This is a genomic window from Mycobacterium marinum (genome assembly GCF_003391395.1).
GTDB classification, from domain to species: Bacteria; Actinomycetota; Actinomycetes; order Mycobacteriales; family Mycobacteriaceae; genus Mycobacterium; species Mycobacterium marinum.
Genome location: NZ_CP024190.1, coordinates 4031368 through 4492740 on the forward strand (window position 1 = coordinate 4031368; position 461373 = coordinate 4492740).

Below are 461373 nucleotides of genomic sequence, written 5' to 3' on the forward strand. Positions count from 1 at the left end.
CGGGCGCGCAGTCCGTTCTGGAAGTCGTTGGCTGTCTTCTGGTTAGCACTCTGCGTTGCCGCATGCTCATCGAGTACCACTGGTGCCGAAGGCGCTTCGACCAACGCCAACGGCACAAGCAACGCGCTCGAGGGAGTAACGGTTCCCGACGCGTTCACACCGTTGACCATCGCGCCAATCAGCCGGCCGACGTTTCCGTTCCCCGGCACCGACGGCAAGTACCACCTGGCGTACGACGTGCAGATCACCAACGCGACCGGGGCTCCGGCGGCCCTCACCAGCGTCGATGTAGTCGACGCCCAGGACCCCAGCAAGGTGCTCGCCTCGTTCTCGGGTACCCAGTTGGTCGACCCCAAGTGCAGCTATGGAAACTGCAACCGGCTGCGACAGCTGACCGGAAGACCGTCAACCGATTTCACCATCCCACCACAAGGATCACGTGCGCTGCTGCTTGACTTCACGTTCGACAAGTTGGCGCAGTTCCCCAAGGCGGTGATGCTGCGGCTGCATGGCACCGGGGTGACTGCCCCTGGCTCAAGCGCCGAATCCGGCCCCTTGGACACCCTGGGTGCGCCGTTCGACATCTCGGCCGGCACGCCGCGGGTGATCAGTCCGCCGCTGCGCGGCAACAACTGGGTGGCGTTCAACGGCTGCTGTGAACCGGGTTGGGCCCATCGCGACTCCATCCTCCCGCTGAACATGAAGCTGAACAACAGCCAGCGCTTCGCCATCGACTGGATGAGAACGAACGACCAGGGCAACTTTTTCGCCGGCGACAAGACCAACAACGACAGCTATGTCTCCTACGGCAGCAGCGTGTATGCGGTGGCCGACGGCACCGTGACCTCGACGCTCGATGACATGGAAGCCAACGTGCCGGGCATCCTGCCGGCATCGGATCCGGCATTGGCGGCGAAGATAACGGTGGACAACGTCGATGGCAACCACATTGTCCTCGACATCGGCGGTGGCGCGTATGCGATGTATGCCCACCTCATCAAAGGCTCGCTGCTGGTCAAACCGGGCGACAAGGTGAAAAAGGGCCAGGAGATCGCGAAGCTGGGCAATACCGGCAATTCGAACGCCCCACATCTGCACTTCCAGCTGATGGACGGCCCTTCGCTGCTGGAAGCCGATGCACTGCCCTACGTGCTGGACACCTTCAGCTACCAGGGACAGGTCAGCCCGGCGACCATCTGGGATGCCGACAACTACCTCAGCGGCTCCTTCTTCGGACCTGACCGGCTCGCGGCCCCGGAGCCTCGCACCAAGCAGCTTCCGGTCTTGCTGGCAATCGTGAACTTCGGGTAAGCCGCCGCCGGGCACACCCGCGGTGGTTGGAATAGTGCACAGGAGAATGGTCTTGGACATCTTCGCCGAATGGCAAAGCGGTGCTTCGACATTACGCTGGCGTTCAACCACTGCCGCCAATGCCGATGCCGAGGTCACGGTGTTCACCCGCCGTTGTGGCACACCCGACGCGCCAGCCCTGGTCCTGGTTCACGGCTTCCCAACCTCCAGCATCGACTACTTCGCATTGGCGCGCGAACTAGGCTCGGAGTTCGACATCTATGTGCTGGACTTCCCCGGCTACGGGCTGTCCGACAAGCCGCGGCAACCTTACGTCTACTCGTTGTATGACGATGCCCGTCTGCTCGTTCACGCGATCAGACGGGTCTGGAAGCTCACCGAGTTCCGGATGCTCACCCACGACCGCGGCAGCAGCGTCGGCATGATCGCACTGGGAATGCTGGCCGCCGAGGATCCACCGGCGCTGCCCATCGACCTCATCATCACCAACGCCAACATCTACCTTCCGCTGTCGAACCTCACCGCATTCCAAACCGCGCTGCTCGACCCCGCGACGGCACGAGCCACCGCAGCCGCGACGACGCCCGAGCTACTGGCGGCCGGACTCGGTGCGAGTACCTTCATGCCACGCAGGGCACTGGAAGATCCCGAGATCACCGCTTTGGCAAGGTGTTTTGCGCATAACGATGGAATCCAGGCACTACCAGACACAATTCAGTATCTGCATGAACGTGCTGCAGGTGAAACCCATTGGCTTGAATCACTTTCCACGATAACCGTCAACACCACGTTGGTGTGGGGACTGCACGACACCGTCGCGCCGCTGCGTGTCCCCAACCATGTATGGCAGGCGTATCTGAAGAACCAACCCGGCCGAAGCCGCTACTGGGTGGTTCCCACCGCCGACCATTACCTGCAATGCGACGCCCCGGCGGAGCTAGCCGAGATCGTGCGTGTCACCGCCGCGGGCGGGGACGTTGCCCTGCAGACGCTCGGAGACCGGGCCGATGGCGCGGTTCTGGTCGATCAATGCGATGGTCCCGCTTAGCCGAAAGTGGGCCACAGGGCGATGTTTCGGTGCCGCCCGCGCCGCTGCGCTACTACCACCCTTGGGCCACGTCAGGTCACGGCGAGGTGATGCGGGCAATAGTAGGTCGCCGAGATGACCGCGAAGTGCGCGGCAGCGTCCATGTCGAAGCCGGGGTTGCGCGCCGTCACTTCCTGAACCACGGCCAGACCGGATTCACCACGATCCAGGCACACGCACACCGCTCGGGCGGCATCGATCGCTTGGGCTGGGCTGGGATAGGTGATACCGATCCGCTGCAAAGCGACCAGAAATCCGACATCATCGCCGGCGCGGGCAACACCGGCAACCCACACCGGCGCACCGAATACGACCGCGGCGCACACGCCTACTACCGCGATTAGCAATTTCATTGGCTCACACCGCCTTTGATCGGGGCTGGCCGACCTGAATCCCGCTGCACGATGCCTTGCCGGGCATTGGCGCATCGCAACGGACCGGCCAAGTCCGGCACCTGCAGCGAGATTGCAGCGAACTTCACTGCGATACCACCAAGGTTACCGATGCTCGACGCGGCCCGCAAAGATGCCGACCCGCCACTTGCGAGCGCTGGGAATAGATTCGGCAGACCGGCAGCCACCGAGACCGGGTGGGGGCTAATGCCGCACGGTTGACCCGTCCAGATTTTGCCGCGTACCCTCGAAAGCAAAATCGGCGGTGGCCTCGTCCATACCCGGCGACTAGATGCCAACGAGTCTTTGGGACTCGATGACTGCCGTTGGGCGGCTCGATCGCAGAGCTAGGAGGGCGGTCCATGAACGGCTCACCGGATTCTCAGATGCTGCGACAGCCGACTACGCGGTCCTTTCTAGCCCAACCGTTGCGAGTCGCGATCGCCGGCGATTGGCATTCCGACGCCAAGTACGCCGTCGGCGCGATCGAGCACGCCGCCAAACGCGAAGCGACAGTGCTGATTCAGCTCGGCGATTTCGGCTATAACTTCACCGACGAGTATCTGGATTCGCTCGAAGAAGCTTTGGACCGGTGCGGGATGGTCTTGGGGTTCGTCGACGGCAACCACGAGAACTTCGAAAGATTGCTTGGTTGGCCCATCGACCCGGACGGTCTGCGATACCTGCGTGCCCACCTCGTGCACCTGCCGCGGGGTTTTCGTTGGCTATGGGGCCAGACCCGGTGTCTGGCCCTCGGTGGCGCCTATTCGATCGACCGTTTCCTACGCAAGCGGGGCCGCTCCTGGTGGGAGCAGGAGCTACTGACCATGCGCCAGGCGAATGCGGCCGCGGCCGCCGGAGAAGCCGATGCCATGTTTTGTCACGACTGCCCGGCCGGAATCACCGTTCCCAGCGCGGCGCGCGACCGGCGCGGGTTCCCGGAACTCGAGCTGCGTCGGTCCGAGCTGCATCGCGAGCGGCTGCGCTGCGTTGTCGACGCCGTCCGCCCGGGTCGGCTTTGGCACGGACACTTTCACCACCGTTATCAGGCGGTACTGCACGGGAAGGGTTATCGCACCGTGGTGGACGGTCTGAGCAAAAACGGGCATCCCATCGACAACAACATGGTGGTAGTCAACCTCGCCGCTCTGGGATCGCACCGGCTGAGTAGTCGCGGGACCGACGGGCCATCGGATTCGGACTTGACCCACCGAGAGGCCGTCGGTTAACTAGCAGCGGCGATGGGGCTCGCCAGGAAGCTCGACTTCTGAACCGCCAGCCGGCTGATGGCACCTGCGAACAAAGGAGTCCCAGGTGGCATATCCAAACTCCCGCGCTCGTCCCGCGCCGCGCGTGGCCCGAATCGAGCTGCGCCGCAACGGTGGTCATCCCATAGGCACACACCGACCCGATGCCCACGAGGCGAACATCGGTTGCAGCGGCGGCGCTGCGGCATGAAAACTCCTAGGCAGCACGGCTTCAGGGGCCGGCATGGATGACGATTGCCTCAAGGTGAGCGCCTACTTGGGTGAGCGGCGCCGAACCGACGACGGCTTCCTGGCCGATGTGCTGCTCAGCCTCTACCAAGAACACAACATCGCGTCCAGCGTCGTGCTGCGCGGAGCCGGTGGATTCGGGACGGGGCGCCACCTGCGGACCGACCAGTCGCTGACCCTCTCCGAGGATCCGCCCGTGGTGATCATCGGTACCGACCGTAGGCCCAAAATCGAGGCATTACTCGACCCGGTGCTTGCCATCAAGCAACGAGGGCTGCTCACTCTCGAGCGCGCCCGCATGGTGCGCGGGGACCTGCCACCACTGGAATTGTCAGAGCAACTTCACGAAGCCGCCAAGTTGACCGTCTACGTTGGCCGCAAAGAACGCGCCTACGGTATGCCCGCCTATCTGGCCATCTGCGATCTGATGTACCGACGCCAACTGGCTGGTGCCTCGGTTTTCCTGGGTGTTGACGGCACCGCGCACGGGCGGCGGCAACGCGCCATGTTCTTCGGCCGTAACGCCGACGTCCCGATGATGATCATTGCCGTTGGCTCGGGCGATCGCATCCGTCGGGTACTGCCGGAGCTCGGTGGGCTATTGCGCCGTCCACTGATCACGCTCGAACGAGTTCGGGTTTGCAAGCGTGACGGTGAACTGCTGGGCCGTCCCCATGCCCTGCCCGCAGCCGACGAACACGGTCTGCCGCTGTGGCAGAAGCTGATGATCTACACCTCCGAATCGGCCCGGCACGACGGGGTTCCCATTCACCGGGCCATCGTGCGACGCCTATACCGGCGCCGGAGGCCCGACGGGGCTACCGTGCTGCGCGGCATCTGGGGCTTCAACGGCGAACATCAGCCCCACGGCGACAAGCTGTTCGCACTGGGCCGCCAAGTGCCGGTCGTCACCATCGTGATCGATACCCCGACCAACATCGCCGAATCATTCGAAGTGGTTGACGAATTGACCCGCGAACATGGATTGGTCACCAGTGAAATGGTGCCCGCCTTGGTATCTGACGACGGCGATGGCGGTCGGGGCGGACCGGTCATCGCCCGCTACGACTACTAGCCAGGTGGCACCGCCCAAGCCACGTCCGGTGCGGTCGGTACCGCACAGCCCGCTAACGTAATCGCCCATGAACCCCAACCCGCTCGAGCAACTGACACTCGAGCAACTACGCACCCGGACAAGCATGAAGTGGCGTGCGCACCCGGCCGATGTCTTGCCCTTATGGGTGGCGGAGATGGACGTGAACCTGGCACCCACGGTGGCCGCCGCGCTTCATCGAGCGGTCGACAACGGCGATACCGGATACCCCTACGGCACCGCATATGCCGAAGCCCTTGCCGAATTCGCCGCGCTGCGTTGGCAATGGCACGACCTGGAGGTCGGCCGGACGGCGATCGTCCCGGACGTGATGATGGGCATCGTTGAGATGCTGCGTCTGGTCACCGATCGCGGTGACACCGTGATCGTCAATTCACCGGTGTACGCCCCGTTCTACGCATTCGTGTCACACGACGGCCGAAGGGTGGTCGAAGCGCCGCTGGGCACTGATGGCCGGATCGACCCGGACGCGCTGGAAGAGGCCTTCGCTCACGCGCGCCGCGCAGGTGGCAACGTGGCTTACCTGTTGTGCAATCCCCACAATCCGACCGGTGCCGTGCACAGCTGCGACGAACTGCGCGGCGTCGCCGAACGCGCCCGTCGATATGACGTGCGGGTGGTGTCGGACGAGATTCATGCTCCCCTGGTCTTTTCCGGAGCACGTTTCACCCCGTACCTGACGGTGCCCGGCTCCGAGAATGCGCTGTCGCTGACATCGGCCACCAAGGCGTGGAATCTGGGTGGCGTCAAGGCGGCGTTGGCTGTTGCCGGTCCGGAGGCCGCCGCCGATCTACGCCGGATGCCGGAAGAGGTCAGCCACGGGCCGAGTCACCTGGGCATCATTGCGCACACCGAAGCGTTCCGAACCGGCGGCGACTGGCTTGACGCGCTGCTGGCCGGACTGGACGCAAACCGCACGTTGTTGAGCGATCTGGTGGACGCGCAGCTTCCCGGGGTGCGGCTGCGATGGCCGCAGGGCACCTACCTGGCCTGGCTGGACTGTCGAGACCTCGGAATTTCCGAGCAGGATGCGTCCGGTCTTGCGGTGGTGTCAGATCTATCCGGGCCGGCCAGCTGGTTCCTCGATCACGCCCGAGTGGCGTTGAGTTCGGGCCACGTGTTCGGAACCGGCGGAGACGGGCACGTGCGCATGAATTTCGCTACGTCCCAGGCCATTCTGACTGAGGCAGTGACGCGGATGGGCAAGGCGCTCGACGAGCTGCGGTAGCCGTCAGCCTTGCCCCGCCGGCGCGACGCCGCTGCGCTGGTCCAACCCGGCAATGACCCACTTGGCCCATTCGATTTCCTGTTGGGCCCACCGCAACCCTTGCTCCAGCGCGGCCCGGGCAAAGAAGGAGTCGTCATCCTCAGCCCAGTCGTAGGCGTCGCGGATCCGTTCGTAGTGCGTCTTTTCCTGCTCGGACAAAGACAACAACGATTCCAGGTAGCTACGGGCTTGACTGGGATCTAGCTGGCCGAGCAGGAAGACCCGCAGCAGCGCGGCATTGCGGACCGGTGGGTCCTGCTGCGGCGAAGTCATCCATCGGTAGAGTTCGGCGCGTCCCGCGTCAGTGATCGCGTACTCCTTGCGCCCCCGTGGCCCCAGGTCCGAGGACTTGATTAGTCCGGCAGCAGCCAGCTTGTTAAGCTCACTGTAGAGCTGACTCTGCGTTGCTGGCCAGACGTTGTTCATCGACAGCTGAAACCGCTTTAGCAGGTCATATCCACTTCCCGGCTCCTGGGAGAGCAGCCCCAACGCCGCATGTCGCAGGCTCACCCAACCATACTAACCCTCCATTTTTGACATGTCACCAATGCCATGCCAATATCGACATGTCACTTTTGACATGTCGATATTGGAACGTCGGAAACGTAAGGAGTACAGGTGATTCAAAGTGCCCGCCCGAGTGTGCCTGCCTTCTGCAGCGTCGACAACGACAAGCAGCCGGATCGGCCACCGGCCAAGGTCTTCAGCCCCGCACGCGCCCTCGATGGGTTCCTTCGCTCGCCGCTTGCGGGAATCGCCCCATGGGCACTGCTAGCAATCTTGTCCGGACCGGGGCGCTTCGAGCTGGCGGCGGCCGGCGCGTTGGGGCTCTCCGCGCTGGTGATGCTTGCCGGCCTCAGCCGTGGCGTCAGGGTTCACGCCCTCGAGGTCTTCGGCACCGCGTTCTTCGGCGCCATGTTGGTCGTCGGCCTGTTCGCGACCGACAACGCAATCCGGTGGCTCGAGTTGTGGTCCGGGGAGCTCACCAACGCCGCCCTAGCCTGTTTTGCCTGGCTCACCCTGCTGATCAGACGGCCATTCACCATGGCCTACGCCAAAGACACCACGCCACCGGAGCATTGGGACAGCCCCCTATTCAAAAAGATCAACACGGTGATCACCATCGTGTGGGCGGGCGCCTTCACCTTTGCGGGAACCGTCGGCTTCATCGGCGACTACTTGTGGCATGACGGCACCAACTTCTGGACCGGGTGGATCCTTCAATTGGCGGCGATCTTCTTCGCGGCGGCGATTACCGACTTCTACCCGGACTACGCCGCCGCCAAGTTCGATTTGGCCAACGGCGAGCCGGCGCTGGTTCCCTCCGTCCTACAGACTGTCGGCTGGTTGCCGTCCTTCCTCACGGTCACCGGAATTGCGGGTCTGCTCACCAACTCGGTTGACTCCCTCGCCGCGATCGCGCTGATTGTGGCCGGCAATGTCGCATCCAGCATCCTGGCGAAAGTTCTTCCGAAGCAGACGAAATCGTAGCGACGCCACGGGCAAGTCTCAGCCGGTAGCAGCCAGCACGGCGGTAGCGAGCTCGGGGCGGCATACCACCAAATCGGGAAGCTTGGGGTCCGGCCGGTTGTAGGTCAATGCCGACCCGTCGATACGAGACGTATGCAGCCCAGCGGATCGGGCCACCGCCACCGGGGCGGCCGAGTCCCACTCGAACTGCCCGCCGGCATGGACATACACATCGGCCAAGCCCTGCACGACCGATGCCACCTTGGCCCCGGCGGAGCCCATTTCCACCAAGGTGCCATCCAACGCGTCGCGCACAGCCAGCGCGATGGCCGGTGGACGAGTCCGCGAAACCACGATGCGCGGCCTGTCGGGTGCCGCCGGGGGTGGCTCGACGTGTGGTGTCGCCAAGGTGATGCCCTGCGCCGGGAGCGCCACGGCCCCGGCGACGAGCTGGCCGGCCTGCCACAGCGCGACATGCACCGCCCAGTCGACGCGGCCGAGTTCGGAGAATTCGCGGGTGCCGTCGAGCGGATCAACGATCCAGACTCGCTCGCTGCGTAGCCGGACGGGGTCGTCGGCACCCTCCTCGGAGAGCACCGCATCCCCGGGACGCTCGGCGGCCAGCTTGTCCATCAGAAAGTCATGAGATCGCTTGTCCCCCGCCGCCTTACGCTGGGCAACCTCGGCTTCGGCGAACTCCTCCCGCACTCCGAGCAGCAGGCGACCTGCCTCGGTGGCCAGCCACGCAGCCACAGCGTGGTCGTTCATCCAACACCCATTTCCGGCGATAGATTGGTAATTCTTACCCAAATTACATCACTGGCCGAGCAGGTAAATCTTCCTCCGCACCCCGAGGATCGAGCGTGAACTCAGAGTCCGAACTGGTCCTCGACGATGCCGAGCCAGATCTGCGCGCAATCGATGGCGACCTTCTCACTGATGAAGGCGTGCTGGGTTCCGGTGTACATGTCACGAAACGCCCGTTCGAGGCGGCTACCCTCGCGGATTGAACTCGTTCCGGCCACCAGATGTGCCCATTCGGCGCAGCTTCGAGCGGTATCGGTGGCGAAGACGGCCGCCGCGCGCATGTCCGAACGCAACGTAGGAGTCAGTTCCTGGCCGGCACCGACCGCGGCTTCGGCGGTGGTGAAGGCATCCAGGACCAGCAGGCGCGCCGCGCGCCATGCCGCGACGTGATGGGCCAGGCCCTTCTGGAAAGTGGGGCGACTGGCCAGAGCGGCCATGTCGCTCATCCGGTACTTCGTCGCCGCAAGTTCGGTGACATCGTCAAGCATGCTCTTGGCGACCCCCAGCGCCCACGAGGCGTGGCCGGCCGCGGTCACCGGCATCAGCCCCATCCGAGTGGCCGGCGAACTCCCCCGTCGCGGCTCCCGGGCGAATAGTCCAAAGGTGCGGCCCTGCGGCACGAACACGTCCTCGGCACTGTAGTCATAGGAACCGGTCCCTTTGAGCCCCTGCACAAACCAGCCGTCATTGAAGGTGATCTGCTCGCGCGGAACCACGGCCACCTGCATGTCCGGAACACCCTCACGGATCCAGCGCATTTCACCGTCATCCATCGGGAAGAAGCCCGCCGCGATGTACTGCGCATGACCGGTCCCCGAGCCGAAGCTCCACGATCCACTCAGTCGGTAGCCGCCGTCGACGGCGCTTCCCTGCCCGTTGGGGAAGAACTGGCCGCCCATCGTGACTCGGTTGTCGGCGGCGCTGAACACCTCAGCGAAGCCGTCGTCGGGGAGATACGTGGCGGCGGCGAACGTCGACGGCAGGTTCGCGATCCCAATCCAACCGAACGACCCATCCTGCCAGGCCATTTCGATCCATGTCTCGATCATCTCGGCAAACGCGGGCTCGGTTCCTCCGGCCGCAGTCGGATTGAATGCCGACATCAGTCCGGTGGACCACATTTCGTTGACGATCTTGTCGGTGAGCGTGCGCCGGCGTTCGGACTCGCCGGCTTCGGCCCGCACCAGGTCCCGCATGGTGCGGGCCAGCGCGACAACCTGGCCACTCGTTGTCGATATCATCTGTTCTCTATCTGGGTTCAACCGGTGGATGCAACACCGGTTTGGTGGAGCAAGAGTAGCTGTTCATTGAATGCTTCGGCCGGTGTCTTCCGGCCGAGTGTCTTGCGTGGTCTGGTGTTGAGGGCGTGAGCGACGGCCTCGATTTCCTCGGCAGACCATCGCGGGAGGTCGGTGCGTTTGGGAAAGTATTGGCGCAGCAGGCCGTTAGTGCTTTCATTCGTGCCGCGTTGCCGTGGTGACTGGGGGTCGGCGAAGAAGACAGGGATGCCGGTCTCGACTTTGAATTGGGCGTGCGCGGACATTTCCTTGCCGCGGTCCCAGGTCAGCGACCGGACGAGCTGCTGCGGCAGGGTCGACATGGTGTTTGCCAGGGCGTCCTTCATCGTTATTGCGCCGTAGCCGGCCAGGGCCGGACCGTTCTTGACCGAGTGCTTGTGCCGGTGCCCTTCTTCGCGGGCCAAGTGGATCAACATGGTGAACCCGGTCGTACGCTCGACGACGGTGCCGATCGCCGAGAGCGTTCGAGCCCGATGGGAAGATCGCCTTCCTTAACTTGTTGGAAGGGTGTTTCGGGGCTGTCGTAGGGTCCTGATCACCCTCGGGTGGCAGGTATGGCTTAGATCGCCGCCTCTCGGGTGACGTGGGCCCAGGTCTTGCGTCGTGATCGTTCCCGAGGCGCGTGCAGTGCGCGTCCGGTGCGTAGGCACCAGACCAGCTCCCAGTTGAGCGCGCCCCGGCCCTGGATGTAGAGCGATTGGTAGATCGCTTCGTGGCTGATACGCATGGACTTGTCCTCGGGGAAATCGACTTTGAGCCGGTTGGCAATCTGCTCTGGGCTCCACGCTAGCGACCACGGTCGGTCCTTGCGGTGGGGCTTGTTGCGGCCGGTGAATCGTGGCGGTTGCGGTCCGGCGATGATGCCGCCGTCGGGGTGGCTAATCTGCCCTGAAAGGCGTTGCTGCACATAATCATGCAGCTGCGGATTGGCGGCCAATTTCGCGGTCTTGGGCCGACATGCGGCCATATCGGCCTTCCACAGCACGACCGAGGCCCGGAAACCGCTGCTCCCGTAGCGAACACCGGCGCTGCGGCGCAGTTCCCGTGAGATCGTGGACGGGTCGCGCCGAATCGCCCGGACGATTGCTCAAACACGTTGCCCTGAACCCGCAGTAGCGCGATTTCCTCACACTCAGCGAAGGACAGGCAACGGGAACTTCACATCAAAGCGTTGTGGAACCAGCGTGCCCCGACCGCCGACGCCACGCCGGCGATCGCAGCTTCGGCCGGATCACCCGGTCTGCTGCCTGCTGACGACAAACCATTCAACACCTCCAACATCGAGGTGTTGCGACGACCAGTCGAATCCGCCATCACCGCCTCAACCTCTGAGCGCAGCAGATTCCACTGTTCGTCGGTGAGGTCCCAGGGATACCGCGGTTTCTGTCACGACATGGGCAACCCGCAGCGGGGCAACTGGTTTGCCTGGACTCGACAAGGTAGACAGGCATTCACGGGGCTCCCAGCAGCAAGGGGGATGTGGTGTCCATCTGCTACCGCGGGCTCCGTCTCATGCCATTGCGCGACGCCCGATCGTGATCACCGATATGTCCAGTCACTTTAGTCACACGAGTATGTGAACAGCCTCTAACCGCAGTCCCGCCTCCGGCCAGGGCCATTAGGGGTTAAGCCTGGAGATCAGGATGCGGTCCGGATCGTGCTCCTGAACAACGGACATCAGCTGGTCGGTGTTGTCGCCCCACCAGTCGCTCGGCGTGTCCAAGATGTCGGCATAGTTGACGTAACGCCCGCCTGTCAACACGCCGGCAAGGTCGTGCCGGATTTCTTGCAACAGGGCGTCGTGCCGGGCGGCGAGGCCCGCGTCAGCCGGCAACCGGTCACCCAGCGCCCAGTGATACACAAAGTCCTGCCCGCGGTGGAAAAAGGCGGTTTCCTGCGGCGTGAATGCGGCAACTGCACCGTTGATCGCCTCGATGCTCACCGCGCCGCCAGGCAGTTCGGGCGCGAATTGAAGTTCGTTGATCTGTCGGACGATGGCGGCCGCTTCGACTGCACCGAGTGCACCTCGGCCGATGTCGCTGGCTATTCGGTGTGGACGGAGGGTCGCGGGTGCCGGGTCGTGAAGAAAATCGTTCGAGACGAACACGGCATCGAAAAACGATTCTTCGCGGATCGATGCATGCAAGGCAGCAGGGTGCTCGAGCAGTGGCCGCATGAGCGAGCGGGCGTCGTCTCGGTTGCCGAGAAACTGGCCATCGATACGCACTCGGGGCGTGCCGGGAATCACGTCGGCAGGGCCGGCGCTTGCTTCGTCGGCGTAACGGTCCGCACCTGTCGTTCGAATGCTGAGTTGCAGATCGAGTTCGCTCGGCGCCGTGTGCATCAATTGAGTGAACAGAAGAATCGCCTCGACTGCCGCGTCCCAACGCCAGCCGAGAGTCACGCCTGTCACTTGCTGGATCGGTACGGTGTGAAACACCAGCTCCGTGACGATTCCTACACAACCAGCGCCGCCACGCACCCCCCAGAACAGATTTGCGTTGGTCACGGCGTTGGTCACCTGAATCTGTCCACTGGCAGTGACAACCGTCGCCTCGGCCAAGAAGTCCGAGGTGAGGCCGAAGTGGCGAGTGCATTGGCCAAACCCGCCGCCAAGCACTAACCCGCCGACGCCCACGGTGGGACATTCGCCGATGGGCATCGCCCGCCCAGTTCCATCCAGCGCGCGCGCAATGTCGCCGACGGTCGCGCCCGTCATCGCGTGCAGGTATCCCGACGGGGCGTATCGGACCGCGCTCAATCCGCGCAGGTCAAGCAATACGCCGTCGTCACGGACAGGGAATCCATCAAAACTGTGCCCACCCGACCTAATCGATAGCCGAATCCCCGCCGCATTCGCCCAGGCCATGATGGCGGCAACCTGGTTTCGATCAGCTGGACGCAACACGGCCGCTGGCGACCGGATGCGTCCGGCGCGCGAAAAAACTCTGCGCCCAGTCTCATAGAGCGGGGAGCCGGGAGCACCCACTCGCCCCGGGCACAGGCTCTCCAAGGTTCGAAAATCGCACGCCTCAAGAGCCATGCCAAACTCCATCATGTTCGGCGGGACAGAGGTTGTCCCGAGTTCCGCAAAACTTCCGCGGCGGGCCGGTGTGAACCATCCCGGATTTCATGCGGTTTCACGCCCCCTCGGGATTCTGTGAGCCAGCCGGTCGACCGGTCACGAGTTGGGAATAGTAGCGGGCTTCGGCTTCGGCTTCGGCGGGCGGGATGCGTCCGAGGCGGTGCATGAGACCGTATGTGGTGACTGCTCGCGGAGTGGCGTAGTTACTGGCCGGGGCCTCGCTCACGCAATCTCGTGGGCTACCGAGCGCGGTTCTGTGCTCGGCCTTTCCGACAGGTGTTAAGGAGGCCCCCGTGTTTTGCGAGCGTACAAGTGTTGGTTTGATGTGCACGCGTGTTCGGTTGTCGCGGCGGCGATCGATGGGCGAAGCGCGGACGTGTTTTGGGCGCGGTTGACGCCGTCGCGCGCGAAGGTCATCGAGTGAGTGGGCAAGCTGCCCGGCCCGTGCGCGGTGGTCTACGAGGCCGGTCCGACGGGTTTCGGGTTGGCACGGGCGTTGTCGGCGGCGGGATTGCGATGCGAGGTCGCGGCGTCGTCGAACTTGTTTCGCCCGGCGAGTGATCGGGTGAAAACCGATGCGCGCGACGCATTAAATTTGGCGCGGTTGTTGCGGCTGGACGAGGTTGTGCCGGTGTGGATTCCGAGTGCGGCCGAGGATGCTACCCAGGATCTGGTCCGCGCCCGAGAAGCCGCCAGAACGGACTTGATGCGGATCAGACATCGGTTGTCGAAATTGTTGGTGCGTCACGGGATCGTCTACTACGACGGCAAGGCGTGGAATGAACGCCACGACCGGTGGCTGCACCACCAACGATTCGACGCCGCCCCCACGCAGTCGGCATTCGAGGATGCTTACCAGGCGGTGGTGCTGGCTACCGCGCGGCGTGCGGTCGCGTCCCATGCAGTGGTGTAAGTCGGGCTGGCGATTCACATGAGGCTCTGCGAGTTTTAACGATGCCGTGAACGCGGCTGGGACCGCAACGTGTTGGCCGGGTTGATCATCAGCGCGGCTGAGCAGAGCAAGGGCGGTTTCGGAGAGATAGCGTTCGGACACACCAAGATCGCCGACAAGAACATTCCGTGCAAGGGACTCTCGTCGCTGGATCTCTGATGCCGAAGTCGCCGAAATCCCCTACACCGCCTTCGCATCCACCAAAGACCGGATCACCGCACGCCTGGTCGTCCGTCGTGTCAAGGACGCCTGCCGCCCCGACGCGTTGTTCCCGGTCTGGCGGTATCACCCGTTCTTCACCAACACCGACCTACCCGTCGAGGCGGCCGACATCACCCACCGCCAACACGCGATCATCGAAACCGTGTTCGCCGGCCTGATCGACGGACCCACGGCGCACATCCCGTCAGGCCACTTCGCCGCGAACTCCACCTGGGTGCCCTGCGCGGCGATCTCTCCCAACCTGCTGCGCGCTACCGGCGTCCTGGCTGGGGACCGACACACGGGGGCACGCGGATCGACCCTGCGCCGCAAGATCGTCGACGTCCCGGCCCGGCTGCCCCGCCCACAACGCCGGCCGGTTCTGCACCTACCCACCCACTAGCCCTGGTCAAAGGCCTAGCTTGCGTTGCGGCACAGCACCATCAGATACAACCCCAAACGGGCGCAACAACCCGACCCCGCCGACAGGCCCGACCGCAGCGCACAGGAAAGGCTGGACAGGCCAGCGACTCCCTCGGGCCCAACCCCAATAATCGGGATCAACAAGTACAGACACCAGTCTCCAAGATCCGTCGGTGGATCGAGGCTTAGAACTCCGGGTCGGTAAGGAGTACCCAGTTAAGCGAGTAGGCCAACTCCTGCTCGCGGAATAGGGCTTCTGTTATGTCATCAAACTCGGATGCGTTAATCGAAGACAAAGCCAACTCAGTCTCACAGGACAAGGCTGCAACAGACATAGACTTTCAATTTCCTTTCAGGGTTTGGCAGCGTAACGGCCTAATCATGTCGTTGGTTCATTTCCTAACAACGACCATCCGTGCGGCTCTAAGTAATTGAATAGAAGATCCGCAGGAAACCGTCATAAGTAGGCGTTCTGTTCACGCCGGAATGAGGCTACCCGAGTCAATCACGAAGTAAAAGGCGCAGTAATGTGAGATCGCTCTCTTATGAACCCCCTTCTACCGCGATCCCGGCGCCGATTGCAACACCCGCCGTGTGCCCACAAAAAGGGCTCTTCGCAGTCGATGGTGTAAAGACCTGCGAATGAGCCAACTGGTCTTCGAGTAGTGGTCCGAGGTCTGGTTGGCTGGGGGCGTGCCGGAGAAGGGGGGAAGAGGAAGAGCGGTGTGTCCGGGGCTAGTGCGGACCTGGCGTTGCTTGAGAAGCTGATGGCTGACGCTGGCCGGGATCTGTTCGCGAGGGTGTTCGATGAGCCGACGCCAGTGGTCCGGGCTGGGCCGGAGTGAGCGCAGGGTTTGCGGGTGCGGATCGACCTGATGTATGCCAAGCCGCCGATCTGGCGTTGCCTCGACCTGCCGGGCGTGCGTTCACCTATCAGGCTATGTAGTCAGAAGTCCTAGGCAGGTCATCGTCGAGCATATGAAGAAATTCATCCATGGCAATATGCGGCAATATGAAAAACTATCCATGAAACGTGACGGGATGCACTGGCGCACAGTAGGGAATCACCTTGCGAAATCGTCACGGTGATCAACTCACCGTTTGCAAAGGCGCGTCCGGGCCATCGCAGGGAATCTGCGCTTTCCTGCGGCGGCCTGTTGATTTTTCTTATTGTTGGCCTGGTGTGGGTGACTGGTGGACACCGATTCACCCGATCGCAACCGAACAACGACTTGCCGACACGCCCACGACGAATACTGACGAGGCACGTGACCTCCTGGTGATAACCCTGCCCCAAACTCTCATAACGGTGGACCTATGACCGGGGTACAGATCTCATGGATCAACCAATCGGGGCCAGGCCACTGGCTATAGATAAAACCCGCCGATCCAGCCGGCCGTCTAAACAATCGCCGAAAGGCGGAATTGCTTTCCCCTACTGGCCGCCTCACCAGCCGGAGTGGCTCAGCGCAATCCGGCCATTCGGGTTCGAGTGCCCGCGGGGTGTCAGCCGGCCGCGGGCGGGCGGGCCATGACCGTGAGCCGGACCCCGTATCGGGGTATGACGCTGGTGGCTCGCTTTCCAGTTCCCACCGGCATACCCGGCACGCCCGGTGCACCCTGCTCGGCCACCTCGGTGCCCGGGATCGTGGTCAATCCGCTGACCGACAACGCCGAGGCGGGGCCCGACGAAGGGGCAGCCCAAGACGGAGGCACCGACAACTGGCCGATGGAACCCGCCCGGCTCATGCTGACAGTCACCGCATTGGCCGCGCCCCTGGCGGCGACCATCTCAGCGGAGGAGAGTTTCGCGCCGAGTCCGAGCGCACCAGGAGCCAATTCGGCGGGGTTCTCCGAAGCGGCGCCGAGCAGACCCAGATTGTTGTCCGCGGCGATGATTGCAACAGGTATCGTCACGGCATCCGCCGTCATGCCGACCGTCGCATACATCGCGAAGATGGCGTCGAGGAGGGTGAATTCCTCGGGCAGAATTGGCCAGATCCCGAGTACCTGTAGCGCCTGGGGCACCAGCGCGATCAACTGTGACAACAGCGACTGGGAACCTTCCTCAGAGCTAGCGGCCGCCTTGCTGACCGCGGCGCCTTGGGCGGGCAACCCGGCAGGGTTGGTGTGCTGTTGTGGCCCGGGGAACGGCTCCAACGCGGTGGCCATGGCCGAGGTGGCGGCATAGTCGTACATTGCTCCGGCGTCCTGGGCCCACATCTCGGCATACTCTGCCTCGGTAGCCTCGATCGCTGCGGTGTTCTGCCCGAAGATGTTTGAAGCGATCAGCGTTGCCAGCAGGGCGCGATTTGCCGCGACAACGATCGGCGGAACCGTCATCGCATAGGCCTGTTCGTAGGCCGCGGCCGCCGCTGTGGCCTGGTTGGCGGTTTCGCTGGCCAGCGCGCCGGTTATCTCGAGCCAGTCGATAAACGGACCGGTCGCGGCCAGCATTGCCGCAGAGGCGGGGCCCCACCAGTACATACCGCTGAGGGTTGAGATCACCGAGCGGTAGCCCTCGGCCGCCGATGCCAACTCGATCGCGACCATGTCCCAGCTTGCCGCGGCGGCCAGTAGCGACGCAGAACCGGGGCCGCTGTACATCCGCGCTGAGTTAACTTCGGGCGGCAAGAATGCGTAGTTCATTGCTCCACAGCCCCTTTGACTGGTTGTGGCCGTATGTGGCGGTATGTGTATGTGGGTGGTGAGTGCGTTGGACATGGTCGTGCGTTCGGAGCCGACACTGGCTCGCAGGAGGGTCGCAAGTGCTAAATAACTACCAGGCGTAGAGCGCCGAGTCCGCCTCCGAGTGGGAGCTGGCTAGCGTCGTACCGAGCCTGCAGCCCGCCAGCGATGGCGACAGTGTGCCGCAATTTGCGGCACAGGCAGCGCTGAACCTGCATTTCCGCTGTGATCTAACTATAGAGTAGCTGGTAAGTGGCGCTATTAGTCATTTAGGTATTAGTTATTTGGGTCACGGTCGTCTCTGCACGCAAGCGGGCCGGGGTGTCCTCGGTACAACGGACCGGAGTTGGTTTCCCAAGCCTTACAACGCTTCTGCGCGAACAAGACCCGCGTAATCTGCATCCGGGCGACTCAAGAATGGGCTGCACTCGCTAACGGGGACTCGCCGGACCCGCTTCTGGCTACGACCACTTGTACAGGAGCGATACAGGCTTTATGAAAATGGCATGAATGAATGGCGTTTACCCTGGACGGGCTTTGGCCGGCCCCGGATAGCATGGGTAGCATCCATACTCGGCAGCGTCGTGAAGCTTTTGAGCTAGCGGCTGATCGGTGCAGGAGCGAAAAATATTTCGCGGGTGCATAGTGTATCCGCTGATGGGCCTGGGGTGGCGTCGCATGTCGCATGAATAATGTTGCAAAGCAGAGGAATTGATGGCATTGGCCAAGGCTGGACGCGATGAGAATGATGTCGCCGGCCTCACCAGAGGATCGGTTAGGGTTCGACGGCGACGACCATTTCAGCACCAGCCGATGCGGAGGCGGACGCGTATCGCTTGAACAAGCGGTCGCGCCGGCGTTGCTGGACCGAATCACGGGTCCTGCGTTGGGCGTAGAGATGCGACGACGAGTAGTTCCTGGAGGGCTTTGATGACAGCCTCTGTTTGGATGGCTTCGCCGCCGGAAGTGCATTCGACGTTGTTGAGCGCGGGCCCGGGCCCCGGGCCACTGCATGAGGCAACGACGGCACGGACGGAACTCTCTGCCGAACACGCCTCGGTAGCAGAGGAACTCACCACCTTGCTAGGTGGAGCGGCCGCCGCGTGGCAGGGGACAAGTGTGCAGAGCTGTCTCGACGCGCACGCACCGTACGCGGCGTGGCTGACCACCACCAGCGCCGACTACGCGGCGACGGCAGCCGAGCACGAAGTGGCGGCCGGGGCCTACACCAGCGCGCTGGCAACGATGCCGACACTGGCGGAGCTAGCCGTCAACCACACCACCCACACGGCGCTAGTCGCGACCAATTTCTTTGGGCTCAACACCATCCCCATCACCCTCAACGAAGCCGACTACGCACGGATGTAGATCCAAGCGGCCACCACCATGAGCGCCTATCAAGTCATCTCGGGCGCGACACTGGCCTCGATGCCCCACACCACACCAGCCCCGCCCATACTCAACACCCAAAACGGCACAACCCCGACTCCCCTGAAACCCGGTGGACTGAGCCTACTTCCGCGCTTCTTGATCGCCCTCGAGCAAGCCGGTTTCCAGTTTCACCACAACACAGTTGGTGAAGCGTTGAGCTACGCCACAGCCCGCCGCAACCAGATCTAGCACAACTCCGGACACCGCGAGCACGCGTTCAGGGCGCTGCCTTCGGGAAGTATTGCCGCAGTACGCCAAGGTCTCCTTCCCGATGGCGAGGCTGGGAGCGATAGGCGGGATCGAATGGCCGCTGGTGAATAGACAACATCGGATGGGCGAAGCGCGGACGGCGTCGACCGGGAGGTTGGTGGGCGCGGCGATGAGTCCGTCCCGTGCGCAGCGGGCCGCGGTGCGCACGGGTGACTTTCGGCGGTCGGATCAAGTGTCATTGGGGCTGATAGACAGCCTGATAGATACTTTCGTGGCACAACCGCATCGACTGGTCATCGGGGTATTTCCGGCGTAGGAGGGACGTTTCCCGGTGACACGGTCGCCGGTTGCACACTCCACACCGACAGGGGCGGTCAATTTCGCTCCCGCAAACTCCAGCAGTCCCTGCGGCGTCACCACATGCTCGGCTCCATGGGGCAAGTCGGCTCCGCCGGGGACAAACGCCGCCATGGAGAGCTTCTTCTACCTGCTGCAACGCAACGTCATGGACCGCCAACGCTGGGCCACCCGCGACGACCTCCGCATCGCGATCGTCACCTGGATCGAACGCACCTACCACCGGTGTCGATGACAAGCCCGCTTGGGCCGATTGACCCCTATCGAATTCGAAGCCGTCATGACCGAGACGGCCAATCAGGCCGCCTGAGGAACTGTCACAGATCCGTTCAGCAGGCTCGGCGGTGTCATTTCGAACCGTCCTTCCGGGGCCAAATCAGGCTGATAAAGCCAACCGCCAGCTCAGCCGCTTGACATCCAATAGGGCATCAAATTCGCCATCGCCTACGACGGTGCAGCCGTTCTCAAAGCCATCGTCGCCTGGACCCGGCATTTGCCACACAAGACCTAGCCGCCGAGAATCGCGTCGACCGTGTTTTGCAGGACGATGAGTTGGAAGCCACTTGCCAGCGTGACGATCGCTGTGTTCGCAGCCAAGGGAGCAACGAGTGCATAGGTTAGCCCGCCGAGTGGGTCGCCGTCGACGATCTGTTCTATCCCGTCGAGGAACAGGTTGATGTCATAGGAAGGCATGGAGGTCACGAGCATGTTGGCGATGTCTGCGGTCGGAAGCAGGACTGCGTAAGCGTTGGAAGATGCATTCGCAATTGAGTTGGCGATAGCCGTGTTGGCATCTTGCAGAGCGCGGATGACTTCGTTTGCGGAGGTTGGTGCCGCAGCCAGCAACCCGGTCCCGGCGGTGCCGGCCGATCCCATTGCCGAGGCGAGCGAGGTAGGGAGGTCGGCAAACGACGGGGCCATTGCACTGATGTCGGCGATGAAGGCGTTGCCGCCCTGCTGAGTTCCGTCGGCCAGCATGCCAGCGACCTCAAGATAGTTCACGTCCGGGAATAGCCCGAATGGCGTCGGCACGTTCGCTGGTGACGTTGAATAGCCGTAGTTCGGGTCGCCATAGCCCAAGTTGACCAGGATGCGCATATTCGGCTCAATGAGGTCTGCCAGCGGGTCACCGATGACCGGGATGGCTCGGAACGGCGCTGTGATCGGCAGGTTTGGGTGCGTGATCATGTAGTAGTTGGTTTGGCCCTGCCCGGTCAGGGATGCTGAGCCCGGGAGTGTGACCATCTCGTACCCTGGGGGAAGATTTGCTGGGTCGAGATCCGGGTACTGGCCGTGGATAGTTTGGATTCCCAAGAAGGCGTTCAGGTCCGACAAAAGATTGAGCGGGTACCGCGGGAAAGAGGCGAATCCGTCGTACTGGAGCGTGTAGATGTTGGTCGGATAGGGGGTGTCGGGCGGTGTCGAGCCATAAAAGTCCAATCCCAGGCTCGGCACGTTCAGTCCTACGAAGCGCGACAGGAGACCGCCATTGGGATTCATGGGATTGCCGAGCAGGGTGAAGCCGAGTTCGGTTGGTAGAGGTGGCGTTGGGTTAAGCGCCGGGTTCATCAAGTCTCGCATCTCCAGTGAGGAGATGATCGCGCTCTGGGAATAGCCTAGAACGGCGACACTGTCGCCGGGATGCGCCGCCAGGGTGCTCTTGATCGTCTGGTCGAGGATCTGGACGCCTTGATCTACCGATGTATTAAGAGGCAAGCTCTTGATCCCGGTGTATATCGGCTGCAATCCCTCAGGGGTAAAGAGGGCTTTCGCGTTCTCCGGAAGCACGCCGAACGCTTCGTTGACGTAAGGCAGCACCTTATTCACGTATGTTTGCGAGGGTATCGGATTTCCACTTCCGCCGATCATCCAGCCGAACGTTGTTCCCTGCAATGTAGCTTGCGCAGATGGCGCCCCACCTGATGCGGCCGTGCTCCCGCTCAGCAGGGCCTGGGCATCAGCCTCCGCATGGCCGTAGGCATTGGCGCTTGCGGTCAGGGTCTGCACAAACGCGTTGTGGTATGCCTCAACCTGCCGGGCAAACGCCTGATAATCCTCACCGAACACGCTAAACACGTCCGCAATCGCCGCGGATACCTCGTCGGCGGCTGCCGCCGCCAAACCGGTGGTCCGACCGCCAACGGCGATGCTGGCCTCCGCGATGGACGTCTGGATACCTACCAAGTCCTCGGCAGCGGCAGTCATCAGTTGCGGTTGCGTCACCAAATGGCTCACCTGGACATCCCTTCAACGGAAGAATATTTCGTTGTCGCGCTCACATTGCAATGGGCACAGTCGTGAAGTTAAGCACCAATGCCCAACTTGGTGGCCCGAAACGGGAATATTGCCTGCGCCTGGAAGGGGCGGCCATTAAGGGGACTCCCGGCAGGCGCATCAAGCAGCCCCGGGCGCAATACTGTTATGTCTCACGTTGGGATAATTTGTCTCATGCGAGACATGAATTTCCCCCGTTTAGGGAAGCGTGAAAATGTTTGGACGTAAGAGCGTTAAAGTCCCCGGTGGATCCGACCGGCGTGGGGCACGTCCGCTCTAACGCGCCCATTCAACGAGAAGGCAACCGCGCAAGCGAATCCAGACCACGGCCCCTACCCGAACCTGCACGAATACATGCAAAATCAAGACTAGCGGCGTTGGCGTACACACCGAAATACCTTGGTGCACAGTGAGATTAGCGTCAGAAGTCGCTAGGGTGGAGATCGCAAAGCCCGTAGAGGAGGTTATGTCCAAGCCATCGAGCCGATAGTCATGGGGTGGCATCCGGAAGGGGGTGAGCGAGCCGGTGCAGGGTCCCCGCCGGAGTAAAGGCAACCTCGCGACAGTGGGCCGCATTTGCCGAAACCCGCATCGAATCACAACCTTTGATCTCAAAATTAGGGGACCGGCCTTTCGGGGCCGGTCAGGCGGCGGGATGCGACGTTCAAAACATCACAACTTGATTCCAGCAATCAAATCATTTAGGTCGTCTACGCTACCCGAGACACAGGAACCGTTAGAAAACGTCTTGAACTTTCGGAAGCAGCTAGCACATAAACTGAAAGGGTTTTGCATGGTGCGACTAGATAACTTCATGATCGGCGTCATATTACCAATCGCTGGGTTATTCGGGGCGGCTATGCCATTCATTGCAGGCGGTCCCGACGTTGCGCCGGTAGATCCAGCACCGGACCCGGTGGCCGCTGCGCCGGGAGTTGTCCCGGGCCCCTCGGGGCCATTACCAGGCCCGCTTCCGGCGGGTATAGCGTCGATACCGATTATCGTGCCGTTGCCTGCTGGGCCGGAGCCGGATGGGGTACCCAGCAAATAGGAGAATGGCTCGGTCTGACACGCGGAAGGCGCATTCTGCACCCGGTTGGGTGTCTGGTGCGCCCGTGCGTCGTAGCGGTCGAAGACGCCGCCCTAGCTGTAACTCCCAGCGAGGTTGTGAACGGCGTGGCTAGCGGGAAATAGGTGAGGACCTCCGGTATCGGTGTGGTTACCACACACACCCCGATCACCGAGAGGTCCTCATGTCCCACGCTAATGCCTCATTGACTCCGCGGGGGCGGTTGCGGCTGGCCCGCTGTGTCGTCGATGACCGTTGGACCTATGCCCGAGCCGCCGAGCGGTTCCAGTGCTCGACGGCCACGGCCAAGAAATGGGCTGACCGTTACCGCGTTGGCGGTCCAGAGGCCATGGTCGATCGCTCCAGTCGTCCGCATCGCAGTCCAGGTCGGCTTCCCCAGCGTCGGGAGCGGCGCATCATCAAAATCCGCTTCACGCGGCGCTGGGGGCCGCACCGCATCGCCGCGCATTTGCGGCTGGCCCGCTCGACGGTGGAAGCGGTGCTGCGCCGTTACCGGATGCCGTTGCTGCGCGATCTCGATCAAGCCAGTGGGCTGCCGGTGCGCCGGCCCCAACCGCGCCGTTACGAGCATCCCGCACCCGGGGATTTGGTTCACCTCGACGTCAAGAAGCTAGGTCGCATTCCCGACGGTGGTGGGCACCGCAAGTTGGGTCGTCACGCCGGTCGACGCAACCGTAGCGGCGTGGGGTATGCGTTTGTGCACCATGCCGTCGATGATCATTCGCGGCTGGCCTACTCCGAGATCCTCACCGACGAACGTAAAGACACCGCCGCAGGGTTCTGGTTGCGGGCTAACGGGTTTTTCGTCGATCACGGGATCACCGTCAAGCGTGTGTTGACTGACAACGGAAACTGTTACCGGTCAAAAGTTTTCGCCGATTCACTCGGCGAGGAGATCGCCCACAAGCGCACTCGCCCGTACCGTCCTCAGACCAACGGAAAAGTCGAGAGGTTCAACCGCACCCTGGCCAGCGAATGGGCCTACGCGCAGACCTACCTGTCGGAGGTCCAACGCGCGGCAACTTATCAGGACTGGCTGCACCACTACAATCACCATCGACCCCACACCGGCATCGGCGGAAAAACACCCATCGAACGCCTACGCGTTCACAACCTGCCAGTGAAGAACACCTAGCCCGGATTTTTTGCGCGGGTCTGGTTTGATGCTGGTTTGATGCCACTTCGCCCTGAAAGGCGTTGCTGCACATAATCATGCAGTTGCGGATTGGCGGCCAATTTCGCGGTCTTGGGCCGACATGCTGCCATATCGGCCTTCCACAGCACTACCGAGGCCCGGGAACCGCTGCTCCCGTAGCGAACAGCGGCGCTGCGGCGCAGTTCCCGTGAGATCGTGGACGGGTCGCGCCGAATCGCCCGGACGATTGCTCAAACACGTTGCCCTGAACCCGCAGTAGCGCGATTTCCTCACACTCAGCGAAAGACAGGCAGCGGCCCGAGGGCTGGAACTTCACATCAAAGCGTTGTGGAACCAGCGTGCCCCGACCGCCGGACGCCACGCCCACAATGCCCGCGGCTTCTTCGGCGAGAAGCCCTCTAGCGATCTGTTCCCAGAAGGCCACCTCGACATGACGCCGATACTTCCGATGCCCCGGCGATCGCAGCTTCGGCCGGATCACCCGGTCTGCTGCCTGCTGACGACAAGCCATTCAACACCTCCAACATCGAGGTGTTGCGACGACCAGTCGAATCCGCCTTATCTCCCTCTCTCACTGTGGGAGACCGAAGAGCCGAACCACCCCGTGATCGCGCCCGGCGGTGTAGCCGCCGTCGACGGCAATGGCCTGGCCTGTCACAAAGGAAGCGTCGGGTGAGAGCAAGAAGGCAGCCATGGCCGCGATCTCCTCCGGCTTTCCCAATCGTTGCAGCGCATGCTCATTGGTGATCGACGCACGCGGGCCCTCCATTCCCGGCATGCCGAAGACCCCTTCGGCCAGGGGTGTGGCGATGAAGCCCGGGCAGATCGCGTTCGCCCGGATACCACTGGGCCCATAGTCGAGCGCAATGTTCTTGGTCAGCAACACAACACCGCCCTTGGCGGCGTTGTAAGAACTACCGCCGGCGGTGCCCTCTAGACCTTCGATGCTGGCCAGCGTCACGATTGAGCCGCGTTCGCCGTCCACCCGGGGTTGCTCGATCATCCTGCCCAACGCCGCCTTGGCTACCAGAAAAGTGCCGGTGAGATTGACCCCAATGACTCGGTCCCATTCAGCTCGCGTCAGCAGATGCACCGGGCCGCCACCGGCCACCCCGGCCGAATGCACCACCCCATCGAGGCGGTCGGGCACGGCGGCGAACACGCCGGCGACCGCGTCCTCGTCGGTGACGTCGGCGGTCACGAATGTGAATCGCGGACCGAGGTCGTGGGGCGGGGTTACGACGTCGGCACCGACAACTGCGCAGCCTTGTTCGAGCAAGCGGCCTACGGTGGCCAATCCAATGCCCGAGGACGCACCGGTTACCACAAACGTGCGGGACGCCCGATGATCGAGCACCGGGCCGCCCTAACTTTCCAGTGCCGCCGCGCAGCCGTCCAAGACCGCGACGAAGCTCGACCTCAATATCGGGCGACTGACCACCTCCAAGAACCTGCCACCCGCACGCGCCGGGTGGGTATAGGTGGTCAGCCAGTCGACGTGGGTTCCACCGTCTGACGGCGTGAACGTCAGGGTGCCCCCCTGATGAATCAACGGCGGGAAGGATCGCAAGATGAGATAGGAGTAGCTGCGTGGACGGTCGAAGGCGGTGATCTGCTCCCGGAACCAGGCACCCAGCGCGGTCACCTCGCGCACCGCACCAGCGCCGGGCGGGGGTGAGTCTTTGGTGTAGCCGGCCTTGAGCACCAAGGGGGCCGCGGCCAACTTGGTCGGGTCGGCCAGCCAGTCGAAGACCTGCTCAACCGGCGCAGCGATGGTTCGCTCCAAGTGAATCTCGACCATGAGATCTCCTGTCTGGCCGAAGCCGCATCCCCCGCACATGCTAGACGCCACCGCGTCGCGCTGTCGCTGCCCCGCGCGGCGGCGCACCGTTTCGAAACGAGGGCCTGACATTGCCGAGGGCCACTCGGCGAGATCGGCACCGACCGTTGTTTGCCAGCTACTCGCGATGGGTTGATCGTCAGCCACCATCCACGCGAAATAGCTTGGCTTGGTTGGTTTTAAGCCTCGAATCGGCGATGGCCCGGCGGTCGTGCGCCGCGCATGGCATATTCTGAGCCGGCGCACTTTGGCTGCAGACCGACTCACGCAGTTTGAACTGCCCGTTGCGCTCCGCCGCACCGTCTGGTTTGACGCTGTGCGGCCCCGGCGGGAGGCAACATGGTCGCAAACTGCTCGACGAACACCGGGTGGCCGCTATTGGAAGGAGCTGATTCATGGATGTGGTGAGGACCCCGGATGCTCGATTCCAGAATCTGGTCGGTTACCCGTTTGCGGCCCACTACGTCGATGTCGCGGCAACCGATACCCCACATTTGCGGATGCACTACATCGACGAGGGTCCTGCCGACGGGCCGCCGATAGTACTGCTGCATGGGGAGCCCACGTGGAGCTACTTGTACCGCACCATGATCCCACCGCTTGCTGCCGGCGGATACCGCGTGCTCGCGCCCGATCTGATCGGCTTCGGCCGCTCCGACAAGCCCACTCGTATCGCGGACTACACATACCTGCGCCATGTCGAATGGGTGAAGTCCTGGTTTGAAGAATTGCGCCTGGCCGAGGCCACGCTTTTCGTCCAGGATTGGGGATCGCTGATCGGACTGCGCGTCGCCGCCGAACACGGTGACACGATTGCGCGGCTGGTGGTGGCCAATGGGTTCCTTCCCACGGCACGCGGGCGCACCCCGACGGCGTTTCACATCTGGCGGGCCTTCGCGCGCTACTCTCCGGTGCTGCCCGCCGGTCGCCTTGTTGCGGCCGGGACGGTGCGCAAAGTTCCCCCCGCCGTGCGGGCCGGGTACGACGCCCCCTTCCCCGACAAGAGCTACCAGGCTGGCGCCCGCGCCTTCCCCCAGTTGGTGCCGATCTCACCCGATGATCCCGCGGTTGCGGCCAACCGTGCCGCATGGGACGCCCTTGGCCGCTGGGAGAAGCCTTTCCTGGCCATCTTCGGGGAGCGCGACCCACTCCTTGGACGAGCCGACCGTCCACTGATCAAGCACATTCCCGGTGCGGCGGGCCAGCCGCACGCCCGTATCAACGCCAACCATTTCATCCAGGAAGACAGCGGGCCAGAGCTGGCCGAGCGCATCATTTCCTGGCAGTAGGCCCGTTCAGGCAGCGCGACCTGGCGGGCGGCGGTAAAGCGCGGCGCCGGCCGTGACGCCGGCCCCGGCGGCCACAAACAGGATCTGGGCGCCCACCGGAACCCGCGCGATCTGCTGCTCGAACGCGGCGGGCAGCGCTGCGGTGTGCATGCGTCGATCGTCTGCAACCCCGATCAGCTCTGCCGCCACCCCGAGCCGAGCGCTCAACGCGGCGCGGAACCCGGGCCTGGGCGGGGCAGCAACAATCATGTCGACCGACGAAAGCGCCACGCAGTTCGCCGCCAGGCATTCGCGCACCGCATGTGCCGCGACAGCGGCAAACTCTTCATCCGCCTCGGCCGACTCCGCGAATCGCAGAACGTTGCGGGCGTCAGCGAAACCAACTGTTGCGCTGAATGATTCGTCTGCCTTCCCGTTGACGGCGTTAGCCCACTGCACCCGGCTCAGGCCGTAGGTGTCATCGCTCCAACCGCATAGCAGCGCGGCCCCCGTGGCGGAGAAGGGAAAGTGCTCGCTCATTCCATGGCCTGGATCGGCATCGCTGGCCACGATGAGCGCCCGACTGATGCTGTGCGTCCGCAAGAATCCGTCAACGATCTGCAAAGCGGTGAGCACCCCGCAGGCCCCGTTGGCGATATCGAAGGAGAACGTACCGTGAGCACCAGCGTGGGGGTCCTCCGGGTTGGCGCCGATGTCGTCCTGGATCAGTGCCGCCAATGCCGGCTCACCGAGGTTGCGGTCGCGGTAGATCCCCGCATTGACCACAAGATCCAACTCGTCGGGGTCGCATCCGGCGCCCTGTAGGCAGTCTTTGGCAGCGGCAACGGCTAGGTGCAGCGCACTGTGCCGGTTGCGCCAGCCCGAATGCGCAACGTCGACGCGGTCAATCACTGTGCCCATAACGGCTCACCATCTCCTCATCCAGGGTCAGCAAGACGATCCCGATTTCCAGCCCCGAGGCCAGAGCGATCAAGGCAATTCGCTCCCCTGCCACGATGCGTCCGGCCGTGAGTTCCTCGATGAGGGCCACGGTGTGTGTTGTCGATGCCGTGTTGCCGTAGCGGTCCACGGTGATCACCGCGTCATGGCGGGGCTTGTCCCCAAAGGCTTCCGACATCTTGGCCATGCCTTTACGGATGGCACGTGCCGACGTCTGGTGGGTGATCACATGGTCGATGTCGTGAATTGAGATTCCGGCCGTCTCGAGGACCTCCTCGAGCAGCAACGGCGTATTGGCCATTGCGGCCTGGTGGATCGCGCGGGCATTGGTGAACATCCGCGCGCCCGGGTCGTGTCCGCGCGGGTAGGCCAGGCACAGCCGGCTGTAGTCGGCGACGGTCGTGAATCCGGCCAGCGCGATTCCCGCGGAACCGACGGGAGCCCGCTCCAGCAGCAGCGCGGCGCCAGCGTCTCCCAGGGTCAACGAGGCCAACTCCTTGCTCATGATGTTGCGGATGTGGCGGGCGGCATTGTGGCTCAGTTGTGAGATGTACTCACCGCTGACGACCAGACCGCGCTCTACCACCCCCTGCCGGATCCAATTGTTCAAAATCGTTACCCCGGTAAGCATTCCGGCGCATGCGTTGGACACGTCGAACGTCATCGCGCGGTGTGCCCCAATGCCGCGGGCCACCGCACTGCTCATCGATGGCTCGAGCCATTGGGTGAGGCCACCGCGAAACTTGGTGATGCTGCAATTGATCACCACATCCAGCGACGCCGGATCCTGGCGCGCAGCGGCCAGCGCGTCCAGGGCGGCGGCGGTGGCCAGGCTGTAGGAATCCTCATCGCCCACCGAGACACGGCGCTCGCGGATCCCGGTCAGCCGTTCCAGATCGATGTGGGTGCGATGGCGGGTGCTGGACATCAATTCGTCTGTGGTGAGGTGCGTTTCGGGTAGATGCCGACCAGCACCGGCGATCCGGGTGACATACGGTGCGTGCGGGCCGTTCGGGGTCTCCATCACCAGCCAATGTCGCGTCATGCGTGAGACCTCCTTGCGGTAGCACCGGTCAGAGCCGGAACTCGAGGACGTCGTCTACTGGGCGACGGCCGGAGCGTTCCACGTGCTGATCATGTCCCGGCGACTTGCCGATTCGGATGAGCAATTGCGGAAGGCTTGTTGTCTGGACGATCTCGGCGATGATGTTGCGACTCATGGCCATCTCGGTCATGTGGGTCAGCGTGCAGGTCGCCAGGCCCGCCATCGTGCACTCAAGTAACACCGCCGACAACGACTCACCGCATCGAAGCACGTCACACAAGTCGTCGGAATCGGTAGAGAGCACCACGATCTTAGACTGATCATGCTCGATAGCGGAGCGACGTCGCCCCCCGCCGGCCGGGGGAAAGCTGCGCGCAACGTCGACTCGGGAAGCTTCCGACGTCGACAGCAGGGCACCTTCCGGCGCATGGTCGGCGTTCGAGCTGAATGGCGAAGTCCACCATCGTAGTTCGGACATATACGTGGTGTCGCTACGTCGCAAGTTCTCGGTGAGCCGAGACGCCTCGGCTAGCGCCGCTCGGCCATCGTCCGCCACCACGTGCAGCAGCACGTCATACCGGACCGCGGCGTGACGCAGCACCGGCTCGATCGCCGCCCATTGGGCGACCGGGTCAAAAGGCAAACGGTCGGTGCGGCGTTGCCCGATAGCATCCGCCCGATGGCGCTGGGACGCGGTGACGGCCTGCATCGGGTGAAACCGCAGTGTCGCCAGATGATCTGGATTGCCCCGATCGGGCATCCGTTCGGTGACACTGTCCCAGCCGGCAGCCGACATCGCGACCCGCAGGTGGTCCAGGACAGCACCGCAACTCAAGATCAGCTCCCGGCCCGCGTGGTCGGTGGCCGGCATCGAACGGGCTCGATCAGCCCACAGTTGCAGTGTGTCGGCTTCGGCGACCCACCGCCACGGTTGGCTGTTGTGCAGCGACGGAGCACGACTGGCAAGCGCCACTGATTCTCGAATCACGGTTTCGTCGGGCGCCGTCGCCGCCGTCATAGCCACCACCCTTGCGTCTGTGACGTCAACGCTAGAAACTTGCGCCGCAGGTTGGCCAGGGCCGTTGGTCCTTCACGGCAGGGACTTAGGCTCGCAGCCCCGCCTACTCGGGGTAGATCGCTCGGCACCAAGCGTCGTGGGCTTCGTTTAGGGAGAACTCAATTGGCCGGGAGGTATCCATCGGTAGGGCGGTATCCCAGCCGGCATGTTGAGCCGCCATGGTCGCGGCGATCTCCGCCGTTACCTCGGAATTGCCCGGCGCTCGGGTGCTGATTCGGTCAGCGGCCATATCGACCGGCAGGGTGCACAGCAGTTCCACCAAGGCCGCATGAGTTTGGCCGCCAAGTTGGTGAGCACGCGCGCGAGATTGCGGATCCCGCCAGGTCCCGTCCAGGATCACCGATCGCCCCTCTTGCAAACACCTGCGCGCCCGGCTCAGCACCAGATCGTAGACGACCGTGACGTTGTCGCGGGTGTACAGGCCTTCGTCCAGAACACCCGACTCGCCGTGAATGTCACCGCGGTCGCGCAGTTCCTTGCGCACATCGTCGGTTGAGATGACCTGTGCGCCAACCTGTTCGGCCAGAGCACGCGCCAACGTCGACTTTCCGGTACCTGGATTCCCGCCCACCAGCGCCAACCGAACTGCGCCGGTCTCCAGGTGCCGGGTGGCTAGCTCCAGGTGTCGGGCGGCATCCGCGGCGGCCTCTGGTTTGCCTTGCGACAGCCGGACACAGTCGGTCTTTGCGCGCACCACCGCGCGATAAGCGATGTAGAAGTCTCGTAGTGACGCCGGCGCCACATCCCCGGAGTGCGCGAGATAGCGATCCAGGAAGTACTCCCCCAGGTCCTTGCGCCCCAAGAACTCCAGGTCCATCGCCAGAAACGCGGCATCATCGACGCGATCGACATAACGAAGTCTGTCGTCGAACTCCAGGCAATCGAGCAGGGCGGGTCCGCCTTCGGCGCAGAAGATGTCATCGGCGAGCAGGTCCCCGTGACCGTCGACGATGCATCCCTGGGCAATGCGCTGGGCCAAGAGGGTCTCGCGGCCGGAGATGAATGCCGCGACCAGGTCTTCGATCCGTCCGATCGACTCGTCGGGGAACGACGTCCCCGCATAACGATGCAGTTCTGCCAGGTTGTCGCCGAAGCGTCGGCCAATCGCGGCCGGTTCGCCCGCGGTGTTGATTGTCGGACTGCGCTCAGCGCCCTCGTGAAAGCGGGCCAGCACTGTAGCGATGGTGTCCAACAACGCGCGCACCGATTCGTCGGATCCGCCGCTGCTGATCTGATACGCAAGCCGGTCACTGTCGTGGTAGCGACGCATTACGACCAGCGGTTCGGCAGGCCCCCCGGTCGGGTCGGTGCAGTGCGCGACGCCGAGGTAACTGGTGGGGGCTAGTCGACTGTTCAGCTCGACCTCGCGGGCACAGGCCCGCTCCCGTTGCTCCGCGGTACGAAAGTCCAGGAAGTCGGTCAGCACCGGTTTCTTCGCCTTGTATGCACGTTCGCCGACCAGCACCACCACACCGGTATGTGTTTCGTGCACCTCGATATAGGCGGTGTTGGGGCTGTGGGTGGCATCCGGCGACTCGGCAGATTCGCTGTCGGTGCTGATGACGGCCTCCGTGGCTCTCGGTTATCGGCGGGTATGGGCGGCCAGCCCGTTTTGCGCCGATCTCAGGCGGACCGGGCCACGATGACCGGCGTGTGAACCGCGTGCAGCACCGCGTTGCTGGTCGAACCGACCAGCATGCTGGTAAATCCGCCCCGGCCGTGGCTGCCCAGAACGACCAGCTGCGCGGTCTGCGCTTGGTCGATCAATTGTCGCGCCGGTCGATCACACACGACCACTCGATCCACCGTGACATCCGGATAGCGCTCCTGCCAGCCGGCCAGACGCTCGGCCAGAGTCTCCTCGGCCTCTCCCTTTACCGTCGACCAGTCCAACCCGGGCAGGTCAACCACTTCAAGATCACTCCAAGCGTGCACCGCTTTGAGTTCGACGCCCCGGCGCGACGCTTCGTCGAATGCGATCGCGGTCGCCAGCTCTGAGGCCGACGAGCCATCGATGCCCACCGCCACGGGGGCCCGGTCACGGTCTTCGGGTTGGGGCGCCTCCGGATCTTCGTCTCGGATCACTGCCACCGGACAGTGCGCCCGGTGCACCACCCCGGAGCTAACGGAGCCGAGCAGGCCGCGAGCGACGGCCCCGCGGCCGTGGCTGCCGACGACCACCAAATCCGCTTCCTGCGACAGTTCGACGAACGTGGGAACCGGCGCCGACCAGCTCAACTCGCTCTTGATCTGGGTGTCGCGCCCCTGCTGCGTGACCTCTTGGGCGATCTTTCCCGCCTGTTCGAGAACCTGGCGTCCGTCTTCCTCCTGCCACGCTGACATGCTCGTCATCATGGGCATCTCGGGCCACATCGGCACCGCCTGGTTCACCATGTGAACCAAGGTCAGCGGAACATGACGCAATGTGGCGTCACGCGCCGCCCACGAAACCGCCGCATACGAGGCAGCCGAGCCATCGACGCCAACAACAATGCCAAGGTGTTTCATCGGTGCAGACATTTGATCCTCCTCGGTCATCAAATACGTTATTCGCCAAACGGCCATCGGTCTTGAGGCTTTGGTCACCAGCCACGTGGTCATGAGGCCCGGGCTGACATTATCGGCACCACCCAGGCTGTGGCTTCCCGGCCGATCGAGGTCCAATGCCGACGTCGCGCAGATTCCGGTCGGCCGCGCGTTACCAAAGCCGCGAAACCGGGGCCAAACGGCCCTGCCCCGGCCTCAGGGCAGCTCAATAGCCTCTTGCCGTGAGCGGCCCACCGACGCCAGGGCAGGCCAGCGGTCCCGGATGGGAGGGTGCCATGAGCCATCCGCAAGCGCCTAGGTGCGTTGTTGTGGGCGTCGACGGTTCGCAGGCCGCGATCAACGCCGCGCGCTGGGCCGTCCCCGAGGCCGCCAGCCGCGGCATTCCCCTACGCCTGGTCCATGCCGTTCCCGAGCGGGCGGCATCGACCAACGATGAGGCCGCCCCGGATGTCGAATACGCACAAGCAGCGTTGCACGCGGCTTCGGCTGCGCTGCATGCCATCGAAGTGCCGGTCGAGGTAGAAGTGGACATCGTTCGAGGATCGGCCGAAGCCGCGTTGGTCAGCGAATCACTTACTGCGGCAATGGTTTGCGTTGGATCGGTGGGAATCGGTCGAGTGGCGCGCAAGCTACTCGGCTCGACCGCCGAGGCGGTGACGCAGCGAGCGCATTGCCCAGCGGCCATCATCCGCACCGACCCTGACACCGAGTTGTCGGACACGTCCTGGATCGCTGTTGTCGTCGATGACTCGCCCGGAAACGATGCGGTGCTCGAGCACGGCTTCCGGGAGGCCCAGCTGCGCGGGGCGCCAATTCTGGCGATGGGAGTGTGGCGGTGGGGCCTGGGCGAGATTGCCTACGAGCAACTCCATCGCCGGCTTGACCGCTGGGTATCCCGCTATCGAGATGTCCACGTCCAGCCCGCGGCCGCACGACACGGTGCGGCCGACTTCCTCGCCAAGACCGAGGAACCTATCCAGTTGGCCGTGGTCGGCAGCGATGATGCTGGCGATGTGGCACGAATGGTCGGCGCGGTGAGCCGGCGTCTTCCCCAACGCAGCGGGCATTCGGTGCTGGTGGTCCGTCGCTGATCGCGCTGACCGAGCCCGAAGTCAGAGATCGCCGAATGGAACGGTCCAGCTGATCCGCGTTCCGCCCTCGGTGGGCGTGGTGATCCCGCAAGTGCCGCCGAGCTTTTCGGCCCGCGACCGCATATTGGCGAGGCCGCTGCGCCGCGATACGTCGGGGGATATGCCGCAGCCATCGTCGACGATTTCGAGGCTGAACATGTCGCCCACTCTGACCTCCAGCGTCACTCGCCCGGCGCCGGAATGGCGAACGGCGTTGCTGATGGCTTCGGTGGCCACCGCCTCGGCGTGGTCGGCAAGCTCACCTTGAACGGCCGACATCGGCCCATGCATATGGATTGTGGTGACAACGTCACGGTGTTCGGTCAGGTCGGCAACCACCTGCTGAATCCGCTGCCGAAAGCCGCCGTCGCGACCCGACGGAGACTTCAGCTGGAAGATGGTGCTGCGAATTTCCTCGATGATCGTTTGCAGATCGTCGACGGTGCGGTTGAGCCGGTCGATGACCTCCGGGGAGCGGGCCCTGGCCAGCGTTCCCTGCAGATCCATACCCGAGGCGAACAGCCGTTGGATGACGTGGTCGTGCAAGTCATGCGCAATGCGCTCGCGCTCGGCCAAGATGGTCAGCTGCCGCGCGTCCTCGCGGCCCGAAGCCAGCAACAGTGCAATCGCCGCGTGAGTGGCGAACTGGCTCACCAGATCCAGGCAGCGGGCATCGAAAGGCGGCTGATCCGCGCCCCGCGCGACGGCAATCACCCCGGCGACCTTTTCGTGGGCGCTCAGCGGCATCACGATGGCCGAGCGCTGCGCCACGTCGGTGAATGCCTCAATCGGGTAACTGAAAGCCTCACTGATCAACGGTTCGCCGGACCGAAAAACGTCCCCGCAGGTAGAGCCGCGCACCGGAACCTGCTGGCCGACAACCTCCTCGGCATGCAGCCCTACCGCGGCGGAGACCACCAGGGTGTCGATCTCGTCGGTGGCCAGGTCGGACTCGACGGGCACCAGAACGATGGCCTGTTCGGCATTGGTGAGCGTGCAGGCCCGCTGCGCGATCAATTGCAGGGGCTCGCGCCGCGACTCGGTGCTGGACATCAGCGCCGTGGTGATCTCGCGGCTGGCCTCCATCCACTTCACGGCCGTGCGCTCGCGCTCGAACACTTGGGCGTTGTCGATAGCGACACCGGCCGCAAACGCCAACGCGCGGGCGGCGAACTCGTCGGACTCGGAGAACTTGCGGCCCGGATCGACATGGGTCAGATACAAGCTGCCGAACACGGTTCCCCGGATCGTGATCGGTACCGCGAGAAACGCTCGCATGGGCGGGTGGTGTTCGGGGAAGCCGCAGGCCGCCGGGTGCATGGTCAGGTCGTCCAGACGCAGCGCGGGTGTCTCGACCAGCGAAACGCCCAGCACCCCCTTGCCGACCGGCAGATGCCCGATGCGACGGGCCACGTCATCGTCCAATCCCGCGTGAATGAACCTGATCAGTGTCCCCTCGGGATCACGGACGGCCAAGGCGCCGTAGGGAGCTGAGGTCAACTCCCTGGCGGCAAGGACGATCCGACGCAGTGTTGCGTCGAGGTCGAGATCGGAGCCGATCTCGACGATGACCCGCAGCAACTGCTCCATCTGGTCGCGAGCCGCTAGCAACTCGTCTAGCTGCGCGTGCATCCTGCTAACCAGCCCAGGACGGCCCAGTCCAGCAAACGCTGGGCCGCTTTCGTCGCTGCCCACCCGACCCGGTACCTCCACCCATGCCTTCTCGGTACTACCGCAGGTGACGCTGCGTTCGCAGCGTCGGGAACCGATATTTAGCTTAATCCCATCGAAATTGCGCGACCACAACCTGGCCGCGAGCCGGGGAAAACTCCCCCAGCCTCACCCGCGCCCGCGATTTCTTCGCGAGGGCCGTCAATCGCCCTGAACCGGCCGTGTTCCCTGACCCAATCGGGAAGCGAACACCGCCGCCTGCGTTCGCCGCTCCATGCCCAGCTTGGCCAGTAGGCGCGACACGTAGTTCTTCACGGTTTTCTCGGCGAGGAACATCCGGGCAGCGATCTGCCGGTTCGTCAGCCCCTCGCTGAGGTGTCCGAGCAGCGTTCGCTCCTGTTCGGTCAATCCGGACAGCGGATCCTTTTGCTCGGCCCCGCCACGCAGCTTCGCCATCAGTGCCGCGGCCGCCCGGTTGTCCAGCAGCGATTTGCCGGCACCGACGTCTTTGATGGCCCGCGCCAGCTCCATTCCCTTGATGTCTTTGACGACGTAGCCGCTGGCCCCAGCCAGAATCGCCTCGAGCATCGCCTCGTCGGAGGTGAACGATGTCAGCATCAGGCACCGCAATTCCGGCAGGTCCGAGAGCAGGTCGCGGCACAGTTCGATGCCGTTGCCGTCGGGCAGACGAACATCAAGCACGGCGACATCGGGCTGCAATGCCGGGATTCGTGCCATCGCTTCGGAGACCGAGCCCGCCTCTCCGATGATTTCCAGATCTGGGTCGGACCCGAGCAGGTCGACAAGTCCGCGCCGAACGACTTCATGGTCGTCGACCAAAAAAACCTTAACCATGGCGAGAAACCCTAACCATTGCCAGTCCTTCCACATGACGGTACGAACTGAGAGTCATGGAGCCGTGGGTGACGATTTCCACACCCCATGATTCCCCACTTTCGCCAGCGGTGGGTACTCACGCCCGGCGTGGGTGGGCGCCACGGCCGGTGGCAACCGGCGGCGTATCGAGGCCGGCTCGCCGGCAATGGCCCGCCAGCCAGGCTGTTTAATGCCGGACCAGCAGAACCGAGCAGTCGGGGTAGCCCAATATCGGATGACAGTTGGGGGTGGCCAGTCCCGGCAATTCATCGGCGTCGGCTTCGCCCACAACGGCCAGGTCGATGGCACTGCTGTGGTTTTCGACGGATCTTGCGCCGGTACCCGAGGCGACAACCTGGACCGGCACGTCCGGGTAGCGACGCACCCAGCTGTCCAGCCGGCGATCGATTTGGCGAACGACCGCGTGGCGACGCCGCCCCTCCTCCATGGCCGCGTGCACAACTTCGTCGTTGTCGGCGTCGTCGTTGAGGACGACAGCGATTACCCCCAGATCCGTCGGGGATCCGTCGGGATTGGTCCGGATGACCGCTACCGGGCAGTGCGCACCCCGGACCAACGCCGCCGCGGTCGGGCCCAGTAACCCGTCCGTCGCCGGTCCTCGCCTGGCGGTGCCGACACAGATCAGTGCCGTCTCCTGCGATTCATCGATCAAGACTTGCGCGGGCTCACCAGCACGAACAACGGTCTCGACCTCGATCGGATGGCAGTCGCTCTGGACGGCACCCTCTGCCTCGGCCAGTGCCCGCTCCGCGCGCTCGAGCTCCCAGTCGGGGGCATGCACCGATCCCGCCTGCTGGCTGGGGATGACATAGACGAGGCGAAGGGGCAGCTGCCGGCTGATCGCCTCGTCTACGGCCCACTTGGCAGCGTTGATCGCGGCCTGCGAGCCGTTGATGCCCGCCACCACTGACTTCGCGTCCAGGTGCTTCATGAAGGCTCCCAATTACTTCGATCCGCTCCATGCCAGCCTATTGCGCCTGCGTCGGTAATGTGAGGGCCGTTGGACCGCTGCTGCGGCCGTTTGTTGTTGGGGGCCGACCACAGACCCGCGGTTCGGGGGTTGCGGCAACCCCTAGGCGACCTCCACCGGTTCGGCGACGAGCTCGAATAACCGCTCCACATCCGTACGCTCGCAGGCTTGCGTACCCGGCGTCAGCAGCATTGCCGCACCCGCCGCAATGCCCAACCGAACCGACTTGACCAGCGGCCATCCGCGACCTAGACCGACCGTGATAGCGGCAACCATGGCGTCGCCGGCCCCGACCCCGCTGCCGCCTCGCATCTGGACCGCTCGAAATCGATGCCGCGCCCGGCGAGTCGCAAGCAGTGCACCATCCGAGCCCAACGACACCACCACGACCTCTGCGCGACCGGTCTCGACGAGTTCGCTTGCTGCGGCCAACTGTTCGGCCTCGGTAACCAGCGGCCGACCGACGCACTCGCGCAGCTCCCGCACACTGGCCTTGAGTAGGTACACCCCCGCGTGGATGTGGCTGAGCCCGCCGCCGGAGGTGTCCAGGATCAAACGTGCGCCCAGATCACGGCAAGCCTCGGCGACTCGCTGATAGAAGTTGGCCGGCAGGCCCGGCGGCAGGCTGCCGCTGGCCACCACGAATTGCGCTGAGCGCGCGGCAAATCCCAATTCTTGCAGGCACTGGGCCTGCTCTTCGGGGGTCAGCACGGGTCCGGGAAGCACAAAGCGATACTGCTCGCCGGTGCTGGATTCGTTGACGGTGAAGCTCTCCCGCGTCGATGCCGCTATCGGGATTTCGCCGAAGGCCACACCGGCTTCGCTGAGCAGTTTGGTGACGTGGGCGCCATGCGATCCGCCCACCGGAAACACCGCGAACACCGAGCCGCCGAGGACGTGCGCGATCCGCGCGACGTTGATGCCTCCCCCACCCGGGTCATAGCGAGTTTCGCTGCAACGCAGTTTCTCCGTCGGCCGCACCACGCCGACACAGGTGGTGATGTCCAGCGCGGGGTTCATGGTCAGCGTGACGATCTGTGGTCCGCGCACCGCCGGATCGGCCGGACTGGTCATCCGCGTTGGCTCCGCTGATCGCCGGGCGCTACAGGCCACTCGGGTAGGTTTCGGGCGTCTCCCCGGCGATCCACAAACTCGTGGTCTCGAGGGGCTCGAGGGCGCGGGTTTTGTCAATGTGGATCATGGCGTCGAACTGATCGGCGGGACGGACATGGAAGTAGTGGCTCTGCCGCTCGGTGGCCGGAAGATAGATCACCCCGATGGCCCGGCCCAATCGAACCCCGGACAAGGGGTCAGCGGCCTCCGGGCTGGTTGCCGCCGAAACCAGGAAGGCGTCCTTGCCGGTGTCGTGGAACAGTTCTTCCACACTTGCGTGCAGCGCCGGGCGCACCACTTTGCGTTCGGCGATGCCGCCCCACTCACTGGCGGCGGTGACCGTACCGGAGTAGGTGCACAACCCGATCAGACGACTGTCATCGCCGTAGCGTTGACGGACCAGTTGACCCAGCGTCAGTTGTCCGTCCGCCCACACTTCCGTGGCTCGCGCATCGCCGACATGAGAATTATGGGCCCACACCACTATCCGGGCGGGCGCCGCATCGCCATGGCGGTCCAGGTGCGCCTGCAGCGCCGCCAGCGTCTCGGCCATGTGCTGGTCGCGCAGGTTCCATGACGTGACACGGCCACTGAACATCGCCCGGTAATACACCTCGGCATTGCGCACCGTTTGCGCATTCTGTTGGGCATAGAAGGCCTCGTCTTCGGCGATGAGTCCGTCTCTGCGGGCGTAGTCGAGCGCATTGCGCTGTGTGTCGACCAACTGGTCGATCGCTTGGCGTTCGCAGGAGGGGCCGGCACCGAATGCCGCGGCATACCCATACGCCTGGCCATCATCGGCAGCCGTGTGATCGAAGCACGCGTAGCGAGCCCGGGCCCGCGCCGCCGCCGCCGGATCGACCCGGTCCAAGAAGGCCACCACTTCCTGCATCGACCGATGCAGGCTATAGAGGTCCAACCCGTAGAAACCGGCTTGACGCTGACCGTTTGACGCGCAGCGCTGATTGCGCTCCCGTAGCCAGTCGACAAAGTCACGAACCACGGTGTTGCGCCACATCCAGGCGGGAAAGCGCTCAAAACCGCGCAACGCCTGCTCGGCACTCTGGTCCTCCCCCAGCCCGTGCACATATCGATTCACGCGATACGCGTCGGGCCAGTCCGCCTCGGCGGCCACGGCGCAGAACCCCTTCTGCTCGATCAGCCATTTCGTAATCTCGGCCCGGGCTTCGTAGAACTCGTGCGTGCCGTGCGAACTCTCGCCGATCAAGACGATCCGGGCGTCACCGATGACGGCTTCCAGCGCTTCACACGGCGGAACCCCTCCGTGCGCGTCGATGGCCACATTTCTGATCACCTCGGCCGGCGTGGGTACCGCAGGTCTGAGGGCCGGGATCCCCGTCGTCGGGGTGGCCAGCAGGTTGCGAACCTCCTCGTCGGTGACCTGACGGAAGTCCCAGAAAGACTCCCCGACCGCGAGGAACGGGGTCGGCATCGACGCGCACACCACGTCATCGACGAGGCCGGCGAACTCTCGGCAACTCGACTCGGGGGCGGCCGGCACCGCAATCACGATGTGCGCGGGCTCGGCATCGCGTATCGCCTGCACCGCCGCGAACATGCTGGCGCCGGTCGCCAAACCATCGTCGACCAAGACCACCGTCTTGCCGGCCACGTCCAGAGGTGGACGGCCCGCGCGGTAGGTGGCTTCGCGCCGGACCAGCTCCCGGGCTTCGCGCTCGGCGGTGTCGCGAAGTTGCTGCGGCGTGATCCGCAGGCCCCGCACGACGTCGTCGTTGACCACCACGCGGCCGCCACTGGCCAGAGCACCCACGGCAAACTCCTCGTGGCCGGGAGCGCCGAGCTTGCGCACGATGAAGGCGTCCAACGGTGCGTGCAGCGCGGCCGCGACCTCCCACGCGACGGGTATTCCGCCGCGCGCCAAACCCAGGACAATCACGTCTGGCCGGTCGCGGTAGGCGGTCAACAGATCTGCCAGCACCTGGCCGGCCTCGTGACGGTCCCGGAAGACCCGCCGCGGTGCGTTCCGATCGGCTCTCGCCGCGCTCGTCATTGCGTACCCGCGGTCGTGTCAGTTGACGGACTGGACCCGTACCCGGCGCTCGGCCGGCTTCGCCTCCGCGACGGGAACCGAGACGGTGAGAATTCCCTTGTCGTAGGAGGCCTCAATGCCGTCTTCGGTGACGCCGGCCGGTAGCGGCACGGTCCGGATGAACGAGCCGTAGCAGAATTCTGATCGCCCGTTGAACTCTTTCTTCTCACTGCGCTCGGCCTTGATGGTCAGCTGCCCGTCGAGCACCGTGATCTCAATGTCTTTTTCGGGGTCGACACCAGGGATTTCTGCGCGTAGTTCGTAGCGGTCGCCCTTCATCTCGTCCTCGAGCTTCATCAGCCGCGAATCAAAGGCAGGACGGAGCCCGGCGAAAGACGGGAAAGCCGCGAACAGCTCGGAAAACTCCGGGAAAAGCGACCTTGCGGGGCGCTGAACGGAAAGGGTGCCCATGATTTCTCCTCGATCTCGAAATCACCGTGTTGACCACTGTCCATCCGACCACCAAATGCCGGCCGCCAATAGGGACGGAAGTCCCCGACTGGCGCGGCTTTCTGGGGATCGCCGCGATGGGTGGGCTCAGATCACACGGGCACCACGACCGACGGGACAGCCGGCAACCTCGGCCGGTCGGCCGCAACGACCGGTTTAAGCGCCGCCACCACCCGCGGCGGGCGGCGCGGGAGGCGCCGGCTCGTCCAGCCACGGCTGTTCATCGACGGGAAGGTCGCCGGGCACGAAGTCACGACTGTGGTCGGCGCCATCGACATCCCGGTGAACATCATCGTGGCAGGTCGTCGGATCCCAGTTGGGCCCCCAAGCCGGATCGAAAGGCTGGCCCGGGCACCAGTAGTAGGTGGGGGCCGGCGCCGGATGGGCGCCGGCGTTGGCGATGAGCCCGAAGTCCGCCATAGCGAGCACGGCGGCGATGATGCCCGCGACAACCAGGACAGCCAGACGTATGAACCGATGCACAGCAGGAACCCTATTCAAGTTGCCTGGCAGTTGGCTGAAATTGGTCTGGGATGTCGGCGAATGTGCTAAGAGTCGGTGTCTGCCGGCGGACACCGCCCGACCCGAGCAGCCCCCGGTGATCACCGGCTAGCGCTCCGATGTTCGCAGTTCCACAGCTGGGTGCGGCACCGCACTGATGTAGGCCATGACACGGCCGAGAATGAGATCGTACGCATCGCCGTCCTCTGCGAGGCGGACCAGCCCCTCACGCCGCAAAAAGCCCTCAATGCGCCGATCCAACGGCCATTCGCGATACATCGTGTTGTCGGCATAGGGCGACCTCACGAATCGGCAGGCTATGGCATCGACATCAGAGTCTGTCAATAACGGCGGACCGCCCAGCGCAGAAACCACTTCCATTTCCTTACCTATGTACGCACGGCACTGGTTGAGTCACCAGGGTGACCCCATGATTCGGTGCCCTTCACGCACCGCATAGGGCCGTAAGTCACCTATGCGAGAAGCAAATCTGGTAATTCCACGGTAGCCGCCGGGCGGTACCCGCGAAAGAGCCCACCGGCAAATTGCAGCGGTCAAATAGCGCCACCTGCCCGAGCCACAACCTGGCGCTAGCGGCGGATCTCCAATACATCGCGCAGCGGCCGCCGCGGCGTCAACTCCGGGGCGGCACCCGTTGGCGCAATGCCGACCCGAACCAATACCTGTGGCTCGGCTTGACCACCGGTGAGTTCGCGAACGGTGGCACGGCCGGCGTCCATCTCCGTGAGGTGGGTGACCGGGCAAGTGGCCAGCCCCGCCAGGGTGCACTCCAACAGGACCGCTGATAGTGCCGCGCCGCAGTTGAGCGCATCCGCGCGGCTGTCGCCCGGCGTCGACAACACAACGATCGTGGCGTGGTCATGCCGGCCCGCAGAACTGCTCTCGCTACGCCAGTCGACCGGGAACGAACGGTTCACCGCTACTTCCCGGGCGGCTGTTCCGGACGCCAGCGCGCTCTGGGGTATCCCCTCAGAATCCCTGGAAGACGCTGTCCACCAGGCCAATTCATGATGGTAGGCGTCGTCGTAGCGGCGCAGCGCCTCGGTGAGCCGAGACGCCTCCGCCAGCCGGGGCCGCGCGTCTTCGGCCAACACGGCCAGCGTGACCGTTTCGGTGTCCACCGAACTGCGCAGCACGGGCTCGAACGACTCCCAGTCGCCCGGCGCCCGGAATGGACGGCGGTCAGTCCGGCGCCGCGATATCGCCTCGGCCCGCGCACGCCGGGCCTGGGCAATGTCGTCGATCGCCGCGAAATCGATCGAAGCCAGATGGTCAGGATTGTTGGGGTTGGGAAACAGGTCGACGTTGCTGTCCCAGCCGGCGGCGGCCATCGCGACCTGGAAGTGATCGAGCAGCGCGCCGCAGCTGATCACCGCTTCGCGGCCCGAATCATCGGCCGACGTCACCATCCGATGCGGGTCGAGAAACAAGTCGACGGCGCCGCTGGCAGCCACCCATCGCCAGGGCTGACTGTTGTGCAGCGATGGAGCGCGGCCTGCCAGCTCGACAGCCCTGGCAATCACCTCGGTGTCAACCATCGTCTCGGTCATCGCACTCACCTGCCTCCCATCTTCGACCATCGGGCATCAGAACATCCGACGCAAGGGCCTTTGGCCCCCGCCGCGACGACATAGGGCCCCGGGAGACTCGCCGGGCTCCCAAGAGCACCAACTCGCGTTCACCAGGTTGCCACTTGAGTGGCCGGACAAGCGACCGCTGACATAGATGACTTTCTTCTCTATTGCCGCACACCACCCCGGGAAAACGATGGAGGCGCGTCAGCAACCAAAGGAAACGGCCATGGCAAAAACCTGCCGCCCTGAGCATCCGGCACAAAAAGTCGCTGGCCCCCGCCGCTAGGACCACTCATGGACGTTATTCACAAAACTGCCCACGACTCTCGTGTCGCCCCCAACCTCTCCGACTACCAGCAGGCGCGGGCACAATTCCGGTGGACCGATGTGCCGGCATTGTGCGAAGGCATGGGAGACGACAAGTGCAACATCGCCTTCGCGGCGGTGGATCGGCACTGCGCTGGTCCGATCGCGACCCGTACCGCCCTGCGATTTGTCACCGACCAAAGCCGGGAGGACCAGCCCCCCACTCAGGACCTCAGCTATGCGGAATTGGGCCGGCTGGTCCGGAAATTCACCGCGGTGCTACGCGGGCTCGGCGTCAACAAGGGTGACCGCGTGTTCACCATCATGGGCCGCATCCCCGAGCTGTACATAACGATGCTGGGCGCGCTGCGCAACGGCAGCGTGGTTTCGCCCCTGTTCTCGGCATTCGGCCCGGAGCCGATCGCCACCAGAGTGGAGATCGGCCAAGCCGATGTGCTGGTGACCACGGCGGCGATCTACCGGCGCAAGATCGCCAAGATCCGCGAACGACTCACGTCGGTGCGCCACATTCTGGTGGTGGACGCCCAGAGCTCGGGCGATCAGCTGCCCGGCACGCTCAGCCTCTGGAAGCTGATGGCAGCCGCGGACGACAACGCGCCGGCGGAACCCACCACCGCCGACGACCCGGCCCTGCTGCACTTCACCAGCGGCACCACCGGAACACCGAAGGGCGCCATCCATGTGCACGGCGCGGTCACTATGCACTACGTCACCGGTCTGTATGCACTCGACCTACACCCCGACGACATCTATTGGTGCACAGCAGATCCCGGTTGGGTCACCGGAACGTCCTACGGCATCATCAGTCCGCTATTGCACGGCGTGACGTCCATCGTCGACCAGGCCGAGTTCGACGCCGAGCGCTGGTACCGGATCCTGCAAGACCAGAATGTGTCGGTTTGGTACACCGCCCCGACCGGGATCCGGATGCTGATCAAAGCGGGCGCCGAATTGGCAGCACAGTATTGCTTCCCCCACTTGCGTTTCATCGCAAGCGTGGGCGAACCCCTGGATCCCGAAGCGGTGTGGTGGGGAAAGCGGGTGCTGGGCCTGCCGATTCACGACAACTGGTGGCAGACCGAGACGGGCGGCATCATGATCGCCAACACGCCGGCCTTCGACATCAAGCCTGGCTCGATGGGCAGGCCGCTGCCCGGGGTGGACGCATATATCCTGCGCCACAACGACGATGGCACCACCTCGGTGATCGATGATCCCGACGAAGAAGGTGAGCTGGCCCTCGAGCCGGGCTGGCCCTCGATGTTCCGCGGCTATCTACACGCCGAGGACCGATATCGAAAGTGCTTCAGCGACGGGCTGTACCTCACCGGAGATCTGGCCAAGAAGGACGCCGATGGCTACTTCTGGTTCGTCGGCCGCAAGGATGACGTGATCAAATCCGCCGGCCACCTCATCGGCCCGTTCGAGGTGGAGAGCGCGCTGACCGATCATCCGGCGGTGGCCGAGGCGGCGGTCATCGGCAAGCCCGATCCGACCGTCGGCGCAATCATCAAAGCATTTGTCGTACTCAAGGACGGCTTTACCGCCGACGATGACCTGCGGCTGGAGCTGCTGGGGCACGCCCGTAAACGACTCGGAGCGGCCGTGGCGCCCAAAGAAATAGAGTTCGCCGACGCACTGCCCCACACCAGCAGCGGCAAGATCATGCGGCGGCTGCTCAAAGCCCGCGAACTCGGTCTCCCCGAGGGCGACACATCCACCGTCGTGGGATTTCCCGAACCCAAACCCCAAGGAGTGCCACTGTGATGGATGCGAAGCTGGCGCGCGAGCTGCTGTCGGACATGGTGCGGGTGCGCCGGATGGAAGAGAAGTGCGCGGAGCTCTACAGCGCAGCCAAGATCCGCGGATTTCTGCATCTCTACGTCGGAGAAGAGGCGGTAGCCGCCGGATCTCTGCGGGTGCTTGCCGAGGACGACGCGGTGGTGGCGACATATCGCGAGCACGCGCACGCGCTGCTGCGCGGTATTCCGATGACCTCGATCATGGCCGAGATGTTCGGCAAGCAGGAGGGCTGCTCGCGAGGTCGCGGCGGGTCGATGCATCTGTTCGACCAGGCCCGGCGATTCTACGGCGGCAACGCCATTGTCGCCGGAGGCCTGCCACTGGCGGTCGGCATCTCGCTCGCCGACTCCATGCTGAAGCGAAATCGGGTCACGGCATGCTACTTCGGTGATGGAGCCGTCGCTGAAGGCGCGTTCCACGAGTCACTGAACATGGCGGCACTGTGGAAGTTGCCGGTGCTGTTCCTATGCGAGAACAACCTTTACGCCATGGGCACCGCATTGCATCGAGCCCAGTCGCAGACCGACCTCACCGTCAAGGCGGCGTCGTACAACGTTGCCACGCTGGCGGTCGACGGGATGGACGTAGCGGCCTGCATGAGCGCCACCCAGCAGGGTGTCGACCACATCCGCAGCACCGGCGGACCGTTCTTCATCGAGTTCCGTACCTACCGATTCCGGGCCCATTCGATGTTCGACCCCGAGCTGTACCGGGACAAGGCGGAAGTGCAGCGATGGCGCGAGCGCGACCCGATCCGGCTGTTCACCGAACAGTGTCTGAACAGCGGCACGCTGACCGATGACGACGTGCGCGACATCGAAGGGTCGGCGGCCGACGAGATCGCTGCGGCGGTTGCCTTCGCCGATGCCGGAACATGGGAGGACGCATCGGATCTCGAACGCGACGTGCTGACTCCGCCCGATAGCTGCGATGCGACCGCGGAATCGACCTGGGAGCCGGCGCGATGAAGACCACCTACCGAACCGCTGTCCACGATGGCTTGCACGACGCGTTGAGCAACGACTCGCGGGTGGTGCTGATGGGCGAGGACGTCGGCCGCTACGGGGGCACCTACGCGGCATCCAAGGGCTTGCTCGAGGAGTTCGGACCCGAGCGGGTGCGCGACACACCGCTGTCCGAGCTGGGCTTCGTCGGCATCGGAATCGGCGCGGCACTCAACGGGTTACGTCCAATCGTGGAAGTGATGACGGTCAATTTCAGCCTGTTGGCCCTCGACCAGATCGTCAACACCGCGGCCGCCCTGCGACACATGTCCGGCGGGCAGTTCTCGGTACCGATCGTGGTGCGAATGGCAACCGGCGCCGGACGTCAGCTGGCGGCGCAGCACTCCCACAGCCTGGAGCCCTGGTACGCCCACGTCCCGGGGATCAAGGTCCTCGCCCCCGCCACGGTCGAGGATGCCTACGGAATGCTCGCCCCCGCGCTGGCTGACCCGGATCCGGTGATCATCTTCGAGCACGTACAGCTGTACAACACCTCCGCCGATATCGATGCGCTCAAGCCGACCGACATCCGTAAGGCAGCGGTGCGCCGCAACGGTACCGACGTCACCTTGATCGCCTACGGCGGCTGCCTGGCCAAGGCGCTGGATGCGGCAAACGAGTTGTCGCTGAACGGAATCGAGTGTGAGGTCGTCGATCTGCGGGTGTTGCGTCCATTGGATACCGACACGATCCTGGAGTCCGTCCGCAAGACGCATCGAGCGGTGGTGATCGACGAAGCTTGGCGCAGTGGAAGTTTGGCCGGCGAGATCTCCGCGCAAATCATGGAGGGCGCCTTCTACGACCTGGATGCACCGGTTTCGCGGGTGTGCAGTGTGGAGGTCCCCATCCCCTATGCCAAACACTTGGAGCAGGCGGCGCTGCCCCAACCCGACAAGATCATTGCCGCGGTCCAAGCGCTGTTCGGTGACCAGTCATGATCGAGTTCAAAATGCCCGCCCTGGGCTCCGACATGGACGAGGGCACGCTGAACGAATGGCTGGTCAAGCCGGGTGACAAGGTAAGCCGCGGACAGATCGTGGCGATCGTCGAGACGACCAAGGCCGCCGTGGAGATCGAGTGCTGGCAGGAGGGCACGGTCGATGAGCTGGTCGTCCCCGTCGGCGATACTGTCGAAGTCGGAACGGTACTGGCCACCCTGCTGGAGCCGGGAGCCAGTCCGCAGAAGTCGCCGCGCCAGCGACCCCGCAAGCGCGCCAAACCCGCCCCCGCGGTAGCCGCATCGGCACCGGCGCCCGCCCACGGCGCCACCGCGGCGCCGCGCCACCGGCGCTGGGTCTCCCCCGCCGCCCGCCGGCTGGCCCAATCCCTGCATGTCGATCTCGACGCGGTCAGCGGCACCGGCCCCCAAGGGGCGGTCACGATCAGCGACGTCGAGCACGCCGCCGCCAGCGCCGTACCTGCCAAGCGGCCCGCGGCCACGGCTGCGAGCACGTCTGCCAAATCCATCGGGGTCAAATCCACGGCCCAGAACAAGATCGCCGAGCGTGCCGCGCAAATGCGCAAATCCATCGCCGCGGCGATGAGCCGGTCGAAGCGGGAGATCCCGCACTACTATCTCGCCGACGAAATCCTGATGGAAAAGTCACTGAACTGGCTGACCACCCGAAATGCGCAACGCTCAATCACCGAGCGGGTGCTGCCGGCCGTCTTGCTGCTCAAGGCCGTCGGACTGGCCGCCCAACGCTTCGGCGAGTTCAACGGCTTCTGGCGCGACGATGGGTTCCAGGCCGCCACCGGCGTGCATGTCGGGGTCGGGATATCACTTCGCGGGGGTGGGCTGGTCGCCCCGGCCATCCACGACGTCGCCGACAAGAAGCTCGACGAATTGATGGGTGACCTCACCGACCTCGTCGCGCGGGCACGCGCCGGTTCGCTGCGCAGTTCGGAGATGTCGGACCCGACCATCACGGTCACCAACCTTGGCGACCAGGGCGTCGACACCGTCTTCGGCGTGATCTACCCACCGCAGGTGGCCATTGTCGGGTTCGGGAAACCGGCCCAACGAGTGTGCGTCATCGACGGCGGGATTCGCGTTGTCACCACCGTGCAGGGCACCCTCGCCGCAGACCACCGGGCCAGCGATGGACACCGTGGCGCCCTATTTCTGGCCGCGATCAACGAGCTGCTTCAGCAGCCCGACCTGCTAGAGAAGTGATGGGCACATGACGACACAACAAGACACCCGCGCCGTGGTCCTGTCGGTATTGACGACCATCGCGCCCGAGGTCGACGCCGATGACATCTGTGACGATGTGCTGCTGCGCGATCAGGTCGATCTTGACTCGATGGATTGGCTGAACTTTCTACTCGGTATCCACAAACGGATGCACGTGGACATCCCCGAATCCGACTACGCGACCCTGCGCACCCTCAACGATGTCGTGACCTACGTCGAGACACACGCGTCCAAAACCGCTTGAACGACATTGGTCCCTGCCCGGTAGGACCTTGGGCCGGCGATGCGCGCCGCCGACTTCAATAGCATCATGCTTGTGACCTACCAAAGGAGAGGGGTTGGCTGATGTCGGGAGCCGGTGATGGGATCACCATCCTGCCCGTGCACGAATGCTGGGACCTGATGAAAAGCGTCACGTTAGGACGGCTGGTTACCAGCGTCGACGGGCGGCCGCAGATCTTCCCGGTGAACTTCGTCGTCCAGCGCCGCACCGTGCTGTTCCGCACGGCCGAGGGCACCAAGTTGGTCAGCACGGCGATAAACCACAAAGTCCTGTTCGAAGTTGACGATCACACCTCCAGCGAGGGCTGGAGCGTCATCGTCGAGGGCAGGGCCCGTTCGATGCGCACCGACGAGGAGATCGCGGAGGCCGAGAGCGCTCACCTGTTGACGTGGACGGCAACGGAGAAAACCCACTATGTGCGGATTCTGCCGGACGCGGTGACAGGTCGGCGGTTCCAGTTCGGTCCACCGGGCCAGGAGTAAACCAACCGCCAGCTGGCGCCGGCGCCGACTCGTGATCGCCGGCGCCAGCACGGCGAGTTTGTTAGATCTGGGTTAGATCTGCCCTGAAAACGACAAATTTCGGATACGGCTGACGTGCTCGCCTGTGAAGATGGGCCGCACGGGGCCGTACGTCGAACCGGGGGGATGGCAGTGTCGCTGGTAGTCGCCGAACCCGATGCGTTGAGCAACGCAGCCGGGCATTTGGCGGGTATCGGCTCGAAGATCGAGGATGCGACGGCTGCCGGGGCCGGTCGCACAACTACCGTCGCCGCCGCGGCCTCTGATGATGTGTCGATCGCCATCTCGGAGTTCTTCGGTACCTACGGCAAGCAATTTCAGACGTTCAGTGCGCGGGCGGCAGCATTTCACGACGAATTTGTCAGCCTCTTGCGCGGCGGCGCGGCCGCATACCTCGACACCGAGTTCGCCAACGCCCGGCTGGGCCAGGCGAACCCGGCGAATTCGCCGGCTCCGGCGGCCGCGGCGCCCGGCGGCGCCTTCCTCGCCGAGTTGAGTGCGGGCAACACCGAGTTGGGCCCGATCACCGGTGCAATCTCGGTGGGAGAACTTCTCCCGGGCGCCCCGCCAGAGATTGGTGCCGCCATATCTGTTCTCGGCGGCGGCTCCCTGTTGCCCGGGCTGTTCGGGTTTGGCCCGTTCGCTCCGACAACCGGTTCGCCTGCCGTTGCCGAGGGGCCATGGCAAACCCTGTTCGCCAATACCGGCGCCAATCTGCAGACCATCTATAGCGACTGGGCTGCCCATCCGTTCCCGGTCGCGCAGCAGGTGATCGCAAACCAAGCCGAATACGCCCGGACGATAGGCGGCGGACTCGCGGCCGCCGCGCAAGACCTCCCCGCAACTGTGGCGAACCTGCCGGCGAACATCGGACTCGCCGTCGCCGACGCCGTGAACTTCCCGGCGGAGCTGCAGGGATACCTCGGCAAGCAAGTTGGCTACGGCCAGGTAGTTGTGGACGCGCTGCAGAACGCGGGCGCGGAGCTGCCGCAGACTTTGCCCAACTTTTTCGGCGACGTCGACAAGGCCAACCGAGCGGTGATGGCGGGCGACTACAACGACGCGGTGGACTACGTCCCGCGAGCCGCGGTGGATCTTTTCCTCAGCGGAGTCAACATCAACAACCTCTCGCAGATCACCGTCGAGGGACCAGCGGGAGAACTACTCCCGCTGATGTCACTGCCTGCGCAGATGCAGCAGGACCTGATCGACCTGCTTCCGCCGGGCGCCATTCTCACGCAAATGGTGCAGAACAGCTTCAACGCCACCAACACGGTCGTCAACTCGATCGCCTTGGCCGCAATCGGCCCGCCGATCGCCACGCTCGATGGGTTTGCAACGGGCCTGACGGTGCTCGGCGGCGCGGTGGCTACGGGAAACGGTGTGGGGGCTGTCGGCGCCTTGCTCGATATGCCCGCCTACGTGTTGGACGGTTTCCTCAACGGCGAAACCGTCGTGGAGCTAAGGGTGCCGGTGAGCGAGACGGTGACTATTCCGTTGACGCCCCTGACGCCTCCCATCGTCGTCGGCGCCAACACGCCGGTCCTGGTCCGGATGCCCTTCGGCGGAGTGCTGGCCCAGCCGCAACCGATCACCGCGACAATCGAACTTCCGGGCACGGGGAGTCCCGCCCCGCTCGACATCTCGGTCCCCGATATGCAAGTTGCGGGTGTCGTTCCTACCCTGCTGAACGTGATACCCCAACGGGTCGCCGAGGCGATTGCACCCGAGTAATGGGTCGGCGGCCATTCCCACTTCCGGTGCGTTCGGCCCGGCCGGTCCGGCGCGAAGCCGCTCCATACCGACCTCTCACGACGAATGTCTCTGCGAGAAAGGGACTTCGGACCCTCCCATACGGTGTGCGTCGATGCTCAGATAGCTCTAGCTCGTCGTTACGGACGCGGTGGTCGACTCGTGTGCCAACTGAGTTAGCACCATGAGCGACACACCGCCCGGCACCTCACCGTCGGGGTCAGCTACGGAAGGAATCACCATGGGCCTCGCGTTATCGACAAGGTTGACGGCCCCGTTCGATGACGCGGTGGCACGCACCCGGGCGGCTCTGGCCGCCCAAGGGCTTGGGGTGCTCACCGAGATCGATGTCAAGGCGACGCTGCAAGCCAAACTCGGCGCGCCGATGGAGGACTATCTGATCCTCGGCGCCTGCGACCCGGACCTGGCGCACCGGGCCATCGAAGCCGACCGCGAGATCGGGCTGCTGCTGCCCTGCAACGTCTTGGTTCGCGCCGACCCGGACCGCCCCGGCGACGTGCTGGTCGAGGCGGTGAATCCGGGCATGCTGCTCGCGGTGACGGGCGAGGCGGCGCTCATCTCGATCGCCGATGAGGCGACCCAGAAGCTGGTCGCCGCCATCGCCTTGCTGGCCGCCACCGAAGCGGCCGCGCCGGCCTGATCGACGTCCGCTACACGTCGGCGCGTGGCCGCGGGCGACCGATTTCATCGACGGCCAGGCCGACCACCACCGGAACGGCATCCAAGACCTGTGGCGTCAAACCAACGCCGTGGCCAATGTCGGCGACGTCGACGGTGATGATGACCAGCCGTTCGGGCACCCGGTCCAAGGCTTGTCCCAGTGCGTATGCCGTGGCCACGTCGGCCCGGTGCGAACTCACCCCGCTGGATCCGGTCGCCAGGTCGCCCAGGCCACAGCGACGCACCCGGCCCGGTGTTGCTGGCGTCGCGACCGCGGCATCGATCAGCACGGCCAGCCCGGCACCCGACCACGCTTCGAGCAGACTCATCGGATCCGCGAGGTCGGTAACCACGCGAACGCCCGACAACGCCAGCTCCCGCAACGCCGTGGCGGCGGCCACCCCGACACCGTCGTCACGCCGGTAGCGATTGCCGAGCCCGATGACGACGACAGCTGCGTTCATCCACGCTCGAGGGTGAGTGTCAGGAAGTGTGTCGAGCACGAGATGCACGGGTCATAGTTGCGGATCGCACGTTCACACATGGTGGTGAGCACCTCGTCGTCAAGAGCGAGGTTCTCCGAAACCACCCGCGCCAGGTCGGCCTCGATGGCCGCCTGATTCTGCGAGGTGGGCGGAACGATGGTGGCCGCCGACACCAATCCGGCATCGTCGATACGGTAGCGGTGGTAGAGCAGTCCCCGTGGCGCCTCGCTGACGCCATGGCCCACCCCGGCCCGAGCCGGCACCTCGACGAACGGTCGCGCCGGCCGCTGGTAGTTCTCGATGATCCGCAGCGCCTCTTCTATCGCGTACACCACTTCCACGGCACGAACGATGATGCTGCGGAATGGATTTCGGCACTGGGCGGAAAGTCCGGCCCGGGCGGCGGCCTGCGCGGCTATCGGGGTGAGCAGCGACGAGTTCAGCGCGTAGCGGGCCAGCGGACCGGTCACATGGCAGCCGCCGTCCAATGTGGCATGCAGGGCGGTTGAATGGGGCACCTGCAGCTCCACGACGTGGTCGGTGAATTCGGCCACCGGAAAGACCGGTCCGGCACTGCGCGCGATGGTGCCGTTCTCGATCGGGTAGCGGTCGGGCGTAGTGAGCGCCAGGAACTCATGGTCGAACTCGAGATCGGGGAACTCGAACCCGGCCACCCACTCCACGGTGGCCAGCGCGTCGTCCAGAGCGCGGCGCAACTGCTCAGCCATCGGCGCGAAGTCCGATCGAGTTGGGACGGAATAGAATCCGCCCAGCCGAACATTGATCGGGTGGATCGCCCGCCCGCCCACGAACTCCATCAGCTGGTTACCGGCCTTCTTCAGGCGTAACCCGCGCTCGACGATCTCACGTTCGTCTCGGGCGAAGGCGATCGCGTCGGGATAGCCCAGAAAGTCCGGTGCGTGTAACAAGCAGATGTGCAGAACGTGGCTGTGTATCCATTCGCCGCAGTACAGCAACCGGCGCAGCTCTATCAGGTCCGCGTCCAGCTCGACACCGCAGGCATCTTCGAGCGCATTGCAGGCACTGACCTGGTAGGCGACCGGACAGATGCCGCAGATCCGCGCGGTCAGGTCGGGCGGCTCGGTGTGCGCGCGGCCGCGCAGGAACGCTTCGAAAAACCTTGGCGGCTCGTAGATGTTGAGCTCGACCCGGTCCAGCTCGCCATCTTTGAGCGAAACGTAGAGCGCCCCTTCGCCTTCGACACGGGTCAACGTTCCGACGCTCAGCGTCCGGTTGTCGGGTGCCATCATTTGCTCCGCTCCGCGGCGAAACTGGTGACGTTGAAAGTCGAGAACACCCGGTCGACACCGTCTTCGGACATGCCGTCCCGACGCAGTAGCGGGATCAAGGTCGCGGTCTGCGGTGCCGCCGATGGACCGAAGCAGCCATAGCAGCCGCGATGGTGCCTGGGACACAGCGCACCGCAGCCGGCGTGGGTGACCGGGCCCAGGCACGGGGTGCCCTCGGCGACAATCACGCACGTCACGCCGCGCAGTTTGCACTCCGTGCACACCGTCTTGGCCGGCAGCCGCGGTTTACGCCCGATCAGCAGCGCCTCGAGAGTATCGAGCAGCTGCCCTCGGTCAATGGGGCAGCCGTGCAGCTGGTAGTCGACTTTGACGTGCGCGGATATCGGCGTGGAAGTGGCCAGGGTGTCGATGTATTCGGGCTTGGCGTAGACGACCGAGGTGAACTCGGCGACGTCGGCGAAGTTGCGCAGCGCCTGCACGCCCCCGGCGGTCGCGCAGGCACCGATGGTGATCAGCAGCTTGGACTGGGCCCGAATCTCTTGGATGCGTTGCTCGTCGTGATGGGTGGTGATCGACCCCTCGACCAGCGAAACGTCGTAGGGCCCGCCCACCATGGTGCTGGACGCCTCGGCGAACGTGGCGATCTGGACCTGATCGGCAAGCGTGAGCAGCTCGTCCTCGCAGTCCAACAAGGTCAACTGACAACCGTCGCAGGAGGCGAATTTCCACACAGCCAAAGTGGTTGGGCCCATCCTAAAGCTCTTTCACTCGTAGCAGCGGTCCGGCGATGTCATAGCTGACGACGGGCCCGTCCCGGCACAGCAGCAGCGGTCCCAGCTGGCAGTGACCGCACCACCCCACACCGCATTGCATGTTGCGCTCCAATGAGACCCGAATATCTTGGGCCGCTACCCCTTTTGCCAGCAGAGCTTCGGCCCCGAACCGCAACATCGGTTCGGGCCCGCACAGGAATGCGGTGGTGTGTTCGGGGTCCAGGGCAAGTCGGCGCAGCGGCTCGGTGACCAGACCGACCTCACCGCGCCAGCCCTGAACCGGGACGTCGACGGTGACGTGCAGTTCGATATCGGGGTCCTGGGCCCACTTTTCCAGCTGGGCCGCGAACACGAAATCCGCCCGGGAGCGGGCGCCCACGATCAGCGTCAGCCTGCGGTAGCGAGAGCGCTGCGCCAGCGCGCCCAGGACCGCTGGGCGCAAGGGGCACAACCCCACACCGCCGGCGACCATGACCAGATCACGGCCGGCCGCCTCGTCAAGCCCCCAGGTCGTGCCGAATGGACCCCGCACTCCCACGATGCTGCCCGGTGCGGCATCGTGCAGGGCACGGCTGACCGCCCCGACCGCACGAATCGTGTGGGTGATCGACCCATCTGTGACGCTGGGATCGCCACTGATCGAGATTGCCGCCTCGCCCACCCCGAACGCGTAGAGCATCATGAATTCGCCCGGCTCCGGGCGCCGCAATGCCTCGCTGACCGGCTCCAGGCACAGCGTCGCCGAATCCGGACTCTCCACAACGCGACTGCGCACCCGATACGGGACTGGCGCCATCGCTGATGGCGGCGCTGCGACTCCGGCCGCTGCGTCAGTCATCGTCGGCCATCTTGTTCATCTCAGCGGTGATGTCGATGCCGGTGGGACACCAGGCGATGCATCGCCCACAGCCCACACAGCCCGACATGCCGAACTGGTCGTGCCAGGTAGCCAACTTGTGGGTCAGCCAATGTCGGTAGCGTGACGCGCCGGATTGGCGCACGCTGCCGCCGCCGTGGACGTAGGTGAAGTCGAACTCGAAACATGACGCCCAATGCCGCCAGCGTTCGGCGTGTTCGCCGGTGAGATCGCTGACGTCTTCGGTGCTGGTGCAAAAGCAGGTGGGGCAGACCATCGTGCAGTTGCCACAGGTCAGGCAGCGACTGGCCACCTCCTCCCACTGCGGCGACTCCCGGGAGCGCAGCAGCAGGTCGCGCAGATCGACCTCGGGCATCTGCCGTCCCATCCGGTCGGCGGCGGCCTCGACATCGGCGCGCGCCGACGCCACGTCGCCGCTGCTGGCTGACTGATGCGGCAGCGCGGCGAGCACGTCGGCGCCCTGTGGACTGCCGACGTCAACGACGTAACCGACTCCGTCGGAACCAACACGCTCGGTGAGTGCCAGGTCGTAGCCGGGTCCAACGCCGGGACCGGTGCCCATCGACGCGCAGAAGCACACTCCCCCGGGCTCGGTGCAGTTCACCGCCACCACAAAGATCTGGCGCCGGCGACCGACAAACGCGCTGTCGGGGTAGTCGGAACGGCCCAACACCCCGCCCAACGTCGCGATCGCCGCCAGATCACAACCGCGCACGCCAAGGAATGCGTAACGCGGGGCCTCCGGCTCGGATTCGGCTGGGCCATCCCCGTCTCGAGTGCCGGCCCACATCCGCTGACGCGGCGGATGCAGGAACTGCTTCCAGGATTGCGGTCCCGCCGAGTGCCCGAAGGCCGCGTCGTCATCGCGACGACGCAGCCGATAGTGCCCCGGAGCCACGTCAACACCCCAGCCGCGCGGAAGGTCGTCTGCGGACTCGAGTTCGGCAAGCACAATCGCGTTGTCACGCAAGGTCGGACCGACCACGCGATATTGCCGCTCCATCAGCACCTCGACGAGGCGACGCAGCCCGGCCATGTCCAATAACGCGGCGTCGGAATCTGTCCCGGGTCTGTTCATCGTCACACTCATCAGCCTATTTCACGACAGACGCCAAAGGGCACAACGCCTGAATTTCGGCCTGTGCCAGCCGAAGTGAAGCCCGCCAGCCATGTCATCAATATCGATTCGTCCTGCCGCCATCGTCTTGCAGACAACTGAGCTCACGGTCCCACTGTGCGTCACGCACTCGGTCGAGCTGGGTACGGACCGCGGCCACCAGTGCTGCCAGCACGACACACATGCTCAGCAGGATCACCATGGTCACGCCGACCGCGTCGACGGCGGCGTGCCAAGTCGGTGTTGGCGGCCGCACCAGATTGTCGTCTCGATCCACCCATACTTGAATGCGCTGGCCCGCCTTGACCGGGCTGGTGCGTTGCAGCGAACCGGAGTGCTGCGCGGCCGTCCCGGGCCATCGCACTTGCACCACAACAGCTTCGGTGTTCGGGTTGCGCGTCGTGCCGGTCACTTCCGCTGTGACGGGGTGGCGCACCTGTGCCTGCTCGGCGTATTGATCAGCACGTGCGTTGAAGACGACCGCACCCAACACCGCGGCGACCGGTATTGCGACTAGCGATGCCGCCAGCGCGATCAGCACGACCAAGGCTTCGACGCGGTCGGCGCGCCGAAGCAGTGGGTTGCGGCCGGCGATGCGAGCGATCCACCAGTCCCGTGGGTCCAGTTTGAACGTCTCCATCACAACTTTCCCCGTCCCCGCGGTGCGGCTCGCCCGAGGCCGCGTACGCCGCACCAGGGGGCTATTCGGTGCCGCATTGTTCGCGGTCAGACATCCACTCGACGATCTCGGCGAGTGGACGTCGCGGGGTCGACGGCAGTGGATCGGCGTTGATCGGGGCCCATCCCACCCGAAGCAGCATCTGCGGATAGTCATTGTTGCCGAACACATCGGTCCGGACGGACGCGCGTGTTTCGGCAATCTCGAGCGGTTCGGTGACCGGGCAACTGGCCAGACCCATCGCTGTCGCGGTGAGTAGCACGACGCTGGTGGCCTCGCCGGCGCGGAGCTGGGCGAGCCGGTCGTCGGTTCGAGTTCCCAACGCCAGCATCACCGCATTGTCATCGGCGGGCGCGGCATCGGCCGGCATTGCCAACGTTGAGCCGGCGAATAGCCGGCTGGGCAGCGGCGCCGCGGGATCGGAGACGGGCGTGTTGCGAGCCGGAACACCGGAGGCCGAGGCGTGCCGCCCGCTCCAGGCGTTGAGTTCGGCCAGATACTCGTCATCAGCGGCGTGGTCCCAGACCGACTTCGCCACAATCGCGTTCAACTTGTCCGTGGCGTCGACTTGCCGCAGCGATACCCCGCAGCGGGCGGCCCGCGCCGCCATCAGGGCAACATCGCTTACCGGAACCGGCCAGAAGCTGTAGTGGCGCCGATCGGTTCGGCGCCTCGGTATCGCTGCGGCCAGGGTGATGTTCAGCTGGTCGGGGGTGTGGCGGGACACCTCGAGCGCGGCAAGGTGAGTCGGATCGGCCGGGTTCGGCAGACGAGCCACCTTGGCATGCCAGCCGACCGCCGCCAGCGCAATGACGCAGTGATTCAAGGCGGCGCCGCAACTCGAGATGAGGTCTCGCCCCTCCGGGTCGGTGTTGGGCAGCTGCAGGCTCGTGTCGGCGTACAAATGCAGCGTCGTTGCCCCAACCTGCCAACGCCACGGCTGGGTGTTGTGCACCGAGGGCGCGCGCGAGGCGAGGGTGAGAACAGTTCGGACCGTGCCGGCATCCGGGAAATGCGCATTCATGATTGCTGCTCCTTCGGCAAGTCGTCCTCCTCAACGATCGCGCAATCACATCGGCCATACGAGGGCATGGCGTCCCTGCAGCGAGGGACTTTGTGCCATTGTCGAAGCGGCCAACGCGCCATCAGCACGGCAGCACAGCGCAATCGCGCTAAGAATCGTCCTGCGCGAGGGTGAAGTAGTTCTCTTCTTCCTGCAGGAAGTGCAGGCGTAACAGCGCGTGCAGGCCATACAGGCAGGCCAGCAGATCGTCGACCTGGTCGTGCTGTATCGCCCCGGCCGACTGCGCCAGCGCCAGATGGGTGGTGATGCGATCGGACAGCCGTTGAATCTCGGCGTGCGTCCGGCTCATGGTCGCGGTGGCTTCGCCACTTCCCAGCGGGTCGGCGAGCGCAGGATAAAGCAGGGTTTCCTCTGCCTGCTCATGAGGCAGAATCCGCTCGGTCAGCAAGGCTTGCGCGGCGACGATCGAGTCAAGAGCCCCAGCGTCGGGACCGGCGGCCAGGCGATCGGCGGCGGTGCGCAACAGCCCGATGGAGTCGCGGAGTTGGTCGTGTTCAGCCGCGAAACGATGCAACATCTGCTCGGTGCCGGTGGCCAACAGCAACTCGGTGCCCGGATTTCCACGTAATGCCCGCAGCGCGTTGAGGATCACCGCGACGTCGATGCCTTCTTGCAGCAGCGCACCCGCCGCGGGCGGCAACCAGCCCAGTGCGGCCATCGCCATGGCCAGCAGTGACAGGCCCATGCCAACGCTGGCGCTTTGTACCGCAATGCGCCGCGACCACCGGGCGATATCCATCGCGTCGGCCAACCGGTCGAGGCGGTCGGTGGTCAACACTATGTCGGCGGCCTCCGAAGACGCGGTGGCCCCACGTGCTCCCATCGCCACCCCAACCGTGGCCGCCGCCAGTGCGGGAGCATCGTTGACACCGTCGCCGACCATCACGGTCACTGCCCGTTGGGTTTCGGCGCGTACCGCGGTGAATTTGTCGGCCGGGCTCTGGTCGGCATAGACCTCGTCGAGGCCCAAAATGGCGGCCACCTCCCGAGTCGGCTCGGCTCGGTCGCCGGTGAGCAGGATCAGCCGGGTGAAGCCGGCCTGGCGCAACCGGCGCATGGTTCGTGGCGCCTGCCGGCGCAACGGATCCCGCAGCAACACCGCGCCCTGGGGGTCGCCGTCCACACAGACCCACGCGATTGCCGCACCGTCGAGGCGGGCGCGGTTGACCGCGGCTCGCGCCCAGGGGCCGGTCGCCGTGTCGGCCGATAGCTTGCCGACCGTCAGGCGCCGCCCGTCGATGGTGGCACTGACACCGCGGCCCGGCTCCTCGACGACGTCTGTCGGCAGTGACAGCTGCAAACCGCGATCGAGAGCCTCGGTGACGATGGCTTCGGCGAGGACGTGCGGGGAAAGCTGGTCAACCGAGGCGGCCTGGCGCAGCAGCTCGGTCCCGCCGCTACCGGGTGCGCTCACCACGTCGACCACCGACGGGCGCCCCATCGTCAACGTGCCGGTCTTGTCCATCATCAATGTCGTTGCATGACCGAGGTTTTCCAATGCGCCGCCACCGCGAATCACCACGCCCATGCGCGAGGCGCGGGACAGGCCGGAGACGATCGCGACCGGTGCTGCCAGCAGCAGCGGGCATGGCGTGGCAACCACCAGCACGGCAACGGCTCGCACCGCGGAGCCGCTGGCGAGCCATGACGCCGCGGCCAGCACCAGCGCCATCGGCAGAAACCAGGCCGCATAACGGTCGGCCAACCGCACGATCGGCGCATTCTCGGCGCCGGCCTGCTGCGCCATCCGCACGATGCCCGCGTAGGTGCTCTCGTCCGCCGTCGCGCTAGCCCGAATCTCAAAGGCGCCGCCCGCATTGACCACACCACTGCGGACCGGTTCGCCGACGCCACGTTCGACCTGCAGCGGCTCCCCGGTCAGGGCCGACTCGTCCAGTACCGCCACCACATCGGCGGTCCGGCCGTCCACCGGGACCACTTCACCCGGGCCCACGACCAGGATGTCGTTGACGACCACCTCCGCCAGCGGGATCTGGCTGACGTCGGATCCGGTGCGTCGCCGCGCAAACCGCGGCGCACGCTCCAGCAACAACCTCAGGTCCCGGGTGGCACGGCGTTGCGCGGCCGCGTCCAGCGCACGCCCACCCGCCAGCATCACCGCAATCAAGGCACCGGCCAGGTATTCGTGGACCAGCAGGGTGCCGACCAGCGATAGGACCGCGATGATGTCCACGCCGACTTGACCCCGGCGCAACGCCAAAACGACCCAGGTCAGCGCCGGCACGACGGCCACCACGGTTGCCGCGATCCAGCAGCCGTCGGCCACCACCCGCGCACCGAAGAGCCAGGCGAGGCCACCGATGACCAACAAGCCCACGGTGAGCACCACCAGGGTGGGTTCGATCAGCCAGCGCACCCGCGATATCCACCGGTGGGCCATCGTCGCAGTATCGCCAACCACCGGGAAATCCTATCGATACCAGCCAGTTCTGGGTTCAGCACGCCGAGAGCCCAGGTGCAAGCACATCGCCGTGCCAGCACAGTCGATCATTCCCGGACCGTACTGGGCTAGGGCCGTAATACCCGGCCGGCCCGGGCCTTAGCTCAAATCCACCGATGAATTGAGTCCGCACCGGGGGCCGAAATGAGGGAAGTCCCTCTGAGCTGGGATGATTGATGTTGTCAAGACATTGATCAAGCCAATTCGGAAAGGCACTTCCGGTGCGAGTGCGGAACCTGTCAACCTGAATGAGGCACCGTTGCGCGGTATTTACTGAGTGGCCTGCTTTGGTTGGTCGGGGCGGTTGATCCACGAGGTTTCGGGGATCTGTGGTGGTTCGGGCGGTTTGCGGACGAACCGTTCCGGGTGTGCGGCAGAGGCGTTAGCGAGTACGCCGGCGCGCTTGTCGCGGACTGTCTGGGCCAGGCCGTAGTGGACATCGGCGGCGGTATACAGGCCCAAACCCGGCTGGCGGTGTTCATCGTTGTACCAACCGAAGAAGTCCTGGCAGTGTCTTCGGGCGTCTTCGATTGAGTCGAACCGGCCTGGGAAGTCGGGCCGACACTTCAGCGTCTTGAACTGGGCCTCGCTGAACGGGTTGTCGTTGCACACGTGTGGCCGCGAATGTGACTGGGTCACACCGAGATCGGCGAGCAGCAACGCCACCGGCTTGCTGGTCATCGAACTGCCGCGGTCAGCGTGGATGGCCAACTGGGCACGGTCGATGCCTTGCTTGGCACAGGTCTGGCGAATCAATACCTCGGCCAGGGGTCCGGTTTGTCGGCTGGCGACCATCCAGCCAACGACGTAGCGAGAGAAGATGTCCAAGATCACGTATAGGTAGTAATAGCTCCACTTCGCTGGCCACGCAATTTCGTGATATCCCACGACCACCCCGCATTCGGGGCGTCGGCGACCAGTTCGGGTTTCACCTTCGCTGGATGGGTGGCTTGACAGCGGCGCTCGCGCACCTCGCCGGCTCGGCGCAACAGCCGGTAGAACGTCGATTCTGAGCCCAGGTAGACGCCTTCATCGAGTAGGATCGCCCACACCTCAGCCGGTGCCAGATCGGCGAACCAGTCGCTGTGTAGGACGTCGAAGATGGCCTGCTGCTCGGCGGCGCTCAGCCCCCGCGGCTGGCGCCGTTGGCGGTGCGGGATCAGCTCTGGTCGTGGCGGTGCCGGGCTTTGCCGGTGTCGCCGGTAGTAGCCCGGCCTATGCGGCACCAACGGCTTGGCAGGCGGCCCGCACGCCCAGCTGCGGTGCCACCTCCATGACGGCTTGATCGGTCATGGCGTCGACCTCGGCCCGCAATCCGTGCTCCCGGAGAGAGTCTCCAAGAGCACGTGCAGTTTTGCCTGGACATCCACCACGGCGCGGGTCGTGGCTAACTCCTGCTCCAGTCGCCGCTTTTCTGCTTGCAGGCCGGCGATTTGCTCGGTGGCCGGATCGCGCCGTTTGCGCCCGAGTGAGGCCGCCAGCCCGGCCAGCGCACCGGCATCGCGGCCTTTGCGCCATTCGGTGATGTGGCTGGAATACAGCCCCTCGCGGCGTAGCACCGCGCCTTTCTCGCCGTCAGGCGCTGAGTCGTAGGCAGCCAAAGACCTCAGCTTGTACTTCGCAGTGAATGTCCGTCGCCGGGCGCGCTGAGCCACCTCGGGATCGCGACGTTGCGTTGCATCGTCCGCCACCCAACCAAGATCTTTCATCCCGGCCGCACAGGCCAACGTCGTCACCATGCTAGCCATTTCGACGAATCTCTCCATCCCCACCCTCGGGTCACAGATGATCAGGGAGCAGGTGCCTCAACCCAGGTTGACAGAGAGGGGAAGTGCCTTTCCGAATTGGCTTGATCAATGTCTTGACAACATCAATCATCCCAGCTCAGAGGGCGCTTCCCTCATTTCGCCCCCGGTGCGGACTCAATTCATCGATGGATTCAGGCTTAGCGTCAGGAATACAATGTGACCTGGAGCTGCGGCGGCAGGGATGGGCGGCGGGGTTCGAGAGCTACTCTGGCGAGGTTTCTTCCGCGTCTAGCAGCGGATTCCATGATTTCATCAATCTTCTGTTGGGAACTGGCGTCGAGTAGGCCCCAGAACAAGCTATGCCATACCACTGTGCAGACATCCTCGATCCACCGGATGCCCTGGTGTCATTCGGGTGCAGGGATGCGGAAAGTGCCCTCTGAACGGGGATGATTGGTGGTCTTAGCTTAGGACTTCGGGCGCGTGGCGCTGCGATACCTGTCAGTGGCTCAGCGGTGAGCCAACCCGATGCAAGGTGCCATCAGGATCGACGTAGGCGAACTCCCGCAATCCGTAGGGCGTGTCGTGCGGGGCATGAAAGTGGCCGCCGAGGTTTTCCACCGCTTGCCACTGCGTGTAGACCGAGTCGGCATCACCGACATAGAGGTAGACACTGGCAGAGGTGCTCAGCGGGTCATGGTCGGCCCACTCGGTGAGATGGATCGACACCTGCCCTCGGTCGACGAATCCGTACCGGTCGGGACCTTCGTAGGCTCGAGCGGCGAAGCCCAGCGTGCGATACCGGGCCAGCGCCGCATCTAGACTCCGGACGGTCAAGATCGGCGCGATCGCAGTGAAGTCGATTTCAGCCACACCTCAGTGTGTCAGCTGCGTCCCGCACCGGATCTCGCCCCGGTTTTGCCTAATCGCGGCGACGGCCAAAAACCGGCGCGTAGAAGTACCAGAGTCCCGCGCGCGGGTGACCGTTGTGGTGTCACCATCGTTGGATGAGTGACAATCGCGTCCGGTACGCCCGCAATGGCGACGTGCACCTGGCGTACCGGGTGTTCGGGCAGTCCGGGCCGACGGTGATCTGGGTGCCGGGGTGGATGGTCAGCAACGTCGACACGATCGACGAACCAGGCAGTCCCTACGCGCCCGGCATCGAGCGCGCCTCCCAACAGGTCAGGCTGGTGGTGTGGGATAGACGTGGGACCGGCCTCTCGGACCCGGCGACGCATCTGCTCTCGCTGGACGAGCGCCTAGAAGATCTGCGTGCCATCGTCGATTCGGTGGGACTCGACCCAGCCGCACTCTGGGGTACCAGCGAGGGCGGCGCCGTGAGCATCTTGTTCGCCGCAACCTACCCGGACCGGGTGGGCTTGCTGAGCCTCTTCGGTACCGCCGCACGGTTTTCCCAAGATCTGCCGGACTTTCCCTGGGGATTCACCCCCACTGAGGTGCAGTCGCAGCTCTGCGCGATCGAAGATGACTGGGGCCGAGGGGCATTGGCGGAACTGTTCTACGGTCAAGCGGCCGAGGTGCCCGGAATGCGAGAGCTATTCGGCAGGCTGCAACGGTCGGTGTCAAGCCCTTCGATGGCGAAACTGTGGTGGCAGGCCTTCATGGCGACCGACGTCCGTGCCGTGCTGGGTTCGATCCGCGTTCCCACATTGGTCCTGGCGCGCCCCGGTGATCAACTCGTACCCCTGGAATCCTCGGCGGCACTGGCGGCGGCAATTCCCAACGCTCAGTTTCGCCTCCTGCCGCCCGGTCCCCACACTCCGTTCGACATCATCGACGATCTGGCCCGGGAGGTGCTCGACTTCTTCACCGGGGAGTCGGGTGCGCCGGCCGGCGAACGCGTGCTGAAGACCGTGCTGTTCACCGACATCGTGAGTTCCACCGAGAAGCTCAGCACCATGGGCGATACGGCATGGCGTCACCAGCTCAACGGCCATGACAGCGTGGTTGACAACCTACTGCTGCGCTACGGCGGCACCCGCGCCAAGCACACTGGCGACGGTGTTTTCGCGCTGTTTGATGCACCAACGAAGGCGGCTCGCTGCGCCCTGCAGCTGGTCCCGGCCCTTGCTGCCCTCAACATCGCGATCCGCGCCGGAATACATACGGGCGAGTGTGAGCGACGGGGCCAGGAGTGGAGCGGCATGGCGGTACACATGGGCGCCCGCATCGGCGCGCTGGCCGATGCCGGCGAAGTGTTCGCCAGCCGCACCGTGCGCGATCTGACCGCCGGCTCCGGCCTGACCTTCGAAAGCCTTGGCCCCCAGCAACTCAAGGGCCTCCCCGAACAGATCGAGATCTATCGGGTCAGTGCGGCCTGATACCGCTTCGACCGCGGCGCCGGCGGCACCCAGCTCAACGATCTCTCACCCGTCCCCGGCCGGCTGGCCAGTCCGGTTCAGGGATACCCGCGCGGGCCCCGTCGACCCGCTCAACCGGCGCCAATCCTCGTACAGGAGTTTGCATCCCAGCCACCCGAAGACGAGCGGGAAAACGAAGTACTGATATTGGGTCCACGCCAGCGCAAGCAGGGTATCGGCCACGCCGCCGGCCATGTTCTTGAAGCCCCCGAACACTTCGCTGAACGAGAAGATGAAGGTAGCCACCACCGGTTCTCCAGCTCCAAGGACTGGGATCAGGTACCGCATCGGCGAGCGTCTCTTGTTGAGCCGCCAAAACGCCAGCACGCCGGCGATGTTGACGAAGGCATAGATCTCCAGGGTGAAGAACGTCGGATTGTGATTGACCGTACGAAGGTCAACCGAACCAAATGAGGCCAGGTCCCACCAGTACATGTGCAGGACGTTCTCGCGCAGCCACGGGGTGTAGGCGACGATATCGCCCAGGGTGTGCAGGTCGTGGAAAACAAACGGCGAAAAGATCACCCAGGGGATCTCCCAGAGCAGGTTGGTTATCGCGTAGGAAACCATCCACAACACCAGGCACTCGTGAAACAGCGCCATCCGCGGCCGCTTGCGCGCCCCGGGGAGCAGCAGCGGGATGAACCAACCGTTGAGCCAGATGCTGATGCCGTAAAGAGACGTTTTGGTGCTGGTCGTGAAGTCCAGCACGCCCAGGTAGAACAGCGCCGCAAAGATCGCGGTTGCGCCCCAGAAGATCGCGGTCCACACCGCGAACGCCCGCCACGTCGAGGAGCTGACTCGGCGCTCTTCGCCGGCGCCGGGCAAAAAGCGGTCGGTGGTGGGACTGGCCAGTGCGGTCATCCGCATCGCCCGGCCCGTCTCGTCGACCCCGTCGTCTGCTCCCGGGCGACACCGGCGCGTCCCCATTTGCCGCATTTCATGCCCTCACCACCGACCCTAGCGTCTGTCGAACTATCGACATACCGTTCGATATTGTGACGGACACCGTAGACCCAGCCTCAGTTTCCAGTCAAGGCTCGTCCCCGCCCACCGAGCGGGTCATCGCGGTGCTGGAACTGCTCGGCCACAATTCGGCCAAGCAGTTCTCGCTGGCCGAAATCTGCCGCAGCCTCGGCATCAGCCGCGCCACCGGTCACGCCATCCTGACCACGCTGGCCGCGCGGGAGTGGGTGATCAGGGATCCCGAAACGTTTCGCTACAGCTGGGGGCCGGCCATCGCCGGATTGGACACGCCGACCACCGCGCAGTTGCACCGAGGCGATCTGCAAGAGCTGGCCGCCGCCACCGGCACCCAAGTGATGCTGGCCCGCCGGGAAGACGCCACGCTGGTTGTCATCGACACCGTCGGCGAGTGCCCGCGCGGACCGCGGATCTCGCGGGGTATGCGCACACCGTTCGTGGCTCCGATCGGACGAGACTATGTCGCCTGGTGGAGCCCGGATGCCCAGCAAGACTGGCTGCGGGCATTCGGGGCGCCAAACCCCCGGTTTCTGCAGCGAATGACATTAGTACTCAACCAGATTCAACGGCGCGGCTTCGTCGTCGAACGGCTCACCCGGCAGTACGTTCGGGTCTACACGGCGTTGCGCGCGCTCAGCGCCGACGGCGAGGTCGATGAGATCACCACCCAATTGGCCCGCGCCTATGCCGACCTGGCCATCATCGACGTCTTGGATGAGGAGCTGACCAGCGGCGCCACCCACAGTGTCGCCACGATCTCGGCGCCGATCCGCGGGCCCGACGGTTCGGCCACCATGACCGTGATGGCCACGGTATTTGCCAACCTCGACGGCGCCGGCATTCGCAAGCTCGGCGAAAGACTGCGCCGCAGCGCACACGCCATCGAGCAACGCAGCGCGCGCTCTAGCGCGTGACCTGGCACGCACCGGACGACGTCGTCGGCCCGCTAATTCGCCGATGCCCAGATGACGCCCAGATTCTGTCGTCGCCAATTGGCTGTTTTGGCCGCCGGCCGGAGTTTGCAGGCGACATAATCTCCCGAAGAGTGGTCCGACGAGTCGCGGCGCGGAGAGGGCAGTCATGTCAAAGGCATTCCGGTTGCCGGTCATCATCCTGGCCGGTTGGGCGGTCATCGCCGGATGCGCATCCGGGCGGCCCGCACCACCGGCAGCATCTGCTCCGAGTTCGTCGACATCGGCCGTCAACCCGGCCACCCCGATGACGACGCGCACCGGCGCGAGCCCAACCACCACCGCACCGTGCGTCGGACTGTCGATATGCCCGCCCCCACCACCGGACGCCGAGGGAAACCCGGCCTGCTTCTATTCCGACGGTTGGCAGCCCACTTCGTCCGGATCGGGTATCGAAGTGTGGTATTTCCATGAGCCGCAAGACATGTCGAAGTCCGGCAAGGTGACCGCGGTGGTGCGCAAGAAGGACGGCAGCAACGAGTCCCAAGACGCTATCATCGAAGCCGGCCAACAAGTGCATCGTTTCGAGTTTCCGACCGTCGACCAGTCCGCCGTCGACGAAGTGTTCCTCGACACCGGCAATAGCCGCTGCTTCGTCACCGGAGGAAGCAGTTGATCCGCGCAAACCGGGCCACCAGATCGGCGGCATCGGTCATGCGCGATCTCCTTTGGGAGGTGGCGGGGGCGAACCGATGAGCGCCTGCATGGCCCGGTGCGCGCGCAGGACGATCGCCGCCCGGTCCGCTCCGCTGCCGCGGTGCACGTGTGCGGCGTTGTCACCGGCGATGACAACCGGACCGTTGGCCAGGTTGTCCAGACCCTCACGGGCTACGTCGGCCGGATCGGAAACCAAGATTCCCGGCGCATCGAAGTTCAGCCCGGCCCGCTGCATCGCCGGCGTGCGGGTCACCCCCAGCACGAGTTCAAGCACATCCACCCCGGCTTCGCGCAGCTCTAGCCAGAGGCTTTCGGCGAACAGCCGGCTGAACGCCTTGGCACCGGCGTATGCCGACTGCCGCATCGCTCCGTAGGTGGCCGCCGTCGAACCGACCAGCACGATGCCGCCGCGGCGGCGCGCCCGCATCGGCCGCCCGAAGTGCTGCACGAGTTCGAGCATCCGCGTCACGTTGAGGTCGATCACCCGACCCAGTTCGGTTAGCTCGGCATCGAGGAACTGTTCCCGGCAGGTGTTGGCGCCCGCGTTGTAGATCAACAAGCCGACCTCGAGGTCGGCCGTCTCGGAGCAGATCAGCGCAACCGCCTCGGGATCAACGAGATCCACGGCAATCGTGCGCACGTGCACGCCGGTCTCCCGGCAGCGTCGCGCCGTATCGGCCAGCGGCCCGGATGCGCGCGCGATCAGCACCAGATTCAGCCCGCCGCCAGCCAGCTGCCGGGCGAACTCGGCGCCTACCCCCTCCGAACCGCCGGCGATCACCGCCCACGGACCGTATTTGGTCATGTCGGTCATGGTTGAACAGCGTGGCACTGGCAGCGCCCGCCCGGTCCACGTGGGGGACCAACTCCTTACAGTTGCCCTCATGAACACCGCCTTGGACATCACCACCAACGGACCGATCCGGACCTGGACGATCAACCTGCCCGATGTGGGCAACGCGATCACCGGAAGGGACTTCATCGCGGCATTCGAGGCCGCGGTCGACGACGCGAACATCGACACCAGCGTCCGCGCGGTCATTCTCACCGGGGCCGGCAAGATATTTTCGGGGGGCGGCAACGTCAAGGAAATGGCCAACCGCGACGGGATGTTCGGCTTGGACGCGCTCGAACAGCGGCAGGCTTACACCGACGGAATCCAGCGCATTCCGCGCGCACTGGCCCGTCTCGAAGTCCCGCTCATCGGTGCGATCAACGGCGCGGCCATCGGCGCGGGCTGCGACCTGGCGATGATGTGTGACATCCGGATCGCATCGCAGCGAGCCTCGTTCGCGGAGAGCTTCGTCGCGCTCGGCATCATCCCCGGCGACGGCGGAACCTGGTTTCTGCAGCGTGCGATCGGCTACGAGCGCGCCGCGGAGATGACGCTGACCGGCGACCGCATCGATGCCGCAACGGCTCTCGAATGGGGCATGGTCAGCCGGGTGGTGCCCCACGATGATCTGCTGCCGCAGGCACAGGAGCTGGCCGAGCGGATCGTCAAGAACCCCGCGCACGCGTTGCGCATGGCCAAGCGGCTGCTGCAAGAGTCCCGGGTCGGCTCGCTCGAGTCGACGCTGGGGATGGCCGCCGCCATGCAACCACTTGCCCATCGCGACCCCGAACACCAACAACGCATTGCGAAGTGGCGGACGCGCTGATGGCGCTGCCCCGGTTGGTGCCACCCGCGGGGGCCCTCGATTCCCCCCGGGCCGATGTCCTGCGCGGCGAGGTCCGCGCATTTCTTGCCGAGCAGTCCGCCGCCGGCGGGTTCACCCCCTCGGTTGATGCCTGGCTGTCGGCGTGGGATGAGGACTTCACCGCCGCGCTCGCCGACCGCGGCTGGTTGGGCATGACCGTGCCCGTCGAGTACGGCGGACACGGGCGCACGTTCCTGGAACGATTCGTCGTCACCGAAGAACTGCTGGCCGCCGGTGCACCCGTGGCCGCCCATTGGATAGCCGACCGTCAAATCGTGCCGTCACTGCTCAAGTACGGGACCGAACTGCAGAAGTCGCACTTCCTGCCTCGGATTGTGCGCGGTGAGTGCTTTTTCGGCATCGGCATGAGCGAGCCCGATTCCGGTTCCGATCTGGCCAGCGTGCGGACCCGGGCGGTACGCGGCGAGGGCGGTTGGCTGTTGTCGGGCACAAAGGTATGGACCTCGGGGGCACACCGCGCCCACGCGTTCATCGTGCTCGCGCGCACCGCGCCGGCGGACCCCGACCACAGGCATGCCGGGCTAAGTCAATTCATCGTCGACCTACGCGGGCCGGGGGTCCAGACCCGGCCGATCATCTCCATGAATGGCGCCCACCACTTCAACGAGGTGATCCTCGACAACGCCCATGTACCCGACGAGATGGTGTTCGGGGCAATCGGCAACGGCTGGACGCAGGTGACATCGGAACTCAGCTTCGAGCGCAGCGGACCAGAGCGCTTCCTGTCCACCTTCGTATTGCTGGCTGCTACCGCCGAAAGCATTGCCGAGCAACGCTTTACCCGCGACCAGCAGCTCGGGCGGCTGGTGGCGCGCATCGCCGGCCTGCACCAGATGTCCGCCGCGGTGGCTGGCGCACTCGAGCGCAACGATCCCGCCGACCTACCTGCGGCGGTGGTCAAGGTGCTGGGCACCAGCACCGAGGGCGACATCGCCGAACTCGCCGACCTGGCCGACTCGACCGACCTGGCCGACTCGGGCGCCCCGCACCGCCCGCGCGATCCCGAGTTCGCCGCCCTGGTCACCGCGGCGCTGGACCAGCGGCCGGGCTTCACCCTGCGTGGCGGAACCAACGAAGTGCTGCGCGGTGTCATCGCGCGTGGGTTGGGACTGCGATGAGCGCCACCGTGCACACCGTCGACCCCGCCCTGGTGGACATGATGGAGGCGGTCTTCGCCCAGTACCGCACGTCGCATCCCCCCACCGAGGCAAGCCGGCGCGATCCGGCGCTGTGGCAGCGACTCGAGCAGCTTGGCCTGGCCCGTCTCACCGGTGCGGAAGACAGCGGCGGCAGCGGGGCCAGCTGGTATGAGGCGGCCGAGTTGCTAGCTGCGGCGGTACGCAACGCGGTGCGAATTCCGTTGGCCGAACATGATCTGTTGGCTTGCTGGTTGCTCGATGCGCATGACATGGGCGCCGACGCCGCGGTAAGAACGGTGTGTCTACTCGACGCCGATGGGGTCGCTACCGAGGTTCCATGGGCCTCTCACGCCGACCGCATCGTGGTGATCAGGCAATCGGCTGGCGAATACCACCTTGCCGACGTCGATGCGCAGACACTCACTATCACTCACGGCGCCAACATGATCGGCGAACCGCGCAACACGGTCCGTGCCGACCATCTCGACCTTCGGGGTGTGCCCACCACCGGAGCCATGGTTTCAACGCTGAAGTTCAAGTCGGCACTGGTGCGGGCGATCCAGGTCTGCGCGGCGCTCGACCAGATTCTGCATCTGTCGGTCGAGCACGTGAGCTCACGCGTCCAGTTCGGCCGTCCGCTGGCCAAGTTCCAGGCGGTACAGAATCTGATCGCCGACATCGCCGCCGAGACCGCGCTGGCCAGGGCGGCGACCGAGGCCGCACTCACCAAGGCCGTCGCCAGTCAATGGTCGGCGCAGAACTTGGACTTTCTTGTCGCGGTTGCCCGCTCGTGCGTGGGCCACGCCGTCTCGGTCGTGGTGCGCAACGCCCACCAGGTGCATGGCGCCATCGGCACCACCGAAGAGCACCGGCTGCACGAATTCACGCGCGCGGCATTGGCTTGGCGTTCGGAGTTCGGCTCGGTCCACTATTGGGACGAGCAGGTGACCAAGGCCGCACTGCACGCGGGCGGCTCCGGGTTGTGGGGTCTGATCACCGGGTAGCCGGGCCGGAGCGCTACCGCACCACAACGGTGCTCGGTGTTCGCGGTGCACCCAACATGTGCCGGTGCGACGGAGGGTGGCGTCCGCCCTCGTCGGTGATGCCGTAGCGCTCGGCAAGCTCGGCGCCGATCACGGTTTGTCCGCTCAGCTCGCCCAGAGCGGGATCCCGATACAGTGCATCGATCAAATAGCCGGTGAATTCCGGGGTTTCGGCATGCTCAGCGGTCTTGGCGAGCGCGCGCTGACCGTCTGGGTGTTGCCCGAATGCGCCACGCAGCTTCTCGGTCAGCAGGATGCCCATCCAGATCGACACCGTTGCGACGCCGGTGTCATGAAAGTCCACCGCCATGTCGGCGGCCATCTTGTCGATACCGGCCTTCTGCGCCCCGTACGCCGGGCCGTGCATGTAACACACCGACCCCGGTGACGAGGTGAAGGCGATCAGGCCGCGGCCGCCGGCCACCAGAAGCGGTGCGGCATACCAGGATGCGACATAGGAGGACCGCAGACCGACATCCAGTACGTCGGCCATCGCAAGCGGCTTCTCCCAGAACGGCTTGGGGTCGACCAAGTCATCGGAGATCGCCGCGGCATTGTTGACCAGCAGATCAAGGCGGCCCGATTCCTGCTGCACCCGCTCAAACAGCGCGGCGGTGGCCGTGTCATCGCGATGGTCGACCCGGACCGCGACTCCCCCGGGCGGCGCGTCGACGACGCTGCGGCTCGTCGCATACACCCGCCAGCCCCGCGCGGCCAGAGCCGCCGCGACACCACGCCCGGCCCCACGGCTCGCCCCGGTCACCACCGCAACCAACGCCGCGTCACTCATCACGGTCCCGAATCTTCACTGAATCACACACTGGAACAACATTTTTCAGTCTAGGACTGACCTGCATCCAGCACCCCGGCCGGAGCGGATGCGCCCCGGGCAATGACGACCGGTATCGAGGTAGCCGCGTCGGTGCGCAGGATCGTGTGCACGATGTTGACCAAGTCCTCGACCGGCATCAACTTGCCTGGCATGCAGCCACGCGCCAGCCAAAGCGGATAGGCCTTCATGGCTAGCTCTCTATCCCAGCCGATGTTCATGCCGGTCTGGGCATCGCCCTCGCCGCCGGCGCACTCTCCGACGATGACGCAGGTGAACCCGATTTCCGGGTGTTCGGCCCGCCACGCCTCCACGAGTCGTTCCAGTGCCGCCTTGCTGACGCCGTAGGCACCCAGGCCAGGCCATGGAGGCGCGTGGCTGCCCGCGTCCGAGGAGAGATAGACCGCCTTGCCCGCGGCGGCCCTCAGGTGCGGCAACGCCGCCGCCGTCGCGAGCGACGCGCCTATGACGTTGGTGTCAAAGACCCGCCGCCAGGTGTCGGCGTCGGTTTCGGCCAGCCGAACGAGGGGGCTGATGGCGGGGGCGTAGACGAGGTTGTCGATCCCCCCCAGCGCGTCGGCCGCCGCGGCAAGCGCCGATCGGCACGACGCTTCATCGGTAACGTCGCATTCGACGGCGACGGTCCCCGGCCCCGCTTCCTTGGCGGCGGCCTCCGTTCGCTCGCGCCGCCGGGCCAGAAGTGCGACATGATCGCCACGCCGCGCAAGTCCAACACCAATGCAGCGCCCCAGCCCGCTCGAGGCTCCGATCACCACGGTCTTTGACATAACCCGCCTTCACCAGCCGATGTCACTCCCCCGGCGCCATGGCCTGGAAGGATGCCGGCGCGATTCCCTTCGATCCACGGCGCGCAAGGTCGCATCGACGCTGCGCGAAGAGCCCCGCGCAAGCCACAGCGTATCGGCCGTACCCGGACCGCGTAAGGCGTTCGGTGGCCCGAAGATCGCCGACGTCTACTCGGTGACCGCTTGCAGCACCACGCTGCTGCGCGCGTCAACGACGATCGTGGCCGCCGCCGGCAGAGCCCCGGCCGAAGTCGCTGTTGCGGCAGCGGTAGCGACCACAACCCGCCAACCGCTGCCGAACTCCACCGGCGGGAGGGTGAAGTCGATGGGCTCGAAGTGAGCGTTGAAACACAGGATGAACGAGTCATCGAGGACTCGGTGGCCACGCATGTCCCGGTCGGCGATGCCCTGACCATTGAGGAAAACGGCGATCGACTTGGCGAAACCGACCCCCCCAGTCCTCGTCAGCCATCTCTGATCCATCGGCGGCGAACCAAGCGATGTCGGGCAGCCCCGCTTCGCCACGGCGACCGACCGGCTTTCCGTTGAAGAAGCGCCGCCTACGGAATACCGGGTGGTTGGCACGTAGTGCGGACACCGCATGGGTGAACTCCAGCAGGCCGGTATCGACGTCGGACCAGTCGATCCAGGTGAGCGCGCTGTCCTGGCAGTATCCGTTGTTGTTCCCGTATTGGGTACGCCCGAGCTCGTCACCGTGCGAAATCATCGGGACACCCTGCGACAGCATCAGAGTAGCGATGAGGTTGCGCTGCTGACGGGCCCGCAGCGCATTGATCGCGGGGTCATCGGTGGGCCCTTCCACACCGCAGTTCCACGAGCGGTTATGGCCCTCGCCGTCGTCGTTGTCCTCCCCGTTGGCCTCGTTGTGTTTGTCGTTGTAGGACACCAGGTCACGCAGTGTGAACCCGTCATGGGCGGTGACGAAGTTGATCGAAGCAACCGGCCTTCGCCCGGTGTGCTCGTAGAGGTCGGCCGATCCGGACAATCGGTAGGCGAACTCATCGAGCGTGGCCGGCTCACCGCGCCAGAAGTCCCGAACGGTGTCGCGGTACTTGCCGTTCCACTCCGTCCACTGCGGCGGAAAGTTGCCCACCTGATAGCCGCCGGGGCCCACATCCCACGGCTCGGCGATGAGCTTGACCTGGCTGACGGTTGGATCCTGTTGCACGAGTTCGAAAAACGTCGCCAACCGATCGACCTCATAGAACTCGCGCGCCAGGGTAGCCGCCAGATCGAACCGGAAGCCATCAACATGCATCTCGGTGACCCAGTAGCGCAACGAATCCATGATCAGCTGCAGCGAGTGCGGATGGCTGACATTGAAGCTGTTGCCGGTTCCGGTGTGATCCACGTAGTAACGCATGTCATCATCGACCAGCCGGTAGTAGGCGGCGTTGTCGATACCACGCATAGAGAGCGTGGGCCCCAGATGGTTGCCCTCGGCGGTGTGGTTGTAGACGACATCGAGGATCACCTCGATGTTCGCCTCGTGCAGGGCGCGCACCATCGCCTTGAACTCCTGAACCTGGCCCCCTGGCAGCATGGCGCTGGAATATTTCGGGTCGGGCGCAAAGAACGAGATCGTGTTGTAGCCCCAGTAATTCGAGAGATTCTTGTCGGCCAACGTCGAGTCGTTGGCGAAATGGTGTACCGGCATCAGCTCGATCGCGGTGACACCGATGCTTTTGAGGTGGTCGATGATTGCCGGGTGCGCCACCGCGGCATAGGTGCCACGTAGCTGTTCGGGTATGTCCGGATGGGTCTGTGTCAGACCTTTCACGTGTGCTTCGTAGATGACCGTGTCGGCGTAGTGGTGGTCGGGGGGCCGATCGTTTGCCCAGTCGAAATAGGGATTGATCACCACCGCTTTGGGCATGCTGGCCGCGGAGTCCTCGTCATTGCGGCTCTCGGGGTCACCGAAGGTATAGCCGAACAGCGACTGGTTCCAGGCGAATGTGCCTTCGATCGCCTTCGAATAAGGGTCCAGCAGCAGCTTGTTCGGATTGCACCGGTGCCCGGCGCGGGGATCGTGGGGACCGTGGATGCGGTATCCGTAGCGCTGGCCGGGGTCGATGGCCGGCACATACGCGTGCCAGACGAACCCGCCAACCTCAGGCAGTTCGACCCGGCTTTCCGTGTCGTCCGCATCGAACAGACACAGCTCGATCCGCTCAGCGACTTCGCTGAAGATCGCGAAATTCGTACCCATACCGTCATACGTTGCGCCCAGCGGATAGGCCCGGCCCGGCCAGACCTCACCGGTGGGTGTGGGAGCAACGGCGGTGCCAGCCATGGCGGACTTGATACCCGATCGGTGTCGCGGTCAAACGGCGCGACGGCCCGGTGGGCACCGGACGATCAGGCAGTTTGAACAAATCTAGAAATTTATCTATTGATTGCACAAATCCTCTGATATGTTCAAAACATGCCAGCGGTCGCCCCTCCGGTGCGCTGGCCGCACTACCTGGATCAGGGCAGTGACCACACTGAGAAAGGATCGTCATGACGTCCGTGGCGCAACCAAAGTCGGAAAATCCGGTCCAGCAATGGCGAGACCGGAAGCGATACCTGTGGCTGGTGGGATTGGTGCTGCCGACGGCTTTGCCGGCAAGCCTCGCGCTGGCGTGGGTGTTCGGCAAGCTCGGCTGGACCGCCGTCACTCCGGTGTTGTGGTGGATCGGACCGTTCCTGCTCTACCTGCTGCTACCGGCCCTGGATGTGTTCTTCGGCCCAGACGGCGAGAACCCTCCTGACGAAGTGATGGAGCGCCTGGAGAACGACAAGTACTACCGCTACTGCACCTACGCCTTCATTCCGCTGCAGATGGTCAGCCTCGTCTTGGCCTGCTACCTGTGGTCGGCCGACAACTTGAGCTGGCTGGGACTGGGCGCAGGACTGGGCCTGATCTCCAAGATCGGTCTCACCATGACCATCGGAGTCGTCGGCGGGGTGGGCATCAACACCGCCCACGAATTGGGACACAAACGCGAGAACCTGGAGCGGTGGCTGTCCAAGATCACCCTCGCCCAGACCCTGTATGGCCACTTCTACATCGAGCACAACCGCGGCCACCACGTCCGCGTCTCCACCCCGGAGGACCCGGCCAGCGCACGGTTCGGTGAAAGCTTCTGGATGTTCCTCCCGCGCAGTATGTTCGGCTCGCTCAAGTCCGCATGGGAGCTGGAAAAGAGCCGCATGCAACGCATCAACAAGCCCACCCTGAGCATGCGCAACGATGTGCTCAACGCCTGGATCATGTCGGTGGTTCTGTTCGGCGCGCTGACCGCCGTGTTCGGCTGGCAGGTGCTGCCATTCCTGATCATTCAGGGACTGTTCGGCGCATCACTGTTGGAGTCGGTCAACTACCTCGAACACTATGGGCTGCTGCGGCAGCGCACCGCTTCGGGGCGCTACGAACGCTGCGCACCCGTGCACAGCTGGAACTCCGACCACATCGTCACCAACATCTTCCTGTACCACCTGCAGCGGCACAGCGACCACCACGCTAATCCCCTACGCCGCTACCAGACGCTGCGCAGCATGGACGGCGCCCCCAACCTGCCCAGCGGCTATGCCACGTTGATCACGCTGACCTACTTCCCGCCGCTGTGGCGGAAGCTGATGGACCACCGCGTCATTGAGCACTACGACGGCGACATCACCAAGGTCAACATCGATCCGCGCAAGCGCGACAAGATCCTCGCCACCTACGGTGTCCGGTGATGGCCGCTTACCACTGCCCGGTGTGCGACTACGTCTACGATGAAGCTGCCGGTGCCCCGCGCGAGGGGTATCCGGCGGGCACCAGCTGGGCCGATGTCGATGAAACTTGGAACTGCCCAGACTGCGGCGTCCGGGAGAAGATCGACTTCCAGCTACAGGAGGCCTGACATGTCAACCGATTTCAAGCTGTATCGCTGCGTGCAGTGCGGGTTTGAGTATGACGAGGCACAAGGTTGGCCCGAAGACGGCATAGCCCCGGGAACACGTTGGGACGACATTCCCGACGACTGGAGCTGCCCGGACTGCGGCGCCGCAAAGTCGGACTTCGAGATGATCGAAGTCAGCCGGACCTAGCACCATCAGCCCACCGGATATGGCCATGCGGACATGTATGGCCATATCCCCAAATAGCAACCTTCAGTAGCCATTTCGGTTGTCACAACCGGCCCGCGAGGACCTACCGGAGTTAATTCGGGCGGGACCGTCGTCGTCGACATTCTCGCAAATGCACGGGCGGCGCCTACCCAAAACAACATTGTGGACCGAAAGTCGAAGGCACTATCAATGCGCACTAATCTCAGCTACATGGTCGACCCCGAGCATCGAACCCGCAATCCGTATCGCAGCACCGCTGCGAATCTGATGCATAACGGGGTTCTCGACGCGATGCACGGGTTGCTGCTGGTCAAGAAATGGTCGTCGATCACCATGGCCGATGTGGCTTCCGCCGCAGGCATCAGCAGGGGCACCCTCTACAACGAATTCCAGTCGCGCCGGGGCCTGGCGCGCCACTACGCCCTGCGCCTGACCGACAGCATCGTCACCGGAATGCAAACGGCGATCAGCGAAAACCACGGCAACGGCTACAGCGCTATGCAGACCGTGTTCAGTGATTTCTTCCACCGCGTCGCCAACGACCCCCTAGCCCAGGTGCTGCGAACTGAAGACGCACCCAACGACATTCTGCGTTTGATCACCGTCGAGAGTCAGTTCCTGGTCGATCATGCCACCGAACAGCTGTCCCAGACCTTCCAGCACAGCTGGGTAAACGCCAACGAATACGACGCGGCGGTGATGGGCCAGGCGGTGGTACGGGCTGCCCTGAGCTACCTCGCCCTGCCCCCGAGTGATGCCGATGAGGCCGCCAAAGGGATGGCGCACCTGCTCGCGCCCTACATCGACTCGGTCAACAGGGCGCGCTGACGGCACTCGCCGGCGCCGCGAGCGTGCGTGTCTGCACGAAGACACGCCGTGCTGACCGGCATTCTGCGCACCCTCACCGCCCAGACGCAGGGAGACCGCTCAGTACCGTGTGAACCATGAAACACCTCGAGGTCGACGGAATCGGAAATGTCAGCCGGATCGGGCTGGGCACCTGGCAGTTCGGCTCACGCGAGTGGGGTTATGGGGACCGGTACGCCTCCGGCGCCGCCCGCGACATCGTCGCGCGCGCTCGTGCGCTGGGAGTCACCCTGTTCGACACCGCCGAGGTCTACGGACTGGGCAAGAGTGAGCGGATTCTCGGCGAGGCACTCGGCGACGAGCGCGCCGACGTGGTCGTGGCCAGCAAGATCATGCCCGTGGCGCCGTTTCCGGCGGTGGTCAAGCGGCGCGAACGGGCCAGTGCCCGCAGGTTGCGGCTCGACCGCATCCCGCTGTATCAGATCCACCAGCCCAACCCGGTGGTCCCCGATTCGGTGATCATGCCGGGCATGCGCGAGCTGCTCGACACCGGCAGGATCGGAGCGGCCGGCGTCTCCAACTACTCGTTGGCGCGCTGGAAGAAAGCGGACGCCGCACTCGGGCGCCCCGTCGTCAGCAACCAGGTGCATTTCTCGCTGGCGCATCCCGGTCCGCTCGATGACCTGGTTCCCTTCGCCGAACGGGAGAACCGCATCATCATCGCCTACAGCCCACTGGCGCAGGGGCTGCTGGGCGGCAAATACGGTGTGGACAACCGGCCGACCGGTGTTCGGGCCGTCAACCCGCTGTTCGGCACGGAGAACCTGCGCCGGATCGAGCCGCTGCTGCAGACGCTTCGCGCCGTCGCCACTGACGTCGACGCAAAGTCCGCCCAGGTGGCGCTGGCATGGTTGATCAGCCTGCCCGGCGTGGTCGCCATCCCGGGAGCGTCCAGCGTGGAGCAACTCGAGTTCAATGTTGCCGCAGCCGACATCGAACTCAGCGCGGACGCGCGTGCCGCACTAACCGAGGCGGCCAGGGCTTTTCACCCCGTGTCGGCCCGGCGATTCCTCACCGACACGGTCCGCGAGAAGCTGGGCCGGCGTTAGTTACAGCGTTCGCGTCAGACGATCCGCCAACAGCTCGGCGAACCGGGCCGGATCGTCTGGCGCACCGCCTTCGGCAAGAAGCGCTGTGCCGTAGAGCAGCTCCGCGGTTTCGCTGACCGCCGCCTTCTTGGCATCGTCGTCAGCGCTCGCCTGCGCCTGGCGCAGACCGATCACCAGCGGATGGGTGGGGTTGAGTTCCAGCGTTCGCTTGCCGACCGGAACGTCTTGCCCGGTGGCCCGGTAGATGCGGGCAAGCGCGGGAGTGATGCCGAACGTGTCGGTGATCAGGCAAGCCGGCGAGTCGGTCAGGCGGGTGGACAACCGCACTTCCTTGACCTGTTCGCCCAACGTCTCCTTGAGCCAGCCCAGCAGGTCGGCGAACTCCTTCTGCTGCTCTTCGCGCTCGGCCTCGCTCCCTTCGCCGTCGGAGTCCAGGTCTACCTCGCCCTTGGCGACCGACTGCAGCGGCTTTCCATCGAACTCGTTGACCACTCCCACCCATACTTCGTCGACCGGGTCGGTGAGCAGCAGCACCTCATAGCCCTTGGCCCGGAAGGCCTCCAGGTGCGGCGACTTGAGGATCTGTTGTCGCGAATCCCCGGTCGCGAAGAAGATCTGCGTCTGGCCTTCCTTCATGCGCTCCACGTAGCCGGCCAGGGTGGTGGGTTCCTCTTCGCTGTGGGTCGAGGCGAAGGAGGAGATCTCCAACAGCGTCTCGCGGTTGTCGAAGTCGGCCAGCAGCCCTTCCTTGACGACCTTGCCGAACTGGGTCCAGAAGGTGCGGTAGTCCTCGGGCCGCTCGGACTGCAGATCCTTGATGGTGGACAGGACCTTCTTGGTCAGCCGTCGGCGAATCGCCTTGATCTGGCGATCCTGCTGCAGGATTTCGCGAGACACGTTCAGTGACATGTCCTGTGCGTCGACGACACCCTTGACAAAGCGCAGGTACTCGGGCATCAGCTGGTCGCAGTCGCCCATGATGAATACGCGCTTGACATACAGCTGAATACCGAAGACTGCATCCCGATTGAACAGGTCATGCTGGGCGTGCGAGGGAATGAAGAGCAGCGCCTGGTACTCGAAGGTACCTTCGGCCTTCATGGCGATGACCTCCATCGGGTCATCCCAGGCATGCGCGATGTGCTTGTAGAACTCGTTGTACTCGTCGGCGGAGACCTCGTCCTTGGGCCTGGCCCACAACGCCTTCATCGAGTTGAGCGTCTCGGTTTCGAGGACCACGGTCTCCTCGCCGGGCTCCTCCCCCTCTTCGTGAGGGGCCGGGACGCGCTTCTCCACCTCCATGCGGATCGGCCAGGCGATGAAGTCCGAGTACTTCTTGATCAGATGCCGTAGCTTCCAATCCGCCGTGTAGTCGTACAGCTCGTCCTCGGCGTCTTCGGGCTTGAGGTGCAAAGTGACCGAGGTTCCCTGCGGTGCACCCTCGACGGATTCGATCGTGTAGGTGCCCTCTCCGCTGGACTCCCACTTGGTGGCCTCGCTCTCACCGGCCTTGCGGGTGAGCAGTTCGACCTTGTCGGCGACCATGAACGATGAGTAGAACCCGATGCCGAATTGGCCGATCAGCTCCTCGGAGGCTGCGTCGTTCTTGGCCTCCCGCAGCTGCGCGCGCAGCTCGGCGGTGCCCGACTTGGCCAGGGTGCCGATCAGGTCCACGACCTCCGCCCGGGTCATTCCGATGCCGTTGTCGCGCACGGTCAGTGTCCGCGCGCCCTTGTCGGCCTCGATCTCGATGTGCAGGTCCGAGGTGTCGACTTCGAGGTCCTTGTTCCGGAAGGCCTCGATTCGCAGCTTGTCCAGCGCATCGGAGGCGTTGGAGATCAGCTCCCGCAGAAATGAGTCCTTGTTGGAGTAGACCGAGTGGATCATCAGATCCAGCAGCTGCCGGGCCTCCGCCTGAAACTCCAGCTGCTCGACACGCGCGTTCATGAGATTCCTTCCGACGACATGGCGTCTCGAATTTAGCGAGATGGTTGAAAACACACGTCACGGGGGTCACCGAACGAGGCCGCTGAGGTCGGTGCAGCCCCTGCGCCCAGCCGAACGCTTTGCGGCAATGTTCGAGGTAGAACCGCCTTCGGTGTGGCATTCTGCGTTAGTGGCCGCTGATCTGGGGGGTCCACCTTCGGGGATCGTGACGTTCCTGTTCACCGATGTTGAGGGCTCCACCCGCCGGTGGGAGTCCGACCCCGATCGGATGCGGGCCGCCCTCGCGGCCCATGATGCGGTGCTCAAACGGACGATCCAGACGCACCGGGGCTGGTTGTTCAAGCACACGGGCGACGGCGTCTGCGCCGCGTTCGCGTCGCCGAGATCCGCCGTCGATGCCGCCGTCGATGCACAGCGAGCACTCGAGTTGCCGGTGCGGATGGGGCTGGCGACCGGCGAAGCCGAGCCGCATGACGCGGACTACTTCGGTGCGGTGCTCAATCGCGCCGCGCGGGTGATGGCGACCGGCCACGGTGGCCAGATCCTGCTGACCGACTCGACAGCAAATCTGATCAGCGGAGTGGACTTGCGAGATCTCGGGTCACGCCGGTTGCGGGATCTGCCTGCCCCGGTGCGGGTGTTCCAGGTTCGGGCACCGGGCCTGCGCACCGATTTCCCCGCCTTGCGGGCACCGGATACAAGTCCTGGCAACCTGCGGCCCGCGCTGACCAGCTTCGTCGCTCGTGCGGCGGAGATCGGCCAGGTACAGACGGCGTTGCAGGTCCATCGGTTGGTGACGTTGACCGGGGTCGGTGGTGTCGGCAAGACTCGGCTGGCGCTGGAGGTCGCAACACGTGTTGCTGATGAATTCCCGGATGGCGTTTGGCTTTTCGAACTGGCCGCCGTTTCCGATCCGGCCGCGGTGCCCGACGCGGTGGCCGCCGTGCTGGGGATTACCCAACAAGCGGGAAAGACCGTAACCCAGAGCGTGGCCACGGCGCTGGAAGGACGGGTCCGGCTCTTGGTGTTCGACAATTGCGAGCACGTGCGTGACGCGGCGGCCGACCTGATCGAAGCCATCCTCGCCGGTTCGACGACCGTGCGGATCCTGGCGACCAGTCGCGAGCGGCTGGAGGTGCCTGACGAGCAGCTGTGGTCGGTGCCGTCGCTGGATGTCGGTGGCGGCGTGGTGTCCGCTGCCGGCACCCTCTTCGTCGAACGCGCCCAAAGTGTTGCCCCCGGCTTCGCACCGACCGATGCCCAGGATGCGGCCGCGATCGCCGAAATCTGCCGGCGTCTTGACGGAATCCCGCTGGCCATCGAGCTGGCCGCCTCCCGCATGGCGTCGATGACCCCGATCGAGGTGCGTGATCGGCTCGATCACCGCTTCCGCTTGCTGGTCGGATCTCGGCGCGGCCTGGGACGTCACCAAACGCTGCGTCACGCCGTTGCGTGGTCTTACGACCATCTCAGCGACGCGGAAAAGGTTCTGCTAGAGCGTTGCTCGGTGTTCGCCGGTGGTTTCGATCTGCAAAGTGCTTGCGCGGTAGCCGGATCCGCCGATACTCACGACGACTACGAGGTGCTGGACTTGCTGGATGCGTTGGTGGGCGAGTCCCTGCTCATCGTCGACCGGCTTTCGGGGCGATCACGGTTTTCGATGCTGGAGACCATCCGCGAGTTCGCCGAGGAGCAACTGGTCACCCGCGGGCAGGCACTGGCCGCTCGAACGGCGCATGCCCGCCACTTCGCCCAGCGGTTGCCCGACGTGGCGGCGGTGTGGGACAGCCCCCGGCAACCTGAGGCCTACACGTGGCTCACCGCCGAACTCGCCAATCTGCGCCTGGCCTTTCGCTGGACCGCCGACAACAATGACCTCGACGATGCCGCGAGCATCGCCACCTGGGTGGGATTTCTCGGCTTTTTTGTGAACAGATTTGAGCCGCTGACGTGGGTCGAGGAAGCGATCGAACGAGCGGTCGATCATCCCAAGCTCGCGTTCCTGCACGTGCTGGCATCACAGTGCTATATGACGGGGCGCGTCCAAGAAGCCATCCGCTACGCCGATGAGGCCGCCCGGTTGCTGGCCACCGACCGCTACGAGGTGCCGTTCGGCATCGAGGGGTGGCCCTCCGGTGCGTATACCAGCAGCGGGCACCCTGAACAGTCGGTCGAGTTGTGCCGCACCCAGCTCGCGCTTGGTCGCGACACGCACACACTCACCCTGGGATGTCTGGTGCTGGCCTTGACGATCAAGGGTCAATGCAACGAAGCCGAGCAGCTGGCCGACGCGCTGATCGAGTCCGCCGAAGCCACCCGCAACCCCGCGGCGCTGTGTTACGCCCTACTTGCCTATGGATTCACCTTCCGCGACACCAACCCCGCCAGCGCCCTTGCCGCCATGCGCCGTGGTTTGCGGATCGCCCAGGACACCGGTAACCGCAACAGCGAGACGCACCTAGCCGCCGTATTGTGCCGCGTCGAGGCCAAATATGGTGATCCATTGTCCGCGCTCGACTACTTCACATTGGCGATTCATAATCACCACGAGGCCGGAAACACCACCCTGATCAGCACACCGCTGGCCGTACTAGCAGCGTTCTTCGATCGGCTGGGCCGCTACGAGGCGGCTGCCACCATAGCCGGTTTCGCATTTCACCCCATTACCGAGGCGTCGTTCCCGGAACTCAGAACAACCATCTCGCACCTGCGCGATGCACTTGGAGACCGCGCCTGTGAATCGTTCTCCCAGAGCGGTGCCGCCATGACCACCGCCGCCATGGCCACCTATGCGTATCACCAAATCGACCAAGCCAGAACGGAACTCCAAGCACGGTGAGTGGGGCGCCCAGGCAAAGAAGGTCGGCTATGACATGTCTTTGGCGAGTGCATAGAGGCTGGGATCATGAGCGCAGATGATCAGCAGCTCCGGATCTTGGCGGCGCTGCAGCTCGGCTAGACGCGCCTGGTTGTCCCGCAGTTGCCTGCGGTCAAAGGAGAACAGCTCTTCCTGGCTTCGCAGAACGAACGGCACTTTGGACTGTCCGTCCAATGTTCCGACGTGATAGAAGGCGTCGCCGCAGTGCAGGATCCAACGGTCGCCAGCGTCGACGGCGACCGCGGCATGGCCACGGGTGTGACCGGGCATCGGCACCAGGACCACACCGTCAGCAATGGCGTCAAGGGGTTTGGCCGCGGCGAAGCCACGCCAGGATTCGCCGTTGTGACCATGCTCCACCAGCTTGGGGCCGTGCGCCCACTGCACGCTTCGATACCGCACGCGCTCACGAAACGATGGGGCGTGGATGGCGCCGCGGGCCTCGGCGGCGGTGACGTGGACGTGAGAGCCCGGGAAGTCGGCCAGCCCACCGATGTGGTCGAAGTCGAAGTGGGTCAGCACGATATGGCGAACGTCGGACGGCCGGTAGCCAAGACGCTCGATCTGGTGCACCGCAGTTTCATTCTGCAGCAAGGCAGGCCGAAGGAAGTGACGAAACGCGCCTAGCCGGCGCGGATCAAGGCAGTCTTGTACCCCAAAGCCGGTGTCGACCAGGACCAGCCCGTTGCCGGCCTCGACGAGCAGGACGTGGCACAACAGTGCTGCGCCGGGCGAATTCATGGTGCCGCAGTTGAGGTGGTGGACCTTCACCGGCGGGCTCCTTCCGATTCCGGCATGACACCGATGCAGCTACAAGAACTCAGCCTAGTTAATAAGGGCCGGACCGGGGCCGGCACGCCAACACGGCGGACCGTTTTGCCCGTAGGATTCGCAGCTATGCGTCGACGCCACGGGCAGACCGAGGGGCAACGCCCGTGAAAGCATCGGCGCCATCGCGACGGATTGTCGCGGTGCTGCTGTGTGTGGTTCCGCTGAATCAGATTCCGATGGACGCCTACACCCCCGCGCTGCCACAGATGGAAACCAGTATTGGCGCCACCGCTACCGCCTTGCAGTCCACGGTGACGGTGTTCATGATCGGCATGGCCCTGAGCTACCTTGCCGTGGGCATCATGTCAGATGCCTGGGGACGCAAGCCGGTGCTCATGGGCTGCGCGGCCGCGCTGACGGTGACCAGCCTCGCCTGCGCGGCGGCCAACAACGTTGCCATGTTGCTGGTGCTGCGGTTCCTACAGGGCGGTGCGTGTAGTGCCTTCATTGTTGTCGCCATCGCCATTGCCGCAGACTGTTTCGAAGGTGCACAACTAAGATCGGTCAACGGCTTGCTGGGCGCTGCCTGGTCAGCGGCACCGATCGTGGCCCCGGCAGTGGGCGGGTTCATTGTCGAGTACGCCTCGTGGCGCTACGTTTTCGTTTTGATAGCGGCGTTGAGTGTTGTGGTGGGATTGGCGGTCGCCTGGGCGCTACCGGAAACCCTGGAAAAAGAGTCCCGGACCCGATTTGAACTCGGCCGGACGTGGCAGGTTGTGACCGCAACCGCGCGCAACCGCGTGTTCCTGGCATTAGCAGCGGTTTTCGGGTTATTGGCCGGTCCGCAGCTCGCGTTCGGTGTGGCCGCACCGTTTTTGTATCAGGACGAGATGGGCTTCTCGCCCTCAGCCTATGGTCTGATCGCGCTGGTCGTCGGTGTTGCGGTGTTACTGGGCAGCTTTTCGACCGGCATGTTGGCCACTCGCATGGCCTTTCGCCGATTGGCATTTGCCGACTGGACGCTGTACATGGTCGGGGCGGTGCTGCTATTGGGGTCGGCTCCCGTGGTTGGTGTCAATCCCTGGGCGATCACGCTGGCGGTATCGCTGGCGGTCGCGGGGTGCGGCGCGTTGGTCCCGCAGGCGCAGGCCGCAGCACTCGGGGCGTTCAGTCGCAACCTCGGTTTGGTCAGCGGACTGTTCGGCACCCTGACGTACCTGATCATCGCCGCGATCATGGCCATCGTCGGGGTCAGTCCGGAACGCACCCAGGCTCCGCTGGGATGGCTCTATGTGCTTTGTGGCGCACTGGTTTTCGCCGCACTCGCCTGGGTGACGCCACGAGTCCAGGGCGAAAAACCCACGCCGGGCTAGCACACCGCCGGCGGCCCAGCGTGTTAGTCGCGGTCGCATTCGATGACGATCGCGGGCGGATAGTTGAGGTAGTCATCCCAAAAATCGCCCTCGTCTTCGCCCTGAGGTGCCGCCGCCAGATCGGGCACGTGCACCACGAAATCGTGAAAGCCGGCCTGCCGCAGCGCGGCTTCATACGCCGCAATCGGCAGATAGTAGTTTTCGATCACCAGCGGTGCGCCATCGACAAACGCCGTCAACTCGATGGGCGCGCCCTCGAACACGGCATCGGCCAGCTTTATCTGGAAGCCATACTTGCGGTAGTCGGGCACCCGCCCGAATGTGTAAAGGCCCGGGTTGGTGGTGAGGGTGACAAACCGGCCACCCGACCGAACCCGGCAAGCCACCCCGCGACACATCCCAGCAAGCTCGTCGCGATCTCGGGCGTACACCAGCAGATAAGCCGAGATCGCGAGGTCGAAATCCTGTTGTGCCACTTCCTGGCTGACGTCGGCAACGAAATACTCGATACCTAGTGGCTGGTGTGCCTCCTGCTCGCGGGCCAGCCCGATCATTTTCTCGGAGATATCGAAGCCCACAACGCGCGCGGCGCCGGCCCGCCGCATCACGCGGGTGTAGTCCCCGGCACCGCAGGCGATGTCAACCACCTTCTCGCCCGTAACGGCGCCAATGTGTTTCAGAAATGAGTAGGCCTCGATCCTGGTCCGCACCGGGATCGCCTTCGTCTTCTTGTACTGTTCAGCGATTTCGCCCTGGTTGTAGTCAGTGACCATCCTGTCCCCTCTTCCTGTCCTCTGTGTTCGTCCTCTTTCCTCACCCCGGTTGCTGTCCAGCCTATGTTCTGAGCTGGTCAGCGGTTGGAACCCAACGCTGACCGGTCGCCCCCATATTTCTGCGATTCCCGAGACCGACACCAGCGCAGCGGCGAAAGTGGTCACGTGACAGATCGCGCACCGACGGTGGTGGACGCCCACGTTCACCAATGGGACCCGTTTGCCACTCCCCGGGCGGTGTCCGGCGTTGCGAAGATCGTGCGCCGCGCGCCGACGGTGCTTCCAGCGCTGCTGCGGCTTTTTCCACGCGCCTCGCGCGAGTTCATCGGTGACCCGCGCTACCTGCTGGATCGCTACCTACCGGTCGACTACCTCCAAGACAGCTCCCCCGTCGGCGTCGACGCCGTCGTGCACGTGGAAGCCGGGTGGCGGACCAAAGACCCACTGGGCAGCGTGGACGAGACGCAGTGGGTCAGCGCCCTGCCATTCGGCATTGCCGGAGCACCGGCCCTCGGCGCGATCGTGGTGCATGCCGACCCGTCGGCGCCACGTATCGCTGAACTGCTGGACGCACACCTGCAGGCGAGCGCGTTGGTGCGCGGGGTGCGCTGCATCGGCGCGCACAGCGACGACCGCGGCGTCATGAATTGGACACCCAACGCCAATCTGTACTCGAGCGCGGATTTTCGGCGCGGCTTCACCGCGGTGGCCGAGCGCGGGCTCAGCTTTGACATGTGGGTCTACAGCCACCAATTACCCGACGCGATCACGCTCGCGCGGGAATATCCCGACACCACCTTCATCCTCGATCACTACGCCACTCCGGTGGGGGCATACGGTCCATCCGGCAAACACACCGGCACTAGCTCCGCGGACCGCCGCGCCATCCTCGGGCGGTGGCGCGACGACATCTCATCGCTGGCCGAACTGCCCAACGTGGTCGCCAAGCACAGCGGCTTCGGGATGCCGGTGTTGGGCGCCGGAGCACGCAGCCACGACGAACTGCGCGAGGCGGCTGCGCCGCTGATCAGCCACTTGCAGGCGGCCTTCGGACCTGAACGCACCTTCTGGTCCTCGAACTTCCCCATCGACAAGCCCAACGTGGCTTTGCCCCAGACCATTTCGATCCTGCGCGAGGTGCTCGGTGACCAGTTCGACCAGGCTCGGATACTGCGCGACAACGCCAGCCGCGTGTACCGGCTGACCTCGAACTGACCTCAGCGAAGCGTCTTGCGTAAGACCCGTCAGATGTCGGTGGTGGTGTATCTGATCTTGACTGGAGGCGCGGCCAGCAACGGCGGCAGCTCTGTTATCCGTCCGGGGCCGGCACGAAAGCTGCGGTAGGCCTCATCGTGCTCGACGGTGTCCCAAAGCTCGTAGATCAGCCAGTGCGCTTCGTCGTCCTCGTCGACAAGCACGTCGGTGCCGAGGTTTCCGTCGAAGGCCCGGGTATCTTGCAGCGCTCGCCCCAGGACATCACGTGCCGCACCCACAGCCTCGGGCTTGATTCTGAGTTCGAGTGTCACGGTGACTGGCATGGCGGTCTCCTTGTCAGATTTGGTCGTCGGATTTGGTCGAATCGTCTTGGCCAGCGGGCAGATTAGCAGGACCCCGCCACCGGCGTTACCAGGGCATTCCCCCGGTGAACCTACCGAGGTCAAGCCGAGTCTGTCACCACCGCCGCCGGGTCGCCAGCATCAGCATCATCCACAACGCGGCCAGAAACCCCACCGCGACGACGGCAAACGTCACCCATCCGAGCAGCATCGCGGCAGGTCCCGGTGATCTGGTGATCGCCAGCGGGATGCACGCGGTTGGTGGGTGAACGCGGCCCACGGGCGCCGCCACGATCACCACCGCGGCGATGGTCGACGCGAGCAGCCCGGACATGGAGGTGAGCATGCCGATCAACGTGATGGGGACCGTGATCGCCAACCCGGTGGCATAGCAGCTGGCGATGACGTGCGGTCTGCGCCGGTAACGGTTCGGTGAGTGCAGGACGATAGCGGTTGTGCTCGCCATCGCCGAGATCGCGAAAGGTTCGCCCAGGCGCAGCAACAATAGTGCGCTGGGAAGCAGCACCAGCGCACCCGCAACCATCCGTTCGGCCACCGCGATGGCCGGTCTTCTCGGGTTCGTGGCGCCGGTGCGGGCAGCGCCGGTGCTGCCGGCGCTGCCATCAACGTCCTGCCAATACGGCCACCATCGAACTCGAGCCATCCTGGCTATCCTCTCTCGCGGATTGACTCCTTGCAGCGTTCGGGAGCAGGCTCGGTGGCAGCCTGGACCGTCGCCACGTGGGCGTAGCCGCCGGGGCGGCCCCAAACGGTCGCTCACCCGGGCCGACAAATCCAGAATCCGTTGACGACGGGAGCACGCGCATGAGGTCCGCTGTGGTGACGACCCCGGGCCACACCGACGTCATCGAGGCACCCGACCCGCAGGTCGGGCCCAAAGACGTGTTGGTCAAGATCCGCGCCTGCGGAATCTGCGGCACCGATTCGTTCTACATCTCGATCGGTGGCCTACCGCCCCATCGAGGCCGGATGCCGCTCGGGCACGAACCCGCCGGCGAGGTGGTCGCGGTCGGCTCGCGGGTATCTGGCCTCGCCGTCGGTGACCACGTCGTCATCAATCCGATGGCCGCCCCCAACGGCATCATCGGCAACGGCGGAGCCAGTGGCGCGCTGGCGGACTATCTCCTCATCGAGGAGGCGGTGCGCGGGGTAAGCCTGGAGGTCATTCCCGAGCACATACCGTTCGAAGTGGCCGCGCTCAACGAGCCGATGGCGGTGGCCCGCCATGCTGTAAACCAATGCAAGCCAAAGCCTTCTGACAAGATCCTGATCTTCGGTGCCGGCCCAATCGGTCTGGGCGCGGTGCTGGCGTTCAAGTCGGTCGGCGCCGCGCACGTCGCGGTCGCTGATCTCATCCCGTCCCGCCTGGACAAGGCGCTCCAAGTGGGTGCCGACGCGGTCATCAATTCCGCCGAGGAAGATCTCACCCAACGGCTCATCGATCTGCACGGTCCTGGGCAGGCACTGTTCCCTGGCAAGGCGGGCACCGATATCTACCTGGACGCCGCCGGCGCGCCCGCGGCCGTCAACAGCGCGCTGACCAACGCGAAAAAGGGGGCCACCATCGGCATCGTGGCCGTCCACAAGAAGCCGGTCGAGGTCGATCTGGTCACCGTGATGAGCCACGAGATCACCCTGGTGGGATCGATCGGCTACCCCACCGAAATCTTCGACGTCACCAAAGACATCGTCGCCGATTGGCAGAGATATGCATTGATCGTCGACCGCACCATCGCATTCGACAACGTGCAGGATGCCCTTGCCGCCGCCACCGCACCGGGAACGGCCGATAAGATCGTTGTGACTTTCCCCTAGACCGCCACCCGTTGCGCCGACCCCTGACTGCTATCCCTCGCGGGCAGCCGATCAGGACAGCTGATAGCCGTCGCGTGAGATCGAGAAACCTCCGCCGTCGCCGATATCGCGGCAGGTCACCCCCGACGTCTCACTTTCACACTGCAGCGATCCCTTGGTGATCTTGTCGCCGTAGGCCAGCGCCGGCCCGCCGCCCAGCGCGGTGTCACCGGCACAGACGAATCGAGCGGGCTGACCGGCGGTGAGCACGATGCCCTGCCCATAATCCATCATCGACTCGCAATCGGCGGGCCTCGGCGGCGGCGACCAGGTGCGGTCACGGACATCGCAGCGCACCGACGAAGAGTCGATCATGCAGCCGATGTTGCCGCTGGGCGACGTGAATCCGACGATGTCGGCGTGAGCCGTTGCCGGGGCGAGCACGCCGGCCGCGAACGCACCGACAACTGTAACGAGCAGGCGTTTCGGGTGGTGAGTCATTGCTTGGACCCTACTCGTCGGTTGTCGCTGCAAGGCGGGCAAAATGCATCCGTTGCCGGCCGGGACATCCGGCCAACGCCTGCCCCACCCGATACGGCCACCAACCTTGCAGCACAAGCGATTCACCTCGCGACGACATCGCTGCGCAATGGCCAACTCGCCAAGACGTCCAAACATTCAGTTGTTCAACAGGTTTGGCGGATCGACCGGTGATTGATGAGCCCGCGCGCACCGGGCTCGGGGTCTCGGATCGCACGGGTAACCGCAAGGCCACGCCCGCGGGCCGCCGTCTCGGGGGATTGTCTCGGGGGATTATTGTGCGGGTGCCTACCCCCGCCCCCGGCACACCCGCAACGGTGAACGGAGACAATGCATGACCCACGCCCCGACTCCGACCGACCGAGTCAAGGCCGCCTACCGGCGCATCGCCGACACCGATCGGCCCGAAGTATGGATCACCCTGCGCGACCAAGCCGATGTGCTCGCCGACGCCACGGTCATCGAAGGGCGGGTGGCCGCGGGACAAGACCTGCCGCTGGCCGGATTGCTGGTCGCGGTCAAGGACAATATCGACGTCGCGGGTCTACCCACCACCGCAGCCTGCCCCGAGTTCGCCTACACCCCTGACACCACCGCGGCCGCGGTGCAACGGCTCATCGACGCCGGCGCGATCATCCTGGGCAAGACCAACCTCGACCAGTTCGCCACCGGGTTGGTCGGCACCCGAAGCCCTTATGGCGCCGTCCGCAATGCGCAGCACCCAGAGCTGATCTCGGGAGGCTCCAGTTCGGGTTCAGCGGTTGCTGTCGCCCTGGGCATCACCGACCTGGGCATCGGTACCGACACCGCCGGCTCCGGACGCGTGCCGGCCGCCCTCAACGGAATCATCGGCATCAAACCCACCCTGGGCATCATCCCCACCCACGGCGTGGTGCCCGCCTGCGCCGACTACGACACCGTCACGGTATTCGCGGCCGAGCTACCCACCGCGGCGCTCGCCATCGCCACCATGATCGGCCCCGACGCGCGTGATCCCCGCAGCCGGCGCTGGCCATCCGACGCCGCCCTGGCCGCACCCGAGACACCCCGGCTTGCGATTCCCACGCCGGAGAACCTGGCCCCCCTCACCGACACGTACCGGACTGCCTTCCAGCGATGTGTGCAAGCCGCTACCGCCGCGGGCGCCAGCATCGCCACCGTCGACATCAGCACGCTGCTGGATGCGGCCCGCCTGCTCTATGACGGCGCAATCGTGGCCGAACGCTACGCGGCCGTCGGAGAATTCCTCGACACCAACCCGTCCGGCGCCGATCCGACAGTGGCCACCATCATCACCGCGGCGCGCTCCACCACCGGGGCCGCCTTCGCCGCGGACCTACACGCGCTCGCCTATGCGCGCGGTGCTGCGGCCGAACTTCTGGGCCGCTTCGACGCACTGTTGCTACCCACCACCACCGAGCACCCGAGTTTGGCCGCCGTTGCGGCCGATCCGGCCGGGATCAATCGGCGGATGGGTACCTTCACCAACTTCTGCAATTTGCTGGACTTGGCCGCGATCGCCATCCCCGCCGCACCACTGCCGGACGCGAGGCCGTTCGGTGTCATGCTCATCGCCGCGGCCTTCGGCGACCAGGTCGCCATCGACATTGCGGCCCGCCTCAGCGGGGTCAGCACCCCGTTGCTGGTCAATCATGGGGTTGAGCTGGCCGTCTTCGGGGCTCATCTGCGCGGACAGCCACTGCACCCCCAACTACAAGAGCTGGGCGCCCGCTATTGCGGGCCGATCACCACCAGCGACGCCTACCGCCTGACCGTCCTGGACACCACGCCCGCCAAACCCGCGCTCGTGCGCACCGATCCCGGCGCCGGCGCCGGCATCCGCGGCGAGCTCTACCGAATCTCGGAAGCCGGCCTGGGGCGCTTCCTGGCCGCGCTACCACCACCCATGGCGCTGACCGCGATCGAACTCGAAAACGGCAGCGAGGTGGTCGGTTTCACGGCCACCCAGGACGCAACCAGCGACGCGACCGACATCACCGCCTACCGCGGCTGGCTGGCCTATCTGGCCGCGCAACGCTAGAACCGTCGCGACCGAAACGCGGTCAGCTCTTGGTGCCGACGGTGATCAGATCAGGCACCAGCCGCGTCCAGACCGGCCGACGGACGCGGTGCTGATCACTGATGGTGAACCCCGCGCCTTCGAACAGTGCCCGCATCTCGGCCGGCGACGGGCTGTGCTGGGGTTTCCATTTGCTAGCCGCTGGGAGCTGCAGCAGGGGCTGGCGCGCGCTCAGGGATGAGACGGCCACCAGGCCGCCGGGGGCCAAGACCCGATGAAACTCCCGCAACGCCGCCGGCTGATCGAAGAAATGAAATGCGGTGGTGGTAACCACGGCATCGAGCGCGCCGTCATCGAACGGCAGTTGCTCCGCCGGGCCGCGCAGCCACCGCACCCGATCGGATTTAGCCCGGGCCTGGTCGAGCATCCCGTGCGACATGTCTACACCGTAGATTTCGTCAGGGTGCAGTTCGCGCTCGATCCGAGCACTGAGAATGCCAGTGCCGCACGCAATATCAGCAATCCTGCGAGATTTGTGGGCGCGCAGCTGGGCGAGAACCTCGTCATGGGGCGGGCGGTATACCCATTGCTGCAGGATTGCCAAGTCGTAGGCCGGGGCCAACAAACTCCAGATCCCCGTGACGGCGTCGTTGAAGCCCCGGCGCGGCACCGTCGTCATGCGGTCAGGACCGAACTGTAGTAGATCGTGTCTGCCATGGTCACCGAGTCATTGTTGTGCGGGATCGGCGCGGCACCGTTGTCGGCCAACAGCTGACTCATCTGGGTGCCGACCGACTGCCAGCCCAGGTTCTGCAGATACAACTCCACATCCGCTCGGTCACCCTCATAGCCGAGATCACCGAACTCCAGCTCAAACCCGTGCTCACGCCATCTGGCGGTGGCCTTGCGCATCAATTCCCGCGCCTTTTCGGCGTCTTGCTGCGGCCTGTTCGGGATCGCCTCGCAGGCCAGCCGGCTGCCCGTGGCGCTGAGCGCGCTGATGTTGTTCAGCAGTCGGTCCTGAGCTTCCGGAGGGAGATAGCCGAAGAGCCCCTCAGCAATCCACGCGGTAGGGCGACCGGCGTCAAAACCCGCTTCCGTCAAGGCCTTCGGCCAGTCTTGACGCAGATCGACGGCCACCGTGCGCAAGTCGGCTCGCGGTACTGCGCCCAGCCCTGCCAACGTGGTGGTCTTGAACGCGATCACCTCCGGCTGGTCTATCTCGAAAACCGTCATCCCGGCCGGCCAATCCAATCGGTAGGCGCGCGCGTCCAGGCCCGACGCCAGGATCACCGCCTGACGGACGCCGGCGCGGGTCGCATCCTGAAAGAACGCGTCGAAGAAGCGAGTCCGCACGGCCATCGCATCTGGCATCTGCGCTAGCTGCCAACCAGACTCCGTATCGTCGACGTCGGCTACCACCAGATCGCCGGTGACCCAGCGCGTGAAAAAGTCCACGCCGACTGCACGAACCAGCGGTTCGGCGAACCTGTCCGCAATCAAGGGGTTGTCGGCATTGGTGGCGATCGCCCGCGCCGCCGCCACCATCGTGGCCGTCGCCCCCACACTGGTGGCCAAGTCCCAGCTGTCGTTGTCTGTGCGTGGCATGCGCCCTCCGATGTCGAAGCCGAAAATACTTAGTCAGTATAACCACTATCCCGGTGCGGGCTGGACCGGCGTAAAATTGATGTCTCAATGGCAGTAACCGAAAGCGTCGCGCGATGCCGAACCTCGACACGAACACCCAGAATCGGACCAACTTGTTACGGGCGGCGCTCATCGCCGTCGGCTTGATCTTCACCTTCGCCGTCTACCCCCTCACCATCATCTGGCCATCCGGCTGGAGTTGGGGTCATGGGTCATCGCATTACCTCACGATGATCATCGGCATCTACACCACACTTGGCGTCTTCCTTCTGATCGCGGCACGAGATCCGCTGGCCCACCGCAGCCTGATCTGGTTCACGGTGGTATCGAGCGTCGTTCACGCCGCGATCATGGCCGCGCAGGCGATCGGCGACCCACACGAGCGCGGCCACCTGGCCGGTGATGTGCCCGCTCTGGTGATCGTCGCCGTTGTCCTGGGTCTGTTGATGCGGGGCGCCGAAACCCCGCGACGAGTCCAGACACCCGGGTAGGCCCATCTAGGGCCCGCTCGGGCCAACTACGATCGGCGGCGAAACCTTGCCAGCTAGATATCCGAAAGGCCCAACGCCGGTGGCCCGTTCATATGATTTTGCTCAGGTCGACGTGTTCTCTGCGACGCCATATATGGGTAACCCGGTCGCGGTCGTTCTCGACGCGTCCGGGCTGGACGACGAAACGATGCAGCGCGTCGCCCGCTGGACGAACCTCTCGGAGACGACTTTCGTGCTGCCGCCCGAAGACCCGAACGCCCACTACAAGTTGCGGATCTTTACTCCTGGTGGGGAGCTTGCTTTCGCCGGTCACCCCACCCTCGGCTCGGCGCATGCCTGGCTCGAGCACCGCGAAAGCCCAGGCTGTGCGGATCGCATCGTGCAGGAATGTGGCGCGGGCCTGGTGCAGCTGCGTCGCCATCACGGCATGCTGTCGTTCGCCGCCCCACCCATGCGACGCACGGGCGATCTGGACGAGGCTTATCTGACGCAGATCGTCGCCGCATTCGGCATTGCTCGCGACCAGGTGCTCGCCCACCAATGGGTTGACAACGGTCCCGGATGGGCGGTCGTGCAACTGGCCACCGCCCAAGAGGTGCTCGACCTTGAACCTGACTTCTCACAGATGTCCGCTGCCATGGTGGGGGCGATCGGCGCCTACCCGTCGGGTTCGGAGCACGCGTTTGAGTTGCGCACCTTCGCTCCCGGGGTCGGGGTCGCCGAAGATCCGGTGTGCGGCAGCATGAACGCCGGCGTCGCCCAGTGGCTGACCAGCACGGGCACCGCGCCGCTGAGCTACACAGTCTCCCAAGGGGCGCGTCTGGCCAGAGCCGGAGAAATATCGATAACCACCGATCCCGACGGTGTCGTTTGGGTCAGCGGGGCCACGAGAACCTGCTTCAAAGGCACCGCCCTGTTCTAGCAACGCCGCACCGCTACCGGCGCTACCCGTTGTAGCCCGTCGAAGAGGGGCTCGCACCGACCGTGGACCAGGTCATCGGGTCCGGCCCCTGGCCGCAACCCGGCAGCGCGCAAGAGAGGACGCGGGAAAAAACGGAAAAAGTGAGGGATCGAAAGCCGTAGCCTCTGTGGTCCCTCGAAAAAGCCGCATGAAAGCGGGGTCCGCGCCCTCCCCATGATCGAACCGCATGCCGGCAATCACCGCAAGTTGCGCACCTGCACGAGCGAAACCAGGCCCATCTGGTGCCGCAGCGTCCTGGGCGGAAGCAGCCGAAAGCCGTGCACACCCGGCCGGCCCGTGGCGACCTGGACGATCTTGCGCGCGATGCGGAAATCCACGTCCTTGAGCACTCCCCGATCCGTTGTCGTCTCCAGCAGTGCCGATAGGCCGGAAACCGCAAAGGGATTCGTGACATCGAGCATCACGTTGGTGGCCTCGACGAGCTGGCGCGCCCGTTCCTCGGCCGGCATTCCCGACAGGGCCGATCCGGTCGCGTCCAGGCGCGTCGTGATGCGACCGACGAGGCGACGCAGCCGATGAGGCGCCAGCGCCATCGTCCCGGCATGGGTGACGGACATCCCGAGACAGTCGATCCGGTTGCGGCCGCGGTAGGCCGGATCGGAGGCGCACGGTTGGCCGGTCGCGCTCAGGGTGGTGCGAAGCTCTTTGGCGAGCTTGCGTTTGACGCCCAACTCGTCAAGCAGCGCATCGATTCGCGCATCCGCCTCGTGCAGCGCCGCGAGGTCAGGATGAGCGATGAGGAAGTCATCGTTGTACCGCGCGTAAAAGATGCCTTCGATACCGACGATCGCCCGGTCCATGGGTATGACCGCCAGATTGCCCAGCACCGGAACAAGCGGTGTTCCCATCGCGACGCCGTAGCGCCGGGTGAACTGGGCCCCGCTCTCATCGCGCACGATGGGGCGGGCCAGCGCGGTGATGAGGTCCCAGGTGTGAACCCCGATGCGGCCCTTCGAACTACCGAGTGTCGCGATCTCGCGCAGCGTTGGCCACAGCGCCGCGTCCGGACCGACCGGCAGACTGTCACCGTAGTGTTCGAAGTCTGACTGCAAGACATACAGCGGCGGGCCTTTGTCGCCCACCCGGTCGCGGTGAGCTCGCACATAGCCGGCAAGAGCACGCACCGCCGCAACATTCGTCAGGCCAGGCAGATAGGAGTAGACGCCGGGCAGGCCGTAGCAGCGCGCGTTATGCGAAAGCAGCTGAAACAGAGCCGAACCCACGACGTGATCGCTGAACGCGGGCGTGTGGGCGGCGCGTACTTTCCCTTTGGTCTCGAGCATCCAGAGGTCGACCGGCTGCGGTCGGTATCGGCCGCTGCCGACACCGCGGGCTATCGCCCGCGACAGCGTGCGCCGCTGGCTTGCGGTGCCAAAGTAGGTGACGCCGCCGGCCGCCTCACCGAAGGCCAACCCGCGCCGGCGCTTCTTGGAGAAGATCCGCAGAATAGCGTCTTCGTAGGTCTTCGGATCCGCCAGTCGCCGCTCGATGTCAACGGGTTCAACCATGGCGGCCCAGCCCCGTCTCCATGGTGCCCCAGCTGAACCGCCAGGCCTTCATGGTTTGCAGCCAGCGCCTGAACACCGCGGGTTCGGGGTCGGGAGGCAGCAGCATGAGCCGACGCAGCCTGCCATCGTGATACAGCGGCGTGAGCAGGCGATCAGCCAAGGGAACCACGATGGAGCCGCCTTCGAGGCTCGCTATTGCCGCGGGCAATGCCGCGGTCAACACACCGTGGTGGAGATTGCGCATGTCTCGTGCCCCCGCGAACGTATCGAGGTCGAAAACGATGCCGTCCGGAAAGAGCACATGAAACTCGGCGCAAAGCGTTTCAACATCACCCGACTGCGATGTCACATCGTCCATTGGCAGGATCCATTTTTCGGCGATCAGACGGTCGAGGGCGGCCGCTCCGGTAGTCATCGGCATGCCCAACGAGTTGCCGCGGTTGGCAGCGCCCCCGGTGATCGCCTGGAGCGCCAGATGCGGCTGCGGTGCGGTATCGCCGTTCGCGGCTCGCTGGTAGTAGACAAGAATCGTTGCCGACCGAAACGCGAAATGCCCTTTGCCACTGAAGTTTTGCCGCATCAGCGCCACCGCGGCCGATCTCTGCTTGGCCGCGATCGAGTCCGGGATGGTGATGCTGCCGACCAGGACTGGCCCCTGCTCACGGGCGAGCGCACGCATCCAGTCACCCAACATCAGCAGCGTGGGCGGCGCAGGTGGGCGGCGGTCTCGATAATGCTGCAGGTCGATCAGCACGACAAGTTGAGCGATCAGCGCGGCGGTGATCTGAATCAGGTCAGAGGCGGGGTTGCGGTCCATCCATACCAGCCACAACAAACCGGCCAGCAACACGACAGTCAACAGGTGGGTGCCGAAACGACCTTCGGAGAACAGGCGGATCTGGTACATCCCGATCAAACTGCGCACGACAAAAAGCGGAAGCAACGCAAACAGGAAGCTCAGCGGAATGTCGTGCAGGACATAGGTCCCGAGCACGGCAGCAAGCGACCAGAAGAACAGGGCGATGAGCGGCGTCATCATCAGGAGACGGTGGAAGAAGAAGAGCCGAAATTCCCTGAGCGCCGGGATACTGCGCAGCCGGACGAAATCGAAATAGAAAAGCCCCGCGCCCTCGAAGGCGCCGCAAAACAACGGCAGCACCAGATAGAAGAACTGGAACACATCAACGTGCCGCCACGCCGCCACACCGGCGGTGAGATCAAACGATCGCGTGCTCGTCCCATACACGCCGACAATGGCAAGCACGATGATCGCGTCCATGCGCAACACAAGTCCCGACAGCGTTGTCTGCAGACCAAGCCAGGGCGGGATCTTGGGCAACAGCCGCCAGAATGCGTACCAGGGTGCCCCCAGTTTCGGCCACAGCCCGGTCAGCCGATAGACCTCGAGGGTGAAGTGCACGGTGCCCCAAATGCCGATGGCGTTGGACGCGACGATCGCAATGATGATCGCGGCGGTGGGATACCAGTAGAGGCCGGCGGTGAGAATTCCCAGCTGAACGAAGGTGGGAGCGAACATCAACCATCTAGGCCGGTAGATGCGCCGAGTGGCATAGATCCCGGAATGGATCACCCGGACCGGAAAGCCGAGCGCCAGTTCCAGGACCACCAGAAGTGCATAGAGGTGCGCAATCGAGTCGTCGCCCGAGGGGCGCAACAACGTCAGTGCAGCACCGGCACCGATCATCAAGACCACGGCCACAATCACCGAAAGAACCAACCAAGAACCAATTTCACGTTCGGCCGCATCCCGGTCCCCGGCCCGGAAGAAACCCCTCAGCCGCTCCCGCATCACTTCGAGCAGCCCCCACCAGCCGCCGCCGGCGATCAGGCTGCCGATTCGCAGCACCATGACGGTAAACACGGCCAGCCCACCGAGGCTGGAGAGCAGCAGCAGGAATTCGATGACGTGAACGGCGAATCGGCTGGTGTCGAGCAGGAACGCGGACCGCAGCCGGTAGCGGAAGTAGGCGAAGATCCGGCCGGTGAGCAGGCTCGTGTAGAGAGAAACCAAGCGGCCTTCCCGGCGCGCTCTGCGCTGGAACCAGCGATCGATCTCGTTCACGAGACGCGTTTCCGGCGCCGCGAGCTCGTCGGCTTCGGCAAACACATGTGATCTTTGGCGGGCGATCCACCAACGTTGACACACGGACGTGAAAAGCTGTACTGCGTTACTGGTTTGGGCGAGTGCGGGAATCTCCCACTCGACACCGCTGAGAAGAGTGGACCATGCAACTGCGGCGAGGCGATAAGGCTGTACTTTCGATATCGGCCGGTCTCGCGGCGATTGTCGTCGCGGCCGTCGCCTTCAGCCTGCTCGTGGTGGACCGCTCGCCGCCACCCTCCAAACAACCCGGCAACAGCAGCTCGAGCCTGCTCGTGATGACCTGGGGCCCCAGCCTGTGCCGGGTGGAGCGCAACAACTCCGGATGCAGATCCGGTCACGTCGAGAAGTTGGGGCGGGCATTGATCCTGCACGGGCTCTGGCCCCAACCCCCAACCGAACAGTTCTGCGACGTGCCAAAGGCGGACGAAGGTCGGGCTCGTGACCATCTACGCGATACCGACATCGCGTCGCTGGATCTGCCGCAGGACGTGCAATCGAAGTTGCAGTCGATGATGTCGGACATCAAGGCCATGGTGCCCCACGAGTGGTATGCGCATGGCAGCTGTTCCGGCGTCACACCGGCGGTCTACTTCAGCGATGCCGTGACACTCGCCGACCAGCTCGGCAGGATCCTCGATCCGGTGTTCGAGAAGGCGCAGGGCCGGCAATTGTCGCTCGGCACGATACGCGAGCGCATCGATGCCGAACTGGGCGACGGGGCGGGCGAGCGCGTCAGTCTCACCTGCCGCGATGTCGACAAGAAAGAGATCGTCGTCTACGAGGTGCAACTGTCGCTTCCTCCCGTCGCCGAACTTAGCGCCACCCAGAGCACCCTGTCGCTGCAAGACTTGCTCTTCAAAGGCCCAACGATATCCGCCCAATGCCTGCGTGGACGTGTGCCGTGAGGATTTGCTCAAGTTTTGCGAACTCCACCGCTACATAAACCCAACGCCGTCGGTGGCGGTCGTTTCGCGGGTACCATCCCACCTCGCATCTGCACCCCGGTCAACCGCATACGGACTTCGATCCCGTGTCACCGGCCCGGGCATCAAACCGACACGGCAAGCGGGTGACCGGCCGGTGAATGCCCGGCCCGAGCGCCGCGATGAACCTGAATCCGAAACCAGCGGGCCATCATCCATGCGATAGATACGCCCACGGAAATGGATGCGCGCCGGCCGGACGACGAATCCGTCCTACCTACAGCACGTCGACTTGCCGGTCGGGCCCCGACGAATCGACTGCCGCACCGCAACCAGGGAACATCACGCCGATACCCTCCCGGGGTAGGGTATTATCCTTCGGCGCCCGAGCTGATTAGCATTCCCGCTGTGGGTACGCCGGGCATCAGACATTTTGCCCGCCCAATCGCTGGACCGTGGTTTGGCGACCGGCCGGGCACCAGCTCATGCACCAATCCGAAATTCAAGAAGTAGGAGAAAGCATGCATATTGCGCTAGTTCGAGCGGCGGCGGTCGCGGTGCTCCTGTCCCCCGGCTTCCTCGCCGTCGGCTGTGGTTCGGACTCGACGAAGTCCGGACCAACCACGCCGACCCAGTCGACGGCCAGCGGGGCGTCTTCGACAACCACGGCCCAGGCCAGCGGCGGTGAATGCCCCGCGGCGACCGCGGTCAACGTCAGCTCGACAAACGGCGGCTACCCGGATGGGATCAATTGGTCCACCGTCTACGCGGCGGCAGATCGCCCGCTGGCCGGCCTGGGGGGTGACGGCAGGGCGATCGTGGTGTACATCGGCACCACCAAGCGTCCGCTGGCGGAGCTCAAGGATCGCAAGATTGAACTGGCGGCCGACGAAGCGTTCCTCAAGCTGGAGTTCACCAACGGCGCGCAGAATGCCGGGGAAGGCGACTACACCACCTCCAGCGACCGCAAAGACCCCAACACGTTCGATCTCTCGATCCGGGTGACCGGACGAACGACGGTGCAGATGTCGCAGGCAAAGGGCAAGGCCCAGCTGGTCACCGACGGTAACCGGGTCTGCGGCAACTTCGACATTGCGGACAAGTGGACGTCGGCGTCTGGCACCTTCGTAGCCGAGGTGGCAACCTAGCCCGACCAGCCGGTTCATCGGCGTGCGTGTGGTGCGGCAGGATGGATATCACCATGACCGACACCGCGACCGATCCTGCGCCCCCAACCGCCAGCCGGGGGCGTCACCTGGTGCGGCTCGCGCTGTTCGCCGGGTTCCTGCTCGGGATGTTCTATCTGGTTGCCGTGGCCCGTGTCATCGACATCGCGGGGATCCGTAGCGCGATCACGGCGACGGGCCCCCTGGCGCCGCTGGCGTATGTCGTGATGTCGACCGTCCTCGGCGCGGTGTTCGTCCCGGGTCCGATCCTGGCGGCCGGCAGCGGCGTGCTGTTCGGCCCGGTACTGGGCACATTCGTGACCCTAGGCGCGACGGTGGGCACCGCGGTGGTCGCCAGCCTGCTCGGCCGACGCGCGGGCCGGGACAGCGCCCGTGTCCTGCTGGGCACCGACCGCGCCAATCGTCTCGATGCACGGATCGAACGTCAGGGGCTGTGGGCGGTGGTTGGCCAGCGCTTCATCCCCGGCATCTCGGACGCACTGGCCTCCTACACCTTCGGGGCCTTCGGGGTACCGCTGTGGCAGATGATCCTCGGGTCGCTCATCGGATCTGCGCCGCGCGCGTTCGTCTACACCGCACTGGGTGCCACCATCATGAACCTGTCGTCCTGGCTGGCGTACGCGGCCATCGCCGTCTGGTGCGTGACCGCGATCGTCGGGGCAGTCACCGCGCGGCGCGAGTACCGCAAGTGGCGTGAGCGCGCGAGCGACCCGGCGCCGGCCGAGTCGGCCTAGGTTCATCCGCGTCGACGACGACACCATCGGGTGACGGCTGGGCGGCGCTGCCGTACGGTCGCCAGCGACCCGTGAATCTTGTTTGGAAGGTGAGCGCACGCGATGCCGGAGCAGTCTCAGGTCCCATCCGCGGCCAGTGTCGCCGTGAGTCTGGCGTGGGTGGGCGGTGCGCTGGTCGGCGCCTACCTGCTCGGCGTGCTGTTGTCGTGGATATTGAAACGCATCGGCCGGCGCAGCGAACTGCTGCGCGATATCGCGCCGCTTACCCGCAAGCCGCTTCGGGTCACATTGATGGTGATTGCCGCGATTGTCGCGGTACACGGTTCCGTGCACGGTGCCGTGGCCTTACACGGCTGGGTTGACCACACCCTGGTGCTGCTGTTGATCGCCGCCATCACCTGGCTGGTGGCCAGCCTGGTGCTCGTCGCGGAGCGGCGCGCGATCAATCAGTTCGGTGGCGGTGACGCGACGATGACCGATGCCGATCTGCACCGCAGACGGATCCGGACCCAGGTGACGACGCTGCGCAGGCTGGCGGTGGCCGCCGTGGTGCTGTTGGGTCTGGCGGCGGCCCTGATGACCTTCCCCGCCTTCGCCGCGCTCGGCACCGCCCTGTTGGCCTCCGCGGGCGTGCTGTCGGTGGTGGCCGGTCTTGCCGCGCAGACCTCGCTCGGTGCGGTCTTCGCCGGTATCCAGATAGCGTTCTCCGACGCCATCCGCGTCGGCGATGTCGTTGTGCTCGAGGATAAATGGGGCCGCATCGAGGAGATCACGCTGACCTATGTGGTGGTAAACCTCTGGGACCAGCGACGGCTGGTCTTGCCCACCACTTACTTCACCACGACACCATTTGAGAACTGGACGCGCAACGCCACCGAACTGCTGGGCACCGTCGAACTCGACGTCGACTTCGCGGTTGGGCTGCAGGCGATGCGCGCCGAACTGCAGCGTCAGCTGGCCGGCAGCGAACTTTGGGACCAGCGCGTTGGCGCGTTGCAGGTGACCGACGCCGTCGGCGGCCACGTGCGGGTGCGGATACTGGTCAGTGCGCCCAATGCCGGCGCCCTGTGGGACCTGCGCTGCGCGGTCCGCGAAGGCATGGTCGACTGGTTGCAGCGCAACCAACCCGCAGCCCTACCGCGCTGGCGCGTTGCGCATTCCGACACCCGTTGCGCCGAACAGCCTGCATGCCGCGACGCCGGAAGCGGCGAAAATGAGCAGGCCCCTGGCTGATCGACTTCGCGATCGGCTGCTCCGCGGTCCAGTGTGGCCCGAACACCTGCCCTACGACTCCGTTTCCGAGTCCCCGTCGGTGCCATGGCCGACTCGGGAGGCACGCGAAAAGATCTTGCGGCGCAACACCCAAACGACCGCCAGCACCAGCACGCCTAGTACCGGGATCCAGGGCAGCAGAAATCCAATGGTCAACACCAGGCCATCGACAGTGGCGATCAATGACTGCCATCCACGTTCGAGGGCTCCGAGGAAACCACCGGGCGCCACCGTCGGTTTGGACGAGAGAGTGACATTGATTGTTGCATAGGAGATTTCGTCACCGAGTGTGGCGCGCTGGGCCCGCAGCGAGTCCAGCTCGGCCTGACGCTCGGTCAGCGACGACTCCGCGGCGAGCAGGTCGGCAACACTGCCCGCCCGGCCCATCAGCTCGCGCAGGCGATTCACCGATGTTTGCAGAGCCTCGATGCGGGCGTCGAGGTCGACGCGTTGGGACGTGACGTCGGTGTGGCCGATCGACATCGATTCCACTTCACCGAGATTCTTCGCGTCGGCCAGAACGCCGTCGAGCTTGTCGGCGGGGATGCGCACGACGAGGCTGACCGTGGGCGAGGAGGCCCCGGAGCGTTCCGAGCGCGAGTCGACCCTGCCGCCGGCGTCGGAGACCGCGACTGCCAGCTGGTCGGCGGCTTGGGCGGGCGCTGCGACGACCATCTGCAGCGATCCGTTGGTGATGATGTCCCGTTTGTAGGTTCCGTCCGCCGGGGTCCTTGGTGGCGGCGGCGCCTCCGGCAACGAGACCGTGTTCTCGGTGCCGCCGAGGCTGCCCTTGGTCTCCGGAATCCCGATTGAATCCGCGATTTCGGGGGGCGTGCCGCCCACTATGCCGGTGCTTTGATCACGCGTCGCGGTGGACAAGCTGTCGCCGCTAAGCGACCAGATCCAGCCGGTGCCAACCAGCAGCGCACTGACCAGCGCCACCGCAACTACGTTGCGTAGCTTGACCGTTCGCACTTTCGATCGCTTGGCTTCCGAGTCGCCGCGGGCGGATCCTTCCACCCGGCGGGTCGCTACCGCATTCTGCGACGCGCCCCTGACTCGCGGCGGGCTTTGGGGGGCCGGCACCGCGACGGGCTGGATCACCCGGTGGTGCAGCGCGCCCTCGGCTACCACGCGGCCGTCCCGAAGTTCACCGGCGACATAGGCGGTGAACCTGCACAAGACACCGAAGCGCAGCGACGTGTCGACGATCCGCGTCGCCACGTCGTCTCGGGTATCCGCCGGCGCCGCGGCGTAGCCGTCCTCGAGGTCGCGCAGGTGGGCCCGCGCCCATTGCGCCGTCACGGCTGGGACCGCGCAGCGCTCCGCGGCCACGGTGATCGACCAGTCCGCGCCCGCCTCGGTGGCGCCGCGCACGGTCAGCGAGCCGGGCGCACTCCCCCGATACCGTCCGGACACCACCAGCGGCACCCCGGGCAACAGGTCGGGCAACCGAGCCGGGCTCACGGTGTCCTCGATAGCTGTGAACCCCGCGGCACGTACTTCCAGCCCGGTCGCCAGCGGCGTCCGTGCGCAGCGCTGGATGACGCCGGGCAGGGCCTCGTCGAGGCGGTCCTCGTTGTCCACCAGCACGCAGCGTCCCCCGCCGACACCGGCCAGGCGGCGCAGGAATCCGGCGTTGACGGCCTCATCGACACCGATCGTGTGCAGCCGTACCCGCCCCAGATCGCCGGACAGCTCTTGCAGCAGCTGGTCCTCGTTGCCGACCTGCCCGTCGGAGATCAGGATGAGCACCGCATCATCGGTGTCGGCCACCTGCTCCCGGCCCAACAGGGCCAGCGCCCGCCGCAACGGCGCGAGCATTTCGGTGTCGCCGCGCGCTTCGACGCGAGCGAGGTGCTCGACCGCGCGATAGCGATGCCGGTCACTGGCCTCGGTCAACCCCGCGGGCAGACCGACCGGATACTCGATGCCGTCATCGAAGGTCAGCACCGCGAACCGGTCGTCGCTGGTGAGCGCGTCCACGATGCGGGATGCGGCGCGGCGGGCGGCGGTCATCTTCCACCCGGCCATGCTGCGGGAGCGGTCCAGCACCAGCACCAGGTGCCGTGGGCGCGGTGCTGCGACACCGGCCGGCGGCAGCACCGTCAGCTGGTAGGTGCCCTCGTCGCCGTCGGCATCGGGAACCAGCACCAGCGAGCTGGCGAGTTCCTGCGCGTCGTAGTCCAGCCGCAAGACGAAATCCCGGTTGGCCGGTGCACCGGGTGTCACCTGTATCCGCCCATCGGCACCGGTCACCGCGGGCATGTTTGATCGCACCTGCGACAGGTTGAAACCGGCGGGGTCGATCCCAACGTCGATGGTCACCGGAACCGAGTGCGCAAATCCTGCCACCAGCATCGGCGGGGTGATCCGAGATGCGTCGGGGACCGCATCCGTGTCGTCGGCGTAGCCGTCGCCGACAGCAATATCGGCCAGCGGTTCACCCGGGATGTAGCGGGGTGCGACCACCAATGGGAAGCGGAATGTTGCCTCACCATCCTCGTAGGTCAGGGGGTTGATGATGGTGAGCGCGACGGTGACCCGTTGACCGGGCACGATATTGCCGACCCGGATAGTGAACACGTCCGGCCGATCCTCCTCGAGGATCCGGGCCGATCGCCCCGATGCGATGGCCTCGTCATAAGCGCGGCGAGCAGCCTCACGCTCGCGCAACTCGGCCTCAACATCGCGCCCGTCGACGCTCACCCGCATGCGGGTGACCGCCGCACTATCTGGCAGCGGGAACACGTAGCTGGCTTCCAGGGCTACGTCGAAAACGTTGACGAAGTCTTGCCTCAGCTCGACTCGGCTGGTGAGTCCGGTGATATCGACCCCAACATCGACGCGTTCGAGTGGCAGGCCGCCCCGGTCGGTGCTCAGCGCGCCCGGGCCAGGCTGGCCGTCGGCGGCGACGGGGCCGGTCGTATCGGCCTCAGTCGTCGGCGTGATACGCACGGTCATGATGGGCTCCGTTCATCTCATCCTGGGATAGCAGGCCCGACAGCAAGCCGCGGTCGGCCAACAGTTGCAGCAGTGGCCGGGCGGCCGCACGGATCGCGTCCAGATCGTCGTCACCGGGGCGGCCTTGGCCCTCGGCGGGCAGCAACAGCGTTACCCCGCCAGGCAGGCTTACCGCCGCAAGCGACGTGACAGTGTCAGCACCGCCACCGTCGGTCGCCGGTTCTACGGTGACCGGCCGATCGGCCCAGAAGCGGCTGCGGCGGCTCGGGTGGACCTCGGCCGACGCCCGCGCCTCGGCCGTCACCAGTTCGTCGGGAACGGCGGCCACCCTGCTCAACGTTTCATTGGTCGCTCCGGCCAGCTCGGCTTGAATGTCGGCCAACGAACGGCCCTCAGCCTGGCGGCGTTTGACCGCAATGACCTGCAGCAGGTGCCGCGGGCCATACAACGCGGTGCGCCCCTGCATGACCGGCCGGTCGATGAGCCCGGTGGTGGTGTACCACCGCACCGAGCGTCGATCGGGAAGCTGGCGGACCCGGCCGTTGGGCGCTCCCGGGTAGGCGGGATCGGCCAGCCCGGCGGCAACCCGTCGCACCAGCTCGTCCAGCGTCCACGACGCCCGCTCGGCCATGCGTCGATACTGACACTGTCACGGTTACACTGTCAACGTTTGGGTGTCTCCGACCTTGAAGCGTTGCGACGACGGCCCAACCGATCCGGGCGGATCTTCGGACCTGGGCAAGTCGGCGCCCACCGGCCCAGGCGGAATTGATCCGGGCGATCCGCGATCAAGCGCGGCAGCAACACGGCAGCCCGACTGGGCGGCTCACGAGCACGATTCGGTAATCCCACCGCCAACGGCTCGCGTCTCACCCAGAATAGGGAGTCGTGAACGGTGCTGCTCCCCTAGGCGGGCCAGAGGGTTGATGGCGGAAAGATCGTGTTGAGTTTCGGTGTCCTCGGGCCATTGGAGATGACGATCGATGGCGCAGCCGTGCCGTTGGGCACCCCCAAGCAACGGGCGGTGCTGGCGGCGTTGCTGATCAATCGCAACCGCCCCGTCGCAATCGATGCGTTGATCGAGGCGGCGTGGGAGCAGGGGGCTCCGGCGGGGGCACGAGAAACGCTATACGCGTACGTGTCAAAGCTGCGTCGTCTGATGGCCGGTGCCGGCATCGAGACTCGAGAACTGCTGGCAAACATGCCACCGGGATACCGACTCACGGTTGCCGATGGCGACTACGACCTCGGCCGATTCGCGGCCGAAAAGCACGCCGGGGTACGGGCCGCCGCGGCTTCGGGCTTTGAACAAGCTAGCGAGCACTTCTCGGCCGCGCTTGCCCAGTGGCGCGGTCCGGTGCTCGACGACTTACGCGACTTCAACTTCGTCGACGCCTTCGCCACCGGACTGGCCGAGGAAAAACTGGTCACACAGATCGCTCGCGCTGAAGTTGAAATTGCTTGCGGCCGAGCCCAGTCGGTGATTGGCGAGCTGGAGGCACTCACCACCGACCACCCCTACCGGGAACCGCTTTGGGTGCAGCTGATCACCGCTTACTATCTGGCCGAACGCCAATCCGATGCGCTCGATGCCTATCGTCGACTGCGGGACAGGCTGGCAGAGGACCTCGGTGTCGACCCCGCTCCTACGGTGCGCGCGCTATATGGACGAATCCTGCGTCAGCGGCCACTCGACGTCTGCAAGACCGCCCAGGCGAACGCCGATGAAACCATCAGCACCCTGTCGGTCCACATGCCGGCCATTCCGGACGCCACCCACGGCCCTTCACTACGCGACGCGAACGAACGTAGGTATCCGTTGGTCGCGACCACCACCCGCATCGGACGCAGCCCGGACAATGACATCGTTCTTTCCGGTGGCAAGGTCAGCCGTCACCACGCCGCGATCGTTGACACCGGGTCCAGTTTCGTCATCGTGGATTTGCGGTCGTTAAACGGCGTTTCCGTTTCTGGCCGACGTGTTCATACCAGCACCGCGCTAACCGAAGGTGACCGGATTCGCATTGCCGAACACCAGTTGATCTTCGAAACCGCCTCCGGAGCCGACAGGGTGTCCTAGGCCGCAACGGCGATGAGCGTAGTGCGCTGAGCATTGTCGATCGTCGAGATAGCCCAGCACGGCTGTGCCCGAATCCGCGTCTATCTATCGAAGTGCAAGGGGCCGATCCCAACCAGGTTGTCGCCGTTGAGGAAAGCCCCGAGGTTGTGGTTACCCGTGTTGAAGAAACCCTCGTTGAAGGTCCCATGGTTAGCCAGACCCAACAACCCCAACCCCGGCAACGGCAGACCAGAGTTGTTGCTACCAACATTGAAAGCACCAACGTTGTTGAGGCCGTCATTGCCGATACCCACCGCACCGAACTGAGTCAGCGGATCGGTAGGAGTGAAATGCGGGCTGACGTTACCGATACCGATATTGACCGAACCGTTGTTGAAGGCGCCGATGTTGTCCAGACCGTTGTTGGCGATGCCGAGCCCCCCGAACAGGGTAATCGGATCGGTCGGGGTGAAGTCCGGACTGATGTTGCTGATCCCGAAGTTCAGCGTGCCGTTGTTGAAGAAACCGACATTGCCCTGACCAACATTGCCATAGCCATAATTCGGCCAGGCCGACGCCGCGGTGGGTAGCCCGGCCAAGTCTGCACTGTTGAAGTGCAGGGGGCCGATCCCAACCAGGTTGTCGCCGTTGAGGAAAGCCCCGAGGTTGTGGTTACCCGTGTTGAAGAAACCCTCGTTGAAGGTCCCATGGTTAGCCAGACCCAACAACCCCAACCCCGGCAACGGCAGACCAGAGTTGTTGCTACCAACATTGAAAGCACCAACGTTGTTGAGGCCGTCATTGCCGATACCCAACCCACCGAACTGAGTCAGCGGATCGGTAGGAGTGAAATGCGGGCTGACGTTCCCGATACCGATATTGACCGAACCATCGTTGAACGCACCAACATTGAACAGACCATTGTTAGCGATCCCCGCCCCACCAAACAACGTAATCGGATCGGTCGGGGTGAAGTCCGGACTGATGTTGCTGATCCCGAAGTTCAGCGTGCCGTTGTTGAAGAAACCGACATTGCCCTGACCAACATTGCCATAGCCATAATTCGGCCAGGCCGACGCCGCGGTGGGTAGCCCGGCCAAGTCTGCACTGTTGAAGTGCAGGGGGCCGATCCCAACCAGGTTGTCGCCGTTGAGGAAAGCCCCGAGGTTGTGGTTACCCGTGTTGAAGAAACCCTCGTTGAAGGTCCCATGGTTAGCCAGACCCAACAACCCCAACCCCGGCAACGGCAGACCAGAGTTGTTGCTACCAACATTGAAAGCACCAACGTTGTTGAGGCCGTCATTGCCGATACCCAACCCACCGAACTGAGTCAGCGGATCGGTAGGAGTGAAATGCGGGCTGACGTTACCGATACCGATATTGACCGAACCATCGTTGAACGCACCAACATTGAACAGACCATTGTTAGCGATCCCCGCCCCACCAAACAACGTAATCGGATCGGTCGGGGTGAAGTCCGGACTGATGTTGCTGATCCCGAAGTTCAGCGTGCCGTTGTTGAAGAAACCGACATTGCCCTGACCAACATTGCCATAGCCATAATTCGGCCAGGCCGACGCCGCGGTGGGTAGCCCGGCCAAGTCTGCACTGTTGAAGTGCAGGGGGCCGATCCCAACCAGGTTGTCGCCGTTGAGGAAAGCCCCGAGGTTGTGGTTACCCGTGTTGAAGAAACCCTCGTTGAAGGTCCCATGGTTAGCCAGACCCAACAACCCCAACCCCGGCAACGGCAGACCAGAGTTGTTGCTACCAACATTGAAAGCACCAACGTTGTTGAGGCCGTCATTGCCGATACCCAACCCACCGAACTGAGTCAGCGGATCGGTAGGAGTGAAATGCGGGCTGACGTTACCGATACCGATATTGACCGAACCATCGTTGAACGCACCAACATTGAACAGACCATTGTTAGCGATCCCCGCCCCACCAAACAACGTGATCGGATCGGTCGGGGTGAAGTCCGGACTGATGTTGCTGATCCCGAAGTTCAGCGTGCCGTTGTTGAAGAAACCGAAATTACCCTGACCAACATTGCCATAGCCATAATTCGGCCAGGCCGACGCCGCGGTGGGTAGCCCGGCCAAGTCTGCACTGTTGAAGTGCAGGGGGCCGATCCCAACCAGGTTGTCGCCGTTGAGGAAAGCCCCGAGGTTGTGGTTACCCGTGTTGAAGAAACCCTCGTTGAAGGTCCCATGGTTAGCCAGACCCAACAACCCCAACCCCGGCAACGGCAGACCAGAGTTGTTGCTACCAACATTGAAAGCACCAACGTTGTTGAGGCCGTCATTGCCGATACCCAACCCACCGAACTGAGTCAGCGGATCGGTAGGAGTGAAATGCGGGCTGACGTTCCCGATACCGATATTGACCGAACCATCGTTGAACGCACCAACATTGAACAGACCATTGTTAGCGATCCCCGCCCCACCAAACAACGTAATCGGATCGGTCGGGGTGAAGTCCGGACTGATGTTGCTGATCCCGAAGTTCAGCGTGCCGTTGTTGAAGAAACCGACATTGCCCTGACCAACATTGCCATAGCCATAATTCGGCCAGGCCGACGCCGCGGTGGGTAGCCCGGCCAAGTCTGCACTGTTGAAGTGCAGGGGGCCGATCCCAACCAGGTTGTCGCCGTTGAGGAAAGCCCCGAGGTTGTGGTTACCCGTGTTGAAGAAACCCTCGTTGAAGGTCCCATGGTTAGCCAGACCCAACAACCCCAACCCCGGCAACGGCAGACCAGAGTTGTTGCTACCAACATTGAAAGCACCAACGTTGTTGAGGCCGTCATTGCCGATACCCAACCCACCGAACTGAGTCAGCGGATCGGTAGGAGTGAAATGCGGGCTGACGTTACCGATACCGATATTGACCGAACCATCGTTGAACGCACCAACATTGAACAGACCATTGTTAGCGATCCCCGCCCCACCAAACAACGTAATCGGATCGGTCGGGGTGAAGTCCGGACTGATGTTGCTGATCCCGAAGTTCAGCGTGCCGTTGTTGAAGAAACCGAAATTACCCTGACCAACATTGCCATAGCCATAGTTCGGCAACGCTGACGCCGCGGGCGAGATCAACTGGGCAGCAGCTGCGGCCGCTCCGCTGTGGTATCCCACCATCGCGGCCACGTCCTGTGCCCACATCTCCTCATAGATGCCCTCGGTGGCCGCGATCGCCGGCGCGTTCTGACCGAACAGGTTCGACAGCACCAGGGACACAAAGTTGGAACGGTTGACCGCTATCAGCTCCGGGTGCACCGTGGCTGCCACCGCCGATTCAAACGCACCCACCACCGCTTCGGCCTGTGCCGATGCACTCGACGCGAGGGATGCCGCGGTGCTCAACCACCCCGCATACGGCGCTGCCGCGGCAAGCATCGCTTTGGACGCCGGCCCCTGCCATGCCTGGGCGGCTAATTCCGCGGTCGTCGAGGAAAACGATTGCGCCGCCGAATCGAGCTCGGAGGCCAAGGCATTCCAGGCAGCGGACGCCTCCGACATGGGAGCCGAGCCTGCGCCAGCTAACATCAACGCCGAATTGATCTCCGGCGGCAACGCAAAAAAGCTCATCGCCCAATTTCCCTTCCCACAAACCCGCCCCCGGGCAAATGTCCGAAAAGTCCTACAGCGGAACTGACGGTACAGCGGCAGGCCCAACAGAGGTTGCGCAACGAACAAACTCAAAAAAAATTGAGACCTTCCGCCTGCCGAGATGGCCCAGATAGATTCATCCCACCAGTTCTGAGCAGGCCAAAAAGCGCTAACCACACACCGGCCACATCTCACCCGTGAGAAAAGCCGACCTCTCCCGCACGACTCTGACCAGGTACTTGAACCGGGTTACCTGGACTCCTACGCGGGCGGCGCGAGCAACGATCAGAACTTTATCTGAACGTCGAAGTGGTGTTGCGCGAGGCGCTGCCCGCGGCCGGGCGCGGTGGAGCTCAAAGCACCGCGGGTCAACGACCGCCATATCACCCCTGATTCGGTTGGGCGGCAGCGGCATTCCTCGCCCATCCCGCCCGTGCCAGCGCGTTAGCCGCGACTTTGGGCCGGCGTCGTGGGGGGGTATATGTCCGCCCCCTCGCGCGGCGCCACCCACGGCCGCGACGGCAATTGCTGCGGTCCGGATGATTTCGGGGGACGATGGTGCCCAACGAGTGGGTCCGTGAAGTGCACTCGGCGTACTCGCCGAGGCCAGAGCGGACACACAACAAGCTCCTACAAAACAAGTCGTTACGGTTGGGTAATTGATACAGCCGGCGCACGAGTGCGAAAGTCAAGTGCGCTGGTTGCTGGGACTAGTGTTGGCGCAGGAGGTCCGATGACGGGTACCGATGCCGGTGGGCACCCATCTGACCCAGCCGTGACCGAGAACGAGTCCTATGGGGTGCAGCATCGTCTGCAAGGGCCACACCGCAATTCCACGAGTTCGACCGGTGAGGTGGGCGAGTTTTCCGGGATCACCATCACAAATGCGGTGCCGGAATTGGCCGACCTGGGGTTTGTCGACGCGTATGAGGTAGGCCGGGGCGGGTATGGGGTGGTGTATCGCTGCGTGCAGGCCGAGTTGGGCCGGGTGGTGGCGGTCAAGACGTTGACCGCCGATGTGGACGAGTGGGGGCCGCGGTTTCTGCGGGAGGAGCAGGCCATGGCCCGACTGACCGCGCATCCCAATATTGTGCCGGTGCTGCAGGTGGGGCAAACCGCCGGCGGTCTGCCGTTCTTGGTGATGCCGTTTTGTGGGCGCGGGTCTGTGCAGCAACGGATCGAGCGCTATGGGGTGTTGGCGGTCGAGGAGATGCTGCGGATCGGGGTGAAGATAGCGGCGGCCTTGGAGTCGGCGCATCGGGTGGGCGTGGTGCACCGCGACGTCAAGCCCGCCAACGTGTTGCTCACCGATTACGGCGAGCCCGCGCTATGCGACTTCGGCATCGCGCGGATGGAGGCGGGATTTGAGACCGGGCCCGGGATGTTCGTCGGGTCACCCGCCTATACCGCTCCCGAGTTGTTGGCTGGTGAATCGCCTAATGCCGCGTCGGATGTGTATGCGCTCGGAGCCAGCCTGTTTGCCGGATTGACGGGCCATGCGGCATTCGAACGGCGCAATGGTGAGCAGGTGGTGGCGCAATTCCTGCGGATCGCCAATGAGTCGATCCCGGATTTGCGTGACAACAATATTCCCACCCAGGTGGCGGACCTGGTCAATGCGGCGATGGCCCGCGAGCCCGGGGATCGCCCTTCGGCGCTCAAGCTGGGTGAAATGATCCAGCAGGCCCAAGCCGATCTTGGGCTGGCTGTTGATGCGATGGCGCTGCCGGAAGCCAACGGTGAGGAGGGAATTCGGTCGGCCCGTCGGATACCGACGGGGGCGCGTTCCGGGGCAGAGCGCTACGGACCGGGCCGGGTGCCGGTTCTGCCGGCCGGGCTGGTGGGACGCCGCGACGAGCTGGCGCAGTTGCGAAAGTCGTTGTACAGCTCGCGGCTGGTGACGGTGACGGGCATGGGTGGAGTCGGAAAGACCACGCTCGCGATCGCCGCGGCCGGCCAGTTGCGCGCCGAGTTCTCCGATCAGGTGTGGCTGGTCGAGCTCTCCGAGCTACGCGACGGCGACATGCTAGCTGAGGTCGCCATCGCCGCCCTGGGGGTCTGCGACCAAACGGGCGCGCCGCCAACCGACGTGCTTGTCGAATTTCTTGGCCACGGCATGACTCTGCTGGTGATCGACAACTGTGAACAGATCATCGACGCGGTGGCCAAACAGGTCGACAACTTGCTGCACCACTGCCCGCAGCTACACATTCTGGCCACCAGCCGTGAAGTCCTCGATATCGATGGGGAATCTGTCCTACCGTTGATGCCGCTCGCGGTGCCCGAAACCGATGCCGACTCCACGCTGGGCAGTCTGGCCCGCTATGACGCGGTGGAGTTGTTCGTTGCTCGCGCCCGGGCCGGGGTCCCCGAGTTCCGCCTGACCCACGCCAATGCGGCGGCGGTGGCCCGCGTCTGCGCGCGCCTGGACGGCTTGCCGCTGGCCATTGAGCTGGCGGCCGCCCGGCTACGGGCATTGTCGATCGAGCAGATCGCCGACGGCCTGGCGGACCGCTACCACCTACTCAGCCGTGGCCACCGCGGTGCGCCCACCCGGCAACAAAACCTCGTCAGCTGTGTGGCGTGGAGCCATGACCTGTGTACCCCCACCGAACAACACCTGTGGGCAATACTGTCGGTCTTCGCCGGCAGTTTCGATCTGCCCGCCGCCCGGCATGTGAGCGCCGGCAGTTTGCTCGACGAGCAGTGTCTGGATGTGATGTGCACGCTTGTCGACAAGTCCATCCTGATCCGCACCGAGCACGATGGCCAAGTTCGGTTCCGATTGCTCGACACCCTGCGCGACTACGGCCGCACCCACCTCAGCGCTGCCGAACACCACCAACTGCGCCACCGCCACGCCGACTACTACCACCGTCTGGCGGCGCAAGCGTACAGCGATTGGTTTGGACCTCAACAAATCGAATGGTTGAGTCGTCTCACCGCCGAAACACCTAACCTGCGCGAAGCACTGCAATTCTGCATCACCCATGAACCTGCCACCGCGCTGGAATTGGCCGCCAATTTGCGCGAGATCTGGATTCCGCGCGGAATGTTCAGCGAAGGGTACCGCTGGCTGGATCTCGCGCTGACTGCGTTACCGCCCCTACCCAGCCCCGAACGCATCCGAGCGTTGGCTCACATTTCGGAGTTCGCAAATTTTCGCGGCAATTTGCCGAGAGCGACGGAGCTAGTCGCGCAGGCACGCCAACTTTACGAATCGCTGGCCGATCGACGAGTAATTGCCGTGCTCGAATGCACCGACGGCCATATGGCGATGATCAACGGTGATTTCGAACGCGCGCGAGACTGCCTCCGACGTGCTGCGTCGGCAACCGACGACCTGCAATCCAAGGGCTGCGCGATGTTGCTCATGGGTTGGGACTCTCTCTTTTGGGGCGATGTTGAGAAGGCGTCAGACTGGTTCGAGAAGGCCCTTGCCGTGTCCGAATCCCACGGCGAATCGCTGCAACGATCATATGTGTTGGTATGCACCGGAATTAGTTCATGGCGCCGAGGCGAGTTCGAACGCGCCGAGCAACAGCTCCAGCAGGGTATCCAAATTTGTCGAGCACTCAATGATCGGTGGATGGCCGCGCAGTATTTTGAGGCACTGGCGTGGTGCGCCGGATCCAATGAGGACTTCCGGCGTGCCGTCGTGTTGATGGCGGCGGCCAACGTGCTGAGCCCGGCTACTGGATTTCCGCTGATGGCACTATTTTCCGGACTTCACGACGAGTGTGAACAGCGCTCCCGCGCCGGGCTCGACGACGCGGAATATCAGGCGGCGTGGAACCAAGGCAGCGCGCTGAGCTTTCAACAGGCCGTCATGGTCGCCGTGGGCGAATGATGAGAACTACCTTTTGCGGGCCTACGTGGTCTGTCCCCTAGACGGCTCACCCGGATAAGCTGCCCGCCGTAACCCCAGCGGCGTTGCGCCCCGCGGTTCAACAGTGACGCCCAAGATCACCGGCGGCTGGTTGGAAATCCCACAGCCTGGGGAAATGCCCGACTGCTCAAACACCGCACGCGAGAAATTGCACCGCTTGACGCGGGTTGCCCCGGTGATCATCGGCGATCAACGCCGACCGACCGGGCGACGGTAAGGATTTGTAAAGGTCGGAACCCGATAGTGCTGACATGCGAACCCAACACGGTTCCAGGCAGCCGGATCCACAGGTGCCAGGTCGGCGACGTCAACCTGCCCCGCTACGGCTCGCTCCCATCCGCGTCGCGGCAACTCGAGTTTCATTCACTCACGCCAGCCGCCGGACAGCGGAAACACGTCAGCGCAATGACGCATGCCGACGTGCACACCACAACACAACCGCTACTACCGCCGCGACAAATTTGCCCGCAACAAACGATGGCGTTTGCCCGTGCAAGTGACGCGGTCAAAAAGCGCTTCCCAGAAAGGAAGAAGCCGTGATAGACAAAGCCCCGTTCCGAGGCGCACGTACCGTCCTTCACAGCACCACGACGGCGAGCATGCAGCCGACAACCACGCACCCGGCCCAAGCCAGAAGGCTTCGTAGTTCTGGGGAACTGCTTGGCGTGCGAGATGTATCGGCCCACAACAAGCCACGCAACGTCGACAACACCAGGGGTGGTAACGCGCCCGCCAACGAGCGGCGCCGCCGGCCCGGTCGCCCCCGTGGCAACAGCTCCGACACTCGGCAGCGCATTCTCGCCAGTGCTCGCGAACTGTTTGCGAGCAACGGTATCGACCGAACATCGATACGGGCGGTGGCGGCGGCGGCGGATGTCGATGCGGCGCTCGTGCATCACTACTTCGGCACCAAGCAGCAGCTGTTCGCCGCCGCGATCCACCTTCCCATCGACCCAAAGCTCGTGCTGAAACGCATGCAGAACACCCCAACCGCTGAACTCGGATTCGCGCTGCCGTCCATGCTGCTGCCGATGTGGGATTCCGAACTCGGCACGGGGTTGATCGCCTCGCTGCGCTCCCTGTTCGGCGGCGGTGATGTGGACTTGGCACGCTCCTTCCTGCAAGAAGTCGTCACCGCCGAGATGGCGTCGCTGGTCGACAATCCAACGGGAACGGGCATGATCCGTGCCCAGCTAGTCGCGTCGCAATTGCTGGGCGTCGTCATGGCTCGCTACATCTTGCAGATCGAGCCGTTCGCCTCGATGCCGGCTGAGGACATCGCGCGGGCCATCGCACCGAACCTGCAGCGCTACCTCACTGGCGAAATCTAGGTCCCGCGCGCATCGTTGATCGGGCGTGCTCGCCGTCGTCATCGGCAACGCGGGCCTGGTCGACAAGTAGCGCCGGGAGACAGTTCTGGTGCGGTGGGCCGGTCGAGGCGGCGGAATCGTCGAGTAGATTCCCGTGTTCGGTGCCGGCCCGCCGCAATCGGCGCTACCGGCTTCGCTGTTCATCCGGTTTACCCGCGCCATGCCATCCGGCACCCGGGCGGGCCCGGGGTTCTTGGGCTCCGGGCCAGCACGCCCCGGTCGGTGTCTCACGTTCGCAACCGTTGCGGACACATCGTTGACACCGGCGTAACAAGTTTGGCATCGATGCTTCCTATGGTGAGGCGGTCCGCCTTCCGCGGTGCAGGACGTCGCGGACCCCCTTACTGGTAGGAGCTCAGTTGAGCGGAAACGCAGTTCGCCTGCAGGCGATCAATAACGTCGAGGCATATGTCCCCCCAGCCGTCAGTTTCGTCGCGGGCGAGGCCCCGGGCGAGATCTTCGGCTCCAACGTCTTCACCAAAGCGGAGATGCAGGCACGGCTGCCAAAAGCGGTGTTCAAGTCGGTCCTCGCCACCATCGACAAAGGCGCCAGGCTCGACCCTGCGGTCGCCGACGCGGTCGCGGTCGCGATGAAGGACTGGGCGCTGGAGAAGGGCGCCACCCACTACGCTCACGTCTTCTACCCGATGACGGGGTTGACCGCCGAAAAGCACGACAGCTTCTTGGAACCCACCGCCGACGGACAGACGATGGCCGAGTTCGCGGGCAAGACGCTGATCCAGGGTGAGCCCGACGCGTCGAGTTTCCCGTCCGGCGGGTTGCGCAGCACGTTCGAAGCGCGCGGCTACACCGGCTGGGACGTCACCAGCCCGGCCTATGTTCTGGAAAACCCGAACGGCAACACCCTGTGCATTCCCACGATTTTCGTCTCGATGACCGGGGATGCCCTGGACTACAAGACGCCGCTGCTGCGCAGCCAGCAGGCCATGGGCATCCATGCCGAGCGCATTCTGAAACTGTTCGGCCACAAGGAACTCAACAAGGTCGTCTCGTTCTGCGGTCCAGAACAGGAGTACTTCCTGGTCGACAGGCACTTCTTCGTGGCGCGGCCCGACCTGGTCAACGCCGGTCGCACCGTCTTCGGCGCCAAGCCGCCCAAGGGCCAGGAGTTCGACGACCATTACTTCGGCGCAGTCCCCGAGCGGGTACTGGGCTTCATGATGGACACCGAACGGGAGCTGTTCAAACTGGGCATTCCCGCCAAGACCCGCCACAACGAGGTCGCCCCGGGCCAGTTCGAGGTGGCGCCGATGTTCGAACGGGCCAACATCGCTTCTGACCACCAGCAGCTGCTGATGACGGTCTTCAAGACGTTGGCCAAAAAGCACGGCATGGAATGCCTGTTCCACGAGAAGCCGTTCGCGGGTGTCAACGGTTCGGGCAAACACGTCAACTTCTCGGTCGGCAATGCCGAGCTCGGCTCACTGCTGGTTCCCGGCGATACGCCGCACGAAAATGCGCAGTTCCTGGTGTTCTGCGCCGCAGTGATCCGTGCCGTGCACAAATATGCTGGTCTGCTTCGGGTCTCAGTTGCATCGGCCACCAACGACCATCGGTTGGGTGCCAACGAGGCGCCACCGGCGATCATTTCGATCTTCCTTGGTGAGCAGCTTGCCGATGTGTTCGAGCAGATCGCCAAAGGCGCGGCCACCTCGTCAAAAGGTAAGGGCACCATGATTATTGGTGTCGACACCCTGCCGCCACTACCCACCGATCCCGGCGACCGCAACCGCACCAGCCCATTTGCGTTCACCGGCAACCGATTCGAATTCCGCGCACCCGGCTCGGGCCAGACGGTTGCGGTACCGATGACCATCCTCAACACGATCATGGCCGACTCGTTCGACTACATGGCCACGGTCTTGGAGAAGGCCGTCGAGGACGGGGAGGACTTCGACGCTGCGGTGCAGAAGCTGCTCACCGAGATCATCACCGATCACGGCGCGGTGGTGTTCAACGGTGACGGCTATTCGGAGAACTGGCAGATCGAGGCGGCCGAACGAGGCTTGCCGAACCTCAAGACCACGCTGGACGCCATTCCCGAGTTGATCAAGCCGGAGTCGATCGACCTTTTCCACAAGTACGACGTCTTCAATGAACGCGAGCTGCACAGCCGCTACGAGGTCCGTTTGGAGCAGTACGCGCTGACCATCGCGGTCGAGGCGAGGCTGACGTTGGAGATGGGGACGACGGTTATCCTGCCGGCGGCGATGCGCTACCAGACCGAACTCGCCCAGAACGTCGCCGCCCTAAAGGCCGCTGGCGTTGAACCGAGCATGGCCGCGCTGGAAGCGATTTCGGCTCCGCTGTCGGACCTGTCCGCAGCACTGGCGAAACTGAAGATAGCGTTGTCCGAGCACTCGGCGGATTCGGCGCTCAGCGAGGCCAAGCATGCCCAGGAGGCGCTGCTGCCCGCGATGGACGCGGTGCGCTGCGCCGCTGACGCTCTGGAAAGCGTTGTCGCCGATGACTTGTGGCCGCTTCCTACCTACCAGGAGATGCTCTACATCCTGTGATGAGCCCGTCGGGCGTGGGGGTCGGCCGCTTCCGCGGACACTGGTGATTCAGGGCCCCCACGCCCGGCGCTCTGCGCTACCACCGGGGCCGCTGCTGTGCACCCGGTTGCTCATTCGAGGGCCGTCCGCCATCCCACGCGACCAGACGCCACGTCAGTATTTGAGCGATGCCATCGAGCTCTTGATCCCCTGATGGACAACCGCCCGGCACCAACCCTGCCGCGCCCGACCGACGCCGGTGCACAGCAATCACCCGCGGCACTACGCAGCTAGATGCGCCAGACCTACTGATGTCCAGGCGGGCGCAGACCCAGAGCGCGTAACAGGTCGTCAGGCTCCCACCGCGGGCTGCTCACCACGTCACCGGAGTCGCGCAACCGTCCGCTCTGGGCCCGAAGCCCCGAGCGCTTCTTTGAATGCCGGCGCAATCCACGAAGGCTCGTGAGCGGAAGGAACAAGGTCGGCGCGTCGCGCTCAACCCCGGTCCGCCGCGCCGGACCGCCTTGGTTTGCCGAATTGTCCGAGTGAGCCGGGTTGACCGGCTGCAGCGGGTTGGCTGCATGCACCAGTTGAGCCTTGGTCGACATCGCCAAGGAAGGTTCGGCCGTCGCGGAGGCCGCTGTCGGCAGCGCCGATGTTGCCGTCGGCGCCGACAGTTCGCTCACACCGGCGACCGCACCAGGGGTACCGCTACCCACGGCCCCCAACGGCCCGCCTGCCAAGGCGGCCGTGCCATATCCATCCGATGATCTGCCAAGGCCGGAGCCGACCCCGATGCCATGACCAGGACCGTGGCCGCTGGACGAGCTGGTCGCACCGGCGCCGTGGTCACCACCGGTGCTGGCAACACCTTGGCCCGCGGAACCACCGCCGCCGGCTCCGCTCGAGCTGGCGGCCGCGTCGGTACCACCGGCCGAGTTAGCCGCCCCGCCGGTCCTGGCCGCGCCGCCGTCGCTGACGTGCGAGGTAGCCATGCCGTCCCCGCCACCACCTCCGGCACCGCCGTGTTGTGCTCCGGTGCCCACCGACGCAGCATCTCCGTTGCCGGCCGCAGGTCCGGAGTGCACCGTGGCCTGGGCGGGACTGCCACCGGTTCCGGCCGCGGCCGTAGCGCCGGCGGGTCCGACCGGTGCGGCGTTAGCGGTGGATTGACCGACATCGCCAAATCCGCCGGCGCCGCCATGTAGACCGCCGCCGATGGCGCCGTTTCCCGTTCCTGGTCCCCCGGCCTGCCCCTCTGCCGGCGCGGTGAACACACCGATCGCCTTCTCCAGCGGCGAGGCATTGGCGGTCTCGGTGGAGCCGTACGCTTGCGCACTCGTTTGCAGGATCTCGACAAACCGGTCGTGAAACTCCGCTGCCTTGGCACTGAGAACTTGGTAGTTGTAGGCGTGCGCGCCGAACAACGACGCAATTCCTGCCGACACGATGTCGCCGCCCGCGGGCTGCACGGCCGCCGTCGGGGCCGCGGCAGCCGCACTGGCTTGGCGCATCGTCGAAGCGATCGCGGCCAAATCCCCGGCCGTGGCGGCCAGCAGGTTCGGCGAAGTGGTCACGTGCGGCATGAACGTACTCCAACTCCAACTACCAAAACCCGACGGTCATCGGATCGTGACTTCACAAAAACTATCAGCTATCAGCCGAAATGTTAGCCCGATCAGGGAAGACAGCTCAGGATTCGCGCACCCCGAGGCTCCGCTCGCGAACTCGCCGGCGCCCCGAGCATAGCGGCAGGCACCAGCTGCGTGCCGGTGCACGGCCATCAAGAGTGCGTGCCGATGTTGCCAAGAGGACTGTCACCGAACATGTTTGGTTCGAAATGCTCTTGTGACCGACAGCGCTCATGGATACCCAATCTCATCCGGAGCAAATCGTTTTGGAGAAGACACGGTTACGACGTCCCCGCCGCGCATCGGTTCGGCAACTAAATCGTCCGCTCGTCTAGGAAAGATCTCCGGACAGCGATACAGTTCCGCCGCACCGTTCGTTCGCGGAGATACCTTCTGAGCGCGATCATGAGAAGAGTTGTCGTTGAGAAAGTTTGATCGGATCAACATCGCAGTGGCTGCCAGTGCCGGGTTGTGCGGGGCCGCCTTTGCGTTCAGCCCCAGCGCGGCGGCGACGCCGTTGCGAACGGGCGGCCCCAGTTGTGTGGAACAGATGGCGGGGGTTGGAGCACCCGCGGCGGGTGCGGCGCCAGTGATGGCGCCGATCCTGCCCGGGCCCCCGGTAGCGGGGGCGGTGCCCGTCGCGGGCGGCCCATTGCTGCCGGTGCCCGCCGCCGGACCGGTACCAATCCCGGCGCCGGCACCCGCACCGGTGCCCGCGGGCGCGCCGGTACCGCTGCCAGCGGGCGCGCCGGTACCAGTGGCGGTTGGCGCCCCGGTGCCGGTAACCGCTCCGGGACCGGCCGCCGCACCACTACTGCTTCAGGCCGGGGGCAAAGGCGAGCCCACCGCCGTCGACCCGGCGCTGACGGCTGACCCAGTCGTCCTACCTGGTCCCCCGCCGGCACCGGCCCCTGCCCCACCGGCACCCACGGTGGTCACTGGTGCGACGTTAGCCGCGGCCACCCAACCGGTTGCGCCCTGCTGTAACCCCTGATCAGTTGCCGGGCGGAGCCGGCTCTTCGGGCTGGCCCGGCGGCCCCTCAACAGCGCGGGTGGGGATGGGATCGGCCGACTTGATGGTGCGGGCGGGGATGGGATCGGCCGACTTGACTTGCGAGGGAACCCCTTCCTTCACAATCACCGGGTCGCCGACATTGACCGTGTTGAAGTACCACTCGGCGTCGGCGGGGCTCAGGCTGATGCAGCCATGGCTGATGTTCTCCACCCCCATTGCTTGTGTCGCCCACGGAGCGGAATGCACATACAGGCCGCGGCCGGTGATGCGAACGGCGTAGTCCACCGTGAGCCGATAACCGTCAGGAGCATCCACGGGTATTCCGACGCTGCTCGAATCCATGATCACCGAACGGTCTTTCGACAAGACGGTGTAGGTGCCGACCGGCGTCGGATACTCCGATCTACCCATCGAGGCGGGAAGCACCCCATCTTCACCCCAATGGGGACGGTGGTGCGGGGCGGGTAACCGAGGCGGCGGTTCCGCGTCGACCCCATCGATAGTCACGGTGAAGGTGTGATTTGCGATGTCGGCAATACCGAGGACCTCCGGACCCGTCTTGAACTGCGAGGATACGCCGCCCACCGAGAGGGCCACGGTGCTGTGCGCCGGCCAGAATTGATCGGGAACCCACTGCACAACGTTGTTGTCGAGCCACTGGTACCTACCGGTCATCGCGGGCGCCGACTTCACCGCGATGGCGCGCTCGGCCGCATGCCGGTCGGCGACCGGCCCGCTGAACGTCACCACCACGGGGTGCGCAACACCCACCACCTCGCCCCGCGTGGGCCGAAGTGATGCAATCGATAAATTGCCCTGCGACCGGTTGATCCCCGCCAGACGTACGTCACCTGGCCCGGCGACCACTGCCGCAGCGATCCCGATCACCACTAGAACAGACCTAACAACTGCCCGCATCGCGTTTATCACCCTTTGAGATGACCAAATTGTCATTGTTGTTTCGACGATGTTAGGGGCGACATGGCAGACGGTGCGTAAGTACGCGCGACCTGAATGGTCAAGGCTTCGACAAGATTTGGTCACAGGTGGCCGATGTGACAAATGGTCTCACCGAAACTCATCACGATGAATTGAGCTGTAGCAACGCCGCAGGACCGCGCAATCCCGGGCCCGGAGCCAACCAACAAATCGCCTCGCCTCGCGACCCAGCGAGGCTTCGCCGCCGAGTTGTTCGGCGGGCCGGCGGCTCGGCAAATTGACGTTCCCGACGCCCGCCGGGTGGCGCGAGCGTGTAGAACGTCATTGTGCACCATGTGCAAGACACCGTGTCTACCCCGGACGGCAGCTGTCCGGTGAGCCTGTTCTTACCTGATGCCTGCGAACCGGTGCCGGGCGTCGTCATGTATCCCGATGTCGGCGGATTCCGGCCGACCTTTCAGGAGATGGCGGCGACCCTGGCCGGTTTCGGCTATGCGGTGTTGCTACCCGACATGTACTACCGCCATCGTGGCTACGCCCCATTCTCGTTGCCGTCGGCATTCACCGATCCAGGCGAGCGGGCACGGATGATGGCATTGGGAGACAGTTTGATTCCCGACATGATGGCCAGTGATGCCGATGCCTACTTCGACTACCTGAGTACGCGAGCAGAGGTGCGCGACAACGGGTTTGGTGTATGCGGATACTGCAGGGGCGGACGGATCTCGATGATCGTCGCCGGACGATGTCCGGATCGTGTCGCGGCAGTCGCGTCATTCCACGGAAGTCAATTGGCTGCCGACAATCCCAACAGTCCGCACCTGCTGGCCAGCCGGATGCGCGCGAAAGTGTATGTCGCCGCGGCAGACAACGATGAACTGTTCCCTCCGCAGCAGGCCGCAACCCTGCGCAGGGCCCTGACCGCGGCCGGAGTGGACCACACGATCGAAACCTATGGTGCTGAACACGGATTCGCCGTTGCGGACAACCCCGGCTACGACGCCGATGCGGCCCGCCGCCACTGGGATGCGTTGCGCGACTTCTTCGGTTCGACGCTAGGTGCCCAACCGGGCAACACCGGTTGAATTAGACCTAAGACGCCTAAGACGCCCCACTGGTGTCCTTGGTCAAGTGCTGGCCGGTCTGCGGATTGACCGCGGTTTCGCCCGCCGGCAAGTTCGACAGGTCTGCCGCAATCACCGTCTGCATGTCTCCCGAGTCGGGCAGGGCCAGATGCGCGGGCGGGGACACGGCCGGCTCGAGGAGCAGATCGGCACTGTGGCGCCGCAGCGTACGGCCGCGGAAGAAGCCGGGCGAGATCGCCCACCAGATCAACATCACCACCACGCCGAGCAGCATGGACCCCACACCGACCACCGCCACCGCGCCGAACCCGAAGATCGTGACATTGTGGCCGTTCTCGACGAGCCAATCCCGCTTCGCGTACTCGATCAGGCCGAAGATGAAGACCACCGTCAACACCACCCCGCCGGTCAGCGGCACGACGCCGCGCATGACGAAGTTGCGCAGCGACTTGGTCAGCGTCGCACGGTAGTAGTGCGCGCAGGCGTATCCGGTGAGCCCGTAGTAGAACGCGATCACCAACCCAACCGAACCGATCAGTGCGCTCAGCAGGTTGCGGCTGACCAGCGTGAACAGCACATAGAACAGGATCGACACCGCTCCCATCGCGATCGTCGACACGGTGGGCGTGAGGTAGCGAGGGTGGATTTTGGCGAACGACGCGGGCAGTGCCTTGTACACCGCCATCGACAGCGTGGTGCGCGCCGTGGGCAGGATTGTGGTCTGCGTCGAGGCCGACGCGGAGGTCAGGATCGACGCCGAGAGCAACAGCAGCCCGATCTTGCCGAGGACGCCGTCGCCGAACAAGGCCGGCCCGACCGCGGCGAAGACATCGTTGGAATTGTCCGGATTTCCCAGTCCGATGCCGTCGACGCCGACACCGGCGAAGGCGATGCTCGCCACCGTGACCACCGCATAGGTGGCCAGCAGCAGAAACGTTGAGATCACCGCCGCACGCCCGGGGGTGCGGCCGGGGTCATCGGTCTCCTCGTTACATGCCACCGCGGTGTCAAAGCCCCAGTAGATGAAGATGGTGATGAGCAACGCCGGCGCCATTTGGGTGCCAAAGTCCAAACCGCTGGGCCACAACCAGGACAACGAGGGCCGCAACGAGCCCACATCGCCATGATTGGTGTAGACCCTGGCCAGCGCGACAGCCGCCACAGCGACCAGCACAACGAGTTCCACCGATAGCAACACGTACTGCATCCGCGCAGAGACGTCGGTGCCTCGATAGCAGATGTAGGTCATCACCACGATCCAGGCGACGCCCGCGACCGTGGACCACAACGTGCTGTGCGCCAGGTTGCTCGCCGACTGCCAACCAAGCTCGCCGACGAACGTAAAGGAATACGCACCGGCGATTTGCGCCAAGTTGGCCATCACGATCACGTCGGCGGCGATGATGCCCCAGCCCCCGAGCCACCCGGTAACCGGCCCGAAGGCCCGCGATGCCCAGGTGAAGGTCGTCCCGCAATCGGGTTCGGCCTTGTTGAGCTCCTGGTAGGCGACGGCGATCATGTACATCGGGATGAACGAGAGCAGCACGATCGCCGGCGCCTTGACGCCGCAAAGCAACTCGCCGCGGCTTGCCACGATGAGTCCCAACGTCGCCGCCAGACTGTAGGCGGGTGCCGTGGAGGCCGTACCGATAACAACACTGGATAGCAGCCCCACGGCGCCACCTTTGAGACCCTTGCCTTCCACCGCGACGCTCGTGGCCTCACCCTGGCTCACACAATCTCCTTCGATCGGTTGATGGCTGGTCTTCTTGTCAGCGTCAAGGTGCCCCACTATCGAGGATGTGGCAACTCGAAACCGGATCTGGGCGCGTCACCATGCCGACCGGCGAGTCGCCGGCGGTCGCGGCTTGGCGATCAACTCCTGGCAGGTACCTCCTGAAGGCCCCACGGCGCCCCGTAGGCACTCAGCAGCTCGAGGAAGGGCACCGCGTCGAACGCTTCCGGACCCAGCACTCCCCTGCCGCTCCAGGTGCCACTGGCCAACAGTTCCAGCGCCACAACGGGGTTGATCGCGGTTTGCCAGACCACACACTGGTGTCCGTATTCGTTCATCGACCATTGGTTGTCGACGACGTGATACAGATAGGTCGAGCGCGGGTTGCCGTCCTTGCCGGTTCCGGTCACCCACAACCCCGCGCATGTCTTGCCGTGCATCTTCGGCCCCAGCGTGGCGGGATCGGGCAGGCAGGCGGCGACCACATCGCGCGGGCTGACTTGCACGCCACCGACGGTGATCTTCTCGGTGCGATCCAGACCCAGCTTGCGCAGCGTCTTGAGCACTTCGATGAACTCGGTACCCAGACCGTATTTGAAGGTGGCGCGCTTGGCTTTGACCCAGCGGGGCATCAGCAGCACTTCCTCGTGCTCCACGTTGACGCATTCCACCGGTCCGATCCCGTCTGGGAAGTCGAAAACCTCTGGTTCGCTGAAGGGTTCGGTAACGAACCAGCCACGATCGTGCTCCCAGATCACCGGCGGGTTCAGGCACTCTTCGATGGTGGTCCAGATCGAGAACGACGGCGCAAAGTCATACCCGTCCACGGTCAGGTTCGCGCCGTCGCGAGTCCCCAGTTCGTCGATGTCGGTGAACAGGTGATCGGCGGCGTAGCGGGCAAACACATCGGAAAGCCCCGGCTCGACTCCCATTCCCACCAGCGCGAGCCGATCCGCGGCCCGCCATTGGTCGTCGGCGGCGAACTGCTCGTCACCGAGCTTGACCCCGGTCAGTTGGTAGGGCTGTTCGGGATGGCGCTGAGACAGGCTCATCGCCATGTCCAGGTAGTCGGCCCCGGCGGCCAGCGCCCCTTCGAAGATCGGCATCACGAATCGCGGGTCGACCGCATTGACTACGTGGGTGATCTGATGACGGCGCACCGCGGCGGCTACCGCGTCCGCAGATCCGGCATCAAGAGCGGCTGAGCAGAACCGCGCATCGGCCACCGCCTGCGCGGCACGGCTGGCCCGCGCCTCGTCGTAGTCACAGACCACCACATGTTCGAAGAAGCTGCGGCGCGCGGCAATCGCGCAGAATGCCGAGCCCACGCCGCCAGCGCCGACCAACAAGATGCGCATCGGTGTCGTCGTCACTGTGAAACCACCGCCACTGAGTATGTAACTGGCGCTTCGACATTAGCCACGCTGTATCCAGACCTTTCTGACCAGCCCGCGGTATCGGGCAGATTCGGCATGCTCGGCGTTCACCGGGCACGTGGGATGCATTGCTTAGATCGGTTCTGCGGCATCACATCCGCGCTTGCCCACCCGCGGCGGGCACGATTCATCAATCCCCACTCTCCGTGTCAAGCTGAATCGGGCTGGTCGGATCGCCCCGGTCCAGTAAACCGTCGGGCGATCGCAAGAACTAGATTCGCGTGGAAAAGATTGTTCGATGCCAAGGCTTTTCGGCGACACCAGTGATGTCGCTCATGACGTGCTTGATGGTGAGGTACTCCTCGAACGAGTACTCGGACATGTCTTTTCCGAACCCGGACGCCGCCACGCCGCCGTGCGGCATCTCGCTGACGATCGGAATGTGATCATTGATCCATACGCAGCCCGCCGAGATCTCTCGCGAGGCCCGTTGCGCCCGGTAGACATCGCGGGTCCATGCCGATGCGGCCAACCCGTAGTCGGTGTCGTTTGCCTGTCGCAGCGCGTCGTCGTCGCCGTCGTGCGCACGCACCGTGAGTACCGGGCCGAAGATCTCTTCGCGGTAGGCCTGTGACTGTTCGCCGACGTCGGCCAGCAGCGTCGGCAGATAAAAGGCACCGGCCAAATCCGGAATCCGGCCACCCACCACGATGCGGGCTCCCTGCGCCGGAGCCTTGGCCACGATGTCGGCCACCCGGTCACGATGGGCGAGCGAGATGAGCGGCCCGATGTCGGTGTCGGGGTCCATGGGGTCGCCGATCACGACCGTCGACATCACGTCGGCCACCCCGGCCACGAAGTCGTGGTACAGCTCGCGCGCGACGATGGCACGGGTCGCCGCTGTGCAGTCCTGCCCCGAGTTGATCAGCGCGCCGGCCACCGCTCCTTGTATCGCGGCATCCAGGTCAGCGTCGTCGAACACGACAAACGGGGCCTTGCCTCCGAGCTCGAGCTGGGTGCGGCGGCCGTGCGTGGCCGCGGCGGCCATCACCTTGCGCCCCACCGCGGTGGACCCGGTGAAGGTGACCAGGTCGACGCCGGGGTGAGCGGCCAGTGCCGCCCCCACGTCGACGCCCAGCCCCGTCACGACGTTCAGCACGCCATCGGGCAGACCGGCCTCGGCGGCCAGCCGCGCCAGGGTCAGCGTGGTGAGCGGGGTGAGTTCGCTCGGCTTGATGACGACGGTGCACCCGGCCGCCAACGCCGGCATTACCTTCCACACCGCCATCTGCAGCGGGTAATTCCACGGCGTGATGGTGGCTACCACGCCGATCGCCTCACGGCGGATGCTCGAGGTGTGATCGGCGGAGTATTCGGCGGTGGCCTGACCCGGCAAACGCCGTGCGGCGCCGGCGAAGAACCGGATGTTGTCGACGCTGCCGGGCACGTCAAATTCCTCGGCCAGCCGTAGTGGCTTGCCGGTCTGGCACACCTCTTCGGCGATCAGTTCGGGTGCGCGCTGCTCGAGTAAGTCCGCAAGCTTGGCCAGCACGGCGGAGCGTTCGGCCGGCGTCACGCCGGCCCATTGGGGCAGGGCACGTCGCGCCGCTACGACAGCGCGGTCGACGTCGGCCGGTGTGGCCAGGGCCAGCTCGGCGATGGTTTCCTGATTCGCGGGGTTGATTACCGCATGTTGGCGCCCGCCCGTGCTGTGAGCTGCACCGTTAATCCAACTTCCGGCCACCGACACAGTCGTTGTCATGGCGATAAGATATCGGACCACGTGCGGTTCCGCTACGCATTCCGCAATTTGTATCGGATTTCGCACCGATTTCAGTGGTTGAGCTATACATATTCCACTAATTTCGTGCATACTGTCTGCCATGACTAGTTCTGGCGCACCGGTTGGCAATCAACCGGAACAGCTGCGCCCGACTGGCCTGGGGGCGGCCACGCAGCTCGATGACCTCTCCAAGGCGATCATCAAGGAGCTGCAGGAAGACGGTCGGCGTTCCTACTCGGCGATCGCCAAGACGGTCGGGCTCTCGGAGGCCGCGGTCCGCCAGCGCGTGCAGCGATTGATCGAGACCGAAGTAATGCAGATCGTGGCCGTCACCGACCCGATCCAACTCGGATTCGCCCGCCAGGCGCTGATCGGTATCCGCGCCACCGGCGACACCACCAAACTCGCGCAGCAGTTGGCAGCTATTCCCGCGATCGACTATGTCGTACTGACCGCGGGAACATTCGATGTGATCGCCGAACTGGTCTGCAAAGACGACGGCGATCTGCTCGATCTGCTGAATCTGGAAATCAGAGCGCTGCCCGGAGTTCTCTCGACCGAGACACTTGTTTACCTGAAACTCGTTAAACAGCAATACAATTGGGGAGTCAAATGACTGAACTGTCCGCCAAGGCCAACCGCCACCTGTGGGGGCATTTCGCCCGTCACGGCGCCGGGATCACGCCCCCCATCATCACCCGCGGTGAGGGCGTCACAATCTGGGACGACCGCGGCAACAGCTACCTCGATGGACTGTCGGGGCTGTTCGTCGTGCAGGCCGGCCACGGCCGCACCGAACTCGCGGAGGCCGCCGCCAAGCAAGCCGAAACGCTGGCCTTCTTCCCGCTGTGGTCCTACGCCACCCCGACCGCGATAGAGCTCGCCGAGCGCGTCGCGCACTATGCGCCCGGCGATCTCAACCGGGTGTTTTTCACCACCGGCGGCGGCGAGGCCGTCGAGTCCGCGTGGAAACTGGCCAAGCAGTACTTCAAGGAAACCGGCAAACCCGGTAAGTACAAGGCCATTTCGCGATCCACCGCGTACCACGGCACGCCGCATGGCGCGCTGGCCATCACCGGATTGCCGGCGTTCAAGGCGCCGTTCGAGCCGCTCACCCCCGGCGGCGTGCGGATTCCGAACACCAACTTCTACCGCGCCCCCGCACCGTATGCAGACGACTCGAAGGAGTTCGGCCTGTGGGCGGCCAACCGAATCGCCGAGGCGATTGAGTTCGAGGGGCCCGACACGGTCGCGGCCGTCTTCCTCGAGCCGGTGCAGAACGCGGGCGGTTGCTTCCCGCCGCCGCCCGGGTACTTCGAACGGGTCCGCGAAATCTGCGACGAGTACGACGTGCTGCTGGTCTCCGACGAGGTGATCTGCGCCTTCGGTCGGATCGGATCGATGTTCGCGTGCAACGACTTTGGCTATGTCCCCGACATCATCACCTGCGCCAAGGGCATGACCTCCGGGTACTCGCCGATCGGCGCGATGGTCGCCAGCGACCGACTGTTCGAGCCGTTCAACGACGGCAAGACGACGTTTGCGCATGGCTACACGTTCGGTGGGCACCCGGTGTCCTCCGCGGTGGCGCTGGCCAACCTGGACATCTTCGAGCGGGAAGGCCTCAACGACCACGTCAAGCAGAACGCGCCCGCGTTCCGCACCACGCTGGAGAAGCTGCTCGACCTGCCGATCGTCGGCGATGTCCGCGGCGAGGGATTCTTCTACGGCATCGAGCTGGTCAAGGACAAGGACACCAAGGCGACCTTCAGCGATGAGGAAAGTGAGCGGCTGCTGCGCGGCTTCCTGTCCTCGGCACTGCTGGAAGCCGGGCTTTACTGCCGCGCCGACGACCGTGGGGACCCAGTGGTGCAGCTGGCTCCGCCGCTGATCAGTGGCCAGCAGGAGTTCGACAAGATGGAGCAGATCCTGCGCGGGGTGCTTACCGAGGCCTGGAGCCGACTCTAAGTCGGCTCCCCGCGAGCAGACGCAAAATCGCACGGAGCCGCGAACCGCGGCGCGATTTTGCGTCTGCTCGCGCAAGAAACTCGCGCAAGGGACTGGGCCCTCCCGGTACCTCTACTGGTGGTATTGAGCCACCAGGGCGGCGTATTCGTCGAGCAGCCGCAGGGACTCGTCGCGCGGGCAGGTAGGCAGCAGCAGCGCCAGCTGGCCAAAGCCCAGGTCTTGGGCCGCGCGCCAATAGTCGGGCTTGTTCGGTGTTCCGAACATCGCCAGCGGGACGTCGTGACCAGCGGCGCTGCGTAGTTGGTCCACCCGCTGGGTGAGCTGGCGCACCGGAAGCGGGTTGGAGATCCAGCCAGCGTCATGGCGAACGACGCGTTTCACCGTGGCATCGGAGTTACCGCCGATGTAGATGGGCGGATGAGGCTGCCGCACCGGCTTGGGCCGGCTGTAGGACGGGGGAAAGTCCACGTACTTGCCGTGATATTCGGCGGGTTCGTCGGTCCAAAGCGCCTTGATGGCCTCGATGCGTTCGTCCAGCAACGCACCGCGCGTCTTTGGGTCGGTGCCGTGGTCGCGTAGTTCTTCGATGTTCCAGCCGGCGCCCACCCCGAAGACGAATCGGCCACCCGAAATCAAATCAATGCTCGCGGCTTCCTTGGCCGTGGTGATCGGGTCACGCTGGATGAGCAACGCAATCCCGGTGAACAGTTCGATCTTGGACGTCACTGCCGCGGCGGCGGCCAGCGTGACGAATGGGTCAAGAGTGCGGTAATAAACCCCTGGCAGCTCGCCGCCGCCCGGATACGGTGTTTCGCGGCTGGCCGGGATGTGGGTGTGCTCCGCGATCACCAGCGACGAAAACCCGCGCTCTTCGATCGCACGCGCCAGTGACACCGGATCGATGCTGTCGTCGTTGACGAAGGTGGAGATCCCGAACTTCATCGCACTACCCCTATCTGTCTGCGTCGCGTCACCGATCAGACATCGCGCGCCGATCAATTATTCCGTGGGCAGCGAAACGGCTGCGAAAGGGGCGGATTCACTGTCTACCCCGATGGTCGCGAGGTGTGCTGAGCGATCAGCTGTTGCAACATCGGCACGGTCCGGTCCAGTGGGTCGGTGGAGCGTGCGGCCAGGCAGAGAATCACGGCACCCTCGACCGCGGCCACGACGGTGGTGGCCAGCGATTCGGCCGTATCGACCCCAACGCCCTGGGCCCGGAAGCGTCCGGCAAGCACCGTCTGCCATGCGCCGAACACCTCACCGGCGGCGTCCGCGGCCGACGGCGACTCCGTGCGGCCGAGCGCGGCAGCGACGATCGGGCATCCGGCGGCGTAGTCGCTGGCGCGCAGTGTCTGTTTCCACGAGTCCGCGAACGCCACCAACGGCTGATCACCGCCGGCGGCGATGCTGGCCAGAGTGGAATCCATATGTCGGCCCGCCGTCCGGGTGGCCTCGGTCATCAGTTCTGACTTGCCGCCGGGAAAGTTCACGTAGACCGACCGGCGCGCGGTGCCGCTGTGTTCGAGCAGTTCGGCCAGGCCCGTACCCGCCACCCCGTTACGGCGCAGCAGCTCGATGGCGCTCTCGATCAGACGCTCACGCACGGTCACCGTTGCAGTATACCGATTGGTCTACTAATGTCAGGTAGACCAATCGGTATAACCAGGGAGAGGACCCCCGATGACATCCACACCGCCCGTCGCACTGATCACCGGAGTGTCCTCTGGCATCGGCGCGGCCATTGCAGTGCGACTGGCCAGCGCGGGATTCCGCGTGGTCGGCACCTCGCGCGCACCGCAGCGCTTGGCTCCGATTCCCGGTGTCGAGACCTTGGCACTGGACGTCACCGACGACACCGCGGTTCGCTCGGTGGTGTCGGAGGTCATCGACCGGACCGGACGCATCGACGTGCTGGTCAACAACGCCGGCCTGGGAATCGCCGGAGCCGCCGAAGAAAGCTCGATCGCCCAAGCCCGTTCCTTGTTCGATACCAACTTCTTCGGCCTCATCCGCCTCACCAATGAGGTGCTGCCGCACATGCGCCGACGCGGCAGCGGGCGCATCATCAACATCAGCTCGGTGCTCGGCTTCCTCCCCGCGCCGTATGCGGCCCTCTACGCCGCGTCAAAGCATGCCGTAGAGGGTTACACCGAATCGCTCGATCACGAACTTCGCGAGTACGGCGTACGCGCGCTGCTGGTCGAACCCAGTTACACCCGAACAGATTTCGAGTCGAACATGTGGGAAGCCGACACACCGCAGGCGGCCTACGCCGACAATCGCGCCGCCGTGCGCGCAGTGATGACAGACAAGATTCGCAACGCCGAGTTGCCCACCGTTGTCGCTGACGCCACGTACGCCGCGGCCACCGACAAACGGATCAAACTGCGCTACCCCGCCGGTCGCCACGCCCGACAACTCGCGTTGCTCAAGCGCATCGCACCGGCCGCCGTGCTCGACAACGGCATCCGCAAGCAAACCGGACTGAATTCGCCGCGACCGACACCGGTTCCAGCCGAGCGCTGACGGATCACTCAAAGACTCAAAGGGGTTGCCATGAGAAACGTCAAAGACGACAAGACGCTCCGCAAGTTCCGCAGGGAGCGTGCGCTCGGACGCTACTTGCTCAACCCAGCTGTGAAGGGGATGGGCAAGCTGGGGTTGCGAACCGCACTGGCCACCGAGCTGGAGACGATCGGACGCAAGACCGGCCAGGCCCGCCGCGTTCCGGTGTCCGCGCAATTCGATGACAACGGCGCGTGGATCATCTGTCAGCACGGCACCCGCTCGGGCTGGGGACGCAACATCGTCGACAACCCGAATATCCGGGTTCGCCAGGGGACTCGGTGGCGTACGGGCACTGCGACATTGCGACCCGACGACGACGTCGTCGCGCGAGGGCGCAAGTTCGGCAGACTGGGAGCCAGCGTGGTCAAGGCGCTGGAAACCACACCGGTTTCGGTGCGGATCGACTTCACCGACTAGTCGTAGATGACGGCACGTCCCTGCCGCTGCAGCTGGGCCAAACGGTCCCGCATGGCCTGCAACTGTGCGGGTGAATGCCCCGCCCAGTCGGTGAGTTCACCAATGATTCTCACCGGCTCTCGGGTGCGGTAGGAGCGAGTCGGGTTTCCGGGAAGCTTTTTGTCCGTCACGTTCGGGTCGTCCTCTAGCGCACCGACCGGTTCCGCGAAGTAAATCCGGCCTCGACCCTCGCCCGTCGCCAGCTCGGCTCCCCACACCGCCGCATCCAGCGTTTGGGTGACATAGACGTGGTTCGACAGCCGCTCCGCGCCGTAGTTCGACCGGCGCCCCGGCACCAGCAGGTCCCCCACCGACAGCTCGGCTTTGGTGCCATGCAGGAGCGCACCCGACTCGTGGACCTCGAAGGGTTTGGGTGCAGCGGGCACCCTAATCCCCGTCAGCGGGAACGGCGTTGGGAGTCACGAGGAACTTCTCGCCGGTCGCTCGTTTGACGTATTCGTGGAACGCGTCGGGTTTGAGCATGCCGGCCAGCGAAACCTCGCGAGTGTAGTGGCTGGCGAACGTCGTGCTGAGCTCCGCGGCCACCCGAGCCCGCAGCCGAACAAAAGTCTCGGCCCCCGCGCTCTGCAAGAACGTGGTGAGTAACCATCCGCCGACGCCCCAGGCCATCCCGAAGTCCCGCTTGAGCACCGTGGGACTGGTGTCGAGCGAGCCGTAGATGTACACCTGCTTGTGCACGCTCGATCCGTAGCGTGAGTACTCGGCCGCGGTCGCGTTGGCCGCCTGCTCCATGCCGCTGAGGATCTGGCCGGCCAGCGTCCCACCGCCGGTCGCGTCGAAGGCGAGCGTGGCCGATGTCGCCTTGAGCGCCTCGACGAGGTCCGTCGAGAACGACGGCGAAGTGGAGTTGCAGACGTACTCGGCGCCAAGCGATCTCAGCAGCTCCTCTTGCTCGGGCTTACGCACGATGTTGATCAGCGGTATCCCGTCTTTGAGGCAGAGCTTGACCAGCATCTGGCCGAGGTTCGACGCCGCTGCGGTGTGCACAAGGGCCGAATGCCCTTCGCGGCGCATGGTTTCGGTCATTCCCAGTGCCGTCATTGGGTTGACGAACGACGATGCCCCATCTCTGGCCGTGGCCCCGTCCGGCAAAACCAGACATGCGGAAGCGTCGATCGCCCGGTATTGCGAATACATCGCGCCGCCCGCAATGGCCACCTTCTTGCCGATGAGGGCTTGGGCCGCTTCGGACGAGCCCGCGGCCACCACGGTGCCGGCTCCCTCATTGCCCACCGGCAGCGATTGGTCCAGTCGCGCCGAAAGGGCTCCCAAAGTGGCCTTTCCGATCGGGGCGGTGACGATGGGGCGCTGCGCCGTGCCGGTGACCGTCGCGGTAGCCATGTCGGCGCTGGCGACCAGAAGGCCCAGATCCGACGGGTTGATCGGCGAGGCTTCCACTCGCACCAGTACCTCGTTGGCGCCGGGAACCGGAACCGCAACCTCGTGCAACGAGAGTTCGAGCGTGCCCTCAGATGTCACCACTGAACGCAGCTCAAGGGCGATCTCAGGAAAGTCTTGGGTCATAGTGGTGCCTCGCTCCTGTGTCGGACGGATGCTCAGAGCATATGAACTCACCGCGGCGCCAATTATCTTCCCGGGCCACAAACCTCATGCTAGACAGGCTTGCATGAGCACCCTTGCCGAGCAGACCCGTTGGATGGACGCAACCGATCAAGCGGCGCTGGTCGCGGCCGGCGAGGCATCCCCTAGCGAGCTGCTGGAGGCCGCGATCGAGCGCATCGAGCGCATCAACCCGGCATTGAACGCGGTGGTGATCCGCTGGTTCGACCACGCTCGCGAGACGGCCAGCGCCGATCTCCCCGACGGCCCGTTTCGCGGTGTGCCATTCCTGATCAAAGACCTCTATGCGCTCTACGCCGGACAGCCCATCAGCAACGGCAACCTCGCGTTCAAGCAAGCGCATGTCATCGCGGACGCCGACACCACGCTGGTCGGCCGGTACCGCGCCGCGGGGCTGGTGATAGCCGGGCGCACGAACAGCCCCGAACTCGGCAGCCTGCCGACCACCGAACCGGTCGCCTGGGGCCCAACCCGAAACCCATGGGACACCAGCCGCACACCCGGTGGATCCAGCGGCGGTTCGGCGGCGGCCGTCGCCTCGGGCATGGTGCCGTTCGCCCACGCCAGCGACGGCGGCGGATCGATCCGCATTCCGGCGTCATGCTGCGGCCTGGTCGGGCTCAAACCCAGTCAGGGCCGCATCACGCTCGGCCCGCTTCGAGAGGAGAGCGGCATGTCGGTCGAGCACTGCCTCAGCCGCACCGTTCGTGACACCGCCGCGTTGCTCGATGCGACGCGCGGACCGGGCGTCGGCGACACGGTGATCGCGCCACCGCCGATACGTCCCTACACCGAGGAACTCGGTGCGGACCCCGGTCGGCTGCGCATCGGCATCCTCGACCACCACCCCCGCGGTGGGCCGGTCGACGCGGAAGTCACTCATGCGACCCAGGCGGTCGGCCGGCTGCTCGAGTCGCTAGGTCACCACGTGGACGTGGCATGGCCGGCGGCGTTGGAGGACGCCTCATTCGACTCGACGTTCGGCGCGCTGTGGAGCACCAATATGGGCCTGGCGCAGCGCCGCTTCGAGGAGCAACTCGGCCGTCCCTTGGGCGAGGATGAATTCGAGCTGGTGAACCGGGCCCAGGCCGACTTCGCCAAGCACTTCACTTCCGTCGACTACGCGCTGGCGCTGTCGGCGATCGCCGCGTTCCGCAGGGCGATCCAGTCCTGGTGGCACGACGGCTGGGATCTGCTGCTCACACCGACGGTTGCCTCGTTGCCGGTCAAGCTCGGCACCATCGTGAGCACCCCCGAGCACCCGATGGCGGCGATGCAGCGCGCGGGCGAATTCGTACCGTTCACTCCCCCGTTCAACACCAGCGGTCAGCCGGCCATCAGTCTCCCGCTGGAGTGGACGCCCGAGGGGTTGCCCATCGGAGTGCAGCTGGTCGCCGCCTACGGTCGCGAAGACGTGCTGCTGCGCATCGCCAGCCAGCTCGAGCAGGCAAAGCCCTGGGCCCATCGCACACCCGACATCTGAGCGCGCAGCCCGCACACGGAAAGTTTTGCGCGGTGTCGGAAATCAGCAGGGACCGCTGGGGATCCCGCGCGTCGGTGAGGTCTCCTGACTGGGCATCACCTGAGGGAACGGCACCCTATATGGGGGCACCGTCTTGGTAAAGACCGTCACGGTGTCAGGAACGCATTGCACCTGTTGCGGAACGGCTTTCAACGCGGGGTGATCGAGATTCGGTGGTGATGCGTTGGGCGGGACGGCGAAGTTGAATGTCGAGGTCATGTCGCCGGTCACCCCCCGTCGCCAGGTGGTCAGGTTGGGTACCGGCACACCGAACCGTTGCTCGAGCAGCCGCAGCTGGGAGGTGTGGTCGAAGGTGTCATGCACCATCAGCGGGCCACGGCTGTAGGGAGAAATCACGAAGCAGGGCACGCGATAGCCCAGACCGATCGGCCCGCGGATGCCACCGGACCCGGTGACCGCGTTGATGTCGGGCACGGTAATCCACTCTCCGGGAGTGCCCTGCGGCGCAGTGGTCGGTGTGACGTGGTCAAAGAAGCCGCCGTTTTCGTCGAAACTGACGATCAGCGCCGTCTTTTCCCACACCGCGGGATTGGACAGCAAGATGCGCAGGATATTGACGATCGCGGTGCCGCCGACGGCCGGCGCCACCGGCACTCCGGGATGCTCGGACACCTGGAACCCGGGCAGCACCCACGAAACCTGGGGCAGCCGGTTGGATGCGACGTCGGCGACGAAGTCCAAGGGATAGGTCGGGGCGATGCCGTAGCGGGCCATGTTCGAGCGGGGATCCCGGGCCTGAACGAAGTCGTTGAGCATGCCGTCGTAGCCGATGACGGTGTTGTTGAGCGCCCCCAGCAACTTGTTTTGGTACACCTTCCAACTGATTCCGGCATCGCTGAGGTTGTCGGGCATGGTGCGCCAACTGAAACGGCCCTGCGGCTGGATGTTGGGGTCCACCAGCAGCGGGCCGCCCTGTTCGCCGTTGGGATCGATCCAGGCGCTCATCCAGTACAGCCGGTTGGGCGAGGTTCCACCGATCAGGGAACAGTGGTAGCCATCGCAGATGGTGAAGGTATCGGCGAGCAGGTAGTGGATCGGTTGGTCTTGGCGGGTGTAGTAACCCATTGTCACCGGGACGTTGCCTTGCAGCGTCTGGGCCTGGGCCTGCGCGCCCAGCCAATTGTCGTTGGCACCGTTGTTGAACGCCCGGTGCATGTCGATCCATTGGTGGCCGGGGTCGTTGACACATGCGCCGTTGAGCAGCGGGCCCCTGGTGGTATCGAACCGGTAGGGAATTGTCACGCCGGCGGGGTCAATTGATTGGGTCTGAGGATTCCAGCCCTTTTGCTGGAATGCTGATGAGGGCGTGTCGAATCCGTTGATGCCCGACAGCGAGCCGAAGTAGTGGTCGAAAGACCGATTCTCCTGGAGCATGAACACAAAGTGCTCGATGTCGGTCAAATGCCCAGAGCAAGGACCGGCGCCGTAGGCCTTTTCGATCACTGGACCCGCCAAGGACATCATTGCGCCGGCGCTGCTAGCGGCGGCGAGTTTGGCCATGAACTCTCGCCGCGACATGCCATCGACAGGGTGTTTGCTCACCAACATACCTTTCCTGCTGGACGCTGCGGTTCACGGTATATTTGCGGTGGTGATTGGCCACAAAGGTCATCCGGTGTGTCGTGTCCGGATTTTGACGTCGTTCGCCAAACGCGGTACATCGTTTCCCCATTCGGGGCACCTTTTTGGAGTCGCCGGCAAATATTGACGCCGGCTACCTGCGCCGCCCCGCGCGTGTGACCGGCAGCGCGCCCGCGGCTTGCCGCTGTGGGCGTGGAGGCGTCGTGACGGTGATTTGTCGCGGTGCCGAACCGCAACTTTGGCGCGTGCGGATTCGGCTTGCGCTCACCGCGCCTCGGGTGTCACCGACTCAGCACGGGCATTCGTCGCGGTGCCCTCGAGCGCCCACCCCTTCGCAGCCGGACTGTCTTGGGACAGTGCAACTTCGGCACTAGCATCAAGGCACGCCCGGCCTTGGGCGTCCTTGACGGGGGCGGACCCGACCCGCGGCGAAATCGGCCGCATTCTCTGTGGTGACGCGCGCGCCGAATACCACGTCAGCGCGAACATGGCGGCGCCGCGGGCGAGGGGTCGGCCGAGCGCCCGCGTTATCGCACATCTGTCGCCGTCGGATGTCGCCCCATGGCGTCCACAGCAGGAGCGGGACTTTCCCTGGCAAAAAACTGGGACTTCCAGATGACCATTGACATGCGCCCCGGCCGAATGTTACAGCAATGTTACAACAATGTTAGCCGGAGGAGTCTATGCGAACGGCCACTCACGCGAGATCGATTACCACGCAAACCCGAGAGTCAACGGCCCAACAGAACGGAAACCACCGCCATGATCACCGGCACCGCTACCCGCGCGGGCGCCGTGGCAACAGCCACCGTGATACTTTTCGGCGCCGCGATCCTGCGCGGCAACTCAGCAGCGGCCGACCCGAACCAGGACGACCAGTTTCTCGCAGCACTTGATCAAAACGGCATCCCCGCCCTCGAGAACGCGCCAAGTCTGATTGTCACGGCCCACGAAGTTTGTTCCAAACTCGACGGCGGCATGCCGGCAGATGGCGTAGTCGAGTCGATGACGAACTTTGCGGTCAACAACAATTCGGGCCTGAGCCGAATCCCCCGCGACCGCCTCACCCGCACCTTCACCCGCTTCGTCGCTGCCGCCGTGCAGGCCTACTGCCCCACCAACCAGGACAAGCTGGCGTCTTTCAGGACTAGCCCCACGCCTGGATCGAATGGCACCACGCACCGGGCGGCCGCTTACTCCCGCAACATAGTTCGTACCGGGTGCGACGTTGCGGACCGCCCGCGACGGGCGGAGATCGCCAGCACGGCGACTCCATGGCAGGCATCGACGCCCACCGTTGTGGTGCGACTGCCTGGGCCTGTCGTTGGTGGGGCTGTTGTTGCCGGCGAACAAGCGGGCAACCGGCCGGACTGCGGCGCGCCCTACGCTGATCCGGCCCCATTGGTCAAGGCCGTTCCCGCGGGCGAGACCGTCGCGCCGATGCCGCCGCAGCTCCCCGCACAACCACCGCCGCCGGCGCACATCCTCATCCCACCGCGCGCGCCCGTGCCAACGCCGCAACCGCAGCTGCGGCCGCCCCGACCGCAGGCGCCAACGCCACCGCCGCAGGACGTGCCACCTCCACAACAGCTGGAGCCCCCCGTGGTTGCTCCTCAGCCGGGGGCCGCTGGAGGTAGCGGCGGCGACGCCGGAAGCGGCGGTAGTGGTGGCGGTGGCAGCGACGGAGGCGGCGCCGCGGAGCCGACGCCGGCGCGGCCCATGCCACCAGGTGTCATCAGAATCGCTCCATGAGAACGGAACCGAGCGCCGCCGCGTGCTCGGGTGTGGGTGTGGTCGGGGCATTCTGATCGCGGGCCTACCCGCGGAAGCGCGCCCAGCCGGATCGGCTACGGCACCAGCCGCGTGAGCGTGAACAGACCCGATACCGCGGTGCCGACGTTGAACAGGCCCGAGTTGAAACCGCTGACCAGTCCACTGGGGTTTTGGCCGATTGGGCCGGTGACGCCGGTATTGAAGAAGCCCGAGCCAAGTCCGTTCAGATCGGAACCGCCGGTGGCCGTGTTCCCGATTCCCGACATGAAGTGGTTCTCGGTACCGCCGCCCACCGTATTGAGAAAGCCCGATACATCGTCGCCCGCGTTGCCAAAGCCCGAATTTCCCATGCCGGTGTTTGCGCAATTGGGTTTTCGCAGCAAAGTCGGGTGCGGCCAACCGCGACCCGCGGGCGCTCGGTGGCTGGAATCGCCATCTCCCGAACCCGCCGGTAACAACGAGTTCCCGAGACCACCAAAGATCGGGCGCGGGCAACACAGTATTGCCAGTAACGCCGAAAAGGCGTGGCGGTCACGCTAGATTCTGGTGCTGCGGACAATTCAATGGTGAAGGGCCGGGTGGCATTAGATGTCGTATGTGATTGTGGCGCCGGAGATGCTGGAGGCGGCAGCGTCGGATTTGGCGAATATCGGTTCGGCCATCGGCGTGGCCAATGCGGCGGCGGCCCTTCCGACAACGTCGGTGCTGGCCGCGGCCGCCGATGAGGTGTCGGCGGCCATCGCGGCGGTGTTCGGAGAACACGGTCAGGCCTATCAGGCCTTCAGCGCACAAGCGACGGCATTCCATGCCGACTTTGTTGAAGCCCTCACCACAGGGGTCGGCTCGTATGCCGCCGCCGAAGCCACCAATGCCGGGCAGGCGCTGCTGGGTGCGGTGAACGCGCCCGCCCAGGCGCTGCTAGGGCGCCCGCTGATCGGCAACGGCATCGATGGGACAGCGGCGAACCCGAACGGCGGGGACGGCGGGCTGCTCTACGGCAACGGCGGCAACGGATACAGCCAAACCGATGGCGGGCTAGCGGGCGGAAAAGGCGGAAACGCCGGGCTGATTGGCAATGGCGGCGCCGGCGGGAACGGCGGCAATTACCTTGTCGGCGGCGGAGGGGCCGGCGGGGCCGGCGGCAACGGAGGGGTGCTGTACGGCAACGGCGGCACCGGCGGGGCCGGCGGCAGTGGGACAACGAGTTACGGCGCCGCCGGGGTTGGCGGCAACGCGCTGCTGTTCGGCAACGGTGGTACCGGCGGAAGCGGACTTGGTGGCGGCGGCAACGGCGGGAATGCCGTGTTCGGCAACGGCGGTGCGGGCGGCGCCGGGGTGGCCGGCATCGGTGGTAACGGCGGAAACACCTTCATCGGCACCGGCGGTGCTGGCGGGGCCGGCGGCGGGACCATTCTCGGCGGCGGATCCCACGCCGGTGGGGACGGCGGCAGCGTCGGGCTCTGGGGCTCCGGCGGGGTCGGCGGCGCCGGCACGACCCCGGATGCGGATAGCGGCTACGCCGGAGGTGATGGCGGCAACGGCGGCAACAGCGGGCTGCTCTACGGCGACGGCGGTGCGGGTGGGGCCGGCGGCCTCGGGTCGGACTACAGCTCGCTGTTCTACAACGCGGGTAACGGCGGCAATGGTGGCGTGGGCGGTAACGCCAGCCTCTTCGGTAACGGCGGTGCCGGCGGTGCCGGTGGCGCCGGCGGAACCGGCAGCAGCCTGTCCTACGGAGGCCATGGCGGCAACGGCGGTAACGGCGGCACCGACGGCCTGCTCTTCGGCAAGGGCGGCGCCGGCGGGGACGGTGGCGCCGGCGGAGGAACGACCAGCAGCGGAACCGGGGGTTCCGGCGGCACTGGCGGCACCGGAGGCAGCAGCTTCATCGGAAGCGGTGGCACCGGCGGAGCCGGCGGAGCCGGCGGGACAGCTACCGGCTCCGGCGCCAGTGGTGCCGGCGGTGCTGGTGGTAGCGGCGGCTACAACGGCTTCATCGGTGCCGGTGGGACGGGTGGCGCCGGCGGCGACGGCGGGGGCGGCAACCAGGGGGCTGCCGGTGGGGACGGTGGGAGCGGCGGTACCGCCGCCGGCCTGTTCGGTGCCGGCGGCACCGGCGGTACCGGTGGCACCGGTGGCACCACCACCGCCAATGGCGGAACGGGTGGAGCCGCCGGGGTCGGTGGAAGCGGCGGCGACGCCAGTAGCCTCATCGCTCTTGCTGGCACCGGCGGCGTCGGCGGCGTCGGCGGCGCGGCCACCGGCGGCGGCGCGACGATCGGCGCGGACGGCGGTACCGGCGGCAACGGTGGCAACGCCACCGGCCTGCTCAACTTTGGCGGTAGCGGTGGGGCCGGCGGCGCCGGTGGGGCCGGCGCGACCACCGGCGTCCAGGGAGCCGGCGGCATGGGCGGCACACCCGGTGGCCAGCCGGGCGCAGCCGCCGTGTCTGCCCTGCTTCCCGGCGGCCTAGCGAGCAGCACTGCCGCTGTCGGCGGCGCCTACCAAGACCTGTTCACCAATACGATCACCAACCTGCAAAGCCTCGGCGCTACCTGGGCCGCCAACCCGGCGCCGTTCCTGGGCCAGATAGTCAGCAACCAATTCGGCTATGGCCAGCTGATCTTCGCGGCGCTCGGCAATGCCACCAGGGACTTCACCCTCGGGCTGGCCGGCTTGCCGCCGACCTTCCAAACGGCCTTCCAAGCCGTGTTGGCAGGTGATTTCAGCGGCGCGGCCAGCGACATGGCGGAGGGCCTGTCCAAGCTCGTCGCCACCGGTGTCGACACCAGCGATCTGTCCAACATCAAGCTGCTCGGCCCAGTTGGAGACCTGCTGCCAATCCTGCGTATTCCAGGCGACACCGCATTCAACGTCGCCAACGTGATCAGGACACCCACGGACACAACCGTTTCGGTGGAGTTCACGAGTTATGCTCCGCCCGCGATTACCGGCACCTTCGGGCTGCCAGTGGCGCTGACCCTCGATGCGGCGGGTTCGGCGGTGACCACCGCGAACGCGGTTGGCACCAGCGTGACAGCGCTGACCAACGCCGTGCAGGCCGGTGACTGGCCGGCGGCGATCGGCGCACTCGTCGATGCTCCCGCCGTCGTTGCCAACGGCTTTCTCAACGGGCAAGACACGATGACCGTGCCGTTGTCGGTACCGATCGTGGATTCGGCGGTCATCAATTTCCCTGTCAACGGGATTCTGGTTCCCCCCCACGACTACACCGCGACGGTGGTGATTGCCGGGTTCTCCTATGACGTGCCAATCATGGGCACGCCCATCGGTGGCATCGTGCCGGGACTGCTGACCTATGCGCCCCAACAGTTCGCGAACGCGATCGGCTCTTCCGGGTAGGCGTTTGGAGGGCACGCTGGCGGGAGGCGACGGTGCCTCGGCCTTGACGCGGCGTGCACATCACGACCGTCGGGTGCGCCTGCGCGATCCTGCGGCGATCGTGGCCGCATACGCGAAATGCCTTTGCGTCCTACACTCCTGACATGGACATCCTGCGGGCTGCGACCGAGGACATTCGGTCAATCGCCCGCCTATGGCATATCCAGTCCGCCGGGCTCGGCGTCGACCCGCCACGATCGGCCGGGTTGCCATGTCAGTCCCCTGCAGCGGCGGTGAACGCGGCGCATGCTGCCATCACGATCGCCGCTGCGTCACTGAAGGGGCGGGTACAGGCAAGTGCAACCAAAGTGGCACAGGCCAACACCGCCTATCTCGCGAATGAGGCCAAGTCAGCGGCGCAAATCGCCGCAGTGGCGGACCGGGCAAGAGGCTGCTGACGAATGGCGGCCGCAATCGGATCACTACCTACCTTGTCGAACCTGATGGCCTGGCCGACAGAGCATCTGACCGAAGCTGCCGATTACTGGACGGCGGCCGGCCATCGTTGGTATGAGGTGTCCAACCAGATCTGGCGAGACAGTCTGTCAGTCGAGTGGAAGGGCATCGGAGCTGACGCGCTGCACACCCGAACCCACGCCGATCACACCAAAGTCGGCGGCTTGGTCGACCAGTTGCACGAGGCGGCCCGCATCGCTCGCGTCGGTGCCTCCGATTCGTACGCGGCCCGGTCGCGGGTTCGGTACGCGGTTGAAGATGCCCGTGACGCCGGATTCGTTGTTGGCGAAGACTTATCGGTCACCGACTACTCAACGGACGGCTCCCTCGTCGAGCAAGCAACTCGTCGAGCCCAAGCCCAAGCACTCGCCGCTGACATCCGCCAGCGCGCAGGGCTACTGATCAGCCTTGATGGGCAACTCGCGGGCAAAGTGACTACCGCGATGGCTGGTATCGGCAACGTCTTCCCGGCGGATAACCCGACAACTACGACCACGCCTCCGCCTCCCCCGCCGGCAAGATGCGACCCCGAAGACGTTGCAGAGCTCATGCAGCAGGTAGACGAGTGGAACCAAAGAGACGCGAAACTTACCGATGAAATCAATGCATACAACCGCGAAAAGCGGGACTTCAATCTGAACGATCCTGAGGAGCGCAGGAAGGCAGCGGACTACATCCGGCGCGGGCAGGAGTTGCAGGCGAAGAAAGACAAACTCTTGGATGACCAAAGAGACCTGATTCGGGAGGTGACGGAGTGCGGAGCGAAAATCGTAGACAGCCACATAGAGTGGCCAAACCGATCAACGAGTCCGACTCCGACCCGGTGACTGCCCCGATGCGGATGCCGCGAATCACTCGGCGGCCAGGAAGGGCATATACAGCGGTATCAGTGGCCCTAGCGGCGGCCGCAGTTTTCAGCTCTGCCATCGGGTGCGGCCCGGCAGCGATCGACAAGGCTTCGGGCACAACATCACCGAGCGCCAAAGCCACCGACTCATTCGCCCCACCCCCGCCGGTGATCAACGCGCCGATTTTGACGTCCGCCCCCGTGGCTCGGCTGCAACCAGGATCTCCGATCATGGTTGGCGAGGGAACCGCGACCATGGTGTGCAAGGCCGGCTTTCTCATTGACTACCCCGACCCGAACCGTGCTGATCAGCGACTGCCCGGCTTCATCACCGCCGCGCAATGTTCTCGAGGCGCTACACATGCACCGGTGTCGGTAATGCGGGCCCACGACGCCAGCCAACCACCGAGCCGAGTCCAGGTCGGCGAGATCACCTACGCCGCTTCCGGCACGGAGCAACCAGCAGTCACCAACGAGCCCTGGACAATCCCGACGTCTCCCCTGGCAGTGTTCGGCTCTGGTCGACAAGATTGGGCACTTCCCGTGGGCGCCGAGATCAATAACCAAACAGCTACGGGCGCAACGGTTCAGGAGTTGGTACCAGCCAGGCTAAGCAGGGCGTCCGCAACGTGGAGCAATGTCGACGGAGACTTCGTGACCGGCCGCGTGCTCGACCCAGTCGAAACGCCAGAATTGAAGAACCTTCCGACTGGTATCGCCCGGGTGGTCCTGGCCGCAGATGATGCAAACAAGCCCATCGAACAGTGGGTACTCGGCTCTCCGGTCACCGTTGAACTTGACAACGCGATCTACAACCTAGGCGTGATAGTCGGTGTAGACGAGACCAGACACTGGGTCGCGGTTGACCTCATCAATCCGCTTCTCACTCAACTAGATGCGCGCCTGATCACCACTGCCTAGCGTCCAACCTTCTCGCAGAATGTTGTAGGCGTGACTCTTCAGAGTGTGTTGCGTTCTAAACGGTTTGCTTCGGAATGTTGCCCACTTCACTGAGCTGGACGATGCGCACCTGGGGGTTGCAGTCCGGTCGGGTCTGCGTAGCGGCGCGGCTCGACAACCGGAGGGCCCTAATTGCACCGACCGAGATCACCAGCATCGACTTGATATCTGGTACTCGCATTTGAATCGTTCTGCGCGATCCCCCACTCGTTTGGCCGCTTGACGTGTGACAACGCTTTCGCAGTACCAATAGAGAATCGTCGAGGCTGCCCGACCTGTCGAAGCCGAGTTGTCCTCGCTCGTAGAAAGTGAAGGGATATGAGCCATCGTCGGCAATGTAGATACTCAGACCATCATTCGTCCGAGGCCCTAGCTGTATCGGGCTGACATCTAGCTGCGCCGATAGTCGATTAATGTCGAATTGCAGTTGGTTACGGTTATCACCCAAAAGGCGGACTGCATTCGTCAACTATGTCCCTGTCTACCAATTTCCCTGGGTTCGCCTTGACGCCGTCCGGGCCAAGAATCATGTATTAGAGCGCGCCAGGCGGTGGGCCTGACGTCGAGAACGAGTGGGTGCAATCCGCTCACCGCGGGTGCCCACCCCAAGACAGTCGAGTTCTTCAACACCGCTACGCATTGAGAAGATCCCCAGGTCCTATTCGCTGGAATTTCGCTAAACCAGAAGCCGAATTGCTCGCTGTCGCCGTTGGCGAGCTGCCGCCCAGAACGGGCCTGAGCAACTATTTCATGCGATCGGTGATCGCATCAACTACAGCATTCGCTGTCTGCTCAGACTGCGGAAGACCCAACACCGCCACATCAATCAGTACCGAAGATTGCAGGCGATACATCACATTCCATCGATCCGACTTAAGGGCCACGGTCGAGGGATTCGGCTGAGCGATTGTGAAATCGTAGTGTTTAGCCTGCATATCGGAACATGCTGTCAGCGCCGGAACAAGTCGATCGAACGCGTCGCGCGCCGCACCATCATCCGGATAGATGCCGATCCCCTGTGTGACAACGGCAGCCATATGAGGTTGCCCCGGCCCGCTGTTGATTGTTCCGTTGTATGTCACCGACCGAAACTGTGCCCAGCCGCTGCCGAACGCAACGTTCTGGTCGAAGACCGCACGGCATGGCCCCGGAGCGTCCGAGTCTGTGTGGCGCGGTGAGCGCACGTCTGATCCCTGCTCTGACGTGAGGCCATCGAAGCTAGCGATACGGCGCACGTCATCGATGCCGACGATCAAGGAGTCGGTAGTCACGCCCGGTGCGGCTTCGGCACTTGTGTTGACACATGCGGACATCGCGGCGACGCAACAGCCGATGACCGCCGAGTTGCCCACCGCAGCCACCACCGAGCGAATCGCGGACAGAGACCCACCCACCGATCGCCGTCGCCAAAGGAATTGCGAATTCATCGGATTGAAGATCGCAGAACTCCTATCCCAGGTCAAACTGCTCTTCACAGCCCGAAGCGACTCGCGGCTCGCGCGCCGGAACGCTGGCGAGTCCATTGAGTCGTATGGCACGACACGCGCGCAGTTCTCCGCTGGCGCGCAGAACGACGATTGCCCCGGATTGGCGGCATCGGTAGCCACCGTCTCACCGGTTGTACACTTGGCGGCACCCGGTATCCCCGGGGAGGGATAGGTCGCGGCTTCTGGTAGCTACTCCGGCGGTACCTCGTTGAGGGTGTCGCTGTCGGCGGTGACGCCCGCGGTGACATCGAGCCGCATGGCTTCCAGTTCCGAGTCCGCTACCAGATCTTCAATGCAGGCTTGCGAGGCGCCGAGGTAGGTGCTGTCAAAGTCGATTTCGGTGGCTAGGCACCAGGTGTGGTCGTCTGGCCAGCACAGGTTGGCGGAGAGGTGCCACGAGTGGCCGCTGTCGGTGCTCAATGACTGGGTGAGTGCGGCGAGGGGGCCGTGAGCAAGATGGTAGTCGCGGTTGGGGAGCGCGAAGGTCGGTCTGTCATGAAAGGCCTGGTGGAGTTCGCCGCGGCCGGCCCACACCGCAAACCAGCAGTGGTCAGCGCTCGTGGTGTGGTGCGACAGAACGCGGGCGAGCGAGGCAGCGGTGCCGGGAGGCAGCGTTCCTACCGTTGGTGCTTCGTCGAAGAGACCGGGTTGACTATCGGAGTACCCCGAGACGTATCGAGACCGGTAACCGATCAATCGGGTGAACTGCATCTGCGGATGGACGACTTTTCGGTTAGCCCGGGCGATCTCAGCCCAGCTCACCGCGTCACCGTGGTTGTCGGCGGGGTGGAACACCCGAGCGTAGGCGGCGAAGGTGTCCGGGACTACCGACCCGACGTTCTCAGCAAAGCTGCGCACGCTTTCGGTCAACCACCGCGCCGGGCCGAGATCATCGACAACCTCCAAACCACCCACCGCAACCACGTCATCTACCGTAAAGCGCCCGGTACAAGATCGCACGCGCTTCGTTTCAAGAAATTCGAGAGTGATCCGATCCCTCTCGCAGAATGTTGTAGACGTGTCTCTTCAGGTTGTGGTCGTCAGGCTCTCGCCAGTGTCGGTGTAGCTGGGTACACCGGGAAAGCCCGACGTGCAATGGGCCTTTCTTGATCGGCACCTCATAGACCAGGGCTCCACCTTGACTTCTTACCGGACGAGAATGCGAAATCGGGTTCCTGACTGCGTTCGGGTCGATCAGCCAAGTTGTCCAGTGCTGATCGCGTGTCCCGGGTGAATCAGTGGGACCGACTATCGGGGACCTCCCACGCCCAGGCGAGATTGGCTGCGGTGCAGCGCAATCCGTCAGGTGCGAACCGGCAGCAGCCGAGACGGTCAGTCGTTCCCGTCCGGTTCGCCGATCACCCGGCCGAGATCACTGATCTTCGTCAGGCCGTAGTGCGCCGCGGTCGAGGCGGTCACGACGATGCCGTTCTTGTTCTGGGCTGGCGCCGGCTGCAGAGCGACCAGCCCCGTTCCCTGTAGCGCCTGGGCGAGCACGGCATGGGCTTGGGGCGGATCCGAGATCGAGCCCTGGCTACCGTCCAGGTACGCGAGGAGGCTGCCCACGTACTCGGGGACCAGGCCGACTGTGCCGTCGCGAAGCAGCGGAAAGTACGTGTCGCGGTTACCGATCCCGAGGCGCCGCTCGACCGGGAAGCCGGCGCCCGCCAGCGCATGGGCGTAAAGCTCGGCCACGGTGACGCTCTCGGCGAAGTTAGCCGAGCCGACGACAATGGCCGGTTGGTTTCTGCGCGGTGTGCGCGGAGTCAGGCCGTGACGCCGCTCGGTGAGGAATTCCGCCGCCACCGCCGCGGCAGATGCCCCGAGAAGGACGCGGCGATTGAGCTCGGCGAGGCGCTCGGTTGTGAGTTCCGCGCTCAGGGCGTCGATGCTCGCGGCGAGGTGCTCGCCGTGCGCCGCCCGCAACTCGTCGCGCAGGATCGGCGTGACACTCTCGGCTGGCTGGGCATGGCGGTCATCCTCGAGCAGAACGAAGTCGCCGGCGAGGAGACGTGGATCGGTGGTGAAGAGCACGCCAACCTGAATCTCTCCGGTTTCGAGCGCGTCCACGGTGCGCGGACCGCCCGCATCGGTGACGCGAAACTCCTTGAAGGTCAGGCCGTATCGCGCGCGCAGCAGCGGCAGACAAAGCAGTTCGGTTGGGCACTCGGGACCGGAGCCGAACACCAAGTTCTTGGCCGGGATCACGTCCGGCTCCGCGCTTTACGGGTCAAGCTTGTCGCTTTCGAAGACCAGGAGGCTCGCCCCCTGCGGGTCTTGCAGCAAGCTGAAGACGCCCTTCGGCTGCTCGGTCGGCCCCGCGAGAACCGCGCCGCCGGCGGCGACGGCGGCAGCGCCGGTCTCCGCGATGTCGGTCACCACGAAGTAGGGCAGCCAACGCGACGGCACACCGGCGTCCGCCGCTGTCAGAGCGCGCATCCCGCCGTTGTCGCGCCCTCCCACACGAATCACCCAGTAGGGCACGGGCATGCCGGCGAGAAACTCGATGCGCCAACCGAATAGCTGCGAGTAAAAGGCGATCGCGGCATCGACATCCGGGGTGGCCAGCTCATTCCAGGTCAGGCATCCAGGCTCGTTCACGCAAGTCGCGCCGAAGGATCGACCGGGCTGACAGAGGTGGATGACGGACCCGTGCGGATCGCGCACGACCACCATCTTTCCTCGGTCTCCGAGATCCAGTGGCCCGGCGAGGATGACACCTCCCAATGCACGGGCGCGGGCGGCCGCTGCGTCGACGTCGGCGACCGAGATGTGCGAGTTCCAGCGCGTCTGATCACCGGCGGGGTCGGCCGCAGGCAGGGCATAGAGCCCGGCGACCTCCTGGCGGTCTCGGCACAACACCGTGTACGCGCGCCCGTCTGCCGTGCGCCGCTCCTCCGGTGTCCAGCCGAAGAGCTGGCCATAGAACAGTGTGGCCGCCTCTGGCTCGGTCGTGGCAAGGTCGACCCAGCTGAACGTCCCGTCCGCGTACCGGGTCCGCACTCCCATGAGGGGCAGCCTATCGAAGCACCGGCCACCTGCGGGCCCGTCTTGTTGGAGACATCAATAACAGATTTGCGCCCCCCTCGTGCGCGTTCGACGAGAGCGATGCCGCCGCTGAACCAACCTTCTGGTATCCCCGCCGGAAGAAGCCGATCGAACGTGTCGCGCGCCGTACCCTCATCCGGATAGATGCCGATCCGCTATGTGACGACTGCAGCCATATGAGGTTGTCCTGAGCCGGTGGCGGTTGTTCCCGTGTGACGCGGTGAGCGCACATCTGTCCCGAGCTCGTCGAAGCTCGCGCGCGACGCACGTCATCGACGCCGACACAACAGCCGATGACGGCCGAATTGCTCACCGCATCACCACTGCGCGAGCGGTCACTTGCTGGAAACGGCGGACAAGGGATCCGCAAGACATCTGAGCACCCCTGCCCGACTTGAAGAACAAGGCGGCCTAGACCCCACCAATCGCTGTCCACCGCCGAATACAAGGAGATGAACAGAACCGCTTTCCATCAGGTGGAGGCGGCCAAAGAGGTTGTGGCCTCAGCAGGCCCGAAACTTGACATCCGACAAACGCGGTTCCCAGATCGGCGGCCCCTGTGCCACTTCGGGTTACATCATTGGCACAGCGCATGCGCACCGGGGGCATCCGCGAATTCGCCCAACACGTAGTTGCAAGAGCAGAGCTGGCAGGTGCGCGGTCCGCAAGCGCGCTGCGCAGGCAGGAGTTGCCGCCATCGACGTGCGCGGAGGCTGTGTCACCGTGTCGGGAGAACTGCAGGGCAGCGTGATCGTCGAGCGGCGTGGAAATCCTCAGACGTACGGAGAGCTCGTGGACTACCTTCGCTGTGCAATAAGGGTGTTGCAGTCTATGGTCGGCGACCCGGACTCTGGCGTTGGCGAGGTCGCCGAGAAGGCGGCCATACATCCGATCCTCGAAACCGAAGCGGTACGGGACACCCTCTTCGAGGCTCTTGCATCTCTCCCCGATGATGCGCTCCGCAAGGTCCGCACTGAGATCAAGCACCGGTATGCGCTGTTCGCCAATGTTGAGAAGCCGAAATATTGGGGCCGCGACGAAGTCCGAGCCAGACGTCGCTGGCCGTCGAGCCGGACTAGATGCACGGCTTCCAGCGGCCGCACCTGCCGAGGAGCCGGCTTCGCTGACCTATACACGCCAAAGCCCGAACGGTGAGCAGTCCCGACACCGATGCTGTACGACAACAACGTTAGGGTTGGGGCTGCTGATTCGAAGCCCTGACGCCACGGCGGCCCGGCACGACGGCCGAGCCCCCGTCGGTGATCATGTAGAAATGCTCCAGGCCTGGCACGTGAGTGTGCACGGTGGCTACGCCGTTGCTCGACGTGTGAACCTCGTTGAGGTAGGCGCTATAGCGATGTTGGGCGAGTTTGGCCGCCAGCTGGCTTAGGTGCTCAGATGGCGATGACGGGGTGCTGGTACCGACATATGGGGGTGCCGCCCGAAGATTTTGTCGGAGTTGTTAATTCGAACGCCGCGCACGCCTGCAGGCTCGGATAGTCGACGAGCAACTCGATAGCGCGCAGACGATCTGCGTCGTCAGCGTGCGTCAACTCGGCTTCGACCAGTTCGGTTAGCGCGCGATAAACGCTGTAATGCCGAGACAGCGAAGCCCCGGAACCGCGCCGTGAGCCGCCGCCCGGCGCGGTGGCGTACGCAAGCGTGACGGGTACGTCTAGGTCGGTGGTGATGTCGACCAGCCACACTTCACGTGAATCCACTGTTCAACAGCGTTTTTCGTTGGCCAACATGCCACGAGCCTAGGGTGTGGTAACGCGGTCTGCGACCGCCACACCCACACAGCGCGATGCCCCGGGCCTGGTGCTTGAATTCGCTGCCGGCCGTCGTGGCCGCACGGTCACAGGTTGCCTTGGTGGCGGTTGGTCGTGGGTGTGTGTTCCCGGACGGGTTGGTGTGATTGGGATTACTTGTGGTGCAGGGGCTGCGGGCGGGTAGGTATGAATCAGCTATGAGCGCCAAGGGTTTTCACCGAATCATGATTGACAGGCCGATACCGGATCGGTAGCTTCCCTCCAGGTCGCTGGCCGCGGTCGAGAAACCAGCGGTGTTGGCCGCGAATACGCCGAAGATCGTTTGTCTGTCAGTGTTTCTCAGGTTTTTAGGAGGCGTTGAGTGTTGTATGGGTTGTTGCCGCCGGAGGTGAACTCGACGCGTATGCATACCGGCGCGGGAGTGGCCCCGATGCTGGCCGCTGGTGCAGCCTGGGAAGGGCTAGCTGCAGAACTGAGCACCGCAGCGACCTCATTCGGGTCAGTAACGACAGATTTAGCCGGCGGCCCATGGCAAGGACCCGCGTCGGTAGCCATGACCACAGCCGCAGCTCCCTATATTGCGTGGTTGACCGACGCCGCCGGGCACGCCCACACCGCAGCAACACACGCCATCAGCGCAGCCAACGTTTTCGAAACCGCCCTGGCGACCACGGTGCACCCCGCAGTAGTCACCGCCAACCGGAGCCTGCTCGCCACCCTGGTCGCCACCAACCTGCTAGGACAAAACAGCCCCACGATCGCAGCCACCGAAGCCGCCTATGAACAGATGTGGGCTCAAGACGTCGCAGCAATGACCGCCTACGACAGCGGAGCCCGATCGCTGATCACCGCGTTGAAATCGGAAGAGAAAACACCCCCACCCGGCGATGTCACACTGCCCGAACCAACCCCAACAGCCACACCCAAACAACCCGCTGCTGGTGGTGGGCTGATGTCAGGCCTGGTATCACAACTGGCCAAATCCGCCATGCCACTAGCCATGGGTTTAGCCCCCGTAGCACTATCAGCGGGCATGTCAGCGCTCGGGCCAGCCATGTCAGCAATGGGCCCAGCCATGTCAGCAGCTGCTGGTGGCGCCGGCCCACTGGCCGCTGCCGGTGCCGGTATTGCCGGTGTTGCCGGTAGCCAGGCGGGGACGGTATCTGCAGCCATGGGCCAAGCTCATTCCGTGCGGGCGTTGTCGGTACCACCAACTTGGGGGGTATCACCGACCACCAGCGGGGCCAGTAACGCAATCATGGCTGCGACGCCATCAACGTCGAGCGGTGTTAGTGCTGTTGGTGCGCCAGCCGGTCGCGTGGGGGCACCGATGCCGATGGGCATGCCGATGGGCGCTGCCGGTGCCGCAGCCGCCGGCAGCAGCAGCGGCGGCGGTAGTGGTGGCGGGGTTGCGGTGACCTCATCACGACCCAGCATCATCCCCCGCATCGTCTAGAGAAAAGCTGGGTTTGTTGTGTGTGGGTAGGTGATCGCCGAATTAGACAATCAAAGAATCGGATAGATCCGGGAAATCATGGTGTTTATTATTAATGGAGTTAGGTAATGGTTGAGCGTTTTATGACTGACCCGCACGCAATGCGGGACATGGCAGGCCGGTTCGCAAACCATGCACAAGTAGTCGAAGACGAAGCCCGCAAGATGTGGGCATCCACCCAAAACATTGCCGGTGCCGGGTGGAGTGGTCTGGCATCGACGACCTCGATGGACAGCATGGCGCAGATGAATACCGGGTTCCGCAACATCGTGAACATGCTCCACGGAGTCCGTGACGGCCTGGTCCGTGACGCGAACCACTACGAACAACAAGAACAAACCTCCCGGACGATCCTGGGCAGCGACACATAAATACCGCGCAACCGTCGGGCCCCGGGGTGTGAACCCGGGGTTTATTCATCACTATTTCCCCGCAGGGCTTCATACACCCACCACGATTGTGTTCAGTAATTAGGGAAAAGGGTTTCCATGACAATTAGTTACCAGTTCGGCCAAGTCGACGCTCACGGCGCAGTCATCCGAGCCCAAGCCGCAGCACTTGAAGCCCACCACCAAGTAATCGTCAGCGATGTCCTACGCGCCGGCGACTTCTGGGGCGGCGCCGGATCAACCGCCTGCCAAGAATTCATCACCCAACTCGGCCGCAACTTCCAAATGATCTACGAACAAGCCAACACCCACGGCGCCAAAGTCCAAGCCGCGGGAAACAACATGGCCACCACCGACACATCAATCGGATCCAGCTGGGCCTAACCCCCCCCCCCCCCCCCCCCCCCCCCCCCCCCCCGGAACCGCACCACCGCAGGGTGTGAACCGCCACCCACCCGCCACCCGGCCCAGTCACAGATGCAGTAACTAGTAGTCAAAACCCAAGAAAACCAAGGCAGTACCCGGCTCAGACGCGAACCCACAACGCCGCGAGCCCACCTTCGACGAGTAAACCATCAAATACCGAGTTCATAGTTTGGGGAGTGTTGTTGTGCCCGTAGACGTTGTCCCACAAGAGGTAATCCTCGCTGCTGGCGATCTAGCCGGTATCGGCTCCACCATCAGTGCAGCCAACAACGCAGCCGCCCCACCCACCACCGTGCTCGCACCCGCCGCCGCTGATGAGGTATCAGCCCAACTCGCAGCTGTATTCGGTGACTACGCCCGGCAATTCCAAGCCCTCAGCGCTCGAGCAGAACAGTTCCACGACCAATTCGTGCATACCCTACGCGCAGCCGGCTACACCTACGAAGACGCGGAATACACCAATGTCTCGCAATGGATCTCGGGAGAGTTCTCCAAACTAGTTCAATTCATCCTCAACCTGATCAACGCGCCCTCGGAATTACTGTTCGGTCGGATGATGATCGGCAACGGCGCAGACGCCACCGAAGCCGGAACCGCCGGCCAAGCCGGCGGCTGGCTAATCGGCAACGGCGGCAACGGCGCCGCCGGAGCAATCGAACAACACGGCGCCGGTGCTGTCGGTGGCGCCGGCGGCGCCGCCGGACTATTCGGCAACGGCGGCAACGGCGGCAACGGCGGCTGGTCCGGACACGGTGGTGCCGGCGGCCGTGGTGGATGGCTCATCGGCAACGGAGGCGCCGGCGCCAACGGCGGACTATCCGGCAACGGGGCCGCCGGCGGTACCGGCGGATGGCTAGCCGGTAATGGTGGCAACGGCGGTACCGGTGTAATCGGCGGCAACGGCGGAGAGGCGCGAGGACTGTTCGGACACGGCGGCAGCGCCGGCGGCGCCAACGAATATCGCCTATTCGACACAGGTGGCAATGGCGGCCACGGTGGCCGGCTCTACGGCAACGGCGGCGACGGCGGCGGCGCCGGCGACACCGGCCTCTTCGGACACGGCGGCAACGGCGGCAACGCCCGAGGACTGTTCGGACACGGCGGCAACGGCGGCAACGGCGGCACCAGCGGCTGGTTCGGTAACGGTGGCAACGGCGGCGACGGCGGCACCAGCGGCTGGTTCGGTAGCGGCGGCCACGGTGGCAACGGCGGCGACGGCGGAACCACCGGCATCGCCCGCGGCGACAACGGCGGCGACGGCGGCAACGGCGGCAACGGCGGCTGGTTCGGCACCGCCGGCAACGGCGGCATCGGCGGAGACGGAATCGGCGGAGGTTACGGCGGCGACGGCGGTGGCGGGCTAACCATCGGCGGTGCTGGTGGTGCCGGCGGCGAAGGATCCATGGGCGACGGTGGTATCGGCGGCGACGGCGGTTTCGGCGGGTTTGCCGCTGGTTCCGGTGGCGCCGGCGGCGACGGCGGCATGAATGGTGGTGACGGCGGCAACGGCGGTACCAGTCTCGGGGTCGGCGGTGCTGGCGGGGCCGGCGGCACCGGCAACATCAATGGTGGTGACGGCGGCAACGGCGGCAACGGCGGCAAGGCGTTGATAATCGGCGCTGCCGGTGGCGCCGGCGGCACCGGCGACATCAATGGTGGCGACGGCGGCAACGGCGGTACCAGTTTCGGGGTCGGCGGTGCTGGCGGCGCCGGCGGCGAAGGCTCAACGGAAGATGGTGGCGCCGGCGGCACCGGCGGCAACGGCGTGGTGATCGGCGGTGCTGGTGGCGCCGGCGGCAACGGCGACATCAATGGTGGCGTCGGCGGCAACGGCGGTACCGGTGGGTTTGCCGCTGGTACCGGTGGCGCCGGCGGCAACGGCGACAACATTGGTGGTGACGGCGGCAACGGCGGCGACGCGTTGATGATCGGCGGTGCCGGTGGCGCCGGCGGCAACGGCGACTTCAATGGTTCTGGCGGCCACGGCGGTACCGGTGGGTTGGTCACTGGTTCCGACGGTGCCGATGGCACCGTCAGCTTCGACGGCGGCAACGGTGGTTCGGGCGGCTTCGCGACCATCGGTGCTGGCGGCGCCGGAGACACCGGCGGTTCGGGCGGCTTTACCGGTGGTGACGACGGCGCAGGCGGCTGGGCATTTGCCGGTGCTGGCGGTGCCGGTGGAGACGGCGGTTTCGTAGCGGTATCGACGGGGACGGCGGCACCGGAGGGTATGTGAATGCCGGATCTGGCGGTGATAGTGGTGCCGGCGGAGCCGGCGCCATCGGCTGCCGCAAGCGCCCAGTTCGCGAAATCGTCGGCATACCAGCCGATCTGTGCAAACTTCTATCCGTACGCCGCAACGCAATCAAACCTCGATACGAAGAATTCGTCGCCGACTTTCAACTCGCACATGATCATGAACCAACAACATCCGAACAATTTTCCCTTTCGCAGCGTGCGGCTTTCGACACCCGCGAAGCTAGACCAGAACCAAGCTCGCCAGCCCAACAACGCGCCCACTGGCGCAATCACGCCCCACATACCTCGGCGGACAAGCCAAGCTGGACGCAAATGCTGCCAGACACACTCACAGCACGCGAACGGCCCGGGGTGGAGATCACACCGGATTGGGTCCAGTCACAAGGCGCCGCTGTAATCGAAACTATCTCCAAGTCACGCTCGACCTGGGAACGAAACCACGTGTTCGCCGAAGCTCAACGACGTGTGCGCACAGAAGGAGCAGCCCTCGATCCTCGGGTCGCGGTCGCCATCACCGACACCGCACTCCAAGAACCCCACCGCATTCCGCGTCCGAGATCAGCGCATAGACGCTTTTACTCAGCGAAAATGTTCGACCTGTCCAAAGACCCGTACGTGCTTGCCCAACAGAGTATCTGGCTCTCCCGCTAGAACGACTGCTCGAAGAGCCGAGTGTGCGCAGTAATTTACCGGTAAAGCCCCATATTCGTTTCCGTCGTATTCGACGCGAGGTGGGATCTCTTAGCCGGCTCGGGCCGCGATTTTGAGCAGTCTGGAAGTGGCAGGCGATGGCCGATCGGCGCATGGGAGCCGACGGCGACAATGGACCGTTGACACCGAACGCGTACGACCGCAGCAGCCCCTCAACTACGCTAACCGGCAACTGGCTGGCCGAGAGGACCTCGCGATGCGTTTCAATCCACCACCCAACTGGCCGCCGCCGCAGGACGGCTGGGTTCCTAGCCCCGGTTGGACCCCCGATCCCTCCTGGCCTCCGCCCCCGTCGGGGTGGCAGCTGTGGATCGACGACGAAACACTTCCGGCAGGCCCCGCAGGGGGTGTAGCTGCACCGCCTCCGGGCCGTCTAGGTCCTCCGGGTCGGCGTAAGTTTGTCGTCGGCCTCGCGGCGGTCGCGGCTGTCATTGTCGCAGTCGGCGTAGCGGCACTGATCCTTGTGCCGCAAACGGCCGCCGATCCGCCGAAGTCCGACGAAGACCAGATTCGCGAGGTCCTGAGCGGAGTCGTCGAGGCGTACAACAATGCCGACTTCAACAAGTATGTGAGCTATTTCTGCCCGTCGGAACGGTCGGGTCTCGGCGACGCGTCGCAACTCCGGCAAAATCGCGCCGATACCGGTCGCCTCAGTTTCGACGACATCTCCATCGACGTCACCGGCGACACCGCGAAGGTGACGGCGACAGCGACGGTGGAGAACGAGGACGAGCCAGATACCCAGACCGTGGACTTCGTGAAGGAGGACGGGCGTTGGATGATGCTGCTGTTCGAGGACAAGTGCTCAGCCTGACTACGCCGGGGACGTAGCCGTCCCCGGAGACTGCCGGTAAAGCCACATATTCGATTCCGGCGTATTTGGTCGTGCCGGGCGGTGGAAATGGACTATAGCTGAGCCCGCCCGCATAGCGCGTTCCAGTTGGGAGGTGTCTTTGGTGTTCGGTCGCCGACACGAACGGCAAGTAGAGGAGCTGAACGCCGACACCGGCTCGGATCGACGCGGCAATCCGTTCGATGCGCGCGGCCCACGGCGCAACGATGGCTCGCCAGGCGAAGACAATTCTGCGTGGCGGATTGCAGCTGGCGGTAATGGCCAACACGTTGGGCGCCAACCCGGTCCGCGATGTTCAGCCGATCAGGCTCAAGCGACGACCAACTGGCGCGACGGCGCTCAGCGCCGACGATCTGCGCGACCTGCTGGTGCGGCTGCGGGCCGACGACTACTGCCAACGAAACGATCTTGTTGACCCGATCACCGTGCTAATCGCCACCCGGCTTCGCCGATCCGAGCTGCTGGCGTTGCGGTGGACCGACTTCGACAAGACGAAACAGACGATCGCGGCCACCGGAAATGTGGTGCGCGTATTGCCGAGGTTGTTGGGGTCGCGAAGGGTGCCTGCTGTCGTTGGAAAGACTACGGTCATTTCGCCAATGCATGGGTAGCAGTGGCGGAAAGTGCGCGACGAACTCGGCGTGCCCGGCGTTACCACCCACTCGTTCCGCAAGACTGCCGCGACGTTAATCGACGAGGAAGGCCTATCCGCTCGCGTCGGCGCCGACCACCTCGGACACTCCAAAGTGTCGATGACGCAGGATCGATACATGTCTCGCGGGCGCGTGCACACCGAGGTCGCCGCGCTGTTGGACCGCGCCATGAAGTACGAATAGAGGTCCAATCAGATGATTAGGTACGCTAGTTACCATCTCTGACGTGGGGCGGGCGGGGCTCGAACCCGCGACCAACGGATTCTCAAAAGGCCGATCTCGCGAAGTCCGGAAAATGCGCGACTGTTCTGTGCCGCAATGGATTAGCCGTCTCGGCGATCCCGCCAAAACCGACCGGATTCGGGCCTTTTCTCAATCATTCGCGATGAATAAACGATGACTGCTGCGCCACGCTCTGCCACTGCGGCGGCAGTCATATCGCAGGCGAGAACCTATCCACAATCAGTCTGGAGCCACACGCTATGCACGATGCTGAAAGACCTGCGTGTTCTTATCCCTACCTTGCCCCGGCTTCTTATCCCTACCTTGCCCCGGCCCGACTCGTATCTCGATTACGTCTTTGCCCACGGTAGGTAGAACGAGAACGAGTATGGGACTAAGTCGGCGCCGTCCTGACCGAAACAACACGACGAATGAGCTGAACCCCCGGCGCTAAGTCGGCCTCTACGTACTCAGCAAAGCACGCACGATCGGCCAGACCACAATAGAACAGGAGCACACCCCGGCGGCACTGACCGCCTGAACCATCACCGCGAAGAATCACACGATGACGCCGTACATCACGTCCCTGGACTTGACCCGCGTCGGATCGAGGACGGCGTGCCAATCCGTCACCCCGCGCTCATATCGAGTTCATGCCGCGACGGAGGCGGCTCGTGCCCCGAGGATCGAAAACGCTTGGTTAACGGCAGGCTAAGGTGAGACACTCTGATGTACTCGCTCGGATGCCACCCTTAGTCGAGTGGTTTTGCCAGAAGATCGGAGGCAGCGTTGACGGGCGCAACTCAGCAAATACTCAGATTAAACTGGATTAATCTAGGCGCACCCGCTGCGGAACGCGACATCAACGCTGGGCTGGCAGATTATTTTATCGAAAGTAAAGCCTTCGAGAGAGTGGCCGCGCGCGAGAAAACAATTGTTATCGGCAATAGAGGCTCCGGCAAAAGCGCAATTTTTCAGATCTTGGCGATTCGCGCTAAAGCAACTGGCGCTAGCGTGATCGAACTGTTCCCGGAAGATTATTCCTACGAGTTATTGCATCAGTCCATGTTATCTGAAGGCCAGGGTTCGTGGGCAAAGCATGGAGCATATGCGGCCGCTTGGAAATATCTTATTTATGTATCCGTCATGAAGAACCTTTCTTCGGCTTTGCACGACATACCTAAGCCAGTGATTCAAAAACATCAAGATGCCACTCAGGTCAAACGAGGAAACAAACAGACTGGACGAAAAAATTCCCTCGCCGCGATTAAGAGATATATTCGAGATAACCATTATGCAGGCCAGCCGAGTAAATTATCTTGGCTTATTTCCTATTTGAAACGTATCGAAGGCGTCAAAATAGGAAAATACGAAGCATCATTGAAGGCTCGAGAGCTAGAAAAGCTGTATAAGCTTGAAGAGATAGAACACTTACTTCCGCATCTAGAAAAGGTTTTACAATCCAAGCGGGTAGTAGTCCTCGTAGACGAATTAGATCGCGGATGGGATGCGAGTGAGGACGCGCAAGCATTTGTCGCGGGGCTGTTCCAAGCCTGCTTATCGATTAATCAGCTAAGTCCCGACTTGACGGTTTATATGAGCCTACGCCAGGAGCTTTACGATAACATTCCCGCACTGTACGACGACGCACAGAAATATCGAGACCTTATCGAGTACGTGCGATGGGACGAGGTAGGACTTAGACGTCTTGTTTGCAAACGTTTGCGATACAATTTCCAAGCAAGATATCCGCAGAATCACTGGGCACCTGATCAACCTTCCGACGGCTACTTGTGGACTCAATTTATGCGCGAGGACTTCCCAGGCGATCTATCTTCTTTTAGCTACCTCGCCGATCGCACACTTTTCCGGCCTCGCGAGATCATACAGTTTTGCAGTCAGATTGTGGACTATGCGCGAGAGAATTCCCATCCTCTTCCCCTGGCTCATAATACAGTTTCGCTCGCCGAACCGGCTTACTCGGATGAGCGCGCGAAGGATATTGCGGCAGAATTTCGGCTTCAGTACCCACGATTGCTGCAGGTTTTCGAGGGCTTTCGGGGAGTAAACAGCATCCTCTCGCGTAATGATATCGAGGAGATTTGCCTTCGGATCATTTGTGAAGATTGGCCAGCGGGCGACTCTCCGGAGTGGATTGAGAATCTCGACCCATCAAACTTGGTAGAGATTCTGTGGCGTATCGGATTCCTTTGTGCACACACCGCTGCAAGTACGACTGGTGGGCTTGCTACGAACGGGAGCTACGTAGGCTCGCACCAATTCGCTAGCCTAAACTTGAGGAAGAGCGACAGTTTCCAAGTGCATCCTATGTTCCAAGCTTGGCTGGGAATCGGCGAGGCCGGCATTTAGCAGACTGGTGGCAAGTCGGCATTCGGTAGTGCTTCTGGAGCCAGGTGGATGGCAGTCATCGGGTCCCGCAGAGTCCCGTTGACCGACGGAATATTGCGAGGAACTCTCGCGAGCCCCGGCGGGCCCGGGTCGACTCCAAGAGCCGGCAGATATGTCAGTGACGACGCCGAAACGACATGACCGCCAGCATCGCGGTACGTGGCTTCGTTTGGAGTGGGGTTGTCGTGCCACATCATGACCTGTTCGGCCGTGGGGTTATACCCACTGTCGTTGCACAGAGCGATGATTGCGAACACCCGGTACTGCTCATCCGAGAGGATCTTCACCTTGAGAGATTCTAGAGAGCGGGTCCACGATTCGGGGGTGGCTGGCTGGGCGACCGATGCGGACGCGTCGCCTCGCAAAAGTCTCTCCAGCGCGGAGGCGTGGGTGACGAAGATGCTGCAGGGCGCGGCGTTCTGGCTCCGACGCGTAGCGTGAATGCGTGGACATCCTGCAATGGGTGCCTCTGCTTGGCGCTGCAGGCATCGGGTCGGTGATCACCAGCTATGTCGGAGCAGGTAAGGCTAGGCGCGAGGTGCGCAGCGCTGTTCTAGAAGCTCTGGCTATGACTGAGGGTTCTCGGTGGGCAGGTCTGGACAAGGACCACCCCACATTCAAAACCGCGAGCCGCGACTTTGAAACCGCTGCTCTCATTGCTCGGATACCCAGGCCCGCTGTGCAGCAATACCTCGTTCTAGCGGACGCCGCCCGCCGGTACAGCGTGGAGGACTATGCCATAAAGGGCTGCGACGAGGAGATTGGCGCCGGGGCGATTAACTCGGACTTGGGCAATGTTGTCCAAGAGTCGGCTGAGATTGTCACCCAGCTCGCATGGCGCCCATGGTGGTCACGGGTTACATATCGCGTCAAGCTGAGAAAAGTACGCAATAAGGCAACAGACATCGACAATAAAGACGTCAGGCAACAGCTCGTCTACGCGCAGTGGGCGCTGACAAGGTCCCCCGGTTCACTCGGTGAGCTGTACGACGAATACTTCTCGGACAGGAAGAAGAAGTAGAACTGATCCATCCCCTGGGGGCGGGACAAACGCCCCGACCCGCGGGTCGCTTCGCAAAGTCTCCCGCGCGCGGAGGCGCGGGAGCGGACGGTCGACAATCATCCCTCCGGGACAGTGTGAGTATTTTGAGTCCGTTTGGAGCCAGCAAAGACGGCGGGATTCGCATTTACCGTGGCTAGATAGTCGTGCGGTCGGAGGCACCAAAGTGGCTGATTACCAGGGGTTTAACGCGACAGCAAACAAGCTGGGTCAAGCCGAGTTGACACCGGTAACGGCAAGTTGCGTTCGAAGCTTCGCCTCGAGTCGCTTCGGGTGCAACAGTGTGCATGGTGCGACGCGGGTCGAAGCCGATGGGATTTGGCAGCCGTCCGAGAATTGGTGAAGCTGCATCACGATGGAGGAAGGGGCAAACCATGACCAGCAACCAGACGATCCTGCGCTTGTACATCAAGCAGATCGTGCCCGATGGCGACCATCACTTGGCCAGTGATGAGGAAGTCCTGCAAACTGCGATGGACTTCGCAGCACAGACCGGGGTCGACATCGACGACGCCGCCCGCGCGCTAGAGCTTGGAGCAGAGAAACTTGACGTCACCACCAAAGAACTTGTCGCCGCCGTGACGTCACTGTGCGTCTTTCTCCAATGCAGCTTCCACGAAGCGGTCTGGCAACTGCAACGTGTAGTGAATGTGGTGCAGCAGATTGAGCAGGGGACGCCGTAGCCCTCGCCTCGAGTCATTTCGGGTGCAACAGCGTGCACGGTGCGACTCGGGTTGAGGCTGACGGGATTGGGCAGCCGTCCGAGGATTGGTGAAGCAGTTGTTCGCGGGTTAGTAAAGACCTTCGAAGCGCTCTCGACGCCTACGTTCGTAGTCTTCAGACTCGAGGTACCAATCAACTTCGTATGCTTCCAGGGCGTCGATTTCTTCTTGGTTTGCTTCGGTGGTTATCCGCATGTGGTCATCCAAGTGTGTGAGGTCAAGCAATTCGGAATCCAGATGTAGTCCGCATAAGCTGCAGACGAATTCGCACGATTGGAGTTCTATCTCAACCAAGTACCATGGGTCGCCGCGCCAGCTCTCTTGCTCCGTGGGTTGTTCCGTCCATGGGGTTCCTCTGCTGCCGGTGGCGGTGTAGGCAAGCCAGCCTTCGTATCCACAGACGGGGCATTCTGCTCGCGCAGTCTTGTAATCGGTTTGGAGAAGAAGTTCGTCGGCATCGTTAAGTTCTGGGTCTCGGTCAGCGAGTTGCTTGAATGCTTCGTTGTCCAGGCCCATCTGTTGCAGTCGTTCGTAGGTTCGCCGCGCGGCGGCCATCAACTCTTCGAGTTCGAGCCGGCGGGCTTCCTGTTCCTGCTTTAGCCGTTCATCAACGTGCGGGAGCAGCTCAGGCCCCCAAAAGGTGGTTCTGTCTAGCGTGGGGTCAAAGCTGGCGGTGATGTTGAGTATGGCTTCGTTGAGTCGGGTCATTGTGTTCAAGGCTTCGCGGAATAAGGTTGCGTCGACTTGCCCCATGTGAAGTGCGAAGTTTCGTACGACAAATATTTTGGAATCTCTCTGCAGGTTGAAGTCAATGGAATGCGAGTGATTCAGGATTGACAGGCATTCGGCCGCTGTCTTTGTTTTTGCTTCGTGCGGTGATGTCGCGGGGATACCTGAGTACAGCAGTAGGCTCTTGGCGTCTCTTTCCGCGATCAGCGTGGGGGATACGAGGGTGAGGGCGGCTTTGCCTAGTAGCTCGACAGCCGTCCCTATCGAGGTGGCGCGGTCGAGTTGGTCGAGTTGGTGTTCGGCAGCGGCGAGCGCCCGGCGGGCGTGCAGAGCGGCGACGGTGAAGAGGTGTTTGGGTAGTTCCTCGTGGGCGAAGCCCCGCCCGATGCCAGGCCAGATGGTGCGCGCCGGCGTCGTTGAGGTGCTCGCATCGCCCGTCGTGGTTGCTGGTTGTCGTGGCTGATTCATGAAAACACACCTCGAAATGGAATTGGCGGGTGTAAGCCTAGATCCCGGTCCCGTAGTCAGTCACCGGTTTAGCCGCTGGCTTTCGGCTGATGGGGCGCTGGCTGAAGCGTCGGGCTGCCCCTGAGGAGAGCAACGGCAGCCCGACTAAGCAGTCAGGCGCCTCTTGCATGCCGGTGAGCGCGTGATCGCTACCGGTTTGTCGTGTGGCGGACTCATAGGCCTAGGGAGTAGCCGACGTCCTTCCCGTGGCCGTGGTCGATGTGCTGATCGACTGCGCGGCCGTCGGTGACATTGATTCCTACGACGGTGTCACGCCTTTGCTGATGAGCGGTGCGTCTCTGCTGAACAGCATCAGAGCGCCGACGAAGAAGGCTACGGACAGGCTCGGGGAGGACTGAAGCGTCCGCGTCTTGTGCGATCTGGTGAGCGGTGCGGGCTTGCTCGTCGTGGTTGGCGATGAGGGCGCGGGCCCGCTGTGCGGCTTCTTTGGCGGTGCCGCGCCGTGGTATGTGAACTCCGCCGGGTTGGCTGTGCTCGTTTTCGCCGGCGATCCGCTCGTGTAGGTAGGCGGTGTTGGAGCTGCGGCCGCGGGTCATCGCGACGTAGAACAGCGCCCGGGTGGTGTTCTCGCCCAGCACGGCGTGAGTGGTGTCGGCGGTGACACCTTGTGCGGAGTGCACGGTGATCGCGTAGCCGTAGGTGATGTGCTCGCGCAGGTAGTCCCCGGTGAACGCAGCGCGAGCGCCGTCGGTTAGCCGGCGGGCGGCGATGCGATTCTTGTCGGGGTCGACGGCGTAGATGCGCCAGCGGTTTCCGTTGCGCACGGGGTCGGCGTGCCTTCTGATGTTGGTGGCGTCGAAGACGGGCAGGGTGGGGTCGTTGCGGCGGCTGATGATCATGTCACCGACCGCGATGCGGTGCCCTCGCGCGGCGATGATAGTGGGCTGGTCGGCGGCAATGGTGTCGCGGTGGATGCGGTGATTGAGGGCATCGGTCATCTCGGTGGTGCCGCAGATCAGCAGGGCGTTTCTGCCAGCGGCGGTGTCACGGTGGTAGGCCGCCAGGGCATCGGCGGCCATCGCGATGGCATCACCGGTGTGCAGCCGGCCGTGAGTGCGATACCACCCGACAGCGCGGCGCACCGGGGCGGGCCCACCGTCGCGAAGGGCCAACGAGGCGGTGCGCTCCTCGGGGTCGCGCATGCGCCAGACTTCGCAGAGTTCCTGGGTCCAGGGCAGGTCGGCGCACAGTTGGGCAAACATACCGCCGCGCGCCTTGACCGGGGCCAGCTGGTGTGAGTCTCCGACGAGCACGGTCTTGGCTTTGGCTGTTGTTGTGGCGGTGAGCAGCCGCCGGAGATCGTCGGTGCCGACCATGGCGGCTTCGTCGACCACGACCAGGTCAAGGTGGCCCAGGGTGAGGGTGCCGGTGTCCAATTCGTGGAGGGCTTTGGCGATGGTGTAGCCGGTATCGCCGGCGTCTTCGCGGATGGCGACGTCCACAGCGTTGCCGGTTGGTGCGAGGACGAAAACGCGGGCGGTGTGGCGGCGGCGCGCCATCGCCGCCAGCGCCCGCAGGGAGGTGGTCTTACCCGCACCCGCCGGGGCACTGAGCGGCTGCACCAACCAGGGCGAGGTGGCGATGTTTTCCACGGCCCGTTGTTGATCCGGCGACAACCCCTCGGTATCGCCTTCCTTGACCCACAATTGCGAGCGGATATCGTGCGCGTCGACCAGCTGCAGGAGGGCGGCTTCTTCGGCCAAGATGCGGTCGAGGGTGAACCGTTCGTGGCCCTCACGCTGATGGGGTTGCCGCGCCGCGGTGAGCCGGATCCCGATCTCATCGACGACGTTCTCGACGAGCCGGCGTGGGCTCTGCTCGGTGTCGACGGGCAGTTGCGCGCCGACGATCTCCACCAGGTCAGCGCGGGTGAACGCGGCCTTGTCGATCTGCTCGGCGGCCGCGGCCAGCCGGCGCCGATCAAACGGCTGCCGCGACCCCTCGCGGCGGGCTTGGCGCGCCGCCCGCCGGGCCGCGTCATCGAGGTGCAGTCCCCGTTCATCGGTGCGCCAAGCGGCCCGCAACTCAGCGAACGAAAGCTGTTCAAGTTTGGTCGGGCGGGTGGCTTTTTGGGCGGCGCCCAGCTGTGCAGGCGAGAGGTTTTCGCCGTCGGCCAAGGCGAGGTTTCCGGCCGCCCACTCGCGCAACTGGGTGGAACGCTGAGACCAGGCGGTGACACTCTCGGGCGCGATGCCGGCGACTTCGGCCATGCCGGTGGCAGGGTCCACCGACAGCCACTCAAAACTCAAAGACTGGTGCAGTTCACGGCGCAGCGTGGCCTGGTAGATAACCCCGGCGGCTTTGGCTTCGTGATACAGCGACGTGCCATCAATCGACACCAACTGGCCGTCGGCGCGAGCCTGCCGGTTGGGGACGATGACATGGGTGTGCAGGTGCGGATCGCCCGCGCGGGAGGTCTCGTGCTGATAGGCGATCGCCACCAGACCGGGCAGCCGCGCAAGGTCTTTCTCCCCCGTGACCGGGTTGTGTACGCGGGTGTATCCGGCATGGGCCGCCAGGTATTCCAGGGCCTCCGACACCGCGGCTGCGTGCGCATCAGCGATAGCTTTGTCGGCCACATCGCCGGCCCGAAGAGCGCGGATCAGCGACACACTTTTAGGGGCGCAGAACGTCAGATCGAAGCCATGCACACCGCGGTTCCCGAACGCGCGTCCGGACGCTCCGTTGGGTGCTATACCGTCGTCGAGCCAGCGCTGCACGACCTCGGGATCGGCCGGGCCTCCCGCGCGCTCAACATCGGTCAGGCCGACGAGTTTGGCCGCGGTGTGGGTGTCGCCGGCGCACAGCCAGACCGGGATGCGGGTGTCGTGTTCGGCGTAGTACTCCCCCAGCCCTCCGCCTGCGCGCTGGGCATCGAGGGCGGCCGCGGCGGCGGCGCGGGCGGTGTCGTTGTAGTAGTTGATCGACCACCGCGACAGCTTGGCAATCGTCAACACGTCGTACCGCCCGACAACTCAAACCGCCTGGCGCACAACCGCGGCGGTAGCACACTATGTGTGTGCTACCGCTAATCTCGCACACCGGTGTGCAAATGTGCCATAGCAATCGGCGGGATTACGGATTTATTTGCGGTGCAACAAAAGACGATCAGGATAAGCGAGAGTTAATGAGAATCATTGGGAAAAGCGTTGAGCAATAGTATGTCTGATGCAATCTTGATGGACAACGGGGCAAGAATGCAGACGGATAGCCGCGTGCACTCCGGAAAGCGGTGCACCGCCACGTCGGCGACCGCGCGCCGCGGCCGAACCGCACGCTCGCTCACTCTGACCGTGGCATAAGCCCCAGACAGAGCAGATGATATTCACATGGGCCAGCCTTCCGGCAGCCAGCGAGGGAAAGAGTCGCCATGGAGGAGATCACCGACGACAGGTGGATAACTCGACAGGAGCTGGCGGACCGCTACGGCGTGCCCGTGAAGACACCTGCCGAGTGGGCATCGAAAGGAACGGGCCCGCCCTATGCCAAGTTCGGCCGGCACGTCCGGTATCGAATGAGCGATGTCGTCGCCTGGGAGACAACACAAATGAACCAACGCAGGCGAAACTCCGCGTAGCGGTTCCTGTGTCGGTGATGCGCTATACAGTGCATGCAAACGGGCGATTCGCAACGCTGGAACAACGCTCGGCCTGGCAAGTCATGGCCCGGGATGTCCAGCCTCGCAGAAGTAGGAACCATGGCAGGAAGGCCGCAACTCCGGATCGGTACTCATGGCCAGATCAAACGCATCTACACAGGTGGTGGCGTTTGGCTGGCGCGTTGCCGCTACCGTGACGCCGACGGCGTGACCCGCATCGTCCAAAGGCTAGGTCCCGCCGACGAATACGACCAGCACGGCAAGCTGGCCGCGGACGCTTTGATCGCTGCGCTCGGGGAACGCAAACGCTCCGCCAACCACGGTGAAATCAACCCAGACACAAGGGTGACTGACCTCGTGGAACAGCACCTTGCCCGGCTGGCCGAAGACGGCCGCTCACCTGTCACCATGTCGACTTACCGCTTCACAACCAACAACCTCAAGAAATTCATCGGCGGGTTGCGGGTAAGCGAAGCAACGCCTGCCCGCATGGACGCGACCCTGCGCTCCATGCGGAGCGCGCACGGCGCGACGAGGGCCCGTCAGTCGAAGTCGATACTGCGCGGCGCCCTACAACTCGCGGTGATGGCCAGCGTCCTAGGCGCCAACCCGGTGCGCGACGTGCAACCGCTGCGGTCCAAGAGCCAGCCCAAGGGTGCGGTCGCGCTCACGGCCGACCAGCTGCGCGAACTTCTCGCCAAGCTGCAGGCCTCTGACTTCTGCAAAAAGCACGACCTTATCGACCCGATCACCTTGCTCATCGCCACCGGCCTGCGGCGCTCGGAACTGCTCGGCCTGCGCTGGGTCGACTTTGACGAGAAGGCGAGCATGCTTGCCGTCACCGGCAAGGTCATCCGCGTGCCCGGCGAGGGCCTGCTGCGCGTCGATGAGACCAAGTCGGCCGCCGGTCGGCGAACCATCCCGCTACCGAAGCTCGCCGTCGACATGCTCCTGAAGCGCCGGCAGCTGCCCTACCTCGGCGAGCAGGTGGTCATCTTCCCCTCGACGGCCGGGACCCTTCGCGACCCGAACAACTTCGGCAAGGAGTGGCGCACGGCACGAGACGAACTCGGGGTAGCCGAGGTGACCACCCACAGCTTCCGCAAGACTGTGGCGACCCTCATCGACGACGAGGGGCTCTCAGCCCGGATCGGCGCCGATCATCTCGGCCACAGCCACGTCAGCATGACTCAAGACCGCTACATGACCCGAGGTCGCATCCACACGCAGGTAGCGGACCTGCTGGACCGCGCCGTCCGCATAAACGATGAATAAACGATGACTTGGCGAGACCGATCTTGAAAAATAGCCTCTGACGTGGGGCGGGCGGGGCTCGAACCCGCGACCAACGGATTATGAGTCCGCGGCTCTAACCAACTGAGCTACCGCCCCTGGCGCTATCTAGCTTCGGACATGATCTCCGATCTCGTGGTTTCGGCTTCCGGATACCCCGGTGCTTCCGATCGCTTGCCTACGACACCCGCTGCGCGGCCAGGCGGTGGCTGTGCAGGTGCCTGAGGCGATCAAGCGTCTTGACCACTCTCGGGTGCCCTAGAAGCCTCTGCACAATTTTGACATTAGTGCTCACGCCGGTCGCCATCGGCACCCTGGGCAGTCGCGGCCCGTGCGGCGCCGCCCCGCAACCCCAGCGCTTCGCCGAAGGAGCGCTGGCGTGCCCCGGCATAGATCGAAATGCCCCTCCGTGACGCACCCAGCCAAACGGACGGCGCAAAACGCAACGGCCAGGAAAGCCAAAACAACAAGCACCTGGCCCACCAAATCCACCCGCGTGGCACATATTTTTCGAAACCAAAGCACCCCTGTCAAGCACTTTCGTAAATTGAGAAACTCTCCACCTGCGCTCTCCCGGAAATACTTCTCACGCCAACGCCGTGACCTGCACAAATCTCCGTGCGGAGACAAATACATTTCTCACCAACAAGGCGAATGAAACACCGCGCAATACAATGAGCCAGCACTAGCAGAATCGATCATCAACTCGCTAACCAGGAGAACGGCGCGGCCTCCTCACTAGTCCCATTTCCTACACTTGACCCGCCGCCGGTAAGACCGCATAATCTTGCGAAACTTAACGACTGGACAGAAACCAAGCTGAGGAGAACTCCGGCATGGATCGATCAATTCTCCGACGCGACGAATTCAAATATCTTCATTTCACCGAGGCCCAGCAGTCCGGCCTCGTTCACCTTGCGCATCGCATTCATGCACAGAGCTACGTCGCATCCCAATTTGTCACGGCGGATTCACTGGTGGACGGAGCCTTGCCTGCAGAGCTCGATCATGCACGCGGCCAGCACGTCACCTATTCCATTGCCTACGTGGCAGACTCGCAGATCGAGGAAGAGTCACTCGGGTCCTCGGACCCTACCGGTCACGCGATGGCGACATGGCGGATTCGAGATATTGCCCCCGATGACGACTTCACCTCCCTGCCGGCGTACACCTCGACGGCCGGCGCCCTATCATCAGACGGACTCGATTTCCTGCGCTCAGTAGATGGCGATCCGAGATCGATACTGCGAGAAATCGGCGCCCTTGCAAAAACACCGATGTGCCCGGCCGGTGCGGTACTCGAAATCATTCGGGACGCGCTCCATCGTGCGCTTGCCCGTGACGTCGACGAGGTCTGGTTCTTTAGCATCGTCCAATCGACGTATGAGACATTCGTAAAGCACCTTGGATGCCTAACGGTCCGGCCGATCGGCAATGCGGTCCGCTTACGAAAATCCGGGGTGCGGTCTCATGTGCGGCTTGTACCGGTGATTGTCGAGCCGCGCCGATTCCTCGAGAGCCTCTACCGGTGCGCAACCACTCCGGCGAACCCCCGCGCAAGAACGCAGCTGGCGAGCTTTGAGTTCTTTGCAGAAGGGCTGCCCGAAGACTACGTCAGCAAACAGGTAGTCGCCGCATCGGTAAACCAGGAAGAAGTGGTGTCCTCGAACGCAAGATGTCTCGCATGAATCGTGTGGGTTCGTTTGGCTGAATGCATCGATCATCGAGGGCCACCAAGGCCGACCAAGTCAGCATGACGGATCACAAACGCAGCGCAGCGCACCCGACTGCGCTCGGGAATCTGCGGTCGGGGGACAACATCCAGCACGCGATCGGCGGCTGCCCGCCGACCGGGGCGCACCGTTGGACAGGTCGGCACCACCATCGCGTTGGGCCTGCTGTTCGACACCTTGATTGTGCGCTCGTTCATGACGCCAGCGATCGCCGCGCTGCTTGGTCGCTGGTTCTGGTGGCCCCAGAATCCACCGCGGAAGCGGCTTGCGCTGAAACCATGAACACCCCAGTCGGCCAGGCCGCACACCCCGTCATTTCCCCTCAGGGTGAGACTGATTTCCCCAGTGGAGAAGAATTTGCCCAGGTCAAACGGCCCCGCTGAGACAGCCAGAGCTATGGCGCGGCCGGCTCGCTGCTCAAGTCAGTCCAATTGCTTGACAGTGCGCACCGCCATTTGAAAGATGATGGTGGACAGCATGATTCGATATGCCTTGTTGCCGGTGCAGTCGCGTCGGCCAGTGGCTTGTCGCATCGGGTCGACTTCGCCCGGCACGCCGGCCAACCGCTCTAACGCTTCGTCGAATCCACAACTTCCATAACGACTGCCGGGGGCGACTCGTATGAACAACGACACCGTCACTGCCGCGGACGTCATGCGAGCGCTATCGCTGGCTCGCGAGGTGCTAAACAGGCAACCCGAGCTGGCCAAGGGCCAACCTTTCACCTGGACTGCGGGGCGCCCGTGCCTGTCCATCCACGCGGCCATTGTCTTCGCCAGTCCCAACCCACGGGTCCGCGATGCCGTGAGCGAAGCGACCCTGCAAGCACTGCAGGGCCAGTTCCGGGGTCGCCGTATCGAGGATTTCAACGACCACCAGCACACCACCGTCAGCGACGCACAAAGGCTGCTACAGCGGGCGAAAGCCAATGCTCTGGCGGTGGCTGCCGTTGATGCCGAAACGATTTGGATTCCCGCCCGGTCATCGGCGACCCCGCCGCACCGCACCCCTTGGCACCGCCCCACCCACCTGTCTGATGTGCCGTGGAATTCGCCGGGCTGCGAGTGGAAGGATCGCCGCTCCGGATGAGGCGACCTCGCCACGACAGACGCAAGACCCCCGGCTCAACGGTCCGCGGGAAACCGTGCCCCACGGCCGATGAGCCCCGTCGACGGGACAGCGCAGCAAGATCAGCGTGGCGTTCGCCCCGGCAGGCTGCGCATGGCTTCGCGCGCAACGGAACGCTTCCACTCCGGATGGTCCGCCGAAACAGCGCGCAGGGCGCGATAGGACTTCCAGAAATCACGCGGGGACGGAACCGACGGCAGCCGCGCCAACTCCCAGTGGATGCCGTTGATCGGATCGTCGAAGAACACCGCGTAGTAGCCGGGTGTGTAGATGGGATATTCCCTGGGCGGGTCGGTGACGGGGATTGCCCGCGGGAGCAGAAAGTCTCGATGGAAGCGATCGATTTCCGCCCGGCTTCTGGCCCACAGCGCGATGTGGTTGATGCCGACCTTCTGGTCCCGATGCCGTAGCTGCCCGCCACCGTCGGCGGGCTGAATGCCAATGTAGCTGTGCGGCAACGGGAACCGAGCCATGTAGTACGTCGACCGATATTCGATATCGAGCGTCCAGAAGCTCATGTAGCCTAGCCAGCCGAACATCGCGTCATAGAAGGCGATGGACTTGTCGTAGTCCACAACATTGAATTCCACGTGGTGAACACCGCGCCAGCGCATCGCGCCTCCCTACCTCACCGGGCCAGACCGCGTGAGCACCACCGGGCCCCAGACCCGTGCACCCGACAACTATCACCGTAGGCGTCGGGTAAGGCCACCGCTTCGGTGGACTTCTCCGCTGCCCAACGACCGCGCCGGATATAGCATTTCGGCTGGTGACAGTGGTGGGTCCGAGCACGGGGCACCGCGCGCCCTCGGCGCCGAGCCCGGCACCGGTTGAGAGGAGGGCCGATGGCCGACGTCCTGCCACCCGGGCTGAGCACGGCGCAAGCCTGCGAACGGCTCGCCCACGATGGCGCCAACCGACTTCCGGCCGCCAAACGGCCCTCGGTGGGCCGGCGCCTGATCGGGGAGCTGACTCATTTCTTCGCCCTGCTGCTGTGGGCCGCCGCGGTGCTGGCATTCTTCGCCGATCTTCCCGAATTGAGCATCGCGATCGTTGCCGTGATCGTGCTCAATGGCGTCTTCGCCCTGATTCAGCAGGCCCGCGCCGACCGGGCCGCCGACCGGCTTCAACAGATGCTGCCGACGCGGATCACGGTCTGGCGTGATGGCCGCCGGCAGGTGATCGAAGCCGAAGATGTGGTGGTCGACGACATCGCGCTGCTGGAAAGCGGCGACCGCGTGCCGGCCGACGCCGTGGTGCTCACCGAAAACCGGCTGCTCGTCGACTCCTCGATGCTCACCGGTGAAAGCGAGGCCGGCGGCGTGGCCAGCGGTGAACCGCTGTTCGCGGGCACGTTCGTGGTCGAGGGAGACACGTGCGCACGAGTCACCGCGATCGGCCAGCACACCCGCCTGGCCGGGATTGCCCGGCTGACGACCTCGACCACCAAACCCGACACCCCGCTGACCCGCGGCCTGCGCGGCGTGGTGCGCCTGACCGCGACGATCGCGGTCAGCGTCGGCGCGATCTTCCTGCTCGTCTCGGTGCTGGTGGGCAACCCGACCCAACAGGCCTTCGTGTTCGCGATCGGTGTCACGGTGGCCCTGGTCCCCGAGGCGCTGCTGCCCACCGTCACCCTGTCGCTGGCCTGGGGATCCGAACAGATGGCCAAACGTCAGATCCTGGTCCGCAACCTCGAGGCCGTCGAGACGCTGGGCTCGACGACGTTCATCTGCACCGACAAGACCGGCACCCTGACCCGCAACCAGATGACCGTCGTGCAGGCCTGGACCCCTGCGGGCTCGCTGAGCGTCGAGGGCGCCGGCTATGGTCCAACGGCGCAGCTGGCGTGGTCGTCTTCCGGGGCAGTGGATCCGGTGCGCGAACTGGCCCTGGCGGCCCAGCGCTGTTCCACCGGGTACGCCGAAGAGGTCGACGGACGGTGGCGCGCCCACGGGGATCCCATGGAAGCGGCGTTGGACACCCTGGCCCGCCGGGTGGGCATCCACACCGCCGACGACCGTCGCACCAGCTCCGTGGCGCTGCGCTTGCCCTTCGATCCCCGACTGCGCCGCATGGCCGTGGTCGCGGCGGACCAGATTCTGGTCAAGGGAGCACCCGACAGCGTGCTCCCGCACTGCGGGGACAACCCGGCAGCCCGGCAAGAGGTGGAGACGTTCACCGGCCGGGGGCTGCGGGTGCTCGCCGTCGCGGCGGCCCCACGCGACGGCCGCACCCCCCGCAACCTCGAAGAGTGCGACCAGGGGCTGCGGCTGCTGGGCTTGGTGGCGTTGGAAGATCCCCCGCGCGAGGGCATCGGCGACTCGCTCCGGGCCTGTCGGGGGGCCGGCGTGAAGGTGGCGATGGTCACCGGCGATCATCCGGCCACGGCCACGGCCATCGCCAACGAGGTGGGTCTGCGTTCCCCCGACGCGCCGGTGCTGTCGGGGACGGACTTGCCCACCGACGAACAACACCTGGCGGTGCTGCTCGACCACGACGGCATCGTCATCGCCCGGGTCTCCCCGGAGGACAAACTGCGCATCGCCCGAGCCCTTCGTTCCAGGGGCCACGTGGTGGCGATGACCGGGGACGGGGTCAACGACGCCCCCGCGCTGCACGAAGCCGACATCGGCGTGGCCATGGGCGAATCCGGCACCGACGTCGCCCGCGAGGCCGCCGACCTGGTGTTGCTCGACGACTCCTTCGCCGGCATCGTGGCCGGGATCGAGCAGGGCCGCGCCACCTTCGTCAATATCCGGCGATTTCTGACCTACCACCTGACCGACAATGTCGCCGAACTCGCGCCGTTTCTGGTCTGGGCGCTGTCCGGCGGCCTGTTTCCGCTGGCTCTGGGCGTGCTGCAGATTCTGGCGCTCGACCTGGGCACCGACACCTTGTCCGCGGTTGCGCTGGGGGCCGAGCCGCCGGCCAAGCACCTGCTCGAGGGACCGCCGGTGCATGGCCGGCTGATGAATCGCACCGTGTTGCGCCGGGCCTTCGGGCTGCTGGGGCCCCTCGAAGCCGTCCTCACCCTTACGGCTTTCCTGGTGTCGCTGATGGCGCTGGGCTGGCGCGTTGGTGATCCGTTTCCCACCGGCGCGCACCTGGCCGCGGCATCGGGCGCGGCGTTTATGACGGTGGTCCTGGCTCAGACGGCGAACGTCTTCGCCTGCCGGTCCTCCTCGCGCTGGCCTGGATCGCTCGGTTGGTTCACCAACCGGCTCTTGGTGCCGGCGGTGCTCATCGAGCTGGCCTTCTCGCTCATCGTGATGTGGGTGCCGCCCGTGGCGAGGCTGCTCGGCCAGTGGAACCCGCCGCTGTGGGGCTGGGCCGTCGCGCTGGCCTCCATGCCGATCCTGCTCGCCGTCGACGCATTGGATAAGCGGGTACGGTCACGGCGGCGGCGGGCCGGAATACCGCCAAACGGTCTATCCCGCTAAAGGTTTGGGCTGACCGCATCGGGGCCGTCCGCGGCATCGGCTGCTGCGATCAATGCCCGCGCCAACCCGCGAGCCCGGTGTGCCGTGAGGGGCTGGTCAGGTAGCAGCCCGCCGACCGCTACTCGGGACACGACACGCCCGTCCGCGTACTGCATGCCGCGGATGCACACGGTGATGTCGTGAGTTTCGTGCGGGCTTTCGACCGTCCATCTGCGGCCGTCGAAGAGACGAATCCCGCCTTCCCCGGTGGCGACCCCCTTCGGGCTCGCGGGACGCTCAACATCAGGATGACCGGCCATGGTCACTTTGCTCCCTTGCGATGTCCTGCATAGCGCCCCAAACCTACGTCGACTCGGCGCCATGACACAAGCGAACATTGCAGTGCTACAACATAATCCACACACATACGGCAGGCGAATGTCAGCTGGCGAGAAGGTGAACGGCACCGCCCGCGGGCCGCACCGCGATGGCGCTAATACAGGTAGACGACCGCGCCGTCACCGCCGCTGCACGTCACCAGCGGCCCGTTGGCGGTGCAGGTCATCGAGTAGGACTGACCGGTCACCGGGCTGACCACCTCCACCTGTCGAGGTGCGGCACCGGCGGGGGCGCCGGCTCCGTAGGCGAGCCGAACCTGCTCGGCGAAGGGACAGGAGGTCGCCGGCGTTCCCGCGGCCGACTGGGCGAATCCGCCCGCGGGCCCGGACACGTTCGGGCAGGCTTGGGCGCCTTCCGGCAACGTCACGGGCGTGGTCGACGTCGTGGTGGCTGTCGTGGTCGTGGTCGTGGTGGCGCTCGAATCCAGGGTCCAGGGTGGACAGTGTTGGGTCTTGAAGGCCGCATCGCTCGGCCTGATCTGGACCACTTGGGGGCCGGTACCGGCGCCGTTGGCGATGACCTCGTCGAGGGTTCCGCCGACCCCCCTCAGCCGTTCCCAATAGCAGGAGTCGCCACCCGCGGAGCGATAGGTGCCGGCCTTGATGTCCACTCCCACCCGAAAGGTGCCGTCCCCCGGAATGCCGCTGGCCGGACCCGCGGAGGTGGTCGTCGGCGGAATCGACACCGTCGTGCCCGGATAGATCGGGGGTAACCGTGATTCTTCGTTGCCCCCGGTGGGCAACCTCGGTGCCGCTGACCTTCCGCCGGATCCAAAACAGCCCGTCAGCCCGCACGCCGACGCCACCCCCACGACGATGGCGACAACCGCCTTCGCCGCGATGACCCGTCGCCCGCGGCCGCTAGCCACACCCGTCAACTGAACACCGTCTGACCATCCGCACCGATGCGATAACGCTCGGTGCCCCGTTCGACCCTGGGCGCATCGGCACCCAGCGACACAGCGATCTTGTTGCTGGCATTACGCATGATGTCAAGAGTCAGCTCGATGGCCTCTGCCTCGGAGAACCGGGAGCGCACCTCGGCGGCATCGTCGACGGCGAGGTGCGCAGGGGTCCAAATTAACGTATCGGTATACCTCAGCGCTGCTTTTGCGCGGTCATCGAGCACAACAGAATGCTCGAAACCCTCGATCTCGCCGTAGAGCGGCTCGGAGCCACCCGCGTCCAGCGCGGTGCTCTCCCGCAGTGATTTGCACAGCCGACAGTTGTGCTGGGCCGCACCGCGCAGCCGCACCAGCTCGGAGATCACCGGGTCCAGGGCGCGCATTCGGGCCACTGCGGGCAGAAATTCGTTGAACACCACCTGGGACGGATCGGTGCCGTGATCCCACTCGATGGGCGCCCCCACCCAGCCCAGATAGTCCCGCCCCACCCCCAGTGCTTGCAGCCCGGCCCGCACCCGCGGCACGAAGTCGGCGATGAAGATCGATACGACGGCACCCAATGTGGAGTCGCCCAGCTGCTTGAACAATCGAGACCGTTGTTCGGCGCTGATCGAAGAAACGTCCGCGCTGAATTGTTCGGCGAACTCCGCGACAACGGCCTCGGCTGCTGACTGCGGTTCGGCAACGACGACCTCCGCGGGCAACGCGGGCAACCCGAGCGTGCGCGCACAGACCTGCCGAACCAGCCCCGCGATGCGACCGTCGCCCGGGGACACCACAACCAGTCGGGCCAGCGCATCACCGACTGGAGCCGCAGCCGCCATCCATCACACGCTAGAGCGCGCCATCACCCACAGCAATCACTTACTGCGCCTGACTGACCGACGACATGTGAAAGTCCGGAATCCGCAGCGACGGCATCGCCGTGCGGGTAGCCCAGTCGGACCATTCCCGCGGCAGCGTCACCTCGCTGACCCCGGCTTCGGTGGCCCGTCGAAGCAGGTCAAGCGGGCTTTCGTTGAAACGGAAGTTGTTGACCGCCGCGGTCACCTCGCCGTCTTCGACCAGGTACACGCCGTCGCGGGTCAGCCCGGTGAGTAGCAGCGTGGTGGGGTCGACCTCGCGGATGTACCACAGCGTGGTCAGCAACAGGCCGCGTTCGGTGCCCGCGATCATGTCGGCCAGATCGTTGGAGCCACCCGTCATCAGCAGGTTGTCGGCCGCAACGGCCACCGGAGCGTCGAACTTGGCGGCCGTGGCTCGTGGATAGGCCAGCGCGTTGATCGCCCCGTTGCGGATCCAGTCCACCTGATCGATGGCCATACCGTTGTCGAACACCGAGACCGTCTCGGTGGAGTTGCTCACCGCGACGAACGGGGCACACGCCAACCCCGGCGCCATCGGATCGGAGAACAGGGTCAGCGGCAGGTCGGTGAGCCGCTCCCCTACTCGCGTGCCGCCGCCCGGCGCGGACAGCGCGGTGCGGCCCTCCTGTGCGCCGCGGCCGGCCATGGACCACGCCAGATAGAGCATCATGTCGGCCACCGTGGACGGCGGCATGATCGTCTCGTAGCGTCCCGCGGGTAGCTCGACCCGGCGCTGGGCCCAGCCCAGTCTGATCGACAGCTGCTCGAGCAGCAGGTCGGTGGGCACGTTGACGAAGTTGGGTGTCCCGACGCCCGCCCATGCGCTGGCATCGCCGTGTTTGAGGTTGATTTCCACCGCTCCGGCCGGCTGGGTATAGCGCCGCCGCAGGCCCGTCGATGACGCCAGGAATGTCGTCGAGACGCTGTGGTGGGCGTAGCCGTACAGCCGGTCGGCGCCCCGGAACTCCCGGCTGAGCGAGGCGGCGACGTCGGCGAACACTTCGGGACCGGTGCCGGCCACCGGCGCATCCCAGTCCACCGGCACCCCGGCATCGGCCAGCAACGGTGCGACATCGCCGGCCTCGGGGGCCGAACACGCCGCGTCCTGCGATGCCGCCACCAGCCCGGGCAGCGCCGACGGGTCTACCTCGCCGGATACCACCGCTCCGACGAAGGCGCTATCGCCCTGGCGCACAATCGAAATCACCGTGATGTGCCGCTGGGTCGACAGGCCGTTGGTGGTCATCGAATTGTTCGCCCAGCGCAGCGTGGCCTCGGTTTTGTCGACGACGAGCACCATGGTCTCGTCGGCGCGGCCACGCTGTGCCGCCTCGTCCAACACGATGTTGACGACGTGCTGCGCAGTGATCATCGTCCGCCCTCGGTACGGGTGTTGAGTATGTTGACGCCACGGAACAGGGCCGACGGACAGCCGTGACTGACCGGGGCAACCTGACCGGGCTGGGCCTTGCCGCAGTTGATCGCACCGCCCAGCCGCCAGGTCGACGGGCCTCCCACCGCCTCCATGGAATTCCAGAATTCGGTGGTAGTGGCCTGATAGGCGATATCGCGTAGCTGACCGTCCAGGCGGCCATCCCGGATGCGGAAGAACCGCTGGCCGGTGAACTGGAAGTTGTAGCGCTGCATGTCAATCGACCAGGACTTGTCTCCGACGATGTAAATCCCGTCTTCGACGCGGCCGATCAGATCGGCCGTGCTCAGGTCCTCGGCTCCGGGTTGCAGTGACACATTGGCCATCCGCTGGATCGGGACGTGATGTGGCGAGTCGGCGTAGGAGCAGCCGTTGGAGCGCGGCTGGCCCAGCCGCGGGGCGAACACCCGGTCCAGTTGGTATCCGACGAACATCCCGTCGCGCACCAGATCCCAACTCTGTGACGCCACCCCTTCGTCGTCGTAACCGATGCTGGCCAAGCCGAATTCGACGGTGCGATCGGCGGTCACGTTCATGACCGGTGAACCGTAGCGCATGCTCCCGAGCTTGTCCGGGGTGGCGAACGAGGTGCCGGCATAGGCGGCTTCATAACCGATGGCCCGATCGTATTCGGTGGCGTGGCCAATGGATTCGTGGATCGTCAACCACAGATTGGTTGGGTCGATCACCAGATCCGTGGGTCCCGCAGTCACGCTGGGTGCCTTGGTCTTCTCGGCCAACAGCGACGGCAGCTGGGCCAGCTCGTCGGTCCAGTTCCAGATCTCGTCGCCGGCGACCACTTCCCAACCGCGCGCCGTCGGTGGCGCCAGGGTGCGCATGGAATCGAAAATGCCCGCCCCGGAGTCGACGGTCACCGCCTCGAGCGACGGGTGCAACCGCACCCGCTGCTGTGTGATCGACGACCCGTAGGTGTCGGCATAAAAGGTCTGTTCCTTGACCGCGTTGAGGCTCGCCGATGCGTGATCGACGCCGTCAGCGCTCAACAATCGCCCCGAGTAGTCCTCCAGCACCGCGATCTTCTCGCTGGCCGGCAAGCTGAACGGGTCGATCTGATAGTTGGAGACCCATACGGCGTCGGTGTACACCGGTTCGGGTGCGAGTTCGACCCGCTCGGTGTTCAGCGCCGCCAGCGTGCTGGCCACTCGCACCGCCCGCCGTGCCGTGTCGGCCGCGGCCGACGCCGACAATTCGGCGTGCGAGGCGAATCCCCAGGTGCCGTTGACGATCACCCGGACCGCGAAGCCAAGCTCACGACTGAGGATCGCGGTCTCTAGCTCCCCGTCGCGCAGGTGGATGATTTCGGTGCCGATGCGCTGAATACGCAGGTCGGCGTAGCTGGCCCCAGCCGCGGTGGCCGCCGACAGCGCAGCGTCGGCCAGTGCAAGGCGCGGCAGGTCCAGGAATTCGGCATCGATTCCCCGGTTCGGTGTCACGACTCCACCGTAACGATCACGCTTTAATACACCCATGCGCGCCACGCCACGCCGAACCACCGCGTTGGCCTATGCCCTGCTGGCACCCAGCCTGTTCGGGGTTCTCGCCTTCCTGTTGCTGCCCATCCTGGTGGTGATCTGGCTGAGTCTGTACCGCTGGGACCTGCTGGGACCGCTGCGCTACGTCGGGCTGGCCAACTGGCGTTCGGTGCTGCGCGACGGCGACTTCGGTAACTCGTTGGTGGTCACCGCCATCTTCGTGGCAATCGTGGTGCCAGCCCAGACGGTGTTGGGCTTGCTCGCGGCGATGATGCTGACCCGCCGGCTGCCGGGCACCAACTTTTTCCGCACCCTCTATGTGTTGCCCTGGATCTGTGCGCCGCTGGCGATCGCGGTGATGTGGCGCTGGATTCTGGCGCCCACCGACGGCGCCATCAGCTCCTTGCTCGGACGCCGCATCGAATGGCTCACCGATCCCGACCTCGCCCTACCGGTGGTTGCCGCGGTGGTCATCTGGACCAACGTCGGCTACGTCTCGCTGTCCTTCCTCGCGGGCCTGCTGGCCATCCCGGACGATATCCACGCGGCGGCACGCACCGACGGCGCCAATGCCTGGCAGCGGTTCTGGCGCATCACGCTGCCGATGCTGCGCCCGACCACGTTCTTCGTCTTGGTCACCGGAATCGTGAGCGCCGCACAAATTTTCGATATCGTCTACGCGCTCACCGGCGGAGGCCCGGAGGGCAGCACCGAGCTGGTGGCGCACCAAATCTATGCCGAGGCATTTGGTTCGGCGGCCATCGGACGGGCGTCGGTGATGGCCGTGGTGCTGTTCGTCATTCTCATCGGCGTCACCTTTGTTCAGCACATGTATTTTCGGCGGCGGATCAGCTATGACCTCACTTAGCCGCCGCCTGTCCCGCCGAGTGCCCACCACGGTGATCTACGCCGGGCTGGTGCTCGGCGCGCTGATCACGCTGCTGCCCTTTGCGCTGGGCCTGCTCACCTCGTTCACCTCCGCACATCAATTCGCCACGGGTACGCCGCTACAGTTGCCCCACCCACCGACGTTGGCCAATTACGCCGACTTGGGCGGTGCCGGGTTCGGCCGGGCGGCGCTGGTGACCGCCCTGATGACGACGGTGATCCTGCTGGGCCAGATGACCTTTTCGGTGTTGGCCGCCTACGCCTTCGCCCGGTTGGAGTTTCCCGGACGCGACGGGTTGTTCTGGGTCTACATCGCGACCCTGATGGTGCCGGCGACGGTCACCGTGGTGCCGCTGTATTTGATGATGGCCCAGCTGGGTTTGCGCAACACCTTCTGGGCCTTGGTGCTGCCCTTCCTGTTCGGGTCGCCGTACGCGATCTTCTTGCTGCGTGAGCATTTCCGCATCATCCCCAACGACATGATCAACGCCGCACGCCTGGACGGAGCCAACACCCTGGATGTCCTGGTACACGTGGTGATTCCGTCCAGCCGCCCGGTCCTGGCCGCCATGACGCTGATCACGGTGGTCTCGCAATGGAACAACTTCATGTGGCCGTTGGTGATCACCAGCGGCCACAAGTGGCGGGTGCTCACGGTGGCCACGGCTGATCTGCAGTCCCGGTTCAACGCCCAGTGGACGCTGGTGATGGCGGCGACGACGGTTGCGATCGTTCCGCTGATCGTGCTGTTCGTCGCCGCGCAGCGCCACATTGTCTCGTCAATCGTGGTGTCGGGGCTCAAGTGAGTCGGCCCCGCTTTTCCACCCTGGTCGCTGTGGCGGTCACGCTCATCGCGGCATTGTTGGGCGTCACCGCGGTGGCGCTGGACCGCATCGACGCACCCCCCGGCGGCAAGATCGTGGTCACGGTCCGGCTGTGGGCGGCGCCGATCGCCGCGGCATATCAACAGTCCTTTGCGGCGTTCAGCCGCACCCATCCCAATATCGAAGTGCACACGAATCTGGTCTCCTTTTCGACCTATTTCGATACGCTGCGCACCGATGTGGCCGGCGGCAGCGCTGACGACATCTTCTGGCTGTCCAACGCTTACCTGGCCGCCTACGCCGATAGCGGCCGGTTGATGAAGATCGACACGGCCGTCGATCCCGGCGAGTGGGAGCCGGCAGTGGTCGACCAGTTCACCCGCAACGGTGTGTTGTGGGGAGTGCCGCAGCTGACCGACGCCGGGATTGCGGTGTTCTACAACGCGGATCTACTGGCCGCGGCGGGCGTGGATCCGGCCGAGCTGGACGGCCTGCGGTGGAGTCCCGGTCCCGACGACACGCTGCGTGCACTGCTGGCCAGGCTCACCGTCGATGCCGACGGGCATGTTGGCGGCACACCGGGTTTCGACCCCGGGCGAGTCCGCCGGTGGGGATACAACGCCGCTAACGACCCGCAGGCCATCTACCTCAACTACATCGGCTCGGCCGGCGGCGTGTTCATGCGCGACAACGAGTTTGCCTTCGACAATCCACCCGCCATCGATGCGTTCCGCTATCTCGTCGGCCTGATCAACAACGATCACGTCGCGCCGCCCGCCTCAGACACCAACGACAACGGTGACTTTTCCCGCAACCAATTCCTGGCCGGCCGGATGGCGCTGTTCCAGTCCGGCACCTACAGTCTGGCTCCGGTGGCCCGCGATGCCTCCTTCCGCTGGGGGGTGGCGATGCTGCCGATCGGCCCCGCGGGCCGGGTCAGCGTCACCAACGGTATTGCCGCTGCCGGAAATTCCGCGTCCCAGCATCCAGACGCCGTGCGTCAGGTGCTGGCCTGGATGGGGAGCAGCGCCGGCAACGAGTATCTGGGCCGCGACGGTGTTGCCATTCCCGCGGTGCGGTCCGCCCAGCCCTCCTACTTCGCCTTCTGGGAAGCCAAGGGCGTCAACGTTGAACCGTTTTTCGCGGTGCTGTCCGGGTCACGCATTCCCGCACCGGGGGGCGCGGGGTTCGCCGCCGGCAACGATGCGCTCAAGCCCTATTTCGATGAGATGTTCCTCGGCCGTGGCCAAGTCGCGACAATTCTGCGCGAGGCGCAGGCGGCGGCCAACGCCGCCGCACGGCGGTAGTTGGAACAAACCGACGCGGCCGGTCTGAGACTAGCCGGGTAACACCAGCACCGGCACCGGACTGTGCCGAATGATCTTGCCGCTGTTGGAACCCAGGAAAACTCTGGCGATGTCACCGCGCGGTGAGGTGCCTACCGCCAGGATCTCGCCGTCTTCCCAGTCCGCCGCATCCAGCGCATGCTGCCAACCGTTGCCCGTGATCACCTCGAGCCCAGCGTCGTCCTCGACGACACCGTCCTTCTGCAGCATTTCCAGCATTCCGCGCGCTTGCTCGGCCCAAGCCTCCAATACCAGTGCCTCCGCATGCAGCCCCACCTCGGGTGGATACATGGTTCGGCCGCGGACCGCAAAGGTGATGACCCGCAGCGGAACCCCGTACTGCCTGGCCAGCTCGGCGCAGCGACGCACCACCTCGACCGAGTCGGTGGTCGCGGCGTAACCGCAGGTGATCCTGGTCAGCCGGTCGGTGCGGGAGTGGTACTGCCGGGGACTGATGGCCACCGGCACCGGCGAGGAATGCAACACCCAGTCGGCGGTCGAGCCGATCAGCACCCGGGCCCTTCGCCCGTTCGGAAAGGAACCCAGGATCAGCATCTCGGCATCGAGTTCCTCGACCACCTCGATCAATCCACCCGACACCGACCGGTGCTCACGATGGCAGTAACTGACCTCGACCCCGGTTGCCACGGTGCGCAGATACCGGTGCGCCTCCTTCTCCGAGTCTTCGGCGACCTGCCCGGCCCACTCCGAATAGTCGCCCTTGGCCAGCGGAGGCGTCAGCCACGGCTTGGTCAGGATGGTCGCCACCGTCAGCGAGGTGTCCAATGTCCGCGCGGCCCGAACGGCTAGATGCAACGCCGAGGGACCCACCCGGCCGGCCAGATAGCCGACGACGACGGTCACCGTTCCTCCCCGGTCGGATTGTCATGCAACGCGGGAGTATTGAGCCTACTGTGGTGCCGCCCCCAGAACAGGTAGAAAATTAGCGCGATCCCGACCCAACCGCCAAACGCGATCCAGGTGTACCAATGCAGGCTGTACAGCAGGTAGCCGCAGGCCAGTATCGAAAGGATCGGGGTCACGGGATAGCCCGGGACCCAAAAGCCGCGCGGCAGGGCCGGCTCGCGCACCCGCAGGATGATCACACCGACCGACACCACGATGAACGCTGTCAGCGTGCCGATGGACACCATGTCGGCGAGCCGGTTCAGCGGCACCAGCGCCGCCAGCACTGCCGCCGCGATGGCCACGACCACCGTGTTGCTCACCGGAGTCTGGAAGCGCGGATGCACGGCCGCAAACCGGGCCGGAAGCAGACCATCGCGGCCCATCGCGAACAGAATCCGCGTCTGGCCGTACATCGTGACCAATGTGACGGTGAAAATCGAGATCACCGCACCCATCGCCAAAACGGTGCTGGCCCACACACTGTGCGTGACGTTGTCGAGAATCGTCGCCAGCCCGGCCTCCTCCTGGCCGGCGAACATCTGCCACGGCTGGGTTCCCAACGCGGCGAACGCAACCAGCACGTAGACCCCGGTGACCACGAACAGCGCGGCGATCAGCGCGCGTGGCACGCTCTGCTGCGGATTCCGCACCTCCTCACCGGCGGTAGACACCGCGTCGAGGCCGATGAACGAGAAGAAGATGGTGCCCGCGGCAGCGCCGACACCGGCAACACCGAAGGGAGCGAAGTCCTTCAAGTGGTTGGTGTCGTAGGCGGTGAGCGCAAGGATCACGAACATGCCCAGCACGCCGAGTTTGATCAACACCATGATCGCGTTGACCTTGGCCGATTCGCTGACTCCCCGAATCAACAGCAATGCGCAGAGTCCGATCAGGATGATCGCCGGCAGGTTTAGATAGCCGGCCGCTTCACCCGGCTGCTCATCCCAGGGCGCCTCGGACAACGCTTGGGGTAATTGGAATCCGAACACGTTGTGTAACAGCTTGTTTACATAGCCGCTCCAGCCCACCGCGACGGCGGCGGTGGCCACGCCGTATTCCAGCAGCAGGCATGACGCCACCCCCATGGCGACCGCCTCCCCCAGGGTGGCATACGCATACGAGTACGACGAACCGGAAACGGGCACCGCCGATGCCAGTTCGGCATAGCAGATGGCGGCAAGACCGGCCGCGACACCAGCGATGATGAACGAGACGATGACGGCGGGCCCCGCTTCGGGCACCGCCTCCGCCAGCACGAAGAAGATTCCGGTACCCACCGTCGAGCCGACCCCGAACATGGTTAGCTCGAAGGCGCCGAAACTCCGTTTTAGGCTGCCTGCCGCACCTTCTGCGACAGGGGCGCCGCCCACCGGGCGGCGCCGCAGCATCTGTTCTCTTAGCCTGATCGAAGTGGCCGGCAATTGCGCCTCCTGTTGCGGGGTCAGGCTGATTATGAGCCTGCTTCCCGCAATACCGCAGCGAACTGCCGAACGGCCCAGTCGATTTCCTGGGCAGTGATCACCAGCGGCGGCGCAAACCGCAGCGTGGAGCCGTGGGTGTCCTTGACCAACACGCCGCGGTCGGCGAGGCGCAAACTGATCTCCTTGCCGGTGGCCAACGCCGGGTCGACGTCGACACCGGCCCACAAGCCAAGGCCCCGCACCTCGAGCACACCCTCACCGATCAGCGCACCCAGCCGCGCGTGCAACCGGGCCCCCAACTCGGCCGAACGGGATTGGAATTCACCGCGCTCCAGCATCGAGACCACCGTGGTACCGATCGCCGCGGCCAACGGGTTGCCGCCGAATGTCGAGCCGTGTTCGCCAGGATTGAGCACCCCGAGGACATCACGGTCGGCGACCACCGCCGACAGCGGAACCACCCCACCGCCAAGCGCCTTGCCCAGCAAGAACACATCGGGTACCACATCCCAATAGTCACAAGCGAAGGTGTAACCCGTGCGGCCCAGTCCGGACTGGATCTCGTCGGCGATCATCAGCACGTTGTGCTCCGAGCACAGCGCACGAACGTCGGGCAGATAGTCATCCGGAGGAACGACGATGCCCGCCTCCCCTTGGATCGGCTCGAGCAGCACCGCAACGGTGTTCTCATCGATCGCCCGCGCCAGTGCGGTGGAATCGCCGAACGGCACCGAACGAAAACCCGGCGTGAACGGCCCGAATCCACCACGGGCAACGGGATCGGACGAGAAACTCACAATGCTGATGGTGCGCCCATGAAAATTGTTGTCCGCCACGACGATGTTGGCCTGGCCCTCGGGAACGCCTTTGACGTCGGCTCCCCATTTGCGAGCAACCTTCAGGCCGCTCTCCACGGCCTCGGCACCCGAGTTCATCGGCAACACCATGTCTTTACCGCACAGCTCGGACAGCGCCGCGCAGAACGGCCCGAGGCGGTCGGAATGAAAAGCACGACTCACCAGCGTCACGGTGTCGAGTTGGGCATGCGCCGTTGCGATGATCTCGGGATTGCAGTGCCCGAAATTGACCGCGGAGTACGCAGACAGACAATCCAGGTAACGTCGGCCCTCGACATCGGTGATCCAGGCACCCTCGGCACTGGCCGCCACCACCGGCAGCGGCGAGTAATTGTGCGCGGCATGCTTTTCGACCAACGCAATCGCGTCGCCGGTTTCATCGACCTCCACCGAAACCGGAGCGTCGAGAATCGTCATGGATGTACCTCCAATGTGCAGCATTTCACGGAACCGCCGCCCTTGAGCAGCTCGGACAAATCGACGCCGATTGGCTCGAAACCGGCCTCACTAAGCTGCAGCGCAAAGCCTGTCGCCGCAGCGGGTATTACGACGTTGCACCCATCCGACACGGCATTGAGGCCGAAGGCGTAGGCGTCTGCACTGCTCACCAGGATCGCGTCGGGGAACAGCGCCTGCAGCTGGTCGCGTGCCGCCGCACTGAAGGCCGGCGGGTAATACGCGATGGTGTGGTCGTCCAGCACAGCCAGCACCGTATCCAGGTGATAGAAACGGGGATCGACGAGCTCGAGCGAGATCACCGGCATGCGCAGTGCGGCTGCGATTTCGGCGTGCGAGCGCGGATCGGTGCGAAAGCCATATCCCGCCAACACCATTTCGCCGACCCGCAGCAGGTCCCCTTGACCTTCGTTGACGTGCCGAGTCGACACCGGCCGATATCCCATGGCGGACATCCAGCGGGCGTAGGCCTTGGACTCACCGGCCCGCTCGGCGAACCGGAACTTGGCGACGATGGCGATGTCGTTGCCGATGAACCCGCCGTTGGCGGCGTACACCATGTCCGGCAGCCCGGGCTCGGGCTCGACCAACTCCACCTGGTGGCCCAGCCGCAGATAGGTCTGGCGCAGTTGCTCCCACTGCGCGAGCGCGACCCCCGCGTCAACCGGTGTCGTGGTGTCCATCCACGGGTTGATCGCATATTCGACCGCGAAAAACGATGGGGGGGTCATGGCATAGCGCCGCGGGCTGGCCGCCCGGGTGCGCTTACTGGACTCTTGCCGTGCCGGCGCGCCCGCCGGTGTGCCCGCCGCAGCGACATAGTAATCCGTCATGAAACAAAGATATTTGCCCTTTCTTGCACAATCAAACGATGATCATTGCGCGTCGACCATCAATATGTTGCGCTAGATTCCGATGTATAGCGATCTGTTGCGCGCCGAGACGAGAGGGGTGACATGGATCACCTGGACGACACCGACGACCGCATTCTGGTCGAGCTGACCGACCATGCCCGGGCCACTTTCGCCGAGATCGGACAGAAGGTGAATCTGTCCGCACCGGCGGTGAAACGCCGGGTCGACCGGATGATCGACAACGGCGTGATCAAGGGCTTCACCACCATCGTCGATCGCAACGCGCTCGGCTGGCATACCGAGGCTTATGTCCAGGTGTTCTGCCACGGCAGGATTGCGCCCGATCAGCTGCAGGCGGCGTGGATAGATATCCACGAGGTGGTCAGCGCGGCCACCGTGACCGGCACGTCGGATGCCATCCTGCACGTACTGGCCCGCGACATGGGCCACCTCGAGACCGCCCTCGAACGCATCAGATCGAGTGCCGACATCGAACGCAGCGAAAGCGTCGTCGTGCTGTCGAACCTGATCGACCGGATGAGGCCCCAACCCTAAGCGGCGTGCAGCATCGTCTCGATGACCACTGCCGCGCCGCGGGTGGCGGCCGTGATCGCCAGCGTCACCCAGTCCCCCAGTTTCGGCCGCGTGGGGTTCGCCGACAGCTGACCGGTGCCACCGCGCGCGGTGATCGCGTCGCCCATCTCGTCCGCGCGGCGCAACGTCACGGTGATCGCCGCCGCCAGCAGGTCGATCACTTCCATCCCGCGCCGCTGCCGGCGCGCCTTGCGCGTCACCGGCATCGGTCTGGGCCTCAGCCGGCGGGCAGCGTAGAGCACCTGAAATTCGTCGATGAGCATCGGAAAAGCGCGCAGCGCCAGCGCCAGAACCACCGCCCATTCGTCAACCGGGATCCGCAGCAGCCGCAGGGGCCGGCCCAGAGTCGCTACGGCGGGCCCGATTTCGGCGACATTGGTGGTCCAGGAAACCATCGCCCCCAACGCGAGCAGCACGATCGACAGCGCGGTGATCCGCAAGAAATTCAACGCTCCGCCCAGGCCGAGCTCGACGCCGCCGACCGAGACCATCGGATCACCGCCGGCCAACGCAGCCGTCAGCCCACCAAACGCGAGGACGACAAAAAGCCAGCGCGGCATCGATGGCACCGCACCGCGAGGAATGTGCGCGATCCAGGCCGCCACCAGCACCAGCGCCGCCATCAACCCGATGGTGACCCATCCCGGATAAAACGTCAGCAGCACCGAGATTGCGAATACCACCAGCAGCTTGGTGCCGGCCCACAGGTCGTGGATGGCAGACCCGCGCGGCACCGGCACCAGCAATACCACCGGCCGCGCGGCGCGCCGGGAGCCAGGTTCTGGGGTGGCCGAGGCGCTCGGCGACGGAACAGTCATGGCTTGCCCCCTGCCCCTGTTCGGCCCCCGAGTCCTCCGGCGGCGGTCGTCGAGACCGGTTCCATGACACCGTTGTTCAGATGCAACGTCCGCGGGCAAAGCTCATCCATGCCGGCGAAATCGTGCGAAATAACCACCACCGTCAGACCCTGTTCCCGGCGCAGGTCTTCCAGCAGGCGCAGCAACCCGCGCTGGCTGGTGGCGTCCAACCCGGCCAGCGGCTCATCAAGGATCAACGCCCGCGGCGAGCACGCCAGAAGTCCGGCCAGCACCACGCGGCGCATCTGCCCGCCACTGAGCTGATCAATGCTGCGTTTGGCCAGTGTGGGATCGAGCCCAACCACGCTCAGCGCCGCGGCCACCCGGTCCTCGTCGCGGGCCGAGAAGCCGGCCGCCGAAGCGACTTCCAGATCGACCCGGCTACGCATCAGCTGCAGGCGCGCCGCCTGGAACGACAACGCGACCGCACCCACCTGCTCGTGGGTGGGCCGACCATCCAGCAGGCAGGCGCCGGTGGTGGGGACGGTCAGCCCGGCCATCACCCAGGCCAGCGTCGACTTGCCAGAGCCGTTACCGCCATGGATCAGCACACCGTCGCCCTGCTCCACCACGAAGTTGAGATCGCGCAGCGCGGTCTTGGCCCACGGGGTGCCGATGTTGTACTCGTGGCCGACGCCGATGAGTTCGAGCGCCGGCCGCTGCACTCCGACGCTCACCGCGACAGCCGGCGCGGGCACCGGCGCGGTCTCGACCATCTCGGCGTTATCCGGTGATTCGCTCAAGTCGACCGTGCGGTCGGCGGAATCGGCCTCGTTGTTGTAGTGCGTGATATGCACCAGGGCGGTGCGGTGCCGTTTCGTCAGACCGGACAGCACCCGCAGCAGCGCTTCGCGGCCTTGCTGGTCGACCATGGTGGTGACCTCATCGGCGATCAGTATCGCCGGCTCCCTGGCCAGCGCCGCCGCCAAGGCCAGTCGCTGCAGTTCACCGCCGGACAAACTGCCGGTCTCGCGTTCCGCGAGCCCCTCTAGGCCCACCTCCGCAAGTTGCTGGTCGACATCGATCTTGGTGCCCGGCGGCAGACCCCACACCACGTCGTCGGCCACCCGGGTACCCAGCACCTGACTTTCCGGATGCTGCAGGACCACCGCCGTGCCGCCGAGCTTGCCCAGACCCACCGCGCCCGGCCGCTCCACAGTGCCCGACGTCGGCTCTCGCCCCGCCAGGATCAGCATCAGCGTGGTCTTCCCGGAACCATTGGCCCCGGTGATCGCGATGTGTTCGCCGACGCGAACGTCGAGGCTGACCTCACGCAGCGCGTCTTGTCCGGCACCGGGATAGCGAAAGCGCACCTTGTCCAACCGCACCGGGACCGGCTCGATCGAGGTCGCTTCGCCGGCCACAGGCGCGTCCAACTTGTGCACATCGGGGATGCCGCGCATCCGCTCCAGCAAGCGCGACAGCGCCCACCACCCGATGAGCGAGACCACCATGATCGCGACGGTGAAGTAACCCAGCAGCACCCACGGCCAGTAATGCAGCCCCTCGGCGAAGTAGCGCTTCAGATCCTCGGCGGCGCCCTCCATGCCCATCCGCGCCATGAACGAGGAGAGCCCCTCCACGTTGGCGGTCATCACCTTGAAAATCAGGTGCCGCAACCGCGTCAGCGCCGCCAACATGCCAACCATGGCCGAGCCGAACACCAATCCGGCGATCAGGGACGAGACGATCACCGTCGGTGTGCCGCGCCCCTTGCGTTTCACGATTCCGGTCAGGCCACCGATGTAGGCGCTGTGCACCACCCCCATGAATCCGCCCAGTCCGGCGATCAGAAAAGCGATCACCCCCGCAGCGACCGTGGCCGCAACCAGCACCCGCAAGCGGTAACGGTAGGCCAGCAATCCGGTGGGGACGGTGCCCAGCAACGCCAGTCCGGCGGCAAACGGAACGACGACAGAAATGATCGCGGTCACCGCGCACAGCGCGGCCATCACCGAGGCCTGCGCCAATTCGCCCGGTCGGAGCGGCCCTCCTCGGTGGGGCGGCGCAAGCGGGGCTGACGCGGTCATTTCATCGATTCTGCCAGCCTCGGGCCGGCGGGGCGCCGCAGCACACCGCCATACGCTGGTTTGATGTGATGGCACCCACGATTGGCGGCACTTAGCAAAGCTATGAAACGATAGGAACATGACCTCATCAGCCACAGCCAACCAAGCCCAGGTTGCGCACGGCCTTGGAGCGGATCTGCTGGCCGTCGTCGCGCGGCTGAATCGGCTGGCAACGCAGCGCATCCAGATGCCGCTGCCCTCCGCTCAGGCACGGCTGCTCGCGACCATCGAGGCCCAGGGCGAAGCCCGCATCGGCGACCTGGCCGCCGTCGACCACTGCTCTCAGCCCACGATGACCACTCAGGTGCGTCGGCTCGAAGACGCCGGAATGGTGACCCGAACCGTCGACCCGGGCGACGCCCGCGCCGTCCGGATTCGTATTACGCCAGAGGGAATGCGCACATTGAGCGCGGTGCGAACCGACCGGGCCGCCGCTATCGAACCGCAGCTGGCCCGGCTCGAGCCGTCGGACCGCCAGGTGCTCGCGGATGCGGTCGAGGTGCTGCGCCGCCTGCTGGACAATGCGGCCGCCACGCCAGGCCGCAACACCCTCTGACCGACGCGGTGCATCCTGGATGGATAGACCCGTCCAGCGGGTACACACTTAGTTCCAGACCGGTTGGCCGGGAAGCTGGACGCGATCGGTGACGGAAGGTGGCGGGCATGCGGACCGAGGCATCTTGATGCCGAACGGTTTCCCTCTGACCGTGTGGCTCGGATCGATGCGCTACGTCTTTACTCCGGGCCGCGACGCATTGGTGGGTTACGGCGACAAGTTCGATATCCGCCTGGATGGCCCGGCCCCCTTTGACACCTTTGACCGGCCAACCCCGGAACTGGCACTGCGATTCGCGGGCAATCGTTGGGTGGCCATCGATCAAAGCCGCAACGGCATGTTCGTTGACGGAGCGCGGTTGGCGACCGTCGACATCCGTGACGGCCTCACGATCACCGTCGGCGATCCCCACCATGGAACGCCGCTGCGCTTCCAGGTCACCGCTGCCGCCGGAGCGCGATCGCTACCTGCCGATCCGCCACGAGGCCCGGGGCATCCGCCGCCGCGTCCCGCCCGGGCCGAGCCCGCCCCGCCGCAGCCCGTCCCCCCGAGCAAACCGACGGAGTCGGTCACCCAGCAACTTCCCACCGCATCGGCGACCCAACGAATCGCCACGCCACCGCCGGCACCGTCGACGTTCGAGCGGGCGACCCGGCCAATCCGGTTGGCACCGCCGGGCGCACCCGCGGCTCCTCCCCCGATGCCACCGCACCCACCAGCACCGCCATCACCACCGCGTCCGCCATCACAGTCCTCTCCGACGCCGCCGACCCCCGAGTTACCCGCGGCGTCGGCACCAGCTGCGTCCGAGGGCGCGGAACAGCCCAAGAGCCGGGGCCTGGTGGAGCGGATGATCGACGCCACCCGCAAGCTGCTGCCCGGCCGTGCCGAAACCGACTCCGCCTCCGACTCCGACTCCGACTCCGACTCCGACTCCGGTTCCAGCACCGGCACCGGCACCGGCACCGGCGAGTTGCCGTCGACCAACCGATTGCCGCTCAAGCCCGGCGCACGCACGATCGGCGTGGCGGCATATCAGTTGGGGCTCACCGTCGACGGGCACGAGCTGATCTCGGACGTCTCATTCACGACGCGCCCAGGCTCTTTGATCGCCGTGGTCGGCCCGTCGCGAGCCCGTAACTCCAGCCTGGCCGGGCTACTGGCCCGCACCCGACCGCTCAGCGACGGTGTCCTGACCGTCGATGGTCACGACGTCGCGGCCGAACCGGAATCGATGCGGTCGCGCATTGGGGTGGTAACGCGGGACAACCGGGTACACCCGCGGCTGACCGTCGAACAGGCGCTGAGTTATGCCGCCAGGATGCGGCTGCCACCAGACACCTCGGCCGACAATCGCCGGCGCGTGGTGAACCAGGTTCTCGACGAAGTCGAGTTGACCGCGCAACGCGCCACCCGGGTGGCCAAACTGACACCCGACGAGCGACGGTGCGCGGCGATGGCAATCGAGCTCATCACCCGACCGTCGTTGCTGGTGGTCGACGAACCGAGCGCCGGGCTGAACCCGGCGCAGGAGATGCATGTGCTGGCCATGCTGCGCCGCCAGGCCGATCTCGGGTGCGTCGTCGTGGTCGCATCCATGCCGCTGGCCCACCTGAACATGTGTGACCAGGTGCTGCTGCTTACCCCGGCCGGGACCTTGGCGTTCGCCGGGCCTCCCGTCCAGATCGAATCGACGATGGGCACCGCCAGCTGGCCGGACATCTTCGCGCGGGTCAGTGCCGATCCGCAGGCCGCGCATCAATCGTTTCAGAACCGGCTACGCGCGTCGGTGTCACCGACACCACCGTCGGTGCTCGAACCCGAACGGCGCCCCGCCGAACTCACCTTCGGCGCGCAAGTCCGCCTGATACTTCGCCGCCAGGTGCGGGTTTTCCTCGCCAGCCGGCTGTACTTGGTTTTCCTGGCGCTGCTGCCATTTGCGTTGGGTGCCCTGACGTTACTGATTCCCGGCAATTCCGGCTTGGATAGACCGCCCCCGGGCAGCGGCAACCCCCACGAAGCCGTCGAGATCCTGGCGGCCCTCAACTTCGCGGCGGTGCTCATGGGCACCGCCCTGACCGTTCGCGATCTGGTCAGCGAGCGCCAGATTTTCCACCGTGAACAGGCCGTTGGGCTATCAGCTTCGGCCTACCTGATCGGGAAGATCATCATGTTCGGCCTGGTCGCGGCCGTTCAGGCCGCGATCCTCACCGCCATCGTTCTGCTCATCAAAGGCCAGCCGGTGCACGGCGCGGCGCTGCTCCCCAACCCCGGTGTCGAGATCTATGCCAGCGTGGCGGCCACGACCATCGTGTCCGCCATCATCGGGCTGACGCTCTCGACGTTGGGCAGTTCGCTGCGCGAGGTCTTGCCGCTGGTGGTACCGGTGATCCTGGCGTCCTTACTATTTGCCGGCGGCCTGGTGCCGCTGGTGGGAACCTGGGGATTCGACCAGATCGCGTGGTTTGTCCCCGCCCACTGGGGATTTGCGGCGACCGCATCCACGGTTGATCTGCACCGCGTCGACGTGCTTGCCACCCACAATGAAGTGTGGGCGCACTATGCGGGCTGGTGGGCCTTCGACATCGGCATGCTGGTCACCTTCGGTGTCGTGGGAGCCGGACTTGCCCGCTACCGGCTACGGGCTCCCGGCGTCCCGGCAGATCACGGCATCGCCCACAGCAGGAGTTGAGTGACCTTGGCGGGTGAGAAGTCGTTGTCACTCACCAGCACCACCGATTGACGGCCGTCCGCCAATTTCGGTCCCAGCGTGATTCCTTCGATGTTGTTCAGCGGTGACAATGCCGCGGCCGCCGCCGTGCCGGCCAGGGCGGGCAGGTCGGCGGCCAGCGTCTTGCGCATCGGGGTCAACGGCGTCCCGTGAATCGTTGGCATGGACAGCACGTCCGTCGCGGCACCGATCTCGGCGCGGAAGATGCGGATGACCGGAGGCACCGTCGCCGTTCGTTCCACCACCAAGAACGTCGTATCCGACAGGGCGACCAGATCTGAGACGCCGTTGCGGACCGCGGGCGATGCAGCCGGCTCCATGGGGTAGGCGTACTGGGCGGTGGGCGCGGCCGTCTCCACGTCGAATTTGGTGAAACGCGTCAGCACTTGGCGGCCGGTGTTGGCCGGCGGCTCGTCCTGCAAACCCGGTTCTTCCATCGCGGCGTACAGCGACCGACCGTCGGGTGTCAGCGCCAGACCCTCGAGCGCCTGATTGTTGCGCGGCCCGGTGCGTTGGGCGGACACCGCCAGATTCGGCGGCAAGGTGAACTGTCCCAGATATCGGCCGTCCAGATCCGCTATCCGGATCCACGGGTCCAACAGCCCCAATTGCCGATCGGTGAGTCGCTCACCTTCGGAGCTCCAATACAGTCGCCGCCGGGCGGTGTCCACGGCGATGCCTTCCGGGTCAGGGGAAATCACCGGTGGCGTGCTGCTGCGATTCAGCGGCCCGAACGGCTTACCGTCGCGATCCAGCAAGGAATACGCGCCGGTGACGGTGATGTCGCTGATGCCGATGTCCGACAGCGCCAGCCGCATTGTGAAGAACCGGCCGGGTCCCCGGTCGGAACGATCATCGCTGATCACGTAGTAGACCTGACGGTCGGCGTCGTAACTGATGCCCGAGAGTCCGCCGATCACGGCGCCATCGACGCTGGCTCCGAACGGGATCTGCGCCTGGCCGATATAGCTCAGCAACGCAGCTGGGGTGTGCACCCCGCCCCGCTGATGTGTCGGGGCGCAACCGAAGACCGCGGGGCACAACACGCACCCCACTAGCAAGCAGGCCAGCAGCCGGCCGAGAAACGGTTTCACATCACCGAAGCGATAAGCAGCCCAACCAGATAGGTCGCGGCGACCGCGACCGAGCCGAATAGCAATTGCCGAAAAGCGCTGCACCAAATCGCTTTACGGGTGAACCTCGCGGTCACACCACCGGCGATCAACAGGCCGGCTCCACCGAAAATCAACCCAGCCGACAACGAGCCGAATCCCAGCAAGTAGGGAATCAACGGCATGACCGCACCGATGGCGAACATTGCGAAAGACGATATCGCGGCCGCCGATGCGGATGGCTTCTCGGCCGGGTGCACACCGATTTCTCCGACCATATGGAAGTTGACCGCCCGGTTCTCGTCGCGATGGATCTCGTCGGTGGCGGTCTGGGCGGTCTTTTCGGTCATCCCCATGTCCACCAACATCGCGACCAGCTCGGCCCGTTCCGCTTGCGGACGGGCACGCAACGCGCGACGTTCCACATGCACCTCGGAGTCGATCTGTTCGTTGGCCGTGGTCACCGAGGTGAATTCCCCCAGCGCCATGGAGAACGCGCCCGCCAGTAATCCGGCGATGCCACTGACGATGGTGGCGTGAACGCTCTCGGCCGCCGCGACACCGGCGATCAGGCTGGTATTGCTGACCAGACCATCCATCGCGCCGAAAGCTGCGGCTCGCAACCAGCCTCCGCTCACATCGGAGTGCGCGTGCCCAACGTCGAGAGCCGATTCGGGGTTGTGACTGGAATCGGTTGGTTCTGGGGTCGACATCGCAATATCTAAACCCACCGCGGCCTCCGCTGATCGGTCAGGATGCGCCCCGACGGCCTCCGATGGACCAAATCCGAGACGCTGGTGTCTCCCACACCCCGGTTTAGCGAGCTACGGTTCGGGTATGGCGCCGGACATGACCAACACAGCCAAACATCTGCGCGACGCCCTCGACGGCCGGTTCCGCGACGTGAAAAACGAGATGCGGCAGCAACTGACCCTGGAGATATTCCGGCCGCACTACACACCGAACACCGTCATCGCCCGCGCCAAGGTTGCCGAACAGATGCAATTCATGGCCGGGGCGGGAGCGGCCGAGGACAGCTTCCGCAAAGAACATGGCGGCACCGGCAATGTGGGTGCGGCCATCACCATGATCGAGATGCTGGCGATGTCGGACCTGTCGCTGATGGTCAAGGCGGGCGTCCAATGGGGACTGTTCGGCGGCGCGGTCGAAAATCTGGGCACCGAGCGCCACCACGAACAGTACGTCCCAAAGATCATTGACCTGCAGCTGCGCGGCTGCTTCGCGATGACCGAGACCGGACACGGCAGCGATGTCCAGTCATTGGAAACCACGGCGACCTACGACGCCGATACCGAGGAGTTCATCATCGACTCCCCGACCCCTACCGCCCGCAAGGACTACATCGGCGGCGCGGCCGAAACCGCAACCATAGCAGCAGTTTTCGCGCAGCTGATCACTCAGATCGACGGCGAACAAGCCAATCACGGGGTGCACTGTTTCTTGGTTCCGATCCGCGACGAGGACGGCAACGATCTGCCAGGTGTGACGACCTCGGACTGCCACTACAAGGGTGGGCTGCCGGGCGTCGACAACGGCCGCATCACCTTTGATCACGTTCGGATTCCCCGGGTGAACCTGCTGAACAGGTACGGCGACGTGGCCACCGACGGCACCTACAGCTCGCCGATCGACAATCCCAACCGCAGGTTCTTCACCATGATCGGCACGCTGATCCGTGGCCGGGTCACCGTTGGCGGCAGCGCGGCTGCGGCCGCTCGGGTTGCACTGGACATTGCCACCCGATATGCGTTGCAGCGCAGGCAGTTCAGTGCACCCGATGACGACGACAGCGAAGTGCTGATCATGGACTACCTGATGCACCAGCGCAGGCTGTTCCCGCTGATCGCGCGATCGTATGCGCTGCAGTTCGCACAGAACGAACTGGTGTCGAAATGTCATGACCTGCAGACAACGGACTCCCCCGACGCCGAAGAGCAGCGCGAACTGGAGGCTCGCGCCGCCGGCCTGAAGGCCGCCAACACCTGGCACGCCAGCCGTGCCATTCAGGAAGCGCGCGAAGCGTGCGGCGGCGCCGGCTACATGGCCGAGAATCGGCTGATCGCGTTGCGGGCCGACACCGACGTGTTCACCACATTCGAAGGCGACAACCACGTGCTGACCCAACTGGTCGCCAAGGAGCTGCTCACCGCGTACGCCGACGACATCCGCAGTATGAGCCCGGTCGAGTGGGTGCGTTTCGCGGCCAACGCGGTCGGCGACCGGGTGATGAAGCGCACCGCGGCCGAAGCGATCATGCAGCGGATCGTGGACGCCCGCCAGGACAACGAAGAAGAAGGCAGCCTGTTCAACCGCGGCACCCAAGTCAAGATGTTCGAAGATCGCGAAGACTATCTGTTGTCCTCGGTGGCTCGGCGGCTGCAGAACAAATCCAACGAAATGTCGGCGTTTGATGCCTTCAACGCGGTCCAGGACCACGTGCTCCATGCCGCACAGGCCCATATCGACCGGGTGGTTCTGGAGGCTTTCGTCGCCGGCATCGAGTCATGCACCGACGAGCAGGCCCGCGAGCTATTGGGGGTCGTCTGCGACTTGTACGCGTTGTCGGTAATCGAGGAAGACAAGGCGTGGTACATCGAGCACCGGTACCTCTCGACCGAACGCGCCAAGGCAGTCACCCGAGGCATCAACGATCGATGCCGGGTGCTGCGCCCGCACGCCAGGACGCTGGTGGACGGTTTCGGCATCCCGAAGCCCCTGCGTTACGCCGAGATGCTGCATCCCGAGAATCTTCCCGACTGAGATCGGCCCGCTCAGCGTCCGCCTCGGTCCCCCGACCCGGGTAAGGGGGCCGAGGCCGAACGCCTCGCACCGACCAGCCATTTGGTCGTTGGCCAGCGGGCTGCTCAGGCGACGAACGTGACTTCTGGCTCCATCGGATCGTTGGGCTCCATGTCCTTGCCGTGGAGCTTGAGCAGATATTCGTAGTTGGAGGGCAACGTTTCAACCAGATGCCGCTGCTTTTGCTTCACATCCAGGAACAGCGCATCCGCTTCGTGGATAGCCTCCGACTGGTAGTTGATCGCCGGCAGTGTGTGATCAGGCAGCACCCCCAAGCCGGCGAAAATGCAGTAGTAGCTGCCGTTGGTCCAGAAGTTCTCGAACTCCGCGTCGAAGTTCGAGTAGTACGACGACTCCGTGGCAATTGGCGGGTTGACCGGCACGCCTGCCTTGTACATCGCAACCTTCTCCTTGATGGAATCGGTCAACGTGAGTTCCTTGTTGGCGCGCCAGAATTCGGTATCGGTGCGAGGAGAGAAGTAGAAGTGGGCCTGCAGGAAATCGCGGGTCTCGTCGAATAGGGTATCGATCTTTCGGTTGAACCGATCGATGAGCACCGGGTCAAAGCGGCGGTCCGGGAAGTGCTTGGCCAACTGGTATAGGGCCGCGTAGATCAAAAAGATTCCGGTCGACTCCAACGGCTCCAGGAAGCACGAGGAGAGGCCGACGCTCACCACGTTCTTCACCCATGACCGGCGGTTGCGTCCCACCCGGAACCGAATCTTGTTCAGCGGCGTGTCTTCCGGGTCGAGTTGCCACAAGGTACAGAAGTCGCGAATGGCCTCGTCTTGTGATGCGAATTGACTGGAGTACACGTATCCCGACCCGAAGCGACCGAGCAACGGCGTGCGCCACGTCCAACCGGACTTCATTGCGATCGCCGAGGTGTAGGGCTCAATACCGTTGGCCGCATCGTCATGGCGGATCGGTGTGGCGACCGCACTGTCACACAGCAGGTGGTCGTTCATGTCGATGAACGGCTCGTTCATCGCTTCATTGATCAGCAATCCGCGAAAGCCTGAGCAGTCGACAAACAGGTCTCCATCGAGTCGGTGACCTTCCTCGGTTCGCAGCGCGGTGATGTACCCGTTGCTGTCCTTTTCAGCCGAGGTCATCTTTTCCTGCACGTGCACGACACCAAGGTTCTTGGTGGCGAAGCGTCGCAAGAAGTCCGCTACCAGTGCCGCGTCGAAGTGCCAGGCGTAGTAGGTGGCCTGAGTCCCGTCCAGGTACCGAGGCGCCTTCATGGCGTCCATGATCGCGGGCTCACGGAAGCACGCATAGTCGAAAGGCTCGTAGGTTCCCCCCTTTAGCTGATTGCGGGCCCAATAGTGCGATAGTGGAATGTGCTGCGGGGACGGCAGCAGTCCGAACGGGTGGTAGAAGTGGTCCGGCCGCCCCTGCCATTGACGGGCGACAGGTGATCCCTCACCCGGGGTGCGCCAGTTGATGAACTTGACCGCGGTCTTGAAGCTGGCGTTGCACTCGCGCATCCACTCGTCCTCGGGGATGCCGAGGAAGTCAAACACCACCCGCTGCAGATTCGGGACGGTGGCCTCGCCGACCCCGATACGCGGAACGGAGGGCGCCTCCAGGACGGTGATTTCTACATTGCCCTGCAGCGCCTTCCCAAGATATGCAGCCGTCATCCATCCAGCGGTGCCACCGCCGAGAACTACGACCTTCTTGATCAGGTTGTCATCCACAGACTTCAATTCCTTTCCGATTGGTCGGCCGATCGCATAGGTGCGGTCTGGTCCAGGTGCTCTGACGTTGCTGGCGTGTCGCTCCAGCCGGTGCGGGCGACGGCGCCGTCCCGAGTCCGATCACGGAGCGGCAGCAATACAGCTGCCGCGGGAAGGACCGACTTCCACACTTTCGCGGCGCTGCTGGACGCCGCGAAACATCCACTGAGCTTGACTAATTCGTCTGCCGGCCAGACATCCAAGCCGGCTAGCTGGCCGCCCGGACTCGAGACAGCCCGCGGCAAGGCACACCCGGGGGGAAGCAAGGGCCGTGCCGCGGGCCGAGTCCAGGACGTGGGTGGCACTACGGTCGAGCCGTGCGACCGCCGATTCGGCCACCCGACCCAGCATATATAGCTTGTCTGCGTTATTAACCATTGACCGCGCTTCAGGGATAGAGGCCGACCAGATGGCAAATCGATGACAACCCGCTCTTGGCATGGCGACCTTTCGCTGTGGGCTCAGTAGACGCCGCCCAACAGTAGGACCGCATCTCCGGTAAAGTCAACCAATTAAATAGTAATTTTGTTGCCTAGTCGCTAGCGTGTCTATTCATGTTTAACACAGCCGCCAACCGGCCGGCGCCAACCGAATCGAGAGAACGCGGATGACGGCTACTGTCCAGGACGAGACAGCGGACGACGGCGCCAGCCAGCCTGAAGGCAAACATCAAGCGGGCGCGGATTCACCCACCCCGCCAAGTGCAGATTGCACCTTGGGCAGAGGCCGCGCTGACGCTCGACAGTTCGGCAATGCGCGCACCACAGCCGACGGCGACCGGGTCGACCTGCCGAGCCTGGTCGCGGACGCCGAACAGATGGGCGGCACAACACCAGGTCAAGCGGCTCTTCTGGTCGTGCACCACGCGGCTCTGCAAGCTGTACTCCGATACGGAAGCCAACATCTACAGTCACGTCACATCGAACATATGCGCTCCGGAAATATGGTAGGCGCGCTCGCCATCACTGAGCCCGATGTGTCGGGGTCCAATCTGCGCGGCCTCACCAGCAAAGCAGTCAGAGATGGCGACGATTGGGTGATGTCCGGGGCGAAGTCCGCCATCACCGGAGCACCGTTGGCCGCATTCTTCGTCACTCTGATCCCGTTCATCGTTGACGGCGGCGTGGCGTTGACGACCGTGTTGGTGCCATCCGACAGTCCGGGAGTCACCATCCAGCCTCCCGAGGACATGTATGGATTGTGGTCCGTGCCGGTCTCCGGCGTTCGCTACGAGAACGTGCGCATACAGAGCTGGCAAATTCTTGGCGAGGTCGGCGGCGGAGTGGACGTCATCAGTGAGAGTTTGCTAGTTGGACGAATCTGCGCGGGTGCGATCAGCCTTGGCGTGCTCAAACGCTGCGCTCAATTGATGTACCGCTTCGCGTCACATCGGCAGGTGAGCACCGGACGCCTTGCCGACGACCCGGTGTTCCAGCGCCGGATCTCTCGTATCACGGCCGAAATTGCCGCTGTGGAGGCCCTACTCTCCACCATCACAATGGAATTCGAGGTACCCCAAGAGATAGCTCTGGCACTGAAGGTGGCCTCCTCGGAGTTCGCCCACCGCGCCACCGACGATGCGATGCAAACGCTCGGCTGGAGAGGCTACATGGAGGCCAGCGGCGTGGCCGAACTGATGCGCGATGTCCGCTTCCTGCGGATCGGCGAGGGACCCTCTGAGGCCCTCTTGACCGAGTTGGGTAGCCGGTTGGCCGCGCACGACGACACCATCTACGACTGGATCGCCGACCGTGACCCCTCGTCGGATGCAACTGGTCGGCTCCGCGAGACGGTCAGCGAGCTCACCGCAGAAAGCTCGACTGGCCTCTTCTGCGACCTTGGCTGGTTTGGCGTGTGGGCGATCCTGGATGCGGTGGTACCGCGGGGATCCGCGGCCAGCGCCCTCATTGAGAATGCTTGGCATCTGGCCCGTGCCAACGCGGCGGCGCGACCGGCAACGGGCAGCGATTTTCTGCAGTCAATACCAAACTTTGCCGATTCGGTCGGCGCGCTTGACGAGTTTCTGTCCTGCCACGCAACGGAAATCGATCCGACACTGCACCCCACACGGGGCAAAGGCAGACAAGGCGAGCCACTCGTCGGACCCGAAGCTCCAGGTTGGCAAGAGACCGTGCACGACCTGGTCTACGCCCAAATCGCGCGAACCCCTGATGCAATCGCCCTACAGGATGCCAGCGGGCACCGGATCACGTACGCCGAGCTCGGAGAGCACGCGGACGCGCTCGCCAATCGCCTTCGCACGCAGGGAGTGCGAAACGGCGATGTGATCGGGGTCTTCCTCAGCCGCGACGCTCGGATGGCCATCGCCGCAATCGCCGTTTTGCGGGTCGGCGCGGTATTGCTCATGCTCAATCCTGCCCACCCAACTCGCCGGGTGGGCGACATGATCGCTGACGCGGACGTCGGCTGCATCGTCGCGGACGAGCAGACCCGCGCGCTGCTTCCAGCGAATGCGCCAGAGTTGATCATCGCCGATGGCAGCGGTGAGCCCGGCCCGGCAATTTCGCGATTGGACCCCCGTGCTCCCGCGTACATCTATTTCACATCCGGCTCGACCGGGCGCCCCAAGCCGGTGCTCATCTCGCACCGTTCGCTGGCCAATCAACTGCTTTGGCGACGTGACGAACTCGGCCTAGGTGTCGGTGATGCGGTGCTGCAGACAACCGAACCAACCTTCGACATCTTTCTGTGGGAGATCTTTGGCCCACTTTCTGTCGGTGGCCGACTGGTGTTCCCCGCGCTGGGCCCCGGCGAGTGGAATGCCCATCAGGTAGTCGAACACATCCGGCGACTAGGCATCACGGCGATGCAGTTCGTGCCGTCCCAACTGGACGTAGTACTCGAGGAGCCAAGGCTGCGCGAGTGCCGCAGCTTGCGGTATGTGTTCTGTGGCGGCGAGCCACTACCAATAGCGCTGTGCCGCAGGGTAGCCGAAGCGCTCCCCCATGCGGAGATGGTCAATTACTACGGGGCTACCGAGACCACCTTCGATGCCTCCTTCTGGCGAGTCGACGTCACTGACACGGCCACCTGGGCACCCATCGGTCGCCCAATCGCCAACGTTCGCCTATACGTTGTGGACGAGGAAGGTGCTCTCGTTCCCGAGGAGCAGGCGGGCGAGCTGTGGATCGGCGGAGCCTGCGTGGGGATGGGCTATCGCGGCCTACCGGCTTTGACCGCGGAGCGCTTTCGTCCGGATGTACGCTCCGCGGAACCGGATGCGAAGGTGTATCGCACCGGCGATCGGGTGCGCCAGCGAGCGGACGGGACGCTGGAATTCCTGGGGCGGATGGACCGCCAACTCAAGTTGCGCGGTGTGCGAATCGAGCCGACCGAGGTGGAGCGGGCCCTGTGCGGGCACCCCGGCGTCCAGCAAGCGGTAGTCGATATCAAGGAACGCGGCTCCGGCGAAAGAGTCCTCGCAGCATACATCGTTGCCCGTGCCCCGGAAGCCGTCGTCGACCCCGATGCTGTGCTCGAGACCGCGCGCAGAAGGCTTCCCAGCACCATGGTGCCCGGCGCAGTGATTGTGCTCGATGCTCTACCCCGCACGCCGGCGGGCAAAGTCGACACCTCGGCACTGCCACCGGTCCCAGCCATAGCTGGCACCGCCGGCTCTGGTGGGTTACCCGAACGACTCGTCCCGCTGGCCAACATCTGGGAGGAGATACTCGGTACCCCGGTGACCAATCAGGAAGCGGACTTCTTCCGGATCGGCGGGCACTCCCTGGCGGCATCACGGGTGATCATCCGGGTTCGCGAGCGGATGGGCGTGACGCTTCAGTTGCGCGACTTTGTGCACGCCGGAACCCTCACGGCCCTCGGTGATCTCATCGAACAGCGATCCGGGCAGGTATCACCCGCCGATGAAGCCGCGATGAGCGGACCCACTCCGGCCGACAGATCCACGCCTCTGCCGTTGGCGCCCATGCAGGCAAATCTGTGGTACTTGCAACAGCTGGTGCCGACGATGACGGCTTACAACATTCCCGCCGCCGTCCGAATCCGAGGCCCCGTGGACGTCGCCCGCATCGAAGGCGCGTTCGCGTCGGTAGCGGCCCGGCATGAAGCGCTACGGACGATCTTCCCGGAGCACAACGGGCAGCCGACTCAGGTCATCCTCCCACCAGGCCCAATCCCACTGCAGCAAGCCGACCTTCGTGATCTTCCCGAGGACGACCGCGAAGCGGCCGCCATCGGGCGGATCCAGGAGATGCTGGCCGTCCCGTTCGACTTGTCGGAAGCACCGCCGGTGCGGGTGCTGCTCATTGCCGTCGCCGAGGATGACCACTACCTGGCCTGGAGCATGCACCACATCGTCGCCGACGGCTGGTCGGCCGCGGGATTGTTGAACAGCGAGTTGAGCAAGGCCTACGGGAATTCGCGCGATGACCAGGCCCTGCCGCGCTTGCCCATTCAGCCGATTGACTACGAGCAGTGGATGGTGCACTGGCTGACGGCGCAGCGGCGCGCAGCGCTGGAAGGGTATTGGCGCGATCATCTATGTGACGCCCCGCCCGAAATCGACCTCCCGCGAGATTTCGTCCGCCCCTCCGTCGGGAAGTTCCGAGGCGCACGCGTTCCGATCTCGATCGGCGATGGTGACCGGGCTGCGTTGCGGGACATGGCGCGCCGGCATGGCGCCACGCCATACAGTGTGCTGGTCGCGGCATTCACGACTTGGGTCGCCGGCCGGGGCCAGCAGCGCGACATCGTCGTCGGCGGAGTCACCGCAGGCCGCAACCACTCCAGCATCGAACACGTGATTGGCAATTTCGCCAGCATCCTCCCGTTGCGCTGCCGATTGGGTGACAACCCGACATTCGCGGAGCTGGTGGTGCGCACCCGCGACGAGATCCGGGCGATGGTCGACCACAGTGCGCTGTCGTTTCCCGACATCGTCAATGTCGTCCGGCCAGAACGACTCGGTACTCGCAACCCGATCTTCCAAGCTGCCGTGTCGCTATTCGACGGTGACATCTCGCCGCTGCGCATCGACGGCGCGCAGGTCAACGCCATCAGTGTCGATCCCGGATCGGCCAAGTTCGACTTGCTGGCCTCGTTCACCGACGACGGTGCGGCGCTGTGGGGTTTCCTGGAATACGACGTCGAGCTGTTCTCACAGTCGACAGCTGGGCGGCTGGCCGCCGAATTCGTCGAGGCGCTGGGCTTGCTTGCCCGGACGCCCGGATGCCGCATCGAAGACTACGTGGACCGCCTCCGATCTGCCCCAGACGTTGGGCCCGCACCCCTGACCCTTGCCCAACAGCGGATTTGGCTGCTCGACCGGTTGAACCTTGGCGGCCCCGAGTTGTGCTCCCAGCGATACTTCGACCTGAGCGGCGAGATTGACGTGACGGCACTATGCCAAGCACTCGACCTTCTCGTACAGCGCCACCCAGCCCTACGAACAGCGTTTCCCTCGGATGAGCGCGGTGCGCACCAGATCATCGGGAAGCCCGCCGATGTCGCAGTGCACGACCTGCGCGACCACAATCCTGCGGAGCGCGAAGCATTGCTGACAACGCTGATCGAATCCGATGCCGCCACGCCGATAGACATCACAACGACCCCTCCACTGCGGGCGACGGTATTCGTGGTCGACGACGGCCATGTCGTCCTCGGCTTGAACTGTCACCACATTGGCGCGGATGTGTGGGCGGAGGCGACGATGTTCGCCGAGCTATCCAACATCTATGCCGAATTGGACGAGGACGGCGAGAATTCCAAGACCGCCATGAGCCCGGGAACACCGTTGGCGGAGGTCGCTGCGACAAGGACCATGGGGGAACTGGCGCACGCCGAGATCGCCAATGCGTCCCGCCCGCCGAACGCCGCGAGCGTGGAGTTCTGGACAGCCGCCTTGACCGATGTTCCAGGGCGGATCGAGCTTCCCACCGACCTTCCGCAACCGCCCGCCCTGTCGTTTCGGGGTGCCCGAGTCGAGGTCCGGTTGCCCGGCGACATTCTTCGGCGCCTTGACGACTTCGCCATGGCGTCAGGCGTGGATCGCTCGACCGTCGTGCTCGGGATGTGGCAGCACCTCCTACACCGCTACAGCGGTCAAGAGACGGTGCTGGTGGGCGTGCCAGTGCCGAACCGGCCATCCGAGGTGCCCCCGGCAACGATCGGCTATTTCTCGAACCTGCTGCCGGTGCGCTCAGACCTGGTACCCGAGTTGACACTACGGACCCAATCAACCCGTACGGCCGCCCAGCTCGCCGAGGTGACCGCCCACGGCGAAATTCCATTCGCCTACTTGCTGGAACGCTTTGGCTCACGGCTGCAAAAGTCAGCGTCGCTGACTGAGGTGTCCTTCGTACCCGAAATTGCCCTCGCCCGCGGTCCACGGTTCGACCGGGTGCAAACCACTCCGGTGGCACATGATCCCAAGCGCGCCCTGTTCAAGCTCGGACTGGTCCTGCAGTCCGACGACAAGGATCTGTATCTGACCTTCGATTTCAGCACCGCGCTGTGGGCCCCCCGGACCATCGAGCGGATGGCCCAACACCTGGTCACCCTGCTCACCCGTGGGTTGGCTGAGCCGGACGTCCCGTTGAGAAGCTTCGCCATGCTGAGCGCTCATGAAATCGAAGAGTTGCGTTCTGTCGACGGGCGTCGTGATATCCCCCATCGGCACCGAACGTTGCACCTGGGCTTCGAAGCCCAGGTGGACGCGGCTCCGAAGGCGGAGGCCGTACGGTTCGACGGGAGCGGCCTGACCTACACGGAGCTCGACGCGGCAGCCAATCGGTTGGCCAGGTTGTTGATGTCCAACGGGGTAGTCCGCGGGGACAAGGTGGCGCTCTTGCTCGATCGCACCCATCTCATTCCGATCGCTGTGCTGGCCATCGTCAAGACCGGCGCGGCCTATGTCCCAATCGACGCCAGCTGGCCGGCAAGCCGGGCGGAGCTGGTACTTGCGGACTCCGCTCCCTCGGCCATTCTGACCGAATCCTCGTTGCGGCACGTGGTGTCCGGATACGACACCACGATCCTCGAGTTGGACTCGATGGAGATCTCCGATCAACCCGCGCAACGGGTCCAGGTCGAGGTCGACTCCGAAGACGTCGCCTATGTCATCTATACGTCGGGGTCCACTGGCCGCCCCAAGGGTGTCGAGGTGACCCATCACAACGTGATGCGTCTGTTCAGTGCGACCGAGGAACTATTCACCTTCACCAACAAAGACCGTTGGTCGATGTTTCACTCCATCGCGTTCGACTTCTCGGTCTGGGAGCTCTGGGGGGCATTGCTTCACGGCGGGTGCGTGGTGGTGGTGCCTTATCTGGTGACCCGAAACCCGGTCGCCTTCCGCGAGTTGCTCACCGCCGAGCGGATCACCGTCCTCAATCAAACCCCCTCGGCATTTCGGATTTTGCGCGACGCGGACGCCAACGCCAACGCCAACGCCGGACTCTTCTTGCGCTACGTGATCTTCGGCGGGGAGAGCCTGAATTTTGCTGATCTGCTCCCCTGGATCGATGCGCACGGCGACGCACGCCCCGAACTGATCAACATGTACGGCATCACCGAGACAACGGTGCATGTGACGTTCCGCCGGGTGCGTCGCGAAGATGTCCTCGGCGCCAACGGTTCCAACATCGGCCGCCCGCTGCCGGACCTGGAGTGCCTGCTAACCGACCCGGCGGGCAATCTGGTCCCCTACGGAGTGCGGGGAGAGATCTGCGTTGGCGGTCACGGGTTGGCCAATGGGTACCTGGGCCAGCCGGAGTTGACTAGCCAGCGTTTCATTCCACACCCGTTTCGCGGCGGGGAGCGCCTCTACCGATCCGGTGATGCCGGGCGACGCTTGCCCAGTGGCGAAATCGAGTACCTGGGCCGTCTCGACAACCAGGTTCAGCTCCGGGGCTTTCGCATCGAACTCGGCGAGGTGGAAACCGCACTCCTCGCGCTCGACGGAGTAACGGCCTGCCATGCGATGGTGCGCGCCGATGGAGGCGAATCCCGTTTGGTGGCATACGTTGTCACTCGCTCCGGCGAACAGCCGAAAATCGGCCCGACCCGCCGGAGCCTGGCAGCGCGCCTACCTGACTACATGTTGCCGGCAGCCATCGTCGCCGTGGAGTCCCTGCCGCTCACCGTGAACGGCAAGATCGACCAGCAGGCGTTGCCGGAGCCGACGGGGGCTTCCACATCGACGGACGTTGACCCGCCCGGGGCCAGCGACGGTGCTGCGCAAACCAACGCCACTGCATTACGCACCTCGGCGAAACATCGTGGCGGCGCCGTGCTCGATCAGATCCGGCACATCTTCGCTCAGGCCCTGGACCTGGACTCCATTGCTTCATCGGACAACTTCTTCGAGATTGGTGGCGACTCGATGCGCGCGGTGCGGGTCTCGGTCAAGGCCAAAGAACTCGGCCTCGCGGTATCGGTGCAAGATTTGTTCCAGTATCAAACGCCGGAAGAGCTCGCCGCAGGGCTGACGTCTGCCGAGTCAGCCGAGAGCGACACTTCAGGCGTTGAATCCTGCTCAGCAGCAATGTTGTTGGAGTCCGGGGCGGAGGGCGACCTCCCCGCAACCGCGACAGACGCCTATCCATTGGCGGCCTTGCAGGCGGGGATGCTCTTTCACAGTCGGGTCGACGGGCCCAGTGTCTATCACGACGTGTTCAGCTACCTGGTTCGGGCGCAGTGGGACGAGACCGCCTTCCGCGCCGCCCTGGACGAGATCACGGCCAGAAACCCGATTCTGCGCACGACCTTCGAGCTCGCCGCATACTCGCAGCCACTGCAGATAGTGCACGAATCGGTGGCAACACCGCTCACAATCGTTGATCTGTCTGGTCTTTCGGAATCCGATCAAGAGGCTGCACTATCGAGGTGGATGGACAACGAGGCCCACTCCCCCATCGAATGGCAGAGCTGCACCCCATTTGGGGTGGTAATCCATCTGCGTGATGGCAACCGGTTCGAACTTGGGCTAACTTTCCACCACGCACTGCTGGACGGCTGGAGCGTGGTTGAACTGCAACGAGACCTCCTGATCAGCTACGACACCTTTAGGAGACGTGGAGCGGCGCCGTTCCGCGCGCCGCTGCAGACCAGCTTTCGCGACTTTGTCGCACTCGAGCGTCAAGCGGAGCGCAGTTCCTCGAAAGTGTTCTGGCGCAAACAGCTTCAAGGGATCGAAACCGCGCATTTTGCCGGGGAACGATCCGGCCCCAGCCGCCTCGAGACCAGATGGTGGGAGTTTCCGCGTGATATCGAAGCGCGCCTGTCCGAGGTGGCCCGCAATCGCCGTGTACCGCTGAAGAGCACGCTGCTCGCCGCACACATGGTGGTCAACGCCCGACTCGCCGCTACCGACGATGTGGTCAGCGGCTTGGTCGTCAACGGCCGGCCGGAAACCGACGACTCCGCCCACGTACTCGGCATGTTCCTCAATACGGTCCCGCTGCGGATGCGATTGACCTCGACCGACTACACCGGGCTCATTGATGAGGTCTTCGCCGCAGAACGCGCTGTGCTGCCGCATCGTCGAGTCCCGTTGCGGACAATTCAGCGCGACATCGGAATCGGCGAACTCTTCCAGACAGCGTTCAATTTCGTCAGCCTGGACCACACCCAGGACACTGCGGATCTCCCCGCGGAGCGGTCCACGATCGTACGGCGAAAACTGATCGAACACACCAACCTTCCCCTGGTAACCGTGTTCGTGAAAGAGAACGACACGCTTGGCATCGGAATCGAATTCGATCCGCGCATCCTCCAAACCGAACAAGTCAGCGCGATCGTCGATGCCTACCGTGATGCGGTTGCTGCCATCGCGAACGGGGGGTCGGCACCGTTGCCCAGGTTCGGGGCGGAAGCTGCGCTGAATCTTCTCCATCCCACTCGCCGTATCGCTGCACACATATCCGACGATGCGCGCTCCCGGGTTCGCGAGGACCTAAGGCGCATTTGGGAAGACGTTTTGGACCGGTCCGTGGACACCACTGACAGCGTGGGAGATAGCGGTGGCGACTCCATTCACGCCCTGGTACTCAGCGAGCGGATCGCAAAGGCATTCGCCTGTGATCCCCCCCTCGTGCAACTCCTTCAGGGCGCCACGGTGGAGCAACTTGTCGCACTACTGACCAACTAACCAGGAAGACGAGTCCACGATGTCTGTTGACGCCACAAACACCGCGGCCGAACAGGGCCCGGAGATCCTTACACCGGACGTGTTTCGCGAGTTCATGAGCAGCTATCCCAGCGGCGTAACCATAGTCACCACCTACGACCACGATGGCGCTCCCCGCGGATTCACCTGCTCCTCGATGTGCAGCGTGACCATGGAGCCTCCGACCTTGCTGCTGTGCGTGAACACCCGCAGTGCCACCCTGGATGCGGTTCAAGACTGCACGCGCTTCGCCGTGAATCTGTTGCACAGCGGCGGCGAGTCCGCCGCCCGCGTCTTTTCCTCCGTTCAAGAGGACCGCTTCAGCAAGGTTCGCTGGCGAGCGAGCACCGCAGGCGGACTGCCCATTCTGTACGAAGACGCCCACGCCATCGCTGAATGTCGCCTCACGGCCACCCGCAACGTGGGAACCCACACAGTTCTGTTCGGCGAGATCGACGCCATCATTCTGGATCACCAACCGCTTCACTACCGCGCAGATATGAAACCGCTGCTGTATTGCCGGCGACAGTTCACCGCGTTCCCGACCCAGCAGCCGTAGGCCCGATCCCACCAGCCAGCTCTTCGCATCAGAAAGCGAAGGCGTCGCCCAGCACGAGAAAAGGGGGAAGCACGTGCGCGCCGACGAACTCTTGGAATTCTTTCTACAGTTCGGACTGCTGTTACTCGCCGCCACGATTCTTGGCAGAGTGGCCATTCGGCTGGGAATGCCCGCAATCGCTGGTGAGTTGTTCGCCGGGGTGCTGCTCGGACCATCGGTACTCGGTCAGATTGCACCCGGATTATCCAGTTGGCTGCTGCCCGAGCAAGTCAGCGAGCGGTTGGGCCTTGACGCGGTCGGCACCTTCGGGGTGCTACTGCTGATGGGCCTTAGCGGGATGCAAGTTGACTTGAATCTGCTGAAATCCAACCGGCTTGCCATCACCAAAATCAGCGCGGCTTGTCTACTCGTCCCGGTCGTGTTTGGCCTCGGTATCGGGTTACTGATGCCGAGCGTGCTGACAGGTGGCTCCAACCGCCTCGTCTTCGCGCTGTTCCTCGCCGTTGCGCTCTCGGTCAGCGCGATCGCGGTGATTGTCAAGACGCTCTCCGACCTTGGCTTGATGCACCGCGATATCGCTCAACTCATTTTGGCTACGGCGGTCATCGACAACGTAATAGCTTGGGTATTGCTGTCCGTCGTCTGCGCCATGGCAATCGCTCATCTATCCGTAGGCACCGTGCTGTTGACCGTCTTCTTGATCATTTCGGTTGTGGCGGCAACGATTATCGGCCGCAAAATAGTCGAAGTCTTCGTCAACAGTCGCCAGCAACCAGCAGCGGCCGAACATTCCGCTGGCCCACGGCCCATCCTGGCCTACGCAGTCGGGCTGGTAATGCTGGCGGCCGCCGCAACTCACGCCCTAAAACTGGAACCGGTCCTAGGTGCGTTTGCCGCAGGAATCGTGTTGGCAGCGTTGCCACCGGACCGCCGCAGCGGCCTTGATTCGCTACATCCGGTTGTCAACAATGTTCTCGCTCCGCTGTATTTCGCCACCGCCGGGCTGCAGGCGGACCTCACGGGGCTAGCGGACAGGACCACGCTTGCCGCGGCGCTCGTGGTACTTGCAGCCGCCGTGGCTAGCAAGTTTCTCGGAGCCTACATCGGCACCAAGAGCAGCGGGCGTAGTAGCGCCGAGGCCGTCGCGCTCGGTGCAGGACTAAACGCGCGAGGCGTTATTCAGATCATCATCGCCGATACCGCATACGACCTGGGAATATTCAACGACAGTTTCTATACGATTGTTTTACTCACCGCCATCGCAACATCCGTAATGGCCGCGCCGATCCTTCGATTTGCCACAGCACGCATTGCGGCCGATCCGGACGATGAAATTCGCCGACAGGATGCCCTCCCAGAAGGCCATTAGTCGACCTCTCAACAGTTCCGCTAGCGGAATCTAGCGGGCTATCAGCACCGCCAGCAAAGTAAGGAGCAACTGAACATGCACACCGATCGCCAGGAATTGACTCGGCAAAAATACAACAAAATTGCGGCACAATATGTCGCCGGAATGATAAACATGGCACTCTACCATGATTTGTGCCAGAAGCCGGTCATCATGGACGCCCTCACCGAAGCTGCCGGCAAGAGCCTGCTCGACCTGGCCTGTGGGGACGGGTTCTACACGAGGCAGTTTCGCACTCTTGTCAAAGCGGGACCCGTCAGCGGCTCCGACCTGTCAGCTGAGCTCATCAGCCTCGCAGTGAGTCAGGAGAACCAGAAGCCACTGGGGATCGACTACCGGGTCGACGATATCTTGAATCTGCAGGAATCGCGGACCTTCAATACTGTGACAGCAATTCATCTTCTTCACTACATGCCGGATCCGGTGAGGCTGGAAACCGCAATGCGCAACATTTATCGGTTGCTCGAGCCAGGCGGCCGCTTCGTCTCCTTCAGCTTCAACCCCGATTTCCGAATCGAACTCCATGACAGGAATGACTCGGAGGAGAAGTTCGGCTACTACGTCTCCAAGGCCGAGGAAAAGAACGGCGGATTGGTTCATTTTCATCCAGCCCGAGTCGAGGGCTTGGTGTTCGAAGTGTATCGGTGGCATAAATCCTGCATCGAGGATATTGCATCGGTGGTCGGCTTCACCAATATTGAGTGGCGGTCTCCATTCGTAGCGAAAGTCGGGCTAGATGAATTTGGCGCCGACTTCTTCGAGAACCACATCAATAATCCACAAGGAAAGTTGCTGATCCTCACCCGCTAGATCGGACCCGGCCAGGTTGGCGACCGGCACCAGTGGGCGGGCCCTTGTTTGGGTGTCTGAGTTCCTTGGGCCCGCCGGGTTCCGACGCCAGCTGGCCGGGGCGATCACCGCTTTCGCACTAGAAACCCCATAGCACGCAGGCCGATCGAGCCGCACTGGGCGTTGCGCGTTGCGCAGCGCGACCTGGCCAGCGAACGTGCCGAGGCGGTCAACCGGGCATCCACCATCGATGCCCCGTGCCGCCCGCCAGCACTCCGGTTGATGGTCAGCCGCATCCGCGCGTCGGGTGCGAGCCCTAGGATCCAAGCAGCTCCGCCGCCGCGGGTGCCGGCTGCGGTGCGATAGCCGGCGGCAGGGCCTGAATGCCAACCACCGGGCGGCGCACGTAGACCTTCCACGTCAACGCGGCCGCGCCGGCATAGAACACCATGAAGAGCCAGAACGCGTCGGTCGTCGTGCCCGTGGCGACGAAGGACTCGCGCAATGCAAGGTTGATCCCGACCCCGCCGAGGGCACCCAGCGCCGAGACGAACCCGATCACCACCCCGGAGATGACGCGCGGCCGGTCGCGGTGATCGAGTCCTCCGACACTCGGGCCATGATCCAAGGAGCGCCCGCATGCCGCGAAAATCGTCGGAATCATCTTGTACACAGACCCGTTGCCCAAGCCGGCCAAGACGAACAAAGCGATGAAGCAGACGAAGTAGCCGGTCATGGTGGCTCCGCGCATCGGGCCACTGTGCCGACCTTCCAGGCTGCTTGCGCTGATCAACAGCCCGGCAACGACTGTCATCGCAACGAATACCATGAGGGTGATCCGGCTCCCGCCCAGCCGGTCGGCCAGTCTGCCACCGTAGATGCGGGCCACCGCGGCAAGCAGCGGACCGAGGAAGGCCAGTTCGGCCGCGTGCAAGGTGGCCTGGGCAGCGTGTTCGCCAATCGCCATGAAGTTGGTCTGCAAGACCTGCCCGAAGGCGAACGAGAACCCGATGAACGAACCGAAGGTGCCCAGGTAGAGCAGCGACAGCAGGTAGGTGTCGCGGTTGGCCAGGACCGTGGTGACGATCGGGCGCATATGGCGGGCCTTAACCCGGTGCTGCGCAACGTTGTTCATGGACAGCGCCACTCCGACTGCGGCGATCGCAAGGAACACCGAATACAGCGCGCAGATCAGGTACGGCTTGCCTTCGCCGGCAACGGCGATAATCAGCAGACCCATCAACTGGATCGCCGGAACGCCGAGATTTCCTATGCCGCCGGCAATTCCGAGCGCTGATCCTTTGAGTCGGTGGGGGTAGAAAGCGTTGGCGTTGCTCATCGAGGCCGCGAAGTTGCCACCGCCCAGCCCGCTTAGCGCCGCGCACACCAGATACGGCCAGAGCGGCAGGCCCGGGTGCAGCAAGAGCACCATGGTGCCAACGACGGGAAGCAACAGCACGGCCGCGGAGAAGGTGGCCCAGTTTCGGCCGCCGAAAACCGTGGTGGCAACCGAATAGGGGATCCGCAGGCCAGCCCCAACCAGTGTCGCGACCATGTCGAGCAGAAACTTGTCGCCGGCGGAAAAGCCATAGACATTCTCGGGCATGAACAACACCAGCACCGGCCACAGCGTCCACACCGAGTAGCCCAGGTGCACGGTCACCACCGACCAGAGCAGGTTGCGCCGTGCGATGCGCTTGTTGCCGGCCTCCCAGGCCACCAGATCCTCAGCGTCCCAATGGGAGATGTGACGGGAGCCACCCCAGCGCCTGGTTACAGCTTTCGAGCGGCCGGGACTGCTCTGCGACTCTTCGCGGTGCAGCAGCATCTGCTGTTCCATCACCCTCCTTAGACCCGCCTCCTGAGAAGCGACAACGATTTCCCAGCGTGCCAAAACTCGGGCCGCCAGGCACCTCGTAGGCAGCCTGAAACTGCTGGGGAACTGCTGTAAAACTGCTGTAGAGAGGGCAAATCCAGTGATGTCGAGCACACCACTGCCGGGTTGGGGGGTGCTTCACAGCGAGTAGTTGCTGAGGCGAGACGAAAACGACTGCTTAGCGCGGCTATTGGTGTGGTATCGGACCGAGCGCCTTGAGCTTGCCGTCCGGCCCGACCTGGAATCGCACGGTGCCGCTACCGGTCGGACAGCACTGCGGATCGCTACCCACCCGCCACTGGTACTGGACCGTCACGGTGTCCTGGCTGGAGGGAAGCACCCTTATATAGGGCTTCGGGTTGCGGGTTGGTGAGCCCAACGGGGTGTTGTGGTCGAAGAACAGCAGCTGTTGCGGAGTCGATTCGGAGGCAATGGTGGGGATTATCTGCACCCAGTACAAGCGGCAGTTCTTGGTGTGTCCCCGCGCGATTTCGACCCAAGTCGAGTTCGGCACCCCGACGGGAACCGCGGCAATGGCTTGACGCACCGTCTGGGAGGTCGGCCCATCGGAGTTCTTGCAGGTATCCGGCGCGGTAGTCGGCCGTGGCGCAGACTTGTGGCCGCAACCGGGGGCACCCAAACCCAGGACCAGCCCCAGGATCATCAGAATCACACGCAGGTGACGGTGCACTTCGCGAGCTTAGCGAAGTCTGTGAACCCCTTGGACAACGTCTGTAGACCCCGAAATACCAAGGTCAGGATCACGGCGCGGGAAGGCGCGTCTCGCGAGCTTGACGCAAACTGTGAATGTCCCCCGGATTTCGTTAAACCGCAGCTCAGGCGACTGATGATGGTGTCTTGGGCGGTAGCCTGGCGACAGATAGCCGGGTCGACGAAGACCTTGGGGATGACCGGAATCGGCTCAACTGCGTAACCAAGGTTTTGGTGCCGTTTCCAACAACGCACCGGCAGGCCCGGCCCGCTGCGAGGAAACCGTAAAACGGCCGAAACCTTCGACATCCCGCGCTGAAACATCCTTATCGCAAGATTTCAGCGCATAACCCCTTGTGCAGCAGGGGAGAAAGGATGCAGGCGTGGCCAGGGAACTCATGGCGCCCAACAAGGACGCCGTGAAAACCGTGTGTGCGTACTGTGGCGTCGGCTGCGGGATAGTGCTGCAAACTACGACCGACCCGCAGACGGGAAAGCGCCGCGTCGCCAAGTCGACTGGGGACAAGTCGCATCCGGCCAACCTCGGCCGATTGTGCACCAAGGGAACGACCACCGCGGACCTGCTTGCCGCGCCCGGCCGGATGGAATCGGCGTACCTGCGGGCCCACCGAGCGGGGCACCTGGAATCCATCCCGATCGACGATGCCATCACCCAGTGCGCCATGCGGTTACGCGCCATCATCGATGAGCACGGTCCGGACGCCGTCGGCGTCTATGTGTCGGGACAAATGTCGATCGAGGCCCAGTACCTGGCCAACAAGCTGACTAAAGGGTTCATCGGCACCAACCAGATCGAATCCAACTCTCGGCTCTGCATGGCGGGTGCGAGCTCGGGCTACAAGCTGTCGTTGGGGGCGGATGGTCCGCCGGGCTCCTATCAGGACTTCGACCACGCCGACGTGTTTCTGGTAGTCGGCGCCAATATGGCCGACTGCCACCCGATTTTGTTCCTGCGGATGATGGAACGCGTCAAGTCCGGCGCCAAGCTGATCGTCGTCGACCCACGGCGCACGGCGACCGCCGACAAAGCCGATCTGTTCCTACAGATCGCGCCGGGCACCGACCTCGCACTACTCAACGGTCTGCTGCACCTCATCGTTGAGAACGAACAAACCGATCCGCAGTTCATCTCCGAGTTCACCGAGGGATGGGAGGTGATGCCGAGTTTCCTCGAGCAGTTCACCCCCGACCGGGTAAGCGAGATCACCGGCATTCCCAGCGAGGACATCCGCACCGCGGCACGCTGGATCGGTACGGCGGCGAACTGGATGAGCTGCTGGACAATGGGACTCAATCAGAGCACCCATGGCACTTGGAACACCAACGCGCTGTGCAACTTACATCTGGCTACGGGGGCGATCTGCAAGCTGGGTAGCGGCCCCTTCTCCCTCACCGGCCAGCCCAATGCCATGGGCGGACGCGAAATGGGCTACATGGGGCCGGGTCTGCCCGGACAACGCTCGGTGTTGTCGGCGCCGGACCGGGAGTTCGTCGAGGAGCAGTGGGGTCTACCCGGTGGGGCGCTGCGCACCGATGTCAGCGGCGGCGTCATCGACATGTTCTCCCGCATGGCCGACGGCGAGATCAAGGCGTGCTGGATCATCTGCAGCAATCCCGTTGCCACGGTGGCCAATCGCAAGACCGTCCTGGCCGGCTTGGAGAAAGCCGAATTGGTGATCAGCCAGGACGCGTTCTTTGAAACCGAGACCAACGAGTACGCGAACGTCTTGCTGCCGGCCGCATTATGGACCGAATCCGACGGCGTGATGGTCAACTGCGAACGCAACATGTCCTTGTTCCCGAAGGCCGTTGATCCGGTCGGTGACGCGCTACCGGACTGGCAGATCATCGCCCGGATCGCTTGCGAGATGGGTTTTTCGGAGTCGTTCAGCTATAGCTCCGCCGCGGAGGTATTCGAGGAGATCAAGCGCTTCTCCAATCCGGCGACCGGATACGACCTGCGCGGTATCAGCCACGACAGATTGCGCGAAACCCCGCTGCAGTGGCCGTGTCCGCCGGACGGCGCGAGCAGCCGAAGCCCGATCCGCTACCTCAACGACGGTGTCAGCCAGCTTCAGTTCGTTCGCGACGATGGCACAGTGCCGCGGCTGGCGTTCCCCACCGCAACGGGGCGTGCGGTGTTCTTCGCCCGCCCGCACCTGGTGCCCGATGAGATGCCCGACGGCGACTACCCATTCCTGCTCAATACCGGGCGCCTAGCCCACCAGTGGCACACGCTGACCAAGACCGGCAAGATCGCCAAGCTCAACAAGCTCAACCCCGGCCCGTTCGTTGAGGTCCATCCCGACGACGCCGCCGATTTACAGATCTGCGAAGGCGACCACATCGAGATCGCGTCCCGCCGCGGCCGCGCCGTGTTGCCGGTTGTGATCACGGACCGCGTCCGGCCCGGCAACTGCTTTGCCCCGTTCCACTGGAATGACGCATTCGGTGAATATCTCTCCATCAACGCCGTAACCAACGACGCGGTAGACCCGATATCGCGCCAACCGGAATACAAGGCCTGTGCGGTCACCCTGACCAAGGTCGCCAGGCCGCAGCTGCAACCAGAACCCGGCGAACCCGCCGACCCCTGCGCGGATGCGACAGCACCCAAGCTGCTCGCCGATACAGCCCAATTCAGCGTGACACAGGTCGACGCTCTTGCCGAGCTATTGGGCGTCGCAAACGAACCCACCCCGCAGTTCGGTCCGTTCGCCCGCTCCTACCTGGCGGGCCTGATAGCCGGGCTGCGTTCAGAAACCGGTCGACGCATGGCCGGGGTGCCGACCCTGCCCGTCAGTTCTCCCTTCGATACCGGCACCCGGCTGTGGCTCGACGGCCTACTCGCGGGCATGTTCGCACGAGCCGAGACACCCCCCGCCTTGCCGTTCCCCCAAACGCCCGGTGCCGCTGCCCAATCGGACAACGCCGCCGAAGCTGGCGTCGAGCAACCCCCGATCGTGGTGTTGTGGGCGTCGCAAACCGGCACCGCCGAAGAACTCGCCGCGAGCGTCGCCGCACAACTGAGCACCGCCAAGCTGCCGGTTGTATTGCATGGCATGGACGAATTCGCGGTGGCCGATCTGGTGTCCACCCAACGGTTGCTGCTTGTCACCAGCACCACCGGGGACGGGGAACCGCCGGACAACGGTGCCGCCTTCTGGCGCGAGCTGTGCGCCGCAACGGCCCCGAGCCTGGCCGACACGCGCTATTCGGTTCTCGCGTTGGGCGACTCCAACTACGCCGACTTCTGTGGCCACGGGCGCGCCCTGGACCACCGGCTGGCCGAGCTGGGTGCCTCCCGCATTACCGACCGCGTCGACTGCGAGCCCGACTACGAAGAGTCCGCCGCCAGGTGGCTGCAGGAGGTACTCGACGGGCTGCGCCGCACGGCCCCGCCGGTCATCACCACCGGGCCTGTTCGAGCGGCCAGCATCGCCAGCAGCCCCCAGGGCTACACGAAGAAGCGCCCATTGGTGACCAGCGTGATGCGCAACACCACACTCAGCCGGCCGCGCTCGGCCAAAGACGTTCGACAACTGGTATTTCGGGTTCCCGAGCAAACGGTCAGCTACGAGGCCGGGGACGCTCTTGGGGTGTGGCCACGCAATGCCCATCAGCTTGTCGACGAGTGGCTGGGTGTGACCCGGTTGGACGGCCACACCGAAGTCGAGGTCGTCGGCCACGGGACGATGTCGTTGCGCGCCGCCCTGACAGACCGCTTCGAAATCGCACACCTGAGCCCGGACCTGCTGCGATTCGTGGCGCAACGGACGCTGGACTCCAACACCGCGAACCAACTTGCCGAGCTGATGCGCCCGGAGAACAAGGCCGCCCTTGCCGATTGGACCTGGGGCCGTCAGTCGGTCGACCTGCTCGCCCAGTCACCGGTCCGCGCCTCAGTTGACGAGTGGATGAGTGTACTCAAACCCATTCAGCCCCGGTTATATTCAATTTCGTCCAGCCCCAAAGAGCACCCCGGTGAGGTTCATCTGACAGTCTCGCCGGTGCGCTACAACTTTCAGGGCGTCCCTCGGCGTGGAGTGTGCTCGACCTATCTGGCCGACCGCAGCCCCAGCGATCAAATTGCGATCTATGTGCGCAAATCCAGCAATTTCCGGCCTCCAAGCGAGCCCCGCACACCGATGATCATGATCGGGCCGGGAACCGGGATCGCGCCGTTCCGGGGATTCCTGCAGGAACGACGCGCCCTCGGCCACACCGGGCCAAATTGGCTGTTCTTCGGCGAGCAGCATGCCGCGACCGACTTCTACTACCGCGATGAGATACAGGCCATGCATCGCGACGGACTGCTGACCAACCTGGACCTGGCGTTCTCCCGGGATCAGCGGGACAAGGTCTATGTGCAGCACCTGATGCAGCAGCGCGGAGCACAGCTATGGCAGTGGCTACAGGACGGGGCGCAGGTATACGTCTGTGGCACCGCCGACCCGATGGCCAAAGACGTTGACCGCATGCTCTGCCAGATCGTGGCCGAGCACGGCGGCCTGGACCCAGAGTCTGCAACTGCTTTTGTCCGCGCGCTCAGCGCGGACAAGCGCTACCACCGCGACGTCTACTGAGGCTGGCGATCGAATCCGGCTAGCGGTCGCAGTGGATTGCTCGCGACAGTGAGCCGGCCCTGCTTGGACACTTCCCCGCTCGCGCGTTGCTCTACCCGGCCACTGACCTTCTGGCACACGTACTCGCTCGATCCAACAAAAACGTGACGTAGCCAATACTGACTAGGCAAACGTGATCTCGGTATCAGCCCGGGCCGCGGCGGGCTGCTCGGTCGCGGCACCCAAGCGAATATTGGCAGGTGACCAATAGCATTGGACTGCTGATGCTTCCACCGGAGCTGCGCGATCTGCGATGGCCGAAAGGCGCGGTATCCCAGTGCCCGGTTGGCTGCCGAAGACTCCACCCCAGACGCTGGCTTCCAGGCCTATCGCTGCGGCAGCCAGGCCATTCATATCCCCTTATGGGGTAACATCTTCGCTAACGCAATCGGCATTCACATGGTGTTTTGGTCACGACTGAAACCCGCCGCAGAGCCGTTTCTCCCGTTCGGGCGTTGTTGCCTCTATCGCGAGACCTACAAACAGGCCCGAACTCCCAATACAGGAGGTCATATTTGGACCCGGAACGGCCCGGACCGGCGAGCACCGATCCCAGCCCTACCAGACTGGCCGGCGAGTCGGCCGCGTCTCCCCGACGCCTGCCGATCATGATAGTCCGGAAGTTCATCGACGATCTCGCCGCATCGCTGCGGTGTGGATCCAGTGCCAGGCCAGTGCTATTCGGCTTCATGATGATCTCGAACCTGGCCGGCGTTGCTTTGGTTCTGGTCCTGGTCATCGTGGCGATCCCGACCCCAGACATGTTCGCACCAGAGGTTCTGTGGATCACCGAGGGGGTCCTGCCCGTCTACGTTGTCATGGCAATGACCTTCGGCTGGGTGTGGCTCATCAAGCGCGTCCTCGCCGGATTGCGATGGGAGAACGATAATCAGCCGTTGACGGCAAAGGACCAACGCAACGCTTTCCTCGCGCCCTGGCGCCTAGCCCTGGTTCCCGTGGTCTCGTGGACGATCGGTTCGGCACTGTTCGCCGTCCTTTACGGACGCGTCAGTTACGAGTACGTCCCCAAGATCATTCTGGGCACCAGCCTAAGTGGTATCGCACTGTCGGCTACGTGTTACTTCTTCGCCGAGCTGATGCTGCGGCCAGCGGCCACCATCGCGCTTGGCGGCGGGCAGCCCACACGGCGTCTTGCCCCCAGCGTCATGGGACGCGCCACGACGTCGTGGGTGTTGGGCTCGGGTGTTCCACTGGTGGGGATCATCCTCGCTGTCGCGTTCGCGATGTCGCAACAACACCTGACCAGGAACGATCTTGGGCTCGTGCTGCTGTTGCTGGCGCCGTCCGCGCTCGTCTCGGGCGTGCTGTGCAACATGATCGCGGCCTGGCTGACTGCGACGTCAGTGCGCGATCTACATTCAGCCCTCAAGCGTGTGGAATCTGGTGACCTTGATTGCCAGCTCGAGGTCTTCGACGGCACCGAGCTCGGCGAACTGCAGCGCGGCTTCAACGCAATGGTTGAGGGGCTGCGCCAGCGTGAACGGATCCGGGACCTGTTCGGCCGTCATGTCGGGCGTGACGTCGCCGCTGCCGCCGAGGACCAGAGTTTCGAACTTGGCGGCGAAGAGCGCTGCGTCGCGGTTCTTTTCGTGGACATCATCGGATCTACCCGTTTGGTGACCGCCCGCCCTCCCGCCGAGGTTGTGCGGCTATTCAATCAAATGTTTGCCGTCATCATCGACGAGGTGAGCCGACGCAACGGACTGATCAACAAGTTCCAGGGCGACGGAACTCTGGCGATCTTCGGCGCCCCGATACGGGCGCTTTCACCAGAAACCGACGCGCTGGGCGCCGCCCGCGCGATCGCTCATCGACTCGCCAACGAGGTACCCGAGTGCCAGGCCGCGATTGGAGTGGCCGCGGGAGCTGTCCTGGCGGGCAATGTAGGAGCATTCGAGCGGTTCGAATACACCGTCATCGGTGAACCGGTCAACATCGCGGCGCGATTGTGCGAATTGGCGAAATCGGATCCACACCGCGTCCTGAGTTCGGCTGAGACAGTGCAGGCGAGCGACCCCGACGAGAGCCAGCACTGGACATTGGGCGGGCATACGGTGCTGCGGGGCCTCGACCGGCTTACGCAACTGGCCAGCCCCAACGACTGTCCCACCGGCCCCTGTGACACACATGTGGTCGAGTCGTTGCCGGCGCAGATCCGCACATCCGGATTTCCGTCCAACATGGTTCGGTGATCGGACAGGGAGCAGCCGCGGTCCGCCACTGAGATCATGCGCGCGCTATTTGTGCCGCATGGACGGGTCCAGCAGGGTCATGTCGGCCAACCAAACCCGTGAGTTGCGGTTGGCATCAAGTGCGGTAGCTCCAAGATCCGCGAGCCACGTGCCCTGCGGGCAACGGAGATGGCGATGCGCCAGACCTCGCCCCGCGCCCTATCGCCCGCATCAACCGGTCCACCGTGCGGCGGATCACCAAAGCTGACTTCTATTTCATTGTCCCGCTTAGCGATCCGGCGCTACCTCAAGGAACCCAACTCAGCCTCCGCGGCGAACTAATATCGCTGTGGCTAAACATGTTTCGACAGTTCTCAGGCTTACCGATACAAGTCCGCCAAGGCTGGCGCATCAGCGGCCGGCGAAGATCGGTCACATTTTGTTGCGCCACAGCAGAGGGTGAGCAGTCACCACCTTTACAAATGCCCCACCCATACCTCACGTAAATGTACTGTCCACCTTCTTTACATTCGCGCCCGCCAGTCGCTGAAATGCCCTTGATGTCAATCAATTTCACTGGACGGTCGATTTCGAAAGACCCGGCAACTATTTGCTACGCTCGGCCGCAAATGCGGATTTGCCTTCCCAGCGGCCAGCAGCCCTAGCCGCGGCTGTTCGCGACCAGGGGCAGCCTCAAGGCCGCATAGCTGTCAGGTATTGACGATCGGAGGAGCAGTGGTTCCTAAGGGTGCACGCCCGGTGGGCGCGGCGTCATTGAGTGCTCCGTTGTTGATCAGGCCCGGCGAGATGGTCTCGCCGGCTGCTTGGGCGGATCCGTTGTCGTCAGCTTTGGTAGAACCGCGCTCCGAGAGCACGGCACCCGCCCCGGACCGAGGGGGTATGACTTCAGGAGCGCCCTCATGACGGCGTCTGTATGGATGGCATCTCCGCCGGAGGTGCATTCGGCACTACTGAGCGCGGGCCCAGGCCCCGGCCCACTGCAAGAGGCCGCCGCAGCATGGACGGCACTTGCCGCCGAACACGCTTCCGTCGCGGAGGAACTCACCGCCACACTGAGCGGGGTGGCGGCTGCCGCGTGGCAGGGGTCGAGCGCGCAGAGCTATGTCGATGCGCACGTGCCCTATCTGGCCTGGTTGAATACCACCAGCGCCGACTACGCGGCGACGGCGGCCGAGCACGAGGTGGCGGCCGGGGCCTACACCAGCGCGCTGGCAACGATGCCGACACTGGCGGAGCTGGCCGCCAACCACACCACCCACACGGCGCTGTTGGCGACCAATTTCTTTGGGCTCAACACCATCCCGATCACACTCAACGAAGCCGACTACGCGCGGATGTGGATCCAAGCGGCCACCACCATGAGCGCCTATCAAGTCATCTCGGGCACGACACTGGCCTCGATGCCCCACACCACACCAGCCCCGCCGGTGCTCAAAGCCGAAATCGGTACCCTCGCGGGCGTGCTCTCGGACGCCCTCGCCCCGGCACCACTATTCCTATGGGAAACCATCGTGGCGATTTTCACGTTCATCGTGAGACTCATCGGCTTTATCTACCTCTTCCTGAGGGATCTGATCGCTCTGCTGATAGCGGGAGAGCTGCTAGCGGCTCTCATGTTCGTGATTGGGACGGTGGCGTTTGTCGTTTGGGCCCTGGCGACAGTCGTCATCGAAAACATCATCCCGATCATGATCGCGCTGCTCGTGGCAGCGATCGCTCCAGTGCCGCTGGCTTTGGCCGTGGCGGCTAGTACACCGTTCGCAGTTGCAACGGTATGCGCGTTGACCGGTACCGAGCGGGGTCTATCGGCTGCCTTCGATATCGATATTGCCCAGAATCTTCCGTTTCTGCTCAGCCTCTACACACAGCCTGCGAGCGTGAGCGTGCCGCCCGCCGACGCCGGACTAGCGACTGCGAGCGCCAAGCCTGTCGCCGCACACACCGGAGCAAAGCCGCTGTGGGACGGTTCTTCTGCGGTAGCGTCGGCCGGCGATGGGCCGCCAAGTGTAGCGCCGGAAGCCAGGCTGGTGGCGTCCAGCACGCTCGCTCATCCAAATACAACGGGTTCGACGGTAGCTTGCCAGCAAGATTCAAGAGCACCGGGCTTTGCCGGAACCTTGTCCGGGAAGTCACACGCTTCCCCCGCGGGGGTGACGGTGCTCAAGAGCAACGCTTTCAGCGACAGCCCGCGATTGCCAATGTTGCCGACCAGTTGGGACACCGACTGGACCAACGCGACAAGCAGTGAGCCGGTACCCGCCTGATCGATACCTGCCACTCAGACACCCTCGCGGGGCAGATGAGGAGCACATCATCTGAGAAGCACTACGGCTCAAAGTAACTCGATTTTTTGGGGTCCTTGTTTTGCAGGGCGTTGGGACACAGCACGTCTGGTGTGCGGCAGGTAGCAGCGGAGTCCAGCGACGTGGTCAACGACGCCGGATTGGCGAAACGTGGCTACATCGTGCAGGTTTGGCCAGCTTTTGGCGCCGGAACGTCCCGCAGCTGGCGGGGCGTACTGCCCAGAGGTACCCCCGAGGGGCGTCGGGCCGGCCGACGTCTCGACTTTCCCTCGACGATTCAAAGACCGACGGCGTCCGCCTCGCGCTCGGCATCGCCGAGCATGCCTGCCCCGCCTCGGGGGAACCACCGCCAGCCCGCCAGAAACACGAAGCCTAGTGATGCCGTGGCGATGAAGAACGCCACGCGTATGCCTTCGATGAAGTCTTCCTCCGCGATCGCAACGGGATCGCGGTGCACGATTTCTCGCCGCGGCACGATCCCACCGACGTGGGCGCGCGGGTTGGCACTGTCGATGATGACTTCGGCAATGGTGTGTCGCTGGACCGGATCGGGCACCGCGGGTTCCAGGTGAGGTTCGAGCGTGGCCGACAGCCAGGCGGCCAATACCGATCCCAACACGGCGAAGCCGATCGTCGAGCCGATCGCCCGCTGTGCACTCATGATGCCCGAAGCCATGCCAGCCCGTTCCGGGGGAACCGCGGTCATGGCGACGGTGGTGATCGGTGTCAGACACAGCGCCACGCCGGTGCCACAAAATCCAAGGCCGACCAGTACCAAGGCCCAGCTCCGGTGCTCGCTGGCGATCAGCGTAAGCAGCCCCAGCATCAACAGACCGAGCCCGATGAGGATGAGCACGCGCGCGCCGACCCGCGCAACCAGGCTTCCCACCAGTGGCGAAACGACGGCGACGCCGGCGCTGAACGGGAGGATCATCAGGCCGGTCGCCCCCGGGGTGTAGCCCCGAACGTTCTGCAGGAACTGCGTGGTGAGCAGCAGCATCCCATAGACCGCGAAGAACACCGTGCAAATAGTCCCGATGGAAAGCGCATAAGAGCTGTCACGAAACAACGTCAGATCCATCATTGGATCCGCTGACCTTCCCTCGATCCAAAGGAAAAGGGCGCAGCCAACTACGGCGGTCATGAGCAGAGTAAGGATCAGCGGCGATGTCCAGCCGATCTGGGGGCCCTCAATTACGGCATAAACAAAGGCTCCCACGGTGACGATGAACAGCGCCTGGCCAGACAGATCCAACCGGCCGGCCCGGGCGTTGCGCGACTCCGCCACAAATCCGACGGTGAGCAGAATGACGAACACCCCCATGGGCACGTTCACGTAGAAGATGCTCCGCCACCCCCACGTATCCACCAGCAGACCGCCCAGCGTCGGGCCAGTAGCGGTGCCCACGCTGGCGACCGCGGTCCAGATCCCGATCGCTCGCGCTTTCTCCCTCGGGTTGGGAAATGCGGCGCTCACCAGTGCCAGTGAAGTGACGCTGACCGTTGCCGCGCCGAAACCCTGAACCCCCCGCGCAGCGGTGAGCATCGCGATCGAGGGCGCCAAACCGCAGGCGATCGATCCCAGCGTGAACAAGGCGATACCCATCAGGTACCAGCGACGGCGGCCGTAGCGGTCGGCAAGTGTGGCGGCCGACATGATGAAGACCGCCATGCCGAGGCTGTATGCCGCCACCACCCATTGCAGGCCGTCCTCCCCCACTCCAAACGTATTTTGGATGTCCGGTAGCGCCACATTCACGATGAACGCGTCAAGGAAGATCATGAATAGGCCAAGCCCGGTGGCAAAGATGGTGAGGAGCTGAGTGCGGTTCATACCGGCCCCGTTCATCAGGCATTGGGAGCGCGTCCCGATTGCGTGAATTTCGGCAACGATCTGCGGTGAACTGTAAGCTTCGATAACCGTCGGTGTCCGCGAATTTGTAACTTGGCGTGAATAAATATGTGCCGGCAGCCTCCTTATGCCCGATTGCGGCGAGAAATCATTCACCATGGTCCCAGCCCGGCCCCAAACCCACCCGTAGCGTGCGCCCATGGCGCGGCTTGGCCAGCGCGGAGTCCGGGCCGACAACACCGAAAACGCCTCAGCGACAGCGGTATGCGATACCGGAAGCCCGACCTGTCCGCCGGGAAATAGCCGGGAGGCGCAGGCGCCGATCATCTTCCCGGGGCCGCCGCGGGGCGTTACCGTGGCTTAACTCGTCAAGTCACGGATGGAGGCTATCGATGAGCGATGCCCGGGTGCCTCGGTTTCCGGATGCGTTGTCCACACCAAGTCTCAATCGCGGCGTCGGCTTTACCCACGAGCAGCGTCGAGCACTGGGCCTGACCGGACGACTGCCCGCCGCCGTGCTCACCCTGGACCAACAGTCCGAACGCGTATGGCATCAGCTGCAAAGCCTGGCCACTGACCTGGGCCGCAATCTGCTCCTGGAGCAGCTGCACTATCGCCACGAACTGCTGTACTACAAAGTGCTGACCGAGCACCTGGTCGAGCTCATGCCGGTGGTGTACACGCCCACCGTCGGAGAGGCCATCCAACGCTTCTCGGATGAATACCGTGGTCAACGGGGATTGTTTCTGAGCATCGATGAGCCCGATGAGATCGCTGCTGCCTTCGAAACGTTCGGTCTGGGTCCCGACGACGTCGACCTGATCGTCTGCACCGACGCCGAAGCCATCCTTGGCATCGGAGACTGGGGCGTCGGGGGCATCCAGATCGCGGTGGGCAAGTTGGCCCTGTACACCGCGGGCGGCGGCATCGACCCTCGCCGCAGTCTGGCGGTGTCACTCGATGTCGGTACCGACAACGAACAGCTGTTGCAGGACCCGTTCTATCTGGGTAATCGCCATGCCCGGCGCCGCGGCGAGGAATACGACCAGTTCATCAAGCGCTACATCGAGATCGCCCACCGGCTGTTCCCCCGCGCGATGCTGCACTTCGAGGACTTCGGGCCGACCAACGCGCGGATGATCCTGCGGACATACGGTGCGGACTACTGCGTGTTCAACGATGACGTACAGGGCACCGGCGCGGTGGTGGTGGCGGCCATTGACGGCGGATCCCATGTCACCGGAGTCCCGGTGCGCGACAACACGGTGATTGTCTTCGGCGCCGGTACCGCCGGGGTTGGAGTCGCCGACCAGATCCGTGACGCGATGGTCGCCGATGGTGCCACCGTCGAGCAGGCAACGTCGCAGATCTGGGCCGTCGATAAACAAGGGCTGTTGTTCGACGACATGGCTGACCTGCGCGAGTTCCAGGTGCCCTACGCCAAGAACCGGGCCCGGCTAGGCGTCGGCGCCTCGGATCGGGTGGGCCTGGTCGACGCGATCAAGCTCGCCGCACCGACCGTCCTGCTCGGATCCTCGACCGTCTCCGGCGCATTCAACCAAGAGGTGGTCGAGACGATGATGCAATCGTGCGATCGCCCGATGATCTTTCCGCTGTCCAATCCGACCTCGCGGATGGAGGCCATGCCCGCCGACGTGCTGGCGTGGTCGGGAGGAAAGGCGTTGGTTACCACCGGCACCCCGGTCGCACCCGTCGAATACCACGACACCGCCTACACGATCGGCCAAGCCAACAACGTGCTGGTGTTCCCCGGCATCGGGCTGGGCGTGATCGTGGCCGGGGCCCGGTTGTTGACCCAGGGCATGCTGCGAGCGGCAGCGAAAGCCCTTGCGCACCAGGCGAGTCCGACAACGACCGGGGATTCCCTGCTGCCGGATGTCCAGGACCTGCGGGGGATTTCGAGAACGGTCGCGGCGGCCGTGTACCAAGCAGCCGTCGCAGACAACGTGGCCACCAGAATCCATGCTGACGTAGGTCAGGCCATTCGCGAAACCATGTGGCTGCCCGAATACGATTAGTGTCGGCGATCGCGCTACCGCTCCAGACCCGCCCCGCAGCCGGGAACCGGCACGAGCCAGCAGCCAAGCCCACTCGACGAGCATGCCGGGCCCTGCCGTCCGAACAGGCGGAATACCCGCATGCCTTATAGTAGAGCCATGCAACAGGCCGCACAGCTGAGCTTTGTCCTCACGCGCTGCCCCGCCGTGGACTGTTGTTGTTGCTGTTGATTCCTGACGCGTTCTGACCGTCCAGTAATCGTCGCCTCTGTCGCCTCATGGATTGTGACGCAAGCTGACCAAAGTCTTCAGGAAGACCAACCCCGCTATGACTGTGTTATCCGTACCCAACCGCAAAGCCCGGGCGGACCGGACACCGCGCTACCACCATCTGATGAGCCCGGCCGCCGCGCGAGTGGCGGTAAAACCGGGCAACGGCGTTGTCCGGCAGGACATCTCAGCGTTTCCCGCCGTTAACCCGCGCACTTGTACCGGCCCGGACGTCGGCGAACTCGACCAGCCCACCACCGCTTCCGGCTCCGCTTTCTCGGACCAACCACGGGCGCCAATCCCCCTGAGCCTCAGCGGCACTGGCCGCGTCGGGCGCCCCGGTACCGAGGCGGCCGCCGGCGCCACGCACCGACTCCCAGTTTGGCCAACGACTCCTGCTCCCACCACAACCGAGTTCGACCGCACCCGGGTGGCCGCCGCGGGCGACGCCGACACCGATGGAGACTGCCAATGACCATCGCAGAAAACATCACCCAGCTGATTGGGGGTACGCCGCTGGTCCGGTTGCGGCGGGTCACCGACGGCGCAGCGGCCGATGTCGTCGCCAAACTGGAATCGTTCAATCCAGCCGGAAGCATCAAAGACCGCATCGGGGTCGCGATGATCGATGCGGCCGAGAAAGCCGGTCTGATCAAACCCGACACCATCATCCTCGAACCGACCAGCGGCAACACCGGCATCGCGCTGGCCATGGTGTCCGCCGCACGCGGCTACAAGTGCGTGCTGACGATGCCGGACACGATGAGCATCGAGCGGCGCATGCTGTTGCGCGCCTACGGCGCCGAGCTCGTCCTCACCCCCGGCGCGGAGGGCATGGCGGGCGCCATCGCCAAAGCCGAGGAGCTGGCCAAGACCGACGACCGATACTTCATCCCCCAGCAATTCGAAAATCCGGCGAATCCGGCGGTCCACGCCGTCACGACCGCAGAAGAAGTGTGGCGCGACACCGACGGCAAGGTCGACATCTTCGTATCCGGAGTCGGGACGGGCGGCACAATCACCGGAGTTGCCCAGGTCATCAAGCAGCGCAGGCCTTCGGCCCAGTTTGTTGCCGTGGAACCGGCGGCGTCCCCGGTGCTGTCCGGTGGACAGAAGGGACCGCACCCGATCCAGGGCATCGGTGCGGGATTCGTGCCCCCGGTGCTCGACCTCGCCCTGGTCGACGAGGTGATAACCGTCGGCAACGACGATGCGCTCGAGCTGGCCCGACGGATGGCAACCGAAGAAGGACTGCTGGTCGGCATCTCGTCGGGCGCGGCCGTGTGGGCGGCGCGCGAGCTAGCCCACCGGCCGGAGAACGCCGGGAAACTCATCGTCGTCGTCCTACCCGACTTTGGCGAGCGATATCTGAGCACGGTGTTGTTCGCGGATCTGAGCGAGTGACCATGCTGACCCAGATACGACGCGACATCCAGGCCGCCAGACAGCGTGATCCGGCCCGGCCCACCACGCTGGAGGTCATCTTCTGCTACCCGGGCGTGCACGCGGTGTGGGGACACCGGATCAGCCACTGGTTGTGGCGTCGTAACGCCCGTCTGGTGGCGCGCGCGCTGGGCGAGATCAATCGCATCCTGACCGGTGTCGATATCCACCCCGGGGCCGTACTCGGTGGCGGGCTGTTCATCGATCACGCGACCGGGGTTGTCATCGGTGAGACCGCAGAGGTGGGCGACGACGTCACGCTGTACCACGGTGTCACCCTCGGCGGCACCGGCACCGACGTCGGCAAACGCCATCCCACTCTCGGCGACCGAGTGATCATCGGCGCGGGCGCCAAGATCCTGGGCCCGATCAAGATCGGCGACGACAGCCGCGTCGGCGCCAACTCCGTCGTCGTCAAAGAAGTCCCGTCGAGTGCGGTGGTGGTGGGGGTGCCCGGACAGGTCATCAGCCGCCAGGGGCCGTCTGGAGACGACGACTCGCTACTACCCGATCTGGTGGGGGTCAGCCTGCAGTCGCTGCTGACCAGGGTGGCCAGGTTGGAGGCGCAGGTCGACGACCGCCCGCCCAACGCGCGGGTGATCCGGCCGCCGGAGGCCGGGGTGTGGCACGGCGAAGACTTCTCGATCTGAGGATTGGCCGATGAGCACCACTTTGATAGCCGCCTCCGCGATCGTCGCGGCCCTGACCGGGGCATCGGCGATCGGGCTGACGGTCAATCGCCGCGCGGGAGTGTTGCGCGAAACCGGCCCCTCGACCGACCGCGCGCACCAGGACACCTCGGATCTTGGCCTATCTGAAACCGGGCCCACCATCATGCACTTCAGCGCCAACTGGTGTGGGCCCTGCGCCGCGGTGCGCCGCGTGGTCAATCAGGTATGCGAGGAGCTACCCGATGTCGCACACGTGGAGGTCGACATCGACGCGAATCCGGTCGCGGCGAAACGGCTGTCTGTGCTCTCGTTACCCACTACCTTCATCTTCGACACCGACGGGCGGCAGCGATACCGCACCGCGGGTGTCCCGAAGGTAGCTGACCTGCGGGCAACGCTGATCCCCTTGCTCAGCTAACCGCCACCGTCGGACAGGAGCGGCCAGATGCCCAGCCATCCAAGTCAAGTGGATGTACGAGGCCCGCGATTTGCCGCGTGGATCACCACGATGGTCCTGATCCTCACCCTGGTCGTCTCCATCGCCAGCCCCCGGGCCGCAGCGGTGATCCTGGGCGTCCAGACCATGATCTTCGCCGTCACCGCGCTGCGGGGTCCACGGCGCAGCCCCTATGGATTCCTGTTCGCCAAACTCGCCGCTGCGCGACTTGGACCGGCGCGGGAACTCGAACCGGTGCCGCCACTGCGGTTCGCCCAATTGGTCGGACTGGTTTTCGCCGCCGCCGGCGTCGTCGGTTTTGCCCTCGGGGTACCGCTGTGGGGCGTCGTCGCGACCTCGTTGGCGTTGTTCGCGGCCTTCCTCAACGCGGCATTCGGTATCTGCCTGGGCTGCCAGCTCTACCCACTGGTCGCCCGCCTTCGCCGGGCACCCATTACCTGAACGGTGATTCTCGCAGCGGGTTAACGGGTAGCGGCGATGTCCGCGGAATGCCGGTCAATCGATCAAGCGACCCGTCTAACTATCTTGGCTCCCCCGGGAGGACTCGAACCTCCAACCCTTCGCTCTAAGGTTTGTTGCGTGAGCTCAGATATCATTTGCCAGTTTGCTGGATAGTTCACAGTTGGCGCTAATTCCGTCCATGGGATTGGCGAAACCGCTGGTCTTGAGGGAGGTTGCCGAGGGCAACAGTTAGACAACTGAAGGTATTAAATTACTAGCCTGTAATCCCCAGATTAGAGGTCTGGTCGCTTGTTGCCCAAACACCGCGGTTCTATCGTCAACTTGGGTTAACGCCGCGTTAATTTCTGATAGGAGGTTTAGCGCCGCCATGAGCCTCACACACGCTCTTTCATTCTCCCTGCCGGACGCGTGGGACACGGCCATTGATGGCTGGTTGACATGGCTGATCGCCGCCGGAACGTCACCGGCGACGAGGCGCACGCGGCGTGCCCATATTCGTTCTGTTGCACGCGAACTCGCAACAGACACACCCGCTGACGTCACCGCTCTACACCTGCTCGCCATCCTGGGCAGGCCCGAGTCCTCGACTGAATACCGGCGCAGCCTGCGGGCCAGCCTCGCATCGTTCTACCGCTGGTGTCTCGACAACAAGATCGTCAGCGACGACCCGACAACCGGCCTGCCGGTTGTCAGGGCCGCCGCCAGCGCCCCGCGGCCGGCGACCGACGAAATTTGGTGCCACATATTAGAAAGCGCCGATTCCCGTACGCTACTCATGGCCCGCCTCGCCTGCGAAGCAGGCCTGCGGCGCGCCGAGGTGGCCCAGGTGCACACCAATGACCTGATCCAGGCCAACGGCGGCGCCCAGCTCATCGTCCACGGCAAGGGTGGAAAACAGCGGGTGGTACCGATTACCCCCTCTCTCGCGGCCGGCATCACGAGTGCCTGTCCGACGGGTGGATTTCTCTTTCCCGGCAAGATCAACGGCCATATCAGCCCCGACCGTGTCGGGCACCTCGTGAGCAAGGCAATGCCGGCGGGCTGGTCGATGCATAAGCTCAGGCATCGGTATGCGACGCGAGGCTATGCGGGTACAAGGAACCTCCGCGCCGTCCAGGAGGCGCTCGGGCACGCCAGTGTGGCCACGACTCAGCGGTACACCGCGGTCGCAGCAGACGAGATCAGGTCGGTGAGTGAAGCAGCGGCGTGGCATCATCCATTGGGGAGGGTTTCGTCACTGTGACACCCGAGAGCCAGAAACCGGCGTAACGTGTTGTCGTGCCGGGGGCACAGGTAGAACTACATATTGCACGAACGGGTGGACCCTACGGTGGACCCTACGTGGGGCGCGGGTGAGGCGTTGCCCGTACCCACGCAGTCGCCTTAAGCTATTGCTCATGGCCGACCAAGATGCGGCAAGCGATACTTCCGCAGCGTGCGGTGAAGATTACGAGACGGCGATTGTGCCGGACGTGACGCGCACCGATGCAATTGGATTGGCATGGTCTGACGAGGTCGAACCGTTGGCCGAATCATCTGGACGCCGACAGGGGTTAATGGTGACCGTTGCGGCTCTTATTGTGTTTGCAGTTGCAGCGGGGATTTTTGGGTATGTTTCCCTGGGTGGACACGGGTCGCCGCCAAGCGTTGGCCGGGATCGTGTCGACTCGCCGACGCCGGTAACGCCAGCGCGGGTGGATGACGATCGCTACCTGAGTAGAATCGGGAATAGCGGGATGGGAATCGTCATCCGTAATCGGGAGCAGGCCATAGCGGCGGCCCATGTGTATTGTGGCGCCTTGGCCAACGGGGCCTCGCTGGCCGATGTTATCCAGACGATTATGCGTGCGAATGACCTTGGGGAGTTCAAGTCCAGGTTTATTCTTGGTGCGACGATAGACGTGTACTGTCCCCAGTATGTCGGTGTCCTTCAGAAATAGGAAGGTGCCGGATGAGCGTCGAGGATTCGTGGGAGGCGCGCATGGCCGGTCGCGCACGCGAGCGCCGGGCACAAGACGATGCGGCCCATACGCCTGGCCGCCGATGAGGCCGCGCGCGCGGCTTTTGAGTCAACGGCGCAGCGACCATGGCTCAATGGTTGGACACGTGAAAGCGTGAACACGGTGCGGATGGGCACCGGCATGCATTGCGTGTGCTGCGGCCGATGCACCGGCGTGGTGTGCACAGCAGTGATGTCCGACTGGGAACCGCCAGGACCGAAGCCAGTGTGGCCATTCGAGCCAACAGACTGCCCACTATGCACCGGGAGGATTGATGACGCGCGACGAGGCCATTGAGCACGTTTGGCAGTTATCTAGGTCGGTCGCGGGCGAATTCTGCTGCGGCAATAAGGAACGCGAGGAATTGGAACGGGAGACTAGCGAGGCGTTGGCCGCGCTAATGGGCCCGGAAACGCCGGAAGCCCCCCGGCTGACCTGTTGAGGCCGCCGGGGGCGGAGAAAAAACTAAGGAGAGGCAATGCCTGATCCGAACTTCGAGACCGTGCCAGATATCAGCTTCATCGCGGACGTGGTGGCCACCGGGGGTGGCGTCGACTTCGTTGGACAGATGACGACCGACGGGAAGACCCGCGGCGCGCGCCTACGAAACGACACCCGCTGTGTGACGTGCGGTCGGGGATTCGCCAAGGGCGACTACGCCGAGATCCGGCTGGCGCCCAATTGGGATGATGCGACGTTTGCGCACCACGGTTGCGGGTTTCCTCCCCCGCCGATCGAGCCGACGGGGAGGGGCTTCGGATTTGGGGTGCGCAACGATGGGGCGCCGATCAACCTGAGTCATCACATCTAGCGGTGCATCCTGGCCTAAACGTTCCATCCCGCCGATAAGAGCCCCTGGGCTTTCCGCAAGGTAGGCGGGATGGTCGCTTTTATTCGCCTGAGCCCAACAAACATCCAATGCACGATGTCGACCCGTTCGGGCAGCTTATTCGCCACATGCAGGTACAGCACCAGCAAGCCCACTTCGGTCGCCGCGCGCCGACGAATCAGATAGTCGTCGCAGGCCTCGGATATCGTCTGCCCCGGCGGCGCCAGGAAATCCCACACACCCACGCCGGCGGCCAGCGCCAGGCAGGCATAGTCGCGGGGCTGCATCAGGGCCCCGAGTCGGCGAGGTAGTCACCGCAGCCGCAGCGACATCCGAGTCGGTCATAAGTCGCGCCTGGACGGGTGGTTGAGATGCAATTGACCAGACCGGCCGGGATCGGATACAGCGGCGCCCGGGGTTTCAGCGGCACCGACATGACGACCGGCTGATGATCGGCATGCGGGCAGCCACAGACGCAATCCGGCTCGATGGCGCCGGCGAAGGCAATTATCAACCTAGAAAATTGGGCCACAGCCTTGGCCTCCTGCGCTTGAGCTGGTCGACGTCGCTACGCAGCTCCCCTATCGCACGATCAGTGCGTTCGGAGTGGCTACTGTGCTTCTGGTCGATCTGCGTGAGGAGCCCGTGCATTACGTCGAGCTGATCGCGCAAGTTTTTGTCGCCGTGCTGGTTGGTTACCTGGCGATCGACCTTCTCGGCGACGCCGCGGACGCTGGCGATTTCGGCGCGCTGCTTGAGATAGATACCGACCAGAACGCCGAGGGTGGTGACAAGGGAAATAGCGACCGCTGTCCAACTCTCACCACTGGGCGCCGCCGCCTCGGTGGCGACATGCCCAACGGTGCCGACCGGCATCACTTCGCCTCACCACCCGGCTGGGTTGCTGTGATCACCGCATCCAACACCTGCTGACCAAGCTGTCCCATCGGACGTTGCCACACCGCATCAGCCACCACAGCCGGCGGCACCGGGAGTACGGCGCCCAGATTGCCCACCGCGTCCTTGACCCGCTGAATGCTGTCAACGGCCTGCTGGGTCAGCTTCTCGTGCGCCTCGGAAGTTTTGGCCACCACATCCTGCACGGATGCGACGGCCTTGTCGTTGGCCGTGGGTTTCTTCGCTGGCGTGAGCAGTGCGCCGGCCGACATAAGCCCAGTGCCTACCAGGGTCAGCCACTGCCCGAGGTCGAGCGCCGCCAGGTCCGCCCCCTGTCCGCCGGTGGCGGCGGCGCCGGCCGCGCCGAGCACCCCGGCCACCGCGGCGCGAATCAGTGTTCCCATATCGTATTTCACTGTCCGGCTCCGTTCTGCGCGAGGAACGCGCGCATCATGTCGGGGTGGGACTCGCTGAGTTCGGCGATCAGATTGCGGGCCCGGGCGACGACGTTGGAATCGGTGTCGACCCCCTGACCGTTGGCGGTGCGCGCCACCCGCGCGATTTCCGCGAAGTCCCCCAACCGGGCGGCAGCCTCGACATAGAGCGGGTGAACCATGCCGTCGATGTTTCGGACCAGTTGACCGACCGTCCATCGCGCCCCCTCACCAGGCGTGGCGTAAATCGACTGCGACGCATAAAGTTTGGTATTGCTCAACTCGTCATCCCCTTCCGTCAATGCCAGTAACCGATCCCCCATGCCAAGGGCACGGTTGTAGCGTTCCCGGCGGTCAGCCAACCCGTTGGTGCCGCCGTTGATGCGCCGCGTCACCGTCTCCAGGTCGCGGCGGTCGGCCAGCGCGTTGATGTCCGGGCGGGCCACCACCCAATACCAGGCCGCCCCCAAGCCCGCATACTCGTCGGCCGCCAACCGTTCCGGGTGATCAACGAAATAGGTCGAGGTCGGGACTAGGCCCTTACTGTGCGCCCATAGTGATAGCCGGGTGTAGTTCGATCGGCCGGTGATCTGGATCCAGGAACGGCCCTTGAACCGGACGCCGTCCCCGGGCTGCGTGTTACCCAGGTCGGCCCGGCCTTCGTAGGCGGCCCCGCTGGCGATCTCCTCGGTGTAGTAAAGGCCGCCGGACTCGTGCCCGATCTGCGCGCACCACATGGCGATCCGGTCGACCGTGGCGCATTCGCAGGCCCGCAGCGACTCGACCACCGCGGGCAGCAGCTGGCCGTATCGCTCGAGGCTGAGCCTGGCGCCCATGACCTCCGATAGCACCTGGACGGAGTCGGCGCTGCCCGGCGATTCCGTTCGGCGGAAAGTCGAGAATCCATCGGCCCGAATCTTTCGCGCTATGAAATCCCCCACCTTGGCGTTGCCGAAAGTGTCATACCCCATTTGCCAATGCATTTCGTCTATTGGGTCGGTCCAGTCGCCGCCCCAATAGATCGTGCCCTCATAGAAGCTCAGTAGTTCACGGATTGTGCCCATCTGATCTGGGGTGAAAGTTCCGCGGACCTTGAAAGGGTGAGTATTCCAGTTCAGGTCCATCGCTGTGCCGTTGAGATGGTTGGACGTGGGCACCGAGTTCGTTGGAGTCCACGAGGCTGAATCCGGGTCACGCAACGGCTCAACGTAGGTGTTGAAGTCAGCCGCGAATGCCCGCATGATCACCAAAGGCCATCCCTTGAGAAGCTGAAGGGTGACATCGGCACCCGGAATGCCTACCCACTCAGTCGCGGATGGATCGGCCTTCGCGGGCTCCCAACCGTTTTCGCTGGGCAAGGCCTACACTCCAAGCGCCCCGGCGAGCTGCGCCACCAGCCAGTTGTCCACCTCACCCGGAATCAGGTCGGGGTGAGATTGCAGGTATTTGATGACCAGCTTCAAAACGAACTTCAGGACGCGTGCTCTCATCGTTTTGCCCTTTCTCTCTTGGCGTTGGCTAGGCGTGAAATGGCTTGCAGGAGTGCGCGTGTGGCGCGTTCGCGGAGCGTTAGGCGGCCGATGATGCAGCCGCAAAACGGGCAGAAACTCGGACTAGTCATTGTCCTAGTCCGAGTAGCGCGGCGATCTGGTTTCTGGTGCCGTCGATGGTGAGCCAGCCGACGCCTTCGACTTGGATGTTGACGCCGTCGCCGAATACGGGATCATCGTTTTCGTCGTAGCCGGTGATGTTGTCGGTGACGGCGGTGACGTGTGAGACGGCTGCGGCGAAGACACCGCCGCGGCTCACCCACCCGCCGGCATAGGTGTTGACCAGCCCGCTTGGTGGTGCGAGTGGTGTTGTGATCACCCAGGTTCCGGCCTGGTTGGTGTAGGGTGCGGCCATTAGGAGACTCCGTCTAGCGATCGTAAGCGTAGATAGTTGGTGTATCCGGTGTTGGCGTTGAAGACACCGACCCCGATTTGGTCTGGTGTGCAGAAGTCGGTACGGCCGCCTGAATAAAGCGTTTGGTAGTCAACGCCATTGTGGGAGTACTCAATGAAGCGGGTGGTGCCGTTGTCGCGAAATTGCACCCAGTTCGGGATACCGCCCGAAAGGAACTGCACGTAGCGGGACTTGTAGGCGGCCGAGAATGTGCTCGTGTTAGTCCACTTTGCGGCGCGCAGTAAAGCGCCGGAGCCGAATGCGCTGCTAGATACGACGAGTTCGAGTGTCACGAATTTACCGCTCGACGATTCGCGCAGGACTATTCCCATGGCCCACGCATCGGTGCTGGCCGCGTCCATCGCCGTCAACTCCACATTGAATCTGGCAGTGTAGTTTGAACTCGGCGTGAGGGTTCGGACTTGCAGGTGGTAAGAACCGGTGCCATCGGAAGGCGCGGTGAACAGCATGGCGTCTTTGTTCGCGGCCCAGGTTGTTGATCCAGCGTTGACCGCCGACCAACCCGACGACGGCGGCGCGGTGAAGTACCCGAGCGGCCCCCCCCAGACGCGCCGCCAGTCCGTTCCGTCGTCGAGCAGGGTAAGCCCGACATCCTCGCACCAGTAGGTGCGGCCAGCGTTGCCCGCGGCGGGCAGGCTGGCGAAATCGAAAGCGCCGGGACCGTTATCGGCGATCGTGATCGAATCCAGCGTTGGCGGATAAGCCTGATCTGACTCGGCAGAATTCAGTGCCGCCTGCACGCCAAAACCCCAACTAAGATTGCTGGACCCCAGCGCCGCATATGTTGTACTGCTGTCATCCCAGGACAAAACCGTTGTCCCGCCACGCTTCAGCCTGAATTGTCGCTCACCAACATCGGGATCGCCAGCCCACAAAGAAAACGTTTCCCCAGCACCAACATATGTCCCAAGGCTTACCGGACTTCCGATATACGTTTCGCTGCCACCGTTTTTATACCCGAACTGACAAAAGCGCTCCTGGGGCATTACCGTCTTGATTTCGGCAAAGACATACTCTGATTGATCATCGCTCACCCTGGCGTAGAGTCGTAACCAGAGCGAATCTCCACCAGATTTTGGCAACCCTCCCGAAAATCCAACGGTCCAAACAATCTTCTGATAATTCGTCTGCGTGTACTGGTCGTCGGTGGCGGTGCGACGACAGAACACCGACCTGGTTACCGGATCACCAATCACCCAGGCGGCCCGATGCCCGTCAGCGATGGCGATATAGCCATCCGAGCTGTCGCCACCCGAGTAGGTTTCCGTCCAATACCCAGTGCCGCCAAGGGAGCTCGCCTCAACCCTCTCGAAATCATCTCCACCAAACACGCCGCTCGCCCCCGATGCTGCTGCCGCAGCCTGCAACTGCGCGACCGCTGTTGAGATGCCGACAATCACCTCACGCTGCGACGCCATCGCCGACGACACTGCCGAGGTCTGCGCAGTCGATGCGCTCCCCCCGTTAATCCCGTTCAGGAACCCGGCGAACGCGCCCTCCCACGCCTGCCCAAAAGTCGTCACCGCCGAAGTCGCACCACCAATGACGTTGTCCACCACGTCATCGAGACCGTCCACCGCGCCGGCAAGCGCGGCACCCACCTGCGCCGCCGTCGAAACGGCCGCGCTAGAGATGATGGCTGCCACGTCCGTAACCGCGTTCTGCGCGTTGGTGATTCCAGCGCTCACCGCGGTCACTACCCCGCTGATATCCCCGGCGCTGAGCCCGGATATCAGCGAGTTGAACTTGGATTGCGCATCCTCGATCAGCTCGCCGATCTGGATGAGCGCCTCAACCGGGTTGAACCCGAAAATCTCGATGGCCCCCAGCGCAACCGCGACCTGACGCAGGAACTCATTGACCAGCGCCGGGACGATCTGCTGTAGCTGCGCCCAACTGAACGGCAGCGTCGGCTGCCACGACGGCGCCGGCAGATTGTGGACCGGGTAGTTGGGAATCGCGGTGGCCCAGGTGGGCGGCTGCTCAGTCATCAGACGGGCACCGCCAGGACGCCGACACGGGTGGTCGTGGAGCTCGTGGTGTAATCGTCAGCACCGCCCTGTTTTTCGACCCGGAAATAGACGTTGGTCGTGTTCGTGGCTGTCAGCAGCTCGTAATCGAATTCATTGGTGGGCAACGCCGGAACCAGGATGAGCCGGTCCTTGGCTCCACCCAGGCCGGGGCAGCGGCCGATAATGTCGCCGGTACTTGCGTCGCCGATGCGGGCCAGCAGATCGACCGTGACATCCGATCCCGTGTTGCCCGTGACGATGGTGTAGGCAAACGGAATCAAGCGCCGGTCATAGGTCTTGGCGTCGATCGCCACGGTCGCCAGCGTGTTGTTGGCCGTCGCAGCGCCCGTGTTACTGATCGTGGTCGGCCGGTAGACCTGACAGACCTTCTGGTCGATCGCCTCGAAGTCCGTGGCGCCCGAGTTGACCGCGAGTATCTGAGTGGCCGCCGCCGTGTAGTCGGTGGGGTCCAGCACGGTGTTGCCGTCGTCGCCCTTCGCGCCCTTGTGCAGCGCGAGATTGAGCTGGTACACACCAGGGGTGTCATCGTCGGGCGGAGTGATCTCGGTCCACGAGGCGGAATCCGCTGTGGCGTCCGTGGGCTCCAACGCGGTGAAGCTGATCGTGGTGTCAATCTCCGCGTGCTTACCGGGCGCCCCCTGCACCAGCGGTCCCACGGTGCCGATCCCACCGTCGGGTGTGCCGACGAAAAAATAGACGCCGGCATTCGGATCGGACTCCTTGGCGATGAGAGACAGGGTGGAGACCTGCCAGTACTCCTTGCCGCCGAAGGTGATAGTCGGCCATGGTGAAGTCAACTGCGTTCTCCTGCCTACGAATTAGGGGTGAGCATGATGACGTTGGCGATCTCCTGAAGTCCGGTCACCAACATCTGCAGGCGCGGTATCGGTGGCAATTCGCCGCGGCCGTCGCCGATCTGCAAGAACAGGTCGCGCTCGGTGGCGCTGAACTTCCAGAAGATGAGCTCGAGATAGTCAGTAAACAACCGCTGCGCTCCGGTGGCCGAGCTGTAGACCAGAGACATGAGGCCGCCGCGAGCGATGTCACGACCCAGGGCGATCACTTCGCCATGGCGCACAACCAACTGCCCCGCCGTGTAGCCCCGGCTATCCCAAAACGCGATGATGAACGAAAATAGGGCCTCGATATTGTAGGGGGCCGAATTCGTTGCAGTGAATACCTCTATGCCCGGATGGTATGGTCCGACATCGGCGCGGCGGCCATATAATTGGATGACCTGGAAGGCCATTATGCTGTCGTTGAGAAACCCCGAAAGCAGGTCCGATGGAATTCCGGTCAGACCCACCAAAATCATAACCGCGTCGATGATCCAGCTCAGAAAGGCATTGATCAAATCATTGAGCCACCGGGGGCTCTTTCCGCCGACGATATGATTCCATCCCATCGGTGTGTGCTGGGAAACTTTCATCTTGACGATGGGTGAGCGCGGATCCTCCGCGCCCGGCCGGGGTGCGACCACAGCAATCAGCGGGCGCCCGAAATTCAGGCCAACCTGAGGAACGATGTACACGCCCTCGGGCGCGTAGTACCCCTGGGGATTGAGGATCGGGGCCAGCAGGTTGCCCAACAGTGAGCCCTGGATATCGACGGCCGTGCGCAGCGCCGAATCCAGGATCGTCTTGGTCGGCCCCTCAACCTGCGATCGGTCCTTGACCGTCACGACATAGGTGACCTGCGTCAGGTTCGCCCACCGATCCGGCTGTGGCATCCCCGGCCGCCACAGATCAACCCGCACGTCCACGCCGTAGGGCCGCGTAATTTCGGTGATGACCGTCCCGCACGACTCCATGCGCACGGTCTTGGCGTAGAGCGGGCTGGTATCTAGGAATGGGTTGGTCCTGACCACGTACAGTGGCGTTTTCAACGCGGTGAAGATGTTGCCGTTGGACTGCAGCAGCGTGCCGATCCACGCCCGCAAGTCCGGGTTGAGAGACAGGGCGTTGTTCAGAAATTCGTTGATTCCTGACTGAATGCGTATTGCGCATTCGCTGATCATATTCTCGATGACCGTGACCAGCGGACCGAAGAATACGGCGTGCGAAAATGGCTGGAACTGGATTGGCATCCACCACACCGGCCAGATTTGCAGGTAATTGAGAATATCCCAGATTCCCCGGCAATTCAGGGTCGAGGTGTAGGCGCCCTTCTCATATTCCCAGTCGTGAGATTTAACGTAGAACGGGAAGACAAGGCCGCCGACTTCCATTTCCACGCCGACCATTGTTTGCTCGCAGCCGTAGAAATGCTCGACCAGATCCGATTCGCCCTTGACCTTGATGGTCGCCGTCGGCACGTTATTGCGCGGGTCGGCCCCGGAGTTCTCCATCAGGTCGCCGCCGATGGGGCCGACGCGGTTCCAGAGACGGTCGCTGACGTAGTGCACAGGCTCGATCGACACCGCAGCGCGGATCTCGGCCAGCTTGTCGGCTGCCGCCGCACGTTGCTCGAGCGTGCCGTAGGTGAGCTGGTGGTTGAGTTCGGCCAGCTCGGCGCTGGTAGGGGGCTCGGGGGCGGTCACGCCTGATCCGCGCAGCCGAAAGCTGCCCTGGTCGAGACCAGAGCCAGGAACCTGGACATCAGAGTGGGTACCGCCGCAGGGGGGTGCCCGCCGCGATGATCATGGAGTCTGCGTTTCCTCCGATGATCGACGCTGCGATGTACTGCGGCACAGGGGGTTTACCCACGGGCTTGGCAGGTATTGGGGCGCTGAAGCTGCCCGACAGCAGGGAGTATGGGTGACCTTGGGGCGGGACGATTCCGAAGATGGACTTGATCTGGTCGAACCACGCCGAGGTGTCCCCGCCGCCGGCGAATGACAGAAAGTCGCTGAGCGCCTTTTGCCAGATGTTTAGTTGCTGCGGGGTTGGCGCCACCGAGGTCATGTCCACGACCGGGCGTAGCTCGCGGTTGGTGCGTACCTGCATGATTTGGTTTTCCAGTAGCGGCCCGAACTGCACGAAATCGCTGCTTCCGGGCGCCGATGCCACCTGGAAGGTGCCGGGGCCAAAGAAGGTGTAGCGCGGGAACATTGGCTGATCGCCGGGGTTGATGAGCTTGAGAAAATCGCTCTGGTTACTCGATGAGGCGTTGTCGCCGAATAGCCATCGGAACACCCCTATCGGGACGTTGTAGCCGCTGGCTGTGGCGCCGACGTGGAAGCCGAAGCCAGCACTGCGGTAGCCGCTTCCGACGCTCGATCCGGTACCGGACTCGACCACGGTCTGTAGCGGAACACCGTTGGCGAACACCTTGAATATGCGCGCGCCCGAGGCGTATCCGCAGACCAGGCGGTATATCGAATAGGTGTGCGGAGGTGGTATCAGGCTTGAAGTCCACTCGCGCAGAACCGTTTCCGAGCCAGATGAGAAGTAGGAGAGCCTGAAGGTGTTATCCATGCCGATGCGCAGCCGGACACCGTCGTCACCGGCCGTGCCGCTATTGGCCATCCGGCCCCAGATGTCGATGTAGCTGTTGTACGGCAGCGGCACTCCCCGGATTGGTCCGAGGTGTATTTCGACGACCATGTTGTCGGTTGCCGTGGTGGACCCGACCCGGCGGAAGACGAAATCGTGCCCCGTTGTGGGGTCGCCCAAGTCGTCCACGGCTAGCGCCTGACTACCGTCCGCCTCGATATAGGCGCCACCGTCGCCGGACTCCGCAACAGTCCATCCTGCACCGAGTCCAGGGCTGGCGGTGTAGTCGAAAATGTCGATGTCGCCGTCGAATTGGATTTTCAGCGAGTCGATGCTGTCGAAGGTCTGCCACAGCGCCCGGGGCGCGCGCCAGACCTGGGTGAACTTCTGGCTGTGTTGGGCCGCCCACATGATCTTGTCCGGCGGCGTCTTGAACCAGTGCACCGGCGCCCACCAGCGCCCGGACTGATGGTTGAGGTAGGCTAGCTCGCCGGTCTTGAGCTGGTGATTTGCTTCGATCCACAGGCGTGCCAGCGCCATTCGGTCCTTGGGGTCGTCGCCGACGAACCTGAGTTCGGCCGTGACCTCCGTCGGGTCGAACAGCGATCCGATAGGCGTGACTCCGTGCTGGGTGGCGCCCTTCTGGTCGATCATCTGCCACGGCGCAATGAGCCCCTTGAGGCTCTCGACGACGACCGCGGCCTTGCGCGGGTCCGACCAGGGCGGGGCGAATCCGCCGAGCATGCGGAAGTCGGCGCCACCGTCATAGGAGTGGTAGTGCATCTGAGGCAGTAGCCCGGCGCGGAGGTGGTACTCGCCGGCCGGCGTCAACCCCTCGGGAACGCGGATGATGTCACTGAGGCTGGTCATCGCTGATACATCGACCCCAGATGGTTGGACAGGTCTGCGCCCATGCGGTCCTCTGTCTGGATGGGCGAGTTGTTGTTGTAGGTCAAGTTGTTGTTGATCGTTGTCCCCTGGCCGCCGCTCTGGTCACCACTGCGCTGGTCGGGGTTGCCCGCGACCTGCTCGGGCGTCAGTCCCGGCGGGAGCCCCTGGCCGCCGGTGGCGCCGTTGATGGCCTGGCCGACCTGGCCGGCGATGTTCGGCACCTGCGCGTTGACCCCGGCCACCGCCCCGGCGATGCGTCCGAACCAGCCGCCGGAGAAGTCGGCCAGCGCCGACTCGTTGGGCACGAACGTTTCGAGCAGTCCGCCAACGCCGATACCGGCGGCCTGGGCGCCAAACCCGATAGCCCGGTTGATTTCGTCGATGCCGATTTGGGCAGCCGCGGAGATGATCGCCCCGGCCGCGCTACCGCCGGCGCCGGCCCCGGGCGCCGCCATGCCAGCGGCTGCACCTGCCGCGCTGATGGCCGTGGGAACGGCGGACTGCAGAAGTCCGGGAAGGCCCCCGCCGATGCCGATCCCCTCGCTCTTGGGGATGTTCAGCCCCTGCCCAGGCATGCGGCCCCGCCCGGGTGTCATGGGCCCGCGGGCCTGCCCCGGCAGCCCAGGACCGCCACCGCCGGGCACCAGCGGGGACTGAGTACCGGGGAAAGGCACGCCGGGAGTTCCGGGGGCGCCGGGGATGGGCGAGTCGCCGCCGCCTGGGGCTCCGGGTGTACCGCCACCCCACCAGCCGGGGCCGCCACCGGTGGGAGCGCCGCCGCCCCAACCTGACGGGGCCACCTGGCCGCCGCCACCGGCGAGCGGTCCGGGCCGCACCCGGGCATGGACGTGATCGCGGTGGTTTTGCGTTCCGCTGCCGCGGTTTTCCATCGGCGTGGGGCCCTGACCTGGCGTCCATTGCTGCTGTTGCCACAAGCTGTACTCGAGCCCGAGTGGTCCGGCATTGTCCTGTAGGAATTGGTTGATCTGATCGCCGAGCGCGGCATTGTCGCCGACCATGATGTCCAGCGCCTCACCAGACGAGTGCTCATTGAACGGCGGATCTGGCGGCCGGTAGCCGCCGATGTTGGTCACGCCGAACATTTGGCTGATGAGCGAGCGTAGGGCGGCAGCTCGCGGGGTAAGCGCGCCGTGAGTATCGGTGGTGTGCGGGCCGCTGTAGATGTTGGCGCCGGCCGGGACGCCGTAGGAGACGCCGGCCAGGTTTGGCGTACCCGGCATGCCGACACCCGCAACGGGCATGCCGGCGGCGGCATACGGATACTGCCCGCCATAGGGCAACACCTGATGCTGGGGGCCGAACGCGCCGGCCCCGGCGGCCATCGCCAGCAGGCCGCTGCCGGCCTCTCCCGGCTTGTACCCCAGACCCTGCTGTACACCCGAAAGCGCGCCGATCACCGGGGCCGCCGCGAGATTGGCGATGAACTTGGTGATGTTCTCCGCGATCCCCGCCAGTCCCTTGGAGATACCGAAGTCCTGATCGAGTTGCGCGCCGATCTGGCCGAGGGTGTCCGCACCCTGGCGCATGTGCTTGGTGTACTTTTCGAGCTCGTTCTGCCGCGCCTCGGCCAAGCGCATCTCGGCCTGCTGCTGGCTACGCTGAGCTTCGAGCACGTCGTTGCGCGCGTCCAGGATGTCCTCGGCCGTGGCGTTGGCCGTGTGCTCGAGCTGATTGAGCCGCGCGCGCTTCTCGGCCAGGCGGTGGCGGGACTCGAGGAAGCTGGTCTCGGCGCTGTAGGTGGCCGCGGTCTGCGGCAGGCCCGGAATTCCGGGCGGGACGCTCATGTCGAAAGGCACCACCGGCGCTTTAGGCAGGCGCGGGCCGCTGGCGCCGCCGGCGGCACCGGTGGGGTCGAGGATCGGGTTACCGGACGGGCCGGCGCCGGGCGCAACAAACCCTTCGGGCTGATAACCCTTGCCCGGGACCCAGACGTAGGACGGGCCCTTGAGGCCGAAGGGGTAGTACCGCGGCGGTGTCGCCGATCCCGGTGTTGACCCCGGAGGGACGTACCCGGGCTCGCCGGGCTCGGGCCCGAGGCCACCCTGGCTGCGCGGAATCGAGTTCAGGCCGCTAGTGCCCCCCTGGGCGAAAACCTGCCGCTGTTGGGTAGTGGCCCCCGGCGGGAGGCCAGTTCCGGCGGGCATCTCGATTTTGGCGTTGCGGATAGCCAGATAGATCGCGCCGAATTCCGCGGCAACCCCGGCCAGCATCAGCGCGATAGGACCGAAGGCGGTGCCCATTCCGGCCGCGGCTGTTGATGCCGCCTCCGGCAAGGCGCCCATGGCCGTATTGAGCGCAGTGACCTTGGTGATGATCCCCGCGATATTCCCCGCGATATTGGCTGCCTTGAACGCTGCCCACGCGGCGATCACTGCATAGACCAGGCCCGGATGATCCGAAAGCGCCTTGGCGATTTTTCCGAACACCTCGACCAGTTCGCCGCCGATCGCCGCGGCATTCTTGAAGAAATCGCGAATATCGTTCTGGTGCTGAGAGACCCATTCGCCGATCTCGTCGATATGCTCGCGTAGGGCTTGCATGATGTCGACGAGCTGATTGGCGTCTTCGGCGGGCTTGCCGAATATCGCGCCCAGGAAGTTGGCGCCAAGCCGGGCGATGGACGTCTTGACGTTCTCGATCGAGCCGGCCACCGTGTTGTTCATGGCCTTGGCGAATCCCGGTGCGTGCTGCTCGACCGTGGTCAACAACGCCTCAAGCCCGACCTTGTTGTCGTGGATCATCTTGGCCAGCTTGGGAACATCGCCACCAGTGAGGGTGTCGGCCAGCCATGGCACGATGGGCAACTGCTGAAGCTGGTTGTTGATCTCCTGCATGGAGACGTGGCCCTGGTTGGCGACCTTCAAGAACGCGTCGCCGATATCGCTGATCGACGAGCCGGTAAATCCCGCGGCATTCGATACGTCGGTCATAAACCGCTGTAGATCGCCGGTGCTCGACGCCAGCGCGCGAGTCGCCACCGAGAATGCCTCGTCGAGCTTGAACGGCGTATCCAGCACCACCTGATTCACGGTGTCCATCACCGCGCCGACATCGAGAGCCTGCTTACCGGTGGCCGTCAACGTCCGATTGAGGTTGTCCAGGCGGTTTTTGGCCGCGTCGATCGCCTCGTAGCGCTCGAAGCCCTTGAATAGCGTGTAGCCCGCCGCGCCGACCAGGCCGGCCGCCGCGGTGGTGAACGCCATGCCGAACGCGCGCCCAGCCAACGCCCCCGACTTACCCGCGGCCGTCTCATAGCCGGCCATGGCCGACGAGAAGCCGCTGACCACCGGCAGCGCGCGGGTCAGTTCAGAGCCGAAGCCGCTGCCGAAGCCACGCGCCGCACGCTGGCCATGAGCCGCGAATTGGGTGACCGCCTGGTCAATGGCCGACCGCGCGGTCAGCGCCTGCGAAAACGCTTGGCTGGAACGCTCGCCGGCAACGCGGAAGCGCGCTTCCAGTTGCGAGGCAACCTGATCGGCAGCGCGTTCATTGAGCCGGGCCAGGACGTCGGCGTGGATGGCCAAGGTGATTCACCTCCCCTCTACTTGTTCCAGGTCGAATACAGCGATCCGGGCTCGTTGTTCGGCACGCTGCGGCGGCGATGGTCGTCGGCCTGCTCGCGATACTTGGCGGTGGACAAAAACAGCCGCGACTCGTACTCATCGGCTTGCGCCTCGGGGACTTTCGCGGCACGCAAGACCGCCAGTTCATTAGCGCATTGGGCGACCATCTGCCGTAGCTCGGAGCGCTCGCCACAGCGCAAGGCCGTGGCCAGCGCGCCGTCCTCGGGTGGCCAGTCAACCCGGATGACCAGCTTCGTCTCGTCGTCGGGGTCCTCGATGACATCGGCGCCGAACAGCTCGAGCAGCTCATAGCTACTCATGCGCCCCTGATGCCAGTTGGCTATGTGGCAGCCGGGGAAAAACCGGCGCAGGTCACTGGCTATCTGGCGCGGCCAATGACGCCAAAACGCTTGGGCCTTCTGGACTTTTCGAGTCGGACTTCTGGCGCTCCATCAGCTTGAGTCCCTGTTCACCCCACAGGCGCCGGACATCTGCCGCGCACGCTGGCCGGCCGTCGATGGTCTTGGAGCGCAACTCTCGGTATTTCTCTTCACCTAGCACGGCCATGACCTCACGGACATCGAACGGCGGGGAGACGAGCTTGCCTTCCTTGCGGTACGGAACAAGAAGGTTGCCCTTGACGATTTCCTCGGGAATCGTTGCGCCAGTTGGCTTTCCGTCTTTATCTAACGCCTGATGCTCGGGGATGATGACATCGGGGCCGCGGTCGTAGGACTCGGCCTCGAAGTGCAGTTCGTCGTAGGCTGCCAGGCAGTCGTCATCGAGCATCCGTAGCGACGGCTGCGGCGGGATCGACATCGACGTGCCGTCGTCGAACCGCAGCGTCAGGGACGCAAACAGCAGATTGTTGTATTCGGCGGCCTGTTCGGCAGCCTGCACACCGGCGTTGGGGATCTCGGTGGGGTTCGGCTCGGTCATAATGTTCGGCTATTCCTCTCGGAGTTTAGATTCGGTTCGGCTACAACGACAATGAGAGACCCCGACGGGCGCCGCCGAACCGCAAACGCCCGCCGGGGTGGCCCTCGACTACTAGTCGGTGGTGATCATGTTCGAGACCCGCGACAGGGCGGTGGTCGCCACGTTGTCGGTCGCCGTCACCCGGAAGTAGTAACCGGTGGCGGTGGTCAGTCCGGTGATACCCAGGGTGATTGTCGTTGTGCCACTGGTGCTTCCGACGGTCGCCGCGGTCCAGCCGGTCGAGCCATCGGCGCTTGATTCGACGGTGAAGACGATCGGCGACGAGCCACCTAGCGGGGCGGCAAACGCGATGTCGGCCGATGTCGCACCGGTGGTAGTGGCGACCGGCGCCACCTGAGTGAAGGTCAGACCCGGGGTTACCGCGTCGTCCCATAGGGTGCCAGTCACCCAGGCCCCGTCGATCATCGGGAAGCCGTCGGAATCGACGAACCACGGATCGACTTCCGCCGAGAAGGTGAGCTTTGGCGCGTCGGCGTCCTTCTTGTTCCCCTTGCGCGAACCGACATCGGTCAGTATGCATCGCGGGAACGGGTAGGCGATGCGCTCGGCCTTACCGCCCTGATTGTCCTCGAGTGCGACGATGAACTGCCGCCGCGGCTGAGAGATGGCGTTGGAACGGCCGCGAAAGTATGTCCCGCTGCCTATTTCCAGCATGCTCGACAACGGGAGGTCGTACTCGAGGCAGTGCACCACCGGAGAGTTTTCCAGCGGCGTGAACATCAGCGTTCGCTCGCGCTTTTGCAGGTCGTAGCGCAGTGGATCGACCGACTGCAACGCTTCCAGTGGGTCGCTAGACGGCTTGGGAGCCCGCTCGACACCGTCCGGGTGAACGTATCCGACTGGGTAAAACCCCAAGTTGCTTGGGTATTCGTTGTTGTAGACCCATCGGCCATTGGCCCTAATAGCAGCGAACAAATCCTCGCGCCACGTGCCATCGAGGGACATGGGCGCTACAAACGCACTGCCTGGGCTGATGTTGGTGTTAGCGCCGTCGTAGTCGCGCGCCAGCACCTGCCAGTCGCCGCCGCGGCGGGCGCGCAATGCGTCCTGGTACGACATGACCGAAGTCCGATAGGGGGCGCCGGTAGCCGGTTGTGCCATCGTTATTTCCTTTCCCGAGAGGGGGTGTGGCGGATTTGCCGGGGGTTGGTTGCCGGCTGTTTTGCGGCGCACGGGGCCGCACGCCGCGGCCCCCTTTGATTGACCGCGACGGGAAGTTGGTGGGGTTCTACTGGATAGGTCCGCGCTGTAGCACGACGCGAAGCTCGTTAACGACCCGCGTGACAACGGATTTCGAGGCGTATGGTTCCTCATGCGAGGCTTCGGTGAGTTCGACAGAGTCGCAGTTGGCGATACTGCCGTCGTCCATGAGCACATCGGTCGTGGCGTATCGAACCAGCAGTATGATGCGGGCGTCAGTGCGCCGGCCCTCGGCATACGCTTCGTCGACATCCTTGCCGAAGGTGTGCACGCGCAGCGTGGCGAAATCTGCCTCAATCGTGGTTGGGCCCGTGACGCGCTCCACCCACCGAAACGGCAAGGGCGTCTGGGCCGACCACTTATTCGCGCCGATCGCGTTGACCGACAGCGTTATCGGACGCAGATGGGCAATGATGAACTGCACGGCGCCGGGTGCCGCATAGCCGTCCAGCAGTGGATCGCTCACGTCAGACCATGATTGAAGTGCGCCTCGGTCTTCGCGCGAGGGGCGAATGCCGGGGTGTCTTCGGATCCGTACTCGATGATGTTGGCTGCCTCATCGGTGGCCCCGACTTGACCGCGGCCACGGTGGGCGCGTTTGGTCACCTTGATCGAGTCGATGTAGTCGCCGGTGTCCTTGGGTGAGTTCTTGACCCACTCAGGAATGACTTGCTCGTCCATGAACTCGTCTAGCTGGCGGTCGACGTCCTCATCGTCGGCGAGCTGCTCATCCAGATCGGGAATGAGGTCGCGCAGATCGGCCATGGGTCAGCCCTCCCGCTCACACGCGCAGAACACGTGATTTTCAGCGCCGCGGATATCGGTCTCCAACACCGCATCGCCGCGCAGGACGTACGTCAGGCCGTTGTGCCGCAGCCGGCGATCGGATTTGAGCTCGGACCACGCCATCGGCGCGGGGTTGTCGTCGTCATCGACCGCCGGTATCTGGCCGTCCACCACCGGCAGAAACGCGAACGCCGGTTCACTGGTCGTCACCGTAAAGCCCTGCTGCTCAAAGCTGCCCACGTTGGTGGATGCCGACGTCTCGGTCTCGAAGAGCGAGTCGTCGACCCACACCACAACCTCGCTGGTCTGTGGCTGGCCGTACTCGCTCACGATCGGCTGGTCGTCTCCGTCGAGATCCTGGACGTCGGTCACGATGCCGACGCGCTGGTTGCCGAGGGGAAAGACCATCAGTAGTCGCACTTCGTGAAGCTGTAGACCGGTTCGGCCGTGAGCGGAATGTCGAGCAAGGTCTTGTGCTTGTCGGTCAGGTAGTCGTCGACCAGAGACGCGAATTTGCCCGCCTCGGTGCGCCGGCTCGTCGTGTTCTCCCACTCCGACAGGCGCTCGAGGTCGCCGTACATCGCCGCATCGCGGACGATCTCGAACACCACTTGCTGGGCGGCCGTGTCGTCGACATCCGACTTCAGTCCACGGATTCGATCGGACGCGACCTGCAATAGTCGTGTGGCGGTAGCGGTCTCCCCGGTGGTCAGGGTGCCCTGGTACTCGTCGACGAAATCCGCGATCACCATGAACGGATCGGTCATGTGGGCCTAATCCTCTGCGGCACCCTTGGTGGCCCGCCCGCGTGCACGACGGGGCGCGGGCGCTGGCGGCTCCGGGGCCTCGGCCGCATCCGGGTCGCCGGATTCCGCAGCTTCCACGTCCGGCTCGGCCGCGGCGGGCGCGTGGGCGACTGGTTGACCGTGGGCCACCAGCGCCCCCGACTCGACCAGTGGGGCCGCGGCGTCGTCGTCGACCTCGATCACTCGTGAGTCGGGCCGCGTGTAGTGCACGGCCCGACCGTCGACCATGACCGCACACGGCCCGGCTACCGCGTAGCGGCCCATCAGCCGAACTGCTCGATGATCTCGGCCTTGGTCATCGCCTCGGCCTCTTCCTCGGTCAGCCCGGCGAACTCGGCCCAGGCCGCCTTGGGGGCAGTGCGCTTGGGCTTCTCCGGCGCGTCGCCGCCGCCCGCGGGTGCGGGCTCTGTCGCAGCGGCCGGCGCCTTGCCGACCTCCACCACCAGATCCAGGCCCAAGAAATGCTGGGCCTGCTCCGGTGAGAGCCACTGGATGACCTCACCCTCGTAGCGATGGTGCGTCTTACCCTCGGGATCCTTGGCCAGCACCAACGGCGCGATGACCTTGTAGCTCATGCGTTGACCCCGTTGATGAGCCATCCGGCGCCGGCCTCGAGGATGACCGGGACGGTGGTGCGTCGCGCCCGGATGCGCCAGCCGTCGATCTTGTCCTCGCGCATGGACTTGACCTGCAGGCCGTTGTCGGCCGACGCGTAGCCGGTCTCGGGCAGCATTTCGTCGGCGAACCCGCCGAACACCGTGGTATCCACCACCATCGCCTTACCGGTGACGGGGGCGTTGGGGCTGGTGATCCACGTCAGGCCGCCGGCCTGCTTCATCAGCGTGCCGGAAAGGCCCTGCACTACCGGGGTGGACTCCACGCCCGGATACTCGCGCGGCAGTAGCTTCATCAGGTCGTCGTTGGACACGACGTTGGCGAACACGTCGGGTTCGACGAACACCGCGTTGGGCATGTATCCCTGCTTGAGCTTGATGATACTGGTGATGGCCCGCATCACGTCGCGCAGGATCTTCGAAGAACCGTCGCTGGCCTTCCAGGTCGCGATGGCGTCGGTGTTCTGCGTGACCGCCGAGACCGTCGCTGACAGTGCCACCGAGTCGATGGTCTGCACGTGGGAGTTCATCAGCTTGCGGAACGAGCGGGCGATGACCGCGAACCGCTGGCGGCTGATCGACTCATCGGTGATCTCCGCGTCGTTACCCCACTTGACCGTGTTGGCGGTCGACGCCGGTCCAGTACCGATCGAGGTGACCGGGTACTCACCACCGGGCGGGACGGCCTTGGGTGCACGGTCGGCGTAGATCGACTCATTAGTCTCGTAGCCGATCGACCCCGAGGTGGTGAAGAACTGCGCGGTGAGGATCTTGTCGGCCACGAAAATCTCGTTGCCGATGTCCCGCAACGCCCGTGCAACCCACGGGGTGTCATTGAGGAACCGGCTGGCCGAGAGGATGTCGCCCGACAGCGTGGGCGCTGCGGGCGGGAACTGAGTGGGCATGGCTTACCTGCTTTCTGTGATGGTTGGCCTGCGACTCAGCGCAGTTTGATGACGACCAGGGAGCTGGCGGCCGCCGACAGGGCGATGCCGATGATTTCCTCCGGCTCGTCGGTGGCGTTGGTGAATGCCGCGACGGCGCCACCGGTGGCGCCGATGACCGGCTTGCCGGCGGCAATCGCACCGGAGGCGGGCACCTGCCAGACACCTTCGGTAGCCACCACCACGGCCGCGCCGTTGTCGGCGTCATGGGTGGCCACTCCCAGCCACGCCTCATTCGGCGCGGCGATCGGCGCGACGGTGTCCGCGCCGGACACGACGAGCACCTGCCCGGCGGTCACGGCAGCCGACGTGGTGCGCGGCAGCCGGTCGGCGGGGCAGTAAATAGGTGCGTATTCGGCCATGATCAGGCGTCCTTCCCGAAGGGGCGGCCCACGACCTTGGCGTACGCCTCGGCCATCTCCGCGTCGTTGGTGGGTTCCTCGCTCGCGATGCCGTACCCGATCTCATGCACCGGCACCGCCGAGTTGGCGGGGATCGTCGACAGCAGCGCAAGGGTGCCGTCGCGGTTCTCTTCGAGGCCCTTGCGCCAGGTGTCCTTGCTGGCCGGGCTGATCTTCCCGGAGTTGAGCGCATCGGCGATGACGCGGTCGTTGGCCTCATGGACCTGCTGCGCGCGGGCTTTGGCGCCAGAGCGGGCGTCGGCCACCAGCTGCTCGTAGTTCGCCTTGTCGACCACCGCCAGGTCGAACTTCTCTGCCAGCTTCGTGAGGTCTTCGGCACTCGGCTCGGTGACCACGTTGTTGACCACAGTCGGCTTGTCGGCGAGTGTGTTGATCGCCTCTTCAATCGCGCTGTCATCGGCATCGGCGTTGAGGCCGAGCTTTTGGAGCGCGCTTTCACTCAGTGCCACGGTGGGCTCCTTCCTATTTTCGGCCTCGGCCGGTGCGGCCGGAGGTATCTGGTTGTGCGCCTGCGGACTACGCGGCGCCGGGGCGTGCGAGCGCCCGGCATGGTTGAACACCGACAGATCGAAGCGGTTCTTCGCGCCGGCCCCGGCCGCCTTGCGCTTCGGGGCCTTCAGCACCCGGTCGGCAATGCCGGCGTCCACCGCCTCCTGTGCCGACCACCAGGTCTCGTCGGTCAGCACCTGAAGCCACTCATCGACGGTGCCGCCGGCGCGTTCGGCGAAAATCGAGGCAATGTTGGTGCCGATCTGGTCAAGACGGTCGGCCTGCTTGCGCATATCGGCCGCATCACCCACCACCAGTGCCCACGGCAGATGCGCCATCAGCTCGGCGTTCTCCGCGACCACCAACTCATCGGAGGCGCCGACGGCGATGAACCCGGCGGCCGACGCCGCAATGCTGTCGATGGTCGTGACCACCCTCGCGGGGTGCTGGCGCAGCGTGTTCATGATCGCCACGGCCTCGTAGACGTTTCCCCCACGGGAGTGGATGTGCAGGTTGATTGTCTCGATACCGTCGCCGAGCGCCTGAAGATCGTTGCGGAAGTCGGCGGCGTTGACCCCAACGTAAGGAATGATGTCGTCGAAAATCTCGACGTTCGCGGCGTTGCCGTCGCCACTAGTGGCGTTCTGCACGCGATACCAGGGCGCTGAATTGGCGTCTGTTGGCGGTTGCCAACCAGTTACCACCGTGCGATCCATAGTGGCCATGTACATCCTCTCTATTGCGTCTGTATGCCGTTGTATGGCATGATGTATGCCACATGGCTAGGTGAGGTGAGCCATGGCATGACCCGGCTTGGCGCGGCTTGGGCTCAACTCCAAATTTCCGAGCGCGCGCAAGGCCAGGCGCGGCCAGGCAGTGGCCTGTCCGGGCGTGACGCGGCTATGCGGGCCGAGGCAAGGCGAGGGATCCACCAGCTCACGAATGGCGTTATGTGAGTTCGAGTCTCACGGTGAGCACGCTAGGTAAGGCCTGGCTCGGCAGTGCTCGGCTCAGCTCAGCAGTGCATGGCAGGGCACGCCTTGGCGGGCCATGGGATCTACCTCAACCGAAAGGAATTTGATGATCACCTTCACTATCACGCTGGCTGGCACAGCACCGCTGTTAATGCACAACAGCCGCCTGTCCAACCCTCTCGACCCGGCAACCAAGGCCCTCAAGAAAGTGACTAGCAAGCGCAATAAAACCGACGATGACCATGAACAAATCGCTCGCCTGGAATTCGCCGGAGGCCTTTACCTCGACCCCGACGTTGGACCCTATATCCCTGGCGAAAACATCGCGCGGTGCCTCGTAGACGGGGCGAAGCTGACCAAGATGGGCGTCAAAGTCACACGCGGGGTATTTATATCCACCGACGTCAATCCGTTGTCTTACAAAGGCCCTCGAGATGACGAAGGGCTTTGGCAGGCAGGGTACCGGCATATGGCATCCGTCAAAGTCGGCACGTCTCGCACCATGCGCTGCCGCCCCTGGTTTCCAGACTGGGCGGTAGAAGCAGAAGGTGTGCTCGACCCGTCCGTCCTTGAACTCGATGACATCGCCACTATCGCCGCCAACGCTGGATCGCTCATTGGACTAGGTGACTGGCGGCCACGTTTTGGTCGGTTTGTCGCCACCGTTAAGCAGACCGAGGCACGTGCAGCATGAGTCCATTCGAGCCCGCCGGGGCGGTGGCCCGCTGGCGGGTCCTCTACGACCTCCTGGGTGAGCGCACCGTCGGCGATGTCCTCACCTACGACACGATGGCTGAGGCTCTTGAGCTTGATCCAGTGAAGGACCGGCACACAATTCAGGTGGCGATGCGCCGAGCTGCCAAAGAGCTTGAACAAGAGGATAAACACGCCCTTGAGCCCGTTCAGAACGTCGGATACCGCATTGTCGAGCCCGAAGAGCACCTGAAACTTGCTCGTCAGCACCAGCGCCGGTCGTCCCGCGCACTTGTGCGCGGTCACTCCAAGGTTGTCAATGTCGACCTGTCGAGCGTCGACCCCGAGGTGCGGAACGCCTTTCAGGTTGTAGCATCGGCATTTGCCATGCAGATGGAGTTCAACCGCCGCACCGACGTTCGCCAGAAGCGATTAGAGGACGCTCTCGACTCGGTTCGCGAGAAATCGTCGCGCACCGAAGATGAGGTTGCCGAACTTCGCGAGCGTTTAGAGCGACTAGAGGCCGGCCGTAACACAAATGCGGACCCGACATGACTTGGCAGCCCGAGCGCTTCACGTCAGATCAGCGCTTGGCGGCTGCTCAGGCTGTTGTATTCGCCCAGTCGTGCATTGACCGGGCATTCCGCTCAATACCCGAGGTCTCAGCAGTTCTGAATCGGGTCGATGGGCTGTTGGCGATGATCCATGAAGACATTTTCATATCTTCGCCCGAGTCGACTATTTCTCCTCGTCCCAGAGGGTCATAGGCCGACCCTGTTCGTCTTTCGGCGCTCCGGCGCTACGCCGGGTGTGCTCGCGGACCTTGATCCGGTTCGTCGGCGTCTTGGCGCTCGGCTGCTGCGTCGGCTGTTCGCGCTCAGTCTTCGGATCCGGGGCTGGAAGTCCGGCCGATGCGCGGATGAACGACTCCAATGGCGAGTCGGGCGTGATGATCCCGGCGGCCACCAGCATCTGCAGCATCGCCGCGGTGGCCTCTTTGCCGATCTGGTCACACCCGATGAGCGGAACCGACTCGTCGATGCCCCAGTTGTGGTCGACGATGTCCTCCACCACGCCCGCCTGGGCGATGTCGCGAATGTCGTTGGCCACCGCCTGGGTTGCCTGAATCCACGGGTCCTCCTGTATCGAGGCCAGCGCGTAGCTGCCGCCCTTGTCCAGGTTCATGAAGTGCATCAGCGCTGCCAGCGCCATCGCCTTGTCGTGGTAGTCGATCGCCTGGCGGATCATGCCGGCGGGCATCGTGCCTTCGACGCCCTTGATATGGCTGTCCGTACCTTCAGGGAAGGCCGCGCCGGAACTCGCGCCGCCCGTCCACTCCTGCGCAATCTTCCCGTACAGCGCCATGCGGGCGGGGTCTAGCGACTCTTTCGGGCCGACGTTGATCACCGGAACGCCGATGCCGTGCCGGCGGGCGGCGGCGGCCTCGATGCGGATCAACTCGGCCTTGAGCATCCAGTTGCCGTAGCAGGGCCGCAAAATGCTATTGCCGTACCAGACCCCGGGGTCCGGGTCGCGCACATACACCACAAGGCGGTCGGCGCCGATGGGCCTGCCCATAGGGGCGCTACCGATCACCCGCTGGCCTCCGATACCGCCGGCCATCAGCGTTCCGGCCGGCCACTGCTGAATCGACAGCAGATCGCCGTTGGCCGCCACGTCCCAGTACGCGATCGTCGAGGACGGCCGCGGGCTCAGCCTCCCCAGGTGTGCCCGGCCCTTATCGTCGATGGTGAACGTCCGCTCGAACACCTGGTGACCGAACTGCAGGTACTTCAACGCCGTCTGTAGATGGCGGTTCCACGAGAAGCGCCCCCGTGAGCGGGGCGTGGGCTGTGACTCGTCGGCCCCCCGGATCGGCAACCCGAGGTCGGCCGCCACATGCGCGACGACCTCATCGCGCGCCCCATTGGGCTCGATCCACCATTTTGTCGTGCGCACCGCGAGATAAATCGCCTGCAACATGCTGTAGAGCCGGGTGTCGATCCGGCCCATCCGTGTGAGCGTGCGCACCGAGTTCGGCCACAGCATGTCCTGGACGTCTTCGAACAGGTCAACCTGCCCGAATCCCATGCCCATTGAGCCCGGAAATGGGTTGACGTAGCCCTTTTCGACGACGGGGGCGGCGGGTAGTTCTTGCTCAGCCAAGCGTCGCCCCTTTCAGGTAGTTGGTGGTCAAAAGGCCATGTTCATCAGGTCTGTCTCGCCCGAGCCGGCGCGGCGGCGATCGGCATGTACGACGACCGGCGCGGCGGGCATCGGCTCAGCGGTGCTGCCAAATTCCAGCAGCGCGCCGTAGGCCAGCGTCGCGCTCACCAGCGCCGCCGCATAGCCGCCGGCCGCGGCCTCGTCCCAGATAAACCCGCCCGCCGGCATGTCTCGGCGCACCGCCGCACTCACGCCGTCGTTGAGCTCCGCTTGGTCGCAGTGTGAGAACTTCCCGGCCCGGGCGCCATTGAGAAATGAGCCGCACCACTGCGACCAGCGGCTGGCGTCGGCCATCTCCGGCTCGACGCCGGCCTTGATCAACTCGGGGGCGATCGCCGCCGCATCGCTGCGCGTCTTGATCGCCACGGCCGCCGGATCCCACGCGGTTACCAGGTCGACGACCGCGCGCACCACCACCGGAGTGGCCGCAACGAGGCTGCCCAACTCCAAGTGTGCCCGGCCCTCTTCGGTCGGCCACGCGGCAGTGATGCGCCAGGTGCCACTCGAGCTATCCAAGTGCAGCCCGATCGTGGGGTTACCGATCAATGTCGGCGCACCCACCACCGCGGTGTCCATTGCTTGCCACACCTCGGCTGTGATCTCGGTGTCCTCTTCGCGCTCAGGTGGCGGATAGTCGCCCCAGCCGCAATAGTCCGCATCGAAAATTGCTCGCTTGACAACCGTTTTCGCCTTCTGCCGCTTGGTGCGGATCTCACGCTCGTTAGTCGCTACCCCGTACGACGGCTGTGCAGCTGCCCACGTCTCGGGGTCGTCGCGCGACATATGCCGAGGCGCGGCGAACAGCTGATAGAACAGGTCCGGGGCCCGGCCGTGCCCCAGCCGGTGCATGTCCGCCAGGCTGTGGCACTTCGGGTGCTTCAGGAATACCGGCGGGGTGCTCAAGTAGATCGTCTGCGGATTCGGCGCCGCCGACTGTGCACCAGTCAGGTCGTTCTCAATGCCAGGGTCCACGTCGTAGGCCTCGTCGATGAACAGGATGTCGAGTTCGGTGACACCACGGCCGAACTCCTGGGACCGCGGCGCGAACTCGGCCACCGCGCCGTTCTTGAGCTCGATCAAGCCGTGGTTGTCGCGCACCGACGGGTTCTTGGCCAGCTGCCGCTTCAGCCTCGGCACCCGGTCGATCACCTTCACCACGCGGGTGAAAACATCCTTGGCTGTCGACCACCGCTGGGCGGTGTAGACGATCTTGTATGGCCGCGCTCGCCCCAGCGCCGGAGCCACGAACAGGTGGAACAGGATCAGCAGAACGACGATGAGCGTCTTGCCCTGTTGGCGAGTGCACTCGATCGCGACGTCGCGATGTGTCCAGATGCGCTCGCCATACTCGTTCGGCGGCTGTAGCGACAGGATTCCCCGCACCGTCGACCACTGCCACGGCATGCAGCGCGTCGGCGTGCTGTACCCCGTCGCCAGGTTGTGCCCGAACTGCGCACACCGGTCACCCTCGGACTCGTCGCCCGGCCAGCGCGATTCAAACGCCGGCTCCTGGCGGCCCTTAAGCCGCGGCCATGAACCGATCCATTCCGGCCGCGGCGGCGGCGCTGAAGGCTTTGGCGAAGATCGGCGCCGGCGCCTAGACGGCGGTGGGGTCGTCTTCGTTGGGGTCATCGTCGATCGCCGCGCGCTGACGCGCGATGTCGGACAGCAGGCGACTTAGCGCGAGAGACTGCTGGCGGCGCTGGACAAGCACGTTGTTCACCACCACCTCCACTGTCTTTGCACCCAGCTTCAACTGCAGCCACACATCCCGATCACCACGCAAAATCGCGTTCAGGTACTCGAGATGATCGGCGGTCACGGCGGCCTGCTCGATCAGAAATGTCAGCGAAAACGGGTAGCCATCCCTGGCTAGCTCTGCGATCAAACGCGCGCCTGCCGAAGGCGTTGCGGCAGTGGACTTTCGCGTGGCCATCTAACGGTGAAATCCGTTGTTATATAACGCATTACGGTGCACGGCGGAACGTGGTGAAATCGCTTGCGCCACAATGCAATACGATTCCGAAAGTCGTTCTGACGCAATAACTTTCACGTGTGTGTAAAAGTCGCGAGGTCGTCCCGTCAAGGGTACCCCCCTGGGGTACGTATTTTTTTGGGGGGGTGGGTTGTGCTGTGCCGCAATGTATTTCGAGCGGTTCGGAGTCATGTCGATAACGAATTGCATTGTACGCCAACGTATCCCATGGACCGAACTATCTGAATCGGAATGCACCACAACACATTTCATACTTTCGAATATCGTTGGTGCACAAGTCATTACGTGAATATCGACGGCCATGGCATGTACAGCTGCTTATCCACCGAGGCCTTATCTCCGAACAGGCGATCCAGCTTCCCCTCACCACGCGCCCTGTTGCACTCACCATGGAGTAGCCGGTCGGGCAGTGGTATCGGCAGGCCTCGACGGATGGCTTCTGACCTGGCCATCATCGAGTGGTCGGCCTGTAGCACGCCGCTGATTGGGTTGGTCGATTCCGGGTCGTAGTCCCAGTTCTTGGTTCGGTCCTTGAACATCGGCTTGCCGCATGGCGGCCAGCTACACGGCGTTCCGTCGGTGTGATTGGCCCGCAGATTCTCGACTGCCTGGCGGTGTCGCCACCCGAGTCCAAGTTCAGTCTGCGTCTTGCGCCTACCCGTGGCCATGCCGCTGGTACCAGTCCTCGATCACCCCGAGCTGACGTGCCGTGCGCCCACCCTCAACGGCACGCCTCATGCACTCGGTCTGGCCAGGGTCGACGGTGACCACCTGCCAGCCCCAGGCTGCGTACTGCTGCAGGCTGCGCTTGCTGGGCATGGCGTGCACCACATAGACGTCACAGGCCACTTCAGCGGCTTCGTTGATGGCGGCTCGGCGTGCGGCCATGGCCACGTCGACCACGTCCTTGGGTTGCTCAGCTGGATCACTCGGCAACCCCGGGCTCAGCGCCTGGACCAGGTCGTCGTAGTCGATGGTGATGTCACCGGGCTTGGCGCGCTCCCGCATCCATGTGGTCTTGCCGGCGGCCGGTGGGCCGGTAATGACGTAGACGGTCACGCCCTGGGCCCTCCTGTCTACAACGCAAAACGCCACCAGCGTTCTCTGGTGGCGTTTCGTAGGTATGGGGGCCTAGTGCTTTCCGGCCCATTTCCGCACGGTCATACGGTCGACGCACAGCGCTCGAGCTACCTCGGCCTCGGCGCGCCCTTGAGCCAGGGCCTCTATCGCTGCGGCCTCTGCCTCTTGAAGGATTCGCTTCTGGGCCAGCCGTGCTTTGATGAGTCTGCGCCCGATCTGTTCTAGCGTCATGGCACCAGAACGACGACCTCGCCGGTGACGAGGTTGTAGCGGGCAAGCAGGGGGCCTTCGTTGAAGTTCTTGGCGTGCTTCCGGTTGAGCAGGTGGGACTCTCCGGTCTTGCGCAGGATCGCCTTGAGTGGCCCGGTCTCGTACTCGGTCAGCTCGCCAGCGTGGTACATGGCGAGGTAGGCGTCGAGGTCCGAGGTGCTCATACCGACGGTCTGGCGGCTACCGGTGCGGGGCTTCAGTGTGGTGCTCATGTAGATTACTCTACACGATAACCATTGGTTTTGTCTAGCGTTTAGGCCGTATCGACGCTGATCGTGAAGCCCGTCGCCCTGGTGATGAGCTCGGTAGTCAGCGGCTGCAGCAGTGGCCCCTCGTCGAGTGCCCGGTGCATGGCCTTGCCCAGCGCCAGTAGCAGTAGCGGCTTCACTGCCGGCGGCAGCGTAGGTAGCGGCCCGTGGTCGGCGTCGGGTGGCGGCGGTAGCTCGGGTGGCGCCTGCCAGCCCTCAATGTCGTCGTCGAGTAGCACGCGGCCCTCAACCTCGACATGTACGTGGGCCATTACCCTTGCGCTCCCTGTGGCCGGTGCCCGCTCGCGCACTCCACGCTCAACTGCTGCATGGCAGCGATGAACTTCGCGCCGAATACCTTGGGCTTGTCGGTGTCGAGGTCGGTGACGTTGACTCTGGCCAGCATGGCACCACAGTTGCAGGTGAGTGCCACGGTGCGCTTGCGCCGCGGTTCCCAGTCGGCGTCGAGCTTGCGCAGCCGGGTCAACTCGGCGGTGTCGACGACACTCTTGCCCTGCTGCTCGAGTAGGTTATCGAGCGCCTCGGCGGTGAGTTTGGCGATATCCGGGTGTGGCAGCCCGGCTTCCTCGGCGAAGTGCTGGGCCATTTCCTTGGGCATGCCGGCTGTGCGGAACGTCGGCAGGGGTAGCGGAAATGCTTTGGTCTTGTCGTCGCCGGGGTGGATGAGCCCGCCGGCGAGCCCTTTAGTCACGATGTCGATGAACGGCTGGTTAGGCACTAGGCGCGCCTCCTGCCAGTGCTTCCGCCATCTTCTGTCCGGCGCGCCGACCTGCGTCCACCATCGGCGCATCCAGGATTGGGTGCGCCTCCCGATAGTGCGCGGCCATCCGATAGGCCAGATCCGGCACGGTTAGCACTGTGCCCGACGATCTAAGCGTGCACGTCACCCCCACGCTACAGCGCGGGCAGGTGACCTGGACAGCTTTGGGCCTGGATAGCACGGCTACTCCTGGGGGTTCGGCTGGTACACGCAAAACGCCGCCAACCAGGCGAAATAGCCAAGGTGAGCGGCGCTGATGGGCGATTTTGGGATGGGCAAATCGCCGGAAGTGTTTCATCGGCAGGTTAGCATACCGAATCACATGCGTGTAGTTACCAGCGAATCTGGGCGATTCACGACATTCGCTCGACTGACGGCAGACTTCCCCGATGCAGTCTCTGGTGTTCCCTTAACGCGTCCTCGGGCATGGTATGACCGAACGCCTCGACTACCTCCCATACCTCATGGTGGGGCAGGAGTTGGACTCGGCAACCGGACCTAGCGCCACGCTCGTCAATCCAGGCTGTCATTTCTGAGTTTCCGCGCCGTAATCGGCACTGTCGATAGCGTTTCACACCTTCACCTTTCCCCTCTTGACAGGGTTCTGCTGAGCCATTTTCCGACGCACCCGGCGCACGTCTCCCACTCGGTATTCCGCGATGTCCTGGTCGCTATGCCGGAAGAATCCGCGCCGGCCATTGGGTCGCATGTAGCGAACCGGTTTGAGGTGACGCTCTCGGCACCACCTGCTGAATTGCTGCCAGCTCACCGGTTCGTCGAGCGCGCCCATAATTCCGGTGTCATAGAGTTCAGGGTTGGCCGCGCGCTGGTTGCCGATCAGTTCCTCGCGTGTTGCGATGCGGTAGTCGATCGAGTTGAGCCAGCGGTTGTAGAGCGCGTCGATGTTGTGCGTTATTCGGCACTGTGAGCAGGTCACCTCGATGGCCTCGCGGCGCGCGTAGAGCATGAGTCCGCAGATTTTGCGGTCAATCCTAGTGTCGCACTGGCCGCAGAACCGCGGGGCCGGCGGCCGGTCGATGGCCCGTTTGATCTTGCGTGCGAGCGCATCGATTTCACGCTTCCACGTCCCGGCGGATTCGTCGCAGGCGATCGCATGCACGTGTACCGCAAGCCACCGCGCCACCTCGGCTGTCGTTGGGCACCAGCCACTAGGCATCCTTCGCCATCCTGGAAGCAGTGGTCCGATAAACCCCTTGTCGGCCATGAGGAACGCTGGCTCCAGGTCCAATCCACGAGATTCCAGCACGTCGTGCACGATGGTGCCCAGCGAGTTACGCGCCGCGCTCAGCAACTCACTTGCCTGGCCTTGTTTAGTCAGCTTTGTCCACCGATCATCGTCGGCCAGTTCACTTTTGGACGTATGCGGCTCGAATGGGTCGGGTAGTTCGTCGCCGCGCTTACGGTGTCCTGTGCCGCCGCCCATGCACGTCTGCCGTGTGACCACGTCGTTGAGAGCCTCGAGTAAGCCGGCTGTCGGACGCCCGCCGGCCTTGGGTCCGCGGGCAAGTGAGATCAACTCGGCGCGCAGCTCGTCGGTACATTGGGCGCATAGGTATAATTCGGTGGGCGCGGTACATGATTGACATTCGATCACCAGCGGCTCAATCCCGCGAGTCGTGGCCAATACCAACTGCGCCCGATATTCAGGCGTCGCACCTTACATTTAGCTCTCATCACACCCCCTGAGATACCAATGCGGATCGATCCGCCCAAACATCCTGTGCGCCAACCACTGTGGGCCGAACAAGCTGCCGAGTAGGCCATCCGCGGTGGACTTCGACGGGAATAAGGTGGCACGGCGGGGTGATCCGCCCGCGATGCCCCGCTGTAGGACTACTCGCCAGCTCACCAGTCATCCCCCTCGCACTCCCCGTCGCGGTGGTAGCCCAGCCGCATCGCCAACGCGTCTGCTACGGCGCGTATCCGGGTGTTGGTTGCGCGGCAGGTGCGGCGGCGCCAGGGGATCTTCGGAACTGGCGAATCTGGATATAGCTCAGAGTCGAGAGCCCTCAATACGGTCTTTCCGTCAACCACAACTCGCCAACCTGGTGGATGAAAGTTGGTAATTTCAATCGCCTTGCCGACTTCTCGCGGGACCGAAATATTATCCATGGTGGCGAACATTTCACGAATCGACACAGTGGAATCGTCTCGCGCCACCCGAATCTCCGTGCCGGGCTTGATCTTCGGATGTAGTACTCCGCGGACCTGCCGTCCGTTGTGTAGTAGGCGGATGATGCAGTTGATGTCACCGAGCGGGTCGGGTTCGATCGCCACACTGACTCCCCCCGCCGATGTCATACGCAATACGATGTCGTCATACTCGGCGCCGGCTGGGGTTGGGCTGATGATCACTGGTCCGGCCACCTCCCGACGAGAATCTCGGGCCAGCCGCCATCCTCCCAATGTGCGGGGAACACTTCCCAGGTCCAGCGTTGGCCGTCGCGGACAAGGTGGACAAACGTGCGGCCGTCGACAATCTCTGCGCTACACACGCCACCGTCCAGCCTGGTATGCGGTCCGCAAATTATCGATTCTAAATACGATCGGATAACTATCACCAGAGGCTCGATCGGCTTCCTGGTGTCTGCACCGGAGTTGCCAAACCTGCCCCAGTCGCACTCCCAGCCGCCATCGGCTTTTCTGATTTCAACGGAATTCGACATGCTCGCCTGCCTCGATCGCGCGCCCTAGCCCGTCAATAAATTGACGCAGTCGGCCCTTCAGGTAGGGGTCATGCGCAGTGATGCGTTCATACTCGGGTTCCAACTCTTCTAGACGATCCTTGAGTGCTGAGAGATATCCGCGCCGCAGCTTCCCCTCGCAATCGCTGTGCACCAGTAGGTAGAGCACGGAGTCGGTAATGGGAGGATCGTATATGCCTGATGCTTTGACGGTTGGCCCGTTTCGGCCCCAGTGGCCCATGATTTGCCGGTCTGAAACCGAGTCCCAGTCGATATCTAGGCATTGCCTTAGCTCATCACGTGTAGTTGGGAGTTTCGCTGCGCGGGCGACATGTCCGCGGAACTCGGCAAATCTGCTGTAGGCGCCAGACCAGCATCCGTGCGTGGTGGTTAACCCCATTATCCAACAACCTCCATTGATTTCAAGGCTGGCACCTTAGGCCAGTTGATCGACGTTTGCATGGCCCTGACGTTCCGGGGTTCCAGTGGGAAGTGCAGCGAATCCCCCACTCTCCGCGCGCCGATCTCGGCAAGCGTGAGGCCGTCGGCGATATCGTCGTTGGCGATGTGTGCGGCCCACGGCTCCCACGTCTTGCGCACCGCGGCAAGCACCTCGCGCTTGTGCTGGGCGCGCGTGATTTCCTTGCTACTCTTGCCGCCCTTGCCCGTTGCCCATTTGCAGCGGGTGAGGTTGTTGACCACCACCGTGGGCGTCTTCCAGTGCTGCAGCTGGCGCATCAGCTCGACGAATAGCGCGTACCGGTCGTAGGCGTCGCCGCCGGTGTCGAACGTCAGCGGGGCCTCGACCATCGCGAGGTCCGGGCGCCCCTTGGACTCGATGAGCCGCACCACATTCCAGCACTGGCGGGTGATGCGGCTAACGCGGTGGTCCCAGTCCTTGACGTCCGGGGTTGTGCCCACCGATCGCAGTAACACCGGCCGGCCGCCGCGGAGGATGGCGATGCCCGTGCTGGTGAGACTGGGGTCAATGCCGCATACGATGGCCATCAGCGCGGCCCGATCTTGCGCGCGATCCGGGCCTTTTTTGAAAGTATGGCCGCGAATCGATCGACTGTGTCAGGATCCATCGTCCAATTCACAACATTGACGCCGTTATTGTCTTTCACTTCAACGAATACCAGGCCGTCATCGCGTGCGGTGGCGGTGAAATTACCTATCACAAGAGTCAGCCCCATCTGTCGGATCGTTGATTTCTCTTGCCAGTAACTCGATGCAGTCACCGAGCCACACGAGGTGGTCGACGATCACCGACGGCATGCCTTCGGCTTTTGCTGAGCAGTGGACGATGTCGGCCGCGATTTGCACGCCATCGCGCATGCCTGTGGTCCTGGCTGAGAGTATGGCGTCGAGCGCGGCCTGGTGTGCGGCGCCCATGGATTCGTGCATGTGGGAGAGTGTCGGGTCGATGGGTGTGGTCATGCGTCCACCTCGCTAACCGTCAACAACCATCGCAACGCCGCGACCGCTTGTTGCGGTACGACTCCGTTGCCGATGCAGCGGAGTTGGTCGTTGCGGCTGATGCCGTGAACGTCGGTGACCCAGCCGGGGGACCAGCCCATCATCCAAGAACTGAACTCTGGGTTCAGGCGGGGGTTTCCGTTGCGGTTCGGTTCAGTAGGGCAAGGGGCGAGCCTTCCAAGTACTGTCTCCCAACGTCGTATCGCTGCTTCGTAACGTCCCCAATTGATTCCCGAATTCGGCCCACGATGTAGTCTCGGTCCTCCCGCCAGTGCAGCTTCTTGTGGCAACTGCTGCACAGCACGGCTAGGTTCGCCAGTTCGTTGTTCGCCGGATTGCGGTCCTTGTGATGAATATGGAGTTTGTCCGCTGTCCCGCAATCCTCGCAGCGGTCCTTCGCCTTGATCTTCCTGGCTCGCCAGCGGTGACTGTCCGCTTGGATTACTCGCCGACTGTTCGCGCACGCCTGAGAACAATGCGTCCGTTTCAGGAAGACATTCCTGTCCTCGAGTCGACCACTCGCGAATCTCTTGCGTTTCAATTCCGTTCCGCATATTTCGCAGTGTTTTTCTGGATCGTCTTTCTGATGAGGCATCAGCATTTCCTGATAGGTAGTAGTCAATTGATACGAGGGAAGGGTCGTTGCGTTCCCGTTCAGATGGGCAGTCTTCCCGTTGTCCGTCAGATGATTTCGGCGTCGGCAGGAGGTCGCGCACCGTTCCTGGCAGTAGGTCTACAGGTCCAGTACCGCCGATGGCAGCATCAGATCCCCATGCGAGCCGCGCTGATTCGGCCCCCCCTTCGTGCCGTCCGTAGCCCTCGGTGTTGGCAACAGCACCATCGCATCGCATAGCGTCATGCCGCTGTGATGCCGAGAGTCCGGGTTCGTTCGGCCCGCGGTGGCGTTCCGTGAATTCCTCGAGTCCGCCACGGTCGGCGTCGGTAGCAAGGATGAATACCCGGTCTCTACGGTGGGGGGCGCCGACGGCGGCAGCGGAAACAGTCGTCCATTGCGCGTCATACCCGAGGTCGGCCAGGTCGCCGAGTACGGCTCCGAGTGCTCGCAGAACAGGTCCATCTGGCCCGTCTCCCACAGTTGCCTCTGCGGATTCCATTGCGCGATAGGCTTTTGCACTGAGTAACCCCCGGACGTTTTCAATCACCACCAACGGCGGTCGCAGTTCGGCAATCGCGCCGACGTATTGCACCCATAGGCCCGAGCGGGTTCCCGCCTTGATTCCTGCGCGGCGGCCGGCCGCGGACACGTCTTGACAGGGAAATCCCCCACATAGGATGTCCACGGGTTCCACCTGCGCCCAATCAACCGCGGCGACATCACCAAGGTTTGGCACGCCCGGCCAGTGGTGCGCGAGGACTTTGCTTGCCGCTTTGTCGTTTTCGCAGTGCCAGGCGGTGCGGGCGCCGAACACTTGGGCGACGGCACAGTCGAGGGCGCCGGCGCCGGAGAACAGTGAGCCGATTCGTAGTTTCGTGACGTCACGCGGATCGACGGTCATTGCCATGGCCATTCGTCGGGTATCGCGTCGAGGTCGCGGGTGCATTCGGTTCGGCCGTTGACGACACGGCTCTCGGTGCACGTTCCGTCGTGATGGATAGTGAGCACAAGGAAGCTGCCTGAGGATGGAAGACGGGAGACGTAAACGGCCTCAGATCGTTTCTGCGCGTCCGACCCACCCTGGGATATTGGCCACGGGCTGTTCGTGGCCCCCTGTGGCTCCTGGGCGGTCACGATGCACGCCTCAGTTGATACTCGCGGCATTCCGGTCGCACACACAGCAGGCACCGCGTATCACCCCGCCCGTGAGGGTCTGAGCGGTGCGCCAGACGCGTGCGCCCGCAGCGGCAGACGGGAACGATCATGCCGTCACCTCCGTCCGGTGAATCGTCGGCCGATCATCGGTCAGGCGGTGAGAAATGAGCGGGATGCACGTCGGGCACCACCGTGTGATGAACTCTGTCAGCGGATAGGCGGGGGCGTTCGTGGCCCAAAAGTGGCCGCAGCGACGGCATCTGCGGCTGTCGAATCCGCCGCGAGACCAGGCGGTGGGGCACGCGAGATTGGCGCTCACAGCTCACCGCCGTAGTACTCAAGCTCGTGCTCGGCGCCGGTGCGGCACATCATGGCCCGCTGGTAAAAGCCCAGATCTCGGGCGATCTGATACCGGGCTGATATGCCAGGAAAGATCGCGTTGCAGGCGTCGATGTACCTGTTCAGCCTGTCGAGCGAGTCGGATAGATCACTCATCAGCACCCTTGCCTTTCTTGAGCATTTCGCGGATCTGCTGACGTGCAGCCAGCCCTGCTCGCGTGTGGTCCTGGTGGTCGCATACCAGTCCGTTGCGGTATCCGTCGTTGTCGCACAGGTCGCAGGCGAGACGGGATTGCAGGCTCAGATGGTCGGTGTTGACCGTGTCGAGAGTCGCCACTGGGTTGACCCGGTCGTGTTCGCCGCGAGGGTTTTCGGGGTCAACGAGCATTAGTCGAAGTCGGCTTTCACTGCCGCGATTGCCTTGGTGAGGCGTGCCTGGTTGCGCGATTCCAGTGCGATATCCCGGCGGTCCTCGCGGGCTCTCCGATCGAACTCCGATTCGCGCTCGCACCGCTCACGGCGGCATTGTCGAGCTGCCTGAATGATGTCCTTGGGGAGTGGCCTGAATCCAGATCCGTTGTCGCGGTAGGCAATCTTGACGCCTTCCAGGACGTCGGTGTCTGCTAGCCGGTATTCGGCGATCTGTTCAGCCCATGCTTCGACGGTGGCCCGGTTTGGCTGTGGGAACCATGGGTCGTAGGCGGCGCACTTGGCCAGTGCCCGGGCTGCGGTTTGCCGGTAGTCGGTGCTCATTCGATGGCCTCCTGGCGGTTGTGGTTCGGTTTTCCGAGTGACGCCCATCCGGCTACTTTGGCTTCGCCGGCGGTCAGGTCGCCGCTCGGTGCCGCACGAGCATTGCCGCTTCGGCGCTTGATGACATCGGCCGCCAGGGATGCCAGGATGCCGGGGCCTATGCCGGTTTTCGTGGCCCAGTCGCGCAGCGCTTCCTCGACTACCTCGGCGGGCGTGCCGGATTTCAGGAGTTGGCTGGCGTTGAGCCGTAACTGGGTTTGGATCGCCGAGTTGATCTCGGTGGGGATGGTCCGACGGACGAGATCGGCTGCTGGCGTGGCAGCGATCGAATCGCACGCGGTGCTTTGTGTGGATGACTCAGGAACGTAACCAAGTTCTTTATCAGTATTAGTCTTAGTATTAGGGGTGGCAGACGGGGCGCGGACGTCCGTAGGATGTCCGCCCGTTGTCCGCGCGGACATTTTGGAATCGCCGCAGGTAGAACCATTGTCGCCGCTATTACGTTGCGCCTGCCTCTCACTTCTCTTACGCTCTGCCTCCTGTTCGCGGTATGCCTTAACTTCGTCGCGTGAACGTTGGTACTTAACCCACTTCGTAAACTGGATTCCGCCGTCGCGAGCGTCTGTCCAGAGTGGGTCCGGCTGACCATCCGGCCCTAGTGTTAACTTGAGCGCGGAGGTGATTGCCGGTGTGCAGCCGAGTTCTTTTAGTGCCTCGGGACCGACGTAACCATCTTGGAGTTTGTTTGCTGAGTAGGCGCCGCAGAGCGCCCATACGCCCACGGCGGCCGCGCGAATCCGCCGCGGTATAGAACGAACCTCCGGCCCGTCATAGAATCCCAGCGGGACGTTGAAACCGGCCGGCAATCGCCGCTTAGCCACACTCACTCCCCTTCCATGCCGCCGGCAGCCCAAGGATCTAAGGGCCGCACATGCTTTCGGTGGCATTCTTCGCAGCGTGGCCGTCCCGGGCTGTAGCGTTGTTCGCCGCAGTCGATACACAGGCTGGCCCGGTATCGGCGGGCTTGCTCGTCGCGGTCGGGGGCGATCACTGGTGGTCCCCGAAGTCGAAAGCCAACTGGTCGAGGCGTTTAGCGACGATCTCGCAGTAGCGTTCTTCGATTTCGACGCCGATGGCTTTGCGGCCGAGGTTGCGTGCGGCAATAAGCGTCGAGCCGGAGCCTGCGAAGGGGTCGGCAATGACTCCGGGTGGGCACTTGTCTATCAGCCTCTCCAGAAGGGATACTGGCTTCTGGTGTGGATGCTGGCGGGCGTTCGTTCGGTTAGGTGTCGACGTGGAATGCAGTGGCGCGCAGGATATGACATTTGATCCGCGATGCCCGCGAAAACCGGACCCAATGACATAGATTTCCTGATCGGACGGCTTCCAGGGAATTGACAAGTCGCCCATACCCAGGGCGCCTTTGGTGTCCCAGATCAGCCTGGCACGAGTGGCGGCCGGTCGATTAATCCGCCAAGTCCCAAAAACTAACGCGGGCCTTGGGTTCCAGGCAATCAACACGCCATCACGTAGTGAGGTGTCCTCATCGCCAGCGATGCTGGCTGCCAGGCCACTTGGCCGGTCCCGCCCTGATTTATAGGCGATCCCGTATGGCGGGTCGGTCACCAGCACATCGGCTGTCAGCCATTCCGTGATCTCCAAGCTGTCGCCTAGGTAGAGCGTGACCTGGTCGTCTTGGTAGTAGGGCGCGGTCACGGTGCACCACCGACCTGGTTGGCGATTTCGAGCAGCACATCGGCATGACACGGCTGGCCGAGTGGGCACCAGCAGGCAAGGTCATGGCCGGCGAGTTCGCGGCGCACGTCGGCAGATCTCATTGGCACTGGCAATCCCCAGTCGGGTCCGAGCACTAGCGAAAACCAGGCGACGGCCTCACGGCGGTCTCGGGGTGTGATATCCACGCGTGCGAATGTCGGGTAGTAGCGCTCGACAAGCAGAGTCTTGCCTATAGCGAACGGGTTTCCCCACTTGCTCGACCGCGTGACGACGATCGCGTCTGGTGAGATGTCGTGTAGGCGCCAGCCTTTGGTGCGGCGGAGTTGGATGCGGCGCGGGGTCACGATGTACCGCCCTGAATGAGCGTCAGGGCCAGCTTCGGGAGTGTCGGAGGTTCAGCGCCGTCCAGTGGTGTCTCGTAGGGGGCTGCCCACTTATAGAGTGAATTCCAGTCTGAATTGAAGTATTTGCGCAAAACACCGCCTTTGTTGGGGGGTGGTGATGGCTGATCATTTTCGATCCACTGGCGAATGTTCTGTTGGATACGGCAGTCGTCGGCGTGGTTAAGGTGACGCGAGCAGAAGGCGTAGCGGATCGCAACTCCGGTGAGCGGGTCGCGGTCCCAGCCGGATTTGATCGCACGCTTTCCGCAGGGGCCTTCACGTTGAATCATTGGGGCAAGGCAGCCAGTTTCCGCCACGGGTGGTGGTTCGTATCTTGGGATGTCCTTTTGGATAACTCGTCTAATCCACCAGTGCGGGTTCTTGTGTCCGCACATCTGAGCGACGGCATGTAATGTGGATCGATTCTTGATACTTCGGCGGCCAGCAACTTTTCGCTGATAGATCAGCGTGAGCATCAGCACTGCAAAGAGTTTGGAGTCACTATCCAAGTCGGGGTCGTTGCAGACCTCCAATATCTTGGTATGCGACGACATGATCAGCCTCAGGTCCGTACTGCTCACGGTGGTGTCACCGACCTGCGTATCCGGCGCAGTAGGGCATTACGAGGCCGTATGTCTCGTCGGATTGATCATCCATTGTCGGCCGCCTCTGCTGCTGCGGCGGCGGCGAGAAGCGCGGCAGCGAGTGCGCGGGCGTCGGCGGATGACATGAATTCACCTGCGGGAGTTGCCACTTGACCACCGGTCCAGGCGGATACTGGATCTAGTCCGTCACGGGCACGCCAAGCTCCCATGCAACCGTCATTCCAATCGTTTGGAATTAGCGTTCGTCGTGGAAGTTCCACGATCACGGTGCGGCGACCACATCCTTCGGGACGGTGCGGAGTGTGATCACGCCCATCTCCATCGCAATCGCTGCACGGATCATAGGCGCCGCTAGCTGTACCGGGTCCACATCCGCTACCAGCACAGCGCCCGCAACTGTCGGGTTGCTCGAAATGTTCACAGTCGTCACACCAGACGGGGCAATTGACATGATCACGCGCCGTGTCAGCGAAGTGGCGGAGGCTGTCGAGTAGGTCGCCATCCGCGATTTCGACTAATCCGAGTGCTTCGGTTATTTTCCGGCGGAATAGTCGTGTGGCTTTCAGCTCGGCGACAAGTTGGCGGTGAAGAGCATCGCCGTTTCCATGCTCGATCGCGTACTCGGCGCGGGCGATGAGGTCATCAGTCATAGTTCAGCCCTTCCAATTCGCTCGATCAGCTCACGGTGTTCCTTATTGCACATAGGGCAGACGATCCCTGTCGTCGGCCATTCGATCGCCGCCAGTTCTTCCGCGGTCGCGCCGTGGGCCCGTGCCGCCCCATACAGTGCGGTGCACCTTGCCTGCAGCTCCCTGATCTCGTTATGCAGGGTGATCTGTGCCCATATCTGAGTAGTCCTGCGATGTTCCTCGGCGTTGCGGCGCAGCGCTTCGGCGACTCGTTGCCGTTCCTGTGCTTGGCGGTAGGACTTTTCGCGGAGCACGACGTATCCGCTCGCCTCTAGGTGGGTTTTGGCGATTTCGATGTCTCGGTCGGGGTTAAGCATGGTCGATTACCTCTGGGTAGTCGTTGTGTTCCCGCCCGTCGAGTAGGCGGCCGGCTTTCTTGCCAACGCGCCACATGGGCGCTTGCTCGCATAAGCAACCACCGCCGTGGATTTTGGCGCTCACATATGTCTGTGGGCTCTGTTCAGCACCAACAGGCGGGTACGGGCTCCACTCGCCCCATTGTTTGAAGTGAAACGCCACACCCGCCGCCTGGCATTGGTCGCGGATCGAGCGGAACCAGTCGGGGTGTGCGGGCCGGGCTCCGGGGCCGGACTCACCGCCGGTAACCACCCAGTCAACGCCGATTTGGTCGCCGTAGTCATACTCGGCTGGACCCCAGGGGCCATCTACCTGCGTTCGAACGCCGGTACGCACGATGGCCGGGCCGGGATTTTCGAAGCCGCCGAATAAGTCGATCGGACCCAGTAGCGGCTCAAGCGAGACGCCTCGCACCACGAACGGGGTATCTAGCAGCAATGGAATACGCTTCCCTGCCCAGCCTTGATTCTCGGCGGTGACCATCCCCCACACGTTCGGCAGGTAGTGGTGTTGCAGGCCGTGATCAGGCCACCACTGGGCTCGCGAAGGACGCTTGCCCATCAGTATTGACCCGAAATCGGTTACCGCTTCCCAGAATCTGTCGCTATTGAGTAGCGAGTGCATGCGGGCGGCCCGCTTGGTCAACACCTGGAAGGTATGCGCGGCGCAACTCTGCATGGTGGCGAACACGTGCGCGATGTACTCGTCGGGTACCTCGTCGTGGAACAAGTCGGCCAGCGAGCACACGAACACCTTGCGGGGTTTTCGCCAGTGCAGCGGTATCTCTAGGCGTTCGGGGTGTAGCTGGACCCCGGTAGTCGATCCTACGCCGTCACCGTCAAACCGCCTGTGCGCCATGCGGAGCGGCGGGGTGCGTTCGATGTAGCAGTGGTCGCATCCGGGACTGATGCGGGTGCATCCGGATACCGGGTTCCATGTGACGTCGGCCCACGAGATTGCGGTGTGGTCAGCCATGGCCCCCGCCAACTTTCGGACGCTCATCCTTCCGGTCCCACTGCAGTTCCTCGACACGCTCACGAAGCTGCTCACACTCGGTGGTGAGTTCCTGTAGCCGCGTGTGAAGTTCGGAGTTCTCGTCGAGAATTCGTTGGCTGTCGGAGTCGGCGCCGCGGTGCTGCGCGAGCGTGGCGTGCGCCTGGGCGCGGGCGATGAACGTTTGCGTCACGCGCAATCCGGGGTCCATCTCGCCAACCTGGGCGAGTAACCGCTCGGCCTCGGCGTAATGCCAACCCGGGGAACGAGCCGAGCCCATCTTTTAGTCCGGCGTCCCGTTGTGGCTGAACTCCGGATCGAACTCGTTGAGCGCGTCAACGTCCGGCTCGATCTCGCCCGTCTCGTCGTCCGGTATGTTGCCATCGCGGTCGATCATCGCGGGGTCGTCGTCGTCCGGTGGCGGGTCAGACTCGGGTGCGGGCATATAGGGCTCCGCGGTGACCTTGGCGGCAACGAAGCTCATCACGCGATAGTGGGCGATCCCACCGTCGGCCAGCAGTGTGCGCCCATCGTCCTTGCATCGCATGGTTATTTCCATCTTGACGCACTCGCCGATCTCGGGAGGCTTGTCCATCACCAGCATGTCTTTGCCGGACATTCGAATGGTGGCCGGCGCCGGCCCGAGGATGTCGTCGGGAATGTCGTCGAGGGCGTTGGAGCTGGGTAGCCCTTCTGGCTTGTCGCTGATGATTGTCATTCGAATACTCCTATTCGGTTGGACTGTTTAGTGGTTTTGGGTTGGGCGGCCGGCCCGCGCAGGTCAGGACTCGCCGAGGTCAAGGGTCATGGCCCCGCCTTGGCGGATGACAGATTCTCCGCTTTGACGCGGGCCGGCCGGGCTCATTGCTGCGCGTCCTGCGCCTGGGCCGATTCCTGGTTAAACGCGTCGATAATCACCTGTGCCTGGTCCTCCGAAAGGTCCTTCTCGGCCTTAATGTCCGCACTGGTCATCGTGCGGATGTAGTCGAACCAATCGGAGTCGTCGTCGTATTTCTCGGCCTGGCGAATGTTTTTGAGTTTGGTGATCTGCTGACGGGTAGCCATCTTCACCTCGGCCTGATCGCTCGGCGGCGCGGCGGACCCCGAGGTTGGCTCGTCGGCAACCTCGCCGTCGATATAGTCGGGCTCGTCGTCGATCACGCCAGGGCTGACGTCAACGCGCACACCGCCGTCATGGGTCATAGCGCGCTGGATCTCGGTGGACTTCGGTAGCAACTTCATCAGTTGGCGGATTGTCGTCTTGTGCGCCATCCCCTCGAACTGGTCCAGCCATGGCCCGACCACCTCGTGCTGCTTGTTCCGCGCAGTGGCGTACCGGTCGCGGTGGGTCTCCATGTCCGCCAGCGTCATTGGGTCAGTCATCGAGTATCCGCCGTTAGTTGTGCGGCCGACCGCGTAGAACAGCCGATATTCACCCCGCGGACCATCGAGATAGGGCCGATGAATAAATCGGTCTTCGTGAGCGCCGTACTCGATCTCGATGTGGTCGTTGGTGTAGACCGTTCGGGCGTGCAGCGATGCAATCTTGTCGGTGCGGTAGGCCAGCTCGACATAGCCCTGATACCCGATGATGAGCTGGGCCTTGCGACAGCCTGCGCGGCTGTCCCAGAATGGCACTAGATATGCCTGCCCAAGGACTCCAACGCCGGGGCGTAGGCCGAGCTGCGCGCAGGTCATCACAGACCCGAGTACCGATTGGTGTTCACACTCGGCCAGTTTCGGGTTGATTCGCAGGCAGGTGAACACGTCGCGGATGAGTTGGACGGCCTCGAAGCCCTGCGGCATGGCACGCTGGAAATGCTTTTCCATCTGCTGAATTTCCGAGCGTAGATCGTTGCCGGCTTTCGCGACGGTGCGGTTTTGCGCGACGGGCCTGTAATCGTCTTTCATGGTGGTCATTTGAGTCCTTTCAGTCGAGATCGGCGTAGCTGTTGGTTCGGAATGCATACGGCGGGGGCGAGCATGGCTGTATCCCTAGTGGATAACCAGGCCACACTCCGGCCTTGGTGCACTGGCGGAATATCCCGATAGCGCGCGTCATGTCGTCGCGGGCGCCCCGGTAGTAGTCAGCGTCGAGCTCAAGGAGATTGACCAGATACGGTGGGGCCAGCTCCTGTACGACGAACACCACCACGGGGTCATCGCGCCCCAGCGACCGTGCGGCCGCGACCGAGAAGGCGAACTGCAAGTAATAGCCAAAGTCATAAGCCTTGCGGCTGAACGTCGCCCGATCCGCCTTCTCTCCAGTGGTCTTGAAGTCGATAATCCATAACCGATCCCGCTCTGTCATGCAGTCTGGTCGTGACCGAATTGGCTGACCGGTAAGAGGGTCCGTGCCGTACAGCCAGCGCTCGGCGTCGCCTTCACTAAATAGCAGGCCCGCCTCTGGGTGCTCGTACACAACGCGCGCCATCTCGGTCGCGGTGTCGATCTGGTGTTGCAGCGCTGGGATCATGTCATCCGCGTAGGCCTTGTCGCGGATGGCTTGCGCAGCCTTGGTGTTGTAGTTCGCATACCGGATAAACTCGCCCGTCTTCGGGTCGGGGCCGACGATGGGGGCTATCTCCTCCCCGGCGCCGAGCACGATCCGGTGCACCAGCTTACCCATGTCGAACTTCGGCTCCGGCCTTCTTGGGTGGCTTCGCTCGTAGTCGAACCGTGCTGGGCCGGCGGGCTGCAGTAGCTTCTTCGCCCCATTTGGAGAAAGCCGCTCCGGCGCTGGCCGATAGGCGAAATCGTATATACCGTCTGGTATTTCGTCGCTCATAGCCGCGTCCCGTCGGCCGACATCGTGTCGGCGTGGGTCTCGGGATCGTCAAACGGCGCCCACTCCCACTCGGTCATGGCCGATCGCGCGTACTGCCACTCGGTTAGCTCGTGCTCGTAGGCACTCACGCTGCACCCCACTGAACCAGCCGCTGGGGCCCGCGCCCGACGTGAGCGGCCGCGAATGGCTCGCCACTCATCGGGCAGACCTCGCGGCCAACCGAGTCCCAATGGCCCTCGATGTTGTCACCGGCACTAGGCTGGACGGGTCGCCAGCAGACTGGGCAGTAGCGGCGGCGCCTCACGATTCCCCCTCGTGCGGGTGGTATCTCATCCAGAGTTCAACCGCCTCATGACTGGACAGCCAACGGCTACACAGACATTCGGGACAGTGGGCAAGATAGAGCGCGGCGGCCGTAGTGGTGCTCATGCGACCATCACCGCCCGCACGTGATCCTTGGCCCGCTGTAGCAGCTCCCGCGCCTCGCTGATCGTCGCCTGATCGTTGTAGTCCTCGATGCGACCGAAGCGCCGCGGCAGAGCTAGCCTCGTGGCATCCAGTGCCCCATCGCGAATGCGCGACGTTGGGCTAGTGGTGGTGATCGCCGCGACGATGCACAGGCACGGCCAGTTGCAGATCCATTCGAATGCCGTGCCCTTGGGTAACTCAGGTTGCCTGCCCAGGAACTCTCGGGCCAGCGACAGCGCTTGTAGCACGTCGGCCGCGATGCTCTCGCTCACACCAGCCTCCCGGTGGTTGTGGTGGCGCGCGGTTCGATGGTGTCTACGAATCGTTCAAGTAGTGGTATGTGCCAGGGGCATTGGTCGATGACGGCGTTGGCGACGATGCCGCCGACCGTGTAGAGGTCGAGTCCGGTTGTGGTGGCGGTGTTGTCGATGGTCTTGATGAGTCCGCCGAATGTGGGGCTGTGGTCGAGGGTTTGGCAGATGGCGGCGGCTTGTGTCGTGTAGTCGGTGGCCGGGTTGGCGTGGGCTCGGCTGATGGTGAGGGTGGCGGCGGCGAGCACGCTGAGGGTGGCAAGTAAGGTGGGGCGGATCATTTCACCGTCTCCATCGTGTCGGCGTAATGCTGGGTCAGGATGCGGAAGCATTCGGCGGTGGCCTGCGCGTCGCCGAGTGCGGTGTGTTCCGCGTGGTTGGTGACGCCGAGCTGGGCGCAGATATCGGCCAGGCCAACAAGCTCATTGGGCGCCAGGTGTAGTGCCGGTCCGGCGTAGGCGGCGAGGTCGGCTAGGCGGTGATGCCACGGGCGGGGAATGGACAATGAACTGCACAGAGCGCCTTTAACTGCGGAAAAGCCTGCTGTGACCATCTGGGAGTCGAACGCCGGGTTACATCCGGCAAAAGTGTTGCCGGATAGCATGTCCCATAGAGTGCAGTAGTCCGCATGCGTTGGCGGCCATGCGTGTTGACGCCGTTTGTAAAGCCCGCGTTCGTAGTAGCGGTTGATCGCGAGCGCTTCATCGTCTGCGTTATCAAACGTGCCCTCCGGCACTTTCGGGACGAAATACAGGTACTCGCCGGTGTCGACGTTGACGGCCGCCACCTCGATCGGCAAATGCACACCTGGGCTCAGTCCGGTGGTCTCCACGTCCACGACAATCAGTTGCCTGGAAGGCTTCTCGGTTACACTGGTTTCTGCCATTGCGGACCTTTCTCCTTGGTTGTCGTTGGCCTCGGCTGCGGGACACGGCCGAGGTCGCTTATTTCCATTGATTTGGCGACGGCACGGAAGCGGTCTGCGAGATCTAGCCAGAAGTTTTTGTCGCCACTCTGCGTTGACCACAGCCGCGCCGCCATCGAGGCTGTGAGGACGTCTTTATGCGTGAGCCCGAGGTGCCCCGCGCCGGAGAACGCAGCAGAGTCCGGCGCGGGGCTTTCCGCGGCTGCAGCAGGCGGGTTTGTGGTGATGCCCGGCGCGGCGAAAACCAAGGTAGACAGCAGGTTTCGGATGTCTTCGACGAGCGCGGTGAGATGGTCGAGGTCGCTCATGCTTCACCACCGACGTAGTCGTGGACCTGATCAACCCAGAACTCGGGGTCGCAATTCAACCAGTTGAACCTGGCAAGACAGTCGAATAGTTGTTCACACCAGAAGCTCACGCGACCACCGCCAGCGCGTCGATCTTGTCGGGCCGGAACCCGGACCAATATCGCTCACCGGTGCTGGTCTCGGCCAGCACCACCGGCAATGAGGTCAGACCCAGGTAGGCGATCGCCTCGCCGATGTTCGGGTCATCATCGATGTCGACCTCGCTGAACGCAATCCCGCGCCGGCTCAGGCGGCGTTTCGTCGCCTCGCACGCCATGCACTTGGGGTGATTGCGGGTATAGACGGTGACGATTGGGGTGATCACAGGCCCGTCTCCTTGTCCCGCCGCGCCCAGGTGCGCGAACGTTCATCCCTTATCCGCCGGTCTCGCAGGAGTTCCAGATGCCCGATCAACGCCACCCAGACCACGGCCAACACGCCCACCCCGATGTCGATGTAGGCGTCCGATTCATTGCCGGAGACGAACGCCGACACCGCGTCAATCGCGAACCCGAACGCACACAGCAGCAAAACCAGACGGGCAGCGATACTCATAGGTGGGCCTCCGCTTCGGCTCGTGTGATGTAGAAGTGGATGCCGGATGCGCATTCGTTCCAACGGTTTTCGTCGAAGGGTTTAGTGGGGCGAACCGTTTCGCCGACCCAATACTTAAAGTTGTAATCCCGTGTGCTTATTGCCGATTGGCAAGGCTGTCCGTCAGCATCGAATATCGCTAGCACCTCGGCAGTCTCTGCTCGGCATTTACGCCCAGTCGCGTTAGACCGCCTAGCATCACCAGGGATACGCAGCTTGACGATCTTTCCGCCAGCCGCCCTCTTCCACCCGATGACATCACCCTCATCGGGTAGTACTGCCAGCCGAGCGATCACAAGGTCTATTTGTTTCGCGCCGGCCAGGTACGCGTCGGTCAGGTCCGCGCCGGCCAGGTCCGCGCCGGCCAAGTACGCGTCGGCCAGGTACGCGCGGGTCAGGTACGCGCGGGTCAGGTACACGCGGGTCAGGTCCGCGTCGGTCAGGTACGCGTCGGTCAGGTCCGCGCCGGTCAGGTCCGCGCGGTTCAGGTTCGCGCGGGTCAGGTTCGCGCGGGCCAGGTTCGCGCGGGTCAGGTACGCGTCGGTCAGGTCCGCGCCGGTCAGGTCCGCGCGGTTCAGGTTCGCGCGGGTCAGGTTCGCGCGGGCCAGGTTCGCGCGGGTCAGGTCCGCGTCGGTCAGGTCCGCGTCGACCAAGTACGCGTCGGCCAGGTACGCGCGGGTCAGGTACGCGCGGGTCAGGTTCGCGCCGGCTTTGACTGCCTCCTCTACTGCTTGCCGTAAATCCCGCGCATGGGCCGCGGTGTACAGCACGTGGCCTGTCCTCGACTTGATTTCGATCATCGGTTCACCTCTTCGCATTCGCAGCCCCGCCGGTGGACCCACCCCTGTTCACGAATCACCGCCAGCGCCACCGACGCCGGGTGGTAGCAGTCGCTGTCACGCCACACGTGGCGGTCCACCCGGTAGGCGGCCCAGCCGAGCGCGATCGTGTCGATAATCAGGCCAGCGGCCGGCGCCCAGTGGCCGACGCAGGCCAGTGCGCAGGAAACCCCGAGCGTGGTGGCTGCGGCGGCCCCGAGAATGTAGGGCAGGTGGGCGGCGAGACGCGCGAAGGCGGTCATGACAGCGCCCCTAGTTCGTTAATCCGCCCATAGCCCACGGTGATGATCTGCTTCGTCCTGATATCAACCACGCACATTGCCATGTCTCCCACAAACTTTCGCTTGTCATCCGACCCACTCGGCCGACTCGGCATCTTCAATGCCTCCAACACCCACTCAGGCTCAATAAGCCTGGCGGCCATGCGAATCCGCGCGTGATGACACACACTAAACCCGCCAATCGTCAACGCCGGAAGTGTGCAGCCGGAAAAACGCTGCTGCAGCAGCCTCGTGCGCTGCTCGTCAACCGCGCGGCGGTCGACCACCTGCGGCTCTCAATTCAGTAACCCCGCTGCCGCAGAACGCGATTCACCGCGTCTTCGCCAACCGGATCGCAGTACGCGATTACTCGCAGCAAGTCCGGGTCGTTCATCGCCGCCCGACGCCGCTGCGGCTCAAGATCAAGAAACGCATCGAACGAAAGATGCGTACGCCGCAACGCCTTATCGAACCGCCGCACCAACCGGTGCACCTTCTGCGCCGACACCATGCCGTCACCGCGATCAATCAACGCCTTACGAGCAGCGTTGGACACCCGCTCTAGTTGGCTTCCGGCGAGGGCATCACGGCCTGTTGTGGAAACACCGGAGGGGGCGGGGGCTGGCCCGGGGGGGCTCATGTCGTTGCCACCAATGCCAGCGGAGGGCCGCCAGTATGTCCGCCCAGCCGGCGATGGAGTTCGCCGATCCCCTTCGGGGTAATCCGCACCGTAGGTTCGGCATTGACCATCTCGCCGCGGCCCTCGTGCCAGAATGGCTTGCCTACCTTCTCGGCTAGGCGGCCATTGTTGACCTGCGTCTGGTACGCCTTCCAGCGGCCGTCGCGGCGGAATACCCAGCCAAGGCCGGCCATGAAGCGGTACAGCTTGCGCTCGCCGGTGGAGATGGCGGGGTCACGGTTGAGCACCTTCGCGGCGTCGGCTACCGAGTAGTCGCCGGTAGCGTCGGCCAGCTCATTCCAGGCGGCGGCGGGTAGGGCGAGCGCACGTGCGTGGACTTCAGCTTCCTCGCGCGCCCGCTCGGCGGCCTCGGCGCGCTCCGCTTGGTTGGCGGCGGCGCGCAGGGCTTCGGCGTAGGTCTGAGGAATGGCGGGTGCTGCGGCTTGGCGGGTCTCGGCCTCGCGCGTCCGGACGGCGAAGTAGGTCTGCGCAGCGGCGACCTCTAGCTTGCGAGGATCGCCGTTCATTGCGACGAGGTAGCAAGCTAGCCGGGACAGGTGGAAGTCTTCGGCCTCACGCTGGGCGCCGGAGCCGATCGGGACCATTTTGCCGGCGGTGGCAACATGCCTGGCCATGTCATGACCGGCGTTGTGGCCCGAGATTCGGGCTCGCCCGATCGCGTCGGCGAAGCGCCGCCATTGGTCGTAGCCGAGCAGTGGCATCAGGTCTCGGGCCGACCACCATTCGCGGCCCTCGGGCGTTGTGTGGCGGATCGCGTCGAACGGGGTGCTGGCGTGGGTGGGTTCGGCGGTCATCGCGCACCACCTTCGGGGTCGACGGCGAAGGCCGCACGGATGTTGACCGCCCATGACTTGACAGTCAGCTGGTAACCGTCCCAGTAGGCGGTGGTGACCCCATGGCGCTGGGCGTCACCGTGACCTGTCCCGGTCATGCCGCCGGTGCCGCTCGGAGCGTTCGCCCGGCATCGAGAGAGTTCGTCTTGAGACTTACTCACGGCGGCGATGGCCTCGGCGTAGCCGGGGGTGATACCACCGGGTAGGTCAGTTGGCTCGCTGGGACTGCGGCGCGGGGTGGTCATGCGCTGGCCTCGGCGCGCTCAGTCGCGAGTTTCTCGATGTCGGCGCGGGAGAACAGGTATGCGCCATTCTTCCCAGGCAGTTTGTGCACCGGCTTGAGTTCACCGGACGTGACCCACCTAGCGACCGTCACTTGGTTGATCTCAAGGAGGCGTGCGACTTCCGCCGATCCAATGAAGTTAGCGGGGGGCGGTGATTTCGGGCTTCTATTGTGCAATGCCACGTGACACACCATTGCACAGTGCATTGCGCAGCACAAGACCACCGTGGCGTGTCGAGATCATGTCGTGGAGGTTACGAGAGCTAGGTAAATGCACTATGTATTGCACAATGCGTTGCTCTGTGCATATCCTTTGGTCCATGAGTACAAGGCCAGAGCGCATGTGGGTACCTGAGTGGGACTTAGCCGACCGCCTCCGGAAGAGCCTCCGAGAGTCGGAGACCGGTGTTCAAGAAATTGCCGACCACCTCGGGGTTAATCGCAACACCATCAGCACCTGGATCAACGGGCGCGGTCCTGTAAACCCAGACTGCCTACCCAAGTGGGCGGTCTATACGGGATTCCCGCGCGAGTGGATTGAGACGGGCGAAACAGGCGGGGCGCCAACGCCACCGCCGCCCGGTATTCGGCGCCGTCGTGAGTCAGGCCGACGCACTACCAACCTACGGGCTGTGACTGGGACGCTCGCTGATATCGACAGCGATGGGGTTGACGAGGATGCGGCCCATTACGTCGCCCTCGCCGAAGATGTTGCGCGGCTCCCCCGGGAGGACTCGAACCTCCAACCCTTCGGTTAACAGCCGAATGCTCTGCCAATTGAGCTACAGGGGACTAACCGGTCCATGCGAACGGTGGTGCAGATCGCGGGACGACTCTAGCGTACTGGTAGACCTGCGCCCAACTATCAGAGGGACCAGTACCCACCCGATCGTCGTTTTTTCGGTGCCGCGCACCCGACTGGAGGGATCGGGCGAGCGCACCACCGTGCCCGTGAGGCAGGATAGAAGCAACCGCACCGTTAGTCGGAGGGACCGCATTGATCGGGTATGTCGCCCTGCTGGGACTGGGTTACGTGTTGGGCGCGAAGGCCGGGCGCCGCCGTTACGAGCAGATCGCCGGCACCTATCGCGCGCTTACCGGCAGCCCCGCCGCCAAAACGGTGATCGACGCCGGACGCCGCAAGATCGCCAACCGCGTCTCCCCCGATTCCGGGTTCGTCACGTTGACCGAGATCGACGCGCAGACGGTCGTCGTTGAACGCCAACCCAAGGCCGCACCCTGACCTGACGCCCCGTCTCACGCGGTGAGGTCATCGCCGCTGGCCTGTTCCAACAGGCTGCGTCGATAGGCCTCCATGGCGACCAGGTCGCCAAACAGCGCGTGATACTCGTCGCCTTGTTCAATCGGTGACATCCGCTGGAGCTTGGATTTCACCTCGGCGATCTGCCGGCCCATCCAGACCTCCTGCAGCCGGGCCAGGACACCACCGATGTAGCGGGGCAGTTTCTCCTCATCAACCTGGATCGTCTCTACCGTCAATTCACTGATCAGCCCTGAGGTCAACGGTGAAGTGGTCTGTTGGCGCACCATGTCCATCCACTGCGCCCCGGTAACCCCGGTCGCCGTGCCGCCCGCCGCGTCAATGGCTGCTCGCACCGCGGCGTACCCGGGGTGGGTGAAACTCTCGACGGTCAGGGTGTCGAAGACCGGCCCGGCCAGCGCCGGGTACTGCAGCGCCGATTTGAGTGCCTCACGCTGCGGCCACAGCGTCGGATCACGCGGGTCGGGGCGAGCGGCGGCCGGCTCGGCAGAGCCCGTGTCAGTGGACTCGTGAGCGGCGCGACGAGGTGTCTTGGTCGCGGCACCACCCCGGTTCGGTCTGGTGGCGTTCTTCGCTTCGCCACGCACCCGGTCGATGACTTGAGCCACATCGTCCCAACCGACCCAACCGGCCAACTGCCGGGCGTACTCGTCGCGCAGCGTGGGGTCTTTGATCTGACCCACCATCGGTACGCAGCGGCGTAACGCGCCCACCCGGCCCTCGGCGCTCTCCAGGTCCGACTCGGCGAGGGCGGTGCGGATCGCGAACTCGAACAACGGGGTCCGTCGGGCCACTAAGTCACGCAGGGCGGTGTCGCCCGAGGCCAACCGCAGGTCACAAGGGTCCATCCCGTCCGGGGCGACCGCGACAAAGGACTGACCGGCCAAATTCTGTTCACCGTCGAAGGCCTTGAGCGCGGCGGCACGGCCCGCTTCGTCACCGTCGAAGACATAGATCAGCTCGCCCCGAAAGAAGCTGTCGTCCATCATCAGCCGGCGCAGCATCGCCAAGTGCTCGTCGCCGAACGCGGTGCCGCAGGATGCCACAGCCGTGGTGACACCGGCCAGATGCATGGCCATCACGTCGGTGTAGCCCTCGACCACCACGGCCTGATGCCCCCTGGCGATATCGCGCTTGGCCAGGTCGATGCCGAACAGCACCGAGGACTTCTTGTACAACAGCGTCTCGGGGGTGTTGACGTACTTGGCGTCCATCGGGTCGTCATCGAACAACCTCCGCGCCCCGAACCCGATCACCTCACCGGCCGAGGAGCGGATGGGCCACAACAGGCGCCGGTGAAACCGGTCGATCGGGCCACGTCGCCCCTGCCGGGACAACCCGGCCGCCTCCAGTTCCTTGAACTCAAAGCCCTTGCGCTGCAAATGCTTTGTCAAAGAGTCCCACCCCGACGGCGCAAAGCCGCAGCCGAAGTGGCGGGCGGCCGCAGCGTCAAAACTGCGCTCGGTCAGGTACTTGCGGGCCAGTGCCGCCTCGGGGGACTCGAGGGCCTCGGCGTAAAACGCCGCGGCCGCCGCATTGGCGGCAATCAGCCTGCTGCGGCTGCCGCGATCACGCTGCACACTGGTGGCCGCGCCGGTGTAGCTGATCGTGTGACCGATCCGGTCGGCGAGCAGTTCCACCGCCTCGACGAAGCTGACGTGTTCGATCTTCTGCACGAACGCGTACACGTCGCCGCCCTCGCCGCAGCCGAAGCAATGGAAGTGGCCGTGATTGGGCCGCACATGAAACGACGGCGACTTTTCATTGTGAAACGGGCACAGACCCTTGAGTGAGTCGGCGCCGGCGCGTCGGAGCTGGACGTAGTCGCCGACGACATCCTCGATGCGGGCGCCTTCGCGGATGGCGGCGATGTCACGATCAGAAATCCGGGACCGGCCTCCCGAACCGGGACGACCCGCATCTCTAGTACCCGCCGGACCCGACATCGGCTCAGTCTAAAGCGTGCACAGCTACGCCATCAGGCCGCTTACCCGACCCTCCCATCGCCCAGCTGCGCGGCGTCGATACGTTCCAAGCGGCCCTCGGTGTAGGAGGCGATCTGATCGACGACGACCCGCATCCGAGCGCCGTCGTCCCCGGCGGCATTGAACGCCGCGGCAAAGATCGGATCGAGCGTGCGCGGCGCCCCCGCATACAGCAGCTGCGCCACCCGGTGGATTCGTTCGCGTTGCCGGGCCTGAGTCTCGAGATGCCGCGGATCGGACATGATGAACTGCAGCGCCAGTATTTTCAGCACCGCGACCTCGGCTCGCACCAACTCGGGCACGTGCAGATCCGCCTGGTAGCGCACCAGTGGCCCCGGACCGGCCGCGGCACGGGTAGTCGCGATCGCGGCGGACGCGAACCGGCCCACCAGCTCGCTGGTCAACTGCTTCAGCGCGACCGAGGCCGCTAACGTCGCGTCGTACTTGCCTACCGCCGCGACGACGGGAAGCCCCGACAGCCGACCGGCAGCCTCCATCAATTCGTCGGCACTGACCCGCGAGAATTCGCTCTCCCCCAGCTTGGCCAGCGCCGCCGCCTCGTCATGGTCGGCGAGCACCCGCAGATCGATGCGTTCGGAGACGACACCGTCCTCGACGTCGTGCACCGAATAGGCGACATCATCGGCCCAGTCCATCACCTGGGCTTCCAGGCACGGCCGGCGCTGCGGTGCCCCCTGCCGAACCCAAAGCGCTGGTTGCAGATCTTGGTCGTAGAAACCGAACTTGCGCCGCGCGCGGCCACGAGGCCAGGGATATTTGGTGACCGCGTCCAGCGCTGCCCGGGTCAGGTTCAGACCCACGCTAAGGCCGTGTTCATCAAGAACTTTCGGCTCGAGGCTGGTCAGAATGCGGAAGTTTTGCGCGTTTCCCTCAAAGCCACCGCATCCGGTGGCGACTTCGTCCAGTGCCCGTTCACCGTTGTGCCCGTAGGGCGGGTGCCCGATGTCGTGGGCCAGACCCGCCAATTCGACCAGGTCCAAGTCGCAGCCCAGGCCGATCGCCATGCCCCGCCCGATCTGGGCGACTTCCAGTGAGTGGGTCAACCGGGTGCGGGGCGTATCGCCTTCGCGCGGTCCGACGACCTGGGTCTTGTCGGCAAGCCTGCGCAGCGCAGCACAGTGCAACACTCGAGCGCGGTCGCGGGCGAAGTCGGTGCGATGTTGACCTTCGGTGCCCGGCAGACCCGCGGTCTTGGGCGCTTCGACCACGCGCCTTTGGCGGTCGAAGTCGCCATACGGCTCCTGCTGCTTTGTGCTCACCGCCCCACAGTCTGCCAGGCAGATCGCCGCCGGGACCCACGGCCGGCGCTCGCGCCGACACTGTTTGCCTCCGGCGGCGAATCGCCCGGACATGCAAAGCCTTGCTCCGATGAGACTGTGTGCTTGCCAGGCTAAATTAGGCTATGCGCATCCCCCGCCTATTTGGCGTGATCTTGATGATCTTCACCACCGGGCTGCTGTTGGCGCCGCCTTCTGGCGCACAACCGCCATTCCGGCTGGCGAGCTATGTCACCGACAACGCTGACGCGCTCACCAGTTCGGGTCGCGCGAAGGTGACAACCGCCGTCAACCAGCTCTACACCGAGCGACATGTGCGGCTCTGGGTGGTCTACGTCGACGATTTCTCCGGGCAGAACGCCACGAACTGGGCACAGCGCACCATGCAAACCAGCGAGTTGGGTGACTACGACGCGATACTGGCCGTGGCCACCGTCGCCCGCTCCTATGCGTTCCTGGTGCCGTCCACCGTGGACGGGATCACCTCCAGCCAGGTCGAAAGTCTGCGCCGCAACAAGATCGAGCCCAAACTGCGCGACGGCGACTGGGCCGGCGCCGCCGTCGCCGCGGCGGACGGACTCAACAAATCGCCACGCCCGTCCGGCGGAATACCGCTGCTCGTCGTCCTGAGCGTCCTCGCCGTAGCCGTCGCGATCTTCTGGATTGTGATGCGCTACCGCGCAAGCCGGCGGCGCACCAACGCACTGGATGCGGCACGGCGGGTCGACCCCACCGATGCCCGGGCTCTCGCCGCGGTGCCGTTGGACGTCCTCGACGAACTGTCCCGGTCAATGGTGGTCGATGTCGACAACGCCGTGCGCACCAGTTCCAACGAGCTCGCCGTGGCGATCGACGAGTTCGGCGAACAACGGACCGCGCCGTTTTCCCAGGCGGTAAGCAACGCCAAAGCTGCGCTATCCCAAGCGTTTAGCGTGCGTCAGCAGCTTGACGACAGCACCCCCGAGACACCCGCGCAGCGGCGTGACCTACTAACCCGGGTGATCGTTTCGGCCGCCAACGCCGACCGCGAACTGGAGTCCCAGACCGAGGCCTTCGAAAAGCTGCGTGACTTGGTGATCAACGCGCCGGCCCGGCTGGACCTGCTCACCCAGCGATACGTCGAACTCACCACCCGCATTGCCCCGACCGAACAGCGACTGGTCGAGCTGCACGACGAGTTCGGGGCCACCGCGCTGAGTTCGATCTCCGCCAATGTCGCCTCCGCCCACGAACTGCTGGCTTTCGCCGATAGCAACATCAGCTCGGCACGTGAGTTGTCCGCAAAGGCAGTCAGCGGCCAACAGACGGGTCTGGTGGATGCGGTACGTGCCGCCGAGTCCGCGCTCGGTCAGGCTCGTTCGCTGCTCGACGCGGTGGACAGCGCGGCCGGCGACATCGGACATGCGGTTGCCACCATGCCGTCGGTGCTGGCAGACATTCAGGCGGGCATCCAGCACGCCAACGAGCAATTGCAGAAGTCACCGGCCAACAAATCGGCCTACGCCGCAGAGCTGATCGCGGCCCGCGATGCGGCCGCTCGGGCCGTCGATAACGCTCGCGTCACCGGCGCCGCGGATCCACTGAGTGCATTTGCCCAGCTCACCACGGCAGACGCCGATCTCGATCGGCTCCTGGCCGCCATCGCCCAGGAGCAGGCAAACGCCGAACACCTCAGACGTTCACTCGAACAGGCACTGTTCACGGCCGAGTCGCGGATACGCGCGGTCTCGGACTACATCGATACCCGTCGCGGCAGTATCGGGCCGGAAGCCAGGACCCGGCTGGCCGAGGCCGGACGTCGACTCGACGCCGCACAGAGCTACCGATCGACCAATCCGACCGAAGCGATAGCCCAGGCCAACGCGGCCTCGACGCTGGCCGCGAACGCGCAGTCGCTGGCCAATTCCGACGTGCAGGCCGCCCAGCGCGCCTACACGCGCCAGGGCGGCAGCAACACCGGCGCAGTCCTTGGCGGCATCATCATCGGCGACCTCCTCAGCGGAGGCATGCGCGGTGGTTTCGGCGGGTGGAGCCCCACCTCGTTCGGCGGCTCATCGGGCTCGTCCGGCGACTCATCCGGCGGCGGCTTCCTGGGCGGCGGCGGGCGGTTCTAGAGCCCACGCCCCCAGCCAACGCAACCGTCTCGACCGTCTCGGCTAGTTGCGGACAACGGGAACAATTGGGCACAGGGAACATCAGGCACAAAAATGTGCACGTCCACGTGCGGGCACCGGGTACCCGTACATGGACGTGCACATTTTCGGTAGGGCGGGCGCACCGGCCAGCGGTGCGCCGCCGCGAACCGAAACTTCTCCAGACCTATCAGGCCCAGCTGGAACCGACGGCGCTGTCCGTTTGCGCCATGTTGTTGCCGGCAGCCTGAACCTTCTGGCCGTGCGAGTTGGCCTGCTCGTAGATCACCTGGAAGTTGCGACCCAACTGGGTGATGAACTCCTGGCAAGCCACCGAACCGGCGCCACCCCAGAAGTCACCGGCGGCCAGCACATCGCGAACGATGGCCTGGTGCTCGGCCTCCAACGAAGCGGCCTGTGCGCGGATGAGGGCGCCGTGGGCGTCGACATCGCCGAACTGGTAGTTAATTGTCATTGAACCTGTTCTCCTTAGCTTGTAAAAGTGTTTGGCTGCAACAGCTTTCGCTGCGGTGGACGTTAGCCGCGGAGGACCTGCTGGGAGGCCTGCTCTTGCTGCTCGTAGTTGTTCGCGTCGCGAACGAGACCGTCACGCACGCCGTGCAGCATGTTGACGATGTTGCGGAAAGCGGTGTTCATCTGACCCATGGTGTCCAGCGAGGTTGCCGAAGCCATACCGCTCCAGCCCGCGCCGGCGATGTTCTGCGAGGACGCCCACATCTTGCGGGCCTCGTCCTCGACCGTCTGGGCGTGCATTTCGAAACGGCCCGCCATGTCCCGCATAGCGTGCGGGTCGGTCATAAAGCGTGTTGCCATCTTGCCTGTCTCCTAATTCTCTCGACTCAGTTACCTGGGACTACTCATGCAGATTGATTGTTGGTATTGCCGACTGCGGGATCCCCAAGCCGCCAATCAATCGTGAAGGAATGACTGTCTTCCCCCTCTCTCTCAACCGGCCGCCGGCGAATTCGGTATCACGCTGCTGGTACGGGGCATCTCGAAATGAGGTTCGGCATTTGCTGCCTCCCACTCCCTCCATTCCGCCCACTCGTCCCACTCGTCGGTACCGGCAGCTGCCGCATCCACGTTTTCTTCGACCACGGCCTCGGCGCCTTCTTCAGGCTCCGGTGCCCAATGGTCGTAGTCATCCGGCGGAACGGCCGTACCCCAGCTGAGCGGAACCGACAAGCCGCAGAGCAGCCCCGACTCACCCCGTTTAGCCGCCACAGCATCAGGTGGCAAGGGCGGACCAAGAGGCAATAGCACGCTGTCCCCTTCCAGTGCCGATCTCAAGACCCCAACTCTCAATGGCGAAATACAAACCACCAAGCACCCGCATCGTAAGCCAATATCGCGGGCCATATGCCCCGATTGATCGAATTTTCTGGGGGCCCAGACGGACACCGCTCGATGTGCGACTTGCACAGCGAACGGCTCACGACGGTCCGGCCGACACCGGCTCGACCTGCCCCTCGACCAGCGCCGCGTGGGCCCCATGCCGCCCGGCTGCGATGGCGGTGGGCTCCCTTTGGCATAGGCAGCTATTCAGCGACTAACAGATGCCGCTGGGGACGCCACGCACCGGTCCGGACTCCTGTGTGGGCGTCGTCTGGGGATAAGGCACCCGATACGGAAGCCCTTCGTTGAGAAATCCCAACACCGCATTCGGTACGCAGTTGATCAGCTTCGGCAGTTGTTTGGCCGGATGGTCGAGGTTGGGCGGCGAGGGGTTGGGCGGGACAGCGAAATTGAATGCAGAAGTCATGTCCCCGGTCACGCTGGCCCGCCATGGGGTCAGGTTGGGAACCGGCACCCCGAATCGCTTGCCGATCAGCTGCAGCTGCGAAGTGTGGTCGAACCGCTCGTGAGCCAGCAGTCCGCCGCGGCTGTAGGGAGAAATGACAAAGCAAGGCACTCGATAGCCCAGGCCAATCGGCCCGCGGATACCGCCGGACCCGTCGACCGTGTTGATGTCGACCGTTGGGGGGATCCATTCACCAGGCGTACCCTCCGGCGGCGTCGGCGGCGTCACGTGGTCGAAGAAGCCGCCGTGTTCGTCGTAGGCGATGATCAGCGCGGTCTTCTCCCACACGGCCGGGTTTCGCAGCAAGGCCCGGATCAGGTTGACGATGGTGACCGCACCGACCGCGACCGGGAACGAGGGATGCTCGGACTCGACGGTCAGGGGGACGACCCACGACACCTGCGGCAACCGGTTGTTCATGATGTCGAGCACAAAGTCGGCGGGATAACGCGGCGCAATGCCGTAGCGGGCCAGATCCGACCGCGGATCTCCCGCCTGCTTGAAGCTGCCCACATATCCGTTGCGGCTCAGCGATGTGTCGTTGAGCCCGCCGAGCAACTTGCTGTTGTAGACCTTCCAGCTGACACCGGCATCGCTGAGATTCTCTGGCATCAGACGCCAGCTGAATGTCAACTTCGGCTGAATAGTCGGCTCGACGATTTGAGGGCCGCCTTTGTCACCGTCAGGATTGACGGTTCCACTGATCCAGTACAGCCGATTGGGCATTGTCCCGCCCAACAGCGACGAGTGGTACTGGTCGCATATCGTGAAGGTGTCGGCCAGCAGGTAATGGATGGGTATGTCCGGGCGTGCGTAATAACCCATTACCACCGGCGTATTGGCTTGCGACCGCGTCCTGGCCTGCGCGGCCAACCAGCCGTCGTTGCCGCCCCCATTCCAAGACAGGTGGGCGGCGATCCACTGGTGATCGGGATCGTTGACGCACTCGCCAACTCCGTTGGGACCCCGGGTCGTATCGATGCGATAGGGCACCGTGGTACCGGCCGGATCGACCGATTGTGTCCGCGGGTCCCAACCCTTCTGCTGAAACAACGACGTTGGGGTGTCGAACCCGTCCACACTCGAGAGCGAGCCGAAATAGTGGTCAAAAGACCGGTTTTCCTGAAGACACAACACGATGTGCTCAATATCGGTCAGATGTCCGGAGCACGGACCGGCCGCATAAGCCTTTTCAATCACCGGAGCGGCCCAGTCTGTGAGAAAAGCGCCGGCGCCAACCCCGGTGGCCTTAGCCATAAATTCTCGACGTGACATTCCGGCGAACGCGTCTCGGCTCACCATGCGCACTCCTTCGCGTGTCGTGGGTCACCTTATGTTGAGGACGCACACAGGCGACAAATGCCGACCGGCGTGTCATCCGGGGATTGTTGCCATGTCCAATAGCGCGCGTATGCGTGAACCGGGCCCAACCGTTGCATGGCGCCGCAATCTTGCGCGCGTGTTATCCCCGCCGCCGCTGTGGAAATGACGGGTTCTCGCGCATCGGCCCTGCCGCACAAGCATTTTCAGACATCGGACCGACCGATGACGCGACTGCGCCGGTAGCGGCCAATTCCATTGCCCGCCAATCGAATCCACAGAACTTCGCCGGATCACGCCGGCCAGGGCGGACCCGCGGCGCACCATCAGGACGCGCCGGGTGTCGTCGGTACCGCGATCGCCTCAGTGCGCTCTGGTCACACACACAATCCGCTGGGAATCCCACGCACCGGGGTGCTTTCCTGGCCGGGCATCGACTGGGGATAGGGCACTCGATATGGGATGGCCGGGAAAGTTCCATCCGAGGTTCCCAGCACCACGTTCGGGATACATTGCGGGAGTTTTGGCACCGCCGCCAGAAGCGGATGACTCAAATTGGGCCGCGACGGATTTGGCGGGGTTGCGAAGTTGAACGTTGAGGTCATGTCGCCGACCACGCCATCTCGCCACGCGGTCAGGTTGGGCACTGGCACGTCGAATCGCTTGCTGATCAACTTCAGCTGCGAGGTGTGATCGAAGATGTCATGGACCATCAAGCCCCCGCGGCTGAACGGCGACACAACAATGCAGGGCACTCGGAAGCCCAGCCCCAGCGGTCCGCGGATTCCGCCCGACCCCGGGACTGAATTGATGTCCGGCACCGTTACCCATTCCCCGGGCGTCCCGGGGGGCGCCGTCGGCGGGGTCACGTGATCGAAAAAGCCACCATTCTCGTCATAACTGATGATCAAGGCCGTCTTCTCCCACACCGCGGGATTGGACAGCAGGATCCGCAGCGCCGTCACCATGGCCACAGCGCCCAACGCGACCGGAAGCGCGGGGTGTTCGGACTGCAGGAAGTTCGGCACCAACCAAGAAACCTTCGGCAGTCTGTTGGCCTTGACGTCGGCGGCGAAGTCCACCGGGTAGCCCGGCGCGATGCCGTACCTGGCCAGGTTCGACCGCGGATCACCGGACTGCTTGAAGGCCTGGACCAGGCCATTGTTGCTGATCGGGGTATTGATGAAGCGCCCCGCGTCTTTGTTCTGGTAGACCTTCCAACTCACGCCGGCGTCCTCGAGGTTCTCCGGCATGATGCGCCAGCTGTATTGATGCAGCGGCAGAAAGCCGGGTTCGACGAGTTGGGGCCCTCCGTTGGTGCCAGCCGGGTCATTCCAGGCGCTCATCCAGTACAGCCTGTTGGGCAAAGTGCCGGTCAACAGCGAGCAGTGGTAGCCGTCGCAGATTGTGAACGTATCGGCCAGCAAATGGTGGATCGGTATGTCTTGGCGCGTGTAGTAGCCCATTGTCATCGGGACGTAGGGCCCCGTGCGGGTATTCGCCTGAGCGGGCAACCAGTTGTCGTTGGCGCCGCCGTTCCACGAGAGATGCATTGCGGTCCATTGGTGCTCCGGGTCGTTGACACACTCGCCGTCCAAGAAAGGGCCGCGGGTGGTGTCGAGCCGGAACGGAATGGTGGTCCCTGCTGGGTCCAGCGCCTGCGTCCTGGGGTTCCAACCTTTTTGCTGAAACGCCGGCGATGGGTCGCTGAAACCCCGAATGCTGGAGAGGGTGCCGAAGTAATGGTCAAATGACCGGTTCTCCTGCATCAACAGCACGATGTGCTCGATGTCAGTGAGCTGACCTGAGCACGGCCCGGCACCATATGCCTTTTCGATGACCGGCCCCGCATAGTCCATCAGCAATGCCGCGGCACCAGCGCCCGTCATCTTGGCGATGAACTCCCGGCGCGACATTCCTCGGAACGGGTTGCCGCTCACCTAATCGCCTCCCTGAAAACACTTCAGATCACGGTAGTGTTACGGAGGCGGTCAACAGCGGCAGGCCGACCGGCGTGTCGTTCTGGGTTTTGGTTACCGGCAACTATGTTCGCCGTTCGCTTCGGCAGCACAATGCGGCGTGTTTTGACAGATTTCGGGCAACTCACAGGTCGCCTGAATTGCATTCAAATGCCGTCAAAACCACCGCCGGGGTCGCGCCGTCGATCATCGGCAACCAGCTACCAACAACCGCAAGGCCCGGCGATCCTTCGAAGGATCACGGGGTTGATCCCCCGAGCGCAGGCCGGCGGGCCACGGTGGCATCGGCGCCCGCGGGCCGCTCGACGCAGCGATAGCCACTAACTGCGGAACGACATTTTTTAAAAGGCATCACGACAAAAATTTATCTAGTCTCACATTCCTAATCGATCCCTCATAGAGCCATTTCTCGCCCCGCCTCCGGCCCCAACAACACAGAGTTTCCCCTGTTCAGAGGCCACCCATCCACACGAGTATCGACAAACTTGAGCAACTAGGATCTTATTCTGAAGCCAGAAGCGATTCGCGGCTCGAGTAATCCGGTCGTGATCGGAAAATCGATCATCGATATGGGTTTCGTAACCCACGCGGTCGTTGTAGCGTCCGTTCCCATGTGGTGCACGGTGCTGGTGTTAGCTCTTGTGGCGACGGCCGACCCGGTGCGGCTCGGGATCAGCGTCCTGCTGTCATCGCGCCCTCGCCCCCTGGGCCAGCTGATCGCGTTCTGGCTGGGCGGCATCACCACTTGCGTCACGCTGGCGCTAGGTGTCCTGTTTGGACTGCGCGAGTTCACGCTGGAAACCATGCAGCGAGTTCAACATGCCACAGCCAGCTCGGCGGCCGGGCATATTCAGATCGCAATGGGCGTGCTGGCACTGCTGATCGCGGGACTTGCGGTCGGTATTTCACCGCGCCAACGCGCGCAATTCGGCGTGCCAGGCAGCAATTCATCCCACTGGCAGGTCCTGACATCGACCACGTTCGCACGCTTGTCGATGCGCGCCCAGTTTGCGCTGGAGGCGCGCCCGCTGCGGATGGCGTTCCTTCTCGGGGCGGCAATGCTGATCGATTTCAGATTCTTGGCGGCGCTCACCGCGATTCTGGCGTCCGGTGCTGCCGCAGGTACCCAAGTCAGTGCGGCCGGGATCTACACCCTTATCGCGCTGGCCTTCATCGAGCTTCCGCTGGCCAGCCAATTGGCCGCGCCAGCGAGCACCGGCCGAATCATGTCCTCGCTACATAGCTACGTCAAAGCCCGACGGCAGCAGCTTGTTGGCGTCGTCATCGCCGTGCTCGGCGTATTCCTCATGACCAGCGGGATGGGCCACATCTGACTAGGGTTTGGCCCCGTGAAGGGCCCCCGACCATCAATTCACCGGGCCGGCGCGCACCGATACGTCAAGTTCGGAGGAACTTGAACCTATTGCAGTGCAACAAATTTGGTGCGGGGTGCTGGTCTTGATAGGGCAGCGGCGCGGGTGCCGCAGCTCGCCTGCGTGTCACCCGCGCCCCTGATCGCCGACTGGTTGGCCGGCTATGCCCAGCTCGAACCCACCGCGGAGTCGGTGCTGGCCATGTTGTTACCGGCAGCCTGCACCTTCTGACCGTGGGCATTGGCCTGCTGGTAGATCACCTGGAAATTACGGCCCAACTGCGAGATGAACTCCTGGCACGCCACCGACCCGGCACCACCCCAGAAATCCCCAGCGGCCAACACATCACGCACAATCGCCTGATGCTCAGCCTCCAACGCCGCCGCCTGAGCCCGAATCAGCGCCCCATGGGCATCCACATCACCGAACTGGTAATTGATCGTCATCGCCCCAACCCCTCCTAGCTACCCAAAACCTGCTGCGAAGCCTGCTCTTGCTGCTCGTAGTTGTTCGCGTCGCGAACCAACCCGTCACGCACCCCATGCAGCATGTTCACAATGTTGCGGAAGGCCGTGTTCATCTGACCCATGGTGTCCAGCGAAGTCGCCGACGCCATACCGCTCCAGCCCGCGCCGGCGATGTTCTGCGACGACGCCCACATCTTGCGGGCCTCATCCTCAACCGTCTGCGCATGCATCTCAAAACGACCCGCCATGTCCCGCATCGCATGCGGGTCAGTCATAAACCGAGTAGTCACTGCCTATTCCCCTTTCCCAAAAGACATTCAGACCCGACCAAGTACCGCAAACCCGAAACCCCGACCAATCACCCCCCGCTTATCCGACACCGATCCGCGGCACCACACTCGGCCGCGACTGCACCACGTGCGGACTCGCGCCCCCACGACCCAACATCCCGCCAGGCATACCCGCCCCGGCACCACCCATACCCATCGGCATCGGCATCATCCCCATCGGAGCCCGGCCCGCCTCCGCCATCTCAGCGGGCATCGCGCCCAACCCGGCCATCGCAGACGTCGACAACCCCTTCGGAATCGACCCCTCCCAGGTCGGCGGCACCGACATCGCACCCACCAACCGAGCCTTACCCAAATCCGCGGCCATCCCCGCACCCAGACCCGCACCACCGAGGCCCTTCATCGGGCTGACGGCATCCACCATCTTGGGCATGTCAGCAGCGGCGAATCCCGCCGCCTGGGTACCGGCCAAGCCCGCCGAATTCGCCGAATTCAGCAGCTGCATCATCGGCGACATCATCATGCTGGCCGGGTACATGCCAATCTGGGCAACTTGCATGACCGACTGCAACGGCACCGCCGCGGCCGCCGACTGCACTCCCGCCACCACACCGGGCAGCCCAGCGATCGCACCCTGCGCCGCCGGGGAAATCGCCGCCGTCATCGCCGTAGCCGCCCCAGCAACCTGCGCATTGATCCCCGCCGCCAGGCCCGCCAAATCCAACGGCGGAATGCTAAACGGCGTCAACGCCGCGGCCACCGAAGTCGCCCCCGCGTCATAACCAACCATCGCGCCCACATCCTGAGCCCACATCTCCACATAGTCGAACTCAGTAGCCGCAATCGCCGGCGTGTTCTGACCCAAGAAATTCGTCGTGATCAACGACACCAACGACGTCCGATTGGCAGTCACCGCCGCCGGATGCACCGTGGCCGACAACGCCGTCTCAAACGCCGTCGCCGCCACCCGAGCCTGACTCGCAGCAGCCGCCGCCTGCCCGGCCGCCGCATCCAACCACCCCACATACGGCGCCGCCGCAGCCGCCATCGACACCGACGCCGGACCCGACCACGGCCCCGACGCCAACGACGAAATCACCGAGTTAAACGACGCCGCCGACGCCGCCAAATCCGCAGCCAGCCCCTCCCACGCCGCCGCAGCCATATGCAACGGCCCAGAACCCGCACCCGAGAAAATCCGCGCCGAATTGATCTCCGGCGGCAACCACGCAAAGTCCAAAATCATCACAACCCCCAACCAATCAGCCGCGCCGACCGCTCCGCCACGCAAACCCGACTCACAACAACCCCATAGGAACCCATGGGCGGATCGTAAGGCACCGTGACGCATAAGTCCGGGCTTTTACCGAATCGCCAAACGATCCTGCAATTTGGTATTCGCTCGGGGGTGCACCGTTTGTTACCTGGCCACCGCTTCTGCCTGTAGACAGAAGGGCGCGGGTGCCGCAGATCCCCTGCTGCGTGTCACCCGCGCCCCTGATCGCCGACTGGTTGGCCGGCTATGCCCAGCTCGAACCCACCGCGGAGTCGGTGCTGGCCATGTTGTTACCGGCAGCCTGCACCTTCTGACCGTGGGCATTGGCCTGCTGGTAGATCACCTGGAAATTACGGCCCAACTGCGAGATGAACTCCTGGCACGCCACCGACCCGGCACCACCCCAGAAATCCCCAGCGGCCAACACATCACGCACAATCGCCTGATGCTCAGCCTCCAACGCCGCCGCCTGAGCCCGAATCAGCGCCCCATGGGCATCCACATCACCGAACTGGTAATTGATCGTCATCGCCCCAACCCCTCCTAGCTACCCAAAACCTGCTGCGAAGCCTGCTCTTGCTGCTCGTAGTTGTTCGCGTCGCGAACCAACCCGTCACGCACCCCATGCAGCATGTTCACAATGTTGCGGAAGGCCGTGTTCATCTGACCCATGGTGTCCAGCGAAGTCGCCGACGCCATACCGCTCCAGCCCGCGCCGGCGATGTTCTGCGACGACGCCCACATCTTGCGGGCCTCATCCTCAACCGTCTGCGCATGCATCTCAAAACGACCCGCCATGTCCCGCATCGCATGCGGGTCAGTCATAAACCGAGTAGTCACTGCCTATTCCCCTTTCCCAAAAGACATTCAGACCCGACCAAGTACCGCAAACCCGAAACCCCGACCAATCACCCCCCGCTTATCCGACACCGATCCGCGGCACCACACTCGGCCGCGACTGCACCACGTGCGGACTCGCGCCCCCACGACCCAACATCCCGCCAGGCATACCCGCCCCGGCACCACCCATACCCATCGGCATCGGCATCATCCCCATCGGAGCCCCGCCTGCCCCAGCCACCTCGGGCATCGCGCCCATCCCGGCCATCGCAGACGTCGACAACCCCTTCGGAATCGACCCCTCCCAGGTCGGCGGCACCGACATCGCACCCACCAACCGAGCCTTACCCAAATCCGCGGCCATCCCCGCACCCAGACCCGCACCACCGAGGCCCTTCATCGGGCTGACGGCATCCACCATCTTGGGCATGTCAGCAGCGGCGAATCCCGCCGCCTGAGCGCCGGCCAACCCCGCCGTATTCGCCGAACTGCCCAGCTGCATCAACGGCCCCATCAACATGCTGGCCGGGTACATGCCAATCTGGGCGACCGACATGACCGAATCCAACGGCACCGCCGCGGCCGCCGACTGCACTCCCGCCACCACACCGGGCAGCCCAGCGATCGCACCCTGCGCCGCCGGGGAAATCGCCGCCGTCATCGCCGTAGCCGCCCCAGCAACCTGCGCATTGATCCCCGCCGCCAGGCCCGCCAAATCCAACGGCGGAATGCTAAACGGCGTCAACGCCGCGGCCACCGAAGTCGCCCCCGCGTCATAACCAACCATCGCGCCCACATCCTGAGCCCACATCTCCACATAGTCGAACTCAGTAGCCGCAATCGCCGGCGTGTTCTGACCCAAGAAATTCGTCGTGATCAACGACACCAACGACGTCCGATTGGCAGTCACCGCCGCCGGATGCACCGTGGCCGACAACGCCGTCTCAAACGCCGTCGCCGCCACCCGAGCCTGACTCGCAGCAGCCGCCGCCTGCCCGGCCGCCGCATCCAACCACCCCACATACGGCGCCGCCGCAGCCGCCATCGACACCGACGCCGGACCCGACCACGGCCCCGACGCCAACGACGAAATCACCGAGTTAAACGACGCCGCCGACGCCGCCAAATCCGCAGCCAGCCCCTCCCACGCCGCCGCAGCCATATGCAACGGCCCAGAACCCGCACCCGAGAAAATCCGCGCCGAATTGATCTCCGGCGGCAACCACGCAAAGTCCAAAATCATCACAACCCCCAACCAATCAGCCGCACTAACGGCTCCGACAACCAACCAACCACAGCGACCCCCAACACGCACAGGAACCTACTGGCGGATCGTAATGTAAATCACAGCAAAAATCTCGCCGTTGCGCAAAGCGCCGCTGATGAATTACGGATATGCGCAGGTCAACGGGTATGTCTGCATCACGGGACCATCTCATCGCAGCCGCCCACTCAGCCGACAACTGCCCGGACTAGCTGTGAATTCACTGTGCTATGAGTTTGATTCGCCGCCTGGGCGACGGCCATATCGGAGATGAATTCGTCCGCTCATCAAGTGCGGCAACATGCGCGCTGCTCTGTCGCCGCTGCGTCAGCCGAACAATTCACCGAGCCCCAGCCCGGATTGCGGTTCCGCATGGACTACCCCTTAAGAGCCCTCAAGAACTCTCGAGAGCCGGGCGGCCTGTCCCGGAGGCGCCGACCAACCAGCGCCCCCGCCCCACCCATGCCCGAGCTCGTGAAGTGCGACAGCACAAGGCAACTGCGGCTCGCGTCGGCGCCGCCGACTAGGCCAAGGGCGCGCCGCTAGAGAACGTTTTTGAAGAAGCCCGACAGCCCGTCGCCAAAGACCAGCAGACCTGAGCTACCTGTTCCGGAGCTGAGAATGCCCGAGGTGTTGACACCCGCGATGACAAAGCCCGCATTCTGAACAGCCGCATTGTAGAAGCCAGCATTTCCGTAACCCGTATCCAGCGCCCCGGAGTTACCACCGAAGGTGCTCGTGGTGCTGGTGTTCACGTACCCCGAATTACCGAAGCCTGAATTCTGTAGGCCCGAGTTCCCGGAGCCAGATGGGTCGTTGTGGCCAAAGCCCGAGTTTCCCGTACCGACATTGAAATAGCCAGAGTTGGGGCCAGCGTGGGTCGTCGCGCTAAAGAATCCGGTATTAAGGACGCCCCCGTTGAATCCGCCCGTATTGATGTCACCGGCATTTGCCCAGCCGGTGTTGACGTTGCCCGCATTACCGAAGCCAGAGTTGATGTTTCCCGCGTTGAGGAAGCCCGTGTTCACGTCGCCGGAGTTACCAAAGCTCGTGTTTGAGTTTCCAGCGTTGAAGCTGCCGGCGTTGTAGTTACCGGAATCGAAGAATCCGAAGTTGGTCGCACCGGCATGCCCGACGCCGGTATTGATGCTGCCACCGTTCCAGAAGCCGGTGTTCACGTCGCCCGCATTACCGAAACCGGTGTTCGAGTTCCCCGCATTCCCAAAGCCGAGGTTGCCCGAGCCCGAGTTGAAGAAGCCGATGTTGTTGTCGCCCGAGTTGAACAACCCGATGTTGCCGCTACCGGAGTTCAATCCGCCGATCCCGAACTGGCCATCACCCGTCAGCCCGAATCCGATGTTGTTGTTACCGGTGTTTCCGAAACCGAAATTACTGCTGCCGAAGTTGCCGAAGCCGATATTATTGCTACCGGAATTGCCGCTTCCGAAGTTGAGGCTGCCGATGTTTCCGCTGCCGAAGTTCGTGTTGCCGATATTGCCGCTACCGATGTTGGTGTTGCCAATATTTCCGACACCGAAGTTGATGCTACCGATATTGCCGCTACCGAGGTTTTGGCTACCGAAGTTACCGCTACCGAGGTTCAAGTTGCCGATATTGCCGCTGCCCAGGTTGAAGTCACCCTGGTTGCCACCACCCAGGTTGGTGCCGCCGATATTTCCGCTACCGAAGTTGATGTTGCCGATATTGCCGCTGCCCAGGTTCCCGTCGCCGATGTTTCCGCTGCCCAAATTGAGAGAACCGATGTTGCCGAAACCGAGGTTGATGCCCTGAAGCGGCGCGGGCACCACGCTGGCCGCTTGGGACGCAACCGCTTGTGCGGCGCCGGCTAGCGGTGTGGTGACCGCCGCGGCCGCGGGCGCCGCGCCGCCGACCAACCCCGACACACCCGGCACACCCGACAAAACACCCGAGACCATCCCCTGCCACGAACTCAACTGCGCAGCAGCCGCCGAAGCCCCACCGTGATACCCCGCCATCGCCGCCACATCAGCGGCCCACATCTGTTCGTACACACCCTCCGCCGCCGCAATCGCCGGCGCATTCTGACCAAACAAATTCGACATCACCAACTGCACAAACCCATTGCGATTAGCCGCCACCGCCAACGGATGCACCATCGCCGCACGCGCCGCCTCAAACGCCGAGGCCACCACCTTCGCCGACGCCGACGCCCCCGCGGCCCGCGCCGCCGCCGCCCCCAGCCAACTCGCATACGGCCCCGCCGCAGCCACCATCGCCGAAGCCGCCGCACCCTGCCACGCCTGACCCGCACCCGCAAGACCCGAGGTCACCGACGCAAACGACTCCGCCGCCGCCGCCAACTCCGCCGACAACCCATCCCAGGCCGCCGCCGCCGCCAACATCGGCTCAGACCCCGCACCAGAGAACATCCGCACCGAATTAATCTCCGGCGGCAACACCGCGAAATTCATCAGAATCGCCCCTCCTTCAACGGGATATTCTCAACCGCACACCCGAGCGTTACCGCGACCGACACGCACCGGCACCCACCGGCCACCCACCGGCCAGAGCCCGGCCACCCCCGCCGAACCCACAACACCCGAGCGACATTAGGTCAGAACCCAGCCACAAACCCCGTAATCGAGTCAGCCTGCGGGTATCGATCTGGCAACTACGGCGGGCCGCCCAAGCAGCCACCAGCGCCATCCGCAACGGTGCTGATCAGGACTGCCGCGCAAAACGGCGCGGTGATCTCGGTGGCTACCTGAAGAAGCCGGACAGTCCCGTACCCGAGTTGAACCCGCCCGAATTCTGATCGCCCGAATTCAGGAAGCCTGAGCTGTCATCGCCCGAGTTGGAGATGCCGGCAAGCCGATTGCCCGAGTTGACAAAACCCGCGTTGTTGGTACCGATATTGCCGAATCCCGAGTTGTAGCCGGGGACCAGTGCGGGACCGGCGTTCGAAACACCCGAATTGCCGATTCCGGTGTTGAAGAACCCAGAGTTTGCGCTTCCGTTGGGATCACTGTTGTAGAAGCCGGAATTTCCGCTGCCGAGATTGCCGAAGCCCGAGTTGAGCCCCGATTGGCTGACGGAACTGCCGATAGCGGTATTGAGATCGCCCCCGTTGAACGCGCCGGTGTTGGTGTTACCCCCGTTGAAGAAGCCGGTGTTGACGTTGCCCCCGTTGAAGGAGCCGGTGTTGGAGTTACCCGCGTTCATGAAGCCGGTGTTGCCCGCTCCCGAGTTTCCGAAGCCGGTACTTTCGGTGCCCACATTGAAGCTGCCCGAGTTGTGATTGCCAGCGTTGAAGAGGCCGAAGTTCCCATCACCAGCACTGCCGAACCCGGTATTCGAGCTGCCCGCATTCCAGAAGCCCGTGTTGAAGTTGCCCGCGTTCCCGAAGCCGGTATTTCCGCTACCGGAATTGCACCAGCCAAAGTTATTGTCGCCCGAGTTGAAGAAGCCGATGTTGTTGTTTCCAGAATTGAATAGGCCGATGTTCCCGGTGCCCGAGTTGAATCCGCCGATCCCGAACTGGCCGTCGCCGGTGAGCCCGAAGCCGATGTTTCCGCTGCCCTTGTTCCCGAAGCCGATGTTGTTGTCGCCCAGGTTTCCGAAGCCGATGTTGCCGCCGCCGTTATTCCCGCTGCCGACGTTGACGTCGCCGGTGTTTCCACTGCCCAGGCCGAGGTCGCCGTTGTTGCCACCGAAGAGGTTCAGGGTGCCGAAGTTCCCACTTCCCAGATTGAGGCTGCCGATATTGCCGCTGCCCAGGTTCCCGCTGCCGAAGTTTCCACTGCCGAAGTTGTAGTCGCCGGCATTTCCGCTTCCAGTGTTTCCGGTACCGGTGTTCCCGCCGCCCCAGTTCCCGCTGCCGTAGTTCCCGCTACCCACGTTTTGGTTGCCAACGTTGCCGCTGCCGAGATTGGTGTTACCGAGATTGCCGCTACCCAGGTTGAACGTACCGACGTTGCCGATACCCAGGTTGAAGATCAGGTCGCTGAGCTCCTGCGACACCGCGGCCGGTGCGGCCGCAGCACTACTGCCGAGCGCCTGAACGCCTAGTTGTGCGCTGGCCAGCGGTGTGGTGACCGCCGCGGCCGCGGGCGCCGCGCCGCCGACCAACCCCGACACACCCGGCACACCCGACAAAACACCCGAGACCATCCCCTGCCACGAACTCAACTGCGCAGCAGCCGCCGAAGCCCCACCGTGATACCCCGCCATCGCCGCCACATCAGCGGCCCACATCTGTTCGTACACACCCTCCGCCGCCGCAATCGCCGGCGCATTCTGACCAAACAAATTCGACATCACCAACTGCACAAACCCATTGCGATTAGCCGCCACCGCCAACGGATGCACCATCGCCGCACGCGCCGCCTCAAACGCCGAGGCCACCACCTTCGCCGACGCCGACGCCCCCGCGGCCCGCGCCGCCGCCGCCCCCAGCCAACTCGCATACGGCCCCGCCGCAGCCACCATCGCCGAAGCCGCCGCACCCTGCCACGCCTGACCCGCACCCGCAAGACCCGAGGTCACCGACGCAAACGACTCCGCCGCCGCCGCCAACTCCGCCGACAACCCATCCCAGGCCGCCGCCGCCGCCAACATCGGCTCAGACCCCGCACCAGAGAACATCCGCACCGAATTAATCTCCGGCGGCAACACCGCGAAATTCATCAGAATCGCCCCTCCTTCAACGGGATATTCTCAACCGCACACCCGAGCGTTACCGCGACCGACACGCACCGGCACCCACCGGCCACCAACCGGGCCGCGGGTCAGGTCACGATCCCGGGGCGACAGCCGGCCCGACATGCCATCGAGGGGCGATGGCAGACAGAACACTCAACCGGGTGCCGAGACTCCCGCCGCGGGTGCGCCGGCAAGCACACCAAACCGGCGACAGCGCCGAACGACCCGACGTCTAGCAGCCCTTCAGACGCGGCGCCAGGTAGTCGGCGACCTTGGCGATCCCGATCCGCTCCTGGGTCATGGCATCACGCTCACGCACGGTGACGGCGTCGTCCTCGAGGGAGTCGAAGTCCACCGTCACACAGAACGGGGTGCCGATCTCGTCTTGGCGCCGGTAGCGCCGCCCAATGGCACCGGCATCGTCGAAATCGATGTTCCAGTACTTGCGCAGTTCGGCGGCCAAATCGCGCGCCTTGGGGCTCAGGTCGGCGTGCCGTGACAACGGCAGCACCGCTGCCTTGACCGGCGCCAGCCTCGGGTCCAGCCGCAGCACGGTTCTCTTGTCGACCCCGCCCTTGGCATTCGGAGCTTCGTCCTCGGTGTAGGCGTCGATCAGGAATGCCATGAACGAACGGGTCAGCCCCGCTGCCGGCTCGATGACGTAGGGCGTGTAGCGAACGTCTTCGACCTGGTCGTAGAACGACAGTTCGGTACCGGAATGCTTGGAGTGGGTGGACAAGTCGAAGTCGGTCCGGTTGGCGACACCCTCCAGCTCTCCCCATGGATTGCCGACGAAGCCGAACTTGTATTCGATGTCGACAGTGCGGTCGGAGTAGTGCGACAACTTCTCCTTGGGGTGTTCGAATAGCCGCAGGTTCTCGGCATCGATACCGAGGTCGACGTACCACTGCAATCTGGTGTCGATCCAGTACTGGTGCCATTCCTTGGCCGTGGACGGCTCGACGAAGAACTCCATCTCCATCTGTTCGAACTCGCGGGTGCGGAAGATGAAGTTGCCCGGGGTGATCTCATTGCGGAAGCTCTTGCCGATCTGACCGATGCCAAACGGCGGCTTCTTACGCGACGTGGTCAGCACGTTGGCGAAGTTGACGAAGATGCCCTGCGCCGTTTCCGGACGCAAGTAATGCAACCCCTCCTCGGTTTCGATGGGGCCGAGGTAGGTCTTGAGCATCATGTTGAATTCGCGTGGTTCGGTCCACTGGCCGGGCTCGCCGGTTTCGGGATCGCGAATGTCAGCGAGCCCGTTCGGCGGCGGCTGACCGTGTTTTGCCTCGTAGGCCTCGATGAGATGGTCGGCCCGGTATCGCTTGTGGGTGATCAGCGACTCCACCAGTGGATCGTGGAAGACCTCGACGTGGCCCGATGCCACCCAGACCTCGCGCGGCAGGATGATCGACGAGTCGAGTCCGACCACGTCGTCGCGGCCGGTAACCACCGACCGCCACCATTGCCGTTTGATGTTCTCCTTGAGTTCGACCCCCAGCGGACCGTAGTCCCACGCAGACTTCGTACCGCCGTAGATCTCACCGGACGGATAGACCAAGCCTCGCCGTTTTGCCAGGTTCACCACGGTGTCAATGACAGACGCCACGGGGCAACCCACTCCCTTCCCGATTGGGCAAACTCGTGCGCCGGTAAGCCACCGCGCACAAAAACCTCAGCCATGGTAGCGATCGGCACGGCGGTCTTTGACATGCATCATCATGCATGTGACAGTGGAAGTCAGCCGCACGCCGCTTCGGCAGCAGTCCGGCCCGGTCCGATTATCTGCTCTCCTCGAGGCGGTGACTCAATACATGGCGACGTCGCCCTCACCTTCGACGGCCGCCCAGGACGACTTCGTTTCCCGTCACGAACACGATGTTGGCGACTTCGCCGAGCATCCCGCGTTTCCCGCACCGCCGCCGCGAGAAATCCTCGAGGGCGCCGGCGAGCTACTGCGCGCTCTGGCCGCACCCGTGCGAATCGCCATCGTGCTGCAGCTGCGTGAAGCCCAGCGCTGCGTTCACGAACTGGTTGATGCATTGGGCGTACCACAGCCACTGGTCAGCCAACATCTGAAGATCCTCAAGGCCGCCGGCGTGGTAACCGGCGAACGGTCCGGCCGCGAGGTGCTCTATCGGCTTGTCGATCAGCACCTGGCGCACATCGTCGTGGATGCGGTCGCCCACGCCGGTGAGGATTCGGCATGACCGGCACAAGCGTGCGTTCAACCCGGCAGCGAGCGGCGATTTCGACATTGCTCGAAACAGTCGATGACTTCCGTTCCGCCCAAGAACTGCACGACGAACTACGCCGTCGCGGCGAGAACATTGGCCTGACCACCGTCTATCGGACCCTGCAATCGATGGCATCCGCTGGAACGGTCGACACGCTGCGCACCGACACCGGTGAATCGGTCTACCGGCGGTGCTCGCAGCACCATCACCACCATCTGGTGTGCCGCGGCTGTGGGTCCACCATCGAGGTGGCCGACCATGAAGTCGAGACCTGGGCTGCCAACGTGGCCGACCGGCACGGCTTCTCCGACGTCAGCCACACCATCGAGATCTTCGGCACCTGCTCAGATTGCCGCCGGCACGGAGCCGCGGCGCTGCGCTAGGAAGTCAGCTTGCCGCGGATCTGGCCCCCACTGTCTAGGACCAGCAGAATCAGGGTTCGCAACGCGTTGTCGGTCAGGCCGGCGCCGGGGAAGTTGTAGCGCAGCATCACGTCCACGGTCTTCGGGAGCGTCTTCGCCGAACCCTTCCCGGCGTTGCGCTGCACAGCCTTGTCGGCGACCTTCTCAACCGTGGTGACGGCGCCGAAGTTGGTGTCACGCGCCTGGTTGGCCAGTAGATCGCCGATCTTCTTGGTCAGCGGCAGATCCCAGGCCAGTATCTGAGTCAGCGATACCAAATCAAGATCCTCGGCGATGTTGACCACTCGCAGCGAGGCGAACGTACCGTCGTGGCGCACCGTCAGCGCGCCGTCGGGTTCCTCCTCGACGGGGAGAACGTCGCGAAGTATCGATGCCAGTCGATCCTGCAGGGAGGGCACTAGGCGCTCCCGAACCGTCGATTGCGGGAGGCATATTCCTCGCAGGCCGCCCACAGGTCGCGCCGGTCGTAGTCGGGCCACAACTTGTCTTGGAAGATGTACTCGGCGTATGCCGATTGCCAGAGCATGAAATTGCTGGAGCGCTGCTCCCCCGAGGTCCGCAGAAAGAGGTCGACGTCGGGGATGTCGGGTCGCTGCATGTGACGGGCGATGGTGGACTCGGTGATCCGCTCCGGGTTCAATCTGCCCGCGGCGACTTCGCGGGCGATGTCTCGGGTAGCTTCGGCGATTTCGGTGCGGCCACCGTAGTTGACGCAATAGTTGATGGTGATGACGTCGTTGTTGTTGGTCATTGCTTCGGCTACCGCCAGTTCGTTGATGACGCTGCGCCACAGCCGCGGCCGCGAACCCACCCAGCGGATCCGAACACCCATTTGATTGAGGACGTCGCGGCGTCGCCGTACGACGTCGCGATTGAAGCCCATCAGGAAGCGGACTTCCTCGGCGGAGCGCTTCCAGTTCTCGGTGGAAAAGGCGTAGAGGCTTAGCCACTTGATCCCAAGTTCGACCGCACCGCAGGCGATGTCGATCACCACCGCCTCACCCATCTTGTGCCCCTCGGTGCGGCGCAGCCCGCGTTCGGTGGCCCACCGCCCATTGCCGTCCATCACGATGGCGACGTGGTTGGGTAACCGGTCGGCCGGAATCCGTGGCGCGGCCGCTTTGGAGACGTGCTGCGGCGGCCGGCGCGGACCGCCATCGGGCGACGGCGGCAGCTCCGGGAAAACGACCGGCCAACTCGACGTATCGGGAAAGGTCGGATAGTCGTCCGGCGCCTGAGGCAGCTGTGGGAAGTCGGCGGACTTCAGTCGCCGGGCGCTCTTAGCCACATTCACTATCCTGCCCGATCAACGCAGCGCGACGTTCGGCAACCGATCGGTCAGCCTGGTAGAACCGCTCCACCAGCGGCAACGTCTTGAGCTGGCGTTCCAGATGCCATTGCAGGTGCGCGGCCACCAACCCGCTGACGTAGCTGCGGTGCGATTGCGGCGCCCCCTGGGCGGCCGCCCAGTCGCCGTCATGCAGCGCGGACATCAGGTCCAGCACGCCCAGCGGCGGTGTCGTCGAGCCAGCCGGACGGCAATGCGGGCAGACGCTGCCCCCGGCCGCGATGTGAAAGGCCCGATGTGGGCCGGGCGTGGCGCAGCGGGCGCATTCGGTCAGCGCCGGCGCCCAGCCTGCGATGCCCATGGCACGCAGCAGGTAGGCATCCAACAGCAGATCGCGAGGCCGGCTGCCGTCAGCCACCGCCCGCAACGCACCCACCGTCAGGCGGTGCAGGGCCGGGGCGGGCGCACGCTCCTCCCCGGCGAGGCGTTCGGCGGTTTCCAGCATCGCGCAGCCGCAGGTGTACCTGCCGTAGTCGTTGACGATGTCGGCGGCAAAGGCGTCGATGGAGACGACCTGGGTGACGATGTCGAGGTTGCGACCGGGGTGCAATTGCGCATCGATGTGCGCGAACGGTTCGAGTCTGGAACCGAATTTGCTGCGGGTACGCCGCACACCTTTGGCCACCGCTCGCACCAGCCCGTGGTCGCGGGTCAACAGGGTGACGATCCGGTCGGCTTCACCGAGCTTGTGCTGGCGCAGCACAACAGCCCGGTCTCGATACAGCCGCATCACAATAGTTTCGCACCCCACCGCGACATCGCCGGTATCCGCGCCGATAGTCTCGTACCCCGTGGTTGGCGCTTCTGGGTTCGCTTCCGGGGCCGTTTCCGGGTCCGGCGGCCCGCGCCTGCCTACCCTCACCGACCTGCTCTACCAGCTGGCCTCCGGTTCGGTGACCTCCGTTGAGCTGACGCGCAGGTCCCTGCGCGAGATCGAGGTGAGCCAGTCCACCCTGAACGCGTTTCGGGTGGTGCTTACCGAGTCCGCGCTGGCCGATGCCGCGGCGGCGGACCGGCGGCGAGCCGCCGGGGATGCCGCGCCGCTGCTGGGCATCCCGATCGCGGTCAAGGACGACGTCGACGTTGCCGGTGTGCCGACCGCGTTCGGCACCCAGGGATACGTCCGGCCAGCCGCCCACGACAGTGAGGTTGTTCGCCGTCTGAAGGCGGCCGGCGCGGTGATCATCGGCAAGACCAATACCTGCGAATTAGGCCAGTGGCCATTCACCAGTGGTCCCGGATTCGGGCACACCCGCAACCCGTGGGCACGACGGCACACACCGGGCGGCTCATCGGGTGGTAGTGCGGCGGCGGTGGCCGCGGGCCTGGTCACTGCTGCGATCGGCTCTGACGGCGCCGGAAGCATCCGCGTTCCCGCAGCCTGGACCCACTTGGTGGGCATCAAGCCGCAACGCGGTCGCATCTCGACCTGGCCGTGGCCCGAGACGTTCAACGGCATCACGGTCAACGGCGTGCTGGCCAGAACGGTTGCCGACGCCGCCCTGGTACTGGACGCGGCGTCGGGCAACGTCGAGGGAGATCTGCACAAGCCGGCACCTTTGACGGCATCCGACTACGTCGGTATTGCACCCGGGCCATTGAAGATCGCAATGTCAACCCGGTTCCCTTACACGGGTTTTCGAGCCAAGCTGCATCCGGAGATCCTGGCTGCGACGCGGCGAGTGGGCGAACAGCTCCAACTGCTCGGCCACACCGTGGAGCGGGGCAACCCCGACTACGGGCTGCGGCTGTCGTGGGACTTTCTCGCCCGCTCCACCGCAGGTCTGTGGGAATGGGCGGAGTGCCTGGGCGACGGTGTCACGCTGGACCCCCGCACGGTGACCAATATGCGCGCGGGGCACGCGCTTTCGCAGGCCATTCTGCGCAACGCGCGCCACCACGAAGCGGCCGCCCAACGGCGGGTGGGATCGATCTTCGACATCGTCGATGTGGTTTTGGCGCCGACGACCGCACAGCCACCGCCGCTGGCCCGCGCGTTCGACGATATGGGCGGGTTGGCCACCGATCGCGCCATCATTGCCGCATGCCCGTTGACCTGGCCGTGGAATCTGCTGGGCTGGCCCTCGATCAACGTGCCCGCGGGGTTCACCGTCGACGGTCTGCCGATCGGGGTTCAGTTGATGGGACCGGCCGAGAGCGAAGGCCTGCTCATCTCGCTGGCCGCCGAGTTGGAAGCGGTCAGCGGCTGGGCGACCAAGCAACCGAAGGTGTGGTGGAACACCGGGACCAGCACTCCCCCAATCCACAGTGTCCGGCCGCCGCGGCGCTAGAAACCAAGTCGGCCTAGCTGTTTGGGATCGCGCTGCCAGTTCTTGGCGACCTTGACGCGCAAGTCGAGGTAGATCTTTGTGCCTAGCAACTTCTCGATCTGACTTCGCGCCGCGGTGCCCACTTCACGCAACCGGGCACCGCCTTTGCCGATGATGATCCCCTTTTGGCTGTCCCGCTCGACATACAGCACGGCATGGACGTCGATCAGGTCTTCCCGCCCTTCCCGCGGACTGACCTCGTCGATCACCACCGCCAGCGAATGCGGCAATTCGTCGTGCACGCCCTCGAGAGCCGCCTCACGAATCAGCTCGGCCATCAGAACCTCTTCGGGCTCATCGGTCAGCTCGCCGTCGGGGTAGTAGGCCGGCCCCTGCGGCAATGTGCGGGCCAGCACGTCGATCAACACCTCGACCTGGGCGCCGGTCACCGCCGATACCGGAACGATCTCCGCGGAGTTTGTCACCAATTCGCTGACCGCGACCAGCTGCGCGGCCACTTGGTCCTTGGGCACTTTGTCGATCTTGGTGACGATGACAACCAACTTCACCCTGGGCGCGGTGGCAGCGATCTGCTCGATGATCCAGCGGTCGCCCGGGCCGATCGATTCGTCAGCCGGGATGCACAGCCCAATCACGTCGACCTCGGAGTACGTGTCGCGCACCAAGTCGTTGAGCCGCTTGCCCAGCAGAGTCCGCGGCCGGTGCAGCCCCGGGGTGTCGACCAGGATGATCTGAAAGCTGTCCCGATGGACAATCCCGCGAATCGTATGCCGAGTGGTCTGCGGCCGCATCGAGGTAATCGCCACTTTGGTGCCAACCAGGGCATTGGTCAGCGTCGACTTGCCGGTGTTCGGTCGGCCGACCAAACACACGAAGCCGGAATGGAATTCAGACGTCATAACAGGGTTCCCCAGAACTATCGGTCATCATCAAGGCAATCGGCGACAACTCGGGTGGCGCCGTGAGTGTCGACAGGCCCACGGGCACAGCCACATAGGTGCGGCCGTCGACATCGCGCAGGGCGGCACCGCTGTCGGCCTCGGCGCGCGCCAGCGTCACCAGCGTGACGACTTGCGCATCCAGCGGCTCAGCCATCGGCACCGGTTTCCGCGGCGCCATCGCCCGCGCCGTCGGTCTCTTCGGTTTCCATCGGACTTACCAACACGGTGCCGATCCTTACCCGGCCCCGGTGGTCGGGGCCGCCCTCGGCACGCAGGCGCAGGCCGTGGAATATCACCTCAGCGCCTGGCAGGGGCACCCGGCCCAGCTCCAGAGCCAGCAGGCCACCTACGGTGTCGACATCGAGATCGCCGTCGAACTCGATCCCGTACAACTCCCCCACATCCTCGATCGGCAGGCGCGCCGATACGCGAAATCGTTTGTCGCCCAGAGCCTCTACGGGCGCCGTCTCCGCTTCGTCGTACTCGTCGGCGATCTCACCAACGATCTCCTCGAGCACGTCTTCGATGCTCACCAATCCCGCTATGGCCCCGTATTCGTCGACCAGCAGCGCCATGTGATTGCGGTCATGCTGCATTTCGCGCAACAAGGCATCCAGCGGTTTGGAGTCCGGCACGAACACCGCGGGACGCATGAGGTCTGATACGTCAATCTTGCGCCCCTGGTCGGGCGCGCAGAATGTCTGCCGCACAAGGTCTTTGAGATACACCACACCAAGAATGTCATCAACGTTCTCGCCGACCACCGGAATGCGGGAGTGTCCGCTTCGTACCGCCAGGGTCATCGCCTGGCTGGGCGACTTGTCACCTTCGATCCACACCATCTCGGTGCGCGGCACCATCACCTCCCGCGCCGGGGTGTCACCAAGCTCGAAGACCGATTCGATCATCCGGCGCTCGTCTGCGGCAACCACACCGCGCTGCTGCGCCAGGTCGACGACTTCACGCAACTCAACCTCGGATGCAAACGGCCCATTACGGAAACCCCGGCCCGGGGTCAGCGCGTTGCCCAAGAGCACCAGAAGCCGGCTGATCGGCATCAGCAGCCACGAAATCACCTGCAACGGAACAGCGGTACCCAGCGAGATGGAATACGCATTCTGGCGACCCAACGTGCGCGGACCCACCCCGATGACGACGAAGCTGGTCACCACCATGATGGCCGCCGCGAGGAACAATCCCCCGTTCATGCTGAGGTTGTGCCGGAAGAACACCACCAGAAGCGCGGTCGCGGTGATCTCACACACGATGCGCAGCAACACGACCAGGTTGATGTAGCGCGGTCGATCTTCCATCACCTTGGACAGGGCCACCGCACCGGGGCGTGCCTCCCGCACCAGTTCCTGCACCCGGGCCAGTGACACCGTGCTGATAGCGGCATCAATGGCGGCGAACAATCCGCCCAGACCGACCAATGCGATCGCACCGAGCAGCTGAGGCAGACCTTTCACGGCTCGTCGAAATATCTTGACTTGTCCAGCAGGCGGCGATCCCGTTCGTCCTGACGGTCCTGCTGGTAGGCCTGCACCTGCTCGGCCACCCACTCTTCGAGCAACCGGTCCTGCAGGGCGAACATCTCCTTCTCCTCGTCTGGCTCACCGTGGTCGTAGCCGAGTAGATGCAGCACGCCGTGGATCGTCAGCAGCGCCAGCTCATGGCCCAGGCTGTGACCGGCCGCGGCCGCCTGCTCCGCGGCAAACTCCGGGCACAGCACGATATCGCCGAGCATCGCCGGGCCGGGCTCGGGGGCATCGGGGCGGCCGCCGGGCTCCAGCTCGTCCATGGGAAAGCTCATCACGTCTGTCGGCCCGGGAAGATCCATCCAGCGCATATGCAAGTCGGCCATCGCGGCGGTATCCAGCAGCACCATCGACAGCTCGGCGCCCGGATTTACGTCCATCTTGCCGATCACGAATCGTGCCACGCTGACGAGTTCTGTCTCGGAGACGTCAATGCCCGACTCGTTGGATACCTCGATGCTCATAAGACGCTCACCGCACCATCATCGACGATTGCGGGTGCCCGACGCCCGCCGAGCCGCCCGGTTCATCCCCGAGCCCGGCTCCTCGTATCGCGCATACGCGTCGACGATCTCCGAGACCAGGCGATGGCGCACCACATCCGCGCTGGTCAGTTCGGCGATGTGAATGTCGTCGATATCGTCGAGGATGTCGACCGCCGCGCGCAGCCCAGACCTGGCGCCGCCCGGAAGGTCAACCTGGGTGACATCCCCGGTGACGACGACTTTGGATCCGAAACCCAGGCGGGTCAGGAACATCTTCATCTGCTCGGCAGTGGTGTTCTGCGCCTCGTCGAGGACGATGAAGGCGTCGTTCAAGGTCCTACCGCGCATATACGCCAGCGGCGCCACCTCGATGACGCCCGCCGACATCAGCTTCGCGATCAGCTCGGGATCCATCATGTCGTACAAAGCGTCATACAGCGGCCGCAGGTACGGGTCGATCTTTTCGCTCAGCGTGCCCGGCAGGAAGCCAAGGCGCTCACCGGCTTCCACGGCAGGACGGGTCAGGATGATGCGGTTGACCTGCTTGGTCTGCAGCGCATGGACCGCCTTGGCCATGGCCAGGTAGGTCTTTCCGGTGCCGGCCGGGCCGATCCCGAAGACGATGGTGTTGGCGTCGATGGCATCGACATACCGCTTCTGGTTGAGCGTCTTGGGCCGGATCGTCTTTCCCCGGCGGGACAGAATGTCGAGAGTCAGCACCTCGGCCGGCGACTCGTTGCCGGCACCGACCAGCATCGCCACGCTGTGGCGCACCACCTCGGGAGTCAACGGCTGCCCATTGGCGACGATCGCCACCAGCTCGGAGACGGCCCGCTCGGCGACGGCGACGTCGGCGGGCTCGCCCGCCAGGGTGACCGTGTTGCCGCGCACGTGCAGGCTGGCGGTCAGGGTGCGTTCGAGTGCCCTCAAATTCTCGTCGGCCGAGCCGAGCAAGCCCACAACCAGGTCGGGCGGAACGTCGATGCTGCTGCGTACCTGAGGGTCGGCCGGTCGGGCTCCAACTGCGTCAGCAGCGCGGGTCTCGCGGGGCGTCACGTGGCTTCCGATGCCTGCTTTCTGGCCTATCGAAGTGGAGGGTGGGCGGGTGTGCTGATTTCACAGTCTAGCGCCGGTCGCGACGGCGTTCGAATGATTCGATGCCCGCCAGCAGGATGTCCAGTGCCCGTTCGAAGTCAGCCGCCGGCGTGGACCGTTGGCTGGCTTGCGCCAACGCGGCGATGTGCGGATGCTCGGCACCGGCCAGACCGCCGATCCGCGCCGCGACGGCCACCTGCTCCTTTTCCCGTCCGGTTCCGGCCAGCGGGCCGGCCAACTCCGCCTGCGCACTGCCCATGACCAATCCGAGCACCCCCCGAAAACTCGCCAACAGATCTGCATCGCCCACCCCGCTGCGCCCGAGCGCGGCGATCAACCGGTCCGCGACCACATAGCTGGACGCCGATACGGTACGGCGGGTCAGCACCAGCGGGATGGCGTTGGGATGCTGGCGCATCGTCTCCCACATCGCTGTTGCGATCGCGTGTACGTCAGCGCGCCAATCATCGGTGGGTGCGGGGACTTTGACGTCTGCGACTACCGCGTCTGCCACCAGCGCTTCGAGTTCGCGCCGATCCCTGACGTAGTTGTACAGCGTCATCGGACCAGTGCCCAGAGACGCGGCCAGCGAGCGCATGCTCAGCCCGCTGAGCCCGTCTTGGTCGACGATGGCCAGTGCCGCACTGGCGATGTCGGAAACCGTGAAGCGTGCTCGCACGTCGCCCTCCCAAACCGTTGACAGGTACATCGTACGTAAGGTAAACACGTACAACGTACGTATGGAGATCACGCCATGGTTTCAACGTTGGGCACCGCCTTTGAATCGCGAGGCACCCGCTGCGCGGCTTGGTTCACCCGCCCCGCGGGGCCGGGCCCGTATCCGCTGGTGGTGCTCGCCCACGGGTTGGGCGCCAACCACACCATGGCCCTGGCCCGATATGAGCGGCACTTCGCCGCCGCCGGCATCGCCACTCTCGCGTTTGACTACCGGAATCTCGGCGCATCCGATGGCACGCCGCGACAACGACTCAGCCTGCGTCGGCACCGCCAAGACATCGCCGCGGCGCTGGAGTTCGCCCGCTCGCTGCCCGACGTCGACGCGAGTCGCGTAGCGCTGTGGGGCACCAGCCTCGGCGCGATGCATGTGCTGCTGATCGCGGCCCGCCGCCGGGACCTTTGCGCGGTCGTCGTGCAATGCCCCATCGTGGACGGCCCGGCAACGCTGCGCCGGCTAGGGCTGGCGGCGACGCTGCGGGCCGGGCCGGCAATTGTCGAAGATGCCCTGCGCTGCGCCGCCGGCCTGCGGCGGCGATACATCCCCATAGTCGGACCGCCGGGCAGTCTGGCGGCGGTGACGGCGGCCGGCGCCCTGCAGGGCTGGCGCTCCACCGTCGACCCGGGAGGGTCCTTCGATAACCGCATCGCCGCGTCAAATCTCCTCGGCATCGGCGTCACCAGCACCAAACGGGCGGCCCGCCAGATCAGCGCGCCGCTACTGGTGTGCGTTTCCCGCCGGGAGACACTGATGGATCCGCGTCATGCCGAGGTCGTAGCCGGGCGGGCGCCGCGCGGCATCGCGCGCCACTACGACGGTGACCATTTCGAGATTTATCATCGACCCCTTGTCGACAGCTTGCTTGCCGACCAGACCGCCTTCTTGCGGGAGCATCTCCATGTCGAAGACACGTAACATTCTGCACAACAACGATATTCGATTCGTCGAATTCGCCTCCGGCCTGTCGGCGGCCGAGTGGGGCACCCCAAGCCTGTGCGGCGAATGGAGCAACCACGACGTACTTGCCCACCTGGTGATCGGATATCGGGCCTCATTGCGCATGTTGGCGGCCGGCCTGGTCAGCCAGCGCGGTTCATTCGACCGCGCCAACGCCGCGCTCGCCATCGACTTAGCACGGCGACACAATCCGGATGAGTTGATCGCCGAATTCGCCGAGCTCGCGGTCCACCCACGCGGGATCGGACGGGTATTCCCTCGGCGACTCTTGCTGGGCGATCACGTGATTCACGAACTTGACATCGCGTTTGCGTTGGACCGAACCCCCACCGTCGGCGTCGACGCCCTGGTCGCCGTGCTGAATACCCAAGTGCGGGTCCCGAACCCGTTCGTACCGGCGGCGCAACGGGCACGCGGACTGAGTCTGCGCGCTCACGATGTCGATTGGACCAGCGGCGAAGGCGATTGGGCGGTGACAGGCGGCGCCGCCCAGTTGGCTTCGGCACTGGCCGGTCGCCCATGGGCACTCGATCAGCTCAGCGGCAAGGGCGTCGACACGCTGCGAACACGAATGCTACTGCACTAGCGCAGCATTGGCCGCCAGAGGATCACAGGCTCGCAGCACTATCCCAGCGCTCGGTGAGCACGCCGAGCGCCCCCAGCGCCACCGCCGCTGCGGTCGACGTCCGCAGCACCGTCGGGCCCAGCCGAACCGAAACCGCTCCGGCGCCTGCTAATGCGTCCATCTCCTCGGGCGCAATTCCGCCTTCGGGACCGACCACGAGAACCAACGATTTGGCTTGTGCCACAGCAGTATCGACGAGCCGATCGGTTGCCGATTCATGCAATGCCAATACCATCGCACCCGCTTGCGCCTCAGCGGTGATTCGCCGTATCAGCGCCGCCGTGGATAGCACCCCCTCGACAGGTGGGATGTGCGCGCGGCGGGACTGCCGGGCCGCGGAGCGCGCGGCCGAGCGCCAGCGGCGCAGCCCCTTGTCGGCCCGGGCTCCTTCCCAGTTGGCCACGCAACGTGCGGCTTGCCAGGCCAGGAATGCGTCCGCACCGGCCTCGGTCGCCAATTCGACCGCCAATTCCGAACGTTCGGATTTGGGCAATGCCTGCACCACGGTGACCGCCGGACGCACCGGAGCCACGCTCCAGCGCTGCAGCACCCGTGCCGTCAACCCGTCCCGCGCTGCGTGCTCGACCACGCAGCGGGCCAGTTCGCCGGCGCCGTCCCCGAGGACCAGCTGCTCACCGGGACGGATCCGCCGCACCGTGGCCGCGTGAAAGCCTTCGTCGCCGTCCAGTGCGGCCAGCTCTCCCGCCTCCGGCACTGTGTCGACATAGAACAGCGTTGCCACCATCTGCGGGCCCCGGCGACCTGAATCCGCGTCAGCGCCCGGAGAAGGTTTCGCGAAGCTTGCTGAACAACCCGCCGCCGGCGGCATGCGACGAGCGAATCTCGGCGACGTCACGGCCACGGCGGTTCTTCAGCTCACGCAACAGTTCGGTGTCGCGGTGGTCCAGCCTGACCGGAACCATTACGTCGACGTGCACATGCAAATCGCCGCGCGCACTGGACCGCAGGTGCGGCATTCCGTGGCCGCGCAGCGTGATCACCGCGGCCGGTTGGGTGCCGGGCGGGATCACAATCTCGCTGGGCCCGTCCAGGATCGCGTCCAACGTCACGGTGACCCCAAGCGCCGCATCGACCATCGGCACCGAAACCGTGCAGTGCAAATCGTCACCTTCGCGCACGAAGATGTCGTGGGCCTGCTCATGAACCTCGACGTACAGGTCGCCCGACGGGCCTCCCCCGGGCCCGACCTCCCCCTGGGCGGCGAGCCGGACGCGCATGCCGTCGCCGACACCGGCAGGAATCTTGACGCTGATCTCGCGGCGGGCCCGCACCCGGCCGTCACCCATGCACTGGTGGCACGGGTCGGGAATGACCACCCCGACGCCGCGACAGGTGGGACATGGCCGCGACGTCAGCATTTGGCCGAGCAGCGAACGCTGGACGGTCTGTACTTCCCCGCGGCCGCCGCAGGTGTCACACGGAATCGGCGCGGAGTCGCCGTTGGTGCCCTTGCCCTGGCAGCGATCACAGAGCACCGCGGTATCGACGGTCACCTGCTTGGTGACACCGGTCGCGCACTCCTCGAGATCCAGCCGCATCCGCAGCAGCGAATCCGAGCCCGGGCGAACCCGACCAATCGGACCTCGCGATGCCGAGCCGCCACCGAAGAACGCCTCGAACACATCGCCCAGCCCGCCGAAGCCGGAAAAGCCGTTGGCCGCCGCGCCGGCACCTTCCAGCGGGTCACCGCCCAGATCGACGATCCGGCGTTTCTCCGGATCGCTGAGCACCTCGTAGGCGACGCTGATCTCCTTGAACTTGGCCTGCGCCGCCTCATCGGGGTTGACATCGGGATGCAGTTCGCGCGCCAACTTGCGATAGGCGCGTTTGATTTCTGCATCACTAGCGCCCTTGCTCACGCCGAGCAGGCCGTAGTAGTCGCGTGCCACGGTTGACTCTTTCCTATGCGAGGTCTTATGCCGCTGCTACGCGGCTGTCCACAAATTCTGTAGCGAGTGCGCGGTCATCGAGCACCCAGCACTTCGCCGATATACAGGGCAACCGCGGCAACACTGGCGATAGTTCCCGGATAGTCCATGCGGGTGGGCCCCAGCACACCCATCCCGCCGTAGACCGTGTCATTGCTGCCATAGGCGGTGGACACCATAGAGGTGCCGACGATCTGCTCGGCCTCGGTTTCATGGCCGATTCGCACCGTCACCTTGCCGGCTTCCTGCTGTGCCGCCAGTAGCCGCAGCACCACAACCTGCTCTTCGAGGGCCTCGAGGATGGAGCGCAGCGACCCCCCGAAGTCCGCGGCGTTGCGGGTCAGGTTCGCGGTGCCGCCCATCAGCAACCGCTCCTCGGTGTGTTCCACCAGCGACTCCAGCAAGACCGTCGCCGATCGGCCCACCGCGTCGCCCAAGCCGCCGGCGCCGCTGAGTTGCCCGGCGAGGTCGGCGACCGCAACCGATGCCGCCGCCAGTTTCTTGCCCTCCAACGCCTGCCCCAGCAGCTCGCGCAGTTGCGATAGTTGGTGGTCATCGATGACGTCGCCGAGCTCGACGATGCGCTGATCCACCCGCCCGGAGTCGGTGATGACCACCATCAGCAGCCGGGCCGGGGTCAGCGCGATCACTTCCAGATGGCGAACCTTTGAGGTCGACAGGGTCGGGTACTGCACGACGGCAACCTGGCGGGTCAGCTGCGCCAGCAGCCGTACCGCACGGCGCAGCACATCATCGAGGTCGACCCCGGATTCCAGAAAGCCCTGGATGGCCCGCCGTTCGACCATCGACAGGGGCTTGACATCGTCGAGGCGGTCTACGAACTCGCGGTAGCCCTTCTCGGTGGGCACCCGGCCCGAGCTGGTGTGTGGCTGGGCGATGTAGCCCTCCGCCTCCAGCACTGCCATGTCGTTGCGTATGGTGGCGCTCGAGACACCGAGGTTGTGCCGCTCGACCAGCGATTTCGAACCGATCGGCTCGTGGGTGGCAACGAAGTCGGCGACGATGGCCCGCAGCACCTCGAAGCGGCGCTCGTCAGCAGTTCCCATCGACTTCTCACCTCCTTGCAGCTGGCCGGCCGCGTTCATTTTACGGTCTCACCAGTGGCTGACCGCCGACCCGCACAATCGCCGGGCGGCCGACGGCCTACCGCGCCGTGCAGTGCAGATCTGTGCGTCGTTGCGAACCTCCGGTGCGGCGCAGGCCAGATCGGAGTTTCGCAACCAGTCCATGGAGACTTCAATTCCATCGGACTTGTTGCGACTAGCCTATTGCGCATGATCCTGTCCGGCATAAACAACGCGTCAGGGACGATCCGCCCATGATTTTCAAGGGCGTGCGGGAAGGCAAGCCATATCCCGAACATGGACTGTCGTATCGGGATTGGTCCCAGATTCCGCCACAGCAGATACGGCTCGACGAATTGGTCACAACCACCACCGTGCTCGCGTTGGATCGCTTGCTGTCCGAGGACTCGACGTTCTATGGCGACTTATTCCCTCATGCGGTGCGGTGGCGGGGCGTCATCTACCTCGAGGACGGCTTACACCGAGCGGTACGCGCGGCGCTGCGTAACCGCACCGTGCTGCACGCGCGGGTGTTCGACATGGACATACCGCCGGGCGGTCTGAGGTAGCCACGCCGGCAGCGGGGCTCAGGTCGGTTTGGTCACATTTTCGTGCCCCCGGGGGTCATACCCAATAACGACCACCGACCCGTTAGGAGCCGCCATGTCCCGCCTTGTGGGGGTCAGCGACCACGACGCCGGCATAGCCGCCAAGATCGCGTTCTTCTTCACCAAGCGCAAGCTGGCAAGAATGGCCGGGCTCGCGACGGCCGACATGCTCGAACCGCTGCGGATGTATGCCCACATCCCCAGATTGCTCAACGCCTACGGCAGGCTGGAACAAGCCGAATCGAAACTGGATGTGCTCACTGCGCGGCACCGGGCCTTGGCCGAATTGAAAGCCGCGACCACGGTCGGCTGCCAATATTGCATCGACCTGGGTTAACAGATTGCCCGGGAGTTGGGAATCAGCGACCAGGAGCTCCTGGCGTTGGCCAACTACCGCGATGCTTCGTGCTTCTCCGAGGTCGACCGGTTGATCCTGGACTACGCCGCCGCGATAAGTCGCACGCCCGTCGCCGTGAGCGACGAGCTGTTCGCGGCTCTGCGCGCCCACTTCGACGCGGCTGCGCTGGTCGGGCTTACCCACATCATCACGCTGGGCAACCTGCGCGCCCGGTTCAACATCGCCCTCGGCATCGGGTCCTCGGGCTTCTCGTCCGACCGGGTCTGCGCGCTGCCCGAGGGGCCGGGCCACCATGACCGATCCGGCATTGCTCGCGCGCTTCCAAGCGGCCAGGCCGCGGCTGGGTGCGCTGGCCTACCGGATGCTGGGCTCACTTGCCGACGCCGAGGACGTCGTTCAAGAGGCCTGGCTGCGGCTCAACGCCACCACGGACCGCGCCCAGGGCGCCCAGGAGCTAGTCGATCTCGATGCATGGCTGACCACCGTGGTGGCGCGACTATGCCTGAACCTAGTGCGGGATCGTCGCGGCCGGGGCCGAGAAGAGCTGGTCGGTCAGCTGCCGGATCCGATCGTGGATGGCGTCGCAGCGTTCGACCCCGAACACCACGCGATGCTGGCCGATGCGGTGGGCCTGGCGCTTTTTGTCGTGCTGGACACGCTGGCCCCGGCCGAGCGGTTGGCTTTCGTGCTGCATGACGTCTTCGCGGTCCCGTTTGACCAGATCGCACCCATCCTCGAGCGCACACCCGAGGCGACGCGCAAACTGGCCAGCCGGGCACCGCGCCGGATCGAGCGCGCGGAACCGTTTCCCGACCGCGACCTCTGCGCACAGCGTGAAGTCGTCGACGCGTTCTTTGCGGCCGGGCGCAGCGGCAACTTCGAGCGCCTGGTTTCGGTGCTACATCCGGACGTGGTGTTGCGCGGCGACTTCGGACCCAACACCCCGCGATTTCGAGCCCAGGGCGCAGCCACCGTGGCCAAGCTGGCCCGCAGCTACGCGGGCCCGGAGCGCACGGTGCTCAACGCCCTGGTCAACGGGGCCGCCGGCGCCGTCATCTCGATCTCCGAGCAGGCATCGGCGGTGATGGGATTTCTGGTGCGCAACGGACGCATCGCAGCGATCGACGTGCTGGCCGATCCGCAGCGGATCGCCACACTCGATATCAGCGGTCTGAGCGGGCCGGGCGGATAGCCGGTGCTGCGCCTGCGCTATCCGCCCGTGCGGCAGATCAGTGGCCCGCGGCCTGCAGCAGCTGCATCGCCGAGCTGCGGGACAGCACCCAGCTGCCTTGGTTGACGAACGTCACATTCTGGGTGATCGGCGCGGTGAACTTGGGTCCACTGACGGACACGTCGGCGGTCGCGGCGCCGGCGGCAGCCGGTGCAATGTTGGCCACGGTGAACGACAACGGCAGGTCCCCGTTCTTCGCCGCCTTCTTCAACTCGTGGTCGGCAAGGCGCGCCTCGGTCCCGCCAATGCCGCCCTCGACCAGACCGCTCTTGCTGGTGAACGAAACGTTGGGGTCAACGAGGCTGTTGAGCAAGCCGGTCAGCTCGGCGGCCGTCGGGACGTCGGTGGCCGGCGCCGGTGCCGGGTCCTGCGGCAGTGGCGCACCGAAGACGACTGGCTGCACCTGGTAGGAGGCCCCGGCGGCAGAGGTGACGACGGTCACCCCCGTGACCGCGGCTCCGATCGCGGCCGCCGCTGCCATACCCATGGTGATCGATTTCAGGGTCATGCTCTCCCCCTTGACTCATCTGTTCTGCGCATGTCGCGACTGTGGTCTCGTCTGTATTTCCCCGGGTCCGCCGCTTCCAAACTAACCGCGAATACCAGGGCTAGGGTGTGGCACACCTGTGTGCCGGCTATGAGAGTCGCCCACCCGGACGAGAGGTCGGGTCGCCAGGATATCGGTATGACCGCCGAAATCGTTAATGCCGACCATCGCCGGTCCATGTTGAGGCGTCTTCATGGTGAATCGCAAAAGGTTTCATCGACACGCGGCCTGTGTCGATGAAGTACTAGCCTTCGGCGAGCACCTCTTCATCGGTCAAAGCCGCGACGTCAAGATAGTGGCGGGCAATCACCGATAGCCGTTCCGGCGTACCGCGTGCCGCCTCCCGGTCTTGTAGGCGCTGCGCTAGGGCACCCACCGTTCTGGCCGCGAATAGGTCCGCGACCACGACGTGATCGATGTCCAGCCAGTCGCGGATCCGCGCGATCACGGCGGTGGCAAGCACCGAATCACCGCCTTGAGCAAAGAAATCGTCGTGCACGCCAATCGAGGCCTGATCGAGCACCTCGGCCACGATCTCGGCAAGCGCGGCCTCCACGTCGTTGCGTGGAGCCCGGTCTTCGGTTGTGCAGGCTTCGGGTTCCAGCAATGCGGTCACCGCTCGGCGGTCCAGCTTGCCGTTCGCGGTCAGCGGGAATCTTTCGAAAAATACCGTGCGGGTGGGCACCATGTAGCTCGGCAACAGATCCGCCAGTACGGCGGTGATATCGCCGACCGTATTGGGATCCGCCGCGACGGCGGCAACCAACTTGGGTGCGCTCGCACCGACTACGGCCGCAACGGCGTGACGCACTCCGGAAACGGCACGTAGCGCGTTCTCCACCTCGCCGAGCTCGACGCGGTATCCACGAATCTGCACCTGATGGTCGGCACGCCCCAGGAACTCGATGGTGCCATCGGGCCAATACCTGGCCATGTCACCGGTCTTGTACCAGCGGATCCCCTGGTGCTCCACGAAACGCTCCGCGGTGCGCTGCGGATCATTGCGGTATCGCGCAGCGACATTCGCGCCGCCGACCCACAATTCGCCGGCTACCCAGTCCAGGCAATCGCGGCCCGACGGCGACACAATGCGACAACGTACGTTGCGCAGCGGACGCCCGAACGGCACGGTCGCCCAGTGCGCTGGTGGTTCGCCCACCACCTCACAGATGGTGTTGTGGATGGCGGTCTCTGTCGCACCGCCCAGACCGGAGAACCGGCATCCCGGAACCTGCCTGGCTAGCCTGCGGGCCAAGTCAGCGCCCACCCAGTCGCCACCGAGCGTGACGGCCCGCAAGGAGTTGCCCAGCCGATCACCACCGAGATCCAAGATCATGTCGAGCATGCTCGGCACACAGTTGAGGATTGACACGCGGTGGTGCACCAGCAATTCCACCCAGGTGGTCGGCGCCGACTTTTGCTCTGCGTCAACCGCGACCAGGGAGCCGCCGACCGCGAACATGCCGAAGATGTCATACACCGACGCATCGAACTCGAGCGCGGACAGCGCCAACACGCGATCGGCGCTGCCAACGCCGAACCACTCGTTGACGGCGTCAATCGTGTTCATCGCCGCGCTGTGCGGTACGTCGACTCCCTTGGGCAGGCCCGTGGAGCCGGAAGTGAAAATCACGTAGGCGATCTCGCCGATATCGGGAAAGACCGGCTCCGGCAATGGCTTCGGATGATCGCGTGCCGTATCGATGGATACGCACGGGACTGCGTCGCCCATCCTCGCGCCCTCGACGGTCAGCGCCGCGACAACGTCGGCGGTCTGAAGAATCTTGGCGCGCCGCGCCTCCGGCTGGTCGAAGCCGATCGGAACATATGTACCCCCGGCGGCAAGAACTCCGAGCACAGCCGGGATCTGAGCACGCCCCTTGGGCAGTTGGACGGCGACCGCGTCGCCGGGTCGCACCCCGCACTCGTGCAGCGCTGCGGCGACGGCAAGCGACTGCCTGCGCAATTCTCGGTAGCTCCAGACACCCCCGTCATCGCCCACATCCCATACCACCGCCGGCGCGTCCGGATTGGCCGCGGCGTGCTCGAAAAATCCTTGATGCAAGCATTTTTCGCTGGCTGGTCCATCGGTTGCATTGGTCGCTGCACGGGTCGCGGCCTGCGCGGCGGGCAACTGCACCGGGGCGGAGGCGTCCCAGCCAGCGTCGCCGTCGGCCAACCGCTTGACCGCATCGGTAAACCGGTTGAACATCGTGTCGATCAGTCCCGGCGGGAATGCTGACTCGCGGGCATCCCAGTTGACCAGCAACCCGCCACGTAACTCGGTGACCTGAGCATCCAGCAGGACTTGGGGCCCCTGCGAAATGATCCAGACCGGGTCTCCGAAGGTCTCGATCACTTCATCGGCAAACAACTCACCGAGATCGAGAGCGCTGGTAAACACCACCGGCGCCAGCACCGGTTCGCCGCGGTACCTCCCTAGATCGCGCAGCACTTCCAGACCGGAATAGGCAGCGTGTGTACCGCTTTCGTACATCCTGCGTTGAATGTCTCGAGCTCGTTGGGCAACCGAAACGTCTTCGGTGACGTCGACCTCGAGCATGATCGACGAGGTGAAGTCGCCAACCACTCGATCGATGTCCGGGTGCACCGATTCGCGTTGAAACAAAGGCACATTCAGCAGGAACTTACCTTGCTCCGACCAACCGCCGATGGTGTCGGCGAAGACCGCGGCCAACGCCATGGCCGGCGTGACCCCGCGCGCATGCGCCCCGGCCATCAGCTGCTGCTTGGCTTCCGGCGCCAGCCAGTGCTCGTAGCGCTCGGTCCGATGCGGCGCCCCGGGTTCTCGCACGGCCACGGTCGGCAGTTGCGGCGCGCCGGCCATCTCCGGCAACCGCCGCTGCCACCATTGCCTGTCCCGCTCGCGCGCCGCCCTGTCCGGTTCGTATTCGGTGCGATAACGCCGGTAGCTGAAGCCGGGAGACTGCAGCGTCGCGCCCCGGTACAGCTGCGCCAGGTCCGACACCAACACCCGATAGCTCATCGCGTCACCGGCCAGCATGTCGACGTCCAGATGAAGGCGACTGCGGTCGCCATCCCACAGCGTGAGCGTGAAGTCGATGACCTGACCGTCTTCAATTGCCAGGCGCTGGTGCCCGTTACGCTCACGCATCTGCAGTAGTGCGGACTCAACCTCGTCCGCACTCTGCCCCCGAAGGTCGACCAGGGCGAACACCGGCCTACCCGGGCTGGGCATCGTCTGCTGCGTCCCGTCGGCGAGAAATCGGGTACGCAGCATCGGATGCACCGCAACCAGGTCGGACACGGCACGTTCCAGCCGCTCGGGATCGATTCCGGTTCCGTCGAATTCAACGTAGAGATGGGCGGCAACGCCGCCGAGCTCTTGTTCGTCAGAGCGACCGATCCAGTAGGCGTGCTGCATCGTTGCCAACGGGAACGGGGCTTGTGGCGCCTCCGGTTCCAACAACAACTCGGGGCGGTCGGCCGGTGCAGTTACCGCACATCCGAGCTGGTCGGCGTTGAGCAGTTCGTGCCAGGACTGCACCGTCGCGGTGGCGGCGAGTTGCGCAAAGGTGATGTCGGCTCCGCGCTTGCGCCAGCGTCCGGCCATCGACATCATGCGGATCGAGTTCAGGCCTAGCTGAATGAGATCGTCGTCGTCGGCGACATCTGCCGCGGGGCAATCCAGTTGGGCCGCGATCGCGGCCCTGATCTCGTCCCGGCTAATCCACTCCGTGCTGAGCGGCTCCATCCCAGTCCTTTCCGACCAGTCTATTGACTCGGCGCCTAGTCCAACCCGGCCGCGAGCGCGGCAATGCCGCGCTGCCACAGGCCGGTTAGGTGGTCGATGTCGGAGCGTTCGAACACCGCGTCACTCCAGCGCCAGTTGCCGATCAGTTGGGTGCCCTCGGCGGTCACGCCGACAAACACACTTAGATTCAACGCAAAACGCAGGGGCAGATCCGGCTCCGGATCAATCGGAAGCGCGTCGAGGTAGGGCCCGGTCAGCAGCGACCACGGTTGATCGGCGACGCCGCCGAGGTCCAGGCGCCCCAGATAGCTGAACTGGATCTGCGGATCGACCGCGTCCACCAGTTCGGCAACGCCGTCCACGTACCGAAGCAAGCCATAGTCCAAACCGTCGTTCGGGATCGCTTCGAGGTGGCTGACGACGGAATGGACCAGTTCCTGGGCGGCCACCGGATCCCGCTCGGCCTGCTCGATATCCACCGCCGCCGCGCCCGCGCCGAGGCGCACCGGGAATGCGTTGGTGAACCAGCCGACCGTGTTGGTGGTGTCGGTATCGAGTACGGCATCAGCGCGCCCGTGGCCCTCCAACGCGACCAGGACCCCCGCCGCCGGGTCCTGAGCACGGACCCGACGCCAGCTTGCCACCGCCATCGCGGTTGCGGCCAGCAATAGTTCGCGCACGCCTTGGTCGCGTCTGACCGCGCCCAGCACCCTCTCCGTGACATCGACCGGAATGGCTGCCCGCGTGAGTTGCAGCGTGGACCAGGTATCGCGAGTCGGGTCCGGGTAGCGCAGGCCCAACGCCGGATCGGGTTCGCGCACCAGGGCCGCCCAGTAGTCGCGCTGATCCTGTACTTGCGGCGCCGAAGCCCGGTGCCACATCAGCTCGCACCACCGGCGGTAGGAGGTGAACTCCGGCAATATCTTCGGTGGCGTGCCCGCCTGCAGCGAGCGCCACGCCGCGGCGAGGTCGCCCAGCATGATGTGCCAGGACACCACATCCACGGCCAGGTGATGAGCGGTGAGCAGCAACATATTCGCCGGGTCAGCCCGATGTTCGGTGCCGCGGAACCAGATGGCGCGCACCATCGCACCGGCGGATGGGTCGATCTGGTCGGTCACGACCCGCGCGGCGTGCGCGACGGCCGAGGCCAGTTCGTCATCGGAGCCTTCGGGCAACGTGATACGGGTCAGTACGTCTTCGGCACGCACCGCCGCGGGCTCGCGAGTGACCAGCCGCGGCCCCTCTGGGGTTTCGGTCAAAATTGACCGCAAGGTGTCGTGTCCATCGAGCAGCAGCTGCAGCATCAGTTCGATGGACGAGCGGTCGATGCCCGAGGGTACCCGCAGCAACACGGTGTGGGTGAATCGGCGGTAGTTGCCGTATTCGTAGAGCCAGGACACCATCGGCAGCGGCCGCACCGCACCGCAGTCGGCGTCGGCCGGGGCGTCCTGCGAGTCCACCGCGGCATCGATTGCGGCACCGAGTTGGCGAATCGTCGTAGCGGTCAACACCATCCGCGGGTCCACTCGGAGTCCCTGCCGTCTCGCCTTGTGGACCAACGAGATTGCCACGATGCTGTCCATACCGAACAGGAACAGATCGTCATCGATGTGCGGAATAGCGTTGAGCTGCTCTTCGAACAGTTCGCACAACACGCGTTCGGTGTCAGTCGACGCCGATACCGCTGTGCCCCCGGAGACACTCGTCAATGCGTCTTCGGCCAGTCGATCCAATGCGTGACCATCCAGCTTGCCGTTGGCATTCACCGGTAGCCGCGGAAGCGTCACGATACGCGCTGGAACCATGTAGGACGGTAGGCGCTCGGTGAGACCGGCGCGCAGCTTGATCAGGTCATCGTGCGTATTGTCTTGCCATACAACGAAACCGACCAGGCTGGTGCGGTCCTGCTGACGCAGTACCGAAACCGCCGCGTCATGCACGCCGGGCTGGCCGCGCAGTGCCGCCTCGATCTCGCCGACCTCGACGCGATAGCCGCGGATCTTGACCTGGGTGTCGGCGCGGCCCACATAGGCGTAGCCACCATGGGACAACCGGCGCACCAAGTCCCCGGTCCGATACATGCGCTGACCCGGACGCAGCGGGTCGGCCACGAAGCGAGCAGCCGTCATCCCAGGTCTGCCAACATAGCCCCGGGCCAGCTGCGCCCCCGACAGGTAGAGCTCCCCCACCACGCCGTCGGGCACCATCCGCAGCGCCGAATCGAAGACGTAACCGAAAGTCCCCGCGTTGGCAGTACCGATCGTCGGTTTCCGATAGTCCTTGACCGCGGCGACCACCGCCTCAACCGTCATCTCGGTCGGCCCGTAGCAGTTGTAGACCGCCATCTGCGATAGCCCACGAAGCTGATTCCACAGCCCGGTGTTGATCGCCTCGCCGCCCAGGGCAAGAACCGAGAGGTTGTGATCCAACAACCCGGCGGCACTTAGTTGGACGAACATTGACGGGGTGGTGTCGATCATGTCGATCTGACCGATCGCGATGCCTTCCACCAGGCGATCCGCGTCGCGCATCTCTTCGGCGTCGAACAGATGGATCTCATGCCCGTCGAGCAGGCCGACCATGGGCTGCCACGAGGCGTCAAAACTCAGCGACCAGGCGTGGGCGATGCGCAACGGCCGGCCCAGGCGGGCGCGGGCTGCCCGGTATACGCGCTCGGCGTGGTCAGCGAAATAGCTCAACACCGCGGCGTTGGTACCGACGACACCCTTGGGTTCACCGGTTGATCCGGAGGTGAAGATGACATAGGCGGACTGTTCCGGTCGACGGTCGACGGTGGGCGCGGCAGCGCTGCGCCGCGAAATACTGTCCACCGCGGCGGGATCATCGAGCGCCAAGGTCGGCACGGCGGTGCCGACCAGCTGCGAATAGTCGGCTTCGGTGATGGCTAACGCTGGGCTAGCCTGACGCACAATAGATTCGACGCGCGCACTGGGAAGGGTGACGTCTACGGGTAGATAGGCCCCACCGGCGGCCAGCACCCCCAGAATGGCGACGATGGATCGCTCCGAGCGCGGCAACACCAGCGCCACAACTGTTTCCGGGCCGACTCCGTGCTCGGCTAGCTCCCCCGCCAGCCGGCAGGCCCGCGCGTGTAGTTCGGCGTAGGTATGGCGCACACCGCCCGCGGCAGTCAGGGCGGCGGCATCCGGTGTGGCTTGCACCTGACGCTCGAACATTTCCCACACCGTCGTATCGAAGGTGGGCGCCGCCCTCGCGGCAAGGAGGCCGTGTGCCTTCAGCTCGGCCGCGGTCCGAATGTCCAGGTCGTCGGGAGTGCCGTCGCCGATATCGGGAAGTTGACGCAGCACGGTCAGCATTCGCTCGCCAATTTCGGCGGCCGGAAGATACGGCAGCGCCTCGGCTATGGCCTCGATCAGCACCAGCAACTCGTCCTCGCGCAGGTGCGAGACCACGGTCAGCGGGTAGTGCGTCAGGCTTTCCATCTCCACGGGAAGGAACTGGGCGCCGTCGGGTGTGGTGGCCGGGCGGATGGCGTCGTCGATCGGCGCATTCTCGAACACGAACAGGGAGTCGAAGAGGGGGCCGCGGCCATGTTCGCGTTGGATTTCCGACAAGCTCAGGTAACTGACGTCGCGCATCGCCGATGACTGGCGCTGCACCTGAGTGCATTGCGCTACCACAGCTTCCGTACCGCTCACGTAGTGGACGACCGGTACGGCGTTGATGAACAGCCCGACCATGGTCTCCACCCCGGGCAGCTGGTCAGGACGGCCGGAGACGACGGTGCCGAACACGACATCACGACGGTCGGTCAGCCTGCTCAGCACGACTGCCCAGGCGAAAAGCACCGCGGTGTTCAGCGTGAGGCCATGGCGCCCCGCCCACTGTCGCAGGCGCGCAGTGTCGGCCGCCGGCAACAACAGTTCCGTTTTCCCCGGCTTGCTCTGCCCCGCCGTGGCCTCGTAGGCCACCATGAGCGGTTCGGACACCCCGCGCAGATAGTCCATCCAGCCGGCGAGCGCGGCCGACCTGTCCTGTTTGGCGAGCCAGACGATGTAGTCGCGGTAGGGGCGCGCGGCCGGAAGCGCGTCGGCCGCTCCCCCCGCCCGGTACACCGCGAGTAGTTCGGTGAAGAACACCGCAAGTGACCAACCGTCCACCAGGATGTGGTGAGCGGTGAAGATCATCCGGCGCTTGGTCTCGCCAGGAACGCTGAGCACCACCACCCGCAGTGCCGGTCCACGGCTGAGATCAAACGGACGGCGTCGCTCCGAGCGTGCGATGGAGTCGAATTCCGCCGGTGTCGCCACCCGCTCGGACCACGGCAGCGTGGCATGGACGGGCACAATCTGCACCGGCTTGGGCACATCACGATCCCAGAAGGCGGCGCGCAGATTGGGATGGCGGTCCAGCATGGCTTGCGCGCTGCGACGGAGCAATTCGAGGTCAACCGGTCCGTCGATATCGACCACGAACTGCATGCTGTAGAGGTCGACGCCGTCCTCGGCCAGCTGGTGTAACGCGAACAGCCCCTCCTGCAGCGGGCTGAGGGCAAGGACGTCCTCGATCTGTGGGGCAGCCGCGGTCACGATGCGCTTCCCTGCTGCAGCCAGGATGCGCTCAGCTTGGCCAATGCATCGGGAGCCAAGCCGGATGCGCTCATCGGCGTATATTCCTGCGCCGGTGGCGGATCCGCCTCGACCACGGGCTCGCCGTTGGCCGCGTCGACGGCGGCGGCCAGCTCAGCGATGGTCATGTGCTCAAACACCATGGCCGGGGGAAACGGCAGCCCCAGCGCACCCGCTTGAGCCGACCATTTGATGGCGATGATGCTGTCGCCGCCCAACGCGAAGTAGTTCTCGTCGCGATCGATGCCGGTGATCTCGAGCAACTCCTCCAGCATGGCGGTCAGCCGCCGCTCGGTTTCCGCGGATCCAGCGGCGACCGGCTGCGACGCCGCGGGACCGGCCGGCAGCGGTGGGGCCAGCAGCTTTGCCAAGTCAGCGCCGGGCAGCAGCTGCACCGCCGACAGTGGGAGGTCCGGTGTCGTCGCGAACGCAGCGAGTGCGGCGTCCAATGCATCGGCGATCAGCGCAACCGTCGCGGGTTCGTAGAGGTCGGCGTTGGCGATGACCTGCACGTCGAGTTCTCCACTCGGTGTCACGCTCATCCCAATGGCCAGAAAGAGCAGGGCGACTTCGAAGTTCACCGGAAGTGGCACAACCGTGGTTTCGCCCCTTCCGGTGAGATCGCGCGGGACCAGCGCCCAGTCCTCGCCCCGGAAGTTGAGCATGTTCTGGAACAACGGATTGCGCGACAGCGCGCGTGGTGGGTTGAGAGCCTCCACCAACCGCTCGATGGGAAGCTCCTGGTGTGCCAACGCATCGAGCACCGTGTCGCGACTGCCGACGAGTATGGAGCGCAGCGTCGGATCACCGGATAGGTCGGTGCGCAGCACCACGACGTTGGCGAACAGACCGACCAGCTGCGCGGTGGCCGGTTCCACCCGGGCGGCCACCGGGCTGCCCAGCGCGATGTCGGTGCCGCCGCCGAGCTTGTGCAGGACGACGGCCAGAGCGGCCTGATAGAGCATGAACTCGGTCGCGCCGTTGCGCTCGGCGAGTTGGGTAAGTGCAGAACGACGGGCCGCCGGGACACTGAACTGCACTACCTCGCCGCGCTTGCCGAGCACACGTGGACGCGCGCGGTCAGTCGCCACCGAAATCTCGTCCGGCAGTCCGGCCAACGCATCGCGCCAGTAGTCGAGTTCGGTCTGTCCCCAGTTGGACTCGAACGTGTTTCGTTGCCACACCGCGTAGTCCGCAAACTGGATGGGCAGGATTTCCCACTGCGGCGCGTTGTGTTGCAGTCGGGCCCGGTAGGCAACGATCAGGTCGTCGAGAACAATCTCGAGCGACGCGTGATCGCTGACGATGTGGTGCACGATCAACAACAGCACGTGCGTATCCGGCCCCAGCACCAACAGGTTGGCTTGCAGCAACGGCCCGGACTCCGGGGTGAACACATGCCGACGTAGCTGAGTCGATACGTCGTCGAACTCGTCCTGGTCGATCGCACGGATCGCTAGCTGCACCGTCCGGCTCGGGTGCACGATCTGATACGGAACGCCTTCGTGCTCATCGAAGTTGGTGCGCAGCGCCTCATGGCGGGCCACCACATCGTTGAGTGCCGCGGCGAGTGCGACCGGGTCCAGTGGACCTTCGAAGCGAAGCGCGAGAGGCATGTTGAACTCTTCGCGGGCGCCCTCGATCCGGTACTGAAACCAGGCGGCGAGCTGGGAGTGGGACAGTGGAAGCCGCTGTGGCCTGGCCGATTTGACGAATCCGGGGCGGGCCCGTTTCGGATCCAACGGCATGTCGTCGGCGGCCAAGTTATCAAGGTCGAGTTCGAAATCGTTGCGGAACCGTTCCACCAGGCGGGCCGCCAGCCCGGCCGGGGTCGGGGCGTCGAAGATGGTGCGCACAGTCAGGTCCACGCCGAACTCGGCCCGGATCTGGGCAACGAGTCGAGCCGCCAGCAGCGAATGGCCGCCCAGCCCGAAGAAGGAGTCTTCGGCGCCGACCCGCTGCCTGCCGAACAGCTGGGCGAAGATCGAGCATATCCACCGCTCGGTGGCCGTCTCTGGCTCGCGGTAGCGTCGGGTCGCGATCGGAGTTGGCGCGGGCAATGCCCGCCTGTCGAGTTTGCCGCTCACCGTCATCGGGATCTCTGGGATCACCGCGAACGCGCCGGGCACCATGTACTCCGGCACTGCCGCTGCGGTGTGTGCCCGGATCTCCTCGAGGTCGACCTGGGCCGCCGCCGGCACCAGGTACGCGGCAAGCATGGGTCCGGCCTCGGTTTCTTCCGCGACGACGAGGCAGTGCCGTACCGCTGGATGCGTGGTGATCACGGATTCGACCTCGCCAAGTTCGATGCGGAAGCCGCGGATCTTGACTTGCTCGTCGGCGCGGCCGACGAATTCCAGCTCACCGCAATGGTTGCGGCGAACCAGATCGCCCGTTCGGTACAGGCGCATGCCGGGATTGAACGGGTCGGCGATGAAGCGTTGCGCGGTCAGAGTTGGCCGTCCCAGATATCCACGCGCCAACTGACTGCCGCCCAGATACAGTTCACCGATCACCTGGTCCGGTACCGGATGGAGTTGCTCGTCAAGCACGTATGCGTAGACGTTGCGGTTTGGCACACCAATCGGCACCGCTCGGGCACCATGCGAGCCCGTGACCACCATGTGTGTGGAACAGACCACCGCCTCGGTCGGCCCGTAGTGATTGCGCAACTCCGCGTCGAAGTAGCCGGCGAATCTGTCCGCCACCTCACCGGGAAGCGCTTCTCCGCCGACCGGAACGTGGCGCAACTGCCGCCACTGCTGGACCTGGGGCAGCAGTAGCAGGGTGCTCAGCATGGAAGGCACCAGGTGTAACACCGTGACGCCGCGGCGGCTGATCAGATCCGCGACATAGCTGATGTCGCCGAAGGCATCCGGCTTGGGCACGATCAGCTGTGCTCCAAGGAATAACGTGACGAAGATATCCGCCAGCGAAGCATCGAAGCTGACCGACGAGAACTGCAGCCACCGGTCTTCGGCCGTCATGGTCCACTCGGCGACGAAACCCTGCACATGTTCGGCGATCGCGTGATGCGACACCGCCACCCCTTTGGGCCGGCCGGTGGAGCCGGATGTGTAGATCACATAGGCCAAATGCTCAGGGCGCAAGGGCCTTAGCCGGTCGCCATCAGAGAGTGGCAGATCCGAGTTATCGGCCGCGGCCCGCTCGGCAACGTCGAGTTCGGGCCGCCCGATGACCGTCTGCGGACGAGCGTCGGTGATGAGGTAGTCGATGCGTTCGTCGGGGTTGGCGGGATCGATCGGCAAGTAGGCCGCACCGGCCTTGAGCACCGCCAGCATTGCGACGATGAACTCGATCGAGTTAGCCATCCGCAGCCCGATGATGTCCTCAGGCCCGAAGCCTTGGCCGATAAACCAGCGCGCCAAACGATTCGCGCGCCGGTGTAGTTCGCTGTAGGTCAGTTCGGCCTCGTCGGAAACCAATGCCAGCGCTGTGGCCGTCCCGGCTGCCGACGCGGTCGCTTCCAGCAGCTTGACCATCGTGGTGGCCGGCATTTCAACAAGCTCGCCGTGCGACTGGGCCAGCACGCTATCGCGTTCGCCAGCGCCGAGGATGTCCAGGCTGGACAGCGGCCGCTCGGGCTCGGCCAGCGCTTTGTCCACCAGCTGTAGGTAATGGGCCAGCATCTGGTCGACCAGCACAGAGCTCAGCTGTTGCTGATACTCGAACTCGACCGAGACATCATCGGGGTCGAGCGCGATCGTCAACGAGAGCGGAAGATGCGCGGCTACCGCACCGAGGCCGAGTTGGCGCACCACGACGCCGTCCAACGCAAGGCCACCGGCGCTCTTGCGCATGTTGAAACCGAGTCGGACCAGCAGGTCCATCCCGTCGCGTCCCATTCGCTCCGGGTTTGCTTCGCGTACCACCCGGTCGATGCCCACCGATTGATGGGCGAAGCCGGCCAGACAGGTTTCCCGTACCTCGTTGACGAATGAGGTGAAGGTGTCCTGCGACCGTGTCGTGATCCGCAGCAGCAACGTGTTGCCGAAGTATCCGAGGGCACCCGCGGCGGCACCACTGCGTTCGGTGACCGGGACCGAGACCAGAAAATCCGATGCTCCGGTGTAGCGGCGCACCAGCACGCCGTATGCCGCGAGCAACACCATGAACGGTGACGCGGAGCACTTCCTGGCGAAGTCCTCGACCCTGCTGAACAGGCCGGCGGGCAGCGGCCGAACTCGACGCTGCGCCCGCCTGCAGGGATTCGCACCGGACACACCGGGAAGCTCCGGCGGTTCCGGCAGCGGACGCAATGTCTCCGCCCAGTAGCCGACGTCGGCCACGCTAGGAGCCGCAGAGTGTTGCAGCACTTCAACGCTGAGGAACTGTGCTGCCGGGTCGTTGATCGGCAGATCGTTGTAGGCGGCGCTGAGCTCGCCGAAGAAGACCTCCCAGGAATCGTCGTCCCAACAGATGTGATGCACGACCAGAAGCAACACCAATTCGTCCGCGCGGGTACGTATCACGGTGATCCGCAGCGGCAACTCGTTGGCCAAGTCGAAGGGACGGCCGAACTCGTCGGCCGCCAGACTCTCGATCTGCTGCTCATGTCCGGCCTCGGGCAGCCGGGTCAGATCCTCACGTCGCCACCCGACCTCAACGTCGTCGGAAAATACCTGGTATGGCTCCCCTTCGGTGTCCACCCCGTAGGTGGTGCGCAAAATGGCATGGCGCGCAACCACATCGTTGACGGCGGTATGCAAGCGATCCTCGTCCACCAGGCCAGTCAGCCGGTACGCGACGCAGATGTTCAACGTGACGTCATCGGGGTCCATCGTCTGCAGGAACCACATGCGGCGCTGGCCGTCCGACAGACGATAACGTTCTCCCGGGCAGATACCTGGCTGGTCGCTCGACTGCTCCGCCGCCAATCCGCTCTCGGCGATCCGCCGGCGCAACAGTTCCCGGCGGCGATCCTGCAAAGTCCTGACATCATCTGCCATGGTTAGCCTCACTCCTCACCGTCGCTGCGCCGGACCAATCAGAACCTGCGGGCCCCGGCTTCCCAGGTCTGAAATCAAGCGACACGACGCGCATCAAACCAACCCCTCCAACTCGCCAACGCCCGCGCGCTGTCCGGGGGCAAGCCCCTGCACGCCGAACAGCCTTCGCCAAACCAGGCTTATGTTAGCCTTCGCTAAGTTGAATGGCTGTTGCGGCCCGTCGCGGCTATCACGGCAAGACAGAGACCGGATCGATCCTGCGCCCCAGGCGGTGATGGCGGGCCATCCGGGCCAGATGGTCGGGAGGTACCTAGTGAACGCGCTTGACCTGCAACAATGTCGCGCCGCGCTGGATCATGAGGCCTTCTCGGGCGAGTTCTCGCTGCGGCGGCTGGACCCCGAGGGCGACCTCGATTTGATGCATTCCTGGATGAACGATCCCGAAGTGGCGCGCTTCTGGCGCAAGCCGTGGCCACGGCCCCAGATCGCCTCGTATCTGTTCGACCAACACTGCAGCGCGCATTCCGTCCCTTATCTCGGCCTGCTAGACGGCGCCCCGATCAGCTATTGGGAGCTCTACCGTGCCGATCTGGATCCGCTCGCCCGCCACTACGCCGCGCGCGAGCACGATGCCGGCCTGCACAGTTTGCTAGGTCCCGCCGAATGCCGGGGACGGCGCCTCGCCGCGGATCTGCTGCGCATCGTCTCGACGTGGCAGCTGGATGCGGATCCGAGCGCAGACCGTGTCATCGCCGAGCCCGACGTCAACAACACCCGAATGATCCGGGCGCTCGAACGTGCCGGGTTCGAGCGCACCGCCGACCTTGATCTACCGGACAAGCGGGCCGCGCTGATGATCCGTGACCGGCAACGCCGATGAGCCCAACCGCGGCGGCACCGAAACCGGCGGTCGGCGAGCTGGCACCGGTGCGCACAACAACGAGAACTTGTCGCAACGAGCGAAGTGGTCGAGTGAGAGGTAGTGCTGCATGGCGCGCAAACTAGGGTGGGTCAGGCAATTCCACGAACCGGATGCCCCCGAAAGCCTTCCGCTGCTCGTCTTTCCGCATGCCGGGGCGGGCGCGTCGGCATATCGCGAGTTCTCGAAGGTCCTCAGCGAGACGTTCAACGTCATTGTCTTTCAGTACCCGGGGCGCCAAGATCGGGCCGCTGAACCCTCGTGCGCCGCCATTTCCGAGATTGCTGCCGGCGCGTTCAGCGAGTTCGCGGCATCGGAGCACAATCGCGGACTCCCGATCATCACATTCGGTCACAGCATGGGGGCGCTGGTCGCGTTCGAGTTCGTCCGCCTGGCCGAAGCCAACGGTATCGATGTGCGGCACCTCAACGTCTCCGCCGCGGTGGCCCCCTGCAACGCGGCGGCCAAGCCGGCACATCCCAGCGACGACGAAGAAATCCTCAACCATCTGGGCGCGCTCGAGGGCACCGATACGGACGTGTTCAGCAACCGCGAACTCATGAGGCTGGCACTTCCCGTGATCAAGGCCGACTACCACGCTTTTGACACATACTCGTGCGCCGAGGACATCAAGGTGGCGACGCCGATTCACGCCATGGGCGGCGACCAGGACCCTTACATCACACTGGGCGATCTCTACGGGTGGGGCAAGCACACCGATACCGCCAAGGTCACCATGTTCGACGGGGGACACTTCTACTTGCGGTCACACATCGACGCCGTCGCGGCGTTGCTGGCCTCGAGCGCACAGTGCGGGCAGCAAGCATGAGCACCAACGGATCCGCCGGAGCAGCCGACCCGATCGTCATCTCCGGAATGGCCGTCGAGGCACCCGGCGGAATCGACAGCCCGGCTTCTTTGTGGGCAGCGCTTGCCGAATCCAGGGAACTACTGAGTCCCTTTCCCCGCGACCGCGGCTGGCCCGTCGATGATCTGTTGTCGGTATCCGACCTGGAAGGTTGGGGGCAGGTTTGCGATTCCGGCGGATTCCTGGATGGAGCAACCACATTCGACCCTGGCTTCTTCGGTATCAGCGCCCGCGAGGCCATCGTGTTGCATCCCCAGCAACGGGTTGCGATGCGAGTCGCGTGGAAGGCACTGGAGAATTCCGGAATCAACCCCGGCTCGACTGCCGGGGCAGAGGGCGGCTGTTTCGTCGGCATGTCGCCAATGGAGTACGGACCACGGGCATCGGTAGCCGATGCCTACAGCGGTCATCGGATCGCCTCGCTGGGCCAACTGGGGGGCGCCGCCCGAATTTCGCACAGTCTTGGCCTGATCGGTCCTTCGATCAGTGTCGACACGGCGTGCGCCTCGTCATTGTCCGCACTGCACCTGGCCGCCACGGCGGTGCGGGAGGACGAGTGCGAATGGGCGCTTGCCGGCGCCGTGTGCGTGATGGGTTCGCCCGGAGCGTTTTACGAATTCGCGAGGCTCAATGCCCTTTCCGAGGACGGGCATTGCCGCGCCTATTCCGATAACGCCACCGGCACCGTGTGGGGGGAAGGCGCGGGAATGGTTCTCGTCGAGCGGGAATCACGAGCACGGCGAGAGGGCCGGCGAATCTACGGACGTATCGCGGCCATCCGCACCAACCACAACGGTAAAGGCAAGCCAATCTTGGTTCCCCGGGTACGAGCGCAAGAGCAGGTTATTCGCAAGACGCTGGAGGTGGCGGGAATTGATCCCGTCGAGGTCGGAATGATCGAAGGACACGGCACTGCAACGCCTGCCGGCGACCCAGTCGAATTGATCGCGCTGTTCAAGACCTACGGCGCTGCGGGGTCGGAAGCCCTGCTCGGGTCGATCAAGTCCAACGCCGGACACTCGCAGGCGGCATCCGGAATCCTGGCGTTGATCAAGCTGCTGCTGGCCGGCCAACACGGTCAGATTCCGCCAACCCTTTTCGCGGACAACCCAACCAAAACGGTGGACTGGGATCTGACCGGCCTGCGGCTGGCGACGAAACTACATGAGTGGGAGCCCAAACACGGTGTTCGCTACGGTGCCGTGTCTTCGTTCGGTGCGGGCGGCGCCAATGCCCATGCCATCATTTCGATGCCGGCTGCCGGAGTCGGACAGTGAGCGCGGCCGCCTACCGCCTGCCGGACGGCACCATTCCCGTCCTGCTCTCGGCGGACACGCCCGAGCTACTGGACAGCGAGGCCACAGCGCTGCGTGACCATGTCGCAGCTCATCCCGACCTCACCCCCGGCCCGATCTCCGCCATGCTGTTTCGGACGCGGGCCGCTCGCCGGCACCGGGCCCTGGCCATGGTCAGGACGCGTGCGGAGTTGATCGACGCCCTGCAAGCGATGATCGACCGATACGAGGATCCCGCCCTGATTCGTACCGACCCGGCGGCCATCCGCCGTCGCATCGGCTATGTCTTTCCCGGGCAGGGAGGCCAGCGCCCCGGGATGGGACAGCTCTTTTACGAATCGGTGCCCGCGTTTCGCGCCGAGGTAGATCGCTGCGCCCAGGCGTTCGAAGCACAATCCTGCGGGTCACCGCGAAACTATCTGCTCGACAAGAATTTTCAGGATGATGGTAGCGCCGGCATCGTCCAGCCGGCGCTGTTCACCCAGATGGCCGCACTGGCGGCGATGTGGCGATCATTCGGCATTGCGCCCAACGTCACCATCGGGCACAGCCAAGGGGAAGTCGCCGCGGCTTACGTTTCCGGCACGATTACCCTCGAGGACGCCGTGCGCGTCATCGGTATCCGCGCCCACGCCGCCGACGAGTTCGCTGCTGCTGACTACGCCATGGCCATCGTCGCCGCCGACCGGGAAACGTGCGAGGACCTACTCGCCCGATGCCCCGGCTGGGCGCAGCTCTCCGTGGTCAATTCCCTACGCATGGTCGGTATTTCGGGTGAACGGGAAACGGTTCAGGGCATCGTGGACACCTTGACCGAGGGCGGCACCTTCGCCCGGGTTATCCGGGTCCGCTATCCCGCACACACCAGCTTGATCCACGACGGTGCCGACAAACTTCGTGCAGCCATCCAAGACCAACTGCAGCACCCAAGTTTTGTCGACACCGACATCGACTGCCTCGGTGCCACTCTCGGCGCGCCCATCACGTCGGAGCTCCCGGTCGGCGACTATTGGTTTTGGAACCTACGCAACATCGTTCGGTTCGACAAGGCAATCGCCGCCGCCGTGCAACGTGACGTCGAAACGTTCGTCGAACTGGCCGAGCATCCGACGCTGCAGTTGGCGATTCACGAGAATCTGGCCGCCCTGCGCGACGAAGCCGATGACCGCCCCGCCATGGTGGTAGGAACCTCCGAACGCACCGCCACCGATCTGGGCGAATTCACCCGCAATCTGGCCCAGCTGGCCGTGCATGACCTGAACTACCCATGGGACTGTCTGCGCGCAGACCCGGACGGCGCCCAGGCCTTACCGTTGCTCGACTTTCCCAACACCCGGATGAACGAGATCCGGTTGTGGCTGCCCTATGACGAGGTGCTGCCCCGTCGTCAGCCGCCGGCGGTATCAGTTGCTCCCGCATCACCGTCGGTCCCCGACGCGACCGCGGACACCACACCGGCGCGTCTGCTGGTCGAAGAATGGGTGCGGCTCTCGCAGCGCTCACTTACGCCGCCACGGGTCGTCGGGATTGTTGACCCCACCGGAGCGTGCGCGCAGTTCGCCACCGCGATGACTGCCGCGGCCCACCAGGCCGGGGCCACGGCTCGGGTGGTCAACGGCGAAAATGACGGCACCGGAGCGGATGTCAACACAATGGTCATTCTGCTTCCGGAAACACCGAAACTGGATGGCCGCGCCGCCGCCGCCGAGGTCGGAGGATTCTTTTCGAACCGGGCGTGGTGGCCCGGAGTCGACACCGGGGTCACCGACTGCTGGCTGGTGACGGTGGGCGGTGAGGCGGCGACCGCCGCGGATGGGCCGCCAGATCCGGTGCACGCGGCGGCAAGCGCGGGCTTTCGCAGCATCGGCGCCGAACACCCGGGCGTGGGATTCCGCCACCTGGATCTGCCGGCCGGAGCGACGGCACAGGACTGGGCGCATCCCATTGTGGCGGCGCTGCACACAGCCAACGAACCGGAGCTGGCATATCGCGACGGCGCTTTCTATGCCAAACGGATCGTGGCGGGCGAGGGCGCGGTGGTGCACGGTGCGGGCGCGTGTCCAGAACACGTGCTCATCATCGGCGGGACCGGCAACCTCGGGCTCGAATTCTGCGACCACTTCGCCCACCGCGGCGCACGGAGAATCACTCTGGTGAGCAGATCAGGCGAGTCTGCTGCGGTGGCGGAGCGCCTGGCGCAGATCCGCTCGGCGACAGCCGCCCAGATCGCTGTCACCCGATGCGACGTGGGTGACCCCGCTGCGGTATCGCGGTTGGCAGCGCAGCACCGGTCCACACCGGCGGATCTGATCATCCATGCCGCCGTGGCTTATGCGTCGGTGGAGTTCTCCGACATCACCACCGATGACGCCGACAATGCGCTCTACGCCAAGGTTGTCGGCATTGGGCAGGTCCTGGACGCTTTCCCCAGGACTGATGGCTGTCGCATCGTTTTGTGCTCTTCGGCACGGGCCACCATCGGTGGTCGCGGACAGGTCATGTACGCCGCGGCCAACCGAATGCTGGACGCGATGGCCCACCGGCTGCGGGCCGAGGGGCTGGACTGCGTCTCCGTGCAGTGGGGCCAGTGGACCGTGCATTTCGATCTCGATGCCTCGAGCATGGCGCAGTTGGCCGCCATCGGTGTGATCCCGATGCCGCCCGCCGAGGCGATCGCGTTGGGAATGCAGCGGCTCGGCCGCAATGCCATCGTCGCGGCATTCGACTTCGATCGCGCCCGCCCGGTACTGGAAACCTTTGGCTACGGCCCGCTGGTATCAGAGCTGCTCTCGCCCGTCAGCGAGACCGCTGCGCCGGCCGAGCCGGCGGACCTACCGGGACGACTCAGCAACCTGCTGGCCGCAGCGATTGGCGCGGAGCGCGCCGAGCGGATCGACACGTCGGTGCCCATGGTCGCGCTCGGACTGGATTCGTTGCAGGCGCTGGAGCTACGTCGGCGCGTCAAGGCCGAGTTTGATCACGAGCTAGAGGTCTCGGATCTGCTCGGCGGGGCGTCGATCGCCGACGTGCTTGCCCAGCTCGGTGCGCGGTGAACGGTTAGTTGCCAGCCATCGCGTCGCGCAGGCTCTTGGGCCGGATGTCGGCCCAGTGCTGCTCGACGTAGGACAGGCAGTCGGCGCGCGTGTCCGCGCCGAACGCTACCCGCCAGCTGGCGGGCACATCGGCGAATGTCGGCCACAGGCTGTGCTGTTCCTCGTCATTGATCAGCACATAAAACATGGCGTCTTCGTCATCAAACGGATTGGTACTCATCGCTTCTCCCCTTTGACCGATTGGTCCCAACCGGTGCGGGCGCTAGGCCGAGTTCGGCACTGAGGATGCGGTCGGACAGCAGACCCAGACAACTCAGATTCGGAAATCCCGGACCTTCGTTGAGGCCGGCCAGATTCGGCAGGAACAATTTCGGGGCAACGCCGGACACAGCCAGATCGGCACCGATGGATTCCTCGAGCCGCTGACAGGTCAGCGGCGCCTGCAGCCCCAGCTCCAGCAAGTCCACCGCATCCTGACTCAGCAACGATAGAAACCACAACGGGTCGGCGCCGGAACCGTCGATGACGAGGTCGAAGTCATGCAAGGTCTCGCGGGGTTCACCGCAGCAGTCGGTGGACAGCGTGAGCCAGATTCGGTTGTCGCGGTTGACCGCACGAGCAACCCGCCCGCGCATATGCCGGATTCGCTCGTCGGTGAGCAGGGATTCCTGTACGCGCGCCGAGAACACCCCACGGTCGGTGCGAGCGATGCAGTCGCGCCGTTCCGACAGGGCCAGATTGCGCCACCCGGCGGGATCGGAAAACAGAGAGTTTTCGAAGAAGCCCTCACCGCGGGTGAACAGGGTCGCCTGCGGCGAGAAGGCCGTGATCGCCGAAACCCGATGATGAAAAAGCTCATTGAGGATTGATGCGGCGGTCTCGCCACCGCCGATGACCGCGACGCGTTCGGCAACAATCCGCTCATGTTGTGCCGCGCGGTGCCAGAACTGGGCAATCGACAGCACCCGCGGATCGTGGGCAAGGATCGATCTTTCCGGCTGGCCAGGCCCGGTGAACATCACCATGTCTGCGGTCAGACTCGAGTCGGCCGTATGCACCACCCAGCGAGATTCGTCGACCGACAGCTGAACTACCTCGCCACCAACGACTTCCAGACCAGCCCGGTCGGCAACCCAGCGCAAGTACTGCGCCCACGTGTCGTGGGCCGGCGACGGCCTGCCCCGGTCCACCCAGCCGACAAATTGGTCGGTGTCGACCAGAAAAGACTGCCAGCTAAACCGAATCATCCGCTCGTCGATTTCGGCGTTGCGGCCCGGCCACAGCGCCGACCGATAGGGGAAACCGACGTCCTTTTCGGGGCTGGTACCCAGCCGCTGCCGGCCGTCGGTCCAGCCGCCGCCGGCTCGCCAGTTCGCGGCCACCCCGGTGGACTCGATGGCAACCAAGTCAGGAACCTCGACGCCCATCTCGCGTAGCACCGCCGCCTTCGCGGCCACCGCCGCCGCCTTCGCGCCGGCCCCGACAATCGCGAGCGTGGCGCTCATGCGGCGCCCAGCAATCGCACATGGCCGCGGGAGCACGTTGGGTAATAGCGCTGCCATTTCCAGTTCGCCAGCATCCCGGCGAGGGTGGCGCCGCCCACCAGCCACCTCCCATCCTTAGCCCAGGCTGTCCTAACTTCGAGTACGCTACCCTATGGTCCGAGGGGTGGGAAACGCACGCCCCAAGGGGAGTCGCCGAGTGCCTGTCACATCCGCCCAGCCGCCTCGACCGGGGCCGGTGGCCGGGTTCATTCCGTACCCACCCGAGCGAGTGGCCAGCTACCGCGCCGCCGGTTATTGGACCGGTCGCAGCATCGGCTCGCTGTTGCGGCAAGCGGCCGCACGCTGGCCTGACCGAGTGGGCGTGGTCGACGCCGGCGCCAGCCATACGTTCTGCGAACTGGACAAACTGGCCGATCGAGCCGCCGCGGGCTTCGTTTCGCTGGGCATCGCACCGGGCGACCGGGTGCTGCTGCAGTTACCCAATTCGTGCCGGTTCGCGGTCGCCTTGTTCGGCCTGTTGCGCGCCGGAGCCATCCCGGTGATGTGCCTGCCCGGACACCGGCTGGCAGAACTGCACCACTTCGCCGAGGTCAGCGGTGCGGTGGGTTTGATCGTCGCGCAGCACGCCGGCGGCTTCGACTACCGGTCGATGGCCGAGCGGTTGGTCGCCGCTCACCCCCAGTTGCGCCACGTCATCATCGACGGCGAGTCCGGGCCCTTTCTGCCGTGGTCGTCGCTGTCCGAAGGCGCCACACCCGACATCGATGTCGACACCACATCGCCCGCCTTGTTACTCGTCTCGGGTGGCACCACCGGCACTCCGAAACTGATCCCCCGAACACACGACGACTACGTCTACAACGCCACCGCGAGTGCGCAGTTGTGCCGGCTGACCGCTGACGACGTGTACCTCGTGTCGCTGCCGGCGGCGCACAACTTCCCGTTGGCATGTCCGGGCATACTCGGCTCGATGGCCGTCGGCGCCACCATCGTTTTCAGCACCGACCCCAGCCCGGAGGCCGCCTTCACCTTGATCGAGCGCCACGGCGTCACCGTCACGGCGCTGGTACCCGCGCTGGCCAAACTGTGGACCCAGGCCTGTGACTGGGAGCCGGTAACCCCGAAGTCTTTGCGGCTATTGCAGGTTGGTGGCTCCAGATTGGAGCCCGAGGATGCTCGCCAGGCACGAGAGGCATTGACCCCGGGGCTGCAACAGGTCTTCGGGATGGCCGAAGGACTGCTGAACTTCACCCGCCTCGAAGATCCGCCGGACCTCCTCGAGCACACCCAGGGCCGGCCCCTGTGCTCCGCTGACGAATTGCGCATTGTCGACGGCGCGGGCGCGCCGGTGGCTCCCGGCGCAGAGGGCGAGCTACTCGTGCGCGGTCCCTACACCATCAACGGCTACTTCTGCGCCGACCGAGACAACGAGCGCTGCTTCGATCCAGCCGGCTTCTATCGCAGCGGCGACTTGGTCCGACTCCGCGACGACGGCTACCTGCAGGTCACCGGGCGCGTCAAAGACGTCATCTGCCGCTGCGGTGAGACCATCTCGGCCCAGGACCTCGAAGAACAGTTGCTCAGCCACCCGGCGATCCGCTCGGCCGCGGCGGTGCCACTGCCGGACCCGGATATGGGCGAGCTAATCTGCGCTGCAATTGTTTTCGCGGGGCCACCGCAGACGCCGCAGACCTTGTCGGGACTCAATGACTATCTCCAGCAGCGTGGCGTTGCCGCGCATATCCGCATCGATCGGCTGGTCGCGATGCCGTCGCTGCCGACCACACCGGTGGGAAAGATCGACAAGAAGGCGATCGCGAGCCAGATCCTGACAACCACGGCGACCTGAGCAGGGCAATCACGTCCGCCACCCCGCCATGCGGGTCCGCCGAGCCGACATAGCCGACCGACAAAAAGTGACATTGACTAATGTCACCATTTGGTATTGACTGCATTTTATGACGGACATCGTTCCGGTCCGCGGGTCATTGCGGTCCCGCACCGCGGTAGCGGTGAGCTCGATAATGATGCCGCCCATCACCGCGGCAATACCGCCGGAGCGCGCCTGGGGAATCTGGATGACGCGCCAGCTCATCGCGCGGCTGATGGGCACGCTCGGCCCATCACTGTCGGGCACCCACGTGAAACCGGTGAACTCTGTTCTGCCAGACGGGCGCCGGGTCGTCGGCGAATGGGTCCACGGGCCGCACCTGCCGACCGGGCCCGCACCGAATCGCAGCGGCGCAATCTATTTCGTGCACGGCAGCGGCTACACCATGTGTTCGCCCCGGACGCACCGGCGCCTGACGGCTTGGCTGTCCTCACTCACCGGACTGCCGGTGTTCAGCGTCGACTACCGATTGGCGCCACGACACCGCTTCCCCACCGCCGCCGACGACGTGCGGGCCGGGTGGGACTGGCTGCCGGGCGCATGCGGCTTGTCCCCGGAACGCATGGTCGTGGTGGCCGATTCGGCGGGCGGTCACCTATCGGTTGATTTGCTTTTGCAGCCCGACGTCGCCGCCCGGCCGCCGGCCTCACTGGTGCTGTTCTCACCGCTGATCGACCTGACCTTCGGGCTCTCGGCCGCTCGGGAACGGACGAAGCCCGATCCCGCCGTCCGTGCGGCCACCGCGGCGCGCGTGGTCGGCCTCTACCACGCCGGGATCGATCCCACCCATCACCGCCTCAGCCTCGACGTCGCGGGCGGATCGCCACTTCCCAGCACGCTGATCCAGGCCGGCGCGGCCGAGATGCTGGAGGCGGATGCGCGTCAGCTGGCCGCCGACATTCGCACTGCCGGTGGCCGCTGCGAACTGCAGGTCTGGCCCGACCAGATGCACGTATTCCAGGCACTGCCGCGGATGACTCCGGAGGCCGCCAAAGCCATGGCCTACGCCTCCGCGTTCATCGCAGGCTCATTGCAGGACAACGCTACTGCCGAGGCGGTCTGACATGTTGGGTCCCTTGGACAAGCTGCTGGGCAAGTCCCGAAAGACCAGCCACGATGCCCTGGCGGTGGTCACCGGCGCGGGCAGCGGAATCGGCGCCGCATTCGCGCTCGAACTCGGTCGCCGCGGTAGCGCGGTAGTTTGCAGCGACATCGACGAAGTGGCCGCCCAGAACACGGTCGCAGCGCTGACCGAGGCGGGCGCCAGAGCCATCTCGATCGGCTGCGACGTCTCACGCATCGAAGACGTGACGGCGCTGGCCGAACGCTCACAAGCCTGGTTCGATGGACCGCCGACATTGGTGATCAACAACGCCGGCGTCGGTGCTGGCGGCGCGGGTATCGGCGAAATCCCCCTTGATGATTGGTTATGGACCCTGGGCATCAATCTCTGGGGCCCGATCCATGGCTGCCATGTTTTCACCCCCATCCTGCGGGAGGCCGGACGGGCGGTCGGCCCGCGGGGCATCATCAACGTCGCCTCGGCCGCCGCATTCGGCGCGGCTCCGGGCATGGCCGCCTATAACGTCAGCAAGGCTGGGGTGCTCTCACTATCGGAAACCCTGGCCGCCGAACTATCCGGCACCGGCATCAATGTCACCGTGCTGTGCCCGACCTTCGTCAAGACCAACATCGTCGAGTCCGGTCGGATCAGCGAGCAGTCCAGCGAGGTCGTCACCAAACTCATTCGCTGGACCGGATTTTCGCCCGACAAGGTGGCACGCATCTGTCTGGACGCCAACGACCGCGGCGATCTGTACTGCATGCCCCAGCTGGACGCCAAGATCGGGTGGAACATCAAGCGGATGGCGCCCGGCACATACACCAGGGCGGCCGGTCTGATTTTGCGGGCGACGATGCGCTAAGAGCCCGTTTCACCAACGGAAGGAGCTTCTGGTGACGATCGACATGGAAGCTATGCTCGCCAAGATCAAGGATCGTCAGTGGGCGCTCGCCGACATCGACTGGGAAGCACCGGGCGCCGATACCATTCGGCCCGAATTCCGGTCCAAGCTCAAGGCATTCATGGCGGACCTGTGCTGGATCGAGAACATCGGGGCGCGCGGCTTCGCCGCGCTGGCCAAGAAAGCCCCCGACCCGACAATCGCGGAAATCTACCGGTATTTTCACGCCGAAGAACAGCGCCACGCCAACGCCGAGCTAGCCCTGATGAAGCGCTGGGGCATGCTCGACGAGGGCGAACTTCCCAAACCCAACGTCAACATCCGGTTGGCTATCGATTGGCTGGACACCTACTCGGATGGCATGCCGCTGTCCGTGCTGGGCACCGTGATTCCGATGCTCGAAGTGGCGCTCGACGGGGCGCTGTTGAAGTTCCTCCTCGATACCGTCGAAGATCCGGTGTGCCACCAGGTGTTCGAGAAGATCAACAACGACGAATCCCGGCACATCGCCGTGGATTTCGAGGTGCTCGACATGATCGGGCACGCCACGGCGCGCCGGCTGGCGATCGAGTTCGTCGGCAATATCGCCTCGCCGGGACTGATCATCGGCGCACTCATGTACATACCGCTGCTCAACCGGGTGCGCAATGAGATGGCCGGCATGGGCATGGAACCGGAGCGGTTGTACAACGCGGTCAAGCGCTTCAGGCAACTCGGCGAGCGCAGCGCGAAAACACCACGGGTTCCGGCGTACCGCGTCCTCAAGCGCCATGCCGCCATGGTGGTCAACCCGAGCCACCCCTATCACCTACTGGCCAACTCCATGGTGTGGCTGTCGGACTACTACCCCAAGCCCTTGTTGAAGCCGATACCCAGCTGGTTCAAAGAACTCACCTATCGGCCAGCGGCGTGACCATGGCGCCCGATCACGCCTACGCGACGCTGATTGTGGGAGCGGGCCTCACCGGACTGGGTGCGGCAATCCGACTCGCCGAGGCCGGTTTGAGCAACCCCGATGAGGTGGTGATTCTGGAGCGCGGCGACCGGGTCGGCGGAACCTGGCGCGACACCACCTATCCGGGCGCCAGCTGCGACATACCCTCACTGCTGTACTCGTTCTCGTTCGTCCGCAACCCCAAGTGGTCACGCACCTACTCCCCCGCCGCGGAGATCTACCGGCACATCGAGGCCATGGTGAACCGGTTCGGTATCGGTGATCGCATCCGGTTCGGCCAACGAGTCACTGGCCTCACATTCAACCAAGACACCGGCATCTGGACCGCGACAACGCAGGCGGGCGAAAGGTTTCGGGCCCGAACCGTCATCCTGGCTTCCGGTCCGCTCTCCGATGTCAGCTTCCCCGACATCCGGGGCCTGGATCGCTATGAAGGTCACAAGATCCACAGCGCGCGCTGGGACCACGACTACGACTTCAGCGGCAAGCGAGTCGCCGTTGTCGGCACCGGAGCCAGCGCCGTGCAAATCGTCCCGGAACTGGTGAATCAGGCCAGCTTCGTCAAGGTCTTCCAGCGCACCCCCTGTTGGGTCTTGCCACGGCTCGACGTCGCCACGCCACCCGCCGTGCAGGCCTTGTTCACCAAAGTCCCCGCTGCTCAACAACTCGCGCGACAAGCCCTGTTCTGGGGCCACGAGGCCACCGCGGGCGCGTTGGTGTGGAACACTCCGCTGACGTCGCTGGTGGCGTTACTGGGCCAGGCCCATCTTCGCGGTCAGGTCAAAGACCGGTGGTTACGCCGCCAACTGACGCCGGACTTCCGCCCGGGCTGCAAGCGCATGCTGGTTTCCAGCGACTACTATCCCGCGCTGCAACGCCCGAACTGCAAACTCATCGACTGGCCGATCGCGACGCTGAGCCCGGTTGGCATCCGGACCAGCGATGGTCTAGAGCATCACCTGGACTGCATCGTGTTCGCGACCGGCTACGACGTCCATCTGATGGGACCTCCCTTCCCGATCACCGGCATCGGCGGCCGGTCGCTGGCCGATGAATGGGCCCACGGCGCACAGGCTTACAAGAGCATCAACGCACACGGATATCCCAATCTGTTCTTCATGACCGGACCGAACTCCGGGCCCGGGCACAATTCGTTGCTGGTCTACATCGAAGGCCAACTCGACTACGCGGTGCGCGCCATCACCACGATCCTCGACGAACGCCTGCGCTATCTCGATGTGCGTGCAGACGTCCAGCGCCGCTACAACGAGCGAATCCAGCGTCGGCTTGCCAAGACGACGTGGATGTCGGGTTGCCGTAGTTGGTACCTCACCAAAGAGGGGTTCAACGGGTCGATGTTTCCCGGGTTTGCCACCGAGTACCTTTGCCAAATGCGGGATTTCCGCCATGGCCACTACCATGCGGTCGCCCAAGACGCCGGCAGCATGGTGACCTCGACGGCATGATCCGCAACGGTGACATGACCAACGACCGATCGGCGCGACCCGACCCCGGCACCATAGCCAGCGTGCTGCACAACGTGCGGCGCGCGCCGAAACGTGTCCGGCGCCAATCGCGGGAGCTTGGCGAGTTCATCGAAGCCGCTGTGTCACAACTTTTCGATGCGGCCGTCCGGCACCCCAATGGTGGCGCGACCTCAGGTGAATACCGGATCGACGAACTGGCCAGACTGGCCGGCACCACCACCCGCAACATCCGGGTGTACCGAGACCGTGGCCTGCTGCCCCCGCCGCTGCGGGTCGGCCGAATCGCGTTGTTCAACGACACCCATTTGACCCGGCTTCGGCTGATCACGTCCATGCTCGACCGGGGGTACAACATCGCACATGTTCGAGAGATGCTCAGCGCCTGGGAGGAAGGCAGAAACCTCGGCGACGTCCTGGGCCTGGAGACGGCCATCGTCGGCAGCTGGACCACCGAGAAACCGCAAACCATGCCACTTGCCCAGGCTCAGCGGCGCGTCGGCGATCCACTGGCATTCGAACGGCTGGTGGCGCTGCGACTGATCCGCATCGACGGCACCCAAGCGATCATTACCCGCCCCAAACTCATTGACGCGTTCAACGAGGTACGGGGCTATGGCATCAGCATGGACAAACTCATCGACCTACACGAGCAGATCCTTCCCAAGGTCGACGAGATCAGCGACCTGCTGGTGCGAGCCGGCGCTGAGCATGTTGTGGATCGGATCAAGCCGGGCGAGCCGCTGCCCGGTGACGCCGAGATCGCCGAGCTGATCACCATGCTGATCCGGTTCCGAACCCAGGCCGTCGCATCGATCACTGCGACGCTGGCTTCCTCGATCGAATCAACCATCGAATCACTGGTCAGCCGCCTCCTCTCGGACTACATCGAGCAATCCTCGGAGGCCCAACCCGCCCTGCGGCGCCAGCAGGCACCGTGAGCCACCGATGCCGGGCCAACCAGCTCGGTGATCACATTCTGCTGAGGGTAAGCGTCCCTTCGGTTTTGAGCACCCGACTGGCGGTGATCTTCTCTGCCCTGCGCTCCTCGCGCTCGAGGTAGCGCTGCTTGGACTCGTCGAACTTGTCGCCGGCTTGTTCGAGTTCCTTGATCAGCACACCGAGATCGTCGCGCATCCACGCGGCTTCCCCGGTGAAGTCCTCCCGCTCGAAAATCCGCCACTTCTTCAGCACCGGCATCACCACCTCGTTGAGGTGGATCCGCGGGTCGTAGATGCCGCCGACGGCGATGATCACGGCCTTGCGACGGAACTCCGGGACGGTGAACCCGGGCATCTTGAAGTTGCGCAATATCCGGTGCACAGACTTCATCGCCTGGTTCGGTGCGATGTCCAGCCCGGCCGCGCTGACGTCACGGTAGAAGATCATGTGCAAGTTCTCGTCGTGCGACACCCTGGCCATCAACTGCTCGGCGATCGGGTCGTTGCTGGCTTTACCGGTGTTGCGGTGCGAGACGCGGGTGGCCAACTCCTGAAACGACACGTACATGACCGAGTCGAACACACTTTCCGCAAACAGATCACCCTGTTGGTTCTGGCCCGGGCTGAAGCCTCTTGTCATTTGCTCTAGGCGCAGCTTCTCCAGCTCTACGGGGTCGACAGCACGTGTCACCACCAGATAGTCACGCAGCGCGGTGCTGTGTCGGTTCTCCTCGGCGGTCCACCGGTTGACCCACTGCCCCCATGGACCGTCCATGCTGAAGTTCATCGCGATCTCGCGGTGATACGACGGTAAGTTGTCCTCGGTCAACAGATTCTGCACCATCGCCACTTGAGCGACGTCGGTGAGCTGGCTCTGCCCAGGCTCCCAATCCTGGCCGTCGAGGGCGTAGTAGTTCTTGCCATCGGACCAGGGAACGTAGTCGTGCGGATTCCATTCTTTGAACATCGAGATGTGCCGGTTGAGTAGATTCTCCACCACGGGCTGAAGCTCGTGGAGTAGCTGCAGGTTGGTCATTTCCTTGGACACGTTGGTCTCCCAGCTATGTGTTCCGTCCAGTTACAGGCAATATATCTGTAAACCGCGGTTACATTCAAGTCAGGCGCGCCGGGCGGGGCCGACCAATCCGAGATCGCCGTCGTAGCGGGGATAGAGCAACTGGCCGCGGCCAGTAGCCGAATCGGTGAAAAACAGCAGCTGAAGCCCGTGTTCGCGGGCGCGGCGCAGCGCCTCATCCTCGGTGAGGGCCAGCGTCGGGCGAGAATTCACGATCAGGGGTACCGGCGGCGCCGAATTGCTCGGCGACCAAGCCCATCCCGGCGGATACACGTGCCGCTGCCGAGCCAGCCGCAGCCCCGACGGGCCGGCCCGGTAGACCACCGCGTCCTCGCCCGTTTCTGCGTCGGTGAACACGTGCGCGTCGTAGTCCATCGCATCCATCACGGCCACCGCCGCCAGGGGCGTCGAGCACTGCAGCGAGACCGGCTTGCGACGCGCGATGGCCGCATCAGGCCGCACGAACAGCCGACGACGCGTCAGATCGGGCCAGGGCCGGGGACGCCACTGGTCATACATCCGCACGATATGACGGTCCAGCCTGAGCAATGCCGGCGCCAGATCATCGATGCCGGGCGTAACGGCAAGCACCCGAGCCGGAAGTTCCCCCACCCGCAGGTTCACCTGCACCACCATCGGGCCACGGCCACAAGCTCCCGTCTTGAGACGCACCCGGGCCCCTCCGACGATCTCGCGGTGCACCAGAATCTGGCCCACCGCGCGCGCCACCTGCTCACCATGAGCAGCCGACACCGACGCACTGGAAAGCACGGTCACATCAGGGAACTCCCGCACCGACCACGGCCTGAGTGCATACACGGCGCACCGACCCCGCTTTCTCGACATGTGTTGCTGCCGCTGAAAGGGAAGCCTGGCTGGCCAAATGCCTACTCTGCTAGGGCCGAAAGTCCTTGCGCACGGTGTGCGATTGATCACCGTTTGGTCAACGGCGTCCACTCACCCGGCGTACGGCGGGCGTCCTCGTGCCCTACCGCCATGTGAGCGCGCGGCGGCACTTACCGCCGGCGTTGCGAAAGCCTCGAGGGCTACTGACGCTCAACCAGATACGGCGCCAACGTGGAGAGCTTCTCGCAGGTCTCTTCGAATTCGCGCTCGGGCTGGGATGCCTCGATGATGCCGGCACCCGCCCGCAACCAGGTGCGCCCGTCACGCTCGTAGGCGGCGCGCAGTGTCAGGGCGGCATCGAGCCCACCATCGGCCGACAACATGACGACCGCCCCCGAATACAGTCCGCGCGGACCTTCGTCGAGACGCAAGATCGCGTCGACACCGTCGGCCTTGGGGATGCCCGATGCCGTCACGGCGGGAAAAAGCGCCTCCAACGCATTCATCCGATCGCTGGCCGCATCCAGGCGGGCGCTGATCGTCGAACCGAGGTGCTGCACGCTACCGCGCTCGCGCACCGACATGAAATCGATCACCGCTGCGGTTCCGGGCTCGGCCACCTCGGTGATCTCGTGCAACGACGTGCGCACCGAAATAGCATGCTCGACAATCTCTTTGGCATTGCTCTCCAGGTCGCCACGGGCCAGCCGATCATGGGCGGCACCCCGGCCCAGCGCGCGCGTGCCGGCCAACGGCTCGGTGACCACCACACCGCTGGGCGAAACCGCGGTGACGAGTTCCGGGCTAAAGCCGAGGGCGCGAATTCCACCAAGCCGCAGCAAGAATGACCGTACGGGTGTGTTGCGCTCACGGCCCCGCCGATACGTCGACGGAAAATCGAGCCGGAACGGCACCTCTACGCAGCGGGACAGGATCACCTTGTGGTACGCGCCGGACGCGATCTCACGAACCGCTACCGCCACGCGGTCGCGATAGCCCGACGGATCGGCGCTCAGATCGATGGTGCGAGATCGGGGCACCGTGGGCAGCCCGTCGCGCAGCAGCCGCAGCACCGCCTCGCGCTCGTGCGGCTCCGCGCCGAACAGGCTTACGTCATCGCGGGTCACCACGATGCGGGTGCGCGGCCAGAAGACCCGAGCCAGCGGGGTGCCCGGGGCCAGGCGAGCCTGCAGACCGTAGCGGTACAGCCCGAATTCGAAAGCCACCCAGCCGAAGACCTGATCGGTCTCCAACAACAATCTGTCGATGGCCTCGCCCAGCACTTCCCCAGGTCGCCCCGACCACTGCTGACGCTGAGTCACACCGTCGCGGATGACCCGGACCTCGTCGCTGTCCAACTCCACCATCGCCTGCACACCCGACGCCAGGACCCACTGGCCGTCACGCTCGTAGAGCAGGTATTGGGTACCTTCGGGTCTCACCGCCTCGCACAGCACGGCGGCCAACTCGGCCGCAAGGTCGGCCGGATCGATATCGGCCGGCATCGGGATCGACGGTTCAGCGGTACTGACAGCACTCGCTTCGACACTGACCTCTACCACAGTAGGTAAATGTAGCCTAACCTACGTAAATTCGCGCTACCCGCTCCCGCAAGACGCGGCTACCGGCCAAGACTCAGCGGGAATCAATGGCGGGACACATGCGCGCCGGACTCCCCGGCCGGTGGCGCCAACGCATCCCACCTCAACCCGGAGCCACGCCAGCCCACCCGCCGCCACCGGCCCATCGCGCTCGCCTCGCCGACCTCCGGCTTGCGCAACAACCACAGATCGCCAACCATTTACCTGATCGACACACCGTGAGATGCTGCTGAGCGGGCAGTTCTCTTACCATCACTGTCTAGCCAGCTAGCCAGTCGCAGAGATGCCCCGCCGGCGCTCATCCACCCCCGCCCAAGACCGCCTGCCGCAAGCATCAAGGAGGACCAGCACATGTTCGTAATCCGGCTTGCCGACGGAGAAGAAGTCACCGGCGAATGCGATGAGCTCACCATCAACCACGACACCGGCGTTTTGACGGTCTGCAAAGTCGACGGCTTCGAGGAAACGACGACCCACTACTCGCCATACGCCTGGCGGTCGGTGACGTACCGAAAGCGCGACATCGGCGTCAGGCCGTCGCTGGTTTCTTCGGCGCGTTGAACGCCGCAACGCCCATCTCACAGTGGATTGCCAGATAACTCACACTAAACTGGCGGCCAGCTGACTTTTACGGCACGTTGCCAGCGCAATTGCCATCGCCGACTGTTACATAGCTGTTTCGGCCGCTGCCGTGTCGGCCAAAACGGCCCAAATCCAGCTACTTTAATAGGCGTACCAAGTGGCGATTTGGCAGCCGCCTCGCTAAATTCTCAGCGTTGTCTGGGGTGTGTTCCCGGTTGCTCCGCTGGCGGTGGATGCTTCCTGGATCGCGGCACGATGGGAGGCGTCAATGCTGCACGAGTTCTGGGAGAACTTCACCCATAACCTGTTCAAACCGCTCTTGTTATTTTTCTATTTCGGGTTTTTGATTCCAATCCTGAAGGTGCGGTTCGAGTTCCCGTATGTGATCTATCAGGGCCTCACCATGTACCTGCTGCTGGCGATCGGCTGGCACGGCGGTGAGGAACTCGCCAAGATCAAACCGTCCAGCATCGGCAGCATCGTCGGCTTCATGGGTGTGGGCTTCGTCCTGAATTTCCTGATCGGCGGTCTGGCCTACCTGCTGCTGAGCCGCATGAGCCGAATGCGGCGAGTCGACCGAGCTACCGTCGCCGGCTATTACGGGTCGGACTCGGCGGGGACCTTTGCCACCTGCGTGGCCGTCCTCACCAGCGTGGGCATCGCCTTCAACGCCTACATGCCGGTCATGTTGGCCGTCATGGAGATCCCCGGCTGCCTGGTGGCCCTGTACCTGGTGGCGCGGCTGCGGCACCGCGGGATGGACGAGGCCGGATACATGCCCGACGAACCGGGCTACACGCCCCCGGCCAAGGTCTCGGTCGGACCGGGTACCGCCGCCCGGCCCGCGCGTGGCGAGAGCCTGGAAAGCACACATGACCGCGAAATCGAGCAGGAGCTGGAGTTTTCGCTGGAAAAGCGGGAGCACACGGACCAGGACGAACCCGCCAAGGGCAGCGGCCGGCCGTCGCTGTTCTCCCGGGAGCTCTTCCAGGAGGTCTTCCTCAACCCCGGGCTGGCTCTGCTGCTCGGCGGCATCATCATCGGCCTGATCAGTGGGCTGCAAGGCGAGAAGGTCGTCCACGACGACGACACCTTCTTCGTTACCGCGTTCCAGGGTGTGCTGGCCCTGTTCCTGCTCGAGATGGGCATGACAGCGTCGCGCAAGTTGAAGGACCTCAAGACGGCCGGGCGCGGGTTCATCTTCTTCGGCCTACTGGCCCCAAACCTTTTTGCCACCATCGGCATCATCGTGGCGCACAGCTACGCCTACCTCACCAACAGCGACTTCAAGCCGGGCACCTACGTGTTGTTCGCGGTGTTGTGCGCTGCGGCGTCCTACATCGCGGTGCCGGCCGTGCAGCGACTGGCGATACCCGAAGCAAGCCCGACGCTGCCGCTGGCCGCATCGCTGGGTTTGACCTTCTCCTACAACGTGACGATCGGGATCCCGCTCTACATCGAGATCGCCCGCATGGTCGGGATCTGGTTTCACACCACGGGCTGAGCCGCCCGAAGCTACCCGAGCAGCGTGCGCACCACGGCGTCGGCCAGCAGCCGTCCCCGATCGGTGAGCACCACGCTGTCGCCCTCGGTGATCAGCAGCCCGTCGGCCACCGCGGCCTGAGCGCGCTCACGCTCGCCGGCATCGAGATGCGCCAGCGGCAACCCTTGCCGCAGCCGTAGCCGTAGCATCACCTCTTCGGTGTGCAAGGCGTCCTCTTCGAGCTGCTCGAGGCCGGCCACCGGCAGCGAAGAACCCGCCAGTATCTCCGCATAAGTGTTGGGGTGCTTGACATTCCACCAGCGGGTCGCGCCGACGTACCCGTGTGCGCCGGGGCCCGCACCCCACCATTGACCCCCATTCCAGTAGCCGAGGTTGTGCCGGCATTCACCGCCCGGCCGGGCCCAGTTGGACACCTCGTACCACGCCAACCCGGCCGCGGTCAGCCGCGCGTCGGCCAGTTCGTAACGATGTGCCAGCACGTCGTTATCGACGGGGGGCAACTCGCCTTGCCGCACTCGCCGCGCCATCGCGGTTCCGTCCTCAACGACCAGGGCGTAGGCCGAAACGTGGTCGACACCGGCTTCGATAGCGGCGTCTACCGAGCGCAGCAGGTCGTCGTCGGTCTCCCCGGGGGTTCCGTAGATCAAATCGAGGTTGACGTGTTCGAAACCCGCGGCAAAGGCCTCGCGCGCCGCCGCCGAGGCCCGGCCGGGCGAATGCACCCGGTCCAAGGTGGCGAGCACGCGGGGCGCTACCGACTGCATGCCCAGCGATACCCGGGTGTAGCCGGCCGAGCGGATGGCGTCGAAGAATTCCGGCCAGGTGGACTCGGGATTGGCCTCGGTGGTGATCTCGACGTCGGGCGCGAGCACAAAATGGTCGCGCACCATGTCCAGCAGCGTCGTCAGGCGCTGACCGCCCAGTAGCGAGGGTGTCCCACCGCCGACAAACACCGTGTTCACTGTCGGCGCGTTCAGCCGTGCCGCGGCCAGCTCCAGTTCGGTGCGTAGCGCCAGCAGCCACGCGTCGGGGTTGACGCCGCCCAGCTCAGCCGGTGTATAGGTGTTGAAGTCGCAATACCCGCAGCGGGTCACGCAGAACGGGACATGCAGGTACAGCCCAAACGGCCGTCCGGGGCTGGGCAACAGGGCGGGCAGGTCGACCGGTGCCTCGCGAACAGTCATGCCAAATCTTCGCACGCCGGCCGAGACCCGGACGCCGGTGTGCACGCCGGCGGTCAGCGAGGGGCCCCCACCCCGGGAAGCGGGCCCGTCTGCCGCGGGGCCTGGATGTTCTCAGCCGCTTCGCGGCTTCGTCTATCCAAGCCCCCAGTCTCGCTCGGTAGTTTTGGTCACTGTGAGACAAAATCAGCCCTGTTCGCGCGACGACCGCGGTCCGTGGCAGAATGTCACGGTGCCCGCCAATTCGAACCCGCACATCGCGCTGGTTATGCGTCGGCACATCGACCTCAAGCGGGTCTGCAGCTGTTGCTGTCTTCCTTGATGTCGTAGACCCGGCCCCCTTATACCTGTAGCTGGCCATCGGATCTGCGCACCCCGTCAGACTCGATGGTTTTGTGCGCGCCCAGGTTGGCATTTCTCGCGAAGGAGAACAGACCCAATGACCACGGCACGTCCCGCCAAGCCCCGCAATGAGGGCCAGTGGGCGCTGGGAAATCGCGAGCCGCTCAACGCCAACGAGGAACTCAAGAAGGCGGGCAACCCACTCGATGTGCGCGAGCGCATCGAGAACATCTACGCCAAGGCCGGATTCGACAGCATCGACAAGAGTGATCTGCGGGGGCTCTTCCGCTGGTGGGGACTTTACACCCAGCGCGAACAGGGCTACGACGGTTCCTGGACGGGCGACGAGAACATCGACAAACTCGAAGCCAAATACTTCATGCTGCGGGTGCGCTGCGACGGCGGTGCCCTTTCGACGGCCGCATTGCGTACTTTGGGCGCCATTTCTACCGAATTCGCCAGAGACACCGCCGACATCTCCGACCGGGAGAACCTGCAGTACCACTGGATCGAGGTCGAGAAAGTACCCGAGATCTGGCGGCGACTCGACGAAGTCGGGCTGCACACCACCGAGGCGTGCGGGGACTGCCCCCGCGTCGTGCTGGGCTCGCCACTGGCCGGCGAGTCACTCGACGAGGTGCTGGACCCGACTTGGGCGATCGACGAAATCGTGCGCCGCTACATCGGCAAGCCTGACTTCGCCGACCTGCCACGTAAGTACAAGACCGCCATTTCGGGCCTGCAGGACGTTGTGCACGAGGTCAACGATGTCGCGTTCATCGGCGTCAACCACCCCGAGCACGGGCCGGGACTGGATCTGTGGGTAGGCGGCGGTCTTTCCACCAACCCGATGCTGGCCAAACGGGTCGGGGCCTGGGTGCCGCTGGAAGAAGTGCCCGAAGTGTGGGCAGCGGTCACCTCGGTATTCCGCGACTACGGCTACCGGCGCCTACGGTCCAAGGCGCGGCTGAAGTTCCTGATCAAGGACTGGGGCATCGAGAAATTCCGGGAAGTTCTCGAAACCGAGTACCTCAAGCGGCCGTTGATCGACGGTCCCGCCCCCGAACCCGCCAAGCATCCGATCGACCACGTCGGCGTGCAACGGCTCAAGAACGGGCACAACGCGGTGGGGGTTTCCCCTATCGCCGGTCGGGTATCGGGCACCGTCTTGACGGCGGTGGCTGAGCTGGCCGAGCGGGCCGGGTCGGACCGGATCCGGTTCACGCCCTACCAGAAGTTGGTCATCCTCGACATTCCCGACGACAAGCTCGATGAGACCATCGCCGGCCTGCAGGCGCTGGGTCTGCGCGCGCAGCCATCGCATTGGCGCCGGAATCTCATGGCCTGCAGTGGCATTGAGTTCTGCAAGCTATCGTTCGCCGAAACCCGGGTCCGGGCACAGTCTTTGGTGCCCGAACTCGAAGAGCGGCTGGACGACCTCAACTCCACGCTTGATGTCCCGGTCACCGTCAACATCAACGGATGCCCGAACTCCTGTGCGCGAATTCAAGTCGCTGACATCGGGTTCAAGGGCCAGATGGTCGACGATGGCGCCGGCGGCCAGGTCGAGGGTTTCCAGGTACATCTGGGCGGCAGCCTGGGCCTGGACAGTGGCTTCGGCCGCAAACTGCGTCAACACAAGGTCACCAGCGACGAGCTGGGTGACTACATCGATCGGGTGGTGCGCAACTTCGTCAAGAACCGCGCCGCCGGTGAACGCTTTGCCCAGTGGGCAATTCGGGCCGAGGAGGACGACCTGCGATGATCGAAACAAGCAACCTGACAGAAGCCGAGCTGCGCGAGCTGGCGGCACGCGGTGCGGCCGAACTCGAAGGGGCCAGTGCCACCGAACTGCTGCAGTGGACCGATGAGACCTTCGGCGGTGCCAATCGTGCCGCCGGTGTCGCTGGTGTCCAGACGGCTAACTACGTGGTGGCCTCCAACATGCAGGACGCCGTGTTGATCGACCTGGCGTCCAAGGTCCGCCCGGGCGTACCGGTGCTGTTTCTGGACACCGGATACCACTTCGCGGAAACCATCGGTTCCCGCGATGCGGTCGAATCCGTCTACGACGTCCAGGTGCTCACCATCACTCCCGAGCACACCGTTGCCGAGCAGGACAAGCTGCTGGGCAAAGACCTGTTCGCCCGCAATCCCGGCGAGTGCTGCCGGCTGCGCAAGGTGGTCCCGTTGCGTCAGGCCCTGAGCAACTTCTCCGCCTGGGTGACCGGACTGCGCCGGGTCGAGGCACCAACGCGGGCCAATGCACCCGTGATCAGCTTCGATGAGGCCTTCAAGCTGGTGAAGATCAACCCGCTGGCGGCCTGGTCTGATGACGAAGTCCAGGACTACATCGTGGCCAACAATGTTCTGGTCAATCCGCTTGTCGACGAGGGCTATCCGTCGATCGGCTGTGCCCCGTGCACGGTCAAGCCGGCCGCCGGCGCCGACCCGCGCAGCGGGCGCTGGCAGGGGCTGGCCAAGACCGAATGCGGGTTGCACGCTTCGTGACGGCGCTGGTACTCACGGCGCACGGCAGCAGGGATCCCCGGTCTTCGGCCAATGCACGAGCGGTGGCGGCCCGAGTCGCGCGCATGCGGCCCGATCTCGATGTGCAGTTGGCGTTTTGCGAGCTGAACTCGCCAGGCCTGGTCGAGGTGCTCAACGGATGTTCCGGTGATGCTGTGGTCACACCCCTACTGCTGGCCAACGGGTACCACGCCGGCATCGACATTCCCGCGCAGATCGCAAGCTGCCGGGAGAGTTTGCGGGTGCGCCAGGCCAACGTGCTCGGAACCGACGACCGGCTGGTGTCGGTGCTGCGGCAACGCGTGACGGCGTTGGGAGTTTCCCGATTCGACGACAGCCTCGGCGTACTCGTCGTGGCGATCGGCTCGTCAAACGCCGCGGTCAACTCCCATACCGCCCAGGTCGGGCCGAAACTGGCCGAGGGAACCCGCTGGGCCGCGGTAGTGACCGCGTTCGCCACCCACCCGCCGGCCACCCTGGCCGAAGCCGTCAGCCGGCTGCGTCGGCGCGGTGCCCACCGGGTGGTCGTTGCACCGTGGTTCTTGGCCCATGGCAGACTGCCGGACCGGGTGCAGCGCTTTGCGGCCGATACTGGGCTCGCCATGGCCGCACCCCTGGGTGCGCACCGTTTGGTGGCCGAGACAGTACTAGATCGCTTCGCGCAGGCAACCGCTGGTCGCGTCGCGGCGTAACGGAGTTTCGTTCAATGACTTTTGTCAAGCGTTGTGGTGCAGTGCTGGCCGTAGCGGCCCTTGCGCTGGCCGGATGTGGCACTACCCACGTGGGGGCGCCGAACTCGGCGGGCCCGTGCGAGATCGTGCCCAACGGCACCCCGGCGCCGAAAACCTCGGTCGCCGCCGCGGCCCCGTCATCGAGAAACGTGGCGACAAACCCGGAGATCGCCACCGGCTATCGCACGGACATGACCCCGGTGCATACCGCGCACTATTCGGTGTCGGCCGCCAATCCACTGGCCACTCAGGCCGCCTGCCGAGTGCTGCGCGACGGTGGCACCGCCGCCGACGCTGTGGTGGCGGCCCAGGCGGTGCTGGGCCTGGTCGAACCCCAGTCCTCGGGCATCGGCGGCGGTGGGGTGCTGCTGTACTACGACGCCAGAACGCGGTCGGTGCAGGCCTATGACGGCCGCGAGGTCGCCCCGGCGGCGGCCACCGAGAACTACATGCGCTGGATCAGCGATGCCGACCACAGCGCACCCAAACCCAATCCGCGTGCCTCAGGACGATCGATCGGAGTGCCGGGCATCCTGCGAATGCTCGAGATGGTGCACAACGAGCACGGCACCACACCGTGGCGTGACCTCTTCAGTCCCGCGGTGGCATTGGCCGACAACGGTTTCGACATCAGCCCGCGGATGGCCGCGGCCATCTCCGACTCGGCGCCGCAATTGGGCGCCGACCCACAAGCGCGCGGGTATTTCCTCACCCCCGACGGCACCCCCAAGGCCGTTGGCACCCGGCTGACCAATCCCGCCTACGCAAAGGCGTTGTCCGAGATCGCATCGGCCGGCGCGAGCGTCTTCTATACCGGCGATATTGCTCACGACATCGTGGCCGCCGCCGGCGACACCTCCGGTGGCCGCACGCCCAGCCTGATCACCCTTGAAGATCTGTCCGCCTATCCCGCCAAGAAGCGCGAACCGCTGTGCACGACTTACCGTGGCCGGCAGATCTGTGGGATGCCGACGCCGTCATCGGGTGGCGTCGCGGTGGCCGCCACTTTGGGAATCCTCGAGCACTTCCCCATGAGTGAGTACCGGCCCGACAACCTCGACCCCAACGGTGGTCGCCCGAGTGTTATGGGCGTGCACCTGGTCGCCGAGGCCGAGCGGCTGGCGTACGCCGACCGCGATAAATACGTGGCCGACGCGGATTTCGTCCCACCGCCCGGTGGGTCGCTGAGCACCCTGGTCGACCCCGCGTATCTGGCCGGGCGCGCAGCGCTGATCTCGCCCCAGCACAGCATGGGGACCGCCAAGCCCGGCGACTTCGGCTTGCCGACCACCATCGCCGCGCCGGTTCCCGAACACGGCACCAGCCACGTCAGCGTCGTTGACTCATACGGAAACGCGGCCGCTTTGACCACAACAGTGGAATCGGCGTTCGGTTCCTTTCACATGGTCGACGGTTTCCTGCTCAACAACCAGCTCAGCGATTTCAACGCGCAGCCATACGACTCCGATGGTGCACCGGTGGCCAACCGCATCCAGCCCGGGAAGCGGCCGCGAAGTTCGATGGCACCCACCTTCGTCTTCGATGGCGCACCAGCAGAACACAGCTCGCTGTATGCGGTGGTGGGCTCCCCCGGCGGGTCAACGATCGTCCAGTTCGTTGTGAAAACACTTGTGGCGATGCTCGATTGGGGGCTGGATCCGCAGCAGGCGGTGTCAGCGGTCGATTTCGGCGCGGCAAACACGCCACGAACCAATGTCGGCGGCGAGCACCCCGACATCAACACCGCCGACAACGGCGCCCACGACCCGCTGGTGGAAGGCCTGCGCGCGCTGGGCCATCAGGTCAACCTGGCTGACCAGTCCAGCGGGCTGTCGGCGATCACCCGCAGCAAGTCGGGGTGGACCGGTGGCGCCGACCCGCGCCGCGAAGGTGTGGTGATGGGCGACACCAGCTAGCCCGGCGCGCGCGGCACCTGCCGTGGTCGGCCCGCCGGGGCCAGGTGGGCATTGCTGCGGATGGCGGCACTAGCGGATATGGTCTAGCCCCATGTCTGGTGCACTGGGCAGTACACGCGAGATCACCACCCGTGGGATCATCCTGGGTGGGCTGATCACGCTGGTGTTCACCGCGGCGAATGTCTATCTCGGCCTCAAGGTCGGGCTGACGTTTGCCACTTCCATCCCGGCCGCGGTGATCTCGATGGGAGTCCTGAGGTTTTTCGCGAACCACTCGATCGTGGAAAACAACATCGTGCAAACCATCGCGTCGGCCGCAGGCACCCTGTCGGCGATCATCTTCGTGCTACCGGCACTGATCATGATCGGCTGGTGGAGCGGGTTCCCGTACTGGACGACGGTGGCCGTATGCGGATTCGGTGGCCTGCTGGGTGTCATGTACTCGATCCCACTGCGCCGCGCGCTGGTCACCGGTTCCGATCTGCCCTACCCCGAAGGCGTCGCGGGGGCAGAGGTTTTGAAGATCGGCGCATCGGCACGGGGGGCGGAGGAAAACCGGAGGGGACTTTCGGTCATCGCGCTGGGCGCGGTGACCGCGGCCGGATACTCGCTGTTGGCCGCGCTCAAGGTGATCAGCAACTCGCTGGCGGTGACCTTCCGGTTGGGTTCGGGCGCGACGATGGCGGGTGCGAGCCTGTCGCTGGCGCTGGTCGGCGTGGGCCATCTCGTCGGGCTGGGCGTCGGTATCGCGATGATTGTGGGTGTGCTCATCAGCTACGGTGTGCTGCTGCCGATGCGCACCGCCGGTCAGCTGCCCCAGGATGGGGCGTTGGCCGATTTCGTCTCCAGGACCTTCTCGTCGGACGTGCGTTTCATCGGGGCGGGAGCCATTGCGGTGGCGGCGGTTTGGACGTTCCTGAAAATCGCCGGCCCCATCATGGCCGGTATCGCCGAGGCCGCGGTCTCCGCGCGCACCCGTCGCCGGGGCGAGGCCGTCGACCTGCACGAGCGCGACATCCCGATCCAGGTGGTCGGGCTGGTGGTGCTGGTCTCGCTGATCCCGATTGGGTTTCTGCTCGGCGACTTCACCGACCACACTCCGATCGGTGGGCGGGCCGGCAGCATCATCGCCGTCAGCTTGCTGCTGATCGTGACCATCGGTCTGGTGGTCGCATCGGTGTGTGGGTATATGGCCGGCCTGATCGGCTCGTCGAACAGTCCGATCTCCGGGGTCGGCATCCTGGTGGTGCTGCTGGCCGCGCTGCTGATCAAGTGGACCTATGGTCCGGCCAGCGATGCCCAGACCCCAGCTTTGGTGGCGTACGCCGTCTTTACCGCCGCGGTGATTTTTGGTGTGGCGACCATTTCCAACGACAATCTGCAAGACCTCAAGACCGGTCAACTGGTGGGAGCGACCCCCTGGAAGCAGCAGGTGGCCCTGGTGATCGGGGTAACGATCGGCGCGGCGGTGATGGCTCCTGTTTTGCAGTTGATGCAAAGCGCGTTCGGCTTTCAAGGAGCCCCCGGCGCTACCGGAAATGCGCTGGCCGCTCCGCAGGCGGCACTGATCTCGGCACTGGCGAGGGGGGTCTTCGGCGGCTCGCTGAACTGGTCGCTGGTGGGATTGGGCGCGCTGATCGGCATCGTGGTGGTCGTGGTCGATGAAGTACTGACCAGGACCACCGCGACACTTCGGCTCCCCCCGCTCGCGGTGGGTATGGGCATGTACCTGCCGATCTCGCTGACGCTGGTTATCCCGGTCGGCGCGGTGCTCGGCCGGATCTATGACTCGTGGGCGCAGCGATCCGGTGATGAGGATGAAAGCAAGAGACGCATGGGCGTCATGCTCGCCACCGGCCTGATCGTGGGCGAAAGTCTTTTCGGCGTGGCCTTCGCCGGCATCGTCGTGGCGACTGGCACGGAGGACCCCCTGGCCATCCTGGGCGACGGATTCACGCATTGGGCCGAGCTGTTGGGTCTGTTTGTCTTTGCAGCCATGATCGCGCTGCTCTACCGGTACGTCCGGGCGGCGGCGTCGTATCGCCCCACAACGCCTGGCCAGGAGCCTGAACCGCTATCCGGCCGGGCCGGATAGGACGCCCGCAACGGCTACGGGGTGACCGTTACTGTCCCCCCACACCGATCTGCGCTGCGCTGGGAGTGCTGCCGGCGCTGTCGTCCCCAACGGCCGGGGCAGCTCCGGCGATCGGGGGCACCCGGGTGGCGCGCACATAGACGGTGTCGCCTTCCTGCAGAGCCAGCGCCTCGGCGTCACCCCGGGTGATCTGGGCGGTGAAGGCTCCGCCGGTGGCCGCGCTGGTCAGCTCCACCCGCACCTCGAAGCCCAGCACCACGATCCGGTCCACGACGGCGCGCGTGACACCGGTGGATTCCCCCGTGCCGTCGGCCGCCGCGACGGCCATTTCGGGGGTGCGGCCGACCCGAATGTCGTGCGGGCGCACCAGCGCACCGTTGAGCGCGGACACCGCACCCAGGAAGGACATCACGAACGCATTCGCGGGGGCGTCGTACACCTCGGTGGGGGAACCAACCTGTTCGATCCGGCCCGAGTTGAGCACGGCGATCCGATCCGCCACATCCAGCGCTTCGGCCTGATCATGGGTGACCAGGACGGTGGTCACGTGCACCTCATCATGGAGTCGGCGCAGCCAGGCCCGCAGATCCTCCCGGACCTTGGCGTCCAACGCACCGAAAGGCTCGTCGAGGAGCAGCACTTCCGGGTCGACGGCCAGCGCGCGGGCCAGCGCCATCCGCTGCCGCTGACCACCGGAGAGCTGATTGGGGTAGCGGCCGTGAAATCCGCTCAATCCCACCACTTCTAGCAGATTGTCAACTTTGTCTCTGATCTCGGCTTTGGGCCGCTTGCGGATCTTCAAGCCGTAGGCCACATTGTCGCGAACAGTGAGGTGCTTGAAGGCAGCGTAGTGCTGGAACACGAAGCCGATGCCGCGTCGCTGGGGCGGCACCCGGGTCACATCGCGTCCATTGATCGTGATGTTGCCGCTGTCGGGCTGATCGAGCCCGGCGATGGTACGCAGCAGCGTCGACTTGCCCGAACCGCTGGGCCCCAGCAAGGCGGTCAGCGAACCGGCCGGCACCACGAAGTCCACGTGGTCCAGCGCGACGAAGTCCCCGTATTGCTTGAAGGCGTCCCGCACGACAATGGCGTGACCGCCGGTTCCCGGTCCAGTCAATGAAGTCTCCTTCTTCATGCCCGGCTGGTCGTTCGAGACCGGCGCACGTCAAGTGCCACCTGGACGATCAGGACCACCACCGCGACCGCCATCAGCAGCGTCGACAGCGCGTAGGCCCCGTACTCGGCCCCGCGGTGGTAGCGGTCCGAGACCAGCAACGTCAGCGTTTGCGATGTCCCTGGGAGATTGGACGACACCATCAGGACCGCACCGTATTCGCCCAGGGTACGGGCGACGGTCAGCACAATTCCGTAGGTCAGGCCCCACCGGATCGATGGCAGGGTGATGCGCCAGAACGTCTGCCACCAGCCAGAACCCAAGGTTGCGGCGGCCTGCTCTTGGTCGGTGCCCAATTCGTGCAACACGGGTTCGACCTCGCGTACGACGAACGGCAGGGTGACGAAGATGCTGGCCAGGACCATCCCGGGCAGGCCGAAGATGATTCGGATCCCGAGGTCTCGTTCGACGAAGCCCAGGGCACCCGCCGATCCCCACAACAAGATCAACGCGGTGCCCACGATGACGGGCGAGACCGCGAAGGGCAGGTCGATGATCGCCTGCAACAAGCCCTTGCCCCGGAACCGGTTGCGGGCCAGCAGCAATGCGGTCGGAATGCCGAAAATCACGTTCAGCGGCACCACGATGGCCACCAACAACAGCGACAGATTCAGCGCCGAAATCGCCGCCGGGGTGCTGATCCAGTCATAGAACTGGCCCAAGCCGGGTTCGAAGGTGCGCCACAAGATCACCCCCACCGGAACCACCAGCAGCGCAAAAACATACGTGAGCGCGATGGCCCGGAGCAGGTAGCGAACCAGCGGGGACGAAGTCATGGTGCCAACTCCTCCCGCTTGGCCGTGCGCGCACCGAGGACCCGCAGCACCAGCAGTACCGCGAATGAGATCAACAGCAGGACAATGGAGATCGCTGCAGCCCTGGTGCGGTCATCGTTTTCGATCAAGGTGCGAATCCACTGCGAGGACAACTCGGTTTCACCCGGTACTGCGCCGCCGATCAACACCACCGACCCGAACTCGCCGATGGCACGGGAGAACGCCAGGCCCGCACCGGACAACAACGCCGGCAATAGCGACGGAAAGACGACGGAGGTAAAGACCTTCCAACCGGTGGCACCCAGCGATGCCGCCGCTTCCTCGGTCTCGCGATCGAGTTCCAGCAACACCGGTTGAACGGCACGCACCACAAACGGCAGGGTGACAAATGCCAGCGCCACCCCCACGCCCCACACGGTGTGCTGCAGGTGCAGCCCCAGCGGGCTGTTATGCCCGTAGAGCGCCAGCATGACCAGGCTGGCGACAATGGTGGGCAGGGCAAACGGCAGATCGATGACGGCATCGACGAGTCGCTTACCCACGAACTCGTCCCGGATCAGCACCCAGGCGATCAACAGGCCGAACACCGTGTTGAGCAACGTGACGCCGGCGGAGACGGTCAACGTCACCCGCAACGACTCCAGCGCCGCGTGCGAGGAGACCGATAGCCAGAATGCGCGCCAGCCGCCGTCGGCGGCCTGCCAGGCGATGGCCGCCAACGGCAGCAGCACGATGACCGAAAGCCACACCATCGACACACCAACCTGCAGCGCCGTGGCACCCCTAAGGCCCGAGCGGCCGAGTCCGGATATCCATTGCGGACCGCCGTCGGCGCGCTGACCGGGATCCGGCGCCACCGCCGGCGGATCGGACTGCCCGGAATGTGCTGTCACCGTCATCCGGTGGCCTGCATGTAGATATTGGTGATGCTGCCGGTGCCCTTGTCGAATAGCTGCGGATCCACCGTGTCCCAACCGCCCAGGTCAGCGATCGTCCACAGCTTCTCCGGCAGGGGAAACTGATCGCGAAACTCGGCGACCACGGCGGGGTCGACCGGCCGGAATCCGGCCTGCGCCCAGAGCCGCTGCGCCTCGACGGTGTACTGGAAGTTCTTGAATGCCGTCGCCGTGGCCAGATGTGCGGTGGTGGTCACCACCGCCAGGGGGTTTTCGATCTGGAAGGACTGCGGCGGGGTGACGTGTTGAACGCGTTTGCCTTGCCGCTCGGTGGCGATCGCCTCGTTCTCGTAGCTGATCAAGACGTCGCCGCTGCCCTGGACGAAGACATCGGTGGCTTCGCGGCCCGAGCCGGGGCGCAGTTTGACGTGCTCGCGCACCAACCTGCTGACGAAGTCGATCCCGGCCTGGCTGTTTCTGCCGCCCTCGCTCTTGACCGCGTAGGGGGCGAGCAGGTTCCATTTGGCCGACCCCGAGCTCAACGGGCTGGGGGTGATGACCTCCACGCCGGGCCGCAACAGATCGTCCCAGTCCCTAATGTTCTTGGGATTGCCCTCCCGCACGACCAGCGTGACCACCGACTCGAACGGAATGCCCCTGGTGGCGTCGGCGTCCCAGTCCTTGGCGACCTTGCCGGCCCTGACCAGTCGAGCGATGTCCGGTTCGACCGAGAAATTCACCAGATCGGCCGGTTTGCCGTCGGCGACACCGCGAGATTGGTCGGCAGAGGCACCGTAGGAGGTGATCACCTGCACGTCCTTGCCTTCCTCGGAGGCGTTGAAGGCCGGGATCACCGTGCTCCAGCCGGGCTCCGGGGCCGAGTAGGCCACCAGCGTGATGCTGGTGCGCGCGTCGGTGGGTCCACCACCGCCCGCGATGTCGCTAGGACCTCCCTGACACGCCGAGGCCAGGACGGCGATCAGCGCGAAGATGACCCCGAACGTGCCGGGCCGCCGCGAGCGCGCCGCGCCCATGAACGTCTGCGGCATTGGTGGCCTTCCAGTGCGGGATTTGTGGACAACGTTTCCCGTGACTGCGGAAGGAGCGATCGGCTAGCAACTGAGGCATTGACGAACTCCGCACCAGACCGCGCACGGGATTGGCGTCAGCGACAACAGCGCACGTCAGCAGTGGCACAGATCACCACGGCTTCACTCACGCAGGCCACTGCAAACCCCAAGCACCCCAAAGCACTGGCCACTGCGTGCATGCCGCGAAGCCTAACAGAATCTGCCGGGGACAGACCGCGTCCACATTTCAGTGCGTGAGCAACCACATGGCGACCACCAACACCAGCAGGGCGACGAGAACCAACGTGACGTGCGACCGTGGCATCGCTTACCCCGACGCTTCGTCGCTATGGCGGACGCGTTGCATCAGCTCGATGCCCTTGCCCAGCAGGGCATCCAATATTGCCGCCGAGATAAGGGCCACACCCAGCACCACCGGCATCACCGTGAGCGCCTGCAGTGCGAACGGAAGCCCGGAGAGCCACAGCTCAACACCGTCCCACCAATTCAGGATGCCGCTCACCGGACTCACCCTATGCGGCGCGGCAGCCGAAACCAATGCGCCTGATCGGCCGGATGATCTGCCTAAGATCGCCCAGTGCCTCAGCCATCGGAAACGACAAGCGTTCTGGTAGCCGGCGGCGGACCGGCAGGCATGATGCTGGGCTTGTTGCTGGCCCGGGCCGGCGTTGACGTCACGGTGATGGAAAAGCACGCGGACTTCCTGCGCGACTTCCGCGGTGACACGGTGCACGCCAGCACCCTGCGTCTGCTTGACGAACTCGGTCTTGGATCCCAATTCGCTCAGATCCCGCATCGCCTGATCGACACCATCAGCATGAAGATGCAGGGCCAACCGGTCGACCTCGACCTCAAACACCTGCCCGGCGCCCACCAGCACATCGCCTTGGTGCCCCAGTGGGATTTCCTCGAGTTGCTGGCCGCCGCGGCTGCGGCTGAACCCACCTTCCGATTGCTGCGCAGCACCGAGGTGACCGGGGTGCTGTGGGGTGACGGACCCGACCGGGGCCGCGTCGTCGGTGTCACCTACCGCGCGCAATCCGGTGAAACAAAACACATGCACGCCGATCTGACCGTGGCCTGCGATGGCCGGGGCTCCACGGTGCGCTCGGCCTTGGGCATGGCGACCCGCAGCTTCGGCGCACCGATGGACGTCTGGTGGTTCCGACTACCACGTCGGCCCGATGATCCGACCGGTCTGGCCGGCATCTTCAACTCAGGTCACGGCGGAATTGCCATCGACCGCGGCGACTATTACCAGATCGCCTACATCATTCCCAAGGGCAGCGATGCCCAATTGCGCGCGCAGGGTATTGAGGCACTGCACCGGGCGCTAGCGGACATGATGCCCTGGCTCGCCGACCGCGTCGACGCACTGAAGACTTTCGACGACGTGAAATTGCTTGATGTGCAACTCAATCGGCTGCGGCGCTGGTTCTGCGACGGCGCGTTGTGCATCGGCGATGCGGCGCACGCGATGTCCCCGGTCGGTGGCGTCGGGATCAACCTGGCCCTGGCCGACGCGGTGGCCACCGCCCGGATGCTGGCGCCGTCGTTGCGCGTCGGGCGGGTGTCCACCGGCCAGCTGGCGCGGGTGCAGGCACGCCGGTGGGCCCCGACCGCCTTTCTGCAGGGCATCCAGCGGGCCATCCACGCCGCCATCGTCGCGGTGGCGGTAACTGGCGGGCCCCCGCAACCGCCGCCCGTGGTGCGCCTGGTGAGCCGTTCGGTGCCAGTGCGGCGGATCATGGGCTATCTGGTGGCGATCGGCCCACTGCCCGAACACGCCCCAAAGTACGCGAGGCGGGCACGGTAGACCCGACACCTTGGCGCCGCGCGGAGCGCAGTGGTGGACGCAGGGCAGGTCGACAGTCGATGATGGCGGCATGGTTTTGCACGCCGAACACGCAGACGAGGACGTCGAGCTCACCGTCGAGCCGACCGAGGCCCCGCACGCCGCGCCGGCTACCCAGATTCCCGCGTTGGACGGGGCCCCCGCGGCGTCGGTCGAACTCGGCCAGCACGGAATCTCCCCGTCCAGTGCATCGCTGCGCAATCCCTTTCCGCCGATTGCCGACTACGCGTTCCTGTCCGATTGGGAAACGACGTGCTTGATCTCTCCGGCCGGCTCGGTGGAGTGGATGTGTGTGCCCCGGCCGGACTCCCCCAGCGTGTTCGGCGCGATTTTGGATCGCAGCGCCGGTCATTTCCGGCTGGGCCCCTACGGGGTTTCGGTGCCGTCGGCGCGGCGCTACCTTCCCGGCAGCCTGATCATGGAGACCACGTGGCAGACCCACACCGGGTGGCTGATCGTGCGCGACGCGTTGGTGATGGGGCCCTGGCACGACATCGAACGGCGCTCGCGGACTCATCGGCGTACGCCGATGGATTGGGACGCCGAACACATCTTGCTGCGCACCGTGCGCTGCGTCAGCGGAACCGTCGAGCTGATGATGAGCTGCGAACCGGCGTTCGACTACCACCGTCTCGGGGCCACCTGGGAGTACTCGGCCAACGCCTACGGTGAGGCCATCGCCCGGGCCAGCAAGCAACCCGATGCTCACCCGACGCTGCGGCTGACCACCAACCTGCGGATCGGGTTGGAGGGCCGGGAGGCGCGGGCGCGCACCCGGATGAAAGAGGGCGACGACGTGTTCGTCGCGTTGAGCTGGACCAAGCACCCGGCGCCACAGACCTACCAAGAGGCCGCCCAGAAGATGTGGCAAACCACCGAATGCTGGCGGCAGTGGATCAACATCGGCAACTTCCCCGACCACCCGTGGCGGGCATACCTGCAGCGCAGCGCGCTCACACTCAAGGGGTTGACCTACTCGCCCACCGGCGCACTGCTGGCGGCCAGCACCACGTCGCTTCCAGAAACACCGCGCGGCGAACGTAACTGGGACTACCGATACGCCTGGGTTCGCGACTCCACCTTCGCGCTGTGGGGGCTCTACACCCTCGGGCTGGACCGCGAGGCCGACGACTTCTTCGCCTTCATCGCTGATGTGTCCGGCGCCAACCACAACGAGCGCCACCCGTTGCAGGTGATGTACGGCGTGGGCGGCGAGCGCAGCCTGGTTGAAGAAGAGCTCAACCATCTGTCCGGCTACGACCATGCGCGACCGGTCCGGATCGGCAACGGCGCCTACAACCAGGACCAGCACGATATCTGGGGCTCGATTCTGGATTCGTTCTATCTGCACGCCAAGTCGCGGGAACAAGTCCCGGAAACATTGTGGCCGGTGCTGAAGCGACAAGTGGAAGAGGCGATCACGCACTGGCGTGAACCCGACCGCGGAATCTGGGAAGTGCGTGGGGAGCCGCAGCACTTCACATCGTCAAAGGTGATGTGCTGGGTGGCGCTGGACCGCGGGGCCAAACTCGCCGAGCGCCAGGGCGAGAAAAGCTATGCCCAGCAGTGGCACCAGATCGCCGACGAGATCAAGGCGGACATTCTCGAGCACGGGGTGGACTCGCGCGGGGTGTTCACCCAGCGCTACGGCGACGACGCGCTGGACGCCTCGCTGCTGCTGGTGGTGCTGACCCGCTTCTTGCCCCCGGATGACCCGCGCGTGCGCAATACCGTCTTGGCGATCGCCAACGAGCTCACCGAGGAGGGCCTGGTGCTGCGGTACCGGGTCGAGGAGACCGACGACGGACTCTCCGGCGAGGAGGGTACCTTCACCATCTGCTCGTTCTGGCTGGTCTCGGCCCTGGTTGAGATCGGCGAAGTGGCCCAGGCCAAACGGCTCTGCGAGCGGCTGCTGTCCTACGCCAGCCCGTTGCATCTGTACGCCGAAGAGATCGAGCCACGCACCGGGCGGCATCTGGGCAACTTCCCGCAGGCGTTCACCCACCTGGCGCTGATCAACGCGGTGGTCCACGTGATCCGCGCCGAGGAAGAGGCCGACAGTTCCGGGATGTTCCAGCCGGCCAACGCGCCGATGTAGCCCCGTCGATTCGGGGTCAGCTCATATCGCTGACTCTTTCCATCATGGCGTGGGCGATCTCGATAGCGCTGGTGTTGATGTCGGCGGACCCTTTGTCTGCGGGTCCTCGCACGCCGAAAAACGCGATCTCGACTTCGACCAGGCAATTCCCCCGCAGGCCAATGGCCCGCGCCTCCGGTCTGGCCGCATTGAGCTGTTTACCGGATATTCGGGTGCCAATCGAAACGGTCGCCGCCAGCACGGAGTTGGTGATGCGCACGTCGGTGATCTTGTCCGCGAAGGCGACCTTGCCGCTATCGATGGTCACCATCGCGCCGTCACAGCTGTCCCATTGCTGGGTGAAGCTCTCGAACAGTTCGGCGGCCTCGTCGGGCCCCGACATGGCGACCACGCCCTCCGCCACGCTGATCACCTTCGCCGGTCCCGCGGAGTTCCACCAGGTCTCCCGCGCCACGTTCTCCACGCTGCCGGATCGACGCGCCGACTGATAGGCGCTCTTGGCCAGCATGGTCGTGATGCCCAGGCAGTCGACCCGCGACACCCGGCCGAAGGCTTCCTGCAACTTCTCCGGACCGCCGAAGCGCGGTGGCAATTCGGACTTGGCCGTGAAGTCCTGGCCGAGAATCTTTGCCAGCGCGGCGTTGTCCAACAGCACGTCCTTGATCGCTTCTCCGGTGACCAGCTGGGGGGCAAGCCCCGCCGCCGGGAGCGCGGTACCCGCAACAACAGACGTGCAGCCCGAAGCCAGACTGATGACCAACAGGCAGGCCAAGACCAATCGAGTTCTCATCAGTTCGTGCTCGATACCTTGCGCAGCATCACCTTGACGAGTTCGATCGCTCTGGTCCCGGGTTGCGAGTGCGGCCTGAGCGCCACCTTGGCATCGGCGAGGACGTCGCCCTGGACGCCAACGGCCCGTTCGACCGGGGACTGCGGAGTGTGGTGGTTGTCCCAGCTGATGACGGTCGCCGAAAGTATCGGCCCGTCGGTTCGGACTTCGGTCACTTTCGAATACAACTCTGTATCGCTCCTGTCATGGGTGTACATCGTGACGGTGCGGCCCTCGCATTGTCGCCATTGCTGCGTGAAAGACGCGAATAGTCGTTGCGCGTCGTCTGAGGACGCCAGCTTGATCGCGGCCACCGTTGCACTAGACGCCACCACACCGGAGTCGTAATTCCAATAATCCTGCAGTGCCGCCGCGCGGACCGGCGCCACCTCGTAGCTGATCCGCATCGCCGGCGCTATCGCCCCCAGACATTCGATGGGCGCGGCGGCAGAATTGTCGCGAATCCCGTTGGGCAACACGCCGATATCACCCACCATCGGCGGTCTGTGGGGCGGCAGATCGTTGCCGACCGCGGCCTTGACCTCCTCGCCGTCCGGCAATACGTGTTCGGGGGTAAGCGCATTCGCACCGGGCTGGCCGGCGTGGGTGGACACTCCCGCAACGGTGTTGGTGCACCCGGTGCCCAGCAGGCCGATGCCCAGCAGGGCAACGGCTCCCGCCCAGCCGGCTCGCCCCACGGTCACGGCTACTTCTTGCCCTTATCCCCCGCGGCATCGGTGGACAGTGCCGCGACAAACGCCTCCTGCGGCACCTCGACCCGGCCGATGGTCTTCATCCGCTTCTTGCCCTCTTTCTGCTTTTCCAGCAGCTTGCGTTTGCGGGTGATGTCACCGCCGTAGCACTTCGACAACACATCCTTGCGGATCGCGCGGATGTTCTCGCGCGCGATGATCTTGGAACCGATGGCCGCCTGCACCGGCACCTCGAACTGCTGACGCGGAATCAGCTCCTTGAGCTTGGTGGTCATCTTGTTGCCGTAGGCGAACGCCGAATCCTTGTGGACGATAGCGCTGAACGCATCGACGGCCTCGCCTTGTAGCAGGATGTCGACCTTGACCAGTTGGGCTTCCTGCTCGCCGGACTCCTCGTAATCGAGACTGGCGTAGCCACGGGTCCGCGACTTGAGCGAGTCGAAGAAGTCAAAGATGATCTCCCCCAACGGCATTGTGTATCGCAGTTCCACCCGTTCGGGCGACAAATAGTCCATGCCCCCCAGCTCGCCGCGCCGTGACTGGCACAGCTCCATGATGGTGCCGATGAATTCGCTGGGCGCGATGATGGTGGTCTTCACCACCGGCTCGTAGACGGTGCGGATCTTGCCCTCGGGCCAGTCCGACGGGTTGGTCACCTGCATTTCGGTGCCGTCGTCCTTGATGACGCGGTACACGACGTTGGGCGAGGTCGAGATCAGGTCGAGGTCGAACTCGCGCTCCAGACGTTCCCGACTGATCTCCATGTGCAGCAGGCCCAGGAAGCCGCACCGGAATCCGAAACCCAGCGCCACCGACGTTTCGGGCTCATAGGTCAGGGCCGCGTCGTTGAGTTGCAGCTTGTCCAGGGCGTCCCGCAGGTTCGGATAGTCCGATCCGTCAACGGGATACAGTCCCGAATACACCATCGGCTTGGGTTCGCGGTAGCCGGTCAGTGCCTCGGTGGCACCTTTTCGGGCGGTCGTGACGGTGTCGCCGACCTTGGACTGCCGCACGTCCTTGACCCCGGTGATCAGATAACCCACCTCGCCGACACCAAGGCCGTCGCTGGCCTTGGGTTCGGGTGAGACGATGCCGACCTCGAGCAGTTCGTGGGTGGCGCCGGTGGACATCATGGCGATGCGCTCGCGGGGGGTGATCTTGCCGTCGACGACGCGGACGTAGGTGACCACGCCGCGGTAGATGTCATAGACGGAGTCGAAGATCATTGCGCGAGTGGGTGCGTCGGCATCGCCCTGCGGTGGCGGCACCTCGCGCACCACGTGGTCGAGCAGGTCTGCGACGCCTTCCCCGGTTTTGCCGGAAACCCGCAGCACGTCGCCGGGCTCGCAGCCGATGATGTGAGCAATCTCGCCCGCGTAGCGGTCCGGGTCGGCGGCCGGCAGGTCGATCTTGTTCAGCACCGGAATGATGTGCAGGTCGCGGTCCAGTGCCAGGTAGAGGTTGGCCAGCGTCTGGGCCTCGATACCCTGGGCGGCGTCAACCAGCAGCACCGCGCCCTCGCAGGCCTCCAGCGCACGTGACACCTCGTAGGTGAAGTCGACGTGTCCTGGCGTGTCGATGAGATGCAAGACGTACTCGGTTCCATCGAGCTGCCAGGGCAGCCGCACATTCTGCGCCTTGATGGTGATCCCACGTTCGCGTTCGATATCCATCCGGTCCAGGTACTGGGCCCGCATCGAGCGCTCGTCAACGACCCCGGTCAACTGCAGCATTCGGTCCGCCAGCGTCGACTTTCCGTGGTCGATATGAGCGATAATGCAGAAGTTCCGAATCTGCGCCGGCGGGGTGAAGGTTTTGTCGGCGAAACTGCTGATGGGACTCTCCTGAAGCGGGGGTTTGCGGGTTTCCAGCGTATCTGTGCAGCGCCGCCCGGACCTACTCGAGGCCAATCGCGCTCGGCGGATCGCGTCTATGCTGCGAATATGACGTCTGCCGGGAAGTCCCAGTGGAAGACGTTCCAGCGCTTCGCGGAGAACCTCGTGTTCAACGAGGCGCCCAAGGTTGTCCATCGTCTGCAGAACACCCAGGAAACGCTGCGGACCATTCAGCAAGCCGTCAAGATCACCGCCAACATCGTGGCGATGGGGCTGCCGCCGCCGCCGGCCGAGATCACCGCGGGCCGGCCGGTGACCGACACCAGCTCCCCGACCGCTGCGCGGGCGCGCAAGCTCACCTACTCTCCCGACCTCGATGGCCGTGCCGACCCGGGCGAAATCGTGTGGACCTGGGTGGTTTACGAAGACGATCCCACCCGGGGCCAAGACCGGCCGGTGCTTGTCGTGGGCCGTGAGCGCAACGTGTTGCTGGCATTGATGTTGTCCAGCCAGGAGCAGTACTCGGCCGATCCGGACTGGGTCGCAATCGGCACCGGCGACTGGGACTTCGAGGGCCAGCAAGGCTGGGTGCGGCTGGACCGGGTGCTCGATGTACCCGAGGAGAGCATCCGCCGCCAGGGTGCGATCCTGCAGCGCGACGTGTTCGACGTGGTGGCGGCGCGGCTGCGTGCCGAGTACAGCTGGCGCTAGCGACGAATGCGGCTATTGGCCGCCGCGGCACCGGGCAGTGATCACCCCTGGGTGATGTAGGACTGCAGCTGCTCCTGCTCGGCCTCGAGTTCTCCCATCCGCGACTTCACCACGTCGCCGATGCTGACGATGCCGATCAGCTTCTGGCCGTCGAGCACCGGCACGTGCCGCACCCGGTTCTGCGTCATCAGCACACTGATGCTGTCGACCGTGTCGGACTTTGTGCAGGTGGCGACGGCACTGGTCATGATTTTGGAGACCGGGCGAGTCAGCACGCTGGCGCCGTGCGTGTGTAGCTGGCGCACGACATCGCGCTCCGACACGATGCCGACCACACCTTCCACTCCGACCACCACCATCGCGCCGATGTTCTGCTCAGCCAAACCGGCAAGCAATTCCCGGACCGTCGCATCGGGGTTGATGGTCGTCACCGCTGCCCCCTTGTTCCGCAAGACGTCCGCGATCCGCATTGAGGCCTCCCACAGCTTGTGACCCGACTCACACCCAGGCTACGACTAACTCGTGCGGCGGGAAAGCCAACACCCCAACCGGGCACAAACAGCCAAGTATCGATCCGGTCACCTGCACCTGGGCGCTTCCCGAGCCCCCTGACCGATAGAACCAATCCTGATACCCGCCAGCCGGATCGACCGGTTGAGCGATGACGCACCGACCCGGCTTGCAAGGATGGGCTCATGATTGAGATCACGTTGCTCGGAACGGGAAGTCCCATCCCCGACCCGGATCGTGCGGGGCCATCGACCCTGGTGCGAGCCGGCGGACAGGTCTTCCTGGTCGATTGTGGCCGCGGGGTGCTGCAGCGCGCGGCGGCCGTCGGGGTGGGTGCGGCCGGCTTGTCGGCAGTGCTGCTCACCCACCTGCACAGCGACCACATTGCCGAACTCGGCGACGTGCTCATCACCAGCTGGGTCACCAACTTCGCGGCCGATCCCGCGCCCCTCCAGGTCATCGGGCCGCCCGGCACCGCGGAAACTGTCGACGCGATGCTCAAAGCGTTCGGCCGCGACATCGGTTACCGGATCGCCCATCACGCCGACCTGAACGCTCCGCCGCCCATCGAGGTTCACGAATACACCGACGGTACGGTCTGGGACCGCGATGGTGTAGCGATCCGAGTGGCACCCACCGATCACCGCCCGGTGGCGCCGACGATCGGGTTCCGCGTCGAGTTCGACGGCGCGTCGGCGGTGCTGGCCGGGGACACCGTGCCCTGTCCCAGCCTGGACGAATTGGCCGCCGGCGCCGGTGCGTTGGTGCACACCGTGATCCGCAAGGACATCGTCACGAACTTCCCCCAACAGCGAGTCAAGGACATCTGCGACTACCACTCCTCGGTACAGGAGGCGGCCGCGACCGCCGCCCGCGCGGGGGTGGGCACGCTGGTCATGACGCACTACGTGCCAGCCATCATCGCGGGTCAGGAAGACCAGTGGCGGGCGTTGGCCGCGACCGAGTTCGGCGGGTGCATCGAACTGGGCAACGACCTGCATCGCGTCGAGGTGCACGCCCGCTAGCGGTCCTCCGGGCACGCCCCACTGATTGTTCACCGCCGACACGAATTGCCCTTTTGTCGGCGCGGTGCGGGTTTCGTGGAAACGCAAATCCGCCTGCTCACGCTGCGTAACATCCATATCGCCTGGTAATTGGTCAATGGTCGTGAAGTGGTGGTGGTCGTGATGTCGTTTGCGGTCGTAGCGCCAGAGCTAATGCGGTTGGCCGCTTCGGATCTGGCCAATATCGGCTCCACACTCAGCGCCGCCAACGCGGTCGCGGCGGCCCAAACGACCGCGGTGCAGGCGGCCGCGGCCGACGAAGTGTCTACCGCGATCGCGGCCCTGTTCGGCTGGCACGCGCAGACGTATCAGTCACTGAGCGCGCAGGCGACGTCATTTCATGACCAGTTTGTTCAGACCCTAGCGTCGAGCGGGACCTCGTATTGGTCCGCGGAAGCCACCAATGTCGAGCAGACGCTGCTCAACGCGATCAACGCACCCACCGAGGCCCTGTTCGGACGCCCGCTGATCGGCGACGGCGCCGACGGGCAAACCGTCAACGGGGTGGGACAGGCCGGCGGCGACGGGGGCTTCCTGTGGGGCAACGGCGGCAACGGCGGCGACAGCACCAGTGCCGGTGTAGCCGGCGGCGCCGGCGGTAGTGCCGGGCTCTTCGGCAATGGCGGCGCTGGCGGCACCGGCGCGGATGCTGATGTGAGCGCGACCAACGGTGGCGCCGGCGGGGCGGGCGGCAACGCCGGACTGATATTCGGCTTCGGCGGAGCCGGCGGCACCGGCGGCAGCGGCATCAATTCCTTCGCCTCGTTCGGCGGCGACGGCGGAGCGGGTGGTAACAGCTACCTGTTAGGGGCCGCCGGCGCCGGCGGCAACGGCGGGGTGGGCCTGGGCACGTCCGGATTCGGCGGCACCGGCGGGGACGGCGGCCAGGGCGGGCTGTTCGGAAACGGCGCCGCGGGCGGGCTGGGCGGTCAGAGCACCGACGGTGACGGCGGCAGTGGTGGCAGCGGCGGTCGAGCCGGAATCCTCTATGGCGACGGCGGCGACGGCGGCGATGGCGGCGCCGGCCGGTTCACCTCAGGGGCCGGCGGCTCCGGCGGCACCGCCATCCTTGCCGGCAACGGCGGTAGCGGCGGCAACGGCGCTAGCAGCACAGCTACCAGCGGCGACGGGTTCGGCGGTTTCGGTGGGATCGGCGGCACCGGCGGCCTGTTCTTCGGCAACGGCGGCGACGGCGGCAACGGCGGCGACGGGTTCGACGTCGCCAACGGGGGCGGCTGGGGCAGCAGCGGCGGCTCGGCCCTGCTCTTCGGCGACGGTGGTGCCGGCGGCAACGGCGGCGCCGGCGGCGGCCAGGGCGCAAACGGCGGCCTCGGCGGCCTGGTGATCGGCAACGGCGGCAACGGCGGCATCGGCGGCGCCGGCGATTCCGGTAACCCCGCCGGCGGTCAAGGTGGCAACGGCGGCGGCGCCTACCTGATTGGCAATGGCGGCTGGGGAGGCGTCGGCGGTGCCGGCGACGGCACCGGCGACGGCGGCGACGGCGGCAGCGGTGGCGACGGCGGGTGGCTGCTCGGCAACGGCGGTAACGGCGCCGAGGGCGGCACCAGCTCAGCAACCGGTGGGGCCGGCGGCAATGGCGGTGACGCTCGGTTCATCGGCAACGGCGGCGACGGCGCTCACGGAGGTGACGGTACCCCCGACGGTGCCAGCGGTACCGGCGGCAGCGGCGGCATCCTGTTCGGACAGAACGGCAGCGATGGCGGATAGCCCACCGCGTCGGGCGGACGCGGGCGAAATGTGCCCGGACTGCTGATCGCATCGCGATACGATCCGCACCTGGCCCAGTGGTCCTGACCCTCAGAGGTGCGCCATGGCATATGTGATCGCCGACCTGGAGGCAATGGCCGCGGCGGCCGCCGATTTGGCCGGGGTGAATTCGGCAATCGCGGCAGCCAACGGGATTGCCGCGGTCCGGACGACCGCCGTGCAGGCCTCCGCCGGCGATCAGGTGTCAGCGGCCGTCGCGGCGTTGTTCACCACGCATGCCCAGGGCTATCAGAGCATCAGCGCACAGATGTCGGCAATGCATGACCAGCTCGTGCAGACCCTGTCCGCCAGCAGCGCGTCCTACGCCGGGGCCGAGGCCTCCAACGCCGCACAAGCATTGCTCGATCTGATCAACGCTCCTACCCAAGCGCTGCTGGGGCGCCCGCTGATCGGTAACGGCGCCGACGGCGCGACCGTCGGCGGACTCGGGACGCCCGGCGGGGCGGGCGGGCTGCTGTACGGCAACGGCGGCCGGGGCGGTGACAGCACCCTTGCCGGTGTCTCGGGAGGCGGCGGTGGCGACGCCGGGCTGATCGGCAACGGCGGCGCCGGTGGCACCGGCGGCAACGGCGGCAGTGGCGGGCTCGGCGGCAATGCCTGGCTGCTCGGCAGCGGCGGTACCGGCGGCACCGGGGGTGCCGGTGTCTCATCCGGATTCGGGGGTACCGGCGGAAACGGCGGCCTGGGCGGGCTGCTCTACGGCAGCGGCGGTGCGGGTGGCACGGGTGGTGCCGGTGCCGCGGGCGCCGTGTTGGGCGGCATGGGCGGGCTGGGCGGCGACGCGCGGCTGTTCGGCACCGGCGGCGCCGGCGGGACTGGCGGCGACAACAGCCTGGGCCTGACCGGTCAGGGCGGCCAGGGCGGCGACGGCGGCTACGGCGGTGCGCTGTTCGGTTCCGGAGGTTCCGGCGGGGGCGGCGGCGCCGGGAGTTCCGACGGCGGCGACGGCGGCGCGGGCGGCGCCAGCGGCTACGGAATCGGCAACGGCGGTGCCGGCGGTGCGGCCGGCGACGGTGGTGGTGGTGCGGGCAGCCTCGGCACCGGCGGGAACGGCGGATCGGGCGGACGCGCCGCGTTGCTCTACGGCGTCGGTGGTGACGGCGGGGCCGGCGGCGCCGGCGGCGACGTCGTCGGCAGCGCTGGCGGCAGCGGCGGGCTCGGGGGCGCCGCCGGGTTGGTCGGCGTCGGCGGCGACGGCGGAGCCGGTGGGGCGGGCGGCGGCGCCGGGGGTGACGGCGGCGCCGGTGCTTATCTGATCGGCGACGGGGGTGACGGCGGGGCCGGCGGGGACGGTAACGCGGGCAGCCTCGCGGGCGGCACCGGCGGCAATGGCGGTGACGCCAAGCTCATCGGTAACGGCGGCAACGGCGGTGACGGTGGGATCGGCTTCGGCGGCGGTGCCAACGGCTCCGGTGGTACCGGCGGCGCCGCGGGGCTGCTTGGCAGCCCCGGCAGCGACGGCACCACCGTTTAAGGCCCTAGGCCAGCCGGGTGATCTCCACGTCCACGTCGAGGTCGGTGACGCCAAGCCCGGAGTAGATGCCTTTCAGCGGAGGTACGTCGCTGTAATCGCGGCCGGCGCCCACGCTGATGTACTGCTCGCTGATCTCGGTGTCGTTGGTCGGGTCGTAGTGCCACCAACCGCCGGTCCACGCCTGGATCCAGGCGTGACTGCGTCCGGCCACCGACTTCCCCACCACCGCGTTGCGCTTGGGATGCAGATAACCGGACACATAGCGCGCAGGAATTCCCATGCCCCGCAACACAATCAGCGACAAGTGCGCAAAGTCCTGGCAGACGCCTTTGCCCTGTTCCAGGGCATCGAGCCCGGAGGAGTGCACACCGGTGGTGCCGGGCAGGTAGTCCAATTCGCTGCGCGCCCAACGGGCCGCCGCGACGACCGCCTCCGCCGGGTCGTGATACTTCCTGATCCGGCGTCCCACGGCGGCGACACGTTTGCTTGTCGGGGTGTACGAGGTGGGGCGCAGCACCTCGTCGAAACGATCGATGACGGCCATCGACTCGAGTTCTTCCCAGGTGACCTTCGCCTCCGGCGGCTCCGGACGCTCGGTCTCGACGACCGAGGAGGACGTGACCGTCAGCTCGGTGTGCGGGGCGTGCAGGTCGAACGCCGTCACCGCGGTACCCCAATAGTCGACGTAGCGGTAGGACCGGGTAGCCGGAATGGTTTCGACCCGGTTGAGGATCACGTTCTGCCGGGAGTTGGACCGCGGCGTCAGTCGCGCCTCGTTAAACGACGCCGTGACCGGCGCCTCGTATGCGTACCCGGTGCTGTGCACCACCCGCATCCGCCACATCAGGATTCTCCCTTCCTGGCGACCATCTGGCCGCGGGGGCCGGCATCGGTCCAGGCTACCCATGGGGTTACGTGGAAATACTGCAGTGTCAAGGCTTCTCCGACGTCACGACAGGTTCGTTGCAGACCTGACAAGCGGCTGTCCAGGGACTCCAGCAAGACCCCGGGCTGGACGAACTCGAGTTTGCTGCGCGCCTGCCCAAGCAGCCGCTGCGCTTCGGTGGTCGCCCCGATGCGGCTCTGCGGATTATGCAGCAGCTCATCGAGGTTGTGCTCGGCCATGCGCAGCGAGTAGTAGACCGAGCGCGGGAACAGCCGGTCCAGCATCATGAACTCGACCACCCGGGCCGCGTCCAACACCCCGCGATAGGTGCGCAGATAGGTGTCATGGGCACCCACCGAACGCAGCAACGTGACCCAGGCCGGCGATGACGCGCTGTCCCCTACCCGGGACAGCAACAGGCGCACCGTCATGTCGACCCGTTCGATGGCGCGGCCCAGCAACATGAACCGGTATCCGTCGTCGCGCGACAGAGTGGAGTCGGCCAGCCCGGCGAACATGGCCGCACGCCCTTCGACGAATGACAGAAATTCATGCGGCCCAAGTCGTTTGGCTGCTCGCTCACGTTCCGGGAGAGCGTGGTAGGTGGTGTTCAGGCACTCCCAGGTCTCGATGGACGTCACTTCGCGAGCCGACTTGGCGTTTTCCCGCGCCGCTGAGATCGCCTCGACGATCGAACAGCCGCCCGAAGCGTTGGTGCTGAAGGCCACCAGGTCGGTCAACGACCAGACATCCAGCTCGTGATCGGGAGGGTCGATGCCGAGCACCCGCAACAGCAGCCGCGAGGCGTGGTCGGGGTCGATGCTGGAATCCTCGAGCAGTTGGTGTATCGCGACATCGAGAATTCGGGCGGTGTCGTCGGCGCGCTCTACGTAGCGACCGATCCAGTACAGCGCTTCGGCGTTGCGGGCAAGCATCAGTTCTTCGCTTTCTGCTGCTGGTGCTGACCTTCTTGCGGCTGATTTTGCTGCGGCTGCTGCTGGTTGGGCCGCGCATCGTCGGGACTCTGCTCGGGCACGGTCCGCGGCAACGACCGCAGCACTTGGGCGCCGCCCAGCTCACGGCCGGTAGCCAAGGAGCGCGGCGCCAGCACCCAGGTGTCCTTCGACCCGCCGCCCTGACTGGAATTGACCACCCGTGACCCCTCGACCTGGGCCACCCGGGTCAACCCACCCGGCAGCACCCACACGTCGTTGCCGTCATTGACCGCAAACGGCCTCAGGTCGACGTAGCGCGGCGCCAGCGAGTCCTCGATTCGTGTCGGCACGGTCGACAGTTCCATCATCGGCTGCGCGATCCAGCTACGCGGATCGTCACGAATCTTCTTGCCGACCGCGGCCAGCTCCTTGTCAGTCGCGTCCGGGCCGAACACGATGCCGTAGCCCCCGGATCCCTCGACCGGCTTGAGCACCAGTTCCTTGAGCCGGTCCAGCACTTCTTCGCGTTCCTCGTCCAGCCAGCACCGATAGGTGTCCACATTGGCCAGCAACGGCTTCTCGCGCAGGTAGTACTCGATCATGGTGGGCACGTAGGTGTAGACGAGCTTGTCGTCACCGACACCGTTTCCGATCGAACTCGAGATGACCACATTGCCCGCGCGGGCGGCATTGACCAGACCGGCCACACCCAGCACCGAGTCGGCGCGGAACTGCAGCGGGTCCAGGAAGGCGTCGTCGATGCGCCGGTAGATGACGTCGACCTGGCACTCTCCCTCGGTGGTGCGCATGTACACCTGATTGTCGCGACAGAACAGGTCGCGGCCTTCGACCAACTCGACGCCCATCTGCCGGGCCAGCAGCGAATGCTCGAAATAGGCCGAGTTGTAGACGCCTGGGGTCAACACCACCACGGTGGGGTCGGCCTCGTTGGTGGCCGCCGAGTTGCGCAGTGCCCGCAGCAGGTGCGAAGGGTAGTCGTCGACCGCACGGACCCGATGGGTGGCGAACAGGTTCGGGAAGACCCGCGCCATGGTGCGCCGGTTCTCGATGACGTAGGACACCCCCGACGGCGAGCGCAGGTTGTCCTCGAGGACCCGGAAGTCACCGCGCTCGTCGCGGATCAGGTCGATGCCGGCGACGTGGATGCGCACACCGTTGGGCGGAATGATCCCCACGGCCTCCCGGTGGAAGTGCTCGCAGGAGGTGATCAGTCGCCGCGGAATGACGCCGTCACGCAGGATCTCCTGGTCGCCATAGATGTCGTCCAGGTACATCTCGAGGGCCTTGACGCGTTGGATGATGCCGCGTTCCAACCGGGACCATTCGGCCGCCGAGATAACCCGGGGCACCAGGTCAAGCGGGAACGGCCGCTCCTGGCCCGACAGCGAAAACGTGATGCCCTGGTCTAGGAATGCGCGGTCCAACGCATCGGCGCGGGCCTTGAGCTCCGACGCATCCGACGGCGCAAGCTCGGCATAGATGCCCTTGTAGGGGCCGCGAACGTTGCCCTGGGCGTCGAACATTTCGTCAAAGGCTTGGGAATACACATCCGACGAGTTGTAGCCGCCGAATATGCGTTCCGGACGCGCTTGTGACCGCCGCCTACTTGCTTGCATCGGTTCAGTAAGACTCACCTGGTTCATGGTGCCTCAATTCGACAATCCGCCGAGCTAACGGCTCCTCTTTTGGGTGAAAACGTAACCGACTGATAACCTGAGCACTCGCTGTCGGGTGTCAAGGTCACCCGAGCAACCACCGAGCAGACTTTAAGGAACTAACGCGTGGCCAACATCAAGTCGCAGCAAAAGCGCAACCGCACCAACGAGCGCGCCCGACTGCGCAACAAGTCGGTGAAGTCGTCGCTGCGTACGGCGGTCCGGTCGTTCCGCGACGCTGCTCACTCGGGCGACAAGGAAAAGGCCGCCGAGCTGCTGGTTTCGACCAACCGCAAGTTGGACAAGGCGGCCAGCAAGGGCGTCATTCACAAGAACCAGGCCGCCAACAAGAAGTCGGCTCTGGCGCGCGCCCTCAACAAGCTGGGCTGACCCCGTCAAACCTGAGAACCGGGCCTGGTCCAGGCCCGGTTCAAACGTGTCTCAGGCCTGGTTCACATCTGCTCAGGCCCGGTCGGCGACCAACTCGGCCACCGTTCTGACCGCGGATTCCAGCGCGTAGTCAGCGTCGGCCGCGGCTCCCTTGACGTCGGCGTTGAGTTGCGCGACCAACTGCATCGCCGTTGCGACCTTGTCGCGCGACCAGCGCCGCGCTTGTTTCTGGGCCTTTTGCACCCGCCACGGCGGCATGCCCAGCTGGCTTGCCATGCGGTACGGGTCTCCCGACAACGGCCCCACCCGACCGATCGTGTGTATGGCTTCGGCCAGGGCATCGGCCAGTACCACCAGCGGTTCTCCGCGCATCATCGCCCAGCGCAGCGCCTCGGTGGCGCCGGCCACGTCGCCGGCCACCGCCTTGTCGGCGATATCAAAACCTTTCACCTCGGCCTTGCCGCTGTGATAGCGACGGACCGCGACGGCATCAACATCTCCGCCGGTGTCGGCAACCAGCTGTGAGCAGGCCGAGGCCAGTTCGCGGATATCGGATCCGACGGCATCGAGCAGGGCCGTCACAGTGTCCTCGCCGACCTTGACCCGCAGCGCGCGGAACTCGCCGCGGACAAAGTCGACACGCTCGCTGGCCTTGCTGATCCGCGCACACGGGTGCACCTGTGCACCCAGCGACTTCAGCTCACCGGCGAGCGCCTTGGCCCGCCCACCGCCGGAATGCACCACCACCAGCACCGTGCCCGGTGGAATGTCGGCGGCGGTCGAGGCGATCAACGCGACCGCGTCTTTGCCGGCCTCGGCAGCGGCCTCCAAAACGACTATCCGCTCCTCGGCGAACAGCGAGGGGCTCAGCAGTTCGGCCAGCTCGTAGGTGCTGACGTCGCCCGCGCGCATTCGGTTGACCGGCACGTCGTCGGTGCCCGCAGCCTGGCGTGCCCGCTCACGCGCTGCCCGCACGATGTCGCCCACCGCCCGCTCGACCAACAATTCCTCATCACCCAGGACCAAGTGCAACGGCGAAATCTCGCTCACCCCCTGATGGTGTCACGAGGGGCCGACCAGGCCCGCCACCGACCACGCCAGCCCACAACCGAGGGTGGCCAGCAGAGCTGAAATCATCGCGAGCCGAAACCACCGAAATCGCCACAGCGCCACCACCAACACGGTGACTCCCCCCACAATCAGCACCCCGGCAAGCCCTTCCGGGACGGCCACGGTCGCCCCTGGCACATCGGCGGCCCACCGCGCCACATGCAACACCCACCACACCTGCGGCCCGGTGAAGCGGATCAGCAGCTGCGCGCCGGCCGGCCACGGGATGACCAGCACGGCCGCCGCACTGCCCAGCACGGTGATCGGCGCGATCACGGCGGCTACCGCGAGGTTGGCAACCACGGCGACCACACTGAACCGGCCGGAGATCGCGGCGACCAGCGGTGCCGTCACCACCTGTGCCGCGGTCGCGACGGCAAGCCCGTCCGCCAGCACTTTGGGCCAGCCCCGCGCCACCAGGCCGTCCGACCACCCCGGAGCGACGACGACCAGGGCGGCGGTAGCCACCACGGACAACGCGAAACCCACGTCAACGGCCAGGTGCGGCGCCGCGACCAGCAACACGAGCACGGTGGTCGACAGCGCCGGAATCGCCTGCCGTCGACGCGACGACAACATCGCGGCCAGCGCGATGGATGCCATCAGCGCCGCCCGCAACACACTCGCCGTCGGCTGCACCACGACCACAAACGCCACCAGCGCGATCCCGGCCAGTGCCACCGCGGCCCGCGGTCCGACCCAACGCGCCGAGAACAGCACCGCACCGCAGACGATGGTGACGTTGGCTCCCGACACCGCCGTCAGATGGGTCATCCCCGCTGACCGGAACGCGCGGCCGGTCTCGGTGCCGACCGTCGAGGTGTCACCGAGGACCAAGGCGGGCAGCATCGCGGCCTGGTCGGCGGGCAGAACGCGCCGTGCCGCCGCGGCAAACCGGCCGCGCACCTGGTGAGCGGCCCGCTGCAACGCACCGGCACGACCAGCCTTGACCGCACCCGCCGAGTTGAGCACCGCGACCGTGAGATCGTGGCGGGCGGGACCGCTGATGCGGGCCGTGAAGCGCACCGGCCGCCCGACCATCAGCTCTCCCGTCTCCTCGAACTCGGAGGCACGCGCGAACACCACGACACGACCGGAGATCTCGTCATCACGCAGCCGCTGGATCGTCGCCCGAAACATCAATCGGTCAGACCCCAGCGACAAGGCACTTTCACTGGGTGTGACGGTCACCGCGGCTGAGGTTCCGAACGCGGCGCTGATCGGATGGCGCGCCAGGGCCTCGGTCCGCAGCGCGATCGCCATTCCAAAGCCCGCGCCCACCACCCCGACCGTGACCAAGCCGGCGCTGGCTGCGCACGGCCACCGCTTCGACCGCGGCCGGCGATCGGTGATCCACCACAACACCCCGGCCCCGAGCGCGAGCAGCAGGCACCCGGATGCGCACGCGCGACCGACCGGCCAGACGATTCCCGCCGCGGTCACGATCCAGCTGGTCAGCGCACCCGGAACCAGGCGCACGTCCAGTCGCTCCGCCACGTCGCGGCCGGCGCCGGCCATCCCGCTATGCACCGGCGTCAGACGCGAACCAGGGACCGCAGCTTCTGCAGTCGCGCCGGGCCGATGCCGTCAACTTCAGCAAGCTGGTCCACGCTGGTGAACTTGCCGTTTGCCGCTCGCCACGACACGATCGCAGCGGCGGTGACCGGCCCCACCCCGGGCAGCGAATCCAGTTGTTCCACCGTCGCGGTGTTGAGGTCGAGGACCTCGGCCGGATTGGGGCCCGGGCCCCTCGTGCCCGACGTCGCCGCCGGCGCTGGGCTTGGTGTGGCGGCGCCGATCGAGCTGCCGAATCTTTTGGGCTGCCCCGCGACGGGTGCGAGCCCCACCACAATCTGTTCGCCATCGGCCAGCTGACGGGCCATGTTGAGGCCGATGGTGTCCGCACCGACCAGCGCGCCGCCGGCGGCCTGCAACGCATCGGCTACCCGGGCGCCCGGTGCCAGCGTGAACAGTCCCGGCGTGTGGACCAGGCCAACGACACTGACCACCACCGGCCGATCCGGGCCGGCAGCCGCGGCGGGACTTGCCGAGGATCCAGGGCTGGCTCCCGAGCTCTCCGAAACATGTTCCACCGCGGGTAATTTCGCCGACATCACCGGCGCAGGGCGATCGTGCAGCAACGTGAAAGCGGTGACCAGCACCGCAAGCGCGGCGACGACGGCCAACGCGATGGCACCGGCACGCCCGGGGTCGGCGCGCACCCTGCTCAGCAAGCCGCTGCCATCCCCTGCCTCCGGCAGCCAGCGCGGGAGCAGCGAGTTCGGGTCGTCATCGCGATCGTCGTGCGGATCCGCACCGGATTCGGCGGCACCGGAATCGGCGTGCAATCGGAGGTCGGGGGCGGTGCTGAGCCGTCGCTGCAGTCGCTCGGCGGGAAGCTCTGTTCGCATGGGCCGACGGTAAATGCGCCGACCGCCACACCAACTCGAAGCGACGGCGCCAAGCCGGGTGCTTGTGGATGAACCCGACACTGTGCACCAGGCAGGTGCAGCAGGACCGGCCCAACACCGGTGTCGAGGGCACCCGATTAACAGGTGGGCCCGCGATGCGCCTAACGTGCAAGGCAGGACTGCCGGTTTCCGGCACGCGCAGTCCCTGCGCGGGAAGCAAACCCAACGGTGGTCACCTGAAACAGGAGGCTGCCGATGAAGCTGGCTCTCACCCCCGACGAAGCCGCCTTCCGCGACGAGCTTCGCACCTTCTACACCACCCAGATACCCGAAGACCTGCGCGAGCTGGTGCGCCAAGGCCAGTCGCCGAGCCGCGACGAGATCGTCACGTGCCACAAGATCCTCAACGATCACGGGCTGGCGGTGCCGAACTGGCCGGTGGAATGGGGCGGTAAGGACTGGACACCGACTCAGCACCAGATCTGGGCCGACGAGATGCAGCTGGCCAGCGTCCCGGAGCCGTTGAACTTCAACACCAAGATGGTCGGTCCGGTGATCGCCGAATTCGGATCCCAGGAGATCAAGCAGCGCTTCCTGCCGCCGACGGCCAGCCTCGACATCTGGTGGTGTCAAGGCTTCTCCGAACCTGAGGCCGGTTCGGATCTCGCATCACTGCGCACCACAGCCGTGCGCGATGGCGACAGCTACGTCGTCAATGGCCAGAAGACATGGACGACGCTGGGCCAGTATGCCGACTGGATTTTCTGCCTGGTGCGCACCGACCCCCAGGCGCCCAAGCGGCAAGCCGGCATTTCGTTTCTGCTCATCGACATGGCCACCCCCGGCATCACGCTGCGGCCGATCAAGACCATCGATGGTGGTCACGAAGTCAACGAGGTGTTTTTCTCCGACGTTCGAGTACCGGCCGATCAACTCGTCGGCCAGGAGAACCAGGGCTGGACCTACGCGAAGTTCCTGCTGGGCAACGAGCGCACCGGGATCGCCGGGGTGGGCCGCACCAAGGTGCGCCTGGCCGAGGTGAAAAAGCACGCCGCCGACAACGGCCTGCTCGACGATCCACTGTTCGCGGCGCGCCTTGCTGAAGCCGAAAACGAGCTGCTGGCATTGGAACTCACCCAAGCTCGGGTGGTTACCGACTCGGCAGACGGTAAGCCCAACCCGGCGTCGTCGGTACTCAAGTTGCGCGGCAGCCAATTGCAGCAGGTCGCCACCGAATTGCTCGTCGAGGTAGCCGGGCCCGACGCGCTACCGGTGGGCGGTGCCCAGGCGGCAGGGATCGCGTCACCGCAGTGGGCCCAGAGCAGCGCCCCGCGCTACCTGAACTACCGCAAGACATCGATTTACGGCGGCAGCAACGAAGTGCAGCGCAACATCATCGCGTCCACCATCTTGGGATTGTGAGGCAGTCATGGACTTTCAGTACAGCGACGAGCAAACGCTGCTCCGCGACACCACCCGTGATCTGTTGTCTCGCAGCTATGACGCGGAGAGCCGCAACAAGATCATCGACACCGATCTCGGCTGGAGCCGCGACGTTTGGAGTCACCTGGCCGACACCGGGATCTTGGGGCTCGGATTCGAGCCGGCCGAGGCCGGCCAGATCGAGATCATGCTGGTGATGACCGAAGTCGGTCGCCGGCTGGCCCCGGAACCCATCGTGCACGCCGCGCTGGCACCCGGCGCGATCATCGCCGAGTTGGGCAACGACGCACAGCTGCAGCTACTCGACGAAGTCGCCGCCGGACAGCGACTGCTGGCGTTCGCACACCTGGAACCGGGCCAGCGCAGCCCGGCGGCCACCGTGTCGACTCGTGCTGTGCGGCAAGGTGATTCATGGCACCTGAGCGGAACGAAGAATCCGGTCCTGGCTGGTGACTGCGCCGACACACTGGTGGTCAGCGCCGCCCTGCCCGATGGTGGGGTCGGGTTGTTCCTGGTGGATGCCGGCCCCGAGGGCGGTGGGGTCGACAAGCACCCGTACCCGACGTTCGACAGCCAGCGCGGTGCGCAGATCGACCTGGACCAGGCGCCCGCGGCACCGCTGGGCGACGCCGTCGACGCGTCAGCCGCCATTCGCAACGCCATCATCCGGATCCAGTCGGCGATGTGCGCCGAAGCGGTCGGTGCGATGGAAGAAGCCCTTCGCCTGACCACCGATTACCTCAAGACGCGCAAGCAGTTCGGCGTCACACTGAACAAGTTCCAGGCGCTCACCCAGCGTGCGGCCGACATGTACGTGTCGCTGGAGCTGGCCCGCAGCATGAACTTCTACGCCGCGATGTCCATTGCCGACGGCAACCTCGACCCGCTGATCGCCTCCCGGTCCAAGCTTCAGATTGGCCGGTCGGGCCGCCACATCGCGCAAGAGTCGATCCAGCTGCACGGCGGCATCGGGGTGACCGCGGAGTATCCGGTGGGCCACTACGCGGCCCGGCTCACCGCGATCGACCACACCCTGGGTTCCACCCAGGATCAGCTTCGGGTTCTCATCGATCACATCGCCGACTACGACCTGGTCAGGCTCTAACTCCGAGCCGCCGATCGCCTGCCCGCGGCGCCCAGCCCGGCGGCGATCCGCGGAACCGTTTGACCGGCACCCGATCGGGACGCCCGGCGCGCAAACACCCGCCCGTGGTCACAACCATTGGTTGTAACCACTCAAAGAAGTGCCCTCTGCCCACGAGCGGCTGCCGCCGAAATACTAGAAATGTCGGCGCGTCAACGTGCGCCGGCAAGACGACACAAACCGACAAACGTATGCGAACAAGCCTCAAGAGGAGACATGACTCACTACACGTGGACCGTCATCGGAGCCGGACCCGCAGGGATCGCCAGTGTTGGCAGACTGCTCGACCACGGCGTGCGGCCCAATGAAATCGCTTGGATAGATCCGCATTTCGCGGCAGGAGACCTGGGCGAAAAGTGGGGTGCCGTCCCGAGCAACACCCAAGTATCACTGTTCCTGGACTACTTCAACGCCTCACCCGCGTTCGACTTCGCCGCGGCACCGCATTTCGACCTGCACGACATCGACCCCCAGCACACCTGCCAACTAGGCGTAGTCGCCGGGCCGTTGCGTTGGGTCACCGAGCACCTGCGGGCCAAGGTGGCAGCATTTCAAAGCACTGCAACCGAACTCTCACTGCGCAACCAGCATTGGCAGATCACCACACTCGACGGTGAAATCTCTTCCAAGAACGTCATTCTGGCGGTTGGCTCGACACCCAAGAAGCTGACCTACCCCGAGCTGAAAGAGATACCGGTCGAAGTTGCCCTCAACCCTGAGAAGCTGGCGCAGCAACAACTGGACGGGGCAACCGTTGCCGTATTCGGCTCGTCCCACTCGACGATGATCGCATTGCCGAACCTGCTCGAACATCCCGTGCACAAGGTGATCAACTTCTACCGCAGCCCGCACAGATACGCTGTCCCCTTCCAGGATTGGACCCTCTTCGACGACACCGGCCTCAAAGGCGACGCGGCTCGGTGGGCGCGGGAGAACATCGACGGGCGCCATCCCGAACGGCTGCACAGGTGTTTGGTCGACGGCCCGGAATTCGCCAGACTGCTTCGCGAATGCGACCAGGCCGTCTACACCGTCGGGTTCGAACGCAGGCACCTTCCCCTGACCCCGCAGTGGGGACCGCTGGAGCACGACGGCGCCAACGGGATTCTCGCGCCCGGGTTGTTCGGGATCGGCATTGCGTTCCCCGAGTACCGCACCGATCCGCTGGGATTCGGCGAGTACCGGGTGGGAATGGCCAAGTTCATGCAACGCCTCAACAGTGTCCTGCCGCTGTGGCTGCAGTACGGCGGATCGCCGACCCAGTCGGCGGCTCTTTGCCCGGACGGCGTCGGGCTGCTCGCGGGCGCAACCGCCTAGGGAGCCAGCGCACACGGCTACCTCGAGCTGGGGTCAGCCCGCGGCGAGGCCGTCTCCCGCCCCGCGCCCGGATGCCGCTATGGCGACCGGGTGCGGGGCGGGCCGGCAGCACCGAAGGACCCCAGACGTTGCCGCTGGCGGGGCCCGTGCACAACCCCAACGGTCCGCGTCCGGCGGGTGGCAGCGGCGGTGCCGCGCGGCCACCGGGCAGCGCGGCGGAACCTAGAACTCGAAAGCCGTCTCGGCGGGGACCTCGCTGGAAAACGCCGCATCGAGCCGGGCAATCACGCCAGCACCCTTGGCCTGCAACCGGTTGGCCGCGGCCAGTGTGGACGCGCGGTGGACACCCAGGTAGAGACTGCCCAGCACGTCGCGATCCATCTCGACATCCGCCGGTGCGTCGGTCGGGGTGCAGGCCGCGCGTCCGTCACGGATCTGCAGCGCGAACCGGCCACCGCCGGTGATGGCGATCACCGTGGTGAGGTCGCCGAAATAGGCGCGGGCCTCGAGGGCGGGCGCAACGTCCATGATGCGCAGCCACAGGCCGTCTTGCCGCCAGGTCGTGCGGGCCAGTCGGGTGTTGGTGAGCAGGAACGGCATCGGCTCAGCCGGATGGCTGACGATGCTGATCCGCTCCATCGAGTCCAGCCCGAGCAGTGTTCGCCACAGGGCTGCCCGCGCTTCCGGGGTCACAGCGCGCAGCTCGTCGACGCGGGTCAGCTTGGGGTCGGACCTGTCCGCCCGGTAGAGCGCGTAGCCGTCGGCATGCAGCAGCGCAAACGATTCGCGCTCGCCCCCGGGCGAGGCTTTGCATTCGGCCATCAGCTGGTCCCAGAACACCGGCGGGCGCACCAGGCCGCCTGGCACGCGTTGGCGCCAGCGCTCGTAGATCGCTTCGAACTCAGCGCGATGGCGCGCGGGGCTGACCAACCTGACCGGCCCTCCGTCGGGCACCGCGGCGTGCAGTCGGGCGAAGCGTCTGTCGACGGTCAGCTCCTGCAGAATCGTCGCCGGGCCGTAGCCGAATCGGCCGTAGATGCCGCCCTCGCTGGCATGGAGCGCGGCCATGGCATACCCGGAATCGGCCATCCGCCGGTGCAGTTCGCCGCACATCGCGCGCAGCAGCCCGCGCCGGCGGTGCGTTGGCGCGACGGCGACAAAGCTCATGCCGGCGGTGGAAAGCATGTTGCCGCCGGGCACCGTCAGCTGCAGATCAATGAACAGCGCCATCCCGACGACATCACGGCCGTGACGGGCCACCACCGCCCCATCGGCAGGTATCAGCCCCCGCCAGGCGTCGGCCGACTCCGCACCGATGAAATCGGTGAAACTTGCCGCGGCCAAAAGGTACATCCCGGCCCAGTCGTCCTCGGCCGGAGTAGTCAATGTCACCGATGCGGGCAGTACTGCAGTCACGGGCTCCGACTCTGGCACACGGCGACGCCGGCCCGCATCCCATTTACCGGCTCCGCCCGGGAGGCAGTCCGAGCCCACCAAAGCTCGGTGCACATAATGGGTCCAATCGCAACGGCAAAGGAGCCTTCGATGAGCACAGAACGCCCGCTTCGGGTTATCCAGTGGACCACCGGAAATATCGGGCGGCGGTCGCTGCACGCCATCATCGGGCGACCCGACCTGGAACTGGTGGGGGTGTACGCACACGGCCCGGACAAGGTTGGTGTCGACGCCGCCGAGCTGGCGGGCTGGCCGGACCCCACCGGGGTGCGGGCGACCAGCGACATCGACGCGCTGCTCGCGCTGGGCGCCGACGCGTGTTGCTATAACCCGTTGTGGCCCAACATCGATGAGCTGGTGGGATTGCTCGAGTCGGGCGTGAATGTGTGCACCAGCGCCGCCTGGATCACCGGGGGCAAGCAGACACCGCGGGACCGCGAACGCATCCTGGCCGCCTGCGAACGCGGCGGCGCGACGATCTTCGGCAGCGGCGCACATCCGGGGATGACCAACATGGTCGGCATGGTGCTCAGCGGCTCCTGCGAGCGAGTCGACGAAATCCGGATCACCGAATCCGTCGACTGCTCGACCTACGAATCGGCGGCCACCCAGACGGCGATGGGGTTCTCCCAGCATCCCGACACCCCCGGCCTGGCCGAGAGCGTGCGGGTCGAAAGCGAGGTCTTCGCCGAATCGGCGGCGATGATGGCCGACGCGATCGGCGCAACGTTGGACAAGATGACCTTCGACGTCACCTTCACCGCGGCCACCGCGGACACCGATTTGGGGTTCATGAAGATCCCCGCCGGCACCGTCGGCAGCGTATACGGCTACCACCGCGGCTGGGTCGGTGATCGCAACGTCGTCAGCGTCGGATTCAACTGGACGATGGGCAATCATGTGGTTCCGCCCAAGCCACTCGAGCACGGCCATGTCATCCAGGTGTTCGGGTTGCCCAACATGCGCACGGTGCTGCACTGTCTGCCGCCGAAGGACTGGACGGAGCCCGGCTTCATGGGCCTGGGCATGATCTACACCGCGATGCCGGTCACCAATGCAGTTCCGGCGGTGGTGGCCGCCAAACCGGGGATCGTGACGCTTGCCGATCTGCCGCCGATCACCGGGCGGGCGGCCCTCTGACGATGGCTGCCTACGCCAGGGCCCTGCTCAGTGTCATTGCCATCAGCATCACTTTGGAGGTCTTGTGGACCGGCGGGATCTCCCGCCCACCCACGGTCCTCTACCACCTGTGGCATATCGGACTGATGCTCTTCGTCCTGGCGGTGCGGCTCGCATATCAGCGACAGCTTTCTCCAAAAGTGGCGAAGTATTCCCTGGTCTTGATCGTGGGGATGGCATTCGCCACGGTCGGAGATGTGGTCAACAGCGCGATCTCCGGCATCGAGCCAATCAGCCGCAAACTGTCGGCCGCGGTGATTCTTTTCGGCATCGCCTACGGCCTATATGCCATTGTGCTGTACAAGTTTGCCGCGCCCAGGCTGCGCGCGTACGGCGGCTTCGCATATCGGGCTCGCTGGCTTATCGTCGCCGTGGTTGCGGCGGCCAACACGGCGACTTGGGTCCTGCACATCCGGAACTCGGTGCAGGGCCATCACTTCCTCGAGGTGGGCAGCTTCCTCTTCAACCTGATCATCTACACGGCGCTGATCAGTTTCAGCATCTGGTATTTCTGGGCCGACCGATTCAGCTTGCTGACGCTAGCGGTACTGATTGGCGGATTGCTCATCCCCGTCTCAGACCTGTACCTATTTTTCGCCTGGCTGCCCTCGGGCCAGGACTCGAATGTCCCTGGGTTCGATCTGTATGCGCTGAACTGGATTCTTTACTTTGGCGGGCAGGTGCTGTTTGCGTTCCTGCCGGTGGCGCAAGACAGCGATTCGCTCCCGCAGCGCACGTGACTCGAACGGCTGAACAACACTGCCGAGAGCGGTCCCCCGGCGAAAGCCAGATCAATAACGGCCGATAAGGCGGCGCCTCGATGCGTCGATTAAGCGAGTTTGAGAGCGCCCATTGTGGCGGTCGGCCATGCCGATCCGATGCGATCACCCACCGCCCCGCGCGCCGGCGCCTGCCACGGCCCACCCCGATCCCCCCGGAGGAACGAAGTCGTGCACTAAGAGTTAGACTGCTTAGCCAAGCAAATATTTTCTTGCCTACGCCGGAAGCTTGCTTACCCAGCAGGCCACGGCGAGCTGCATCGGCGAGCGGAGGGGCGGTCGGGTGCCTACGATTCCTGTTACCAGCGTGCTCAAACGAGCCTGGATCCCCTTGCTGATGGTGGTGGTACTGGCCATCTCGGGCTTGGTGGTGTCACGCCTGCACAAGATATTCGGTTCTGAGGACCTCAACGCCAACGCCGGTGCCGGGATCGACATCGTGCAGTTCAACCCCAAGGTCGTCATCTATGAAATCTCCGGCCCCACCGGATCCACCGCCAACATCAACTTCTGGGACGCCGACGCCAACACACACCAGGTAAACGCGGCTCCCCTGCCGTGGTCGTTCACGATCTCGACGACGCTGCCCTCGGTGAGCGCGAACATTATGGCTCAAGGCGACGGTAGTCAGATCGGCTGCCGTATCACCGTGGATGGTGTGGTGCGGGAAGAGAAGTCGGCCGCCGGGGTCAATCCGCAGACCTTTTGCTTAGTGAAATCGGCATGAGCGAGTCCAACAGCGGCGCCAGTATCAGCACCGAGGACACCGGCCCGATCGAAATCCGCGCGGCCACCGGCGACGCACCCAACCGCGAGCGTGGCCACCGCCCGGTCATTCCGCACACCATCCGGATCCTTGCCGTGCCGATCATCCTGGGCTGGGTGCTGCTGACGGTCCTGGTCAACGTGGTCGTCCCGTCGCTCGAGGTGGTCAGCGAACAACATTCCGCGCCGATGACCCCGATGGACGCGCCGTCGATGAAGGCGATGATGCGGCTGGGACACAACTTCCGGGAATTCGATTCCAACAGCACGGTCATGATCGTCCTGGAGGGCCAGCACAAGCTCGGCGATGACGCGCACCAGTACTACGACAGCCTGATTCGCCAGCTGCGCCAGGACCCCGAGCACATACAGCACATCCAGGATTTCTGGGGCGACCGGCTGACCGCCGCGGGGGCCCAAAGCGCCGATGGCAAAAGCGCCTACGTGATGGTGAACCTGGCCGGAAACCAGGGCACGACCCTAGCCAATGAATCGGTCGAAGCCGTGCGTGACGTCATCAACCGAACGCACGAACCCGCCGGGGTCAAGGCATATGTCACCGGGCCCGCCGCGCTCAGCGACGACATGCACCTGATCGGCAACGCCAGCTTGGCCAAGATCACCATGTTCACCCTGGGCGCCATCGCGGTGATGTTGCTGCTGGTCTACCGCTCCATCGTCACCACCGTGATCCAGCTGTTCATGACCGGAATCGCATTGGCCTCCTCGCGGGGAGTGGTGGCGGTATTGGGCTACCACAACGTATTCGGGCTCACCACGTTTGCCGCGAACATTCTGACGATGCTGGCGATCGCCGCCGGGACCGACTACGGGATCTTTCTGGTCGGCCGCTACCAAGAGGCGCGCCAAGCGGGCGAGGACCGAGAAGACGCCTACTACACAACCTTTCGTGGGGTGGCCCCGGTGGTCTTGGGATCCGGCCTGACCATCGCCGGTGCCACCTACTGTCTGAGTTTCGCGCGGCTGCCCTGGTTCAACACGATGGGCGCACCCGTGGCAATCGGGATGTTGGTCGTCGTGTTGGCCGGGCTGACACTGGGTCCCGCAGTGGTATTCGTGGGCAGCCGATTCCACCTATTCGAATCCAAGCGGGCCGCCAATAGAGGCCGGCTGTGGCGGCGGGTCGGCACCGCGGTGGTGCGTTGGCCCGCACCGATTCTGGCGCTGAGCGGCGCGATCGTTCTGGTCGGCATGGTCGCCCTGCCCGGTTTCAAGACCAGCTACAACGACCGCTACTACCTACCGGCCTCGGCGCCGTCCAATCTCGGCGAGGCGGCTGCCGACCGGCACTTTTCGCACGCCCGGATGAACCCCGACATGTTGATGATCGAGGCCGAACACGACATGCGAAACCCGGCGGACATGCTTGTCCTGGACAAAGTGGCCAAAAACGTCATCCGCACCGTGGGCATCGCCATGATCCAGGACATCACCAGGCCGCTGGGCATCCCGATCCAGCACAGCTCCATACCGTTTCAGAACAGCATGCAAAGCCAGACGATGATGCAGAACATGGCGTTCCTGAAAGAGCGGATGGCCGACATGACCAAGATGGCCGACGAGATGCAGGTCCTGATCGACACCACAGAACGCATGTACGCCGTCATGCGCGAGCTCGACACCACCACGACCGACATGGCGCGCGTCACCGCCGAAACCTCGACCATCACCGACGAGCTGCGAGACCACCTCGCCGAGTTCGATGACTTCTGGCGACCGATGCGGTCCTACTTCTACTGGGAAAAACACTGTTTCGACGTTCCGATCTGCTGGTCGTTCAGATCGCTGTTCGACTCTCTGGACGGGATCGACAAGCTTTCCGAGAAGTTCTCCGAACTCACCGAAGACATACAGCACACGGCCGGTCTCACGTCACAGATGCTGACTTTGATTCCCCCGATGATCGCCACCATGAAGACGACCAAAGCGCTGACGCTGACCATGCAGTCCACGTTCTCGGCGATGCTCGACCAGATGGACGAACTCAGCAACACCGCTATCGTCATGGGCCAGAGTTTCGACGCTTCCAAGAACGATGACTTCTTCTACCTGCCTCCGGAAGCCTTCGACAACCCGGACTTCCAGACGGGGCTTCGGATGTTCTTGTCTCCGGACGGAAAATCGGCCCGGTTTTTCATTACCCACCAGGGCGATCCGATGACCCCGGAGGGAATTTCGCGGGTCGACGCGGAACGCACAGCGGCGCAGGAGGGCCTGAAGCAATCGTCGCTCTCGGATGCCAAGGTCTATCTGGGCGGAACCGCCGCCACCTTCAAAGACATGGCCGACGGCGAAAAGTACGACCTGATGATCGCGGTGGTATCTGCGCTGACACTGATCTTCTTGATCATGTTGCTGCTCACCCGAAGCGTCGTCGCCGCCCTGGTGATCGTCGGCACCGCAGCCAGCTCGATCGCCGCGTCATTCGGTCTGTCCGTGCTCATTTGGCAGGATTTGTTCGGCATCAAGATCCACTGGATCGTGGCCGCGCTGTCGGTCATCATCCTGCTGGCCGTCGGGTCGGACTACAACCTGTTGCTGGTCTCGCGGTTCCGCGAAGAAATCCACGCCGGACTCAAGACCGGGATCATCCGGTCCATGGCCGGAACCGGTGGGGTGGTGACCGCCGCAGGTCTGGTGTTCGCCTTCACCATGGCGTCCATGCTGGGCAGCGATCTGCGGGTGCTCGGACAGTTCGGGTCCACGGTGTGCATCGGCCTACTGCTGGACACGCTGATCGTGCGCACCCTGCTGATGCCATCGATCGCGACGTTGCTGGGCCGCTGGTTCTGGTGGCCGCAGGTTGTGCACCCGCGCGGTGACAATGCCCGGCCCAGGGTCGCGGCGCCAACTCACTGAAAACCGCGCCCTGTCCGAACAACTCGGTGTTTGGGCTACCCTCGCGGCGAAGCAGCGCCGACTTGCACGCAAACCGCGACCGCTTCGGCGCCGACGTGCAACGCCAGCACCGGCCCCAGTGGGGTCACCAGCGCCGGCTCACATGCCGGAAGGCGGCGGCCCAGTTCCGCCGCGACGCTGTTGGCGCCCTCCACATTGGCGACATGATGCACGGCCAAGAGCGCAGGTTCGCGCCCGACCACTTCACATACTCGGTCAACCAGCGCCGCCATTGCATGCTTGACGGTGCGAACCCGTTGGGCTAGCACGAGTTTTCCGTCCTCAACCCGCAACAGCGGCTTGAGGGCCAATGCAGTGCCCAGCCATGCCTTGGCACCGCCGATTCGTCCGCTGCGGCGCAAGTTGTCCAGCCGGTGGACGACGACGAACGCGTGCGTCCGGCTCGCGGCGGCATCGGCAGCGCGCCCAACGGATTCGAGATCTTCTCCGGCCGCAGCGGCCCGCGCCGCCGCGAGCGCGACGAACCCGGTTCCCATCGCGGCCGACTTCGAGTCGATGACGCGCACGTCGGGCCCCAGATCCGCCGCGGCCAGTTTGGCGGCGCGGTAGGTTCCCGACAGTCCCGCCGAAATATGCACCGCCACTACCCCATCACCGGCACTATCGGCCAGCGCTGCGCGATAGGCGGCACGCAGCTCGGCCGGGGTGGCCGCGGCAGTGGTGGCATGACACTTGTGAATATCGTCGGGGACCTCATCCACACCGTCACGCAGGTCGACGCCGTCGAGCAGGATATGCAGCGGGACCTCGCGTATCGCCCACCGTTCTCGGATATCGGCGGGCAGGCGCGCCGATGTATCCGTGACCACCACAACGGCCATGGATTAGCTGCGCGGCTTCTCGCTGGGCACCCCGGCTTCGGCCAGCGCCTTGAGCATCAGCTCCGCGACCCCCTGGTGAGCCTCGAAATTCCAGTGGATGCCGTCCGGGTTGCCGCGCCCGCTCATGATCTCTTCGGCAACTGCGGCTTTGAGATCTACCAGCGGGACATCGTGGCGCTGTGCCCATCGTGTTATCGCGGACACGGTGCCGGGGCGGCCGTGATGCGCCTTGCCGTAGGTCTCGGCGATGTGCACTGACGGTAGGGACGCCACAACGGGAATGCCCGGGCGGTTGAAATCGATTGCGCTACGCGTCTGTTCGAGGTATTCAGCGCTCAGATCCGCCGGCAGGGCCGAGCGAGCCACCGGTGACAGCCGTGGCTGCACCCAGGCGTACCCGTCGCGCACCCACCGTCGCAACCACGGTGGACGCACATAGCGAATGAGCTCGCGCAACGCCGTCGGCAACACCGAGGGCAGTGAGTCCATCCCGCTGGTGGCAAAGATCACCGCGCCGGCTCGGGGTAGCGCCGCCCACGACCGCGGATCCTGGGTGGCCGCCCACCAGACGTCGCGGCATGTCCAGCCGATCCGCCCGATCAGTTCCAGATCCCACCCTAGTTGTGCTGCAACGATATTCGGCCATATGCGGGGATCGTCGGCGGGCAGTCCGCCGGTCGGACCGTAGTAGGACAGCGAGTCGGCGAAAACCAGCAGCAGGGGCCGTTGGCTGGGGCTTGCCCCGCGCTCAGAGGACATCGTTGGCGACCTGCGCCGAAGCGTTCCACACGTCCAGACGCCACCGGATCGCGTCGAAATCGCTGCCGGCAGCGTCGGAATGGCCGGACAGCTGCACCCAGCTGGCGTTGCCCATGCCCCCCAACGCGGGCCAGTTGGAAACCGGCAGCCTCAGCAGCGCGGCCGACAACGCAGCGATCAGACCGCCATGTGCGACGAGCACCACCGGGCGGTCCGCCTGGGTGGGGCCGCCCCATTCCGGCTCGGCGGAGACCAGCTCGGTGACCAACGGCACACTGCGCGCGGCCACATCGATTCTGCTTTCCCCGCCGTGCGGAGCCCACTCGGCATTTTCGCGCCATGCCAGCCGGGCGCCTGGCGCCTCGGCGTCAATCTGGGTGTGGGTCAGTCCCTGCCAATCACCGAGGTGGGTCTCACGCAGCCGGGGGTCCACCCGCACCTGCTGGCCGGTGCGCTCCCCCAGCCTGGTCGCGGTGTCGTACGCGCGCCGCAGATCCGACGAGACGATCAGCAGCGGCTGCAGTTTGCCCAGCACCTCTGCGGCGGCCACGGCCTGGGCGCGGCCCAGGTCGCTTAGATCGGTGTCCAGTTGCCCCTGCATCCGGCTACCCAGGTTGTAGTCGGTCTGCCCATGCCGCAACATCACCAGCCGGCGCACGGTCATGGCGCCTCCGCCGGGTCATCGGAGCGCTCCGCCAAGTCCACCGCCACCACCGGGCAGTCGGCCCACAACCGGTCGAGTGCGTAAAAGCTGCGGTCATCCTGATGCTGGACGTGGACCACGATGTCGCGATAGTCCAACAACGTCCAGCGGCCCTCGCGGGCCCCCTCGCGGCGCGCCAACTTATAGCCGGCTCGGCGCATCTTCTCCTCGACCTCGTCGACGATGGCGTTGACCTGGCGCTCGTTGGACGCCGAAGCAATCACGAAGCAGTCGGTGATGACCAGCTGTCCGGACACGTCGATGACCAGCACGTCGTCGGCCAGTTTGGCCGACGCAGCGCCGGCAGCCACCGTCGCCATGTCGATGGCTTCCTGAGTAGCGCTCATGTGTTGTTCCCCGCGGGCAGAATGGTCGTGGTGTCCAGGGTCTCGCCGCCCCCCGAGTCCGGTGGCGTGCGGTAGAGCCTGCGTTTTGAGACATACTGCACGACGCCGTCGGGCATCAGGTACCACAGGGGGCGACCATGCGCGGCGCGCCGACGGCAATCCGTCGATGAGATCGCCAGCGCCGGGATCTCCACCAGGGACAAGGCGTCCTCGGCGAGCCCGTCCAGCGCGGCGGTGACATGGTCGTGGCGCAGTTCGTAGCCCGGCCGACTCACTCCGACGAACCGCGCCGACTCAAACATCTGCTCCCAGCCCTGCCAGGACATGATCGAGGCCAGGGCGTCGGCACCGGTGATGAAGTACAGCTCCGCAGCCGGGTTGAGGGCATGCAGATCCCGCAGCGTGTCCTTGGTGTAGGTAGGACCGCCCCGGTCGATGTCGACCCGGCTGACCGAAAAGCGAGGGTTGGAAGCGGTCGCGATGACCGTCATCAGATAGCGGTCTTCGGCAGGCGAAACACGCCGTCCCTTCTGCCACGGCTGTCCGCTGGGCACGAACACGACCTCGTCGAGTTCGTAGCGGTCGGCTACCTCACTGGCGGCGACCAGGTGACCGTAATGGATGGGATCGAAAGTCCCACCCATGACACCTAGCCTGCGACGGTGCTTTTGCACGGTTTGCCAGCTTACTTGAGCGCACGGCGCCGCTCAGATCGTGCGGGAACCGGCCCGGACGGGGCAAACGACAGGCACTGGGCCGCTGATCCGCCTGGCCCAGCCCGGACCTGCGGGAGCCGCTTCGCGTTTTGCAAATCATGAGCCTTTGAGCAATGGCGCCGCATCGAGCCGCCCGGTCAGGTAAAAGGGGTCTGTGGAAAACATGCCGCTGGGCTCCGTGGACTCCCAGCAGTCGCTGAAAAATTCGATGACCCGGCGGTTTTATAGCCGATCGGAGGTCACCGGCAAGATCACGCTGCCGGCGGTGCCGGCCATGATCGACGAGTACGTGAAGATGTGCGATGGCATGTTCGCCGATGTGGGACGAAAGTTCTCCGAGGAGGAGCTTGCCCATCTGCGTTCGGTGCTCGAAGGCCAGTTGGCTCAGGCCTACTCGGCCTCGCCCCGTTCCAGCATCATCATCTCGTTCAACGCGCCCGTCGGCCCAACGCTGAACTACGAGGTCAATGCGCGCTGGTGGACCGTGGAGGCCGCCTACGAAAACTGGATCGACACCCGCAAGCCCCCGCTGTTCGGTACCGAACCCGACGCTCGGGTGTGGGCGCTGGCTAACGAGGCGGCCGATCCCAGCACGCATCGGGTGCTCGAGATCGGTGCGGGGACCGGGCGCAATGCCCTTGCCCTGGCGCGACGGGGGCATCCGGTCGACGTCGTGGAACTGACGCCGAAATTCGCCGAGATGATCCGGGCCGACGCCGAGAAGGAGGGCCTCGACGTACGCGTCATCGTGCGCGACGTCTTCACCACCATTGCGGACCTGCGGCGCGATTATCAGCTGATCGTGCTCTCGGAGGTGGTGTCGGACTTTCGGACCACCCAGCAGTTACGCGAGCTCTTCGAACTAGCCGCGCAATGCCTTGCTCCCGGTGCGCGCTTGGTCTTCAACGCCTTCCTGGCCTGCGGCGGCTACACGCCGGACCAAGCGGCGCGCGAGTTCGGCCAACAGGCCTACACGACCATTTTCACCCGGCACGAGCTATCGGTTGCGGCGGCCGGACTACCCGTCGAACTCATCGCTGACGACTCCGTGTACGACTACGAGAAGGCGCATCTGCCGTCCGACGCCTGGCCTCCCACCAGCTGGTACGCCGACTGGGTCAGCGGCCTCGACGTGTTTCCGGTGGCCCGCGAGATGAGCCCGATCGAGCTGCGCTGGCTGGTCTTTCGCAAGACGCACTGAAGTGCCCCGGTCACACCGGCAGTAGTTCGTCGATCACGGTGGCCAGCTGCTTTGCCGATCGGCATTCGTGCATCGCGATGACCTCCTGATAGCGCGGCACCGCCGAGTCTCCGCTGCCCCACAGGTGTTGGGGCTCGGGGTTGAGCCAGTGCGCGTGCCTACTCGCGGTCACCATGTCGGCCAACACGTCGGTGGCCGGATTCCGGTAGTTGGTGCGACCGTCCCCGAGCACCAGAAGCGAGCTGCGCGGGGACAGCACGTTGGGGAAACCCTGCATGAAAGAGACAAACGCGTTGCCGTAGTCGGAATGGCCGTCTCGGCTGTAAACCCCGGCCTCCCTGGTGATCCGCTGGATCGCCACAGCCAAGTCAGCATCCGGCCCGAACATGTGCGTCACTTCGTCGGTGGTGTCGATGAACGCAAAGACCCGAACCCGCGAAAACTGTTGGCGTAGCGCATGTACCAACAGCAACGTGAAGTGACTGAACCCCGCCACCGAACCGGAGACGTCGCACAGCACAACCAGTTCCGGGCGCGCCGGGCGCGGCTTGCGCAACACCACGTCGATCGGCACCCCACCGGTGGACATCGATTTGCGCAGCGTCTTGCGCAGATCGATGGAGCCCGCCCGAGCGCGGCGCCGCCGAGCCGCCAACCGGGTCGCCAGCGTGCGCGCCAGTGGGGCAACCACCCGGCGCATCTGACGCAGTTGCTCACCGGAGGCTCGCAGGAACTCGACATTTTCGGAAAGCTGCGGAATGCCGTACATCTGGACGTGGTCACGCCCAAGCTGCTCGGCGGTGCGCCGCTTGGTCTCCGCGTCGACCATCTTGCGGAGCTGAGAAACCCTCTGCGCTGCAATCGCTTTAGCGATCTGCTCTTGGGTGGGGGTGGGCTCGTCACCATAGGGGGCGAGCAGGCCGGCCAACAGCTTGCCCTCGAGTTCGTCCAGCGCCATCGCCTTGAGCGCCTGATACGACGAGAACGACGGCCCCCGGCTGGAGCTGTACTTGCCGTAGGTCTCCACGATCCGCGCAATCATCCCCACCAGCCGCTGGTCCATGTCGGCCAGATCCGGGTTGTCGGTGAGCAAATCCAGCAGCATCTGCCGCATCGCCTCGACGTCGTCGGGCGGCAAGCCCTCGGACTGCCCGGCTTGCTCCTCGGTGATGACCGCCCGCGCGCCCAGGGCGGCCGGGAACCACAGGTCGAACATGGCGTCGTAGGTGTCGCGGTGGTCGGGCCGGCGCAGCACCGCACAAGCGATGCCCTCGCGCAGCACCTCACGATCCTCGAACCCAAGGGCCGCCATCACTCGGCCGGCGTCCACCGTCTCCGAGGGGCCCACCGAAATTCCGCTGCCGCGAAGCGCTTCCACGAAGCCAACCAGATGGCCGGGCAACCCGTGCGGGGCGAGCGGGTAGCTAGGTCGGATACGGCGAGTGGCCATCAGCGCAATCCCCTCAGTTCAACCGGAGTTCCCCGGTTGCGCGTTGCTGATCGGACTGATGTTTGAGCACCACACCGAGGGTGGCAGCAACGACGGCATCGTCGATGGTGTCCAGCCCCAGCGCCAGCACGGTGCGGCCCCAATCGATGGTCTCGGCAACCGACGGCAGCTTCTTGAGCTGCATCCCGCGCAGGACCCCGATGATGCGCACCAGCTCCTCCGCGATGTGCTCGGGCAGCTCGGGAACCCGCGACAACAGAATCCGGCGTTCCATTTCGGGAGTCGGAAAGTCGATGTGCAGGAATAGGCAGCGCCGCTTGAGCGCCTCGGACAGCTCTCGGGTGGCGTTGGAGGTCAGCAGCACGAACGGCGCCCGGGTTGCGGTCAGCGTGCCCAGCTCGGGGACCGTGACCGCAAAGTCGGACAGCACCTCCAGCAGCAGGCCTTCAATCTCGATGTCGGCCTTGTCGGTTTCATCGATCAGCAGCACCGTCGGTTCGGTGCGCCGAATAGCGGTCAGCAGCGGGCGCTGCAGCAAGAATTCCTCGCTGAAGACGTCATCCTTTGTCGCCTCCCAGTCACCCGAGCCGGCCTGGATGCGCAGGATTTGTTTGGCGTGGTTCCACTCGTACAACGCGCGGGCCTCGTCCACGCCCTCGTAGCACTGCAGCCGGACCAGCCCGGAGCCGGTGGCTTGCGCGACGGCGCGGGCCAGTTCGGTCTTGCCCACCCCGGCGGGGCCTTCTACCAGCAGCGGCTTGCCGAGCCGGTCGGCGAGAAAGACCGCGGTCGCGGTGGCGGTGTCCGGCAGATAGCCGGTCTGCGCCAACCTGCGTGAGACATCGGCGATGTCGGCGAACAGCGGTACGGACCGTGCTGGCACGCTCACAATGGTTCTCCTTACAGGTCCTAACGGTGGCCGTCAGGCCGGACGCGTGTGACCCTCACCCCACACGATCCACTTGGTCGAGGTCAGTTCCGGCAAGCCCATCGGACCGCGGGCGTGCAGCTTCTGAGTCGAGATACCGATCTCGGCGCCGAAGCCGAACTGCTCACCGTCGGTGAAGGCCGTCGATGCGTTGACCATCACCGCAGCGGCATCAATCCGCTCGGTAAACCGTTGGGCCGCAGCAAGATTAGTGGTCACGATGGCCTCGGTGTGACCGGTGCCGTACTCGTTGATGTGGGCAATGGCGCCGTCCACACCGTCCACCACCGCCACCGCGATCTCCATCGCCAGGTATTCACGACGCAGGTCCTGCTCATCCGCATCGAGATGCACGGTGACACCGGCGTCCTGCAGGGCGCCAATCAGCCGGGGCATGGCATGCTCGGCGATCGCCGCGTCGACCAACAGCGTCTCGGCCGCGTTGCAGACGCTGGGTCGGCGGGTCTTGGAGTTGAGCAGGATTCGTTCGGCGACGTCGAGGTCGGCGGCTTCATGCACGTAGACATGGCAGTTGCCGACGCCGGTCTCGATGGTGGGAACCTGCGCATCACGCACCACCGCGTCGATCAGGCCCGCACCGCCACGCGGAATCGCCACGTCGACCAGGCCGCGGGCCTGGATGAGATGGGTGACCGTGGACCGGTCGGCGCTGGAGAGCAGCTGGACCGCGTCGGCGGGCAGCTGCTCGCTGTCGAGGGCCGACCGCAACACGTTGACCAGGGCTTCGTTGGACCGTGCCGCCGACGAACTGCCGCGCAGCAACGCCGCGTTACCCGACTTGAGTGTGAGTCCGAAAGCATCCACGGTGACGTTCGGACGCCCCTCGTAGATCATGCCGACCACCCCGAGCGGGACACGCTGCTGGCGCAGCTGCAGACCGTTGGGCAAGGTGTAGCCGCGCAGCACTTCGCCAACCGGGTCGGGCAGGCCCGCGACCTGACGCAGGCCCGCGGCGATCCCATCGACCCGTTGCGGGTTGAGGGCCAGCCGGTCGAGCATCGCGGCGGGGGTATCGGCGGCCCGTGCCGCGTCGAGGTCTTCGGCGTTGGCCGACAGAATCTGGTCGACGTGGGCCAATATCGCATCGGCGGCCGCATGCAGCGCGCGGTCTTTGACCCCGGTCGGCACCACGGCCAACAGTCGAGCGGCGACCCGCGCCCGGCGCGCGGCGTCATGCACCTCTTGGCGCAAGTCCGGCTCGCGCTGCTGGGCCGCTGCACTCCTGGGTGCTGCTTGCAGAGTCATTACCCCAGGGTAACGGGCGTTAGCCGGACGAGTAAGACGGCCCGTTCGGGTGGCAGCCCGGCCGCGCGGGGCCAGCCGGGCTGCCAGGGGGCTAATTGAGGCCACCCACCCGTCGCACCTTGCTTTGCCGCTCCTCGAGGATGTGACCAAAATCCTGCAGCAGCAGTGGTTCACGCATCACCAGATGTTCGAGGTGCTCGCGGTCGACCTCGAGCGCGGTGACCTCGTCGAGCGCATGTGCGCCCGCCAGGTTGGGTTGGCGGGTCAGCGCCGTGAGCCCCAGGAATCCGCCTTCATGCAACGTGGTGACCGGCACGACCGACCCGTCTTCGGCCGTCGCGGTCAGCCGCACGCGTCCGGTGATCAAGAACGTCATCCCGGCCGGCACCTGTCCGGCGTACTCCATGGTTTCACCGGCCGCGAACCGAATGATCCTGGCGCTGGACAACAACGCCTGCTGGTCGGTATCGCTGAGCCTCATCACCGGTGCCACCACCGTCTTGAGCGCGTGCTGGACGCGTTCGGTGGTCGAGAAATCGTCATCGGCCCCGTTGAGGTGCAGCCCCTCCCGCCGCGCGGCGTACCAAATCCAGCGCAGAAATGTTGCGCGCGCGGCACTCTCCTCGGCCGGCGACCGCAGCCCGATGGTGGTGCAGTATTCGGTGCCGCCGACCGGCTCGGTGGTGACTAGGAACCCGCTGTCGAGCTGCGGCAGCGCGGCGGCAACCCGGGACAACAGCGCGCACACCCGATCGGGGGCGTCCGCGTCGGAAAACTTGGTCGGTATCGCCAACTGGTAGGCGCCGGCCGGGCGGCTCAGGTTGGTGAACGGTGTGCTGGCCAGTACCGAGTTCGGGGTGATTCGCAGTCCGCTGCCGGTCTCGATGTGCACTGCACGCCAGTTCACCTCGACAATTCGTCCCCGCGTGGTGGTCGTATCGAGCCAGTCGTCGATCTGGAACGGTTGCTCGAACAGCATGAACAGGCCGGAGACGATCTGGCTGACGGAGTTCTGCAACATCAGACCGATGACGACCGATGTCACCCCCAGCGCGGTGAACAGGCCGCCGATCCGAACGCCCCAAACGAACGAGAGGATCACCGCCAGTCCGGCGCCGATCAGTGCGAACCGTGCGACGTCGACGAAGATGACCGGTAGCCGTCGGCGCCACGAACCCTGCGGGGCCCCGGAGAAGACCGCGGCATTGAGCCCGGACAACAGCAGGACCAAGACCAGGAAGCCGAATACGGTGGCCAGCAGCCGCACCGCGGTGTCGTGGGCCGGCACCCCCGTCGCATTGACCATGAGCAGCAACACCGCGCCCAGCGGCAGCACATAGTTGCGCAGCAGGCCGACTTGGCGGGCCAGCGCGCTTTGCCTGCGGCGCAACAGCCGCTGGACTTCGGTGAGAATCACGACCAGCACGGGCAGAGCCGCCGCGATTCCGACGGCCCAGTAGAACCAGGCCGAGCCGAACACGCTCATCGCCGCTCCGACACTTGCCAGATCTGCTGCTGTGATCCCCGGACCGAGATGGCGCCGGCCGGTGTGAACGTCCATATTTCGCGCATCGCGTCGTGTACCCGGGCGCTGACGTAGATGCCCGGATCCGACAGCTGGCCGTGCATTCGGTAGGCCATCTGCACCGCGCCGCCCCACATGTCGTAGGCCAGGTTCGCTCGGCCCACCAGACCACTGACGACTCTGCCGGTGGTGACCCCGACCCGCACCCGCAGCGGATGCTGTGACTGGTTGGCAAACCTATTCACGATGAGCTCGATCTCGAGGGCAAACTCGATGCCCCGGTGCACGTTGTCCAGTCGCGGCGTGGTGGCGCCGCAGGCGGCGAGGTAGCCATTGTGAAATGTGCGGATCGGTTCCACACCCAGGGATTGGGCCGCCGAATCGAACTGTCGGAACAGCTCGTCGACGATACCGACCAATTCGTCACCAGAGAGCCCGTCGGAGATCTCTTCGAGCCCGATGAGCTCGGCGAAGATGACCGTGACATCCTGATGCTCTTCGGCGATGACCTCGCCACCCGCTCGGTAGCGCTGCACCACCGGTTCTGGCATCAGTGCGAGCAGCAGCTGCTCGTTTTGGCTGCGTTGCTCGGTGAGCAGCTGGTCTTTGACTTTCAAATTGCTGCTCATCTCGTTGAAAGCCGCAGTGAGATCACCAAGTTCGTCGCGCGACTTGACCGGCACGGTGACCTCGTAGTCGCCGGAGCGGATCTTCTCGGTGCCCGCCTCCAGCCGACGGATCGGGCGCACCAGCAGCTTGGCCAGCACCATGGACACCACGCAGATGAATAGGGTGATGCCCGCGACCGCCAACACCACCGTCCGACCGAACGACGACAGTCGCTGGTAGGCATCCCAGTCGTCTCGAGTCGCCAGAATCGCCCAACGCAGATCGGAATTGGGCACGTCCAGTGGGGCGTAGGCCTCCAACTCTCGATTGCCCAGATAGTCGGTGTCCTTGGTGATGCCGGACTGTCCACGCAGGGCAGCGCGCAAGCCCGCGCTGGGCACCGGTTGGACCAGCACCGTGGTCCCCAACCGGATCGCCTTGTTCACGACGTCTTCTCGGGTACCGCCGGCCAGCGCCTCGCGGCGATATTCGTCCGGGCTTTCCAGGAAAAGCCGTGAATCCGAACGCATCAGGTTGTCCGAGCCTGCCAGATACGTTTCGGTCGATCGACCCATGCCAACGGCTTCCCACTTCTCGTTGGCGTTCATGATCTGGTTCAAGTTGGTGGGCGGCAACGCCAGGGCCATCACTCCCTGCAGCTTGCCGTCCACCCCGACCGGCGACACCAGCCACGCGGTGGGGGCGTCGACTTCGGGCTGATAGCGCTGGAAGTCGGTGATCCATACGAAGTCGATCTCATTGGACGCCAGCGCCTTTTGATACGCGGTACGCAGGTTGGTCTCGCGATACGGGCCGGTGAAGAGGTTGGTCCCCAGATCGGGTCCCTTGTTGACCGAGTAGACGACGTTGCCTTGCAGGTCGAGCAGCAACGCGTCGCGGTACTGGAATCGGGTGACGATGCCGCGGAAAAAGTCGTTGAAACGGGCGTTGGCCGCCGACCATGCGCTGCCATCACCGGCGTTGTTGAAGCGCATCGACTCACTCGACGAACTGAACGGTGCGGTGTAGTACGCCTGCAGGTACGTCTGCGCGGGCGATGCCGGCAGCAGCGCCTCGAGATCGAGTTCGTGTCCGGTCGCCTGGTCGATCGGCTTGATCAGCTCGTTGACGTAGTAGTCGACGATCGCCTGCTGCTGGACCGGGTCGACGGTCGCGTTGGCCAGTTGCGCGAAGCCGTCGGTGAACGCCGCGGTGGCTTCGTTGGCGCTCATCCCCTCGCTGTACACCATCACCGACTTGGTCAACTCGGAGAAGAGTGCCTCGACCTGCCGTTTCTGGGCCTCCCGCAGCTGGAGTAGTCGCTCAACGGCAACGCGCTGCAACGCGTTGCGACCGCTGACGTAGCCGATGACCCCGACCACCGCGACCGAAAGGATGCTGCAGACCAGCAGCGTCACCAACAACTTGGCCTGGATGCCGACCCGGAGAAATCGCAGCAACCGACGACCTCGACTGTCGGTTCTGCCGGTCTGACCGGACGCGGCCGCGGTGACGGGTTCCGTTGGCTGCCCCGATGTCACCCGGCTTCCTTTCGCCTATGGCCGCGGGACCGGCAGATCCCGCAGCAGACTAACGCGGAAACGCAGACAAAACGGCGTTTGCGCGAAACACGCGATCGCGCAGGAGCCAGCAGCTGGCCTCGAAGCTCGTCGGCCGATGGGCCCACGTCGCGACCGCGGTTGTCGTCAAGCGACCCGTTCGCGCTGGGTTACTTGCTGCACCTTCAGCTGCCGCTCGTCGATCAGTCGGCCCAGCTCCTGCAACAGCGCCGGCTTGCTCATCACGATGCGCTCGAGATACTCGCGATCGATGTCGAGCACGGTCACCTCTTCCAGTGCCACCGCACCGCCCGGGTTGGGTTGCCGAGTCAACGCGGTCACCCCCAGGAAAGCGCCCTTGCCGAGGGTGCCGACCGCGACGGCGGGACCGTCCGCCGGGGTCACCATCAGACGGACGCTACCGGCGATGATGAAGGACATGCCTTTGGGCACAACGCCGGCCTGCTGCACGGTTTCATCGGTGCCGTAGCGCACCACCTTGGCGTATGGGGACAGCGACTGCTGATCGAGCAGACTGAGCTTGAGTTCCGGGCTCACCGCGCGCAACGCGTCCTGGACTCGTTGGGGGGTCGAGAAGGTGTCACCGGCCCCATCCAGCGCAAGCCCCTCGCGACGGGCGGCGTACCAGACCCACCGCAAAAACGTATCTTGGGCAACACCGTCTTCGGCGGGAGACTTGAGCCGGACGGTGGTGCGGTACTCGGCGCCGCCCAGGGCAACCGTGGCCGGCATCACCCCGCTCTTGAGATTGGGCAATGCGCTGGCGACCCTGGTCAGCATCGCGCATACCTTGTCCGGCGCATCGGACGCCGCGAATTTCGTTGTGATGCTGCACTTGTGCGAACCACCCGGGCGACTAAGGTTGGTAAAAGCCGTCGTCGCCAGCACCGAGTTTGGGGTGATCCGCAGCCCGGTTCCGGTTTCGATGTGTACGGCACGCCAGTTGACCTCCACCACTCGCCCTCGCGCAGTGGGCGTGTCCAGCCAGTCGTCGATCCGGAATGGCTGCTCGAACAGCATGAACAAGCCCGACACGATCTGGCCGACGGAGTTCTGCAGCATCAGGCCGATCACGACCGACGTCACGCCCAAGGCGGTGAAGATGCCTCCGACCCGAACCCCCCAGACGTAGGACAGGATCATCGCCAGCCCGATACCGATCAGCGCAAATCGGGCCACATCGAGAAAGATGGTGGGCAACCGCTTGCGCCAACTGTCCTGCGGCGCGCTGGCAAATACCGTTGCGTTGAGCGCGGACAGTAGCAACACCAGCACCAGGAAGCCAAACACCGTGGTCAGGATTCGTACCGTGCCTTCTCCTGCCGGTACTTGTGAGGCTTTGACCAGGAACAGCAGCAACGCACCGAGCGGGAGCAGGAAGTTGCGCAGCAGGGTGACCTGACGGGCCAGGTGGCTGTTCCTGCGGGCCAGCGAATTGTGCAGCTCGGTGAGCAGGATCAGGCCAACCGGCACTCCGATCGCGATGCCGACGGCCCAGTGGAACCACGAGGCGCCCAGGACGTTCATGACTGCTCCGACATCCGGTAGATCTGCTGTTCCGCACCGCCGACCGCGATGGTCCCTGCCGGCGCGAACTGCCGCTCGTCTCGCATCGCCTCATACACCTGCGAGGTGACGTAGATACCGGGCTGCGGTGAGCCACTGTGCATTTGGTAGGCGGTGCTGACCGCCGCACCCCACATGTCGTAGACAACGCTGGTTCGGCCGACCAGCCCGCTGATGACGTTGCCGGTGTTGATTCCGGCCCGCAGCCGTAGTTGGTGGCCGCTTTGGTGGTTGAACCGCTCGATGATGCGCTGCATCTCCAGCGCGAATGCGACCGTGCGGGCGACGTTGTCCAAACGTGGCGTGGTGACCCCGCAGCTGGCTAGATAGCCGTTGTGTAGCGTGCGGATCCGTTCCACCCCAAGGGATTCAGCTGCCGAATCGAACTGGCGGAACAGGTCATCGACGATGGCGATCAACTCGTTGCCCGACAGCGATCGGGAGACCTCGTCCAAGCCCAGGATGTCAGCGAAGATCACGGTGACGTCCTGGTGTTCCTGGGCGATGGTCTGTTCGCCCTCGCGATACCGCTGCACCACCGGCTCGGGCATCATCGACAGCAGCAGCCGATCATTTTCCCGGCGCTGCTCGTTGAGCAGATCCTCCTTGATATTCAGGCTTCGGCTCATCTCATTGAAAGCGGCCGTCAGATCGCCGATCTCGTCACGCGACTTCACCGGAATCGCGACGTCGTAGTCACCGCCGCTGATCTTCTCGGTGCCCGCCTCCAGGCGTCTGATCGGCCGCACCATCAGTTGGGCGATCAACATCGAGAAGACACAGATGATCACGATCATCGCCACGGTCACCAATACCAGCGCCTTGCTGAATGCGGCTGCGGCGGCGAATGCCGCAGAATCGTCGTTGGTCGCCAGGATCGACCAATGCAGATCCGAGTTGGGAATATTCAGCGGCGCAAAGGCTTCCAGCTCGCGGTTACCCGTATAGTCGACCGCGCTGACCGTTCCGGTCTGGCCCCGCTGCGCCTCACGTAGACCCGCGGTCGCCACCGGTTGCAGCAACACCGTGCTCCCGAGTTGGATCGCCCGGTTCACCACCTCCGGTGAGGTCCCGGCCGCCACCGCCTGGCGGCGATATTCTTCGGGATCCTGCAGGAACAACCTCGAATCCGATCGCATGAGGTTGTCCGGCCCGGCAAGATAGGTCTCGGTCCCGGTACCCATCCCGGCCGCTTGCCAGTTCTTGTCGGCGGTCATCATCTTGTTGATCTTGGCGATGGGCAGCGGTAGCGCCAGCACACCTTCGGTTCTGCCGCCCTGCAGCACCGGGGACACCAGCCAGGCCGTCGCCGCGTCCAGCTGTGGTTGATACGGCTCGAAATCGGTGATCCAGGTGAAGTCGACGGCGTTGGCGCCCAGCGCCCTGAGATAGGCGTCGCGCAGATTGGATTCGCGATACGGCCCGGTCAGTATGTTGGTGCCGAGGTCGGGGTCCTTGCTCAAGCTGTAGACGATGTTGCCACGGGTATCGAGCAGAACCGCGTCGTCGTAATCGAATCGGGTGACGATCTCGCGAAAGTAGCCGTTGAATTCCGCGTTGGCGGCCGACCACGCGCTGCCATCGCCGGCGTCGTCCAGCCGCATCGAATCCTGATCGGACGTGAACGGCGCGGTGTAGTACGCCTGCAGGTATTTCTGCGCCGGCGATGTCGGCAGCAGCGCTTCGAGGTCGAGTTTGGTTCCAGTCAGGTGTTCGACCGGTTTGATGAGCTGGTCGTTGTAGTAGTTGACGAGCGACTCTTGCTGCGCCGGACTTATCGTCGCGTCCGCCAGTTGGTCGAATCCGGCGGTGAACTGCGCGACCGCGTCTATCACGGTCAGCCCGCGGGCGTAGATGACCAGCGAATTGGTCAGGTCGGAGAACAGCGTCTCCACCGCGCGCAGCTGCGATTCGCGTAGCTGGGTCAGACGTCCGTACGCGGCAGCGCTGAGCGAACTGCGGCCGGTATGAAAACCGACCGCCACGATCGCGGCCACCGAAACGATGCTCGACAGCAGCAACAGCACCATGAGCTTGGACTGGATGCTCACCCGGAAGCGCGGCCGGCGGCGGCGCGTGCCCTTCGCACCATCGTGGGCCGGGGCACCCTCCACCACCGGCTCCGGATCTTTCGCCTCGGCCGCCGTCAAAAGACTTCCTTTCCGTTATTTGCCGCCCAACCGCTCTACGATGCACCGATTGCGCGCCAGACGGGCGCCGACACGCAGCGCGGGCGCGGTTTGCTGTGTTTGTTGTGCGACCGCCCGGTGGCCGCCGTGTCGCCTTCGCCGTCGTTGCAGCGGCCGCTACCCGCCTGCCCGGTGCACCAATTCACCGACGAGACAATTATGGGCGGCGCGAAAATTCCTTCAATAGTGAATTATCAATTCGCTCGATAATGAATTAATAAATTGTTTAAAGGCCCTCAATTAGACGAGCCATTAACGTAACGTGCCTTCCGCCCGAACCAATTCCCCACGGCACCCAAGGCGGATAGCAAGCGATGGCCGACTCCTGTGGTTCCAACGATCAACGTCGCGATGTCGCCACGCCGGGACGCCGGTTGACCAGTGCGCCGCCGGTCACCGCACGAAGTTGGCGAAATCTTCATCCGGGTAACCCTTTTGACCGGAAACCGGACCTGGGTTCGCGAGCCGTCGAACAACGCCGACGGGGTCGTGATCACGTTGGCCCGCCATCGGCCCATCCCGCCGCAATCGCTCGGCCCGCTGAGGTTGGCGCGAAAGGCCCGACAGTCGATGCAGCCCTTACCGCACACGCAATAGCCGGTGGCGCTGCCCGGATCGGTTGACCTCGGCGCGAAACCCCTCCGTCATTGTTCGAGGCTAGCTAAAGGAGCAATTTGATGTCCTACGTTTTGGTTACGCCCGAGATGGTAGCCACAGCGGCCGCGGATGCTGCTGCGATCGGCTCGACGGTCAGCGCGGCCAATGCCGCCGCGGCGATCCCGACCACCGCGATAGCCACTGCCGCCGCCGATGACGTGTCTGCGGCCATCGCGGCGCTGTTCAACGCCCACGCCGAGCAGTACCAGGCCCTCAGTGTTCGCGTGGCCGAGTTTCATGAGTCCTTCACCCGCGCCCTGACCGCCGGCAGCACCGCCTACGCCACCGCCGAAGCCGCCAACGCCGGCCCCCTGCAGCCGCTGCTCGACCTGATCAATGCGCCGACCCAGGCACTACTGGCACGTCCGCTGATCGGCGACGGTACCAACGGGGCACCGGGCACCGGCCAAGGCGGCGGCAACGGAGGCCTGCTTATCGGCAACGGCGGCGCCGGCGGGTCCGGTGCACCCGGTCAACGCGGCGGGGCCGGCGGGGCCGGCGGGCTTCTGCTCGGCAACGGCGGAGCCGGTGGAGCCGGTGGGGTCGGCGCGCTCGGCCAGGCCAGCGGCACCGGCGGCAATGGTGGGGCCGGCGGGCTGTTGTTCGGCAAGGGCGGGGCCGGTGGAGCCGGTGGGGTCGGCGGGCTTGGCCAGGCCGGCGGCACCGGCGGCAATGGCGGGGCCGGCGGGCTGTTGTTCGGCAATGGCGGTGCCGGTGGGGTCGGTGGGGCCGGGGGTGTCGGTGGAGTCGACTCGGCGGGCGGCACCGGCGGGACCGGCGGGACCGGCGGCGCCAATGGGCTGTTCGGGGCGGCCGGTTCCGGTGGCAGCGGCGGGGCCGGCGGCGATGGCGCTCCCGGTGACACCGCTAGCGCCGGTGGGACCGGCGGGACCGGATCGGCCGGCGGTGCCGGCGGCACCGGCGGGGTCGGCGGGGCCAATCAGTTCTTCGGCCACGCCGGGGACGGTGGCCATGGCGGTACCGGCGGCACCGGCGGCACGGGCGGGGCCGGCGGCTCGGGTGTCGGATCAGGCCTGGCCGGCGGTGCCGGCGGGGACGGTGGCGCGGGCGGCGCCGCGGGCCGCGGTGGCGCCGCGGGCGCCGGTGGTCCACTGGTTACCCCAGGGCATGCGGGCAACACCGGCACCGGTGGTACCGGCGGTACCGGCGGCACCGGCGGAAACGGCGATCTCCACACCAACGGCGGCAACGGCGGCACCGGCGGAAGCGGCGGCGCCGGCATCGCCGGTGTCGGCGGTGGCAACGGCGGCACCGGCGGCGACGGCGGCAAGGGCGGCACCGGCGCCAACGGCGCCCCGTTGGGTGCCAGCGGCGGCACCGGAGGCGACGGCGGCAAGGGCGGCGGCGGCGGCAACGCTACCGACGGCGGCCACGGCGGTAACGGAGGTACCGGCGGCACCGCCGGTGACGGCGGCAACGGCCAATCCGGTGACCTGAATGCGAACGGGGGCGGCGGCGGCCGTGGCGGCACTGGCGGTGCCGGGGGTATCGGCGGGACTACCACCGGCGGCGGTGATGCCGGGGCCGGTGGCGGCGGGGGTGCCGGTGGGACCGGAGGCTCTGGCGGAGAAGGCGGTGCCGGCGGCTTTGGTGGTGATGGCGGGGCCGGCGGCACCGGCGGCAAGGCTGGCGCCGGTGGGGACGGCGGCAACGCAACCGACGGCGGAAACGCCGGTGCCGGTGGGGACGGCGGAACCGGCGGCGCCGGCGGCGCCGGGGGCGGCATCGTGACCGGGATCAATGGCGGTGCCGGCGGGGCAGGTGGTGACGGCGGCGATAGCGGCAACGGCGGCAACGCAACCGGCGGCGGCGACGGCGGCAACGGCGGGACGGCCGGCACAGGCGGCGCCGGTGGTTTGGGTGGCGGTGGCTTCCGGGTCGGACATGGTGGTGGCGGCGGCAACGGCGGCAATGGCGGCGTCGGCGGCACCGCAACCGCGGGCGGCGACGCCGGTAGCGGCGGCACCGGCGGCGTCGGTGGCGACGGCAGCGTCGGAGGCGACGCCTCCGATGCCGTCGCCGGTGGCGACGGTGGCACCGGCGGTCGGGGCGGCAGCGGCGGTGCTGGCGGTATCGCAACGGGCGGCGGCAGCGCCGGCCACGGCGGCGGGGGCGGCGGGGGCGGCAACGGCGGCCACGGCACCGACGGCACCGCCGGTGTGGCCGGTCATGGTGGTGGTGCCGGTGGCGCCGGCGGCGACGCCGGCGACGGCGGCAAAGGTGGTGACGCTCTCGACGGCGGCACCGCCGGTGCCGGTGGTGCCGGCGGCAAGGCCGGCAACGGGGGCGGCGCCGGTTCCGGCGGCAAAGGTACCTTCGACGGCGGCGCGGGCGGCGCTGGAGGCGACGGCGGCAAGGCCGGCAACGGAGGCGCTGGCGGCATCGACAGCAACGGTCAGGTCGCCGACGGCGGCGACGGCGGTGACGGCGGCAACGGCGGTGACGGCGGCAACGGCGGTGACGGTTCACCCGTCGGTGCCGGCGGTACGGGCGGTATCGGCACCGCCGGTGGTGTCGGGGGCGGAGGCGGCGCGGTGTCCGGCCGCCCCGGCCAGAACGGCAGCGAGGGCCAGCCTGGGTGAACCCCGCGCGTCGAGGCGGCCGTTCTTCCGGTCGCGGAAAATTTTAGGGGCCCAACGGTGTTCGCGGACCTATGGAACTAGCAGACGTGGCCGCTACGGCCGGTCCGTCTGGCTAGTCGCGCGGCACGGTGGTTTCGATCTCGTCGAGCCAGACTCGCGCCGACATGTCCGACGGAGCCCGCCAATCGCCGCGCGGAGACAGCGCACCTCCGTGGGACACCTTGGGGCCATTGGGCAGTGCCGACCGCTTGAACTGGCTGAACGAATAGAAGCGCTGGGCGAAGACCATCATCCAGTGCCGGATCTCGGATAGCGAGTACGACGGCCTCTTGTCGTCGGGGAAACCGGGTGGCCAGTTGCCACGTTGTGAGTCGCTCCACGCGTGCCAGGCCAGAAAGGCAATCTTCGAGGGGCGAAATCCGTACCGCAGCACATGAAACAGCGAGAAGTCTTGCAACGCGAAGGGGCCCACCTTGGACTCGCTGCTCTGCAATTCTTCTTCCTCGCCGGTGGGCACCAGTTCGGGAGTGATCTCGGTGTCCAGCACCGACTGCAATACCTCGTCCACATGCTCGTCGAACTGACCCGACGAGATAACCCAGCGCATCAGGTGCTGAATCAATGTCTTGGGGACCCCGGCGTTGACGTTGTAGTGCGACATCTGGTCGCCGACACCATATGTCGACCAGCCCAGCCCGAGTTCGGACAGGTCACCGGTGCCAAGCACGATTCCGCCGCGATGGTTTGCGATGCGGAATAGATAGTCGGTGCGCAGCCCGGCCTGAACGTTCTCGAAAGTGACGTCGTAGACCTTCTCCCCGCTGGAGAACGGGTGCCCGATGGTGTCGAGCATCAACCGGGCCGTCTCGGTGATGTCGATTTCCTCGAAGCTGACCCCCAGCGCCTTGGCCAGCTTGATCGCGTTGTTCTTGGTGCGATCACCGGTGGCGAATCCGGGCAGGGTGAACGCCAGAATGTCGCTGCGCGGACGGCCTTCGCGGTCCATGGCGCGAGCGGCGACGATCAGCGCGTGGGTGGAGTCGAGCCCGCCGGAGACCCCGATGACCACCTTCGGATAGTTGAGCGCCCGCAGCCGCTGTTCGAGGCCGGACACCTGGATGTTGTAGGCCTCGTAGCAATCCTGTTGCAGCCGTTGCGGATCAGCTGGGACGAAGGGGAAGCGTTCGAGCTCGCGCCGCAACCCGATGTCTCCGGCCGGTGGATCCAGCCGGAACACGACGGGCCGGAATGAGTCCGCCAATGACCGGTGATGGCGGCGGTTGTCGTCAAAGGTGCCCATCCGCAGCCGCTCCGATCGGAGCAACTCGGTGTCCACGTCGGCCACGCAGCGGCGTTCTCCGCGGGGAAACCGCTCGGATTCGGCCAGTAGAACCCCGTTTTCCCAAATCATGGTCTGGCCGTCCCAGGCCAGGTCCGTCGTCGACTCGCCCTCCCCCGCCGCGGCATAGACATAGGCGGCCAGACACCGTGCCGACGCCGAGCGGGCCAGCAGCGCACGGTCCTCGGCGCGCCCGATGGTGATCGGGCTCCCGGACAGGTTGGCAAGTATCGTCGCGCCCGCCAACGCTGCCTCAGCACTGGGCGGTATGGGGACGAACATGTCCTCACAGATCTCGACGTGCAGCACGAAGCCGGGCAGGTCGGAGGCGGCGAAGAGCAGGTCGGGGCCGAACGGCACGTCCGCGCCGCAGACCCGAATGGTGCCCCGCTCGTCGTCTCCGGCCGCGACCTGACGGCGTTCGTAGAACTCGCGATAGGTGGGCAGATAGGACTTCGGCACCACCCCCAGCACGGCTCCGCGATGAATGACGACGGCGGTGTTGTAGATGCGATGCTGATACCGCAGTGGCGCGCCGATCACCAAAACGGGCAACAGATTGGCCGACGCCGTCACCACATCGAGCAGCGCGTCCTGCACGGCGTCGAGAAGAGCGTCCTGCAACAGGATGTCCTCGATCGAGTAGCCCGACAGCGTCAGCTCAGGGAACACCGCCAGCGCGACACCGTCGTCGTGGCACTGGCGGGCCAACCCCAGTACCGACGCGGCATTGGCCGCCGGGTCACCAAGCGTGGTGTGGTGGGTGCACGCGGCAACGCGCACAAAGCCCTGGCCGTATGCGTTGTAGAAGTCCATCGTCGTTCCATTATCGGCTTCCCACCGCCGAAGACCGAAACGACGGGCGGAAACCGATCAACGAGCCTTGTCTAGGGGTCCGGGTGGGCGCCTAGATCGCAGGCAAGATGTCCCGCTCGGTGCGTTGTCGCGGCGCCCATGCCCCACCCGCCCCTGGGCCTGAACGGCTTCGGTCTGCTCACCGAATTCGGCAACACTGCCGCCCATCGCGTCGGCGCCGGGCAGCACGACAGCAGTCCGAGCCGGCGCCGCTACCGGGTCGGATAACCGCGTCACGAAACCGCTCGATTGTCCGACGGCCGATTGGCAGGCAAGCTGATTCGTGCCTACTCTCAAGGCTGTGGACTCCCCGGAACTCGTCGCGGCGCTGACCGGTCACCGGATAGCCGTGCTCACCGGCGCCGGGATTTCCACCGATTCCGGCATACCGGACTATCGCGGACCCGATTCGCCGCCGAGCAATCCAATGACAATCCGCCAGTTCACGTCGGACCCGGTTTTCCGGCAGCGGTACTGGGCGCGCAATCATGTTGGCTGGCGGCACATGGATGACACCGCGCCCAATGCCGGCCATCGCGCGCTGGCCGCGCTCGAACGTGCCGGCGTGGTGACCGGAGTGATCACCCAGAACGTCGATCTGCTGCACACCAAGGCGGGCAGCAAGAATGTGGTCAACCTGCATGGCACCTATGCGCAGGTGACGTGCCTGGGCTGTGGTCACACGATCAGCCGCTCGACGCTGGCCGCCGAACTCGAGTCGCTCAACCCGGGATTCATCGAGCGCGCCGAGGCCGTCGGCGGCCTGGCCGTGGCTCCTGACGCGGACGCTGTTATCGCCGATACCGAGTCGTTTCGCTACATCGACTGCCGTTGCTGCGGGGGGATGCTCAAGCCCGATATCGTCTACTTCGGCGAGAGCGTCCCCAAAGAACATGTGGATCAAGCATTTTCACTGGTCGATCAGTCCGACGCGCTGCTTGTGGCCGGTTCGTCACTGACCGTGTTCTCGGGCTATCGGTTTCTACGTCACGCCGCGGCACGGGGCATTCCGGTCGCGATCATCAACCGGGGCCACACCCGCGGAGACGATCTGGCCGACGTCAAAGTCGACGGCGGTTGTTCTGAACTGCTGGTCTTGCTGGCTTCCGAACTAGCCGCAGCGGTTTACGTGGAACCGATAACCGTTTGCTAGCAGTGCCTTTGATCGCCAGCTTGACCAGCGGATGCCCCTGCGCGAAGGCCGATGGCCCAGTTTGGCCGATGCCATGTCCCCCACCGTCAGAAGGTGCAGGGCATGCTGCGGATGGCGTGTACGAAGTTGCCGGGCACGTAGACCGGATCACCGGCCTGGATATCGGGAAGTTGCACAAGTAGCTCGCCGAAGATGGCACGCAGTTGCGCGCGGGCCAGATGCGCGCCGAGACAGAAGTGCACTCCACCGCCTCCGAAGCCCACGTGGGGATTTGGACTGCGGCTCAGATCCAGGCGTTCGGGATGACAGAACGCATCCTCATCCCAGTTTCCGGAGGCATAGAACATCACCACCTTTTCCCCCACGCGAATCAGTTGTCCGCCCAGCTCGAAATCCGCGGCCGCAGTGCGGCGAAATGTCATCACCGGCGTCGCCCACCGAACGAGTTCCTCGACCGCTGTACCAATCCGAGTGCCGAAATCGGCTAGCAGCCAAGCCTTCTCGCCGGGAAAGTCGGTAAGCGCCTTCAGGCCATGACTGATGGTCTGGCGGGTGGTGTCATTACCGGCCACCGCAAGCAGCACAAAAAACGCCGCCACATCCGCATCGGCGAGCCTGTCGCCGTCCACCTCGGCGTTGACCAGAGCGCTGAACAGGTCATCGCCGGGCCGGTCCCGCCGCTCGGCGGCCAAAGAGGCGGCGACCTGATGCAGATACATCTGATTTTCGAAGAGCACGGCCAGCGGTTCTCGACCATTCAGGTAGCGGGGGTCCGCCCAGGAGACCAGCGCATCGGCGGCATGTGCCACCCGCTCACGGTCGGCTTCGGGAATTCCCACCATGTCCGACAGGGTGCGGATGGGCAGTTCCTTGGCGCAGTGCTCGACGAAATCGACACCACCGCCGGCCATCCGGAGCTCTTCGACAATGCCCTTGGCGTTGATCTTGATCGAGTCCTCGATGCGACGGACTTGCCTGGGCGTGAATGCCGCGCTGACCAACTTGCGCAGCTTGGTGTGTCGCGGTGGGTCCATCGCCAGAAATGACTGTGACGCTTCCAGCAGTTCGGCGGGAACATTCTCGAACAGCACGCCATTGCCGGACAAGAACACCTCGTTAGTGCGGCTGACCGCAACGATGTCAGCGCGCCGGGTGACCGCCCAGAACCCCGGGTCGTTGGGATCCTGGATGAGCGCGTCTTCGACCGGAGGGTGCCAGCTCACCGGGCGTTCGGCCCGCAACACCGAAAATGAGCTTTCCCGCTGCGACGCACTCGATGCCCAGAACGCACGCGATGACAGATCGATCGTGTCGTAGGGCCGCACGCTCGCCGAAATTGCCGTCATCGCCGCTCTCCTTCATCAACTAGGACCCCGGTCACAGACTGACGATGCTATGTCTAGACACTATGTCTAGTCAATATGTCTCGCGGTTGGCTATGCTCATCCAAGGACCAGGAGGTGCCCGGGCAAACATGGCGTCCATCACCCGAAATGCGCAGGCCAACCGCCGGCAGCGGCGCGAGCAGATGGAATGCCGCCTGCTAGAGGCCACCGAGCGACTCATGAACAATGGCGCCAGCTTCACCGAGCTCAGCGTCGATCGGCTGGCGACCGAGGCCGGCATTTCGCGCGCCAGCTTCTACATCTACTTCGATGACAAGGGCCACCTGCTGCGCCGTCTGGCCGGTCAGGTGTTCGACGACCTGGCCACCGGCGCGCAGCATTGGTGGGACGTGGCCTGGCGCCACGATCCGGACGACGTCAGAGCCGCGATGCGCGCCATCATCGCCCGCTATCGCCGTCATCAACCGATCCTCATCGCCCTCAACGAGATGGCCGGCTATGACCCCCACACGGCACAAACGTATCGGGACATCCTGACTGCCATCTCCGCGCGATTGGCCCAGGTCATCGAGGACGGCCAGGCCGATGGCTCAATCCGCCCCGAACTATCCGCGACCACCACGGCCAACGCGCTCACATGGATGGTCGAGCGAACCTGCCATCAGAACCTACCGAGCAGACCGCCCGAATTCGACGCCGAACTGGCCGATACGCTTTCTGAAATCGTATGGGGTGCCCTGTATCTCACGTCAACGTCGCTGCGATGACGCACCGGGATTGGCCTACCACGACCTCGGCAGGCAGGTCGCTGATCTGAGCGCAGGCATTCCGGTGCGATTAGTGTGCGCCGGTTCCGCCGGATCCGCCGGCGCCGCCCACGCCGCCGTCGACCAGTGCCGGCCCGGTCGGCCCGCCGCCGGTCGCGCCACCATGGCCTACTCCGCCAATCCCAACAAGTTCGGTATCGACGAACCGGTCGCCGCCAGCGCCGCCGGTGCCGCCGGTGCCGCCGGTGCCGCCGTTGCTGCCGCCGAACGGAGGGACGGGTGGGGATCCGTCACCGCCGTTGCCGCCTCGGCCGCCCTTGCCGCCCTGGCCGCCGGGAGCGTCCCAGCCGTCACCACCGTCACCGCCGTTGCCGCCCGTCCCGCCGTTGCCGGCACCACCAATACCCTGGGCATCAACTCCGCTACCACCCTGGCCGCCAGTGCCGCCGCCGCCACCTATGCCCCCGAAGCCCATACCGCCGTCACCGCCAGCCCCGCCGGTGCCACCGGTACCCACGCTGGAGTAGCCACCTTCGCCACCGGTTCCCCCCCAGCCACCAAAGGCCCCGTTGCCGCCGTCGCCGCCGGCGCCGCCGGTACCGGGTGCGTTGAAACCAGTGGCATTTCCGCCGATGCCACCCATTCCGCCGGAGCCGCCGTTGCCGAAAGTGCCGAGCTCGCCGGCTGCGCCCGTACTTGATCCGTCCCCACTCAGGCCGCCTTGACCGCCAAGCCCGCCCGGGCCCCCACCGCCGCCGTCACCGCCCTTGCCGCCATTCTGTGGCGGACCAGAGATGCTCCCGTCAGCTCCGTCACCACCATCGCCTCCCCTGGCACCAAGGCCGCCGGTACCCCCCTGTCCGCCGTCGCCGCCGGCCCCGGTGGCACCGTCAGTGAACCCCGCGGCGTGAGCCTGACCACCGACGCCGCCAGTACCACCGGCACCTCCGACACCACCAAAACCGCCGTAGCCGCCATAGCCGCCGTTAGCGCCGCTGCCAGAAGCCATGTCTGCTCCATGCACACCATCGCCACCGGTACCGCCCATGCCACCGGTACCGCCGGACCCGCCGAGGCCACCGTTGCCGCCTTTGGCACCGCCGTCGCCACCGGCCCCGCCGACACCACCGGTCGCGCCCGCCCCGCCCCTTTCACCGTCCGCGGACAATGTGGCACCGCTGTCCCCGACGGTGCCCTTCCCGCCGGTTCCACCGTCACCGCCGTTTCCGCCATTGCCGTAGAGTCCGCCGTCGCCACCGGCCCCGCCGGCACCACCTTTGACGCCGATAGCACCACTGCCCCCGTTTCCGCCGTCACCGCCGTTACCACCGGTGGTGACGCCGGATCCAGCTTTGCCGTTTCCGCCAGATGTCGGACCGGCGCCGGCCTGGCCACCGGCCCCGGCGTTACCGGGGTCACCCCCATGTCCGCCGTCACCACCACGCTCACCGGAGCCCGCTACCGCGTTGGCGCCGTCACCGCCGTCCCCGCCGATTCCGGCGGTCCCGCCGTCCCCGCCAGCACCACCAACGCCCTGCGTTCCATCGGAGTAACCCGCGGCTTGGGCCTGACCGCCCTGTCCTCCGGCACCACCAGTTCCACCGGTCCCACCATTTCCGCCCTTACCGCCGGACCCGCCATCGATATCGGCCCCGGTGATCCCGTTCGCACCATTTCTGCCGGTACCGCCGGTACCCCCGGTACCCCCGTCTCCACCGCTACCGCCATCACCGCCGTGACCGGCCAACGCGCCCCCGCTGCCACCGGCACCGCCCTGACCGCCAGTGCCGCCAGTTCCTCCGGTTCCGCCCGCGCTACCTGCCACAGGGCCGGTGGAGCCGACCTGGCCCTTGCCGCCGTTCCCGCCGTCACCACCGTCGCCGCCATTGCCGTAGAGCCCGCCGTCACCACCGGACCCGCCGGCACCGCCGTTCACGCCGGTAGCGCCGCTGGCGCCGTTGCCGCCGTCGCCGCCGTTACCGCCCGAGGTGGGAGCGACCCCGGCCGCACCCTCGACCCCTGCGATGGAACCGGCCCCGCCTTGCCCGCCGATGCCGCCGACGCCGGGGTCACCGCCGTCGCCGCCGTTGCCGCCGGCCTTCCCGGAGCCGACGTCCGCGTTTGCGCCGTGGCCGCCGTTGCCGGCGTTCCCGCCGGTCCCGCCCACGCCGCCCGCGCCGCCGACGGCCTGGGTGCCGTCCGCGAATCCCGCGGCCTGAGCCTGGCCGCCTAGGCCGCCGACACCACCGGTCCCGCCGGTACCACCGTCACCGCCGTTGCCGCCGTCACCACCGTTTGCGGAGGAGAAAATGCCAGAGGTACCGGTACCACCGCTACCACCGGTGCCGCCGGTACCACCGACACCACCGGTACCACCGTCACCGCCGTGGCCGGCCAAGGCACCACCCTTGCCCCCGGCGCCACCGTCACCACCGGTCAACCCGGTGTGGCCATTACCACCGTTGCCGCCTCCGATGGTGGTGCTGCCGTTGAAGCCGATGCCCCCGGTGCCCCCGGTGCCTCCGGTGCCGCCATTGCCATACAACCCGCCGTCACCGCCGACCCCGCCAGCACCACCTTTCACACCTTGAGAACCGCTGCCGCCGCTACCGCCGTCACCGCCGTTGCCGCCGGTGATGGGGCTGAACCCATCCGCCCCGTGGGCACCGCCGGTGGAGCCGGCTCCGCCGGTGCCACCGGCGCCACCGGCACCGTTGTCGCCACCATGCCCACCGTTGCCTCCGGCCGCACCCGAGAATGCCGCCGCGTCGGCACCCTTGCCACCGTCACCGGCGACACCGCCAGCCCCGCCCTCACCACCGGCCCCGCCGACACCCTCGGTGCCGTCGGCGAATCCCGCGGCCTGAGCCTTACCGCCGGCGCCACCGTCACCACCGGCCCCGCCGACACCACCCTTGCCCCCACTGCCACCGTCGCCGCCATGAAGATTGCCCCCGGTCACACCCTCAGCGCCGGTAGCACCAAGCCCGCCCGCACCACCGGTCGCGCCGACACCACCGACCCCACCGGCGCCACCGTGACCGCCCAGGGCACCACCCGTGCCACCGGCCCCGCCCATGCCGCCCGCCCCGCCATCACCGCCGTTCTCCCCGGATGCGCCAGCCGCGGTGGCATCCGCCCCCTGGCCACCGGCTACGCCATCACCGCCGTCCCCACCGGCGCCGCCATTGCCATACAACCCGCCATCACCGCCGGCACCACCGGCACCACCGGCAACCCCGGCAGAAGCGGCTGGACCGGAGGCGCCGTTTCCACCGTCACCGCCGTTACCGCCGGTGATGGGCCTGAACCCATCCGCCCCGTGGGCACCGACGGTGGAGCCGGCTCCGCCGGTCCCACCGGCACCACCGGCACCGTTATCGCCACCATGCCCACCGTTGCCCCCGGCCGCACCCGAGAACGCCGCCGCGTCGGCACCCTTGCCACCGTCACCGGCGACACCGCCGGCCCCGCCGGCCCCGCCGGCACCACCGTCACCCTGCCCGCCCAGGAACCGCAGGAAACCGCCCTGACCGCCAGAACCGCCCACCCCGCCGGCACCACCAACGCCGCCATTGCCGCCGTTGCCGCCATTGCTCCCGGGCGCGATCCCGGCAGCCCCGGCCCCGCCCGCACCACCGGCGCCACCAACACCGCCGAGGCCGCCGGCCCCGCCGGAGCCGATCAGCCAACCACCGAGCCCGCCGGCACCACCGTTGCCGGCACTGCCGCCCTCACCACCCGCCTCACCAACACCGCCTGCCAGACCGACAGCACCGTCGCCACCCGCTCCACCGTGACCGCCCAACCCCCACAGCCCCACGGCAGCGCCACCGGCGCCCCCGTCACCGCCGCTACCGGCGACCGCGCCGGTTCCGCCGGCCCCGCCGGCGCCACCGCTACCGAACAGCCGTCCGCCATCGCCGCCACCGCCACCAGCCCCACCATCGCCAGAGTCCGAATTGACTCCGCCGATACCGCCAGCCCCGCCTCGACCCCACAACCCGCCATGACCGCCATCGCCACCGGCCCCGGCACTACCGGAGCCCGCGCTGTCACCACCGGCACCGCCGGTGCCGCCGATGCCGAACAATCCGCCGTTTCCGCCGGCCCCGCCGGCACCCCCGCTTAGACCAAGCCCCTGCCCCCCGGCACCGCCGGACCCGCCGGCACCCAGCAACCAGGCCCGCCCGCCGGCACCTCCAACACCCCCGTTGACCGGGCCCTCACCGCCAACTCCCCCGGTCCCACCGTTGCCGTACAGCCATCCGCCGGCGCCGCCGGCCCCACCGACACCGCCGGTACCGGAAGCCCCGGCCTGGCCTCCGGCGCCGCCGGCACCGCCATGGCCGAGCAACCCCGCCGACCCGCCCGCGCCACCGGATTGACCGACCGCGCCGGAGCCGCCGGCGCCGCCGTTACCCCACAGAATTCCGCCAGCCCCACCGGCTTGCCCGGTCCCCGCCACCCCATCGGCGCCATTGCCGATCAGCGGCCGCCCAAACCAGTTCTGGCTGGGTGCATTCACCAAACCCAGCACGTCTTGCTCCACGGCCTGCAACCACGAGACGCTGGCCGACTCGCTGGCCGCGTAGCTGTTGCTCCCCGCGGTCAACAGCGCGACAAAGCGCTCATTGAGGGCCGAGATTCGGGTGCTGATGGCCTGTTATTCCTGGGCATGGGTGCCGAACAAGGCCGCGATCGCGACCGACACCTCATCGGCACCGGCGGCCAGCACCGTCGTCGTGGCGCCCGCCGCCGCTGCGTTGACCGCATGGATCGACGAACCAATGCGCGCCAAATCCGAAGCCGCCGTCGCCACTGCTTCCGGCGCCACACTCACGAATGACATCTGCTATCCCTCCCCGAGAAATCTCACGATAACTTGGGCGAACCGCGCACTGCCTGGACAGCGAAATCACCATAGAAAGTTGAAATCCCTACGGCCCCAACATCAACCGCAAAAATCTCAGCGCAAGACTTCTACCTGTGGACATAGACCGAGTACCCGGCGATGGTTATCTCACTGCTAAGAAAAGTGACCACGGCAATTCCACTTCAAAATCTTTGGCGCCAAACCACCGTCGACAGCAGCGACGACGCGGTCGGCCAATCAATGCCGACGACACCACATCGGCCCGTCAAGGAAACGCTGGAACGGCCGTCCAGCCGCCTGGCAGGGGAAGGCCGAGGCCAACTCGCTTATACCGCGACCAGGTCGTCGGCGTGGACCGCGGGCCGGCGCAGCTCACCGGGTAACTCTGAGGTGGACCGGCCCATCATGGTGGCCAACTCCGTCGCGTCATAGGCAACCACACCGCGGGCCACCATCGTCGCGTCGGGCCCACACAGATCAACGACATCGCCGCCAAAGAACTTGCCCGCCACTGCCGTGATGCCCGCCGGCAGCAACGAGCGCCGATGCCCGACGACGGCCCGCACAGCACCTTCGTCGAGGGTCAGCGATCCGGCGGACTCGGCCGCATAGCGTACCCAGAATCGGCGGGCCGACATGCGTTCGGACCGCGCGGCGAAGACGGTGCCCACCGACGCGTCGGTGAGTGCGGCCGCCGCATCCGCCGCAGGAGCGAGCAACACCGGAACTCCGGCATCCGCGGCCAGCAGCGCCGACGACATTTTCGACGCCATGCCGCCGGTGCCCAGGTGGCTGCCTTGCCCGGCGACTACTCCATCGAGGTCGGCCGGACCGGACACCTCGGGAATGAATCTGGCGTTCTGGAATTTTCGTGGATCGGCATCGTAGAGGCCGTCGATGTCGGAGAGCAGCACCAAGGCGTCCGCACCTACTAGGTGCGCTACCAGCGCCGAAAGCCGATCGTTGTCGCCGAAGCGGATCTCGTTGGTAGCAACCGTATCGTTCTCGTTGACGATTCCCACCGCATGCAGCGCCCGCAGCCGGTCCAGTGTGCGCTGGGCATTGGTGTGTTGCACCCGCATCGCAATGTCGTGTGCCGTCAACAACACCTGCCCTACCGTGCGGCCGTAGCGGGCGAAGGCGGCACTCCACGAGTTCACCAACGCCACCTGACCGACGCTGGCCGCCGCCTGCTTTGTCGCCAGGTCCTTTGGCCGACGTGATAGTCCGAGCGGTTCGATGCCGGCAGCGATCGCCCCCGAAGACACGATGACGACGTCGGTACCGGCCTTCATCCGCGACTCGATCGCGTCGGCCAGTTCAGCCAGCCTGCCGGCGTCGAACACCCCCGATGGCGTGGTCAGTGCCGTCGTCCCAACCTTGACCACGACACTGCGGGCGGTGCGAATGGCTTCGCGGTGCGGGCTGCCCATCAATCGTCATCGCGTTCGCGACGTTGGCGGCGGGCAGCCTTGCGCTCGGCCGCACCGACGCGGTCGCTGCGTTCCAGCCGCACATCGGTACCCCGACCGGACATTGCGACGTGACCACCCGCGGGCGTTTGCGGCTCCCAGTCGAAAGTCATCTCACCGATGGTGACCGCGCACCCCGGCTTTGCCCCCAACCGCAGCAGCTCCTCCTCGACCCCCAGCCGCGCCAGGCGGTCGGCCAGGTAGCCGACGGCCTCGTCGTTGTCGAAGTTGGTCTGGCCGATCCAACGCTCGGGTCGAGCGCCGGTCACCACGAAGCCCCCGTGTCCGTCCGCCTGCACGTCGAAGCCGCTGTCATCGACCGGAACCGGGCGGATCACCGGCCGTCGCGGCGCGGCTTGCGGCCGAGCCGCGTTGTACTCCGAGACCATCTGCCACAGCCCGAAGATCAACGGCTGCAAGTTTTCCCGGGTGACCGTGGATACGAGAAATACCGGCCAGCCGCGTTGCGCGAGCTCGTCCTCAACGAACTCGGCAAGCTCGCGGGCCTCGGGCACATCGATCTTGTTGAGCACCACCGCACGCGGCCGTTCGGCCAGGTCGTCGAGCACCGCATCGCCCTGCAGCGTGGGTTGGTAGGCCGCCAATTCGGCCTCCAGCGCGTCGATGTCGGAAATAGGGTCCCGGCCCGGTTCAGCGGTGGCGCAGTCCACGACATGCACCAGCACCGCGCAGCGCTCGATGTGCCGCAGAAAGTCCAGCCCCAGCCCCCGGCCCTGTGAGGCGCCCGGAATCAGACCGGGAACGTCGGCGACGGTGAATGAGTGACCACCGGCAGCGACCACGCCGAGGTTGGGAACCAGGGTGGTGAAGGGATAGTCGGCGATCTTGGGCTTGGCCGCCGAGATGACCGACACCAACGAGGATTTTCCGGCGGAGGGGAATCCAACCAGCCCCACATCGGCGACGGTCTTGAGTTCTAGGGTGAGGTCACGGGCCTGTCCCGGCTCACCAAGCAGGGCAAAGCCTGGCGCCTTGCGCGCCCGCGACGCCAGCGCTGCGTTGCCCAGCCCGCCGCGACCACCCGCGGCGGCTTCAAAGCGGGTGCCGGCTCCCACCAGGTCGGCAAGCAGCCGGCCGTTGTCGTCGAGCACGACGGTGCCGTCGGGAACTTTGACTTCCAAGTCGGCACCGGCGGCGCCGTCCCGGTTGCTGCCCATGCCCTGTTTGCCTGACGCCGCGGTGACGTGCGGGCGGAAATGGAAGTCGAGCAGGGTATGCACTTGTGGATCTACCACAAAGACGACGCTGCCGCCGCGCCCGCCGTTACCGCCGTCGGGACCACCGAGCGGCTTGAATTTCTCACGATGAACCGAGGCACAGCCATTACCACCGGAACCCGCTCGGGTGTGAATGACGACCCGATCGACGAACCGAGGCATCGGGCTTCCTTACATATCCTTTCCCGGACGAAATCTACGTTTTGCAGACTTTGTGCGAGAACTCAGCTGCAAAACGTCGATCTCGACCTGGAGGCGGACGCGACTAGGCGTCCTGTGTGGCCGGCTCCACGATGTTGATTGTCTTGCGTCCACGCTTGATGCCGAACTCGACCGCACCGGCCGCCTTGGCGAACAACGTGTCATCACCGCCGCGTCCGACATTCACACCGGGGTGGAACTTGGTACCGCGCTGGCGAACCAGGATTTCGCCGGCCTTGACGACCTGGCCGCCGAACCGCTTGACCCCCAGCCGCTGTGCGGCGGAATCACGACCGTTGCGCGAGCTGGACGCGCCCTTTTTGTGTGCCATGTGTCTGGTCTCCGCTACTACTTGATGCCAGTGACTTTAAGGACCGTCAACTGCTGACGGTGACCCTGCCGCTTGTGGTAGCCGGTCTTGTTCTTGAACTTGTGGATCCGGATCTTGGGGCCCTTGACGTGCTCCAGCACCTCGCCGGTCACCGCGACCTTGGCCAGGGCGTCGGCATCGGAGGTGACGGCGGCACCGTCAACGACCAGGGCGACCGGCAGCGATACCTTCGCACCGGGCTCAGATTCGAGCTTCTCGACCTTGACCACGTCTCCCACGGCAACCTTGTACTGTTTGCCGCCGGTCTTGACGATTGCGTAGGTCGCCATCGTGGGTGCACCTCTACTCGTTGTTGTGCTTGCTTCTCGTGGGCACGCGCAAAGACTGCTTACGCGTGCTGGTCTGGTTTGGGGACTTCATCTGTCCCGCTGTCACCGGCCGAGACGTCAACGCTCGGCAAACGCCTGATGACAACTGTCCCAGGGTACGTGACCAGCGGCTACAGGGTCAAACTGGCTCCTGGCGTCCAGCGGGTTGGTGCGTTGAACCTGTCACCAGCCCTTCCATAGCCCTGTCACCAGGTCTTTCACTCGCCCTGCCATCAGCCCAGATGGATGGGTGGACCGGCCGGCCGGCCGGCCGCACGCCGCCGGCGCGGGCGCTCGGCAATCGTGGTGACCTCGAGGGCTGCGGAACGGCCAGCAGCCGGCTCTGTGAGTTCGCTCTCACCATCCTCGTCGTCGCTATCCGAATCGTCGTCATCCAGCTCGTCATCCAGGTCGTCGTCGTCTTCGTCGAGGTCGTCGTCGTCGAGATCGTCCTCGTCGAGGTCGTCGTCGAGTTCGTCGTCGTCTTCGGTGTCTTCGTCCTCGTCGGAGTCCTCGTCGGTGTCTTCGTCCTCATCGGCGTCAACGTCGGTGTCGTTGGTCTCGTCGGTGTCGTCGTCCTCGTCGGAGTCGTCCGAGTCATCATCAAAGTCGTCGGTCTCGTCGGTCTCGTCGGTCTCGTCGGTCTCGTCGGTCTCGCCGAGATCAAGGGCCACCTGAACCGCGGCTTGGTCGTCGACCCCGGCGGTCAACTCCTCGCCGGACTCCTCGACTTCCCCGTCGCCGTGCTCGGCCTCCGATGACGAACTCGCGGCCATGGCTTTGAACATCGGGTGTTCGCCCGGGGCATGGGTGGGAACCTTGGCCACGGCCTCCTTCTCGCTGGGCTCTTCCGCGCGGTTCTTCTTCGATCGGCGGTTCCGCCGACCACCCGAGTCAGCTTTGCGTCCAGTTGTCGGCGCCGAATCCACCGGGTCGGCATGCAGCAGAATCCCACGGCCGCTGCAGTGCGGACAGGAGGTTGAGAAGGCTTCGACCAGCCCGGTCCCCAACCGCTTGCGAGTCAGTTGGACCAGACCCAGCGAAGTCACTTCCGACACCTGGTGACGAGTCCGGTCGCGGGCCAACGCCTCGGTCAGCCGGCGCAGCACCAGGTCACGGTTGGACTCCAGCACCATATCGATGAAGTCGATCACCACGATGCCACCGATGTCGCGCAGCCTCAGCTGGCGCACGATCTCCTCGGCGGCCTCCAGGTTGTTCTTGGTCACCGTCTGCTCGAGGTTTCCGCCGGAACCGGTGAACTTGCCGGTATTGACGTCGACCACCGTCATCGCTTCGGTCCGGTCGATCACCAGGGTGCCGCCCGAGGGCAGCCACACCTTGCGATCCATTGCCTTGGCCAGCTGCTCGTCGATGCGATGCACCGCAAAGACATCCGGCCCGACCTGCCCCTCCGACCCGACGGCCGGTTCGTACTTGCTCAGCTTGGAAACCAAATCCGGGGCAACAGAACTCACGTACTCGTTGATGGTTTCCCACGCGTCGTCCCCGGATACGACCAGCCCGGCGAAGTCTTCGTTGAACAGATCCCGGATGACCTTGACCAGCACGTCGGGCTCTTCGTAGAGCGCTACCGCGGCGCCGGCGGCCTTCTGTTTGATCTCGACGGCCTTGGCCTCGATCTGGTTCCAGCGCTCCTGCAGCCGGGTGACGTCCGCACGGATGTCGTCCTCTTTGACACCCTCGGACGCGGTCCGAATGATCACGCCGGCGTCGGAGGGCACCACCTCACGCAGGATTTCCTTGAGCCGCTGGCGTTCGGTGTCGGGCAGCTTGCGGCTGATCCCGGTCGATGACGCACCCGGCACGTACACCAGGTAGCGGCCGGCCAGCGACACCTGTGTCGTCAGTCGGGCACCCTTATGGCCGACCGGGTCCTTGCTGACCTGCACAACGATGTAGTCGCCGGGCTTGAGAGCCTGTTCGATCTTGCGGTCGGCCCCGCCGAGGCCCGCCGCGTCCCAGTTGACTTCACCGGCGTAAAGCACGCCGTTGCGGCCACGACCGATATCCACGAATGCCGCCTCCATCGAAGGCAGCACGTTCTGCACGATCCCCAGGTAGATGTTGCCCACCAAGGAGGCAGAAGCAGCCGAGGTCACAAAGTGCTCAACGACGATGCCGTCTTCAAGCACCGCGATCTGGGTGTAACGCGCGCCCGGGTGGGGCGGCTCGGTGCGAACCCGGTCGCGCACCACCATCACCCGCTCGACCGCCTCGCGACGAGCCAAGAATTCGGCCTCACTCAACACCGGTGGGCGGCGCCGGCCGGCGTCACGCCCGTCACGGCGGCGCTGCCGCTTGGCTTCCAGCCGTGTCGAGCCGTCTATGCCCTTGATCTCGTTGCCACCGGAATCGTCACCGCTATCCGAGTTGCCCGACTTGCCGCCGGAGCGGGGGGCACGCTCGTGTACGACCGTGTTGGGCGGGTCATCCGGGGCCGGACCCTCGTCGCCGTCATCACCAGCACCCGACTTGCGGCGTCGGCGCCGGCGCCGACGCCGGTTGGCGCCGTCGGCCGAACCGTTGTCGTCGTCGCCGTTGTCCGACTCTTCGGAGTCAGCGCCGTCTTGCGCCTCGGTGTCGTCCGATGGGGTGGAGTTCCCACCCGTCTTCTGCGGGGCCTCGTCACCATCGTCGCCGGTTTGGTCCTGACCGTCGTTTGCGCCCTGCTCGCCGCGCCCGCGCCCGCGCCCGCGCCGGCCCCGGCGGCGGCGCCGGTTGGCCGGCCGGTCGGCCTGCTCTTCGTCATCGTCACCTTCGTCGCCCGACTCGTCATCGACATCGTCGCCAGCGACGGGCTCCGAAATCGGCTGGGGTGCGACAAACAGCGGCATGTAGTGCGGCCGCTCCACCCAGGTCTCGACGACCTGCACCGTCTCCTGGGTTTCCAGCATCAGGCGCGATTCGGGTTCGTCGGACTCGACAGCTTCACCGGGAGCATCGGGCACCTCAGCGGCCACGGCGTCAGGGGCTTGCTGGCCCTCCTCGGCCTGACCCTCCTCGGCAGGTTGCTCCGCCAGCAGGTCGCGCACCCGGACCGCATCGACGCGGTCCACACTGGAATGGGCGCTACGAATCCGCCCATCGAGCGCGCTCAACGCATCCAGCACCCTCCGGCTACTGGTTCCCAGCGTTCGCGCCAGTGAGTGAACTCTCAGGCGGTCCGGCAGGTCCTCACGCTGTGTCGGCTCGTTTTCCGGGTCTGAAGATGGGGCACCGTCTACCACGTATTCTCCTCAAGCCCCCGGGCGCGTCTAATCGACGCGGCCACGCGAGGGCTTCACTATGTGCCCGGGTCACTTCTCCCGGGCTTGTGATGGTCTCGCTCCGAGCAGCTCCGAAGGAACCCACTCGGCGCCGTACTGAATGACGGCTTGACACGCCGCGCCGCATCACGGGAACGCGATCGTCGCGCTTGTCGAAGTCTTCATCCGGGTGTCCGACGCTGGTACAGCGACGTTCACCCGAAGTCAGTATCCCATACCACCGGAGCGAGTCACCCTCGCCTGAGCAACCCGGTCCAAAACCAGCCCGCAAGCCCCGCGTCGCGGAGCTAGGCGCTGGGAAACCAGAGTGCGATCTCGCGCTGCGCTGATTCGGCCGAATCCGAGCCGTGCACCAAGTTGAACTGGGTTTCCAGGCCGAAGTCACCCCGGATGGTGCCCGGCGTGGCCTTCTCGACCGGATCGGTACCACCGGCGAGTTGGCGAAACGCCGCGATGGCTCGCGGTCCCTCCACGATCGCCGCTACCACCGGCGCCGAGGTGATGAACTCCAGCAACGAGCCGAAGAACGGCTTGCCCTCATGTTCGGCGTAGTGCTGGCTGGCCAGCTCCTCGGTCACGTTCCTGAGCTCTAGCGCCGCGATAGCGAGGCCTTTGCGCTCGATGCGGCTAATGATCTCGCCCACCAGTTGGCGTTGCACACCGTCTGGCTTGATCAGTACGAGGGTCCGTTCGGTCACGGGGGCTAACAGTAGATGGCCCGATTCTGCGGCCTAAACCTGGATGCCCCTAGGCCGGTCAGATCAGCGCGACGGCGGAGGCCCCTGGCGCTCTCGACGCCTGACCTCGGCACGGAAGTACGCCATCATGGCCCATACCGCACCGAACACCACACCCAAAAACCCGACGGCCGGGTACACGAAAACGCCGGCAATAGGCACCAGCTGAATGCCGAGGTTCGCCCAGATCGCCCACGGTCTGCGCTGCACGCCGGCAAGCAACACCAGCGTCACGGCAAGCCCAATGAGGTAACCCAGCGACGCCGAAGTCAGCCCGCCACCGACCGCACCCACCACCGGGATAGCCAACAGCACCACGATCGCCTCGAGGATCAGTGTCGCTGCCATCACCGAGCCGAAGCTCTTCCATGGGTCTGACTGTGGTGCCGGATCCCCGTGGTTTGCCGGCTCTTGCGGCTGCCCGGTCATTGCGGATCACGACCGAACAAGGTGCGGGCGGCCCCGGCAGTGACCACCGAACCGGTAATGACGATCCCGGTTCCCGACAGCGAGCCCCCCTGCGCTTCCCAGTCGATGGCGGATTCATCGACCAGCGCGGTTGCCGCGTCGACGGCATCACGCAGGTTCTCTGCGGTGATCACCCGGTCGGGGCCGAAGTATTGCTCCGCCGCCAGGGCCAGTGACGCGACATCCAACGCCCGTGGCGAACCATTGTGAGTCACCACGATGGAGTCGAATGCGGGCTCGAGTGCGGCCAGAATGCCATTCACGTCCTTGTCGGCCATCACGGCGACCACCCCAACCAGGCTGCGGAAGTCGAACTCTGCGACCAGCGACTGCGCCAGCGCCGCCGCCCCGGCCGGATTGTGGGCGGCATCGATAAAGACCGTCGGTGAGCTGCGCAGGCGCTCCAACCTGCCGGGGCTGGTGACCGCGGCGAAACCAGCACGCACCGCGTCGACATCGAGCTGACGCTGGGCGCCGGCACCGAAGAACGCCTCCACCGCCGCCAGCGCCACCACCGCGTTGTGCGCTTGATGTTCACCGTGCAGCGGCAGGTAGATGTCGGAGTAGACCCCACCGAGGCCCTGCAACTGCAGCAGCTGCCCGCCTACCGCCACCTGACGGCCCAGCACGGCGAACTCGGAGTCCTCCCGCGCGACGGCGGCGTCGGCCCGTACCGCCTGGGCCAACAGCACCTCCATGGCCTCAGGTACCTGACGCCCGATTACAGCGACCGTGTCAGGGGAACCGTCGGCGGCTTTGTGGATGATGCCGGCCTTTTCACCGGCGATAGACGCGATGTCATCACCGAGGTAGTCGACGTGATCAATGCTGATCGGGGTGATCACCGCCACCGGCGCGTTGATCACGTTGGTGGCATCCCACCGTCCCCCGAGGCCGACCTCGACCACCGCGACATCGACCGGCGCGTCCGCGAACACGGCGAACGCCATCGCGGTGAGCACCTCGAACTTGCTCATTGCCGGGCCGCCTGCGGCCTGTGACTGTTGGTCGATCATTTGCGCGAACGGCTCGATCTCGCGGTAGGTCTGGACGTATTGAGCCGGGGTGATCGGCTTTCCATCGATCGATATCCGTTCCACCGCCGACTGCAGATGTGGGCTGGTGGTCCTGCCGGTGCGTTGATGCAGCGCGGTGATTAGCGCGTCAACCATGCGCGCCACCGACGTCTTGCCGTTGGTGCCCCCGATGTGGATCGACGGGTAGCTCAGCTGTGGTGAACCAAGCAGGTCCATCAGCGCACTGATCCGCGTCAGGCTCGGCTCGATGCGGGTTTCCGGCCAGCGCTGGTCCAGCAGGTGCTCGACCTGCAGCAGAGACGCGAGTTCGTCCGGGGTGGGTTCGGCGTCGCTCCCTTGAGCTAGCCCGGTCCAGTCAGGTGGATCGAAACTCATTGCAGCGCTGCCAACCTGGTCGTGATCCGGTCGCTTTCCTCCTGCGCCAAACGTTGGCGATCGCGGATCTTGCCGACGACGGCCTCGGGCGCCTTGGCCAGGAAATCGGCGTTTGCCAATTTGGCCGCGGTCGATACCAATTCCTTTTCGGCTGCGGCCAAGTCCTTTTCGAGACGCCGCCGCTCGGCAGCCACGTCGATGGTGCCCGAGGTATCGAGCTCGACAACAACCGTGTGGTTCATGCTCGGGCCGAGCCGAACCTCCAGCGAGACCGACGGCGCAAAGCCTTCACCTGGCGCGGTAAGCCACGCCAGTGAGGTGACGGCCGCAACCTGAGCACCCAGATCGGATTCCTCGACACCGATCAGCCGAGCGGGCACCTTTTGCCGGTCGGCCAGCCCTTGGTCACTGCGGAAACGCCGGATCTCGGTGACCAGATTCTGCATATCACTGATCCGCTGCGCGGCAACCGGATCCAGGGTGATTCCGGAGGGCTGCGGCCAGTCGGCGATCACCAGCGATTCCTGCCCGGTCAGCGCCTGCCACAACGCCTCGGTGATGAACGGGATGACGGGGTGCAACAACCGCAACAGTGTGTCCAGCCCCGCCGCCAGCACCGCGGTGGTGGCCGAAAGGCCTTCGGCGAGCTGGGTTTTGGCTAGCTCGACGTACCAGTCGCAGAATTCGTCCCACGCGAAGTGGTAGAGCGCCTCGCAGGCCCGGCTGAATTCGTAACTGTCGAAGGCCGAATCAACTTCGGCCCGAACCTCTTCGAGCCGCCCCAGGATCCAGCGGTCGGCATCGGTCAGCTCCCCCAGCGGGGGCAGCGGGGCCAGCGCGGCACCGTTGAGCAGCGCGTAACGGGTCGCGTTGAACAACTTGGTACCGAAGTTTCGTGACGCCCGGACCGCGTCCTCGCCCACTGCCAGGTCACTGCCGGGGCTCGCCCCACGGGCCAGGGTGAAGCGCAATGCGTCGGCACCGAACGTGTCGATCCAATCCAGTGGGTCGATGACGTTGCCTTTGGACTTGCTCATCTTCCGGCCGAACTCGTCGCGGATCAGGCCATGCAGAAAAACGTCGGTGAACGGCACCTGGGCGCCACGGCGGCCGTCCAGGGTGATCACCTCGTCTCCGCCGACGAAGGTGCCGAACATCATCATCCTGGCCACCCAGAAGAACAAGATGTCATATCCGGTGACCAAAACACTTGTGGGATAGAACTTTTCTAGCTCTGGAGTCAGTTCGGGCCAGCCCAGTGTGGAAAACGGCCAAAGCGCCGAGGAGAACCAGGTGTCCAGGACATCGGAGTCCTGTTCCCACCCCTGCGGCGGCGTCTCGTCCGGACCGACGCACACCTTCTCCCCGTTGGGGCCGTACCAAATCGGAATGCGGTGACCCCACCACAGTTGTCTCGAGATGCACCAGTCGTGCATGTCGTCGACCCAGGCGAACCAGCGTGGCTCCAGGCTTGCGGGGTGGATCACGGTGTCCCCATTGCGCACCGCATCACCCGCGGCCTTGGCCAGCGACTCCACCCGCACCCACCACTGCAACGAAAGCCGTGGCTCGATTGGCTCTCCACTGCGATCGGAATGCCCGACGCTGTGCAAGTAGGGACGTTTCTCCTCGACGACGCGCCCCTGGGCCGCGAGCGCCTCACGCACCGCGACCCGGGCTTCGAATCGGTCCATGCCGTCGAATTGCGTTCCGGTGTCCACGATCCGGCCCTTGGTATCCAGAATCGAAGGCATGGGCAATTGGTGGCGCATCCCGATCTCGAAGTCGTTCGGGTCGTGTGCCGGGGTGACTTTGACCGCACCCGTGCCGAATTCGGGATCCACGTGCCCATCGGCGACGATGATCAGCTGCCGGTCCACGAATGGGTGCGCCAAGGTGGTGCCGACCAGGTGGCGGTAGCGCTCATCGTCCGGGTGGACGGCGATCGCGGTATCGCCCAACATTGTTTCGACCCGGGTGGTGGCCACCACGATGTGGGGTTGGGAGTCCTCTAGTGAGCCGTACCGGAACGACACCAGCTCACCCTCCACCTCGAGGTAGTTCACCTCGAGGTCGGATATCGCCGTCTGCAGCACCGGCGACCAGTTGACCAACCGCTCGGCCTGATAGATCAGCCCGGCATCGTAGAGCCGCTTGAAGATCGTTCGCACCGCCCGCGACAGGCCCTCGTCCATGGTGAACCGGTCACGGCTCCAGTCCACCCCGTCACCGAGCCGGCGCATCTGGCCGCCGATCGCGCCGCCCGACTCGCGCTTCCAGTCCCAGACCTTGTCGACGAACAGCTCGCGACCGAAGTCTTCCTTGGTCTTACCGTCGGCCGCGAGCTGCTTTTCCACCACGGTCTGGGTCGCGATGCCGGCATGGTCCATTCCCGGCTGCCACAGCACCTCATAGCCCTGCATCCGCTTGCGGCGGGTCAGGGCATCCATCATGGTGTGTTCCAGCGCATGGCCCATGTGCAGGCTGCCGGTCACATTGGGCGGCGGCAACACAATCGAGTACGGCGGTTTCGAGCTGGTCGGATCGGCGACGAAGTAGCCGGCATCCGCCCACTTCTGATAGATGTCGCCTTCCATCGCAGCTGGATCCCACGACTTGGGCAGCTGGTCGGCGGCAGAATCGGCGCTGGCGGTCACCGGTCAATTCTAGGAACCGCGCTCGGGCGGCCTGTAGGCACCCAAAACCTCAGGTGAACGCCGTTTAGCCGCGATCAGGGAATCGTGAGCACCTCGCCGGGGTGGATCAAGTCGGGATTAGCCACACCGCTGGCCTCGGCAATCACCTGATACTTGCTGCCGTCGCCGTAGAAGCGCTCCGCGATGGCCCACAGGGTGTCACCGGAGACCACGGTGTAGGTCCGCGGCGCGGGCTCGGCAGCAGGCTCCGGTGGCGCCGGTTCGGCGACCGCTGCCGCGACGGGCTCCGGGGTGGTGTCGACGCGCTGAGCCGTATCCGAGGCAGTGGCTTCGGCCGCGGCGGTGGGCTCGGGCGGCGGCGGGGCGTCGGTCTCGGTATGCGTCGACCAGGCCGGTCCGTCAGCGGCATAGAGCACCAGATTGCGATCGTCTTGCAGCACCAGCCGGACGTTCTTCTTGCCTTTGGTGTCGGTGTGCCAGACCGGTTTGTCCGCCGTGTACACCACAAAGTTGCCGTCGCGCTGCACCTCGGCGCGCACCACCTGCTGGCCGTTGGTGGCGCTCGCCCACAGCGGGGTGCCGCGGGAGGCCAACACGAGATTGCCGTCGTCTTGCAAGGTCAGGGTGTAAGCCCCGTTTTTGGAAACCAGTGACTCCCCCGGCACCAGCTGCTGTCCTTCGGTCAGTGTGTCCGACATTGGCAATACCCCTCTCGTTACTTATCTTGAATCGGCTCGCGGTGGTCGAGCGAAACGGCAGCTACGCCGGCCGCCGACTGGCGCTACTTCTTACCACCCAGTAGGCCGCCCAGAATGTCACCCAGGGCGCCACCTTTGCCTCCCAGCACACTGCCGAGAATGCTCCCCAGGGACTTGTCAACGGATCCGCCCCCGAGGATGCTGCCCAGCACCTCGCCTAGCCCTCCGCGGGAGGCTGACTCGGAGTTCTGCTGCGATCCTTCCCCCGAGCCTAGCTGATTTCCGATGTAGGCCAACACAATCGGGAGCACGATCGGCAACAGCTGCTTGAGCAGATCGCGGTTGCCGGCGCCGCCCTTGGCCAACGCCGATGCGACTTGCTCGGCGTCGTTGCCACCGAAAAGTGTCGCAATCGTCTGATGTCCGTCGCCCCGGTCCGCCGCATCAAGGTTGTGGTCCAGACCCCCGCCGGCGTCGAGCAGGCCCCGGGCCGCCTGACGGTTGGCGGCGGATTCGATCCTGCTGGCATGGTCGGGATCTTGCGAAGTCTGGTGCAGACCGCTGACCAGCACCGGCACCAGCGTGTGAACCGCGCTGTCAACCTCGCCCTGGTCGACGCCTAGCCGACTCGCGATTTCCGAGGTAGGTATCCGAGCGTAAAGATCGTCGAGACCGGCCATCGATGCCACCTCTTTTGCGGCTCATTGGGTGCGCTGTGAACTTCTGTGGACCACTTTCGACACTAGACCGCCGCGCTCTTCACCGAAAGCCGTTGCGGCAGACCAGTTCAAGTTAACCGTTCGGTAGCCAGCGCGACACCCGCGGCCGGCAAGCGCGCTAGCAACGCGTCACCCATCGCGGCCGCCGGGGTGAGCACGCCATGCAGGCCCGAAAGCTGGTCACGATCGAAGGCCAGTGCCAGACCGCACTCCCCCAGCAACACCGACGTCGCTTTGTACCCGGGATCACCGTCCTGCTCCATCCGTGCCACGTACCTGTCACCCGAGGTCGTCGTGGTGTAGGTCTCGATGCGGTAGTAGCCGCGCTCCCGAGTTGCGGCGCTGGGGCCGGTGCCGGGTTTGGGAGCGATGCGCTCCACCAACCGTTGTGGCAGCAACCGGAAGTAGCGGCTGCCCAAGCCCGTCATCGCGTTGCCAACACCGCTGATCATGGCCGAGGCCACTGGCGCCACCGCCGACGAGCCCAGGCTCATGTGTTCGGTGTACTGGAACCGCTTGCCGTACGCCCAATCCAGCAGCGCGTTGCTGCGCCGCACGATGCGGGTGTTGGTGGGCGCCATCATGAATCCTGCCGTCCACAGCCCGGTCAGTTCTGGAGCGATTCGTCCACCACGACGCCAGGGCAGATCGGGCTGCGGTCCAAGTTCCGGCTCGGCGGCGCGGTCGGTGCTCAGCGTGTAGGGGTCGGTGAACTGGCGACGCAGATCGGGGTCGGCGGAGACGGCACGCAAAATTTCCAGCATCGACGCGACCGTGCCGCCCGATACCCCGCCGGCGAACGAACGGACGACGAAGTCGGTGCGACCCAGCTCACCGGCACCGTCGTCGCGGACAGCACGGTAGAGGGCGTACACGGTGAGGTCCGATGGAATCGAATCGAAGCCACAGGCGTGCACGATCCGGGCCCCGGTGTCGGCGGCCTGTTTGTGATACAGGTCGATGCTTTCGCGCACGAACGGCGGCTCGCCGGTCAGATCGGCATAGTCGGTGCCGGCAGCCGCGCACGCGGCCACCAGGGGCAGGCCATAGCGCATGTACGGCCCAACCGTGGTGACGACCACCCGGGTGCGGGCGGCCATCTCCTTGAGTGTCGCCGGTGCGCCGGCGTCGGCGCTGACCACGGGCCAGGACTGTGCGGCCTCCCCCAGCGTCTGACGGACCGCCAACAATCGGTCGGTCGACCGGCCGGCCAGCGCGATTCGCGCGTCGCCGCCGGCCCGGGCCAGGTATTGCGCGGTCAGCTTGCCGACGAAGCCGGTCGCCCCGTAGAGGATGATGTCGAATTCACGCGGCGTTTCGCTCACCGACCCGACGCTACCGCGCGGTCAGGGGTTCGTGAGCAGACGAGGGCCAATGGCGCCCGGATTCACACCTGATAGGGCCGGGCTGGACCCGGCAAGACCCCAAACAAGATGAGAGCGCCGGGCCTGAAGGCCCGACACTCTCATCAAAAATCCAGCGTGGCGTCGGCTAGCCGCGTCGGCCGCAGACCGGCCACGCGCCGATGCCCTGGCTGCGCAGCACATTCTCGGCCACTCGGATCTGCTCTTCACGGCTCGCACCGGCGGCCGATCCCGAGCCACCGTTGGCCCGCCAAGTGCTCGCGGTGAACTGCAGGCCGCCGGAGTAGCCGTTGCCGGTGCTGATGCCCCAGTTACCGCCGGATTCGCACTGTGCGATGGCGTCCCAGTTCACGGTGTAGACCTTGGGAGCGGGCGGCGGCGCAACGTCCGGCGCCGGCGGCTCGAAACCGACTGGTTCCGGAGCTGGCTGAACATCCTCAGGGGCCGGCGGTGCGAAGGCGTCCGGGGCCGGCGGTGCATCCTCCGGAGCGGGACCGTCCGGCATGTCGACCGGCGCGATCATGGCCTCGGGGGCCGGCGGTGCGTCCTGCGGGGCCGGCGGCGCGTCCTGCGGGGCCGGCGGCGCCTCCCCCGGAGCGGGGGCCTCCGGCATGTCGACCGGCGCAATCATGGCCTCGGGGGCCGGCGGTGCGTCCTCCGGGGCGGGCGGCTCAAAGGCATCCGGGGCCGCAGGCAGGTTGGGGTCAAAGCCCGTCGTGTCGGCACCGACCGCATTCGGGTCCAGGCCGTCGTCGGCGTTGGCGGTGGCGGCGGTGGGCACAGTCACGAGCGTCCCTGTGATCGCCGCGACGATGAGCGTCTTGCGGACGTTCTTCAAGATTGTTCCTTTCGCGGTGCGCGCGCCAAAGCCAGCCAGCCCACGAGACGTGGGTTGGTTGCGATGTCCAGTTAGGAATTGCTGCTTTGAGACGTGCCGTCTCGTTTCGGCACGACAGCGGAGGGCCTGATCTGCCCGGCGGGCCTTGCCCGACCGCAGCGGCGGCTATGCGAAATTAGTGCCGCCCGCAGCTCCGCTCACACGCGGGTCCGTGGATTCAATTTTGTTCATTACTGTTGCCCGGTCTTTTGGGCTACGGGGACCGTACGATAACGATTTGGATTCGTCATCTCCGCCACGCCGATATCTCAGTTCTATAACGCGCGAATCACGGCCGGATACCAGAAAAGTTCCTGCTGGTCAGACGCAAATTTGCGGCAATACAAGAGCATTGACAGTTTGGGCGCCTTCGTGAGCCGAATCACGCACATTTTGTGAGCTGAGACACGAGTTTGCCCATGGACAACTCGGCCGGCGTACCGCACACCCACGCCAACACCGCCGTGACCCAGGTCATAACCCTCGGGCAAAGGCGGTTGGAACACACTCAGCTGCAGTTCACAAAAGGCTGCTGTCAATCAACTGAACACCAAGTGTCACAGCGCTGTTCATTGCATGGGCAGTTGGCAACGGTTAGCGACTGCAGTGTCGACGGGATACTAATTATCTTTCGCGGCCTTCGTATCCGACCGGCCGCCAACCGACGAAGCAACCCCCAGTGCGCAGTGAGATCGTGGGCCTCTGATCACGACGCGGTTTACACGTGCCGATCAACGAGTCATGTTGCCCGCTAGTAGCTTTCGCCCTCTCCAACGCTACAGCGGTGTGGTTGGCGGCGATGACGGTGCGTAGATCCTCCATGGAGAAAACCGCAGACTTAGTGGCGGGATGCTTGCCACTACTACGGCTTCAAGGATCACCACAGCGTGCACAGACACAGGAAAACCGCGGTTTTGGAGAATTCGCCACGACGCCAGCAGGCCCCGGCCCCTGCCGCAGTCCGCGGGTTGCACCCGAGATAGTGGTCAAACGACGCCGCACGTACCCGCGGCACCTTAGCCCGGCGATCAACGTGGGTGCTACCCACATTTCAGCCCAAGTCCCCCAGCCAATTCGGCGAGCGCCGGAACTACATTCACTATTGGGATCAGCGCTTCACGGCGATATGGTTGGCGAGGGTTCAACGGGATATGTCGGTACGTGCGGTCAGCACGCAGGGGACGTCTTTTTCCGGTCTCCCATGTATGCGCTCGACCGGCGACGATGGTCGACTCGAACCGAATCTCGACTCACGATGGCGACCTGGATCGGGCCGATCTGCTACCGACGCCGCCGTCAACCTGCCCTCGACAAGGCTTACCCCAATAGCTTTCGAACTGCTCCAGCTCAGGCGCAACCACGACCTAAGGTTCCCACCCGCCGAGTCAACTGAACTTCGGGCAGTCCAGTCCGATGATGGTTGCCAGCGGCCTTCATCCAGCAAGTTGCGCCATCGCCGACCACATCGAGTACGTCCTAGCGCAGAACGATTTCGGCGCAATAAGCCCGCATAGAGTTTAGGAGGGCTCGGGCATCCACCTATCCAATCCCACTGGCACTATCACCGATCAAAACCGTGGGCAAGGATCATGTGGATGAACCGATCCGGGCCAGACTAGACGGAGGTGGCCCGTTGCTGGCGGGGATGGCCAGGCGGGTCGGCCGGTCGCGGCCGCGAAGTGTCACCGTCTCCGCCAAATTCCAATGGGCACGTTCGGTTTCGGATGCGCCGGCTACCGTTTCCGAGGATGCCACTAGGCGGGCGGAATACGATTTGGCCAGTTCACACAGCCGGGCCGCCTCGTTCACCGGTCCACCGATCACGGTGTATTCGAACCGCTCATTGGCGCCGACATTGCCGGCGACCACTTGTCCTGCGGCCACGCCGATGCCCGCCCGGCACTCCGGCACCTCGGTGCAGAGTCGCCCGGCGATGGCCCGTGCGGCGCTCAATGCCGCGACTTCGGGGCACTCGAGTGGATTTGGCGCACCGAAGATGGCCAGGGAGGCGTCACCTTCGAATTTGTTGACCAGGCCGCGGTGACGCTCCACCTCATCGACGATCACCGCGAAAAATCGGTTGAGCAACTGCACCACGTCTGTGGCCGGCCGGTCGCTCACCAGTTGTGTCGAGCCGATGATATCGACGAAAACAACCGCGACATAACGCTCTTCGCCGCCCAGCTGCGGCGGCTTTCGTTCCGCGGCCGCGGCAACTTCGCGTCCGACGTGGCGGCCGAAAAGGTCGCGGACGCGTTCGCGCTCACGCAGCCCCTCGACCATGGAGTTGAAGCCGCTCTGCAGCTCGCCGAGTTCGCTGCCGTCGAAGACCACAACATCTCCCCGTAGGTCCCCTCGTTCGACGCGCTTGAGTGCGGCCCGCACGACCCGTACCGGGGTAGCCGTCAGCCACGCCGAGATAGCGATCAGCAACAACCCGAAGACCAGGGTTGCACTGGACGCAATCAATACGCCCACGGCGAATTCCACCTCGGTGAGGTGCAACAACGCGATTTCGAACACCGCAAACAGACTGATACCGATGAGTGGGACCCCGGACCCGAGCAGCCAGACCACGATGGTTCGACCGATGATGCCCGAGACGATCCGTCGGGGTGGGGGGCCTGTTTCAAGAGCTTGAGCGGTCATCGGCCGCAGCCAGAATTCGGTAAGTAGGTAACTGCCGGTGGCCACCAAGACTCCGCAAAAGCTGACCGAGAAAAGATATTTTGCGACGAATCGGGTGTCAACAAGCCCGTACAGGCTAGTCATCGTCAGCGTTCCTAAGCCCCACAGAAAGAAGTTGACGGCTGCAACCCGCGACGGAATGCGGAACGTGTTGGTAGCTTCGGCGCGGCTAGGGCGACGTCCCTCGATGTACCAACGCAGGGCTCGCTTGGCGAACGAGGTAATCCACCAGGTGCCGAGCACAAGCGCGATGGCATTGTAGGCAGGTCCGACTCCTAAGTTTAGCCAGGCGGGCGCCTCCGAGAGCATGTTTGGCTCGGGAACAGCTAGCGTGAGTAATACGAGCATGACGCCGATCCCGATCAGATTTATGCCCAGGATGGCCACGGCCGACATTGTCCGGATGCGGACCCATCGGCGTTCTGGCAGTACCCCCGCTTCCCCAAGGAGCCGGGAGCCGTAAGCACCGGCAACCACTGGTTGGCCGCCCTTATCGGTAGTCACGTTCAGCAGCCGATCCAAACATCGATCAACACAATTGTCACCCTACATACCGGAACTGTATTCACCCTCTCGACAGCGATCTCCGGATGAACCTTGGGTCGGTTATGGAGTTACCGGAAAGGCACTTTCAGCCGCGCCGATCGGCGTTTCTTGAACAACAACCGTCCGGCTCCCGAAACACGACTCCGGTGCAAGCGTCGCACATATTCGCCGGACGCTTATGGGGACGATCGGATGCGCCGGATCGATAGCTGATGCCTTAACTCGAACAATCCACAATATTCTTCAATCGTCAACGTCTAGTGATGATTTCGCTCTAGATAGCACCGTGATGCGCCTACGGAAGACCCGCTGCACGCCGGCAAGACCACGGCAAGAAGCCCTCGTTCACCTGGACCACCGAGCAGATCTCACCACAGGTACGCGCCGTTTCACGGTTGCGTACGCAAGTCGCCAGGCGATCGACAACTCTCGGCACGCGGTATCCCACAGTTGCTCCACCCCTTACAGTTTCGTGGACCACCCGGCACCGAACCTTCGTCGTCTACACCGAGAAACGATTGGCCGAATGTGAGCGCGAGCACGGCCTGGCAGCTGGAACCCCGACATGGCAGACCCCGGTGGCAGGATCGACTTGTCGGGCGGCCAGACCTCGCTGAACCAACGCTCGGTCCGCACCTGCGCAGACGTGACCGACGGCTGACCGCGCGCAGCAAGTCGAGCCACGACGACCACCGGCCAGTGGCCATGGCATCGCCCCCCTGCGCTGCGCGACCTTCGGCGGGGCAGGGGCGTAGCTTGCCTACAGCGCGCCAATGCCCCTGTTGATCAGAACTATTGGAGTTTCCGAGCATTGCATATGCGGCACTCTCACGCCACCTTGGCTGAGCCTCGTCCACGAGTTTGATCATGACCACCACGGTGAGCGATCGCCACACCAACGGCGCCAGCCAGAACCTTCCCACCGGTAATCCCCGCGGCTCAACGAAAGGTCCGGTTCAGCCTTGAAATCAAGGTGACGCAATAGAGCGAATGTCCACATTTTCGACAACGGAAGTCTGCCCGGAGGGCGCATAGCGAGCATGTTCAGCGCCACCATCCAGCGGGGCGACATGTCACCACAACAGCGCCCTTCTCATGCGAAATATGCTGAACGTCAGGGCACCTCAGCTTCATCGCCGAGCTGCGACAACATCCCGATCGCCATCGGAACTGGGGCCGCCCGCTGCCACCATCACCAACCTCAAACGGTCAGCGCCCCGGAAGCCGAGGTGCACCAATGCAACCATGGGGCTAGTATCCGCAGATACCCATACGCCCTAGGGGCATCTGCCATGCATGCACCCGGGGATGTGCCCGGTTCATCAGCTGGTTCAGGCGTGTTTCTTTGGAGCAACCCGTTGGATGGTCGGACATCAAGGAACGGAAGGAGTGTCAGCCGTGACGTTGCAATTGTTTCCAAGAGATTTGTGGGCAGACCGGGGCGTCGAGGGGTTGGGCTGCTTTGGTGACGGTTCGGTTGCGTCCGGCTCGAGTGTCGTGGCCGGCGATGTCGCGGCGGTGCCGTCGTTCTGATGCAAGAGCTTGTGGACACCGGGGTGGCATCTGTTGGTCCCTGCGTGGGCGCTGGCGATCCCAGCCCAGGTCGCGCTTCGCACCCGACGGTTGAGCCGCTGGCTGTGGTGGGGATGGCGTGCCGGTTCCCGGGTGGCGTCGACTCGCCGGATGGCTTGTGGAGGATGGTCTCTGAGGAACGAGATGTGGTGTCAGAGTTGCCGTCGGATCGTGGCTGGGATCTTGGTCGACTCTATGATCCTGATCCGGATCGACTGGGGTGTGTATACACCCGCGGTGGCGGGTTTCTCAGTGGGGTAGCGGATTTCGATGCCGGGTTCTTCGGTATCTCGCCGCGTGAAGCGTTGGGGATGGATCCTCAACAACGGCTGATGCTGGAAATCGCCTGGGAGACATTTGAATCGGCAGGCATTGATCCGCATTCTCTGCGCGGCAGCCAAACCGGGGTTTTCGCCGGCGTGATGACCTCGCATTACGAGGAAATTGGTGGGGATCAGGCCGAGGGCTGCCTGGCCGTTGGTACCGAGGCCAGCGTGGTCTCGGGCCGGGTCGCCTTTACGTTCGGTTTGGAAGGTCCTGCGGTGTCGGTGGATACGGCGTGTTCGTCGTCATTGGTGGCCATCCATCAGGCTGGCCAGTCCCTGCGTGGTGGTGAATGTTCGATGGCCCTGGCCGGCGGCGTGATGGTGATGGCCGTCCCAAGCACTCTCGTGGAGTTCTCGCGGAAGCGGGGACTATCGCCGGATGGGCGGTGCAAGTCGTTTGCCGCCGCCGCGGACGGGACCGGCTTTGCCGAGGGTGCCGGTTTGGTGTTATTAGAGCGACTATCCGACGCACAACGGCTTGGACATCAGGTCCTGGCGGTGATTCGTGGCAGCGCGATCAATCAAGACGGGGCTTCCAAAAGGCTGACCGCACCCAACGGGCGCGCTCAGGAACGCGTTATCCGTTCGGCGTTGACCGCAGCCGGGTTGGAGGTGGCCGATGTCGACGTGGTGGAGGCCCATGGCACCGGGACCCTGAAGGGTGATCCGATCGAGGCGCACGCAATTTTGGCCACCTATGGGCAGGATCGGCCTGCTGATCGCCCGTTGTGGTTGGGCTCGGTCAAGTCGAATATGGGACACACTCAGGCCGCCGCGGGGGTAGCCGGGGTGATCAAGATGATCCAGGCCATGCGCCATCAGGTGATGCCTCGGTCGCTGCATGTGGATGCGCCCTCTCCGCATGTGGATTGGGCTTCGGGTGCGGTGGAGTTGTTGACCGAGCAGCGGGACTGGACGGTGCAGGATGGGCGCCCACGACGGGCGGGGGTGTCCTCGTTCGGGATTTCAGGGACTAACGCGCATGTGATCTTGGAGGAAGCTCCTGCTGAGTCGGTGCCGGGTCACGGTGGTGATTCGGGTGCCGCGTCGGCGTGGCCGGTGGTGCCGTGGGTGGTCTCGGGTAAGTCAGACCAGGCATTGGCCGCCCAGGCTGGGCGCCTAGCTGAACACCTGGGCGCTGACGATGACCTTGGCGTGCTTGATGTCGGGTGGTCTCTGGCGCAACGGTCGATGTTCGAACATCGGGCTGTGGTCGTTGGTACCGGTCGGGAAGAGCTTTTGTCGGGGTTGGCTGATCTGGCTCAGGGTCGCCCAGCGGGGGCGGTGCTGACCGGATATGCTCGCGGCGCCGGTAAGACTGCGCTGGTGTTCCCGGGGCAGGGCGCGCAGTGGTTGGGGATGGGCCAGCAGTTGCATGCTCAGTTCCCGTTGTTCGCCAAGGCTTTCGATGCTGTGGTCGACGAACTTGATCAGCATCTACGGATGTCCTTACGGTCGGTGTTGTGGGGCGAGAACCAGGAGCTGCTCAACAGCACGGAGTTCGCCCAGCCGGCTTTGTTCGCCGTGGAAGTGGCCATGTTGCAGCTATTGCGGCACTGGGGGATCCGCCCAGACTTCGTGCTCGGCCATTCCGTGGGGGAGATTGCCGCTGCCTATGCCGCGCAGGTGCTTTCACTATCTGATGCTGCGTTGGTGGTGGCTGCGCGGGGCCGGTTGATGCAGTCACTACCCGCCGGTGGGGTGATGTTCGCGGTGGCGGCCACTGAAGACGAGGTGACACCGCAGCTGGTCGATGGTGCGGGTATCGCTGCCATCAACGCCCCTGGATCAGTGGTGATTTCGGGCACTCAGGAAGCAGTAACACCCATCGTCAAGGACTTCCATGGGCGTGGTCGGCGGGTGCATCAGTTGGCGGTTTCTCATGCGTTCCACTCACCGTTGGTGGAACCGATACTTGATGAGTTCGGCTCGGCCATATCGGGCATCACCGTGGGCGAACCCACGATCTCGGTGGTATCAAACGTTACCGCGGCATTGGGTGGACCAGAATATGGTTCACCGCAGTACTGGGTGGATCATGTGCGTCAGCCGGTGCGTTTCGCCGACAGTGTGCGTTTGTTGGAGTCGATGGGGGCGACGCGGTTCGTTGAAGCCGGTCCCGGCGCAGGGCTGAGCACGTCTGTCGAGCAGAGCCTTGCTTCACCCGAAGATGTCGTCGTGGTCCCGGTGTTGGGTAAACAACGCCCCGAAGGCAGTTCGGCCTTGCATGCCGCAGCTGTCTTGTTCATCGCTGGCGCCACATTGGATTGGTCCGCCGTGTTCGACCACACCCCCGCTCAGCAAGTCACATTGCCCACCTATGCATTCCAGCGGCGTCGGTTCTGGCTTGACGGCACGTCAAGAGCGGGAGATGTCGGCGACGTGGGGTTGGCCGCTGTCGCGCATGCGTTGTTGGGTGCGGTGATCACCCAGCCCGATTCCGGAGGAGTGATCCTCACCGGCCTGCTGACCCCTCGCACTCAACCGTGGTTGGCCGATCACCGCATTGCCGGGGTGATGTTGTTCCCCGGAGCTGGATTCGTGGAATTGGCCATCCGTGCCGGTGACGAAGTCAACTGCCCAGTGCTCCAGGAACTGACCTTGATGGCGCCCTTGGCAATCAGCGAGAGCGGCGTCCCCGTGCAGGTGGTGGTGGGCGGCGCCGGTGAATCAGGCAGCCGGACAGTGGCAGTGTATTCCGCTGAGGGGCAACCCGATTCGGAATGGATCCTGCATGCCAAAGGCGTACTGACCGTCGGGACTGTTGAACCGCCGCTGATGTCTTCAGAGTTGTCCGCATGGCCGCCGGCTGGTGCCGAGGTGCTGGACATCGCTGGCGGGTATGACCGGTTGGCGGATCTGGGCTATCACTACGGTTCAGCGTTTCAGGGTTTGACTGCGCTGTGGAAACGCGGCGCAGACGTGTTCGCCGAGATCACTGTGTCCGAAGACCTTGATGTAGCGGGGATGAGGATCCATCCCGCTTTGCTGGACGCCGCATTGCATGCGTGGGCGCTGACCACCGATGCTGAGGGTGCCGCTAGCCGTGATGAGGGCGTGCAATTGCCGTTCATGTGGCAGCAGGTCAGTTTGCATGGGGTGGGAGCTACCCGGTTGCGGGTGCATTTGGCTCGCACTCAGAGCAACGTTGTTGATGTCCAGCTCTGCGATAGCAGCGGGATGCTGGTGCTTACCGGAACGCTGCTCACTCGCCCGGCAAGTCCTGAACAAATTCACGCCGCCCTCAGCGCTGCCGGCACCCAGGATGATTCAGGACTGATGGCGCTTACCTGGGCGCCTATCACCGTGCCCGAGGGGCGGGCTGGGCACATAGTGGCTTGGCGCGACCAATCGACCGTCGATCCAATATCCGAGGCTGATCCTGCTGGCGGGGTTCAGGCCGATGTGGTGGTGTGGGAGGTGCCGGCTACCCACAGCGATGTAGTGGCCGCGGTGCACGAGGTGACGCATCAGCTGTTGGCCGTGTTGCAGGCTTGGTTGACTGTTGATCGAGCCGAGGTGTTGGTGGTGCTGACCCGGGGTGCGGTTGGGTTGGTTGGTGAACGCGTCAGCGATCTGGCTGGGGCAGCGGCCTGGGGAATGGTGCGTTCCGCCCAAAGTGAGCATCCCGGTCGAGTGCTCCTCGTTGATCTGGATGCCGATGCTTCGATCGTTGACGGTCAAATCATCACTGACTCTGGGGGTTCCGGCATGCTCGGCTTGGACCTGGCTGCGTTGGCCCAGAGCGGGGAACCGCAACTGGTAGTGCGATCCCAACAGGTTTATGCGGCCCGGTTATCGGCAATAGCCCCGGTGTTGGATGTGGCCGATGACGGTGGGGTGAAACCGTCGTCCGTATTGGATCCGTCAGGCACGGTGTTGATTACCGGCGGGACCGGCATGGCCGGTGGTTGGTTGGCTCGTCACGTGGTCGATTACTACGGGGTCCGGCATGTGCTGTTGGTCAGTCGCAGTGGTGATCGCGCTGGTGGTAGCGCGGAGATAGTGGCTGAGTTGGCTGCCCGCGGCGTGCAAGTTGAGGTGGTTGCCTGTGATGTGGCTGATCGTGATGCAGTGACCGCGTTGCTTGCTCGACTACCGCAGCAGTATCCGTTGACGGGGGTGATTCACGCTGCGGGGGTGCTTGACGATGCAGTGATCGCGTCGTTGACCCCGGACCGGGTCGATACGGTACTGCGGGCCAAGGTGGATGCGGCCTGGAATCTGCATGAGTTGACAAGCAATTTGGGTGTTTCGGCGTTTGTGTTGTTCTCGTCGATCGCTGGCACGGTGGGTGCTCCAGGACAGGGCAATTACGCAGCGGCGAATGCGTTTTTGGACGCTTTGGCTTCCCAGCGTCGTGCTGATGGGTTGACGGCGACGTCGTTGGCGTGGGGACTGTGGGAACGGTCCAGCACAATGACCAGTCACCTCAGTAGCCGTGACGTGGCCCGGATGAATCGCACCGGCATGGTGGCCCTGACCGCTGAGCAGGCAATCGAAATGTTTGATGCCGCAATGGTGGCCGACCATCCCGCGGTGGTTGCGGGGCGGTTTGACCGTCGTATGCTGCATGACCCCAGCTTCAATGCTGGGTTGCCGCCGTTGTTCAACGAGTTGATCGGGAGTCCGCGGCGGCGCACGGTCGAGGGCGGCAGCTCAGCGTCCCAGTCGGCGCTGACCCAACGTCTGCATGGCCTAACCCCTGAGCAACAACGCAAGATGTTGACCGAGTTGGTATGCACACAGATCGCTATTGCTTTGGGACACAAAAAGTCCAGTGAAATCAATCCCGACCAAGCGTTCCAGGGACTCGGCTTCGATTCATTGACGGCAGTTGAACTGCGGAACCGGTTGAAAACAGCGACCGGACTGTCGTTGACCCCCACCTTGGTCTTCGACTACCCCACCCCCCGCGATGTTGCCAGCTATTTGGCATACCAGCTTGGTGGATCGGAGCCCATCGGCGGCGGGAATGACGACTATGTCAGACAGGTGCAAGAACTAGTCATGTCGATTCCAGCCAAACGGCTTGCACAGGCCAATGTCGTGGACCTATTGCAAAAGCTAGCAATGGATAACTCGGATCAGCTTGACGAGCGTGAAAGTGCCTCCGGCCTTGCGGATATGAGCCTCGAAGATCTGGTCGACGTGGCTCTAACGAAGTTCACAGCTCAACAAGGTTAAGGGTCAGAGGAAGCAATGAACGAACAATTCGACAAGGTTAAAGAAGCGCTTCGACGCACTCTCATCGAGAACGATCGGTTGAATCGACTTCTTACCTCGTCATTCGAGCCGGTGGCGATTGTGGGCATGGGGTGTCGCTATCCGGGTGGGCTGGCTTCTGGGGATGCGTTGTGGGAGGCGGTGCTTGGCGGTCGGGATGTGGTGTCGAGTTTCCCGACCGATCGCGGTTGGGATGTGGAGGGGTTGTTTGATCCTGATCCGGATGCGGTGGGGAAGTCTTATACCTGTTCGGGTGGGTTTTTGTATGAGGCCGCTGATTTTGATGCGGAGTTCTTCGGGATCAGTCCGCGTGAGGCGTTGGCGATGGACCCTCAGCAGCGGTTGATATTGGAGGTGTCGTGGGAGGCGCTGGAACACGCCGGGATTGATCCGTTGGCGTTGGCGGGTTCGGCCACTGGCGTGTTCACCGGAGTGATGTATCACGACTATGGCGCTCGATTGTTCGGCACCGGTGGCGCATCCGGGGTCGAAGGGTACTTGGGTAGCGGCAGCGCTGGCAGCGTGATCTCGGGTCGGGTGGCATATGTGTTGGGTCTGCAGGGTCCGGCGGTGTCGGTAGATACGGCGTGTTCGTCGTCGTTGGTGGCGTTGCATTTGGCAGTGCAGGCGTTGCGTTCGGGTGAATGCGATTTGGCGTTGGCTGGTGGCGTGACGGTGATGGCGACCCCGACGACGTTTGTGGAGTTTTCTCGGCAGCGGGGGGTGGCTGTTGACGGCCGGTGTAAGTCGTTTGCTGCGGCTGCCGATGGCACTGGGTGGGGTGAGGGTGTTGGTGTGGTCGTGGTCGAGCGGCTCTCGGATGCTCGCCGGTTGGGGCATTCGGTGTTGGCGGTGGTGCGCGGTTCGGCGGTAAATCAGGACGGGGCTTCCAACGGCTTGACTGCGCCTAATGGGCCTTCTCAGCAGCGGGTGATTCGGGCGGCGTTGGCCAATGCTGAGGTGCGTGCTGCCGAGGTGGATGTGGTCGAGGCTCATGGAACCGGCACCACGCTGGGTGATCCGATTGAGGCCCAAGCGCTGCTAGCCACTTATGGGCAGGATCGGCCTGCTGATCGCCCGTTGTGGTTGGGCTCGGTCAAGTCGAATATGGGACACACTCAGGCCGCCGCGGGGGTAGCCGGGGTGATCAAGATGATCCAGGCCATGCGCCATCAGGTGATGCCTCGGTCGCTGCATGTGGATGCGCCCTCTCCGCATGTGGATTGGGCTTCGGGTGCGGTGGAGTTGTTGACCGAGCAGCGGGACTGGACGGTGCAGGATGGGCGCCCGCGGCGGGCGGGGGTGTCCTCGTTCGGGGTTTCAGGGACTAACGCGCATGTGATCTTGGAGGAAGCTCCTGCTGAGTCGGTGCCGGGTCACGGTGGTGATTCGGGTGCCGCGTCGGCGTGGCCGGTGGTGCCGTGGGTGGTCTCGGGTAAGTCAGACCAGGCATTGGCCGCCCAGGCTGGCCGTTTGGGTGCCTATCTGGCCGATCACCCCGACCTGGCTGTGGCTGATGTGGGGTTTTCGTTGGCCACTCGTCGTAGTGGGTTGGAGTACCGCGGCGCGGTGATTGGCGCCGACCATGGCGAGTTGGTGGCGGGGTTGGCGGCGTTAGCCGACGGGCAGCAGAGCGCCAGCGTGGTAACTGGTCGGGTGCTTGCAGGTAAGACCACGTTCGTGTTCCCCGGCCAGGGCGGGCAGTGGCAATCCATGGCCGTGGAGTTGTTGGACTCCGCACCGGTGTTTGCCACGCAGCTGAGGGCCTGCGCTGACGCGCTGGCCCCGTACGTGGATTGGTCGCTGGATGCGGTGTTGCGCGGTGGGGTGGCCGAATCTGCGCTGACCCGTGTCGATGTGGTCCAACCAGCGTTGTTTGCCGTGATGGTGTCGATCGCGGCGTTATGGCGCTCCTGCGGGGTGCAGCCTGACATGGTGATCGGGCATTCCCAAGGCGAGATCGCCGCCGCCTATGTGGCTGGCGGGTTGAGCTTGGCTGATGCAGCGCGCGTGGTAACCGCACGTAGCCAGGCCATCGTCGAGCTGGCCGGCACCGGTGGTATGGCCTCGGTTGGGCTACCGATAGACCAAGTCGTTGATCGGCTCACGCGCTGGGATGGACAGATCGCGGTGGCCGCCCATAACAGCCCGATCTCTACGGTGGTTACCGGAGACCCGGCTGCCGTGCAAGAGTTCGTCACGGGCTGCGCCGGCGAAGGCATTTTTGCGCGGCTGATCCCAGTGGACTACGCCTCCCATTCCAGCCATGTTGAAGCCGTTCAGGACCGGCTGATCGGCCAGCTATCGTCGATCACCCCCCGGGTCGGCGAGATCCCGTTTTACTCCACGGTGACCGGCACCCAGATCCCTACCGACACCCTTGATGGCGGCTATTGGTATCGCAATCTGCGCCAGCGCGTGGAATTCGAGCGCGCCACCGCCGCCCTGCTGGCGGAGGGTGCACGCAGCTTCATCGAGATGGGTCCCCACCCGGTGCTGACCGTGGCGATCAGCGAAACCGCCGAAGCCCATTGCGAGGATCGCGCCTCGGTGGCGGTGCTGGGCTCGATGCGCCGCGACGAAGGCGACTGGCAGCGGTTTATCACCTCACTGGCCGAGGCTCATGTGCACGGGGTGGCAGTGGACTGGGCAGCGGTATTTGCTGCCCATCGGCCGCGGAGGGTGGATTTGCCGACGTACGCCTTTCAGCGCCAGCGGTATTGGCTGGATGCGCGGACCACCGGTGCCGGAGACGTGTCCTCAGTGGGGCTGGTGGAGGTGGACCATCCTTTCCTGCGGGCCGGAGTGAGCCTCGGTGATGAGCGGGGCTGGTTGTTTAGCGGACGGCTCTCGGCGCAGACCCATGCATGGCTGGCCGATCACGCGGTCTTCGATACCGTGTTGTTGCCCGGCGCCGCTCTTGCGGAGCTGGCCTTGGTGGCTGGCGGTCACGTCGGGTTGGACTGCCTCGAGGAACTGGTGCTGCAAGCACCCCTGGTCCCCGAACATGCTGCGATGCAGCTGCAGCTTCTGCTGGGTGAGCCCGACGAGGAAAACCGGCGCCAACTCAGCATTTACTCCCGCCCTGAGAACGTCGCCGATCGAGGCGCTCAACAGGGCCAGTGGGTTCAGCACGCCACCGGTACGTTGGGCGCCGGCGATAGTGGAAACGGCGCGGGGTTTGCGCGGCTGTCGATGGCGTGGCCGCCAGAGGGCGCGGTGGCGGTGCCGGCCGACTCGCTTTATGACCGTTTGGCGACAGCCGGGTTTCACTACGGCCCGGCCTTCCAGGGTGTGCGCGCGATCTGGCGCCGCGATGACGAGTGGTTCGCCGAAATCGCCTTGGATAGCGATCAAATCGATGAGGCCACCGACTTCGGGTTGCACCCGGCCCTGTTCGACGCCGCCCTACAC

General features: G+C 64.7%; 384 protein-coding genes, 2 tRNA genes, 13 pseudogenes and 1 riboswitch (2 of these 400 cut by a window edge). Of the genes and pseudogenes, 155 read left to right on the top strand and 244 right to left on the bottom strand.

Annotated features, from left to right (window positions below; translation table 11 throughout):
• Nucleotides 1-1311, top strand: the 3' portion of a protein-coding gene (locus tag CCUG20998_RS16660; RefSeq protein ID WP_020730516.1) for a M23 family metallopeptidase. Its footprint begins 24 nt before the window's first position; 1311 of the gene's 1335 nt are visible here — the last part of the coding sequence; the start codon falls outside the window, past its left edge; it ends in the stop codon at nt 1309-1311.
• A gap of 52 nt (nt 1312-1363) precedes the next feature.
• The gene (locus tag CCUG20998_RS16665; protein ID WP_036456620.1) at nt 1364-2359 is read left to right on the top strand and encodes an alpha/beta fold hydrolase; all 996 of its coding nucleotides are present in this window, start codon (nt 1364-1366) and stop codon (nt 2357-2359) included.
• Between the two features lie 71 nt (nt 2360-2430).
• Here CCUG20998_RS16665 and CCUG20998_RS16670 read toward each other — a convergent pair whose 3' ends face one another.
• Nucleotides 2431-2751: a DUF732 domain-containing protein gene (locus CCUG20998_RS16670; RefSeq protein ID WP_036456339.1), complete on the bottom strand. Its 321-nt coding sequence runs from the start codon at nt 2749-2751 to the stop codon at nt 2431-2433.
• 401 nt (nt 2752-3152) lie between these two features.
• Here CCUG20998_RS16670 and CCUG20998_RS16675 point away from each other — a divergent pair, with 401 nt between their 5' ends.
• From CCUG20998_RS16675 to CCUG20998_RS16685, 3 genes are all read left to right on the top strand, one after another.
• Nucleotides 3153-4019, top strand: coding sequence for a hypothetical protein (locus CCUG20998_RS16675; protein ID WP_020730512.1), 867 nt, complete (start codon nt 3153-3155; stop codon nt 4017-4019).
• Nucleotides 4019-4093: riboswitch (Fluoride riboswitch) on the top strand. It overlaps the preceding gene by 1 nt.
• Nucleotides 4094-4281: 188 nt before the next feature.
• Complete coding sequence (locus CCUG20998_RS16680; RefSeq protein WP_012395090.1) at nt 4282-5361, top strand: DUF190 domain-containing protein; 1080 nt, start codon at nt 4282-4284, stop codon at nt 5359-5361.
• Between the two features lie 67 nt (nt 5362-5428).
• The gene (locus CCUG20998_RS16685; RefSeq protein ID WP_020730511.1) at nt 5429-6628 is read left to right on the top strand and encodes a MalY/PatB family protein; all 1200 of its coding nucleotides are present in this window, start codon (nt 5429-5431) and stop codon (nt 6626-6628) included.
• Between the two features lie 3 nt (nt 6629-6631).
• Here CCUG20998_RS16685 and CCUG20998_RS16690 read toward each other — a convergent pair whose 3' ends face one another.
• On the bottom strand, nt 6632-7177 hold the full coding sequence (locus tag CCUG20998_RS16690; RefSeq protein WP_020725779.1) for a PadR family transcriptional regulator: 546 nt from the start codon (nt 7175-7177) through the stop codon (nt 6632-6634).
• A gap of 108 nt (nt 7178-7285) precedes the next feature.
• Here CCUG20998_RS16690 and CCUG20998_RS16695 point away from each other — a divergent pair, with 108 nt between their 5' ends.
• A complete protein-coding gene (locus CCUG20998_RS16695) occupies nt 7286-8158 on the top strand; it encodes a DUF3159 domain-containing protein (RefSeq protein WP_012395093.1) in 873 nt (290 codons plus the stop codon).
• Nucleotides 8159-8176: 18 nt separating this feature from the next.
• Here CCUG20998_RS16695 and CCUG20998_RS16700 read toward each other — a convergent pair whose 3' ends face one another.
• The 4 genes and pseudogenes from CCUG20998_RS16700 to CCUG20998_RS16715 all read right to left on the bottom strand — a co-directional run bounded on the left by CCUG20998_RS16700 (nt 8177) and on the right by CCUG20998_RS16715 (nt 13150).
• Nucleotides 8177-8905 carry a 3'(2'),5'-bisphosphate nucleotidase CysQ gene (locus CCUG20998_RS16700; RefSeq protein WP_020725781.1) on the bottom strand — a complete coding sequence of 243 codons (729 nt, stop codon included), beginning with the start codon at nt 8903-8905 and terminating at the stop codon, nt 8177-8179.
• 101 nt (nt 8906-9006) lie between these two features.
• Complete coding sequence (locus CCUG20998_RS16705) at nt 9007-10185, bottom strand: acyl-CoA dehydrogenase family protein (protein ID WP_020725782.1); 1179 nt, start codon at nt 10183-10185, stop codon at nt 9007-9009.
• A 17-nt stretch (nt 10186-10202) separates the two neighbouring features.
• Nucleotides 10203-11523: pseudogene (locus tag CCUG20998_RS29315) on the bottom strand (IS30 family transposase).
• 337 nt (nt 11524-11860) lie between these two features.
• Entirely contained in the window at nt 11861-13150 is a 1290-nt protein-coding gene (locus CCUG20998_RS16715) for an FAD-binding oxidoreductase (RefSeq protein ID WP_020730506.1), read from the bottom strand.
• A gap of 601 nt (nt 13151-13751) precedes the next feature.
• On the opposite strand from CCUG20998_RS16715, the gene CCUG20998_RS16720 reads away from it, so the two are divergent.
• From CCUG20998_RS16720 to CCUG20998_RS16725, 3 genes and pseudogenes are all read left to right on the top strand, one after another.
• A complete protein-coding gene (locus CCUG20998_RS16720) occupies nt 13752-14240 on the top strand; it encodes an IS110 family transposase (protein WP_020730504.1) in 489 nt (162 codons plus the stop codon).
• Nucleotides 14241-14309: 69 nt separating this feature from the next.
• Nucleotides 14310-14438, top strand: coding sequence for a hypothetical protein (locus tag CCUG20998_RS28970; RefSeq protein WP_020730503.1), 129 nt, complete (start codon nt 14310-14312; stop codon nt 14436-14438).
• Nucleotides 14422-14901: pseudogene (locus CCUG20998_RS16725) on the top strand (IS1380 family transposase); the annotation flags it as partial. The gene CCUG20998_RS28970 and the pseudogene CCUG20998_RS16725, both read left to right, overlap by 17 nt.
• Before the next feature lie 1508 nt (nt 14902-16409).
• Here the strand turns inward: CCUG20998_RS16725 and CCUG20998_RS16735 are convergent.
• Nucleotides 16410-17552, bottom strand: coding sequence for a PPE family protein (locus CCUG20998_RS16735; protein ID WP_036456337.1), 1143 nt, complete (start codon nt 17550-17552; stop codon nt 16410-16412).
• Between the two features lie 969 nt (nt 17553-18521).
• On the opposite strand from CCUG20998_RS16735, the pseudogene CCUG20998_RS16740 reads away from it, so the two are divergent.
• From CCUG20998_RS16740 to CCUG20998_RS16750, 3 pseudogenes are all read left to right on the top strand, one after another.
• Nucleotides 18522-19091: pseudogene (locus CCUG20998_RS16740) on the top strand (PPE family protein); the annotation flags it as partial.
• 33 nt (nt 19092-19124) lie between these two features.
• Nucleotides 19125-19211 (top strand): annotated as a pseudogene (locus CCUG20998_RS29320) (PPE family protein); the annotation flags it as partial.
• Between the two features lie 375 nt (nt 19212-19586).
• Nucleotides 19587-19899: pseudogene (locus CCUG20998_RS16750) on the top strand (integrase core domain-containing protein); the annotation flags it as partial.
• Between the two features lie 197 nt (nt 19900-20096).
• Here CCUG20998_RS16750 and CCUG20998_RS16755 read toward each other — a convergent pair.
• On the bottom strand, nt 20097-21824 hold the full coding sequence (locus CCUG20998_RS16755; protein WP_036456333.1) for a PE family protein: 1728 nt from the start codon (nt 21822-21824) through the stop codon (nt 20097-20099).
• A 1292-nt stretch (nt 21825-23116) separates the two neighbouring features.
• On the opposite strand from CCUG20998_RS16755, the gene CCUG20998_RS16760 reads away from it, so the two are divergent.
• Nucleotides 23117-24088: an IS481-like element ISMyma6 family transposase gene (locus tag CCUG20998_RS16760; RefSeq protein ID WP_116269123.1), complete on the top strand. Its 972-nt coding sequence runs from the start codon at nt 23117-23119 to the stop codon at nt 24086-24088.
• Nucleotides 24089-24680: 592 nt separating this feature from the next.
• Here CCUG20998_RS16760 and CCUG20998_RS16770 read toward each other — a convergent pair.
• Together CCUG20998_RS16770 and CCUG20998_RS16775 are read right to left on the bottom strand one after the other, a co-directional pair.
• Nucleotides 24681-25466, bottom strand: coding sequence for an SDR family NAD(P)-dependent oxidoreductase (locus tag CCUG20998_RS16770; protein WP_020730492.1), 786 nt, complete (start codon nt 25464-25466; stop codon nt 24681-24683).
• A 9-nt stretch (nt 25467-25475) separates the two neighbouring features.
• Nucleotides 25476-25910, bottom strand: a complete 435-nt coding sequence (locus CCUG20998_RS16775) for an SRPBCC family protein (RefSeq protein ID WP_020730491.1) — start codon at nt 25908-25910, stop codon at nt 25476-25478.
• Nucleotides 25911-26344: 434 nt separating this feature from the next.
• Between CCUG20998_RS16775 and CCUG20998_RS16780 the strand changes: the two genes are divergently transcribed.
• Nucleotides 26345-27238, top strand: coding sequence for a haloalkane dehalogenase (locus CCUG20998_RS16780; protein WP_020730490.1), 894 nt, complete (start codon nt 26345-26347; stop codon nt 27236-27238).
• 6 nt (nt 27239-27244) lie between these two features.
• On the opposite strand, the gene CCUG20998_RS16785 is transcribed toward CCUG20998_RS16780, so the two are convergent.
• From CCUG20998_RS16785 to CCUG20998_RS16805, 5 genes are all read right to left on the bottom strand, one after another.
• Nucleotides 27245-28138 (bottom strand): beta-ketoacyl-[acyl-carrier-protein] synthase family protein, encoded by an 894-nt coding sequence (locus tag CCUG20998_RS16785; RefSeq protein WP_012395105.1) that lies wholly within the window; start codon nt 28136-28138, stop codon nt 27245-27247.
• Nucleotides 28122-29222: a 3-oxoacyl-ACP synthase III family protein gene (locus tag CCUG20998_RS16790; protein ID WP_012395106.1), complete on the bottom strand. Its 1101-nt coding sequence runs from the start codon at nt 29220-29222 to the stop codon at nt 28122-28124. The genes CCUG20998_RS16785 and CCUG20998_RS16790 overlap by 17 nt, the downstream gene beginning before the upstream one ends.
• 28 nt (nt 29223-29250) lie before the next feature.
• Nucleotides 29251-30240 (bottom strand): Acg family FMN-binding oxidoreductase, encoded by a 990-nt coding sequence (locus CCUG20998_RS16795; protein ID WP_020730489.1) that lies wholly within the window; start codon nt 30238-30240, stop codon nt 29251-29253.
• A 103-nt stretch (nt 30241-30343) separates the two neighbouring features.
• Nucleotides 30344-31792, bottom strand: coding sequence for a bifunctional aminoglycoside phosphotransferase/ATP-binding protein (locus CCUG20998_RS16800; RefSeq protein WP_036456331.1), 1449 nt, complete (start codon nt 31790-31792; stop codon nt 30344-30346).
• A gap of 131 nt (nt 31793-31923) precedes the next feature.
• Nucleotides 31924-32820, bottom strand: a complete 897-nt coding sequence (locus tag CCUG20998_RS16805) for a universal stress protein (RefSeq protein WP_036456615.1) — start codon at nt 32818-32820, stop codon at nt 31924-31926.
• Nucleotides 32821-33155: 335 nt separating this feature from the next.
• Between CCUG20998_RS16805 and CCUG20998_RS16810 the strand changes: the two genes are divergently transcribed.
• Nucleotides 33156-33938 carry a universal stress protein gene (locus CCUG20998_RS16810; protein ID WP_240642806.1) on the top strand — a complete coding sequence of 261 codons (783 nt, stop codon included), beginning with the start codon at nt 33156-33158 and terminating at the stop codon, nt 33936-33938.
• 21 nt (nt 33939-33959) lie between these two features.
• Here the strand turns inward: CCUG20998_RS16810 and CCUG20998_RS16815 are convergent, their stop codons facing one another.
• The 9 genes from CCUG20998_RS16815 to CCUG20998_RS16855 form a co-directional block, all read right to left on the bottom strand.
• Complete coding sequence (locus tag CCUG20998_RS16815) at nt 33960-35672, bottom strand: sensor histidine kinase (protein ID WP_020730485.1); 1713 nt, start codon at nt 35670-35672, stop codon at nt 33960-33962.
• Nucleotides 35673-35849: 177 nt separating this feature from the next.
• Complete coding sequence (gene dosR, locus CCUG20998_RS16820) at nt 35850-36503, bottom strand: hypoxia response regulator transcription factor DosR/DevR (protein WP_012395112.1); 654 nt, start codon at nt 36501-36503, stop codon at nt 35850-35852.
• Nucleotides 36504-36711: 208 nt separating this feature from the next.
• A complete protein-coding gene (locus CCUG20998_RS16825; protein ID WP_038580037.1) occupies nt 36712-37476 on the bottom strand; it encodes a universal stress protein in 765 nt (254 codons plus the stop codon).
• A gap of 141 nt (nt 37477-37617) precedes the next feature.
• Nucleotides 37618-38589 carry a 1-phosphofructokinase family hexose kinase gene (locus CCUG20998_RS16830; protein WP_020730482.1) on the bottom strand — a complete coding sequence of 324 codons (972 nt, stop codon included), beginning with the start codon at nt 38587-38589 and terminating at the stop codon, nt 37618-37620.
• A 28-nt stretch (nt 38590-38617) separates the two neighbouring features.
• Nucleotides 38618-40660, bottom strand: a complete 2043-nt coding sequence (locus CCUG20998_RS16835; protein ID WP_036456326.1) for an erythromycin esterase family protein — start codon at nt 40658-40660, stop codon at nt 38618-38620.
• Nucleotides 40661-40678: 18 nt separating this feature from the next.
• Nucleotides 40679-41110 carry an Hsp20/alpha crystallin family protein gene (locus tag CCUG20998_RS16840; protein WP_012395116.1) on the bottom strand — a complete coding sequence of 144 codons (432 nt, stop codon included), beginning with the start codon at nt 41108-41110 and terminating at the stop codon, nt 40679-40681.
• Between the two features lie 195 nt (nt 41111-41305).
• Entirely contained in the window at nt 41306-41569 is a 264-nt protein-coding gene (locus tag CCUG20998_RS16845) for an Mtp family mycobacterial-type pilin (RefSeq protein ID WP_373121360.1), read from the bottom strand.
• A gap of 189 nt (nt 41570-41758) precedes the next feature.
• On the bottom strand, nt 41759-42031 hold the full coding sequence (locus tag CCUG20998_RS16850; protein ID WP_015356341.1) for a hypothetical protein: 273 nt from the start codon (nt 42029-42031) through the stop codon (nt 41759-41761).
• Nucleotides 42032-42240: 209 nt separating this feature from the next.
• Nucleotides 42241-43221: an Acg family FMN-binding oxidoreductase gene (locus CCUG20998_RS16855; RefSeq protein ID WP_036456324.1), complete on the bottom strand. Its 981-nt coding sequence runs from the start codon at nt 43219-43221 to the stop codon at nt 42241-42243.
• Nucleotides 43222-43539: 318 nt separating this feature from the next.
• On the opposite strand from CCUG20998_RS16855, the gene acsA reads away from it, so the two are divergent.
• The 8 genes from acsA to CCUG20998_RS16895 all read left to right on the top strand — a co-directional run bounded on the left by acsA (nt 43540) and on the right by CCUG20998_RS16895 (nt 51793).
• The gene (gene acsA / locus CCUG20998_RS16860; protein ID WP_036456321.1) at nt 43540-45339 is read left to right on the top strand and encodes an acetate--CoA ligase; all 1800 of its coding nucleotides are present in this window, start codon (nt 43540-43542) and stop codon (nt 45337-45339) included.
• The gene (gene pdhA / locus CCUG20998_RS16865; RefSeq protein ID WP_012395121.1) at nt 45339-46343 is read left to right on the top strand and encodes a pyruvate dehydrogenase (acetyl-transferring) E1 component subunit alpha; all 1005 of its coding nucleotides are present in this window, start codon (nt 45339-45341) and stop codon (nt 46341-46343) included. The genes acsA and pdhA overlap by 1 nt, the downstream gene beginning before the upstream one ends.
• Nucleotides 46340-47317, top strand: a complete 978-nt coding sequence (locus CCUG20998_RS16870) for an alpha-ketoacid dehydrogenase subunit beta (RefSeq protein ID WP_103653914.1) — start codon at nt 46340-46342, stop codon at nt 47315-47317. Before pdhA ends, CCUG20998_RS16870 begins: the two co-directional genes overlap by 4 nt.
• On the top strand, nt 47314-48555 hold the full coding sequence (locus CCUG20998_RS16875; protein WP_020730477.1) for a dihydrolipoamide acetyltransferase family protein: 1242 nt from the start codon (nt 47314-47316) through the stop codon (nt 48553-48555). The genes CCUG20998_RS16870 and CCUG20998_RS16875 overlap by 4 nt, the downstream gene beginning before the upstream one ends.
• Nucleotides 48556-48562: 7 nt before the next feature.
• Nucleotides 48563-48820, top strand: a complete 258-nt coding sequence (locus CCUG20998_RS16880; protein WP_012395124.1) for an acyl carrier protein — start codon at nt 48563-48565, stop codon at nt 48818-48820.
• A 101-nt stretch (nt 48821-48921) separates the two neighbouring features.
• Nucleotides 48922-49341, top strand: a complete 420-nt coding sequence (locus CCUG20998_RS16885) for a pyridoxamine 5'-phosphate oxidase family protein (protein ID WP_012395125.1) — start codon at nt 48922-48924, stop codon at nt 49339-49341.
• A 165-nt stretch (nt 49342-49506) separates the two neighbouring features.
• Nucleotides 49507-51114 carry a PE family protein gene (locus tag CCUG20998_RS16890; protein WP_240642807.1) on the top strand — a complete coding sequence of 536 codons (1608 nt, stop codon included), beginning with the start codon at nt 49507-49509 and terminating at the stop codon, nt 51112-51114.
• 259 nt (nt 51115-51373) lie between these two features.
• A complete protein-coding gene (locus tag CCUG20998_RS16895) occupies nt 51374-51793 on the top strand; it encodes a DUF302 domain-containing protein (RefSeq protein ID WP_020730475.1) in 420 nt (139 codons plus the stop codon).
• Nucleotides 51794-51803: 10 nt separating this feature from the next.
• On the opposite strand, the gene CCUG20998_RS16900 is transcribed toward CCUG20998_RS16895, so the two are convergent.
• The 11 genes and pseudogenes from CCUG20998_RS16900 to CCUG20998_RS16955 form a co-directional block, all read right to left on the bottom strand.
• Entirely contained in the window at nt 51804-52277 is a 474-nt protein-coding gene (locus CCUG20998_RS16900) for a hydrogenase maturation protease (RefSeq protein WP_020730474.1), read from the bottom strand.
• Nucleotides 52274-53566, bottom strand: coding sequence for a Ni/Fe hydrogenase subunit alpha (locus CCUG20998_RS16905; protein ID WP_036456613.1), 1293 nt, complete (start codon nt 53564-53566; stop codon nt 52274-52276). Before CCUG20998_RS16905 ends, CCUG20998_RS16900 begins: the two co-directional genes overlap by 4 nt.
• Nucleotides 53566-54321: an NADH-quinone oxidoreductase subunit B family protein gene (locus CCUG20998_RS16910; protein ID WP_012395130.1), complete on the bottom strand. Its 756-nt coding sequence runs from the start codon at nt 54319-54321 to the stop codon at nt 53566-53568. The genes CCUG20998_RS16905 and CCUG20998_RS16910 overlap by 1 nt, the downstream gene beginning before the upstream one ends.
• Before the next feature lies 1 nt (nt 54322).
• Nucleotides 54323-55180 (bottom strand): FAD/NAD(P)-binding protein, encoded by an 858-nt coding sequence (locus tag CCUG20998_RS16915; RefSeq protein ID WP_036456319.1) that lies wholly within the window; start codon nt 55178-55180, stop codon nt 54323-54325.
• The gene (locus CCUG20998_RS16920) at nt 55173-56309 is read right to left on the bottom strand and encodes a 4Fe-4S dicluster domain-containing protein (protein WP_020730471.1); all 1137 of its coding nucleotides are present in this window, start codon (nt 56307-56309) and stop codon (nt 55173-55175) included. The genes CCUG20998_RS16915 and CCUG20998_RS16920 overlap by 8 nt, the downstream gene beginning before the upstream one ends.
• 85 nt (nt 56310-56394) lie before the next feature.
• Nucleotides 56395-56976 carry an Rv1733c family protein gene (locus CCUG20998_RS16925; RefSeq protein ID WP_020730470.1) on the bottom strand — a complete coding sequence of 194 codons (582 nt, stop codon included), beginning with the start codon at nt 56974-56976 and terminating at the stop codon, nt 56395-56397.
• Nucleotides 56977-57037: 61 nt separating this feature from the next.
• Nucleotides 57038-58039: an Acg family FMN-binding oxidoreductase gene (locus CCUG20998_RS16930; RefSeq protein WP_020730469.1), complete on the bottom strand. Its 1002-nt coding sequence runs from the start codon at nt 58037-58039 to the stop codon at nt 57038-57040.
• Nucleotides 58040-58187: 148 nt separating this feature from the next.
• Nucleotides 58188-60500, bottom strand: a complete 2313-nt coding sequence (locus CCUG20998_RS16935; protein WP_103653915.1) for a heavy metal translocating P-type ATPase — start codon at nt 60498-60500, stop codon at nt 58188-58190.
• 330 nt (nt 60501-60830) lie between these two features.
• Nucleotides 60831-62269 (bottom strand): annotated as a pseudogene (locus tag CCUG20998_RS16940) (IS3 family transposase).
• A gap of 242 nt (nt 62270-62511) precedes the next feature.
• Nucleotides 62512-62706 carry a DUF2332 family protein gene (locus tag CCUG20998_RS29325; protein WP_116269124.1) on the bottom strand — a complete coding sequence of 65 codons (195 nt, stop codon included), beginning with the start codon at nt 62704-62706 and terminating at the stop codon, nt 62512-62514.
• A gap of 103 nt (nt 62707-62809) precedes the next feature.
• Nucleotides 62810-63172, bottom strand: coding sequence for a bleomycin resistance protein (locus CCUG20998_RS16955; protein WP_172607291.1), 363 nt, complete (start codon nt 63170-63172; stop codon nt 62810-62812).
• 143 nt (nt 63173-63315) lie between these two features.
• Between CCUG20998_RS16955 and CCUG20998_RS16960 the strand changes: the two genes are divergently transcribed.
• Nucleotides 63316-64653 (top strand): adenylate/guanylate cyclase domain-containing protein, encoded by a 1338-nt coding sequence (locus CCUG20998_RS16960; RefSeq protein ID WP_020730464.1) that lies wholly within the window; start codon nt 63316-63318, stop codon nt 64651-64653.
• A 45-nt stretch (nt 64654-64698) separates the two neighbouring features.
• On the opposite strand, the gene CCUG20998_RS16965 is transcribed toward CCUG20998_RS16960, so the two are convergent.
• A complete protein-coding gene (locus CCUG20998_RS16965; RefSeq protein WP_231389761.1) occupies nt 64699-65622 on the bottom strand; it encodes a hypothetical protein in 924 nt (307 codons plus the stop codon).
• Between the two features lie 68 nt (nt 65623-65690).
• Here CCUG20998_RS16965 and CCUG20998_RS16970 point away from each other — a divergent pair, with 68 nt between their 5' ends.
• Complete coding sequence (locus tag CCUG20998_RS16970) at nt 65691-66590, top strand: helix-turn-helix domain-containing protein (protein WP_020730462.1); 900 nt, start codon at nt 65691-65693, stop codon at nt 66588-66590.
• A gap of 166 nt (nt 66591-66756) precedes the next feature.
• Nucleotides 66757-67263 (top strand): hypothetical protein, encoded by a 507-nt coding sequence (locus CCUG20998_RS16975; RefSeq protein ID WP_020730461.1) that lies wholly within the window; start codon nt 66757-66759, stop codon nt 67261-67263.
• A 36-nt stretch (nt 67264-67299) separates the two neighbouring features.
• Here the strand turns inward: CCUG20998_RS16975 and CCUG20998_RS16980 are convergent, their stop codons facing one another.
• Nucleotides 67300-68118, bottom strand: coding sequence for an SDR family NAD(P)-dependent oxidoreductase (locus CCUG20998_RS16980; protein WP_020730460.1), 819 nt, complete (start codon nt 68116-68118; stop codon nt 67300-67302).
• Between the two features lie 70 nt (nt 68119-68188).
• Between CCUG20998_RS16980 and CCUG20998_RS16985 the strand changes: the two genes are divergently transcribed.
• The 3 genes from CCUG20998_RS16985 to CCUG20998_RS16995 are packed head-to-tail and all read left to right on the top strand — an operon-like array spanning nt 68189 to nt 71168.
• Nucleotides 68189-68965, top strand: a complete 777-nt coding sequence (locus tag CCUG20998_RS16985; RefSeq protein ID WP_015356358.1) for a crotonase/enoyl-CoA hydratase family protein — start codon at nt 68189-68191, stop codon at nt 68963-68965.
• On the top strand, nt 68965-70143 hold the full coding sequence (locus tag CCUG20998_RS16990; RefSeq protein WP_036456609.1) for an acyl-CoA dehydrogenase family protein: 1179 nt from the start codon (nt 68965-68967) through the stop codon (nt 70141-70143). The genes CCUG20998_RS16985 and CCUG20998_RS16990 overlap by 1 nt, the downstream gene beginning before the upstream one ends.
• Nucleotides 70140-71168, top strand: a complete 1029-nt coding sequence (locus CCUG20998_RS16995) for an acyl-CoA dehydrogenase family protein (protein ID WP_020730458.1) — start codon at nt 70140-70142, stop codon at nt 71166-71168. The genes CCUG20998_RS16990 and CCUG20998_RS16995 overlap by 4 nt, the downstream gene beginning before the upstream one ends.
• Nucleotides 71169-71181: 13 nt before the next feature.
• Here CCUG20998_RS16995 and CCUG20998_RS17000 read toward each other — a convergent pair whose 3' ends face one another.
• The 3 genes and pseudogenes from CCUG20998_RS17000 to glgX form a co-directional block, all read right to left on the bottom strand.
• On the bottom strand, nt 71182-71997 hold the full coding sequence (locus tag CCUG20998_RS17000) for an SDR family NAD(P)-dependent oxidoreductase (protein ID WP_036456313.1): 816 nt from the start codon (nt 71995-71997) through the stop codon (nt 71182-71184).
• 50 nt (nt 71998-72047) lie between these two features.
• Nucleotides 72048-72824: an SDR family oxidoreductase gene (locus tag CCUG20998_RS17005; RefSeq protein ID WP_012395146.1), complete on the bottom strand. Its 777-nt coding sequence runs from the start codon at nt 72822-72824 to the stop codon at nt 72048-72050.
• Between the two features lie 186 nt (nt 72825-73010).
• Nucleotides 73011-75156: pseudogene (glgX, locus tag CCUG20998_RS17010) on the bottom strand (glycogen debranching protein GlgX).
• A 209-nt stretch (nt 75157-75365) separates the two neighbouring features.
• Between glgX and CCUG20998_RS17015 the strand changes: the two are divergent.
• From CCUG20998_RS17015 to CCUG20998_RS17035, 5 genes are all read left to right on the top strand, one after another.
• Entirely contained in the window at nt 75366-76586 is a 1221-nt protein-coding gene (locus CCUG20998_RS17015; RefSeq protein WP_015356363.1) for an alkane 1-monooxygenase, read from the top strand.
• The gene (locus tag CCUG20998_RS17020; RefSeq protein WP_020730454.1) at nt 76586-76753 is read left to right on the top strand and encodes a rubredoxin; all 168 of its coding nucleotides are present in this window, start codon (nt 76586-76588) and stop codon (nt 76751-76753) included. The genes CCUG20998_RS17015 and CCUG20998_RS17020 overlap by 1 nt, the downstream gene beginning before the upstream one ends.
• A 1-nt stretch (nt 76754) precedes the next feature.
• Entirely contained in the window at nt 76755-76940 is a 186-nt protein-coding gene (locus CCUG20998_RS17025; protein WP_011740670.1) for a rubredoxin, read from the top strand.
• Nucleotides 76941-77150: 210 nt separating this feature from the next.
• Nucleotides 77151-77789, top strand: a complete 639-nt coding sequence (locus CCUG20998_RS17030; protein ID WP_012395149.1) for a TetR/AcrR family transcriptional regulator — start codon at nt 77151-77153, stop codon at nt 77787-77789.
• Nucleotides 77790-77905: 116 nt separating this feature from the next.
• Nucleotides 77906-78877, top strand: a complete 972-nt coding sequence (locus CCUG20998_RS17035) for an aldo/keto reductase (protein WP_020730453.1) — start codon at nt 77906-77908, stop codon at nt 78875-78877.
• Here the strand turns inward: CCUG20998_RS17035 and htpG are convergent, their stop codons facing one another.
• Nucleotides 78878-80824 carry a molecular chaperone HtpG gene (gene htpG, locus CCUG20998_RS17040; protein ID WP_020730452.1) on the bottom strand — a complete coding sequence of 649 codons (1947 nt, stop codon included), beginning with the start codon at nt 80822-80824 and terminating at the stop codon, nt 78878-78880.
• 127 nt (nt 80825-80951) lie between these two features.
• Here htpG and CCUG20998_RS17045 point away from each other — a divergent pair, with 127 nt between their 5' ends.
• Nucleotides 80952-83663 (top strand): ATP-binding protein, encoded by a 2712-nt coding sequence (locus CCUG20998_RS17045; protein WP_240642808.1) that lies wholly within the window; start codon nt 80952-80954, stop codon nt 83661-83663.
• A gap of 27 nt (nt 83664-83690) precedes the next feature.
• On the opposite strand, the gene CCUG20998_RS17050 is transcribed toward CCUG20998_RS17045, so the two are convergent.
• A complete protein-coding gene (locus CCUG20998_RS17050) occupies nt 83691-84473 on the bottom strand; it encodes an MBL fold metallo-hydrolase (protein ID WP_020730450.1) in 783 nt (260 codons plus the stop codon).
• Between the two features lie 164 nt (nt 84474-84637).
• Here CCUG20998_RS17050 and CCUG20998_RS17055 point away from each other — a divergent pair, with 164 nt between their 5' ends.
• The gene (locus CCUG20998_RS17055; protein ID WP_020730449.1) at nt 84638-85846 is read left to right on the top strand and encodes a multidrug effflux MFS transporter; all 1209 of its coding nucleotides are present in this window, start codon (nt 84638-84640) and stop codon (nt 85844-85846) included.
• A gap of 23 nt (nt 85847-85869) precedes the next feature.
• On the opposite strand, the gene CCUG20998_RS17060 is transcribed toward CCUG20998_RS17055, so the two are convergent.
• On the bottom strand, nt 85870-86619 hold the full coding sequence (locus CCUG20998_RS17060) for a class I SAM-dependent methyltransferase (protein WP_020730448.1): 750 nt from the start codon (nt 86617-86619) through the stop codon (nt 85870-85872).
• A 165-nt stretch (nt 86620-86784) separates the two neighbouring features.
• Here CCUG20998_RS17060 and CCUG20998_RS17065 point away from each other — a divergent pair, with 165 nt between their 5' ends.
• Nucleotides 86785-87834, top strand: coding sequence for an amidohydrolase family protein (locus CCUG20998_RS17065; RefSeq protein WP_020730447.1), 1050 nt, complete (start codon nt 86785-86787; stop codon nt 87832-87834).
• A 29-nt stretch (nt 87835-87863) separates the two neighbouring features.
• Here the strand turns inward: CCUG20998_RS17065 and CCUG20998_RS17070 are convergent, their stop codons facing one another.
• Both CCUG20998_RS17070 and CCUG20998_RS17075 read right to left on the bottom strand, forming a co-directional pair.
• Nucleotides 87864-88157: a putative quinol monooxygenase gene (locus CCUG20998_RS17070; protein ID WP_012395157.1), complete on the bottom strand. Its 294-nt coding sequence runs from the start codon at nt 88155-88157 to the stop codon at nt 87864-87866.
• A gap of 133 nt (nt 88158-88290) precedes the next feature.
• Nucleotides 88291-88839, bottom strand: coding sequence for a hypothetical protein (locus CCUG20998_RS17075; RefSeq protein WP_012395158.1), 549 nt, complete (start codon nt 88837-88839; stop codon nt 88291-88293).
• Nucleotides 88840-89000: 161 nt separating this feature from the next.
• Here CCUG20998_RS17075 and CCUG20998_RS17080 point away from each other — a divergent pair, with 161 nt between their 5' ends.
• Nucleotides 89001-90011 (top strand): zinc-dependent alcohol dehydrogenase, encoded by a 1011-nt coding sequence (locus CCUG20998_RS17080; RefSeq protein WP_036456311.1) that lies wholly within the window; start codon nt 89001-89003, stop codon nt 90009-90011.
• Between the two features lie 51 nt (nt 90012-90062).
• Here the strand turns inward: CCUG20998_RS17080 and CCUG20998_RS17085 are convergent, their stop codons facing one another.
• Entirely contained in the window at nt 90063-90491 is a 429-nt protein-coding gene (locus CCUG20998_RS17085) for a DUF6636 domain-containing protein (RefSeq protein ID WP_012395160.1), read from the bottom strand.
• A 373-nt stretch (nt 90492-90864) separates the two neighbouring features.
• Here CCUG20998_RS17085 and atzF point away from each other — a divergent pair, with 373 nt between their 5' ends.
• Nucleotides 90865-92571, top strand: a complete 1707-nt coding sequence (atzF, locus tag CCUG20998_RS17100) for an allophanate hydrolase (protein WP_020730443.1) — start codon at nt 90865-90867, stop codon at nt 92569-92571.
• Between the two features lie 22 nt (nt 92572-92593).
• Here atzF and CCUG20998_RS17105 read toward each other — a convergent pair whose 3' ends face one another.
• Nucleotides 92594-93229 carry a class I SAM-dependent methyltransferase gene (locus CCUG20998_RS17105; RefSeq protein WP_020725830.1) on the bottom strand — a complete coding sequence of 212 codons (636 nt, stop codon included), beginning with the start codon at nt 93227-93229 and terminating at the stop codon, nt 92594-92596.
• Nucleotides 93226-94158 carry an SAM-dependent methyltransferase gene (locus CCUG20998_RS17110; RefSeq protein ID WP_020730442.1) on the bottom strand — a complete coding sequence of 311 codons (933 nt, stop codon included), beginning with the start codon at nt 94156-94158 and terminating at the stop codon, nt 93226-93228. The genes CCUG20998_RS17105 and CCUG20998_RS17110 overlap by 4 nt, the downstream gene beginning before the upstream one ends.
• Before the next feature lie 113 nt (nt 94159-94271).
• Here CCUG20998_RS17110 and CCUG20998_RS17115 point away from each other — a divergent pair, with 113 nt between their 5' ends.
• Together CCUG20998_RS17115 and CCUG20998_RS17120 are read left to right on the top strand one after the other, a co-directional pair.
• On the top strand, nt 94272-94688 hold the full coding sequence (locus CCUG20998_RS17115) for a DUF6632 domain-containing protein (RefSeq protein WP_011740684.1): 417 nt from the start codon (nt 94272-94274) through the stop codon (nt 94686-94688).
• Nucleotides 94689-94767: 79 nt separating this feature from the next.
• Nucleotides 94768-95610, top strand: coding sequence for a PhzF family phenazine biosynthesis protein (locus tag CCUG20998_RS17120; protein ID WP_020730441.1), 843 nt, complete (start codon nt 94768-94770; stop codon nt 95608-95610).
• 236 nt (nt 95611-95846) lie between these two features.
• Here the strand turns inward: CCUG20998_RS17120 and CCUG20998_RS17125 are convergent, their stop codons facing one another.
• Together CCUG20998_RS17125 and CCUG20998_RS17130 are read right to left on the bottom strand one after the other, a co-directional pair.
• A complete protein-coding gene (locus tag CCUG20998_RS17125) occupies nt 95847-97178 on the bottom strand; it encodes an RNA-dependent RNA polymerase family protein (RefSeq protein WP_038580057.1) in 1332 nt (443 codons plus the stop codon).
• Nucleotides 97171-99261, bottom strand: a complete 2091-nt coding sequence (locus tag CCUG20998_RS17130) for a hypothetical protein (protein ID WP_020730439.1) — start codon at nt 99259-99261, stop codon at nt 97171-97173. Before CCUG20998_RS17130 ends, CCUG20998_RS17125 begins: the two co-directional genes overlap by 8 nt.
• 257 nt (nt 99262-99518) lie before the next feature.
• On the opposite strand from CCUG20998_RS17130, the gene CCUG20998_RS17135 reads away from it, so the two are divergent.
• The 4 genes from CCUG20998_RS17135 (at nt 99519) to CCUG20998_RS17150 (ending at nt 103380) form a co-directional block, all read left to right on the top strand.
• Entirely contained in the window at nt 99519-100208 is a 690-nt protein-coding gene (locus tag CCUG20998_RS17135) for a ribonuclease T2 family protein (protein ID WP_231389760.1), read from the top strand.
• Nucleotides 100209-100747: 539 nt separating this feature from the next.
• Nucleotides 100748-101374 (top strand): hypothetical protein, encoded by a 627-nt coding sequence (locus CCUG20998_RS17140; protein WP_012395168.1) that lies wholly within the window; start codon nt 100748-100750, stop codon nt 101372-101374.
• A 53-nt stretch (nt 101375-101427) separates the two neighbouring features.
• Nucleotides 101428-102147 carry a TVP38/TMEM64 family protein gene (locus tag CCUG20998_RS17145; protein WP_036456607.1) on the top strand — a complete coding sequence of 240 codons (720 nt, stop codon included), beginning with the start codon at nt 101428-101430 and terminating at the stop codon, nt 102145-102147.
• Nucleotides 102148-102249: 102 nt separating this feature from the next.
• On the top strand, nt 102250-103380 hold the full coding sequence (locus CCUG20998_RS17150) for a mechanosensitive ion channel family protein (protein WP_020730436.1): 1131 nt from the start codon (nt 102250-102252) through the stop codon (nt 103378-103380).
• A 51-nt stretch (nt 103381-103431) separates the two neighbouring features.
• On the opposite strand, the gene CCUG20998_RS17155 is transcribed toward CCUG20998_RS17150, so the two are convergent.
• Complete coding sequence (locus CCUG20998_RS17155) at nt 103432-106383, bottom strand: DUF4349 domain-containing protein (RefSeq protein WP_020730435.1); 2952 nt, start codon at nt 106381-106383, stop codon at nt 103432-103434.
• Complete coding sequence (locus CCUG20998_RS17160) at nt 106355-107014, bottom strand: MerR family transcriptional regulator (protein WP_020730434.1); 660 nt, start codon at nt 107012-107014, stop codon at nt 106355-106357. Before CCUG20998_RS17160 ends, CCUG20998_RS17155 begins: the two co-directional genes overlap by 29 nt.
• Before the next feature lie 309 nt (nt 107015-107323).
• Between CCUG20998_RS17160 and CCUG20998_RS17165 the strand changes: the two genes are divergently transcribed.
• Entirely contained in the window at nt 107324-108463 is a 1140-nt protein-coding gene (locus tag CCUG20998_RS17165; protein ID WP_020730433.1) for a BTAD domain-containing putative transcriptional regulator, read from the top strand.
• Nucleotides 108464-108543: 80 nt separating this feature from the next.
• On the opposite strand, the gene CCUG20998_RS17170 is transcribed toward CCUG20998_RS17165, so the two are convergent.
• A complete protein-coding gene (locus CCUG20998_RS17170; protein ID WP_116269125.1) occupies nt 108544-112032 on the bottom strand; it encodes a PPE family protein in 3489 nt (1162 codons plus the stop codon).
• A gap of 754 nt (nt 112033-112786) precedes the next feature.
• Here CCUG20998_RS17170 and CCUG20998_RS17175 point away from each other — a divergent pair.
• The 3 genes from CCUG20998_RS17175 to CCUG20998_RS17190 all read left to right on the top strand — a co-directional run bounded on the left by CCUG20998_RS17175 (nt 112787) and on the right by CCUG20998_RS17190 (nt 119849).
• Nucleotides 112787-115903 carry a protein kinase domain-containing protein gene (locus CCUG20998_RS17175; protein WP_020730431.1) on the top strand — a complete coding sequence of 1039 codons (3117 nt, stop codon included), beginning with the start codon at nt 112787-112789 and terminating at the stop codon, nt 115901-115903.
• Nucleotides 115904-116541: 638 nt separating this feature from the next.
• Entirely contained in the window at nt 116542-117273 is a 732-nt protein-coding gene (locus tag CCUG20998_RS17185; protein ID WP_166436226.1) for a TetR/AcrR family transcriptional regulator, read from the top strand.
• Nucleotides 117274-117671: 398 nt separating this feature from the next.
• Nucleotides 117672-119849: a glutamine synthetase III family protein gene (locus CCUG20998_RS17190; protein WP_020730427.1), complete on the top strand. Its 2178-nt coding sequence runs from the start codon at nt 117672-117674 to the stop codon at nt 119847-119849.
• A gap of 284 nt (nt 119850-120133) precedes the next feature.
• On the opposite strand, the gene CCUG20998_RS17195 is transcribed toward CCUG20998_RS17190, so the two are convergent.
• Nucleotides 120134-121414 carry a PE family protein gene (locus CCUG20998_RS17195; protein WP_020730426.1) on the bottom strand — a complete coding sequence of 427 codons (1281 nt, stop codon included), beginning with the start codon at nt 121412-121414 and terminating at the stop codon, nt 120134-120136.
• A 466-nt stretch (nt 121415-121880) separates the two neighbouring features.
• Here CCUG20998_RS17195 and CCUG20998_RS17200 point away from each other — a divergent pair, with 466 nt between their 5' ends.
• Nucleotides 121881-122453, top strand: coding sequence for a hypothetical protein (locus CCUG20998_RS17200; protein ID WP_036456602.1), 573 nt, complete (start codon nt 121881-121883; stop codon nt 122451-122453).
• Between the two features lie 132 nt (nt 122454-122585).
• Here CCUG20998_RS17200 and CCUG20998_RS17205 read toward each other — a convergent pair.
• A pseudogene (locus tag CCUG20998_RS17205) lies at nt 122586-123392 on the bottom strand (L,D-transpeptidase); the annotation flags it as partial.
• Between the two features lie 347 nt (nt 123393-123739).
• On the opposite strand from CCUG20998_RS17205, the gene CCUG20998_RS17210 reads away from it, so the two are divergent.
• The gene (locus CCUG20998_RS17210) at nt 123740-124498 is read left to right on the top strand and encodes a dienelactone hydrolase family protein (protein WP_103653918.1); all 759 of its coding nucleotides are present in this window, start codon (nt 123740-123742) and stop codon (nt 124496-124498) included.
• A gap of 16 nt (nt 124499-124514) precedes the next feature.
• On the opposite strand, the gene CCUG20998_RS17215 is transcribed toward CCUG20998_RS17210, so the two are convergent.
• The 3 genes from CCUG20998_RS17215 to CCUG20998_RS17225 form a co-directional block, all read right to left on the bottom strand.
• Nucleotides 124515-126233, bottom strand: a complete 1719-nt coding sequence (locus CCUG20998_RS17215; RefSeq protein ID WP_020730422.1) for an APC family permease — start codon at nt 126231-126233, stop codon at nt 124515-124517.
• A gap of 140 nt (nt 126234-126373) precedes the next feature.
• Nucleotides 126374-127591, bottom strand: coding sequence for a saccharopine dehydrogenase family protein (locus CCUG20998_RS17220; protein WP_012395183.1), 1218 nt, complete (start codon nt 127589-127591; stop codon nt 126374-126376).
• A 289-nt stretch (nt 127592-127880) separates the two neighbouring features.
• Nucleotides 127881-129371 carry a gamma-aminobutyraldehyde dehydrogenase gene (locus CCUG20998_RS17225; RefSeq protein ID WP_036456306.1) on the bottom strand — a complete coding sequence of 497 codons (1491 nt, stop codon included), beginning with the start codon at nt 129369-129371 and terminating at the stop codon, nt 127881-127883.
• Between the two features lie 121 nt (nt 129372-129492).
• Here CCUG20998_RS17225 and CCUG20998_RS17230 point away from each other — a divergent pair, with 121 nt between their 5' ends.
• Together CCUG20998_RS17230 and CCUG20998_RS17235 are read left to right on the top strand one after the other, a co-directional pair.
• A complete protein-coding gene (locus CCUG20998_RS17230; RefSeq protein ID WP_012395185.1) occupies nt 129493-130008 on the top strand; it encodes an Lrp/AsnC family transcriptional regulator in 516 nt (171 codons plus the stop codon).
• Nucleotides 130005-131360: an aspartate aminotransferase family protein gene (locus CCUG20998_RS17235; RefSeq protein ID WP_020730419.1), complete on the top strand. Its 1356-nt coding sequence runs from the start codon at nt 130005-130007 to the stop codon at nt 131358-131360. Before CCUG20998_RS17230 ends, CCUG20998_RS17235 begins: the two co-directional genes overlap by 4 nt.
• A 111-nt stretch (nt 131361-131471) precedes the next feature.
• On the opposite strand, the gene CCUG20998_RS17240 is transcribed toward CCUG20998_RS17235, so the two are convergent.
• Together CCUG20998_RS17240 and CCUG20998_RS17245 are read right to left on the bottom strand one after the other, a co-directional pair.
• A complete protein-coding gene (locus CCUG20998_RS17240; RefSeq protein WP_103653919.1) occupies nt 131472-132302 on the bottom strand; it encodes an LLM class F420-dependent oxidoreductase in 831 nt (276 codons plus the stop codon).
• Between the two features lie 104 nt (nt 132303-132406).
• On the bottom strand, nt 132407-132973 hold the full coding sequence (locus tag CCUG20998_RS17245) for a TetR/AcrR family transcriptional regulator (protein ID WP_020730417.1): 567 nt from the start codon (nt 132971-132973) through the stop codon (nt 132407-132409).
• A gap of 70 nt (nt 132974-133043) precedes the next feature.
• Between CCUG20998_RS17245 and CCUG20998_RS17250 the strand changes: the two genes are divergently transcribed.
• Together CCUG20998_RS17250 and CCUG20998_RS17255 are read left to right on the top strand one after the other, a co-directional pair.
• Nucleotides 133044-133889, top strand: coding sequence for an oxidoreductase (locus CCUG20998_RS17250; protein WP_020730416.1), 846 nt, complete (start codon nt 133044-133046; stop codon nt 133887-133889).
• A 30-nt stretch (nt 133890-133919) separates the two neighbouring features.
• Nucleotides 133920-134348, top strand: coding sequence for a nitroreductase/quinone reductase family protein (locus CCUG20998_RS17255; protein WP_038580074.1), 429 nt, complete (start codon nt 133920-133922; stop codon nt 134346-134348).
• Here CCUG20998_RS17255 and arr read toward each other — a convergent pair.
• Entirely contained in the window at nt 134345-134773 is a 429-nt protein-coding gene (gene arr / locus CCUG20998_RS17260; RefSeq protein WP_020730414.1) for an NAD(+)--rifampin ADP-ribosyltransferase, read from the bottom strand. The genes CCUG20998_RS17255 and arr overlap by 4 nt on opposite strands.
• Before the next feature lies 1 nt (nt 134774).
• Nucleotides 134775-135932 (bottom strand): zinc-binding dehydrogenase, encoded by a 1158-nt coding sequence (locus CCUG20998_RS17265; RefSeq protein WP_038580076.1) that lies wholly within the window; start codon nt 135930-135932, stop codon nt 134775-134777.
• A 103-nt stretch (nt 135933-136035) separates the two neighbouring features.
• Between CCUG20998_RS17265 and CCUG20998_RS17270 the strand changes: the two genes are divergently transcribed.
• The gene (locus tag CCUG20998_RS17270; RefSeq protein WP_038580078.1) at nt 136036-137472 is read left to right on the top strand and encodes an amidase; all 1437 of its coding nucleotides are present in this window, start codon (nt 136036-136038) and stop codon (nt 137470-137472) included.
• Nucleotides 137473-137514: 42 nt separating this feature from the next.
• On the opposite strand, the gene CCUG20998_RS17275 is transcribed toward CCUG20998_RS17270, so the two are convergent.
• On the bottom strand, nt 137515-139080 hold the full coding sequence (locus CCUG20998_RS17275; RefSeq protein ID WP_020730411.1) for a phospholipase C: 1566 nt from the start codon (nt 139078-139080) through the stop codon (nt 137515-137517).
• A gap of 795 nt (nt 139081-139875) precedes the next feature.
• Between CCUG20998_RS17275 and CCUG20998_RS17280 the strand changes: the two genes are divergently transcribed.
• The gene (locus tag CCUG20998_RS17280) at nt 139876-140865 is read left to right on the top strand and encodes a DUF732 domain-containing protein (protein WP_036456302.1); all 990 of its coding nucleotides are present in this window, start codon (nt 139876-139878) and stop codon (nt 140863-140865) included.
• A 95-nt stretch (nt 140866-140960) separates the two neighbouring features.
• Here the strand turns inward: CCUG20998_RS17280 and CCUG20998_RS17285 are convergent, their stop codons facing one another.
• Nucleotides 140961-141236, bottom strand: a complete 276-nt coding sequence (locus CCUG20998_RS17285; protein WP_103653920.1) for a hypothetical protein — start codon at nt 141234-141236, stop codon at nt 140961-140963.
• Nucleotides 141237-141474: 238 nt separating this feature from the next.
• Between CCUG20998_RS17285 and CCUG20998_RS17290 the strand changes: the two genes are divergently transcribed.
• The 4 genes from CCUG20998_RS17290 to CCUG20998_RS28590 all read left to right on the top strand — a co-directional run bounded on the left by CCUG20998_RS17290 (nt 141475) and on the right by CCUG20998_RS28590 (nt 146512).
• The gene (locus CCUG20998_RS17290) at nt 141475-144249 is read left to right on the top strand and encodes a PE family protein (protein ID WP_116269126.1); all 2775 of its coding nucleotides are present in this window, start codon (nt 141475-141477) and stop codon (nt 144247-144249) included.
• A 143-nt stretch (nt 144250-144392) separates the two neighbouring features.
• Entirely contained in the window at nt 144393-144686 is a 294-nt protein-coding gene (locus tag CCUG20998_RS17295) for a hypothetical protein (protein WP_103654168.1), read from the top strand.
• Nucleotides 144687-144689: 3 nt separating this feature from the next.
• Nucleotides 144690-145571: a hypothetical protein gene (locus tag CCUG20998_RS17300; RefSeq protein WP_103654167.1), complete on the top strand. Its 882-nt coding sequence runs from the start codon at nt 144690-144692 to the stop codon at nt 145569-145571.
• Between the two features lie 251 nt (nt 145572-145822).
• Nucleotides 145823-146512: a hypothetical protein gene (locus CCUG20998_RS28590; RefSeq protein WP_240642809.1), complete on the top strand. Its 690-nt coding sequence runs from the start codon at nt 145823-145825 to the stop codon at nt 146510-146512.
• Between the two features lie 198 nt (nt 146513-146710).
• Here the strand turns inward: CCUG20998_RS28590 and CCUG20998_RS28595 are convergent.
• The 5 genes and pseudogenes from CCUG20998_RS28595 to CCUG20998_RS17335 all read right to left on the bottom strand — a co-directional run.
• Nucleotides 146711-146930: pseudogene (locus CCUG20998_RS28595) on the bottom strand (hypothetical protein); the annotation flags it as partial.
• 364 nt (nt 146931-147294) lie between these two features.
• Nucleotides 147295-148158, bottom strand: a complete 864-nt coding sequence (locus tag CCUG20998_RS17315) for a sensor domain-containing protein (RefSeq protein ID WP_240642810.1) — start codon at nt 148156-148158, stop codon at nt 147295-147297.
• Between the two features lie 69 nt (nt 148159-148227).
• Complete coding sequence (locus CCUG20998_RS17325) at nt 148228-148962, bottom strand: hypothetical protein (RefSeq protein WP_103654166.1); 735 nt, start codon at nt 148960-148962, stop codon at nt 148228-148230.
• A gap of 408 nt (nt 148963-149370) precedes the next feature.
• Entirely contained in the window at nt 149371-150246 is an 876-nt protein-coding gene (locus CCUG20998_RS17330; RefSeq protein ID WP_103654165.1) for a glycine betaine ABC transporter substrate-binding protein, read from the bottom strand.
• Nucleotides 150247-150261: 15 nt separating this feature from the next.
• Nucleotides 150262-151047: a VOC family protein gene (locus CCUG20998_RS17335; RefSeq protein WP_020730398.1), complete on the bottom strand. Its 786-nt coding sequence runs from the start codon at nt 151045-151047 to the stop codon at nt 150262-150264.
• A 762-nt stretch (nt 151048-151809) separates the two neighbouring features.
• On the opposite strand from CCUG20998_RS17335, the gene CCUG20998_RS17340 reads away from it, so the two are divergent.
• Entirely contained in the window at nt 151810-152241 is a 432-nt protein-coding gene (locus CCUG20998_RS17340; RefSeq protein ID WP_036456297.1) for a hypothetical protein, read from the top strand.
• 239 nt (nt 152242-152480) lie between these two features.
• Here CCUG20998_RS17340 and CCUG20998_RS17345 read toward each other — a convergent pair whose 3' ends face one another.
• Nucleotides 152481-152807, bottom strand: a complete 327-nt coding sequence (locus CCUG20998_RS17345; protein ID WP_103654164.1) for a YcaO-like family protein — start codon at nt 152805-152807, stop codon at nt 152481-152483.
• Between the two features lie 412 nt (nt 152808-153219).
• On the opposite strand from CCUG20998_RS17345, the gene CCUG20998_RS17350 reads away from it, so the two are divergent.
• The 9 genes from CCUG20998_RS17350 to CCUG20998_RS17390 all read left to right on the top strand — a co-directional run bounded on the left by CCUG20998_RS17350 (nt 153220) and on the right by CCUG20998_RS17390 (nt 162236).
• On the top strand, nt 153220-154314 hold the full coding sequence (locus tag CCUG20998_RS17350; protein ID WP_020730396.1) for a PPE family protein: 1095 nt from the start codon (nt 153220-153222) through the stop codon (nt 154312-154314).
• 107 nt (nt 154315-154421) lie between these two features.
• The gene (locus tag CCUG20998_RS17355) at nt 154422-154724 is read left to right on the top strand and encodes a WXG100 family type VII secretion target (RefSeq protein ID WP_020730395.1); all 303 of its coding nucleotides are present in this window, start codon (nt 154422-154424) and stop codon (nt 154722-154724) included.
• Nucleotides 154725-154841: 117 nt separating this feature from the next.
• Nucleotides 154842-155126, top strand: coding sequence for a WXG100 family type VII secretion target (locus CCUG20998_RS17360; protein WP_012395207.1), 285 nt, complete (start codon nt 154842-154844; stop codon nt 155124-155126).
• Between the two features lie 226 nt (nt 155127-155352).
• Nucleotides 155353-157404 carry a PE family protein gene (locus CCUG20998_RS28975; RefSeq protein WP_103654113.1) on the top strand — a complete coding sequence of 684 codons (2052 nt, stop codon included), beginning with the start codon at nt 155353-155355 and terminating at the stop codon, nt 157402-157404.
• Nucleotides 157401-158078 carry a relaxase domain-containing protein gene (locus CCUG20998_RS29330; RefSeq protein ID WP_081651070.1) on the top strand — a complete coding sequence of 226 codons (678 nt, stop codon included), beginning with the start codon at nt 157401-157403 and terminating at the stop codon, nt 158076-158078. The genes CCUG20998_RS28975 and CCUG20998_RS29330 overlap by 4 nt, the downstream gene beginning before the upstream one ends.
• Nucleotides 158079-158334: 256 nt before the next feature.
• Nucleotides 158335-158952 (top strand): nuclear transport factor 2 family protein, encoded by a 618-nt coding sequence (locus CCUG20998_RS29460; protein ID WP_172607191.1) that lies wholly within the window; start codon nt 158335-158337, stop codon nt 158950-158952.
• Between the two features lie 245 nt (nt 158953-159197).
• On the top strand, nt 159198-159602 hold the full coding sequence (locus tag CCUG20998_RS17380; RefSeq protein WP_231389757.1) for a site-specific integrase: 405 nt from the start codon (nt 159198-159200) through the stop codon (nt 159600-159602).
• Between the two features lie 12 nt (nt 159603-159614).
• Complete coding sequence (locus CCUG20998_RS17385; RefSeq protein WP_020730390.1) at nt 159615-159827, top strand: tyrosine-type recombinase/integrase; 213 nt, start codon at nt 159615-159617, stop codon at nt 159825-159827.
• Nucleotides 159828-160655: 828 nt separating this feature from the next.
• Nucleotides 160656-162236 (top strand): P-loop ATPase, Sll1717 family, encoded by a 1581-nt coding sequence (locus tag CCUG20998_RS17390; protein WP_197720193.1) that lies wholly within the window; start codon nt 160656-160658, stop codon nt 162234-162236.
• Here the strand turns inward: CCUG20998_RS17390 and CCUG20998_RS17395 are convergent.
• Nucleotides 162233-162562, bottom strand: coding sequence for a hypothetical protein (locus CCUG20998_RS17395; RefSeq protein WP_116269128.1), 330 nt, complete (start codon nt 162560-162562; stop codon nt 162233-162235). The genes CCUG20998_RS17390 and CCUG20998_RS17395 overlap by 4 nt on opposite strands.
• Before the next feature lie 158 nt (nt 162563-162720).
• Between CCUG20998_RS17395 and CCUG20998_RS17400 the strand changes: the two genes are divergently transcribed.
• Both CCUG20998_RS17400 and CCUG20998_RS17405 read left to right on the top strand, forming a co-directional pair.
• Nucleotides 162721-163296 (top strand): hypothetical protein, encoded by a 576-nt coding sequence (locus CCUG20998_RS17400; protein WP_103654115.1) that lies wholly within the window; start codon nt 162721-162723, stop codon nt 163294-163296.
• 413 nt (nt 163297-163709) lie between these two features.
• Nucleotides 163710-164018, top strand: a complete 309-nt coding sequence (locus CCUG20998_RS17405) for a hypothetical protein (protein ID WP_103654116.1) — start codon at nt 163710-163712, stop codon at nt 164016-164018.
• Between the two features lie 108 nt (nt 164019-164126).
• Here the strand turns inward: CCUG20998_RS17405 and CCUG20998_RS17410 are convergent, their stop codons facing one another.
• Both CCUG20998_RS17410 and mobF read right to left on the bottom strand, forming a co-directional pair.
• Nucleotides 164127-165254, bottom strand: coding sequence for a hypothetical protein (locus tag CCUG20998_RS17410; protein WP_103654117.1), 1128 nt, complete (start codon nt 165252-165254; stop codon nt 164127-164129).
• A 212-nt stretch (nt 165255-165466) separates the two neighbouring features.
• Complete coding sequence (mobF, locus tag CCUG20998_RS17415; RefSeq protein WP_103654118.1) at nt 165467-168271, bottom strand: MobF family relaxase; 2805 nt, start codon at nt 168269-168271, stop codon at nt 165467-165469.
• A gap of 413 nt (nt 168272-168684) precedes the next feature.
• Here mobF and CCUG20998_RS17420 point away from each other — a divergent pair, with 413 nt between their 5' ends.
• Together CCUG20998_RS17420 and CCUG20998_RS17425 are read left to right on the top strand one after the other, a co-directional pair.
• Nucleotides 168685-168891: a helix-turn-helix transcriptional regulator gene (locus CCUG20998_RS17420; protein ID WP_012395231.1), complete on the top strand. Its 207-nt coding sequence runs from the start codon at nt 168685-168687 to the stop codon at nt 168889-168891.
• Between the two features lie 120 nt (nt 168892-169011).
• On the top strand, nt 169012-170187 hold the full coding sequence (locus tag CCUG20998_RS17425; RefSeq protein WP_161965526.1) for a site-specific integrase: 1176 nt from the start codon (nt 169012-169014) through the stop codon (nt 170185-170187).
• A 43-nt stretch (nt 170188-170230) separates the two neighbouring features.
• Here CCUG20998_RS17425 and CCUG20998_RS17430 read toward each other — a convergent pair.
• A tRNA-Ile gene (locus CCUG20998_RS17430) sits at nt 170231-170304 on the bottom strand.
• Between the two features lie 737 nt (nt 170305-171041).
• Between CCUG20998_RS17430 and CCUG20998_RS17435 the strand changes: the two genes are divergently transcribed.
• From CCUG20998_RS17435 to CCUG20998_RS17445, 3 genes and pseudogenes are all read left to right on the top strand, one after another.
• Entirely contained in the window at nt 171042-171893 is an 852-nt protein-coding gene (locus tag CCUG20998_RS17435; protein WP_020730388.1) for a hypothetical protein, read from the top strand.
• 168 nt (nt 171894-172061) lie between these two features.
• Nucleotides 172062-172220 (top strand): annotated as a pseudogene (locus CCUG20998_RS29335) (MMPL family transporter); the annotation flags it as partial.
• A gap of 339 nt (nt 172221-172559) precedes the next feature.
• A complete protein-coding gene (locus CCUG20998_RS17445; protein ID WP_020730384.1) occupies nt 172560-173027 on the top strand; it encodes a DUF6197 family protein in 468 nt (155 codons plus the stop codon).
• Nucleotides 173028-173128: 101 nt separating this feature from the next.
• Here the strand turns inward: CCUG20998_RS17445 and CCUG20998_RS17450 are convergent, their stop codons facing one another.
• Nucleotides 173129-173680: a VOC family protein gene (locus CCUG20998_RS17450; RefSeq protein ID WP_036456289.1), complete on the bottom strand. Its 552-nt coding sequence runs from the start codon at nt 173678-173680 to the stop codon at nt 173129-173131.
• A gap of 231 nt (nt 173681-173911) precedes the next feature.
• Here CCUG20998_RS17450 and CCUG20998_RS17455 point away from each other — a divergent pair, with 231 nt between their 5' ends.
• Nucleotides 173912-176509 carry a cation-translocating P-type ATPase gene (locus CCUG20998_RS17455; protein ID WP_020730381.1) on the top strand — a complete coding sequence of 866 codons (2598 nt, stop codon included), beginning with the start codon at nt 173912-173914 and terminating at the stop codon, nt 176507-176509.
• On the opposite strand, the gene CCUG20998_RS17460 is transcribed toward CCUG20998_RS17455, so the two are convergent.
• The 5 genes from CCUG20998_RS17460 to CCUG20998_RS17480 form a co-directional block, all read right to left on the bottom strand.
• On the bottom strand, nt 176506-176808 hold the full coding sequence (locus tag CCUG20998_RS17460) for a hypothetical protein (RefSeq protein ID WP_012395238.1): 303 nt from the start codon (nt 176806-176808) through the stop codon (nt 176506-176508). The genes CCUG20998_RS17455 and CCUG20998_RS17460 overlap by 4 nt on opposite strands.
• A gap of 173 nt (nt 176809-176981) precedes the next feature.
• Entirely contained in the window at nt 176982-177755 is a 774-nt protein-coding gene (locus CCUG20998_RS17465; RefSeq protein WP_172607293.1) for an Rv1352/Rv1906c domain-containing protein, read from the bottom strand.
• 5 nt (nt 177756-177760) lie between these two features.
• A complete protein-coding gene (locus CCUG20998_RS17470; RefSeq protein ID WP_020730378.1) occupies nt 177761-178615 on the bottom strand; it encodes a carboxymuconolactone decarboxylase family protein in 855 nt (284 codons plus the stop codon).
• Between the two features lie 40 nt (nt 178616-178655).
• The gene (locus CCUG20998_RS17475) at nt 178656-180029 is read right to left on the bottom strand and encodes a metallopeptidase TldD-related protein (protein WP_020730377.1); all 1374 of its coding nucleotides are present in this window, start codon (nt 180027-180029) and stop codon (nt 178656-178658) included.
• Entirely contained in the window at nt 180026-181543 is a 1518-nt protein-coding gene (locus CCUG20998_RS17480) for a TldD/PmbA family protein (RefSeq protein WP_036456287.1), read from the bottom strand. The genes CCUG20998_RS17475 and CCUG20998_RS17480 overlap by 4 nt, the downstream gene beginning before the upstream one ends.
• A gap of 34 nt (nt 181544-181577) precedes the next feature.
• Here CCUG20998_RS17480 and CCUG20998_RS17485 point away from each other — a divergent pair, with 34 nt between their 5' ends.
• The 3 genes from CCUG20998_RS17485 to CCUG20998_RS17495 are packed head-to-tail and all read left to right on the top strand — an operon-like array spanning nt 181578 to nt 184601.
• Nucleotides 181578-182450, top strand: coding sequence for a carbohydrate ABC transporter permease (locus CCUG20998_RS17485; protein WP_020730375.1), 873 nt, complete (start codon nt 181578-181580; stop codon nt 182448-182450).
• On the top strand, nt 182437-183276 hold the full coding sequence (locus CCUG20998_RS17490) for a carbohydrate ABC transporter permease (RefSeq protein WP_036456286.1): 840 nt from the start codon (nt 182437-182439) through the stop codon (nt 183274-183276). The genes CCUG20998_RS17485 and CCUG20998_RS17490 overlap by 14 nt, the downstream gene beginning before the upstream one ends.
• Nucleotides 183273-184601 carry an ABC transporter substrate-binding protein gene (locus tag CCUG20998_RS17495; RefSeq protein ID WP_020730373.1) on the top strand — a complete coding sequence of 443 codons (1329 nt, stop codon included), beginning with the start codon at nt 183273-183275 and terminating at the stop codon, nt 184599-184601. Before CCUG20998_RS17490 ends, CCUG20998_RS17495 begins: the two co-directional genes overlap by 4 nt.
• Nucleotides 184602-184631: 30 nt before the next feature.
• On the opposite strand, the gene CCUG20998_RS17500 is transcribed toward CCUG20998_RS17495, so the two are convergent.
• Genes CCUG20998_RS17500 through ddaH form a run of 4 tightly spaced genes read right to left on the bottom strand, consistent with a single transcriptional unit; the run spans nt 184632 to nt 189116 of the window.
• Nucleotides 184632-185504, bottom strand: a complete 873-nt coding sequence (locus CCUG20998_RS17500; protein WP_020730372.1) for a universal stress protein — start codon at nt 185502-185504, stop codon at nt 184632-184634.
• Complete coding sequence (locus CCUG20998_RS17505) at nt 185501-186970, bottom strand: amino acid permease (protein ID WP_036456284.1); 1470 nt, start codon at nt 186968-186970, stop codon at nt 185501-185503. The genes CCUG20998_RS17500 and CCUG20998_RS17505 overlap by 4 nt, the downstream gene beginning before the upstream one ends.
• Nucleotides 186971-186999: 29 nt before the next feature.
• The gene (gene rocD, locus CCUG20998_RS17510) at nt 187000-188244 is read right to left on the bottom strand and encodes an ornithine--oxo-acid transaminase (RefSeq protein WP_012395246.1); all 1245 of its coding nucleotides are present in this window, start codon (nt 188242-188244) and stop codon (nt 187000-187002) included.
• Nucleotides 188241-189116, bottom strand: a complete 876-nt coding sequence (gene ddaH / locus CCUG20998_RS17515; protein ID WP_012395247.1) for a dimethylargininase — start codon at nt 189114-189116, stop codon at nt 188241-188243. The genes rocD and ddaH overlap by 4 nt, the downstream gene beginning before the upstream one ends.
• 123 nt (nt 189117-189239) lie before the next feature.
• Here ddaH and CCUG20998_RS17520 point away from each other — a divergent pair, with 123 nt between their 5' ends.
• A complete protein-coding gene (locus CCUG20998_RS17520) occupies nt 189240-189692 on the top strand; it encodes an Rv2324 family transcriptional regulator (RefSeq protein ID WP_012395248.1) in 453 nt (150 codons plus the stop codon).
• Here CCUG20998_RS17520 and CCUG20998_RS17525 read toward each other — a convergent pair.
• Both CCUG20998_RS17525 and CCUG20998_RS17530 read right to left on the bottom strand, forming a co-directional pair.
• Nucleotides 189689-190549 carry a CbiQ family ECF transporter T component gene (locus CCUG20998_RS17525; RefSeq protein WP_116269129.1) on the bottom strand — a complete coding sequence of 287 codons (861 nt, stop codon included), beginning with the start codon at nt 190547-190549 and terminating at the stop codon, nt 189689-189691. The two genes, CCUG20998_RS17520 and CCUG20998_RS17525, sit on opposite strands and share 4 nt — an antisense overlap.
• Nucleotides 190546-192618, bottom strand: coding sequence for a DUF2232 domain-containing protein (locus CCUG20998_RS17530; RefSeq protein ID WP_081651067.1), 2073 nt, complete (start codon nt 192616-192618; stop codon nt 190546-190548). The genes CCUG20998_RS17525 and CCUG20998_RS17530 overlap by 4 nt, the downstream gene beginning before the upstream one ends.
• 118 nt (nt 192619-192736) lie before the next feature.
• Between CCUG20998_RS17530 and CCUG20998_RS17535 the strand changes: the two genes are divergently transcribed.
• On the top strand, nt 192737-193213 hold the full coding sequence (locus tag CCUG20998_RS17535) for a MarR family winged helix-turn-helix transcriptional regulator (protein ID WP_012395250.1): 477 nt from the start codon (nt 192737-192739) through the stop codon (nt 193211-193213).
• A gap of 151 nt (nt 193214-193364) precedes the next feature.
• On the top strand, nt 193365-195905 hold the full coding sequence (locus CCUG20998_RS17540; protein ID WP_081651085.1) for an ABC transporter permease: 2541 nt from the start codon (nt 193365-193367) through the stop codon (nt 195903-195905).
• On the opposite strand, the gene CCUG20998_RS17545 is transcribed toward CCUG20998_RS17540, so the two are convergent.
• Both CCUG20998_RS17545 and CCUG20998_RS17550 read right to left on the bottom strand, forming a co-directional pair.
• The gene (locus tag CCUG20998_RS17545; RefSeq protein ID WP_020730367.1) at nt 195878-197038 is read right to left on the bottom strand and encodes an esterase-like activity of phytase family protein; all 1161 of its coding nucleotides are present in this window, start codon (nt 197036-197038) and stop codon (nt 195878-195880) included. The two genes, CCUG20998_RS17540 and CCUG20998_RS17545, sit on opposite strands and share 28 nt — an antisense overlap.
• Complete coding sequence (locus tag CCUG20998_RS17550; protein WP_036456280.1) at nt 197035-197769, bottom strand: VIT1/CCC1 transporter family protein; 735 nt, start codon at nt 197767-197769, stop codon at nt 197035-197037. The genes CCUG20998_RS17545 and CCUG20998_RS17550 overlap by 4 nt, the downstream gene beginning before the upstream one ends.
• Before the next feature lie 124 nt (nt 197770-197893).
• Here CCUG20998_RS17550 and CCUG20998_RS17555 point away from each other — a divergent pair, with 124 nt between their 5' ends.
• The gene (locus tag CCUG20998_RS17555) at nt 197894-199837 is read left to right on the top strand and encodes an acyl-CoA dehydrogenase family protein (protein WP_036456278.1); all 1944 of its coding nucleotides are present in this window, start codon (nt 197894-197896) and stop codon (nt 199835-199837) included.
• A 104-nt stretch (nt 199838-199941) separates the two neighbouring features.
• On the opposite strand, the gene CCUG20998_RS17560 is transcribed toward CCUG20998_RS17555, so the two are convergent.
• On the bottom strand, nt 199942-201582 hold the full coding sequence (locus tag CCUG20998_RS17560) for a tryptophan halogenase family protein (protein ID WP_020730364.1): 1641 nt from the start codon (nt 201580-201582) through the stop codon (nt 199942-199944).
• 646 nt (nt 201583-202228) lie between these two features.
• On the opposite strand from CCUG20998_RS17560, the gene CCUG20998_RS17565 reads away from it, so the two are divergent.
• The 4 genes from CCUG20998_RS17565 to CCUG20998_RS17580 all read left to right on the top strand — a co-directional run bounded on the left by CCUG20998_RS17565 (nt 202229) and on the right by CCUG20998_RS17580 (nt 214548).
• A complete protein-coding gene (locus tag CCUG20998_RS17565) occupies nt 202229-211753 on the top strand; it encodes a non-ribosomal peptide synthetase (protein ID WP_081651066.1) in 9525 nt (3174 codons plus the stop codon).
• A gap of 19 nt (nt 211754-211772) precedes the next feature.
• Nucleotides 211773-212330 (top strand): flavin reductase family protein, encoded by a 558-nt coding sequence (locus tag CCUG20998_RS17570; RefSeq protein WP_020730362.1) that lies wholly within the window; start codon nt 211773-211775, stop codon nt 212328-212330.
• A 73-nt stretch (nt 212331-212403) separates the two neighbouring features.
• A complete protein-coding gene (locus CCUG20998_RS17575; RefSeq protein ID WP_020730361.1) occupies nt 212404-213699 on the top strand; it encodes a cation:proton antiporter in 1296 nt (431 codons plus the stop codon).
• 75 nt (nt 213700-213774) lie between these two features.
• Nucleotides 213775-214548 carry a class I SAM-dependent methyltransferase gene (locus tag CCUG20998_RS17580; protein ID WP_020730360.1) on the top strand — a complete coding sequence of 258 codons (774 nt, stop codon included), beginning with the start codon at nt 213775-213777 and terminating at the stop codon, nt 214546-214548.
• 295 nt (nt 214549-214843) lie between these two features.
• Here the strand turns inward: CCUG20998_RS17580 and CCUG20998_RS17585 are convergent, their stop codons facing one another.
• Nucleotides 214844-216367, bottom strand: coding sequence for a nitrate/nitrite transporter (locus tag CCUG20998_RS17585; RefSeq protein ID WP_020730359.1), 1524 nt, complete (start codon nt 216365-216367; stop codon nt 214844-214846).
• A gap of 223 nt (nt 216368-216590) precedes the next feature.
• Nucleotides 216591-217067: an LppP/LprE family lipoprotein gene (locus CCUG20998_RS17590; RefSeq protein ID WP_036456593.1), complete on the bottom strand. Its 477-nt coding sequence runs from the start codon at nt 217065-217067 to the stop codon at nt 216591-216593.
• 445 nt (nt 217068-217512) lie between these two features.
• Here CCUG20998_RS17590 and CCUG20998_RS17595 point away from each other — a divergent pair, with 445 nt between their 5' ends.
• From CCUG20998_RS17595 to CCUG20998_RS17615, 3 genes are all read left to right on the top strand, one after another.
• Nucleotides 217513-221721, top strand: a complete 4209-nt coding sequence (locus CCUG20998_RS17595; RefSeq protein ID WP_036456590.1) for a bifunctional nitrate reductase/sulfite reductase flavoprotein subunit alpha — start codon at nt 217513-217515, stop codon at nt 221719-221721.
• Between the two features lie 647 nt (nt 221722-222368).
• Nucleotides 222369-223973 carry an adenylate/guanylate cyclase domain-containing protein gene (locus tag CCUG20998_RS17605; RefSeq protein ID WP_231389756.1) on the top strand — a complete coding sequence of 535 codons (1605 nt, stop codon included), beginning with the start codon at nt 222369-222371 and terminating at the stop codon, nt 223971-223973.
• Between the two features lie 899 nt (nt 223974-224872).
• On the top strand, nt 224873-226237 hold the full coding sequence (locus tag CCUG20998_RS17615; protein ID WP_036456276.1) for a PPE family protein: 1365 nt from the start codon (nt 224873-224875) through the stop codon (nt 226235-226237).
• 316 nt (nt 226238-226553) lie between these two features.
• Here the strand turns inward: CCUG20998_RS17615 and CCUG20998_RS17620 are convergent, their stop codons facing one another.
• A complete protein-coding gene (locus CCUG20998_RS17620; RefSeq protein WP_020730352.1) occupies nt 226554-228110 on the bottom strand; it encodes an MFS transporter in 1557 nt (518 codons plus the stop codon).
• Between the two features lie 410 nt (nt 228111-228520).
• On the opposite strand from CCUG20998_RS17620, the gene CCUG20998_RS17625 reads away from it, so the two are divergent.
• From CCUG20998_RS17625 to CCUG20998_RS17665, 9 genes are all read left to right on the top strand, one after another.
• On the top strand, nt 228521-230167 hold the full coding sequence (locus CCUG20998_RS17625) for an NAD-dependent malic enzyme (RefSeq protein WP_020730350.1): 1647 nt from the start codon (nt 228521-228523) through the stop codon (nt 230165-230167).
• Between the two features lie 307 nt (nt 230168-230474).
• Nucleotides 230475-230891, top strand: coding sequence for a hypothetical protein (locus tag CCUG20998_RS17630; protein ID WP_036456274.1), 417 nt, complete (start codon nt 230475-230477; stop codon nt 230889-230891).
• Nucleotides 230888-231820, top strand: a complete 933-nt coding sequence (cysK, locus tag CCUG20998_RS17635) for a cysteine synthase A (RefSeq protein ID WP_012395269.1) — start codon at nt 230888-230890, stop codon at nt 231818-231820. The genes CCUG20998_RS17630 and cysK overlap by 4 nt, the downstream gene beginning before the upstream one ends.
• 2 nt (nt 231821-231822) lie before the next feature.
• Nucleotides 231823-232509 (top strand): serine O-acetyltransferase, encoded by a 687-nt coding sequence (gene cysE / locus CCUG20998_RS17640; RefSeq protein ID WP_015356454.1) that lies wholly within the window; start codon nt 231823-231825, stop codon nt 232507-232509.
• 10 nt (nt 232510-232519) lie between these two features.
• Entirely contained in the window at nt 232520-232948 is a 429-nt protein-coding gene (locus CCUG20998_RS17645; protein ID WP_020730348.1) for a thioredoxin family protein, read from the top strand.
• 27 nt (nt 232949-232975) lie between these two features.
• A complete protein-coding gene (locus CCUG20998_RS17650; RefSeq protein ID WP_036456272.1) occupies nt 232976-233428 on the top strand; it encodes a DUF4395 domain-containing protein in 453 nt (150 codons plus the stop codon).
• A 388-nt stretch (nt 233429-233816) separates the two neighbouring features.
• The gene (locus CCUG20998_RS17655; protein ID WP_103653837.1) at nt 233817-234692 is read left to right on the top strand and encodes a tyrosine-type recombinase/integrase; all 876 of its coding nucleotides are present in this window, start codon (nt 233817-233819) and stop codon (nt 234690-234692) included.
• Between the two features lie 154 nt (nt 234693-234846).
• Nucleotides 234847-235389, top strand: a complete 543-nt coding sequence (locus tag CCUG20998_RS17660; RefSeq protein ID WP_103653838.1) for a DUF732 domain-containing protein — start codon at nt 234847-234849, stop codon at nt 235387-235389.
• 538 nt (nt 235390-235927) lie between these two features.
• Entirely contained in the window at nt 235928-236260 is a 333-nt protein-coding gene (locus tag CCUG20998_RS17665; protein ID WP_103653839.1) for a hypothetical protein, read from the top strand.
• Nucleotides 236261-236274: 14 nt separating this feature from the next.
• On the opposite strand, the gene CCUG20998_RS17670 is transcribed toward CCUG20998_RS17665, so the two are convergent.
• The 23 genes from CCUG20998_RS17670 to CCUG20998_RS17775 form a co-directional block, all read right to left on the bottom strand.
• Nucleotides 236275-236565 carry a DUF7427 family protein gene (locus CCUG20998_RS17670; protein WP_181005675.1) on the bottom strand — a complete coding sequence of 97 codons (291 nt, stop codon included), beginning with the start codon at nt 236563-236565 and terminating at the stop codon, nt 236275-236277.
• Nucleotides 236566-236788: 223 nt separating this feature from the next.
• A complete protein-coding gene (locus tag CCUG20998_RS17675) occupies nt 236789-237154 on the bottom strand; it encodes a hypothetical protein (protein WP_103653840.1) in 366 nt (121 codons plus the stop codon).
• Nucleotides 237154-237591: a hypothetical protein gene (locus CCUG20998_RS17680; protein WP_103654754.1), complete on the bottom strand. Its 438-nt coding sequence runs from the start codon at nt 237589-237591 to the stop codon at nt 237154-237156. Before CCUG20998_RS17680 ends, CCUG20998_RS17675 begins: the two co-directional genes overlap by 1 nt.
• Entirely contained in the window at nt 237588-238850 is a 1263-nt protein-coding gene (locus CCUG20998_RS17685) for a M15 family metallopeptidase (protein ID WP_197720194.1), read from the bottom strand. Before CCUG20998_RS17685 ends, CCUG20998_RS17680 begins: the two co-directional genes overlap by 4 nt.
• 120 nt (nt 238851-238970) lie before the next feature.
• A complete protein-coding gene (locus CCUG20998_RS28980; protein ID WP_258036752.1) occupies nt 238971-239099 on the bottom strand; it encodes a hypothetical protein in 129 nt (42 codons plus the stop codon).
• A gap of 127 nt (nt 239100-239226) precedes the next feature.
• The gene (locus CCUG20998_RS17690) at nt 239227-239514 is read right to left on the bottom strand and encodes a hypothetical protein (protein WP_103653843.1); all 288 of its coding nucleotides are present in this window, start codon (nt 239512-239514) and stop codon (nt 239227-239229) included.
• A complete protein-coding gene (locus CCUG20998_RS17695) occupies nt 239514-241565 on the bottom strand; it encodes a DUF7257 domain-containing protein (protein WP_103653844.1) in 2052 nt (683 codons plus the stop codon). Before CCUG20998_RS17695 ends, CCUG20998_RS17690 begins: the two co-directional genes overlap by 1 nt.
• A complete protein-coding gene (locus CCUG20998_RS17700) occupies nt 241565-242404 on the bottom strand; it encodes a hypothetical protein (protein WP_103653845.1) in 840 nt (279 codons plus the stop codon). Before CCUG20998_RS17700 ends, CCUG20998_RS17695 begins: the two co-directional genes overlap by 1 nt.
• Nucleotides 242405-242418: 14 nt before the next feature.
• The gene (locus tag CCUG20998_RS17705; protein WP_103653846.1) at nt 242419-244146 is read right to left on the bottom strand and encodes a hypothetical protein; all 1728 of its coding nucleotides are present in this window, start codon (nt 244144-244146) and stop codon (nt 242419-242421) included.
• 58 nt (nt 244147-244204) lie between these two features.
• Complete coding sequence (locus CCUG20998_RS17710) at nt 244205-245911, bottom strand: DUF7257 domain-containing protein (RefSeq protein ID WP_103653847.1); 1707 nt, start codon at nt 245909-245911, stop codon at nt 244205-244207.
• Complete coding sequence (locus CCUG20998_RS17715; protein ID WP_103653848.1) at nt 245908-249477, bottom strand: VldE C-terminal domain-containing protein; 3570 nt, start codon at nt 249475-249477, stop codon at nt 245908-245910. Before CCUG20998_RS17715 ends, CCUG20998_RS17710 begins: the two co-directional genes overlap by 4 nt.
• Nucleotides 249478-249494: 17 nt before the next feature.
• Nucleotides 249495-249836: a hypothetical protein gene (locus CCUG20998_RS17720; protein ID WP_103653849.1), complete on the bottom strand. Its 342-nt coding sequence runs from the start codon at nt 249834-249836 to the stop codon at nt 249495-249497.
• A 52-nt stretch (nt 249837-249888) separates the two neighbouring features.
• Complete coding sequence (locus CCUG20998_RS17725; protein WP_103653850.1) at nt 249889-250455, bottom strand: hypothetical protein; 567 nt, start codon at nt 250453-250455, stop codon at nt 249889-249891.
• A 111-nt stretch (nt 250456-250566) separates the two neighbouring features.
• Nucleotides 250567-251616 (bottom strand): fibronectin type III domain-containing protein, encoded by a 1050-nt coding sequence (locus CCUG20998_RS17730; protein ID WP_142399644.1) that lies wholly within the window; start codon nt 251614-251616, stop codon nt 250567-250569.
• Between the two features lie 127 nt (nt 251617-251743).
• Nucleotides 251744-252181, bottom strand: a complete 438-nt coding sequence (locus tag CCUG20998_RS17735) for a hypothetical protein (protein WP_103653852.1) — start codon at nt 252179-252181, stop codon at nt 251744-251746.
• Nucleotides 252178-252480, bottom strand: coding sequence for a hypothetical protein (locus CCUG20998_RS17740; protein ID WP_103653853.1), 303 nt, complete (start codon nt 252478-252480; stop codon nt 252178-252180). The genes CCUG20998_RS17735 and CCUG20998_RS17740 overlap by 4 nt, the downstream gene beginning before the upstream one ends.
• Nucleotides 252481-252483: 3 nt before the next feature.
• Nucleotides 252484-252921, bottom strand: coding sequence for a hypothetical protein (locus CCUG20998_RS17745; RefSeq protein WP_240642811.1), 438 nt, complete (start codon nt 252919-252921; stop codon nt 252484-252486).
• Entirely contained in the window at nt 252909-253268 is a 360-nt protein-coding gene (locus CCUG20998_RS17750; RefSeq protein ID WP_103653855.1) for a hypothetical protein, read from the bottom strand. The genes CCUG20998_RS17745 and CCUG20998_RS17750 overlap by 13 nt, the downstream gene beginning before the upstream one ends.
• A 6-nt stretch (nt 253269-253274) precedes the next feature.
• Nucleotides 253275-253571, bottom strand: coding sequence for a hypothetical protein (locus CCUG20998_RS17755; protein ID WP_103653856.1), 297 nt, complete (start codon nt 253569-253571; stop codon nt 253275-253277).
• Complete coding sequence (locus CCUG20998_RS17760; RefSeq protein WP_103653857.1) at nt 253571-253882, bottom strand: hypothetical protein; 312 nt, start codon at nt 253880-253882, stop codon at nt 253571-253573. Before CCUG20998_RS17760 ends, CCUG20998_RS17755 begins: the two co-directional genes overlap by 1 nt.
• Nucleotides 253879-254826 carry a phage major capsid protein gene (locus CCUG20998_RS17765; RefSeq protein WP_103653858.1) on the bottom strand — a complete coding sequence of 316 codons (948 nt, stop codon included), beginning with the start codon at nt 254824-254826 and terminating at the stop codon, nt 253879-253881. Before CCUG20998_RS17765 ends, CCUG20998_RS17760 begins: the two co-directional genes overlap by 4 nt.
• 35 nt (nt 254827-254861) lie before the next feature.
• Nucleotides 254862-255227, bottom strand: coding sequence for a DUF2190 family protein (locus tag CCUG20998_RS17770; protein WP_103653859.1), 366 nt, complete (start codon nt 255225-255227; stop codon nt 254862-254864).
• A 2-nt stretch (nt 255228-255229) separates the two neighbouring features.
• Nucleotides 255230-256507 carry a head maturation protease, ClpP-related gene (locus tag CCUG20998_RS17775; protein ID WP_103653860.1) on the bottom strand — a complete coding sequence of 426 codons (1278 nt, stop codon included), beginning with the start codon at nt 256505-256507 and terminating at the stop codon, nt 255230-255232.
• A gap of 349 nt (nt 256508-256856) precedes the next feature.
• On the opposite strand from CCUG20998_RS17775, the gene CCUG20998_RS17780 reads away from it, so the two are divergent.
• Both CCUG20998_RS17780 and CCUG20998_RS17785 read left to right on the top strand, forming a co-directional pair.
• Nucleotides 256857-257444 (top strand): hypothetical protein, encoded by a 588-nt coding sequence (locus CCUG20998_RS17780; RefSeq protein WP_103653862.1) that lies wholly within the window; start codon nt 256857-256859, stop codon nt 257442-257444.
• Complete coding sequence (locus CCUG20998_RS17785; RefSeq protein WP_103653863.1) at nt 257441-257998, top strand: hypothetical protein; 558 nt, start codon at nt 257441-257443, stop codon at nt 257996-257998. Before CCUG20998_RS17780 ends, CCUG20998_RS17785 begins: the two co-directional genes overlap by 4 nt.
• Nucleotides 257999-258181: 183 nt before the next feature.
• On the opposite strand, the gene CCUG20998_RS17790 is transcribed toward CCUG20998_RS17785, so the two are convergent.
• From CCUG20998_RS17790 to CCUG20998_RS18020, 43 genes are all read right to left on the bottom strand, one after another.
• On the bottom strand, nt 258182-259456 hold the full coding sequence (locus CCUG20998_RS17790; protein ID WP_240642814.1) for a phage portal protein family protein: 1275 nt from the start codon (nt 259454-259456) through the stop codon (nt 258182-258184).
• Nucleotides 259457-259636: 180 nt separating this feature from the next.
• Nucleotides 259637-261073 carry a terminase gene (locus CCUG20998_RS17795; protein ID WP_103653865.1) on the bottom strand — a complete coding sequence of 479 codons (1437 nt, stop codon included), beginning with the start codon at nt 261071-261073 and terminating at the stop codon, nt 259637-259639.
• A gap of 193 nt (nt 261074-261266) precedes the next feature.
• The gene (locus CCUG20998_RS17800; RefSeq protein ID WP_103653866.1) at nt 261267-261605 is read right to left on the bottom strand and encodes a hypothetical protein; all 339 of its coding nucleotides are present in this window, start codon (nt 261603-261605) and stop codon (nt 261267-261269) included.
• 341 nt (nt 261606-261946) lie between these two features.
• The gene (locus CCUG20998_RS17805; RefSeq protein WP_240642815.1) at nt 261947-262204 is read right to left on the bottom strand and encodes a hypothetical protein; all 258 of its coding nucleotides are present in this window, start codon (nt 262202-262204) and stop codon (nt 261947-261949) included.
• 115 nt (nt 262205-262319) lie between these two features.
• Complete coding sequence (locus tag CCUG20998_RS17810; RefSeq protein ID WP_103653868.1) at nt 262320-262724, bottom strand: AAA family ATPase; 405 nt, start codon at nt 262722-262724, stop codon at nt 262320-262322.
• Between the two features lie 248 nt (nt 262725-262972).
• Entirely contained in the window at nt 262973-263227 is a 255-nt protein-coding gene (locus CCUG20998_RS17820; RefSeq protein ID WP_103653870.1) for a hypothetical protein, read from the bottom strand.
• A gap of 41 nt (nt 263228-263268) precedes the next feature.
• Nucleotides 263269-263535: a hypothetical protein gene (locus CCUG20998_RS17825; RefSeq protein ID WP_103653871.1), complete on the bottom strand. Its 267-nt coding sequence runs from the start codon at nt 263533-263535 to the stop codon at nt 263269-263271.
• Nucleotides 263535-264002: a hypothetical protein gene (locus CCUG20998_RS17830; protein ID WP_103653872.1), complete on the bottom strand. Its 468-nt coding sequence runs from the start codon at nt 264000-264002 to the stop codon at nt 263535-263537. The genes CCUG20998_RS17825 and CCUG20998_RS17830 overlap by 1 nt, the downstream gene beginning before the upstream one ends.
• Before the next feature lie 613 nt (nt 264003-264615).
• Entirely contained in the window at nt 264616-265488 is an 873-nt protein-coding gene (locus tag CCUG20998_RS17835; protein WP_142927426.1) for a hypothetical protein, read from the bottom strand.
• 422 nt (nt 265489-265910) lie between these two features.
• Nucleotides 265911-266342 carry a hypothetical protein gene (locus CCUG20998_RS17840; protein WP_142399646.1) on the bottom strand — a complete coding sequence of 144 codons (432 nt, stop codon included), beginning with the start codon at nt 266340-266342 and terminating at the stop codon, nt 265911-265913.
• Nucleotides 266343-266714: 372 nt separating this feature from the next.
• Entirely contained in the window at nt 266715-267149 is a 435-nt protein-coding gene (locus CCUG20998_RS17850; RefSeq protein ID WP_103653876.1) for a hypothetical protein, read from the bottom strand.
• Nucleotides 267149-267670 carry a hypothetical protein gene (locus CCUG20998_RS17855; protein WP_153068539.1) on the bottom strand — a complete coding sequence of 174 codons (522 nt, stop codon included), beginning with the start codon at nt 267668-267670 and terminating at the stop codon, nt 267149-267151. Before CCUG20998_RS17855 ends, CCUG20998_RS17850 begins: the two co-directional genes overlap by 1 nt.
• A gap of 86 nt (nt 267671-267756) precedes the next feature.
• Nucleotides 267757-267945, bottom strand: a complete 189-nt coding sequence (locus CCUG20998_RS27520) for a hypothetical protein (RefSeq protein ID WP_142399647.1) — start codon at nt 267943-267945, stop codon at nt 267757-267759.
• Complete coding sequence (locus CCUG20998_RS17860) at nt 267920-268189, bottom strand: hypothetical protein (protein WP_103653878.1); 270 nt, start codon at nt 268187-268189, stop codon at nt 267920-267922. Before CCUG20998_RS17860 ends, CCUG20998_RS27520 begins: the two co-directional genes overlap by 26 nt.
• Entirely contained in the window at nt 268186-269745 is a 1560-nt protein-coding gene (locus tag CCUG20998_RS17865) for a DNA cytosine methyltransferase (protein ID WP_103653908.1), read from the bottom strand. The genes CCUG20998_RS17860 and CCUG20998_RS17865 overlap by 4 nt, the downstream gene beginning before the upstream one ends.
• A 569-nt stretch (nt 269746-270314) precedes the next feature.
• Nucleotides 270315-270494 (bottom strand): hypothetical protein, encoded by a 180-nt coding sequence (locus CCUG20998_RS17875; protein WP_103654771.1) that lies wholly within the window; start codon nt 270492-270494, stop codon nt 270315-270317.
• Nucleotides 270487-270726 carry a hypothetical protein gene (locus CCUG20998_RS17880; RefSeq protein ID WP_103653881.1) on the bottom strand — a complete coding sequence of 80 codons (240 nt, stop codon included), beginning with the start codon at nt 270724-270726 and terminating at the stop codon, nt 270487-270489. The genes CCUG20998_RS17875 and CCUG20998_RS17880 overlap by 8 nt, the downstream gene beginning before the upstream one ends.
• Nucleotides 270726-271091, bottom strand: coding sequence for a hypothetical protein (locus tag CCUG20998_RS17885; RefSeq protein ID WP_103653882.1), 366 nt, complete (start codon nt 271089-271091; stop codon nt 270726-270728). The genes CCUG20998_RS17880 and CCUG20998_RS17885 overlap by 1 nt, the downstream gene beginning before the upstream one ends.
• Nucleotides 271088-271978 (bottom strand): hypothetical protein, encoded by an 891-nt coding sequence (locus CCUG20998_RS27525; protein ID WP_142925996.1) that lies wholly within the window; start codon nt 271976-271978, stop codon nt 271088-271090. The genes CCUG20998_RS17885 and CCUG20998_RS27525 overlap by 4 nt, the downstream gene beginning before the upstream one ends.
• Nucleotides 271979-272138: 160 nt before the next feature.
• Nucleotides 272139-272807 (bottom strand): DNA-methyltransferase, encoded by a 669-nt coding sequence (locus CCUG20998_RS17895; RefSeq protein WP_103653884.1) that lies wholly within the window; start codon nt 272805-272807, stop codon nt 272139-272141.
• Nucleotides 272804-273175 carry a DUF4326 domain-containing protein gene (locus CCUG20998_RS17900; RefSeq protein ID WP_406682459.1) on the bottom strand — a complete coding sequence of 124 codons (372 nt, stop codon included), beginning with the start codon at nt 273173-273175 and terminating at the stop codon, nt 272804-272806. The genes CCUG20998_RS17895 and CCUG20998_RS17900 overlap by 4 nt, the downstream gene beginning before the upstream one ends.
• A complete protein-coding gene (locus CCUG20998_RS27530; RefSeq protein WP_142399649.1) occupies nt 273169-273792 on the bottom strand; it encodes a hypothetical protein in 624 nt (207 codons plus the stop codon). Before CCUG20998_RS27530 ends, CCUG20998_RS17900 begins: the two co-directional genes overlap by 7 nt.
• A 670-nt stretch (nt 273793-274462) precedes the next feature.
• Nucleotides 274463-274822, bottom strand: coding sequence for a hypothetical protein (locus CCUG20998_RS17915; RefSeq protein WP_103653888.1), 360 nt, complete (start codon nt 274820-274822; stop codon nt 274463-274465).
• Nucleotides 274815-275864: a DUF5131 family protein gene (locus CCUG20998_RS17920; protein WP_406682425.1), complete on the bottom strand. Its 1050-nt coding sequence runs from the start codon at nt 275862-275864 to the stop codon at nt 274815-274817. Before CCUG20998_RS17920 ends, CCUG20998_RS17915 begins: the two co-directional genes overlap by 8 nt.
• Nucleotides 275830-276135: a hypothetical protein gene (locus CCUG20998_RS17925; protein ID WP_103653890.1), complete on the bottom strand. Its 306-nt coding sequence runs from the start codon at nt 276133-276135 to the stop codon at nt 275830-275832. Before CCUG20998_RS17925 ends, CCUG20998_RS17920 begins: the two co-directional genes overlap by 35 nt.
• Nucleotides 276136-276138: 3 nt before the next feature.
• A complete protein-coding gene (locus CCUG20998_RS17930) occupies nt 276139-276573 on the bottom strand; it encodes a hypothetical protein (protein ID WP_103653891.1) in 435 nt (144 codons plus the stop codon).
• A gap of 143 nt (nt 276574-276716) precedes the next feature.
• A complete protein-coding gene (gene recT, locus CCUG20998_RS17935; RefSeq protein ID WP_240642816.1) occupies nt 276717-277775 on the bottom strand; it encodes a recombination protein RecT in 1059 nt (352 codons plus the stop codon).
• Nucleotides 277776-277785: 10 nt separating this feature from the next.
• The gene (locus CCUG20998_RS17940; protein ID WP_103653892.1) at nt 277786-278643 is read right to left on the bottom strand and encodes a PD-(D/E)XK nuclease-like domain-containing protein; all 858 of its coding nucleotides are present in this window, start codon (nt 278641-278643) and stop codon (nt 277786-277788) included.
• On the bottom strand, nt 278640-278771 hold the full coding sequence (locus CCUG20998_RS28985) for a hypothetical protein (protein WP_258036767.1): 132 nt from the start codon (nt 278769-278771) through the stop codon (nt 278640-278642). Before CCUG20998_RS28985 ends, CCUG20998_RS17940 begins: the two co-directional genes overlap by 4 nt.
• A 297-nt stretch (nt 278772-279068) precedes the next feature.
• A complete protein-coding gene (locus CCUG20998_RS17950; RefSeq protein WP_103653894.1) occupies nt 279069-279383 on the bottom strand; it encodes a hypothetical protein in 315 nt (104 codons plus the stop codon).
• A complete protein-coding gene (locus tag CCUG20998_RS17955) occupies nt 279380-279703 on the bottom strand; it encodes a hypothetical protein (protein WP_103653895.1) in 324 nt (107 codons plus the stop codon). The genes CCUG20998_RS17950 and CCUG20998_RS17955 overlap by 4 nt, the downstream gene beginning before the upstream one ends.
• Entirely contained in the window at nt 279700-280308 is a 609-nt protein-coding gene (locus tag CCUG20998_RS17960; protein WP_103653896.1) for a 3'-5' exonuclease, read from the bottom strand. Before CCUG20998_RS17960 ends, CCUG20998_RS17955 begins: the two co-directional genes overlap by 4 nt.
• The gene (locus tag CCUG20998_RS17965) at nt 280290-280655 is read right to left on the bottom strand and encodes a hypothetical protein (protein ID WP_103653897.1); all 366 of its coding nucleotides are present in this window, start codon (nt 280653-280655) and stop codon (nt 280290-280292) included. Before CCUG20998_RS17965 ends, CCUG20998_RS17960 begins: the two co-directional genes overlap by 19 nt.
• Before the next feature lie 106 nt (nt 280656-280761).
• Nucleotides 280762-281019 (bottom strand): glutaredoxin domain-containing protein, encoded by a 258-nt coding sequence (locus CCUG20998_RS17970; RefSeq protein ID WP_240642817.1) that lies wholly within the window; start codon nt 281017-281019, stop codon nt 280762-280764.
• Entirely contained in the window at nt 281016-281249 is a 234-nt protein-coding gene (locus CCUG20998_RS17975; RefSeq protein WP_103653898.1) for a hypothetical protein, read from the bottom strand. Before CCUG20998_RS17975 ends, CCUG20998_RS17970 begins: the two co-directional genes overlap by 4 nt.
• Entirely contained in the window at nt 281246-282088 is an 843-nt protein-coding gene (locus CCUG20998_RS17980) for a pentapeptide repeat-containing protein (protein WP_103653899.1), read from the bottom strand. The genes CCUG20998_RS17975 and CCUG20998_RS17980 overlap by 4 nt, the downstream gene beginning before the upstream one ends.
• Nucleotides 282085-282369 carry a hypothetical protein gene (locus CCUG20998_RS17985; RefSeq protein ID WP_103653900.1) on the bottom strand — a complete coding sequence of 95 codons (285 nt, stop codon included), beginning with the start codon at nt 282367-282369 and terminating at the stop codon, nt 282085-282087. The genes CCUG20998_RS17980 and CCUG20998_RS17985 overlap by 4 nt, the downstream gene beginning before the upstream one ends.
• Nucleotides 282366-282674, bottom strand: coding sequence for a hypothetical protein (locus tag CCUG20998_RS17990; RefSeq protein WP_103653901.1), 309 nt, complete (start codon nt 282672-282674; stop codon nt 282366-282368). The genes CCUG20998_RS17985 and CCUG20998_RS17990 overlap by 4 nt, the downstream gene beginning before the upstream one ends.
• A 14-nt stretch (nt 282675-282688) precedes the next feature.
• A complete protein-coding gene (locus tag CCUG20998_RS17995) occupies nt 282689-282943 on the bottom strand; it encodes a hypothetical protein (RefSeq protein ID WP_142399650.1) in 255 nt (84 codons plus the stop codon).
• Nucleotides 282944-283023: 80 nt separating this feature from the next.
• Complete coding sequence (locus CCUG20998_RS18000; protein ID WP_240642818.1) at nt 283024-283881, bottom strand: phage antirepressor KilAC domain-containing protein; 858 nt, start codon at nt 283879-283881, stop codon at nt 283024-283026.
• Nucleotides 283878-284165 (bottom strand): hypothetical protein, encoded by a 288-nt coding sequence (locus tag CCUG20998_RS18005; protein ID WP_103653903.1) that lies wholly within the window; start codon nt 284163-284165, stop codon nt 283878-283880. Before CCUG20998_RS18005 ends, CCUG20998_RS18000 begins: the two co-directional genes overlap by 4 nt.
• The gene (locus tag CCUG20998_RS28990) at nt 284162-284410 is read right to left on the bottom strand and encodes a helix-turn-helix domain-containing protein (RefSeq protein WP_103653904.1); all 249 of its coding nucleotides are present in this window, start codon (nt 284408-284410) and stop codon (nt 284162-284164) included. Before CCUG20998_RS28990 ends, CCUG20998_RS18005 begins: the two co-directional genes overlap by 4 nt.
• Nucleotides 284411-284922: 512 nt before the next feature.
• Nucleotides 284923-284995, bottom strand: a tRNA-Asn gene (locus tag CCUG20998_RS18020).
• A 205-nt stretch (nt 284996-285200) separates the two neighbouring features.
• On the opposite strand from CCUG20998_RS18020, the gene CCUG20998_RS18025 reads away from it, so the two are divergent.
• Complete coding sequence (locus CCUG20998_RS18025; protein ID WP_020730346.1) at nt 285201-285446, top strand: hypothetical protein; 246 nt, start codon at nt 285201-285203, stop codon at nt 285444-285446.
• A 14-nt stretch (nt 285447-285460) separates the two neighbouring features.
• Here CCUG20998_RS18025 and dnaG read toward each other — a convergent pair whose 3' ends face one another.
• Complete coding sequence (dnaG, locus tag CCUG20998_RS18030) at nt 285461-287431, bottom strand: DNA primase (RefSeq protein WP_020730345.1); 1971 nt, start codon at nt 287429-287431, stop codon at nt 285461-285463.
• Nucleotides 287432-287472: 41 nt separating this feature from the next.
• Nucleotides 287473-288750, bottom strand: coding sequence for a deoxyguanosinetriphosphate triphosphohydrolase (locus CCUG20998_RS18035; RefSeq protein WP_020725914.1), 1278 nt, complete (start codon nt 288748-288750; stop codon nt 287473-287475).
• Nucleotides 288751-288893: 143 nt separating this feature from the next.
• On the opposite strand from CCUG20998_RS18035, the gene CCUG20998_RS18040 reads away from it, so the two are divergent.
• The gene (locus CCUG20998_RS18040) at nt 288894-290882 is read left to right on the top strand and encodes a TPM domain-containing protein (RefSeq protein WP_036456270.1); all 1989 of its coding nucleotides are present in this window, start codon (nt 288894-288896) and stop codon (nt 290880-290882) included.
• Nucleotides 290883-291090: 208 nt separating this feature from the next.
• On the opposite strand, the gene CCUG20998_RS18045 is transcribed toward CCUG20998_RS18040, so the two are convergent.
• From CCUG20998_RS18045 to CCUG20998_RS18065, 5 genes are all read right to left on the bottom strand, one after another.
• Nucleotides 291091-291375, bottom strand: coding sequence for a WXG100 family type VII secretion target (locus CCUG20998_RS18045; protein WP_011740938.1), 285 nt, complete (start codon nt 291373-291375; stop codon nt 291091-291093).
• 62 nt (nt 291376-291437) lie between these two features.
• The gene (gene esxM / locus CCUG20998_RS18050) at nt 291438-291734 is read right to left on the bottom strand and encodes a type VII secretion system effector EsxM (RefSeq protein ID WP_011739602.1); all 297 of its coding nucleotides are present in this window, start codon (nt 291732-291734) and stop codon (nt 291438-291440) included.
• Nucleotides 291735-291866: 132 nt separating this feature from the next.
• Complete coding sequence (locus CCUG20998_RS18055) at nt 291867-292184, bottom strand: hypothetical protein (RefSeq protein WP_012395276.1); 318 nt, start codon at nt 292182-292184, stop codon at nt 291867-291869.
• A gap of 286 nt (nt 292185-292470) precedes the next feature.
• A complete protein-coding gene (locus CCUG20998_RS18060; protein WP_099052653.1) occupies nt 292471-293997 on the bottom strand; it encodes a phospholipase C in 1527 nt (508 codons plus the stop codon).
• A 422-nt stretch (nt 293998-294419) separates the two neighbouring features.
• The gene (locus CCUG20998_RS18065; protein WP_036450222.1) at nt 294420-295958 is read right to left on the bottom strand and encodes a phospholipase C; all 1539 of its coding nucleotides are present in this window, start codon (nt 295956-295958) and stop codon (nt 294420-294422) included.
• A 674-nt stretch (nt 295959-296632) separates the two neighbouring features.
• Between CCUG20998_RS18065 and CCUG20998_RS18070 the strand changes: the two genes are divergently transcribed.
• Nucleotides 296633-297355: a GAP family protein gene (locus CCUG20998_RS18070; RefSeq protein WP_036456587.1), complete on the top strand. Its 723-nt coding sequence runs from the start codon at nt 296633-296635 to the stop codon at nt 297353-297355.
• A gap of 200 nt (nt 297356-297555) precedes the next feature.
• Here the strand turns inward: CCUG20998_RS18070 and CCUG20998_RS18075 are convergent, their stop codons facing one another.
• The 10 genes and pseudogenes from CCUG20998_RS18075 to CCUG20998_RS18115 form a co-directional block, all read right to left on the bottom strand.
• Nucleotides 297556-297840, bottom strand: coding sequence for a WXG100 family type VII secretion target (locus CCUG20998_RS18075; protein WP_012395280.1), 285 nt, complete (start codon nt 297838-297840; stop codon nt 297556-297558).
• A 14-nt stretch (nt 297841-297854) separates the two neighbouring features.
• Nucleotides 297855-298151, bottom strand: coding sequence for a type VII secretion system effector EsxM (esxM, locus tag CCUG20998_RS18080; protein ID WP_012395281.1), 297 nt, complete (start codon nt 298149-298151; stop codon nt 297855-297857).
• A gap of 79 nt (nt 298152-298230) precedes the next feature.
• Nucleotides 298231-299397, bottom strand: coding sequence for a PPE family protein (locus CCUG20998_RS18085; protein WP_103653905.1), 1167 nt, complete (start codon nt 299395-299397; stop codon nt 298231-298233).
• Between the two features lie 274 nt (nt 299398-299671).
• Entirely contained in the window at nt 299672-299956 is a 285-nt protein-coding gene (locus CCUG20998_RS18090; protein WP_012395280.1) for a WXG100 family type VII secretion target, read from the bottom strand.
• 14 nt (nt 299957-299970) lie between these two features.
• The gene (gene esxM / locus CCUG20998_RS18095) at nt 299971-300267 is read right to left on the bottom strand and encodes a type VII secretion system effector EsxM (protein ID WP_012395281.1); all 297 of its coding nucleotides are present in this window, start codon (nt 300265-300267) and stop codon (nt 299971-299973) included.
• Nucleotides 300268-300346: 79 nt separating this feature from the next.
• Complete coding sequence (locus CCUG20998_RS18100) at nt 300347-301510, bottom strand: PPE family protein (protein WP_116269131.1); 1164 nt, start codon at nt 301508-301510, stop codon at nt 300347-300349.
• 563 nt (nt 301511-302073) lie between these two features.
• Entirely contained in the window at nt 302074-303984 is a 1911-nt protein-coding gene (locus tag CCUG20998_RS18105; protein WP_038580145.1) for a PPE family protein, read from the bottom strand.
• A 289-nt stretch (nt 303985-304273) separates the two neighbouring features.
• The gene (locus tag CCUG20998_RS18110) at nt 304274-305683 is read right to left on the bottom strand and encodes a beta strand repeat-containing protein (protein WP_117424873.1); all 1410 of its coding nucleotides are present in this window, start codon (nt 305681-305683) and stop codon (nt 304274-304276) included.
• A gap of 11 nt (nt 305684-305694) precedes the next feature.
• Nucleotides 305695-306199: pseudogene (locus CCUG20998_RS29340) on the bottom strand (PPE family protein); the annotation flags it as partial.
• A 247-nt stretch (nt 306200-306446) separates the two neighbouring features.
• Nucleotides 306447-307838, bottom strand: a complete 1392-nt coding sequence (locus CCUG20998_RS18115; RefSeq protein WP_012395286.1) for a glycine--tRNA ligase — start codon at nt 307836-307838, stop codon at nt 306447-306449.
• Between the two features lie 193 nt (nt 307839-308031).
• Here CCUG20998_RS18115 and CCUG20998_RS18120 point away from each other — a divergent pair, with 193 nt between their 5' ends.
• Complete coding sequence (locus CCUG20998_RS18120; RefSeq protein WP_020730338.1) at nt 308032-308427, top strand: ArsR/SmtB family transcription factor; 396 nt, start codon at nt 308032-308034, stop codon at nt 308425-308427.
• Nucleotides 308424-308837 carry a Fur family transcriptional regulator gene (locus CCUG20998_RS18125; RefSeq protein ID WP_020730337.1) on the top strand — a complete coding sequence of 138 codons (414 nt, stop codon included), beginning with the start codon at nt 308424-308426 and terminating at the stop codon, nt 308835-308837. Before CCUG20998_RS18120 ends, CCUG20998_RS18125 begins: the two co-directional genes overlap by 4 nt.
• Here the strand turns inward: CCUG20998_RS18125 and CCUG20998_RS18130 are convergent.
• From CCUG20998_RS18130 to recO, 3 genes are read right to left on the bottom strand one after another with little or no spacing between them, the layout of a single operon-like run.
• Complete coding sequence (locus CCUG20998_RS18130; protein WP_012395288.1) at nt 308834-309274, bottom strand: hypothetical protein; 441 nt, start codon at nt 309272-309274, stop codon at nt 308834-308836. The genes CCUG20998_RS18125 and CCUG20998_RS18130 overlap by 4 nt on opposite strands.
• Nucleotides 309274-310164, bottom strand: a complete 891-nt coding sequence (locus CCUG20998_RS18135) for a decaprenyl diphosphate synthase (protein WP_038580148.1) — start codon at nt 310162-310164, stop codon at nt 309274-309276. The genes CCUG20998_RS18130 and CCUG20998_RS18135 overlap by 1 nt, the downstream gene beginning before the upstream one ends.
• Nucleotides 310157-310954, bottom strand: a complete 798-nt coding sequence (recO, locus tag CCUG20998_RS18140) for a DNA repair protein RecO (RefSeq protein ID WP_020730335.1) — start codon at nt 310952-310954, stop codon at nt 310157-310159. The genes CCUG20998_RS18135 and recO overlap by 8 nt, the downstream gene beginning before the upstream one ends.
• Nucleotides 310955-311015: 61 nt before the next feature.
• On the opposite strand from recO, the gene CCUG20998_RS18145 reads away from it, so the two are divergent.
• Nucleotides 311016-312515 (top strand): amidase, encoded by a 1500-nt coding sequence (locus CCUG20998_RS18145; protein ID WP_012395290.1) that lies wholly within the window; start codon nt 311016-311018, stop codon nt 312513-312515.
• Here the strand turns inward: CCUG20998_RS18145 and era are convergent.
• The 6 genes from era to CCUG20998_RS18175 all read right to left on the bottom strand — a co-directional run bounded on the left by era (nt 312512) and on the right by CCUG20998_RS18175 (nt 317253).
• On the bottom strand, nt 312512-313414 hold the full coding sequence (gene era, locus CCUG20998_RS18150) for a GTPase Era (protein WP_020730334.1): 903 nt from the start codon (nt 313412-313414) through the stop codon (nt 312512-312514). The genes CCUG20998_RS18145 and era overlap by 4 nt on opposite strands.
• Nucleotides 313404-313610 carry a hypothetical protein gene (locus tag CCUG20998_RS18155; RefSeq protein WP_020730333.1) on the bottom strand — a complete coding sequence of 69 codons (207 nt, stop codon included), beginning with the start codon at nt 313608-313610 and terminating at the stop codon, nt 313404-313406. The genes era and CCUG20998_RS18155 overlap by 11 nt, the downstream gene beginning before the upstream one ends.
• Nucleotides 313603-314925 carry a hemolysin family protein gene (locus CCUG20998_RS18160; RefSeq protein WP_012395293.1) on the bottom strand — a complete coding sequence of 441 codons (1323 nt, stop codon included), beginning with the start codon at nt 314923-314925 and terminating at the stop codon, nt 313603-313605. Before CCUG20998_RS18160 ends, CCUG20998_RS18155 begins: the two co-directional genes overlap by 8 nt.
• Entirely contained in the window at nt 314922-315458 is a 537-nt protein-coding gene (gene ybeY / locus CCUG20998_RS18165) for an rRNA maturation RNase YbeY (protein ID WP_011741360.1), read from the bottom strand. The genes CCUG20998_RS18160 and ybeY overlap by 4 nt, the downstream gene beginning before the upstream one ends.
• Before the next feature lie 18 nt (nt 315459-315476).
• Nucleotides 315477-316535 carry a PhoH family protein gene (locus tag CCUG20998_RS18170; protein WP_020730332.1) on the bottom strand — a complete coding sequence of 353 codons (1059 nt, stop codon included), beginning with the start codon at nt 316533-316535 and terminating at the stop codon, nt 315477-315479.
• Between the two features lie 67 nt (nt 316536-316602).
• Nucleotides 316603-317253, bottom strand: a complete 651-nt coding sequence (locus CCUG20998_RS18175; RefSeq protein ID WP_020730331.1) for a TetR/AcrR family transcriptional regulator C-terminal domain-containing protein — start codon at nt 317251-317253, stop codon at nt 316603-316605.
• Between the two features lie 75 nt (nt 317254-317328).
• Here CCUG20998_RS18175 and CCUG20998_RS18180 point away from each other — a divergent pair, with 75 nt between their 5' ends.
• Nucleotides 317329-318225, top strand: a complete 897-nt coding sequence (locus CCUG20998_RS18180; RefSeq protein WP_020725928.1) for an alpha/beta hydrolase — start codon at nt 317329-317331, stop codon at nt 318223-318225.
• Nucleotides 318209-318853 carry a maleylpyruvate isomerase family mycothiol-dependent enzyme gene (locus tag CCUG20998_RS18185; RefSeq protein WP_020730330.1) on the top strand — a complete coding sequence of 215 codons (645 nt, stop codon included), beginning with the start codon at nt 318209-318211 and terminating at the stop codon, nt 318851-318853. Before CCUG20998_RS18180 ends, CCUG20998_RS18185 begins: the two co-directional genes overlap by 17 nt.
• Nucleotides 318854-318875: 22 nt before the next feature.
• On the opposite strand, the gene CCUG20998_RS18190 is transcribed toward CCUG20998_RS18185, so the two are convergent.
• From CCUG20998_RS18190 to hrcA, 3 genes are all read right to left on the bottom strand, one after another.
• On the bottom strand, nt 318876-319637 hold the full coding sequence (locus CCUG20998_RS18190; protein WP_020730329.1) for a 16S rRNA (uracil(1498)-N(3))-methyltransferase: 762 nt from the start codon (nt 319635-319637) through the stop codon (nt 318876-318878).
• A 28-nt stretch (nt 319638-319665) separates the two neighbouring features.
• The gene (gene dnaJ, locus CCUG20998_RS18195; protein WP_020730328.1) at nt 319666-320802 is read right to left on the bottom strand and encodes a molecular chaperone DnaJ; all 1137 of its coding nucleotides are present in this window, start codon (nt 320800-320802) and stop codon (nt 319666-319668) included.
• Between the two features lie 74 nt (nt 320803-320876).
• A complete protein-coding gene (gene hrcA, locus CCUG20998_RS18200; protein ID WP_012395300.1) occupies nt 320877-321908 on the bottom strand; it encodes a heat-inducible transcriptional repressor HrcA in 1032 nt (343 codons plus the stop codon).
• A gap of 272 nt (nt 321909-322180) precedes the next feature.
• Between hrcA and CCUG20998_RS18205 the strand changes: the two genes are divergently transcribed.
• The 3 genes and pseudogenes from CCUG20998_RS18205 to CCUG20998_RS18215 all read left to right on the top strand — a co-directional run bounded on the left by CCUG20998_RS18205 (nt 322181) and on the right by CCUG20998_RS18215 (nt 324084).
• Nucleotides 322181-322495 carry a type II toxin-antitoxin system VapB family antitoxin gene (locus CCUG20998_RS18205; RefSeq protein ID WP_012395301.1) on the top strand — a complete coding sequence of 105 codons (315 nt, stop codon included), beginning with the start codon at nt 322181-322183 and terminating at the stop codon, nt 322493-322495.
• Between the two features lie 94 nt (nt 322496-322589).
• Nucleotides 322590-323177, top strand: a pseudogene (locus CCUG20998_RS18210) (carboxymuconolactone decarboxylase family protein); the annotation flags it as partial.
• A gap of 7 nt (nt 323178-323184) precedes the next feature.
• On the top strand, nt 323185-324084 hold the full coding sequence (locus CCUG20998_RS18215) for a sigma-70 family RNA polymerase sigma factor (RefSeq protein WP_020730325.1): 900 nt from the start codon (nt 323185-323187) through the stop codon (nt 324082-324084).
• A 37-nt stretch (nt 324085-324121) separates the two neighbouring features.
• Here CCUG20998_RS18215 and CCUG20998_RS18220 read toward each other — a convergent pair whose 3' ends face one another.
• The 4 genes from CCUG20998_RS18220 to CCUG20998_RS18235 all read right to left on the bottom strand — a co-directional run bounded on the left by CCUG20998_RS18220 (nt 324122) and on the right by CCUG20998_RS18235 (nt 337989).
• The gene (locus tag CCUG20998_RS18220) at nt 324122-324631 is read right to left on the bottom strand and encodes an MTB12 family secreted protein (protein ID WP_012395304.1); all 510 of its coding nucleotides are present in this window, start codon (nt 324629-324631) and stop codon (nt 324122-324124) included.
• A 283-nt stretch (nt 324632-324914) separates the two neighbouring features.
• Nucleotides 324915-328406 carry a non-ribosomal peptide synthetase gene (locus CCUG20998_RS18225; protein WP_020730324.1) on the bottom strand — a complete coding sequence of 1164 codons (3492 nt, stop codon included), beginning with the start codon at nt 328404-328406 and terminating at the stop codon, nt 324915-324917.
• Between the two features lie 35 nt (nt 328407-328441).
• Nucleotides 328442-332980 carry a non-ribosomal peptide synthetase gene (locus tag CCUG20998_RS18230; protein WP_020730323.1) on the bottom strand — a complete coding sequence of 1513 codons (4539 nt, stop codon included), beginning with the start codon at nt 332978-332980 and terminating at the stop codon, nt 328442-328444.
• A complete protein-coding gene (locus tag CCUG20998_RS18235) occupies nt 332977-337989 on the bottom strand; it encodes a non-ribosomal peptide synthetase (protein WP_020730322.1) in 5013 nt (1670 codons plus the stop codon). Before CCUG20998_RS18235 ends, CCUG20998_RS18230 begins: the two co-directional genes overlap by 4 nt.
• 313 nt (nt 337990-338302) lie before the next feature.
• On the opposite strand from CCUG20998_RS18235, the gene CCUG20998_RS18240 reads away from it, so the two are divergent.
• The 4 genes from CCUG20998_RS18240 to nbtC all read left to right on the top strand — a co-directional run bounded on the left by CCUG20998_RS18240 (nt 338303) and on the right by nbtC (nt 344124).
• Nucleotides 338303-338869, top strand: a complete 567-nt coding sequence (locus CCUG20998_RS18240) for a GNAT family N-acetyltransferase (protein WP_020725936.1) — start codon at nt 338303-338305, stop codon at nt 338867-338869.
• Nucleotides 338870-338978: 109 nt separating this feature from the next.
• Complete coding sequence (locus tag CCUG20998_RS18245) at nt 338979-339737, top strand: thioesterase II family protein (RefSeq protein WP_012395308.1); 759 nt, start codon at nt 338979-338981, stop codon at nt 339735-339737.
• Nucleotides 339734-341053 (top strand): beta-ketoacyl [acyl carrier protein] synthase domain-containing protein, encoded by a 1320-nt coding sequence (locus CCUG20998_RS18250; RefSeq protein ID WP_020730320.1) that lies wholly within the window; start codon nt 339734-339736, stop codon nt 341051-341053. The genes CCUG20998_RS18245 and CCUG20998_RS18250 overlap by 4 nt, the downstream gene beginning before the upstream one ends.
• Nucleotides 341050-344124: a nocobactin polyketide synthase NbtC gene (nbtC, locus tag CCUG20998_RS18255; RefSeq protein WP_020730319.1), complete on the top strand. Its 3075-nt coding sequence runs from the start codon at nt 341050-341052 to the stop codon at nt 344122-344124. The genes CCUG20998_RS18250 and nbtC overlap by 4 nt, the downstream gene beginning before the upstream one ends.
• 4 nt (nt 344125-344128) lie before the next feature.
• On the opposite strand, the gene CCUG20998_RS18260 is transcribed toward nbtC, so the two are convergent.
• Both CCUG20998_RS18260 and mbtG read right to left on the bottom strand, forming a co-directional pair.
• Nucleotides 344129-344344 carry an MbtH family protein gene (locus CCUG20998_RS18260; RefSeq protein WP_020730318.1) on the bottom strand — a complete coding sequence of 72 codons (216 nt, stop codon included), beginning with the start codon at nt 344342-344344 and terminating at the stop codon, nt 344129-344131.
• Complete coding sequence (gene mbtG / locus CCUG20998_RS18265) at nt 344325-345629, bottom strand: NADPH-dependent L-lysine N(6)-monooxygenase MbtG (RefSeq protein WP_020730317.1); 1305 nt, start codon at nt 345627-345629, stop codon at nt 344325-344327. The genes CCUG20998_RS18260 and mbtG overlap by 20 nt, the downstream gene beginning before the upstream one ends.
• Nucleotides 345630-345864: 235 nt before the next feature.
• On the opposite strand from mbtG, the gene CCUG20998_RS18270 reads away from it, so the two are divergent.
• From CCUG20998_RS18270 to CCUG20998_RS18295, 6 genes are all read left to right on the top strand, one after another.
• Entirely contained in the window at nt 345865-347478 is a 1614-nt protein-coding gene (locus CCUG20998_RS18270) for a (2,3-dihydroxybenzoyl)adenylate synthase (protein WP_020730316.1), read from the top strand.
• 109 nt (nt 347479-347587) lie between these two features.
• Nucleotides 347588-348583 (top strand): alpha/beta hydrolase, encoded by a 996-nt coding sequence (locus tag CCUG20998_RS18275; protein WP_020730315.1) that lies wholly within the window; start codon nt 347588-347590, stop codon nt 348581-348583.
• Between the two features lies 1 nt (nt 348584).
• Entirely contained in the window at nt 348585-349445 is an 861-nt protein-coding gene (locus CCUG20998_RS18280) for an SDR family NAD(P)-dependent oxidoreductase (protein ID WP_011741381.1), read from the top strand.
• 31 nt (nt 349446-349476) lie between these two features.
• A complete protein-coding gene (locus CCUG20998_RS18285) occupies nt 349477-350397 on the top strand; it encodes a hypothetical protein (protein WP_020730314.1) in 921 nt (306 codons plus the stop codon).
• Nucleotides 350394-351905 carry a flavin-containing monooxygenase gene (locus CCUG20998_RS18290; protein ID WP_036456263.1) on the top strand — a complete coding sequence of 504 codons (1512 nt, stop codon included), beginning with the start codon at nt 350394-350396 and terminating at the stop codon, nt 351903-351905. The genes CCUG20998_RS18285 and CCUG20998_RS18290 overlap by 4 nt, the downstream gene beginning before the upstream one ends.
• Complete coding sequence (locus tag CCUG20998_RS18295; protein ID WP_020730312.1) at nt 351902-352864, top strand: MerR family transcriptional regulator; 963 nt, start codon at nt 351902-351904, stop codon at nt 352862-352864. Before CCUG20998_RS18290 ends, CCUG20998_RS18295 begins: the two co-directional genes overlap by 4 nt.
• 31 nt (nt 352865-352895) lie before the next feature.
• Here CCUG20998_RS18295 and CCUG20998_RS18300 read toward each other — a convergent pair whose 3' ends face one another.
• The 4 genes from CCUG20998_RS18300 to CCUG20998_RS27925 form a co-directional block, all read right to left on the bottom strand.
• Nucleotides 352896-353900, bottom strand: a complete 1005-nt coding sequence (locus CCUG20998_RS18300; protein ID WP_369797351.1) for an acyl-ACP desaturase — start codon at nt 353898-353900, stop codon at nt 352896-352898.
• Nucleotides 353901-353981: 81 nt separating this feature from the next.
• Nucleotides 353982-354785, bottom strand: coding sequence for a sigma 54 modulation/S30EA ribosomal C-terminal domain-containing protein (locus tag CCUG20998_RS18305; RefSeq protein WP_050674593.1), 804 nt, complete (start codon nt 354783-354785; stop codon nt 353982-353984).
• Between the two features lie 200 nt (nt 354786-354985).
• Complete coding sequence (locus CCUG20998_RS18310) at nt 354986-356347, bottom strand: salicylate synthase (RefSeq protein WP_020730310.1); 1362 nt, start codon at nt 356345-356347, stop codon at nt 354986-354988.
• 83 nt (nt 356348-356430) lie between these two features.
• Nucleotides 356431-356586: a hypothetical protein gene (locus CCUG20998_RS27925; protein ID WP_020730309.1), complete on the bottom strand. Its 156-nt coding sequence runs from the start codon at nt 356584-356586 to the stop codon at nt 356431-356433.
• 151 nt (nt 356587-356737) lie between these two features.
• On the opposite strand from CCUG20998_RS27925, the gene CCUG20998_RS18315 reads away from it, so the two are divergent.
• Together CCUG20998_RS18315 and CCUG20998_RS18320 are read left to right on the top strand one after the other, a co-directional pair.
• Nucleotides 356738-356947 (top strand): hypothetical protein, encoded by a 210-nt coding sequence (locus CCUG20998_RS18315; protein WP_012395320.1) that lies wholly within the window; start codon nt 356738-356740, stop codon nt 356945-356947.
• Nucleotides 356948-357236: 289 nt separating this feature from the next.
• Nucleotides 357237-358472, top strand: coding sequence for a sodium-dependent bicarbonate transport family permease (locus CCUG20998_RS18320; RefSeq protein WP_012395321.1), 1236 nt, complete (start codon nt 357237-357239; stop codon nt 358470-358472).
• A gap of 11 nt (nt 358473-358483) precedes the next feature.
• Here the strand turns inward: CCUG20998_RS18320 and hemW are convergent, their stop codons facing one another.
• Complete coding sequence (hemW, locus tag CCUG20998_RS18325) at nt 358484-359656, bottom strand: radical SAM family heme chaperone HemW (protein WP_020730307.1); 1173 nt, start codon at nt 359654-359656, stop codon at nt 358484-358486.
• 265 nt (nt 359657-359921) lie between these two features.
• Between hemW and CCUG20998_RS29345 the strand changes: the two genes are divergently transcribed.
• From CCUG20998_RS29345 to CCUG20998_RS18355, 6 genes are all read left to right on the top strand, one after another.
• Nucleotides 359922-359975 (top strand): Ms4527A family Cys-rich leader peptide, encoded by a 54-nt coding sequence (locus CCUG20998_RS29345; protein WP_350356019.1) that lies wholly within the window; start codon nt 359922-359924, stop codon nt 359973-359975.
• A 117-nt stretch (nt 359976-360092) separates the two neighbouring features.
• The gene (locus tag CCUG20998_RS18335) at nt 360093-361760 is read left to right on the top strand and encodes a nitrite/sulfite reductase (protein WP_020730305.1); all 1668 of its coding nucleotides are present in this window, start codon (nt 360093-360095) and stop codon (nt 361758-361760) included.
• Nucleotides 361757-362506 (top strand): phosphoadenylyl-sulfate reductase, encoded by a 750-nt coding sequence (locus CCUG20998_RS18340; RefSeq protein WP_020730304.1) that lies wholly within the window; start codon nt 361757-361759, stop codon nt 362504-362506. Before CCUG20998_RS18335 ends, CCUG20998_RS18340 begins: the two co-directional genes overlap by 4 nt.
• On the top strand, nt 362485-363216 hold the full coding sequence (locus tag CCUG20998_RS18345) for a sirohydrochlorin chelatase (RefSeq protein WP_036456261.1): 732 nt from the start codon (nt 362485-362487) through the stop codon (nt 363214-363216). Before CCUG20998_RS18340 ends, CCUG20998_RS18345 begins: the two co-directional genes overlap by 22 nt.
• A 14-nt stretch (nt 363217-363230) precedes the next feature.
• Nucleotides 363231-365171 carry a gamma-glutamyltransferase gene (ggt, locus tag CCUG20998_RS18350; RefSeq protein WP_020730302.1) on the top strand — a complete coding sequence of 647 codons (1941 nt, stop codon included), beginning with the start codon at nt 363231-363233 and terminating at the stop codon, nt 365169-365171.
• A 91-nt stretch (nt 365172-365262) separates the two neighbouring features.
• Entirely contained in the window at nt 365263-367266 is a 2004-nt protein-coding gene (locus CCUG20998_RS18355) for an OPT family oligopeptide transporter (RefSeq protein ID WP_020730301.1), read from the top strand.
• A gap of 28 nt (nt 367267-367294) precedes the next feature.
• Here CCUG20998_RS18355 and CCUG20998_RS18360 read toward each other — a convergent pair whose 3' ends face one another.
• The 5 genes from CCUG20998_RS18360 to CCUG20998_RS18380 all read right to left on the bottom strand — a co-directional run bounded on the left by CCUG20998_RS18360 (nt 367295) and on the right by CCUG20998_RS18380 (nt 371717).
• Nucleotides 367295-368404: a sulfate/molybdate ABC transporter ATP-binding protein gene (locus CCUG20998_RS18360; protein WP_050674594.1), complete on the bottom strand. Its 1110-nt coding sequence runs from the start codon at nt 368402-368404 to the stop codon at nt 367295-367297.
• Nucleotides 368401-369219 carry a sulfate ABC transporter permease subunit CysW gene (cysW, locus tag CCUG20998_RS18365; RefSeq protein WP_020730299.1) on the bottom strand — a complete coding sequence of 273 codons (819 nt, stop codon included), beginning with the start codon at nt 369217-369219 and terminating at the stop codon, nt 368401-368403. The genes CCUG20998_RS18360 and cysW overlap by 4 nt, the downstream gene beginning before the upstream one ends.
• Complete coding sequence (gene cysT, locus CCUG20998_RS18370) at nt 369216-370118, bottom strand: sulfate ABC transporter permease subunit CysT (protein WP_103653984.1); 903 nt, start codon at nt 370116-370118, stop codon at nt 369216-369218. The genes cysW and cysT overlap by 4 nt, the downstream gene beginning before the upstream one ends.
• Nucleotides 370115-371164 (bottom strand): sulfate ABC transporter substrate-binding protein, encoded by a 1050-nt coding sequence (locus CCUG20998_RS18375; protein ID WP_020730297.1) that lies wholly within the window; start codon nt 371162-371164, stop codon nt 370115-370117. The genes cysT and CCUG20998_RS18375 overlap by 4 nt, the downstream gene beginning before the upstream one ends.
• A gap of 349 nt (nt 371165-371513) precedes the next feature.
• Nucleotides 371514-371717, bottom strand: a complete 204-nt coding sequence (locus tag CCUG20998_RS18380) for a hypothetical protein (RefSeq protein WP_231389754.1) — start codon at nt 371715-371717, stop codon at nt 371514-371516.
• A gap of 66 nt (nt 371718-371783) precedes the next feature.
• Between CCUG20998_RS18380 and CCUG20998_RS18385 the strand changes: the two genes are divergently transcribed.
• Both CCUG20998_RS18385 and CCUG20998_RS18390 read left to right on the top strand, forming a co-directional pair.
• Nucleotides 371784-373022, top strand: coding sequence for an FAD-dependent oxidoreductase (locus CCUG20998_RS18385; RefSeq protein ID WP_036456258.1), 1239 nt, complete (start codon nt 371784-371786; stop codon nt 373020-373022).
• Between the two features lie 70 nt (nt 373023-373092).
• Nucleotides 373093-375159 carry a glycoside hydrolase family 15 protein gene (locus CCUG20998_RS18390; RefSeq protein WP_036456256.1) on the top strand — a complete coding sequence of 689 codons (2067 nt, stop codon included), beginning with the start codon at nt 373093-373095 and terminating at the stop codon, nt 375157-375159.
• Nucleotides 375160-375175: 16 nt separating this feature from the next.
• Here CCUG20998_RS18390 and CCUG20998_RS18395 read toward each other — a convergent pair whose 3' ends face one another.
• The 3 genes and pseudogenes from CCUG20998_RS18395 to lepA all read right to left on the bottom strand — a co-directional run bounded on the left by CCUG20998_RS18395 (nt 375176) and on the right by lepA (nt 378612).
• A complete protein-coding gene (locus CCUG20998_RS18395; protein ID WP_036456254.1) occupies nt 375176-375949 on the bottom strand; it encodes a sensor domain-containing protein in 774 nt (257 codons plus the stop codon).
• Nucleotides 375949-376692 (bottom strand): sensor domain-containing protein, encoded by a 744-nt coding sequence (locus tag CCUG20998_RS18400; RefSeq protein WP_020730292.1) that lies wholly within the window; start codon nt 376690-376692, stop codon nt 375949-375951. Before CCUG20998_RS18400 ends, CCUG20998_RS18395 begins: the two co-directional genes overlap by 1 nt.
• A 2-nt stretch (nt 376693-376694) precedes the next feature.
• Nucleotides 376695-378612 (bottom strand): annotated as a pseudogene (lepA, locus tag CCUG20998_RS18405) (translation elongation factor 4).
• A gap of 32 nt (nt 378613-378644) precedes the next feature.
• Here lepA and CCUG20998_RS18410 point away from each other — a divergent pair.
• Nucleotides 378645-379247: a type II toxin-antitoxin system PemK/MazF family toxin gene (locus CCUG20998_RS18410; protein WP_036456252.1), complete on the top strand. Its 603-nt coding sequence runs from the start codon at nt 378645-378647 to the stop codon at nt 379245-379247.
• A 41-nt stretch (nt 379248-379288) separates the two neighbouring features.
• Here CCUG20998_RS18410 and CCUG20998_RS18415 read toward each other — a convergent pair whose 3' ends face one another.
• On the bottom strand, nt 379289-379717 hold the full coding sequence (locus tag CCUG20998_RS18415) for a CBS domain-containing protein (RefSeq protein ID WP_012395338.1): 429 nt from the start codon (nt 379715-379717) through the stop codon (nt 379289-379291).
• Nucleotides 379718-379942: 225 nt separating this feature from the next.
• Between CCUG20998_RS18415 and CCUG20998_RS18420 the strand changes: the two genes are divergently transcribed.
• The 3 genes from CCUG20998_RS18420 to CCUG20998_RS18430 all read left to right on the top strand — a co-directional run bounded on the left by CCUG20998_RS18420 (nt 379943) and on the right by CCUG20998_RS18430 (nt 384083).
• On the top strand, nt 379943-380782 hold the full coding sequence (locus CCUG20998_RS18420) for an Rv2407 family type 3 sulfatase (protein ID WP_020730289.1): 840 nt from the start codon (nt 379943-379945) through the stop codon (nt 380780-380782).
• Between the two features lie 162 nt (nt 380783-380944).
• Nucleotides 380945-382549 (top strand): PE family protein, encoded by a 1605-nt coding sequence (locus CCUG20998_RS18425; protein ID WP_166435767.1) that lies wholly within the window; start codon nt 380945-380947, stop codon nt 382547-382549.
• Between the two features lie 103 nt (nt 382550-382652).
• Nucleotides 382653-384083 (top strand): PE family protein, encoded by a 1431-nt coding sequence (locus tag CCUG20998_RS18430; RefSeq protein WP_116269132.1) that lies wholly within the window; start codon nt 382653-382655, stop codon nt 384081-384083.
• 4 nt (nt 384084-384087) lie between these two features.
• On the opposite strand, the gene CCUG20998_RS18435 is transcribed toward CCUG20998_RS18430, so the two are convergent.
• Genes CCUG20998_RS18435 through CCUG20998_RS18445 form a run of 3 tightly spaced genes read right to left on the bottom strand, consistent with a single transcriptional unit; the run spans nt 384088 to nt 387568 of the window.
• Complete coding sequence (locus tag CCUG20998_RS18435) at nt 384088-384927, bottom strand: transglutaminase family protein (RefSeq protein WP_011741407.1); 840 nt, start codon at nt 384925-384927, stop codon at nt 384088-384090.
• Nucleotides 384927-385904 (bottom strand): alpha-E domain-containing protein, encoded by a 978-nt coding sequence (locus CCUG20998_RS18440; protein ID WP_012395342.1) that lies wholly within the window; start codon nt 385902-385904, stop codon nt 384927-384929. Before CCUG20998_RS18440 ends, CCUG20998_RS18435 begins: the two co-directional genes overlap by 1 nt.
• Entirely contained in the window at nt 385904-387568 is a 1665-nt protein-coding gene (locus tag CCUG20998_RS18445; protein WP_020730287.1) for a circularly permuted type 2 ATP-grasp protein, read from the bottom strand. The genes CCUG20998_RS18440 and CCUG20998_RS18445 overlap by 1 nt, the downstream gene beginning before the upstream one ends.
• Nucleotides 387569-387706: 138 nt before the next feature.
• Between CCUG20998_RS18445 and rpsT the strand changes: the two genes are divergently transcribed.
• Complete coding sequence (gene rpsT / locus CCUG20998_RS18450; RefSeq protein ID WP_011741410.1) at nt 387707-387970, top strand: 30S ribosomal protein S20; 264 nt, start codon at nt 387707-387709, stop codon at nt 387968-387970.
• Nucleotides 387971-388042: 72 nt separating this feature from the next.
• Here the strand turns inward: rpsT and holA are convergent, their stop codons facing one another.
• The 3 genes from holA to CCUG20998_RS18465 are packed head-to-tail and all read right to left on the bottom strand — an operon-like array spanning nt 388043 to nt 391491.
• On the bottom strand, nt 388043-389002 hold the full coding sequence (holA, locus tag CCUG20998_RS28170) for a DNA polymerase III subunit delta (protein ID WP_085979917.1): 960 nt from the start codon (nt 389000-389002) through the stop codon (nt 388043-388045).
• A gap of 30 nt (nt 389003-389032) precedes the next feature.
• Entirely contained in the window at nt 389033-390598 is a 1566-nt protein-coding gene (locus CCUG20998_RS28175; protein ID WP_020730286.1) for a ComEC/Rec2 family competence protein, read from the bottom strand.
• Nucleotides 390599-390615: 17 nt separating this feature from the next.
• Nucleotides 390616-391491: a ComEA family DNA-binding protein gene (locus CCUG20998_RS18465; protein ID WP_020730285.1), complete on the bottom strand. Its 876-nt coding sequence runs from the start codon at nt 391489-391491 to the stop codon at nt 390616-390618.
• 255 nt (nt 391492-391746) lie between these two features.
• Between CCUG20998_RS18465 and CCUG20998_RS18470 the strand changes: the two genes are divergently transcribed.
• The 3 genes from CCUG20998_RS18470 to CCUG20998_RS18480 all read left to right on the top strand — a co-directional run bounded on the left by CCUG20998_RS18470 (nt 391747) and on the right by CCUG20998_RS18480 (nt 395395).
• On the top strand, nt 391747-392913 hold the full coding sequence (locus CCUG20998_RS18470; RefSeq protein ID WP_020730284.1) for an acyl-CoA dehydrogenase family protein: 1167 nt from the start codon (nt 391747-391749) through the stop codon (nt 392911-392913).
• 7 nt (nt 392914-392920) lie between these two features.
• A complete protein-coding gene (locus CCUG20998_RS18475; protein ID WP_020730283.1) occupies nt 392921-394039 on the top strand; it encodes an acyl-CoA dehydrogenase family protein in 1119 nt (372 codons plus the stop codon).
• Between the two features lie 255 nt (nt 394040-394294).
• Nucleotides 394295-395395 (top strand): FAD/NAD(P)-binding protein, encoded by a 1101-nt coding sequence (locus CCUG20998_RS18480; protein ID WP_020730282.1) that lies wholly within the window; start codon nt 394295-394297, stop codon nt 395393-395395.
• A 222-nt stretch (nt 395396-395617) separates the two neighbouring features.
• Here the strand turns inward: CCUG20998_RS18480 and CCUG20998_RS18485 are convergent, their stop codons facing one another.
• Nucleotides 395618-396829 (bottom strand): enhanced intracellular survival protein Eis, encoded by a 1212-nt coding sequence (locus CCUG20998_RS18485; RefSeq protein WP_231389753.1) that lies wholly within the window; start codon nt 396827-396829, stop codon nt 395618-395620.
• Nucleotides 396830-396940: 111 nt separating this feature from the next.
• On the opposite strand from CCUG20998_RS18485, the gene CCUG20998_RS18490 reads away from it, so the two are divergent.
• From CCUG20998_RS18490 to CCUG20998_RS18505, 4 genes are all read left to right on the top strand, one after another.
• Nucleotides 396941-397990, top strand: a complete 1050-nt coding sequence (locus CCUG20998_RS18490) for an NAD(P)H-dependent amine dehydrogenase family protein (RefSeq protein WP_020730280.1) — start codon at nt 396941-396943, stop codon at nt 397988-397990.
• A 2-nt stretch (nt 397991-397992) separates the two neighbouring features.
• On the top strand, nt 397993-398769 hold the full coding sequence (locus CCUG20998_RS18495) for a hypothetical protein (RefSeq protein WP_020730279.1): 777 nt from the start codon (nt 397993-397995) through the stop codon (nt 398767-398769).
• Between the two features lie 376 nt (nt 398770-399145).
• On the top strand, nt 399146-399535 hold the full coding sequence (locus tag CCUG20998_RS18500) for an MmpS family transport accessory protein (protein WP_020730278.1): 390 nt from the start codon (nt 399146-399148) through the stop codon (nt 399533-399535).
• Entirely contained in the window at nt 399532-402453 is a 2922-nt protein-coding gene (locus tag CCUG20998_RS18505; RefSeq protein ID WP_020730277.1) for an MMPL/RND family transporter, read from the top strand. The genes CCUG20998_RS18500 and CCUG20998_RS18505 overlap by 4 nt, the downstream gene beginning before the upstream one ends.
• A gap of 35 nt (nt 402454-402488) precedes the next feature.
• Here CCUG20998_RS18505 and CCUG20998_RS18510 read toward each other — a convergent pair whose 3' ends face one another.
• Genes CCUG20998_RS18510 through nadD form a run of 5 tightly spaced genes read right to left on the bottom strand, consistent with a single transcriptional unit; the run spans nt 402489 to nt 405817 of the window.
• The gene (locus CCUG20998_RS18510) at nt 402489-403334 is read right to left on the bottom strand and encodes a DegV family protein (protein WP_020730276.1); all 846 of its coding nucleotides are present in this window, start codon (nt 403332-403334) and stop codon (nt 402489-402491) included.
• Between the two features lie 3 nt (nt 403335-403337).
• Nucleotides 403338-404093 (bottom strand): diglucosylglycerate octanoyltransferase, encoded by a 756-nt coding sequence (gene octT / locus CCUG20998_RS18515; RefSeq protein WP_012395355.1) that lies wholly within the window; start codon nt 404091-404093, stop codon nt 403338-403340.
• Entirely contained in the window at nt 404083-404757 is a 675-nt protein-coding gene (gpgP, locus tag CCUG20998_RS18520; RefSeq protein ID WP_012395356.1) for a glucosyl-3-phosphoglycerate phosphatase, read from the bottom strand. The genes octT and gpgP overlap by 11 nt, the downstream gene beginning before the upstream one ends.
• A complete protein-coding gene (gene rsfS, locus CCUG20998_RS18525) occupies nt 404754-405143 on the bottom strand; it encodes a ribosome silencing factor (protein ID WP_020730275.1) in 390 nt (129 codons plus the stop codon). The genes gpgP and rsfS overlap by 4 nt, the downstream gene beginning before the upstream one ends.
• Nucleotides 405140-405817, bottom strand: coding sequence for a nicotinate-nucleotide adenylyltransferase (gene nadD / locus CCUG20998_RS18530; RefSeq protein WP_081435735.1), 678 nt, complete (start codon nt 405815-405817; stop codon nt 405140-405142). Before nadD ends, rsfS begins: the two co-directional genes overlap by 4 nt.
• A gap of 205 nt (nt 405818-406022) precedes the next feature.
• Between nadD and CCUG20998_RS18535 the strand changes: the two genes are divergently transcribed.
• Nucleotides 406023-407060 (top strand): class I SAM-dependent methyltransferase, encoded by a 1038-nt coding sequence (locus CCUG20998_RS18535; protein WP_406682427.1) that lies wholly within the window; start codon nt 406023-406025, stop codon nt 407058-407060.
• Nucleotides 407061-407070: 10 nt separating this feature from the next.
• On the opposite strand, the gene CCUG20998_RS18540 is transcribed toward CCUG20998_RS18535, so the two are convergent.
• The 7 genes from CCUG20998_RS18540 to CCUG20998_RS18570 all read right to left on the bottom strand — a co-directional run bounded on the left by CCUG20998_RS18540 (nt 407071) and on the right by CCUG20998_RS18570 (nt 418134).
• Nucleotides 407071-408510, bottom strand: a complete 1440-nt coding sequence (locus CCUG20998_RS18540; protein WP_020730273.1) for a vWA domain-containing protein — start codon at nt 408508-408510, stop codon at nt 407071-407073.
• A gap of 13 nt (nt 408511-408523) precedes the next feature.
• Complete coding sequence (locus tag CCUG20998_RS18545; RefSeq protein WP_020730272.1) at nt 408524-409399, bottom strand: AAA family ATPase; 876 nt, start codon at nt 409397-409399, stop codon at nt 408524-408526.
• A gap of 33 nt (nt 409400-409432) precedes the next feature.
• Nucleotides 409433-410704 carry a glutamate-5-semialdehyde dehydrogenase gene (locus CCUG20998_RS18550; protein WP_036456246.1) on the bottom strand — a complete coding sequence of 424 codons (1272 nt, stop codon included), beginning with the start codon at nt 410702-410704 and terminating at the stop codon, nt 409433-409435.
• Nucleotides 410705-410795: 91 nt separating this feature from the next.
• On the bottom strand, nt 410796-412190 hold the full coding sequence (locus CCUG20998_RS18555; RefSeq protein WP_020730269.1) for a mechanosensitive ion channel family protein: 1395 nt from the start codon (nt 412188-412190) through the stop codon (nt 410796-410798).
• The gene (locus CCUG20998_RS18560; protein WP_020730268.1) at nt 412187-414379 is read right to left on the bottom strand and encodes an adenylate/guanylate cyclase domain-containing protein; all 2193 of its coding nucleotides are present in this window, start codon (nt 414377-414379) and stop codon (nt 412187-412189) included. Before CCUG20998_RS18560 ends, CCUG20998_RS18555 begins: the two co-directional genes overlap by 4 nt.
• A gap of 165 nt (nt 414380-414544) precedes the next feature.
• Nucleotides 414545-415945: a mechanosensitive ion channel domain-containing protein gene (locus tag CCUG20998_RS18565; protein ID WP_020730267.1), complete on the bottom strand. Its 1401-nt coding sequence runs from the start codon at nt 415943-415945 to the stop codon at nt 414545-414547.
• Nucleotides 415942-418134: an adenylate/guanylate cyclase domain-containing protein gene (locus CCUG20998_RS18570; protein ID WP_020730266.1), complete on the bottom strand. Its 2193-nt coding sequence runs from the start codon at nt 418132-418134 to the stop codon at nt 415942-415944. Before CCUG20998_RS18570 ends, CCUG20998_RS18565 begins: the two co-directional genes overlap by 4 nt.
• 716 nt (nt 418135-418850) lie before the next feature.
• Here CCUG20998_RS18570 and CCUG20998_RS18580 point away from each other — a divergent pair.
• A complete protein-coding gene (locus CCUG20998_RS18580) occupies nt 418851-421433 on the top strand; it encodes a PE family protein (RefSeq protein WP_116269133.1) in 2583 nt (860 codons plus the stop codon).
• A gap of 112 nt (nt 421434-421545) precedes the next feature.
• On the opposite strand, the gene CCUG20998_RS18585 is transcribed toward CCUG20998_RS18580, so the two are convergent.
• Nucleotides 421546-423588, bottom strand: a complete 2043-nt coding sequence (locus tag CCUG20998_RS18585; protein ID WP_020730262.1) for an NAD(+) synthase — start codon at nt 423586-423588, stop codon at nt 421546-421548.
• 138 nt (nt 423589-423726) lie between these two features.
• On the opposite strand from CCUG20998_RS18585, the gene CCUG20998_RS28995 reads away from it, so the two are divergent.
• Together CCUG20998_RS28995 and CCUG20998_RS18590 are read left to right on the top strand one after the other, a co-directional pair.
• On the top strand, nt 423727-423855 hold the full coding sequence (locus CCUG20998_RS28995; RefSeq protein WP_258037502.1) for a hypothetical protein: 129 nt from the start codon (nt 423727-423729) through the stop codon (nt 423853-423855).
• 73 nt (nt 423856-423928) lie between these two features.
• On the top strand, nt 423929-424780 hold the full coding sequence (locus CCUG20998_RS18590; RefSeq protein ID WP_051173389.1) for an NAD-dependent protein deacetylase: 852 nt from the start codon (nt 423929-423931) through the stop codon (nt 424778-424780).
• Between the two features lie 86 nt (nt 424781-424866).
• On the opposite strand, the gene CCUG20998_RS18595 is transcribed toward CCUG20998_RS18590, so the two are convergent.
• Nucleotides 424867-426126 carry a cytochrome P450 gene (locus tag CCUG20998_RS18595; protein ID WP_020730259.1) on the bottom strand — a complete coding sequence of 420 codons (1260 nt, stop codon included), beginning with the start codon at nt 426124-426126 and terminating at the stop codon, nt 424867-424869.
• A gap of 128 nt (nt 426127-426254) precedes the next feature.
• Between CCUG20998_RS18595 and CCUG20998_RS18600 the strand changes: the two genes are divergently transcribed.
• Nucleotides 426255-426893, top strand: a complete 639-nt coding sequence (locus CCUG20998_RS18600) for a TetR/AcrR family transcriptional regulator (protein WP_020730258.1) — start codon at nt 426255-426257, stop codon at nt 426891-426893.
• Nucleotides 426894-426963: 70 nt separating this feature from the next.
• Here the strand turns inward: CCUG20998_RS18600 and CCUG20998_RS18605 are convergent, their stop codons facing one another.
• The 16 genes from CCUG20998_RS18605 to CCUG20998_RS18680 all read right to left on the bottom strand — a co-directional run bounded on the left by CCUG20998_RS18605 (nt 426964) and on the right by CCUG20998_RS18680 (nt 450811).
• Entirely contained in the window at nt 426964-431508 is a 4545-nt protein-coding gene (locus CCUG20998_RS18605) for a PGRS repeat-containing protein (protein ID WP_406682428.1), read from the bottom strand.
• Between the two features lie 51 nt (nt 431509-431559).
• A complete protein-coding gene (locus CCUG20998_RS29465; RefSeq protein WP_020730255.1) occupies nt 431560-431745 on the bottom strand; it encodes a PE family protein in 186 nt (61 codons plus the stop codon).
• 350 nt (nt 431746-432095) lie between these two features.
• A complete protein-coding gene (gene proB, locus CCUG20998_RS18610; RefSeq protein ID WP_020725982.1) occupies nt 432096-433202 on the bottom strand; it encodes a glutamate 5-kinase in 1107 nt (368 codons plus the stop codon).
• Nucleotides 433202-434641, bottom strand: coding sequence for a GTPase ObgE (obgE, locus tag CCUG20998_RS18615; protein ID WP_020725983.1), 1440 nt, complete (start codon nt 434639-434641; stop codon nt 433202-433204). Before obgE ends, proB begins: the two co-directional genes overlap by 1 nt.
• Before the next feature lie 103 nt (nt 434642-434744).
• Nucleotides 434745-435011, bottom strand: a complete 267-nt coding sequence (gene rpmA, locus CCUG20998_RS18620) for a 50S ribosomal protein L27 (protein ID WP_015356542.1) — start codon at nt 435009-435011, stop codon at nt 434745-434747.
• A gap of 17 nt (nt 435012-435028) precedes the next feature.
• Entirely contained in the window at nt 435029-435340 is a 312-nt protein-coding gene (rplU, locus tag CCUG20998_RS18625; RefSeq protein WP_011741441.1) for a 50S ribosomal protein L21, read from the bottom strand.
• A gap of 272 nt (nt 435341-435612) precedes the next feature.
• A complete protein-coding gene (rne, locus tag CCUG20998_RS18630; protein WP_103654134.1) occupies nt 435613-438630 on the bottom strand; it encodes a ribonuclease E in 3018 nt (1005 codons plus the stop codon).
• Between the two features lie 326 nt (nt 438631-438956).
• Nucleotides 438957-439367, bottom strand: a complete 411-nt coding sequence (gene ndk / locus CCUG20998_RS18635) for a nucleoside-diphosphate kinase (protein WP_012395377.1) — start codon at nt 439365-439367, stop codon at nt 438957-438959.
• Between the two features lie 63 nt (nt 439368-439430).
• Nucleotides 439431-439835, bottom strand: a complete 405-nt coding sequence (locus CCUG20998_RS18640) for a DUF4233 domain-containing protein (protein WP_020730252.1) — start codon at nt 439833-439835, stop codon at nt 439431-439433.
• Nucleotides 439832-441286, bottom strand: coding sequence for a bifunctional tetrahydrofolate synthase/dihydrofolate synthase (gene folC, locus CCUG20998_RS18645; protein WP_020730251.1), 1455 nt, complete (start codon nt 441284-441286; stop codon nt 439832-439834). Before folC ends, CCUG20998_RS18640 begins: the two co-directional genes overlap by 4 nt.
• Complete coding sequence (locus CCUG20998_RS18650) at nt 441283-443943, bottom strand: valine--tRNA ligase (protein ID WP_012395380.1); 2661 nt, start codon at nt 443941-443943, stop codon at nt 441283-441285. The genes folC and CCUG20998_RS18650 overlap by 4 nt, the downstream gene beginning before the upstream one ends.
• Nucleotides 443944-444017: 74 nt before the next feature.
• Entirely contained in the window at nt 444018-444641 is a 624-nt protein-coding gene (locus CCUG20998_RS18655) for a LysM peptidoglycan-binding domain-containing protein (protein WP_020730250.1), read from the bottom strand.
• An 83-nt stretch (nt 444642-444724) separates the two neighbouring features.
• Nucleotides 444725-445321 (bottom strand): DUF937 domain-containing protein, encoded by a 597-nt coding sequence (locus CCUG20998_RS18660; RefSeq protein ID WP_020725989.1) that lies wholly within the window; start codon nt 445319-445321, stop codon nt 444725-444727.
• A 107-nt stretch (nt 445322-445428) separates the two neighbouring features.
• A complete protein-coding gene (locus tag CCUG20998_RS18665) occupies nt 445429-446685 on the bottom strand; it encodes a saccharopine dehydrogenase family protein (protein WP_020725990.1) in 1257 nt (418 codons plus the stop codon).
• Between the two features lie 166 nt (nt 446686-446851).
• Entirely contained in the window at nt 446852-447562 is a 711-nt protein-coding gene (locus tag CCUG20998_RS18670) for a transglycosylase family protein (RefSeq protein ID WP_020730249.1), read from the bottom strand.
• Between the two features lie 1626 nt (nt 447563-449188).
• Nucleotides 449189-450811 carry an adenylate/guanylate cyclase domain-containing protein gene (locus CCUG20998_RS18680; RefSeq protein WP_116268027.1) on the bottom strand — a complete coding sequence of 541 codons (1623 nt, stop codon included), beginning with the start codon at nt 450809-450811 and terminating at the stop codon, nt 449189-449191.
• A 1422-nt stretch (nt 450812-452233) separates the two neighbouring features.
• On the opposite strand from CCUG20998_RS18680, the gene CCUG20998_RS29000 reads away from it, so the two are divergent.
• The 3 genes in view from CCUG20998_RS29000 to CCUG20998_RS18690 are tightly spaced (at most 15 nt apart) and all read left to right on the top strand, a layout consistent with a single transcriptional unit that may run on beyond the window.
• Nucleotides 452234-452368 carry a hypothetical protein gene (locus CCUG20998_RS29000; RefSeq protein ID WP_020730244.1) on the top strand — a complete coding sequence of 45 codons (135 nt, stop codon included), beginning with the start codon at nt 452234-452236 and terminating at the stop codon, nt 452366-452368.
• Nucleotides 452368-457920: a type I polyketide synthase gene (locus CCUG20998_RS18685; RefSeq protein WP_172607197.1), complete on the top strand. Its 5553-nt coding sequence runs from the start codon at nt 452368-452370 to the stop codon at nt 457918-457920. The genes CCUG20998_RS29000 and CCUG20998_RS18685 overlap by 1 nt, the downstream gene beginning before the upstream one ends.
• A 15-nt stretch (nt 457921-457935) precedes the next feature.
• Nucleotides 457936-461373: the 5' portion of a type I polyketide synthase gene (locus tag CCUG20998_RS18690; RefSeq protein WP_103654179.1), read on the top strand. 2166 nt of this gene lie beyond the right edge of the window; 3438 of the gene's 5604 nt are visible here — the first part of the coding sequence; its start codon is at nt 457936-457938; its stop codon lies off the right edge, out of view.

Excerpts from the sequence above, each read along its gene's own strand:
- CCUG20998_RS16670 (WP_036456339.1), bottom strand. The coding sequence starts at position 2,751 with ATGAAATTGCTAATCGCGGTAGTAGGCGTGTGCGCCGCGGTCGTATTC.
- CCUG20998_RS16675 (WP_020730512.1), top strand. The coding sequence starts at position 3,153 with ATGAACGGCTCACCGGATTCTCAGATGCTGCGACAGCCGACTACGCGG.
- CCUG20998_RS16680 (WP_012395090.1), top strand. The coding sequence starts at position 4,282 with ATGGATGACGATTGCCTCAAGGTGAGCGCCTACTTGGGTGAGCGGCGC.
- CCUG20998_RS16685 (WP_020730511.1), top strand. The coding sequence starts at position 5,429 with ATGAACCCCAACCCGCTCGAGCAACTGACACTCGAGCAACTACGCACC.
- CCUG20998_RS16700 (WP_020725781.1), bottom strand. The coding sequence starts at position 8,905 with ATGAACGACCACGCTGTGGCTGCGTGGCTGGCCACCGAGGCAGGTCGC.
- CCUG20998_RS16705 (WP_020725782.1), bottom strand. The coding sequence starts at position 10,185 with ATGATATCGACAACGAGTGGCCAGGTTGTCGCGCTGGCCCGCACCATG.
- CCUG20998_RS16735 (WP_036456337.1), bottom strand. The coding sequence starts at position 17,552 with ATGAACTACGCATTCTTGCCGCCCGAAGTTAACTCAGCGCGGATGTAC.
- CCUG20998_RS16760 (WP_116269123.1), top strand. The coding sequence starts at position 23,117 with ATGTCCCACGCTAATGCCTCATTGACTCCGCGGGGGCGGTTGCGGCTG.
- CCUG20998_RS16775 (WP_020730491.1), bottom strand. The coding sequence starts at position 25,910 with ATGGTCGAGATTCACTTGGAGCGAACCATCGCTGCGCCGGTTGAGCAG.
- CCUG20998_RS16780 (WP_020730490.1), top strand. The coding sequence starts at position 26,345 with ATGGATGTGGTGAGGACCCCGGATGCTCGATTCCAGAATCTGGTCGGT.
- CCUG20998_RS16785 (WP_012395105.1), bottom strand. The coding sequence starts at position 28,138 with ATGGGCACAGTGATTGACCGCGTCGACGTTGCGCATTCGGGCTGGCGC.
- CCUG20998_RS16790 (WP_012395106.1), bottom strand. The coding sequence starts at position 29,222 with ATGACGCGACATTGGCTGGTGATGGAGACCCCGAACGGCCCGCACGCA.
- CCUG20998_RS16795 (WP_020730489.1), bottom strand. The coding sequence starts at position 30,240 with ATGACGGCGGCGACGGCGCCCGACGAAACCGTGATTCGAGAATCAGTG.
- CCUG20998_RS16805 (WP_036456615.1), bottom strand. The coding sequence starts at position 32,820 with ATGTCTGCACCGATGAAACACCTTGGCATTGTTGTTGGCGTCGATGGC.
- dosR (WP_012395112.1), bottom strand. The coding sequence starts at position 36,503 with ATGGTTAAGGTTTTTTTGGTCGACGACCATGAAGTCGTTCGGCGCGGA.
- CCUG20998_RS16825 (WP_038580037.1), bottom strand. The coding sequence starts at position 37,476 with ATGAAGCACCTGGACGCGAAGTCAGTGGTGGCGGGCATCAACGGCTCG.
- CCUG20998_RS16830 (WP_020730482.1), bottom strand. The coding sequence starts at position 38,589 with ATGACCAGTCCGGCCGATCCGGCGGTGCGCGGACCACAGATCGTCACG.
- CCUG20998_RS16835 (WP_036456326.1), bottom strand. The coding sequence starts at position 40,660 with ATGACGAGCGCGGCGAGAGCCGATCGGAACGCACCGCGGCGGGTCTTC.
- CCUG20998_RS16840 (WP_012395116.1), bottom strand. The coding sequence starts at position 41,110 with ATGGGCACCCTTTCCGTTCAGCGCCCCGCAAGGTCGCTTTTCCCGGAG.
- CCUG20998_RS16845 (WP_373121360.1), bottom strand. The coding sequence starts at position 41,569 with ATGGCGGACTTCGGGCTCATCGCCAACGCCGGCGCCCATCCGGCGCCG.
- CCUG20998_RS16850 (WP_015356341.1), bottom strand. The coding sequence starts at position 42,031 with ATGGAAGTGGTTTCTGCGCTGGGCGGTCCGCCGTTATTGACAGACTCT.
- CCUG20998_RS16855 (WP_036456324.1), bottom strand. The coding sequence starts at position 43,221 with ATGACCGAGACGATGGTTGACACCGAGGTGATTGCCAGGGCTGTCGAG.
- acsA (WP_036456321.1), top strand. The coding sequence starts at position 43,540 with ATGGACGTTATTCACAAAACTGCCCACGACTCTCGTGTCGCCCCCAAC.
- pdhA (WP_012395121.1), top strand. The coding sequence starts at position 45,339 with ATGGATGCGAAGCTGGCGCGCGAGCTGCTGTCGGACATGGTGCGGGTG.
- CCUG20998_RS16870 (WP_103653914.1), top strand. The coding sequence starts at position 46,340 with ATGAAGACCACCTACCGAACCGCTGTCCACGATGGCTTGCACGACGCG.
- CCUG20998_RS16875 (WP_020730477.1), top strand. The coding sequence starts at position 47,314 with ATGATCGAGTTCAAAATGCCCGCCCTGGGCTCCGACATGGACGAGGGC.
- CCUG20998_RS16880 (WP_012395124.1), top strand. The coding sequence starts at position 48,563 with ATGACGACACAACAAGACACCCGCGCCGTGGTCCTGTCGGTATTGACG.
- CCUG20998_RS16885 (WP_012395125.1), top strand. The coding sequence starts at position 48,922 with ATGTCGGGAGCCGGTGATGGGATCACCATCCTGCCCGTGCACGAATGC.
- CCUG20998_RS16890 (WP_240642807.1), top strand. The coding sequence starts at position 49,507 with ATGGCAGTGTCGCTGGTAGTCGCCGAACCCGATGCGTTGAGCAACGCA.
- CCUG20998_RS16895 (WP_020730475.1), top strand. The coding sequence starts at position 51,374 with ATGGGCCTCGCGTTATCGACAAGGTTGACGGCCCCGTTCGATGACGCG.
- CCUG20998_RS16900 (WP_020730474.1), bottom strand. The coding sequence starts at position 52,277 with ATGAACGCAGCTGTCGTCGTCATCGGGCTCGGCAATCGCTACCGGCGT.
- CCUG20998_RS16905 (WP_036456613.1), bottom strand. The coding sequence starts at position 53,566 with ATGGCACCCGACAACCGGACGCTGAGCGTCGGAACGTTGACCCGTGTC.
- CCUG20998_RS16910 (WP_012395130.1), bottom strand. The coding sequence starts at position 54,321 with ATGGGCCCAACCACTTTGGCTGTGTGGAAATTCGCCTCCTGCGACGGT.
- CCUG20998_RS16915 (WP_036456319.1), bottom strand. The coding sequence starts at position 55,180 with ATGACTGACGCAGCGGCCGGAGTCGCAGCGCCGCCATCAGCGATGGCG.
- CCUG20998_RS16920 (WP_020730471.1), bottom strand. The coding sequence starts at position 56,309 with ATGAGTGTGACGATGAACAGACCCGGGACAGATTCCGACGCCGCGTTA.
- CCUG20998_RS16925 (WP_020730470.1), bottom strand. The coding sequence starts at position 56,976 with ATGGAGACGTTCAAACTGGACCCACGGGACTGGTGGATCGCTCGCATC.
- CCUG20998_RS16930 (WP_020730469.1), bottom strand. The coding sequence starts at position 58,039 with ATGAATGCGCATTTCCCGGATGCCGGCACGGTCCGAACTGTTCTCACC.
- CCUG20998_RS16935 (WP_103653915.1), bottom strand. The coding sequence starts at position 60,500 with ATGGCCCACCGGTGGATATCGCGGGTGCGCTGGCTGATCGAACCCACC.
- CCUG20998_RS16960 (WP_020730464.1), top strand. The coding sequence starts at position 63,316 with ATGAGTGACAATCGCGTCCGGTACGCCCGCAATGGCGACGTGCACCTG.
- CCUG20998_RS16965 (WP_231389761.1), bottom strand. The coding sequence starts at position 65,622 with ATGGGGACGCGCCGGTGTCGCCCGGGAGCAGACGACGGGGTCGACGAG.
- CCUG20998_RS16975 (WP_020730461.1), top strand. The coding sequence starts at position 66,757 with ATGTCAAAGGCATTCCGGTTGCCGGTCATCATCCTGGCCGGTTGGGCG.
- CCUG20998_RS16980 (WP_020730460.1), bottom strand. The coding sequence starts at position 68,118 with ATGACCGACATGACCAAATACGGTCCGTGGGCGGTGATCGCCGGCGGT.
- CCUG20998_RS16985 (WP_015356358.1), top strand. The coding sequence starts at position 68,189 with ATGAACACCGCCTTGGACATCACCACCAACGGACCGATCCGGACCTGG.
- CCUG20998_RS16990 (WP_036456609.1), top strand. The coding sequence starts at position 68,965 with ATGGCGCTGCCCCGGTTGGTGCCACCCGCGGGGGCCCTCGATTCCCCC.
- CCUG20998_RS16995 (WP_020730458.1), top strand. The coding sequence starts at position 70,140 with ATGAGCGCCACCGTGCACACCGTCGACCCCGCCCTGGTGGACATGATG.
- CCUG20998_RS17000 (WP_036456313.1), bottom strand. The coding sequence starts at position 71,997 with ATGAGTGACGCGGCGTTGGTTGCGGTGGTGACCGGGGCGAGCCGTGGG.
- CCUG20998_RS17005 (WP_012395146.1), bottom strand. The coding sequence starts at position 72,824 with ATGTCAAAGACCGTGGTGATCGGAGCCTCGAGCGGGCTGGGGCGCTGC.
- CCUG20998_RS17015 (WP_015356363.1), top strand. The coding sequence starts at position 75,366 with ATGACGTCCGTGGCGCAACCAAAGTCGGAAAATCCGGTCCAGCAATGG.
- CCUG20998_RS17020 (WP_020730454.1), top strand. The coding sequence starts at position 76,586 with ATGGCCGCTTACCACTGCCCGGTGTGCGACTACGTCTACGATGAAGCT.
- CCUG20998_RS17025 (WP_011740670.1), top strand. The coding sequence starts at position 76,755 with ATGTCAACCGATTTCAAGCTGTATCGCTGCGTGCAGTGCGGGTTTGAG.
- CCUG20998_RS17030 (WP_012395149.1), top strand. The coding sequence starts at position 77,151 with ATGCGCACTAATCTCAGCTACATGGTCGACCCCGAGCATCGAACCCGC.
- CCUG20998_RS17035 (WP_020730453.1), top strand. The coding sequence starts at position 77,906 with ATGAAACACCTCGAGGTCGACGGAATCGGAAATGTCAGCCGGATCGGG.
- htpG (WP_020730452.1), bottom strand. The coding sequence starts at position 80,824 with ATGAACGCGCGTGTCGAGCAGCTGGAGTTTCAGGCGGAGGCCCGGCAG.
- CCUG20998_RS17045 (WP_240642808.1), top strand. The coding sequence starts at position 80,952 with ATGTTCGAGGTAGAACCGCCTTCGGTGTGGCATTCTGCGTTAGTGGCC.
- CCUG20998_RS17060 (WP_020730448.1), bottom strand. The coding sequence starts at position 86,619 with ATGGTCACTGACTACAACCAGGGCGAAATCGCTGAACAGTACAAGAAG.
- CCUG20998_RS17070 (WP_012395157.1), bottom strand. The coding sequence starts at position 88,157 with ATGCCAGTCACCGTGACACTCGAACTCAGAATCAAGCCCGAGGCTGTG.
- CCUG20998_RS17075 (WP_012395158.1), bottom strand. The coding sequence starts at position 88,839 with ATGGCTCGAGTTCGATGGTGGCCGTATTGGCAGGACGTTGATGGCAGC.
- CCUG20998_RS17080 (WP_036456311.1), top strand. The coding sequence starts at position 89,001 with ATGAGGTCCGCTGTGGTGACGACCCCGGGCCACACCGACGTCATCGAG.
- CCUG20998_RS17085 (WP_012395160.1), bottom strand. The coding sequence starts at position 90,491 with ATGACTCACCACCCGAAACGCCTGCTCGTTACAGTTGTCGGTGCGTTC.
- atzF (WP_020730443.1), top strand. The coding sequence starts at position 90,865 with ATGACCCACGCCCCGACTCCGACCGACCGAGTCAAGGCCGCCTACCGG.
- CCUG20998_RS17105 (WP_020725830.1), bottom strand. The coding sequence starts at position 93,229 with ATGACGACGGTGCCGCGCCGGGGCTTCAACGACGCCGTCACGGGGATC.
- CCUG20998_RS17110 (WP_020730442.1), bottom strand. The coding sequence starts at position 94,158 with ATGCCACGCACAGACAACGACAGCTGGGACTTGGCCACCAGTGTGGGG.
- CCUG20998_RS17115 (WP_011740684.1), top strand. The coding sequence starts at position 94,272 with ATGCCGAACCTCGACACGAACACCCAGAATCGGACCAACTTGTTACGG.
- CCUG20998_RS17125 (WP_038580057.1), bottom strand. The coding sequence starts at position 97,178 with ATGGTTGAACCCGTTGACATCGAGCGGCGACTGGCGGATCCGAAGACC.
- CCUG20998_RS17140 (WP_012395168.1), top strand. The coding sequence starts at position 100,748 with ATGCATATTGCGCTAGTTCGAGCGGCGGCGGTCGCGGTGCTCCTGTCC.
- CCUG20998_RS17145 (WP_036456607.1), top strand. The coding sequence starts at position 101,428 with ATGACCGACACCGCGACCGATCCTGCGCCCCCAACCGCCAGCCGGGGG.
- CCUG20998_RS17150 (WP_020730436.1), top strand. The coding sequence starts at position 102,250 with ATGCCGGAGCAGTCTCAGGTCCCATCCGCGGCCAGTGTCGCCGTGAGT.
- CCUG20998_RS17155 (WP_020730435.1), bottom strand. The coding sequence starts at position 106,383 with ATGACCGTGCGTATCACGCCGACGACTGAGGCCGATACGACCGGCCCC.
- CCUG20998_RS17160 (WP_020730434.1), bottom strand. The coding sequence starts at position 107,014 with ATGGCCGAGCGGGCGTCGTGGACGCTGGACGAGCTGGTGCGACGGGTT.
- CCUG20998_RS17170 (WP_116269125.1), bottom strand. The coding sequence starts at position 112,032 with ATGAGCTTTTTTGCGTTGCCGCCGGAGATCAATTCGGCGTTGATGTTA.
- CCUG20998_RS17175 (WP_020730431.1), top strand. The coding sequence starts at position 112,787 with ATGACGGGTACCGATGCCGGTGGGCACCCATCTGACCCAGCCGTGACC.
- CCUG20998_RS17185 (WP_166436226.1), top strand. The coding sequence starts at position 116,542 with ATGCAGCCGACAACCACGCACCCGGCCCAAGCCAGAAGGCTTCGTAGT.
- CCUG20998_RS17195 (WP_020730426.1), bottom strand. The coding sequence starts at position 121,414 with ATGCCGCACGTGACCACTTCGCCGAACCTGCTGGCCGCCACGGCCGGG.
- CCUG20998_RS17220 (WP_012395183.1), bottom strand. The coding sequence starts at position 127,591 with ATGCGCATCTTGTTGGTCGGCGCTGGCGGCGTGGGCTCGGCATTCTGC.
- CCUG20998_RS17225 (WP_036456306.1), bottom strand. The coding sequence starts at position 129,371 with ATGACAACGACTGTGTCGGTGGCCGGAAGTTGGATTAACGGTGCAGCT.
- CCUG20998_RS17230 (WP_012395185.1), top strand. The coding sequence starts at position 129,493 with ATGACTAGTTCTGGCGCACCGGTTGGCAATCAACCGGAACAGCTGCGC.
- CCUG20998_RS17235 (WP_020730419.1), top strand. The coding sequence starts at position 130,005 with ATGACTGAACTGTCCGCCAAGGCCAACCGCCACCTGTGGGGGCATTTC.
- CCUG20998_RS17240 (WP_103653919.1), bottom strand. The coding sequence starts at position 132,302 with ATGAAGTTCGGGATCTCCACCTTCGTCAACGACGACAGCATCGATCCG.
- CCUG20998_RS17250 (WP_020730416.1), top strand. The coding sequence starts at position 133,044 with ATGACATCCACACCGCCCGTCGCACTGATCACCGGAGTGTCCTCTGGC.
- CCUG20998_RS17255 (WP_038580074.1), top strand. The coding sequence starts at position 133,920 with ATGAGAAACGTCAAAGACGACAAGACGCTCCGCAAGTTCCGCAGGGAG.
- CCUG20998_RS17265 (WP_038580076.1), bottom strand. The coding sequence starts at position 135,932 with ATGACCCAAGACTTTCCTGAGATCGCCCTTGAGCTGCGTTCAGTGGTG.
- CCUG20998_RS17270 (WP_038580078.1), top strand. The coding sequence starts at position 136,036 with ATGAGCACCCTTGCCGAGCAGACCCGTTGGATGGACGCAACCGATCAA.
- CCUG20998_RS17275 (WP_020730411.1), bottom strand. The coding sequence starts at position 139,080 with ATGTTGGTGAGCAAACACCCTGTCGATGGCATGTCGCGGCGAGAGTTC.
- CCUG20998_RS17280 (WP_036456302.1), top strand. The coding sequence starts at position 139,876 with ATGATCACCGGCACCGCTACCCGCGCGGGCGCCGTGGCAACAGCCACC.
- CCUG20998_RS17285 (WP_103653920.1), bottom strand. The coding sequence starts at position 141,236 with ATGGGAAATTCGGGCTTTGGCAACGCGGGCGACGATGTATCGGGCTTT.
- CCUG20998_RS17290 (WP_116269126.1), top strand. The coding sequence starts at position 141,475 with ATGTCGTATGTGATTGTGGCGCCGGAGATGCTGGAGGCGGCAGCGTCG.
- CCUG20998_RS17295 (WP_103654168.1), top strand. The coding sequence starts at position 144,393 with ATGGACATCCTGCGGGCTGCGACCGAGGACATTCGGTCAATCGCCCGC.
- CCUG20998_RS17300 (WP_103654167.1), top strand. The coding sequence starts at position 144,690 with ATGGCGGCCGCAATCGGATCACTACCTACCTTGTCGAACCTGATGGCC.
- CCUG20998_RS28590 (WP_240642809.1), top strand. The coding sequence starts at position 145,823 with ATGGTTGGCGAGGGAACCGCGACCATGGTGTGCAAGGCCGGCTTTCTC.
- CCUG20998_RS17335 (WP_020730398.1), bottom strand. The coding sequence starts at position 151,047 with ATGGGAGTGCGGACCCGGTACGCGGACGGGACGTTCAGCTGGGTCGAC.
- CCUG20998_RS17355 (WP_020730395.1), top strand. The coding sequence starts at position 154,422 with ATGGTTGAGCGTTTTATGACTGACCCGCACGCAATGCGGGACATGGCA.
- CCUG20998_RS17360 (WP_012395207.1), top strand. The coding sequence starts at position 154,842 with ATGACAATTAGTTACCAGTTCGGCCAAGTCGACGCTCACGGCGCAGTC.
- CCUG20998_RS29460 (WP_172607191.1), top strand. The coding sequence starts at position 158,335 with ATGCGTTTCAATCCACCACCCAACTGGCCGCCGCCGCAGGACGGCTGG.
- CCUG20998_RS17380 (WP_231389757.1), top strand. The coding sequence starts at position 159,198 with ATGGCTCGCCAGGCGAAGACAATTCTGCGTGGCGGATTGCAGCTGGCG.
- CCUG20998_RS17405 (WP_103654116.1), top strand. The coding sequence starts at position 163,710 with ATGACCAGCAACCAGACGATCCTGCGCTTGTACATCAAGCAGATCGTG.
- CCUG20998_RS17410 (WP_103654117.1), bottom strand. The coding sequence starts at position 165,254 with ATGAATCAGCCACGACAACCAGCAACCACGACGGGCGATGCGAGCACC.
- CCUG20998_RS17420 (WP_012395231.1), top strand. The coding sequence starts at position 168,685 with ATGGAGGAGATCACCGACGACAGGTGGATAACTCGACAGGAGCTGGCG.
- CCUG20998_RS17425 (WP_161965526.1), top strand. The coding sequence starts at position 169,012 with ATGGCAGGAAGGCCGCAACTCCGGATCGGTACTCATGGCCAGATCAAA.
- CCUG20998_RS17435 (WP_020730388.1), top strand. The coding sequence starts at position 171,042 with ATGGATCGATCAATTCTCCGACGCGACGAATTCAAATATCTTCATTTC.
- CCUG20998_RS17445 (WP_020730384.1), top strand. The coding sequence starts at position 172,560 with ATGAACAACGACACCGTCACTGCCGCGGACGTCATGCGAGCGCTATCG.
- CCUG20998_RS17450 (WP_036456289.1), bottom strand. The coding sequence starts at position 173,680 with ATGCGCTGGCGCGGTGTTCACCACGTGGAATTCAATGTTGTGGACTAC.
- CCUG20998_RS17455 (WP_020730381.1), top strand. The coding sequence starts at position 173,912 with ATGGCCGACGTCCTGCCACCCGGGCTGAGCACGGCGCAAGCCTGCGAA.
- CCUG20998_RS17460 (WP_012395238.1), bottom strand. The coding sequence starts at position 176,808 with ATGGCCGGTCATCCTGATGTTGAGCGTCCCGCGAGCCCGAAGGGGGTC.
- CCUG20998_RS17470 (WP_020730378.1), bottom strand. The coding sequence starts at position 178,615 with ATGGCGGCTGCGGCTCCAGTCGGTGATGCGCTGGCCCGACTGGTTGTG.
- CCUG20998_RS17475 (WP_020730377.1), bottom strand. The coding sequence starts at position 180,029 with ATGATCACTGCGCAGCACGTCGTCAACATCGTGTTGGACGAGGCGGCA.
- CCUG20998_RS17485 (WP_020730375.1), top strand. The coding sequence starts at position 181,578 with ATGCGCGCCACGCCACGCCGAACCACCGCGTTGGCCTATGCCCTGCTG.
- CCUG20998_RS17490 (WP_036456286.1), top strand. The coding sequence starts at position 182,437 with ATGACCTCACTTAGCCGCCGCCTGTCCCGCCGAGTGCCCACCACGGTG.
- rocD (WP_012395246.1), bottom strand. The coding sequence starts at position 188,244 with ATGACGATTCTCGACGCTCCGGTTTCGGTGGAGGTCGATGAAACCGGC.
- ddaH (WP_012395247.1), bottom strand. The coding sequence starts at position 189,116 with ATGACGGATTACTATGTCGCTGCGGCGGGCACACCGGCGGGCGCGCCG.
- CCUG20998_RS17520 (WP_012395248.1), top strand. The coding sequence starts at position 189,240 with ATGGATCACCTGGACGACACCGACGACCGCATTCTGGTCGAGCTGACC.
- CCUG20998_RS17525 (WP_116269129.1), bottom strand. The coding sequence starts at position 190,549 with ATGACTGTTCCGTCGCCGAGCGCCTCGGCCACCCCAGAACCTGGCTCC.
- CCUG20998_RS17530 (WP_081651067.1), bottom strand. The coding sequence starts at position 192,618 with ATGACCGCGTCAGCCCCGCTTGCGCCGCCCCACCGAGGAGGGCCGCTC.
- CCUG20998_RS17535 (WP_012395250.1), top strand. The coding sequence starts at position 192,737 with ATGACCTCATCAGCCACAGCCAACCAAGCCCAGGTTGCGCACGGCCTT.
- CCUG20998_RS17550 (WP_036456280.1), bottom strand. The coding sequence starts at position 197,769 with ATGTCGACCCCAGAACCAACCGATTCCAGTCACAACCCCGAATCGGCT.
- CCUG20998_RS17555 (WP_036456278.1), top strand. The coding sequence starts at position 197,894 with ATGGCGCCGGACATGACCAACACAGCCAAACATCTGCGCGACGCCCTC.
- CCUG20998_RS17565 (WP_081651066.1), top strand. The coding sequence starts at position 202,229 with ATGACGGCTACTGTCCAGGACGAGACAGCGGACGACGGCGCCAGCCAG.
- CCUG20998_RS17570 (WP_020730362.1), top strand. The coding sequence starts at position 211,773 with ATGTCTGTTGACGCCACAAACACCGCGGCCGAACAGGGCCCGGAGATC.
- CCUG20998_RS17580 (WP_020730360.1), top strand. The coding sequence starts at position 213,775 with ATGCACACCGATCGCCAGGAATTGACTCGGCAAAAATACAACAAAATT.
- CCUG20998_RS17585 (WP_020730359.1), bottom strand. The coding sequence starts at position 216,367 with ATGGAACAGCAGATGCTGCTGCACCGCGAAGAGTCGCAGAGCAGTCCC.
- CCUG20998_RS17590 (WP_036456593.1), bottom strand. The coding sequence starts at position 217,067 with ATGATCCTGGGGCTGGTCCTGGGTTTGGGTGCCCCCGGTTGCGGCCAC.
- CCUG20998_RS17595 (WP_036456590.1), top strand. The coding sequence starts at position 217,513 with ATGGCGCCCAACAAGGACGCCGTGAAAACCGTGTGTGCGTACTGTGGC.
- CCUG20998_RS17605 (WP_231389756.1), top strand. The coding sequence starts at position 222,369 with ATGATAGTCCGGAAGTTCATCGACGATCTCGCCGCATCGCTGCGGTGT.
- CCUG20998_RS17615 (WP_036456276.1), top strand. The coding sequence starts at position 224,873 with ATGACGGCGTCTGTATGGATGGCATCTCCGCCGGAGGTGCATTCGGCA.
- CCUG20998_RS17620 (WP_020730352.1), bottom strand. The coding sequence starts at position 228,110 with ATGAACCGCACTCAGCTCCTCACCATCTTTGCCACCGGGCTTGGCCTA.
- CCUG20998_RS17625 (WP_020730350.1), top strand. The coding sequence starts at position 228,521 with ATGAGCGATGCCCGGGTGCCTCGGTTTCCGGATGCGTTGTCCACACCA.
- CCUG20998_RS17630 (WP_036456274.1), top strand. The coding sequence starts at position 230,475 with ATGACTGTGTTATCCGTACCCAACCGCAAAGCCCGGGCGGACCGGACA.
- cysK (WP_012395269.1), top strand. The coding sequence starts at position 230,888 with ATGACCATCGCAGAAAACATCACCCAGCTGATTGGGGGTACGCCGCTG.
- cysE (WP_015356454.1), top strand. The coding sequence starts at position 231,823 with ATGCTGACCCAGATACGACGCGACATCCAGGCCGCCAGACAGCGTGAT.
- CCUG20998_RS17645 (WP_020730348.1), top strand. The coding sequence starts at position 232,520 with ATGAGCACCACTTTGATAGCCGCCTCCGCGATCGTCGCGGCCCTGACC.
- CCUG20998_RS17650 (WP_036456272.1), top strand. The coding sequence starts at position 232,976 with ATGCCCAGCCATCCAAGTCAAGTGGATGTACGAGGCCCGCGATTTGCC.
- CCUG20998_RS17655 (WP_103653837.1), top strand. The coding sequence starts at position 233,817 with ATGAGCCTCACACACGCTCTTTCATTCTCCCTGCCGGACGCGTGGGAC.
- CCUG20998_RS17660 (WP_103653838.1), top strand. The coding sequence starts at position 234,847 with ATGGCCGACCAAGATGCGGCAAGCGATACTTCCGCAGCGTGCGGTGAA.
- CCUG20998_RS17665 (WP_103653839.1), top strand. The coding sequence starts at position 235,928 with ATGCCTGATCCGAACTTCGAGACCGTGCCAGATATCAGCTTCATCGCG.
- CCUG20998_RS17670 (WP_181005675.1), bottom strand. The coding sequence starts at position 236,565 with ATGCAGCCCCGCGACTATGCCTGCCTGGCGCTGGCCGCCGGCGTGGGT.
- CCUG20998_RS17675 (WP_103653840.1), bottom strand. The coding sequence starts at position 237,154 with ATGCCGGTCGGCACCGTTGGGCATGTCGCCACCGAGGCGGCGGCGCCC.
- CCUG20998_RS17685 (WP_197720194.1), bottom strand. The coding sequence starts at position 238,850 with ATGCGGGCATTCGCGGCTGACTTCAACACCTACGTTGAGCCGTTGCGT.
- CCUG20998_RS28980 (WP_258036752.1), bottom strand. The coding sequence starts at position 239,099 with ATGAGAGCACGCGTCCTGAAGTTCGTTTTGAAGCTGGTCATCAAATAC.
- CCUG20998_RS17690 (WP_103653843.1), bottom strand. The coding sequence starts at position 239,514 with ATGGCCGCACCCTACACCAACCAGGCCGGAACCTGGGTGATCACAACA.
- CCUG20998_RS17695 (WP_103653844.1), bottom strand. The coding sequence starts at position 241,565 with ATGACTGAGCAGCCGCCCACCTGGGCCACCGCGATTCCCAACTACCCG.
- CCUG20998_RS17710 (WP_103653847.1), bottom strand. The coding sequence starts at position 245,911 with ATGACCAGCCTCAGTGACATCATCCGCGTTCCCGAGGGGTTGACGCCG.
- CCUG20998_RS17720 (WP_103653849.1), bottom strand. The coding sequence starts at position 249,836 with ATGAGTAGCTATGAGCTGCTCGAGCTGTTCGGCGCCGATGTCATCGAG.
- CCUG20998_RS17725 (WP_103653850.1), bottom strand. The coding sequence starts at position 250,455 with ATGACCGAGCCGAACCCCACCGAGATCCCCAACGCCGGTGTGCAGGCT.
- CCUG20998_RS17730 (WP_142399644.1), bottom strand. The coding sequence starts at position 251,616 with ATGGCACAACCGGCTACCGGCGCCCCCTATCGGACTTCGGTCATGTCG.
- CCUG20998_RS17740 (WP_103653853.1), bottom strand. The coding sequence starts at position 252,480 with ATGGCCGATCTGCGCGACCTCATTCCCGATCTGGATGAGCAGCTCGCC.
- CCUG20998_RS17750 (WP_103653855.1), bottom strand. The coding sequence starts at position 253,268 with ATGACCGATCCGTTCATGGTGATCGCGGATTTCGTCGACGAGTACCAG.
- CCUG20998_RS17755 (WP_103653856.1), bottom strand. The coding sequence starts at position 253,571 with ATGGGCCGCTACGCGGTAGCCGGGCCGTGTGCGGTCATGGTCGACGGT.
- CCUG20998_RS17760 (WP_103653857.1), bottom strand. The coding sequence starts at position 253,882 with ATGAGCTACAAGGTCATCGCGCCGTTGGTGCTGGCCAAGGATCCCGAG.
- CCUG20998_RS17765 (WP_103653858.1), bottom strand. The coding sequence starts at position 254,826 with ATGCCCACTCAGTTCCCGCCCGCAGCGCCCACGCTGTCGGGCGACATC.
- CCUG20998_RS17770 (WP_103653859.1), bottom strand. The coding sequence starts at position 255,227 with ATGGCCGAATACGCACCTATTTACTGCCCCGCCGACCGGCTGCCGCGC.
- CCUG20998_RS17775 (WP_103653860.1), bottom strand. The coding sequence starts at position 256,507 with ATGTACATGGCCACTATGGATCGCACGGTGGTAACTGGTTGGCAACCG.
- CCUG20998_RS17780 (WP_103653862.1), top strand. The coding sequence starts at position 256,857 with ATGATCACCTTCACTATCACGCTGGCTGGCACAGCACCGCTGTTAATG.
- CCUG20998_RS17785 (WP_103653863.1), top strand. The coding sequence starts at position 257,441 with ATGAGTCCATTCGAGCCCGCCGGGGCGGTGGCCCGCTGGCGGGTCCTC.
- CCUG20998_RS17790 (WP_240642814.1), bottom strand. The coding sequence starts at position 259,456 with ATGGGCCGGATCGACACCCGGCTCTACAGCATGTTGCAGGCGATTTAT.
- CCUG20998_RS17795 (WP_103653865.1), bottom strand. The coding sequence starts at position 261,073 with ATGCCGTGGCAGTGGTCGACGGTGCGGGGAATCCTGTCGCTACAGCCG.
- CCUG20998_RS17800 (WP_103653866.1), bottom strand. The coding sequence starts at position 261,605 with ATGGCCACGCGAAAGTCCACTGCCGCAACGCCTTCGGCAGGCGCGCGT.
- CCUG20998_RS17805 (WP_240642815.1), bottom strand. The coding sequence starts at position 262,204 with ATGTTCAAGGACCGAACCAAGAACTGGGACTACGACCCGGAATCGACC.
- CCUG20998_RS17820 (WP_103653870.1), bottom strand. The coding sequence starts at position 263,227 with ATGAGCACCACACTGAAGCCCCGCACCGGTAGCCGCCAGACCGTCGGT.
- CCUG20998_RS17825 (WP_103653871.1), bottom strand. The coding sequence starts at position 263,535 with ATGGCCCACGTACATGTCGAGGTTGAGGGCCGCGTGCTACTCGACGAC.
- CCUG20998_RS17835 (WP_142927426.1), bottom strand. The coding sequence starts at position 265,488 with ATGGGCGGCGGCACAGGACACCGTAAGCGCGGCGACGAACTACCCGAC.
- CCUG20998_RS17850 (WP_103653876.1), bottom strand. The coding sequence starts at position 267,149 with ATGGGGTTAACCACCACGCACGGATGCTGGTCTGGCGCCTACAGCAGA.
- CCUG20998_RS27520 (WP_142399647.1), bottom strand. The coding sequence starts at position 267,945 with ATGGGGCTGACTCTTGTGATAGGTAATTTCACCGCCACCGCACGCGAT.
- CCUG20998_RS17860 (WP_103653878.1), bottom strand. The coding sequence starts at position 268,189 with ATGACCACACCCATCGACCCGACACTCTCCCACATGCACGAATCCATG.
- CCUG20998_RS17865 (WP_103653908.1), bottom strand. The coding sequence starts at position 269,745 with ATGACCGTCGATCCGCGTGACGTCACGAAACTACGAATCGGCTCACTG.
- CCUG20998_RS17875 (WP_103654771.1), bottom strand. The coding sequence starts at position 270,494 with ATGAGTGATCTATCCGACTCGCTCGACAGGCTGAACAGGTACATCGAC.
- CCUG20998_RS17880 (WP_103653881.1), bottom strand. The coding sequence starts at position 270,726 with ATGCTCGTTGACCCCGAAAACCCTCGCGGCGAACACGACCGGGTCAAC.
- CCUG20998_RS17885 (WP_103653882.1), bottom strand. The coding sequence starts at position 271,091 with ATGAGCACCGACTACCGGCAAACCGCAGCCCGGGCACTGGCCAAGTGC.
- CCUG20998_RS17915 (WP_103653888.1), bottom strand. The coding sequence starts at position 274,822 with ATGCTTAACCCCGACCGAGACATCGAAATCGCCAAAACCCACCTAGAG.
- CCUG20998_RS17920 (WP_406682425.1), bottom strand. The coding sequence starts at position 275,864 with ATGAGCGTCCGAAAGTTGGCGGGGGCCATGGCTGACCACACCGCAATC.
- CCUG20998_RS17925 (WP_103653890.1), bottom strand. The coding sequence starts at position 276,135 with ATGGGCTCGGCTCGTTCCCCGGGTTGGCATTACGCCGAGGCCGAGCGG.
- CCUG20998_RS17930 (WP_103653891.1), bottom strand. The coding sequence starts at position 276,573 with ATGACAATCATCAGCGACAAGCCAGAAGGGCTACCCAGCTCCAACGCC.
- recT (WP_240642816.1), bottom strand. The coding sequence starts at position 277,775 with ATGACCACCATGAAAGACGATTACAGGCCCGTCGCGCAAAACCGCACC.
- CCUG20998_RS17940 (WP_103653892.1), bottom strand. The coding sequence starts at position 278,643 with ATGAGCGACGAAATACCAGACGGTATATACGATTTCGCCTATCGGCCA.
- CCUG20998_RS17955 (WP_103653895.1), bottom strand. The coding sequence starts at position 279,703 with ATGATCCGCCCCACCTTACTTGCCACCCTCAGCGTGCTCGCCGCCGCC.
- CCUG20998_RS17960 (WP_103653896.1), bottom strand. The coding sequence starts at position 280,308 with ATGGCAGAAACCAGTGTAACCGAGAAGCCTTCCAGGCAACTGATTGTC.
- CCUG20998_RS17965 (WP_103653897.1), bottom strand. The coding sequence starts at position 280,655 with ATGAGCGACCTCGACCATCTCACCGCGCTCGTCGAAGACATCCGAAAC.
- CCUG20998_RS17975 (WP_103653898.1), bottom strand. The coding sequence starts at position 281,249 with ATGAGTATCGCTGCCCGTCTGGTTTTGCTGCTGTGTGCGTTCGGGTTC.
- CCUG20998_RS17980 (WP_103653899.1), bottom strand. The coding sequence starts at position 282,088 with ATGATCGAAATCAAGTCGAGGACAGGCCACGTGCTGTACACCGCGGCC.
- CCUG20998_RS17985 (WP_103653900.1), bottom strand. The coding sequence starts at position 282,369 with ATGACCGCCTTCGCGCGTCTCGCCGCCCACCTGCCCTACATTCTCGGG.
- CCUG20998_RS18000 (WP_240642818.1), bottom strand. The coding sequence starts at position 283,881 with ATGACCGCCGAACCCACCCACGCCAGCACCCCGTTCGACGCGATCCGC.
- CCUG20998_RS18005 (WP_103653903.1), bottom strand. The coding sequence starts at position 284,165 with ATGACCACCCCGCGCCGCAGTCCCAGCGAGCCAACTGACCTACCCGGT.
- CCUG20998_RS28990 (WP_103653904.1), bottom strand. The coding sequence starts at position 284,410 with ATGCACTGTGCAATGGTGTGTCACGTGGCATTGCACAATAGAAGCCCG.
- dnaG (WP_020730345.1), bottom strand. The coding sequence starts at position 287,431 with ATGTCGGGTCCGGCGGGTACTAGAGATGCGGGTCGTCCCGGTTCGGGA.
- CCUG20998_RS18040 (WP_036456270.1), top strand. The coding sequence starts at position 288,894 with ATGCGCATCCCCCGCCTATTTGGCGTGATCTTGATGATCTTCACCACC.
- CCUG20998_RS18045 (WP_011740938.1), bottom strand. The coding sequence starts at position 291,375 with ATGACAATTAACTACCAGTTCGGCGATGTCGACGCCCACGGCGCCCTC.
- esxM (WP_011739602.1), bottom strand. The coding sequence starts at position 291,734 with ATGGCAACACGCTTTATGACCGACCCGCACGCTATGCGGGACATGGCG.
- CCUG20998_RS18060 (WP_099052653.1), bottom strand. The coding sequence starts at position 293,997 with ATGTCACGTCGAGAATTTATGGCTAAGGCCACCGGGGTTGGCGCCGGC.
- CCUG20998_RS18065 (WP_036450222.1), bottom strand. The coding sequence starts at position 295,958 with ATGTCGCGCCGGGAGTTCATCGCCAAGATGACGGGCGCTGGTGCCGCG.
- CCUG20998_RS18070 (WP_036456587.1), top strand. The coding sequence starts at position 296,633 with ATGTGGTGCACGGTGCTGGTGTTAGCTCTTGTGGCGACGGCCGACCCG.
- CCUG20998_RS18075 (WP_012395280.1), bottom strand. The coding sequence starts at position 297,840 with ATGACGATCAATTACCAGTTCGGTGATGTGGATGCCCATGGGGCGCTG.
- CCUG20998_RS18085 (WP_103653905.1), bottom strand. The coding sequence starts at position 299,397 with ATGATTTTGGACTTTGCGTGGTTGCCGCCGGAGATCAATTCGGCGCGG.
- CCUG20998_RS18090 (WP_012395280.1), bottom strand. The coding sequence starts at position 299,956 with ATGACGATCAATTACCAGTTCGGTGATGTGGATGCCCATGGGGCGCTG.
- CCUG20998_RS18100 (WP_116269131.1), bottom strand. The coding sequence starts at position 301,510 with ATGATTTTGGACTTTGCGTGGTTGCCGCCGGAGATCAATTCGGCGCGG.
- CCUG20998_RS18105 (WP_038580145.1), bottom strand. The coding sequence starts at position 303,984 with ATGAATTTCGCGGTGTTGCCGCCGGAGATTAATTCGGTGCGGATGTTC.
- CCUG20998_RS18110 (WP_117424873.1), bottom strand. The coding sequence starts at position 305,683 with ATGGTCTCGGGTGTTTTGTCGGGTGTGCCGGGTGTGTCGGGGTTGGTC.
- CCUG20998_RS18120 (WP_020730338.1), top strand. The coding sequence starts at position 308,032 with ATGGCGACGTCGCCCTCACCTTCGACGGCCGCCCAGGACGACTTCGTT.
- CCUG20998_RS18125 (WP_020730337.1), top strand. The coding sequence starts at position 308,424 with ATGACCGGCACAAGCGTGCGTTCAACCCGGCAGCGAGCGGCGATTTCG.
- recO (WP_020730335.1), bottom strand. The coding sequence starts at position 310,954 with ATGCGGCTGTATCGAGACCGGGCTGTTGTGCTGCGCCAGCACAAGCTC.
- era (WP_020730334.1), bottom strand. The coding sequence starts at position 313,414 with ATGACGTCTGAATTCCATTCCGGCTTCGTGTGTTTGGTCGGCCGACCG.
- CCUG20998_RS18155 (WP_020730333.1), bottom strand. The coding sequence starts at position 313,610 with ATGGCTGAGCCGCTGGATGCGCAAGTCGTCACGCTGGTGACGCTGGCG.
- ybeY (WP_011741360.1), bottom strand. The coding sequence starts at position 315,458 with ATGAGCATCGAGGTATCCAACGAGTCGGGCATTGACGTCTCCGAGACA.
- CCUG20998_RS18180 (WP_020725928.1), top strand. The coding sequence starts at position 317,329 with ATGGTTTCAACGTTGGGCACCGCCTTTGAATCGCGAGGCACCCGCTGC.
- CCUG20998_RS18185 (WP_020730330.1), top strand. The coding sequence starts at position 318,209 with ATGTCGAAGACACGTAACATTCTGCACAACAACGATATTCGATTCGTC.
- CCUG20998_RS18190 (WP_020730329.1), bottom strand. The coding sequence starts at position 319,637 with ATGGTGGCAACGCTGTTCTATGTCGACACAGTGCCGGAGGCGGGAGAG.
- hrcA (WP_012395300.1), bottom strand. The coding sequence starts at position 321,908 with ATGGGAACTGCTGACGAGCGCCGCTTCGAGGTGCTGCGGGCCATCGTC.
- CCUG20998_RS18205 (WP_012395301.1), top strand. The coding sequence starts at position 322,181 with ATGATTTTCAAGGGCGTGCGGGAAGGCAAGCCATATCCCGAACATGGA.
- CCUG20998_RS18215 (WP_020730325.1), top strand. The coding sequence starts at position 323,185 with ATGACCGATCCGGCATTGCTCGCGCGCTTCCAAGCGGCCAGGCCGCGG.
- CCUG20998_RS18220 (WP_012395304.1), bottom strand. The coding sequence starts at position 324,631 with ATGACCCTGAAATCGATCACCATGGGTATGGCAGCGGCGGCCGCGATC.
- CCUG20998_RS18225 (WP_020730324.1), bottom strand. The coding sequence starts at position 328,406 with ATGGAGCCGCTCAGCACGGAGTGGATTAGCCGGGACGAGATCAGGGCC.
- CCUG20998_RS18235 (WP_020730322.1), bottom strand. The coding sequence starts at position 337,989 with ATGGCAGATGATGTCAGGACTTTGCAGGATCGCCGCCGGGAACTGTTG.
- CCUG20998_RS18245 (WP_012395308.1), top strand. The coding sequence starts at position 338,979 with ATGGCGCGCAAACTAGGGTGGGTCAGGCAATTCCACGAACCGGATGCC.
- CCUG20998_RS18250 (WP_020730320.1), top strand. The coding sequence starts at position 339,734 with ATGAGCACCAACGGATCCGCCGGAGCAGCCGACCCGATCGTCATCTCC.
- CCUG20998_RS18260 (WP_020730318.1), bottom strand. The coding sequence starts at position 344,344 with ATGAGTACCAATCCGTTTGATGACGAAGACGCCATGTTTTATGTGCTG.
- mbtG (WP_020730317.1), bottom strand. The coding sequence starts at position 345,629 with ATGAGCGCCACGCTCGCGATTGTCGGGGCCGGCGCGAAGGCGGCGGCG.
- CCUG20998_RS18275 (WP_020730315.1), top strand. The coding sequence starts at position 347,588 with ATGACGGACATCGTTCCGGTCCGCGGGTCATTGCGGTCCCGCACCGCG.
- CCUG20998_RS18280 (WP_011741381.1), top strand. The coding sequence starts at position 348,585 with ATGTTGGGTCCCTTGGACAAGCTGCTGGGCAAGTCCCGAAAGACCAGC.
- CCUG20998_RS18295 (WP_020730312.1), top strand. The coding sequence starts at position 351,902 with ATGATCCGCAACGGTGACATGACCAACGACCGATCGGCGCGACCCGAC.
- CCUG20998_RS18300 (WP_369797351.1), bottom strand. The coding sequence starts at position 353,900 with ATGACCAACCTGCAGCTACTCCACGAGCTTCAGCCCGTGGTGGAGAAT.
- CCUG20998_RS18305 (WP_050674593.1), bottom strand. The coding sequence starts at position 354,785 with ATGTCGAGAAAGCGGGGTCGGTGCGCCGTGTATGCACTCAGGCCGTGG.
- CCUG20998_RS27925 (WP_020730309.1), bottom strand. The coding sequence starts at position 356,586 with ATGGTTGGCGATCTGTGGTTGTTGCGCAAGCCGGAGGTCGGCGAGGCG.
- CCUG20998_RS18315 (WP_012395320.1), top strand. The coding sequence starts at position 356,738 with ATGTTCGTAATCCGGCTTGCCGACGGAGAAGAAGTCACCGGCGAATGC.
- CCUG20998_RS18320 (WP_012395321.1), top strand. The coding sequence starts at position 357,237 with ATGCTGCACGAGTTCTGGGAGAACTTCACCCATAACCTGTTCAAACCG.
- hemW (WP_020730307.1), bottom strand. The coding sequence starts at position 359,656 with ATGACTGTTCGCGAGGCACCGGTCGACCTGCCCGCCCTGTTGCCCAGC.
- CCUG20998_RS18335 (WP_020730305.1), top strand. The coding sequence starts at position 360,093 with ATGACCACGGCACGTCCCGCCAAGCCCCGCAATGAGGGCCAGTGGGCG.
- CCUG20998_RS18340 (WP_020730304.1), top strand. The coding sequence starts at position 361,757 with ATGATCGAAACAAGCAACCTGACAGAAGCCGAGCTGCGCGAGCTGGCG.
- CCUG20998_RS18345 (WP_036456261.1), top strand. The coding sequence starts at position 362,485 with ATGCGGGTTGCACGCTTCGTGACGGCGCTGGTACTCACGGCGCACGGC.
- ggt (WP_020730302.1), top strand. The coding sequence starts at position 363,231 with ATGACTTTTGTCAAGCGTTGTGGTGCAGTGCTGGCCGTAGCGGCCCTT.
- CCUG20998_RS18355 (WP_020730301.1), top strand. The coding sequence starts at position 365,263 with ATGTCTGGTGCACTGGGCAGTACACGCGAGATCACCACCCGTGGGATC.
- CCUG20998_RS18360 (WP_050674594.1), bottom strand. The coding sequence starts at position 368,404 with ATGAAGAAGGAGACTTCATTGACTGGACCGGGAACCGGCGGTCACGCC.
- cysW (WP_020730299.1), bottom strand. The coding sequence starts at position 369,219 with ATGACTTCGTCCCCGCTGGTTCGCTACCTGCTCCGGGCCATCGCGCTC.
- cysT (WP_103653984.1), bottom strand. The coding sequence starts at position 370,118 with ATGACGGTGACAGCACATTCCGGGCAGTCCGATCCGCCGGCGGTGGCG.
- CCUG20998_RS18375 (WP_020730297.1), bottom strand. The coding sequence starts at position 371,164 with ATGCCGCAGACGTTCATGGGCGCGGCGCGCTCGCGGCGGCCCGGCACG.
- CCUG20998_RS18390 (WP_036456256.1), top strand. The coding sequence starts at position 373,093 with ATGGTTTTGCACGCCGAACACGCAGACGAGGACGTCGAGCTCACCGTC.
- CCUG20998_RS18395 (WP_036456254.1), bottom strand. The coding sequence starts at position 375,949 with ATGAGAACTCGATTGGTCTTGGCCTGCCTGTTGGTCATCAGTCTGGCT.
- CCUG20998_RS18410 (WP_036456252.1), top strand. The coding sequence starts at position 378,645 with ATGACGTCTGCCGGGAAGTCCCAGTGGAAGACGTTCCAGCGCTTCGCG.
- CCUG20998_RS18415 (WP_012395338.1), bottom strand. The coding sequence starts at position 379,717 with ATGCGGATCGCGGACGTCTTGCGGAACAAGGGGGCAGCGGTGACGACC.
- CCUG20998_RS18420 (WP_020730289.1), top strand. The coding sequence starts at position 379,943 with ATGATTGAGATCACGTTGCTCGGAACGGGAAGTCCCATCCCCGACCCG.
- CCUG20998_RS18425 (WP_166435767.1), top strand. The coding sequence starts at position 380,945 with ATGTCGTTTGCGGTCGTAGCGCCAGAGCTAATGCGGTTGGCCGCTTCG.
- CCUG20998_RS18430 (WP_116269132.1), top strand. The coding sequence starts at position 382,653 with ATGGCATATGTGATCGCCGACCTGGAGGCAATGGCCGCGGCGGCCGCC.
- CCUG20998_RS18435 (WP_011741407.1), bottom strand. The coding sequence starts at position 384,927 with ATGTGGCGGATGCGGGTGGTGCACAGCACCGGGTACGCATACGAGGCG.
- CCUG20998_RS18440 (WP_012395342.1), bottom strand. The coding sequence starts at position 385,904 with ATGCTTGCCCGCAACGCCGAAGCGCTGTACTGGATCGGTCGCTACGTA.
- CCUG20998_RS18445 (WP_020730287.1), bottom strand. The coding sequence starts at position 387,568 with ATGAACCAGGTGAGTCTTACTGAACCGATGCAAGCAAGTAGGCGGCGG.
- CCUG20998_RS28175 (WP_020730286.1), bottom strand. The coding sequence starts at position 390,598 with ATGGCCGGCGCCGGCCGCGACGTGGCGGAGCGACTGGACGTGCGCCTG.
- CCUG20998_RS18465 (WP_020730285.1), bottom strand. The coding sequence starts at position 391,491 with ATGCGAACAGAGCTTCCCGCCGAGCGACTGCAGCGACGGCTCAGCACC.
- CCUG20998_RS18470 (WP_020730284.1), top strand. The coding sequence starts at position 391,747 with ATGAAGCTGGCTCTCACCCCCGACGAAGCCGCCTTCCGCGACGAGCTT.
- CCUG20998_RS18475 (WP_020730283.1), top strand. The coding sequence starts at position 392,921 with ATGGACTTTCAGTACAGCGACGAGCAAACGCTGCTCCGCGACACCACC.
- CCUG20998_RS18480 (WP_020730282.1), top strand. The coding sequence starts at position 394,295 with ATGACTCACTACACGTGGACCGTCATCGGAGCCGGACCCGCAGGGATC.
- CCUG20998_RS18490 (WP_020730280.1), top strand. The coding sequence starts at position 396,941 with ATGAGCACAGAACGCCCGCTTCGGGTTATCCAGTGGACCACCGGAAAT.
- CCUG20998_RS18495 (WP_020730279.1), top strand. The coding sequence starts at position 397,993 with ATGGCTGCCTACGCCAGGGCCCTGCTCAGTGTCATTGCCATCAGCATC.
- CCUG20998_RS18500 (WP_020730278.1), top strand. The coding sequence starts at position 399,146 with ATGGTGGTGGTACTGGCCATCTCGGGCTTGGTGGTGTCACGCCTGCAC.
- CCUG20998_RS18505 (WP_020730277.1), top strand. The coding sequence starts at position 399,532 with ATGAGCGAGTCCAACAGCGGCGCCAGTATCAGCACCGAGGACACCGGC.
- CCUG20998_RS18510 (WP_020730276.1), bottom strand. The coding sequence starts at position 403,334 with ATGGCCGTTGTGGTGGTCACGGATACATCGGCGCGCCTGCCCGCCGAT.
- octT (WP_012395355.1), bottom strand. The coding sequence starts at position 404,093 with ATGTCCTCTGAGCGCGGGGCAAGCCCCAGCCAACGGCCCCTGCTGCTG.
- gpgP (WP_012395356.1), bottom strand. The coding sequence starts at position 404,757 with ATGACCGTGCGCCGGCTGGTGATGTTGCGGCATGGGCAGACCGACTAC.
- rsfS (WP_020730275.1), bottom strand. The coding sequence starts at position 405,143 with ATGAGCGCTACTCAGGAAGCCATCGACATGGCGACGGTGGCTGCCGGC.
- CCUG20998_RS18535 (WP_406682427.1), top strand. The coding sequence starts at position 406,023 with ATGCCGCTGGGCTCCGTGGACTCCCAGCAGTCGCTGAAAAATTCGATG.
- CCUG20998_RS18540 (WP_020730273.1), bottom strand. The coding sequence starts at position 408,510 with ATGGCCACTCGCCGTATCCGACCTAGCTACCCGCTCGCCCCGCACGGG.
- CCUG20998_RS18550 (WP_036456246.1), bottom strand. The coding sequence starts at position 410,704 with ATGACTCTGCAAGCAGCACCCAGGAGTGCAGCGGCCCAGCAGCGCGAG.
- CCUG20998_RS18555 (WP_020730269.1), bottom strand. The coding sequence starts at position 412,190 with ATGAGCGTGTTCGGCTCGGCCTGGTTCTACTGGGCCGTCGGAATCGCG.
- CCUG20998_RS18565 (WP_020730267.1), bottom strand. The coding sequence starts at position 415,945 with ATGAACGTCCTGGGCGCCTCGTGGTTCCACTGGGCCGTCGGCATCGCG.
- CCUG20998_RS18580 (WP_116269133.1), top strand. The coding sequence starts at position 418,851 with ATGTCCTACGTTTTGGTTACGCCCGAGATGGTAGCCACAGCGGCCGCG.
- CCUG20998_RS18585 (WP_020730262.1), bottom strand. The coding sequence starts at position 423,588 with ATGGACTTCTACAACGCATACGGCCAGGGCTTTGTGCGCGTTGCCGCG.
- CCUG20998_RS28995 (WP_258037502.1), top strand. The coding sequence starts at position 423,727 with ATGCCCCACCCGCCCCTGGGCCTGAACGGCTTCGGTCTGCTCACCGAA.
- CCUG20998_RS18595 (WP_020730259.1), bottom strand. The coding sequence starts at position 426,126 with ATGACGGCAATTTCGGCGAGCGTGCGGCCCTACGACACGATCGATCTG.
- CCUG20998_RS18600 (WP_020730258.1), top strand. The coding sequence starts at position 426,255 with ATGGCGTCCATCACCCGAAATGCGCAGGCCAACCGCCGGCAGCGGCGC.
- CCUG20998_RS29465 (WP_020730255.1), bottom strand. The coding sequence starts at position 431,745 with ATGTCATTCGTGAGTGTGGCGCCGGAAGCAGTGGCGACGGCGGCTTCG.
- proB (WP_020725982.1), bottom strand. The coding sequence starts at position 433,202 with ATGGGCAGCCCGCACCGCGAAGCCATTCGCACCGCCCGCAGTGTCGTG.
- obgE (WP_020725983.1), bottom strand. The coding sequence starts at position 434,641 with ATGCCTCGGTTCGTCGATCGGGTCGTCATTCACACCCGAGCGGGTTCC.
- rpmA (WP_015356542.1), bottom strand. The coding sequence starts at position 435,011 with ATGGCACACAAAAAGGGCGCGTCCAGCTCGCGCAACGGTCGTGATTCC.
- rplU (WP_011741441.1), bottom strand. The coding sequence starts at position 435,340 with ATGGCGACCTACGCAATCGTCAAGACCGGCGGCAAACAGTACAAGGTT.
- CCUG20998_RS18640 (WP_020730252.1), bottom strand. The coding sequence starts at position 439,835 with ATGACCGGGCAGCCGCAAGAGCCGGCAAACCACGGGGATCCGGCACCA.
- folC (WP_020730251.1), bottom strand. The coding sequence starts at position 441,286 with ATGAGTTTCGATCCACCTGACTGGACCGGGCTAGCTCAAGGGAGCGAC.
- CCUG20998_RS18655 (WP_020730250.1), bottom strand. The coding sequence starts at position 444,641 with ATGTCGGACACACTGACCGAAGGACAGCAGCTGGTGCCGGGGGAGTCA.
- CCUG20998_RS18660 (WP_020725989.1), bottom strand. The coding sequence starts at position 445,321 with ATGGCCGGTCTCGACGATCTTTACGCTCGGATACCTACCTCGGAAATC.
- CCUG20998_RS18685 (WP_172607197.1), top strand. The coding sequence starts at position 452,368 with ATGCAAGAGCTTGTGGACACCGGGGTGGCATCTGTTGGTCCCTGCGTG.